Genomic DNA, 371,999 nt, shown 5'->3' on the forward strand with positions numbered 1-371,999 from the left:
TTTTTAAAGAATTTAACATCCACAGTACTAAAATTTTCAACAAAAATACGACTAAAAATACAGGCTTTAATGCAGCAACACTAAAAAGTTTGTTAAAACAAAAGCGCAAGTCAATTACAAACTTTTAGAACTGTACTTAAAAACGTACATTTGTCAGATTTTAAATTTAGACGAACACCATTTATGGAAATTTTAATAAAAGCATCACAATTTATTTTAAGCTTATCGCTCCTAATTGTTTTACATGAATTAGGACATTTTATTCCTGCTAAATTATTTAAAACCCGTGTAGAGAAGTTTTACCTATTCTTCGATTATAAATTCTCATTATTTAAAAAGAAAGTTGGAGAAACGGTATACGGTATTGGTTGGATTCCGTTAGGAGGTTATGTTAAAATTGCAGGTATGATAGACGAAAGTATGGATACCGAACAAATGCAAAAACCTGCTCAACCATGGGAGTTTCGTTCTAAACCTGCATGGCAACGTTTAATTATTATGCTAGGTGGGGTTATTGTAAACTTTATACTAGGTATTTTAATTTACATCTGTTTAATGTGGGCGTATGGTGAAAAATACCTTCCGAATGATAGCTTAAAAGATGGTGTTTGGGTACAAGATCAATTAGGTAAAGACTTAGGTTTAGAAACGGGAGATAAAATCTTAACAATTGACGGACAAAAAATTGAGAAATTTGGAGAACTTCCTTTAGGATTTATTAATGGTCATAATTATACGATAGAAAGAAACGGAACTGTTCTTGAAAAAGAAATTCCAACAGATTTTATCTCAAAATTAGTTGACAGAGGTAAAGATGCTGGTGCTTTTATAAGTTATAGACAACCTTTTGTAATTGCTCAAGTTCCAGAAGATTCTCCTAACAGTAAAAGTGGTTTACAAAAAAAAGATATTGTAACTTCTATTAATGGAACACCAATAACCTATTTTGATCAGGCTCAAATTGAATTAGACAAAAACAAAGGTCAAGAAATAAATATTACCGTTAAAAGAAACAACCAAAACGTAACTCTTCCTGTAAAAGTAACTGAAGAGGCAAAATTAGGTGTTGGTATAGCTGGTTTGTCTTTACCAGATTTAGAAAGATTAGGGTATTACACTTTAGCTGAAAGAAGTTATTCTTTTGGAGAAGCTATTCCTGCAGGAACAAACAAAGCTTGGACAACCTTAACCAACTATATTAAGCAAATGAAAAAGATTTTAAATCCGAGTACAGGTGCTTATAAAGGTTTAGGTGGGTTTATTTCTATCGGAAGTATATTCCCTTCAGAATTTAGCTGGGAAACATTCTGGAATATTACAGCGTTTTTATCAATCATGTTAGGATTCATGAATTTATTACCTATTCCTGCTTTAGATGGTGGTCACGTAGTATTTACTTTATGGGAAATGATTACGGGTAAAAAACCAGGAGACAAATTCTTAGAGTATGCTCAAATCACAGGGTTTATCTTATTAATAGCATTATTACTATTTGCTAACGGAAACGATATATTTAGGTTGTTTAAGTAAACCTTATAAATAATACAAACTAAAAAAAGCATCGTACTACTTGAGTACGATGCTTTTTTATTTATGTTATATTTTAACTTCGCTTGATTACTTATTTAAGTTTTCAGCTGCACGACGCTCTAACTCTGCTTGAAACTCTTCCATAACTGGTTTTACAGTGCTTTCTGGTATATCAGCTACCTTTATATACATTAATCCATCAATCGCATTATTAAACTTCGGATCTACATTAAAAGCAACTAAACGTGCATTTTGCTTTACGTACTTCTTTATTAAAACAGGAATACGTAATTCTCCTGGTTCAAGTTCATCAATCAATTTATCGAACTTTTGCATATCAGCTTCAGTAGCATCAAAAACAAAGTCTTTATCAGCATCTTTCAACTTCACCTTAAATTCTTTCTTCGGATGAATGTATTGTGCCACATACGGATCGTAGTAATGTGACTTCATGAACTCAATCATCAGCGATTTTGAAAACTCAGAAAACTGGTTACTAATACTTACTCCTCCCATTAAATATTTATGTTCTGGGTAACGTAACGTAACGTGTACTATACCTTTCCATAATAAGAATAATGGCATTGGTTTTTGTTGATACTCTTTAATGATAAAAGCACGCCCCATTTCGATGGTTTTTTCCATCATTGGGTACAACTCTGGTTCAATTCTAAACAATGTGTGAATGTAAAAACCATTTACACCATGCTTTTTAAAGATATCTTTTCCTAAGCCCATTCTATAAGCTCCAACCAACTTCTTTTGTTCGTTATCCCACAAAAATAAATGGTGATAGTATTTATCAAACCTATCTAAATCAATTGGCTTGTTAGTTCCTTCTCCAACCTCTCTAAAGGTAATTTCGCGTAAACGACCTACTTCATGTAAAATATTAGGAATCTCTTTTGCTGTTGCAAAAAACACTTCATAGTTTTTACTTTCTAACAACCTGCTTCCTTTCTCACGCAAAGCATCTACTTCTTTTATAAATAGCTCTGGCGACTTTTGAGAAGTAATATTTTTAGCTTTCTTCGGAATTTTAAGGTTTTGTGTTGATAAAATCTTTTGAGAAGCTTTCTCATATGGATTCGCCAACATGTACGTTTTTCTACGTAAAAACTGATAAAACTCTGGAATTTCAGGATAAGCATCTTGGTCTTTTACTGATATTGGCTTACCAATCCTTACTTTTATAACTCTATTTTTTTGAGATAGTAATTCCGATGGAAGCTTTGCTGTTCTTAAGGTATCACTAATTTTAGATAGCGTATAAAACAACTGACTGTTTTTAGCATGAAAATAAATAGGAATTACCGGTACCTTCGCTTTTTTTATCAAACGAACAGCTCCTTGCTCCCATTCTTTATCTACCATTAATTTTCCATCACGATATGTAGATACTTCCCCTGCAGGAAAAAGCCCTAAAGGTTTTCCTTCTTTTAAATGCAGTAAAGCATTTTTAATTCCAGCAACACTCGATTTTGCATCCTTATGATTTTCAAAAGGATTTACTGGCATTACATAAGGCTTTAACGGCTCTATTCTGTGTAGCAAAAAGTTGGCGATTATCTTATAATCATCTCTATGCTCTAATAAAAGCTTTAATAACAAGATACCATCTATTCCTCCTAACGGATGATTAGAAATGGTTATAAACGGTCCTTCTTTTGGAATACGTTTTAAATCTTCTTCAGGAATTTCAAACTCTATCTGAAACTCATCAAGCAAACCATTTAAAAAAGGTAAATCTTTTTTATGCTTGTGCTTGTTATAAACTTCATTAGCTTTTGAAATTCGTAGAACTTTCATCAGCAACCATCCTGAAAACGTTCCGAAAACCCCGAACTTATCAGCCCCTATTGCTTTTGCAACTTCTTTAGGTGTTACTAATCCCATACACAGTTATCAATTGACATAACTGCAAATATAAATCATTTTTTGCTAGCTTTAAACGTTTTCTTGAATCACTAATTGCGCCGTTTCTGTATTAATCTGTCGAATGATAGATTTTCCTCGCTTTCTAATAGTTTCTATCGCTTCATCATCGAAATGACGGATGGTAAACAACGTTGTATCTTCGTAAGCTTTAATCTTATACGCTCCTTTTAAATCATTATAAAAATCTTTAAAATGGTTGTACTTGTCTTCAATACAAACAGAAAAACTAATAGCAGAATTTTGAATTAAGTTTACTTTTAATTTGTATTCGTGTAATTTTTTAAAAACATCACTGATATTATCTTCTACCATAAATGAAAAATCTTTTGCAGAGATTGCTACTAAAATTTGATTTTTCTTTACGATAAAACAAGGAACTTCTGGTGTTATTTTTTTCCCTCTTCCAACACACGTTCCAGATTTTGTAACATCTTCAAAAGAACGCACATACAGCGGAATGTTTTTTTGTTCTAAAGGCTGAATTGTTTTTGGGTGAATTACCGATGCTCCGTAAAACGCCATTTCAATAGCTTCTGTATACGAGATTTCTTTTAACAAAGCTGTTTCCGAAAACACTCTAGGATCAGCATTCAACACCCCTTCTACATCTTTCCAAATAGTAACACTATCAGCATCCAAACAATAGGCAAAAATACCTGCGGTATAATCGGAACCTTCTCTACCCAGCGTTGTTGTTTGTTCTCCAAAACCTCCTAAGAATCCTTGGGTTATATTCAATTGAGAAGTATCAACTTTATCTTGAATTTGTTGTTGAGTTTTCTCCCAATCAATCTTAGCATCACGGTAATTACCATCAGTCTTAATTAATTCTCTTACATCTAACCATTGATTGTTAACTCCTATTTCAGACAAATATGCACTTACAATAGTTGTTGATAATAATTCACCAAAACCAACCATTTGGTCATATACAAAATTGTAATCTTTAGAAGTATTTCGCACCATAAATCCACTCAGCTCGCCAAATAAATGATTTACCTTGTGGTATATCTCGTGATTTGGAGTGAATAAATCATTCATCATTTGTTGATGGAAGTTCTCAATAAAACTTAAAGCTTCTTCAAAATCTTCCTTCTTATAAAAATAACCATCGACCAAACGTTCAAAAGCATTGGTCATTTTTCCCATGGCAGAAATTACTACTAACGTATTTTCTATTCCTTCATGTCGCAATACTTTTGCAACATTTTTCACTCCACTCGCATCTTTTACTGATGCTCCTCCAAACTTAAATATTCTCATTACAAAATTGTTGTAAGTTTTGTTCATTCATATGGCATACTCTCCACTCTTCATACACTGTTGCTCCAGTACCTCTATAAAAATCTACAGCACCTGTATTCCAATCTAAGACTTCCCAAGCTACTCTTTTGCATCCATTTTCATAGGCATACTTTAGTACAGAAGTGTACAGTGCTTTTCCTGCTCCAATACCTCTTTTAGATTGTGTTACCATTAAATCTTCTAGGTGAATTGCCTTTCCTTTCCATGTAGAATAACGCTCATAAAACAAAGCCATTCCTATAATTTTATCATCCTCTTCTGCCACAAAGGTTTTAAACTTTGGCGCATCTGAAAAACCATCTTTTACGATATCTTCAACTGTAACTTCAACCGCATCTGGTTCTTTTTCAAAAACAGCTAGCTCCACTATTAAATCTAAAATAGCTTGTGCGTCTTTCTGTTCTCCTACTCTAATAATAAAACTCATTTCTTAATTTTTGGGTAAAGATACTTTTCTTAAAATATTCTATTAAAACAAATAAAAAATTAAAACACATCATATTTTTTTGTTGAATTTTCCATTCTAACTGTTTTTACAAGAATTTTTAAATTCTAAGATATAAAAAAAGCAACCTTTAAAGGTTGCTTTTTATTTTATCATTAATTAGCTTTTATTTTGATGCTTGATCCCCCTCACAGTTGGTTAATTCTTCACAAAACTTTAGTAAACTTTCTTCTGTGTTTTTATACGACTTTTCTCCTGCTTTCTTTGCAACAGCAGGACAGTCTTTAGCTATTTTGACTAAGTTTTTATCAAACCCAAATACAAAGCTCATTCCTGAAGTAGACACTCCTTTTTCACTACCAGCGGGAAGAATTACTAATTCTGTATCATTAAATTTATATAATCCTATTTTGTCTGATTCGAAAAGCACTTTACATAATTTACCTGAACTTGAAATTTTAACAGCTCCTGATTTAGCAGCCGATTCCTTAAAATTGATGTTTTTATATCGAGTTCCATCAATAAATAAAACTTCTTTACAGTCACTAGCATTTTTAGTTAATACACCCACTAACTCTCCTTTACCATCTAACTGAACTGTTTTAATTGTATGACCTATTTTTGAGATGTCATTATTGTTAATATTAAGAAGAAGTGTATCGTTTTTAGCAGAAACTAAATAGGCTTTTTGTAACTCTAAACTTATTTCATTTTCTTTTGATTGTTCTTCTACAACAACCTCTTCTTCCTCTACCACATCATTTCTAAGGTCTTCTGTAAGTACTTTCATATGACGAGAGCTCATTTGATTACGCTTTAACGTTTCAATAAGATCCTCTGCTGTTCTTATAAAACCTTTACCATCAGACTTATCGTAATCGTTATCTATTATTTTCTGAGCATACTCTTTTACCTTTTCAGGCATGTCTAAATAGTAATAAATCTTAGCTATATTATAATAACTGGCATATCTTACCTTTCTTAGTTTACGTTTGTTTCCTTCAAATCTTGGAACAACATCATTAAAATAAGCAATTATAGGCTCTAGTTCTTTTGCCATTTCATCAGTTGGCTCATCATACTTCATTTTAGCAAAGATTTCTTTTACCTTTTGATATGCTTCATGATGTTTTGCATATTCAGGATGCTTTTTTGAACCTAAAATCCATAAGAACTCATTTTGATTGGTATAAGGAACATAACCATATTTACTATTAAGATAATACCTTACACTATTTTTAATCAGAGATTTATGCTTAGATGCATGATTGTTTTTTATATCATATTTATTTAAAGCATAATGTCTTTCAGCTTTATAATAGCTGGAAAACTCATCGCTTGTATAATCTGAACTTTCTTGAAAGGCTTTTTCATTACTTTCTTTTGTTAAAGCATTAATAACTGTAATTCCTGCACTTGATGTAAAACTTGCTTTAGCTTTATAAGTATACCAAGTAGATGTTACATTTCCATCTTTATCTTTCTTTTCGTGCTTAATTTTATCAATCTTTACATTTCTTACAGTTGTTCCACTAAAATTATAGTTAACATCTAGTATACCTGGATAATTTACTCTTGAAAATCCTTCAATTGAAACACCTCTAAGGTTAATAGAATATGTTCTTTTATCATTTTCTAAAATCGGGGTGCTCGGAAGTTTTACATAAGAAACATTAAAATATTCTCTATCTAAATCGGCACTTTGAGAAAAAGAATTAGCGTATGATAAGAACGCTACAAGGAGTAGTAATTTTTTCATATAAATTTTTAAGATTTTTTTAACAGTTGCGAATATATAAAAACATTTTTTACTTAATAAAAAAAACTATTATTTAAAAAATAAATATTCAAAATCGTTGTAGTTACTCTAAAAAGTTGGCATCTTTGTACACACAACACAAACATTTAACATGAATAATAGACATATGACTCTTGGTGAGTTCATCATCAGTAAACAAAAGGATTTCAAGTATTCTTCTGGTGAATTATCTCGTTTAATAAACTCTATTCGCCTTGCTGCCAAAGTGGTGAATCACGAAATTAGAAAAGCAGGATTGGTAGACATTACTGGAGCTGCTGGAGATATTAATGTACAAGGTGAGGCGCAGCAAAAACTAGATGTTTTAGCTAATGATTTATTCAAACAAACACTAATTAACCGTGAAATTGTTTGTGGTATTGCCAGTGAAGAGGAAGACGACTTTGTAATTGTTGAAGGAAACAATAAAGCCAACGAAAATAAATATGTTTTATTAATGGATCCATTAGACGGATCATCTAACATTGATGTAAACGTATCTGTTGGAACTATTTTTTCTATTTACAGAAGAATTTCTCCTGTAGGAACTCCAGTTACTAAAGAAGACTTCTTACAAAAAGGTAGCGAGCAAGTAGCTGCTGGTTATGTAGCTTACGGAACTTCAACTATGTTAGTTTTTACAACTGGTAATGGTGTTAACGGATTCACTTTAAATCCAGCTATCGGAACTTTTTACTTATCACACCCAAACATGCAATTCCCTGAGATTGGTAGAATTTACTCAGTAAGTGAAGGATATTTCACCCATTTCCAAGAAGGAATGAAACGTTTCTTAATTCACTGTAAAGAATTAAACGAGGCTGATAACCGTCCGTATACTGCACGCTATATTGGATCGTTAGTGTCAGACTTCCATAGAAATATGATTAAAGGTGGTGTATATATTTACCCTGCTACAGCCATCACTCCTAAAGGAAAATTACGTTTATTATACGAATGTAATCCTATGGCTTTTATTTGTGAACAAGCTGGTGGTAAAGCTTCTGACGGATTTACACGTATCATGGACATTAAACCAACCGAGCTACATCAACGTGTTCCTTTTTACTGCGGAAGTATACAAATGGTAGAAAAAGCAGAAGAATTTATGAGTGAATTTTCTGCTGATGATAAACCAAACTATTAATCGTGGTAAAATGGCTTGTAATATTAATCTGTTTAATATTAGCAATAGGTTCTTTTTTTAAAGATAAAAACCTAGGCTATTAACATACATGACACGTATTTTGTTATGAGTTATTGGCATTTAGCTATTATTATTTCAAAAATAATAGGAGTTATTACCTTACTACTATTCATCAAGTCAAAAATTAAATAATAGTTATTATTTATACTTAAATAAATTATCCATAAGGCAAACAGTTGTTTGCCTTATTTTTTTGGGTTAAATTTACATTCAGAAAAACGAAAAATTTAACCTATTTAAAAACAAATAATTATGGCTTTCGAATTACCAGAATTAGGATATGCTTACGACGCTTTAGAACCAAATATAGATGCTAGAACTATGGAAATTCACCATACGAAGCACCACCAAGGATATACAAACAACTTAAATAATGCTATTGCAGGTACTGATTTAGAAGGAAAATCTATCGAAGATATTTTAACTAATTTAGACATGAGTAATGCTGCTGTTCGTAATAACGGTGGTGGTTTTTACAACCACTCTTTATTCTGGACAGTAATGAACCCAGAAGATAGAGGGTATTTAACAGGTGAGTTAAGAGATGCTATTGAAGCTGAGTTCGGATCGAAAGAAGCTTTTATTGATGCTTTCTCTAAAGCAGCTGCTACACAGTTTGGTTCAGGATGGGCTTGGTTATGTGTACACAAAGGAGGTAAAGTAGAAATTTGCTCTACTCCTAATCAAGACAACCCTTTAATGCCTGGTGTTACTTGTGGCGGAACTCCTATTTTAGGATTAGACGTTTGGGAACACGCTTACTACTTAAACTACCAAAACCGTCGTCCTGACTATATTGAGGCTTTCTTTAATGTAGTTAACTGGAACGAAGTAGAAAGAAGATACGCAGAAGCTAAATAATTTTACCTTTTGTACAATAAAAAAACCGGAGTACGTGTACTTCGGTTTTTTTTGTTTTTATTTTTAATAGCCTTTCTACTTTGAAAGCGCTTCTTCTAAATCAGCCAATAAATCGTCTATATCTTCTACCCCAACACTCAAGCGAATTAAAGAATCGGTAATTCCTATTTTTAAACGATCCGCTTCAGGAATAGATGCATGCGTCATCGTTACTGGATGACTTACCAAGCTTTCTACTCCTCCTAGTGATTCTGCTAACGTAAATATTTTAGTATTTTCTAAAAAAGTTAAAGCTGCTTGTTTACTTTCATCTTTCAATCTAAAAGAAACCATACCTCCAAAATCATCCATTTGCTTTTTGGCTATTTCATGATTTGGATGATTTTCTAATCCCGGATAAAACACCTCTCCTACTTTTGGATGTTCTGATAAATATTTAGCTACTGCTTTTCCATTTTCACAATGACGTTGCATGCGTAAATGCAAGGTTTTTACTCCACGAAGTGCTAAAAACGAATCCATAGGTCCTGCAATAGCTCCTGCAGCAAACTGAATAAAGTGTAATTGTTCTGCCAACTCAGCATTTTTAGTCATTAAAGCTCCCATCACTAAATCGGAATGCCCTCCTAAATACTTAGTTGCTGAATGCATTACGATATCTACACCCAAATCTAACGGACGCTGTAAATACGGTGTTGCAAAAGTGTTATCTACCGCTACTACAATAGCCGGTTTTTTATTTTTCACTGCTTTGGTTATTTCCTCTATATCCGCAATTTTCATTAACGGATTCGTAGGTGTTTCTATCCAAATTAGTTTTGTTTTTTCTGAAATTGCATTAACTACATTGGCAACTTCATTCATGTCAACATACTGAAATTGCAATCCATATTTTTCAAACATGTTTGTAAACATTCTATATGTCCCCCCATAAATATCATCGCCTGCAATAACCTCATCACCTGGATTTAATGTACGAAGCACACAATCAATAGCCGATAAACCAGAAGAAAAAGCAAATCCGTGTGTTCCATTTTCAAGAGAAGCAAATGCATTTTCTAAGGCGGTACGTGTAGGGTTTGCTGAACGTGAATACGCATAGCCTTTGTTCACTCCCGGACTCGACTGTGCATAAGTTGACGTTTGAAAAATTGGAGGCATTACTGCTCCTGTAGCTTCTTCGTGCTCTTGCCCTCCGTGTATGGCTTTGGTATTAAACTTCATTTACTTGTATTTGCTGTTTTTCTTCAGAGTTAATTCGGTATACAAATAGCCATTATACCAATTTTGTTAAAGTCATGATAATACCTAAATGCATTCCTTCATGTAAATTATTAAATGCAATAGCACTTTCAATAGAATCGATTACAAAACCTGTACTAGTTTCATATTTTTCGTATTCTGTAAAAATTCCTGCTTCAAAATCTTCTTGTAAGGTGTCTGGTAAACCAAGTAATAACTCTTTTACTTCCTCAAATTCTTCTTCGGTAAATTCTTTCGTTGGAAAAGTTCCTTTTCTATACTCTTCAATTAATTCATCTGGAGCTAAACAATTTAATCCTGATAATTTGTAATGTAATAACTGCTGTGTTACAACTAAATGAGCAACATTCCATGCAATATTGTTATTAAACCCTTCTGGAATTGTATGTAATTGCTCTGATGTTAATCCTTCTATTCTTTTTATAACTAATTCTCTTGATCTTTTTAAAACTTCAAATTGTTTGTTCATTTTTCTACTTATTTTAGCTATTTCAAAGATACCTATTTAACCATGAAAACCTGTATTGAGTATTTATTATTTAATGGTTAAAACTAATGTCTTAAAAACATAATACAATGAAGAAAGTTTATTTTTTACAAACTTGTGATACTTGCCGAAGAATTTTAAAAGAAGTGAATCTTGATGGATTTGAAAAGCAAGAAATAAAAACCCAACCAATTACTGTTGCTCAGTTAGAAGAAATGCGTGCTATGACAGATAGTTATGAGAGTTTATTTAACAAAAGAGCAAAATTGTACAAAGAAATGGATTTGAAAAATCAAAATGTTACTGAAGCTGATTATCGTCAGTATATTTTAGATGAATACACGTTTTTAAAACGTCCTGTTTTTATTGTTGATAACCAAATTTTTATTGGGAACAGTAAGAAAATAGTAGAAAGCTTAAAAGCTATACTTGACTAAATAAAAACTCCGACAAAAATTGTCGGAGTTTTCTATATAATCAAGGTTAGATTTACTAAATTTCCCTTCAACTTCGCTCAGAGAACTTAGAAGTATTTTAATTTGAAGCAATACTTTTATTTTTTGTAGATGCTTCTACCATAGCTGATAATTCATCCATTGTAAGGTTGGTTTTAATTCCTAATAAAACTAACTCATCTGTATTATCATGAACATTAACAATAATTTCTTTAATACGATCTTTGCTTTCTCTAAAATATACTGTAACTCTCTCTTTTCCATCTTTCACTCTAACCAAAGTTTTTAATTTATTTTTTCTAGCAAACTTTTGAAAGTCTTTTTGAACAGAAACCATGTTGTTATTAAACACCATGATTTTATAGTTTTTAGATTTCTTTAAAAACACTCCAAATTCATCAGTGTCTTCATCAGAGATGAACATGTTAGCAAAAAAACTAGGAATATTTAAAGATACTTCAGCTTTATCTTTATTAGATTGATAGAATTCTTTAAAGTTTTGTTCTTGTGCAAAAGCAGTACTTAATATAAAAAGGCAAAAAAAGATAGTTACAATTCGTTTCATAATAATAGTGTTTTAAATGAAGACGACACTAATAAGAATTTGTTACAAACAAAAAAGCCTTAACTTATTCAGTTAAGACTTTTTAGTTGGCCCACAAGGACTCGAACCTTGAATATCGGTACCAAAAACCGGTGTGTTACCATTACACCATGGGCCAATGTTTACAATGCAAATATAAAAACAAAGTTTTATATTTAGAAATCATTAAACACTTTTTATAAAAAAATCCTCACGAAGTTCGTAAGGATTTTGTTGGCCTACAAGGACTCGAACCTTGAATATCGGTACCAAAAACCGGTGTGTTACCATTACACCATAGGCCAATTGCTTATTGCGGGTGCAAATATAAAACAAAGTTTTATTTCAACAAATTTTTTATACTTTTTTTTGTTTACTTCTTTTTAAACCTCTTAAACTTCATTTAACAGAACTTTATACTGGAGGTTATTTTAGAGAAACCGTTAAAATTATATTTTTGTTTTCAACGAAAAAATCATTAGTAATTAATACATTCGTACTTTATATCTAGATAAAAAACTATGACTGAGCCTAACTATAAAAAGTGGAACATCATTTTAGGATGGGTTTCATTTGCAATAGCGTTAATTACCTACACCCTAACCTTAGAACCTACAGTAAGTTCATGGGATTGTGGTGAATATATAGCAACCGCAGTAAATTTAGAGGTAGGACACCCTCCTGGAGCTCCTTTATTTCAAATGTTAGGTGCTTTTTTTGCTATGTTTACTAGCGATCCTAGTCAACTAGCTAAAATGGTAAACTTTATGTCTGCTTTAGCCAGTGCCTTCACTATTTTATTTATGTTCTGGACCATTACTAGTTTAGCTAGAAAAATGGCAATAAAAAATGGGAAATTTAGTAAAAATGAAGCTATTGCTGTATTAGGTAGTGGTTTAGTAGGAGCTTTAGCTTACACATTCTCAGATAGTTTTTGGTTTAGTGCTGTAGAAGGTGAAGTGTATGCCATGTCTTCTTTCTTAATGGCTCTACTATTTTGGTTAGGATTACGCTGGGAAAGTGAGTTAAATACTCCTAGAGGAAATAAATGGTTAGTTTTAATAAGTTTTGTGGTAGGGTTATCTTTTGGTGTACACATCTTATCATTGCTTGTTATTCCTTCAATCGTTTTAGTATATTTCTTTAAAACCTATAAGAACATTACTGTAAAAACAACAGCTATTGCAACGTTAGTGGCAATTTTAGTATTAGCTTTTGTGTTTAAGTTTTTATTCCCTTTTACTTTAAAGTTCTTTAGTGCGTCTGAATTATTTTTTATTAATCAGATAGGCTTACCATATAACACAGGAACCATTATTGCCGGATTAGTATTGATAGGATTATTCTTTTACGGATTAAAATACACACGTAAAAAGAATATGGTTACTGCAAACACCTTAGTGCTTTCTGTATTATTTATCATGATTGGATTCTCGTCTTGGTTAATGTTACCTATTCGTGCTAATGCTGACACGATTATCAACGAAAACAATCCATCAAGTGCGCGTGAATTGTTAGCATACTACAACCGTGAGCAATACGGTGATGCTAATGTTTTTTATGACAATTACTACTCTGTTGTTTTTGACAGAGAACTAGATGCGGAAAACCCATATAAAGATGACAAACCTAAATATGAAAAAATAGATGGAAAGTATGTTATTGTAAACAGATACAAAAACGTACTTCCTAACTATTCTAGTAAACACAAAGGATTCATTCCTCGTATGGTTAATCCTGCTTCGGAACAACAATACAAAAGCATTGCTGGAATTCCTGCTCGAAGTAAAAGGCGCCCAACCTTTTTAGAAAACATAAAGTTTATGGTCGATTATCAATTTGGCTATATGTATGGGCGTTATTTTATGTGGAATTTTGTAGGGCGTCAAAACGATATTCAAGGACATTTGGATGTTGAAAACGGAAACTGGTTAAGCGGTATTAATTTTATTGATGAAGCCCGCTTAGGTTCACAACAAAACCTTCCTGATGATGTAAAAAACAACAAAGGACGTAACACCTACTTCTTTTTACCTTTTATTTTAGGTCTTATTGGTTTGTTGTATCAACTTAATAGAGATAAAAAGAGCTTTTATGTATTAACCTTATTTTTCTTATTTACAGGATTAGCCATTATATTTTACACTAACCCAAAACCATTTGAACCACGTGAACGTGATTATGCGGTAGTTGGTTCGTTTTATGTTTTTGCTATTTGGATTGGTTTTGGAGTACTTGCCCTTTATGATTACTTTAAAAAGTATACTAACAAACGTGTAGTTGCTATTGCAACTTCTGTAGTTTCATTAGTAGCTGTTCCTGCACTAATGGGCTTCCAAAACTGGGACGATCACGATAGATCAGACCGTTATTTAGCACAATTAAATGCACAAACTTATTTAGAAAGTTGTGATCCAAATGCTATTATTTTCACCATTGGTGATAACGATACATTCCCTCTATGGTATATGCAACAAGTTGAAGGTGTACGTAGAGATATCAAAGTTGTAAACACAAGTCTTTTTCAAACAGATTGGTATATAGATCAAATGAAAAAGAAAACGTATACAGCCGATCCTATTCCATCACAATTAACGCACGATCAGTATAAGTACGGAACATTAGATATGGCGTACTATTATGAGATACCTCAATTAAAAGATTCTGTTCTTTCTATTAGTGACTTTATGCGTTGGATAGCTAGTGATAACGACGCTACCTATTTAGATGCAGGAGATGGTGCTAAAGAAAAATTCTATCCAACCAATAAAATCCGTATTCCTGTTAATAAAGAAAATGCATTAAAAACAGGGCTAGTAGCAGCAAAAGACGCTGATAAAATGGTAGATTATATTGACATTACTGTTGATGATAGAGGCTTATCAAAAGCACGTTTATTAATGCTAGACATCTTAAACAATTTCGATTGGAAACGCCCTCTTTATTTCACAGGTGGTGCCAATGCTGATGAAGAATACATTTGGTTGAAAGATTACTTACAATTAGACGGAATGTCGTACAAACTAGTTCCTATTAAAACTTCTAATGAAGGACAATCTATTTTTGAAATGGGACGTATCGACCCAGAAAAAATGTATGCTAATGTTAAAAAATGGGATTGGAAAACTATTAATAATGGAGAAATTTATTTAGACGAGCAAAGTAAACGTAACGCTATTTCATTACGTAATAACTTAATTCGTTTATCGGAAGAATTTTTACAAAAAGGTGATTCTGTAAATGCAAAAGACGTGTTAGATTTATCCTTACACAAAATGCCTATTAGAGATTTTGATCACTATAATTTCTCTTTAGGATATCCAGAATTGTACTACCGTATTGGTGACATTGATAAAGCACGTGAAACTGCTGAAACATTGATTGACATTTTTCAACAAAAACTACAATACTATATTACTTTTAAACCTAAAGATCTTTATCTTGTAGAAGATAACATACAAACGAATTTATACATGTATCAAAACATTATTCAGCAAATTGTACGTTATGACAAAGACGAAGAATACGGTAAAAAAGCATTCCAAGACTATATGGTTCACGAAAGATTCTTTAGAGCTCCTACCGAAGAAGAGTTAGAACTAGAACAATTAGACTCTATAAAACCTTAATTAATGAGGTTCTATTTTATAAAAACGCCACGTATACTTAAACATTTATTTGCTAAGTATACGTGGTCTTTTTTTTCTGGTAGAAAAGAAATCTTTCTAACTTTTGATGATGGTCCTATTCCAGAAGTAACGGAGTTTGTACTTGATCAACTTCAACAATTTAATGCGAAAGCCACTTTTTTTTGTATAGGTGACAACATACTAAAACACCCAGCTGTTTTTTCAAGAATAGTTAACGAAGGACATTCGGTAGGTAATCATACTTTTAATCACTTAAACGGCTGGAAAAATAGTGATACGGCTTATATTGAAAACACTAGTAAATGCGAAAGCTTATTACCACGTCAAAAAACAAAATTATTTCGTCCTCCATATGGAAAAATAAAAAGAAAACAAGCCAAACAACTTCTTGCCAGCGGTTATAAAATTATTATGTGGGATGTATTGTCAGCAGATTTTGATCCGACTATCACTAAAAAAGAATGTTTAAAAAACGTACTTAATAATACAAAAAATGGAAGTATTATCGTTTTTCACGACAGTATAAAAGCTAGTGAAAAGCTGTACTATGCACTACCAAAAGTACTTCGAGAATTTTCGGAAAGAGGTTACGAATTTAAGGTGATTAATTAAACGTATTGCTGCACCAAACCTATTAATGTGTTTGCATCTTGCTCACCTGTTTGACGCCACTTCATTTCCCCATTTTTGTAAATCATAAATGTAGGATTTCCCTTTACACGCAAAGCTTCAGCAAGAATTTCATTCTTTTTAATATCAATTTTGATAACTTTAGCTTTATCACCCAAAGCAGCAGCAACATCACGAAGTGTGTCTAAACTAGGCTCAAACTCACTCCAATCTGCATAAAAATCAATTAACACAGGCTTGTTAATACTTATAATTTCACCAAACTTTGTCATCTTTTGCATAAGTTTAATCACTAAAGAGCCTAAAATTACTAATTTTTTGTTAGGTAAATATTATTTTATTCTTAAAAAATACTGAAAATCAGGCTTTTTTTAACTCTATTACAGTAATTTCTGGCCAAATACCTACTCTTCCAGGAAAAGCATGGTATCCGAACCCTCTGTTTACGTTAATATACCTACCAAACTCTTCATATAATCCAGCCCATTGCTTATACACATATTTTGAGGGGCTCCATTTAAACCAACCTGGGATTTCAATTCCAAATTGTAACCCGTGTGTATGTCCGCTCAGCGTAAGTTGATAATTGTATTCATCTATCTTAACCATATGCTCCCAATGACTAGGGTCATGGGAAAGTAAAATCTTAAAATCTTCTTGCTTTACCCCTTCAGAAGCTTTTGCTAAATCTCCTTTTTTACTAAAACGACCTTTCCCCCAGTTTTCTACACCTATCAACGCGATTTTTTGCCCGTCTTTTTCAATATAACGGTTTTCATTTAATAATAAATCAAACCCTATTTTTGGATGAATATCTTTAATTGCATCAAAGTTTGCTTTTTTATCTCTTGGGCTTTTCCAATCTGAATAATCACCATAATCATGATTACCTAAAACAGAAAACTTACCTTCAGGAGCCTTTAATTGAGAAAAAACAGAAACCCAATCATCCATTTCATGAGCAAAATTATTCACAATATCTCCTGTAAACAAAATCATGTCTGATTGTTGCTCATTGATTAAATCTACTCCATATTGAATTTTCTCATGGTTATCAAAACTTCCAGAATGAATATCGGTGATATGAGATATGGTAAAACCATCAAAAGCTTCGGGTAAATCTTTAAAGCTTAATTGATACTTTAATACTTTGTAATTGTATTTCCCTTTAACCATACCATATAGCATACTTGCAAAAGGTAATGCAGCCAACCCTAAGGCAACCTTTGACACAAAAGCTCTTCTTCCTGCCAAATCTTTGGTTTCTTCCTTAGAAAAAAAAGAAATCCCTTTTTGAACTAATCTCACAACATCTTCACCAAACATCAGTAATAATACCACTAATTTTGGCACCAAAACTAGTAAAAGCAACCCCACAGCCCATTGAAACTTAATTGTTTGTCCAGAGCCTCTATCTGATGTAAGAATTACATAGAAAAAGTTCGCATATACCAACAAGCTTACAAACAACCAACTATACTGTACAATTTTACTTTTAGTAAGTGTTTTTATTGCCTGAAACGCATAAGTTTCGAGCAGAATAATAATTGCTGTTACTATAATAAGTGTTATTACCCAACGAGACATTTACTTCATTTTTAAGGATAAACAAAGATACAGCGAATCTTAAAATTGGTTTTTAACATCTTGTTAAAGTTTTGTAGCTTTACCTTCAAAATTCTTACAAAGAAACAATATCGCCTTTTTACCGTAAGCAAATAGGTATCAACAAATTAATTCAACAGACTCAATATACAACATGGCAGATCAAAAACGACTTTTTCTACTCGATGCATATGCACTAATTTTTAGAGGTTATTACGCTTTCATCAAAAATCCGAGAATCAACTCTAAAGGTTTAGATACTTCTGCTATTATGGGGTTTACAAACTCTTTAATGGACGTAATTAAACGAGAAAAACCAGATTATTTAGCAGTGTGTTTTGATAAAGGCGGTAGTGTTGATCGTGTAGAGGCTTTTGGAGATTATAAAGCCAACCGACAAGAAACTCCTGAAGCTATTCGTTTAGCGGTTCCATATATTGAAAAAATATTGGAAGCAATGAATATTCCTGCTATTATAAAAGAAGGATATGAAGCAGATGATATCATTGGTACACTTGCCAAAAAAGCTGAAAAAGAAGGTTTGCAAACCTATATGGTAACTCCTGATAAAGATTTTGCTCAATTGGTGTCTGATAACATTTTTATGTACCGTCCGCCTCGTATGGGAAATGGATACGAAAAATGGGGTATTGAAGAGGTAAAAGCCAAGTTTGAAGTTGAAGATCCATTACAGGTGATTGACTTTTTAGGTATGATGGGAGATTCTGTTGATAACATCCCTGGGTTGCCTGGTGTGGGTGAAAAAACAGCTAAAAAGTTTATTGCTGCTTATGGTTCTATGGAAGGGTTGCTTGCTAACACTCATGAGTTAAAAGGCAAAATGAAAGAAAAGATTGAAGCCAATGCTGAACTTGGTATGCTTTCGAAACAATTAGCTACTATCATGTTAGATGTTCCTGTAGAATTGGAATTAGATAAACTGATTTTTGAGCAACCTAATATTGAAGCTACCAAAGAAATTTTCACCGATTTAGAATTCCGTCGTCTAACAGAAAACTTCTTAAAAACGTTTGCTTCCGCAGAAGAAAATCAAGCAGACAACCCTTCAGTTGAAAAACCAAAAGCTGCTAAAGCTAGTACTTCAGGTCAATTCGATTTGTTTGCTACTCCGGGTAGTGGAAACACTTCAGAAGAAACCAATATTAACGGATTTAAAACCATTGAAAATACCAATCATTTTTACCAATTAGTAAACTCACCTCTTTCAAGAAAGCTTTTATTAGAAAAGTTATTACAACAAAACTCTGTTTGTTTTGACACCGAAACAACAGGTTTAAAAGCCTTAGAAGTGGAATTGATAGGTATTGCTTTTTCTTGGGAAATTGGTAAAGGGTACTATGTTGTTTTTCCAGAAAATCAAGAAGAAACTAAAACTATTTTAGAAGAATTTCGTCCATTTTTTGAAGCAGAGAATATTGAAAAAATAGGTCATAATTTAAAATACGACATCAAAGTACTGTCAAATTATAACATGCCTGTAAAAGGTAACTTATTCGACACCATGATAGCACATTACCTTATCAATCCAGATATGCGTCATAACATGGATGTACTTTCAGAGACGTATTTAAACTACCAACCTGTTTCTATTACAGAGTTAATTGGTAAAAAAGGTAAAAATCAACTTTCTATGCGTGAAGTTGAATTGCCAAAACAAACTGAATATGCTGTTGAGGATGCTGATGTAACTTATCAGTTAAAAGAACATTTTTCTAAGGAATTAGAAAGCGGAAACGTTACCAAACTGTTCAACGAAGTTGAAACTCCTTTGGTATCTGTATTATCAGCTATGGAAATTGAAGGAATTAACTTAGATACTGACTTTTTAAAGTCCCTATCGGTAGAGTTAACCAAAGATATTCAACAATTAGAGCAAAATATTTACCAGCAAGCAGGTGAAGAATTTAACATTGCTTCTCCAAAGCAATTAGGCCCTATCTTGTTTGATAAATTAAAATTAGTTGATAAACCTAAAAAAACAAAAACAGGACAATATTCTACTGCGGAAGATGTGCTTTCTTACTTAGCTAAAGACCATCAGATAGTGTCAGATATTTTAGAATATCGTCAATATAAAAAATTACAAAGCACCTATGTTGATGCGCTTCCTAACGAAATCAATCCTAAAACAGGAAGAGTACATACCGTGTATGCACAGGCAGTGGCTGCAACTGGACGTTTAAGTTCAAACAATCCTAACTTACAGAATATTCCTATCCGCACAAAACGCGGACAAGAGGTGCGTAAGGCTTTCATTCCAAGAGATGAAAATTACGTGTTATTAGCAGCAGATTATAGCCAGATAGAATTACGAATCATTGCGGCTTTAAGTGAAGAAGAAACCATGATTAAAGCCTTTCAGCACGGTGAAGATATTCATGCTTCAACTGCTGCAAAAGTGTTTAATGTTCCTATTGAAGAAGTAACTCGTGAACAACGTAGTAATGCTAAAACAGTAAACTTCGGAATTATTTATGGAGTTTCTGCCTTTGGATTGAGCAATCAAACCGACTTAACTCGCTCGGAAGCTAAAGAATTGATTGACACATACTATGCAACCTACCCTAAATTGAGAAGTTACATTGCCGAACAAGTAGATTTTGCTCGTGAACACGGATATGTAGAAACTATTTTAGGACGTCGTCGTTATTTAAAAGATATCAATTCTCGTAATGCTATTGTTCGTGGTGCTGCGGAAAGAAATGCCGTAAATGCGCCTATTCAAGGTTCAGCTGCAGATATTATTAAACTTGCCATGATTAACATTTACAAGCGATTTGAGCAAGAAAACTTCAAATCAAAAATGTTATTACAAGTACATGATGAATTGGTTTTTGATGCACATAAAGACGAGTTAGACGTTATAAAACCCATTATTAAACAAGAAATGGAAAACGCTTTTAAAATGAGTGTTCCGTTAGATGTTGAAATTGATACAGGGGCAAATTGGTTAGAGGCGCACTAACACCAACCTCAAAATAACACAAGTATTTTTTCGAAAAGTGCTTGTGTTATTTAATTACAAAAACTTCATTTTGTACTACCCAGTTAGCCCTTAACTTAAGTTCTGTTCCGTAATAAATAATTTGCTCTGGTTGTTTACGTTCTAAGAAATTACCCGTATCCCACACACGGTTATTATTTTTATCAATAATAGCTCTTATAGCATATTCTTTGGGTTCTAACAGGGTAAACTCTATTTTTTTTGATTCTGAAAGATACACTGTTTCTTTCACCTCATCTTTTACCAATAATTGAATAATTACTGGGTATGGTGTTTCCTTTTTAACATCTAATACTATACCTCCATAATCATCCACTGCACGAGTTGTAAACTTGTAATTTAACGTATCGTTGGTAGTTTCGTAAATATCTATAATTCCTTGCGGTAATCCTTTAAAAATGTAACCAAATTTAGGTTTCTTCTCAAACAAGATGGCTAGTTTGTTAATCGATTGCTTTTTTAATTCAAACGCTACCTCAACAGTATCTTTATCTATTAAGGAAAACTTGGATTTATCAATAGAAACAATCGGGTTGTTCGTCTGAATAAACATTGTGTCTTTTAAATGTAAAACACTACCTACATTTGATGACACTGATAAAGAGTCAATCTGTTTTTTTCTTAAAAAGACAGTAACTGTATCTTTAAAGTTTAGGTTATTTACAATAAAGTTTAGCGAATCTCTTTCAATCGGGGTATACCAATAGTTTAGTGTATCCTTATCTTTTTCAAACTGAGAAAATGATTTAAAATCTTGTGGAACTTCAGAAAGTAGTTCAATATTCATATCACTCTGCTTTCCTTCAAATCCAAATTGAATTTTTCCTTTAGTTACTTCTTTCCCTCTTTTAAATTCATACGGTTGAATTTCTTTAAAAAAACGAATTGGCTTGTTTATAATACTATCAGCAGGTAATGTAATCGTATCTGTTACAAAACCTATTTTATCATTTTTACTACTAAAAATATAGTCGTTTGCTTGCTCTTTTAAAGCAAGCATTAAATATTTCCCTTCACGTAAATTACTAAACTCAAAGTTTGTAGAATCTAACGTACTGGTTACATAGTTTGGTTTTTGTTTGTAAATAATTGAGTCGTTGTAAACACTGTCTAACTTATACAATAACACACTTACTTCCTTTACTTCTTTATTATCAAAAGCATCAGTAACAGATCCCTTTATTCTTAACGAATCAATATAGCTCCCTGTAGAAAACACATACTTAAAACTCTCTAATTTGTTGTTTTCATTGTTATCTTGAACTGCGTTTCCGAAGTTAAACGTATACGTTGTATTAGGCTGTAGAGTATCTAATATTTTTATATTGATATACTTACTCGGAGTTCCTTGCGGAGTAATTAGTGGTGGATTTTTCATTGGAGGAGATACCACCAATTGTTTTTGTAAATCTTTTAAAACAATATACTCATCGAAGTAAATACGAATATTATCTTCTTTAAAATGAATGGTTTCGTATGGCGGATTTGCAGTAACCATAATGGGTGCTGTTTCATCTTTTGGTCCTCCTTCGGGTCTTCCTTTACGTGCACAACTACTAATGATAAAAGCAAAAAGTGTTATTAAAATAAGATGTTTATTTTTCACAAACTGATGGTTTTAAATCCAATTTCAAAAGTAGTAAATTAAGATGGAAAGTTATTATGCTTTTTGAGTATACGCCATGGTAGCAACACTAATGGTTATGTTTTTCGTTTTTAATAATTCGTTTGCACAAGCTTCTATCGTTGCTCCAGTAGTAATCACATCATCAATCAATAAAACATGCTTATTTTCAAAAATTGTTGTGTTTGCTAATTTGAATTTTGTTTTGCTGTCAGAAAAACGTTCAAACCGCTGCTTTAATGTTTGTGTTTTAGTTGTTGAGTATCTAATAAGCACGTTTGATTTATATTCAATACCAAGAATTTTGCTTAATGTTTCTCCAAACAACGTTACTTGATTATAACCTCTCTTCCTCTGTTTTTTAGGATGTAGTGGAACAGGGATAATATAATCTATGCCCTTAAAAACATTGGCTTCTACTAAATTATCTCCAAACCACTCACCTATGAACCCTCCTATTTGTGGTTGATTTTTATATTTTAATTGATGAATTAGTTTTTGTGTAATTCCATCTTTTTGATAATATAAAAACGAACGTACATCTTCTATAGGAACTCTACCATAAAAAGTTGACATTAATGTAACATTTATATGCTCATTATCGTCTATAATTGGTAGATCATTTTTACAAAATGTACAAAGAAATTTTTCATTTTGAAGTAATGCTATTTCACAATTTATACATAAATTGGGATAGAATACATAAAATATGTCTTTTAAAAATTGCATCTTTACAAGCCTTTTTTAACAGAAAGATACAAAAAGTAACAGAAAACGATATTTTGAGCACTAAATTTAATTTTTTTAAAGAAGCAGTAAAAAACTACAAAACATCAGGTACGTTTATTCCTAGCTCAAGATATTTGGCTAATAAAATGCTAAAAGAGATTGATTTTACTACTGCGAAAGTAATTGTAGAACTAGGTCCTGGTAATGGAGCTATAACTCATCATATTTTAAACAAAATAAACCCCAATACTATATTAATTTGTTTTGAAATTAATGATGCTTTTTATCAAGAGTTACAAAAGATAAAACACCCTCAACTAATAGTTCTAAAAGCTTCTGCTGAAAAAATTAAAACTGAACTTGAAAAGTTAGGCTACACTAAAGCAGATTATATTATTTCTAGTTTGCCCTTAACTATTATTCCGAAAGAAATTTCTCATGCTATTTTAGTTAAGAATTATAATTTTCTTGCCACCAACGGAGCTTTTATTCAATACCAATACAGTTTAACTTATTACAAGAAATTAAAAGATGTTTTTGGTAACGATATTGACTTAAGTTTTGAACCTTTAAACTTTCCACCTGCATTTATTTACAAATGTGTTAAAAAATAAATAGTATATTAGCACAAAACACAATTATGCATCATCCCCACTAAAAATGATGATCCCTTCAAAAATAAAAAACAATGGCTTTGCTGCCTTTTTGATTCTATTAGTGGTTGTTATAGGAGTTCTTTCCTATCAAAACGCTAGAGATTATTCTGAATTAAAAGCCGTTTTCGAATTAGATAAAGAAGAATTAGAGCAAGAACTTACTACTATTATAGAAGACTACAAGCAAGCTAGTTATAAGAAAAATGAATATTCTTTAAGGTTAAAAGACGAATTAGAAAAAGTTGTTCAACTAAGAGATTCTGTTAAAAACTTAAAAGAAGCAGATTACAGATTTATACGATACTATAGAAAAAGAACAAAAATTCTTATAGAAGAAAACCATAAGCTTTTTGAAAAAATAAACTACCTCAGTAGCATAAACGATGAGTTGCTTTCAAAAAATGATAGTGTTAATCAAGCATTACTTTTTAAAGAACACCAAAACACAAAACTATTTAGTATAAATAATCAGCTAAACAAAGAACGTCAAGTTTTAAAAGAAAAAGTCGCCATTGCTGAAGTTATAGAAATATCTACAATTAAAGCTGAAGCTCTTAAAAAGCGGAAAAATGGAAAATATACTTCTACAACAAGATCAGAAAAAGTAAATGCTTTTAAAATAGAGTTCGATTTGTTAGAAAATAAAGTAGCATCACCAGGACCTAAAGAAGTGCATATTCAAATTACTGATAATAACAATAATGTTGTTGCTCCTATAAAAGAACCATGTTCACACAACAATAAAAAGATACAATGTAGTGATGTTTTTATAACCGATTATAACAATAGCCAAATATCAATAGTATCATTTGTAAATATAAATAACAAAATTAATGCTGGTGTATACCACATTAATACCTTTGTAAATAATATTAATGTAGGCAACAATTCATTAGCTTTAAAATAAAAAATAAACCCCAAAATAGATAGAAAATACATAATATAAATTCAATTCCCCTAAAATCATGACTCATCAAAAAATGAAGAATACGCTAATTATTATATTAGCTATCCTAACTCTTTTCCTAATTTTTTATGCTCAACAAAAATCAAGCGAAAACAAAACACTTAACAACATTTTCTTAGAAGAAAAAGCCGATTTACAGCAAGATCTTGACGAAATGATTAAAGATTACACAGATGTTGTTGTAGGTAAAAAACGTTTGGCTGATAGATTAGAAATAGAGCTAACAAAAATGAAAAGTTTAAGAGACTCTATTAAAGATTTAAAATCTGACAATTTCAATTTAATCCGAAAATACCGAAGAAGAATTGCAACCCTAGAGCGCGAAAACAAAAAGTTATTTATTCAAATAGATTCTTTAAACAGTGCTAACGAAGCCTTAACTCAAGAAAATGTTATTGCTAATGAAATTTTACAACAAAAAGATAGTGTAAATGAAAATTTAGCAGAAAAAAATAAAGAACTAGAAGCTAAAGTAGCTATTGGAGGTATTATTAAAACAAGTCCTGTTAAAGCAGTTGCAATGAAAGAACGTAGTAGCGGAAAACTTACCTCAACCTCTAGATCTAATAGAACTGATGCCTTTCGTATAAATTTTGATTTATTAGAAAACCCTATCACTTCTGCTGGAGAAAAAAGAGTATACATTCAAATTACTGATGAAAACAAAAATGTAATTGCTCCGAAAGGAAAATTTAGTTTAAAAACTGGTGTTAAAATTCAATACACCGATTCACTCGAAGTAAATTACGATAACAATCGCTTAAGCTTAGTTTCTTTAGTATTGGTTAATCGTGACGATATTAAAAAAGGTACTTACGTTATAAGTGCATTTGTAGACGGAGTATACTCTGGAAACACTAAAATCAAGCTTAAATAAAACAATAATTACTTACAATATTTCAACAAAAGTGAAGAGTTAACTAAATTCTTCACTTTTTTCTTTTTCAATACCCTAAGTTCAAATCCTTATTCTATTTTTGCAATATGGCAAAACAAGAAGATCAATTTAAAAAAGTTTTATCGCACGCTAAAGAATATGGTTATGTATTCCAATCATCTGAAATTTATGACGGATTAAGTGCGGTATATGATTATGCTCAAAACGGAGTAGAGTTAAAGAAAAATATTCGAAACTATTGGTGGAAAGCAATGGTGCAAATGCATGAAAATATTGTAGGTATTGATGCTTCAATATTAATGCATCCAACTACTTGGAAAGCTTCTGGTCACGTCGATGCTTTTAACGATCCATTAATTGACAATAAAGACTCAAAAAAACGATATAGAGCTGATGTTTTAGTAGAAGATTACTGTGCTAAAATTGAAGCTAAAATTGATAAAGAAGTAGCCAAGGCTGCAAAACGTTTTGGTGATGCTTTCAATAAAGAAGAGTTTATATCAACAAACGGAAGAGTTTTAGGTTATCAAGAAAAAATTGACACTATTCTTAGCCGATTAGCTAAATCATTAGAAAATGAAGATTTAGCTGATGTAAAAGCCTTAATTGAAGAGTTAGAAATTGCTGATCCGTTAACTGGTTCTAAAAACTGGACAGAAGTAAAGCAATTCAACTTAATGTTTGGTACTCAATTAGGAGCTTCTGCAGATAGCGCTATGCAAGTATATTTACGTCCTGAAACGGCTCAAGGAATTTTTGTAAATTTCTTAAACGTACAAAAAACTGGACGTATGAAAATTCCTTTCGGAATTGCACAAACAGGTAAAGCCTTCCGTAACGAAATTGTTGCACGTCAGTTTATATTTAGAATGCGTGAATTTGAGCAAATGGAAATGCAGTTTTTTGTAAAACCAGGAACTCAAAAAGAATGGTACGAAAAATGGAAAGAAACACGTTTAAAATGGCATTTGTCATTAGGAATGGGTGCTGACAACTATCGCTTTCATGACCATGAAAAATTAGCGCATTATGCCGATGCTGCTGCTGATATTGAGTTTAAATTTCCATTCGGATTTAAAGAATTAGAAGGAATTCACTCGCGTACAGACTTTGATTTAAAAGCACATGAAGAATTTTCTGGTAAAAAACTTCAGTATTTCGATCACGAAGACAACTCTAGTTATGTGCCTTATGTAGTAGAAACTTCTATCGGTTTAGACAGAATGTTCTTAGCTGTTTTCTCTAACTCTTTACAAGAAGAAGAATTAGAAAACGGTACTACTAGAACAGTATTAAAATTACCTGCTGTTTTAGCACCGACTAAAGCGGCTATTTTACCATTAGTTAAAAAAGACGGATTACCAGAAATAGCTCGTAAAATTGTAGATGATTTAAAATGGGATTTCAATGTTTCTTATGATGACAAAGACGCTGTAGGTAGAAGATATCGTCGTCAAGATGCTGCAGGAACTCCTTTCTGTATTACTGTTGATCATGACACTTTAGAAGACAATACTGTTACTATTCGTCATAGAGATACAATGGAGCAAAAACGTGTTAAAATAGAAGAATTAAGCAACATTATTAATCAAGAGGTAAATGTACGTTCTTGGTTACAAAAAATGGAAGCATAGTCTTTTAAAACTATAAAACAAACAAAAATCCTAAGCCTAACCGTTTAGGATTTTTATTTTTGCATTAGAAAACTATTTCAAACGAAAAGAACAGATGAAAACATTACTTAAAATATTATTTGTAATCTTTTTACTATGGATAATTGTTGGAGCCTACCTTTTAAACACTGAACACCCCAAAGGTCAAGTTGTAATGGGCTTAGGCGTTTTATACATGTCTTTTGTATTAATGCCTATATTTATATACCATAGATACAAAGATGGTAAGTATAAAAAATACATCATTAATTCTGATAAGAACAAAAAAAAAGCTGAGGATTAATCCTCAGCTTTTTCATTTATACAATTTCTTTTTATTGTAACATAGGTGAGTAGTTTGTTGGGTAATCTACTGCTTTTGCTAAACCATCTTTAGCATCTTCAAAATTAGAACCATATGTTTTATCAATAGCTAATAACATTTGGTTAGCCATTAAAGCATATCCTCTAGCTGTTAAGTGAATTCCATCTAAACTAACTAATCCTCCAGTAACTAAACTGGCATTCATATTATAGTTATCAAACTCTAAGCTAGCAGTTGACGCTTTTTCTAAAAGAGCTTTCAAATCAACAAAAGCCAATCCTTTTGCTTCCGCCATTGCTTTTATTGTTGTATTGTACCCGTCTGTAGCTGTTTTAATTTCTGCTTGTTCTTCTGGAGTTAATACCCACTTATCTCCAAGAGGCAGAGAAATACCTTCTACAGAAAACATTCCAGCTAACTGTTGTGGTAAACCTTGAGACATTAAAAAACCAACTGAATCAGTATTAACCTCACCTATTATAGCGCTACTTGGTAACACTAATAAATCTGCTTCTGTTGCTTGTCTTGCTTGCCCATAATAAGCCCCTAATAAACCTGCCACTTTTTGTAATGTAGTTGCATCTGTAGGCAAACCGAAACTTGCCACAAAAGGAGGGAAAGTAGAACTTGCTAATAACGTCCCGACAATTTGAGCCGTTTTATCTTCTAATGACTCATCTTTAATCACAACAGCACTCGCAGCGTCTGTAGCAAAAACTATTGATCTTTCTGGAACACCTATAGCTTCAAAAACTCCATTAATAGCTCCAAAAACGTTATTTAATACTGGTATCTGGGCTGCAAAGTCTTCATTTGAAGGATCTAATGGTGCGTAAGGCACAGTTGTAAAATGTGGTAATGTTGTAATATAAGGTAAATTTGCTACTACTCCTTTAGCATCTGAAGTTGGTGCTAAAGTATTAATAATAGCGCCAAATACTTGCTCGAAAACTGGTTGCGGAGTGATTTCTCCAGCAGCACCTCCTGCAACAGCATAATCTAACACATCATTCCCTCCCATTTCAGATAAAGTGAAAAAAGTTGGTTGTTTAGATGCTATTTCAGCTAATAAAGTAGATTGAGTAGGACTCATTCTAACAAAATAAGGATTCGCTGTAGCTGGCTCTGCCTGTAACCCTGCTGGATTACCATAACCTGGAGCTAAAAAGTGAAAACTTTTTACTCCTGGAATTCCATAGTTACTAAAGCTTGCTGCATTTGTTGCTGGATAACCCGCTATAGTTGTTGGTGTTTTATCAAGCCCTGTTGGTAATCCTGTTGATGTATCAAAATAATATCTTGGATCTAAAACAACATCGCCTGTTACGGGATGAATCATTCCTCCAATATTATCTTCCATTAAAGGTTGGTTAAAATCTCCACCTCCTACCATAGCAAATTTGCTTGCTAAAATATTTGGAAAAGAATGTTGTTGCCCAATCTTGAACAAAGCTCCGTCTGAATACCCAGCTGTAAAAGAACCTCCCACTGCGATATAATTAGAAAAATCTACACTTCCCGCACTTAGAGCTATATTATTTTCTACTTCTGCTTCTGCTTTAATTTCTGGTAAGGTATTATCTACATCACAGGCAGCAAAACCTAAAAATAACGCAGATAAAAAAGTATATTTTATTGTGTTTTTCATTGTTTCTTTTTTTAGTTGTTGATAGTCCATGAAATGTAGTATTGAGAACCAACAGCTCCTACTCCTGGAGCACTTAAGTATTCTTGTCCTGTTAAATTAGAACCTCCTACTTTGAATATTGATTTAATTGATGGAATAGAGTAGTTAACTTGAGCATCAAGAACTGTTCTGTCTTCAATTGTTCCTTCTAAAAAAGATGACTCCCAATAAAATTCATCTTGCCAACGTAAGTTAACATTGAATCCGAAGTTTTCAAATAAATTTGTGTGTCCAAATTGTAATTTAATTTTATGCTCTGGCGTGTTAAACCCTGCTTCAAAATCTGGATCTGAAGCTTGGTCAAAATCAAGCTTAGACCATGTATAGTTTAATCCTAGGTCAAATCCTTTAACTTTTGTACTTAAACCTAAACCTAAACCGTAAGAACTAATATCTGCAGTAGAGTTTGTTCTAAAACCTACACCTGCATAATCTCCATTTTGTAAAGCCAATAAAGCTAATTCTCCTTTAGTTACATCTGGAATACCACTTGGCTCTGTACTTCCTACTTTTCCGTAAAAAGGAACTGCTATGTTTTTAACAGAAATAAAATCATTATAATCGTTATAATAAGCACTTAAATCAATACCTAATTTATTTTCTCCTGTTGAGATTGCTCCACGATACCCTACTTCGAAAGAAGTTACTTTTTCAGGCTTTACTAAATCAAAATTTGACTTTTGATATGTTCCTTCATCAATTGATTTTGCAGAAAAAGCATTAGTATATGCATCTCTACCTGTATATGTTGCTGTAGGCGAACCTAAAATTGCTGCTCCTGTTGGACTTAAATCTATTGGTGCAGAGGTAAATCTATCTAAGTTATCTTCGGCTGTACCTATTAAAGTTCCTCCTCCTGTATCTAAACCAATATATTGGTCTTGTGTTGTTGGATTACGGAAACCTGTTTGGAAAGATGCTCTGAAGTTATGGTTTTTCATTTCACCTGCAGCATACGCTAACGATAAACGAGGTGAAACATTTCCATCAAAATTCATTGCTTTATCATAACGTGCAGATGCAGTTAACTTTAAACGATCATCCATCATTTTCTTTTGAATTTGTGTATACACACCAAACTCATCATAATCAATTGGTCCGTTATCATCAGTATAAATTGTTCCATACGAATTTAAACTATACTGCCTGTATGAACCACCTACTTGTACTTCTGCCCAATCGATATAATCACGTAAGTTTAAGTTACCATCTGCATGGTACAATTGCGTGTTATCTTTAAATTTAGAACCTGTTCTTAAATCTGGATCATTGGTAACTTTATCGAAAGCTGCTTTAAACTCTGGTGTTCCTGGAATATAACGCCCTGTATCTGCTGCTTCTCTTGCTGCTTGATGCATTTGTTTTTCAGATAATCCTTGTGGGTTACCTGCTAACATAATACCTGCATACGTTTGGATATAATCTCCAAACCAATCTTTATCAGATTTCCATTGTCTGTTCAAGTTGATTGCTGTAAAACGAGTATCGTAAGAATCTCCTGCATCTTCACCTGTGTAATATCCTCTTATAAAGAAGTTTTTACCTCTAACCTCTAACTTATGTTGCTCCATAAAGAAGTTAGCAATGTTATATCTGTTTTGTCCTTGATAAATAGTATTTCCTCTACCGAATTTAGAATTCCAAATAATTTCTACACGGTCATTTCCTAAAGGACGGAAATGTAATGCTCCTCCAAACTTCATGCTTTTTGCTTCATTACTCATCAAGTCTACTTCGTTATAACCTGTTCTCGTAACTCTCACGTCTGGAATAATCCCTAAACCTGAAGCTGTTCTTATGTTTGTTCCTACTTCATCTCCGTAAACGTTTACACCGTCATAATCAATAGCAGAGTCTGCATCTCCCTCTCTTCTAAAACCTGCTTTGTATGTACCACCAACTCCTGATGTATTTCTATAATCTGTTGCGTGCCACTCTTCTCCTTTTAAGTAAGAAATGGTTGCTTTTGCCGCGAAATAGTCATTAAATGTATGAGCCATACGCATACTAACATCGTAAAACTTATTATCTCCTGCTGCCTCTTGACTGGTTAAACCACTTTTAACTACAGCACTAATTCCTTGCTCGTTGAAAGGATTTTTACTACGCATTAACATAATACCGTTAAATGCATTGGCACCATATAATGCAGAAGCTGCTCCTGGTAAAATCTCTACACTCTTCACATCTAATTCAGACAATCCTAATAAATTTCCTAATGAAAAGTTTAATGCAGGAGAAGAGTTATCCATACCATCTACTAACTGAACAAAACGCTCATTTGCAAATGCAGCAAAACCACGAGTGTTAACAGATTTAAATGTTAAACTACTTGTATTAATATCAACTCCTTTTAAGTTTTCTAAACCGTCATAAAAAGATGGAGCTGAAGTATTTTTAATTTCTCTAATATCAAAACGCTCAATTGTTACAGGTGATTCCATAACACGTTCTGGAGTTCTAGAAGCTGATACTACCACCTCATCTAATGAAGTAGCATTTTCGGTTAAACTAACCTCAACAACTTGATTGTTTTTAGTTATTTCAACTGTTTGTGTTTGATACCCTAAAGAAGATATTTCAATAGTAAACGGCGGGTTATCTGTTACTGTCATTGTAAACTTACCGTCAAAATCAGTAGAAGTCCCTACTGCTTTTCTTGAAACCTTAATGTTTGCTCCTGGAATAGGTTCACCTAAAGATACATCTTTAACTGTACCTGTAATGGTAGTTTGAGCAACCATTATTGCCGTGCCAAATAGCACAAATGCAACAAGTAATAGTTTTTTCATCATAATGTAAAATAATTTGTTAACTGCTTTGCAAAATACAATTTTTTTTCATTTACGAAATATACCGCGTTCTTTTTTACTATTTTATTAAATTATTAGATATTTTTTTTACTAAATCTGAATTTTAGATTTTATTCTTGAAATATTATTTATCCTCTTATACAAATTGTATTTTTGCCTAAATTTATTCGTAACCTTGGAAATTACACATTCTATTTTTGACTTCACCCCTACTCAAAAAACAATAGTTACCATTGGTACTTTCGATGGCGTGCACATTGGGCATCAAAAGATTATTGAAAAACTAGTGCATGAAGCAAAGTCTAGTGGAAAAAAATCAGTATTACTTACCTTTTTTCCACATCCTAGAATGGTGTTACAAAAAGACGTTTCTATCAAATTGATTAATACGATTGAGGAACGTGCACAACATCTTGAAAAATTGGGGTTAGACTATTTAATTATTCACCCTTTTAGTAAAGAGTTTTCAAGACTTACTGCTTTAGATTTTGTTCGAGATGTTCTAGTGAATCAACTTAACATTTCTAAATTAATTATCGGTTACGATCATCACTTCGGAAAAAACAGAGAAGGAAACATTGAACAACTAACCGAATATTCGCATTTATACGATTTTATAGTGGAAGAAATTCCTGCTCAAGATATTGACGAAGTTTCGGTAAGCTCAACTAAAATTAGAAAAGCGCTTTCTGAAGGGCATTTAAAAACCGCCAACAACTTTTTAGGATATAATTTTTCTCTTACAGGAAAAGTAGTGAACGGAAAACAGTTAGGTGGAAAAATAGGATTTCCAACAGCTAATATTGATGTTCCTGAAGATTATAAATTGATTCCTAAAACAGGCGTTTATGTTGTAAAATCTACCATAGAAAATAATTCTGTTTACGGAATGATGAATATTGGGAATCGTCCTACTGTTGATGGCGAGTATCAAACCATTGAAGTTCACTTTTTCGATTTCAATCAAAACTTATATGACAAAGAGTTAACTATTGAATTGTTATACTTCTTAAGAGACGAACAAAAGTTCGATTCTGTTCCTGATTTAATATCACAACTCAAAAAAGACAAAGAAACTTCTTTAAACTACCTTAAAACAATTAGCCTCTAGCATTGCTTAAGTCTGTCGCATCTTTTATCTTTGCCTTTCTAAAAAATAAAAAAATGTTACAGGTTCAGTTTATTAGAGAAAACAAACAAACTGTTTTAGACGGATTAGCAAAACGTAATTTTGCTGATGCCGAAACAATTATTGAAGAAGTATTAACTGCTGATGAAACGCGTAGAGCTACACAAGTTTCTTTAGATAATGTTTTAGCTGAATCGAACAAAATATCCAAAGAGATTGGAGGTCTTTTTAAGTCTGGTAAAGTTGAAGAAGCAAATCAACTTAAAGCAAAAACAGGTGAATTAAAAGAGCAATCTAAACAATTAACAGAAGAATTAAACTCTGCTGCTGATAAGTTAAACGAATTGTTATACCAAATTCCTAATGTTCCGCATGCTTCAGTAAAAGCTGGGAAAAATGAAGAGGACAATGAAGAAGTGTTTAAAGAAGGAATTATTCCTGATTTAGGAGAAAACGCATTACCTCATTGGGAATTAGCTAAGAAATACGACATCATCGATTTTGATTTGGGTGCAAAAATTACAGGTGCTGGTTTTCCTGTATATAAAGGGAAAGGGGCTCGTTTACAACGTGCTTTAATAAACTATTTCTTAGATAAAAATACGGCTGCAGGTTACAATGAAGTACAAGTTCCTCATTTAGTAAATGAAGCTTCAGGTTTTGGTACGGGTCAGTTACCTGATAAAGAAGGACAAATGTACCACGTAACTGGTGATAACTTATACTTAATTCCAACAGCAGAAGTTCCAGTAACAAATATGTTTAGAGATGAAATCGTACAAGAAAGTGATTTACCAATTACAGTAACTGGTTACACTCCTTGTTTTCGTCGTGAAGCTGGAAGTTATGGAGCACATGTTCGCGGATTAAATCGTTTACACCAATTTGATAAAGTAGAAATTGTTCGTGTTGAGCATCCTGACAATTCATACAATGCTTTAAACGGAATGGTAGAACACATTAAAGAAATTTTACGTGAATTAAAATTACCATATCGTATTTTACGTTTATGTGGGGGTGATACAGGATTTACTTCTGCTTTAACGTTCGATTTCGAATTATATTCAACCGCTCAAGAGCGTTGGTTAGAAATTAGTTCTGCTTCAAACTTTGAAACTTTTCAAGCAAATCGCTTAAAGTTACGTTTTAAAAATAAAGAAGGAAAAAGTCAATTAGTACACACTTTAAATGGAAGTTCTTTAGCTTTACCTCGTGTACTTGCTGGTATTTTAGAGAACTATCAAACTGAAAACGGAATTAAAATTCCTGAAGTGTTAGTTCCTTACTGTGGTTTTGATATGATTGATTAATCAATCTTCAATATAAAAATGAAAAAATCCCAAGCCTCAATTACGATGCTTGGGATTTTTAATTAATCAATCCCCATTGAAAAAAAATATGTTTAGTTGGCAACTACCGCTACCATTAATCTCTTGTATTTATTCATTTCTAGCAGTGCTTCAAAATATTGAGTTATTTGACCTCTTCTCATAAACTCATTTGCATTCTGCTTTGCTATTTCGTATTGTGTAGTAAAGTTTTTCATAATTTACATTGTTTAGTTGTTTTACTAATAAGACAAAGTTCGTGCCAAAATGTTACAATCCTTTTCAAAAAAGCACCTCTTTTAATAGTATTTTAACAATTATGTTCAGTATTTTTGATAAATGAAAAGAGCTGTTATTCTATTTAATTTACTGATATTTAGTTTGTTTTGTCACGCACAGCAAAACGAATTTATCATTGCTGAAAATTATTTTAGAAATAATGAATATGAAAAAGCAATTCAGTTATATAAAGAGTTGTATAACCAAAGTCCTTATAATACTACCTATTTAGAAAGATTAATTACTTGCTACCAAGAAACTGAACAATTTACAGTAGCGGAAGAACTTCTTTTTCAAAAGTTAAAAGAAAAACCAAATTTAGCATACCTACATGTTGTTCTTGGTCATAATTTTGAACGTCAAGAAAAAATAGATACTGCAAACAAACACTATCAACTAGCAATACAGTCCATTAATAACAAGGCTAATTACGGGGCTTTAATTGCTGGTATGTTTAAAAATTATAGCAAACTAGATTTGGCTATTGAAACCTTTCAAAAGATAATGGATATAAATCCGAAAGCTAATTATGGTTTTCAGATGGCTCAAATTTATGGTGAGAAAGGTGATTTTAAACAAATGTTTGAATCATACATCGATTTGGTTGATAAAAACGAAGGCTACCTCAACAATGTTAAACGTTATGCTGGCAAATACTTAACTGATGATAGCGAGGATCAAAATAATATTCTGTTCAAAAAAGCTTTATTAAAAAGATCTATAAGCCACCCAAAAGACATATGGAACGACCTCCTTTCTTGGTTATTTATTAGACAAAAACAATACAGCAAAGCGCTTATTCAAAGCAAAGCATTATTTGCTAGAGATCCTGATAATTTAAATAGAATTAATGAAGTTGGTAAATTAGCTTTGGAAAATAAAGACTACGAAACTGCGAAAGAATGTTTTGATCTTATCATAGAAAACACCAATTATCCAAGAGATAAATTTACTGCAATAAACAACAATCTGAGAATAGCTATAGATACAAATCAACCAGATATAGAACAACGTTTTGATGCTATCTTTAAAGAATACGGTATAAATTCAAAAACATTATTCACTCAAATAGCTTATGCCGATTATTTAACCTTTACCAAAAACACCCCTGAGGAAGCTGAAATTATTTTGCACAAATCTTTAGATTTTTCTAACTCAAGGTTTATAAAAGCTTCTATAAAATTAAAGTTAGGAGATGTTTTAGTGTACATGGGTAAATTCAATAAAGCTCTCATTTATTATTCGCAAGTACAAACATCATTTAAAAATCATAATATTGGGCAAGAAGCTCGTTTTAAGGTAGCCCAAGCATCTTACTTTAAAAACGACTTTAAATGGGCTAAAGCACAACTAAAAGTTTTAAAAGGGTCAGCATCTCAACTTATTGCCAACGATGCAGCAAACCTGTTTTTAACTATTTCAGACAACGAACCTAAAGACAGTATATCTTCTGGATTGAAAGAATATGCTAAAGCCGATTTGTTAGCTTTTCAGAATAAAAACGACGAAGCTATTGTTGTTTTAAGTGAAATTATTACAACTTATAGAGGACAAGCTATTGAAGACGAAGCCTTATTTAAACAAGCTCAGTTATTTATTAAAAAGAAGCTATTTGATGAAGCTATTTTAAATTATGCTAAAATCATAGCCTTAGATAAAAAAGGAATTTATGTTGATGATGTATATTACTACATGGCAGAATTATACAACAACGAATTAAATAACCCTGAAAAGGCTAAAGAATACTATCAAAAGATTATTTTTGACCACCCTTCGAGCATCTATTTAGTAGAAGCTCGTAAAAAGTTCAGAAAACTAAGAGGAGACGATGTTAATTAAAGCAACAATTTCACTATTTATCAACCAAGTAAAGCTTGTTTAATAGATTAATTCATCACTTACTAAATTATAAAAAGATGTACATATACAACGTAACCGTAAATATAGACGAAAGTATCCACGCCGAATGGTTAATTTGGATTGAAAACCATATCCCAGAAGTGTTAGCAACGGGGCATTTTATCAGTGCAAAAATGACGCAAGTACTAGTTGAAGAAGAAATGGGAGGAATTACATACTCTATTCAATATACCGCAAGAACTCGTGAAGATTTGGACAACTATTATAAATATAGTGCAGACAAATTACGCAACGATGGATTAAAAAAGTTTGCAGATAAAATGCTAGCATTCCGCACAGAACTGAAAGTGGTGAATGAGTTTTATCCTACAGTAAATAGCAACTAAGATGCAAGAAAAAATCTATCAAAAGAAAAAACTACTTATCATAGTAGGAATACTCATAGCAACTTTAGGTGGAGTTATGGGATATTACACTTATGACAATAACCCTTGGGAAACCATTAGTGGAGTAATTAGTGGGATAGGTTTTGGACTAACACTTATAGCGTTAACAATAAAACCACCAACCAAATAGATATAATAAAAAATGACCGTAAGAGCTAAAAAACATTTAGGACAGCATTTTTTGAACGATGAAAACATTGCAAAAAAAATAGCTGATACTTTAACCGAAAACGGATACGAAAATGTATTAGAAATCGGTCCTGGAATGGGGGTTTTAACAAAGTATTTATTAGAAAAAAAGCCTAAAGTTACCGTAATGGAACTTGATTCGGAATCTGTAGTTTATTTACAAGACACCTTTCCTGTTGAACATATTAAACTAGACACCTCAAAAGAAAAATTTAATATCATTGAAGGTGATTTCTTAAAAAAGGACTTTACAGAAATATTTAACAAACAACAAGTAGCTATTATAGGAAACTTTCCTTACAATATTTCATCACAAATTGTTTTTAAAGCTATTGAAAACAGAGAGTATGTTCCTGAGTTTTCAGGAATGTTTCAAAAAGAAGTTGCTCAACGAATTGCTGAAAAAGAAGGGAGTAAAACTTACGGAATATTATCAGTATTAACACAAGCTTTTTACGATGCTGAGTATTTATTTACAGTTCCTCCTTCTGTGTTCAATCCACCGCCAAAGGTAGATTCTGGAGTTATTAGACTTATCAGAAAAGAAAACTATACGCTTCCTGTAGATGAGAAATTGTTTTTTAGAGTGGTAAAAACTGCCTTTAATCAACGAAGAAAAATGCTTCGTTCTAGTTTAAAATCTTTCAATCTTTCGGATACCTTAAAAGAAGAACCTATATTTGCGATGCGTCCCGAGCAATTATCGGTACAAAAATTCATAGAATTGACACAAAAAATAGCACAAGACAACAGTTAAACGCTTGTTTTTTAGTTAGTTTTAGAATATTCAACTCTCGATTATCGGCTAAAATCGTAAACGATGGCATTAGACATTACGAAAGACTTACTAGAACACGTAGAAGATCTCATACAAAATCAGAAAGATAAATCGCTTTCTCAATTTTTCTCAGACTTCCACCATGCAGATATTGCAGAAGTATTAGATGAATTGTCTTTTGATGATGCTGTATATATCATTCGATTACTAGACAGTGAAACCACTTCAGAAGTATTAATGGATGTTGATGAGGAGGTTCGTGAAAACATTCTTGAACAACTTTCTGCTAAAGAAATTGCCGAAGAAATTGATGAATTAGATACCGATGATGCTGCCGATGTCATCGCTGAACTTCCTGAAGAGCGTAAACAAGAGGTAATTCAACAAATTGAAGACCGTGAACACGCCAAAGAAATTGTTGAATTATTACGTTACGATGAAGATACTGCTGGTGGATTAATGGCTAAAGAGCTTGTAAAGGTTAATGAAAACTGGAATGTACTTACCTGTGTTAAAAAAATGCGTTTGCAAGCAGAAGAAGTAACCAGAGTACACTCTATTTACGTAGTAGACGATGAAGGGAAGCTGAAAGGGCGTTTGTCTTTAAAAGACCTTTTAATGGCGTCTACCCGTGCTAAAATATCAGATGTTTATATTCCTAAAGTAGATTTTGTTCATGTTCATGATAAAGCAGAAGAAGTTGCTAATATTATGAGTAAATATGACCTTGAAGCAATTCCTGTTGTTGATGAATTAGGTGTTTTAGTAGGAAGAATTACTATTGATGATATTGTTGATGTAATTAAAGAAGAGGCTGAAAAAGATTACCAATTAGCCGCAGGTATTACCCAAGACGTAGATTCTGAAGATAGTATTTTTGCCCTAACCAAGGCACGTTTACCTTGGTTATTCTTAGGAATGGTTGGAGGGCTAAGTGCTGCTAGTATTATGGGAGTTTTTCAAGATGCTATGGAAAAAAGTCCTATTCTCTTTTTATTTACACCGCTAATTGCGGCGATGGCTGGTAATGTAGGTGTACAATCATCAGCAATTATTGTACAAGGTTTAGCTAACGATGGAATTAAAGGTTCTATTTGGAATCGTTTATTAAAAGAAATTTCATTAGCAATGCTTAATGGTGCAATTCTAGCTGTTTTACTATTTTCTTTTGTATGGATAACTAAAGGAGATTTTCAGGTAGCTTTAGCTATTGCTTCTTCTCTATTTTCAGTTATTATTGTCGCTGGTTTGGTTGGCACCTCTATTCCGTTAATTTTAGATAAATATGGAATAGATCCTGCTATTGCAACAGGACCTTTTATTACAACCAGTAATGATATTTTTGGAATTCTAATTTACTTTTCAATAGCCAAAATGATTATTGGTTTTTAATCGCATGGCGATAGTCAAAACCTAATTAACAGAATCTTGCCTCAAAAATATTTAAAGCTGCTCCCTTGAATACCTCACAGGCTTGCCAGTAGTTTAATCTATAGATTCTACTTTTTCAATCAAATTATCTATTTTTTCATCTGGAATAAAGCCTTTCAACATCAGGAAAGCTCCGAAAACAATAAGTAATACTCCCATTCCGCGTTTTATACGATAAATAACCAAAGGGGTTAACCTGCTTTTTAATTGTTTTGCTAAAAGTATCTTTCCTAAATCGGTAATGGCATATCCTGCTATTACAGTGCCAAAATACCAAACCAAGTATTTAGGGTTCATATCATAAGTAGGACCAATAACCACAATTAACCCTAACCAAAATGCCAACACTCCAATATTAATAAAGTTTAAAAAGAACCCTTTTAGCAACAGTTTTAGATAATTATTGCTTTCTGGTAAAACAACATCAGGAGCTTCTACTTCCTTCTTATTATTTTTATCTAAATAAGTAATTAATCCGTAAACAATTAGCACCAATCCGCCGATAAGAAACAAGCGCGGATCGTCTTTTATTTTTTCTAACAAACTTCTACTTCCAAAGTAGGCAATTAGCATAAAAGAAATATCTCCTAAAATTACACCTATATCAAAGGCAATAGCTGCTCGAGCACCTTTTAAAATACTTGTTTTTATTAGCATAAAAAACACTGGCCCTATCATAAAAGCCATAAAAACACCTACTAAAAAAGCATTTTTAAAATCGTAGAAATCCATAATTATAAAGTTACGACTTACTAAACATCGTCAAAATCTACCACAATCTTCTGAGTTGTCGGATGTGCTTGACAAGTAAGAATTAATCCTTCTTCTAATTCTTCGTCTGTTAAAATTGAGTTTTTCGCCATTACCGCTTCTCCTTCGGTAACTTTAGCAATACAACTGCTACAAACTCCTCCTTGACAAGAATAAGGAGCGTCTAATTTATGATGCAAAGAGGCTGCTAAAACCGTATCTGTTTTCTCCATCATAAAAGTATGCTCTTCATCATCTAATAGTACAGTGATTTCAGATTTTCCATCAGGAATATTTAATGCCGCTTCCTCATCTGAAACACTTGCAGTAAACAATTCAAAATTGATATTTCTTTCATCAAACCCATCTTCTTGAAGTGTAGTAGAAACTGTTTGAATCATTTCTTCTGGCCCACATAAGTACACCGAATCAAAAGAAATATCTTTATGAACATTCTTTACAAAGTAATTTACAAGTCCTTTGTCAATTCTACCAAACTTAGTATTAGTTTTAACCTCTTGGCTAAATACATAGTGCAAATTTAATTGAGAAGGATGCTTTTCAGCCAACTCATTTAATTCATCATAAAAAATAGTACTCTCAGCTTTCTTGTTTCCAAAAACCAAGGTAATTGTTGAAGTTGGTTCATTTTCTAACACAGCTTTTACCATTGATAAAACTGGTGTTATACCACTTCCTGCTGCAAATGCTAAATAGTTTTTTTGCGCTTGCGGTTCAATAATAAACTTTCCTTCGGGTTCAGAAATTTCTAAAAAAGTATTCTCTTTTAATTTCGTAGTAGCATAGGTTGAAAATTTTCCATGATCAACAGCTTTTACCGCTACTTTTATTTGTTTACTGTTAGGTGAAGCACAAATAGAATAAGCTCTTCTTATCTCCTTATCATCTAAATTGGCTTTTATGGTAATATATTGTCCTGCAATAAAAGTGTAATTACTTGCTAACTCAGCAGGTACATCAAATAAGATAGAAACAGCATCTGTCGTTTCTTTTATTATTTTTTCAATACGTAGTTTGTGAAATGTAGACATTTATTCATTTTATAAGGATTACAAAAATAAGAAACTCAGCACGAACAAAAGTTAGGGTTTTTACAAAAAGTATACCTAAGATTTTTATACATAAGAAAATTATGTATATTTGCATACCTAAGTTTCTTAGGGTAAAATTTCGAACTTATGGGAAATCAGAAATTATATAAAGGATCATTACAAACTATTATTTTGAAACTACTAGCTCAGAATGATAAAATGTACGGATATGAAATCACGCAAAAAGTAAAAGAACTTACCAAAGGTGAATTAAAAATCACAGAAGGGGCTTTGTATCCTGCCCTACACAAACTTGAAGCTGAAGGCTTGTTAGACGTTGAAGTTGCTAAGGTTGGTAATCGTTTACGTAAATATTATAAGCTTACCGAAAACGGTACAAAAGAAACTGCAAATCGTCTTTCAGAAATGCAAGAATTTTTGAATACCATGCAACAATTGGTAAACCCTAAGTTTAGTCTGGAGTAATTTTTTTAGCTATGGAATTAACAAAAGAACAAATACAAGAAATTGACAACTATATCAATGCTTGTGGTATTAAATTTTATGATGTAAAAGCTGAATTAGTAGACCATTTTGCTTCAATTTTAGAAGAGCGCCTAGAAATAGAACCTAAATTAGATATTCATAAAACTATTATAGAAGAACATAAAAAATTTAGTGACCAAGGCTTTAAAAAACTATTAAAAACAAAAACTGATACTGTTCACAAACGCTTTTATAAGCTGACTTTTTTACACTTAAAATCATTTTTTAAATTACCTAAACTCATAATAACAATTGCTATTTTTTATCTACTTAAAGAATTAATGAACCTCTTTGAAAACAAAGAACATTTCTTCAATTTACTTAGTGGAATTGGTCTTTTAATTATAGCACAATTGTTCATTCGTGTAACTACTAACATTGGAAGTAAAAAAGATAAATTTCTTGTTCTGAACAAGTCAGATATGTTTTTAAATCTTATAAATTCTCTTTTTATCATTTTTAACAGTAGTGTTACTTTCAGAAGTGATCAAAGTTTTACTGAAAACAATTATAATTTAATTCATTTAGGAATATTTGTTTTATTACTGCTTTTTTATTGGTCTGGTGAATATATCTTTTATCAAAATAAACAAACCATAAAAAAACAGTATCCTAACGTATTGGTATAAGCTATGGAATTAACAAAAGAACAAATACAAAAAATAGATCTCTTTTTAGAAGGAATAGGAATTGAATATATAGATATCCGTTTTGAGATGGTAGATCATATTGCTACTGAAATTGAAAATAACATTGAAGATACAAATGCTTTTTTTGAAGGTAAAGGTTTTCAAGTGCCTTTTATAAAATATATGTTGAGTAGAAAAAAGGCTCTTAAAAACCGATATAAAAAGCAGACCAAAAAATTACATTGGCACTATACAAAAGCTATCTTAAAAGACATCCTAAAAAAAGCTATACATCCTAAAAGTTTACTCGTTATACTTTTCTTTTCGTTTATATGCTTCTTTTTTGGCCCTAAATATGTTAAAGAAACTTCTGTTTTCATTTTTAGTTCATTAATGCTAAACCTTGCATATACTTCGTATGTTTCTTATAAATTTACAAAAAAACATAAGCTTCTTAAAATTGTAAAAACTTATTCTTTTGTAAGCTCACTTTTTGTTATTACCGCTTTAAACTTTCCTAATTTTTTAGATGTTTTTTACAATGGTAATTATCAAGAAAGCGCTATTTATATTCATTTATTGGCTTTTGTTTTTAATTACTTACTTACTCAAAGCTTTCTGGAGAAAAGAGATTTTATTGAAAAAAAATATCAGTATTTAATTCAATAGCTATGAAATTAACCGACCAACATATAGAACAACTGTACAAGTTTACACGTCAACATTTTGTTGAGCATTATGATGTGCAAACTGAGTTAGTAGATCATCTAGCTAACGATATTGAACAAATTTGGAAAGAAAATACAACACTCACATTTGAGCAAGCTCGCGATAAATCGTTCAAAAAATTTGGTGTGTTTGGTTTTATGAATGTCGTTGAAGAAAAACAAAAACAAATGAATAAAAAGTACAGAAAAATTATTTGGAGCTACCTAAAACAATGGTTTACGCTACCTAAAATAATTTTAACTGTAAGTTCTGTTTTTATCTTTTATTTTTTATTCCAAATACCATATTATGGAAAGTATTTCTTCTATAGTTTAGAAGTTTTCTTTTTCCTTTTTATAATAATTAGATGTCAATTTTTAATCAAGCAACAAAAGCAGCGAGTAATAGAAACTGGTAAAAACTGGTTATTAGAAGATATCATTTTTAAAATGGCATCTTCTAACTTTATTGTCTTTTTTTGTAATGTGTATAATATTTTTCGATTAGCAGAACTGATGCATAGAAAAGAGTTCACACTTCTTATTTCTGTCTTTTCGGTTCTTTTAATATTAGTCTCTTACATCACTTTAGAGTTAATCCCTAAAAAGTCAGAAGAATTACTCGAAGCACAGTATCCTGAATATAAATTTGCTAACAATTAAAAATCTAACAATCTAAAAATCCAAGGATCCAACAATCTAACCTACTTTTTCCCTTCAACAACAATAACAATTTCACCTTTAGGTGGTTTTTCAGTATAATATGCTAATACTTCTTTTACAGTTCCTCGCTTGGTTTCTTCAAATAATTTTGTCAATTCTCTAGAAACAGATAGTTGCCTTTCCTCTCCAAAGTATTCTGCAAAATTTGCCAAGGTTTTTAATAGTTTGTGCGGACTCTCATAAAAAATCATTGTACGAGTTTCTTCAGCTAAGAACTGTAAACGCGTTTGACGCCCCTTTTTTACAGGTAAAAAGCCTTCAAACACAAATTTATCATTCGGTAAACCAGAATTTACCAATGCAGGTACAAAAGCAGTTGCTCCGGGTAAACATTCCACTTCAATATTATTTTGCACACAAGCTCTTGTCAATAAAAAACCAGGATCGGAAATTGCAGGAGTTCCAGCATCTGAAATCAGAGCAAAAGTTTCTCCACTTTGTAAACGTTTTACGATTGTTTCTACCGTTTTGTGTTCGTTGTGCATATGATGCGATTGCATAGGTGTAGCAATATCAAAATGCTTTAATAGTTTTCCGCTAGTTCGCGTATCTTCTGCTAAAATATAATCTACTTCTTTTAAGACTTTCAACGCTCTTAGCGTAATATCTTCTAAATTCCCAATCGGTGTAGGCACCAAGTACAATTTGCTCATACAACAAAACTACAAAGTTTTTAGTCTAAAAAGTTAGGAATCTCTACCTTTTTGTACTTTTGCTATATGTCAAACGACCTTTTGAAACACATTCAGATTCCTGCTGATTTACGTAAGTTAACATCAGACAAATTACCACAACTTGCCCAAGAATTGCGTGAGTTTATTATTGACGTAGTTGCTACTAAAGAAGGACATTTAGGTGCAAGTTTAGGTGTAGTAGAATTAACCATTGCACTTCATTATCTGTTTGATACTCCTAACGATTTATTGGTTTGGGATGTTGGACACCAAGCATACGGACACAAAATTTTAACAGGAAGAAAAGACGTTTTTCATACCAATCGTCAGTTTAGTGGAATCTCAGGTTTCCCAAAACGCTCCGAAAGTGAATATGACACTTTTGGTGTTGGCCACTCTTCTACTGCTATTTCAGCGGCTTTAGGAATGGCAATTGCTTCGAAATTACAAGGTATTCATAAAAATCATATTGCGGTGATTGGTGATGCTTCTATTGCAAGCGGAATGGCTTTTGAAGCCTTGAATCATGCAGGAGACACTAATGCTAATTTGTTGGTTATTCTGAATGATAATGCCATTGGAATCGACCCATCCGTAGGTGCTTTAAAAGATTATTTAACGAAAATTAAATCTCCTAGATTAGAAGTTGAACAACATAATATTTTTGAAGCCTTAAATTTTGATTATTCTGGACCTATTGATGGACATAATTTTGAGGAATTATTATCGGAACTAGAACGTTTAAAAAACATTCAAGGACCAAAGTTTTTACATGTAATTACTACTAAAGGAAAAGGATTACGACAAGCAGAGCAAGATCAAGTAAAATACCATGCTCCGGGAAAGTTTGATAAAATTTCTGGAGATGTATTACCAAAAGAAGAAAGTAAGTACACAAAATATCAAGATGTTTTTGGTAAAACCATTGTTGAATTAGCACAGCAAAACGAAAAAATTGTAGGAATCACCCCAGCCATGTTAACAGGAAGTTCGTTAAAATTTATGTTGGAAGCTTTTCCTGACCGAACTTTTGATGTTGGTATTGCTGAACAACACGCAGTAACTTTAGCTGCGGGGATGGCTACTCAAGGGTTAATTCCGTTTTGCAACATATACTCTACTTTTTTACAACGTGCTTACGATCAAGTAATTCATGATGTAGCTTTACAAAACTTACCTGTAATTTTCTGTTTAGACAGAGCTGGATTAGTTGGTGAAGACGGAGCGACGCATCACGGTGTTTTCGACTTAGCCTACTTACGTTGTATTCCTAATCTTATTATTTTTGCTCCTCGCAACGAAATTGAACTACGTAATATGATGTTTACCGCTCAACAAGGGCTAGAACATCCGATTGCAATTCGTTACCCAAGAGGGAAGGGAAAAATAGAGCAATGGCAACTTCCTTTTGAAAGCATAAAAATTGGAAAAGGGACTTGTTTAAAGGAAGGAACACAAATAGCAGTGCTATCTATTGGAACTATAGCTGATAATGCATCAGAAGCAATAAATTTGCTTGAAAACAACAAATCGATTGCACATTACGACTTACGTTTTGTAAAACCGTTAGACACCCAGCTTTTAAATATAATTTTCAACAAATTTAAAACAATTATCACTATTGAAGATGGTACGGTAAAAGGTGGTTTTGGAAGTGCAGTCTTAGAATATGCTTCCGAAGTAAATTATCAAGGAAAAATCAAGTTATTAGGAATTCCTGATAAGTTTATACATCATGGTACTATTCAACAGTTGCAAGAAGTTTGTGAGATAGATATTAATTACATTAAAAAAACAATTCAAGACTTCCTATAAAATGAATCTTTTTTAAGACTAATTATTTTCATGTTTTATATTCGCGGAATATAACCCCCAAATATTTAATACATGAAATTATTATTTAAAGCTCTAGTATGCTCTTCAATTTTCTTAGCATCATGTAGCGACAAAGAAAGTATTCCTAATGTTAAGCTTCAAAGCTATTCTTTTGATTCTGAAACGAATTCTACTCTAATGTTTCAAGATGGCGAATCACAAGAAGTTATGACATCCGAATGGAGAGCTTATGAAATTAGTAAAGTAATCCGTATTAAACCAATTAACAATAAAACTATTGAAGTTGCTAATTTTGCTCCAATAGATTTAGAGAACATTACCATAACTGCTGTAATAGAAAATGAAGGTATTGACAAACCCATCAAACTCTTTAATATTGGTAAAATAAGAGCTCATGGTAAGCAAGAAATTAACTATCCTTTTATAAATAACAGCCCTTTATTTTTAAATACTAGCAATGAGACAGTTGACCTTTCTAACTTTGAAGAAACTGGTATTGACCCTAGCCAAATTACATTTGACTTTACAGGTGACAGTGAAATTATTCACAAACTTAAGAACTTACGTAAATTAAAATGGGTTATAAAGTACCACGATTTCGATCCTAATAATGACACAAATAATAATTGGGCTGAAGATATTAGTGCAAAAGACATTCGCAGATTTACGGGATTGATGATAAACCTTGGTGTCGTATTTGCCTCAGATAATTTTAAAAATGAATTTATTAGTGAACATATTGTAGGAAATGATGGTACAACTGTACTAAGTGAAAACGAAAAAATAGGAGCGTATAATATAATCTTAAACAAACCTCGTTACAATTGTGGTAAGGTTGTTAACGTTTCTGGTTTAGGTGGTGGTGCTACTTTTGGTTTAGCTGAGCATGTGCTAAGAGATTATATTCGTAAAGAAACAGGTTTTATAACAGCGCATGAAATTGGGCATACAATAGGTTATAATCACTCTTCAAACATGACATACCCTCATGAAGTTGATGGAGTAAATACTGGTATTAGCCCTGTTACTACTCGAATCATGAATCAATTTTTCGAAGATGGATTGTTTCCTATAACATTAGAAAATTATTATCTATCATCCGATTTTGAATAATAAAATAATATAAAAAAGAAAAGCGAACCAAATTGGTTCGCTTTTTTTATGATAACTCTCAGAATATTTCTGAAAAATTCTCTTTTCTTAGTTATTTAAAGCTTCTGCTCCACCAACGATTTCTAAAATTTCGTTTGTAATTGCAGCTTGACGTGCTTTGTTATATGTTAATAACAACTCATCACGCAATTCCGTTGCATTATCAGTTGCTTTATGCATTGCAGTCATACGAGCACCGTGTTCGGCAGCAAATGAATCACGAATTGCTTTGTATAACTGTGTTTTTAATGACTTAGGAATTAACTCTAAAATAATTTCTTCTTTAGAAGGTTCAAAAATGTAATCTAAATTAGCATTAGCCTCACCTTCTACAGGTTGAATTGGTAAGAATTGCTCTACCTCTGCTATTTGAGTAGCAGCATTTTTAAACCTGTTGTAAATGATTTCTATCTTATCGTAAGAACCATCAACAAATAAATTCATTAACTTTTCAGCTACTTCAGCAACATTATCAAAAGTTAAGTCATCAAAAATATCGTTTCTGTTTTCAATAACTGTATAGTCTTTTGATAAAATATCGTTACCTTTTTTACCTATCGTTAATAAATCAACAGTAGTATTGTTATATTTTTCATTGATTGTTTTAACTGTTTCTTTTATAATAGATGAGTTAAAACCACCACATAAACCTCTGTTTGAAGTTATACTAACTAACAATACTTTATTTACTTCTCTTTCTGTTGAATATACTCCACCAGCATCACTATCTAAAGTAGCGCTTAAGCTTTGTAATAATTCGGTAAGCTTAGATGAATACGGGCGCATTGCTGTAATTGCATCTTGAGCTTTTTTCAACTTCGCAGCCGATACCATTTTCATGGCAGAGGTAATCTGCATTGTTGATTTAATCGAAGTAATTCTGTTACGTATTTCTTTTAAGTTTGCCATACTTTGTAGTATTTAGTATTGAGCACTGAGTATTGAGAAGTTTCATCTCAATACTCAATACTAAAGTCTTTATATTAAGCTGAAAATTTAGCTGAAATTTCTTTAGCAGCGTCTCTTAAAGTATCAATTACTTCGTCAGTTAATTTCCCCGCTTTTAAAGTATCTAAAGTATCTCTATGCTTTGCATTTAAGTACTCTAAATAATCTTTTTCGAATTCTTTCACCTTGTTTACAGGTACATCTTTTAATAAGTTCTTAGAACCTGCATAGATAATAGCTACCTGATCTTCTACAGTATAAGGATCGTTTTGAGCTTGCTTTAAGATCTCAACGTTACGCTTACCTTTTTCAATTACGTTTAAGGTAGCAGCATCTAAATCAGAACCAAACTTAGCGAACGCTTCTAATTCACGGTACTGAGCTTGATCTAACTTTAAAGTACCAGATACTTTCTTCATTGATTTGATCTGAGCAGAACCTCCTACACGTGATACAGAAATACCTACGTTAATCGCTGGACGAACCCCTGAGTTGAATAAATCAGACTCTAAGAAAATCTGACCATCAGTAATTGAGATTACGTTTGTTGGAATATAAGCTGAAACGTCTCCTGCTTGTGTTTCAATAATTGGTAAAGCAGTTAATGATCCTCCACCTTTTATTTTTCCTACTAACGAAGCAGGTACATCATTCATTTGTGCAGCAATTGTATCATCGTTAATTACTTTTGCAGCACGCTCTAATAATCTTGAGTGTAAGTAGAATACATCCCCTGGATATGCCTCACGTCCTGGTGGTCTTCTTAATAATAAAGACACCTCACGGTAAGCTACTGCTTGCTTAGATAAATCATCATAAACAATTAAAGCTGGTCTACCAGTATCTCGGAAATATTCTCCAATTGCAGCTCCTGCGAATGGTGCATATACCTGCATTGGTGCAGGGTCAGATGCATTTGCAGCAACAATAGTTGTATAAGCTAACGCTCCTTTTTCTTCTAACATGTTAGCAATAGCTGCTACTGTTGAAGCTTTTTGACCGATAGCTACATAGATACAGTAAACTGGTTGTCCTGCATCATAAAATTCTTTTTGATTTAAGATAGTGTCAATAGCAACTGTTGATTTACCTGTTTGACGGTCTCCAATGATTAACTCACGTTGACCACGTCCTACTGGAATCATTGCATCAATAGATTTGATACCTGTTTGCATTGGCTCAGTTACAGGCTCACGGAAGATAACCCCTGGTGCTTTACGCTCTAAAGGCATTTCAAAAGTTTCACCTTGAATTGGTCCTTTACCATCTATTGGTTGTCCTAAAGTGTTAACAACACGTCCTACGATTCCTTCTCCTGCTTTTAAAGAAGCAATTCTTTCTGTACGTTTTACAGTAGATCCTTCTCTTACTGAAGTAGAAGCTCCTAATAATACAACACCTGCATTATCTTCTTCTAAGTTTAATACGATACCTTCTAATCCGTTATCGAATTCTACTAATTCTCCGTATTGTACGTTAGATAATCCATAAACACGTGCAATACCATCACCTACTTGTAATACTGTCCCTACTTCGTTTAATGAAGCCTTAGACTCAAAATTTGTTAATTGTTCCTTTAAAATTGCTGATACTTCAGCTGGTTTAATTGCTGCCATCTTATTTCTTTTGATGTATAATTAAATTTTTGGAATGTAATGACCGTTGTCAAACTCTCTCCTTAACTCATTAAATTGGCTAGAGATACTTGCATCGTACTGCACATCTCCAACTCGTAAGATAAATCCTCCTAAAATATCAGGATTTACTATATTCTCAATACTTGCATTGTTTCCTGTAAGGGCAACAATTTTAGCTTGTATTTTATCTTCTAACTCTTTTGTTAAAGCTACAGCTGTAGTAACTTTAGCAACTTGCATGTTCTTATGGTGATCATATATAACAGCATATTGCTTAGCAATAGGCTCTAACATCACCATACGCTTATTTTCCTCTAATAAGTTAAATAACCCTTTTACAATGTTATCTACTTTATCACCAAAAAGTGCATTTAAAACTTTGCTTTTATCTGCAGCTTTGATTACAGGACTTTTAAGCATGGCATCTAAATCAGCGCTCTCAACAATAGTACTTGCGATTAACTTCATGTTATCGTTTACTAAAGCTTCATTTCCTGATTCTTTAGCTAAGTTTAATATTGCTTTGGCGTAACGTAATGCTGTTCTTGCTTCTTTCATCTACTGATTAGTTTAAAGTAACCTCTTCTAACATTCCTTCAACAAGCTTTAATTGATCGTCTTGTGAAGCTAATTCTTTTCTTACAACCTTTTGAGCGATTTCAATAGATAAGTTACCTACTGTTTTCTTTAATTCAGCGATAGCTGCTTGTTGCTCTTGCTTTATTGTAGCTTTAGCATTATCAATCATTGTAGTTGTTTGCTCTTCTGCTTCTTGCTTAGCGTCAGCTATAATTTTATCTTTAATCTCACGAGCTTCTTTCATCATTGCGTCTCTCTCTGCTCTTGCTTCTTTTAACAAACGCTCATTATCAGCTTGTAAATTTTGCATTTCCTTACGAGCGTTTTCTGCAGCATCTAAAGCTCCTTGAATTCCTTCTTCACGCTCATTTAACGCATTCAAAATAGGCTTCCATGCAAACTTTGCCATTATAAAGATTAATAAAGCTAAGATTACAAGTTGCATAAGAAACAACCCTATTGAAAAGTCATTAAATATTCCCATTATTATATATTTTTATCGTATTTTTTTGTTTAATTGTGTAAACAATTCCTGCAACCAACCGTTACAGGAATTTGTTTTTTTTGTTTTGTTGCTTATCCTAAAAGTAAAGCACCGAATGCTAAACCTTCTAATAATGCTCCAATAATAATCATTGCAGTTTGGATTTTACCAGCTGCTTCTGGTTGACGAGCAATAGCTTCCATTGCACTACTACCGATTTTTCCTAATCCTAATCCTGCTCCGATTACGATTAATCCTGCTCCAACTAAATTAAGTGTCATAATAATTGATTTATATATAATTAAACAAATTTTTGATTCTAATTCTTAGTGATGATCATGTTCTTCTACAGCCATACCAATGAATAACGATGATAACATGGTAAAGATATAGGCCTGTAAAAAAGCTACTAATAATTCTATAATAGTTAAAAATAAAGTTAGGAAGAAAGAAATTCCTGTAGCACCTGCTGTTCCAAACTTTGCTTTTAATAAAATCATCAACGCTGCGATACCCATTACCACAGAGTGACCTGCGGTGATGTTCGCGAATAAACGCACAAATAAAGAAAATGGTTTAGTTAACATACCTAACACCTCGATAGGCGCTAACACTAACTTCATTAATACCGGCACACCTGGCATCCAGAAGATATGTTTCCAATAATCTTTATTTCCACTGAATTGCACAATAAAGAAAGTAAATAACGCTAAACAAACTGTTACTGCTATCTGACCTGTTACGTTAAACCCTAACGGGGTTAACCCTAATAAGTTTAACACCCAAATAAAGAAGAATACGGTTAATAAGAACCCCATAAACTTACGGTAATGCTTCTCTCCAATATTAGGACGTGCAATCTCGTCTCTTACGTATAAAACTAACGGCTCTAATAAACGCGCTGCTCCTGTTGGAATTGGTCCTTTCTTATAGCCAGAAGCTAAACTTCTAAACCCGAAGAACATTAACAAACCTGCGAACAACATACCAAAAACACTTTTAGTGATAGATAAATCTAACACTTTTTGTGCATTTGTAGCATGATGAGCATCATCAAAAGCTACTTCCGTTGCTCCGTTATCTAACTCGTAAATTTTACTGTGAATTTTAACTAACTTCACATCTCCAGCATCTACTACTAACGTACCATCATCATTGTGATGAAACTTAGACGACATAAAAAACTTAATTCCTTTACTAGTTTTCACCATTACAGGCAACGGAAAACCGATATGTTTACGTTCTCCTGCATCATTTGTATACGAAAACAAGCTAAAATCGTGAGAGTCTGCTAAGTGATGCTTAATATAAGCATCTATTGATTCTTTGGTGTTAATTCTACCATCATCAGAAGTTGTACCGCCTCCACCTGCAAATGCAGTTAACGATGAAAACACAAGTGTCAAAAGTGTTAAAAACTTGATAGTTCTGTTTGCTACCATCATACCTTTACTAAATATAGATTTTGGGTCTGTAAATTTCGCTGCAAAGGTACACATTTAATTAAAACTACAAACCCTTTTTTTTCTTAGTTTTAAAGAAGTCTGTACTATACCTTAAACAGTTCATCTATTTAGCGTTAAGTATTTTTGAAAGCGCTATAGTTTCAATAGCTAAAAATACCATAATAGGAATTAATAAGGTGGCTTTTTCAGGAGTTGTTAACCCTGCCTCTGAGAAAATACTCTTTTGAAACAACAAAATAAAAACACCGAATTTCACCATTAACATTCCTAAATACAGGTACCCTGTCTCATTAGGTAAATACCCCAATACCCACTCTATTAAAGCATAAATTAAAATGGTTGCTATAACATTAAAGCAATATACTTGTAACACCGAAAAAGAAAGTGTTACTTCTGCGTTAGAAAGTAAAAAGCTATTTAAAAAAAAGCCTCCTATCCCTAAAACTAAGATGATAGAAGAAAATATTAGTATTCGTTTACCCATTATTATCGGTTATCTTAATTACTTGGCGTATTACAGAATATATGGCACCAAAAACCGCTGCAAGTGTACAAATTTTTGTATAAAGTTCACTGTCGTTTGGATATTTTTGGTCTAACCATTCACCTAGTAAACTTCCTAGATAAATGGTTAAGCCCATTTGAAGTGCGATTCCTGTGAATCGTATGTATTTATTAAGCGGATTTTTCTTTGAGTCCTTGCTCATTTTTATTTAATTCTTTTACCGCTCCTCTCATGGCACAAGTTGCGTTAAACTCAGCTCCTGGCTCTACAGAAAGCTTACCTATAACCACATCACCATTTATATTTGCTGTTGATTTAACGGTAAGTACATTTGAAACTAATAACTCTCCAGAAAATTTTCCTTCAATATCAGCATCAGTACATTCTACTTTTCCTTTGATAAGACCTGAACCACCAATAATTACTCTACCATTTGTAACTATTGTTCCTTCTAAAGTACCGTCAATTCTAAAATCTCCTTCTGAAATGATTTCTCCAGTAATTTTAGTGTTCTTTCCTATAATATTTCTTTCTGCAACTTTGTTTTCTCCGGCTTTTTTACTCTCTTTACCAAACATATTCGGGGAATTTAAGGGATTTATGTTTTATTTAATTGTTCTATGATTTCTTTTGCTTTTTTACCTTCTTCGGTAGTTGCATAACTAACCGCAACAAATTCTAACGCTTTCTTGTAGGTTTCTTTATCTTGATATTTACCTATAGCTAGGGCTTTTAGGAGTGCGAATTTAGGAATTAAATTTGAATTCTGCAGTGTAGACGAAAAATTATCTATCTCATTAACAGCTTCTTCAAATTTATTCTCTTTATACAAATAGTAAACTTCTTTATACTTGTTTAAAATTTCATCTTCTTTTTTCTCCGCTACTAACTTTACATCTGGATTTTTAATTATTTGAGCAAAAGTTGTTTCAGGATACTTTTGTAAAATGGTGTTTTTATACTCATTAGATTTTACTAAATCTCCTTGTTCTTTATAAATTTGATATAAATGATAGCTTATAGGTAGCTCTAACTTGTCATCGGTACTTACTTCTCTTAAACGCTCTAGATTCTTAATAGCTAGTGTATGGTTTATAAACTGCTCTTTGTAAATCAACCCTAATTGATACAATGCATTGTTACGCTCCAAAACTAAATTTGTAATTGTTTGTTCATCGGTCGGAATAGCATCTATATAAGTAGAAAGTTCATATCTTGTATTTACTTTTGTTTCTTCTGTATTTGCTAATGTGTTGTCAATAGTGTTTATTGATTTATCTGATAACCTCCAATTATCTTCCAATGGACGTGTTCCCCATACTTTCTGAAACTCTCCTCTTCCAAAACTAAGAGCTTGTGTATTGTAGAAGTACCATTTTCCTTTATTTGCTGAACTATTTATTGAAGCTCCACCTCCAAAACTATTTCCAAAATTTTGTGCATTTAACAATTGTTGTTGTTGTTCTTCGTCTTCTTTTTTGATTTTTTCAATATAGCCTTCAAAAAAAGAAGTTCTTTCATCAGAAGTCATGGCTACTAATTGAAGAATACTATCGTTGTTCTTCACTGTTTCTTCGTATTTTCTTAAGGTAGTAAGTCCTTTATTTTTTCTTCGAATTCTTCGAATTCTTTTTTCTTGATCAAATTCTTTAGAAACTACTTGCATTACACTATCGTAATATGAGCCTGCTAGTAGGTAATCTTCTTTTTCAAAAGCCATATCTGCCAAACGTTCGTAGGCATAGGTTTTTTGATAGTTATTATTATGCTTTGCTTTTAGTGATTTTTTATAGTATTCAGCTGCTTTTTCTTGATTATTTCTTCCTTCTTCTAAAACTCCTGCTTGATAATACAGTGCATTTAAAAACTTGCGATTGTCTGTGTTTTTTATAAGTTTTTTCATTCTTGCTAACACCACTATAGATGCTGAATCATTCGGAGTATTTTTAGCGTATTCTATTTCTGCTCTAATACGAAATCTATCTGGAGCTCTTCTACTTTCAGCTAATTTTTTAAATACCATTCGAGCAGAATCTTTTCTATCTAATTCACTATACACTTGCCCTAAAACAAACATATTTCTAGCCGTTTGCTCTTTGTTATAATTTGTAGTAGTTGCTAACTTTAAATAATCTACTACTTTTTGAATTGTATCTGTTTGCTCATATGCCATTGCCATAGCTGTATAGGCTTGCTCTCTAGTAGACTTTCCTATCTTTTCCGTTTCGTCTAAAACATCTAACAACAATCGTAACGTTTGTATTGCTCTTTTTTCATTACCTAAACGAATGTTTGCCTTGGCCCTCCAAATTCTGGTTTCGTAATTTAAATTTGCTTTAGGGTAATTTACTATAACGTAGTTAAACGCCTCTAACGCTGGAATAAATCGTTGTGTGTAGTATCTTGATTTCCCTAACAAAAGGTAAGCATCATCTATTTGACTGTTTTTTTCGTACCCATTAATATTCATAGAATGGGTTTGAATTGCTTTTACAGCCTTTTCTTCTGCTTTTTCAAAAGGAGTAAGGTTTTTATTTTCTTCGTCTTCTTCACCTGCGTTAAATCCTGTACCTGGAGTTAGTACCTTAGCGTCTATTGCACTCTCATCAAATGTGATGGGTTCAATTTGTAAACGTTTCCAAAAGTTATCTTCATGTTTTTCTTGAATTTCTTCAAGACCTTTTAAATACGCCTGTTCGCCATTAAAAAGCACATTGTATTTGGTAGTAACAGCGTGATAGCTTCTATTTAAAAAAGCATCCTTTTTAACACTACACGAATATACGATAGCTACTAAAACACTGAATACTATTATCTTGCCCCCTTTTTTCATAAAATAAAGCTTTTACTGTACAACAACGTTATAATTGTCCTTTTTGTACGTAAAAAGGTAAAAATAATAATTATAAGGTGATTTTAACCCTATTTTAAATAGAAAAATAGCTTTCTAACTCTTGTAATGTTTCTTGTGATGTATGAATGTCTTTTACTAGGTTTCCTTTATCTAAAACCACTATACGCTCGCAAACTTCGGTAACATGGCTTAAATCGTGACTAGAAATTAACACGGTTACCTCATTATTCTCAGTTAATTTTTTAATTAGTTTTTTTAATCTGATTTGCGTGGTTGGATCTAAGTTTGCGAAAGGTTCATCTAAAATTACTACTTGCGGATTTCCCATCATTGCAGCAACAATACCTACTTTTTTCTGGTTTCCTTTGCTTAGACTTCGTAAATACTTTTTCTTTCCTAAGATTTCACCATTAAAAAATTCTTCAAACTCAGTTAAGAAATCTTGAATATCAGCTTTGTTCATTCCGCGTAAATCTCCTACAAAATCAAAATATTCCTCAGGTGTTAAGTAACCTATTAAAAAAGACTCATCAATAAATGATCCTGTAAAAGTTTTCCAATCTTCACTTTTATTCACTACTACTTCATTATTCACAATTTCTCCTGTAGTAGGTCGAATTAAGTCTAACAACAAATTAAATAAAGTAGTTTTTCCTGCTCCGTTATTTCCTACCAATCCGAAAGATTGTCCACTAGGAATTTCTATACTTTCAAGGTTTAAAACTTGTGCTGTTCCGTAGGTTTTTGAAATATTTTGTATTGAAATCATTTTTAATTCTTTTAAGGTTGGTTATGATTTTTGGCTGAATGCGTGTATTGCAGCATATTTGTTTTTAATGTATCTCTTTTCTATCCTATTCATAAAGTAATTTTTGAACACTAAAGCGATTGCTCCTGTTATAGCGATTGCTAAAACACCTGAATTGAACCCTACAAACTTGTTAAAAATCCAAAATAAGAACATTGGAACCCCCATAATAGGAATGATAATTAAAAACTGTGTTGCACTAGTTCCTTGATAGTTTGAAAATCCACTTTTATTTAAGTCGATTCGTTTTTTATTGAATGCTCCAGCAAATAGTAAAAACAAAGAATTGAACCCGATGTTAAAAATAGCTCCAGCAGTAATCATCAAGAAGATATCTAATCCATAAAAATATAAATATGGGATGCTCAAAAGGTATAACCCTGCCGATACTACAACCATTAAGTACCATTTACTTTCTAAAAATTTTCGATAACGAATATTTTGACTCATAAGCATCTTGTAATATTCACTATCCCAAGCAGGAATAAATTGACCATAATTAAGTGTAAATCCTCCAGTAATAAATATTGCTGCGAAGACTAAAAAAGCAGGCATTTTTTCTCGATATGTTTCTTCTCCAAAGAAAATAGTTCCGTAAAAAAGAAATAAAAACGACATAAAAAATACTGTTTTAGTACGTTTGTTTCTCCAAATTTGTCGGATGTCATTTTTTATAAACGGCGCTACATCTCCTAAACTATCAATAAAAGATAAATCAGTAGTAGTTGCTACTTCTTCTTTGCTTTTAATTGCGTCATCCAAATATACTTTACTTCGTAAGAGTTTAAAGTTCAAATAATACAATCCTGTAAGCAAAAGCACTCCTAAAAGAGCAACTTTTGGATTGTTATATACTGATTGAAAAACAGGCGCAAAAAACTCAGTAATATTGAATATTTCGTATTTGTTTACCAAAAACAACAGCGCTAAAACAGCAACCATTATTCCTAATGCATAGTTATTTTTATTGATTAAGAAATTGAGATAGTTTGCACTTAACACTAGTGTAATCATTAAAAACAACCACCCTACAACTCCCACAGCATTATAACCTTGCCCTATTAGTACTATTGAAAAAGGAATATAGAAAAATAACGGCATGAAGTTGAAAAACGAAAATGCTGACTTTCCTAACACAAAATGTACTAACTTTTCCTTTCTTATAGGTAATCCAAGAAATGGTTTAATATTCAACACAGGAAGTTTTTGCATTAAATAGCGGAAAATTAAATCAGCAACTAACAAGAAAATGATAATTCCATTTACAAAAAACAAAGGGTCAGTATTAGGGTATTCTTTTTTAATAAAAAAATAACCTCCTAAACCTATCATTAAAAAAGAAGTCAACATCCATAAGGCAAAAAAGCCCATAATAATTTTTAGTGCAATACTTTTCCCAAAATAAGAGGAGCGAAAAAATTGTTTCCACTCAAGTTTTAAAAAATGTGCAATCATTTGGTTACTAATTTGGTTGATTGTTTTATAAGTCTATTGTCACTTAATTTTGTTACATAAAAAAAGCATCAATTTAAAATTGATGCTTTTTTAGTCTTTGTTAGTTGGGGTTATTTTATTGTTAGCGACTTTCCGATTGCTTCTAGTTCAAAAATAAAATCTCTTTTATTTACAGAGGGTGCATAAGTAAACCCTTCAAATACAATTACTCGGTTGTGTTCTTTATCAACTATCGTGTAGTTAATAAATGGTCCTGCCATAAAATCATTTTTCACTTCCCATTTACCTCTTGTTTCATATGCTTTTTTTCCATCTATTTCTGCATCATACGTAAACGGTGTATATGCTTGTTCTGTAATCATGTACATTCCTTCTTTGCTTCCAGGAATGTATTTTTCACCAATAACATCTCTCATCTTAGTGATATTATCAGCTACTTTAGCTTCGTCTTTCAACGGATAACTATATACTAATATATTATTTGATCCATCTCCTCTAGCAATTCCACTTTTTAAGTGTTGACGTAACCATAAAAAATCACCTGTATCTTCGACTAAATTGTACCTTTTAGGAATAGTAATTGTAACCCCTAAATTTTTAATTGTTTTAAATTTACTCTCATCTACTTTTTCTTTATTAAAAATTCTTTGAGTAAACTTAATATCCTCATCTTTAAATAACTGCGTAATTTCTTTTCCTCTATTACGAATTAAATTTACGATACCATCTTTATCTTTTGCTGTTGCGTAAATTAATATTTGAGGTTGGGCATATTTATTTTTTTCAACTGCTATTTTTTCTTTTTCTCCTTCTCTAACTATTAAAACAGCCTTTGCATTTCTTATAAAACCTTTATAACCTGTAGGGTCTATTTGGCTAACTGACAGTAGTGTTTCTGGTTGTGGTAAACCTACCTGATGCTCTCCAAAAACAGTACGAATTTCATCTCCAATTCTTCCTTCCCAATCAACCCCTTTTATAACTACCAAAATCTTATTGGTGTTACCTGTAGATGTTGGCAAAACATAATTATCCTTCCCTCCTTCTGTTTTACATGATATTGTAATAAAAATCAATGCAAAAAAGGTTAATAGTTTATTCATAGTTGATGTGATTTAAAATAGTTTGGTTTTAACTTTTAAAAATTTTAAGCTTCATTCCTGGCTTTAAACTTTTAGCACTCCAAATATTGTTCCATTTTTTAATTTCTTCGATAGAAACTGCAGGATATTTTTTTGAAATGGTCCATAAGGAATCTCCATCTTTAACAACATAAACTTCGTGTTTACCTTTTGGAGTCTCTACCTTCTTCTTTGATACTTCTTTCGGTATTGCCATTCTCTTTGGATAAATACTTAATCGTTGACCAATTTTTAAATGATGTGTACGTAAACCATTCCACCTTTTAATATCGCTAACTCTTACGCCAAACTTATTTGCTATTTTCCCTAAATAATCTCCACTTCTAACTTTATAACGAATGCGTTTGTCCATTTCAAAGTACTTAGGTAGTGGTTTTTCTCTTTTAGCATCATCTTCGTTAGCTAATGCATAGATTTCTTCTTCCTTTTCTAAGAACTCAATCATGTCTCTTCGAGGTAATCGAACAGCATAGTTTTTTTCTTTTACATATGGAATGATATCTATCTTATAAGACGGGTTTAAAAATGATAATAAATCAGAGTTAATACCTGTTTTTTCAGAAATTTGATCAAAACTAATGGTTCTTTTTACACGAATTGTATCTGTTTCAAAATGGTAAATTTTTGGAGATTCAGGATAAATATGATGTTTATCTGCATACTCAAAAATATACATTGTTGCATAAAATGCAGGAACATATCCTGCTGTTTCTGTAGGTAAAAATGGACGAATATTCCAATAATTTTTATAACCTCCAGAACGTTTTATTGCTTTTGATACATTTCCTGGTCCTGAGTTATATGCTGCTAAGGCTAAATCCCAATCACCAAAAATTTTATATAGTTGACTTAAGTATTGACATGCTGCAATGGTAGATTTTACAGGGTCTTGACGTTCATCTACATACGAATTGACCTTTAAATCAAACTGAATTCCTGTTCCGTACATAAATTGCCATAAACCAGTAGCTCCTACCCAAGAACGAGCATCTGGGCGAAGTGCAGATTCTACAATTGCCAAATACTTCATTTCTAAAGGAATGTCGTACTGATCTAAGTATTGTTCAAACATTGGAAAGTAATATTTAGCACGTGCCATTAAAGCTGGATAATATTTCTTTCTATGCTTTAAGTAACTATTAATTACCTTTTCTAACGCAGGATTATATTCTAAATGAAAAGGAGTTTTTACATTTAAATCGTGTAATCTTTTCTTTAATAATTCCGTTGTTAGTACTGTTGTTGTATTAGCTAGAATATCTTTATCATTAAGAACATATTGGATACTATCAAACAATGAAGAATTAAATTTTTCTTCTATCAATAAGCTATCAATCATTTTTAAATCTTCCGTAGAGAATAATTCTTGATAATTTACAGAGTCTTTTACAATGAGTTTAACATCAATACTATCTTTAACGACCAAAAGACTATCGTTTGGTTGTTGAGCTATGATAGTTGTTGTAAAAAGGAGTAGTGTTAGTAATTTTTTCATTTTAGTTTTTTATAAATCTAATTCAACAGCAATGGGACAGTGGTCTGAATGCTTAGCTTCAGGTAAAATATACGCTCTTGAAATTTTGTCTTTTAATGGTTCAGTTACCATGTTGTAATCAATACGCCAACCTTTGTTATTTGCTCTGGCATTTGCTCGATAACTCCACCATGAATACTCTTGTTTTTCCGGATGTATATGACGGAAACTATCAATAAAACCACTGTTTATAAACTTTCCTAACCACTCACGTTCTTCAGGCAAGAATCCTGAAACTCCTTTCATTTTTGGGTTATGAATATCTATTTCTTCATGACAAATGTTATAATCTCCACAAATAACTAAATTCGGAATTTCTTTTCTCAATTCAGTAGCATACTCAAGAATTTCATCCATATAATTGAACTTATAATCTAAGCGATCACTGTTAGTTCCTGAAGGTAAATACATACTCATTACAGACACCCCGTCAAAATCTACACGAAGATTTCTTCCCTCAAAATCCATTGACTCGATTCCTGTTCCGTACTCTACATGATTTGGTTCTTCTTTACAAAAAATTGCGACTGATGAGTATCCTTTTTTCTCTGCTGAAAACCAATAGTGAAAAGGGTATCCTGCATTTTCAAATTCAGTTACATCTAATTGTTCTTTGTGTGCTTTGGTTTCTTGAATACATATTACATCAGGATTTGCTGCTTGTAACCAATCGATAAATCCTTTTTTTAATGCCGCACGTATTCCGTTTACGTTGTATGAAATTATTTTCATTAAACTTCTTTTAATTTAACCTCAGGGTAAAAATATTGCTTTTTTATTTTATTTGAAAAGCTTGCCGAAAAGTATAAAACTTCGACAAGCTCTATTTGATATTTTCTTAACTACTAAGAAAAAGTTTAGTCTAGAATGATTGGTTCTTTTAAAAGAAACCAAGTGATTTGTGTTTTTTCTCCTGTTTGGGTTTGAATCTTCTTTTTTCTTGGAGAAAGAAGCATCCCTATAGGGATTAGTATTATAAGCCTGATAAGAAAATTATCAACGTGAAAAATCTTATCTAGAATTGCACTTCCTATAAATATAATTGCAAAAACTATGATAAAACTATTTTTTGCTAAGAACTTCATATTAAATATTCATCTCAGGAATTTCTCCTTCCACTATTAAAGTACCTTCAGTAGCCGCTTGAATTTCTTCAACAGATACTCCTGGAGCTCTTTCTAACAAGTAAAATTTATTATCTTTAATTTCTAATACTGCTAAGTTGGTTACAATTTTTGTAACACATCCTACACCTGTTAATGGCAGTGAACATCTTTTTAATAGTTTAGATTCTCCTGCTTTATTGGTATGCATCATCGCTACGATGATATTATCTGCAGAAGCTACTAAATCCATTGCCCCACCCATTCCTTTTACCATTTTTCCTGGTATTTTCCAGTTTGCAATATCACCATTTTCAGCAACTTCCATTGCTCCTAAAATAGTTAAGTGAACATGCTTTCCTCGAATCATTGAAAAACTCATTGCCGAGTCAAAAAAGCTCGCTCCTGGCATGGTGGTAATGGTTTGTTTTCCTGCATTAATTATATCAGCATCTTCTTCTCCTTCAAAAGGAAAAGGCCCCATACCTAAAACACCATTTTCTGATTGAAATTCTACCTCAATATCATCACGAACAAAGTTGGCTACTAGTGTTGGAATTCCGATACCAAGATTTACATAATATCCGTTTTTTACTTCTTTTGCGATTCTTTTCGCGATTCCGTTTTTATCTAACATAACTAGCTTCTTTGTCTTACAGTTCGTTGTTCAATTCTCTTCTCATACTTTTCTCCTTGGAAAATGCGTTGTACAAAAATTCCTGGAATATGAATTTGATTTGGATCTAGTTCTCCTACTGGGACTAACTCCTCAACTTCAGCAACAGTAATTGTGGCTGCCCCGCACATATTTGGATTAAAGTTTCTTGAGGTTCCTTTAAAAATTAAGTTTCCAGCAGCATCTCCTTTCCATGCTTTTACAAAAGCAAAATCTGCTTTAAACGCTGGTTCTAACACATACATTTTTCCATCAAACTCACGAGTTTCTTTTCCTTCTGCTACTTCTGTACCATAACCTGCTGGGGTATAGAATGCTGGAAAACCTGCTTGCGCTGCTCTACATTTTTCAGCCAAAGTTCCTTGTGGAGTTAATTCAACTTCTAACTCTCCTGATAACATCTGGCGCTCAAATTCATCATTTTCTCCTACATAAGAAGAAATCATTTTTTTTATTTGACGATTTTGTAATAATAATCCTAAGCCAAAATCATCAACTCCTGCGTTATTAGAAATACAAGTAACGTCTTTTACTCCTATTTTAACTAACTCTGCAATAGCATTTTCAGGAATACCGCATAAACCAAATCCTCCTAACATAAAAGTCATTCCGTCTTTTACACCTTCTAATGCTTCTTGTACGTTATTTACTTTTTTATTTATCATTATTATAGTTGTTGTTTTAAAGCTTCGTTACTAAAAATCCGTATCGTCAAGTTTCTCTTCTTCTCCTTCTTTCGAAGAATCTACTTTTGAACAATCCAAATTAATACTTATATCTTTTGGTTTTTCAAAACTTCCATTGCTTACATCTAAGGTCTTGTCCTCATAACACTTTCTCATAAAAATTCCCCAAGTAGGAAGTGCCATTGTTGCTCCTTGACCATATCTTAATCCTGCAAAGTGTGTTGCTCTGTCTTCTCCTCCAGCCCAAACACCTGTTGCTAGATTTGGGACTATTCCCATAAACCAACCATCAGATTGATTTTGAGTAGTACCAGTTTTACCTGCTATAGGATTGGTAAATCCATAAGGAAAACCAGTAGCAGCATCTCCTGCATTCGTATAATTAGATCGTAACCTTGCACCCGAACCTGCCCTTGTTACTCCTTGCATTAAATCTAGTATTACATAAGCTGATTCTTCACTTAGTACCTCTTTGGTTTCAGGGACAAACTCTTGTAAAACAGTTCCGTTTTTGTCTTCTATTCGAGTAACCATTAGTGGACTTACACGTAATCCTTTATTTGCAAAAGTTGAATACGCACTTACCATTTCCATTAATGATAATTCAATAGCACCTAATGCAATAGACGGATTTGCCTCTAATTTAGATTTTATTCCTGCAGACTCTGCTAATCGTACCACATTTATTGGTGAGACTTTATCTATTAACTGTGCAGTAATTACGTTTACAGAACCTGCTAAAGCATCTTTTAAGGTTAACTCTTCTCCATATTTACCTCCCGCATTTTTTGGTGTCCAGTCTTCTGGCATTCCATATTTTTCCTTAGGAATAGTATATGGTGTGTTAGGTAACTTATCACAAGGAGACATTTTTAATTGATTAATTGCTGTAGCATACACAAAAGGTTTAAAGGTAGAACCTACTTGCCTTTTTTGTTGCTCTACTGCATCGTATTTAAAATACTTATGGTTAATACCACCAACCCAAGCTTTAATATGACCTGTTTGTGGTTCAATAGATACTAACCCTGAACGCAAGAAATATTTATAATGTCGAATAGAATCGTAAGGTGTCATCACTGTATCACGTTCACCTTTCCATGTGAAAATTCGCATATCTGTTGCGGTATTAAATACCTTATCTATTTCCTTTTCAGATTTACCTTCGCCCTTCATTCGTTTGTAACGATCTGAGTTTAGTTTAGCTCTTCGTAAAATTCTTTCTATATCTCTCTTATCTATATCATAAAAAGGAGCTGTTTTGTTACGCTTTTGCTCTTTATCAAAATACGTTTGAAGATTAGACATATGTTCTACTACAGCTTCTTCTGCGTATTGTTGCATACGCGAATCAATCGTTGTATAAATTTTTAATCCGTCTTTATAAATATTATACTCTTCACCATTTGCCTTAAGGTGTTCTTTTGCCCAATCTTTTAAATAATTTCGTAAATGCTCTCTAAAATAGGTTGCCAAACCATCACTATGACTTTCAGGAGTGAAATTTATTTTTAAAGGTAACTTTTGTAATGAATCTTTTTGTTGTTCTGTTATAAACCCATTTTTTTCCATTTGAGCAAACACAACATTTCTACGCGTTAATGATTTAGCTTTTGAACGCTCTCTATGTGGATTAAACTGCCTTGGGTTTTTTAACATTGCCACTAAAATAGCAGACTCTTGTAAGTCTAAATCTTTAGGTTCTTTTCCAAAATAAATACGAGCTGCTGAACGGATACCTACTGCATTAAAGATGAAGTCTTGAGTATTAAAATACATTGTTACTATTTCTTCTTTGGTATATTGACGCTCTAATTTAACTGCTACTACCCATTCTTTAAGTTTTTGTGATAGTCTTTTAAAAATATTGCTAGACCCACCTCTATTAAATAAGTTTTTAGCTAACTGTTGTGTTATTGTACTTGCTCCTCCTGATCTTCCTAAATTGGCAACTGCTCTAGCAGTTCCTCTAAAATCGATTCCTGAATGCTCATAAAAACGCTCATCTTCAGTAGCAACTACCGCTTTAATTAAATTTTCTGGTAAATCTTTATATTGAATTGGAGTTCTATTTGCATTTACATAGTATTTCCCTAAAGTTTTTCCATCTGACGAAATTACTTCTGTTGCTAAATCACTTTTAGGGTTTTCTAATTCTTCAAAAGTAGGTAACGCACCAAATACCCCCCATGAGGCCAGCAAAAAAAGAAGACCCAATGTTAGAAAGCCTCCAATAATAATACCCCAAAACCATTTAATATACTTACTAAAATTTGCTGTTTTTTTCTTTGTCATCTATTGTGTTTTTTCAATTCTAAATCCTACATGAGTAATTCCTTCCAGTTCTTCTATGCCTTGAACTTCTCCATTTTTTCGCATAGCTTGACGAACTTTAAAGGTATAATCTCCTGTGCTTGGAAATGTTATGTTTTCTTTATAAAAAAGTTTATTCTCTTTAATATCTGAAAAACCTTGTCCTAAAAATTTTCCTGTAACATCTGCCATATCATACTCTAAAGTATCTACAATAACTTGACCGTCTGGAAAATTCATTTGTGTTATTAAGAAAAGATTACTGTACTCGTAATCTTTATTATTTCTAAGGTTTATAAAAAGATTTTTTTTATTTATTGAGTCATTAACTGGGAAAGTAAATTGTATTGTATTGGTTCTATGCCAAGCACTTTTTGGAAGTGCCACATACTCATCAAAATCACTATTTGAATTACACGATACAATTAGTGTAGCTATAAAAAAAAGTAAACCAATTTTAGTTCTCATTATTGGGGTTGTTTTTAGTATCGCTATTGTTCTTTTTACGTTGATTGTTATTCCTTCTTCTCGGATTTCTAGGTTTTTTTTGTTGTCCTTGAGTTGGCTTTTCTATTGTACCTCCTTCAGGTTTTGGTTTCCTATTTCTAGGATTATTTTTAGGTCTCGGCTTTCTATTGTCAACTCTTTTTTTCTCTGGTTTCGGTTCTCCTTCTACCTTTTTTACCTGCTTAGCTTGAGGTTTCTTTGTCGTTTTAGGATTAGAAGACTGATTCTCTGTCTTTTTGCTTACAGGTTTTTTTGACCTTCTTCTGTTATTTCGACCTTTTTTAGGAGTATCAAAACGTGTTAAACTATCTTGACCTACAACATTTTCAAAATCTATCGGAGTTTCCTCTGCTATCTCTAATTCATATTCTTCTAACGGCAAAGCAAGTTCATTATTTTTATTTAATTCAATAATCTCTTGAACTTGATCTAACGATAGTTTATACCATTTAAAACTTTCTTCTTTATAAGTATACCAAAGTAATTTTTTAAAGATGTCCATTTTTACAAAAACGGCATCTCCTTTTTCTGTTTTTAAAACTTTATCTTGCTTTGGAAAGCTTTGTAATGCATCTAAATACGTGTCTAATTCGTAGTTTAAACAGCATTTTAACTTACCACATTGTCCTGCTAATTTTAACGGATTTAGCGACAATTGCTGATACCTAGCAGCAGCAGTATTTACTTTTCTAAAATCGGTTAACCAAGTAGAACAACATAGCTCTCTACCACAAGACCCTACACCCCCTAAACGAGCTGCTTCTTGACGCATACCTACCTGACGCATTTCTACACGAATAGAAAAAGCGCTTGCTAAATCACGAATTAACTGACGAAAATCTACACGATCATCGGCTGTATAATAAAAAGTAGCTTTGGTTGCGTCTCCTTGATATTCAACATCTGAAAGTTTCATTTTCAATCCTAAACGACTGATAATTTCTCTTCCTTTTCGTTGTGTTTCTGGCTCTCTATCTCTAGCTTCTTGCCAAACATCAATGTCTTTTTGTGAAGCTTTTCTGTAAATTTTCTTTACTTCCTCACTATCTACAGTAATTTTCTTCTTTTTCATTTGAACTCTCACAAGTTCTCCTGCTAAAGAAACTACTCCTACATCGTGACCCGATGAACCTTCTACCGCAACCACATCTCCCATAGAAATGGTCAGGTTTTCAGGATTTTTATAAAAGTGTTTTCGACCGTTTTTAAAACGGACTTCAAAAATATTAAATGGTGCTTCACCCGTAGGTAAAGTCATATTCGATAACCAATCAAAAACAGCAAGCTTATTTCCGCTTCCACAAGTACCTGTTGCACAATTTCCATTGCTCTTACATCCTTTAGGTACACCGTCTTTGTTAGTTGAGCAACTGCTACAACTCATACAATAGTATATTTTTAAAAGCTTTTTAAACCTGTAGTTTATACAGTATCAAAAAGCATTTTTTATTATTGACTTTCAACTAGATAAAATCTTTTTTATCACATCTTTCCTTAATCTGTAAAGATACATATTCTGATGAAAAGTGAAAATCGATTTTTTGTTAAAAGAAAACCGCTACTTTTATCGTAAAAGCAGCGGTTTTTTATTATTAATTCTAGTATTTTTTCTAGTTATTCTTTTTTGCCCAAGTATCACGTAAACCTACTGTTTTGTTGAATACTAAAGCTTCTGAAGTTGAATCATCATCTACATTAAAATATCCTAAACGTTGAAATTGGAAACGGTCTCCAATCTTTGCCGTTTGCAAACTAGGCTCAACGTAAGCAGTAATTTTTTCCAACGAATTCGGGTTTAAAAACTCCATAAAATCTTTGTCTTTATGACTGTCTGGAGCTTCATCTAAAAATAAACGATCGTACGCTCTTACCTCAGCTTTTACTGCGTGCTTTTTCGACACCCAATGAATCGTTCCTTTTACTTTACGCTTACTTTCTTCTGTTCCGCTTCCTGATTTACTTAACGGATCGTACGTACAGTGAATTTCAGTAATATTTCCATTTTCATCTTTTACACAAGACTCTCCTTTTATGATATAAGCATTCTTTAAACGAACTTCTTTACCAATGGTTAAACGGAAATATTTCTTATTTGCTTCTTCTTTAAAATCGTCTCTTTCGATATACAATTCTTTTGAAAAAGGCACTTCTCTTGATTCTGAGTTTTTATCTTCAGGATTATTTTCAGCAATTAAAATTTCCTCTTCTCCTTCAGGATAGTTCGTAATTACCAACTTCACAGGATCTAAAACTGCCATTACTCTGTTTGCTGTTTTGTTTAAATCTTCTCGGATTTTAAATTCTAACAACGCTACATCAATCACATTTTCACGTTTTGAAACTCCTACAGTTTCCACGAAACTACGGATAGAAGCAGGTGTATAACCACGACGACGTAACCCTGAAATAGTTGGCATACGTGGATCATCCCATCCTGAAACGACACCTTCTTCAACCAACTTCATCAGCTTACGCTTACTCATCACTGTATAGCTTAAGTTTAAACGTGAAAACTCACGTTGTTTTGGTGGTAATGGATATTTTGATTGACTATGCTCATATACATTGTCTCTAAACCAATTGTAAAGCTCACGGTGAGGCTTAAATTCTAATGAACATAACGAGTGTGAAATTTGCTCTATATAATCACTTTCACCATGCGTCCAATCGTACATTGGGTAAATTACCCAATCGTTTCCTGTACGGTGGTGTGCCTTTTTTAAGATACGATACATAATAGGGTCACGCATTAACATGTTTGGTGAAGTCATATCAATTTTAGCACGTAAAACATGCGAACCTTCATCAAACTCACCATTTTTCATGCGTGTGAATAAATCTAGGTTTTCTTCTACACTTCTGTCACGATAAGGACCTGCAACTCCTGGTTGCGTTGGTGTTCCTTTTTGTTCAGCCATTGCTTCTGAAGATTGGCTATCTACATACGCTTTTCCGTCTTTAATTAATTGAACTGCCCAATCATAAAGCTGCTGGAAATAATCAGAAGAATAACATTCGTTTTCCCATTGATACCCTAACCAAGCTACATCGCGCTTAATAGCATCTACATACTCTTGCTCTTCTTTTGCTGGGTTGGTATCATCAAAACGAAGGTTTACAGGAGCGTTGTACTTTTCTCCTAAACCAAAACTTATACCAATAGCTTTAGTATGCCCAATGTGTAAATACCCATTTGGTTCTGGTGGAAAACGAAAACGTAAATTTTCTTTTGGCATTCCGTTTGCCAAATCCTCTTCAATAATTTGCTCTAAAAAATTCAATGATTTCTTTTCTTCTGACATTCTGAATTGTTAATTGTCTTTGTTCAATCTTCTGTAATTTCTTCCATCAATCCCTCTTAAAAGAATTTATTGGTGAAATTAAGCCACAAAATTACATAGAATCTGTGAGATATTTACACAAAGAAAACTAAGGATTAAACTTTTACAACAAAAAAACGGAAACCTAAACAAGTTTCCGTTTTTTTATTTTTATATAACTCGGTTTTATTTACCGTAAGAATTGTTTGCCTGATTTACATCTGCCATTAATTTAGACGGATCAATTTCAACTGATTTCACATCTTTTTGGGTTGTAAAAGTATATGTTGGATGTGCAAAAGTCCAATCAGTAATAACTGTAGCGTTGGTTGGTTTTTCTCCACGCATCATACGTAACGGAATATTGAATGATTCTTTTGAACCATCTGTATACGTTACCTCAACGTCAATAGGCATTGGCATTTGACCGATACGCTCTAAGGTAATTTCTTTTCCATTAACAGACTTAATTCCGTAGTCAATTGTATGTGTAGTTTGCGTCCATTCATTTAAATACCAATCTAACTGAAGTCCTGAAACTTTTTCGGCTGTACGCTTAATGTCGTTTGGTGTTGGGTGTTTAAACGCAAAATCTTCAAAATACTTTTTTAAGGTTTTTGCTACATTTTCTTCCCCAATAATATATTCTAATTGTGATAAGAAAATGTTCCCTTTAGAATAACTTGCTACTCCATATGCTGTATTAGTATGATATCTATCAGCATGCGTTGTTAAAGGCTCTTCAATATTATTTCCCACCACATAATTGTATCCTCTGTAAGAACCAGCATGCGGATTTTCTTTTCCTTCTCTTAAGATTTCATTTTCTGCTTTGTTTGAAATATAGGTTGTAAACCCTTCATCCATCCAAGGGTGCTTACTTTCGTTTGTTGCTAATAAGAATTGGAACCAAGTATGTGCTAATTCGTGTGCTGTTACACCAAATAAGCTTCCCCATTTACGTTTCCCAGTAATTAGTGTACACATTGCATACTCCATACCTCCATCTCCTCCTTGGATAACTGAGTATTGCTTGTATGGATACTCGCCTATATGCTTACTGAAATACTCCATTAACTCAGCTGTTTTTGGTTGTAACTTCTTCCAGTTTGCTAAATATTCAGCATCTAATGTTTTTTTGTATAAGAAATGTAAATCGATACCGTTTTTCATTTTATATGTATCGTGAATAAACTCCGGATCTGCCCCCCATGTAAAATCATGTACATCTGGTGCTGTAAATTTCCAAGTTAATTTATCTCCTGAAGGAAGATTTAATGGTTGCTTTTTATCTTCGTAACCATGACCTACTTCTTGTGGATTTTGCACATATCCTGTTCCTCCAACTACATAGTTCTTGTCGATATGTAATGTTACATCAAAATTACCCCAAACTCCGTGAAACTCTCTTCCTAAGTATGGTGGTGTATGCCAACCTTCAAAATCGTATTCTGCCATTTTAGGGTACCACTGTGTCATAGACAAAGCTACTCCCTCTGCACTATTACGCCCTGAACGACGGATTTGTTTTGGTACTTGAGCATCAAAAATCATATCAAACGTTACGCTTTGCCCTGGTTGAATTGGCTCATTTAACGTAACCTCTAAAATAGTTCCAACAGTTTCATGGTTTACCGCTGTTCCATTTTGTTTTAAAGAGTTTACTTTGATATATCCTATTTCTGATGGTGATAATTTACTAATTCTGTCTCCTACTCTTCTATCTGGATCTTGAATGTTTCTCGAGCGAACATCCATTTGAGAGTTAGGCTGAAAAGCATTAAAGTATAAATGATAGAACACTTTATCTAACACATCTGGTGAATTATTTGTGTACACCAGTTTTTGAATTCCTTTGTATTGATAGGTTTTTACATCCATATCAATATCCATTGTATAATCTACATGCTGTTGCCAATAACCATTATTGGTAGTTTGCTTATTCTCATGTGCTTTTACCACATTAGTATCAGTGCCGTTTTTCATTGTAGCACATGAAACCATTGGCAATAATAAAAGGCTAAAAATTATTTTCTTCATATTAAACTGGTTTAATTCCCATTGAGGTTAATGTTCTTTTCAAACTCTTTAATTCTTCTTCACTTTTTAATATTGGAAAACTACGTCTTTTTCCGTTTTGTAACTTTAAAAAAATACGTTCTCTTCCGTAAGCTACTTCTGTTTCTAGTCCTGCTATTTCTTTTAATGAATATTTAGACTTCCACGATCTTTTTACAACGTAATACAATATTACTGCTACTGAAACTAAAGCCAATAAAAACATAAAACTAAACAATAATTCATTATTTTGATAACTCATTAAGTATAGTTGAACTCCCATATTAACACCGTTAACAAACATTAAAATTACAACTAACCAAGAATGCTTAGGTACTTCGTCTTTAATAGTTAGTTCTTCTATTTTTTTATTGAACTCTAATTGCATAGCTTTTTCATTATAACAAAAAAAGAGCATCAAAAAATAATGCTCTTTTTTAGCTAATTTATATTAGTCTTATTTTCTTCCGTTAACCATTCTATCAGCCATTCTAACTGCATTGTAAGCGTTTACAACACGTCCAGAAACTGATAATTCTGAGAAAGGAACTTTTACAGGCTCATTACCATATCTAGCTCCTGTTCCTGGTTTTACAACTTCAAAATCAATCTTAGTTCCTGAATTCATTAAGATGTGCTTTACTTGACTTGCTGTTAATTGAGGATAATAAGAACGTACTAATGCTGCTACCCCTGCTGCTGCTGGAGAAGCCATAGAAGTTCCGTTGAATTTCTTGTACTCATTATCTGGAGTAGTTGAATATACTTGCACTCCTGGAGCAAATACATCTACATTCTTTTTACCATAGTTAGAAAATGTTGCTGGTAAATTCTCATTGTAATTAGCACTCATTGCACCAATTGTTAAGAAGTTATCTGCAACCTCAGTTAATAAATCTGGAGCATCGTTAGGGAATGTTTTTTCAACATCAATGTTTTTACCATCATTTCCTGCTGCGTTTACAATTAATACGTCTTTAGAAGCCGCATACTTAATTGCATCGTAAACCCACTCTTTGTTTGGTGAAAATGCTTTACCAAAACTTGTGTTGATTACTTTTGCTCCATTATCAACTGCATAACGAATACCTAACGCTACGTCTTTATCGTACTCATCTCCGTCAGAAACTGAACGAACTGCCATAATTTTTACGTTATTAGCAACACCATCCATACCTTTACCGTTGCTACGAGTTGCACCAACAATTCCTGATACGTGAGAACCGTGAGCTTCTCCTTTTTCAGAGTGCCCTGTGTTACCGTTTCCATATCCTGGCTTATCGTTAATATCGTACGCATTGTCTCCTACTACTGTACGGTAATCTGTTTTTAAGTTTTCTCCATCAATTGTTTTTTGAGCATTTTTAATACCTTTTTCAAAGTACTCTTTTGCTTCAGTTAACGAATCAAAGTATCCTAACATTCTAGTTGCAAATTCCTTTGCATTACCTATCATTGGATCGTTTGTATTGATAGCCTCAACTTCCTCTTTTGTGTAAGAAGATTTTCCGAAGTATTTTGTTAATGCTTTATCAGACTCAATTGCTCCTGTTTTTAAGTTACCGTAGCGACCAACTGTTTTCTTAGCTTCATCTACTTTTTCAGCTTGAAAAGCTTTTACTTCTGCTAAGGTTTCAGCATCTGCTACTTCTGGGTTCATTAAAATACGCTCGTACTCTAAGTGCTCTTTATATGAATCTCCTAAAAAGTTCCATCCGTTGATATCATCAACATAACCATTTTTATCATTGTCTTTTCCATCTCCTGCAACTTCTTTGGTGTTTACCCAAGCTACATCTACTAAATCTTCGTGTTTTAAATCAGTGCCCGAATCAACTACACCAACAACAACCTCAACATGTTTTTTCCCTTTTAAGAATTCATACGCTTTGTTAACGCTCATTCCAGGAATTGTATCAGTTGCTAAATCTAAGTGTTGCCAGTTTTCTTGTTCATAATCTGTTAACTCAGCTTTTTTTGCTGGAATATTAACTACTGTATTGCTTCCTGCTGGTACAGGGATTTTGCTTACTGTGTTACAACTAGCTAAAGTAGCTACTGCAATTGCCGAGTAAAATACGGGCTTTAAAACTCTCATAATCTCTATCTTAATTAAAAATATCTGTAAATTTAAATGTCTCTTTTAAGCGAACTCCTTTTTCAGTATGTTTTACAGTTATTAGCTCATTATAAGCATCGTGCTCTAAAAACAGGTAAAACTCTTTATCGGCAGCTTCATTTAAGAAAGCTTCTTTTTCTTTTAAGGTAAGTAGCGGTCTTGTATCATAACCCATTACATACGGTAATGGAACGTGTCCTGCTGTTGGTAACAAATCTGCCATAAATACTAAGGTTTTTCCTTGGTATTCTATTTTAGGCAACATCTGTTTTTCTGTGTGCCCGTCTTTAAATAAAACATCAAAACCAACATAATCTTTTGCATTTAGATGCAAAAAGTTTAGCTGTCCACTTTCTTCAATTGGTAAGATGTTTTCCTTTAAGAAGGACGCTTTTTCACGTGCATTAGGGTGTACTGCCCAATCCCAATGACGTTGGTTACTCCAAAAACGTGCGTTTTTAAAGGCAGGTTCGTATCCTGTTCTATCTTTGTTCCATTGTATTGCTCCTCCACAATGATCAAAATGTAAGTGTGTTAAAAATACATCGGTGATGTCATCTCTATGGAAACCATATTTTGCTAAAGAAGTGTCTAATGAAAAGTCTCCATATAAATAATAATAACCAAAAAATTTATCGGACTGTTTATTTCCAATTCCCGTATCGATTAAGGTTAATCGATCTCCATCTTCAATCAACATACAACGCATGCCCATTGAGATCATATTGTTTTCATCGGCTGGATTTGTCTTCTGCCAAATCGATTTTGGAACCACGCCAAACATAGCGCCTCCGTCTAATTTAAAGTTACCTGTTTCTATCGGATAAATTCGCATAACGACAAAGATGCAGAATTTTAGCGAATTAATTTGTTAATAAAAACAAAAAAGCACATCATATAGATGTGCTTTTCGAGGTGTCGAGCGGATTCCTTTGTTTTTATTTTAATTTACACTAAAATACACAAAACCCTTTAAAACATAGAAAAATAAATTTTTATCATATCTGTTTTTTATCATAAAACTTCATTTAACTCACAATTACTTTCCCCTTTTAATTCCCTTTAATTATATTTACCATTAAAAACAGCTAGTCATGTATTTCTACCTCAAAGAACCTAAACTTAACACTTCATTAATTTATTTAATTTTTTACGTTAGAGCAGATAAAAAAAATTAAATACTCTACTAAGCAAAAAATAGCATCAGAAAATTGGGATTTTGAAAATAGGTTTCCCAAATTAAAAAGAGGTAAACATGGAAAAGTTAATAAACAAATAAGTGATGTTCTTTTGCTATATAAATCTACCCTTGAAGAAACCATACGGAAATGATTAGACTACTGATTATATTGAACAATTCGATTCTATTAAAGAAGTCTTTACTTCCAAATTCTTATTTAAATCTTTGCGGTTTTTAACAGAGACTAGAAAAGGATATTTACCCATGCTTGGTGAGTTAGCTCACAACAAGAAACTTTTAAAGCTCCATACTTCTAAAATAGTAAGCTCTATTGAACATCTAACTTCTCTATCTAATGTGTCCGTCATTACCGCTTGGAAATATTACGGAGTTTCTAAAGACTGGTATTATAACGAGAAAAAAAAACTGACTTGTAATCTAAACCCGTTTCAAAAATGTTACAGATACCATCCGAATCAGTTAACGGTTAACGAGGTGATGGCTATTGAAAATTTGGTAACAGACCCTAATCACTTCGAAAAGTCTAAAACTACTTTGTATTATTATGCGCTAAATAAGAATCTAGTTACTTGTGGTAAATCTACTTTTTTTAAATATGCTTCAATTTTAGGATATAAAAAGCCAAAACGTTTCAAACAACAAATAAAAAAGGTTTTAGAGCTACCCGAATTTTTGAGTGGTTACATATGGATATTACAAATATTTCAACTGTTGAAGATGGAGTGTAAAAAGTAGCTTTTGTAAAAGATAACTTTTCAAAAGCCATTTTACATTATAGTTCTACTGATGGAAAAGCTGGGAGTAATTTTATTAAAAAACTTTTTCAAGAAACCTTCGATAAGTATCAACTATTGAATACTGTTAGTCCTATTAATATTTTATCAGATGGAAGAAATGAAAATAAAGGAGAATTACTTACTTGGGTTCAAAAGATACAAGCTCCTCCAATTGTTAACAAAATTACCGCTCAAACTAAAGAATTCCCTTTTTCTAATTCTATGTCTGAAAGCACTCATAGCATTTATAAAACTGAATTTAAGCGTGGAAAGTATTATTTAAACACACAAACACACCTTCAAGATTTAGAACGTTTTGTGAAGTATTATAATCATGAAAGATACCCCACAGAATTATACGGTTATACCACCATGGAAATTATACAAGGAAAAATTCCTGATAAAGATAGATTTAAAGAACAAATTTTAGAAGCTAGAAAAAATAGAATTATTACCAATCAACAATTTAACGATTGTAGTTCTGTTATGTCTTGTAAATCCTAAAACGACTGCTTATATCCCAAAGCCGAAAATTCTTATAACAAACAAAACGAATTTTCGTTAGATTCTAAAAACAAAAAAGGATATCCATTCTCTGAATATCCTTTTTATCTTCTGGTTTTTACAAAGTTTTATTTTACTGACTTTCCCCATGTTGGAACCCTTTTGTCGTGGCTTTAAATAGAGAATCCCCCATAATGATCTTTCCATCTAAGAAAGATATTAATTTTTAATATAACTGAAAGTGCTACAATCAAATTGCAGGGTTTAGGACCCAAAATTGAGACCAATAAATTTTATATAAAACGTCATTTAATGGCGTTTTTATTTTCTTAGTAAACTGAAATTCCCTCTCTTTTTTATAACATTACCTTTAGGGTCAATTAATTCTGCATAAAACCAATAATCGTTTGATGGTAAATTTTGACCGTTGTAAAAACCATTCCAGCCATTATCATTTAAACTCAAACTCTTAATTAGTTTTCCATATCGATCAAAAATCTGAACTACACCACTTTTATAAAAACTTTTTCCTATCCCTTTTATATGCCAAGTATCATTGGTTCCATCATTATTAGGAGTAAAAAACTTTGGGTAACTAATAATAGAAGTCTCAAAATATTGAATACCACAACCATTTATATCTTGTACAAGAATAGTATAAATTCCACCTTCTAAGTTATCAAAAAACGGTGTTTCTTGATAATCATAAAGAATATTAGAGTTAGCATCTAAAAGACTAAACTCATAAGTTCCTAAACCAATATTTTGAGTATTAATACGGATGCTATTGTTATCAGAATCGTCTATGATTTCCAAATTATCAATAGTAACATTCGCTATACTTGATTCTTTTACTTTTATATTTTTTATTTCAGATTCACATCCAAACTCAGAAGTTGCTTTCACAGAATAAATTCCTCCTTTAGATACATTTGCAATAATATCATTACTTATTATATCTCCATTTCCATCTTTCCACTCGTAAGAATAATTCCCTGTTGGGTTTTGGACAGTTATATCTAATGAAGAATTGTTTGTAATACATATAATGGCTTCTTCTTCTAACTCAAAATTAGGTTTTTCTCGTACAATAAATTCAACATTGGTTTCTTCGAAGCAGATAGCATAAAGCGGGTTTTCAATCCGAACAGTTATGGTTTGTGATGTAGTGTAAAATGGATTTGGCAACGGACTTGGTAACACTACTCCATTTTCATCAAAGTATTTTACAACCATTCCTGTTTGCGTTCCTAAAATAGTATTCTCTACTTCTGAAGTATCAAAAGCAACAATCCCATCCGTATCATCATCACATTGTTCTAATGGCGCTATTGGGTTTGCTATTGGCACATTATTTACTACAAAATTAATGGTAGTTTCTGCATAACATTGTCCGTTTGGATCTTGACTTGTGTTGCTGGTAATTCTTGCAGTAATAGTTTGACTTCCTGTTGAAAATGGATTTGGTAACGGACTTGGTAAAACTACTCCGTTTTCATCAGTATAACTAACTGTTACATTGGTTTGTGTTCCTATAAGTGTACTTTGTATAGTTGAAGTATCAAAAGCAAACACACCGTCTCTATCGTTATCACACTCTGGGTTTATGTTAACTGGATTTGCAACAGGTACTTTTTCAACATTTAGAGTAATATGATGTCCTAACCCCAAACAATCATTATCAACTGCGCTATCTACTCGAATATAAATATTCTGCAGATTTGGACTCGCAGTGTTTTGGTAGTTAGAGATATCAGCATCTGGTATTGGGTTTTGCTCTGCTAATGCTTCTGCTTCTGATTGATAATATTTAATAATCAATTGTTGACCCGCTGGAAAAATACTTTCAATTTCATTAGTTATTTGACTAAAATCAAAAGTAGCTATTCCATCTGAAGTATTTATTCCATCATCACACTCGTAAAACTCTCTAGTGTAGGTTAATGGTATTTGTGTAGTAGAAACAAATAAATTAATTTGACTAGTTCTATGGCAGCCATTTGCGTTTTCTATACGTGCCCAAACTGTATCTGTACTTACTATTTCATTTTCATAAGCTGTAAAATTTGTAATTGCTGCATTTCCACTTTCTGCTAATGATTGGGTTTCATGATAGGTAATTGTATAGCTTGATGAGTTTGTAATGAGTTCTTCGTTAACTTCTGTTAAATTGAAAAAACTAAAACCATCAATATCATTATCACATTGTCTTAAAGAAACTACAGGAACAACCGTTGGCAATTCAAACACTTCCAACATAAAAGAAGTGTCTCCAACACAAGTGCCGTTGTTTCTATTAGTAACTCTTACATAAATAGTTTGTGGATTGCTTGTGTTCTCAAAGTCTGTAACATCTGAAGTTGGAATTTGCATGGTATATGCCGCATCTGTAAAATAACTCACTACAAAATCAGTAGTCGATTGTCCATTTAAAATAGTTGTTTCTCTATCCTTTAAATTGAACTTAATTCTGCCATCTATATCTGTTCCTACTGAAGTATTATCGCAAAAAGAAAGATTTGGAATTGATGCACTTAATGCTGGAGCTGGAGATTCAAACACATTGATTTTAAAAGAAGTTATGGCTTCACAATCAGAGTTTTGTTTATTTATAACTCTAGCCACAATTGTTTGTTCTTGGTAAGAACTTATATTTTGATAACTTGAATAATCCGAAATTTTAGTATTATTCGTATAATCCGTCATACTAGCATAATAATCAACCTCAAATTCAGTAGTGCTTTGTCCATTTAGAATACTATTTGTTTGTGCAGTTAAATCAAAGTTGTAGAAACCATCATTATCATTGTCACAAACAATGATATCTGTAGGTTGCGATGCAGAAGGTGTTTTGTATATAATAACTTCAGTAGTTATAGTACTAGTTTCTGTACCCAAAGTTGCAGTAGTTGTAACTGTATAAGTACCAGGAGCAGTAAATACATGTGTTGGATTGCTGCCTGTAGAAGTATTGTTAACTCCTGATACTGGGTCTCCAAAATCCCAAATTACTGAATCTACGGTATTGTTTAATATAAACTCGGTAGTATCTTCAAAACAAGTATTGATGTAGGTTACATTACTTATACTAAAATAGGATTGAATAAAGGGAGGTAGACCTATTAATGATTTTTTTCCTTCCAAATAAACTCCATCAAATTCATAATTACATCCATTTCCTTTTATATCAGGATTATTAATCACCCCCAAGAAATCATAATCATAATGAGCAACATAAATTTTACCATCTGGTCCCAATTGTAATGCTTGATGAAGCTCTTTAATATCAGGTGTAAAATCAGGTAATATATGAGTCTTAGAATTTTCAATATCAACTTGATTAAAATTAGTTATATCAAATTGATAAATCCCATCTTCTGATTCACTTACATATAAAAGATTATTGTTTGGTGAAAACTCTACTCCATATACTCTTGAACTAGGATTTCCTGAAGTAAAGCTAGATATTTGAATTGGATTACTTATGATACCTGTTGAATTATCAAAATCAAAAATTTCTAATATTTCAGTTTGTCCATAAACTATTGCAAGTTTACTTCCATTTGGAGATAACTTAAGATAGCCTATGGCATCATATATAGAGATAGGAAAATATCCTATTGATGAAATAACTGGGTTTATATTAAGCCCTGAACTATTTATCAGGTAGCTTGTAAATTCATTCGTATTAAACTTATGCGCAACTACCCATATATCATTACCATTAGCATGCTTAACAGCTGTGATTTTTTCAGTAGAAGGAGTGTGCAATAATATGTTTTTATCTGAAGTTACATCTCCTAATCCTCCATTAAGGTTAATATCTACAATACTATATCGTAATCCATTCTCTTCACCCAAATCATCTACTGTAAAAACATAGAACAAACCATTATTATATGGATGGGGTACAATTATACCAGATTGTGTACTTGAAAAATCACCTAAAAGGCCTGAACCATTAGGCATTGGAATATGCTGTTTATTCCAAATAGTTATACCATTTGTATAAAATAATAGGTTTCCGTCAGAATCTGAAATAGATGCGCATCCTTCTGTGGTAAATAACTTTCCATCTACTAATGCAGTTGGGGATCCCGAATTGAATGTAATGCCAGCATTCGCACCAAAATACCAAAAATTTGCTTCTTTTTGTGAAAAAAGAGTGTGTGATAGTAAAAGTATTACTATAATTAATAGCTTTTTCATAGCTTGAATTCTATAGAAACAAATATAAGAAACTATACAAAATCACCACAATTACTTTAATATTTGGGTAATCTTTTACCTATTCGTTCAAACCCTTCGACTATGCTCTGTACAGATATAGAAGTAGTACTATCGTGGTTTAAAGTAGAGAGTGCATTGTATAGTTCATTTGCTCATAACTTCTAAAATACAAAAAAGCCCCAATTGTTACTATTGAGGCTTCTCGTGTAGCCATTACAAATGACTAATAATATGCTCGTTTCTTATTTAAATTCCTTTTAAAACTTGCGATTACGCTAACGCTAAATGTCAAGGTGCGGGGGTATATATACCCTTTAATATTAAATCTCTATCATTTAGTTCGTTATAAAAAACTCTTACCCTTTGTCCTTTATTAAATCTTGACGAATAAATTGTTTCATATTTATATTCAAAAACACCCTCTATAGTGTCATTCCCTTTTAAATATTTACATTTTACAAATACATGGTACAACCCCTCTCCGAAATGTTGCTTCCTTATCTCTGTAATTTCACCAAATCCCTTTGACTCCAAATAGTGTTTCTCTTTACATGAAAAAAAGCTTCCTAATATAAACAGTAGAACAAATAAATTATATTTCATTTTATCTAAAATTATTCTGGCCAATAACCTTCTCTTTGAGTAGAATATTGACTTTGAGAATTATAAAATCTGGCATGTGGACCTATTGTTGGATGATTTTTATACGCATTAATAGGAGCAATACTGTGCCCTCTAAAACTAACTGCTCCAGAACTAAAGCTCAAAACAGCCGCATTAAATAATAGAGGTTTAGCTAATCTAATATATTGATCACCTACCTTTAAAGTACCTAAAGTATGACCATATCTTAAATAATAAGATGTTTTCGATATTGGCTCCATAGGAAAATTACCATATTCATCACCATAGGCAGATACTTTTAACCTCCTAATAAGTTCAGTTTTTATGGGATTACTAGGACCATTTAAAATAGATATCGCAACCTTTAAATCTTGCTCTGTATAATGATACTCCTCACCAACTCTTGGAGTATGACCTCTAGTCCAGGTATTTGCATAAAATAAGTTTTTAATAGGATTGTTACTTATTTTTACTTCGCCCAAGTTCTCAAAATACAAATTATCAACATCTACTTTTAGGATATCATTAACTTTTAAATTCAATATACCATTTGTGGAAGTAATACCATTATTATTTAATATTCCCATAGAGGTCCCTAAATCAATTCCCAGAAAATCAGCCAGTGTATACGCGTTATCTCCTGGATCCGCAACTAAATCATCTCCTTCCCAATGCCACTCTGCTCCATCAGGATCAATACCATTCATAGGGTTATTCCCCATTCCTAAATAAGGACTCGCATATTGTCCTGCTGGATCGGTCGTCAACCACCTCCCAATACGAGCATCCCATAAACGTAATTGAAACGCTTCCTTACCAGTTTCAATATCTTTTTCTTGTCCTTGAAAAGCATACCTATAATCTCCAACGATATTCCTATTTGGCATTGGCATCCCAAAAGGATAGTAGTCGGTTTTGCTAATTGCTACAGCATTAGAACCTTGCTTTGCTATAACTGCTCGTACATTTCCTAAATGGTCTGTTAACTGATAAACGCTAGCACCTGTTGCTTTATTGTATACTCCTAACCTACTACCACCATAAATTGGTAACTCTTTTTGTACATCTCCTTCATATATTGCCAATACACTTCCTGTGGCATCTCGCACATAATTCGTAGTTTTATCTACTACTCCAGTAGATTTGTAACTTATCTTTTGTGCTCTAAATCCTTTATCATCATAAACAAACTTTACTAAAGGTACATCATTTTTTGTTACTTCTGTTACTAAACCACTTGTGTTATAAATATATCGAACAATATTATTTGGTTCAGTAGTAGTCACATATTCATGATCTTCAATTAACTGCCCAATGCTATTATACACATAATTGCCCGCTGCTTGAGTATCTATATCTTGTACCCCAGCATTACCCACTGCATCTATTACTCTATCTAACCTATTAGATTTTACGTTTTTATACTTATACTCTAACTCATCCATTCTATTGCTAGAACTTCCTATAGTTTTTTTATTTCTATGTAAACTTAAAATATTTCCGTTAGCATCATAAGTAATATTACTTACATCGTAATCTCCACTCTTATATTCTCCTGTATGTGCAAACTCATTGCTATTAAATTTTGCCGATTTTAACCAATTGTTTTTGTTATACGTATAAGAATACTGCAATGGATGTGAATTAGCGTCTGTAGTATTAACCTTAGAGTTCCATCGCATCGATTGTATGTTGCCATTAAACTGATCTTCAATCCCTGCAATTCTTTGGGTTTGAAACCTACTATCGCGTGTATAATCTCCTACGTGGTAATTTAATTGTAAACCAAATAAATCGGTATGATCGCCTCCTGGATCTTTCGTACTTGTTAATTCGGGGTGGTTAATACCTTTTAACTGCCCTGCAAGATTGTAAACATAATCTAACCCTTGAATGCCTCCTGCAAGTTCTGTTCGTTTTAAGGCTCCATTTTCATAGTATTCATAAATAGCGTGTGTTATAAAAGTACTTCCGTTTGTTGAAGTTTCTACTTTTATTAACGCCTGTGTGTCTGCATCGTAAGTATACTTATGAACGAAACGCTCAGAGAGAGTATTTTTTTGAAAGTCTACTTTAACAACTTGTCCTGTTACAGGATCATATTCATAATCAATAGTTTTGGCTGTAGATAATCCATTGCTCTTTTGTACAATCCATTTTACACGACCGTGCATATCATAACTGTAGAAACTTTCTGATATTTTTGTTCCTGTCTCATCCTTATTATAGGTATATGCTACATTTCCTGATAAAAAAGTAGGTTTTCTATAAACCGTACTCGCCAAACTGTTTAATCGAGATTGGCTTGTAGTGGACAAATAATCGTATTCCGTAAAATGTTGTTCTTTTTTAACTGAAGATGTAAAATTTAAAACATCAGCATCTAAACTCGTAAACACTCCTAAAGCAACCCCACTTTCTATAGGTCTTCCTAATTCATCATAATTTGTATAGGAAAATTCCCCAGAAGTTACTTGTTTTGAATTCTGTGAAAAACGTATTTGACCATCTTTACGGTATTTAAAACTCGCCTCTCCTTCATCTGGACTCTTTGTCCAAATTAACTGCCCTAAAGTGTTGTATTTAAACTCACTTTTTAAGCTATCATCATGAGTGACTGTTGGTTTTAATTCATTTAAACAACTATCAACAAAACCTAAGGGTTGCAAACTACTTGTTAATTGTCCTACTTCATTATAATAATTTAAACTATAATCATAGTAATTTATTTTATAGCGTATACCAACAGCATCCGACATTACTGGTTGAATTGTTTTTGCTGATTTATTAATATATGTAAGTTGATGACTTTTACTTAAAGTCTTAGTACCTACATATTCAACTCTATAAAAACCTGCTGGTAATACACTCGGTGTTGTGCTCAACAATTTTTCATTTTTTAAATCATACACCTTAAAATCACTAATTGAACCAATAAAACCAACACTTTGGCAACCTATAGGTATATGAATATCTACATACTTTTGTTCTCCTATTAACGATAATACTTCATACTGTTTGCTTCCTCCTGATCTTGCAGCCCCTAAGGTTTTACCATCAGCATTAGTAAAAACAACTGCTTCATTACCTTTAACATCTTGCACCACACTTTTTCCTGCTTTTAACCATGTAATATAGTTATTACTGTTGCTAGCAATGCTCTTTACTTTATTATTTTCACTAGAATACCAATCATTACAATTTTCCCATTCACCAGCTATTAAAATTGTATTTTCATCTTGATCAGAGTTTGCATCTCCATATGCAGCTCTATTTGTAACCTGTACTTTAAACAAGGTACTAGCATTTTCTTCCTTTACTATATAGATTTTTCCTACCTCTAAATACTTCTGAGCCCTAATGTTAAATTTATCTGTTTTATCTAAATAACTTAACCCTTCAGCTGGTAAACATGTTGTTGAATAGGATAAAACTCTAACTCCATAATAAGTTCTAGGATAAGTACTTTGATCGGGAAGTTCTCTAGAATCAGTATACTCTTTTATTATTTCTGGTGCAGCTGAAAAAATATTATATCCATATACATAATACATTTCTTGTGCCGCTGGCATTGAAAAACTATACCCTTGTTTCCATCCGTCTGCTTCTGTTATATTTCCATCGCCATTTGTGTCGTGTTTGTTACCTCCTACAACTTGTTTAACAGCCCCTGGATTTAACGTACTGTACAAGATACGTGAATAAGGACGGTTTGTTTGGTCTTGAAATACCTCAGAGGTATTAGAATTACTATAATACCAGCCTAGTGAGTTTGTTTGAGAGCCTATCGTTGGTGAATTCTCAGGTGAAACTCCATTAAAGTCCGAACCTATGTAAGTACTACCATCAGGTTTTTTAATAAAATCAGATTTAAATATTAGCGTTCGGCTTGGATATGCTGGACTGCTCATAGTTTGAACTGAAGGACGACCTTGAGCGTCATATAAAACTTGACTACCCCAAACTTTTCTTGTCTTAATATCTAAACTTAATGTTTGTTCCAACTTTCCTAAATCATCATAATAAGCTTTAGATTCTCCTACTACTTTTTTATTAATTAAATAGCTTTTCTCGTATACGGAATTTCTCGCTTCTGTTGCAAAACCTCCTACCGGACAACCTGAATCTGCACTAAAACCTACATTAAGCGGGCATTTGTCATCTGCATTATCTACATATCCTCTTGCCTCACAAACTATAGTGAATGAACTGTTATTTGCATAATGAGGTTCATTAGGGTCTCCTAAACCATCTCCATCTTGGTCTTTATATAACAAAATACGCCCTATACTAGGGTTGTTGTCATCACAATCTCCTTCTAGTAGTGACCATCCAGATTTTACATTACCTGGTGAACAAAAAACTTGACCTGTTCCCGTTCCTAATCCGTCACCATCTATATCAACATACCATGTTAGCGATTTTACTAATTCATTTGAATCGTCACAGTCTTGATTATTTAATGACCAACCTTCTACGTTATTAGATAAAAAAACAACGCTTGAAAACTAGCTAAAGGAACTGTTTTATGAGTCATTTTTGATTTTAAAATAGAAAACATTATAAAAGAAAAAATTAGAGATAATGAAAAAACAACTAAAAAAGATATTGTAGGTAAACTTACACCTAATGTTATAAAAAGCAACAAATCTCCCAAACCAAATGACTCAAAAAAGGATTTATTTAACTTGTGTTTTGAATACAAATAAATCAATGAAATTAATGTAGATATAAGTAAGAAATTTACTAAAATTTTATAAATAAAAAGCTCTAACAATGTGCTTTTAAAAAACAAACACCCTCCTAAAACCATACTTAACAATAAAGTAATTAAAAATACTTGTCTTTCTTTTAGGTCTTGATAGAAGATTACTAGCAATAGTATAAAAAAAATAAAAATCACCTCTTTTGATATCAAAGATAAATTAATTTTCTATTCTCATTAACCTTTTTTCTTTCCCTTTTTAATTCCCCTAAAAACAAACAACCACCCATAAACAAGGTTTAATGGGTGGTTTTTGAGGTGTCGAGCGGATTCGAACCGCTGTAGATGGTGTTGCAGACCACTGCCTAGCCACTCGGCCACGACACCTTATATTAATAAGGACTGCAAATTTACAGCTTTTATCTTTTTTTGCAAGCTTTTTTTACTTTTTACGCACTTCTGATAAAACAATTGCTACCTCAGCAACATTTCCTCCAATCGGCGGATTAATTTTTGCTACGCTAACCTCCGCTTCATCAACTAATTGTATCTCTCTAAAGATTCTTTCTATAATTCTCCTAGCAACATGCTCCAATAATTTAGAACGAATTGCCATTTCTTCTTTTACAATTTGATTCAAATGCACATAATCTACCGTATCAACCAACTCATCGGTTTGTGCTGATTTTTGTAAATCGGCTTTTACTTTGATATCTACTCTATATTCCGAACCTATTCTTGCTTCTTCATCTAAACATCCGTGATTTGTAAATAATCGGATGTTGTTTACACGTATTATTCCCATGTCGCAAAAATAGTAATGTTTCTTTATTTAAGTCGTGTAAATTTTATTTCAAAAAAAAGAGGAAAACAAAATTATTTTCCTCTTTTATAATTTCTTTTTTTAAAGAATTTCGAATGTTTGAGTCAATTCACCTATAGTTACTTTATATTTTCCTTTAGGTAAATAATAATTGTCATTCTTTGCTTTTTTAATTTCAGCCTCTTTATGTTTTTTCATGTATTTCTTTCTTCCTTTTTCTGAAAAAGAAACATCATATACAACCTCGTTAAATCCTTTTGTTGCATTCATTTTTATAGTGTTTACCAAGATATCATCTAAAGAATACACTTCTAACACAAGCTCTTTATCAGAATTTACATAAAATGGAATGGTAACACTTGGTGTATAAGGCTCTAACCACTTACTCCAAGAGCTTCCCCAAGAATTTCTTTTTTTAACATTCTTTATACTAAAAATAGCTTCTTTACTGTCAAACTCTTGTAACGAAGTAACATCTGCTTTGTATAAACTACGTCCGTGTGTTCCTACTAATAAATGTTTTGCTTTTGGTTGAATTACTAAATCGTGAACTGCTACATTTGGTAAACCATTACTAAAAGCTTCCCATCTTTCACCTTGATTGAAAGAAACATACAATCCGTTATCGGTTCCTAGGTATAAAATATTTTCTTTTTCTGGATCTTCCTTAATCACATTTACCGCAGAAGTTGGAATATTACTACTAATATCTTTCCATGTTTTACCATAATCATCAGAAACGTACACATACGGAGTAAAATCGTCAAAACGATACCCATTTAACGTAACATATACACGCTCTTTCTTATACTTTGAAGCTATTACACGACTTACCCATAAGTTTTGCGGAAAAGAATTAGAAATTTTCTCCCAACTTCCTCCTCCGTTTTTAGTCACTTGTACCAATCCATCATCAGATCCTACATAGATTAAACCAAATTGAAACGGACTTTCAGAAATGGTAGTTAATGTTCCGTAAGCTACATTGCCTTCTTTTTCTCCTTTGGTTAAATCTCCTGAGATTTCTTCCCAATCATCACCTTTATTTAGTGAACGGTGTAACTTATTCCCTCCTAAATACAAGATATCTTGATTGTGTTTTGACAACAAAATAGGTGTTTGCCAGTTGAATCGATATGCTGGCTTATCTTTTTTTGGTTTTGGCTGAATGTAGGTTTGTTTTCCCGTAGCTCTATCAATTCGATAATAGTTTCCAAATTGATACCCCGTATATACAATATTAGGGTTTCTATCATCAACAGCAACCTGCATACCATCACCTCCCATTAAACTTTCATAAGGATTCTTTCCTGTTTGATGCCAGCTTTTGTCAATTTTTGCATTATGATTTCCTACCCAAACTCCGTTGTCTTGTAATCCACCATATACCTTGTACACTTCTTGATTATCCGCATATACGGTATAAAATTGACCAACTGCTGGTTGATTTAATTTAATCCAGCTTTCTCCATCATCGTATGAAATATTTAATCCTCCATCATTACCATCAATTAGGTGTCCTTGTTTTTTAGGATTTACCCATAATGCTTGATGATCGGCATGTACATTTTCTTTACTAATAGATGTAAATGTTTTTCCTCCGTCTTTCGATTTTAAAATTGGAACTCCCAATACATAAATTCCATTTTGGTCTTGTGGATCAACACGAATTTCCCCAAAATAGTAACCATACGAATAGTACAAATCATCTAAATATCCTTCGTGTGTTTTTTTCCATGTTTTTCCTCCATCAGTAGTTTTAAAAACCTCCGCTCCTATTACTGGAGTATCAAATAATGCAGCATTAGCGTCTTTTAAGTAACCAACCAAATCACTAGGTCTCATTTCTCCTGGACTTGAGCGAATGATTTGTTTAATGTTTTCTGCACGATATTTCTCTTGAAGACCATTCATTTTAATATATGAATTCAATTTTTTGTCTTTCATATTTAAAAGTTCATCTGCCGAAATTGAAGCAAGTTCTTCTTTTGTCAAAGCTCCTGAACCTTTAGCTTGCTTCGTAGAATCTTTCTTTCTTCGGAATTGACTATCGTGAAAAGCATACACTGTGTTTTCATCATAAACCGCTAAACCAATTCTTCCTACTCCATCTCCGTTAGGAAAACCATTGTTCTCAGAAATTTTAGTCCATGTATTTCCTGCGTCTGTTGATTTATAAATTGCTGAATTTTTTCCGTCTCCATCAAAATTCCATGCTTTACGCTCACGTTCCCATGCAGCAGCATATAAAATATTAAAGTTATTTGGCACAGGCTGAATATCGATAATTCCTGTGTTTTCATCAATAAACAAGGTTTTTGTCCATGTTTTACCTCCATCAGAAGTTTTAAAAACCCCTCTTTCATTGTTTGATGAGTATAAATGACCAATAGAACCAACAATTACCTCATCTGGGTTGTTTGGATTGATTAAAATACGACCTATATGGTGAGAATCAAGTAGTCCTACATTTGTCCATGTTCTACCTTTGTCGGTAGATTTTAAAATCCCGATTCCTGCATACGACGAACGAGAAGAGTTATTTTCTCCCGTACCTACCCAAATTGTCCCATTTTTCCAATCTACAGCAATATCACCTACATTTTGTGTTGGTGAGTTGTCTAGAATTGGAGTAAAAGTCGTTCCGTTATTATTGGTATGCCATACTCCTCCAGAGGCATATCCTACATAAAATTCTGTTGGATCTTTTGGGTTTACATCAATATCTACCACACGTCCACTCATTACTGTAGGTCCAATACTTTTAAATGAAATGTTTTTTACCGTGGAATTTTTTGTTAACGCTTCTTTTTGCTGTAAAGCCTCTTGTATTTTTTCTGCTGAAGTAGGTTGTTGAGCAACTACTGTAAATGGCAACAAAGCAATACAAACTTTTGCTAAGTTTTTCATGATCATTTGGTTTAGTAAGTTGGTGAAAATACTGTAAGTAAAAACTATTTCAAAAAAATTAACAGAATTTTGGGGTATTTTCCCAAAGTAATACACCCACAAAAAATTATTAGATTTGTGTTAACTCAATTACATAAAGCTATGACTATTTTTATTCTTTCTGTTAGCGAACATATTTATTCAACACAAAGAATATACAAAGAAGCTCTTCGTAGAGGTCATAAAGTTGAAATTGTCAATCATTTAAAATGCTCTATCAAACTAGGCAAAGGTAAACCTGCAATTATTTATCAGGGCAAAGACATTGTTGATATTCCCGATGTAATAATACCTCGAATAGGCTTTTCTGCAATGAGACATGGAGCTGCTGTGGTTAAAGAGTTTGAACTAAACGGAGTGTACAGTACTGCTAATTCATCGGGCATTTTAAAAGCACAAAACAAAATAGAGACCTTACAAATAGCCAATAGAAATGAGTTACCGATACCACAAACTGTTTTTTCAGTAAATCCTGAAAATGTAGCAGAACAAATAGATTTATTAGGAGAAGCTCCTATCATAATTAAATTACAAGAAGGTACACACGGATCTGGAGTAATTTTAGCAGAAAGTAAAAAATCTGCTATTTCTATTATTGATACTTTATACAGTTCTAATACCGGTATTTTATTACAAGAATTCATTAAAGAAAGTAATAGCGAAGATATTCGTGCTTTTGTGGTTGGAAATAAAGTAATTTCTTCAATGAAACGTAAAGGGTTAGATGAGGATTTTCGTTCTAATATTCATAAAGGAGGAAGTGGGCAAAAAGTTACTTTAACCCTAGAAGAAGAAGAAATTGCTATTAAAGCTTCTCAGTGCTTAAATCTTTTTGTTGCTGGAGTAGATATGATACGTTCAAAACGTGGTTCTTTACTTATTGAGGTTAATTCTACCCCTGGTTTACAAGGAATTGAAACATATACCAAAGATAATATTGCTAAAACTATTATTAAATTTTTAGAAGAAAATGTTCGACCAAAACTTTAAAAACGAAACCATAGAAATAAGAGGGCAAAAGATAAAGTTGGGTGAATCTAAACTCATCCGAATTCCAATTGACCGATTACCTACAGGAACCCTCATAGAAATTCCTGTATATATTTTTAATGGTGATGAAGTGGGACCAACTATTTTATTACAAGGCGGTTTGCATGGAGACGAGGTAAATAGCGTAGAATTGGTAAGAAGAATGTTAATTGATAAATCGTATAAAATTCATCGTGGCTGTGTTATTGTTGTTCCTTTGTTAAATGTATTTGGTTTCTTAAACATGTCTCGCGACATGCATGGTAAAGATGTAAATCGAAGCTTTCCTGGGTCAAAAACGGGATCTTTAGCCAGTAGAATGGCATATTACCTGATAAAAGAAATAACTAATAATGTAGATTTTGCTATTGATTATCATACAGGTGGTGAACAACGCAATAATTTTCCACAAATACGATACACCCCTCAAGATGAGATAGGGCTTCAACTAGCCAATATTTTTAGTGCTCCTTTTATGTTTGGTTCTAGCCTTATTCCAAAGTCCTTTAGAAATCAGTGTTATAAAAACAATATTCCTGTAATTGTATATGAAGGAGGAGAATCATTACGTTTAGAAGAAAAAGCCATTCAACAAGGAATTGACGGAACACTTCGTGTTTTAAAACACTTTAAAATGATACATGAAAAAGTTCAAGTTCCTAAAAAAAAATCTTCTATTCACATTAAAAAAAGAAGATGGATACGTGCTAAAGTTGCAGGACTCTTTACACCAACGGTTCATAATGGTGAAAAAGTAGAAAAAGGACAAATTTTAGGGCATATTATGGATACTTATGGGGAAACAAACTTTACTGTAAAATCTCCAGCAAATGGCTATATCATTGCTAAAAATAACTTTCCAATTATTAATATGGGAGATGCTTTATTTCACCTAGGAAACACATAACTAATTGATTTTATTTGTTTTATAATTTATTTTTTACGTTCTTTAATTCAAATTAACTAATTAACTAATCAAAAATTATAGATTATGGAATTTCTTATTAGCTTATTAAGCGGTGCTGTAGGAGGTAATCTTGCAGGAGCTGTATTAAAAAAGTATTCTTTAGGCACCCTTTGGAACTCTGTTGTAGGGATTTTAGGTGGTGGCCTGGGAGCTCAATTGTTAGGAATGCTAAACATTGATATTTCTGGTATTATCGGAAACATTGCTGGAAGTGGTGTTGGTGGAGCTGTTTTACTGGTTATTGTTGGTATCATTAAAAGCGCCATGGCTAAAAGTTAAACACAAATAAAACTAAAGAAAAGACGCCCTAAATAAGGCGTCTTTTTTATTTATAGACGAAGCCCAATAAATAGCAGTACCTTTGTAGGCTCATAGTGGTGTCTTAATTTAGATCCTACTGAAGAATTATATATGACATTTACATCGTTAGGTTTATCAAAAGCTTTAGTGAAAGCTGTAACCGAAAAAGGGTACGAAACCCCCTCTCCTATTCAAGAAAAAGCAATTCCAGTTATTTTAGAAGGCAAAGACGTATTAGCTTCTGCACAAACCGGAACAGGTAAAACAGCAGGGTTTACCTTGCCTATTTTACAAAACATATCAGAAAAAAAGAATCCAAAATATCGTCCAATCAAAGCATTGGTACTAACACCTACAAGAGAGTTAGCAGCTCAGGTATATGATAATGTGCGTGAATACAGCACACATTTAAATATTAAATCTACCGCTATTTTTGGCGGAGTAAAACCAAGCGCTCAAATAGCAACACTTAAAAACGGGATTGATGTTTTGGTAGCTACTCCTGGTAGATTAATAGATTTACACGAACAAAATCAACTTTCTTTAAAACGTGTAGACGTTTTGGTTTTAGATGAAGCCGACAGAATGCTTGACATGGGTTTTTTACGAGATATTAAAAAAATCATCTCATTTTTACCTCAAAAACGTCAAAACTTGTTGTTTTCGGCAACTTTTTCAAAAGAAATAAAAAAATTGGCAGAAGGTATTTTACACAATCCTGTGATGGTTGAAGCAGCTCCTGAAAATACAACTGCCGAAAAAGTAAATCAAAAACTATATAAAGTTCCGAAAAGCAAGAAAACCGAATTAGTTGGTCAATTAATTTCAAAAGGAAATTGGAGTCAAGTTTTAATTTTTACTCGAACTAAACATGGTGCTAATAGATTGACTGAAAAACTAGTTAAAAGAGGAATTTCTGCCGCAGCTATTCACGGAAACAAAAGTCAAGGAGCAAGAACCAAAGCCTTAAAAGGTTTTAAAGACAATTCTATTAGAGTATTGGTAGCTACTGATATTGCTGCACGTGGATTAGACATTCCATTACTACCACATGTTATTAATTTTGAACTTCCAAACGTTCCTGAAGATTATGTACACCGAATTGGTAGAACAGGAAGAGCTGGTGCTAGCGGAGAAGCTATTTCATTAGTATCGCAAGAAGAGGAAGCATACTTAAAAAGTATTGAAAAGTTATTAGGACAAAAAATTATCGTTTCTCAGTTAGAAGGGTTTGATTTATCTACCATAAAAGATGAAGTTAAAACTGAACGACCAAAGCGTACTGAAAAGAAACCAGCTAAAAAATCGTTGAATACTTCTAATCCAAAGAAAAAACAAACAAAATCTTTTTCAGGAGAAGCTAAAAAAAATACTCCTAAAAAACGAAACAATAGAAATAGAAGGAATAATAAAACATCTCAATAATAATTTTATATTGCTCTTTATCAACTACTTGAAATATTTACTAATTAAACAAAGCAATATTTTGGTATAAATCTTGTTATATAATTGTGTATTACAAAACCAATATAATTATGAAAAAACATGTTTTTTTATTAGTTGCTTTAGCAACTTTTTTTACCGCTTTTATTAGCTGTTCTAACGATGACCCTAAAACATCTCAAGTAGAAGTTCGCTTAGTTGATGCTCCAGGAGATTACGATGCAGTAAACATTGACGTGCAAGACGTGATGATTAATGCAAATGATGGAGAAAACGGATGGAAGAGCTTAGGGAACGTAACCCCACAAGTTTATGACTTACTAGAATTAACCGGAGGTATTGATGCTTTATTAGTTGATACTGAAATTCCTGCTGGAAAAATTAGCCAAATCCGTTTGGTTTTAGGTGATAACAACTCGATTGTGGTAGATGGACAAACACATCCATTAGCAACCCCTAGTGCTCAACAATCAGGATTAAAATTAAACGTACATCAAAATTTAGTTGGAGGTGTAAAGTATACCTTTATTTTAGACTTTATGGTTGACAAATCAATCGTAGTTGAAGGTAATGGTGCTTATAGTTTAAAACCAACTATTAGAGTTATTACCGAAGCTGCTTCAGGTGCTATTTCTGGAATGGTAAATCCTTTTGATTATCAAGTAGAAGTTAGCGCTGTTTCTGGAGAAGAAGAGGCAATCACAACCTACACCAATGAAGAAGGTAAATTTATGTTACACGGAGTGCCAGCAGGCACTTATAACGTAACCTTTACTCCAGACGAGGCTTCTGGCTTAGCACCAAAAACTGTTGAAGGAGTTAATTCTGTACTAGGTGAAAACACCGATATGGGAACTATTGAGTTAGTAGAATAATTCTTATAAAGATAAACTCTTTAAGAGGCTATTTCAAAACGTCATTTTCGAATATAGGAAATTTCATCTGTTACAAGTTAAGGGATATTTTTTGTAATTGACTTCTCAAATTCATTCAAAATGACATCAAATTAGATGTTTTGAAATAGCTTCTTTTTTTATATTTTTAAGCTAAAATTTATTTCCATAAATGGACGCTTCTAAAAAAGCTATTACACAGCGTATACAAAACATCATAAATGATGAAACCTTAAATAATTTAATCCCTGAAATTATTGATAGTTTTAATGAGTTTTCCTTATCTAAAAATGAGTTTTTAGTAAAAAAAGGAGATCCTTGTCGTTATTTCTGTTTTGTAGAAAGTGGAATTTTACAATATGCTGTTACCGTTTCCGGACAAGAAAAAACTACCTACTTAGCCTTACGAAATGGGTTTGCTTCTTCCTTAAAAAGTTTTTTACAACAAACTCCTTCCCCTAAAAATATAAAAGCATTAAGCTCCTGTAAACTTTGGGGACTAACAATTGGTGATTTTAAACACCTTATAAAAAACAACAGAGCTTTTCATCAATTTTATTACAATTTTATAGAAAATCAAATTTTTTTAATTGATGATTACCGTATTGATTTGTTGACTTTAACTCCTGAAGAACGTTATAAAAAACTACTTATTAACGAGCCTAAGCTTCTTCAAGAAGTTCCTTTACATTATTTAGCTTCTTTTTTAGGGATTTCTACTCGACACATGAGTAGGATTCGAAAAAACATAAATTAGCGCCAAATGGCTAATATTTGCACAGTTTCTTTCCGTATTTTTGAAGGACTTTATTAAGTTTTATTTAAAACATGATGAAACATCCATAATTAAACAGAGATAAAATAATTTAGATGTTACATCTGACCATTAAAAAACAATAAATTATTAACAGATGAAATACCATGCAATAAATAGCCAGTTGTTTACTAAAAATCGTAAAAACTTTATGGCACAAATGAAACCAAATAGTTTAGCTGTTTTTAACTCAAACGACATATATCCTGTAAGTGCAGATAGTACTCTGCCTTTTGAACAACACCGAGATATTTTCTTTTTAAGCGGAGTTGATCAAGAAGAGAGTATCTTAATTTTATTCCCTGATTGTCCGAAAGAAAATTTACGTGAAGTTTTATTTTTACGTGAAACTAATGAGCATATTGCTGTTTGGGAAGGTGAAAAACTAACCAAAGAAAAGGCTTTAGAAACTAGTGGAATAAAAAACGTACACTGGTTACAAGATTTAGAAAAAGTATTAGCTGAAATGATGGCCTTAGCCGATACAGTTTACATCAACACTAACGAGCATTACCGTGCTACTGTTGAAACTGAAACTCGCGAAGCTCGTTTCACTAAATGGTTATTAAATAAATATCCTGCACATTCAGTAGCAAAAAGCAATCCTATTTTACAACGTTTACGTTCAATAAAAGATCAAATCGAGATTGATTTAATTCAAACCGCTTGTGATATTACTGAAAAAGGATTCAGACGTGTATTAGATTTCGTAAAGCCTGGTGTTTGGGAATATGAAGTAGAAGCAGAATACATTCACGAATTTATTAGAAACCGTTCTAAAAAATTCGCTTATACACCAATTATTGCATCAGGTAACAATGCAAACGTATTGCACTACATTGAAAACAACCAACAATGTAAAGCTGGTGATTTATTATTGATGGATGTAGGAGCTGAATATGCAAATTATTCATCAGATATGACTCGTACCATTCCTGTTTCTGGGCGTTTTACTGACAGACAAAAAGCAGTATACAATGCTGTAAACCGCGTAAAAAATGACGCGACAAAAATGTTAGTTCCTGGAACTCTTTGGGCTGATTATCATGTAGAAGTTGGTAAATTAATGACTTCTGAGTTATTAGGTTTAGGCTTATTAGACAAAGCAGATGTTCAAAATGAAGATCCTAATTGGCCAGCATATAAAAAGTATTTTATGCACGGTACTTCTCACCACATGGGATTAGATACACATGACTACGGATTATTACACCAACCAATGGAAGCTAATATGGTATTTACAGTTGAACCTGGTATTTATATTCCTGATGAAGGTTTTGGTATTCGTTTAGAAGATGATGTTGTTATTCAAGAAACAGGTGAGCCATTTAACTTAATGCGCAACATACCTATTGATGCAGACGAAATAGAAGATATTATGAATAAATAGTATCGTTTTACATACATTAAAAACGTCATTACTTTTCTGATAGAAAAGTAATGACGTTTTTCTTTTTTATTTCATCCTAAAGCTAAGAAAAAAATACTTCTACTGGATCATCTCTATTATTTTTTATTATTTTAGCTCCAAAAATTGTTATTATATGACTTATTTAGGAATGATTGGCCCTTGGCAAATTCTTTTAATCTTAATTATTTTACTTGGAATTATACCAACCATTGTTGCTCTCGTTGATATTTTAAAAAGTGAGTTTAAAGGAAACAATAAAATTGTTTGGGTTTTAGTAGTTTTATTTGCCAACTTTTTGGGAGCTGTCTTATATTTCTTAATTGGAAGAGAACAAAAAATAAAAGAGTAAACAAAAGTTTATCATAAAAAACAGTAAAAAATCCCTACTAATTAACAGGGATTTCCTTTGTTATCTATCTATTTAATTTTTAAATTCGGCTCGCTCCTCATGTTACTAATGAGTTTGCAAACTTTTTACTTTATCTAGTACATAATTAACGTGTTGTTTCTCATTAGTTTTTCTACTAACAACTAAACTATTTAATTATGGAACTAAACGAAACAAAACTACACGACTTATTAGGAAAAGTAGTTACCGAAATGGGTGCTGCAGCTAATGGACCTCTTGTTACCATTGGTGACAAACTAGGATTGTATAAATCTCTTTCAGAATCTGAAGCACTATCTTCTAATGAATTGGCAGATAAAACAAACACATCAGAAAGATATGTAAGAGAATGGTTAGCTGCACAAGCTGCTTCTGGGTACGTAGAATATGATGCCGCTAATAATAATTTTTTCATGACTCCTGAACAAACTGCTGTTTTTGGTAATTCGAAAAGCCCTGTTTTTATGACAGGAGGATTTTATGCTGTGTCTTCAGTATATCATGACGAACCAAAAGTTGAAGAAGCTTTTAAAACAGGAAAAGGAATTTCTTGGGGAGATCATAACACTTGTTTATTTTGTGGTACCGAAAAGTTTTTCAGTCCATCCTATGAAGGAAACCTGATTGATAATTGGTTACCAGCATTAGACGGTGTTGTTGATAAATTAAAAAAAGGAGCTAAAGTTGCTGATATTGGTTGTGGTCATGCAGCTTCAACAATTATAATGGCTAAAGCATTTCCAAATTCTACTTTTATAGGCTTTGATTTTCATGAAGAATCTATTAACCAAGCAAGAAAAAGAGCTGAAGATGCCAATGTTAACAACATAACTTTTCAAGTTGCCACAGCTAAAGATTTTCCTGGTAAAGATTATGATCTTATTTGCTTTTTTGATTGTTTACACGATATGGGCGACCCTGTTGGAGCTTGTAAACACGTTAAAGAAGTTCTAAAACCTGATGGAACTTGTATGATTGTAGAACCTTTTGCTAATGATTCATTAGAAGAAAATCTTAATCCTATCGGAAGAGCTTTTTATGCATTTTCTACCACTATATGTACTCCTTGTTCTTTAAACCAAGAAGTTGGACTTGCTTTAGGGGCTCAAGCAGGAGAAAAAAAGATAGGAATGGTAGCTAATGAAGGTGGTTTTTCTAAATTTAGGGTTGCAACTCATAATCCATTCAACCTAATATTTGAAGCAAAACCATAAATAACACAAATTAAAAAAGCCCTTACTTAAGGGCTTTTTTAAATCTATTCTACTTTCAATGTGTATTGCGGTGTAGGGTTTAACGGACAAAAATATACATACTCTCCTTTTGCTAACGTTACTTCTTTAGTGTTTGACTTACTGTTATTCTTTACTAAAGAGGTTACGTATGCTTCTTTAATATGGTGTTTTTCATCTGTCTTTCCTTTAGGAGCTAATACAAACCCAACATCATGTCCTACATTTTTATTTGAAATTTCAAAAACATAAGTCCCTGCTGTAAGTGTTAATGATTTTTGAGTAAACACTCCTTTGGTTTGCTCTAATGTTACTGTTTTTACTTTTTGTGCATTGGCTTGAAAAACAACACCAACTAGTAATACTAATATTATAATAATTCGTTTCATTTTAATTGTTTTTATATGATTATCTTTTTTTAAAACAAGTAGTTCTGCAACCGTCCCCCATTAATAATAAAATATATTATTTACGAATACAAAACCTACTTGTTTTTTAAACGCTTTGTGTAAATTTTCCTGCTTCTACTTTTGGAAAATCAACTTCTGTTTCTGCAATATGGTTTACATAATTAGTTAACGTATTAGAAACAACATTTAATAAAATTTCTAAAATGTCTTCATCAGTATATCCTACTGCTTTAACTTCTGCTATTTCTTCTGAACTTACATTTCCTCTATTTCTTGTAATACTTTGAGCAAACTGTAATCCTACTTTAGTTTTAACGTCTGATGCTTCTGCTTGTCTATTTTGCTCTATTTCATCTTCTGTCAAACCATTCATTTTACCGATAGCTGTGTGAGCAGACAAACAATAATCACAAGTATTTTCCTCAGCTATTGCCAATGCTAATTGTTCTCTAAATTTATTAGAAAAATTACCTGTTACAGCAATATCCCCTAAGCTCAAATAGCTTTGTAAAAGTGTTGGTGAATTTCCCATTACTTTAATTATGTTCGGAATAAATCCTACTTTTTTCTGAACAGCTTCAAATAATTCTTTCGATTTTCCTGTTGTAGTTTCTGGGTTTAATGTTTTAATTCTTGTACTCATAATTTTACTATTTTAAAATTGTTTTTTTAGTTTGTTTTTTCACAGTTACATAATTCTCTTTCTGGAAACTGCTCATCATATTCTTGATACCCCCAACAATTAGGGCATTGGTTAATTTCTGTTTTTATAATTCATTAGTTTTGAATTCTGATACAAAAATGCAACTAGAGTTAACCTCAAAAAATGGACAAAAGTTCTTAAAGCTTGTACATCTGTTTTATCTAACAATTTTCTTACAAAAAAGCTTCATTTTCTTCACGGTTTCGTAAAGTGCAGATAACACTACTGAGTATTAATAACAGTAATTTTAAATCGTCAAAAAAGGTTGTTTGTATTAGTGTAACAAACGTATTAGTTGTGTAGTTGACCACGCGTTGCGTGGTTTTTTCTTTTTTATAAACTATAGTTTTTCTTAAACTCTTTAGGAGAAGAGCCTGTTGCTTTAGTAAAAAAGCGAGAAAAATAAGCAGGATCGTTAAATCCTAATTCGAAAGCAATATGCTTAATAGCTTTATTTGTATACAGCAATAACCTCTTTGCTTCTGTAATAATTCTACTCTTTATAAAATCACTTGGCGTTTGAGTTCCTATTTTTTTAAAATGCTTGGTTAATGATTTTGGTGAAAGCCCTAACCTATTTGCATAATCTGTAACACTGTGTAGTTTTGTAAAATTTAGCTCTACCAGTAAACTAAAATCTTTAAAAAGTTTTGTTTCTGTATTCTCTTTTACAACATCTTTTTCCTCTTTCATACGTACAGAATATACAATAAACTGCTTTAAAAGTGATTGTAACATATCGTGTTGTGCTGTTTCTTCTAACTCAAACTCTTCAATTAAACTTAAAAGAATAAAATTTAGTTTTTCTGCTTCATTTTCTGACGGAAAAACAAAAGGTGTTTCATATACATTATTAAATAATACGCCATTACACGCCACTTCTGTATCATGTGCTTGAAGACAATAAAAATCTCTCGTAAAACTCAACTGATATATTTCTTTCATTTTTTCAGAAACTACAGAAAAAACTTGACCCGGAGATACGAAAAACAACGTATTCCCTTTAAACGAATAACTTTTAAAATCAATATTATATGTTCCGCTTCCTTCTTTAATCCAAAAAATCTTAAACTGTTCTATTTGTTGTGGGGAATTTACCACACAAGACTTTTGAAACTGAACTGTTTGTAACGAAAAAATATTTTTATACGAGTAACTTTGAATATTCTGTATAGCCATTATACTTACATATATTTAATCGTTGGTCGAAAAAATATGGTGAGCTAACAAAACCAATGTATATTTGACTTATAATTATTCTTGTTTTGTTACAAAAAATACTACTTCTTGTCTTTTTATTATTAAGTATTTCATCATATACTCAGTCTAATTGGCAAGAATTTAAAAAATTATCTTCTCCTAAAAAAAAGTGGGTATTACTCCACCCTTTTAGGGCTAAACAAGCCTTAATTGTTTCACGTGAAGCATTAAGAGTAAGTGACTCTATAAGAGTTTCTCCCTTGTTAGATGGTGATTATTCTGGTGGAAAAGTAGATGCTTTTCGTCATGCTTTTTGGATGGCTTTATTACAACAAGAAATTGGCAAAAAAGCTGCTCGATCGCTTGGAAGAGCCCATGAAAAAGAAAACTATCAAACCTTTAAAAAACAACAATTAGAAGATAGTGTTGTTCCTGATGAAATTTCATCAGAAATGGACTTGTTTAATAACGAAATAGGATTGTCTATTTCTGAAGAAGGTAATAACCTCCCAATAAATGGATTGATTTATAGAGTTATCAATGCTATTCATCAAGGAAAATTAAAAATTATTAAAAAAGATGAAAAAGGAAATTTTTTAACTTGTGATGATAAAATCATTTCTAAAGAGTCTCTCAAAGGAAAGTGGAAAAACAACAAATGTTTAGTCAATTCTAATTACAACCAATAAATGCAAAAGGTATATTTTATTTCAGGTACAATGTGTACAGTAGATTTATGGCAATTTGTTTTTCCTAAGTTAGAAAATATACAACCTATTCATATTGATATTACTCCAGCAACTTCTTTTGATGAAATCAATGAAATTATTTTAAATCATATTGGAGCTCCAGCTACTATTGTGGGGTTTTCCTTGGGTGGATTTTCTGCCATGAATTTTGCAATACATTATCCTGAAAAAGTAAAAAAATTAGTTATTGTAGCCGCCAATACTGATGGATTAAACGATAACGAAATACAATTGCGAAAAAGCACTATTGATTTTTTAGAAAAACACAACTATAAAGGAATTTCACAAGCAAGGATTCAACAGTTTTTACACCCAGATAATCACAGTAATTCTGAAATCGTTTCCATTATAAAAAAAATGGATACAGATTTAGGAAAAGAAGTATTATTACGCCAGTTAAAAGCTACTTCTACTAGGATAAATATTTCACAAGAAGTTTTAAAATTAAACGTTTCTTGTCTTTTTATTACTGCAGAAAATGATGCGCTCATTAACCCTAAAAAGATAAAGGAATTTGTTAATCAAACACAAAAAGGAAAATATATTACGATTAAAAACTGCGGACATATGATTCCGTTAGAAAAACCAAAGGAGCTTACTCATATTTTAAATTTGGTTTGATTCTTAACCTTTAAACAACTAACTTCGCTATCAGACGATATCAATCATTAAAACGACGAATATCTTAACCGTTCTGCTCAATTAGAAAAAAAAAGAAAACCGATTGAACCATCAAAAGGAAAACCAATAAATTTATTTATGGCTAATGTGGAAGATAAAATTGAACAATATTTTTTAGATAATATTAAAATTCTAAGAAGCCTAAATAAGCTTTTGATAAATGATATTTCCAGTAGCAAACATCTCCTGACAGATAAAATATATGACTTTGTAACACCAATAATTAGTAATTACGACTCATTTTCTATCCTAAAGAAAATGCTTGGTGAATACATATATAATTTGAGTATCTCAAAAACTGAAAAAGAATACTTCGTAAACAAACTTTATAAAAAGATAGGAGATTTAAGTAATCAACCTTACATAGACGTACCTGATTGCGTAGATAGAAAATCATTATGTCAGTTTGAAGAGGAATACTACTATTCAATAGGTAACTTTTTACTTGGGTATCTTATGGAAGAGGTCAATGATGACAAAGAGTTCCGTGCCAAATGCATTGAAGCGATTAAGGAGAAATCTGAGGTTATGACAATTCTATTTATAAAAGATAATCTCAATAAATTTTCAATTGACCAACAGAAACTAATCTCATCAAAAATAAAGAAATATTTACGAAGAAGGCTAAGTATCAAATTAGTTTATCCAATTATTGACATGCATTATTTTTTAATGCTAACACCAAAAGAAGATTTTCAAAAACAGATAAGTAGAGAATCAGCCATAGAAAATATAGAATCAGATTTAGTGGAAGTGTGTACCAGAATTTTAGAAAGAAATCAAGAAGGAAAAAGTGAAGATGAGATAAATGATTATATATCAGACTTGTTGAGATCGAAAAATTATAACATTTCTGACCAAACTCGAAGTGGAGTATCAATGAGTAAAAAAAATGCAGGAGAGATTGACATAATGATTAGAGATGAAAAAGGGCTTCCAATTACAATCCTTGAGTGCCTAAAACTTACAAGAGTTAGCCCAAAAGGAAAAAATGAGAATTTGGTTAATCACTTCACCAAGCTTATTGACAATTATGATAGTTTAGGACTGTCCAACAAATATCTGATTGTTTATGTCTTCGCTAAAGACTTTGAAGAATTTAAACGGAATTATCGTTTCTTTTTATCGCTAATCAGAAAAAATGGAATTTCAAAAAGTCTTAAATTAGATAGTGTTGGCTCAATGAGAAATCCCTACGGAAAAGATGTAAGTAATTTAGTTTATATTCCTACGTTCCATCGAATAAATGGAGTTTACCAAAAAGTTACTCACTATTTAATAAATTTAAATTTAAAAAATGAAAACTTAGCAGAACAATGTGCAAAACGTCAATAGCCTCCATTCGTCGGCTACTGCGTTTGCACGAACCGATAGCGAAACCCCTTCAAAAAAAACCTTCTATTTAAACCCATTCTAAATATTTAAGAAAACAATTCGTAAAGTTTGTTCAAGTAGTGTGTTCCGCTTAAATTTGTGCTATTATTTAATCAATCAACAAAATAATGAGCGGATTACTAAAATCTTCTATTGGAAGAAAGTTTGCCATGGCACTTTCGGCATTCTTCCTGATGTTTTTCTTATTACAACATTTTGCAATTAACATCACCTCTATTTTTCCAGATAATGGAGCTACATTCAACAAACTATCTCATTTTATGGGAACTAACGGTTTAGTACAGTATGTAATGCAGCCTATCTTAATTTTTGGAGTTGTTTTTCACTTTGTAATGGGATTCATCTTAGAAATGAAAAACAACAGTGCACGTAAAGTAAGTTATGCTAAAAATAACGGAGCTGCAAACTCTACTTGGATGAGTAGAAACATGATTTATAGTGGAGCTGCTATTTTAGCGTTTATTGTATTACACTTTATCGATTTTTGGTTTCCAGAAATCAACACCAAATTCATTCAAGGTGATTGGAGTGGTTTACACGATGGAGAGTTTAGATACTTCCACGAGTTACAACACAAATTTGTAAGTCCACTTAGAGTAGGTGCTTATGTAATTGCTTTTGTTTTCTTAGCATTACACTTATTACACGGGTTCAACTCTGCATTCCAGTCAGTTGGAGCAAATAATAAATATACCAGAGGATTGAAAACATTTGGTAAAATATATGCTATTGGTATTCCTGCAGGATTTATCATCATCGCATTATTTCACTTTTTCAACCACTAATAAAACCACTTAAATATGGCAATTTTAGATTCAAAAATACCAAAAGGTCCATTAAAAGATAAGTGGACAACTTATAAAGATAAAATAGACTTGGTAAACCCTGCTAACAAACGTTTAATTGACGTAATTGTTGTAGGTACTGGTTTAGCAGGTGGTTCTGCTTCTGCAACATTAGCAGAATTAGGATACAACGTTAAAGCATTTGCTTACCAAGATTCTCCTCGTCGTGCGCACTCTATTGCAGCACAAGGAGGTATTAATGCAGCAAAAAACTATCAAGGAGATGGTGACTCTTTTTACCGTTTATTTTACGATACTGTAAAAGGTGGAGATTACCGTTCTCGTGAGGCTAACGTTTATCGTTTAGCTGAGGTTTCTGCAAACATCATCGATCAATGTGTGGCACAAGGTGTTCCTTTTGCTCGTGATTATGGTGGACAATTAGATAACCGTTCGTTTGGTGGGGTATTAGTATCTCGTACTTTTTATGCGAAAGGTCAAACTGGTCAGCAGTTATTATTAGGAGCTTATTCAGCAATGAACCGTCAAATTGCTCGTGGTAAGATTGAAATGTTCAATCGTCATGAAATGTTAGATGTTGTTATTGTTGATGGAAAAGCTCGTGGAATTATTGCTCGTAACTTAGTTACTGGTGAAATTGAGCGTCACTCAGCACACGCAGTAGTAATTGCTTCTGGTGGATACGGAAACGTGTATTTCTTATCAACCAACGCAATGGGATCTAACGCAACAGCGGCTTGGAAAGTTCATAAAAAAGGAGCATTCTTTGCAAACCCTTGTTACACGCAAATTCACCCAACATGTATTCCTCGTTCAGGAGACTATCAGTCTAAATTAACCTTAATGTCTGAATCGTTACGTAACGATGGACGTATTTGGGTTCCGAAGAAAATGGAAGATGTATTAGCAATTAGAGAAGGAAAATTAAAACCTACTCAAATAGCTGAAGAAGATAGAGATTACTACTTAGAAAGAAGATATCCTGCCTTTGGTAACTTAGTGCCTCGTGATGTGGCATCTCGTGCTGCAAAAGAGCGTTGTGATGCTGGTTATGGTGTAAATGCTACTGGTGAAGCTGTATACTTAGATTTTAAATCGGCAATTGAGCGTTACGGTAAAGAGCAAGCAAAATTAAAAGGTATTGAAAACCCTTCTGCAACTAAAATCACTGAATTAGGTGAGGCTATCGTAGAAGCTAAATACGGAAACTTATTCCAAATGTATGAAAAGATTGTAGATGACAATCCATACAAAACACCAATGATGATTTACCCTGCAACTCACTATACTATGGGAGGAATTTGGGTAGATTATAACTTAATGACAACTATTCCTGGTTGTTATGCTATTGGTGAAGCAAACTTCTCTGATCACGGTGCTAACCGTTTAGGAGCTTCTGCATTAATGCAAGGTTTAGCTGATGGATACTTCGTATTACCTTATACAATTGGAAATTATTTATCTAACGATATCCGTACAGGAAAAATTTCTACTGAAACTAAAGAGTTTGAAGAAGCTGAAAAAGCGGTTAAAGACCGTATTGATTTCTTCATCAACAACAACGGAGAGCATTCTGTTGATTACTACCACAAGAAATTAGGAAAAATCATGTGGGATAAGTGTGGAATGGCACGTAACGAACAAGGTTTAAAAGAAGCTATGGCTGAAATTAAAGAGTTACGTGAAGATTTCTGGAAAAATGTAAAAGTTCCTGGAGATGCTAACGAAATGAACCCTGAGTTAGAAAAAGCAGGAAGAGTAGCTGATTTCTTAGAGTTAGGAGAATTATTCGCTAAAGATGCCTTGAACAGAACAGAATCTTGTGGAGGTCACTTTAGAGAAGAGTCTGTTGAGTTAGACGGACCTCAAAAAGGAGAAGCAAAACGTGATGATGCTAATTTCGCTTACGTTTCTGCTTGGGAATATAAAGGAGAACCAGCTGATGCTGTTTTACACAAAGAAGAATTAGAGTTTAACGATATTGAACTAAAACAACGTTCATACAAATAAGAAAAGAGATATGAGTAACATGAATCTTACGCTAAAAATTTGGAGACAAAAAGGAGCGAACGATAAAGGAAAAATGGTCGAATATAAAGTGACCGATATTTCTGAGCATATGTCTTTCTTAGAAATGATGGACGTATTAAATGAACAATTAGTAAATACTGGAGAAGAGCCTGTAGCGTTTGACCACGACTGTCGTGAAGGAATTTGCGGTATGTGTTCTATGTACATTAACGGTGAGGCACACGGACCAGATCGTGGAGTAACTACTTGTCAGTTACACATGCGTATGTTTAACGATGGTGATACGATTACAATTGAGCCATTTAGAGCTGCTGCTTTCCCTGTAATTAAAGATTTAGTAGTTGATAGAAGTTCTTTTGAAAGAATTCAACAAGCGGGAGGATATATCTCTGTAAACACTTCAGGGAATACTACAGATGCAAACGCTATCTTAGTTCCTAAAGAAAACGCTGATAAAGCAATGGATGCTGCAACTTGTATTGGTTGTGGTGCTTGTGTAGCTACTTGTAAAAACTCATCTGCAATGTTATTTGTAGGAGCAAAAGTATCTCAATATGCTTTATTACCTCAAGGTCAAGTTGAAGCTACTGAACGTGTTAAAAACATGGTAGCTCAAATGGATTTAGAAGGTTTTGGTAACTGTACTAACACTGGAGCTTGTGAGGTTGAATGTCCTAAAGGAATTTCTTTAGAAAACATCGCTCGTATGAACTCTGAGTTCTTAAAGGCGAGTTTTAAAGGATAAAACACAACACCTTAGTTATATAAAAAAACCGAAGCATTAGCTTCGGTTTTTTTTATGCTTTTACATCTTTAACTTCACTTATTCTTTATTTCATAACGCTTATACCTTTTTTCTGTTTCTGAAACTATATACAAAATACATTTGCCACCATTGATTACAATATGATGATCTGTGGGGGACTATCTTATTACTAAATCAAAAAAGCCTGAGCGTACGCTCAGGCTTTTTAATTATTTATATAGAAACGTTCTTACTTCCAAGTATTATCTGCTTCACTACCATTCCAAATTAGAGTAGCTAAATAAGGATTATCTATAAAAGGATTTCTATTTCCTTGTGCATTAGCTACAACATTATTTCGTTGTATTTCTAAATCTGAAACAGGATCTTCGGCATTCCATTGTAATAATAAAGCAACCATATTATTATCAGAAGCTATTGTAGAACCTACAGCTACATTTTTTGGTAAACATTGGTTTCCGTATCTTAAATACATATACATCATCATACGAGCAACATCTCCTTTCCATTCATCACCAGGGTACCAATTTCCTGATACATCACCTGCATTTCCTGAGCCAGTAGCAAATTTTTTACTTGATCTATCATTATTAAATTTAACATCTGAAGGTCTTAAATGGTGTGCATCTGCACCAGGTCCAGATGTTCCTAAATTCGGATTTCCTAAAGACTTAGGGTATACATGTTCTCTATTCCAATCAGTTCCTTGTGTACCTCCATTTGCATCTTTACTACGGGTTCTATCTGTTACATAATTTCCGTCACTATCATCATACCCGTAAATTAAGACTACTTTGCTATTATCTGTAGGATCTAAATCAGATTGTTTTAATACGTCCCATACACCAGGAGTATATGATAAGTTGGTAGTATGTGTGCTTATTATCGTTGTAGCTAATTCTTCTCTTAGGGCATTACCCGTCAAGTTGAAATCGGTATTTTTATAATATTCAGCTAATTCAGAAGGTATATTAAAACTCCCTGCATTATTAGAAGGCTCTTCTACCTTAATGGTTATAGTGGCTGTAGAACAACTTTTTGTAGCATCATCATCACAAATTGTATACGTAAACGTGTCATTACCTACAAAATCAGATTGTGGTATATATGTTATTGTTCCATTACTATTTAAGGTAACTGATCCATTTGCATTAGAACTGTTAATAGCATCTAATTGCGCATCATCAATTAGACTGTCATTTTCTAAGAAATTACTAATCGTAATTTCTGTGTTTTTTTGTGTAGTATAGACATCATCTTTTGCTTCTGGATTTCCTTGATCTACAACAGTTATACTTACTGTTGCTGTTGCACATTTATCTTCTTCTTTTGTACTACAAATAGTATAAGTAAAAGAATCTGCCCCTACAAAGCTTTTAGCTGGCGTATAAGTTATTTTATTGTTGGTTTGAACTATAATACCATTTTCATTAGAAGTTGTTGGGAACGACACTTCTATACTTCCTTGCGTGTATGTATCATTTGATAAGAAGTTTAATTCAGAAGCTATATCTTCGGTTACTTCATAAGAGTCATTTACAGCGACAACCTTTTCTTCTTTTGGGGGTATAACTTCGCTATCACTACCTCCACAATTCACAAACAATGCTAACATTGCTATGAGTCCAATTATTTTCTTCATAATCTACTACTATTAATAATTATTCTTTTTTATTCTTATCGTGTACTTTAGTTGGTACATTTTCGTTCCATACCGTTAAAATATCTGTTGCAACACTGGCACCACTTCCAGCAGCAATGGCAAACTGACTACGCCAACCAGCTAAGGTTCCGCAAACATACAATCCTTCTTTAATCAAATGGTTAAAATTACGTAATTGTATTCTATCTTTCATTGCATTTGCTCGCATGTGCTTTTCTACATATTGCTCCAATCCTGCAATTTCAAATGGTTTTGAATAGTTTAATGCAATCACTACCATTTTACTTGTATATTCACCTTTGTTTGTGATTATTTTATACCCTTCTCCTTCATCTAAAACTGCTGCTACTTTTTCATTTTTTATCTGAATAACTTCAGGATATAATTCTTCTAGCTGCTTTTTTCCTTCCTCTAAAATATCTTCACCTAAAGTTCCAGGAGCTAATCCTAAAACATTATTAAATAAAGCATCTTGTAAATGAGACGCTCGTTGGTGCATGATAATTCCAACCTTTTTACCTTTTGCATATTCTTTAGTTAAGGCAGAACCTAAAACTAAGGCGCATTGCATTCCAGAAACACCTCCTCCAATTATAAGTGCGTCAAAATTCATTTATGATAATAACATTTTAATATTGGTTGCAAATAACTTAACTGCGATTGCTAAAAGGACAACACCAAATATTTTTCTAATAATTTGAATTCCGTTAGGTCCGATGACTTTTTCAATTTTAGTTGATGTTTTTAATACAAAATAAATTACAACTACGTTTAGCAAAACAGCTACAATTATATTTTCTAATTTAAATTCTGCCCTTAAGGAAAGAAGTGTTGTTAAACTTCCTGGACCCGCAATTAGTGGAAAAGCCAAAGGAAAAACGGTTGCACTAATTGCTTCTTCTTCATCGTCTTTATAGAGGGTTATACCTAAAATCATTTCTAAAGCAAGAAAGAATAGAATAAATGATCCTGCAACAGCAAAAGAATGTACATCTATTCCTATTAAATTTAATAATCGTTGTCCAACGAATAAAAATAAAATCATAATAAACCCTGCAATAACAGATGCTTTTTCTGATTGAATGTGTCCTACTTTCTTACGTAAATCAATAACAATTGGAATATTTCCAACGATATCAATTACCGCAAATAATACCATAAAGGCTGTAAAAATTTCTTTAAAGTTAAAGTCCATAGTTGATGTTTTTCGTGTGCAAAATTATATAAGTAATGTTACAATCTAGTATTTTTGTATTTAAATTTACAAGAAGTTCATATAAACTTCCAATTTTAAAATTAATTTATGTTTCAGTTAGGAAAAACCATCGTTTCAGAAGACCTTATAGAAAAAGAGTTTGTGTGCAATTTATCTGCCTGTAAAGGCGCTTGTTGTATTGATGGTGATGCAGGTGCTCCTTTAGAAAAAGAGGAAACCAAAATATTAGAAGAAATTTATCCTAAAATTAAACCTTTTTTACGCAAAGAAGGTATTGAGGCTATTGAAAAACAAGGGACTTGGATAACTAGCGATTTTGGAGAATTAGAAACTCCTTTAATCAATGATGCCGATTGCGCTTATGTTATTTTTGATGATAAAGGAACTGCTTTGTGTGCTATTGAAGAAGCATACAATCAAGGAATTGTAGATTGGAAAAAACCTGTTTCATGTCACTTATACCCGGTTCGTGTAAAAGACTATAGTGAGTTTGCTGCTGTTAATTACCATAAATGGGAAATTTGTGATGATGCTTGCTCTTTAGGAAAAGAATTACAAGTACCTGTGTACAAATTTGTAAAACAAGCCTTAATTAGAAAGTTTGGGCAAAATTGGTACGATGAACTTGAAAAAGTTGCTGAAAAACACTTGAAAAAATAAGTTAAACATAAAAAAACGACGCTAAATAGCGTCGTTTTTTTATGTTTATACTCTTTTCTATATTAATTCACAGTAAAACTCCAAACTTGTCCAATAGATTTTGCTCCAGTATTATCAATTGTATTTACTTTCCAATAGTATGTCTTTCCTGATTCTACAGTTACTTCAACACTAGTGGTGCTTATACCTTCTTCTTTTAACGTTATTGGAGTTACATCTTCACCAAAATAAACATCATAAGTTAAGGTGTCTCCTGTATTAGAGTCGGCTCCTTTCCATTCTAAAGTAACAATTAATCCATCCACTTTAATCTCATCGGCTGGTTTAACTAATTCTGCAGTAAAAGGCGCTATATTACTTTCTCCTTCTGCTTTGGTGTAAAAAGCAAATACTGATGAAGGCTCACCTTGTTTACCTTTATTATCTACTGCAATAACTCTCCAATAATATGCTACTCCTTTTTCTAGAGTAATTGTAGACTGAGAAGTACTTATTGTTTGTGCTTTAACAATGTTCGTTAACTCTCTATTTTTTGAGATCTCTACTTTATAGCTAATATTATCTCCATTGGGATCAGTAGCATCACTCCAATCAAATGAAATGTTATTATCTATACATAATAAGTTCTGTGTAGGATATAATAAGTTTACAGTTGTAGGCATCTCATTAACAAGCTCTTTACTCCCTCCACCACAAGCCACACATAAAGGAAGTGAAAATAGGGCGATCATTTTTATTGCTTTTCTCATCGTTTTAAAACTTTAAATGTGTTAGTATTTTCATTTCCTACTTTAAGTATATAGGTTCCTGAATTGAATCCGTTAAAAGGAATTGATAATTCGTTACCTTGTTTCTCAAAACTTCCTTCTAACACTATTTTACCTTTTATATCGTATATTTTTACTTCAAAATTTGATGCTGCATTATCAGGTAATAGTAAATCAATAGTTTCTGAAACAGGATTATTTTTTAGGAAAACATTATCAATAATTTCAGTTAGTTTTCCTTCACATGCTCTAGCTGTTTTAACTTCCAAAACTCCTCCTTTTTTTGTGTTCACATCAAATGTTGCTATATTAAACGTGTCTAATATTTTTCCGTTTAAATATACCGTATATGGTGCTGTACCAGAAGTTATACTAATTGTATAGTTTTGAGATTCTACATTTTTAGCTAATCTAAATGCTACTGGGTTAGATGCTGTAATGTTAACTTCATAACACTGAACATAATCATCTCTATCATTAACTTTTACACATACTTCATATGTTTCTGGAGCTAAATCAGCAAAAGTAATTGAAGAAGTCGTTAATTGTTTGGTTACATCTGTTGAAGCTCCTTTAACAGTTACTGTATAACTTACATAGGTTTGTTTTACATCTACTACTATTTTCCCATCATTTTGATCAACACAAGTTTCTGAGATTGTTTTAACAGAAATATTATCTGTATTCTTATAACTTGTATCACATACATCACCAATACCATTATCGTTAGTATCTGCTTGATCTGCATTTTTTGTGGTTAAACAGTTATCTACATCATCCATTACACCATCGTCATCGGTATCTTGACATGCATCTCCTATTCCATTATTATCTGCATCTGCTTGATCTGGATTCGCTGTATTAGGACAATTATCATTAATATCTAAAACACTATCTCCATCAGTATCTTGACATACATCTCCTATTCCATTATTATCAACATCAGCTTGATCTGGATTTGCTGTATTAGGGCAGTTATCAACTCCGTTTAGAATCCCATCTCCGTCCGCATCGCCATTAGGATCTATTGTGAATTTTCCAGAGAAAATTCCTCTACCATATGTTGCTGCAAAAACAGTATTATCATCTCTTAAGTCTAAATCCAATACAGGTACATTACTCATCCCGTTATAAGACTGAGACCAACTAGGTGATGCATCATTAAAGTTTTTCGTTTTCCAAACACCTAAATCAGTTCCTATAATTACTTCATTTGTACTTAACGGGTTTTGTAATATTGCTTTTACAGGAATATCTGGCAAATCTCCTTCTTTACTTACCCAGTTAGCTCCCCCATCGTCAGAATACCAAATGTTTTTTACTCCATAATTATGCATCGTAACAAAAATTTGATTTTCTGTTTCTCCAAACTCAATATCAGATACTGAACCAACAAAATTTGATCCTGTGATATCTGACCACGTTCCTACTCCAACATTTGCATTTTCTACTTTAAGTAGTTTTCCGTTTTTTAACCCAACAAATAATTTACTTGAAGCTGTTGTGTGTGGTGAAACTTTTAATGTAGATGGGTCAGAGTTCATCAATACATTAGATAACAATGATTTTTCTACAAAACCGTCTGCTAATATATTTGAATATCTTCTAATTGCTGAGCCAGAAGACGAAGAAGAATAGTTTGAATATAAAATATTAAGGTTAGAATCTAATTCTTCTTGATTAATAAAATCTCCGTTAGCAGAATCCTCATCATTAATAGTAACCCATTTATTAGTTCCATAGTTATATAGTGAAATCGATTGATTGTAAACATAATTTGCTATAAAATATTTATCATTTCCATCTGTGTCAAAAAAACTAGCAGCCCCATCACCTCCTGATGCTCTTATTGAGCTATTAATTCCTTCTGAAGCTGCTTCTACCAACTGAGTACCATTATCCTGTGCTCCAGCTAAGAAATACTCTTTTCCTCCAAAAGCTGATATTGGAGCAGCTCCAACTGTATAAAACTGAAGTGTATTATAATTATTATTTCTGGCATATATAGAAGTTCCTGAGTTATCAGAAAAATAAACTCCTCCATCGTTACCAAAAACCATTTTACTGGAAGATGCAAATGCTAGACCATGATGATCTGCATGAACTACTGAAACATTTAATGATGATAAAAGATTATTGTTTGACCATTTTGAAATTTGTTGCCAATTATCTCCTCCATTAGTAGATTTAAATAAATCTATTCCTCCAACATAAAGAGTGTTTTCATCATTTGGATCTACCTTTATTAATAAATCATAAAAAGCTTGTCCTCTTGTAAAATCATTAGCTTCTATATCAGTATCCGTATCATTTGGTAATGCTGTTTCATTAACTGTAATAAAGCTATTTGTAGTTTTTAAAATCTTTACTGGAGCTTCAGAATCATTAACTTCTGCTAATACATATACTGTTCCTGCATTAAAAGGTGATAATGCTATTTCCGTTCTAAGTCCATTTTCAATAGAATAAACTAAACTAAAATTCTCTCCATCAGTCGACTTTAAAATCGCTCCTCCTCCATCTCCAAAAGTAAAGCTTCTTGTAGTACTTAAATAGATTGAGTTATCAGAGGCAATTTCTAAATTATTTGGTTCATAAGGATTTCTTTCTGATGTTTTTGGAAGGTTTACTTTGGTAAAATCCGTACCGTTGATTGATTTGTAAACACCAATACTGTCTCCTCCTAATGAAATTCCTCCTGTATATCCAGCTTCTCCTGCTGCTATGTATACTTCAGAAACTCCAGAGTTATTTCTTATTACGATATCATTTATGTGCTGTATGCCTGGAACTATAGTCGAATTTGTCGCATCCTCTTTTAATTTTGTTAACGTTCCATTTACAGAACCTGTAGATAACCTAGTTATTATAGCATTCCCTATTTCTTGGTTTATCATTACTACTGGAATAGTTACTGCTTCCGCCCCGTCTCCAGCAGCCATGTTAAAAGGAGCTGTGTTTTCATTATTTACTATAATTACAGCAACTGCTCCTGCATCTTGAGCATTTTTGGCTTTTACTGAGAAATTACAAGTTCCTCTTCTAATAACTGCTATTTTTCCATTTAATTCAGCTGCATTTGTAATAGCATCGCAACCATCTTCTGTTGGAACTGTACCATCTATTACTAAAACTAAATCTTTTGTAATAGGTGTTGTAATATCACCTCCAAAAGCAGTTGTTAATACTGAGATATAATCTCCTCCTATTTCGGCAGGTGAATTAACCGTTAATTTAGAATTTGTATCTAGAAAGGTTTCTCCTGTAACCCCTCCTAGAACTTTTGACCAAGAGTTTCCTCCATCTATAGATTTCCATAGACCATCTCCATTCACATCTCCATTTACATACGACTCTCCGGTTCCTACATAAAAGGTTTTTGAGTCATTTGGGTCTACAGCTATGCATGATACTGCTAAGTTTTCTGGTATTCCCACACGAACCCATTTAGAAGTTAGGTTTGATATGTTTGTGTTTTTCCACAAACCTCCACTAACTCCTCCTGCAAAAACAGTTTCTTTCGTAGCATCATTTGGATCAAATAAAAGTGCTCGCGTTCTTCCTCCAACATTATCTGGTCCTCTTTCTACCCAAGCATTATCGGCATCACCAGGTACTTTTCGTCCAATTCTTCGTTTGTTTAATTCCTCTTGAAGTCTGTAAATATTTTCTTTATGTGTTCTTCCTGTACTAGGGTTAATTTCACTCAAATATTTCTGTTCAAAATAAGCATTAGGAGGTAGCCCTTGTGCTTTTCTTTTCTTCTTAGGTAGGTTTCTCGTTTTTTGAAAAGGATGTTCTTGTAAGGTTTTTGCGTGCTGCTTTCTTAGTTTCTCAGTCTCTGTTTCACTATTAACTGAAACTTTAAAAATAACACTACATATAGCTATAATTAAAAAGCTAAAAAAAAGTATTTTTTTATTCATAATAAAGTAGTTGATGAATACTATAACAGATAATTTCTATTTTACCCTAATTATTTTAGCAATAATACACCAAACACCTTTTTTTTAAACAAAAAACCTACCATTTAACACTTTCTAACTAATATTTCCCATTAATTTTCTATGCAATCGAATAGCATATCCATCAGATAATCCTGCAATATAACTACACACTTGCATAATTCTGTCATATAAATTTTCTCTCCCTTTTTGGTATTCTTCTGGAAGTAAATTCAATACTAATTTATCGTAGTTTGACTGTTTGTTCTCAAACTTATTATTAAGTGCGGTTACGAAAACATCTAGCAAATCAGCAATGATTTTATAACCAGCTACCTCTTTTTCAACTACTTCTTTACTTCGGTAAATTTTATCGACACTTATTTTGATAATATCGTTAATCTGTGCTTCGTATTTACATTTGTCTAACAAACCTTTATCAAAAGTTCCGTTTAAAATATCCTCTTCATTTTCTAAAAAGATAGTAACTGCTTCATTTATTAACACACCAATTGCTAAAGCACGTAAATAACTTACACGATCTTTTTGGTGCTGTAATGAATGGTATTTCTTACTATCAATTGTATCTTTTACCAACTTAATCATGTATTCTAAAGCATAATCTTCTTCAATTAAGCCAAGGTTGATTCCATCTTCAAAATCGATAATTGTATAACAAATATCATCAGCTGCTTCTACCAAATAGGCTAATGGATGTCGGTAATAAGAAATTCCTTCAGATTCTTTTTTTAATAAACCCAAATCTTCAGCTATTTCTAAAAAAGCAGCTTTTTCAGACTGAAAGAAGCCGTATTTTTTATCGACAATATGTTTGGTTGGTTTCTTTGGAAGACTCTCTTTAGGATATTTTAAAAAAGCTCCTAAGGTTGCATACGACAAGCGTAAACCTCCTTCAATACCTTCTCTGCTTTCTGTTAGGATTTTAAATCCGTTGGCATTTCCTTCAAAATCAATTAAATCTTGATATTCTAAATCAGTAAGCTCTTCTTTGTATTGAAGGCCTTTTCCTGTTTTAAAATACTCTCCAATGGCTTTTTCTCCTGAGTGACCAAACGGTGGATTTCCAATATCATGCATTACGGATGCTGCCGCTACAATAGCTCCAAAATCGTTAAAAGTGTACCCTAGCTCTTTTAAATTTGGATGACGCTCTAATAGCTCCTTACCCACTCTACGCCCTAACGTACGTCCAACAACCGACACCTCTAAACTATGCGTTAAACGCGTATGAACGAAATCGGTTTTTGATAATGGAATTACCTGTGTTTTGTCTTGTAAACTTCGAAAAGCCGATGAAAATATAATTCTATCAAAATCTACTTCAAAACCTAAACGAGTTTCGTCTTGTTTAGCGCGTTCACGTTTTTGAGTATCACCAAAACGTTTTAAAGAAAGGAGTTGTTCCCAGTTCATCATCCGTAAATAAAATTTTGTCGAAAATACTAAAAAAGAGAAGCCTCTCGACTTCTCTTTATCACTTTTAATTTAATTCTAGCTTAAGATCCGCACATTAAACAATCGTCTGGACCTGCATTTTTAGAAGCTTCTACCATCGCTTTGAATTCATCCGTACTCATTGGCTTGTCTTCTTCTTTCTTTTCTACATTTAACGTAAACTGCTTCGCGTTTACTGCAGATTTTGTACGTAAATAGTACATTCCTGTTTTTAATCCAGATTTCCATGCGTAGAAGTGCATAGAAGTTAACTTCGCAAAGTCAGGATCTTGCATAAATAAGTTTAACGATTGTGATTGATCGATAAAATATCCTCTATGGCGTGCCATATCAATGATATCTTTCATACTCATTTCCCAAACCGTTTTGTATAAATCTTTTAAGTTTTGTGGAATAGCATCAATATGCTGGATAGATCCGTTTGCACGCATGATATCTTCTTTCATATTGTTATCCCATAAATCTAACTCTACTAAATCTTCTAATAAATGTTTGTTTACTACGATAAACTCACCAGATAATACTCTACGAGTATAAATGTTAGAAGTATATGGTTCGAATGCTTCGTTGTTTCCTAAAATTTGAGAAGTAGATGCTGTAGGCATAGGTGCTACTAATAACGAGTTACGAACTCCATGCTTCTTCACTTCTTTACGTAACTTCGCCCAATCCCAACGACCGCTTAATTCATCATCATTAATTCCCCACATATTGTGTTGGAATTCTCCTTGTGACATTGGCGAACCTTCAAATGTTGAATACGCTCCTTTTGCTTTTGCAACTTCCATAGACGAAGTAACCGCAGCAAAATATAAGGTTTCAAAAATTTCTTGGTTTAATTTCTTAGCTTCTTCTGAAGTAAATGGTAAACGTAACATGATAAAAGCATCTGCTAACCCTTGAATTCCTAATCCAACCGGACGGTGACGGAAATTAGAGTTTTCAGCTTCTTTTACTGGATAATAGTTACGATCGATAACTGTATCTAAATTACGCGTAACTTTTTTAGTTACTTCAAATAATTTTTGGTGATCGAAGAATTTATTTCCATTTTCATCTTCTGCCACAAACATTGGAATTGCAATCGATGCTAAGTTACATACTGCTACCTCATCTTCTGCAGTATATTCCATAATCTCTGTACATAAATTTGAAGAACGGATAGTTCCTAAATTCTTTTGATTCGACTTACGGTTTGCCGCATCTTTATATAACATGTACGGAGTACCTGTTTCAATTTGTGATTCTAAGATTTTCTCCCATAAATCACGCGCTTTAATAGTTTTTCTTCCTTTTCCAGCAGCTTCATAACTTGTATATAAACGCTCAAACTCTTCACCATAAGTGTCATATAAATGTGGACACTCGTGCGGACACATTAACGTCCATTCAGCATCTTCTTGTACACGTTTCATGAATAAATCTGAAATCCACATAGCGTAGAATAAATCACGTGCACGCATTTCTTCTTTACCATGGTTTTTCTTTAAGTCTAAGAAATCGTAAATATCAGCATGCCAAGGCTCTAAATACATAGCGAATGATCCTTTACGTTTTCCTCCTCCTTGGTCTACATAACGAGCTGTATCGTTAAACACACGTAACATAGGTACAATTCCATTCGATGTTCCGTTAGTACCAGCAATGTATGATCCTGTTGCACGAATATTATGAATAGATAACCCGATACCTCCAGCTGATTGTGAAATTTTAGCTGTTTGTTTTAATGTATCGTAGATTCCATCAATACTATCATCTTGCATTTGTAATAAGAAACAAGAAGACATTTGTGGTTTAGGCGTACCTGAGTTAAATAAGGTTGGTGTTGCGTGGGTAAAGTATTTTTTACTCATCAATTCGTATGTAGCAATTGCTTCATCAATATCTTCTTTGTGAATACCAATAGCAACACGCATTAACATTTGTTGTGGACGCTCAACAATGCTTCCATTTAACTTTAATAAATAAGAGCGTTCTAATGTTTTAAAACCAAAATAATCGTAGTTAAAATCACGGCTATAAATAATTGTTGAATCTAATTTATCAGCATTATCCATGATTATTTTATATACATCATCAGCTAATAATGGAGCTTTATTTCCTGTACGTGGATTGATGTATTCATACAAATCAGTCATTGTTTCAGAAAATGACTTCTTAGTATTTTTATGTAAGTTAGATACGGCAATTCTTGCTGCTAGTTTTGCATAATCTGGATGCGCAGTTGTCATTGTCGCAGCTACTTCAGCTGCTAAATTATCTAATTCAGAAGTAGTTACCCCGTCATACAATCCCTCAATAACACGCATTGCTACTTTAACCGGATCAACGATATTGTTTAATCCGTAACACATTTTTCTAACCCTTGCTGTGATTTTATCGAACATCACAGGCTCTTTTCTGCCGTCTCTTTTTACTACATACATATTGATATTAGTTTTAGTTGGTTAATAGCGTCGCAAAACACACTTGTTTAGCAACTTCTAAAGTGTAATTTTTGTTTTGTTTCTTATTGAAACGATATATAAGCTAAAGCACGTTTATAGTGCTTTAGCTGAGTAATACTGCATGTAGGGGAATTGCAGCTTATTGGTTCCTAAAAATCTGCATCAAAGCTGATGCTTCCAGTACCTCCCGATTTTACTCCGGCTTTTTGGTACTCTGATACTCTTTTTTCGAAGAAATTGGTTTTTCCTTCTAATGAAATCATTTCCATGAAATCAAACGGATTGGTTGCTTCGTATTCTTTTTCACAACCAAATTCAAGTAATAATCTATCAGTTACGTACTCTAAATATTGAGTCATTAAAGTTGCATTCATACCAATTAAACTCACTGGAAGTGACTCAGTAATAAACTCTCTTTCAATATCTAAAGCAGAAATAATAATTTCTTTAATTCTTTCTTTTGGTACTTTGTTTACTAAGTGGTTGTTGTGTAAGTGTACCGCAAAATCACAGTGCATACCCTCATCACGAGAAATTAACTCGTTAGAGAAGGTTAACCCAGGTAATAACCCACGTTTCTTTAACCAGAAAATTGAACAGAATGATCCTGAGAAGAAAATTCCTTCAACTGCAGCAAAAGCAATTAAACGTTCTGCAAAAGAATCAGATTCAATCCATTTTAATGCCCAGTCAGCTTTCTTTTTAATGGCAGGAAAAACATCAATTGCTTTAAACAACCTGTCTTTCTCCTCTTCATCCTTAATATACGTATCAATTAACAATGAATAGGTTTCAGAGTGAATGTTTTCCATCATGATTTGAAAACCATAAAAGAATTTTGCTTCTGAATACTGAACTTCGTTTACAAAGTTTTCTGCTAAGTTTTCATTTACAATTCCGTCAGATGCTGCAAAAAATGCTAAAACGTGTTTAATAAAATAACGCTCATCATCTGTTAACTTGGTATTCCAGTCATTTAAGTCTGAATGTAAATCAATTTCTTCTGCAGTCCAAAAACAAGCTTGTTGCTTTTTATACCATTCCCATAAATCGTTATGTTGGATTGGAAAAATTACAAATCTGTCTTTATTTTCTTGTAAAATTGGTTCAATAGATGCCATGCTTTCTTTAGCTCTTTTAGTGTGTTATTTTTTTATCGCCTGAGGGAGAAACAAAGATTGAAAAAATTGCTAAAAATTGAAAGCTATACTTATTCACAAATCCCTTGAAGTTTTTAACAAAATGAATATTTTACCTAATTTTAAGAAAACTATCTCCTTTTATAAAAAACTTAAATACAAACACTTAAAAAACAAAAAACCGCTTAAACAGTGATACTCACTGAGTTTCTTATTTAGTGCTTACACATAAAAAAAGTGATGCAAATTGCATCACTTTTTAACTCCTTATTTTAGTCTAAAAAAGACCTTATTTTTCAACCTTTAAAACATCTGAAATAATTTGTTCTATTTGTTTTTTTGGTAACGCTCCATGAGCCATTTGTGGATCTTCGCCTACTGGACAAAATAACATCGATGGAATACTTCTAATACCAAAAGCAGCTGATAATTCTTGTTCAGCTTCTGTATCTATTTTATAAATATTGATTTTTCCTTCATACTCTGCGCTCAGCTCTTCTAAAACAGGTGCTAAAGCTTTACAAGGTCCACACCAATCGGCATAAAAATCTATAATTGCAGGAATTTCTCCTTCAAATTTCCACTCTTTATTCTCTTCATAGTTAAAAACCTTCTTAAAGAAAGTTTCTTTATTTAAATTCTCTGTCATGTTTATCTGTCGTATTATAATTATGTAAAGGTAGTCGTTTTTATTTCAATAGCTTTCAGTAGTATTTTTGTTAAATTCATCTTAAAATGAATTGTTATGATTGTTTTTCTTCTAAATTTGATCCAATTAACCAATTTTTAAATCATGAAAAAAATCCTTCTTCCCATTATTTGTGCAGGAGCAATTTTAGTTTCTTGTAAAGAAGAAAAACAATCTAAAAATAATATTAGTGTGAATTATCCTGAAACTGCTAAAAAGCCTGTGGTAGATGAATACTTTGGCACCAAAGTAACTGATAACTACCGTTGGTTAGAAGATGATAGAAGTGCTGAAACAGAGGCTTGGGTTAAGGCTGAAAATGAAGTTACCTTCGATTATCTAAGTAAAATTCCATATCGCGAGCAATTAAAAGAGCGTTTATCAGAATTATGGAACTACGAAAAGGTGGGAACACCATTTAAAGAAGGAGATTATACTTATTTCTATAAAAATGACGGATTACAAAACCAATACGTTATTTATAGAAAAGATAAAGAAGGAAAAGAAGAAGTTTTCTTAGACCCTAACACTTTTGCTGAAGATGGAACTACTTCATTAGGATCAATCAGTTTTACTAAAGATGGAAAAACAGTAGCATATGCTATTTCTGAAGGAGGAAGTGATTGGAGAAAAGTAATTGTAATGGATGCTGAAACTAAAGAAATTAAAGGAGATACTTTAGTTGATGTAAAATTCTCTGGAATTGCTTGGAAAGGAAACGAAGGTTTCTACTATTCTAGCTACGATAAACCAAAAGGAAGTGAGTTATCAGCAAAAACTGATCAACACAAATTATACTACCATAAATTAGGAACTCCTCAAAGTTCTGATGAAGTTATTTTTGGAGCTACTCCAGAACAAAAGCACCGTTATGTAGGTGGTTACTTAACTGAAGACAATAAATACTTATTAATTTCTGCTTCAACTTCAACTTCAGGAAACAAGTTATTCATTAAAGATTTAACTGATCCAAATAGTAAGTTAACACCAATCATTGACAATTTTGATAGCGATACAGGTGTAATTGACAGTAGAGGAAGTAAATTATACTTAGTTACTAATTTAAACGCACCTAACAAAAAGATTGTTACTGTAGATGCTGCAAACCCAACACCTGAAAACTGGGTAGATTTCATTCCTGAAACAGAAAATGTATTATCTCCTTCAACTGGAGGTGGGTATTTCTTTGCTAAATATATGGTAGATGCTGTTTCTAAAGTAGTACAATACGATTTTGACGGAAAATTAATCCGTGAGGTTGAATTACCTGGAGTAGGAACTGCTGGTGGTTTCGGTGGAAAAACTGAGGCTAAAGAGTTATATTTCTCTTTCACAAACTACAACACTCCTAGCTCTTCTTACAAATTCAATCCAGAAGACGGAACATATGAATTATACTGGAAACCTGCTATTTCATTCAATGCAGATGACTATGAAAGTAAGCAAGTATTCTATACATCAAAAGACGGAACAAAAGTTCCTATGATTATTACCTATAAAAAAGGATTAGAGTTAAATGGTAAAAACCCAACTATTTTATATGGTTACGGTGGATTCAATGTTTCTTTAACTCCTAGTTTTAGTATTGCTAATGCTGTTTGGATGGAACAAGGTGGTGTATACGCTGTACCAAACTTACGTGGTGGTGGAGAGTACGGTAAAAAATGGCACGATGCAGGTACGCAGTTAAAAAAGCAAAACGTATTTGACGATTTTATTGCTGCTGCTGAATACCTAATTAAAGAAAACTATACTTCTTCTGATTATTTAGCAATTAGAGGTGGTTCAAACGGAGGATTATTAGTAGGAGCTACGATGACACAACGTCCTGATTTAATGAAAGTAGCGTTACCTGCTGTTGGAGTATTAGATATGTTACGTTACCACACCTTTACAGCTGGGGCTGGTTGGGCTTACGACTACGGAACTGCTGAGCAAAGTGAAGAAATGTTCAACTACTTAAAAGGATATTCACCAGTACACAATGTAAAAGAAGGTGTTCAATATCCTGCAACAATGGTAACTACTGGTGACCATGACGATCGTGTAGTTCCTGCACACAGTTTTAAATTTGCTGCTGAATTACAAGATAAGCAACAAGGTAACAACCCTGTGTTAATCAGAATTGAAACGAATGCTGGTCACGGAGCAGGAACTCCTGTAGCTAAAACTATTGAGCAATATGCTGATATTTTCGGGTTCACTTTATTTAATATGGGATTTGAATCGTTACCAAATACTCAAAAATCAAAAATAAAGAGTTAAAAACTGTAACACTTTTATAAAAACACACTCTTATTAGAGTAAATTTACTACCTCGGGGCAAAAACCTCGAGGTAGTTTGTTAAATATAAGATTCATTCAAAAATCACAAAAAATGAAAACCATTCACAAAATGTTGTTTACAACTGCAGTTGCTTCTTTAGGAGTTATTGCTTGTAAAACAGACAAAAAGCCTGAAGAAAAAGTGCAGGCAATTGTTTTAGAAAACATGGATACTTCGGTACAACCAACAGACGATTTCTTTAGATATGTAAACGGTTCTTGGGTTGATAAAACAGAAATTCCAGCTGATGAGACTTCTTGGGGAGGATTCAACCAATTAAGAAAAACTACGACTAAAGATGTTCTAGCCATCTTAAACAAAGCAATTGAAGAAGGAAACTTCGAAAAAATAAAAGATGCTGAAGGAAACGAAATAGATTCTGATCAAGAAAAAGCTGTAAACTACTACGAAACCATTATGGATACCGTAGCTAGAAACAAAGCTGGAAAAGCACCAGTACAACCTTTTCTTCAAAAAATTGAAGAAATTAAAGACTTAAACGACGTACAAACATATATTACCAACATGGCTCCTTACGGTGGCGCTGGTTTCTATGGTTTTGGGGTATTCAATGACCTTAAAAACAGTAGTATGAATGCTGGTTATATGGGTGCTGGTGGACTTGGTTTATCAAGAGACTACTATGTAGATGAAAAAGTAAAGGACAAGCTTGAAAAATACCAAGTCTTTGTAGCGAATATGTTACAAGAATTTGGTGATGACGAAGCAACAGCTAAGAAAAATGCAGCAACTATTGTTGCTTTTGAAAAAAGTTTAGCTGAACCAATGATGACTAAAGAAGAGCGTAGAGATACTCGTAAAATGTACAATCCTATGACTATTGCTGAATTATCTGAATTAGCTCCAGTAATTGATTGGGAAGCGCATTTAAAAGGAATTGGTGTTAACCTTGAAGGTTTAGATGGTGCTAAAGGTCTTGAAAAAGTTATCGTTACCGATCCTAAATACTTCAAAGCTATGAACGAAGTATTAAAAAATGCTCCTATTGAAGATGTTAAATTAGTATTACGTTGGAATGCAATTAACAACTCTTTAGGTTTATTATCTACCGATTTAGAAAAAGCTAATTGGGAGTTTTACAGCAAAGAAATGCGTGGAGCTAAACAACAAAAACCAAGAAATGAGCGTGCTTTAGCGAACTTAAATGGTGCAATTGGTGAAGCTTTAGGTAAGTTATATGTTGATGAAAAGTTCCCACCAGAGGCAAAGCAAAAAGCTAAGGAAATGATTGATAACGTAATGTTAGGTTTTGAAAAACGTATTGCGCAATTACCTTGGATGAGTGCTGAAACTAAAGAAAAAGCTTTAGAAAAATTAAGCAAATTAACTGTTAAAATTGCCTACCCTGATAAGTGGAAAGATTACGCTACTTTACAAGTAAAAGGATTAGAACAAGGAGGTACATACTTTGATAATGCCGTTAACGTTCGTAAATGGAACTTTGAAAAAGATATGGCTAAATTAGGTAAAGAAGTAGATAGAACTGAGTGGGGAATGTCTCCTCAAACAGTAAATGCTTACTTTAACCCAGTAAACAACGAAATCGTTTTCCCTGCAGCAATTTTACAACCTCCTTTCTACAACTATAAAGCTGATGAAGCTGTAAATTATGGAGGAATTGGAGCTGTTATTGGTCACGAAATTTCACATAGTTTTGATGATTCTGGTGCTCGTTTTGACGGTGATGGAAACTTAAAAAACTGGTGGACTGAAGAAGATTCAGAAAAATTTAAAGAAGCTGGTTCTAAATTAATCAAACAATTTAGTGATATTGTTGCTATAGACAGCATGAACTTAAACGGTGAATTTACATTAGGTGAAAACATTGGTGATTTAGGTGGTGTACAAGCTGCTTATGAAGGATTACAAATTTTCTTAGAAAAGAATGGTCGTCCTGAAAACATTGATGGTTATACTCCTGAGCAACGTTTCTTCCTTTCTTGGGCAACAATTTGGAGAACTAAAGTACGTGATGAGGCTTTAAAAAACCAAATCATGACCGATCCGCATGCTCCTGGAAAGTACAGAGCGTATATGCCTCTTAAAAATGTTGATGCTTTCTACGAAGCATTTGACGTTAAAGAAGGAGATAATATGTACTTAAAACCAGAAGATCGCGTTAGAATTTGGTAAATTCAACAAAAAAATAAGTACCTTTAAACCAGTGTGTAAACACTGGTTTTTTATTTTCAATAAATAGATAATTGGGTATTGCGTATTTCAAAAAATAGTAAGTAATTCGCCCTCCTTAACTTTTTATCTGAATGAAACTAATAGGAAGAGCTGAAAAAATATCCTTTTTAAATTGGGAAATTGAAGATTTGCCTGCTAAAATAGATACAGGCGCCTATACTTCTGCGATACATTGTAAGCATATTAAAGAAAAAGATGGTGTATTAGAATTTATATTATTGTGTCCGAAAACAGAAAAATACAATAATAAATTACTACAAACTAACAAGTATCAAGTTAAAAGTATAAGAAGCTCAAACGGTAAAAAACAAAAAAGATATGTAGTATCAACATCTGTTGTTTTTTTCGATAAAAAATATAAAATAAAACTATCTTTATCTGATAGAGGTAAAATGACCTATCCAGTTTTAATTGGTAGAAAATTTTTAAATAAAAAATTTATCGTTGATGTTTCACAAAAAAACATCGCATCAAAAGAAAAATAAAATGAAACCTGCGTAATTTAAATAATTATAAAATATTTACTTGATTATTTAAATTAACAAAGGTTATATTATGACTATTAAAAAAACAGTAAAAACAAACACATGAAAATTGTTGTTCTTTCTAGAAACTCAAAATTATATTCAACAAAACGTTTAGTAGAAGCAGGAGAAAAAAGAGGTCATGAAATGTTGGTATTAGATCATACAAAATGTGATTTAATTATTGAAAAAAGAAAACCAGCTATTGTATACAATCATGAGCTAATAACTGATGTAGATGCTATTATACCTCGTATCGGAGCTTCAGTTACTTTTTATGGTACTGCTGTAGTACGCCAATTTGAAATGATGAAAGTTTTTTCGGTTGTAGAATCACAAGCCTTAGTGAGATCTAGAGATAAATTAAGCAGTTTACAAGTGCTATCTAGAGCTAATTTAGGCTTGCCAAAAACTGTTTTTACTAATTATTCTAAAGATACTTCTGAAATTATTAAAAAAGTAGGAGGAGCTCCTTTAATCATCAAATTACTAGAAGGAACACAAGGTTTAGGAGTTGTATTAGCTGAAACAAAAAAAGCTGCTGAATCGGTTTTAGAAGCGTTTAACGGCCTTCAAGCACGTGTAATCGTTCAAGAGTACATTAAAGAAGCAAAAGGAGCAGATATTCGTGCTTTTGTGGTTGATGGCGTGGTTGTAGGAGCTATGAAGCGTCAGGGTAAAGAAGGTGAATTTAGATCAAACTTACACAGAGGAGGTACTGCTGAAATCATAGAATTAACTGATGAAGAAGAAAATGCTGCTTTAAAAGCTGCTAAAGCAATGCGCTTAGGTGTTGCTGGGGTAGATATGTTACAGTCAGATAGAGGTCCGTTAATTTTAGAAGTAAACTCTTCTCCTGGTTTAGAAGGCATTGAAAAAGCCACAGGAAAAGACATTGCCAAAAGTATTATTCGCTTTGTAGAAAGAAGCGCTTAAAAATATAAACCGATACGAAAGTGTCGGTTTTTTCTTTCCTACTAATCTGTTACTTTTGCATTTATGCTACAAGTAAACAATATTTCATTTACCTATCCTTCAAAAGAAAAAACCTTAGAAAACATACAATTCTCCCTTCAAAAAGGAGAACACTTATGTGTTATGGGTGAAAGTGGTTGCGGAAAATCGACTCTTTTAAAAATTGTATATGGTTTGTTGGATGTTGATAAAGGAGATTTATTTTGGAATAATACTCAAATTTTAGGTCCAGAACATCACTTAGTTCCTGGGATGGAATTTTTTAAGTACGTAGCACAAGATTTTGATTTAATGCCATTTACTTCGGTAAGTGAAAACATAAAAAAGTTTCTTTCTCGATTTTATCCTAAAGAAGCAGAAGAAAGAACTCAAGAGCTTTTAGAAGTAATTGAAATGACAGAGCTTGCCAACGAAAAAGTAAAGAATTTAAGTGGTGGTCAACAGCAAAGAGTAGCTATTGCTAGAGCATTAGCTAAAGAACCTGAGTTGTTATTGTTAGATGAACCTTTTAGTCAAATAGATAATTTTAAGAAAAACTCGTTACGTAGACGATTATTCGCTTACCTAAAAAAGAAAAATATAGCTTGTATTGTTGCTACTCACGATGGAAATGATGCTTTATCTTTTGCTGATAATATGATGGTAATCAGAAATCATCAAGTTCTTGCATACGATAGTCCTTCAAACTTATATCAAAATCCGAAGGAAAAATATGTGGCCTCTCTTTTTGACGATGTAAATGAAGTTTCAATTAATAATCAAACACTATTATTATATCCTAATCAACTACAAATTGTTGATGAACCTTCTAATTTAAAAGGAACTGTAGTAAAATCTTATTTTAAAGGAGGATACTGGTTGATAGAAGTAGCTTACAATAACCAATCGATTTTTATAAATCATCAAGAAAATATAGAGGAAAAAACAACAGCCTTTTTTAAATTAAAAAAGGCTGTTTAAACCAATAATAACTATCTCATAATTATTACTCAACTATCTTTAAATAAATTTGTTTCTTAAAAAAAATACACTCTTACCGTATTAAACACCTAAAGATAAAAGTGTATTGTAGTTTTCTCTTTCTATTCTTGGTTATAACAACCTTTCCTGTATTTAAAACAATTAGGTTTTAATTTACCCTACTTTTTTTAGAAAATTTTTTTAATCGTGTTTTTCGCTCCATTAAAATCGAAGCTTTCCCCTATTTTTTTTCCTAAAATTAGCTTTCCAATAGGTGAAGAAGGTGAGATAGCGAAGTATTTTTTATTATCAACAGTTAGTATACCTACACTTATACTGATAAAATAATTTGTAGTAGAAGTTTCCACCACGCTGCCCAAACAAGCTAATTCTGAAGTGGTATCAATTTTCAATTTTGCTAAGACTTCTTTCATTTGAGCAATTACACTGAGTTGTTGGCTGGCTTTTTCCATTTCTAATTGAAGCATTGCTCGTCCTGTTTCATGTTTATCTCCTGCAGAACTTTTTGTTTCAGATTGCAATGCTTTTTGATGAGAAGTTATTGTTTCTTCCACCGTTTGTAAACGCTTATTTACATACAACTCACATTGTTTATATAACTCTTCTTTTATGTTCATTCTATTTATCTCTGTTGAAATAGTATTAATCTAAAAGTTCCGCAAGCTCCTTCCCTACCAAACTGCCAATGGCTACCCCCATTCCGCCTAAACGAACTCCACAAAAAACATTATTAGAAAGTTGCTTTACAATTGCTTTCTTCTGATTTCCAACACCCATAATTCCGCTCCAACGATGTTCTATTTCAACTTCTGTATTTGGTAAAATGGTGGTTTTTAAAATTTCTTCTAATTTGTTTTGAATAAGTGCAGTTTGCCCAAAATCGGTAGTTTCTTCGCCTTTAAAATCAAGGTTTCTACCACCTCCAAACAAAACTCTATCATTAATATTTCTAAAGTAATAATAGCCTTTATCTAAGTGAAAAGTTCCTTTGATGTGTAAGTTTTTAATTGGTTTTGTAATTAATACCTGCGCTCTAGCAGGTTGTACATTTTCATTCAACAACTGATTGGCAAATCCGTTAGTTGCAACAAATAATTTTTTAGTGTTAAATGTATTTTGATTGGTTTGCACCTCAACTTGTTCGTTGTTTTCAGCAAAACTTTCAACCTGAATATTATTGACGATTTTAATTCCTGAAGACACTACTTTTTCCAACAACTTAGCCGCCATTTTTCCTGTATCTAGCTGTCCTTCAAACTGATTGGTAATGTATTGTTGATGTATTTTTTGAAAACCAAACTTATTTTCATCAATTGTAAAAACATCTGAAGAAAACAAGAATTTCAAAAGTTGATTTATTGAATCTTTTTGCTCTAAACACAACTCGTACAACTCAGTTGTTAAGAATAATTCATATCCTTTATTTTGCTGAAAATCGATGTTTTTATCACCTAAGGTTGTTCGTAATAACTGTAATCCTTCCCAACGCTTTTTAACCAAGTTAACAACTTCTTCTTCGGTATGTGTATTTAAATCGTCAATGAGTTCTGACAAACTTCCAAAACAAGCAAAGCCTGCATTTTTTGTACTTGCTCCTTGAGGTAGCATTCCTTTCTCTAGAATTAGAATTTTTGCTTTTGGATGCATTTTTCGCAACTGCAACGCACAATTTAATCCTACAATTCCACTACCAACTACAGTAAAATCTATAGCTGTAAACCACTCTTTTAACTCCCAATAACTGAAATTCAACATCATATAAAACTGATTATATTTGTGACTTGGCACACTCCTTGAATGTCTAAATTTAAACATTAAAAAACAACTCTATGAAATGAGCCATCGCAATTCTTATTTACTAATAGAACTGTTTAATGGCGAATTACATCTGACCATTAAAAACAATAAAAAATTTAAACAGATGAAACTAATAGGAATCTTAATTTTAGCTTTTAGTATAACACAATGCGCAAGTGTAAAAATGGATAACAATCATCCTTTTAAAATTGAATCGGCAACTTACAATCACGTAACTGGAGGTGTAAAAGGAAGCTACAACTCTACTAATTTAATTATCAATTTTACGGCTAAAGAGGCTGTTGATTTTCAAAAGGTATATTTTCAAAATAAAATAACCAATGCCGTGATAGAACAAAATGGAGACAAACAGTATATAGCTGCACGCTATAAAACTTCATCCAATGATCGAAAAGATATTATTCTGCATGCAGATCCAAGAGAAGAATTTGGTAATACACCAAATAATCCTGTAGAAAAATTTCCGTTTGAATTAAAAGAAAACGAAGCTATGATTTCGTACGCAATTGGTGAGAAAATACACTATGTAAAAGTGGAGAACATTGTAAAAAAAGACAAGGTTTTTATGCAGTAAGCTCACTTATTTTAGAGATTTAAAATATGAAATATATAATTATCTTATCTTTTTTTATTTTCAGTTGTACCACTAAAAGTAGTTTAAAACTTGAAAAACAAAATATTGACACTTTAAAGTATTCTTATAAAGGGTTTAATAATGGTAAAAAACTGTCTCTATTAAGCAATGGAAAGTTTATTAATGAAGAATATTTGTTTGGTTGTACTGGTGGAGGAGAAAGAAAAAAGGTTTTCGGAACTTATAAAATAGATAGTTCTGACACATACTTAACACTAAATCCTACCTTAGTTGAACTTACTGAATATCCTATAGAAAGAGAAATGAAACCAATTATAAAAACAATAAAACATAATATAGATTTGCTTAAAATTAAAACTAATTATCAGATACTTAAGTGGGAAAAAAACAGATATCTTTTATCTGGTTTTTTCTATATTGGCTGGAGCTTGGAAGAAGATAATGATTATATCCGTTTTGCTAACTACCTAAACTCAGGTAGTGAACCAGAATCTAGTGGAATGTATTTAGTTAATAAAGTTGAAGACTCTATAACGTCAAATTTTGATTTAAATCAAATACCTAAAAAATGGGAGAATTTTTTCTTGAGAAAGCCTATTTCTGCAAAAATTAAATCAATAGAAAAAATAATATATTCAAAAGAAGAAGAAGATGTTTCTTGGTTACTTGAATTAAATAAAGGTGAAAATGATTTAGTTAATAATCGTTTAACTTTAAAAACAAAAGACGGAAGCCTTTTTATTGAAATTGATTCCGTTTTAAAAAATAAAAGTTTCGGAAGAACCTATATTCCTAATTTTTCTCCAAAAAAGTATCCTGTCGGAACTGAATTAAGAACGAAGTGGGAATAACAAAATATAAACTTATTTAAAATTAACAAAAGCACCTTTTTTGAGGTGTTTTTTATTTTTGGCACGTAATTTGAAAACTCATAAGCATAACCATAAAACGAAAGCTTATGAAACGTATAAAATTACTTTTATTACTACTTGTTGGTAGCGTAACACTTACATCATGTGTTGTAAGAAATGAAATTGTACATGATGGTTTTGGAGATGATGGTTTTTCTTTACGCCAATATATTTCAAGTTATGATTTATGGTATGTAGATTATCACAAAACGACTGGTACAGGTGATGTTCCGTTTTTGTCAAGAGCGTTTACCATTTCATTTTTAAATGGAACCATGTATGCAAACAATAATATTGTTGATATTGGTCGTACAGGAAACGGTTTAGGAATTGCAGTAGGAAGCTACGGAGCTTACGGAACTGTATTAGAAACACGACACGATATTGACGGTTACTTTGAGTTTGAGGTAGTACAACTTTCTGACAATAGAATTCGAATTGATGATTTGTCACAAAACGTAAGCTATTATTTAGTAGGGTATCAAGTAAATACTTTTGATTATGATATGTTATTCTATAATAATATTGAATACTTTTTACAAGAGTATGTAGCTTGGGAAAAGATTAATAAATATGGAGGAGTTGACAACCCTTTTGATTATGAAAATTACTTACAGTTTACTCCAGAAAATGACGTGACATTCTATTCATCACACGATCCTTTTGGCACAAATATTGATTATATAAGTTGGGACTTTGTAGGAAGTTATATAGTCCGTAATGTTCAAGGCGAACAGAACCTTAAATATTTAACACTTAATTATGATAACGGAGATACTGAAGAATTTGACTTAACCGTTATTAATGATGGTGAGATAGAATTGTATCATGTAAATTCTCAAAGAACCTATGTTTTTTCTGGTAGAGGATTTATACAGTACAAAAAAGGTGAAGATGCCACTAGTACTAAACCAGCTGTAAGGAATAGCGGTAGAAAACGTACTAAGATAGAAAGAGAAACAGTTCCGAAAAGGAAATAAAAATAAAGTTTGGTTAGTTGATTTTTGGTTGGTGTAGTAGCCAACTAAAAGGAACCGCTCCGTAAGGGGCGGTTTTTCATTTTATAATAGTTGCTTAACATAAAAAAGGTTACCTTTATACAAAACAAAAAACCATGCAACAAACTGCTTTAATTACAGGAGCAACCTCAGGTATTGGTAAGGCAACCGCTCAACTTTTTGCTAAAAATAATATCAACTTAATTCTTTGTGGTAGACGTATTGAAAAGCTTGAACAACTACAACAAGAACTATCACAATTTACCAAAGTACATATACTTCAATTTGATGTTCGCTACAACGATGAAGTGAAAAAAGCAATTAACAGTTTACCTGATGAATTTAAACATATAGACATTCTTATTAACAATGCTGGTAATGCACATGGATTAGACAGCTTTCAAAATGGAAATATAGACGATTGGGATGCCATGATAGATGGAAACGTAAAAGGGCTTTTATATGTTTCAAAAGCTGTTATTCCTCAAATGGTAGAGCGTAACAACGGATTTATCTTAAATATCGGTTCTATTGCTGGAAAAGATGTATACCCTAACGGAAATGTGTATTGTGCATCAAAGTTCGCTGTAAACGCTTTAAACAAAGGAATGCGCATAGATTTAAATCAACATAACATTCGTGTGTGTGCTATTCATCCAGGATTGGTAGAAACCGAGTTTTCTGAAGTTCGTTTCAAAGGAGATTCTGAAAGAGCTAAAACCGTATATCAAGGCTACAAAGCACTACAACCTGAAGATATTGCAGATATTATCCATTTTGTAGTTACGCGTCCGTATCATGTAAATATTGAAGATTTAATCGTATACCCTACAGCGCAAGCCAGTGCAACTATTGTGAACAAAAATGCTTAAGTTGTGATTAACAAGCGTCTTTTAATTAAAAACTTACTGTCGCATAACGACGAAAATAGTTTTTATGATAAAAAACAAAAGTTATCCTTAAGTTCTAAAGAAGGAAAAGCGAAATTTATCAAACATATTTGTGCGCTTTCCAACTCAAATCCTAATAACAACTCATATATTGTTATTGGTATTGAAGATGAAGAAAATTCCATAATTGGCGTAGATTTTTATGACGATAGTAAAATTCAAAATTTGGTAAATGCCTATTTGAACAACCCTCCAAAAATAGAATATGAAAACGTTCCTTTTCCTCGCCTACAACGTCATAAAGTAATAGGGTTAGTAACCATTTACCCTAACAACCAAATTACTTCACTTGCAAAAAACGCATGGAAATATCGTAAAGGAACTGTGTTTTATCGCAGAGGAAGCAACTCTATGCCTGCTGAGGATATTTTTGAACTTAAAAACAATAACCAAGCAATTGTTGAAGCTATTGAAAAAAATGCCAGAAACAACATACAACTTACTTTAGATGGTGTTTTTGATTTTATTAATAAACATAAGCCAGAGTACAATCCGAGATATAAAGTATTTAACGAGCAATTTGTACTGTGTTGGGCAGGAAAAAAGAAACTAATTAATGGTGAAGAATTTTTTACTCGAGTAGACATTGAGTTAGTTAATGAACAAGTTCGTTTGTTCTTTTCTTCGTTAGATGATGTACAAATTAGCTATAATGAACAATCATTTATAATTACCGAATACATCGTTTTAGGTATTGATAAAACTGAAAAACGCTATCCGTTAGAAAAAACAATCATTAATTTTAAAGACAACGGAAAGCACGATATTGTTACCGAATTTTTATTTGAGGCGCCTCAATATGATAGTAACATTTTACAACTCATTTACAACAACAACAATAGTATTATAGCAAAAATTGTAAAACACAAGCCGCTATCGGTTACTGAGCATGAAGATGTATTTAGGCTTCCTACTTCCTACTTAATTTGCTATTTAAATGGGTTTTTAAACGCTCCTTTACAATTAAAAAAGGCAAAAAACTATATTAAAAACTTAGAAGATAAAACCACCTATATTAAATACAAAGAAGCGATGCGAGTAATACGTAAGATGAAGTATAGTTAAAACCTTCTTTACTTACAAAAACATTAGCTCAATTTTTTATAATGATGTTCTCTATGATATTTAACAAACTCTTTATCTATAATATGCTTTGGATGTACTTTTAAAATTACCCCATCTATTCCTAAGATATTAAAATTATCATCAATTGATATAATCCCTAAGTCAAACATTGTATGATGATTAGGGCATAAGCATAAAATATTTTCTTTGGTATCAGGTCCATTATGGGGCTTTCCCAAGGCTTTGATATGTGCTGCTTCAGAATAACTAGTAACTTGGCTTTTTATTTGAATTCCACAAACTTGACAAGCATCATTATATAATTCTTTTATGTACTGAGCTATTCTAGTTTCTCTAATAACTCTACTTACAAAATATTTTTGCCGTACAGTTGAACCATAATTTGAAACAGGTTCACTAACTGTATTCCTTTTAACTTCGTCTAGTAGGTTTATTTTATTACTTATTTTTTCTAATCTAAATCTCCAAATTACATAACCACTTTTCCCTTTATCACGCCAATAATCTTTAACTAAAAACAGTCCATCATATCTATATCCCTCTTCTGGAGAAAATTTTGACTGCTTATTATACCCCCTAATTACTCTTACTGGTAATCCTTTTTCACAAGAAATAGCTAATGCTTTATTTCCTCTTGTTAAGGTTTGATCAGCAACTTGAACTTTTGAATTATTACTTCTACCTCCATGCCCTGTATATATAATAATATTACCCAAATCTTCATCATCTTCATAACCTCCAGAAATCACAATTGAATCTGATCCTTCATTTTCAGAACCACTAATTCCAGCTTGAGTCGGCCTATGAACTTTAGAAATAGAAAGATCTATCCTATTATCAAAAGAATCTCCTTCAAAAATCCCTTTTATTTCACCAAATATCCTCTTTTTCATACAAATTTGTTAAATTTCAACAATCAACCCATTATAACAAAGTCAATTACCTAAATCGTACTATCTCATCACCAATTGAATAATCGTAATTATTCCAATCAACAAGATAAAAGACAACGACAGACTCCTAAATTTATCTTGTGGTATGTGAGCTAATATTTTCTTTCCGATAAATGAACCTACCAAACCAATAAAAAATAAAAAAGGCACATATTTTAAATCGTGATCATGAATATAACCGTTTTGATAATACACAAAAGTTCTTGAAAAATCGATCATAAAATCTATAAAAGCAGAAGTTGCTATAAACACACTCTTTTCTAAATTAAAAGCTGCCATAGTTAACCCTCTTATAGCTCCACCTGTGCCTAATAATCCTGCTGAAAATCCTGACAGAGCACCACCTACAACAGCATTTTTTCTGTTAGGAGAAAAAGAAAACTTATTTCTAATCAAGAAAAAAGCACTAAATGCTACTAAAAAAACACCTAAAAATATTTCTAAATATGTACTGTTTAAATGTTTTGATAATACACCTCCTAAGATTACAAAAACCACTGAAGGAACTCCTATATTTATTAATAGCTTCTTATCTAATCCTTTTTTGAATAAAAAGATTTTACTCACATTACTCGACAAGTGAAAAATAGCTGTAAGTCCTAAAACGGAATAAAAATCGAAATAAAAATTTCCTAACGGAACAAAGAAAACAGATGATCCGAAGCCGCCTATTGTTCCAATTATTTCAGCCACTAAAGCTAGTAGTAAAAATATAAAGTTAATATCTTTCATTTGCACCTTTTAAGTAACGAAGGTACTTGGTTTTATATTAAGAATCAATCTATGTTTTAGGTAAAAAATAACCCTTGAAATTATCAAGGGTTAGAATTTTTTAAATTTTTTTACTTTCCTCCATTTAATGTTTCTTGCCAATCTTTAAGCTCTTGCCATTTACCTTCTGAAGCTAACTGAGCTTGTTTTGGCCACGTATCTGGTTTATGAATTTTATAACGATCTCCCCCACTATTTAATACTTCTCGACATTTTTCTACAGATATTTCACCTAATTTTTTCCATGTATCAATTCCAAAATTGTGAAAAAGACTTTCTATTTTGGGTCCAATACCTTCCACTATTTTCAAGTCATTTTCTTTTATCTTTTTACCAAAAATTTTCTTTACTAATGCACTATCAAAAGAAGTTTCTGTACTTTTTCTTGCAAATTTTAAATCTGTTTCTAAGTTTGAGTTATTCTCTCTACAAGTTCGTAAACTAGCTTCTAATTTTGCGATTTTATTCTTCAAAAGAACAATCTCATCTTCTTTTATGTTTTTACAAGATAATTTCCCTATCAAAAAGCCAAAAAAAGCAGTAATAAGTCCTACTAATAATGGAATTAATATACACCAATTCATAGTTTCTGTTTTAAATTTATTTTAGTTGATTCCTGATTTTTATCGTTATGTATTACATGTTGTTGTTTTTCAATAGCACAATAATGTTTCTTACAACATAAATACCAACACAACAAAGTACCTACTACAATAGTTAAAAAAATACCATACAAATATGTTGATCTCTTACTCATTTAAAACATCTTAATTTACTGATTGTTAATTTATTAAAAATTATTTAATCTATTAAGAGATTTTTAAGAACTCATCTTAAATAATTGTTAAGCATCAATTTTTATTGAAACGTTTATTTGAAACAAGCGTCTTTTAGCTGTAACCTAATCTTAAAATAAAAACGTAACATCATGAAAAAATTTGTATTAACTGCTTTAGCAATCGCTTTATCTTTCGGAACTATTACTGCTGCTTCAACTTCATATGAAGCTCCTGTTAAAACTAACCTTGAATACTCCAACGTAAGTACTTTTTGTAAATTAATTAGAGCTGGAAACTTTGAAGCTGTAAAAGCTATGGTTGAAAACGGAACAGATATTAACAGAAAGTCTGTAGGATTAACTCCATTAATGTTTGCTGCCAGATATAACAAGGCAGAAATTGTTCAATTATTAATTGATAATGGAGCTAAATTAAAAGTAAAATCAGAAAGAGGATATACTGCCTTAGAATATGCTAAAATGTCGAAAGCACACGAAGCTTATAAAGCTATTGCGGCGGCTTTAGAAAAATAGTATAACCAACAACTTAGATAAAAACAAAAAGTCTCATCGAAATGATGAGACTTTTTTATGTTTTGAAAACTGTGTTTTCTTATAAATCGAACTTAATTCCTTGTGCTAAAGGTAGCTCATCAGAATAATTTACAGTGTTAGTCTGACGACGCATGTACACTTTCCAAGCATCAGATCCAGACTCACGTCCACCACCTGTTTCTTTTTCACCACCAAAAGCTCCACCAATTTCAGCTCCAGAAGTACCAATGTTTACGTTAGCAATACCACAATCAGACCCTGCAAATGATAAGAATTTTTCAGCTTCTTTCATTTCATTTGTCATGATTGAAGAAGATAATCCTTGCGCAACTCCGTTTTGTAATTCAATAGCATTTTCAACACCACCTGAATACTTCATTAAGTATAAAATCGGAGCAAATGTTTCGTGTTGAACAATTTCAAAATGGTTTTCTGCTTCAATAATTGCTGGCTTTACATAACATCCACTTTCGTAACCTTCTCCTTCTAAAACTCCTCCTTCAACTAATACGTTTCCTCCTTCAGCTTTTGCTTTTTCAATAGCAGCTAAATAAGTATTTACTGAATCTTTATCAATTAATGGTCCAACGTGATTATTTTCATCTAATGGGTTTCCAATCTTAATTTGACCGTAAGCTCCAACAATCGCATCTCTTACTTTATCGTATACAGATTCGTGAATGATTAAACGACGTGTTGAAGTACAACGTTGACCACAAGTACCTACAGCTCCAAATACAGCTCCAGGAACTACTACTTTTAAGTCAGCTGTTGGAGTAATGATAATTGCATTGTTTCCTCCTAATTCTAATAAAGATTTACCGAAACGCTCAGCAACTTTAGCACCAACAATACGTCCCATTCTTGTAGAACCAGTAGCTGATACTAAAGGAATACGTGTATCTTCAGTAATGTATTCACCAACTTTATAATCTCCATTAACAATACAAGAAATTCCTTCTGGTAAATTGTTAGCTTTTAAAACCTCAGCTATAATGTTTTGACAAGCAACTGAACATAAAGGAGCTTTTTCTGAACCTTTCCATACACATACGTTACCACAAATCCATGCTAAAGCTGTGTTCCAAGACCAAACTGCTACAGGAAAGTTAAATGCTGATATAATACCAACAACTCCTAATGGGTGCCATTGCTCTCTCATTACGTGTCCTGGTCTTTCTGAAGGAATTACTTGTCCGTTTAATTGACGAGATAAACCTACAGCAAAATCACAGATATCAATCATTTCTTGAACCTCACCTAAACCTTCTTGGTAAGATTTTCCCATTTCATAAGAAACTAATTTACCTAACGGCTCTTTTAACTCTCTTAATTTGTTTCCAAATTGACGTACAATTTCTCCACGTTGAGGTGCAGGCATTGTTCTCCAGCTTTTAAATGCTGAAGTAGCAGCATCCATCACTTTTTCGTAATCTTCTTTGGTAGAAGCTTTTACTTTTCCTATTAACTTTCCATCTACTGGTGAATATGATTCTATAATTTCACCGTTTGAAAAGTTTACTGAACCTGTTGAAGTTCCTTCATTTATCTCTTTTAATCCTAAAGTAGCTAATGCTTCTTTGATACCAAAATCTGCCATATTTTATATTGTAATTTTAGTTGTTTAAATTTAAAGCTCAAAACTACGAATAATTTTACAATTAATAAATTAAACAAACAGTGTTGTTTTTGTTTAAAAATTAACAAATAATCATGAAAAACATTTACCTACTACTTTCTTTACTGTTGTTTTTATCAGCATGTAATACACCTAAAAAAACTTCTAATGAACAAAAAGACACTCCTATAAATGAATTTGCAATTATTATTCATGGAGGTGCTGGTACAATTCTGAAAAAGAATATGACTCCTGAAAAAGAAGCTGCTTATAAAGCTAAATTAGAAGAAGCAGTTAGAACTGGATATGAGATTTTAAAAAATGGTGGTTCTAGTGGTGATGCTGTTGTAAAAACCATTCAGGTAATGGAAGAATCTCCTTTGTTTAATGCAGGAAAAGGAGCTGTTTTTACCCATGAAGAAACTAATGAATTAGATGCTTCTTTTATGGATGGAAAAACACTGAACGCTGGTGCAGTTGCTGGAGTAAAAGATATAAAAAGCCCTATTGAAGCTGCTAGAATAGTAATGACAAACTCAGATCATGTTATGTTATCTGGTTCTGGTGCTTCTCAGTTTGCTAAAGAACAAGGGTTAGAAATTGTAGACCCGAGTTATTTTTATACCGAAAATCGCTTTAAATCTTTACAACGAATTAAAGACAAAGAAAAAACAGCATTAGATCATGATGATAAAGAAGTTTCTTTTTATGATGCTGATATTAAAAATAGTAAGTTTGGTACTGTAGGTTGTGTAGCCTTAGATAAAAATGGAAATATTACTGCGGGAACTTCTACAGGTGGAATGACTAACAAACGTTGGGGACGTATTGGAGATTCTCCTATTATTGGTTCGGGTACTTATGCAAATAATAAAACTTGTGGTGTTTCTTCAACTGGTTGGGGTGAATACTTTATACGATCTCAAGTAGCTTATGATATTTCTGCTCAAATGGAATATCAACAAAAATCATTAAAAGAAGCTACCAAAGATGTTATTCAAAACAAATTAACCAAACTTGGTGGAACAGGTGGTGTTGTTGCACTTGATAAAAATGGTAATATGTCTTTTGAATTTAATACTGCTGGAATGTACAGAGCTTCAATGAATGATAAAGGTGATTTAATCATTAAGATTTACAACGATTAAAACTGATAATTTAAACCTGTATAAATACCTATAAAATATGGCTGAAACCCATTTGAATCATTTTTAAATGTATTTAACTGGGTTTTTAGCATTGGGTTAATATTTAAAGACCATTTTTTACTGAACTTATAATTAAGGTCTACCCCTAAATTTCCACTAAAATTAATAGAGTTTAAGTTATTAGCTTCACCAGAAGTAGAAAAATTCGTGGTATTAAGAGTTACATCATTTTTATTTAAAAACAACGAACTAAAACCAACTACTAATTCTGTTTTAAGCTTTTTCCCTTCTAAGAAATTGTATTTTATTTGTACAGGAACTTCTACATACCCATATTTTTGATTTAACTCTCCATCAAGGCTTCCTGAACTTATAGATACTGAACTTGTACTAAAATCTGTTTGAGAAGTATCGTTTAATGAATAACTTTCACCAGAACTAAAAACTACGTTAGAGCTACTTGATTTTACAGGGTTTACAGCTACATTAGTATTAGAGTACCCCATTTCTTGTAAATGAATTCCTGATTGAAGTGTCCATTTTTTATTTAATTGATATGCCACTTGAACTCCATACGAATAGCTCGTATTTCCCTTTGTTGAATTTGATAAGCTTGCATCTATTGGAGATGATTCAGAAAATGAATTCGAGTTTAATATTGCTACTGTTGGTGAAACAGACCAAGACTTCTTTTTTTCTTCCTCTTCATTTTCCACTTTTTCTTCATTTACAACAGCTAAAAAGTTTTTTTTAGGTTTTAAAACCTTATTAATTGTATCATTTTCTTTTTTCAAAAAGGTGTTTTCTTTCTTTTTAAAAACTGGCAAGCTATTTTCAAGCTTGCCAGTAAGTTGCTCTTGTTTCACAACATCATTTTTTGCTAGTAAAGCCCCTTCAACTACTTTACTTGCTATGTTGTTGCTATCTTTTCCTTGCAACTCTTTTTTGCTAACCTTCACAACATGATTAGCGGTTAAAACTTCATTCTCATGAAGCTTTTCTTTAAATATTCTTTTCTTTTTCATTTCTTCTTTTACAATAACTATTTCTTGCGAATTTTCTTTTATTGGTTCAGTTAATAAAATATCTTTTAGATCATCTTTTTTATTTTCTTCAGATTTTAATGATTCTGATTCAACAATTACTGGATCTATTTTTTCTAAATTCTCTTGTTTATCAATATAAGGATACAATAAAAGTCCTAAAACAAATACTGCAGCAACCCCACCTGAAAACCACCAAATAGGAAAAACACGATGTTTTTTCTTTTTTTGCAGTTTTTCTTCAATAGCGCTCCATACTCTTTCGTTTGGAGTAACCTCCAAATCTTTAAATCTTTCTTGAAAAAGTCTATCGATGTTTTTTTCTTCCATCATTTATGCCTTTTGCGCTGTTGCTTGATACACTTCTACCTCTTTTTTTAATAATTGACGTGCTCTTGATAAATTAGATTTTGACGTTCCTTCAGTAATATTTAGTAACGACGCTATTTCTTTATGCGAGTAATTGTCTAACACATATAAGTTAAAAACTAAACGATATCTATCTGGTAAATTTTGAATAAACCCTAATAATACATCCACATTTACACTTTCTGTTTCAAGTACAACTTCTTCTTCTAATTCTTCACTCACCCCTTCTGTTACCAATTGTAAAGGCGATTTCTCTCTATATTTTTGTAAAGCTGTATTTATAGTTATTCGCTTCATCCATCCTTCAAAAGATCCTTGATCTTTGTATTGAGATATCTTTTTAAAAATGGTTAAAAAGCTGTCTTGCAACGTATCTTCTGCATCTTGATAATTTTGAGAATACTTTAAACAAAGCGCAAAAAGTTTACCAGAAAATAACTGATAAACTTGAGCTTGAGCTGCTATATTTTGACGACAGCATTCTTGTATGAGTTTCTCTAAATTGATGTTACAAATTTACTGGAATTACCACTTCTTCGTAAACATCTTCTCCTTCTTCATTTTTACCTTTCCAAAACTTGAATACATAATCTTCTACTTGTGTTGCTTCAACAGTAAAAGCGTACTCTTCTTCTCTAAGTTCTTCAGTACAAGCTCCATCAAGATTTACTATAGCTGTACCAGCAACTATTCTAGTGGTATCAACCTTTTGGTAGTACAATCCATCAAAAGCATAACAACTATTAGGTAGTGTATATTTTATTTTAATAGTATCTACCTCCCCATAGGTAAAGCTCTCAGGAGTTTCGGCGCTGTCAATCTTTAAAAACTCATATCTAAAATTTGGTCCATCATCGTCTAAACAAGAATAAAACGTAAACACACTCAAAAAAAGAATCAAAAATTTTTTCATTACTTATATTTTACTGATTTATCTACTAGATGAAAAAAAATTAAAAAGGTTGCGTGTAATACTTGTATTTTTGTCAAAGTTTATGAAAAGTACCGTTTTTAACATAAAATCTACTGAAGATTTCAAGAATATAGCACTGCAAGTTTTTAAGCATCAATTTGCTAATAACAAAGTATATCGCTCTTTTTGCGATTTAATCTATGTTCATCCTTCTGATGTACATACTATTGAACAAATTCCATTTTTACCTATTCAGTTTTTTAAAACTCGTGAAGTACTTTCATCTACTGATGAAATTCAAGAAACCTTTACAAGTTCTGGAACTACAGGAAGTACAACTAGTAAACATTTAGTAACTGACTTATCATGGTATGAAACCAGTTACTTAAAAGGTTTTAAGCATTTTTACGGAAATATAGAAGATTACGTGGTACTTGCCTTATTACCTAATTATTTAGAACGTAAAGGATCTTCTTTAATTTACATGGTTGATGATTTAATTAAGCGTTCTCAACACTCGGAAAGCGGATTCTACCTCAACAATCTTAATGAGTTAGCACAAAAGCTTAAGTTCCTAGATACCCAAGGAAAAAAAGTACTTTTAATTGGTGTTTCTTTTGCTTTGCTCGACCTAATAGAGCAATATGACTTCAACCTTTCTAATACTATTATTATGGAAACTGGAGGTATGAAAGGGAGAAGAAAAGAACTTATTCGTAACGAATTACACACGATTTTAAGTAACGGATTTGGTGTGAAAAATATACATTCCGAATATGGAATGACAGAGTTGTTAAGTCAAGGATATTCAAAAGGTAATGGTCTTTTTAACTGTCCGCCTTGGATGCAAATATTAACTCGTGATCCTGAAGATGCTTTAACTATTTTACCAAAAGGAAAATCAGGAGGAATTAATGTAATTGATTTGGCAAACTATAATTCTTGCTCATTCATAGCAACACAAGATTTAGGAAAAGTATATCAAGACAATAGTTTTGAAATCATCGGACGTTTTGATAATTCTGATATTAGAGGTTGTAATTTGATGGTTTTGTAATTTTTTGTCTTAGACTATTAAAAACCAACAACTTTAATACTTTCGTTTTGTAATACTTACAGCTTTTCGTCGACTACTTTCTAAATTAGTAGACGATGAAAAATACCATTACACTTCTTTTACTTATCATTTCAAGTACTTTATTCTCCCAAAAAACAGAATATTACCTTAAAAAAGGATATATAGCCGAAGGTTACGATGTTGTTTCTTATTTTAACAAGAAACCACTTGAGGGAAATAAAAAATATCAAACAATTTATGATGGTGTAAAATTTAAGTTTTCTTCAGAAAAAAATTTAGCCTTGTTTAAAAAAAATCCAACTAAATACATCCCTCAATATGGAGGCTATTGTGCCTATGCCATTGGAAAAACAGGCGAAAAAGTAAGTATTGATCCTAAAACCTTCGAAATTAGAGACGGTAAACTATATCTCTTCTATAACTCCTGGGGAACCAATACATTAAAGCTATGGTTAAAAGAAAACCCTGAGCAATTAAAAAAACAAGCAGATATCAACTGGAAAAAAAGAATTCATAGATAAATCCTTTGTATCTAAAATTTTCAGTTCTTTTTATTCTTACTTTTGGTAGATAAAAAACATCTATGAACAATTTTTCTTTTTTTAACCGAGCCAATATTCAGCAAGAGTTACAAACAACTGAGTTCGATATTTTAGTAATTGGCGGTGGAATAACGGGTGCAGGTATTGCTTTAGATGCGGCATCACGCGGAATGAAAGTCGCCCTAATTGAAAAAAATGATTTCGCTTCGGGTACTTCAAGTAAATCAACTAAACTTATCCATGGTGGATTGCGATACCTAAAACAATTTGATTTTTGGTTGGTAAAAGAAGTAGGAACTGAACGTGCCATTGTTCATAAACTAGCGCCACATTTGGTAATTCCTGAAAAAATGATTTTACCGTTAATTGAAGGTGGAACTTACGGTTCGTGGTTAACCTCTATCGGATTAAAAGTATACGATGTATTAGCTTCTGTAGAAGGAGATGATAAACGTAAAATGCTTGATAAAAAGGAAGCGTTAGAAAAAGAGCCTTTGTTACCAGAGAATATTTTAAATGGTGCTGGTTTTTATGCTGAATATCGTACCGATGATGCTCGTTTAACTATAGAGGTTTTAAAAACAGCTAGTCAATACGATGCTCAAATACTTAACTACACACGTGCAGACGAGTTTATCTATGAAAACAAACGTGTAGTAGGTGCTAAAGTAACAGATGCTTTTACTGATGAAAGTTATGATATAAAAGCTAAATATGTAGTAAATGCAGCGGGGCCATGGGTAGATGAATTACGTCAAATAAACAATTCAAAAATTGGAAAGCGTTTGCATTTAACCAAAGGAGTTCACTTAGTTGTTCCGCATGAAAAATTACCTGTAAAACAATCTGTATATTTCGATATTCCTGATGGCCGTATGATGTTTGCTATTCCTCGTGGAAAAGTAACTTATTTCGGAACTACCGATACCAATTATCAACAAGATAAAGACACCGTTGAAACCTCAATGGTTGATGCTTTATATTTAATTGAAGCAGTAAATAACATGTTTCCAGATATTCAATTAACTATTGATGATATTCAGTCTTCATGGGCTGGATTACGTCCGTTAATTCACGAAGAAGGAAAATCAGCTTCAGAATTATCTAGAAAAGATGAAATTTTTGTATCTGACACCAAATTAATATCAATTGCTGGAGGAAAATTAACAGGTTACAGAAAAATGGCAGAGCGTATCGTGGATATTGTTGCTAAAAAAATGAAAAGACGTTTTGAGGTAGATTTCGACCCTATTCAAACTGAAGAAATTGTGTTAACTGGTGGACCATTTCAAAATTATAAATCGGTAAAATTATATAGCAATCAGGTTTATAAACGTATAAAATCGTTTGGTTTTACTGAAAAAGATGCCAATTATTTGGTGCATAACTACGGAAAACAAACCGAACTTATTTTAGATAAGTTTGATGAGTTAGAAGAAGAAAACCTTGAAAAACGTTTATTACAAGCTGAAATCTGGTTTACGACTAAACACGAAATGACTTGTACTCCTACCGACTTTTTTATGAGAAGAACTGGTCGTTTATTTTTTGATAAACCTAGTGTTGATATCCATAAAAACTTTGTAATACAAGAATTTGCTAAACGTTTTAACTGGAATAATGAAACAACTTTATTACACAAAAAAGAACTAGAAGAAAAAATAAATTTAGTAGTAAATTTTAACTAGTTTCTTATCTAAAAAATTGTCATAGAATCATATCTTTGGCGGCTTCAAAAGCCTTACTATACAAAAGGCTTTTACTTTAAATTTTTTAGTAATATGAAACAACTGGTATTCGTCTTTTTTTTATTTGTTACTCTTATAGCTAAAAGTCAAACTAATATTATTTCTAATTCTGATTTCAATAATATTAAAATCAATAATATCACCTTGAGTGATTTAAAAAAAACGCTTGGAAAACAAACGAAGATAGAATCTCTGTTAGGTACTTCTAATTCTTATGAAGATAATGGCTTTTACTATTATTATAAATTCAATGGATTAAAAATTGATTTTTCTACTTCTGGAAGAAAACCTTACATTGAATCGTTTGATGTTTTAAATAATGAAGCTAGTTTTACTATTAAAGGTATTACAGTAACTGTAGGAGACCCTATTAGTAAATTAGGAACTATTGACCTAAGTACTGGTAGAAATGGTGATAAAAGCATTTTATTTGCTGAATGTGATAGTTGTGATGTTTTTATTAATATTGACTTCGATCAAACAACAAAAAAGATTACAAAAATCAATTATTTTGATATGTCTTAATTGATATTACAGTTAAAAAACACATACAAAAAACCCCTGAAACTTAGTTTCAGGGGTTTTTAATTATTTTACTACTCTATTTTTTCATGTTCTTCCAAATCTTTTGTCAGGTCTAATTTTCGAAGGGTTGGATTTAAAATTCCAGTAGTTACGACCGTAATTAAAGTCATCGTTCCACCAAAAACAACGGCTGTTACTGTTCCCATTAATTTTGCTGTTACTCCGCTTTCAAAAGCACCTAATTCATTAGAAGAACCAACAAACATAGAGTTTACTGAAGCCACTCTACCACGCATATGATCGGGTGTTTTTAATTGTAAAATCGTTTGACGAATAACCATTGAAACTCCATCAGTAACTCCACTAAAAAACAGTGCTACGATTGAAATCCAGAAAACAGACGATAATCCAAAGACTATGATACAAACTCCAAAGCCAAAAATAGCTGCTAAGAGCTTCATTCCTGCATTTCTACTGATAGGTATGTAAGCAGTTATTAACATCGTTAAAAACGCTCCTACAGCAGGTGCAGCACGTAAAACCCCAAATCCTTCAGGACCTACTTTTAAAATATCTTGTGCATACACTGGTAATAAAGCTACAGCCCCACCAAACAATACCGAAATCATATCTAACGTAATGGCTCCTAAAATCGCTTTTGTCTTATATACAAAACGAACTCCTTCTTTTAAACTTTTCATGACTGGCTCACCAATCTTCGGATTTAAAATTGGTTTCTTTTTGATAAAGAAAACGGTTAAAAATGATACAGAAACCAGTCCAAAAACAATACACAAAGACCAATGCACACCAATCCAAGAAATGGTTAAACCTGCAAAAGCAGGACCTAATACTGAGGCTATTTGCCATGTAGAACTACTCCATGTTGCCGCATTTGGATATAATTTTTTTGGAACAATTAAAGCGATTAATGAAAAAATTGTTGGTCCGAAAAAAGATCGTAACAATCCACCAAAAAATACCAATGCATAAATTGCATACAGAATAGTTTTTTGTTCCCATCCTTCAACAAAACTAGGTAAAGTTAAAAAGAATAAACCTAAACTTATGAGAGAAAATAACCCAATACATAAAGCAAGTAAGTTTCGTTTCTCCTTTTGATCAACAATATGCCCTGCAAACAATGCCATGGATACAGCTGGAATTACTTCCATCAATCCAATAATACCTAATGACAACGGATTTTTTGTGATACTGTACACTTGCCACTCAATGATGATAAATTGCATAGACCAAGCAAATACCAAAGCAAAACGGACTAAAAGAAAAATGTTGAACTCTTTAATTCTGAGGGAAGAGTAGGGATCTTTTTTTTCCATGGATTAATTCAATTTCAAATCCATTAAAATGGAGAACGTTTCATTTACATCACGTTCTTTTACCACAATGGTCATTTCATGAGTGGTAGATATTACTTCTTGTACAGCAATATTAGCCCATGCAAATTGCTTTAAAATAAAGTAATAAATTCCTGATTGATCTAAGTTTTCTTTTGGAAGCTTTAACGTGATTGACGCTAAATCGTTCACATTATTAATTAATGTTTCTTTCTTAAAAATTTCTTCAACATAGGGTTGTAAATTTTTACTAGTAACAATGTTTGTTTCAAAGATTCCTTGTGAAACGGTTAAGAAATAATCGTTACTATCAGCAGACTTACTTAAAATTTTAGCAATTTCTTTTAGTAATGAAGTGGTATTTTTAAATGTAAAATCGCACAAATCTGAACGTACAATTACATCACCTAAATTTAATGCTAGTCGTTTAATGTTTTTACGAACTCTCAATTCATTTGCTGGAGATAGCCTATTAATTGCCATCATTACTGCACCAACTTTTACTTCTTTCTTTAAAAGCTTTGAAACTTCTGGTAAGATTTCTCTTGCTAATGAAGATACATTTATTAACTTTTCATTTAAAGCCTCTTCTATAAAAGGCGTTTTTCTGATGGTAATTTCAACAGCTTCTTGAATTGTTTTCATCTGTTTAATTTTAATTATTCCTTAGGGTCAGATGTAATTCGCCAATAATTATCTCAATAGAAATTAAGAGTTGTTATGGCTCATTTCATAATTGTTTGTTTTTAAACTAAAAGTAATAAAAATATAATAATTAGTAATATTATACCATTACTTAATTTTCATCAAAAATTTAACAAAAAAATTTACTAATCAGATTTTTAAATTAACTTTGTTATTATTTTTCTATACAAAACCTATAAACAACTCAATTATAGAAGCGATTGATGGGGCTTCTTAATTCATTTTAAGAAGGATTATTTGTACAAATGCAAACAACTAATCTAATCTATTTGTTAACTTTAAAAACTCATCTTTCGCTTCTTTTTTGTCATATAAGACATTATATACAGCGTTTATTATTGGAGTTTTTGCACCGTTATTTTGATTAATTTGATATGCACTTTTAGTAGCATAATATCCTTCTGCAACCATACTCATTTCTAGCATAGCAGATTTTACCGTATAACCTTTACCTATCATATTTCCAAACATTCTATTTCTACTAAATGTAGAATATCCTGTAACTAACAAATCACCTAAATAAGCTGAGTTGTTAATGTTACGCTTCATTTTATGTACTTTTTTAATAAAACGTTTCATTTCACGAATTGCATTACTCATTAGTACTGCTTGAAAATTATCTCCATAGCCTAAACCATGAGCTATTCCTGCTGCAATTGCATAAATGTTTTTTAGCATTGCTGCGTATTCAGTACCTATAATATCGTCGGAAATTTTTGTTTTTATATAGCGACCTGCTATTGATTCGCTTAACTCTTTAGCCTTTTCTTCGTCTTGACACGCCAATGTTAAATATGATAAACGTTCCATCGCCACTTCTTCAGCATGACAAGGACCAGAAATAACTCCTATACTTTCATACGGTACATTATATGTTGTATGGAAATGCTCTCCTACTATTAATCCTGATTCTGGAACAATGCCTTTAATTGCAGAAAACACAACTTTATTTTCTAACGAAACATTCAATTTTTCTAACTCTTTGTTTAAAAAAGCAGATGGAATAGCAAAAATTAACACATCGTAATTTTCAACAATATAATTCATATCATCTGACAAATCCAGTTGTTCTGGATGCAATTCAGCAGAACTTAAATAACTTGGGTTGTGTTTATTGCGTTTAATATGTTCAATTGCATACACACTACGCATATACCAACCAATAGTTTCTAAATTTTCGGATAACATTTTAACAATAGCAGTTGCCCAGCTTCCTCCTCCTAATACAGCTATTTTAGTTTGATTGCTCATAAGTAGTATTTGTTTGTATGACAAAATTAAGAAATCTATAAACTACTCTCTAATCTTAAACCTTATTATATTTGAATTTTAAAAAATTATTGAAACATATGAACGTACAAATTATAAACAAGTCCAAACATCAAACTCCTACATACGAAACAGAAGAATCTGCTGGAATGGATTTACGCGCTAATATAGACGAAGCAATTGTTTTAAAACCACTTGAAAGAGCTATTATTAAAACAGGGTTATTTATTGCACTACCTGTTGGATATGAAGCACAAGTTCGTCCACGTAGTGGACTCGCTGCTAAAAAAGGAATTACCGTATTAAACTCTCCTGGTACAGTAGATGCTGATTATCGTGGTGAAATTGGAGTGATTTTAGTAAACTTATCTAACGAAGATTTTGTAGTAAACGATGGTGAACGAATTGCGCAATTAGTTATTGCAAAACACGAACGAGTAAACTGGCAAGAAGTAGAAGTTTTAAACGAAACTGAACGTGGTGCTGGTGGTTTTGGTAGTACAGGAGTTTAAATTACAATACCATTTAATTGATATTAAAAATCCGAAGTTAATAACTTCGGATTTTTTCTTTAAAAAGAAAAAATGGTGTAGTTTTTGATGTTAAAATAACAAAAAAACCTCAGCTAAATGCTTAGTCTATGAAAAAAAATGAATTAAATTACCTACTTATTTCTAAACTTTTTTTTACCTCAATTATACTCTTGTTAGTATCTAATATAGGTACAAGTTTTGGACAAACTTTTTCTGGTAAAATATTAGATAAAGATTCTCTTGATCCTATAGAAAATGTGAATATATACTTAACTAAAAATAGCCGTAATGGAACTGCATCTAATAAAAAAGGAGAGTTTATTTTAAAAATTCAACATAAAATTCAAAAAAAAGATAGCATTGCTTTTTCTAGTGTTGGATATAAAACCTATACAACTACTATAGCTTCATTAAAAGAAAATAACAACCGTATATTCTTATCTAAAGAAAATAACTATTTAAAAGAAGTATCACTCAAAGGAAAAAGAAAACAATCTAGAATTAAGTTTAAAAAAATAGCTTCATTAAAATCTAGACTTTTTTCTCCAGCATCTGTCATTGTAGGAAGCAAAATATACATATCTGGTGGTGATAAAAGTGTTACTGATGATAGTTTTAAAAGAGTTACCGATAAAGTTAATAAAAAATATCTGGATCCTTCATTTGCTGCTATTATGAGTGAATGGTATCCTAGTCAATCTTTTAAAGCTTATAATGATAAGCTAATTATTTATGATATAGAAAAAAATGTTTTTGAAATATCTAATATAAAAATTGAAAATAGGGCTTATCATCAAATGAAAATATATAAAGATGATATTTATATACTAGGAGGTAAAAAACTAGAAAAATTCAATGGAACTGAATACTTACACAACAAAATTGAAGTCATAAACTTAAAAAAAGCCACTGTAAAAGTAGATCGTACAAACCCACACCAAGCTGTAAACTTTTGTTCTTTTTTATATAAAGACAATATTGTTACTATGGGTGGATCTGTTAAAATAAATAAAGATGGTACTAAAAAATATACTGATAAAATACACTTATATAATTTACCTACTGGTTTATGGTATGAATTGGGTAAAATGAATGAACCTAAAGAAGTTGTTGGAATAAATATAGATGAAAAATTTTTCACCATTAGTGGTTCAGATAACCAATCTTTTTCAAAAATAGAATCGTGGAATATTAATACAGGAAAATGGTCTTTTGAAGGTAATTTATTTTTTAATTTGAATAAACCTGCTCTAACAAAAAACAAGAATAATATTTACATTTATGATAATGGGAATTTATTGATTTACAATGTACTTAATAAAGTATTAAAACAGTATACAATAAACTTATATCTAAAAAATTCTAAAATGCATTTTTATAAAGATGAGTTATATATAATAGGCGGTTATAAAGAAACAGAGTACTCTAAAGAACCTTCTTCTGGAATCTATAAAATAGATATATCTGAGTTTAATAAAACCAAGGTAATTAACTCTAAAAAGTTTTAAAAACCTGACTCATTTTTCTCTTTTCATCAAATAATAATTCAAAATCAAGAAAACAGTGTGAATGGTATTGGTATCCTACTTTTTTATAAAACTCAAAAGCTTGCGGTTTTTCATCCATAGTATCTAACCATATCAATTCATATTGTTTTTTTATAGCTTCTTCTTCTAACCAAGCCAATAATTGCTTACCTATACCTTTACCTTGAGTCTTTTTATGTAAATAAATTCGATGAAGTTTCAATGACTTTTTCTCCTCAAATCCCTTTAAATTTTTATTCCATAAAATTCTAAAAACTCCTACTATTTCATTCTTATATTGAATAAAATAATAACTGGTATTTTCTTCTGATAATTCTTTTTCTAAGTTAGTTTTTGAAAATTGACTTTGTACATACCAATCGCCACCATCTTTCCAAAAATCTCTGTAAGCATCTTTATATACATCATTCATTAAAGCACCAAGAATTTTAAAATCTGTTACTTGTATTTCTTTGATTTGTAAATAATTAGATATCTTAATCATATTTATTTTTTATAAAAAAAAGCTGTTCTTTTATGAAGAACAGCTTTTTAAATAGTAATAGTTTGAACTTTAAATTTAAATTACTTATTCTTGATTTTCAATAGCTTCTTTAATTTTATTTTCAAGTTCGTCCATTAATTCAGGGTTATCTTTAATAACACCTTTAACAGCATCTCTACCCTGACCTAATTTTGTGTCTCCGTAACTAAACCAAGAACCACTTTTCTTTATAATTCCGTACTCTACACCAATATCTAAAACTTCACCTACTTTTGAAATTCCTTCACCATACATGATGTCAAATTCTGCTTGTTGGAATGGTGGAGCCACTTTGTTTTTTACAATTTTAACTTTGGTACTGTTACCAATTACCTTATCGCCATCTTTAATTTGAGTTCTCTTACGAATATCTAAACGAACCGATGCGTAGAATTTTAAAGCATTACCACCTGTAGTTGTTTCTGGGTTACCAAACATAACTCCAATTTTTTCACGTAACTGGTTAATGAAAAATACCGTACAGTTAGTTTTACTAATTGTTCCTGTTAATTTACGTAAAGCTTGCGACATTAAACGTGCATGTAACCCCATTTTAGAATCTCCCATTTCACCTTCAATCTCAGACTTTGGTGTTAATGCTGCAACCGAGTCAATTACTACAATATCAATAGCTCCAGAACGAATTAAGTTATCAGCAATCTCTAAAGCCTGCTCACCATGATCTGGTTGAGAAATAATTAAATTATCTACATCAACTCCTAAACTTTCAGCATAAAAACGATCAAAAGCATGTTCAGCATCAATAAAAGCTGCAATACCTCCTGCTTTTTGCGCTTCAGCAATTGCATGTATTGTTAAGGTTGTTTTACCTGATGATTCTGGTCCATAAATTTCAATAATTCTTCCGCGTGGATAACCTCCAACTCCTAAAGCTAAATCTAAACCTAAAGAACCCGATGAAATAGCATCTACATCTTCTACTTGGCTATCGCCTAACTTCATTACCGTTCCTTTCCCATAGGTCTTATCTAGCTTATCTAGTGTAAGTTGAAGCGCTTTTAATTTCGCTTCTTTTTCTTTATCTGCTGCCATAAATCGTGCTAATTATTTTAATATATAAGAATGGCTAAGTTATGAAAAACTAACTTTAATTCCCCATCTTTTTTATGTTACATTTTGTAATATTGTACTCCTTAAAAATAACAGATGTCAGAGCATCATCACTTTATTATTTACAAACCATACGGTTTTCTTTCTCAATTTATAACCAATCAAATAAAAGGAGGCAAACACAAGTTGTTAGGAGAATTATATGATTTTCCTGAAAAAACAATGGCTGTAGGTAGGTTAGATGTAAAATCGGAAGGATTATTATTACTTACAACAGATGGAAAAGTAAGCGATTTTATTACTACCAGAGGCGGAGTTGAAAAGGAATATTATGTTCAACTAGATGGTGCTATTACTACGGAGGCTATTAAACAATTACAAAGCGGAGTTGAAATTGGTTTTGATGGAAAAAAATATATGACAAAACCTTGCAAGGTTAAAATTATTGATGATCCTAATCTTCCTGAACGTTCTAAAAAAATTCGCGATGCTCGTCACGGTCCTACACCTTGGATATCAGTTATCTTAACTGAAGGAAAATTTAGACAGGTACGTAAAATGACTTCTGCTGTTGGATTTCCTACCCTCCGTTTGGTACGTGTTCGTGTGGGTGATATTTTATTGGGTAATATGCAAGTAGGTGAAGTAAGAGAGGTTGAGGAATTACTGTAACCTAAGTTACTTTTTAAAAAGTAATTTTTAAGTACTTTTACAAGTATGAGAGATAATTCAAACACTTTTATTTACATTATAGCGGGTATAATTATTCTACACTTTTTAATAGGCTTTGGATATTTACTTTATAAAATGAGTAAAAAAGAAAATAAAAAATAATTATTTCCTCACCATTCTTATATGTGGTATTCCATCTTCTAAATAGCCCTCACCTATTTGTTTAAATCCGTGAGATTCGTAGAATTTTTGTAAATAGGTTTGTGCAGAAATGGTAATTGTAGTTTCATTATAGTTATAAACAATTGCTTTGATTGATGCTTTAATCAAATCGTGTCCGTAACCATATTTACGTTCACTTTCTTTTACTACTACCCTACCAATACTAGGTGTATCAAAATATTCACCACTATTAAACAATCGTGTATAAGCTATTATTTTTCCTTCTTTTGCACCTAAAACATGTAATGCTTTAAGATCTTTACCATCAATATCTTGATATACACAATCTTGTTCAACAACAAAAACTTCAGAACGTAATTGAAGTATCTCATACAGTTCTGAAGTTGTTAATTCTTGAAATTTTTTTACCGTGATATTCATTAACAGCAAGCTATTTTTTCTACTCTATTAGCATGACGTCCACCTTCAAATTCAGTCGATAAGAATATTTTTACAAAACCTAAGGCTTGTTGTAACGATACAAAGCGAGCTGGAATTGTTAGGATATTCGCATCATTATGTTGACGTGTTAATTCAACTAATTCATTATTCCAACACAAAGCAGCACGAACTCCTTGGTGTTTATTAGCTGTCATTTGCGCTCCGTTACCACTTCCACATAAAATAATACCCATTTCAGCTTGTCCTGTCTCTACAGCTTCTGCAGTTGGGTGAATGGTATCTGGGTAATCCATACTATCAGTATCATTCGTACCAAAGTTGATTACTTTATGTCCTAATTCTTCTAATAGTTTAACTATTTCAAATTTGTATTCGGTACCTGCGTGGTCATTTCCTACAGCGATTGTCATAATTTGTTGATTTTAATTCAGTTGTGAGTTACAAAAATACAGTTATTCACGGTTATCAACAGTAATTAACAATGCTTTTTTTAGTATTCTTAATAACCCATTAAAAATTAAGGGATTAAAGCATGTTATCTAATTGTTAAGAACTAATAGTATATTTTAAAAAGAAAATTTGATTTTTTAAATATTTTTTACAATACAAGAACAAGAATTAATTATGCAACTTTTTTTTTGAGATTTTAATGAACATTTATCAACATAAAATTAACCCTTTTTTTACATTTAAAAATAAATTAACTATTCATAAAACTAAGTGAATTACTGTTTATAACTTTTGTTAATAACTCTATTTTATAGTTGATTTTAAAGATTTTATTTATCTAATAACTTGTTTATTTATTTTAATAAGTCATTCTACCAAAAATTAAATCCACTTTTTATTCCACATATTAACACGCTATAATAACAATCATTTCTTTTTTTAAATTTTAAAAATCTTTTTTATTAATAATATAATATGTTAATAACAGTTTTTTTTAAATTTTAGATTTTCTTTTTCTGAAGATAAATTTTAGTTTTTACGTATTTGTGATTTATTACTTAGAAAGCTTTCTTAAACTTCTTTTGGTTGAAAGTTGCTGAAATAAGATAGAGAGAAGGGATCCTGTTCTTTCTCCTTTTGCAAGGTAAAATTCCGAAAAATTAAGCTGTGTAAGCTACTTTTGTTAATAAATACTGATAAGTGTGTATAATGAAAAATTACTTGGCTATCACCTTGCTATTAAACGGCTTTTTTAGCCGCTTTTATAAGGTAAACAGAGTCTTTTGCTTTTACTACTTCTGTAGGATTTTTTTCGTTTAAAGTCGTATTAATACTTACTACAGTAACGATAATTCCTGTAATGAATATGAAAATAAATAGTGCTATTATTTTGCGTAAGCTTTTCATTTATAACGACTTTCTTTTATTATAAAGACGTATAAAATTAAGATATGTTACAATTTTCTTAAGTTTTTTTTAACTTTTACGGAATTATGATTTTAACAGCTCTTTTAAACATACTTACTTTTACTGAGCCTTGACCTATTAACTCTCCATCTGCTTGAATATAAGGTAAATCTGTATTATTTAAAGGAGTTATTAACAGTGAGTTTGATACATGTGTTTCTACCTTTTTATGTTGTACTATTTTTCCGTTGTATAATTTTCGAATATTAAATAATAAATCTACTAAAGAGAAGTTCTTAGCAACCGTTATATCAAATAAACCATTACTACTATATTTATAATCAGTTAATTGCATACCACCACCCGAAAATTTACAAATTCCGAATAAGGTCATTAAACATTTTGTTTTAATAATTTGATTGTTAACTTCTATAGTAAAAGTAGTTTTTTTATAAAGTAATAAACCCGCTATTCCGCTTAATAAGTAAGCAATAGGTCCAAATCTTTTTAGTTTATTCAACTTATTAACAACATATCCATCATAACCTATTCCTGCTACATTACAAAAGTATGAAGACGTGTTTTCTAATTCTAAATAGCCAACATCTTGATGTATCGTTTTACCTTGTTGAATATAACTAATTGCTTTTTTTATATTTTTTGAAATATTATAGGTTTTAATCCAATCATTTCCGGTTCCTAACGGAATTACAGCTATTGTAATTTCTTGATTATCAATTGTATTTTGAGTCATTATTCCGTTAATAATATGATGTAAAGTACCATCACCACCTACCGAAATAATTTTTTTAAAACCTTCATTAATAGCTTCTTGAACTAATGCTATTTCATGTTTAGTATGGGTAGTTTGTGCATACTTAAAGGTAATATTTTGAGTTGTTAATTCTTGTTGAATAGTATTCCAAATCTTATTAAAATTACCTTTTCCTGCAACTGGATTTACAATTACAAACCATGAATCACTCATATACATACTTTTAAATAAAAAGTTGAAATGTACGAAATGAATTTATAACAGTTATTTAAAATCATTGGCGTTAATTTTATTCGTACTTTGGTTGAAAATTAAATAAGACGAAAGATTAATGACTAGAAAGAAAAAAATCTACAAAAAAAAGGGAAAGGTAATTAAAGATCTTACCCGAAACATTTTCAAAATACTTAACGAAGACAGCAATAAATATTACAATTATAAGCAGATTGCCGCTAAATTGAAGGTTTCTGATACTGATGGCAAGACTCAAATTATTCAAAAATTAGCTGAACTAACCGCTAATAAAAAGATAAAAGAAGTTGACCGAGGTAAATTTCAAATTAATGAAGATCGTAAATATCACATTGGTACTTTAGATGTTACTTCTAACGGAAATGCTTACTTTATTTGTGATGACTTTGAACACGATATTTTTGTCCCATCTGTTAATTTAGGTAAAGGTTTACATAACGATACAGTTAAAGCGTATATATATAACAAACGTAGAAGTAATAAGCAAGAAGCTGATGTTGTTGAAATTATAGAAAGAGCTAAAACAGAATTTGTTGGGGTTTTACAAATGAATAAAAATTTTGGATTTGTAGTACCTGACAGCAATAAAATGTATGCTGATATCTTCATCTCTCAAAGTAAATTGAATGGAGCTAATGATGGTGATAAAGTCGTTGCTACAATGACTGATTGGCCAGAGAATTCTAAAAATCCATTTGGAAAAATTACACAAGTTCTTGGAAGACCAGGAGATCATGATACTGAAATTCATTCTATTTTATTAGAATATGGATTACCATACGAGTTTCCTACTGAAGTTGAAAAAGAAGCATCTGAATTACCAATAGAAATTACGAAAGAAGAAATTGCCAAACGTAGAGATATGCGTGGTGATTTAACCTTTACTATCGATCCTAAAGATGCCAAAGATTTTGATGATGCTTTATCATTTACTAAACTTGAAAATGGTAATTATGAAATAGGAATTCATATAGCCGATGTATCTCATTATGTACAACCTAAAACTATTTTAGATGATGAAGCTTATGATCGTGCAACATCAGTATATTTAGTTGACAGAGTAGTTCCAATGCTTCCTGAAATGTTGAGTAACGGAGTTTGTTCTTTACGACCAAATGAAGAAAAACTTACATTCTCAGCAGTGTTTGAAATGAATGAAAAGGCTCAGGTAGTAAATCAATGGTTTGGAAGAACAGTTACCTATTCTGATAAACGTTTTGCTTATGAAGAAGCCCAAGCGATAATAGAAACAAAAGGTAATATAATTCCAGAAGATGTTTCATTAACTGGTGAAGCCTATGAAGTTGATGAAAATATTGTTGAAGCTACGCTTAAACTTGATGAATTAGCAAAAAAAATGCGCAAGAAACGCATGAAATCTGGTGCTATTTCTTTTGATAAAATTGAAGTAAAGTTTCACTTAGATGAAAATGCAAATCCTACTGGAGTATTCTTTAAAGAAGCCAAAGATGCTAATAAATTAATTGAAGAATTTATGTTGTTAGCAAATAAAAAAGTAGCTGAATTTGTTGGATTATCAGGTGGAAGACCAAGTAATAAAACTTTTGTTTATCGTGTACACGACGAACCTGATGTTGAAAAACTAGCTTCTTTACAAAATATTGTAAGCAAGTTTGGATATAAGATTAATACAGAAACACGTCAAAAAACTTCTGATAGTTTAAATAAATTATTATCTGATGTTCATGGAAAAGGTGAAGCCAATATGGTAGAAACCTTAGCGATTCGTTCCATGAGTAAAGCAGAATATACTACTCAAAATATAGGCCACTACGGATTAGCTTTTGATTATTATAGCCACTTTACTTCACCAATTCGTCGTTATCCTGATGTGATGACGCATCGTTTATTACAACACTATTTAGATGGAGGAAATTCACCTAAAGCTGAAATTTATGAAGAGAAATGTAAACACTCTTCAAAAATGGAAGAATTAGCATCAAAAGCAGAAAGAGATTCTATCAAATATATGCAAGTTAAATACATGCAAGATCATAAAGATCAAGAATTTGAAGGTGTTGTTTCTGGTGTTACTGAATGGGGAATTTATGTAGAAATAAAATCCAATAAATGTGAAGGTATGGTGCGTATTAAAGACATTAAGGACGATTATTATATCTTTGACGAAAAACAATATGCTGTGATTGGTCAGTCGACTAAAAACATGATTCAATTAGGTGATGAAGTAGTTGTAAAAGTAAAACACACTGATTTAGAACGTAAACACCTAGATTTTAATTTGATATCACATTAAATTATATATAAATAACTATGAAAATTTGGATTACAAACGAAACAGAAAAAACAAAAAATTATTTAATTGCAACTGAAAACTCAATTTGGATAACAGAAGAAACTAAAGATGTTAACATTAACGATCTTATAGAGAATAACGAACTTTCTAACATGTCTATTTATAAAACAAATGACATAAAAGAAGTTCTTTTTAACGAATCTGATTCTCAAATTACAATTGAATTTAAGGATAGTAAGATAAAAGATATTGAAATAAACACCAATTGTGAGGTTTTTACTGATGTTAATAATTTCTTTGTATCAAATTTAAAAGGAGTAGAAATTAAAAATTATTCACTTTTAAAACAGATAAAACCTTCACTATTCGGTACTGCTCTTTTTGGAGGTATTACTTGGGTATTGTACACAACTGCTTTAAGTATTCAAAATGGTCAGCATCTTGATACTAGTGGAAGAAGAAGTTTAATTAAGAAAATTATTGTAGGAATTGCTGATTTTTTAGGACCAACAGGTTCTTTAATTGTAGGTGGTTTACTTACTTTACTTTTTGTATATACTTTTATAAATACCATACGCAAACCTAAAGAAGGAAAAGTATTGAAAACTTTAAAGAAACAAGAAATTAAATTTAGCTTCCAACAATAAATTTCAATATTTGTCTTTATTGTATTGGTATAATTATTGTTTTAGTACAATAAACTAATGGATTTATTATGAAGAATTTAGTATTTATAAGTTTGTTTTTGATGACTGTTATAGCATCAGCACAAACAACCATGACGAAAGAATTAGGTAGCTTTTACCAAGTAAAAGTGTATAACGGAATTGATTTAGAATTAGTTAAATCAAATGAATCTAAAATTGTAGTTACTGGTGAAAAAACTGATAAAGTAAAGATAAAAGTTGAAGGATATACATTAAAAGTATTATTAAAATTTCCTGAAACTACAGCTGATGGTAAGGTGAAAGCTACCTTGTATTACAAAGAAGATATTGATGTAATTGATGCCAATGAAGGTGCAACAATAACTGGTAAAGATATTAATCAACAAAAAGTTGAAATAAAGGCTCAAGAAGGAGCTTTTATCAATCTTGTAGTTAAGGTTAAGCATTTAAAGGTAAAAAGTTCTTCTGGGGCAGTTATAAGGCTTTCTGGTAGTACAAAGAACCAAAATGTTGATGCAGATTTAGGTGGTATGTATCACGGATATAAAGTAGCAGTAGAAGAAATGACTATTGTTAAAGCAGGATCTGGATCTAAAGTAGAAGTACAAGCAGGTGAAACTTTAGACGCTAAAGTATCGTTTGGAGGTTCTATTTTTTACAAAGGAAAACCTGAAGTTTTTAGAGATAAAAAAGTAATTGGTGGAGTAATTGAACACAGAGGTTAATTTTGTATCTTTGTACAGCAAAATTTTATAAAAATGAACTTACTTACAATATTTTTAGGAATGATTGGGCCTTGGCAAATAGCTATTGTCGTTGCATTAGTATTATTATTATTCGGAGGTAGAAAAATTCCTGAATTAATGAGAGGATTAGGTACAGGTATCAAAGAATTTAAAGATGCTACCAAAAATGAAGATGAAGATGCTGATAAAGTAGAAGATAAAAAATAAGATTAACATCTATAAAAAAACAAACCGAAACATAATTGTTTCGGTTTTTTTTTAAATATAAAATGCCCCCCGATACTTTATATTCTATTATTGTCAAAACTACATTCTTAAATTTTTATAGAAAAATAAATGTTGTAAAATGGAAGGTTTTTAGCAAGTCAGGGATAAATGGGAAGTTAATTTAATTAGAAAGAGATTAAACTTTCTAATTTTTCTTTATTAAAACTTCTAGAAACAGGAATATTAAAATCAGTTTTATTAGTTTTAATACTATATCCTCTAGCATTTCCTGAATAACTTTGAATATAATTAGTATTTATAATGTAAGATTTATGGCAACGTACAATATTTTTATAAGCATTTAATTGATTTAAAACACTAGTTAATGTTATTCTAATTACAATTTCTTTTAAATTATTACCTTTTTCATTTACTATAAAAAATGAAGCATAGTTTTTTTCAGAAGTTATGTATACAATAGAATTAACATCTATTGAAATGCTCTCTTTAGTTTCATCAGATTCAATATTTATTACATTGATTTGAACATTTTTTTTAGTTCTCTTGTTTATTTTATTATTAAGATTTTTAGTAATTTTTAGTCTTTTTGATCTCGATAATTTTTCATCTATAAATAAATATATAATTATTGGAAAAAAGCCAATAATTAATGTGTATATTATCATTCTTGGAAAAGATAAAATACCTAACTCTCCACCCTTTTGAACTATAGAGTTGTAATACCAATTAAAGCAAGATATAAAGGCTACAGTTATTAATAAGTAATATAAATGTTTTTTTAATATCCATTTATCATTATCAAATAATTTAGGAAATATAAAAGGAGCTATAACTGTAGTGAATATTAATACAGCAAAAGTTATAAAACCATAACCTAAAGAATAATAGAATCTGTCATTCTTTAAATTATTCATTCTAAAGGGCTCAAAAATGAAAACAAATAAGAATATAAAAAAACCAAATCCAACACAAACAGATAACTTATATCTTAGTGTTGGATTGAAATAGTATGGTTTGTTAAGCCAATTTTTTATCATTTTAAATTAGTTCAACTTTTTATAATTTTGTTAATCTTCTTTTTTATCTTGAGCCTTTTTCATCGCCTCTCCTATTTGATTACTAGCTGTAAAGCTTGCAACCATATCGTTTAACATATTACTTCCCACTTGTGGTGAATTAGGCAATAATATTAAATTACTATTAGTTTCTTCTCCTAATGATTGTAAGGTATCATAATGCTGTGTTACAACAATTAAAGCAGATGCTTCTTGACTGTTAATACCTACACGGTTTAATACTTCAACAGATTCTTCTAAACCACGAGCAATTTCACGACGTTGATCGGCAATACCTTGCCCTTGTAAACGCTTACTTTCGGCTTCAGCTTTTGCTTTTTCAACAATTAAAATACGTTGTGCATCTCCTTCATACTGTGCTGCTGTTTTTTCTCTATCAGCTGCATTAATTCTATTCATTGCAGCTTTTACTTGAGCATCAGGATCTATATCAGTAACTAAGGTTTTAATGATATCGTAACCATAATCCATCATAGCGTCGTTTAATTCTGTTTTTACAGCAATTGCAATATCATCTTTCTTTACAAATACGTCATCTAAGCGCATTTTAGGTACTTCTGCACGAACAACATCAAAAACATAAGAAGTAATCTGATCGTGAGGATAATCTAACTTATAAAAAGCATCATATACCTTATCTTTTATTACTTTGTATTGAACAGATACTTTTAGTTTTACAAATACATCATCTAACGTTTTTGTTTCAACGATTACATCTAATTGCTGAATTTTTAAACTCAATTTTCCTGCAATTCTATCCATTAAAGGAATTTTTAATTGCAATCCTGAGTGACGAATACTTTGATAACGACCAAAACGTTCAATAACAGCTGCAGTTTGTTGTTTAACAATAAAAAAGATTGATAAGAATACAAAAAAACCGATAACGATAACCGGATACATGTAAATAGGCATAGTTTTAATTTTTAAATGTTAGTAATTTTTTTGTTAAAGATACTATTTATATGACGAACTTTTTTTGAATTGTTACAGTCCATTTTAAAATATATATTTGTAAAAAATCAACTTTATGGAACTTATACAACAAAGCATAACAGAAATCTTATTATTACTTTTTTTAATCGTTACTTTTTTACAATCTGGAATAGATAAAGTAAGTGATTGGAAAGGAAATTTATCTTTTATTAAAGATCATTTTCAAAACTCACCATTAAAAAATTCAGTACCTCTTTTATTAGCTATTATTTTAGTTTTAGAATTATTAGCAGGTGCTTTAATGTTTGTAGGAATTTTTCATTTAGCAACTACAGGAAATAATACTTATGCTTTAATAGGAGCTGAATTATGTGCTTTAACTTTAATTTTTTTATTAATAGGTCAACGTTTAGCAAAAGATTATGCCGGAGCAATGACATTAGCAGTTTATTTTTTAATAGCCATTTTAGCTGTGTATTTATTAAATAGATAATTATTATTTTAAATTAAATATTTAATAATTTTTACTTATTAAAAAACCTCTTAAAAAATCAATTTTAAGAGGTTTTTTATTTTTATTAAGGTGTTTCTATGTTTTAATATTTTAAACTGAAATAATAACCTTTAAATTAAGTTTTACCTGTTTTTAATGATATAAATTAAAGAAGAATACTCACCGTTTCTTTTTGCTTTTAAATTTGATTGTAAACCAATGAAAAATGCGTTAAAAGGTCTAGATTTTTTTGTTTTGTACTTTTCTGATAAAAGTGAAACATAATACGAATCAAATTTCATAGGAAGTATTTTTTCAACATTCATATCAACCAAAGAAAATAGTTTTGAAATAGCTGTTTTTGAAAAATGCCATAAATGTCTTGGAACATCATAAGCAGCCCAAAACTCTTTGTAATGTTTTGCATCAAAACTTTTATGATTAGGTACTGCTATAATTAATACTCCATTTGGTTTTAATAATTTTTTTAATTGTTTAATATATTCAACCAGATTAGGAATATGTTCTAAAACATGCCAAAGAGTAATTACATCAAATTGATTGTTTTCAACTTGATTTAAATTTTCATACAAAACTATATTTTTACTTTTTGCATATTCTCTAGCTTTGTCTGAAGGTTCTATACCTGTAATTTTCCAACCACCAGTTTTACATACTTTTAAAAAATCTCCTGTGCCTGCACCTACATCTAAAATAGTTTTTTCTTCTGTTTTAAATGAGTTAATTAATTTGAGTTTTTTCTTAAGGGTATGATTTTTTACAAGCTGGTAAACTTTATCAAATAGAGATTTTTTACTATCTGTATGTGAAATGTAATTTTCACTTAAATAGTATTTATCTAAATTACTAGGAACAGGAGAAGTTACGAGCATATCGTAAACTTCGTTTTTCATTACTTCATAACTCTCCTCAGAAACTGTATAATCTATACAGTTTAAAAAAGGTTTTAAGTTCTTATAGAACTCTTTTTCTGTAATCAAACTTTATGTGTGTTGAGTGTTCCATGTGGAACATTGGTTTTTGGTTTAGCAATTATACATAAAAAAATAAAACGTTCCACATGGAACAATTTATTTTTTATGGTTCTAAATACTGTTAGTTATCTACCCATGTATACAAGTAATACAGAAATATCACTAGGTGATACTCCACTTATTCTACTAGCTTGTGAAATGGATGTAGGTTGTATTTTTGATAATTTTTCCCTCGCTTCAAACGATAAAGATTTTACTTTGCTGTAATCAAAAGTAGAAGGAATAGGTACATTCTCTAATCTATTTAATTTATCAGCATTACTTTTTTCTTTTTCTATGTAACCAGAATATTTTAAATGAATTTCTACTTGTTCGATAATTTCATCGTCGATTGAATTTTCTTGGATATAGTTTTCTAAGTTTTCAATAGATCGAAAATCTGAAAAAGTTAATTGAGGTCTAGCAGCAATTTTATAGAGTTTCATTGACTGATTAATTGTCGCTAAATTCTTACTTTCTAAAATAGGATTTACTTCTTCTTTTGTAATACTTAAATTACTTATAAAATCAATTAAGTTTTGAGTTTTGTTTTTCTTCTCTTCTACTCTATTCATTCTTTCTTGAGAAGCTAAACCTAATTTATAAGATTTCTCTGTTAAACGTAAATCGGCATTATCTTGTCTTAAGAGTGTTCTATATTCAGCACGAGAAGTAAACATTCTATATGGCTCTTCTGTTCCTTTAGTAATTAAATCATCTATTAAAACACCGATATATGCTTCACTTCTTTTTAAAATAAAAGGTTCTTTTTGTTGAACTTTTAAAGCAGCATTTACACCCGCCATTAAACCTTGTGCAGCTGCTTCTTCGTAACCTGTCGTTCCGTTAATTTGACCAGCGAAGAATAAGTTATTAATTAACTTAGTTTCTAAATTGTGTTTTAATTGTGTTGGTGGAAAATAATCGTATTCGATAGCATATCCATATCTAAAAAACTTTACGTTTTCAAATCCAGGAATTGAACGAATAGCCTTGTCTTGGATATCTTCTGGAAGTGAGGTAGAGAATCCATTTACATATATTTCTACCGTATTCCATCCTTCTGGTTCAACAAAAACCTGATGACGTTCCTTCTCTGCAAAACGATTAATTTTATCTTCTACAGAAGGACAATAACGAGGACCTGTTGATTTAATTCGACCGTTAAACATTGGTGAACGATCAAACCCTTCACGAAGTAAATCATGAACTTCAGGATTGGTATACGTTAAATAACAAGAACGTTGTTTCGCTAATGGTTTTGTAATTGGTAAATACGAGAATTTTTCAGGAGCGTCATCACCTGGTTGTTCTGTCATTTTTGAATAATCTAACGAACGTCCATCAACACGTGGAGGTGTTCCTGTTTTCATTCTTCCAGCTTCAAAACCTCTAGCAACTAAATCTTCTGTTATACCTGTTGAAGCACCTTCTCCTGCTCTACCACCACCAAATGTTTTTTCACCAATGTGAATCAATCCGTTTAAAAAAGTACCCGCTGTAACGATTACTGTTTTGGCTTTTATTTCTAAACCTAAAGCTGTTTTAACTCCTGCGATAGTATCACCATCAAACAACAATCCGTTTACAGAATCTTGGTAAAAATCTAAATTCTCGGTTTGCTCTAACATCGTTCTCCAGCATTCTGCGAATTGCATTCTGTCTGATTGTGCTCTTGGACTCCACATTGCAGGTCCTTTTGATTTGTTAAGCATTTTAAATTGAATTGCGGTCTTATCGGTTACAATACCACTGTAACCACCTAGGGCATCAATTTCGCGTACTATTTGCCCTTTCGCAATACCTCCCATTGCAGGGTTACAACTCATTTGAGCAATATTTTGTAAGTTCATTGTAATTAACAAAGTGTGTGCTCCCATGTTTGCACTTGCTGCAGCTGCTTCGCTACCAGCATGTCCACCTCCTACTACAATTACATCGTATGTTGTATTAAATAAACTCATTTTTTTTATTCAGTTCCACGTGGAACGCTTTTTATTTTTTATCTAAAATTTCTAAACATTCGTTTTCTTTCGAACGCATTAATTCTTTCTCTTCTTCTGTTTTATCCTTGTATTTCATATAGTGTAAAATACCATGGATAATTACGCGGTGCAATTCGTTTTCAAAAGAAACATTAAACTCTTTAGCATTCTCTTCTACTCTTTCTACAGAAATAAAAATATCACCTCCTACTAATTTACCTAAGGTATAATCGAAACTGATAATGTCGGTTAAAGTATCGTGCTGTAAAAATTCAACATTGATTTTGTGTAAATAAGCATCATCACAAAAAATATAGTTGATTTCTCCTAGTTCAAAACCTTCCTTTTCAATACAGGATTCTATCCATTTTGAAGTGTTTTCTTCATTGTGTAATTGAAATTCGGTTTCGTAATTAAATGCAATCATTTCTTTATATTAAATACTATATATTCTTAATCGTAAACTGTTAATTAAAAAGCTATAGTAATTACTATTTTTAAGGCTTTTTAATACGTTATTCTTTATCTTTTGGAAGGCTAAAGTACTCTTGAACCTTCTTTTTGTAATTTTGGCGCAAAGGTAGTGATTGTCTGTTTAATATCTCTGTTTGGTTATAAAACAACTTTTTAAATTTTAGTTCTTTACTGCTATTGTTATTAAACTCTTGTAAATTGGTATTCGATTTACGTTGTTTTTCTCTGTTTTGTTCAAAGGTAGCTTTGTCTAGTTTTAGCAATTCATAATTTAATTGCTGCATTCTATTAATGCTTTCTTGCGTAAAACCTTTTTCTAAAATTTGATTTTCTAATTCTTCCATCTTCTTCAATGCTTTTTTAGCTTCTTTATTATCTCCGTTTCCTTCTTTAATAGCATTTTCTAATTGTTCTCTTAGTTGAGATTGTTCTTTATAAATTTGATATAATTCACCATCTAAATCGTCATTCTTTTCGCCTTCACCCTCTTTTTGTCCTTCTTTACCATCTTTTGGTTTGCCTTGATTTTGTTTTTGCATGTCTTCTTTCATCTTTTCCATCAATTCATTTTGCTGTTGAATAATGTCTGGTAAACTAAACGATTTGCCCTTCCCCTTCCCTTTTCCGTTACCTGGTTTTGGGTTTTGCATGGCATCTAATGTATTACTTAACATATCTGCTAGTGTGTTTGCAGAAGTCATAACATACTGTTGATTTGATACGCCATTTTGAAAATAATTATCGGCAAAGTTTTCTAATGATTGATCTAAGTTATAATGAGCTTGTGCTAGTTGATCTTGTACTTTAGATGATATACTAGGTATACGCATAGAAAGTACAAATAAACTATCATCTATATGTTCAAAATAAGTTTTAAGCTGGTGTTGTTTTTGTAAATTTTTACCAAAGTTTGGATGTGAAGAATTTGTTGAAGAAAACTCATCCATCAAAGCTTCTTGATCAAAAGAAAATGTAATTAAATTTTCTAAGATTTGACGTAAACCTTCCATATTCTCCTCCTCCATTTCAGTACTCATCGATTGCATTGCTTGTTGCATCTTCTGACTCATTTGCTGCATTTTCTCAGAAGCCTTTTTCTGATTTTCTTTAGCATTCTGTTGCTGATTGTTTTCTAAATTTTCATCAGCCTTATTGAGTTCTTCTTGAACTTCTTTTTCTAAATTTTCCATAGAAGGAATTTCCATGGGTTGTTTTAAATTTTCATTGTCTTTATGAAGTTCATTTAATTCTTTTTTTGCTTTTTGAAATTCAGTATTAATTTCTTTTTGCTCTTCTTTTATTGTGTTTTTATCGCTTAATTTTTCTTGTTTTTTTGATAATTCATCAAGCTTATTTGCAAGTTGACTCATCTTCTGTTCTACATAAAAACGTTTGGTCATTTCTAAAATACGCTCCAAACTACGTTCTTGTTGTTTGTTTTGTTCTGCAAGTTCTTTGGTCTTTTTTATAAGCTCTTCCTTATTAAGTTTGTCCGCTAACTTATTTAACTCATCTAATAATTTTTGTTGCTTTTCAAGCTTTTTAAGTTCTTCTATACGTTTTTGTAAGTTTTCTTTTTTCTCTTGAAGTGTTTCATTTTCTTCTTTCTTTTCAGAGAAATTCTCTTGTAATTTTTGAGTTTGACGTTGCATCATTTCCTTATACTGTTCTTGACGCTTAACAAGGTTCTGAATTTTCTTCTGATCGTTCCAGTTAATGTTCTTTTTACTCTGTAAATCGAACTGTATTTTCTCCAATTCTTTTTTACTTTGTTGTTGTTGATCCAAAGAATTGTTAATGTTTTCAATGTAATTTTTTTGCTCTAATAAAAGTTCCTCCTCTATTTCTTCTTCAGATTTTTGACGATAACTAAACTTTTTACTTAGGGCTTTTTTACTGCCATTTATAATGTCGTTATCATATACTTGAAAAAACAGTTCGTAATTGATACCATCTTTTAGATTCAAATCACCAGGAAATTCAAAATAGAAAGTTTGGATATTCTCTTTATTAATGGTTATAGATTTACTCTCGATATACTGAGAATTGCTTTTATCATAATAAACTATTTCTAGTTTTTTGAACCCATAATCATCTGCAATTTGACCTGCAAATTGAGCATTACCTCTAGTAATACTATCGATGTTAGAATTGACTGAAATCGTTGGATATTCATCTTTAATAACATCAATAGAAAATTGTAATTGTTCGTAATCTTTTAAGTTTTTATTAGATGTGGCAATTTGATAGTGTAAACTCTCATTCAGTTGTTTTTTAAACTCAAATTTCTCGTTTTCTTTTTGTGTAAAAATTTCTCGTTTTTTATTATTTATGAAGGTAACTGTATCGGTTTCAGAAGTTTTAATATGCCAAGTAATGAATGTTCCTTGTGGAACATTTAAGTTTCCAGTGTTATTAATAGTCTCATTAGCTTTTTTAATATACGATGGATATTGTAGATGTAATGAAATGTTTTGTATTGAAGGAGTATTGATTATGGTAAGTTTATATTCTTGTGAATTAATTCCATTTGCACTCGCATAAAAAGTTATGGGGTTTTGTACTTCTGAAAAAGTATAAGAGAATAATCCGTTTCCTTCGTTTTCTAAAAAGTATTGCTGATTGTTGAAATGAACTTTAGCTTCATTTGGAATAACCTCTCCTGTTGTTTGAAAATATATAGTAATATCTTTTCCTTTAATTACACGCAAATCTTTTGCGGTTAAATTAAAATAAAATGGAGCAGGCGGATTGTAAGCTACCGAATGATTTACCACTCGATTTAAACTTTGAGAAAGCTTTTCAGAAGTTCCTGTAAGCATAGAAAGCACCCAAATAAAAACAGGAATCAATACATATTTTAAATATTTTTTATTGCTACTAAAATTGATGGCTTTGTTGAAAGATATGGGTTGTAATTCTTTCGATTTTTGTTCAATACTTGCAACTAATAAATCAGATTGCTGATTGTTTTGCTGTAATTGTAAAACGTTTAATAGTTTGTCTTTTACTTCAGGAAAATGATTTCCGATAATTTTAGAAGCCTCTTCAAAAGAAATTCCTTTTTGTAATCCTATAATTTTAAAGATAGGAAAACATATAAAACGGAATAGTAAAAACAATTCAACAACAATGAACAACCAAAACAAAAGGGTTCTAGCGGTGGGTTGTAACCAAAGAAAATATTCAATAAATAAGGTGAAAAATAAATATAGTAACCCTAATGAAACAAATAAAATGCTTCCTTTTATCAATTCATTGGTATAGTATTTTCTACTGAATTGCTGTAGCTTTTGCTGTATTTTAGTAAACTCTCCCATAAGTAATTATAAAAATACGTGATTTATAAGGAATTCTAAGTTAAGATTTGTGTAAACATGTTGTTTTAGGGAGAAAACTCCTGAAAAGCGTTAAAAATCGGTTGTATGAAGTCATGAATTAATAGAATTAGATGATTAGTTGTAGTTGCGCTATTTTTGCTTTTAGCTACATGTCTTTATTCTTTCAGAGAAGCGATCTTGATTCTCTTTTCTATTTCTAAACATAAAACTATCTTTGCGTTTTCAAATCAATAAAAAATGACTGAGAACGTAAGAGTACGCTTTGCTCCGAGTCCAACAGGACCTTTACACATGGGTGGTGTAAGAACTGCTTTATTCAATTATTTATTTGCTAAAAAACATAACGGAACTTTTGTTTTACGTATAGAAGATACCGATCAAACTCGTTATGTAGCTAATGCAGAACAATACATCATCAATTCGTTAGAATGGTGTAATATTCCTTTCGATGAAGGTCCAGGTAAGAATGAAAAATTCGGACCATACCGTCAGTCTGAGCGTAAAGATTTGTATAAAAAATATGCCGACCAGTTAATTGAAAGCGGTTGGGCGTATTATGCTTTTGATACAGCTGAAGAATTAGATGCACACCGTAAAGACCATGAAGAAAAAGGAAAAACCTTTATCTACAATTGGCACAACCGATTAAAATTAAACAATTCTTTAGCGCTTTCTGCTGACGAAGTTTCAGAAAAGATAAATGCAGGAGAAAAGTATGTAATCCGTTTTAAGACTCCACAAGATGAAACCTTGATTTTACAAGATGAAATCCGTGGTACGATTAAAGTTGAAACAAATACCTTAGATGATAAAGTATTGTTTAAGTCAGATGGTATGCCAACCTATCACTTAGCAAATATTGTTGATGATCATTTAATGGAAATTTCGCATGTAATTCGTGGTGAAGAGTGGTTACCTTCTCTCCCACTTCACGAATTATTATACCGCGCTTTTGGTTGGAAAGCACCAAAATTTGCTCACTTACCATTAATTTTAAAACCAGTAGGAAAAGGAAAATTAAGTAAACGTGATGGAGATAAATTAGGTTTCCCAGTTTTCCCGTTAGAATATACTAACGAAGAAACTAATGATATTTCACGAGGATATAGAGAAGACGGGTATTTTGCTGATGCTTTCATTAATATGTTAGCTTTCTTAGGGTGGAATCCAGGAACGGAACAAGAAATGTTTAGTTTAGAAGAATTGGTTGAAGCGTTCGATTTAAGTAGAGTAAGTAAATCAGGAGCGAAATTCAGTCCAGATAAAACAAAATGGTTTAATCAACAGTATTTACAACAAAAATCGAATAAAGTTTTAACCGATTTATATTTACCTATTCTTGAAGAAAAAGGAATTAAAACGGATGAAGCCTATGCTGAAAAAGTAGTTGGTTTAATAAAAGAACGTGCTACGTTTGTGGCAGATTTTTGGGAGTTATCAAACTTTTTCTTTGAAAACCCATCAGAATATGATGAGAAAGTAGCAAAGAAACAATGGAAACCTGAAACTGGAGCTTTAATGCAAGAGTTAATTGAAGTAATTTCTAAAATTGAAGATTTCTCAGTTGAAAATACTCAAACAGATATTAAAGGGTGGATTACTTCTAAAGAAATTGGTTTTGGTAAAGTAATGCAACCACTTCGTTTAAGTTTAGTAGGTAAGTTAGCAGGACCAGATTTGTTTGATATTATGAAAATGATTGGTAAAGAAACTACCATTACAAGAATACAAAATGCAATAAACGTATTATCATAACACAAAAAAAGCCGCTTAACAAGCGGCTTTTTTTGTGTTATATTTTGAGGTTTAAATCATACAACCTCCTAAATGTTTAGCTGAACTACGTCTTCCTGAAGAACCACTATTATTCCAATTTAATTTGAAAACTATACCTAAAGTTCCTTGAATGTGCGAACGCATACTTTCGTATCCTTCAAAAGAGTGCTTGTAATATAATTGAGGATTGATACCCACTTTATCACTCACCCAGTAAATTCCACCACCACCAATATTTAATGTTGGTGTCATTTTACGTTCAGAATCTACTAAACTTCCTCCAACAAAAACATACGGAGCAAGTTTATCTAATACAGCATCAAAATTATAACGAAAAGAAGCATCCATAGAAAAATACTTTACTGAATTAGAAATAAACCCTACATCATCAATTGTGTTAAATGACATGGCTCCATCTAAAGAAAAACGATCGCCAATAGGCATAGTTAAACTTAAGGTTGGTACTTGAAATAAGTGTTGATCACCAATAAAAGCGGCATCACTTTCACTAAATTTCGTTATTCCGAAACCTATACCTATTTGCCAAGAATCGTTTAAGTTTTGTGAAAAAACGGATGTTGTTAAACAGGTAAAGATTGCTATGAATAAAATTTTATGTTTCATCGGGAGAATTGTGTTTAAGAGTAATAACTGGTTTAAAAGGGTTTTAGTATATTAAATTTAATTGAGATTAACATTTTTAATAGCGATAGTAAAGTCATCTAAATCATTATCATTTAAAATTAAATGGATGGCTTCATCACAAACTTTTTCAGCATTTTTATCAGAAAAGTTTAAGGCGAGTGCTATTTTACGAAGTATACCAACTTCTTCTTTTGCTACTTCTTCATCAGCAAAAATCATTTTAGTTAAAAGGTATAAACGTTCAATACGCTCATCGTAACTTACTGGTGAGTTTACAGGAAATTTTTCAGGACTTTTTAAAATAAGAGTATATTCTTCTTCACTAATGTTTAATTTCTTAGAAGCTCTATCTAATAATTCTTGTTCACCTTCAGAAATGATTCCGTCAACTTTAGCAATTTTTACGATGCTGGCAAAATGCCCTATTTCTTGTTTGTGTTTTCCGCTCGAATATAAATCTGATATCGACATAATTTTATTTTTATAAATACTATCAACAGGTAAGTTTAAAGCCTGTCAACTTTCGTCGAAAGTTAACAATTCTACCCAAAAACAAGGTATTATTTTTTCTTATAGTTGTTTTGTTTTGTATAAAAAGTAGTAATAAAATAGGATTGTTTAATTGGTGATTTAAGACGCTTTTTAAAAACAGCAATACAAAGACCTATGTTTTGTTATTATCGTTGTTTAAAATGGTTTTATGGCGTTTTTAGCTTTGTAAAACCAAAAATTGAAGACCAAATAGGTATTTTTTATCATTTCGAAAAAAAGTATAAAAAATTAACTAACTTGTTAACGAGCAAATTTTAATAGAAGCAAAAATGAAATTAGCACTTACCTTTTGTTTTTTTCTTTTTTCAAACGTGTTTGGTTTTTCACAAAATCAACAAGACATAGAAAATGAAATTAATGAGCAAGTTTGGCAACCATTTAAAAAATCTTTTGAAGCTCGTGATTGGAAAACATTTAATAGTTTACATACCGATGATGTTTTAAGAGCGAACAAATACGGAATTCGTATAGGAGCTGAATACAAAAATTCTATTGAAGCTTCTTATCAGAAACCAATTAATAAAAGACGAAAGATAGATTTTTGTTTTGACCAAAGAATTTATAAGGAACATACAGGTTATGAAGTAGGTTATTACCGAATCATTTCCACAGAAAAAGATAAAAAACCTACTATTTCATACGGAAGGTTCCACGTGGTATTGAAAAAAATAAACAATCAATGGTTTATAGCTCAAGATTGGGATACCAATACTATGAATGGAAAACTAATTACCAAACAAGATTTCGAAACAGGGAATTGTTTACAATAACTTAGCTGTAATTCTGAAGTACAGCGAAGCAATCTTTCTATTTCGAGTTCCTAACCAACAGATTACTTCATCGTATCCTCCTCGTAATGACGCTCATTTTTATGTTTTGTTATTATTCATATATCGTCATTCATATTATCGTCATTGCGAGTGCTAACGAAGCAATCTTTTCCTTAAGAGTTTTAAATGAATAGATTACTTCCTTCGAAATGACGAAAAGGTTTGCCTCCCTCCTCTTTTTTTACTATGTTTAACAGGCTAAAAAAGTAAAAAGTAGTACTACCCCTTATCTCAACTATTTTTTATAAACAACAAGTAAAAACAAACACTTCTTTATGGATTGCCGTAAAGAATAATGGTTGCATGTGTATAAGTTGCATGTAAGAGAAAAATTTAAATATGAAAATAATCCAAGTCCAAATAAAAAATTACAAGAGTATTAAAGATGTGGTTATTCCATTTCAAGAATATGGAAGCTATTCAAATAAAAGTAATTCTTGCTTCTTTGTAGGCTTAAATGAAACGGGGAAGTCATCTATACTTGAAGCTTTGAACTTAGTTGACAAAGATTTTTCAAAATTTGATTATGAAGAAATTTGTTTCAAACCAGCATTAGATGAAAATGACTACGTTGAACTTTTTGTAGATTTTGACCAAAAGATGACTTTTTGGTGGATTAAAAAGATGAATGAAACTTGTGGTATCCCAGAAGAAATCGTTAAACAGATAAAGTTTAAAAAGTTACAGAAAAACGTTTATATTAAAGAAAAATCACCTAGTTCAGGTTATATTGTAGAAATAGAAGATATTGATTTATTTAAGTATATAATTGAAGACGAACAAATTTTCTTGATTAAAGAAAAGAACCAAATTCAAGAATCAATTACGAAGCAAAACTCATCAAGTTTTTTAGAGGAGAATCAAAAACTTCTTAATAAAACAATTTTGGAAAATATTATTACAGAAAAATTCACTAGTGTTTTTGATGCAAATATCCCAAAGGTTCAAATTTGGAAACCTAAAAAAGAATTTTTGATTAATGGTCCCATAAACCTCAATGAATTTAAAGATTCAACTTTCTTATCTATACCTTTAAAAAATATATTTCACATTAGTGGATATTCTGATAAAGAATCAATTAAAAGAACAATTGAAAGAGCTTTAAAAAATCAAGAAAAAACTGATGAACTAAAGGATAAACTTTCTTCTGCAACAACTAGGCATATTAATAAGATATGGAAAGAGCATAAAATTAAAATTGTAGTTTCCATAAATGCGGGTAATTGCCAAGTGTTTATTGAAGATAAAGACAAAAAACATAGTTATTTCAGAATGGAACAAAGAAGTGACGGGTTTCAACAATTTGTTTCATTGATACTTTCGTTATCGGCTCAAAATGACAGTAATAATCTTAAAAACAAAGTTATACTTATTGATGAGCCAGAAGTACATCTTCATCCTAGTGGAGTGCGTTATATGAGAGATGAAATACTCAAAATTGGAAAAAATAATCATGTTTTTGTATCCACTCACAGTCATTACATGGTTGACACAAACTGCCAAGAAAGGCATTGGATTGTAAAAAAGGAAAAAGCGGAAACTTCTATCTTTCAAATAGATGAAAACACCCCCATTGAAGACGATGATGTTCTTACTTCTGCTTTTGGTTTAAACCTTTTTAAAGAATTATTGCCTCAATATATACTAATTGTTGAAGGTGGGGACGATAAACATATTATTCAACATGTTTTAGATAAATTAGATATTTCACTTAGTTATTCAACAAAATCTGCAGGGGGTGCATCGAAAGCTCCTGGAATTGCTTCATTACTTTCTAATGAAGATGTTCCAGCATTTGTTTTATTTGACGATGATAAGGAAGGAAGAGATAATCGAAAAAAAATATTTGATAATTTCAAGGATACATACAATCAGAACAATGTATTTACTCTTAGAGATTTGGTTTCAACTATTCCTCAACATTCTACTATGGAGGATATGATGCCTATGGATTATGTCAAGTCGTTTTTTGAAACAGAGTTAGATACAACGTTTACCATAGATGATTCTAAAGCAATTATTATACAACTAAAACAACAATCAGAAGCTTTAAAGAACAAACATAAACTGGAGTCTTTAAAGGTGAAACTTTCAAAAAAATTTGTTGAAGATTTTGCTACTAAAACTAAAATTGAAAATGATGCTCCAAGAATGAAAGAATTGACAAATCAATTAATAATAAAATGGACTAATGAATAATAGTCTACACAATAAATTTATTTCATAAAAAAATAATCCTCGTACATTTGCATAAAATTTTTGTACGTTGAGCAAGCAAGCAATTGTAAACCAATACCAACAATCTGAGAATGTAAAACAGATTGTTCATCAGCTTCAACAAGATCCACACCATTTTCAAATTACGAATTTGGTCGGTTCCTCGTTGTCTTTTGTCATTTCCGAAACTTTTAAACAAGCCGATAAACCTTACTTGTTAATTTGTAACGACAAGGAAGAAGCCGCTTATTATCTAAACGATTTAGAGCAGTTATTGGGCGATAAAAACGTGTTGTTTTATCCGGGTTCGTATCGCAGACCCTATCAGATAGAAGAAACCGACAACGCCAATGTATTGCTGCGTTCAGAGGTATTAAACCGTATTAATTCTCGTAAAAAACCTGCGATTATTGTTACTTACCCCACTGCGCTATTCGAAAAAGTAGTCACCAAAAAAGAATTGGCAAAAAACACGCTAAAAGTAGCGGTGGGTGAGCAAGTATCGCTCGATTTTGTCAACGAAGTACTGTTCGAATATCATTTTAAACGCGTTGATTTTGTAACCGAACCAGGAGAATTTTCGGTACGTGGTGGAATTATCGATGTGTTTTCGTTTTCTCACGACGAGCCTTATCGTATTGAGTTTTTTGGTGATGAGGTAGACAGCATCCGAACGTTTGATGTAGAAACCCAACTTTCTAAAGAAAAACTTAAGAAAGTAAGCATAATGCCCAATGTAGAAAACAAAGCGTTGGAAGAAAGTAGAGAAAGCTTTTTAAAATACATTTGGTCTAAAACCGCTGTTTTTGTTAAAAATGTAGACTTGTTAAGCGATTCGTTAGACAAATTCTACCGAAAAGCAGAATTGTCGTTCAACGAACTATCTACAGAAATCAAACACGCAAAACCAGAAGAACTGTTTTGCAACGGTGAGTTAATTAAAAATCAATTACAAGAATTTACATTAGCTCACCTGTCATCTCTAGCAGAGACGAAAGATCTTACCGAAATACGTTTCGATACGCATCCACAGCCCTCTTTCAACAAAAAATTCGACCTGTTAATTCAGAATTTTAATGAATTTTCAGCCAAAGGATTTACCAATTATATTTTCTGTTCCAACGACAAGCAAGCACAGCGTTTCCACGATATTTTTGACGATGGTGAACAAGAAGTTTCCTATGAAACCATTGTGTTTCCGTTATATCAAGGATTTGTAGATTTAGACAATAAAATTGTTTGTTATACCGATCATCAAATCTTTGAGCGTTATTACAAATTCCGATTAAAAAACGGATATGCGAAAAAGCAATCCATCACCCTACAAGAATTGACCAAATTAGACGTAGGTGATTATGTAACCCACATCGATCACGGTATTGGAAAGTTTGGTGGATTGCAAAAAATTGATGTAGAAGGTAAAAAACAAGAAGCAATTAAGCTAATTTATGGCGACCGCGATATTTTATACGTGAGCATTCACTCGCTACACAAAATATCCAAATTCAACGGAAAAGACGGAAAACCGCCTAAAGTATATAAACTAGGGTCGAATGCTTGGAAAAAAGTCAAGCAAAAAACGAAAGCCCGCGTAAAACATATTGCGCTCAACCTAATTCAGTTATACGCAAAACGAAAACTGCAAAAAGGATTTGCTTTCGGACCAGATACACACATGCAACATGAGTTGGAAGCAAGTTTCTTATACGAAGACACACCCGATCAGTTCTCTTCTACCCAAGAAGTAAAAGCCGATATGGAAAAAGAACAACCCATGGATCGTTTGGTGTGTGGTGATGTTGGTTTTGGAAAAACAGAAATTGCCATCAGAGCTGCTTTTAAAGCCGTTGATAACGGAAAACAAGTGGCAGTGTTAGTACCAACCACAGTTTTAGCATTTCAGCACTTTAAAACCTTTTCTAAGCGATTAAAAGACTTTCCGGTTACCATTGACTACCTAAACCGTTTTAGAACCACAAAACAACGCAAAGGTGTGTTAGAAGGGGTTACCGATGGAAGTGTAGATATTGTGATAGGAACACATCAATTAACCAATAAAGCAGTTCAGTTTAAAGATTTAGGATTGTTGATTATTGATGAGGAACAAAAATTTGGAGTAGCGGCAAAAGACAAGTTAAAAACGATTAAGGAAAATGTAGATACATTAACCTTAACAGCAACCCCAATTCCGCGTACTTTACAGTTCAGTTTGATGGCGGCGCGTGATTTATCGGTAATTAAAACGCCACCACCTAACCGTCACCCGATAGAAACCAATGTAATTCGTTTTAGTGAAGAAATCATTCGCGATGCGATTTCGTACGAGATTTCTCGTGGAGGACAGGTGTTTTTTATCCACAATCGTATTGAAAACATCAAAGAAGTAGCAGGATTGTTGCAACGTTTGGTACCAAGTGCTAAAATTGGGATTGGTCACGGACAAATGGAAGGAAAAAAGTTAGAAGAACTCATGCTTGGTTTTATGAACAATGAGTTTGATGTACTAGTTTCTACCACCATTATTGAAAGTGGATTGGACGTACCAAATGCCAACACGATTTTTATTAACAATGCAAATAACTTCGGATTGTCTGACTTGCACCAAATGCGTGGTCGTGTAGGACGTTCGAACAAAAAAGCCTTCTGTTATTTTATCACGCCACCATACCATCATATGACCGACGATGCGCGTAAACGAATTCAGGCATTAGAACTGTTTTCTGATTTAGGAAGCGGATTAAATATTGCCATGAAGGACTTGGAAATTCGTGGTGCTGGAGATTTGTTAGGAGGAGAACAAAGTGGATTTATAAACGATATTGGGTTTGATACCTATCAGAAAATCTTACAAGAAGCCATTGAAGAATTGAAGGAAAATGAGTTTAAAGATTTGTATCCTACGGATGAAAATGCACCAAAAGAGTATGTAAAAGAGGTGCAAATTGATACTGATTTTGAAATTCTATTCCCAGATGATTATGTGAACTCAGTAACCGAACGTTTGAGTCTATACAACAAATTAGGAACGTTAACCACGGAAGAAGAATTGCAAACCTTTGAAAGTGAAATTATCGACCGTTTTGGTGAATATCCAACTCAAGTAGCCGATTTATTAGACAGTGTTCGTATTAAATGGTTAGCGAAAGAATTAGGTTTAGAAAAGGTGATTTTAAAGCAAAAACGTTTGATTGGATATTTTGTATCCGATCAGCAAAGTGCTTTTTATCAAACCGAAGCATTTACGAAGATGTTGAAATACGTACAGCACAACCCGAAAAGTTGTGTAATGAAAGAAAAGAAAACCAAAAACGGTTTACGTTTACTCATCACCTTTATAAAAATTGATAGTGTACATAAGGCGTTAGAGACCTTACAGAAAGTGTAAAAATAATTAATAATGGAAGATATAGAAGATAAAGGGTTTATACATAAAGAAATTAGTAGGATTTCGAATATTAGCCCAAGGTTTTATCGTGTTTCGAGTATGTTATTAGATCATTTCATAATGTGTCTTTTAACCATTCCATTAGGAATTATAGTTTCAGTGATAGTTTTTAAATTTGAACTAACTCATACAAAATCTATAGGAATGATACTGTTTTCTATACCAATGTTTATTTACATGAACAAAGATTTTTTAAAAGCAAAAAGTCCTGCAAAACGAATCATGGGGTATCAAATTATTGATATTAAAACGAGCAAACCAGCGAGTGAATTTCAATGTTTTTTAAGAAACTTAACTATTATTGGTTGGCCTTTAGAAGTAATTGTTGGACTAATAAACCCTCAAAGACGTCTTGGAGATTTTCTTGCAAATACCAAAGTTATCACATCAGAAAAGGAGGAATTAAAATTTATTTGGAATGATCTAAAAAATATAAAAGTGAAAGTAAATTTTATTGGAATTTTAATATTAGGAGGATTGTTTTTTTATGGGTTAAGTAAGCTGTTGTAAAGAATAAAAAAATGCTGTATTGAAGTAAGCAAAGTAATCTGTTTGTTGGGAACTTCATGATTAAAAGATTGCCACGTTCCACTCGCAATGAAGAGAACAAACAAAACGTCATTTCGAGCGGTAGCGAGAAATCTTAAGATTAAGAGTTACTCCTTTAAAAGAGATTTCTCCCTCTGGTCGAAATGACATACTTTTACGCTTATGCAAACCAATCACGCAAAAAATCTATCAGGAATTATTTTAGCCACCTTATTTATCAGTACTTCAGGAGTACTAGGTAAATATATTGCAATGCCTTCAGAAGTTATTGTGTGGTTTCGCTCGGTGTTTGCTATGGTAATTTTATACGTGTTTTGCCGATTTAAAAAGATTGATTTAACCATACAATCAAGAAGACATTTGTTTCCGTTTTTAATGGGCGGAATTTTTATGGGAGCACATTGGATTACGTATTTCTACGCGTTAAAACTATCTAATGTAGCCATTGGAATGTTGTCGTTGTACACTTTTCCAGTAATGATTGCTTTTTTAGAACCGCTATTTTTAAAGATAAAATTCAACCCAATTCACATTGTATTAGGTCTAATGGTTTTACTAGGACTGTATATTCTAGCTCCTGAGTTTGATATTAAAAACACCCAAGTTCAAGGAGTATTGTTTGGCTTACTCTCTGCCCTATCGTATTCTATAAGAATTTTAATATTAAAGCAATACGTAATACAATACAACGGAGTAATGTTGATGTTTTATCAAACCGTAATCATTACAGTTTTATTAGTTCCAGTCTTATTTTTTATGGATGTTTCAGGATTTCAAGAGCAACTTCCCTATTTGTTATTATTAGCGTTGTTAACTACCGCTATTGGACATAGTTTAATGGTACATTCCTTACAGTTTTTCACCGCATCAACCGCAAGCATAATTAGTAGTATTCAACCTGTTTTCGGAATTATTTTAGCTTTTATTTTCCTGAAAGAAGTTCCCACGTGGAACACGTTTATCGGTGGAAGTTTAATTTTAGCAACGGTTGTAATTGAGAGTATTCGAAGCAGAAAGAATTAATATAATTTTTGCTGCTGTTGAATGATGGTTTTCATACTCACATCTTCATAATTTCTACGAACAAACGTTAGTGCGCTATCTAGGATTTCTCCCATTCCATCACTATCTCTAAAGTTAATATCCCCAGTAAAATCAAAAATCTCTGCTTTTAATCGTTCAATATTCTTTGGAATTGAAATATTATCAGCTTTCATAGCTTTAATCAGGCGATTTAGACGTGTACGCGACCCTAAAATTCTTTTGGCTACAATAGAACGTTCTTCTAACTGATACTGTTCTATAGATGATGAGGTAAGTTTATCTGCTACTAATTGAACCATTTTTAGGTTTTCTTTAAAAAATTGCGGATAATACACTTTAAACTTCCCTTCGTAACACTGCTGATCAAAATCTATTGGGCGGATTTTATACACGACATTTTCAAAATCGTGTGTAGGTACTACAACGTAGTTGTACGAACGCATATCTCCTAGCAAACGAATCATACAACGCTCGTTGAACTTAACAAACTCTTTGGCTATTTGCGCCTTTTCAATTTCAATACAATTATCTAAATAATCGTTGATAAACACATCCCCTGGAATTCCAGAAATATGCTCTTCAATTAAGGTGTCTTGATAGACTAAAAAGTTCAAGTTATACGGCGATAAAATATCTTCAAGTTCTAAACCGTAAATACGAGACGCATCGGTTTTTTTTACATAAAAATACGTGTAGTTATCATTCAAAATATTTCGAACCTTTACTCGAAAAGGCTTTGAATTTCCGAAGGTACAATAATCAACAGCATCAATGTTTAAGTGTTGTATACTGGCATCAGAACCGTTAGAATGTAGGATGTTATAGATTTTTTTTAGGCTCAAATCTATTTCTTCTCGCTCAAACTCATTGTAATATACACGCACCCACAAGGTATCATTTTCGTGTTTATCATATACAACGATTGACCCTTGAAAACGCAATAAATCATCATAAAAAATAGGAATTTGAATCGTTCGGTTATGTCTATTCAAATAATTTCCTAGCTTTTTAGTAACGGGAAACGCTGGTTTTTTTTGTGATATAAGTTTGTTTTCTGAAGTCATATAAAAACCTTTTTTCAAAGATACTTGAATTTATTTCTTTGGAATAATATTTGTTAATTCTTAACAAAACTATTGGTAATCGCACTGCGATTAAACTTCAAACATTTTACCAGGTAAGGGTTTTACAACGCCTTTTAATTCCAATTGAATTAAGATAGAGGATAGTTGATAAATAGGCAATTCACAATTAATAGCAATATCATCTAACATTTGCTTACCGTTCTGTTGTAAATAATCATAGATTTTTTGTTCGACTTCATTCAAATCAACAAAAAGTTTGTTTTGAATGGGTGCCGAGGCTCTCGGTATGTCCCAATTAAGCATTTTTATAACATCTTCAGCAGAAGTGAGTATATATGCTTGGTTATTTTTGATGAGGTTATTGCAGCCTTTACTATATACATCTGTAGCCCTTCCTGACAGAGCAAACACATCTCGGTTGTAAGAGTTGGCAATGTCAGCAGTAACTAGTGACCCTCCTTTTTCGGCAGATTCAATAATGATGGTTGCTTTGGAGAGTCCAGCCACAATACGATTTCGCTTTAGAAAATTTTCCCTCATAGGCTGTTCATCGTGCCAGAATTCGGTAATGAATCCACCATTGTTATTTACTTCATGAATATATTTTTTATGTGTTTTCGGATAAATTTCTTCCAAGCCATGTGCTAAAACAGCAATGGTTTGCAAGTTGTTTTTTATAGCCGCTTTATGTGCACAAATGTCTACTCCATAGGCAAAACCACTTACAATTATCGGATTATATTCTTTTAGTTCTTCAATTAACTGATTACAAAAATCGCGTCCGTATGAACTCATGTTTCGAGTACCGACTATCGAGATGATTTTATCATTGTTAAGGTTGAGGTTCCCATCTTTAAAAATAAGAATGGGAGCATCGACACAATGTTTTAAATTTTGCGGATAACCCTCTTCTAAAAAATAAGAAAAAGTAATGTTGTTTTGTTGAATGTAGTTGAGCTCCTCCTCTGCTCTTTTTAAGTTGTTTTCATCAAAAAGATGCTGAGTCACCTGCGTTCCAATTCCGTTAATTTTATGTAACACATGTGGTTTTTCTTTAAATACATTTTCAACACTTCCAACAGCAGTAATTAACTTTTTTGCTAAGATATCACCTACATTTTTGGTAGCCTGTAATCGTAGTACAGCAAGTAGTTTTTCAGAATTCATATAGCAATAATTTGATTATCAATATACAAAAAACTGTTAATAAAAATTGTACAATCACTTGAAACTATACATTGAAAAAGCTATATTTGTTCTTATGACATTAGCCAACTACATCAACGATTTATTATATAGATACGACTGCGTAATTGTTCCTAATTTTGGAGGATTTGTAACCAATACCATTGGTGCAAGGGTAAATACTACCACTCACACTTTTTATCCACCAAAAAAACAATTAACTTTTAATGCGTATTTACAGCATAATGATGGGTTATTGGCTAACTATATTGCTTCTGACAAAAATATTTCTTTTGAAGAAGCTACTACTTTTATTGCAAGTGAAGTTGCTGAGTGGAATAAAAACTTAAAAACGACTTCAGTTGAAGTTGCTTCAGTTGGAAGTTTAGCATTAAATGACGCTGGTCAAGTAGTTTTTGAACCAAATCTTACAAGTAATTTCTTAACAGAATCTTTTGGATTAGCTGAGGTTACTACTCCTTCGGTAGAGAGAGTAAAAGAAGTAACTGTAAAACCTTTACCTGTTGTTTCTGAAGAGAAAAGCAAAACCATTCCTTTATATATAAGAAGAGCAGCGGTAGCTGCAGTATTTGTAGGAGTTGCCTATGTAGGTTGGAATGGAGTTCAGAATCAACAACAGCAAGAATTATTAGCTAATCAAGAAGAGTCGGTACAAAAGAAAATTCAATCGGCTACTTTTGTGATTGAAAATCCGTTACCAACGATTAATTTAAACGTTAGCAAAGAGGCTAAGAACTTTCATATTATCGCAGGTGCTTTTCAAGATGTACACAATGCTGAAAACAAATTAGCAGAGTTACAAAACAAAGGGTATGAAGCTACGATTCTTGGAAAAAACAAGTTTGGACTAACTCAAGTAGCTTTTGCTAGTTATGCAACCAAAGAAGAAGCTAGAAAAGCCTTAGAAATTATCAAAGAAAAGGTAAGCGAAGACGCTTGGTTGTTGGCTAAATAAACCCAATTTATTATAGTTAATACCATTTCTAAATTAAAATTACACTATAAAAATTGTTCTTTTCCGTTTATATTTCAAAATAAAATAAAACCGTAGTTATGGCTATGCTTTGATTTTCTTTCCCATTTAAACAAAAAACTTCTGCTTTTTATTTTAGCGTAATTTCAAATCAAGAACTGGTATAGGTTTTTTTCTTGCTGTATCTTTGCATCAAAATGTAATTGATGAGAGCAAAAACACCTAGCGAATCGTTAACGGTACTTACCGATCTTGTATTACCAGGAGAAACCAATTATTTAGACAATCTTTTTGGAGGAGAGTTATTAGCTCGTATGGATAGAGCTTGTAGTATTGCTGCACGCCGTCATTCGAGAAGAATTGTAGTAACAGCCTCTGTAAACCATGTAGCTTTTTCAAAATCAGTTCCTGTAGGAAGTGTAGTTACCTTAGAAGCAAAAGTTTCTCGTGCGTTTAAATCTTCAATGGAGATTTATGTTGATGTTTGGATTGAAGACCGTCAATCTGGTGAAAAAACAAAAGTTAACGAAGGAATTTACACGTTTGTTGCGGTTGATGAAACAGGAAAGCCTGTGCCAATTCCTCAAATTGAACCAGAAACTGAATTAGAGAAAAAACGATATGAAGCTGCTTTACGTAGAAAGCAATTAAGCTTGGTTTTAGCGGGTAAAATGGATCCTAAGGAAGCCATAGAGCTAAAATCTATTTTCATGGATTAAACCACTTATATATTATCTACATTGCCGCTTTCAGATAAGAAAATGGCAATGTTTTTTGTGTTTTCAAACTGTGAAAAGATGATAATCATAATTACGGTAATAGGTACCGAAAGTATCATCCCTGTAATTCCCCAAATTTCTCCCCAAACAGCTAGTGAAAGAATAGTAACTAGTGGACTTAAATTCAATGACTTTCCAAAAACTTTAGGCTCTACAACATTTCCTACGACTACCTGAATAGCACCAACGGCAAATACAACGATTAAAAAGGGAGTGAATTCTCCAAACTGTATCAAACAAAAAATAGCTGGAAAAGCTGTAGCTACTAACGACCCGATAGTTGGAATGTAATTCAATAAAAAGATAAGAAAGGCCCAAAACGGAGCACCATCTACTCCAACCATTAGTAAAACAAAATAACTTAAAATACCAGTTAATAAACTTACATACGTTTTTAAACGCAAATAGTTAGAAATAGAGCTTTCTACCTTTTTTAAGATAAATTGAAAGCTTTTTGAGCTTCCTTCATGATTAGAGAATACACGTTGTAGTTTTAGCTTAAAATTACTTTCCTCTAAGAAGATAAATAAGGCATAAATAATAATCATAAAGGTATCGCCTAGCAAACTACTAATTCCGTTGGCGATATCGCCTAAAACAGAGCCGTAATCAAAATCTCCTACTACCGATTTTACTGAAGTGATGATGTCAATATGAAAAAAAGTATCTAAACTTTTGATGATAGCATCAACATTGGGTTCATACTTCGAATAAGATGTGGTTAAATTGGAAATACTATTGGTAATAATTTCAGAAACAAACCCGAAACCTAAAACAATAAGACTAAACACAAACACATTACTCAACCAAAAAGGAATAAATCGTTTAGCAAAAGGGATTTTATAAATAGTTTTTCGAATTTCTCTTGTTAAAAACCAAAAAATAAGTGCGAAAATGAACGGAATTAAAATTCCTTTTCCGATAACTAAGGTAGCTAAAACAGCTACGGTTACGATAATAAAGTTGGCAGCGTTTTTCATGGGTACTATGAACGAATCCAATGTGAAGGATTCAATCGGTCTTTGTTTTTATACAGCATAAAACTAAGTTGTGTTTTACCAGTAATTTTATCAGTAAAAACTTTCCCTAATTTATCACCTGTTTTTACAGTTTCTCCTTTTTTAACATATACTTCTTTTAGTTTATTATAAGCAGAAATATAGTTACCGTGTTGTATTAAAACAGATTTTTTACCATCAGGATGTAATTGAATGACCAATACCTTTCCGTTAAAAATACTTTTTACATCGGTATTTGCTTTGGTTGCGATATATAATCCGTGACTGTTGATTTTAATTCCAGGAAAGGTTGGATGTGGTTGTACTCCATATTTTCTGGTAATAATACCACTAACAGGCCAAGGAAGATTACCTTTGTTTTGTTCAAAATTAGCTAATAAGGCTTTTTCTTCAGCATTTAAAATAAACCCAGAACTACTCGTTTTACCTTTATCGGTTTTTTTACCTTTATTAGCTTTGGCAATAGCGTCTCTAATTAACTTGTCAATTTTAGCAGCAATTCTTTTTTCTTCTTTTTGCTTTTGTTGTAGTTCGTTTTTATATTTTTTTTCTTCCTTTTTAATTTTTGAAATCAGTTGTTCTTGATCTTTTTTGTCTTCTTCAATTTCTTTTTTCTGATTTTTCTCATCAGAAAGTAACGCCTCTTTTGTTTTTCTTTGCACGATTAACGAATCGTTTAATTGCTCTATTTCTTTAGCTTTTACAACAATTTCTTCACCTTGTTTTCGTCTAAAATCACTGTATTGTTGCATGTACTTTAAACGTTTGTAGGCTTGGTAAAAGCTTTCAGAAGAAAGTAAAAACATGGTTTTGCTTTGTTGCGATTTACTTTTGTACGATTTTACAACCATATCAGCATAATCAGCTTTTAATTTAGCCAATTCATCGTTGTATTTTTTAAGCTCTTTTTCGTTTGATTTAATTTCTAAAGACAAGGCTTTCGACTCTAACTCTATAGTTTCAATTAAGCGTTCACGTACCGTAATTTTTTGGCTTAAATCTTTTAAATCGTCTAAAGCGTTACTTTTCTTTTTGTTGGTTTTAATGATAAGACTGTTAACCTGTTGTATTTCATTTTGAAGTTTTTTTCGCTTATTCTCAAGTTCTTTTCTACTTTGACCAAAAGAAGAAAGTCCTATAAAAAACAGGCATAAAAAGATGTAATAAACAGAGTGCTTCATTATAATTGAATTTCTTTATATCCGTTAGGAATAGTAAAATCTACATTTAATTTTGTGTTGTATTCAACCGAACGCGTATGAATATCAATAATAGTAAACTTATTATTTTCTTTAGCTTGTATGTTAATTTTTTCAGGGAATAAAGTACTATTTTTTTTAGAATATTTAAGATAACTAATATCTAAGCGTTGATTTTTTAGTGGATTTACAACTGATTGTTTGTTGAGTTTAAAATGCAAAGGGTTGATGTAAAAAAACAAATCGAACAATTCTGATTGCTTTTTTGGAGACAATTGATATGAGTTTTCATTAATAGTTACTTCTTGACGTTCAGACTTTACATCAACTAAAGCTTCGCCTAATAACATATTTTGTAATTGTTGAAAATTAATATCGGTTCCTAACAGTTCTTTTAACATGGAAAAATCTCCATCAAAAAAGTTCTTTTTATAAGGAGAGTAAAATTGTACTTTGGTTGGGGTAATTTTAGCTTTAAAAACGGTAATCATTTTAGATCCTTTCAACCAAATAACTTCATCTTTTTTAATTTTCATACGAACAGAAAAACCAACATCTTCTCTGTTGTCTTTATAGTTCACCTTCAACCTAGCATCAATTGTTTCTTTATCAAAGTTTGCAGAGCTATGTTTTTTCGCAACTTTTCGAGCAGAAAGTTCTTTAATAGCTGTGCTACTAGTAACATTTTTGGTAGACTTACAAGAGGTAAGGCTTAAGAATACTATAAGTAAAAGAGTGATGTATCTCATATAATTTATACTAACGATGCTAGTTTACTTTAAAATTTTTGCGGCTTTATTTTTGTAAGAATTTGATTTTTTAATATCGTTTAATCCATGATAAGACCTTGCCATTTCTAAATAAAACTTTGCTTCTATTTCGTTATTGTCAATAACAAAATCAATGCCGTTTTGTAAGCTTACTAATGCTTTTTTAAAATTTTTGCTGTTATTGTATGCTTTACCATTCATTAAGTAAACAAAAGGCTGCGCAGGAAAAAGTGTCAATCCCTCTTCACTGTACTTTAATAAATCAGAATTATTTTCGGTAGCTAACTCTTCCAGTAAAGTTTTTAAATTAATAAATGACCTTTCTTTTTCAAAAAGCGATTTAGAATCTACATTTTCAGATATTTTATTTGAGGCAACTACTTTTACCGTACGAGCAAATAAGTTTTCTTCAATTTTACGTAGCTGAGCGTTTAATAATTTTGCCTCTCTTAATTCAGATAAGACAGTTTTAGCAGCGTCAACATCTTTGTTTTGAAGATGTAAATAAACCAAAACTTGTTTTTTCTTAGGGTATTTTTCTGCAATTTTTAGTTGTGTGATTATGGCATCTTCAAAATTAGCAAGCTTTCTTAAGATGGTGACTTTATGTTCTAACATCCATAAATTACTAGGATCATTAGTTAAGGCCATATCAATATAGCTTAAAGCTTCAGGGTTTCTGCCTAAGCTTGTGTAGTTTTTAGAAAGTTCAAATAAAACAGCGGTATTATTAGGAAGTATTTTATTGCACTTTTCTAAATGTTCAATAGCATTTTTGTAATTGAAAATAGCTTTGTCTGAAAGTGCTTTGAAAAAGTGCTGTTGAAACTCAAAATTGTTTCTTTCGTTAACATCCACAGCAGAAGGAATGCTATCTTGTGCATTTAAAAAGGAAGAAAAAAGAAGAAAGAAAAAAAACAATAATGTTTTAGAAAAAAGACTGTTCTTTCTTCTCTTTTCTCTAGAGGTTTTATGTAAGTTCTGTATAATCACCTATACTTACCGATGTATAATTAGCATTGTATTTTGCGTGGTTACCAATCATTGCATTATCTAAATTGGCATTTGAAATATGCACGTTTGTTTGAATTAAAGAGTTTGTTATTGTTGAGTTTTCAACCATACTATTTTCTCCAATTGAAACAAAAGGTCCTATTTTAGTATTTTTCAACACTACATTTTTTCCAACATAACATGGCTGAATAATTTCAGCGTTCTCTAATACAACGTCTTCAGACACTAAATTGTTGCCATCAGCTTGTTCAAATCCTAATACAAGTTTGTTAGTATCTACTGTTGGGTCTTTTTTACCACAATCCATCCAAGTACTTACTTTACCAGGAATAAATTTAGCTCCTTTTTGCTTTAAAGCTTCTAAAGCTTCGGTTAATTGATATTCACCAGAAGGTCTTATATCGTTATCAATTAAATAGTTAATTTCTTCTAGTAATTTATCAGCATCTTTAAAATAATAAATACCAATAATCGCTAAATCAGAGACAAATTCTTTAGGCTTCTCAACAAAATCAGTAATAAAACCGTCTTTTAATTTTACTACTCCAAAAGCGCTCGGATCTTCAACTTGCTTCACCCAAATAGCCCCATCAGCATTAGCATCTAAAGTAAAATCTGCTTTGAATAATGTATCAGCAAAAGCGACTACGCACGAACCACCTAACGATTCTTTAGCACAGTAAATAGCATGTGCTGTTCCTAACGCTTCCTCTTGAACATATACCGAACCTTTGGCTCCTAAATTTTCGGCTATTTTTATTAATTTATCTTTTGTATCTGCAGGAAAACCTTTAGCAGCAGGTCCGATTATAAAAGCAATTTCCTCAATAGGTTGGTCTACAACAGCAGTAATATCTTCTACTAATCGTTGTACAATTGATTTACCAGCTATAACCGTTAGTGGCTTAGGAGTTGTTAATGTATGAGGTCTTAAACGAGACCCAATTCCAGCCATTGGTACTATAATCTTCATAATTTTCTTTTCGTTTTAACGGTGCAATATACCATTAATAACGCAGTGAAAAAAGTTATAATCCTTTAGGAATAGCTTCAATTAAAGTTTGAGTGTATTTTGTCTTAGGATGTAGGTAAATCTCATCAGCATCAGCAATTTCTTCTACCCTACCTTTGTTCATTACAACTAATTGATCTGCCATATATTTTACGACAGATAAATCATGAGAAATAAATATGTAAGTAAAATTAAATTCTGATTTTAATTGGTTTAATAAATTTAACACTTGAGCTTGTACAGACACGTCCAGAGCTGAAACCGATTCGTCACAAATAATTAGTTTGGGTTGTAAAGCAATAGCACGAGCAATTCCTATACGTTGACGTTGTCCTCCAGAAAATTCATGTGGATAACGATTAAAATGAGTTGCTTCTAAACCTACTTTTTCTAACAAACCACACACATATTCTTTTCGTTCTTTGTTAGAGTTTAAGACGTTATGAACTTTCATCGGTTCTAAAATCGCATTTCCGACAGTAACTCTTGGGTTTAAGGATGAAAACGGATCTTGAAATATAATTTGGATTTCTTTTCGAAGCTTTTTAAAAGCCGATTTTGAAAGTTTAGTAATGTCAGTCCCTTTATATAAAATACTTCCAGAGGTGGCTTTTTCTAGTTGTAAAATAGTTCTGCTTAAAGTGGTTTTTCCACAACCGCTCTCTCCTACTAGCCCTAATGTTTCTCCTTCATAAATTTTAAAAGAAACATTATTCACTGCTTTCACAACAGCTGGTTTTGAAAACCATGAAGCATTACTGATAAAATCTTTATGTAAATTGATAATTTCTAACAACGGAGGTCTGTTGTATATTTTTTGATGAAAAGCAGTACGTTCTTCATCTGTATATATTGTTGAATCAATTGTATCGTTGATAAAGTCGTTAACTGTAGGTAGGGTTTTTAGTCGTTTTTTAGTATTGGGTTTCGAATTGATTAAAGCCTTGGTATAACTTTCCTTCGGATGCAAAAAAACACGATTAGCACTACCCTTTTCCACTATTTTTCCTTTGTGCATTACCACGACATTATCTGCAATTTCAGAAACTAATGCTAAGTCGTGAGAAATAAAAATAATACCCATACCGAATTCTTGCTGAAGCTCTTTCAGTAATAAGATTATTTCTTTCTGCACCGTTACATCCAATGCTGTAGTAGGTTCATCAGCAATTAAAAGTTGAGGTTTACAAGCAATAGCCATGGCAATCATTACACGCTGTTTTTGTCCACCACTTATTTGGTGCGGATACGAGTTATAAATAGCTTCTGGTCTCGGAAGTTTTACTTTTGAAAACAAAGAAATAACTTCTTCTTTAATTTCTTTGGAAGAAAGTTGCGTGTGCTGTTGTAACATTTCAGCAACTTGAAAACCACAAGTTAATGTTGGGTTTAAAGAACTCATGGGTTCTTGAAAAATCATCGCGATTTGATTTCCTCGTATTTTTTGAAAGCATGCCTCGCTAAAATCCAATACATTTTGCTCATTAAAAAACAATTCACCTTTTATTTTAGCTGTTTTAGGAAGCAATCCTAAAATAGCTAAAGAACTTATCGATTTTCCACTACCACTCTCTCCTACTATACCCAAAGTTTTATTTTCTTCGATTTCAAAAGAAATACCTTGAACCACTGGAGGCGTATTTTTAAAAGAGATTTCTAAATTTTTAACAACAAGCATCTACCTTAAATTTTAATAAAAGTACAATTAAAATTTTTCAAATCTCTCTTGAAAAGTAAATCATGATTTAATTCATTGATAATGAATATAAAATAAATAGCTAAATATAAAATCTAGTGTTTTACTAGGAAAAATAAGGATTACACTCTATAAAATAAACAAAAACAGTAAGTTAATTGTTTTAAATGTATTGTTTTTTGTGTTTTTTTATATATTTGTCAATGATTTAACAAAAAATTAAGAGTTATTTTTTAGAGTAATTAAATAGCTCTCAATTAGTTTAATTAACATAATAAACCCTTCAAAAATGAAAAACAAAATTACCCTAGCACTTCTGTGCTTATTTTTTGTTGGTGCTTCGTATGCCCAAGAAAAAAGAAACTGTCACTCAATGGAAAACCTAGAGTACAGGCAATCCATCAACCCTTCATTAAAAAACAAAATGCAAGAAATTGAGTCTTTTACTCAGAAAAAAATTGCAGAAAAGAAGAACTACCAAGGAAAAATAGTAGGAAATATTATTCAAATTCCAGTAGTTGTACATGTTATTTACAACAGTTCACAAGAAAACATCAGTGTAGCACAAATTCAATCACAAATTGATGTTTTAAATGAAGATTACAGAAGAACCAATCCAGACAAAACAACAAAATGGTCTCAAGCAGCTGATACAGAAATAGAATTTTATTTAGCTCAAGTAGACCCAAATGGTAATCCAACCAATGGTATTACGAGAAAGTCATCATCTAAAACTTCATGGGGAACCAATGATGCGATGAAAAAATCATCACAAGGAGGAGTAGATCCATGGGATACTTCAGAGTATCTTAACATGTGGGTGTGTAATATTGGTGGTGGAATCTTAGGATATGCTCAGTTTCCTGGAGGTAGTGCTGCTACTGATGGAGTTGTAATGAGCCCACAATATTTTGGTAGCTCAAGTAAAGGTTCAGGATTCTACTTATCTGCTCCATTTGACAAAGGAAGAACAACTACTCACGAAGTAGGTCACTTTTTAAACCTTAGACATATCTGGGGTGATGGTGCTTGTGGTGTTGATGATTTTGTTTCTGATACTCCGGAATCTGATGCTGCAAACTACGGATGTGCTTCAAGTCACTCTTCTTGTGGATCATTAGATATGGTTGAAAACTACATGGATTACTCTGATGATACTTGTATGAACCTGTTTACTTTAGGTCAAAAAAATAGAATGCGTGCTGTTTTAGAGTCAGGAGGAGTACGAAGAAGCTTAGCGTTATCTGATAAAACTGGAGGTTCTACTTCATGTACAGCAACGGTACCAACAGGTGTAACTGTATCTAGTATTACTTCTTCAGGAGCATCAGTATCTTGGACAGCAGTTTCAGGAGCTACATACGATGTAAGATATCGTCAAACAGGAACTTCGTCATGGACAACTAATGCAGTTTCTGGATCTTCAACATCTTTAAGCGGATTATCAGCATCTACTCAATACGAAGTACAAGTGCGTAGTAAATGTTCTGATGGTTCAAATTCAGCATATAGTGCTTCTTCAACTTTTACTACTCCAGCAGTTACTATTACTTATTGTTCATCAAAAGGAAATAGTGTTTCTGATGAATATATTGGAAGAGTACAATTAGGAACTATTGATAATAGCACTGGAGGAGGAAATGGTTATTCTGACCATACAGCTATTTCAACGAACTTAGCAAAAGGAACTTCTCATACTATTACTATTACACCAACTTGGACAGGAACAACATATAACGAAGGTTATGGTGTTTGGATAGATTATAATCAAGATGGAGATTTTTCTGATTCAGGAGAAACTGTTTGGACAAAGGCTGCTTCTAAAGATACACCTGTTAGTACATCTTTTACAGTGCCGGCTTCTGCTACAGATGGAGCAACAAGAATGCGTATAGTTTTAAAATACAATGCAGTACCAACGGCATGTGAAGCTTCATTTTCTTATGGAGAAGTAGAAGACTATACAGTAGTAATTGGAGCAGGAACAGCAGATATAACAGCACCAACAGCACCAACAAACTTAGCAGCTTCTAGTGTAACACAAACTTCTTTAACATTAAACTGGTCAGCATCTACTGATAACGTTGGAGTAACTGGTTATGATGTTTATCAAGGAACTACCAATATTGGTTCTGTAACAGGAACTACAACAAATGTAACAGGATTAACAGCAGCAACTACTTATACTTTTTCAGTAAGAGCAAAAGATGCAGCAGGAAATGTTTCAGCTTCTAGTAGTACAATAAACGTAACAACTTTATCAAACTCAGTTTCATACTGTGAATCAAAAGGAAACAACTCTTCTTATGAGTGGATTGATAATGTTGAGTTAGGAGGAATGACTAATGCAACTGGAGATAATGGAGGATATGCTGATTTTACTTCAAAAACAGCAACCTTAGCAGTAGGAAGCTCAAATCAGATGATTATAAGTGCAGGATTTAGTAGTTCTTCATATACAGAGTATTGGGCTGTTTGGATTGATTTTAATCAAAATGGAACATTTGAGAGTAGTGAAAAAGTTGTAACAGGATCTTCATCAAGTGCCAACAATTTAACAGCCACAGTTAATGTGCCAGCAGGAGCAACTTTAGGAACAACAAGAATGCGTGTTTCTATGAAATATAATTCTGCGCAAACAGCTTGCGAAACTTTTTCGTATGGTGAAGTAGAAGATTATTCTGTAAATATTGTTTCGAGTGCAAGACAAGAAAATTCAACTTTTGTTGACGCTGAAAAGTTAGGAAATGAGCACAGTTCTGATTTAATGGTATATCCTAACCCATCTGAAGATTTTGTGCAAGTTAAATTAGCTTCTAAAGCTGAAAATATGACGTATAGAATCGTAAACCCTAGAGGAGGAGTTTTAAAGTCAGGTGTTTTAAGTACTTTAAATTTAGACGTTTCAAAATTAAAAACAGGAATGTATATTTTAGAAGTTAATGATGGTCAAAAATTATTAAGAACTAAGTTAATGAAGAAGTAAAAGAAGATTCTTTTATTCTGATAAAACCCAAGCAATTTTGCTTGGGTTTTTTGTTTCTTTGTATAAAATTTTAGAGGATGAATTACCTATCAGTAGAAAACATAGCAAAATCGTATGGCGAAAAGGTCTTATTTGAAGACATTTCTTTTGGAATTAATAAAGACCAAAAAATAGCTTTTGTTGCTAAAAATGGTAGTGGAAAAACCTCTATTTTAAACATTATTGCAGGAAAAGATACACCAGATGAAGGACAAGTTATCAGTAGGAAAGGAATAAATATAGCTTATTTGGCACAAGATGATGATTTGAATCCAGAGCTAACAATTGAAGAAACTATTTTTTCAACAGAAAGTACTATCCTTCCTGTAATTCAACAATATGAAAAGGCTTTACAAAATCCTGATGATACTGAAGTGTATCAGAAAGCATTTGAGTTAATGGAACAGCACAATGCTTGGGATTTTGAAACACAATACAAGCAAATACTTTCTAAGCTGAAATTAGATGATTTATCACAAAAAGTAGGGAAGCTTTCTGGGGGACAAAAGAAACGATTGTCGTTAGCAATCATCCTTATCAATAAACCAGACTTATTAATTTTAGATGAGCCAACCAACCATTTAGATTTGGAAATGATTGAGTGGTTAGAAGCATTTTTCGCTAAGGAAAAAATAACCTTATTCATGGTAACACACGATCGTTATTTTTTAGAGCGTGTATGTAATGAAATTATAGAATTAGATAACGGAAAACTATACAAATACAAAGGAAATTACTCATATTACCTTCAAAATAAAGAAGAACGATTAGCTTTAGAAGCAACGAACTTAAGCAAAGCAAAAAGCTTGTTTAAAAAAGAGCTGGATTGGATGCGCCGTCAGCCTAAAGCACGTACTACCAAATCTAAATCACGTATTGATGACTTTTTCCAAATTAAAGAAAAAGCACATCAACGAAGAAAAGAGCATGAAGTTCAGTTAGAAATTAACATGGAGCGTTTAGGAAGTAAAATAGTAGAGCTTCATAAACTAAAAAAGAACTTTGGAGATAAAGTTATTTTAGATGGATTTGACTATGTTTTTAAACGAGGAGAGCGTATAGGAGTTATCGGAAAAAACGGAACAGGGAAATCCTCTTTCTTAAACATACTAACAGGCAAAATTCCTGTAGATGGAGGTAAAGTAATTGTTGGAGAAACGGTAAAATTTGGTTACTACACTCAAAAAGGAATCCAAATAAAAGAAGGACAAAAAGTAATAGAAGTTATTAAAGAGTTTGGAGAAGAAATTCCGTTAACCAAAGGAAGAAGAATTTCTGCAGCTCAGTTATTAGAACGCTTTTTATTTGATAGAAAAAAGCAATATGATTTTGTCGAAAAATTAAGTGGAGGAGAGCAGAAGCGTTTGTACTTGTGTGCTGTTTTAATTCAAAACCCTAATTTCTTAATTCTTGATGAGCCTACCAACGATTTAGATGTGGTAACCCTAAATGTATTAGAAAGCTTTTTACTGGATTATCCAGGAAATTTAATGGTAGTATCGCACGACCGTTATTTTATGGATAAAATAGTTGACGGCTTATTTGTTTTTAAAGGAGAAGGAGAAGTAGAAAATTTTCCAGGAAATTACTCTGATTATAGAGCTTACGAAAGCTCGTTACCACCAGAGCCTAAAGAAGAGAAAATAGTTGCTGAAAAACCAGAAAAAGCACCTCAAAAAGGAAAGTTAAGTTATAATGAGAAACGTGAGTTTGGTCAGTTAGAGGTTGATATTGAGAAGCTGCAAAAAAAGAAAGTAAACCTAGAAGCGCAATTTACCAATGGAGAAATAGCGATGGATGATATCAATGAAAAATCTTTAGAACTACAAGAAATTATAGAAAGCTTAGAAGAAAAAGAAGAGCGTTGGTTTGAACTTTCAATGAAATTAGAGGGTTAAATTATCTAATTTGATTTTTTAACTGTTTAATTATAGTGTTAAATTCATTATTAGGTTTATGAGATGTTTCGTATTCCCAAGAACCACCATTTTTTAAATAAATTTTTAAAATCCATGGATCTTGAGGTATGAAGATTTTAGCTCTAGTTGAAAAAATTAAATAAAATTTAGAGATCCAATTATCATGTTGGCTTTTGTATCTTATTTCTTTTATATCTAAAAAATTAAACCTTCTAAAGTTGTTAAAATCTCTAGCTTTAATTTCAAAATAATCAGTAAAAACCTTAATTTCAGGAAAGCCTTTTTCTTTGAGATAAACTTCTTTTTTCATTATACACTAATAATATCAATTTCGTCTACCAAAGGCTTGTTTAAAAATCGCAATAGTAATTGAGCTACGGCTACGGTATCTCGTTCGCAATATTCAACAATACGAGAAAGATTTTTTTCTTGGTAGTATACGTTGGCAACTTCACTGCCATCAATATCTTGCTTGGGAGAAGGAATTCCTAAAATAGCGGTAAGTAATTTTAAAGAAGTATAGTGTTTATAGTCGCCAAACTTCCATAAATCCATGGTGTCTATATGTGGAACTTCCCAAGGTTTTTTACCAAATAAATTAAGTTTATTAGGCAACTCAATTTGATTAATAATCATACGTCGTGCGATATACGGAAAATCAAATTCTTTACCATTGTGTGCACATAATAGATGGTTTGGATGGTTAAAGTGTGTATCTAACAAATTTTTAAAATCGACCAACAGTTTATGCTCATTGTCACCATAAAAAGAGGTAACTCGCAATTGACTTACACCTTTTCGTTCTACAAAATAACCTACAGAAATACAGATAATTTTCCCAAACTCAGCCCAAATACCTGCTCGATGGTAAAACTCTTCAGGAGTAAATTCATCTTTTCGTTGGTATTGTGTTTTCAAAGCATATAACTCTTGCATTTCAGGAGATAAATCGGCAAACAATTCTACTTCTGGAACCGTTTCTATATCTAAAAACAAAATGTTTTGTAAGTTGAGTTTATTCAGCATTTTTTTCTTTAATTAAAACATAAATAGTAGCATTAGATACGTATTCTTCTTTGGTATCATCATCAATATTTGATAAGCTAATACTTTGAAAAATAAGTTTTACATTCAACATTTTAAAATGCTGTTCAATGGTCATTAAATTAAGAGGTAAATTATAATTCTGTTCTTGATCTTTAAGTTTTTTAATCATTTCAGAACAATCAATTTCTCCTATCAAATCTTCTCCCGTGGAAATTTCTAAAATATTACTATTTTCAGTTAAAGTAAGTTGGTATTGATTTATAGAGTTTTTATTTTCGTGAAGGGTGATATATAAACGCTTTAAAAAATCATAGTTTTTAAGATCTAAAGTTATATTAAAATCATCTAAATTATAATAATAGGCTCTGTATGGTTTCTCAGGATTATCGGTTACTTTAATATTTAGGCTATCCATTAATTTTTTTTGTAGTTGCCAATGACTTTCAGTTTTAAATGTTGTTTTAGGGTTGTAGCCTAAGGTTGCAGTAACTTTCTCTAACTCGTCTTTTTCATTTAGATAACGAATAATAGAGCGTAGTTGATTTTTCTTTTCAAAAGTGGTTGAAAACCCCGTGTTTTTTATATCGGTATATACTTTTTCAAATTGTTGAACTTGGCTTTTAGTCGATACTGAAAAAGCACCCCAAAAACCAAAAGAAATTAACATGGTTATAATTGCTAGACTTAATGGGAATATTTTAATTCTTTGTTGTTTGCTAAAAATCATGTACAATGTCATGGCTAAAATCCAAAAAGCAAGAACAAGTACAAAATAACGGTTTTCGGTAATTCCGTATTCGTTAATGCGTCTAAAAATAGCGACAAAAAGTAGTCCGATTAAAGGTAATAACAAGTAATAAAACCAAGGATGAAACCTTCTAATAGCACGTGAGTTAATTGTTTTTTGAATAGGGTTGATAAGTGTTTGAACTATAAAACCTAAAAAAGACAAAGCAATTACTAAATACGAAACCCATCCTTTAGGTAAGTTCCAATTAATAACAATTTTTAAACTGTATGCATATAAAATGATGAGGTATAAAATAACCAACGGAATTAAAATATATTTTACTAAAACTTCTAAAGCCTTGGTGTAGTTAATAGTAAGTTGGTTGTGAATATCTTTAGGAAAATCAGAAAGGTAAATCCATGTGTTTACAATTCCTATACAAATTACAAAGACTTGTAAAAAACGGTCTCCTTTAAAATCAACGTTAAACAAATGTTTAACCGCAAGCAAAGCTAATACAATTCCCAAATAAAGAATTAGTGAAAAGAATAGACTTCTAACAATAGATATAAAAACAGCTTTTAAATAGTTAAAGTAAGCCGATTTATCCCATTTTATAAAGAAAGGAGCAATCATAACAAACAAATGACCAGCTATGAAATAAAGAAAGAAACGTATAATAGAATTTTTATCTATACGATATGCATCAATATCTATACTAAAATAGAATGCTGTTAAGAAGTTAAAGGGAATTAAAAATACCCAGTAACTTTTCTTTTTTAACTGTTCTAGAAAAAAACGTGTGGCTATCAACCAACTGATTCCTAAAGCAAAAATTAGAATAATTATTCCTGTAAAAATATCATCAAAAGTATCATTTTCGATGGTAGATAAAGTGAAAAATGTACCAATGACTGCCCAAGAAAGAGTTATAGGAAAACGGTTAAATGTATTTTTAGCTTTAGATACAATCTCACCAAGAGATGGAATGATTTTCATAGAATTTCTTTTTATAAATATACAAAAACAAAGAAAAAATGGAAAGCATTGTGCTTTATGAGGTGTTTTTTTAAGGAAAAGTTTATTAAATATTAAATGAACGTTAAGTTAAGCGTGTGTATCAAGGGTTTATTATTTTATGATTACTTTTGGGTAACATAATATAAAGAACTATGAATACTAGCGATATTAAAATTCTACTAGTTGATGATGAACCAGATATTTTAGAAATTGTAGGATACAATTTAAAATCGGAAGGATATCAGGTGTTTACTGCCAATAATGGGGCAGAAGCTGTAAAAACAGCAAAGAAAGTTACTCCACATTTAATTTTATTAGACATCATGATGCCAGAAATGGATGGTATCGAAGCTTGTGAAAAAATTAGAAATATAAAATCTTTAGAAGACGTTTTAATTTCTTTTTTAACTGCTAGAGGAGAAGATTATTCACAAGTAGCTGGTTTTGATGCAGGAGCTGATGATTACATTACAAAACCGGTTAAACCAAAAGTGTTAATTAGCAAGGTAAAATCGTTATTACGTCGTTTAAAAACAGAAGAAAAAGCAGATACAACTACCAAAATAGGAGATATTGTTATCAACAGAGATGAGTATGTTGTTTTTAAAGGAGAAGAAAAAATAGCATTACCAAGAAAAGAGTTTGAACTATTTTCTTTACTAACTTCAAAACCAGGAAAAGTATTTAAAAGAGAAGTAATTTTAGATAGTGTTTGGGGTAATGAAGTAGTTGTTGGTGGTAGAACTATTGATGTACACATTCGTAAACTACGCGAAAAAATAGGAGATAACTATTTTAAAACGGTAAAAGGAGTAGGATATAAGTTTGTGCTAGACGAAACAGACAAATAATTTTTGAACTCAAAAAATAATAAGTAGATTGCTAGCTAGCAATCTATTTTTTTATCTATGGTAAAAATAAAAAAAACATACAGATACGCCCTCTGGTCGGCATTCTACTCAACGCTATTATCTTTAATAATAGCTGTGTTATCGTACCTGTTTTTAGTTAATATTTTAGGAATTGGCGCAGTTATCGTTTTTGGTATTGCCATGTTTATTGTGTCGTTTTTTGTAATACAGTATCGAGCAGAACATTTTATTTACCAACGAGTAAGAAAGATGTATGAAGATATTTCTATTTTAGATATCAACGATTTAAAAAGAAAAAAGGTAACAACAGATGTAGAAGAACTTACCAAAAGTGTACAAGAATACGTTGAAGGAAAAAGTGAAGAAATAGCCCATTTAACTCAGCGAGATTCTTTTAGACGTGATTTCTTAGGAAACGTAGCACATGAGCTAAAAACACCATTATTTACGGTACAAGGATACATTTTAACATTGTTAGAAGGAGCTGCTGAGGATAAAGAAATCCTAGCTAAGTATTTAGACAGAGCAAACAAAGGTGTAGAACGATTAACCTCTATTGTAAAAGACTTAGATATGATTGCTAAGTTAGAAACGGAGGGGATGAAGATGAACATGAAAACATTCAACATTATTGAGTTGATTCAAAATGTGTTTGATTTGTTTGAAATGAAAGCTAAAAAGAGAAACATAACACTACGTTTTGATCGCGTGTATGATTTTCCTCACTTGGTAAAAGGAGATGTTGAACGAATTGAGCAAGTATTAATCAATTTAGTGGTAAACTCAATAAAATACGGTAGAGTAGGTGGTGTAACCACCGTAAGTGTTGAACCATATAATCAGAATAAGTTTATTATTAAAATAAACGATAATGGTGAAGGGATTAAACAAGAACACCTTTCTCGTTTGTTTGAGCGTTTTTATCGTGTAGATCAAAGTAGATCTCGTGAACAAGGAGGATCAGGATTAGGACTTTCAATCGTAAAACATATTATTGAAGCACATAACGAAACCATTCTTTTAAAGAGTAAATATGGAGAAGGTTCTGAGTTTTCGTTTACTTTAGAAAAGGCAATGAAATAAAAAAAGGAGTTGATTATCAACTCCTTTTTTTATTGTTATTATTTTAAATCGAAGCCGATATCTTTTCGATAATTCATTTTATCAAAAGTTATTTTATCGATGCTTTTATATGATTTTTCTAAGGCTTCTTCTATAGAGTCTCCAAAAGAAGTAATCGCCATTACACGTCCACCGCTCGTAACAACTTTACCATCTTTTATAGTGGTTCCAGCATGAAAAACGATAGAATCATCTACGGTATTAAAACCTGTAATTTCTTTTCCTTTTTCGTAAGCTTCTGGGTATCCACCAGAAACTAACATCACAGTCGTTGCTGTTTGTGGGGTAACTTCATACGATTTTTCTCCCAAGGTTTGTGTAGCAACACCTTCAAATAACTCTAATAAGTCTGATTGAATACGAGGTAATACCACTTCTGTTTCAGGATCTCCCATACGAACGTTGTATTCAACTACTGATGGATTTCCGTTATCGTTCATCAATCCGATAAAAATAAATCCTCTATAATCTATTCCATCTTTTTGTAAACCGTCAATTGTAGGTTTAACGACTAATTCTTCCACTTTCGTTAAAAAATCATCTGTAGCAAAAGGAACAGGAGAAATAGCGCCCATACCGCCTGTATTTAGCCCTGTGTCACCCTCTCCAATACGTTTGTAATCTTTAGCAGAAGGTAAAATTTTATAATTCTTTCCGTCCGTTAAAACAAAAACAGATAATTCAATTCCTTTTAAAAATTCTTCAATAACTACGGTTGATGAAGCACTTCCAAATTTTTGATTGGAAAGCATTTCTTCTAACTCAGCTTTTGCTTCTTCTAAATCGTTTAAGATTAACACTCCTTTTCCAGCAGCTAATCCGTCAGCTTTCAATACATACGGAGCATCTAGTGTTTCTAAAAATTTTTTTCCTTCAGCAAGGGTTTCAGTAGTAAAAGATTGGTATCGAGCTGTAGGAATGTTGTGTTTTTCCATAAACTGCTTTGAAAAATCTTTACTTCCTTCTAACAAAGCACCATCTTTTTTAGGTCCAATTACAGGAATGTTTTTTAATTCTTCATCAGCTAAGAAAAAGTCGTGAACTCCTTCAACTAAAGGTGCTTCAGGACCTACAACTACCATATTGATATCGTGTTGTAAAACAGTTTCTTTTACCTGAGTAAAGTCAGTTGGATTGATAGCTAAATTCGTAGCAATAGCATCAGTTCCTGCGTTACCAGGAGCAACATAAAGGTTGTTGATTTTAGTACTTTCTGAAAGTTTTTTAGCAAAGGCGTGTTCTCTACCGCCCGATCCTAAAATTAGAATATTCATTGTTGTGTGTTGTTGTATTGTGAGTGCAAATATAAAATAAGAAAAAAGGCTATGAGCAAAACCTGTCTTTAAAATTGCATAAAAAACAAAAAAGACCTCTTTTTAAACAAAAGAAGCCTTTTTTTATTATTTCATTGTCGCTCTGCGACTAAAATATTTGCTCTAGTATTTTTTGTGTAATAGCATAAGTTGGTGTTACTCCGCTCATTCCAAGACCTCCAGAAGCAAGTGTAGCACCAGTTTCTAACGGGTTATCAGATGCATAATACGCATAACGTACTTTTACATTTTCTGAAATATTTCCTCTAATTCTAGAGGCAGATTGAATGGCTTTTTGGTAGTGTGCACCTTCCATTTCTAATCCGATTACATTCCAAGTTGAATCGTGGAAAAATTTTAATAAATCTTTATTTTGTAGCGATGTTCCTAATACAGTAATCATAGCTCCATCAAAAACTTGAACACCAAAACCTTCTAAGTCTTCTTTTGACAATTCGTTTTTAAATGGATAATTATCAGCAGTTCCTTCAAAAATATGTGAAGAAGGAATCATAATATCTCCTTTTCCACCTTCTAAAATTCCTGCTTTTCCCATGATAGAAACCGATTGAACATCTAAATGAATTGTTTTACCTCCAGTTTTATAAGGTTTTAATAATTCATCCATTGTTTCAAAAGCCTGCTCACCAAAGGCATAATCCATTACAATAATTACAGGTTTTTCTCCAACTGAATTTACTTTGTTAAAAGAGTTGGTGTCAAAATCAATTTTATCAGTGTCAATAACTTGTACATTAATATTGGTTCCTGAAGTATCTTTGATATAAATCAACCCGTTTTCAGAAGCATAATTTTTTACAGCAGACTGTAAAGCGCTACTGTTAGAGTTACTTAACAATTCGAATAACTGAAAATCTTTATGTTTTTTAGCTTCTTTAGGTAACGCGTTTTTACCATAAATACTGTTCATTACACTGTGCATGTTTGCACTAATGATGTGGATAGGACGCTCTATTAGTCCGTTATCTAACAAGACTTTTTTGATATTATTTGCCCATAATTCACCGTAATAATGATGTCCGATTTCTTCAGTTAACACCGAACTGAATTTTATAGAACGTTTTTGATCGTATAAAGATTCGTTGATAGCTAATTTACCTAACCAGTAAATTAAGTGAAAAAATCTATTCGGATTTTCTTCAGTAGAAAATGTGTTATATGCGTCGTAAATTTCGTCGTAGGTTCTTCCTAAAATGTTACCAAGATGCACTACAATTACGTCTTTTTCTTCATCAGTAAGAGTTTTGTTATGTAGTACGATATCTTCTAAAAGTAACCATTCGCGAATGAAGCTTTCTCCGTTGTTAATTACAACACGATCTTTTATTTTATGAGATTCAATAAATAAAAATGTCAAGTGTGTTAGAATATCATAAATTTCTGAACGGCCACGCGTAATTTCGATATTCATTTGGCTTTTATCAATTCGATAGCAGTTTCTCCTTCTTTTAGGAGGCACAATCGCTTTGAATTTAGAATTTCGATATCCTTCGTCTGCTGTTAAGTAAATAAATTGGCATTCTTCAATTCCTTCAGGTAAACGTTCAATAACGTATACCAATCCGTTTAATTCGGTTTTGTCTTCAGCAATCGACCCATAAATTTCTGGGCGTAATGATAAAAGTGATTTACGTAAAGTTTCACCTGAAACTCCCATCGGTTTATAAAAACCACGACTAAATAGGTGCCGCATTGAGATGTATAAACGCTCAATAGCGCTTGTAGATTCGTGTGCTCTTGTACGTTCTTTTTGGATAGGTTTTGACATATGTTTTTAAAGTACAAATATACAAAATTATATTCTGGAAGCTATTTTTCTAAAATACTGTTGTACTTTTTGATATCGTTTAACAGCGTAACAGCATTTTTAATAGTGACATCATTTTTAAATAAATGTTTATACATTCCTTCTTTGTAGGTATAACGCTCAACTATTTCATTTTCGATTTCCTTTGAAATAAGATCTTCATTTTCGACAATTTTTGCAACTTTTATGACTTTTAATTGTTGAATGATTGTAGTATATTCTGGAGTAATAATTTTATTGTTTTCTACCGATTTGTATGCAGACTGAAATAACCTTTCTTCGTTAGAAACAAAAGCGGTGTCTTTACGAAGTAAATATTCTTTAAACTGATTAAAGTTTGTAGATGAAAAAGTATAGTTATCAGTAGATAAATTAGGGTTTTGATAAGTGAAATCGGTTACAAAATTAAAAATAGCTCTTGATTTAAGTAATTCATCAGTTTCTTCTGTTTTTTTAGAAAATTCACTAACAATATCTGGGGTTACACCTCCACCATCATATACTTTTCTTCCATTTTTAGTGGTAAATTCATTAAGCGTAGTATCTGAAAACTTAGGCACTTTTCCTGTTTTTGGATCTCTATTAGCATAATCCAATTCTTGAATACAACGTCCACTAGGAGTGTAGTATTTAGAAATAGTAATTTTCATTTGGGTTCCGTAGCTTAAATCAAAGTAACGTTGAACTAAGCCTTTTCCAAAAGAACGTTCTCCCATAATTACTGCCCGGTCATAATCTTGTAAAGCTCCTGAGACAATTTCTGAAGCTGAGGCTGAACGACCATTTATCAACACTACAATAGGAATATTGGCATCTAAAGGATCTTTGTTGGTTTTATAAGTTCTACTATTCTTTTGACTTTTACCACGAGTATCTACAACTTTTAATCCTTTAGGTATAAACAGGTTTGTAATATTAACAGCGTCATATAATGATCCACCAGGGTTGTATCGTAAATCGAACACAAGTTTTGTCATTCCTCTTTTTTTAAGATCAGCAAAAGCGTTAACAACACCTTCGGTAGCTTTTTGACTTATGAATCGTGTTAAAACAATGTATCCAGTTTCAGCATCAATCATGTCATAAAAAGGAACTGGATTTATAACAACTTTATCAAGTTCTACCAATATGTTTTTTGTTGCTCCGTTTCTGTCTACTTTTAAAGAGAGTTTTTTTCCTGGAACCCCTTTTAGCATTTGTGTAAACTGGCTTTTTTCTGTGCTAGATAACTCTACGTCGTTTACAGTAGTAATAATATCTCCTACTTTTAACCCTGCTTTATCAGCTGAAAAGCCTTTGTATACTTCAGAAATAACCATTCCCTTATTTATAGAAAAAGAAGAAATACCTAAACCTCCATATTCACCCTCACGACTAATGCGAGCATCTTCCACATCTTGTTCGTTAAAAAAGTTGGTGTAAGGGTCTAAGTTTTTAAGTGTGTTTTTTATTGCTTTATCAGTAAGATCACCAGGGTTAATTTCATCAATATAATTAATGTTTAACTCCTTAAAAAGGTTGTTATAAATTTCAATTTGTTTGGCAATCTCAAAAAAACGAGATTGAAAAGAAAAGAAAAGAGAGATGATAATGAGGGAACCTAAAATAAGAGCTGTTCTATTTTTCATCTTGAGTAACTTCTGTAATAAACTGTGTTAATAATTTCTTCATTTTATGCTCAATATCAGCATATTTCCATTCATCTCTTGCAAGATAAGAAATCATAAACACATATTGTTTATCTACAGTCTCATAAATTGTATGTTTTTCTTTTCGGTAAGTTTCGCGTAACAAGCGTTTAATTCGGTTTCTGTCTACCGCTTTTTTAAAATTCCGTTTAGGAACAGAAACACCCACTTGTGCAGGAAATTTAGAGGTATGTTCTGCTTGTATATATACCATTCGAAGCGGAAAAACTTTAATTGTTTTTCCTTCTTCGTAAAGCCTACCTATCAGCTTTTTACTCTTTAACCGTTCCTCTTTTCCTAAAGTAAATCTCATCGGTACAAACATACGGAAACCCTAGATAAAAATCATTTTTTTAATTACATTTGAAAGAATTCTAAAACTCGACTAACTATGGATTTATTTCAAGCTCCAGATTATTATAACATTGATGATTTATTAACTGAAGAACATAAGCTTGTCAGAGATGCTTCTAGAGAATGGGTAAAACGTGAAGTTTCTCCTATTATTGAAGAATACGCACAACGAGCAGAGTTTCCTAAGCAAATAATTGGAGGGTTAGCAGAAATCGGGGCATTTGGACCTTATATTCCTGAAGAGTATGGAGGAGCAGGGTTAGATCAAATTTCGTATGGTTTAATTATGCAAGAAATTGAAAGAGGAGATTCGGGAGTTCGATCTACGTCCTCTGTTCAATCTTCATTAGTAATGTACCCAATTTACAAGTATGGAAATGAAGAGCAACGAAAAAAATATTTACCAAAATTAGCATCTGGTGAATGGATGGGGTGTTTTGGTTTAACAGAACCAAACCATGGAAGTAATCCTGGTGGAATGGAAACTAAGTTCAAAGATATGGGAGACCATTATTTATTGAACGGAGCAAAAATGTGGATTTCTAACGCACCGTTTGCACAAGTTGCTGTGGTATGGGCTAAAAATGAAGAAGGACGTATTCACGGACTAATTGTAGAGCGTGGTATGGAAGGTTTTTCAACTCCAGAGACTCACAATAAATGGTCGTTAAGAGCTTCTGCTACAGGAGAATTAATTTTTGATAATGTAAAAGTTCCTAAAGAAAACTTGTTGCCAAACAAATCTGGGTTAGGAGCTCCGTTAGGGTGTTTAGATTCTGCTCGTTATGGAATTGCTTGGGGAGCTATTGGTGCTGCAATGGATTGTTACGATACAGCTTTACGTTATACGAAAGAGCGTACACAGTTTGGTAAGCCAATTGCACAATTTCAACTGCAACAAAAGAAGTTAGCAGAAATGATTACTGAAATAACAAAAGCACAATTATTAGCTTGGAGGTTAGGTGTACTTCGTAACGAAGGTAAAGCTACATCAGCACAAATATCTATGGCGAAGCGTAATAATGTAGATATGGCTATTAATATTGCCAGAGAAGCACGTCAAATGTTAGGAGGTATGGGAATTACAGGTGAATATTCAATAATGAGACATTCAATGAACTTAGAAAGTGTAATTACTTATGAAGGAACTCACGATATACACTTATTAATTACAGGATTAGATATTACAGGCTTAAATGCTTTTAAATAAAAAAAGAAGAAGAAGCACTCAAACGTTAAACCACTAACACATTATTATAGAGTGCTTCTTCAATCAACTATTAAAACTAAAGTTTACCCACTTTATGGGTTTTTAAAATACTTTCATTTTTCAAATGAAGCTATCTCATAGCTTTATTTACTTTTTAGAGATAGTCTAATTATCTTTTTTCTTCCCACTGTTAACAAGAATTAAAAGAGCGGTTACTAAACCTATACAAACTAAACCGAAAATAGCTATCATAATGGTTCCGTTTGTCCAAGATACCAAGGGAATATTTATTAATTGTGTCATTTTTCCTTATTCTTTGTTGTCTCAAAAATATAAGGAAGAACGAAATTAAAACATGATATTTATCAGGATTTTCAAAAAAAACAGTAAGGTTACACTAAAATAAAGCTTAATTAACTTTACTTAATTAGACCATATGAAAGAGAGTATTACAAGTAATAATATTACTTCAATGAGATTTAGTAAGACTTTATCCTTAACAATTTTAAATAGAATATAATCGATAAGTAAAATGAATAAACCGATTAAAATAATCGTTATAGCAATTAAAGGCCACAAACCAAAACGATCGTCTTTTGCGTTGTAATCTAAGAAATGTATAAAAGGTACAAATGCTATAAGTAGACAAGAGAGTATTAAGAAGAAGGTAATGCGTTTTACACTAAATAACTTTTTCATATTTATCATAGCTTTTAGATGCCAAATGTTAAGTTATTTTTTAAGTAGTGTATCTAACCCATCAATGCTAGTTTGATTTTTATCGTTCCAATATTGTTCAATCCCTTCTTTACCTTTTTCAGAAGCCCAATCGTTTAATTGGTTTCGTTCTCCTTGGTATTCATAAAACGGAAGTGACATTCCGCAAGAGGTTTGTACACTTTCAACAGAAACAATAAATATTTGACGAGTACCAGGAAGAGAAGGAAATAGTGAGGAATAATCATTCCATTCATCATTATTTGGAAGAATCTCTTTTGCTTTTCCGTATAGCCTTAGGATGTTAGGAACACCTTCAAAAGCACAAAACATAATTGTTATTCGGTTAGTATCTAATAAATGGGCTGAGGTTTCATTTCCACTACCGGTAACACTTAACCAAGCAACAGTGTTTTGATCAATAACTCTAAAAGTATCCATTCCTTTAGGAGAAAGATTAATTCTTCCATTTTTAGGAGCTGTGGCAACAAAAAATAGTTTTTGAGCTTCTATAAATTGTTGGATTCTGGTAGTTATTTTATCGTAAAATTTAGCCATGATTATTTTTTTATTCAACCCAATCTTTGGTGCGTTCAACAGCTTTTTGCCATTTTTTGTACAATCTTTCTCTTTTTTCTTTAGTGAATGAAGGTACAAATTTTTGATCTATTTTTCTTCTGTTTACAATATCTTCTTGTTTCCATAAACCAACACAAATACCAGCTAAATAAGCAGCTCCCATCACTGTTGTTTCAATTTCTTCAGGACGCTCTACAGCTACATTTAAAATATCTGCCTGAAACTGCATTAATAAATTATTAGCGCAGGCACCGCCATCAACTTTTAAAGATGAAAGTTGTAATAAGCTGTCTTTTTGCATTACATCTAAAATATCTTTGGTTTGATAGGCTAAAGATTGTAGTGTGGCTTTAATTAAATGGTTTTTTCCAGTATCACGAGTTAATCCAAAAACAGCTCCTCTAGCATACATATCCCAGTATGGAGCACCCAAACCAGCAAAAGCAGGAACTACATATACAGGATTTTCATCAGTAACTTCTTTAGCAAAAAGCTCGCTTTCTTCCGCACTGTTTATTATTTGCAAACCATCACGTAACCATTGAATAGCCGAACCAGCTACAAATACACTTCCTTCAAGTGCGTAATACACTTTATTGTCAATTCCCCAAGCAATGGTAGAAATTAAACCATTTTCAGAATATTCTAGACTTTCACCAGTGTTCATTAGCATAAAACAACCTGTTCCGTAGGTGTTTTTAGCTTCTCCTTTATTAAAACAAGCTTGCCCAAATAACGCAGATTGTTGATCGCCAGCAATACCCGCTATCGGAATTTGAACACCATCTATTTCATAATTACCATAGTTATAAGAAGAAGGTTTTACCTCAGGTAACATTGAAAAAGGAATGTTTAACTCGTTTACAAGTGTTTTATCCCAACACAGATTTTTAATGTCGTATAACATAGTACGTGAAGCATTGCTGTAATCAGTAGCGTGTACTTTGCCATTGGTTAAATTCCACAATAACCACGTATCAATAGTTCCGAAGAGTAAGTTTCCTTTTTCTGCTTCTTCTTGAGCGCCTTCAACATGATTTAAAATCCAGTTAATTTTAGTGGCAGAAAAATAACTGTCAATCACTAATCCAGTTGTCTTTCTAACATAGTTTTCGAGTCCCGTTTCTTTTAATTGTTCGCAAACATCGGCAGTACGTTTATCTTGCCAAACAATGGCGTTATAAATGGGTTTTCCTGTGTTTTTATTCCAAACAACGGTAGTTTCTCTTTGGTTTGTAATTCCGATCCCAGCAACTTCAGAAGGTGAAATATTAGCTTGTTTAATAGCTTCTTGTAAGGTGAGAAGCTGTGTTTGTAAGATTTCGTTAGCGTCGTGTTCTACCCAACCTGATTGTGGAAAAATTTGTTGAAATTCTTGTTGAACTTTGGCAACTATTTTTTCTTCATTATTAATAATTACGGTACGACAACTTGTGGTTCCTTGATCTAAAGCAATAATGTATTTATGAGTCATTTAAACGTAAAATGATTAAACGCCTAATTTACAATTTTACCCATAGTAACAAAAAAACCTTCTAGATTTTCTAGAAGGTTTTACACATGTTAGTTTGGTTAGTAAACTTTTAGTGTCTTAAAGCATATCCAGCCCCTTCACCGAATTTGGTTAATACAGAAAGAATAGTAGTTAACCCTTTGCTTGTTTTACGTAGTAATAGTTTCCCCATTTTTTAAAATTTAATTAATTCCCCTTTAATTAATTGTCATTAAATAATGAACACTACAAATGTATATGGGTAAACTGTGTTAGAAAAAGGTATTTCCGCAAGAAGAAATGTAATATTCCGAAAAGACATAAAAAAACCTTCTAGATTTTCTAGAAGGTTAGTTTTCCCCTTAAATGTCTTTTTTCCAATTAATTTTGAAAAGAAGATGTCGCAAATTTAAAAAGGAGCTTTGTTTTAAAAAAAGGTATTTCCGCAGAAAAAAATGCAGATTTCTGCAAACTAGATTGTTAAAATAAAAAAAGCCTCTAGGGGATACTAAAAGCTCTTTTACGTTTTTCTCTTTTTCAAAATTCTCCCAACAAGATCTGAATTCTCCTGCGAAAGTATAGGTTCCTTTTATGGAATAAAAGAGGAAAACCGTAAAACGAAATGCGTTTTTCCGCAAAGTTTAATCTACAATACCAAGTTCTTTGGCTTTAAGAACTAAATCGGTATTGTTATTTGCTTGTAAATCAGTCCTTAACTTTGATAGTTTGCTTTCTATAGATCTAACTTTAAGTAAAGAACCATCGTTCTTTTTTATGAGCCCTTCTAAGTTAGAAATTTTAGCATGCCTAGGAAGTTCTTTTAAAATTTGTATGGCAACATCGTCCATTTGAATTTCAACTAAGGCTCTTTTTAAAAGTTTTTGGTGTATTTCATGCGTATAGTACACTTCATCTTTTAACATTTTTTGAATAGCAAAATTTAGTTCATCAGTGCTACAATTTCCTTTTAAAATATAAGCTGAAGGATTCAAATTGTGAATTACATTAAAAACTCTGTTTGTTTCAGAGTGACCTGTTATTACACCAACCTTAATAGGAATTTCTTCATCTTGAATTGCCTTTATTAAGGCTTCACCACTATCTAAATTATTATTTTGGCTTTGATTATCAAAACTTAAATCGGTGAAAACAAGTTGAAAAGGGTTTATTTGTAAGTTCGATTTTATCTTTGAAAAAGCCTCATCACAAGAGTTAGCTGTTTCAATTTCTAGACCATCTATATTCTTTAAACACGAAAGAATACCTTCAATTATTAATTGATGATCATCAACTAAGAGGATTTTTGTTAGTTCAGACATTTAAGGGTATTTGAATATGGGTTTGGGTTCCTTTACCTATTTCACTTGTTATGGTTAGCGTTCCGTCTAACTCTTCAACGCGTTCTTGTAGGTTTTGTAAACCGATACCTTTTTTACTAATTTTGGTATTAAAACCAATACCATTATCAGTAATATTCAAATGTACATATTTTTTGTGTACCGAAAAATCAATAATTATAGTGCTTGCCTTAGCATATTTTTTACAGTTTTGTATACTTTCACGAGTACTTAAATACAGTAATCGTTTTATAGAATTGTCAATGCTAGTCCAATCATAATCTCGAATACCGTAGACTTTTATTTTAAAATCTAATTCAAAATAATCGCTTACTAAGTTAATAATTTGATCTTTAAAAGATACTTTGTCAAAACTTACACTACTTAATTGATGTGATAAGTTTCGTACATTTTCTTTTACAGCGTTTAGCTTTATAGCTTCCTCTACTAAATTCGACTTTTCTAGTTTTCTGTGTAATAAACGTAAATCACCAGCCACTTCGTCGTGCAAAGATTTAGCAATTTGTTGACGTTCTTGCTCTCTTGCTTCTACTTTTTGTAACTGGGCTTGATACAGTATTTTTCGTTTACGTTGAAAGTAAAATAATACACTAAAACCAGAGAATAAAAGCCCACTCACAGCAGCTAACCAACCAATGGTTTTTTGTTGTTTTTGGTAGGTGATTTCAGCTTGTTTTTGTTGGTTTTCTGTTTTTAAAACAACATTTTCTTTTTCTTTTTTATCGGTTTCGTACCTAATTTTAGCAAATTGGTTTTTTAACCTACGTTCGTTTTGAAATAAACTATCATTTAAGCTAATGTATTCTCGTAAATATTGTTTTGACTGTTCTCCTTCAGTAAGCCAGGAAAGATTTTCCAAAGCCTCTAACCATTTTTTATTGTTATGAGTTTGTTTGGCATATTTTAAAGCTTCATTAGAATGAACTATTGCTTTTTTAGTTTGATTATGGTCTTTGTAGTAATTTGAGATATTTATATGTGTAACAGCCAAGTTAGCAAATTCATTCAAATTTTTTCTAAAAAAGAGTACTTCATTGTATTGTTGTAGTACGTTTTCTTCTTTTTCAAGAGAATAATTGCTAAATGCTAAGTTTTCTAATAATAAAGCATATTGAGAAGGATACTTGTTTTTTATATTATCAAATGCCAACCCTTTTTTAAAATACGAAATAGCTTTTTGATGCTTCCTTTTATTTTGATATAAACGACCAATATTATTTGTTATGTATAAATAGCCAATATCGTTTTTATTACTTTTATTGTAAGAAAGAGCAATGTTATAATAGTTTAAAGCATCTTTTTGTAAATCAAGTTCTTCAGACACCTGACCTAATACATTATAAGTTCTTTCCAAAAAGATAGAAGAATTTATAGGTTCAAGATATTTTAAAGCTTCTATTAAACTAATTTCAGCTCCTAAATAATCTTTAACATTTTTTTGTATGAGTCCTATGCTCAACAAACGTCTTCCTATTGCTAAAGAATCTTGAAGTTTTTTAGAAATATCTTTTGATTGATGATAATAAAAATAAGCACTATCAATATTTAGTAAAACTCTTTGTTCTAATGCTTTAAAATGAAGATTTTTAGCGAGTATTGAAGAGTCTTTGTTTTTTAGGTATAAATTGTAAATATTATTATTAGCGTATAGAATGTCTTGAATAGAGTTGTTATAAAAACCTTGTACTCCTAGTTTTATGTTTGTTTCTTTTATTAAAGAATCTATTTTGGTTTTTTGAGCTAAATCGACAGCTTTTTTAAGAAAAGGAATTTTATCACTTCCATATACATCATCTGCTTTTTTTAAATAAAAAGATACAGAATCTTGTTCCTTTTTTTGAGCAAGAAGAAAAGAAGAATAGAGGAAAAAAAAGAAAAATAATTTATTCATTATAAAGTTAAAAAACCATTACTTTTCAAAAGTAATGGTTTAAATTTTAAATGATAATTAATATATACTAATTGTTTTTTTATTTCTAAGACAATAAGTTATAGGTGTTTACCATCACCTCCCTGTCCACCGGTAGTTCCTCCGCCAGTAGTACTACCACCACCAGTGTCATTACCACCACCCGTTGTAGGGTTATCAACCGTATCTGGGCTTAAATTCATAGCCATTTCTTGTAAGTTTTTGTTTTCCATATTATATAGTTTTTTAATGAAACAATTTTTGGGGACGGGGGATAACCAAACGTCTAAAATAGTAGGTTTTTAGCAAAAGGGCAAATAATTAACATTACTTTTTACCTGTATTATAAACTTGTAGTAAGGATGATATTTTTAATAAACAAATTAGATCGTTACTAGTAAAAGTGTATTGTTACCGTCATTGCGAATGTAGCGAAGCGAAATGAAGTAATCTTTTTGATAGGAGTGAGAGATATCCACGTCGTTACCACTCCTCGTTATGACGTTAGTGTTTCATCTTCGTAAACAAATCCCATAATACCACACCACAGCTTACCGAAATATTTAAGGAGTGTTTGGTGCCTAACTGCGGAATTTCAATACAGATGTCAGAAGCAGAAACTACTTCTTGTTGTACTCCTTTCACCTCATTACCAAAAACCACCGCGTATTTTTGATTAGGTTTTGGAGTAAACATATCTAACATCGTACTGTTCTCAGCTTGTTCAATTGAGAGTACTTTTACATTGTCAGCTTTTAGTTTTTCAACCAATTCCATAGTATTTTCTACATATTCCCAATCTACAGATTCTGTAGACCCTAAAGCGGTTTTATGAATTTCTTTATTAGGAGGGGTTGCCGTAATACCGCACAAATAAACTTTTTCAATTAAAAAAGCATCCGAAGTTCTAAATACCGAACCTACATTATTCAAACTACGAATATTGTCTAATACCACAATAATGGGTGTCTTTTCAGTTTGTTTAAATTCCTCAACGGTTTTTCTACCTAGTTCGCTGTTTTTTAATTTTCTCATGAGTTTTACCATTTAAAATGTCATTGCGAATGAAGCGGAGAGAAATGAAGCAATCTTTTTTATTTATTAGAGTTCAAAACGGAACAGATTACTTCGTTGCTATTGCTCCTCGTAATGACGCTTTTTATATTTAACTTTTGACTTGTTGTTAAAAGCTAAAGTCTAAAAGCTAAAGACTTTTTTCTATCTTCGCAAAACTAACCCAAAAAATCCATAAACTTGGCAAAAACAAAGGTAAAAAAGGTAACTCCATTAATGCAACAATACAACGGAATTAAAGCAAAATATCCTGATGCGATGTTGCTCTTTAGAGTAGGAGATTTTTATGAAACCTTTGGAGAAGATGCGGTAAAAGCATCAGAAGTTTTGGGGATTATTTTAACCAAAAGAGGAAGTGGAAGTGAAAGTGAAACAGCCTTGGCAGGTTTTCCACATCATTCATTAAATACCTACTTACCTAAGTTAGTAAAATCTGGGTTACGAGTGGCGATTTGTGATCAGTTAGAAGACCCCAAAATGACCAAAACGATTGTGAAACGTGGAGTTACGGAGTTGGTTACTCCAGGGGTTGCTCTAAACGATGAGGTATTACAATCGAAATCGAATAATTTTTTAGCAGCTGTTCATTTTGGTAAAAAATTATTGGGAGTTTCTTTTTTAGATGTGTCAACTGGGGAATTTCTCATAGCGCAAGGAAATGAAGAATATATAGATAAACTCTTACAAAACTTTACACCTAGTGAAGTTTTGGTTGAAAAGAAACACAAGCAACGCTTTTTAGAAGCATTTAATAATCGTTTTCACACTTTTTATTTAGATGATTGGGTGTTTCAGAAAGATTATGGAGATGAATTACTTCGAAATCATTTTAAAGTAAAAAATTTAAAAGGGTTTGGAGTTCACGAATTAGAATATGGAATTGTAGCAGGTGGAGCCGCGATGTATTATTTGTCGGAAACCCAACATAACAAAATAGAACATATACAATCTATCAGTAGAATTGCGGAAGATAATTATGTGTGGATGGATCGTTTTACCGTGAAAAACTTAGAATTATATGGTGGTAATTCGGTAAACTCTGTTTCGTTGTTAAATGTGATTGACAAAACCATTTCTCCAATGGGAGGGCGTTTATTAAAACGTTGGTTAGCGCTTCCATTAAAAGATTTAGCTCAAATTCAACAGCGACATGAATTAGTAAAGTTTTTAATTGATGACGATACTTTTTCTGAAACTGTAACCTACCAATTAAAACAAATTTCTGATATCGAACGATTGATATCAAAAGTTGCTACGGGTAAGGTTTCTCCACGAGAAGTAATTTTGTTGAAAAACTCGTTAAAAGCTATTCTTCCAATAAAAGATTCCGCAGAAAAAAGTAAGAACAAAGCAGTTCAAGAAATAGGAAAACAACTGCACGATTGCAAAACGCTGATTGATAAAATTACTGAGACAGTTTTAGAAGAAGCTCCTGTAAATATTAATAAAGGAAATGCGATTGCTAGTGGAGTTTCAGAAGAACTGGATGAATTACGTAACATTTCAAACTCTGGAAAAGAGTATTTAGATACGATGCTAGCTCGCGAAACAGAACGTACTGGAATTCCGAGTTTAAAAATTGCTTTTAATAATGTTTTCGGATATTATATTGAAGTTAGAAATACGCATAAAGATAAAGTTCCAGAAGAGTGGATTCGTAAGCAAACCTTAGTGAATGCTGAACGCTACATCACTGAAGAGTTAAAAGAATACGAAGCTAAAATTTTAGGAGCAGAAGAGAAGATTCAGCAGTTAGAAACAGAGATTTTTGCCAAGTTAGTACAGTATATTATTGGTTTTGTACAACCTGTACAACAAAATGCACAAAATGTGGCTAAGATTGATGCACTACAATCGTTCGCAACCTTAGCTACCGAGAATAATTATGTGCGTCCGTTAATGGATGACAGCACCGATATTGAAATCAAAAATGGTCGTCACCCAGTTATTGAAAAACAATTACCAATTGGTGAAGAATACATAGCCAATGATGTTGTCTTGAACCGTAATCAGCAACAAATTATTATGATTACAGGTCCTAACATGTCAGGTAAATCGGCAATTTTACGTCAAACAGCCTTGATTGTGTTATTAGCACAAATGGGAAGTTATGTACCTGCACAAAATGCTCGAATAGGTATGGTGGATAAGATTTTTACCAGAGTAGGAGCTAGTGATAATATTTCGATGGGAGAATCTACATTTATGGTAGAAATGAATGAAACAGCTTCTATTTTGAATAACATTTCTGATCGTAGTTTGGTGTTGTTAGATGAAATTGGAAGAGGAACGTCTACCTATGACGGGATTTCTATTGCTTGGGCGATTTCGGAGTATTTACACGAACATCCTTCGAAAGCAAAAACGTTATTTGCAACACACTATCACGAGCTGAATGAAATGACTTCGACGTTTGAGCGTATTAAGAACTTTAATGTATCGGTAAAAGAGTTAGATAATAGTATTATTTTCTTGCGTAAGTTGGTAAAAGGAGGAAGTGATCATAGTTTTGGTATCCATGTAGCAAAATTAGCAGGAATGCCAAGCATGGTAATTCATAGAGCAAACAAAATTCTAAAAGAGTTAGAAGACTCACATTCACACAAAGAGGTTAAAGAAACCTTGAAAGAAGCACAGCATGAAGATATGCAAATGAGCTTTTTTCAGTTAGACGACCCGTTGTTAGAAGATATTCGAGAAGAAATTTTAACTACGAATATCGATACACTCACACCTATTGAGGCTTTAATGAAGCTGAATGAGATTAAACGAATGTTGACAAAAAAATAAGCGTATTGCAACAAGATATCAGCTTTAAACACATTAATAAATTAGCATTTCCTGCATTGGTAGCAGGAGTTGCTGAACCTTTACTTTCTACGACCGATTTAGCTATTGTAGGTAATATTGAACACAATGCTACCGAAAGTATTGCAGCTATAGGAATTGTAGGTGCTTTTTTATCAATGCTTATTTGGGTGTTTGGACAAACACGTAGCGGAATTTCATCAATTGTTTCACAATATTTAGGGGCAAACAAGCTAGAAGAAATTAAAAACCTACCAGCTCAAGCTATTGTTATTGTATTGGGGGTAAGTGCTATTATTTTAGGATTGAGTTATCCATTTGCCAAAGAAATTTTTGAATTATACAATGCTTCTGGAACCATTTTAGACTATTCTGTTGAGTATTATAAAATTCGTGTATTCGGATTTCCGTTTACCCTTTTTACCATTGCAATCTTTGGTACATTTAGAGGTTTGCAAAACACCTATTATCCAATGGTGATTGCTTTAATAGGTACGGTTATCAATATTGTGTTAGATGTTGTGTTGGTCTATGGAATAGAAGGCTATATTCCTGCAATGTATATTCAAGGAGCAGCGTATGCCAGTGTTATTGCACAAATTACAATGGCAATAATTTCTGCAGTATTATTATTAAAAAAGACGGATATTTCGTTAAAATTCAGCTTGCCATTTAATACTGAAATTCCAAAATTCATAGTAATGGTGTTGAATCTTTTCGTAAGAACGATAGCACTAAATGTTGCATTGTACTTTGGAACTTCTTATGCTACTGACTATGGAGATGCTTACATTGCAGCTTATACCATCGGATTCAATATATGGCTTATGGGGGCTTTTATGATTGATGGATATTCTTCTGCAGGAAATATTTTATCAGGTAAATTATTGGGTGCTAAAGCTTATAAAACATTGGTAACTTTAGGAAATAGATTAATTACTTATGGATTCCTCTTTGGATTATTATTAGCCATTGTGGGGTTTGTTTTATATCAATTTATAGGAAAAGTATTCACTAAAGAACCAGAGGTTTTAGAGCAGTTTTACAATACCTTTTGGATTATTTTAATCATGCAGCCTATATGTTCTATCGCTTTTATTTATGACGGAATGTTCAAAGGAATGGGAGAAATGAAATTTCTACGAAATGTTTTGTTATTAGCAACAGGATTAGTGTTTGTTCCTACATTGTTATATTTTGACTCTCTTGGGTATAAACTCTATGCTATTTGGATAGCTTTTTTCTTGTGGATGATTGCGAGAGGAACTCCACTAATTGTTAAGTTTAGAAGAAAGTTTTTACCCCTAGCTCAAAAAATGTAATTTTGAAGAAACAAGAAAAACAAATGACTACAACTAGAGAAAACGGAAGTTTATACACCCATATAGAAAACAAGATTGCAACGGTAGAATTTGGACACCCAGCAAGTAACTCTTTTCCAAGTGTATTGTTAGAACGTTTAGCAAACGAATTTGATAAACTTTCAACTAATGATGAGGTTTCGGTAATTGTATTAAAATCAGAAGGGGAACGAGCTTTTTGTGCTGGTGCATCTTTTGACGAATTGGTATCGATTGATAACTTAGAAGAAGGAAAAGCTTTTTTCTCTGGGTTTGCGAATGTAATCAACGCTATGCGCAGATGTTCGAAACTAATTATTGGTAGAGTTCAAGGGAAAACAGTTGGAGGCGGAGTTGGTTTAGCAGCCGCTTGTGATTATGTATTAGCTACAGAGCACGCTTCTATCAAACTTTCTGAGTTTACAATAGGTATTGGTCCGTTTGTGATTGCGCCAGCCGTAGAACGTAAAATAAGCGTTAGTGGATTAGCAGAATTAACTTTAGATGCTACCAGCTGGAAAAATGCATACTGGGCAAAAGAAAAAGGCTTGTACGCCCGTGTTTTTGAAACGCAAAATGAATTAGATAAAGAAGTTGAGATTTTATCAGAAAAATTAGCATCATACAATTCAGAAGCATTATCAGAAATGAAAAAAGCTTTGTGGAAAGGGACTGAGCATTGGGAAGAGCTGTTAATAGAAAGAGCTGAGACATCAGGTAAGTTAGTTTTGTCTGAGTTTACCAAAAAGGCATTAGAAAAATTTAAAAAATAAGCTATGTTTTTAATACAAGAAGAAAAAGGTTCTGCAGCTTACAATGCAGGATATGAAATTGGTTATGAAGTAGGAAAATGGGTAGCACAGAATCCGATATTAACACTGTTGATTGGAGTAGTGGCTTCGGTAGGTTTTGTGTGGATATTAACAAAAGTTGTAAAACAAATTCGTACTTTCGGCGAATAAAAACAAAATAGTATGGGTGGAGATTATTTATTTGCCATTTTAGCAGCAGGTGTAGCAATAGTGTATTTCTTTAACAAATTCAGAGCAAACAAGAAATTTAAAAGAAAATAATGTTTTACGAATCTTTCAATTGTTGTTTAAGACAACTAATGATAAGTAATCTTTTATAACTTCTTTTAAGGTAGAAAACTTATGAACAAGATTAGAATTACAAAGCAGTTTAATTTTGAAACTGGACATGCTTTATATGGTTATGACGGAAAATGTAAAAATGTTCACGGACATAGCTATAAGCTTTCGGTTACGGTAATTGGAGAACCAATTACTGATACATCGAATGTTAAATACGGTATGGTTATCGATTTTGGAGACCTAAAAAAAATCGTAAAAGAAGAGATTGTTGATGTGTTTGACCATGCAACAGTATTCAATAAAAACACACCTCATATTGAATTAGCCAAAGAGTTAAAAGATAGAGGACATCATGTGATTTTAGTAAATTATCAGCCAACAAGTGAAATGATGGTGATAGATTTTGCTGAAAAAATCCAATCGCGCTTACCAGAAAATATCAAACTACACGCAATTAAGTTACAGGAAACTGAAACTAGTTTTGCGGAGTGGTATGCAAGCGATAATTAATTAAAGTAAGTAGTTATCATTGAAGAACTATTATTCTTCAATGATTTACTTCCCATTAAATTCATTCATAGTGTTGGCCAACCCTGCATTAATAAATGAGGTGATAGCATTAACAGAAGTTGGAATACGTTCAATCATGGCGCTTTCTTCTTCAGCAGACCATTCTCCTAATACATAATCAACTTGTCGCCCTTTAGAGTAGTCAGCACCAACTCCGAAACGGAAACGTGGATAAGAACCAGTGTTAAACTTGTCTTGGATATCTTTTAATCCGTTATGTCCACCAGAACTACCTTTCCTTTTTATACGAATCTTTCCAAAGTCGATATTTAAATCATCGGTAATAATTAGTAAGTTTTCTACTTGAATGTTTTCCTTTTGCATCCAGTACTTAACCGCTTTTCCACTTAAATTCATATAAGTGTTCGGTTTTAAAACAATTACTGTTTTTCCTTTAATTTTTAGTTTAGCAATATCACCTAGCTTTTCGGTTTCAAAAGATCCGTCGAATTCTTTTACGAAAGCATCTACTATTTTAAAGCCAATATTATGACGTGTATTGTCATATTTTTCTCCAATATTACCTAATCCTACTATTAAAAATTTCTTCATTATATCGTCTTCTGTAGCTGTTAAATGTGTTTTAGAAAAACCAAATAATCTTTTCCAAAGAGTATTAAAAATCATACGTCAAAAATAAAAAAAGCGCTACACTTGGTAACGCTTTTTGTAAACTTAACGAGGTAAGTCTTATTTCTTTTCAGCTTCAGCTGCTGCTTTTGCCGCGTTACGAGACATACGAACTTGAGCAACTACTGTGTTGTCTGGGTGTAAAATTGTGAAGTTATCGTTTTGTAACTTAGTTACATATAACTTATTACCAATTTCTAATTCAGTAATATCAGCTTCGATAAAATCTGGTAAGTTAGCTGGTAACGCTTTTACTTTTAATTTACGTAAGTTGTGACGTAATGCACCCCCTACCATAACACCTTTAGATTTTCCTATTAAACGTACAGGAATTTCCATAGTTACAGCTTTATCATCAAATAATTGATAGAAGTCGATGTGTAAAATTTCATCACTTACTGGGTGAAACTGTATATCTTGTAATACAGCGTTATAAGTAGCACCATCTAATTCAATCGTAGCAGTAAATACTTCTGGAGTATAAATTAACGATTTGAACGCTTTTTCATCTGCTGAAAAGTGAACAGGCTTGTCTCCTCCGTATAATACGCAAGGAACCTTCCCAGCATTACGTAAGGCTTTTGTTGCTTTTTTACCTACGCTTTCTCTTTGAGATCCTTTGATTGTAATTGATTTCATTACTTTGTTTATTTATTTACATTAAAAATTGATCACTGATAGATGTATTGTCTTGAACTTTATGCATCACATCAGCGAATAAAGCGGCGCAAGATACAACTTTTATTTTAGAAATGTTCTTTTTTAAAGGAATTGTATCTGAAACGATTAACTCTGTTAATTGCGAGTTTTGAATTCTTTCATACGCATTTCCTGAAAGAATAGGATGTGTACAAATAGCACGGACACTTTTAGCACCACGTTCCATCATTAAATCAGCTGCTTTGGTAAGTGTTCCGCCAGTATCAATCATATCATCTACAAGAATAACATTTTTACCTTCTACTTCACCAATTAATTCCATGTGAGAAATTACATTGGCTTTTTGACGTTGTTTATAGCATATAACTACATCACTTTCTAGGTATTTAGAGTAGGCATAAGCTCTTTTTGAACCTCCCATGTCTGGTGATGCAATCGTTAAGTTATCTAAGCCTAAACTTTTTACGTAAGGTAAAAAGATGGTAGAAGCAAATAAGTGATCTACTGGTTTTTCGAAGAACCCTTGAATTTGGTCTGCGTGTAAATCCATTGTCATAATTCTAGTTGCCCCAGCAGTTTCTAATAACTTAGCGACTAATTTAGCCCCAATAGCTACACGTGGTTTGTCTTTTCTATCTTGACGAGCCCAACCGAAGTAGGGCATTACAGCAGTAATGTGTCTTGCAGATGCACGTTTAGCAGCATCACACATTAGTAACATTTCCATTAAATTATCGGTTGAAGGAAAAGTTGATCCTACAATGAAAACTCTTCTTCCTCTGATTGATTCTTCGAAAGCAGGTTGAAATTCACCATCGCTAAAGTGGGTGGTAGTAACATTTCCAAGTTCAACTCCGTAAGCATTAGCGATTTCTTCTGCTAATTCAATACTTTGTGAACAAGCAAATATTTTAGGGCTTAATTGATTTGTAGCCATTTAGAAAAGGATATTTTAGTTAGTGTTGTTGTTGGGGCAAAAATAAAACTATTTTAAGAGTTTAAAAGATATTTTAAACGAAATATTTTATAGATTTGCACTCACTAAAAGCCAAAGTGGTGGAATTGGTAGACACGTCGGATTCAAAATCCGATGCTCGCAAGGGCGTGTGGGTTCGAGTCCCACCTTTGGTACAAAAAGCACTTAATCTTAGATTTAAGTGCTTTTTTATTATAAGTTTATCTCTTTTTGTGTTTCTTTAAATTCTTCAGGAGTATTAATGTTTCTAATCAAATTATCATCAACTTCAACAATTTCAACATCAGAATTAATTAACATTTTTCTCGGACAAGAATATCCTTGTGCCAAATAGGCTAGTAATTTCCCATAAGCTTTTGGCTCATAAATAGTAATTAAAGGTTCAGGAAACTCTTTTCCTTTTCCTTTAACCGTAGTGGCTACTTTAGCAGGATTTCTTTTTTGTAATAGTAATTGAATAAGTTCATTATTAACAAAAGGAACATCTGTTGCCATAACAAACCATGCAGAATTTGGGTCTTTTTGAAAAGCAGCACAAATACCTCCAAAGGGTCCTAAATTTAAAAAGGTATCAGGAATTTCATTAGTCATTTCAAGTGAAGTAGCTTTCTCTCTTATAGAGTAAAAAGTTTCTAAATTGTTGTTTTCTAGTAACTCTTTCATATGTTCTTTTTGAGGCTTTTTATAATATACTAACTCCGATTTATCACGCCCCATTCGAGTGCTTTTTCCACCAGTTAACACCAATCCTTTTACAGGAGCAATGTTTTCTTTAATAAGGTTATGAATATGGTTAGAGATTTTATCAATCTCGTTAATTGTATAAGAGGTGATGTTTTTGATGTTCGGAAAACGTTCTAGCAAGCAATCAAAATAGGTTGAGTTTTCATTCAATTTAATTACAAATTGAATACTGGTGAGTTGGTCTAGCCTCTTTTTTACAGAAGCTTCTTTTTCATTATCTAAAATTAAAATTTGTTTTGCTCCTTGGTAATGATTTCCATTAATGAACACAAAGTCATGATTGTAAAACTGTAAACGTTGTTCATATTTGTTTACAGAAGAAGTTGTGTTTAGTTGTAAATTTCCTTCATGATGAAAGGTGTATTCAGTTAGGGTGTTTTGCTCAATATCTTTAGCATGTGATGCATCAAAATATCCTAAGTTATAGTTTGATAATCTTTTTGAAACGTTATGAACTAAATCAGCGATAACCCCACACTTAGTTCCTAAAATAGCAACTTCGTTAGGTGCAAAATTATCGTTATACTTTTTTTCTAGACTTGTATGTTTAGTATGTTTCTTACCCATTTTTAATATCTGATTTTCCACCTGTTTTTTCTACTAACTTCACTTCTTTAATTACCATTTTTTGACTGATAGCTTTGCACATATCGTAAATGGTTAAACAAGTTGCTGAAGCTCCTGTAAGAGCTTCCATTTCTACTCCTGTTTTTCCTTCAATGGTCACTTTGCAAAAAACCTCCACATGCTCATCATCTACAATATTGATGTCAATATCCACTCCATTGATTAACAAAGGATGGCACATTGGGATGATATCAGAAGTTTTTTTTACAGCTTGAATTCCAGCTATGATAGCGGTTTGAAAAACAGGCCCTTTTTTAGTAATGAGTTCATCATTGGTAAAATGACTTATAATTTCTGAACCTAAAAACATAGTAGCTTTAGCAATGGCTATACGTTTCGTGATTTTTTTATCAGAAACATTGACCATTTTAGGTTGGTTTTGCTCGTTTAAATGTGTAAAAATCATTTTATTAATTTTTTGAAAGTCTATCAATTAAGAGTAGTATTTGTAATTTGTGTAGTGTCAATTCAAAATAATCACTTGGATAAATTTCTAATAACCCTTCTATTATTTCTTTTTGATTATTTTTTTTCGACTGGACGCTTTTTAAATATTCTCTAATTTTAAAACTTACGGAATTATTATATCCTTTTAAACCTTCTATTTTTTCGTTACAACCTAAATTTACCTCAACAAAGTCTTTAGCTGTTATTTTATTTATACTATCAAAAAGAGAGTAATTGTGGATAGGTTTTTGGAAATTTTTTAGTGTAACTTCTTTGAAAAGTGTATAATAAGCTTCTTTTGATGAGTTTTTTAAAATGTTTTCTTCAATCAAAATTGATTCATATTCATTAATATAGCTTTTTACCCTTATTTCTTTATCTCCAAAGGAACTAAAAAAACACTTTTCCGCTTCTTTCTCAATTTCATATTTATTATTACAAGCTAAAAAAGAGGTAATAAACAGAACTATTGTAATAACCTTTTTCATTTATCTATATCTAATTAATGGAAAAACACTTCCTTTTTTAAATGTTACTTCTTCTGTTTTTGGAAGTTCAATAAAACCATCGGCTTCTACCAAACTAGCCAAATCGCCCGATCCATTTCCTTGTATTGGTGTTGCGTATACTTGTCCGTTTTCTGAAGTTAACTTTATTTGCATAAAACAACTTAAGTTAGGTTTAAAAGTAATGTCTTTAGCTAAAATAGCTGTTTGTGTTTCTTGTTGTACTCCTACAGATTTATAATACCAAGGATAAAAATATACCAAACAATTCACGAACGTGGAAACTGGATTCCCTGGAAACGCGAACACATTACAGTTGTCTGTGGTGCCAGCCCAAAAAGGTTTTCCAGGTCTTTGTAAAACTTTATGAAATAATTTCTTGACTCCTAACCCATCTAAAACTTCAGGTAAAAAATCAAACTTTCCTTTACTTACAGCACCGCTAAATAAAAGCACGTCGTATTCTTTTAAATACGATTCAATTTTCTCTTTTAAAACTGATTTTTCATCGGTAATATGAGCAGTTTCTGCTGGAATTTTTAAATTGTTCAATAAGGAAACTAACGTGTATACATTACTTCTACGAATTTGGTGGTCTAACGGATTTTCATTCACATCAACCAATTCATCACCTGTAGAAACAATCAACACTTTAGGTTGTTTTGCTACTTTAACTGTAGCTTTACCTACAGTGGCTAAGACCCCAATTTCAGCAGCAGAAATAATGGTATTCTTTTTTATAAGAATGGTGTCTTTCTTTTTGTCTGAACCTTGTGCGTGTATGTTTTGATTTTCAGTAATGTCATCAATATTCACAGTTGCCATTAAAGTGTTTACACTCACATCTTCATAGCGAATTACTGTATCGCAGTTATTAGGTAACACAGCACCCGTCATTACTTCATAGCAGTGTGCTGCATTTTCCATAGTTTGTTGAGGTGCTCCCGCAGGCTGAATTCCTTCAATCTTAAAATCACGAACACCATATTCAAAAAAACGATGATTGATGGCAATACCATCCATAGCTACTCTGTTGAAAGGAGGAAAATCTCTGTCGGCAACGATATCTTCTTTCAATACTCTTCCAGCAGCTTCTAAAAACGGAATTTCTTCAATTCCGAAATCTTGTGTGTTTTCTAAAATTATATGTTTTGCTTCTTGTACTGTTATCACCCCCATCCTTTAAATAAAGTTATTAAACCAACAATTGTAAGTGTAACTCCACCAATCAAACCACCAAATGAAGTTGAAATGTCCCATAAATTATTATCTTTCTTATGAAGTTTAAAAACAAAATATAAAATAACAATTCCAGCTATAATAGAAAGTAAACTATAAACCATAATTATCCACCTATTGTACTCATACTTTCGCTTACATTCCCTTTTCTATTTGCCTCTGCAATAAAACCATTTTCAGGTTTTTCTTTTATGAGTGATAAAAACAAGGCTTTTAAATCTTCATTACTGGCACCGTTTCTAATAAAGTCACGTAGGTTAAAAACGCCGTCATCAAATAAACAGTTTTTAAAAGTTCCTGTTGAGGTAACTCTAATTCGGTTACAATCGTTACATATGGTACGAGTAAAAGCAGGAATGATTCCTACGGTTCCAATATGACCTTCAACCGAAAAGTTTCGTGAAGTAGAAGACTTTTCTGAGATGAGTTGCGTAATGTTATAATTTGATTGTATTTCGTTTAAAATCTTGTTGTAATTCCACACCTCTTGGGTGTTTCGTTGCCCTTTTCCATTAAAAGGCATTTCTTCAATAAATCGAACGGCAATATTTTTCTCTTTAGTTAACGCTACAAAATCAACTATTTCATCGGTGTTAAAACCAGACTGTACTACCACATTTAGTTTTAAATTGAGTCGGCTTTTTTCTAGTAATTCAAATGTTTTATATACTTCAGAAAAAACATCACGACGTGTAATTTTGGCAAACTTATCGGCGTGTAAACTGTCAATACTTAAATTGATAGTTTTTATTTTTTCAAGTCTTTCTAAATCTTTAATGTGTTTAGAAACAAGTGCTCCATTGGTGGTTATATTGATGGCATCTAGTAAATCGTTATAGGATAACATTTCTAAAAATGATATAAAATCTTTACGAGCAAAAGGTTCACCACCTGTTAAACGAACTTTGTTTACTCCTAGTTCGGTAAGTACGCGAGTTATACGGTACATTTCTTTGTAGGTAAGTAACTCTTTACGCGGTACAATATCAATACCTTGAGCAGGCATGCAATATTGACAACGCAGGTTACAACGGTCGGTTACCGCTAACCGAACATAACTAATTTGCCTGCCAAAACTATCAATAAGTTTACCCATATCGTAAAGGTACTAAAACTAGTGTTTATACCATTTTAAAAGGTTAAAAAATCGTATTTTCGTTGTATGCCAACACCGCTAGAACTTCAAATACAAACACTGCCTAATTCACCTGGAGTTTATCAATATTTTGATAAAGAAGATGTGATTATTTATGTAGGAAAAGCTAAAAACTTAAAAAAACGTGTTTCGTCGTATTTCACCAAGAATCATGAGAATGGAAAAACTCGAGTTTTGGTAAAAAAAATTGTTCGTATTGAGCATGTGGTGGTTGATACGGAAACAGATGCGTTATTGCTTGAAAATAACCTGATTAAAAAATATAAACCAAGATATAATGTACTGTTAAAGGACGATAAATCATATCCGTGGATTTGTATTAAAAAGGAGCGATTTCCACGTATTTTCTCTACTCGAAGAGTAATTAAAGACGGATCGGAATATTTTGGACCATATACTAACATGCGAACGGTACATGCTTTGTTAGATTTGATTAAAGAATTGTATCCGTTACGAACTTGTAATTACGATTTAAGCCAAGAAAAGATTGATGCAGATAAATACAAAGTTTGTTTAGAATACCATTTAGGAAATTGTAAAGGTCCTTGTGAAGGGTATCAATCTGAAGAGGATTATTTGGAAGATATAAGAGCAATTCGAAATATCATAAAAGGTAACTTTAAAGAGAGTTTACAACAATTTGAAAAGTTAATGCTTGATTTTGCTGCTAATATGAGGTTTGAAGAAGCACAAAAAATTAAAGAAAAATTGGCGTCTTTACAGAATTATCAAGCAAAATCAACGATTGTGAATCCGTCTATTAATAATGTAGATGTATTTTCTATCATTTCAGATGAATCGCATGGTTATGCTAACTTTTTTAAGGTGATGAATGGTTCAATTGTACAGTCGTATACCACAGAAATTAAGAAAAAACTAGAAGAAACTGATAAAGAACTTTTAGAGTTATTTATTATTGAAACTCGTCAACGCTTTAATTCATTATCAAGAGAAATATTTGTGCCTTTCAAGGTGAATGTAGGTAAGGATATTAAGGTTACCGTTCCTAAGTTAGGAGATAAAAAACGTATTGTTGAATTGTCGGAACGCAATGCGAAGTTTTATCGTCAAGAGCAGTTTAAGCAAATAAAAATTGTAGACCCTGATCGTCATGTAAAAAGAATTATGGCACAAATGCAAAAGGATTTACGATTAGGAAAAGAACCCCGTCATATTGAATGTTTCGATAACTCAAATATTCAAGGAACAAATCCAGTTGCTGCTTGTGTGGTTTTTAAAGATGGAAAACCAAGTAAAAAAGATTACCGACATTTTAACATCAAAACTGTTGAAGGACCAGATGATTTTGCTTCGATGGAAGAAGTAGTATATCGAAGATATAAGCGATTGTTAGAAGAAGAACAACCGTTACCTCAATTAATTGTTATTGATGGAGGAAAAGGACAGTTATCTTCGGCATTAAAAAGTTTAGACGCATTAGGTTTAAGAGGAAAAATAGCGATTATAGGTATTGCAAAACGCTTGGAGGAAATTTATTATCCTGGAGATTCTGTTCCGTTGTATTTAGATAAAAAATCAGAAACACTAAAAATAATTCAGTATTTACGTAATGAAGCACACCGTTTCGGAATTACTTTTCACAGAAACAAACGAAGTAAAAGCGCCATACAATCAGAACTGGAGCAAATTCCTGACATTGGTAAGCAAACAATCACCAATTTATTGCGTAAATTTAAATCAGCAAAACGTGTTAAAACTGCTAGTTTAGAAGAATTGAAAGAAGTTGTTGGAAACTCAAGAGCTCAAAAAATATATCAATATTATCAAAAAAAAGAAGAATGAAAAAGTTGTTAATTTTATTATTGTTTCCTGCATTGTTGTTGGCACAAGAACAACCTAAGATAGGTCTGGTGCTTAGTGGAGGTGGAGCAAAAGGGATTGCTCATATTGGAATACTAAAAGAGCTTGAAAAAGCAGGTGTTCAGGTAGATTATATTGGAGGTACAAGTATGGGGGCAATTGTAGGAGGGCTTTACGCAGCTGGTTATACAGCAGATCAGATAGAAGAAGCTGTTTTTGAAACAGACTTTATGAATTTACTACAAGATAAAGTTCCAAGAAAAGAAAAACCTTTTTTTAGCAAACTCCATGGTGAAAAATATGCTGTATCACTTCCTATCAAGAAAGGAAATTTAGGGTTGCCTTTAGGTTTATCTAAAGGTCAAAATGTATTAAATTTTTTAACTGAATTACTTGCGCCAGTTGATGAGGTTAGTGATTTTTCTAAATTACCAATACCTTTTTATTGTATAGGTACTAATATAGAAACAGGTGAAGAGGAAGTTTTAGAAACTGGTTCGTTACCGTTAGCACTTAGAGCAAGTGCGGCTTTTCCATCTTTGTTAAACCCTGTAGATATAGAAGGAAAATTATTGGTAGATGGTGGAGTTGTAAATAACTTTCCTGTTGACGTTATGAAAAAAAAGGGAGTTGATATCATAATAGGGGTTAGTGTTCAAGGAGAATTATTAAAAAGAGATGAGCTGGTTTCTGTAGCATCTTTATTATTACAGATTATCAATTTTCAAATGTATAAGAAATCTGATGAACAAGTTGAGTTACTAAATGTTTATATACGACCAAACGTTATAGATTATAGCGTGATATCTTTTGATGAAAAGAAAGAAATTTTAGAAGAAGGAACAAAAGCAGCTAAGCAGTATAGAGTTGTTTTTGATAGCATCGCAAAAATGCAGTCTCAAAAGAGAAAATTGCCTAAAGTTGAGCTAAAGGAAAAAAAGTTTATAGTAGATAGAATCATTATTAAAGGAAATAAGAATTACACGAATAACTATATTTTAGGAAAGTTACAGTTGCGTGAGGGAGATAGTGTTTCTTACAAAGAAATATCTAAGAAAATTAACACGTTAACCGCTACCAAAAACTTTACCAGAATTGATTATCATTTCGATAAGTCTTTTCAAGGAAAAAAACTAGAGTTAACGGTAAAAGAAGAAAAAATTCAGTCATATTTACGACTTGGCTTACATTATGATTTATTGTACAAGTCGGCAGTTCTGTTAAACTACAATCATAAAAAACTACTTTTTCAAAATGATGAGCTCTCTGTTGATGTTGGTATTGGTGATAAAATTAGATACAATCTAGAGTATTTTGTAGATAACGGGTTTTTAACAAGTTATGGTTTTAGTACAAGGTATAACTCTTTCAATAGTGATTTTATATATGACACAGGACTTATAAACGGAAAGTATTCAGACTTTTCAACTTCATTGTATTTTCAAACAACCTTTGATAAAAAATTTGCGATTGGTATAGGAACAGAGCATAAAAACATAGACGCAAGTACTATGAATATATCATCTGATGGAAAAGAAGACTTTTTTGATCGAAGTAATTATATAAATGCTTATTCATACTTAAAATTAGATACCTATAATAAAGAAATGTTTCCAACAAAGGGGTTTTATGCTAATATAGGTTTTAAATGGTTTTTGTGGTCTGATAGAAATAGTAGATTAGATGGATTATTGCCAAATAGCGAACCATTTCATCAATTTTCGCAATTAGGAGGAACCTTGGGGTTTGCTACTACTTTTTACGACAAGTTAACCTTTCAATATACGTCACAAGCAGGATATACTTTAGGAAAAAAGTCATTTGAAATTTTTGACTATCATTTAGGAGGATACAATCAAAATTATATTAATAACTTTATTCCAATGTATGGGTATGATACAGGAGGTTTAAACAACCAGTCTTACTTAAGATCAGAATTCAATCTGCGATATGAGGTTTTAAAAAATCATTATGCAATGTTTATTGCAAATTATGCTCGTGTAGAAGAAAATGTTTTTGAGAATGGAGATTTATTTAAGAACACAAAATCAGGTTATGCATTAGGGTACAGCGTGGAAACTTTTATGGGACCTGTTGAATTAAAATATTCATGGTCACCAGATCACTCTGAACATTATTGGTTATTTAATTTAGGGTTTTGGTTTTAAACATAAAAAAAACCCGTATCGTCTGATACGGGTTTTTATTTCATAATAAGATTGCCTTACTTACTTTTTTTCTTTTTTTTAAAATAGAATTTATATTGTAAGTATTGGTAAGCATCTCTTGGTAATACTTTAATCCACTTTTTGTGTTGCACAAACCATTTAAAACGGATAGAATTTACGCCTTTTGTTAAATAAGCAGCTATAAAAGGATGTACGTTTAAAGTAATATCCTTGTAATTTTTACCACTATTTATTAGGCGTTCTAGTTCAGCTTCTATTTTATCTAATAAGACAATAGGAGCTTCTACTTCTCCGTTTTTATTTGGATTTGGTTCACGTGTTTTTATCTCTAATTCAGGTCGTACACGTTGTCTTGTAATTTGCACTAAACCAAATTTACTCGGAGGTAAAATTTTATGTTTAGTGCGGTCTAAAGCCATCGCGTCTTTTAAGTGTTGATATAATTTCTGTCTGTTTTCAGCAGATTTCATATCAATAAAGTCAACAACTATAATTCCTCCCATATCTCGTAATTGTAATTGACGAGCAATTTCACTGGCAGCAATTAAATTAACTTCTAAGGCAGTTTCTTCTTGGTTTAAAGACTTATTAGAGCGGTTACCACTATTTACATCAATTACGTGTAAAGCTTCGGTATGCTCAATAACTAAATAAGCCCCTTTACTCATAGAAACTGTTTTACCAAACGATGTTTTAATTTGACGTTCTATACCATATTTTTCAAAAATAGGTACTTCAGACGCATGAAGTTTTACAATGTTTTCCTTTTCAGGATATATTTCTTGTAAATACTCTTTAATTTCAACTTTTAAAGTCTCATCGTTGGTTACAATGCTTGTAAAAGAATCGTTCATTACATCTCTTAGAATAGAAGATGCTCTGTTTAACTCGCTTAATATTTTGGTTGGGGTGTTATTATTAGCAATGCGTTTACACATTGTTTTCCAACGATCAAGTGAGTTTTGTAAATCTTTGTCAAGTTCTGCTACCTTTTTACCTTCGGCAACAGTACGTAAAATAAGTCCAAACCCTTTTGGTCTGATACTTTTTGCTAATTTTTTTAAACGCTCCTTTTCTTTCGGATCTGCTATTTTTTGTGATACCGATATACGGTTAGAAAAAGGAACTAAAACTAAAAATCTACCTGCTATTGAAAGTTCCGAACTAATACGCGGACCTTTGGTAGATATTGGTTCTTTTACAATTTGTACTAATAAATTTTGACCTGATTTTAGTACATCGTTAATACTTCCGTCTTTGTTGATGTCTTCTTCAAAACGAAAGTTTTTTAAAGTGAACTCTTTGTAATTACCTGTGCTTACTTTCTTAATGAATTTGTTTAAAGATTGTACTTGTGGACCTAAATCGTGGTAGTGTAAAAAACCATCTTTAGGATAACCAACATTTACAAAAGCAGCATTTAACCCAGTCATTACTTTTCCTATTTTAGCAAGAAAAATATCACCGACTGAAAAATTATGGTCGCTTGTTTCTTTGTTTAACTCAATAAGTTTACCATCTCTTAGTAAGGCGAAATCAATATCAGAAGAATTGGAACGAATTATTAATTCTGTTTTCATTCTGAATATGGTTTTATGCCGTCGTAATTGCTTACGAAGACGGATTAAAATTTGTAAACAGGTATAATTTATACCATTTTAAGGTGTTAAAACCTTAATGTCAATGAACGTAGCTTATAAAAGCAACGAAAAAGTAAGCTACTGCTTACTTTTTCTTCTTATGACGATTTGCTCTCGCTCTTTTCTTTCTTTTGTGTGTAGAGATCTTAGCTCTCTTTCTTTTTTTACCACTTGGCATAGTTAAAATGTTTTGTAAAACCTTAGTTAGTAAGGCTTTTGGTTAATACTTTTTTAATTATTTTACAGCTACTTTAGTTTTTACACCCTCAGTAAATACCTTAGAAGGCTTAAAAGCAGGTATGTTGTGTGCAGGAATCTTAATAGTAGTATTTTTAGAAATGTTTCTACCAGTTTTTTCTGCTCTAGTTTTAATAATAAAACTACCGAAACCTCTTAAATATACATTATCTCCATTCTCTAATGCATCTTTTACTTCGTCCATAAATGCTTCAACAGTCGCTAAAACATCTGCTTTTTCAATTCCACTCTTATCTGAAATTTTAGATACGATATCTGCTTTTGTCATTATAAATATATTTTGTTTATTTTCTTTTAAAAATTGAGGGTGCAAATATATGATAATTAATCTATTCCGAAAAAAATAAGATTAAAAATATCTAAATAAAATATGTTAATTTTGCTGGCACAATTTACATAAATGTCTTTATCTAAACAATTAATTCACTGGTATTTACAGAATAAAAGAGAGCTTCCTTGGAGAAAAACAAAAGATCCGTATCGTGTTTGGTTAAGTGAAATTATGTTACAACAAACTCGCGTAGTACAAGGCTTGCCGTATTTTTTAAAATTTACAGAAGCTTTTCCAATAGTATTTGATTTAGCAAAAGCCGAAGAAAGCGAGGTGTTAAAATTATGGCAAGGTTTGGGGTATTATTCAAGAGCTAGAAACTTACATTTTACAGCTAAATATGTTGCAGAAGAATTGGGAGGAATATTTCCTAAATCGTATAAAGAATTATTACAATTAAAAGGAGTAGGTGATTATACCGCTTCAGCAATTGCTTCTATTTGTTATGATGAACCAGTTGCTGTGGTTGATGGTAATGTGTATAGAGTACTGTCTCGCTATTTTGGAATTGCTACACCTATTAATTCTACAAAAGGAATAAAAGAGTTTAAAGAGTTAGCCCAAACAGTAATTGATGCATCACAACCAGGAGTGTATAATCAAGCTATTATGGATTTTGGTGCTTTACATTGTAAACCTCAAAATCCGTTGTGTAGTGAGTGTCCGATAGCTAATAGTTGTGTGGCGTTGGCAAAAAATAGTACCAAAGAACTTCCTGTAAAGGAAAAGAAAATTAAAATTAAAAAACGATATTTTAATTATTTAGTGCCAGTTACTAATGATAATCAGACGGTTTTAGAAGAGCGAACAGGAAATGGAATCTGGAAAGGGTTGTATCAATTTCCTCTTTTAGAAGCTAAAAATGAAATTGACGAAAAAGAACTAATTAAACACGAGCAGTTTATAAAGTTGTTTCCTAAAGAAACTACAATTTCATTGTTTAACAAAAAAGAGATTATTCATAAATTGTCGCATCAACATTTAGTTACAAAGTTTTGGGTAGTAAAAACTACAAATGTTAGTGAGAATACGATGAGTTGGTCAAAAGTAAAAGAGCAACCTGTGCCAGTGTTGATAGATAAGTTTTTGGAGGAATATTTAAAAGAGGAGCTCTAATTTTTGTATATTTGATTTTACACTAAACTATAATGCTATGGCAGGAACAATTAATAAGGTTATTTTAATAGGACATTTAGGCGATGAAGTTAAAATGCACTATTTTGAAGGAGGAAATTCGATAGGGCGCTTTCCATTAGCTACTAATGAAACCTATACCAATCGTCAAACCGGAGAAAAGGTAACCAATGTTGAATGGCATAATATTGTAGTGCGTAATAAATTGGCTGAAATTTGCGAAAAATATTTAACCAAAGGAGATCGTGTGTATTGCGAAGGTCGTATAAAAACACGTCAGTATGAAGTAGATGGTCAAAAACGATACGCTACCGAAATTCATGTGCAAGACATGACGTTTTTATCTACTAAAAAAGATCCAAATAGTCCTCAACCAGACGTACAGCCAATGCAAGGAAATCCTACACCACCAAGTGTAGCTCCAGAAGAAGATGACGATTTACCATTTTAGTATAATTAAATTTTAAAAATTGGATCCAGAACCCGAACCTTTATTTTTATTATTATCAAGTTTTGATTGGTTAACAACCGTTAACTTTTTGCTGTTACTGCTTTTGTTAATTTGTTCTGCACTAGTTTCAGGAACTGAAGTAGCATTTTTTTCAATCTCTCAAACCGAGTTAGATGAGTTGTCATCAAACTCGAAAGAAAAAAATACAGTAGTAAAATTATTAGATGATCCCAAAAAATTATTAGGTACTATTTTAATTACCAATAACTTTATTAATATTCTTATTGTGTTATTGTTTGCAAACATTGGTAAGGTATTGTTTACAGGGTTAGATTATGAACTAGATTTTTATTTTTTCAATGTTTCTGTGCTTTTTTTGATTGAAATTGTACTGATTACCTTTTTAATTTTGTTGTTCGGAGAAGTATTACCAAAAGTATATGCAAGCAGAAAATCATTACAGTTTGCTGAAATGATGGCAAAACCAATTCAGGTTTTAAACACTTTGTTAACTCCGTTAAGTTCTCCACTTATTAAGTTAACTAGTATTATTGAAAATAGATTAGGGAACAAAAACAACAATCTTTCGGTTGAGCGTTTGTCGCAAGCGTTAGAGTTAACGTCAGATGACGCTACAACCAAAGAAGAACAAAAAATATTAGAAGGAATTGTTAGTTTCGGGAATACCGAAACAGTGCAGATTATGAAGCCTCGAACCGATGTTTGTGCCATTTCAGAAGATGCAAGTTATGAAGAGGTGTTACAAATGATTTTAAAGAATGGTTATTCAAGAAACCCTGTATATCGAGAAAATATGGATACCATTGTTGGTGTGTTGTATGCAAAAGATTTATTGGAACATTTGAATAAAAAGACTTTTAAATGGCAAAACCTATTAAGAGAGGCATTTTTTGTGCCTGAAAACAAAAAGTTAGACGATTTATTAATCGAGTTTCAAGAAAAGAAAAAACACCTTGCAATTGTAGTTGATGAATACGGTGGAACAAGCGGAATTGTAACCTTAGAAGATGTTATTGAGGAAATAGTAGGTGATATTAATGATGAATTTGATGATGAAGATTTAATCTATTCGAAACTTGATGAAAATAATTATATTTTTGAAGGAAAAATAACCATCAAAGATTTTTGCCGCGTCTTAGATGATGAAGATGAAGAGAAATTTGAAGAGGCCAAAGGAGAAAGTGAAACCTTAGCAGGTTTTATTTTAGAAGTTTCAGGAAAGTTTCCTAAAAAAGGCGAAAAAATAAACTTCAGTAATTATACGTTTACTATTGAAGCGTTGGCTAAAAAACGTATAAAACAAGTAAAAGTTACCCGAAATGCGTAAATTCTTTTTGCTGGCATCAGCAATATTTTTGATAAGTTGTAATGAAGAAACCTTACCTAAACCTAAAGCATATTTAAGTTTAGAGTATCCTAGTAAAAGGTATAGTAGAATGCCGTTTCAAAAACCATATTCGTTTGAAACAACTCAAATAACTCAATCTAAAAGCTTACCAAAAAACTGGATAAAAATTGAATATCCAACGTTAAAAGCTTCGGTAGACATTACTTATCGTCCTATTGAAGGAAATTTAAGGGAGTTGTTAATGGAATCTGAAAAATTAGTATTTGAACATGCTATTAAAGCAGATCAAATTACCGCACCTGTGGAATATGTAAACCCAAACACAAAAGTTTACGGAAGTTTGTATCAAATTCTGGGTAATGCAGCTTCACAAGTGCAATTTCACGCAACCGATAGCTCTAAACACTTTTTAAAAGGATCCTTATTCTTTTATACCAAACCAAATTACGATTCTATTTTACCAGCAGTTGAATACATTAAAAATGATATGATTCATATGATGGAAACCTTGGAGTGGGAGAATTAGAAAAGAAATAAAAAAGCTATAATTGTGAAGATATTTTTAAACCTACTTTTTAATACTTCCAAAGGATTAAATCTTCTTGATGAAAAATATGAAGACGATTTATATAGGAAAAGTATTTTTCTCTTTATAGTATTAGGTGTTGTAAGCTATCTTTCAGGGTTTGATCTTATGGAAGAAAGCAGGTTTCTAAAAGGTATATTTATACTTTTTGTAGTTACAATTTTATATGTGTTTTTGGGGTTAATTTATAGTTTTATCTTGTTAAAAATAGGAAGGCTCTTAAAAGGGAAAGCTACATATACTGAAGTTTGTTCTCTTTTTTCATACTCTTTAATGCCTTTTGTCTTGTCGCTAGTATTAATATGGATTATGAATAATGCACATCATTTCTTTTATGAGAATAGGCTTAACATACCTGTTTTAAAAAAACTAATTTTAGTGATTTCTTCACTCTTATCAGTGAAAATTCTTCTACAAGGACTAATTAAATTTAATAATTATTCATTGCTAAAAGGAAGTGTCAATGTCCTATTCTATGTTGCTTTTGTAGCTTATTTATGCTATAAATTGGTTGTTTTTATATAGAAGTATTTTTCCTACTCTGCAACCACAAATAAAATTGTAACCCAAATAAAATAGCGCCTGATAATAAGTGTACAGCTTGAGTTCCTAACGGGAAATCTGCATAGTACATTAAAATACCCGTAATTGTTTCTAAAAAGATTAAGAATACAATCCAGTTTACCAGTTTATAGCCTAAATTTTTCATCTGATTTAAGTAAAATAACCCAAGGTTTACTAATACAATAGCTATAGTAAATGAACGGTGGATGTAAAATTTAAGATTAGGATCCATTAAGCTATAGTGCTTGTTTTCAAACCCGTGTAGTTTTACTTGTTCATCAATAAATTGACGTACTTGTGTTCCTAAAGCAATTTGAATTAAAGAAAATATAGCTGAACTAATAACTAGTTTACTAAACAAAGAGTTGTATTTGTAAGATACTTTTTTACGATCAGAAACAATATAAAGGAGCCATAACAGTAAGGCAATAATTATCAAACCACCAACCATATGAATGGTGATTATTGTAGGTTTTAAGTTAGAGTCTACAACGGTTTTACCAAGCCATGCTTCAAACAGCATTAAAAAGAAAGCTCCAAATGATAAAAGTGTGATTTGCTTATTCTCTTTCCAAAATTTAACCGAAACAAAAATTAAAAACAAAAACGGAATTCCAGCTAAAGCAGAACTTAATCGGTTAATATACTCTGTCCAAGTATGAAATTTATTAAACTTAGCGTAATCGTGTTTAGTGTACTTTTCCCAGTTGTTAGCATTAAATTCATCAGTGGTTTTAATATTATGACCAGCAACAAACAAAGCTTCGTCTTTTACGATAATCATTCCTTTTTTATACTCGTAATTAGGTTGCCAAGTGATTTCTTCTTCAGAAGTTGGCGGAATGTAATATCCGAAACACTTTGGCCAATCAGGACAACCCATTCCTGAACCTGTCATACGAACAACAGAACCAGCTAAAAAAATAACATATACAGCAATTAACGAGATTTTTACAATGAGAGGGAAATGTTTCTTCATGTTACGAAAAATTTTAGCAAAGATACTTAAAAGGCATAAAAAAAGCTCCTAATTTAGGAGCTTTCAATATTGTTTGAATTAACAATTATGCTTTTTTTGTTTCAGCACAACATGCCATAGTACAATCTTCTTTACAAGCTTTTTTTTCAGCTTCCGTTTTTGTACAGCATTCTTTTTTACAATCAGCATCACAAGATTTCTCATCAGCTTTTTTAGTAGTTTCAGAAGCTTTATACATATCACCGCTACCAATTCCTTCAACAAAAGCAATTAAATCTGCTTTGTTTGTTTTGTTTGCATCATACTTTATAGTTGCAATACTGTCGTTAAAAACAACGTTTGCTTCTAAAACACCATCTTTCTTACTTAAATCAGAAGCTATTTTTCTAGCACAACCTATTTCACAAGTCATCCCTGAAATGTTTAATGAAAGTTCTTGTGGATTAGCTTCAGTTACTGTTTCCGTTTTTTGTTCTTGAGCTTCTTCTTTTTTAGCTTCACTTTTACAAGCAATCATTGCTAAACTTACAAAAGCAGCAACAAAAAATATTTTTAAAAATTTCATCATTTTTATTTATTGGGTTATTCAGCAAATTTATTAATAAAATCAAAATTTAAAACATAAATAAACGACTTTTGTTACTAAAATACTTGATAATGAATAAGCAACAACAAAAATGGTTGTTTTTAATTGTGCTTTCGCTGGTTTGGGGAAGTTCTTTTATTTTGATGAAAAAGGCTCTGATTGGTTTAACGCCCGTGCAAGTAGGAGCTTTACGAATGATAATTTCAGCAGTTTTTTTATTGTTAATAGGGTTTAGAAGTATACAAAAAATTGAAAAAAGGCATTGGAAGTATATTGCCATAACTGCCGCTTTAGGAACTTTTTTTCCGGTTTTTTTGTTTGCTTTTGCTATTAACGGAATTGATAGTTCTATCGCAGCTATTTTAAATTCCTTAACACCTTTTAATACTTTTGTATTTGGAGCATTGGTATTTGGTTTTGCTTTTAAAAAGAAACAACTTATTGGGATTTTAGTTGGGTTAATAGGTACCTTGGTTTTGATTTTAAAAGGAGCAGAATTAAACCCGAATCAGAATTATTGGTATGCTTTATTGGTAATTATTGCTTCGATAGGATATGCTTTTAACGTAAATATGATTAAGAAATATTTATCAGATTTAGACGCTTTAGCAATTACGACAGGACATTTTATATTATTATCGATTCCTGCGTTATTAGTGTTGGTTTTTTCTGGTTTTTTCTCAACGTTTGAAGTAACGACAACGACAACAAATGCCTTAGGTTATGTAGCTGTTTTAGCCATTTTTGGAACAGGAATAGCTAAGGTGTTATTTAATAAATTAATACATATTTCTTCTCCTGTATTTTCTTCTTCTGTAACTTATGTGATACCTGTTGTAGCGGTTATGTGGGGAGTTATTGATGGTGAGAAATTGAGTTTTATACAATTCTTTGCTGGCGGAATAATTTTATTAGGTGTTTGGTTGGTAAATAAAGCAAAGTAGTTGTTTTCAATAAAAAAAGAGCCAAAACTTTATGTTTTGACTCTTTTATCTTTTTTTTAAAAGTTTAATTATTATTGGAAATCAGCGTCAGAAACTCCTTCGTTAATTTTGATTTCTTTTACAATAAACTCTAAAGTCATTGGACCATTTTTTTGAATGATTTTATGAGGGAATTTAATTCCATTAACCTCTTTGTAATCTGAAAATACCATAGGCACTTTTACTTCTCCTTGTGGCCCTTGAGCGGTTTTTACTTCTTTAACTTTTAAACCTGATTTTACATCATAAAAAACTTCTTTTTTACCATGTTTAATTACATAAGCATTGTTTCCATCAATAGGTTCAATTCTGTCTAAACTACCAGTTTTATAATTTTTATCAGCAAATGGAGCAGCAGTATTTTTTATTTCTTCTAAATCCTCTTTTGCCATTTCTTTTTTCTGACCATTAACTTCTTGATATCCTTTAGTTCCATCAAAAACTATTTTTTGCATCACATTCCCCATCATAGAAACAGTTACAGAAGATTTGTTAGGAGTTGCGTTTTTTTGTACTAAACTTAATTGCATTCCTTGAATTTTAGCTTCAGAAGAAGTTACTAAAGAGTTTACGTTAGCTATTTTATCTTTTCCACCAACTGCTTTTAAATAATCGTCTATAACACTAGAAGCCGTAACGCCTTTTGGGATAGGTAAGCTCATTGCTGGTTTTTCGGTAGGATTAGCATACGCGTCAAAATAATTGATCTTATACTCTGATGTTTTTTCTAGGTTTTTTAAAACATCAATTCCTTTACCTGTAATAATTACACGAGCTTTATCTCCTCTAAAATATTTAATTGCTGCATTTTGAATGTCATCTAAAGTAACAGAATTAATATTTTCTAAATATTTTTCATAAAAATTACTAGGTAAGTTATAACGAGCAATGTTCAACGCAAAATTAGCTGCTACAGATGGTTTTTGAACGTTACGCACAAAGTTTCCAATATACTCTGCTTTAGAGTTTTTTAATTCTTCTGGAGTTACTTTTTGGTAACGAATTTTATTAATTTCTTTTTGAATTTCTACCACAGCACTATCAGTAACCATATTTCTTACAGCCGCACCTGCTCTAAAAATACCTGCGCTTTTATTTTTATTTTGAGAAATGCTTGAATACGCTCCGTAAGTATATCCTTTATCTTCACGTAAATTCATAAATAAACGAGCAGTACCGCCACCTCCTAAAATATTATTTGCTAATAAAGCTGCGTAATAATCTTTATCACCTAACGTTAAATCAACAGTATTAATTACAGCTACTTGAGATTGTACTGCATTTGGCATGTTGATAAAGTTTATTTCAGTGGTGTTTATATTAGTTGGTACGTTGTAACTAACAGGAGGGATAGCTCCTTTTTTCCAGTCGTTGAATAAATTTTTAACTAATGTTTTTGTTTCTGAAGGGTTAATATCTCCAACTATTACAAGATATGAGTTGTTTGGTTTGTAATAAGTATTGTAATTGTTTTTAACATCTTGTAGTGCAATGTTTTTAATACTTTCTTTAGTAATAAATTCACCGTATGGGTGATTCTTACCATACACTAAAGCATTTTCAACTCTACTAGCAACAGCTTCTACACTTTTTTCACTCGATTTAATTCCCTCTAAAGTACGTTCAATTACTTTATCGAATTCTTCTTGTGTAAACTTAGGGTTTTTAACACCATCAGCCATTAAGCCTAAAACTTCTTCAAAATATTTCGTTAACGACCTTACTGATGCACCATTACTTCTAAACGAAACATTAGCTCCAAGAAAATCAACTCTTTCGTTAAATTCATCTTTAGGTAAATTGGTTGTACCGTTACCTAACATGTCTCCCATAACTTGAGAAACACCTGTTTTATCACCTTCTAAATATATAGGATTATCAATTGTTAATGAAGCAGAAACTCTTGGTAGTTTATGGTTTTCAACCATAATTACCTGTAGGCCATTGCTTAACTTGAATTTTTCGGCTTTTCCTAATTTAATTTGAGGAGCTGGTCCTGGTTTCGGTTGTACACTTCTGTCTATTTGAGCATTTACAGTAAAAGACATGCTTACAACTGCTAATACTGCTATTATTATTTTTTTCATATTGAATGTCTTGAAACTGAATTATTTTTTTGATTCTGGTAAATATTCCATAACCAAACGTTGGTTAGTGTTTAGGTATTTTTTAGCTACCTCTCTAATTTCTTCACGAGTAATTGATCTGTAAATATCAATCTCAGTATTTATTAAGTTAGTATCACCATATAATACATTATAGCGAGCTAATGAATTAGCAATACCTTCAACGCTTGAGTTAGCATTCACAAAATTATTTTCAAACTTATTTTGTAATTTTTGATAATCTTTTTCTGAAATTAAATTTGTTTGAAGTTTAACCACTTCTTCATCAATTTCTTTTACTAAGCTTTGCAAAGAATTGTCTCCTAAAGGTAGTGCAAATAAAATGTAGGTACCGTAATCTTCTTGACTTAAGTTTATAGCACCAGCCTGTAAAGCCATTTTTTTAGTGTCAACTAATTTTTTATAAAGAACCGAGCTTTTACCGCCACTTAAATAAGTAGAAATCATATCTAACACGCGAGCATCTCTAGTTTTCATAGAAGGAGTTCTATAAGCAGCCATAATCGCTGGTATTTGAATATTTGGGTCGTAAGCTTTTGCAAAGAATTCTTTAGTTATTGGGTCTTCTTTAGGAAAACTTCTAACAATATCTTTACCACGAGGAATTGGCTCAAAGTAAGATTTTATAAGACGTTTTGCTTCTTTAACTTCAAAATCTCCAGCAACAACCAAAGTAGCATTGTTAGGAACGTAGTATTTTTTGTTAAATGCTAAAAACTCTTCTAAAGTAGCGGCATCTAAATGTTCCATTTTACCTATGGTAGTTCCTTTGTAAGGGTGTTTTTTAAACATGTTTTTTTTAACATTCTCTAAAAAACGAGAGTAAGGTTGGTTGTCTACTCGTAAACGCTTTTCTTCCTTTACAACTTCATTTTGAGTGTCTACACCTTCTTGACCAATAATAGGATGTAATAAACGTTCAGACTCCATCCATAAGCCTAGTTCTAAATTATTAGATGGAAAAACTTCATAATAATATGTTCTATCGTCGGTGGTGTTAGCATTATTGGTTCCTCCATTAGAAGAAACTATTTTAAACCATTCACCTTTTTTAATGTTTTTGGTACCTTCAAATAACAAATGCTCAAAAAAGTGAGCCATTCCCGTTCTATTTGGTTGCTCATCTTTGGCACCTACATGGTACATGACAGAGGTTGTTACTACAGGAGCAGAATTGTCTTGATGCAAAATAACGTGCATTCCATTGTTTAAATCGTACTCTTCAAACTCAACTTTTTGTGCATTAGCAGAAAGCCCTACTAATAAAGCCGAAGCTAGAGTGATAACTCTTTTTCTCATTGATTGAAATTTAATTTTGGATTGTTTTAATTAGCATATGTGACGTTAAATTATTTCATTTGTTACAGAAATATGAATAGAAATTAGAAAAACTATGTTAAGAGAGTAATTTTCTGATGAATAGATTGTTTCTTGAAGTAAAAAACGTATATTTGCACCCGCATTTTCAACAAGAAAGTGTGAATAAAAGTATAAACGCAAAACAAATAGTATGTACGCAATCGTAGAGATAGCAGGGCAACAGTTTAAAGTAGCTAAAGACCAAAAAGTATACGTACACCGTTTACAAGAGGCAGAAGGATCAAAAGTAACTTTTGATAAAGTAATGCTTGTTGAAGATAACGGAAACGTTACAATTGGCGCCCCAGCTATAGAAGGTGCAGGAGTAACTGCAAAGATTTTAGGTCACTTAAAAGGTGATAAAGTAATCGTTTTCAAAAAGAAAAGAAGAAAAGGTTACAAGAAAAAAAATGGACACAGACAGTATTTAACTGAAATCCAAATTGAAGGAATTGCTACTTCTGGTGTTAAGGCAGCTGCTAAAAAAGAAGCTCCTAAAGCAGAAGCAAAGACTGAATCTAACGATTTAAGTTCTATGACTGTTGCAGAATTAAAAGCTTTAGCTAAAGAACAAGGTATTTCAGGATACACTTCTTTAAAGAAAGCAGAATTAATTGAAGCATTAAGTAAATAATTAACTTTAAAAACTTACAAAGATGGCTCATAAGAAAGGTGTCGGTAGTTCGAAGAACGGTCGTGAATCGGAATCGAAACGATTAGGAGTAAAGATTTTTGGAGGACAAGCTGCTATTGCAGGTAATATTATTGTTCGTCAAAGAGGAACTCAACACAATCCAGGTGAAAATGTTTACATGGGTAAAGATCATACTTTACATGCTAAAGTTGATGGTGTTGTAAAATTCCAAAAGAAAAGAGATAACAAATCATACGTTTCTGTAACTCCATTTGAGGCTTAAGAAACTAACTGATTAGATAAGATAAAAAGCTCAACTATTTTTAGTTGAGCTTTTTTTGTATATAAACCGAACATTAAAATTTATACAAAAAAACACCGCTTAAAAAGCAGTGTTTCATAACTTAATATCATTATTGATTAATCCCCCAATTTATCAATATGATTCCCCTTGTGTATTACGCTACAAATATCAGGGTAAAAAAGCAGTTTTATGAGAGTAGATGTATAAATGGTTGTTTTTTTTGTGTAAATGGTAATTATTTTATGGCTCTGTAAACGTTTGGTTATGCTTTTGTTTAAATCATGACCTATAGATTTTATTTTTAAGATATTATCTGTTACATTTGGTACAAATCTACATACAATGTTAAGAGCAGTAATAGTTGATGATGAACCAAAAGCGATACAAGGCCTTTCATGGGAGTTATCAAATTTTAATGAAGATATAGAAGTTATCGAAACATTTACTGAGGCAGAAAAGGCAATTAAGCATATTAACGAAAACGATATTGATTGTCTTTTTTTAGATATAGAAATGCCTACGATGGATGGTTTTCAGTTGTTAGAAAAACTAGATAACAAAGATTTTGCAATCATAATCACTACAGCTTATAATGAGTATGCTATTAAAGCATTAAAAAATCAAGCTATAGACTATCTTTTAAAACCAATTGACTCTGATGATTTAGAAGAAACTATAGGCAGAATTAAACTTCACCATAAGAAGTATAATAATACAGAGAAGGTTGAAAAAATATTATCTAGCTTCAATAAAAAATTCAACAGAAGAAAAATAACAATAAATACAGATGGAAAATTAGTTTTTTTATCTGAAGATGAAATTTTGTTTGTAGAATCTGACGGGAATTATTCAACAATACATACTTCTGGAAATAAAAAAATTGTAGTAACAAAAAAGCTAAAAGAAATTAATTCGTTATTACCTGAAGATCATTTTTTTAGAATACACAATTCATACATTATTAACTTAAATAAAATCAAAGAGTTTTTAAAATCAGACGGATATGTTGTGTTAGAGAACAACCATAAAATTCCGGTATCTCGTCAAAGAAAATCTGATTTCTTGGAAAAATTTTAGTTTTAAATGAAGCAGTTAGTAATAATCCCTTTTCTTTTTTTTATACTATTTTCTAGTTATGCTCAAAACCATCGAGAAAGTAAGGATAGTCTTATTCAGTTAGCAGTAAATAAAAAGATTGATAATTATTACGAACTATATCGTTTTTTTGAAAAAGGAAGGTTTGACAGAGAAGAAATAGACTTGCTTTTAGGAGAAAGTAAAAAAAACGAATACAAACTTGGTGAGGTTTATGCATACAATTTATTAGGAAGAAGTTACAGAAATAATTCTTTTTTTGATAAGTCTATAGAAAATCATTTAAAAGCTTTAGAACTAGCAAGAGAAATGAATGATGTAAATGCTGAGATTGTTACTCTCAATCAAATAGGAGTAGTTTACAGACGCCAAGACAAGGTTAGAAGTGCTTTAAATTATCATCAAATGGCGTTAGAGCTAGCTGATAAAATAGAGAGACCAGATATAGATACCAAGATAAGTATAAGTATTTCTAACAATAGTATTGGTAATATTTACTTAGCTTTAAAACAATATCAATTAGCATTAGAGAAATTTAAAAAATCAATTTTAATACAAAGTAGAACAGGAGATAAACGAGGGCTAGCAATAAATCATCAGAATATAGGGCTAGCTTTTCAAAACTTAGGAGAAATTGATGCAGCATTAGAACATTACAATAAATCGTTAGAGTATAATATTCAAAATAATTCAAGTATAGGAAAGGTTATTTGTCATACTAGTATTAGTAATGTTTTATTATTACAAGGAAAATATAAAGAAGCTTATGAATATATAAATGAAGTAGTACCTCTTTCAGAAAAAATAGGAAATCAGTATTATACTTCAGAGGTGTATATTACTTTGGGTAACGTACAGTTAAAGTTAGATAGTTTAGATAAAGCAGAAAAGTATTTAGATGAGGGTTTAGCAATAGCTAAAAAACATAAAATTCCCTCAGAAATTAATCAGTCTAATTTATACTTATCTGAGTTGTATGAGAAAAAAAAGGATTATGAAAAAGCATATAATTTTTATAAAAAAGCAATAGAAGGAGAGCGTAAAACATTTAACGATAAAAATATTTCATATGTAAATAACCTTATTAATAAATATGATAATGAGGTAAGCAGAAATAAAATAAAAAGTTTAGCAAAAGAAAATGAAATCGCTAAACTAAAACTACTTCGAAATAGAAACGTTTTAATTATAGCCTTAGTTTCTATAGCAATGTTAGGATTGCTATTATATTCTATGTATAGGCACCGTCTACTTAATAATGATAAGAAAATATTAATGCTAGAACAGGAGGCTTTGAGAATTCAAATGAATCCTCATTTTGTATTTAATGCATTAAACTCAATTAAGTTGTATGTAATAAATAATGAGCAGAAAAATGCAGTTCATTATTTAAATAAATTCTCAAAGTTAATTCGGAGTATTTTAGAGTCTTCATCAGTAAAAGAAGTAACCTTGAGTGAAGAACTTAAAACAATGAGTTTATATATGAGTATAGAGAATATAAGATTATCTAACGAAGTAACTTATATAGAAAAAGTAGACCCAAATGTAAATATAGAAAGGATAAAAGTTCCTCCATTAATATTACAACCTTTTTTAGAAAACTCTATATGGCATGGTTTATCATCTAAAAAAGGTGAGAAGGAAGTAATTTTGTCTGTAAATAAAATATCTGATGAATTCATTCAAATAGATATTATTGATAATGGAATTGGAAGAGATGCAGCTATGAAAATTAGAAAAAATAAATCGCTCAATAGAAGGTCGATAGGAATTGATTTAACCAAAGAAAGACTGCGAAACTTCGCCAATGAATATAAAAACAATTTTTCATTAGATTATTCAGACTTAATTGACGAAAAAGGGAATACAAGTGGAACTAAAGTTACTTTAAAAATACCTATAATTTAAAAATCAAACCGTAACTGTACCCAAACAGGATCTTTTTTCTCTGTATTTAAGTTACTGAAAGAAATACCTAGTAAACGGACAGAGTTGTTAAGAGTATCTTGATACAGTAACTCTTTTACAATAGGATAGAAGTCTTTTTTTAGTTGTAAGTAATGATTGGTGGTTTTACTACGAGTTTGTTGCGTAAAATCGCTGTATTTGATTTTGAGAGTTACCGTTTTACCTTTTGTGTTCGACTTTTTCATTCGACGTTCCAATTCATCCGCAATTTTATTAAGTCGTTCCAACATAAAAACTTCTGAAGATAAGTTTTCTCTAAAAGTTGTTTCAGCAGCAATAGATTTTCTAACGCGATTTGGCTTGACTTCCGAATTATGAATACCTCGAACAATGTTGTAATAATGCAACCCCGATTTCCCAAACAATTTACTGAGTTCGTCTAATGATTTTTGTTTTAAATCTAACCCAGTAAATATGCCTAAGTTGTGCATTTTAGCAGCAGTGACTTTACCTACTCCATAAAATTTATTTACAGGAAGTTGTTCTAAAAACTCTATAACTTCTTCTGGATTAATAGTTTTTTGTCCGTTAGGTTTGTTAATGTCAGAAGCTACTTTTGCTATAAATTTGTTGATTGATATTCCTGCAGAAGCTCGTAACTCTAATTCCTCCCATATTCGCTGACGAATTTCCTGAGCAATCATACTTGCTGAAGGATTTCCTTTTTTGTTTTCAGTAACATCTAAATACGCCTCATCTAATGATAAAGGCTCAACCAAATCAGTGTAATCATAAAATATTTTTCTAATTTTTGAAGAAATTTCTTTGTAGCGATCAAACCTTGGAGGAACAAAAATAATATGCGGACATTTTTGTTTAGCTAAAACACCACTCATAGCAGAACGAACCCCAAACTTTCTAGCTTCATAGCTTGCCGCCGAAACGACACCACGTATTTCACTCCCCCCAACTGCAACAGGTTTTCCTTTTAATTCAGGATTATCCAATTGCTCTACTGATGCATAAAAGGCATCCATATCTACGTGAATAATTTTACGAAAAGGAGGTTGTAATTCCATTCTGTAAAAATAACAAAAGCTCTCTTACGAGGGCTTTTGTTAGTCTTGATTCTTTTTTCTAACAGCGAAGAGGGTCTTTTCTCTAAAACTATACTTGTTTTACTTCAATTATTTTAACAGGACATGCCTTTTTAGCTTCATGAGAGGCTTCAAAAATACTGTCGTCGTGAGACTTTATGGTAAAGAAACCTTTCTTTTCTGCGGAATGTAATAAAACAGATTTACCGTCTTTTTTCGACATTTGAAATTGTGCTGGAGCTAACTCCACGCAATAATTACAACCAATACATTTGTTTCTTTGTAAGGTAATTACAACCATTAGTTTTTAGCAAATTCAGTTTTTACAATTTTGTATAATTTGTCTGAAGGACGAATTCTGAAATCTAATTTCATCGTAACTTCATCACCTTTGGTAGCAGTTTGTGCTTCTTTGTCGTTTACAAACATACTTTTTAATTCCATTTCTTGAGCACCTGTAGTAGGTCCAGTAATTAAAATGGTATCACCTACAGCTAAATCGTATGCTTCAATTTTAAATTCACCAATTTTAGCCTTAGGGAAATAATGCATTCCTTTTCCTAAATATACTTTCTTTTGAGTAGCATGCGAACCAGGTTCTTTACTCCACTCACCTAATTTCTGACCTAAATAATACCCGTTCCAAAAACCACGATTATATACTTTTTCCAGTTCTTGCATCCAGCTAATCACCTTTTCTTTATCGTAGGTTCCGTCATATAAACTATCAATAGCATCACGGTAGCACTTAATAACTTTAGCTACATATTCAGGAGCACGACCACGACCTTCAATCTTCAATACTTTAATACCAGCATCTGCAACTTGGTCTAAGAAATCGATGGTACATAAATCTTTTGGAGACATGATATACTCATTGTCTAGTTCCATTTCAAAACCAGATTCCTGATCGATTACCGTATATTTTTTACGACAATTTTGTTTGCAGGCTCCTCTGTTTGCTGATGAGTTGTGTGAGTGTAAACTCATATAACATTTCCCAGAAACCGCCATACAAAGTGCACCGTGACCAAAAATTTCAATTTCTAACAAACGACCAGAAGGTCCTTTGATTTCTTCTTTTTCAATCTGCTCTGTAATCTTTTTTACCTGACGTAAACTCAATTCTCTACTCAACACCACAGTATCAGCAAACATTGCATAAAACTTAACTGTTTCGATGTTGGTAATATTAATTTGAGTAGAAATATGAACCTCCATACCTTCAGCTCTAGCCATTGCAATTACAGCTTGATCCATTGCGATTACGGCAGTAATATTAGCTTCTTTAGCTCTTTTGATTAAGGTTTTTACGATAGATAAATCATGATCGTATACAATAGTGTTTAATGTTAAATACGTACGAACATTTTTCTCAGTACATCTACGAGAAATTTCTTCTAAATCATCTAAGGTAAAATTGATAGATGCTCGAGCACGCATATTTAATTGCTCTACACCAAAGTATATAGAATCACATCCATTATCTAAAGCTGCTTGTAACGATTCAAAATTACCAGCAGGAGCCATTAACTCAATCTTTTGCATTACTTTTTAAATTTTAAAGCTTCTGAACGTCCTTTTTTAAATATTTTATTACTTGCGTGTTTTCCTTTACGCAATTCTTTTTGTTCTTCGTAAGGTAAATGAATGATTTCTTGACATTCAGGAGAACATGTATTTTCCATTTTTTCAGCACATTCATCACACTGAATAAATAGTAAGTGACAACCTTCGTTAGCACAGTTAGTATGTGTATCGCAAGGTTTTCCGCATTGGTGGCAATTAGCAATTACATCATCAGAAATCTTTTCAGCTCTTCTATGGTCAAAAACAAAATTTTTTCCTAAAAATTTGTTCTCTAAACCTTCTGATTTTACTTGACGTGTATATTCAATAATTCCTCCTTCTAACTGAAATACATTTTTAAAACCTTTATGTTTATAGTAAGCAGATGCTTTTTCACATCGAATACCACCTGTACAATACATTAATAAGTTTTTGTCTTCTTTATGGTCTTTTAAATCTTCTTCAATAAGATCTAAAGAATCTCTAAACGTATCAACATCTGGAGTTATAGCCCCATCGAAATGCCCAATTTCACTTTCGTAATGGTTACGCATATCTACACAAACAGTATTAGGGTTTGCTAGCATTTCATTAAATTCTTTCGCGTTTAGGTGCACTCCTTTATCAGTAACATCAAAAGTGTCATCATTTAATCCGTCAGCAACGATCTTGTTACGAACTTTTACTTTTAGTTTTAAAAAGGATTTGTTGTCGTGTTCAATAGCCACGTTTAAACGAATTCCTTTTAAAAAAGAAATACTATCTAATTGATCTTTTAAAGCTAAAAAGTTTTCAGATGGTACAGATATTTGAGCATTGATTCCTTCGTAAGAAACATACGTTCTTCCTAAAACATCTAGCTCATTCCACTCAAGGAATAATTTATTTCTAAATAAAGTTGGATTTTCTATCTTGTGGTATTGATAGAATGAAATGGTAATACGGTCTTTACCCGCATCGTCTATTAATTTAGCGCGTTCTTCGGCGCTTAACTTGTTGTACAGTTGCATGCTATACTTTTTTAAGTTAAACAAATATGTTGTGATTTTAATAAAAAACCGGTGCAAATGTACTGATTTTTTGAGTTTTACTGTTTAAAACAATACTTTTTAACGAAAAGTGATATAATTTTAAACTTTAACGTATTTTTTTACATAAACGAGATACAACCAATTTAATTTTTTTAAACCTTTGTGGCATACAAACAATTAATTTTATACTCAAATAGTAAAAAGATGAGAGTAGCAGTAGTAGGCGCTACCGGTATGGTAGGTAATGTAATGTTACAAGTTTTAGCAGAACGCAATTTTCCGGTAACAGAGTTAATTCCTGTTGCTTCGGAGCGTTCGGTAGGAAATAAAATAGAATTTCAAGGAAAGAATTACTCAGTGGTTGGTTTAGAAACTGCTGTAGCAATGCAGCCAGATATTGCATTGTTTTCTGCAGGAGGAGATACTTCTTTAGAATGGGCTCCTAAGTTTGCTGAAGCAGGTACGACGGTAATAGATAATTCTTCAGCGTGGAGAATGGATCCAACAAAAAAACTAGTGGTTCCAGAAATTAATGGAGATGTATTAACAAGCGAAGATAAAATTATTGCAAATCCTAACTGTTCAACTATTCAGTTAGTAATGGCTTTGGCACCATTACATAAAGAATATAACATGAAACGTGTTGTGATTTCAACTTATCAGTCAGTTTCAGGAACAGGTGTAAAAGCTGTTCAGCAATTAGATAATGAAGAAGCTGGAGTTGAAGGAGAAATGGCGTACCCACATCCAATTGGAAGAAATGCATTACCTCATTGCGATGTATTCTTAGAAAATGGATATACGAAAGAAGAAATGAAGCTTGTAAAAGAACCTAAAAAGATTTTACGTGACGATTCCTTTGCTGTTACAGCAACAGCTGTAAGAATTCCAACAGCCGGTGGACATTCTGAGTCGGTTAATGTACAATTTGAAAACGATTTTGAATTGGAAAAAGTACGAGAGTTACTTGATAAAACTGATGGTGTGGTTGTACAAGATGATGTACAAAATAATGTATACCCTATGCCTATTTTAGCAAATAACAAGGATGAGGTTTTCGTGGGCAGAATTAGAAGAGATGAATCTCAGCCAAATACTTTAAATATGTGGATTGTTGCAGATAATCTTCGCAAAGGAGCTGCAACCAATACAATTCAAATAGCAGAATATTTAGTAGCTAATAATTTGGTAAAATCATCGGTTACTACTTAATCATAAAGTATAATAATACATTAAAAATCCTGTGCTTACAAGCACAGGATTTTTATTTTTGAAGTATGAACAGAGAACAAATAATACAGAATACCATTGAATTTGTAAAAGAAACTTTACAAGGAGCTGAAGGGGGACATGATTTTTTTCATATTGAACGAGTATATAAGAATGCATTGTTGATAGCAAAAGATGAAAATGTAGATGTGTTTGTAGTTTCTTTGGGGGCGTTACTACATGATATAGCTGATAGTAAGTTTTACGATGGAGATGAAATGATTGGGCCTAAAAAAGCACGATCTTTTCTTGAAAGACAACAGGTTTCAGAAGAAATAATAACACATATAGAAAAGATTATTATAAACATTTCTTTTAAAGGAGGGAATTTTAACCAAAAGTTTACATCACCAGAGTTGGATGTGATTCAAGATGCTGACCGATTGGATGCTATTGGAGCTATTGGTATTGCTCGTTGTTTTAATTATGGTGGATTCAAAAATAGAGAACTCTATAATCCGGAGATTGCTCCAAATTTAAACATGACGAAAGAGGAATATAAAAAGTCTACAGCTCCTACTATTAATCATTTTTATGAAAAATTATTGCTATTGAAAGATAAAATGAATACTCAAACAGGAAAAGTTATTGCTGAACAAAGACATGTCTATATGGAAGGTTTTTTAAATCAATTCTATAATGAATGGAATGGAGAGGGTTAGGTTTTTTTTAATTAATAATGTAAAAATATGGTTGTTTTAATAAAAAATTCACGTTAAAATTTGGTTATTATTGAAATTAATATATATTTGCTTCAGTTAATAACCCCTAGCTTATTAATGTAATCCCCTTATTGTAAAAAAAGCATCTAAACTCAGTTTAGATGCTTTTTTTGTTTGTATGATATGGTTGTTATTTTCCAGGAAAATTTGGTTTACGTTTCTCTAAAAAAGCAGTAGTTCCTTCTTTAAAATCTTCGGTACCAAAGCAGTTTCCAAACCCTGTAATTTCGCTTTCAAAACCATTTACACCATCTTTAAAATTATCGTTTACGGCTTTAATTGCTGCGCTGATTGCAACAGAAGAGTTGCGCATAATTTTAGAGGCTATTTTTTCAGCTAAAGGAAGTAACTCTTCCTGTGATGTTACATGGTTAACCAAACCAGCGTCTTTTGCTTCCTCAGCAGAAATCATACCTGCTGTCATGATTAACTCCATGGCTTTTCCTTTACCTACTAATTGAGGTAAGCGTTGCGTTCCACCATACCCAGGAATAACTCCTAAAGATACTTCTGGTAAGCCCATTTTAGCATTATCAGAAGCGATTCTAAAATGACAAGCCATAGCTAATTCTAATCCTCCTCCTAAAGCAAAACCATTTACAGCGGCAATAACAGGGGTAGATAGGTTTTCAACAAAATCAAATAAAATTTCTTGTCCTTTTTTTGCTAACATTCCTCCTTCTTCAACAGAAAAATGAGCAAATTCAGAAATGTCTGCACCAGCAACAAAAGCTTTTTCGCCACTTCCAGTAATGATAATTACTTTAATTGCTGAATCATTCTCCAAAGCTTTAAAAGCATTGTGTAATTCTTCAATTGTTGCTTTGTTTAAAGCGTTTAATTTTTTTGGTCTGTTAATGGTAACAGTTGCTAATCCGTTGTCTTGTTCAACTAAAATATTTTTAAAATTCATGATACTATTTATGTTTTTGGTAAAATTACGGTAAAAACGGTTCCTACTCCTTTGGTTGAAGTCAAAGAAATAGATCCGTCATACGCTTCAATAATATTTTTTATCATCGATAAACCTAGCCCCATACCACTTGTTTTTGTGGTGAATTTAGGTTCGAAAACAAGTTCTTTGTTTTTTTCGCTAATTCCCTTACCGTTATCAGAAACCGTAATTTTAACACTGTTACCTTCTGAAGCTACTTTTACTTCTATTTTAGGATTTTTATCAGTTTCTTTTATTGCTTGTATAGAGTTTTTAACCAAGTTGGTAACAATTCGTATTAATTGTGTTTTATCAAGACTGGCGTAAAGCTCTTCTTCTTGAGGAAGGTATTCTATATAATCTTCGGTGAAGATATCTAATGAATGCTTAACAACATCAACAACATTTATTTTTTCACGACGCTGTGTTGGCATTTTAGCAAAGTCAGAAAAGGCAGAGGCAATAGAGCTCATTACATCAATTTGTTGAATAAGAGTTTCGCTATATTCAGACATCTTTTCTTTTATATTTGGATCGTTTGGGTCAAATTTTCTTTCAAAACTTTGAACTGATAAACGCATTGGAGTAAGCGGATTTTTAATTTCATGTGCTACTTGTTTTGCCATTTCTCTCCAAGCTTGTTCACGTTCACTTTTAGCAAGTCTAGCAGCACTGTCTTCTAACTGATCTATCATGTTATTGTAGGCGGCTACTAATGAATTAATCTCTGAACTGGCTGAGTTTAACGTAATTTTTTCGTTGCGTTTATTTAAGCGTGTTTCTTTAATTTTTTCTGAAATTGTTTGAATAGAACGCGTAATATATGTTGATAAGAAATAAGCTAAAACAATAGCAATGATGAGCATTAATAAATACACTAATGACAAACGCGAAATAAATTCGCGAAGTTCGTTCTGTTGCTCTTCGTTGTCTTGAGCAATTTGTAGTTCTAGTATTCCAATTCGTTTAAAACGAGGATCATTAATATATGAGTACGAAGATTGGTAAGTAATTCCTTTTTCGGTTCTACTTTTTAAAATTTTATGATTAGAGTTATTAGCAAGATCCTTTATGGTTTCTTTGGGTAGATTTGAACCCTCTTTTTTGTCGAAATTATAAGGAATGGAAGACTTTAATAAGTTACCCTCCATATCATACATCGAAACCGTAAGCTTATGTACATAGGCAATGTCATAAATTCTGTCTTGAAATATTTTAGATAAATTTTGAGTTGTTACAGGGTAAGTTGTTCTGCGTTTTAACTCTATTTCTATGTCTTGTTTTGTTGAGAACTCTTTACGTTCAAACCTTGATATATTATAATCTTTAGTTTGTTCGTCGTATTGATAAATTGTAACCAATACAATTAAAATAGAAGCCAATAATACTAAAAGTATCATTGACAAGAATATTCTAATTCGTAGCGATATGTTGTTGAAAATAGGCAAACTTATAATTTAATTTTTTTAGTTTTCATTAATAGAGTATCGTCCTTTTCACCATCGTTATCCCAATCGTAAGTAGAGGTAGCTTCAAAGCCGTTTTTAGCTATTTTTATTGTGTACCAAGCTTGTACCTGATTTCCTAAATACAAATAATCTACAAACAAACTATCTCCCTTAGTTTTCCATTTCCCAGCGGTTTCACCTACTTTTTTTCCGTCAGGTTGTACGAACCAAGCAGCAAAGGTTCCATCATTTTTATAAGAAGATTGCGCTTTTCCTGATTCTGGTTTGCTAAAATCGTCTTCAAAAACAGAAGTACTATCAGTATCGTTAGCTGTTAAATATTCTATTTTTAAATAGGTTGTTTCCCAATTACCAATCAAATAATTTTTCAGCAAAGGTTTTGTTGAAGTTATTTCGTCCACTTTTTCGTTGCTTTTTTTTTCTTGTTTACATGCGGCAAAAAACATTCCGAAAATTAATGTTGCAATAAAATATTGTGTTCTCATAACTATTATGATTGAAGTTTTTCTTCCTTAGTGTGTAACAAACGTGTTAGTTTGATTGATAAATCTAATAAAATAATTTTAGCGTTTCCGTTTCTTTCAATATGATATTGTGCGTCACTTACTTCTTTTTCAATAGTCATGATATTACCACTGTGAACGAAAGGAGCAAATTTTGATAACTCGAAATTTGCTGATTGTGTTTCTAAAAAAACTAAATCAGGGGTTCCGTAATTAAGTAATAAAGCTTGTCTAAAAAATTGTAAACAATACTGTAAAAACTGTTTTTGTGTTTCACGTCCTGTTTTTGAAATTTCTTCTGACCAACCAATTAAATCTTGAATAACAGCAGCGTTTCCTTTGGCTCTAAAGGCAGCGCGAATCCATGTAATAAACCATTGTTCGAAAACTAAATCGTTAGAATTGTTGTTTAATATATGTAATGCTTTATTATAATTTCCTTCGGATTGATGCGCAATTTTAATTGCTTCATTTTCTGAAATTCCTTTTTGCTGAACTAAAGTAGTTGCAATATCACTTTCACTTAATGCAGGAAAATGTAGAGCTTGACATCTAGATTTTATAGTATTTATAATTTGCTCTTCATCTTCAGTCACTAAAATAAATACTGTTTTACTAGGTGGTTCTTCTATGAGTTTTAATAATTTATTTGAAGCGGCAACATTCATTTTTTCCGCCATCCAAATAACCATTACTTTAAAACCACCTTCGTACGATTTTAGCTGTAGTTTTTTTACGATATCTTCTGCTTCGTCTACCCCAATTTGCCCTTGTTTGTTTTCTACGCCTATGTGTTGTAGCCAATTAAACAAACTTCCGTAAGGTTGTTTTTCAATAAAAGATCTCCAATCATCTAAGAATAAATTACTAACAGGATGTTTTTTTACCGAATCGTTTGTAGTAACTGGAAAAGCAAAATGCAAATCAGGATGCTGTAATTTATTACACTTAATATTGCAAGCTTCAGCGTTATCTGAAAAATTACACAATAAATATTGAGCATAGGCTATTGCCATAGGTAATGTTCCGCTACCTTCTTTACCAATAAAGAGTTGTGCGTGCGGAATTCTATTGTTTTCAGCAGATTGCTGTAGGTGTTTTTTTATATGTTCTTGCCCAATAATATCGTTAAAAATCATACCACAAATATAAGATATCAAACATAGAGAACAACCGATTGTGAGCAAATCATATATTGTTTCAATATATTGTTTAGAATGATTCTATTTTAGTATATTTGCTAGCTTAAAATATGTGTTTTTTGAGTACAATTGCATCATTACAAATCGGAGAAAAAGGAATTATATCTGAAGAGTGTTTAGATAAGATTCCGTTAAAGTTGTTAGAAATGGGGTGTTTGCCTGGAACAGAAGTTGAATTGCTTCAAATAGCTCCGTTAAAAGATCCTATGTACATTTGTGTAAATGGGAGTCATTTAGCAATTAGAAAAGAAACCGCTTGTCAAATATCAATACTTAAATTATAGCCGATGAGCGATCGTATTAAAGTAGCATTAATTGGAAATCCCAATACAGGAAAAACATCATTATTCAATCAGCTTACAGGTCTAAATCAAAAGGTAGGAAACTATCCAGGGGTTACTGTCGATAAAAAACAAGGAGTCTCTAAACTACCAAATGGTAAAAGTGCTACAATTACAGATTTACCTGGTACGTATAGTATCAATCCAACTTCTTTAGATGAAAGTATCGTTTTAAAAACTTTAATGACAGCGCATCGAGAAGATAAGCCAGATATGATTGTTGTGGTTGCAGATATTGAAAACTTAAAGCGAAACTTATTGTTGTTTTCTCAAATTCAAGATTTAGAAATCCCAACGGTTTTAGCTTTAAACATGGCAGATCAGCTACAGCGTAAAGGAATTTCGATAGATATACCTGCTTTAGAAAAAGAATTGAACACTAAAGTAGTGTTAATGTCGGCAAGAAATAATGAAGGGGTAGATGATTTGAAAAGTGTAATTGCCAATTATGAATCGTTACAAGTTCATTCAAACTTTAATGAGTTAGCAGAAAAAATAGACACCAATTATTTTAATAAACTATCCTCAATTAGTACTGAGTTTTCAGCTTATGAAATATGGATGTTGCTTACTAAAAAGCGTACATTATTACTTTCTGATGAAGAAAAGGAAAAAATAAAGGAGTTTGAAGAAGATGAGGCTGTACAGAAAAAACATCAGCATAAAGAAACAATCTACAGGTATCAAAAAATAAATAATATCTTAAAGAAAACCTATCAGGTAGATGCTTCAAAAGCTACAGATATGCGTAGTAAGCTTGATAGAGTTTTTACACATAAAATATTTGGGTATGTAATTTTCTTTGGATTACTATTGCTGATCTTTCAATCAATTTTTGATTGGGCGTCTACTCCAATGGATTTTATAGATGGTTTATTTGCAGATATTGCAGAATTTACCAAAGCACAATTACCAGCAGGAATGTTTACCGACTTACTTACAGATGGTATTATTCCTGGAGTTGGTGGGGTAGTGATTTTTATTCCACAGATAGCCATTTTATTCCTGTTTATTTCTATTCTTGAAGAGACAGGTTATATGAGTAGAGTGGTATTTTTAATGGATAAGATTATGCGTAAATTCGGAATGAGTGGTAAAAGTGTAATTCCTTTAATTTCAGGAACTGCATGTGCAATACCAGCAATAATGGCAACTCGTACTATTGGTAGTTGGAAAGAACGTTTAATTACCATTTTGGTAACGCCATTTACAACTTGTTCTGCACGATTACCAGTATATGCAATTCTAATCGCATTAATAATTCCTGATACTAAATTATTTGGTTTTTTAAGTTTACAAGGTTTTACTTTGTTAGCTCTGTATGTTTTAGGTTTTGCAGCGGCAATTATAGCGGCGTACGTATTGCATAAAACATTAAAAATTAAAAACAATTCGCTTTTTGTAGTTGAAATGCCTAATTACAAAGTACCATCAGTAAAAAATGTGTTTTTTGATGTGTTAGATAAAACCAAAGCATTTGTTTCTGGAGCAGGAAAAATCATTTTAGCAATCTCAATTGTATTATGGTTTTTAGCATCTCACGGACCGTCGGCTTTTGAAAGTGCAGAAAAAAATGTAGTTGAAAATGTAGCAAATCAACAATTATCAGAAGAAGAATTGTCGAAGAAAATAGCTTCAGCTAAATTAGAAAATTCGTATATTGGAATAGCAGGAAAAACATTAGAGCCAGTGGTGAAACCATTAGGCTATGACTGGAAAATAGGAATCGGATTAATTAGTTCTTTTGCTGCTCGTGAAGTGTTTATTGGTACACTGGCTACTATTTATAGTGTTGAAGATGATGGTGAAGACTCAACTACGATTAAACAAAAAATGGAGTCAGAAATTAATCCAGATACTGGTGAAAAGCGATTCAATTTTGCTACAGGAATATCTTTATTGTTGTTTTACGCATTTGCAATGCAATGTATGGCAACCTTGGCAATCGTAAAACGTGAAACAAAAAGCTGGAAGTGGCCATTGGTTCAATTAGTAAGCATGGGTATTTTAGCTTACTTATCTGCTTTTGTAGCCTATCAAATCTTAAGCTAATGCAAGAAATTTTAACATATTTAGTTGTTTTAGGGGCAGTTGTTTTTTTAGTTAAAAAGTTTTTCTTCAAGACTAAAAAAGATAAATGTGATACCAATTGCGGTTGTTCTTAAAAACCTTTAACACTAACTTATTACTGCAGTTTTTGTAAAAGATGTAAGTTTGTGGTATTATACTTGATAAGTATAAAAAGGAAGTAATTAGTAAAATTTAATATGAAAAAAATACTTTTAGTAGCTGTAGTTTTTGTTAGCTCTTTTGCGCAAGCGCAACAAGAAATTAAAGCAGATTTATTTGATGCTTTAGCTTTTAAAACATTAGAATTATCGTACGAATATTATACAACAGAACGTTCGTCAATCGGTATTTCAGCATTGTTTAATTTTGAAAAAAGATCGGCTGACTTCAAATACAACGAAAAACAAATGTTTACTCCATTCTTCCGTCATTATTTTACCGATAGCAGTAATTGGAATTATTTTGGAGAAGTTTTTATGGGTATAAATACAGGTGAAAGAGAAGTTACGGTAGAAGGAACAACTCTTAAGCAATACAAAGAATATACTGATGGAGCTTTGGGTATTGCATTCGGATCGAAATATGTGTCGTCAGGAGGTTTTGTACTTGATATCTATGGAGGTTTAGGTAGAAATTTATTTACTTCAGAATCTCGTGCAGTTGTACCTAGGGTAGGAATAAATTTAGGATATCGTTTTTAAAATATTCAACTTAAATAAAGAATAAAAAAAGCTCGCAATCGCGAGCTTTTTTTTAGTTTATGATTTATTCAGAAGTCTAATGAGCTATTTAGTTAAGCTTTTTCTTTTGAATAAAATTAGCGATTACAAAACTTAGAATAGCTGGCAATACCCATCCTAAATTTTGGTTGGCAAACGGAATGGTGTTTTTAATTTCAGATAAATATTCAGTATCAATAATAAATCCTAAAAAGTCTGGAATGCTAAATAGAAAAGTAACAGCAATAACAATTTTAAATATAGTAGTAGAGGTGTATTTTTCAGGAAGCACATTTAATATAATTAAAATGATAGTTATCGGATAAATAAACATCAACGCTGGTAATGCAATGTTTATAATATATTTTACATCGAACTGGCCTACGGCAATTCCTAATAAACAACCAATAATAGCAGTGATTATAAAAACTTTTTGAGAATTATTGTTAATTCCCTTGAAATAATCAGCTGTACCTGTGATAATTCCAACAGCTGTTGTAAAACATGCTAAAGCAACCAAAACGCTTAAAAATACACTTCCAATGTTTCCTAGTGTTTGGTAACTTAAAGAATTTAAAATTTCTGTTCTAGTAGCATCTTCTCCAAAAGTAGAACTAAACAGAACACCGTTGTAAATAAGACCCGCATAGATAATTAACAAACCGAAACCTGCAATTAATCCAGCTTTAGTAATTAATTCTTTTTTTTCTTCAAAGGAAGTATTGGTGTTAAAATTCATAGAAACGACTAAAACACCACCAACAACTATCGAAGCAATAGCATCAAAAGTTTGATATCCTTCTAACAAACTATCTACAAAAGGCATTTTAAAAGATGATGGATTTACAGCTTCAGGGGCGGTGAAAATTCCAACAAAAATAATCGCCAATAAAATAAAGATGATGAGTGGTGTTAAGAACTTACCTAACAATTCTAATACTTTTGATCGGTTTATTGAAAATATAAAAACCAATCCGAAATAAATACTACTAGTAAGCAAAGAGCTACTGTCAAAATAAGGAGCAATAGCCATTTCGTGCGTTACAGATGCAGTTCTAGGTGCAGGTAAGGCAAGACAAATAGCGTACATTATAAAGCAGTAAACAAGGCTAAATGAATGAGATACTTTTTTACCAAAATCATACATGGTGCCTTGTAATCGTGCATGTGCTAAAATTCCTAGCATAGGAATAAAGACTGCTGTAACAAAAAAACCAAGGGTAACCCAAATCCATAGGTTTCCTGCATTTTTTCCTAAAAGAGGGGGTAAAATTAAATTTCCAGCTCCAAAAAACATTGAAAATAAAGCAAACCCGTTTATAAATATCTCCTTAGTTTTGTGCATCGTTTAACAAATTAATAGGCGAGCAATATACATTAAAAAATGATTGTAAAATTTAAGGAAACCACGGTTTTTTATACAGATACTGGTAAAGGAAATAGTGTTGTTTTATTACATGGATTTTTAGAAAATAATACCATGTGGAATACTGTTGTTGAGAAGATTTCTAAACGAAATCGTGTGATTTGTATTGATTTGTTAGGTCATGGAAAAACAGGGAGTATTGGATATATTCATTCGATGGAGGAAATGGCAGAAGCAGTAAAAACTGTGTTACAAGAATTAAAAATTCGTAGAGCTATTTTTATTGGGCATTCAATGGGAGGGTACGTTGCGCTTGCTTTTGCAGAAAAATATCCGAAGAATGTAAAAGGATTATGTTTACTAAACTCTACTTCACAAGCAGACAGCGAAGAAAGAAAAAAGTTGCGCCTCAGAGCTAACGAGATGGCAAAAGAAAACTATGAAACCTTAGTGAAAATGTCGATAGGTAATTTATTTGCTGAACAAACTCGAGAACAATTTTCAGAAGTAATAGATAAAATAAGAATAGAAGCATTAAAAACTCCAGTAAGAGGATACATTGCAGCAAGTGAAGGAATGCGTTTACGTGAAAATAAAGAGGAAGTTTTGCAAACAATTGATAAACGATTGATGATTGCAGGAAAACAAGATTCGATATTAAGCTATGAATCTGTTGTAAAAGAATCGAATAGAACAAATACACCTTTAGTCGAATTACCCAACGGTCATATGAGTCATATTGAAGCGAAAAAAGAACTCTTAGAAGCGTTAACTAACTTTGTGAAATCCTAATAAATTTCTGTTACTTTTGTAAAGTTCTAAAAAAATAAGTCAATGAAAGTTCATCATTTAGCAAAGCAAAACTCTATTCTTAATAAATTCTTAGCAGAACTTAGAGATGTTACGGTTCAAAAAGATTCAATGCGTTTTCGTAGAAATATAGAACGAATAGGTGAAGTTTTAGGCTATGAACTTAGTAAAGATTTGAATTATAGTACTAAGGATATAACTACTCCTTTAGGCATAAAACAAACAAATTTACCAACTAATAATATCGTGTTATGCTCAATTCTTAGAGCAGGATTACCGTTACATAACGGAATGTTGAATTATTTTGATGATGTTGAAAATGCCTTTATTTCAGCATATCGTCACCACCCAAATAACGATGAAGAGTTTGAAATAGTGGTAGAATATTTTGCAGCACCGTCAATTGATGGAAAGACATTATTATTAGTAGACCCTATGTTAGCAACAGGTCGCTCAATGGTTGAGGTTTATGAAGGGATCAAAAAATATGGAAGACCTAAAGAAATAATAATCGTATCAGTAATAGGCTCAGAAGAAGGAGTTGAATATGTGGGAAAACACTTTCCTGAAGAAACTACTTTATGGATTGGAGATATTGATGAAAAGTTAAATGATAAAGGATATATTGTTCCAGGTTTAGGCGACGCAGGAGATTTAGCTTACGGAGCAAAACTGTAGATTACATAATAGCACTTACAGCAAATGAAGCTATTAAGAATAAAATAATAATAGCATCAGCATACCATTTCTTCTGGAAAAACTCGATTCCGTTAGCTAAAATAACAGATACTGGGAAAAATACATATAAAAATTCAGTTCCAGAACCATCTTCTACTAAAAGAAAAATTATAGTTGAAATTACAAACTGTGTCAGAACTAAAATCCAATTTTTTCTAAATTTATTAGGGACAGAAAGAGCTCTAGGACTTTTTAAAAGTATAGAAGCAATTAAAAAGAAACTAATAAAAAGAATAGGGAACAATGACTTTTGATGTGAGTAAAAACTCAAATCAGGATACAAATTCCAGTTAAAAAGAGAGGTGAATTTTTCTACTTCATCATACCAAAAACAATAGGTAAAGTATAAAAAAACAGGTCCGAAAATTCCAATTATAGGAATCAACAAGGTTTGATATGTAAATCGTTGATGTAGAAAAATTGATAGATATAGTAGTATGATTAACAAAGCAGTGTAAGGTTCTATTAAAAATGAAATACCTAACCATAAACCACCATCAAACAATTTATGAAAAACATTTTTAGAAGACTGTAAGCTATATACTTTTCGCAAGAAGAGTAGTACAGTTAAATTCGCATAAAAAGTTTTGTTTATGTTAATAACATCAGGAAAAAAACCAATCAATATTACAAAAAACAGAAAGGCAAAAGAGTTATCGTAGGTTAGTAAGTTTTTGGCAATGATAAAATTATAAACAGAAAAAACGACTAAAAACCACCCTAATTCAGTAAGAAGGTTGAATGATAATTCTTTAGAAAAAATATTTAAAACAAAATACCCTAAAAAAAGTACAAACAGTACAATAAAATTTATAGGTTTAGATTTACCGAAAAAATTGGCTAACATTGTTTCTTTTTATATTTTTGCAGCTGTAAAGATACTTAAGATATGATAGCAGGCAATATTTTTGAATGGATTGGTAGTTTATTTACCGACTTTTTATTCGCTCCGTTTAATTGGTTACGTTTAACAATCGCTAAATCAGATGCAGGTTGGTGGACTTCTAACGCTGTAAACTGGTTCTTTTTATTAATCCTATTAGTGTTATTTGCTTACTGGATGAAAGAAGCAGCACGTTTCAAAAAAGAAGGAACTGAAGATAGAGCCTAATTTCTATACACTTTGGGAAGTAAAAACAAATTAAAACGTTTCAAAGAAAATGAAACGTTCGCTAATGTTATTCAGCCAACTCGTGAAGAAGTTGTAAACGACTTTCAACACAAAGGAAAGTGGAATGACTTCTTTAAAAACGACAATCCGATAGTTTTAGAATTGGGTTGTGGTAAGGGTGAATATACTATTGCGTTAGCAGAAAAAAATCCTGATAAAAACTTTATTGGTATTGATATTAAAGGAGCACGTTTTTGGCGAGGAGCTAAAACAGCCCTTGAAAACGACATGAACAATGTTGCATTTATCAGAACCCAAATAGAGTTGGTGGATTATATTTTTGCTGAAAACGAAGTTTCTGAAATTTGGATTACTTTTCCAGATCCACAAATTAAATATAAGCGTACAAAACACCGTATGACGAATTCTGAGTTTTTAAAGAAATACCATGGTATTTTAAATTCAGAAGGAACAGTCAACCTAAAAACCGATAGCGAATTTATGCACGGGTATACTTTAGGGTTGTTACATGGTGAAGGGCACGAAATTTTACACTCCAACCACGATGTTTATAAAAATGTGTATAGTCCTGAAGAAGTTACAGGTACGCAAACATTTTACGAGAAACAATATTTAGAAATCGGAAAACCGATTACCTATATAAAATTCAAACTAAACTATTAATCCTGCTTTTTTGCAGGATTTTTTGTTTTAGGTGTTCTTTATATATTCCAATTTAATTCTAAAAGAAAGCTATCTTTACCAAATGGCAGATAAAAATTTCTTCGAAAAAGTGTATGAAGTCGCACGCTTAATTCCTTATGGAAGAGTAACAAGTTACGGGGCTATCGCTACTTATTTAGGAGCAGCTCGTTCTGCACGAATGGTGGGGTGGGCAATGAATAACTCTTCAGAAAAAAAAGTACCAGCACATCGAGTAGTAAACAGAAAAGGACTGTTAACAGGAAAACACCATTTTGATGGGACAAACCTAATGCAACAATTGTTAGAAAGCGAAGGAATTAAGGTAGTAGATAACCAAATACAAAATTTTGAAAAGGTGTTTTGGAATCCAAGCGAAGAGTTGTGATAAACTTTAAAGATATAATATACTTAAAAGAAGGAACTATCCGACAAAAAGAAGCTCATAAAGTATTATTAGAGTTAAATCTTTTTGAACTATTAAAAAACTTTAACCCTATTTTGGCAGGTACAATACCTATCAATATTGATGTAGAGTCAAGCGATTTAGACATTATTTGTCAAAGTGAAAATCATGAAGACATTGTAAAAGTTGTGCGTGAGAAACATGGAAAACTTCCTGGGTTTGAAGTAAAGACAATTCCATCATATAAAAACTTAAAAACAACAATTATTACACTTGAGTATAAAACCTTTCCAATAGAAATTTTTGTACAAAATAAACCTTCAGAAGAGCAAGATTCGTATTTGCATATGCTCATCGAGTATCAAATCTTATTAAAAAACAACGAAGATTTTAAATCGGAAATTATTGCTTTAAAACAGCAAGGACTCAAAACTGAACCTGCTTTTGCAAAACTTTTAGGTTTAGAAGAAGACCCATATGAGGCGTTATTAAACTACGGGTATGAAAAAGGTTACATTTCTTAATCTTTAATAACATTATGTTCATAAAACAAGCTTATGAGGTCATAAATATTCACTATTTAAACACTTTATTTTCTGCGGTCTAAAATGTATCTTTGCAGTTAGGATTAAATATAAATAAGTAGAGGGTTTATTATTAGCTACTTAAAGCATATAGCATAACATGAGTTTTAAAAAACAAGATATATACAAAGCGTTAGAAACAATTACAGCACCTGGAGAAGGTAAAAGCTTAATTGAAAACGAGAATGTAACTAACGTTGTGAGTTTTGGTAATGAGGTAATTGTTGATGTAACAATTTCGAATCCATCATTACAAGCCAAAAAGAAAGTTGAAGTAGAGATAATGAAGGCTATTCACCAACACGTTGATCAGAAGATTGATGTAAAAGTGAATGTGAAGGTGGAAGTTCAACAAAAAGAAAACCCAAATCAAATTAGAGGGAAAGAAATTCCTAACATTCAAAACATTATTGCTATAGCTTCGGGAAAAGGTGGAGTAGGAAAATCTACCATTACCTCAAACATGGCTGTTTCATTAGCAAAAATGGGATTCAAAGTAGGAGTGTTAGATGCCGATGTTTATGGACCATCACAGCACTTAATGTTTGATGTAGAAAGAGAAAAGCCATTAGCGGTAAACGTAAATGGACGTTCAAAAATGAAGCCGATTGAAAGTTACGGAGTAAAATTATTATCACTAGGTTTCTTTACCGACCCAAGTCAGGCAGTAATTTGGCGTGGGCCAATGGCTTCAAAAGCATTAAATCAATTAATTTTTGATGCAGATTGGGGAGAGTTAGATTTCTTATTAATCGACTTACCTCCAGGAACAGGAGATGTACATTTATCAATAGTACAAGCAGTGCCAATTAACGGGGCAGTTGTAGTAAGTACACCGCAAAACATTGCCTTAGCAGATGCTAAAAAAGGAGTAGCAATGTTTAAACAAGAAAGTATCAACGTACCTGTATTAGGTATCGTAGAAAATATGGCGTATTTTACACCAGCAGAACTTCCTAACAATAAATATTATATTTTTGGAGAAGGAGGTGCTAAAAATTTAGCCGAAGATATTGAAACAAGTTTCTTAGGAGAAATACCATTAGTACAAAGCATACGTGAAGCAGGAGATGTTGGACACCCAGTAGCTTTACAAGAAAATACACCACTAGCAGATGCTTTTACAGAAGTAACTAAAGAAATGGTTTCGCAACTATTAAAAAGAAATGCAAACTTACCACCAACAGAAGTAGTACGAATTACTACCATGAGTGGTTGTAGCACAAAATAAGTATTATGGCAACAGCAGACATAAGAAATAATGTAGAGAAAGCGTTGGAAGAAATTCGACCTTTTTTAGTAAGTGATGGAGGTAACATAAAGTTGTTATCAATTGAAGATGATACAGTAAAAGTACAGTTAGAAGGTGCTTGTAGTGGTTGTTCTGTTAACCAGATGACCTTAAAAAATGGAGTGGAAGCAACCATAAAAAAATACGCGCCAGAAATTAAAGAGGTAATAAACGTAGCTTAACTGATAAAAGTCAGGTTTTAAGCTGAATTTTTACTGTAATTTTGGGTGTTCGAATATACTTTCGTCATTAGCTTTTTGGTTTTAAAAAAGTGAGAGAGTTCAAACAAGTCACTCAATTACTAATACATAAAACATTCCTGTCTTAGATACCAAGGCAGGAATTGTCAATATAAAAAGACAATTTGTAACTAAAATGATACAAACAGACATATTAATTATTGGAGCAGGACCAACAGGATTATTCACGGTTTTTGAAGCAGGATTATTAAAATTACGTTGTCATTTAATTGATGCATTACCACAACCAGGTGGGCAGTGTTCAGAAATTTATCCTAAAAAACCAATTTACGATATCCCAGCATATCCAGAGATTTTAGCCGGAGATTTGACCGATAAATTAATGGAACAAATTAAACAATTTGAACCGGGTTTTACTTTAGGAGAACGTGCTGACACTATTGAAAAGCAAGATGACGGAACGTTTATCGTAACCACCAATAAAGGAACAAAACACCAAGCACCAGTAGTAGCAATTGCGGGAGGCTTAGGAAGTTTTGAGCCTCGTAAACCACCGATTCCTAATATTGCTAATTATGAAGATAAGGGGGTAGAATACATGATTAAAGAACCAGAGTTGTATCGCGATAAGGATGTGGTAATTGCTGGAGGAGGAGATTCTGCTTTAGATTGGTCTATCTTCTTAACTGATGTAGCAAAATCGGTAACTTTAATTCACCGAAGAAATGAGTTCCGTGGAGCGTTAGATTCTGTTGATAAAGTACAAGAGTTAAAAGACGAAGGAAGATTAATGCTAATTACACCAGCAGAAGTAACAGGAATTGTTGGTGAAGGTAAGGTAGAAGGTGTTGTAGTGGAGCAAAAAGATAAAGAGCCATTTACTTTAGCATGTGATCATTTTATTCCACTATTTGGATTGGCGCCAAAGTTAGGGCCAATAGCCAATTGGGGATTAGAAATAGAAAAAAATGCCATAAAAGTAAATAACGCTTTAGACTACCAAACAAATGTAGAAGGAATTTATGCAATAGGTGATGTGAATACATACCCTGGAAAATTAAAGTTAATTTTATGTGGATTTCATGAAGCAACCTTAATGTGTCAAAGTGCTTTTCAACGAATTCATCCAGACAAAAAATATGTAATGAAATATACTACAGTTGGTGGAGTTGATGGATTTGATGGTACTAGAAAAGAAGCGCCTAAAGCAGTGGTAAAAGCGATTAATTAAAATTGACACTAACAGAATACATACAACAGCTATCAGAAGACAAATTATTGTACTTTGCCTTACCTGTATTTTTCATTTCTATGTTCGTGGAATACCGAATAGCAAAAGAAAAATACCATGGTAAAGATACTGGAGTATCAATGTTGATGATGGTGTTTTCTGCCATAGTTGAATTTATCCCAAAAATTTTAGCTTTTGTAGCTTTTTTCTATTTATATGAAATCAGTCCGTTAAAAGGTGTTGTACAACGCCAATGGTGGGCGTGGATTTTATTATTACTTGCCGATGATTTTGCCTATTACTGGTTTCACCGATTAAATCATGAAGTACGTTTGTTCTGGGCAGGTCATGTACCACATCATTCATCGGTACATATGAATTTAGGAACAGCACTGCGTCAAGGCGTGGGTGAACGTATTCATAAATTTTTCTTTTGGATGTGGATTCCGTTATTAGGATTTGATCCTTTAATGATGTTTACCATGATGGGAATCAGTTTAATTTATCAGTTTTTTGTACATACAGAATTGGTTGATAAGCTACCAAAACCAATTGAATTTATTTTTAATACACCATCACATCACCGAGTGCACCACGCATCTAATATTCGTTACTTAGATTGTAATCATGCAGGAATTTTAATTATTTGGGATCGTATGTTTGGTACTTTTTCTGAAGAATTAAAAGAAGTTGATAAACCTGTATATGGATTAACCGTAAACATTGAAACGTTTAATCCAGTAAAAGTGGCAACCCATGAATATGCCGCAATTTGGAATGATGTAAAAAGAGCAGATAAATGGAGTGATAAACTCAATTATATATTCAATTCACCAGGTTGGACACATGATGGAGAAGATAAAAGAGCAAAAACACTTCGAAAAAAAATGAACTTGTAAATATGGAACAAGATATTACGATAAAAATTACCGACCGTGATGGAGTAACGCACGAGGTACAAGCACCAACAGATATGGCTATGAACTTAATGGAAGTAGTTCGTTCGTACGAATTAGCTCCTGAAGGAACCATTGGTATTTGCGGAGGAATGGCAATGTGTGCATCATGTCAATGCTATGTAAAATCAAATCACGAATTGCCAGAAATGGGAGATGATGAAGAAGCAATGTTAGCAGAGGCTTTTCATGTAGAAGATAATAGCCGATTGGGTTGTCAAATACAAATGACCCCCGATTTAGATGGTTTAGAAGTAGAATTAGCGCCTGAGAGTTAGTATTTCAGCCTTACTTTTCTTATATTTGTTGGGCAACAACTAAATCTCTAAAAATAAATGTATTGGCTAGGTCTTTTAGCTCATTTAAAGTTTATGATAAAGCGCAATCCAGAGTGATTGTTTTAATGTAATTATTACACAATTGCTGAATGCGACAATTTATTAGTTGTTGCGTTATTACATTAACCTATTAAATTAGAACATATGCCTTTTTATCATAAATTAGGAAAAATTCCACATAAACGACATATACAGTTTCGTAAGGAAGACGGAAGTTTATATTACGAACAATTATTTGGTACGATTGGTTTTGACGGAATGTCTACCAACAGTTATCATGAATACAGACCAACAATGGTCAAAGAAATTCGCAAGCAATACTCTATTGCGCCTAAAGTAGCAAAAGAAAACAATATTCAATCGTATCGCTTCAGAGGATTTCAAGTTCCACCAGAAAATGACTACTTAAAAAGTAGAAAAGTAGTTCTTACCAATTCTGATTGTAATATCATTTTATCGGCCCCAAAAGAATCTACTGAAGATTATTTTTATAAGAATACTGATGCTGATGAGGTAATTTTCATCCATAAAGGAACGGGGAAATTACGTACAATGTTAGGTAATTTAGATTTCAAATACGGAGATTACTTAGTAATTCCTCGTGGAATCATTTATAAATTGGATTTTGATACAGAAGATAACAGGTTATTTATCGTTGAATCTTATCGTCCGGTATATACTCCAAAAAGATACCGTAACTGGTTTGGTCAATTATTAGAACATTCACCATTTTGTGAGCGTGATATCCGCAGACCAGAAGAGTTAGAAACTCATAACGAAAAAGGTGATTTTGTTATCAATGTAAAAAAACAAGATGAAATTATTGAAATGGTATATGCAACACATCCATTTGATGTTGTTGGATACGATGGATATAACTACCCATATGCATTTTCAATTCATGATTTTGAACCAATAACAGGACGTATACATCAACCGCCACCAGTGCATCAAACGTTTGAAACAGATGCTTTTGTAATCTGTAGTTTTGTACCAAGGTTATACGATTATCATCCGCAGGCTATTCCAGCACCATACAACCACAGTAATATTGATTCTGATGAAGTGTTATATTATGTTGATGGAGATTTTATGAGTAGAAATGATATTGCTCCAGGACACATTTCGTTACACCCAGCAGGAATTCCTCACGGACCACATCCAGGGGCTACTGAAAGAAGTATAGGAGAAACAGTAACTGAAGAATTAGCAGTAATGGTTGACACTTTTAAGCCATTAAAAGTAACCGAAGAAGCTATGAAAATAGCAGATGAAGATTATTACAAATCTTGGTTAGAATAGTTCAAAGTATCAATGTGACAATTTGAAAATGTGTTTATTCAATTTTCAAATTAACTAATTATCAATTTTTCAAAATAGAGAGACATGTCAAAAGAAATAAAATCAGTAAACTACGGTTTAGAAAAAATATTTGAAGGAGCACAAGACTTCTTACCACTTTTAGGAACAGATTATGTAGAGTTTTATGTAGGAAATGCAAAACAAGCAGCGCATTTTTATAAAACAGCATTCGGATTTCAATCGTTAGCTTACAAAGGACTTGAAACCGGTTCAAAAGAAGAAGTAAGTTATGTATTAGTACAGGATAAAATCCGATTAGTACTAACGACTCCTTTAAACAGTAAGTCACCAATTAATGAGCATATTGTAAAACATGGTGATGGAGTTAAAGTGGTAGCGCTTTGGGTTGAAGATGCTAGAAAAGCTTACGAAGAAACAACTTCAAGAGGAGCAAAATCATACATGGAGCCAACTGTTGAAACAGATGAGCACGGAGAAGTTGTAAGAGCGGGAATTTACACGTATGGAGAAACAGTTCATATGTTTGTAGAGCGTAAAAATTACAACGGAACATTTTTACCAGGGTTTCAGAAGTGGGAGTCAGATTATAATCCACCAACAGCAGGATTAAAATATATCGATCATATGGTTGGTAATGTAGGTTGGAATCAAATGGATGTTTGGGTAAAATGGTACGAAGATGTAATGGGATTTGAAAACTTTTTATCATTTGATGATAAACAAATTCATACAGAATATTCTGCTTTAATGAGTAAAGTTATGTCTAACGGAAACGGAAGGATCAAATTCCCAATTAACGAGCCAGCTGAAGGAAAAAAACGTTCTCAAATTGAAGAATATTTAGATTTTTATGAAGGAGCAGGAGTGCAACACATTGCTGTTGCTACTGATGATATTATAAAAACAGTAAGTCAATTAAGATCTCAAGGGGTAGAATTTTTATCAACTCCACCAGAAGAATATTACAAAGCAGTTCCAGGAAGATTAGAAGAGTTTAGTCATGAGTTAAGAGAAGATATTGAAAAGCTAAAATCATTAGGAATTATGATCGATGCTGATGAAGAAGGATACTTATTACAAATTTTCACAAAACCAGTAGAAGATCGTCCTACGTTGTTCTTTGAAATTATTCAACGTATGGGAGCTCGTGGTTTCGGAGCAGGAAACTTTAAAGCGTTGTTCGAATCAATCGAAAGAGAGCAAGAATTAAGAGGAACGTTATAAAATAGTAGTTATAAGAAAAGCAAATTAAAAACCGAGATTCAAGACAATTAATGCCTTGTTTCTTGGTTTTGTTTTATATGATGGACAGGTATTTACATATAAAATCTCCTTTCTCATAAGTTTACTTTGTTGTAAAGTGAATTTAAATTAATTATAAAAGAATATCCAAAATGAGTAAAGAAGAAATATTAAAAGCAATAGAAGAAAAATACGATAAGTTAGGTGTTCCTGTTGAAGCAATGCTAGAAGGATTACTTTGGAGTGAACCAATAACTTATTGGGATTATATACAAACAGATGCATTATTAGGACTACAAATTCCAAGAACAACATTACCTGATGAAATGGTTTTTATCATGTATCATCAAGTAAATGAATTGTTGTTTAAAATGATTTTGTGGGAAATTGACCAAGTGGCAAAAACAGAAGAAATTACAGCAGAAAAGTTTTCAAAACACTTAATGCGTATCAGTCGTTATTTCGATATGTTATGTAGTTCGTTTACGGTTATGGGTGATGGTATGGATGTAGAACAATACTTAAAATTTCGTAATACATTAACACCAGCAAGTGGTTTTCAAAGTGCGCAATATCGTAAGATCGAATTTGCTTCTACTGATCTTATCAATTTGATAGATGCTCGTTATAGAGACACGATTGATAGAAATTCATCATTTAAAAATGCTTATGATCACTTGTATTGGCAAGCAGCAGGAAAGAACTATACAACAGGTCAAAAAACAACTTTATTAAATTTGTTTGAGAAAAAGTATATGGGTGAATTTATAGATTTTATGGAAGACTATAATGATTGTAACCTTTCAAAAAAATTCAAACAACTACCTGATGATGTTCAAGAAAATGAAGAGCTAATTAAAGCAATGCGTCATTACGATTATACCGTAAATGTAAAATGGGTAATGGCTCATTACAATGCAGCCGGTAAATATCTTGGAGGTGAAGAGGGTGATGTAGAAGCTACTGGTGGTAGTAACTGGCGTAAATATTTACATCCTAAATATCAGAGAAGAATTTTCTTCCCATACCTATGGAGTGAAGAAGAATTAAAAAACTGGGGTACTTTTTAACCAGAATAACAATAAAATAAAAGCTGTTTAATGTTCTATTAAACAGCTTTTTTGATTTTTGGAATAGTAATTGTTTATCAAATTTCATAAGTTTGAACATTATGAGAAAAAGAATATTATTTTTTACGTTTTTGATTATCGCACAAAGTTTTTTTGCGCAAGAAAACCCAACAGCATATAAAAGTGGTGAATGGCTTAGGTTCGATATGAGTTACAGTGGGTTTTTAAAAGCAGGAACAGCTGTTTTACAATTAAAAGAGAAGAACTTAAACAATAAAAAGGTGCTTCATGCTGTAGGAACAGGTAAAACAACGGGTGTTATTAGTTGGTTTTTTAAGGTGGAAGACAGGTATGAAAGTTATTTTGGAATTGATAAAGTTCAACCTTATTTATTTAAAAGAAAAATAGATGAAGGAGGGCATAAAAAGAATCGTCATATAACTTTTAATCACAAAAAAAATACGGCTTACGTTCAAGATTTTTTGAAACAAAAAGATACATTGATTTCAGTAAAATCTCCTCAAGATATGATATCTACCTTTTATTTCTTAAGAAGTCATAATACAGAAAATATGAAAAAAGGAGAAGAAATTAAGCTTGATATGTTTTTTGATAATAAAAGCTATCCATTCAAATTACGATTTTTAGGGCACGAAACAGTTAAAACAAAGTTTGGTAAAGTAAAAACCCAAAAGTTCAGACCCTTAGTCCAGGCAGGTAGAGTATTTAAAGAAAAAGAGAGTGTAACTATATGGATTTCAGCAGACGATAATAAAATACCTATAAAAATGAGGGCTTCCTTAGCTGTTGGATCTTTACGTGCTGATTTAGATGCTTATAAAGGTTTGGCAAACCCTTTTGAAATTGTTGTAGATTAAAAAAGTAATATATGCTGTTTATGAATTGTTAAAGTGTAAGAAAAAATACTATTTATTTGTACTTTTGCACATAAACTCAAATTTAAAGCAGCTTTTTTTGAAAAAAATAATCCTTCCATTTATTATCACGCTTCTTCTATTTTCTTGTAAAGAAGAAAAGAAAGTCGTTATACCAGAACCAGTTGAAATAAAAGAACCAGAACCAGTTATAGCTTATGGTTTTAATTTAGATAATTTTACTGTTATTAACGATACGATTAAGGAAGGTGAGAGTTTTGGAGTAATTATGGATAGACATCGTGTGATTTATCCGAAGATAAATGAAATAGCTACAAAAATTAAAGATACTTTTGATGTAAGACGAGTTCGATCAGGAAGAGCATACACAATTTTAGCATCTAAAGATACCTTAGAACAAGCCAAAGTTTTTATTTATAAACACAACAGAGTAGAAGCTACAATCATTGATTTTAAAGATTCTATAATTTCTGCATATAAATACAGAAAGAAAATTAAAACAGTTGAGAAAGAAATAGCAGGTGAAATTTATTCAAATCTTTCGGTTACGATGGATAGTTTACAATTAAAACCAACACTTACGAATACGGTTGCAGATATTTATGCGTGGACATTAGATTTTTATCGACTTCAAAGAGGAGATAAGTTCAAGTTAATTTATGAAGAAAAATTTATAAATGATACCGTTTTTGTAGGTTATGGAGAAGTAAAAGCAGCTGTTTTTAGTCATGGAGGAGAGGATTTGTATGCCTATAAGTTTATAGCAGATTCAATTAAGAAAATCCCTGAGTATTATGATCAAGATGGAAATATGTTGCGTCGAGCTTTTTTAAAATCTCCAATTAAATTTCAATACCGAATTTCTTCACGTTATAATTTAAGAAGAAGAATTAAGTTATATGGTAATAAAGTAAGAGCTCACAAAGGAACTGATTTTGCAGCTAGATATGGAACAGAAATTATGACCACAGCTAGTGGAACAGTTGTAGAGTCTGCTAGGAGAGGGGGTAATGGAAACTATGTTAAAATAAAACATAATAGTACCTATACAACGCAATATTTGCACATGAAAAGACGTAATGTGCGCGTTGGAGATTACGTAAAACAAGGAGATATAATAGGTTGGGTAGGTATGACAGGAAATACGAGTGGCCCGCATGTATGTTATCGTTTCTGGAAAAATGGTAGACAAGTAGATCCGTTTAGGGAAAAGCTTCCTTCGGCTGAACCTTTAGCCGCAGAGATAAAACCTACTTATTTTGAGTTTATAAAACCACTGAAGAGACAATTAGACAGTATACAATTTCCTCAACCAGAACCTCTTTCATTTAAAGAAAAAGAAATATTAGCTACGAATTAACTATGCCTTTACTAAACATAAAGCCAACTGAGACTGTTGCTTGGGAAAAACTAACAAAACATTTTCAACAAGCAAAAGAGTATGAGTTGAAAGAATTGTTTCTTAAAAACAAGAACAGAAAAGAAGAGTTTTCTATTTCTCTAGATGAATTACAAGTTGATTTTTCTAAAAATAGAATTACTAAGGAAACGATAGAATTATTGGTTTCATTGGCTAAAGAAGTAGAGTTAAAAGATGCCATAGAAAAATATTTTTCAGGAGATAAAATTAACGTTACTGAAAATAGAGCGGTGTTACATACAGCTTTAAGAAGTAGTTCTGATACTCCAGTTTTAGTAGAAGAAAAAGATGTAAAGCCTAAAATACAAACGGCTTTACGTAAAATGAAAGCCTTTAGTAATAAGGTTATTTCAGGAAAATGGAAAGGTTTTACAGGAAAACCTATTACAGATATTGTTAATATTGGTGTTGGTGGTTCTGATTTAGGACCTAATATGGTGGTAGACGCACTTCAATTTTATAAAAATAGGTTAAATACCCACTTTGTATCTAATATTGATGGTGATCATGTAGCAGAAGTTTTAAAAAGAGTAAATCCTGAAACTACTTTATTTATAGTTGTTTCAAAAAGTTTTACAACTCAAGAAACTATAAATAATGCAAATACAATACGAGATTGGTTTTTAAAATCAGCCACAGTTTTTGATATTTCTAAACACTTTATAGCTGTATCATGTAATATGAAAGCTGTTGATAGTTTTGGAATAGACAAGAAAAATGTATTTCCGATGTGGGATTGGGTTGGAGGTAGATTTTCTCTATGGTCTGCTGTAGGTTTGTCAATTTGCTTATCTATTGGTTTTGATAATTTTAAAGAATTATTAAAAGGAGCAGAAACCGTAGACGAACATTTTAGAACAACTCATTTTGATAAAAATATTCCAGTTTTACTAGCCTTACTAAGTATTTGGTATAACAATTTTTTTGACGCCGAAACAGAATTAGTACTTCCTTATAGTCAATATTTAGTAAAATTTCCAGAGCACTTGCAACAAGCTATAATGGAAAGCAATGGTAAAAATGTTGACAGAAATGGAGAAGAAGTTGATTACCAAACAGGAACTATTATTTGGGGAGGAACAGGAGTAAATTCTCAACATGCGTTCATGCAGTTACTACATCATGGTACGAAATTAATTCCAGCAGACTTTATAGGTTTTAGAGAACCATTATATGATTTAGAAGATCATCATGAGAAATTGATGGCAAATTATTTTGCTCAACAAGATGCGTTAGCATTCGGAAGAACAAAAGAAGAAGCTCATTTAGAGTTGAAATTAAATAATCAAACAAATCAAATAAATAAGCTTTTACCATATAAAGTTTTTAAAGGAAACCATCCAAGTAATTCTATTTTATTCAATAAGTTATCTCCGTATACTTTGGGAATGTTATTAGCTATTTATGAACATAAAATTTTTACTCAAGGGGTAATATGGAATATTTTTTCATATGATCAGTTTGGAGTGGAATTAGGAAAAGAATTAGCTCAAAAGAACCTAACCAACGATTAAATTTCAATCAATCGTATTCGTTTTTATTTCTTTAACTTGTAGTTAGATTTTGTTAACAACTCTGTTAAAATGTAATTACTTGATAATCAGTTTTGTTTTGTGTTTTTGTTAAATTGTAATGTCTTAATTTCTTGTTAAAACTTAACATTAAGTTAATATTAGACATGTGTAAAAGCAGGATATTTGCACCTGCATTTAATAACAATTAGATTAAAAAATGAAAACATTTAAAAATGTATTACTTGTAGCATTGTTTTTTGCAACGGCTACAGTTTTAGGTCAAACAAAACTTACTGGTAAAGTAGTTGACGAAATGGGGGAACCATTACCAGGAGCTAACGTTGTAGTTAAAGGAACTACAAATGGTTCAGCTACTGATTTTGATGGGAAATTTATACTAAACGCTAGCTCAAACACTGGAGCAGTAGTAGTATCGTTTGTTGGATACAACAAAAAAACTGTTTCTTTTTCAGGAGCATCTGATTTAGGAACTATTGCTTTAGAGCCTTCTAATACCCTAGATGAAATCGTAATCGTTGGTAAAGGGGTTATCGATTTAGCAGGAGGAAGAAAAACTCCTGTGGCAGTTTCTACAATTAAGGCTGCTGAAATTCAAAAGAAGATAGGAACTCAAGATGTTACTATGGCTTTAGTAAACACTCCTTCAGTATATGTTGCTGGTCAATCAGGAGGTTTTGGAGATTCAAGAATTTCTGTACGTGGATTTGATCAAACAAACACAGCTTTCTTATTAAACGGACAACCAATTAATGGTATGGAAGACGGAAAGATGTATTGGTCTAACTGGTCTGGAGTTAACGATATTGCTTCTGCAATACAAATTCAAAGAGGTTTAGGAGCTTCTAAACTTGCTATTTCTTCTGTAGGTGGTACAATGAACTTTGTAACAAAAACTACAGATAAAAAAGAAGGAGGATATTTTTATGCTGGTACAGCAAATGACAACTATTATAAAGTATCTGCTGTTTATAACACAGGTATGAGTGAAAGCGGATGGGGAACAAGTGTAATGCTTTCTCACTGGCAAGGAGATGGTTACTTTGATGGAACTAAAGGTCAAGGTCAAACTTATTTTATTTCTTTTGGTTATAAGCCAAATGAAAAACATAATTTCAACTTTTTACTTACAGGAGCGCCTCAATGGCACGACCAAAACTTTTCTAAAAGTATTCAAACATACTTAGATAGAGGAACGAAATACAACAATAACTGGGGTACTTACAAAGGTGAGTATATGTCAGAAAGAAGAAACTTCTATCACAAACCAGTATTAAACTTAAACTGGGATTATGATATCTCAGAAGTATCGAGATTATCTACTGTTTTATATGCTTCATTTGGTCGTGGAGGTGGAACTGGAAACAGAGGAACTAGAGTAAGAACTGCAGATGGTCTTATAGATTATGATGCAATTTATGCAAATAATGCTGCTGCTGGTGGAGTAGGTATGTTTGGAAACGATACATATATTACAAGATCTTCTGTAAACAATCATGAGTGGTTTGGTTTAGTGTCAAATTTTGAGCATGATATTAATGACAACTTAAAGTTTAATATTGGTGCTGATGTTAGAACTTACTATGGAACTCACTTTAGACAAGTAGCAGATTTCCACGGATTAAACTCTTGGACTGAAGATAGAGATTTAAAAGATGATACACACAATAGAGTAGGTCCTACAGTAGCTGTAACTGCAACTGAAAGTTTTAACACGAACCCATGGTCTGCATTATTTAATTCTGCTGGAGAAAACCAAAGAATTGATTACGATAGTAGTGAAAGAATTACATACGGAGGAGTGTTTACTCAATTAGAGTACTCTAACGATAATATGTCTGCTTTCTTTCAAGGAGCTATCTCAAATCAACAACACCAAAGATTTGATAGATATGATTATTTACCAGAGCACGAAGAGTCTAAAAAAGTTAATAACTTAGGATATAACTTAAAAGCAGGTCTTGGTTTTAAAACTTCTGAAAAAGGATCTTTCTATTTTAATACAGGTTACTACTCACGTCAACCTTACCACGATAATATTTTTAACAATTTTGATAACTCTATCAATCCAAGTTCTCAAAATGAAGATATTTATGGTTTAGAATTAGGATATAGCTTTAAATCACAATTTTTCAATGCAAATGTTAACTTATACAATACAGTATGGCAGAATAGAGTAGATGGTATCTCTGATGTTGTTGGAGGTGTAGTTACCATTACAGAAACTACTGGTCAAAGTCAATATCACAAAGGAGTAGAATTAGATTTTGTTGCTAAACCATTACCTCAGTTAGATGTAAAAGGTTTCCTTTCAGTAGGAGATTGGATTTATACAGGAGAGGTAGTTACAAGAACTTTAGATGAAGATAGAAACGTTACATCTCCACCATCAATTGAAGTAGTAGATGGTCGTAAAGTTGGAGATGCAGCTCAATTTACTTTTGGTCTTGGATTTGATTATTCTATAACAGATGATTTAAGTATCGATTCTGATTACAGATTCTATGATAATTTATACTCTAATAATGGAGCTACAAATGAAGATTTAAAACTACCTTCTTATGGTTTATTAGATGCAGGTGTATCTTATAAGTTAAGATTAGGTGAAGGATCTAAATCTTTAGATTTTAGAGCAAACGTTAACAACGTTTTAGATACTGAATATATTTCAGAGTTAAGAAGTGCTGTTTTTGTAGATTCTAGTACAACAAATACATATAAAGGTATTGATACTCGTAACTCTGGTTACTTTGGTATGGGTACTACTTGGAACTTCTCAGTTAAGTATAACTTCTAATAAGTTTCATTTAAAAATAAATTTAAAAACCACCTCGCCTGAGGTGGTTTTTTTATGCGGAAAATTCAGTATTTTTACACAGACAAAACTTAAAAAATCATGATGAAAACATTACACTCTTATTGGGCATACGTTGTATTAGCAGTTTTAATATTTACGGTGGTAAATGCTATTATAGGATTAGTACAAAAAAAAGAATTTACCCATAAAGAGTTTCGTTTAGGGTTATTCACGTTAATAACAGCTCATATTCAATTATTAATTGGTTTAGGGTGGTATTTTATGTCTCCTTGGTATAAAGCTTTAAAAGCTAATGGAGGCGAAGTAATGAAAGAATCAGCGGCAAGATTACTAGCTATAGAGCACCCATTAATGATGATTATTGCCATCGTATTAATCACGATAGGTTGGTCTAAACACAAAAAGCAAGTAAAAAGCGAAGCTAAGTTTAAAACCTTTGCTATCTTTTACGGATTAGCTTTACTACTAATTCTCTCAAGAATTCCTTGGAGCAACTGGTTTTAAGATAAAATTATAGTCCCGCTTTCGCGGGATTTTCTATTTTTGCGCACTAGTAAAGTTTTAAGAATGAAATCGGTATGTTTTCTAAATAACATTTTACTCTTAAAAAACAAAACTAGCAAACAACAAAACAACTAAATAGAATGAAGATTTTAAGTTATATCCTCTCATCAATCTTTGCATTGGTGTTTTTTTCTTTATTATTAATTTTCCATCCATTACAGTGGTTAGGTCTTAAGCTCTTTGGACAAGAAGGACACCAAAACGTAGTAAATCTCATGAATTGGTTTCTTGTTAAATCATTATTGATTTTAGGAATTCGAGTTCAATTTGAAAACAAACACAACTTACCAGAAAATACAACCTTAATTTTTGTAGCAAATCATCAAAGTACATTTGATATTCCGCCAATTATTTGGTATCTTAGAAGACACTACCCAAAATTTGTATCAAAAAAAGAGTTAGGAAAAGGAATTCCTAGCATTTCCTTCAATTTAAAATACGGAGGAGCTGCTTTAATTGATAGAAAAGACCCTAAACAAGCTTTGTCTGAATTAGGAAAGTTTGCTAAGAGAATTAATAAAAACAACTGGTCTGCAGCTATTTTTCCAGAAGGAACTAGAAGTAGAACAGGAAAACCAAAGTCATTCTCTGTTAATGGGCTTAAAATGATAGCCAAATATAATCCAGAAGCTTATGTGGTACCATTATCAATCAATAATTCTTGGAAAGTATTTAAATACGGAAAATTTCCGTTAGGAATAGGAAGTCCTATAAAAATCCAAACTCACGAACCTATAAAAGTAAATAGTTTACCGTTTGATGAGTTAATAGCAAAAACAGAAGCAACTGTAAAGTCTGCTATATATTAAACAAAACAAACAACAATAAATATAAACCCTTAAATCATGTCGATACAAAACATTAGAAAGGAAGTAATGCAAACGCTGGAAAAAAACATTGACAGTTTTGTAGACAAATTCTTAATGCCAATTGAAAAAATTTGGCAACCAACCGATTTTTTACCCAATTCACAACAAGATTCTTTTATTGATGAAGTAAAAGAAATTCAAGAACTTTCAAAAGAACTTGATGATGACTTTTGGGTGGTTTTAGTAGGAGATACTATTACTGAAGAAGCTTTACCAACGTATGAATCTTGGTTATTAGACTTAGATGGAGTAACACAACAACCCGATAATGGTTGGGCAAAATGGGTTCGTGCTTGGACTGCGGAAGAAAACCGCCACGGAGATGTGTTAAACAAATACTTATATCTTTCAGGAAGGGTAAATATGCGCGAGGTAGAAGTATCTACACAGCATTTAATAGCTGACGGATTTGACATAGGTACCGCTACCGATCCGTATAAAAACTTTGTGTACACAAGTTTTCAGGAGTTAGCAACGTATATTTCACACAATAACGTAGCTAAAATTGCAAAAAAACAAGGGCACAAAGCGTTGGCTAAAATGTCTAAAATCATTGCTGGAGATGAAATGCGTCATCACATGGCATATACAGAATTTGTTAAAGAAATTTTTAAGATTGATCCAAGCGAAATGATGTTGGCATTTCAGCATATGATGAAGCACAAAATTGTAATGCCTGCAATGCATTTAAGAGAGTCTTATGGTACGAAAGGAAGTTTATTTGATGATTTCTCTGCTGTAGCACAAAGAATAGGTGTATACACTGGTTTTGATTATGTAGATATCTTGAAAAAGTTAAATACGACTTGGGAAATTGATAAGATTACTAATCTAACTCCAGAAGCAGAAAAAGCACGTGATTACTTAATGAAATTACCAGACAGGATGTATCGAATTACTGAACGTATCGTAGTACCTGATACGAAGTTCAATTTTAAATGGATGATTCCTGCATAAAAGTAAAAAAGCAACCTATTAGGTTGCTTTTTTATTGAAGTATAAATTCGTCTCTATCATCCAAAAATCGAAATCGATTACGAGCTTTTATTTGTGTTACTTTATCTAACTCAATAATCAATGTTTCCTCAGTTCCTTGGTTGTTTTTAACCAAACAGTTTCCTAAAGTATCATAGCAAACCGTATTTCCTGTATACTCGTATTCATTAGCATCTACACCTACTCTATTTGCACCAATTGTATAGCTCATATTTTCAATAGCACGCGCTTTTAATAAACTATCCCAAGCTTCAATACGCGGTTTAGGCCAACTCGCCACATATAGCAATAAATCATAGTTTTCAGTATTTCTAGCCCATATAGGAAAGCGCAAATCATAACAAATTAATGGGCAAATTTTCCACCCTTTATATTCAACTATAATTCTATCAGTTCCTGCAGAAAAAACTTCATGTTCACCTGCTAATGTGAACGTATGTTTTTTATCGTACGAGTCTATTTTTCCTGAAGGATGTACAAATAACAAACGATTGTAAAAATGATCATTTTCACAAACAACAATGCTACCAGTAATAGCTGTAGATTTTTTTTGAGCTAAATTTTGTAGCCATTGCACTGTTTCACCTTTCATAGTTTCGGCAACAGCTGAAGCATTCATAGTAAAACCAGTGGTAAACATTTCAGGTAAAACAATTACATCGATATCCTCAGCTAAGGAGTTGATTTTCGCTTCAAATTGATTCCTGTTTGCTGTCGGATTTTCCCAAACTAAATCCGATTGAATCATAGCTACTTTTAAAGTATTCGTTGTATTCATGAATATACACTGTTTGTACTCTCAAAAATAGGATAAAAATTGTACTTTCGATTCAAGCTAAAACCATTTTAAAAAAATGCAGTCTTTTATTTCAGAAACGTTAGATACTATTTTACAAAACACCAAATCGTTTGAGAACGTTGTGTTTGTGCTGCCTTCACAAAGGGCGGGAGTTTTTGTAAAAGAAACGTTTAAAAATAAAATTTCTGCAGGCTTCTTACCAGAAATTATAAATATTGGAGATTTCGTTGAAGAAATTTCTGAAATGAAAAAGATAGATGCTGTTCAACTCCTTTTCCATTTTTATACCATTTACAAAGAACAAGAAGAAAATCCAGACTCGTTTGATGTGTTTTCATCGTGGGCATTCACGCTTTTGCAAGATTATAATGAAATCGATCAGCATTTAATCAACTCGCGAGAGATTTTTATGTATTTAAGAGATATTCATCGATTACGAAAATGGTCTGTAAAAGGGGAATTTAAAGAAACTGAATTGATGAAAGATCATTTTGCTTTCATGGAAAAGCTGAACAAATATTACGATGCTTTTTATCAGTTTTTGGTCAAAAATAATATTGGATATCAAGGAATTTTATACCGAGAATCAACCAAAAAAGCAGCAGATTTTATTAGTAGAAATCAACAAAAAAAATACTTTTTTATAGGGTTTAATGCTTTAAATGCTGCGGAAGAATTATTGTTTGAGCAATTTTTACTGAATGGAAATGCAGAAGCCTATTGGGATATTGATAGAACATTTTATGAGAGTAAACACCAAGCAGGAAGCTTTTTAAGAAAGTATAAAACGCGCTGGAAATACTATCAGCAAAACCCAATTCAAACTGTTAAAGAATACTTTTCAGAAAGGAAGCATATCGAAGTAATAGGAGCCTCAAAAAATATTACGCAGATAAAATATGCAGGTGAAATTTTAGCCAAACTTTCCAATTATAATAATACAGCGTTGGTTTTGGCAGATGAAACATTATTGCCAATTACTTTGAACTCGTTACCTAAAAATGTAAATGCTATTAATATTACAATGGGATATCCGTTAAAAGATGTTCCAACAACGAGTTTGATTTTTGCCATTTTTCAGTTATTTCTAAATCAGGAAAAGTTAGAAAAAACAGAAAGCAACCTTTTTTACCATAAAGATGTAGTTCGCTTGGTAAAAGATGCAACTATTTATGGATTATTACAGATTGATGAACAAACTAATATAGCGGATGTACTTTCAGAGACGGTAGCTAAAGAGAACAATACCTTTATCAAAAAAGAAGAAATAATAACATTTTTTTCGCCAGTTAGTGAGGAGGTTAAAGAAAGAATAGCTGCTGTTTTCAATCCATTTTCGTCGATTAGTGAGTTTTTAAATAGAATTATAGAGTTAATTAACTTGCTAAAAGAAAACGCAAACGAATTAGAAAAGGAATATTTATTTCGTTTTTATACCGCATTTACCCAGTTACAAAATTTACATAACGAGTTTGGTTATGTACAAGATTTAAAAACCTTACATCAATTTTTTAGGCAGTTAATACAGTCGGAAAGTTTATCATTTCAAGGAGAACCTTTACAGGGATTACAGCTGATGGGAGTGTTAGAAACCCGTGTGTTAGATTTTGAAAATGTAATCATCACTTCTGTAAATGAAGGCGTTTTACCAGGAAATCATCAACAAAACACATTCATCCCTTTTGATGTAAAAATAGAGTTTGGATTGCCAACCTATAGAGAAAAAGATGCACTTTTCTCGTACCACTTTTTTAGATTACTACAACGTGCAAAAAATATTTACATTTTGTATAATACAGAGCATGATGTGTTTGGAAGTGGAGAGAAAAGCCGTTTTGTAACGCAGTTAGAAATGATGCGAGATAATATTACAGAAAAAATTATAAGTCCGAAAGTAGTAACGTCACCTGTTCAATTAAAAGAAATTCAAAAAGACGATAAGGTCTTAGAACGTTTGCAAGAGATAGCACAAAAAGGAATATCACCTTCTGCCTTAACTAATTATTTATACAATCCGATTGCATTTTATAAACAGAAAATTTTAAAAATAAATGAGCTAGAAGATGTGGAAGAAACGGTCGCTGCAAATACGATGGGAACAGTAGTACATGATACTTTAGAAGAGTTGTACAAACCTTTTATAGGGAAGTTTTTACAAGTGAATGATATTGATGGAATGTTGAAAAAAACAAAAGAGCTGATTATTCTTTATTTCTCGAAGCATTTTAAAAATGGAGATTTAACCACGGGTAAAAACAGATTGATTTTTGAGGTAGCCAATCGTTTTGTAGAGAATTTTTTATTGAAAGAAAAGCAATTGTTGAAAGATGAAAATAATCAACTAAAAATTATCGCCACTGAGCAAGAACTGTCTTCAGAAATTATGATTGAGGGAATTAATTTTCCGATAAAAATTAAAGGAATTGTCGATCGTATTGATGAATTGAACGGTGTTACCAGAATTATCGACTATAAAACAGGAATGGTGGATAGTACAAACTTAAAAGTACTCGATTTTGAAGCCATACGTGATTTAAAGTATCATAAAGCGATTCAGGTAATGTTGTATGCTTTTTTGTATACCCAACACACTCAGTTTAATTTTGAAAAACCATTAGCAGCAGGAATAATTTCGTTTAAAAACTTAAAAAGTGGTTTTTTACAAATGAATTTCTCATCCAACTATCGAAAACCTGATAATGCCATTACAGAAGAAAAATTAGAGGAATTTATGACCGAAATAAAAGCCGTATTAACAGAGTTGTACAATCCAGCAATAAGTTTTGTTGAACCAGTTAATTTACCATACTAGATAGCTAAATAAACAATTTCCCAATCTTGTTTATTACTCGTATAGGTTTTTAAAGTTTTAAAACCGATAGCTTTATGCGCGTTGATAGATCTAGTATTTTTTTCGTCTATTTCAGTAATAATACAATCATATATTCCTGTAAATTCCTTCTTCATTTTGGCATACAAACCTCTAAAAACACCTTTTCCACGAAAGTTTTTGTCTATACAGACTTGTCCCATTAAAATATAGGGTTTAGCTCCTTTTGAAGTTGTGTCTATTTCATCAAACATTGGGATGAGAATAGGAATGTCGTTTCTGAAAATTTTAGACATTGATAAAGCATAGCCAATAACTTTACCGTTATTCTTAGCAATGATATGCGGGTGCACATCGTTCATTTTTTGTAGTATTTCTAAATCATGACGAACGGTAACAAAACCTTGTTCTTTTTTATCGGTTTCTGATAATTTTTCAGGCAAGTTTTGTCGCTGCAATTCCAATATTTGAAGCAAATCTGTTTGGTTAGTAGCCGTAGTAAATTCAATCATGATTTTAAAAATAGTGGAGCATATCGGAGTCGAACCGATGACCTTTTGACTGCCAGTCAAACGCTCTAGCCAACTGAGCTAATGCCCCTAGTTAAAACTAACATATCCAAATATAGTATTTTTAAGGATGTGCATTTACCCAAACTTCACCATCTTCAAAAAATTCTTTCTTCCAAATAGGAACCGTTTCTTTTAAGGTGTCAATAGCATACTGGCAAGCATCAAAAGCAGCTTTTCTGTGTGGAGAAGAAACGGTAATAATTACAGGAACATCACCAATAGTTAACAAACCTTCAGCATGATGTATGGCAATCTTTGTGACTCCAAATTTTTCTAAGACAGCATCTGCAATTTTTTGCATTTCTTTAATTGCCATAGGCTTGTAAGTAGAAAAATCAAGTTGGGTAACCTCTTTGTTTTGAGTAACATTTCTTACAGTACCCACAAAAACAGCAATTCCACCACAAGAAGGATCAGCTACAAAATCGTAACATTCTTGTAAGTTGAGTTTTTCAGAGGTTATTTTTATGGAAGTAAGGTTCATTATTTAACTGTAAAGAGATTAAAAATAAAGCTAAAATATAGTATTTTCGGCAGCTCAAAATAATAAATTAAATAATATGAAGAAAAGTATATTGCTATGTTTTTTTACCATTTTTACTTTAAGATTAAGCTCCCAAGAAGATTTAATGAGTGTTTCTCTTGATAAGAGTGGAGTTTTTAAAGAAAGAAAAACAAGTATTCTAAACACTATTTATAAAGATGAGTTAAATAACTTATATACTATAAGAACTTTAGAGTCTGAAAGAAGTTTGTTGATAGATGTTTTTGATAGTAAGTTTAATAAGATTAACTCTTTTGAGCATAAAATTGAAAGAAAGCATAGAATATCTGGAGGTTTTTTTAAACAGGAGAGATTAGGGTTTGTAGAGTATTATAAAAATAATAGAGAAAATAAAATAGAGGCTTTTCTATATACTTCGCTTAAAGATAAGCTTGAGTTTTCTAAAAAGAAAATTTTTGAGGTCACTCTTGATAGATATCCTTCATTTTTAGAGTCAGTTTTTTCAGCTTCAAAAATAGATAAAGATTTTAAAGGAAATATGTCTTTTTCTAAATCAGGAAACTATAATGTTTTTAATATAGATTCATCTGATAAAAAAAATGAGCATCACAGTATTAAGGTTTTTGATGAAGATTTTAATAAATTATGGGAGAAAGAATTTGATTTACCTTATAAAGATAAAAGATTTAAACTTCAAGAGATTAAAGTTTCAGATAAAGGAGAAGTATTTGTTTTAGGAAAAGTGTATCCAAAAAAGAAAAAGGAAAAAGGAGGGAATTACCATTATGAATTATTTAAAATTGTAGAAGGTAATGTATCATCTACAAAAATCTCCGTTGAAGACCATTTTGTAGCGACTTTAGAGTTAGACTTAACGCAGGAAAATAAATTGAGCTGTATTGGTTTTTATTCTGATATAAATGAGAATAGATTTAAGGGAGTGTGCTCATTTATTTTAGATACAAAAAATATTAACATTGAAAATTCAGCTTTTTCGCCTTTTACAGAGCAGTTTTTAAAGGATAAATATGGTGAATCTAAAGATAAAGAATTAAGAAATGTTAAATTTAAAGATGTTTCTTATTCAAAAGATGGAGGAATGATTATCACTGCAGAAGAATTTTTTATAACAACAACATATGTACATAATCAATATGGAGGTTATACAAGAATATCATATAACTTTGATGATATAATTGTTATAAAATTAGATAGAGAAGGAAGACTAGTATGGGCTAGAAATATCAATAAAGCTCAAACATCAAACTATTTTTCAGATCCATTAATGTCGTTTGGAACAGCACAGTATAATAATGATAAGTATTTAATTTTAAATGCTCATAAAAAGATGGGAGAATTATCTGGAGGGAGAATTAAATTTAGAGAAAGTTTTTTATGGAACGCAACTAAAAATAACACGAATTTATATATTGTTAAGTTGAATCCCAATGGAGATTTTATATACAAATCCTTATTATCAAATAAAGATGAAGAAACACCATTTAATTGTAGATTTATTGAACAAGTTTCAGATAATGAGTTAATTTTATACGGTCAAAGAAAAAACAAGAAACAATTTTTAAAAATAACAATCAACTAGATTTAAGTGATGAAAACATTGAACGATTTCAATTTTGAAAATAAAAAAGCATTAATCCGAGTAGATTTTAATGTGCCTTTAAACGATACTTTTGAAGTAACTGACGATACAAGAATTCAAGCAGCAAAACCAACTATTATAAAAATATTAGAAGATGGTGGTAGCTGTGTTTTAATGTCTCACTTAGGGCGTCCAAAAGGAAAAGAAGATCAATTTTCGTTACGTCATATTGTTAGTAAAGTAACAGAAGTTTTAGGCGTGCAAGTAAAGTTTGTTGACGATTGCATTGGTTCAACAGTAGAAGAGGCAATAGCAAATTTAAAGAGTGGTGAAATTTTATTATTAGAAAATTTACGTTTTTATCCTGAAGAAAAAACAGGTAATGTTGCTTTTGCAGAACAATTATCTAAATGGGGTGATGTGTATGTAAATGATGCTTTTGGTACAGCACACAGAGCCCATGCTTCTACTGCTATTATTGCACAATTTTTTCCAGAAAATAAATGCTTCGGAAACTTATTAGCAACAGAGATTGAAAGCATTGATAAAGTATTAAATAACTCAGAAAAACCAGTAACTGCTATTTTAGGAGGAGCAAAAGTGTCGTCTAAAATTGGAGTGATTGAAAATATTATTGAAAAAGTAGATCATATCATCGTTGGTGGAGGAATGACGTTTACGTTTATCAAAGCTCTAGGAGGAAAAATTGGAAATTCACTAGTTGAAGAAGATAAATTAGAGTTAGCATTAGAAATATTAGCTAAAGCGAAAGAAAACAATACAGAAATTCACTTACCAGTAGATGCAGTTATTGCAGATGCTTTTTCAAACGATGCAAATACACAAGTAGTAGATACTAATGAAATTCCAGATGGATGGATGGGATTAGACTGCGGACCTAAAACCGTTGAAAAATTTACTGAAGTTATTGCAAAGTCAAAGACTATTTTATGGAATGGTCCTTTAGGTGTTTTTGAAATGGAAAAGTTTGCAGAAGGAACCATTGGTTTAGGAAATGCAATCGCAGAAGCTACTAAAAATGGAGCATTCTCGTTAGTAGGAGGAGGTGACTCAGTTGCTGCTGTAAAGCAATTTGGATTTGCTGATAAAGTAAGCTATGTATCTACAGGTGGAGGAGCGATGTTAGAAATGTTGGAAGGACAAACCTTACCAGGAATAGAAGCAATTTTAAAATAATTTGTCATTTCGAGCGGTAGCGAGAAATCTCATTAAAGGAACAACTTTTAAGTTAAAGATTCCCTAATCGTAGCTCTTTTGAAATGACTATTGGTTTACAGTAAAGTAAGCCTTTAATAATTACAGAATAATATGAAATACACAACACTACCTAATACCGATGTAAAAGTTTCAAAAATATGTTTAGGAACTATGACATGGGGTCGACAGAATACGGAAGCAGAAGGTCATGAACAAATGGATTATGCCTTAGAACAAGGGGTAAACTTTTTTGATACTGCAGAATTATATTCAGTTCCAGCTACACCAGAAACATATGGTGCTACAGAAAAAATCATAGGCTCTTGGTTTAAAAAAACAGGAAACAGAGAAAAAGTAGTGTTGGCATCTAAAATCGCAGGAGGAGGTGATTACACAGCTCATATTAGAACAGGTGGTTTCAATAGAAAGAATATAAGTGAAGCCATTGAAGGCAGCTTAAAACGCCTACAAACTGATTATATCGACTTATATCAACTGCATTGGCCAGATCGTGGTGTAAACTGTTTTGGGGTACGTGATTATCCATACAAAACTTCTGCAAAAGAAGCTGAAAAGCATTTAGAGATTTTAGAAACCTTGAATGATTTTGTGAAACAAGGAAAGATAAAACACGTTGGTTTGTCTAACGAAACTCCTTGGGGAACGATGAAGTACTTACAAACTGCAGAACAACATGGTTTACCAAGAATGGTGACGATTCAAAATTCGTACTCATTAATTCATAGAGGATATGAAGTTGGAATGTCTGAGGTTTCTATGAGAGAAAATATAGGTTTGTTAGCGTATTCTCCATTAGCACAAGGAGTATTAACAGGAAAATATATTGATGGAAAAACTCCAGAAGGAGCAAGAGGAACTTTATTCCCACGTTTTATTGCACGATATAAAAATGAAGGCTCTGAAAAAGCGGTTTTAGAGTATCAAAAAATAGCAAATAAACATGGATTAACGTTAACAGAACTATCGTTAGCATACATCAACCAGTTGCCATTTGTAACCAGTAATATTATTGGAGCGACGAAAATGAGTCAGTTAAAAGAGAATATCAATTCTATCAATATTGAATTGTCTGATGCCATTTTAGAAGAGATAGAAGCGGTGCACAAAGTAATTCCGAATCCAGCACCATAACTTGAATAGAATCTAAAATAAAAAATCGATGTAAACTTTACATCGATTTTTTTTATGGAAATAATTTGTAAATATCGTTTCGCTTTACAAAACGAGCAATTGTAACTTCATTATTAGAACAATAAACACCTAGACGATAGTCGCCTATTCTTATTCGGTAAGCATCTGGATGACCAGACATTTTTTTTATACCATTAACGTCTAGCAAGTTTTCAGCTCTTTTTAAATCATTAATTAATTCAAGTAAAGCCAATTTTAATTTTTCATCTTTTACTTTTTTTACATCTTTTAAAGCTAGACGAGAATAGATAATATTCATTATTTTAATGCTTTTAAGAACTCTTCTTCACTTACTGTGTCGGTTCTATCAGCTTGTTGCATTAAGAGTAATAAGCCTAAATCTTCTTTCTGTTCTTCGGTTAAACTATCTAATTGTTCTCTTTCCTTTTGAATAACAAACAATTCAATAGCTTTTTCCATTAAAGCTTTTACACTTAATCCTTCAAAAGCGGATAACACTTTCAGTTTGGTAAGAAGAGTATCGTTTACTTCTACCAGTTTCTTCATTATTATTGTTTTTGTGATAAACTACAGTGTAAATATATATAATGTATATAATATATACAATTATTAATGTGTGTAAAAAATCCGAAGTAGAGAACTACTTCAGATTTTTTGTCTTTTATCTAGGAATTTTGTTTCTAAAAGTCTAAAAACTATTCCTCTACTATTTTAAATGAAGAAGCTTTAAACTTACCGTCTTCAACTTTTCCAGTAACTTCTGCTTTTCTAACAACATTGCAAAAACCAGTGTTTTTATCGTGTGAGTCTCCATAGTCGTCTATGTGAGCGCCATCAACAAAATAGGCTTGACCATCTATTTTTACAGCTAAATCACATCCATTTTGGCTATCTAAACCAAACAGACATTGTCCACAAGAAGCTTCAACAATTTGTGTTTTTTCTTTAGGGGTGCTACAAGCAACAATACCTAAGAATACTAAGATAAATATATTTTTCATGTTGTCAATTTATAAAAAATAAAATAAAAAACCAGAGTAAAAATTACTCTGGCTCATAGTTTACTTTTATATCCTAACTTTCTTCTTCACCAACAGGCTCTCCTTGTGTGGTAACAGAACCGGTACTTGCATTTCCGTATACTGGTGTTTCGTTTCTTAGAATATCAATTACTCTTGCAAAGTTATCAGCTGTCATGTATGGGGTTTCTTCTCTTTTTCCTTGAAATGTTGTAAAGTAAAACTTACCCAAATCAATTTTAGGATCCCATAATGCTTGGTAACTTTTAAGTTTTGTCCATCCTGTCGTTCCTTGTGCATAATGTGGCATAATGATTTTATTTTGAGGTTAATAGTTGTGTAAAACTATTAAAAGCTAAAATCAAAATACTAACTCAATTCCCTATTTCTAAGCGGGAGATACTCCTAAATTTTTCAGGACAGAAAAACTCAATTAAATAAGATTAATATCCTATTTTACCACGCACTCTTTGTAAAACATCTTTGGCAATAACTTTTGCTTTTTTAGCTCCTACAGCTAATGCTTCATCAATTTCATGACGGTTTTCCATGTAGTGGTTATACTTTGTACGCACATCAGCAAACTTTTCTAAAATTAATTCATATAAAGCTTGTTTAGCATGTCCGTAACCATAACCTCCATTTTCATAATTAGCACGCATTTCAGTTATTTGCTCTTCCGAAGCTAATAATTTATATATAGCAAAAACATTATCAGTATCTGGATTTTTTGGATCTTCTAAGGCTTTACTATCTGTTTGAATAGCCATAATTTGCTTACGCAACTTTTTGTCTGGTAAGAAAATATTGATGAAATTATTTCGAGATTTACTCATCTTTTCACCATCAGTTCCAGGAACTAATTTCGTGTCTTCATTTATCTTTGCTTGAGGCGGAACCAATGTTTCACCCACAATATTGTTAAATCTGTTTGCAACATCGCGTGTCATTTCTAAGTGCTGTAACTGATCTTTTCCTACAGGAACAACTTCAGCATCATATAACAAGATATCAGCAGCCATTAACATAGGATAAGTAAATAAACCAGCATTCACATCTGCTAAGCGATCTGCTTTGTCTTTAAAACCGTGTGCTAAAGTTAAACGTTGATACGGAAAGAAACAGCTTAAATACCAAGTTAACTCAGTAGTCTCAGGAATGTCGCTTTGACGATAAAAAACGGTTTTGTTAATGTCAATACCACAAGCAAGCCAAGTAGCCGCTACACTATAGGTGTTTTCGCGCAATTCGTTACCATCTTTAATCTGAGTTAAAGAGTGCATATCTGCAATGAAAATAAACGATTCGTTTTGTGAATCATTAGCCATTTCAATAGCAGGTAAAATTGCTCCTAATAAATTTCCTAAATGTGGGGTTCCTGTACTTTGTACACCTGTTAAAATTCTTGACATAAATCTGTTTTGAAAATTTTTTACTTAAGTAAGCAAAAATAAGCTTAAAATTCATCAAACAAAAGAAATTACTACATTCGCATTTCTTATTTAATCTTCTTTTTTAAGATGATAAGAAAAAAGAGTTATCCATTTTTAATTTTAGAGGCTTGAAGTACATTTTTTTCCCTATTCGATTTTTTTGGCGTGTTTGGTTTTACTTGTTAATGGTCGTTTCAGTTTTGTTAATGGCTCCTTTTTTGTTGATTTTAACATCAGATGAAAAATACTATCCGGTTTTTTGGAAAGTTGTTAGAGCTTGGGCCTTCTTTTTAATTTACGGAATGGGCTTTAGATTGAAGGTTGAAAAAGAACAAGAGGTTGATAGAAATAAAAGTTACATGTTTTGTGCCAACCATGCATCATTTATAGATCCTTGGATATTGATAGCGCTGAGTAAAAACCCTATTGTTTTTGTAGGGAAAATGGAATTGGCAAAATTTCCTGTTTTTGGGTTCTTTTACAAAAAAGTGGTGATTATGGTTGATAGAAGCGATTCTGAGAGTAGAAGAAAAGTATATGAGCAAGCACATAGCAGATTGAAAAATGGTACAAGCGTTGCTATTTTTCCTGAAGGATTGGTTCCTGATGAAAGTGTTGTTTTAGCACCGTTTAAAAATGGAGCGTTTAGTTTAGCGATAGAACACCAAATACCAATTGTTCCTCAAGTTTATTATGACGGAAAACGTTTGTTTTCTTGGGATTTTTTTAAAGGAGCCCCAGGAACATTAAGGGTAAAACAATGTGAGTTTATTAAAACAGAAAACTTAGTTCAAGAAGACAAAAGAAAACTTAAAGAACAAACATACAATATGATATACAATGAATTGATAAATGATGAGTTGTATATGAAAGACACTAACCGATAAATAATGAGCGAGAAATTAAATCATCGTTATAGCGAAAAAGAAGAAAGACTTAATGTGCTTTCTCATGGTTTAGGATTACTACTAAGTATTATTGCTTTTCCTTTGTTATTACAAAAATCATTTGAGTATGATACTTTTTGGAAGGGAGTTAGCCTGGTGATTTATGGAATCAGCATGATTGTTTTATACGCAGCATCTACCTTTTATCATGCAGCTAAAGAACCTAAACTTAGACGAAAGCTTAATATTTTTGATCACGCTGCTATTTATGTACTCATAGCAGGAACGTACACTCCTTTTTGCTTATTGGTTTTATCTCAGAATTTAGGTTGGTATTTGTTTATCGTAGTTTGGATTTTTGCGTTAACAGGAGTTGTTTTAAAGTTATTTTTTACAGGAAGGTTTAATAAATTATCAACAGCTTTATATTTACTAATGGGATGGCAAATAGTGTTTTTAATTAAACCGTTAATTGATAGTTTTTCTAGCGAAGGTTTATTCTATCTTTTTTTGGGCGGGTTTTTTTATACTGTTGGGGCTATTTTTTATTCGATAAAAAAACTAAAATATAACCATGCAACGTTTCATGTTTTTGTGTTGTTAGGAAGTTTAAGTCATTTTATAGCTGTTTATTTCTGTATTTAAGAAATCCAACGAATAAAAGGATGTTTGCTTAAGTTTGAGTTGTAATATTTTGCAATACCTGTAACTTCTTCTCCTAACCATTCAGGTTTTGTGAAATTTTCATCTTCATTTTTTAGCTCAACTTCGGCAATCAGTAAACCGTTGTTTTCTCCTAAAAACTCATCTACTTCAAAAGTATGATTGTCAACTTTTACTAAATATCGGTATTTTTCTATAATCCCTTTTTCACAAAGATTAAAAAGACTTTTAGCTTCATTTTTGTCAATTTCTTTTTCCCACTCAAAACGAGTTGTTCCGCTAGCATTAGATGCTCCTTTGATTGTTAAAAAACCCTTGTCGTCTTTTATTCGAACACGTACTACTCGTTCTTTATCTGAATTTAAAAATCCTTGTTTTATATAATTTTTTTGAAATGAAATTTCTTTAAAAGCTTCTGATTTTACTAAGAATTTTCTTTCTATTTCTACAGCCATACCAAAGTGCGTCAAATTTGTACGAAAGTACCATTTTTATAGCTATTATTAAATATCTTTGATTGATGATTTTAACTGGTAAATTCGATTAAATGGCAGTTGTTACTACAAAAGCTATTGTTTTAAGTTCGCTAAAGTATAGTGATACAAGTTTAATTGTAAAATGTTTTACGTTACAAGAAGGAGTGAAATCGTATATGCTAAAAGGGGTTTTAAAAGCTAAAAGAGGAAAATTAAAGGCAGCTCACTTTCAGCCACTAACACAATTACTAATTACAGCAAATCATAGTAATAAAAGTTCTTTACATTCTATCAAAGAAGTACAGGTAATTCATCCGTATGAAACAATACATACTTCAGTAGTAAAACAATCAATCATCTTGTTTTTGTCTGAAATATTATCAAAAATCATTCAAGAGGAAGAAGAAAATGGTCCATTGTATCAATACTTAGAAACATCTTTAGTTTGGATAGATACTCATGACGAGGTAGCTAATTTTCATCTATTGTTTTTATTAAATTTATCTAAGTATTTAGGGTTTTATCCCGACACTTCCGAATCTGATAAAAAAGCCTTTAGTTTGTTAGAAGGAAGTTTTACTGATTTGGTATATGAAAAAGGAAACTTAACAGGTAAAGAAATTAATCTTTTTAAAAGCTTGTTAGGCATAAATTTTGATGCAATAAATTCAATTTCCTATTCAAAAAATGATAGGCAAACTATTCTTCGAATTATCATAAAATATTATGAATTACATTTAGAAGGATTTCGGAAACCTAAGTCGTTAGACGTGTTAGAAACTGTTTTTAGTTAACTTATGAAACAAATAATTACTGTATTTTTTTTACTAATTGTAACCACAATTTTTTCGCAAAACCTTACTGTTATTGATGCAGAAACAGGAAAGCCTGTTGAATCAGTTACTGTATTTAATAAAAATAATACAACTTATGCTGTAAGCGATGAGTTGGGAAAAGTTGATATTTCAGCGTTTTCAAAAAATGAAGTATTAATTTTTTCGCATGTTTCATATGCAGAATATCAAGAGAAAAAATCAGCTTTAAAAGCAAACAACTATCATGTGTATCTGTCAAAAAACTCAGAACAGTTAGATGAGGTAGTGGTTTCGGTATTTAAGAACAGGGAAAAAACAAATCGTATAGCAGAGCAAATTGCCGTAGTTTCATCAAAAGAAATTGAAAAGTTATCACCCCAAACATCTGCAGATTTATTATCGAGTGTACCTGGAATAAAAATTCAAAAATCACAGTTCGGAGGAGGAAGTCCAGTAATGAGAGGAATGGAAAGTAACCGAGTTTTATTAGTGGTAGATGGTGTTCGAATGAATAATGCGATTTATAGAAAAGGACACTTGCAAAACTCAATTACAGTGGCTCCAAATTTACTGGATAGAACTGAAATTGTTTTTGGTCCGTCATCAGTAATTTATGGTTCAGATGCTTTGGGAGGAGTAATTCACTACTACACAAAAACACCAAAAATATCAGAAAAAGGCAGTGAAATTAAAGGGAATACTTTTTTACGATACAGTTCTGCAAATAATGAGGTAACTAATGTGGTTTCTACTGAGCTTAGGTTTAAAAAATGGGCTTCATTTACTAGTGTGTCTCACAGTAATTTCGGCGATTTACGAATGGGGGAAAATCGCTCTCATGGTTTTGATGACTGGGGTAAAGTACCTTTCTACTCTAATAATACAGATAGTTATTACAACGATACACCCGTTGCAAATTCTAATTTAAATATTCAGAGAAATACTGGTTACAGTCAAACAGACGTATTACAGAAGTTTTATATTCCTTTTTCAAAAGACACCGATTTTAAGTTAAATATTCAATATTCAAACTCTTCAAATATTCCACGTTTTGATAAGTTAACCGAGTTAAAAGGAAATGGGAGTTTAAAGTTTGCTGAATGGTATTATGGACCGCAAGAAAGATTATTAATCTCTCCACAATTACTTATCAATCCGAAGAAAAAATGGATGGATAAAGGAACAATTACCTTAGCATATCAAAACATAAAAGAGAGTCGTATTCAACGAAAATTTGGAAGTTTAGACAGATCTTATAGAAAAGAAGCAGTAGATGTTTTTAGTTTGAATGGAGATTTTACAATTCCGTTAGCAGCACACAGAAATTTAGGCTATGGAGTTGAGTTTGCTTATAACGATGTAGCTTCTAATTCTTATGGAAAAACATTACGAGTAAAAGGGAACGAAATTATAGGGTTTGATGGAGATTTTGCTGTGCAATCTCGTTATCCTGACGGTGGGAGTAGCTATTTAAGCTCTGCATTTTATGTAGATTATCGTCAAGATATCAATGCTAAAACGACTTTAAATACAGGAATTAGAGGTACACATACAGTATTAAAAGCTAAATGGATAGATGAAACATTCATAGACATTCCTCAAAACGATATCCGATTAGATAACCAATCAATTACAGCAACGATAGGTTACGTGTATAAGCCAACAAGAAATTGGCAATTGAACGGAGTTATTTCTTCAGGTTTTCGTTCCCCAAATATTGATGATGTAGGAAAAATTAGAGAAAAAAGCGGTAGGTTAACAGTTCCTAATACCGAGTTAGGACCTGAATACGCATACAACTTCGAAATAGGGCTTCAAAAATACTTTAACAATAGAAAGTTTAGAGTTGGAATGAATGCCTATTATACAATATTAGACCAAAATATAACGAGAATCCCGTACGAGTTTTTTGGGCAAAGCACCGTTTTTTATGATGGAGATGAATACAATACTACTGATGGAGAAATTTTAACGAATTATAACAGAGGAAGAGCTTATATAACAGGATTTACAGCGAGCTATGAAGGTAAAATATCTAAAAATTGGAAAACTTCAGGATCAATAACCTATACAAAAGGAAACACATTAAAGTCGGAAGAAAAAGGAGTGCCAGATGAACCATTATCGTCTATTCCACCATTATTTGGTCGTTTCGATTTGAGTTATGTAAATAAGAAGTTTGAAGGAGGAGCAAATCTAGTTTTTAACGCTAAAAAAGATATATCTGACTATAATTTAACAGAAGGTATTGATAACCATGACCAAACACCAATTGTGAATCCTGATGCAGTAGAAGACATTGATAAATACTACGGAACTCCTAGTTGGATGACTGTTGGGTTATACGGGAAGTATCAGTTTACTAAAAACATAGCTTTACAAGCGCAATTGTCTAATTTATTTGACGAGCATTATAAAGAATTTGCCTCTGGAGTATCTTCTGCAGGACGTAATATTTCAGTATCTTTACAGACCAATTTTTAAGCGTAAACAAATGATAAATTTTTTCAGATTAGTAAGTTTATTAGAAGGACTATCTTACATCTTATTACTTTTTATAGCAGTACCAATTAAATACATGCAAGGAAATCCAGAATATGTAAAAATGTTAGGAATGCCTCACGGATTACTATTTGTAGGGTATATCGTATTAGCTATTATGTTGAAATACGAGTTAAATTGGAATGGAAAAACTTTCGGAATCGTTTGTTTGTTATCTATTTTACCTTTCGGAACCTTTTTCGTTGGAAGGTATCTAAAAAAAGAAGTAGCATAACATGCTAATAATTTAATGGTATGATGTAAAATGGAAACTAAACGAACATATTCTATTTTACATCATATCATAACTACAATTACCCTCCGCTTACTGGAGGTATAATGGCTATTACATCATTTTCTCGTATGAGTGTATCATTGCTTGCATAACTTTCGTTAATAGCCACAGCATACGAACTCATTTTTTGAAATTCAGGAAATTCATTAGAAAGAAGTTTTTTAAAGCTTGCAACAGTACTTTTGTTAGGTAGTTCTAGGGTTAATGAAGAACTATCAGCTAAATCTGCAGCGACACCAAAAAGTAATAAGGTTGTTTTCATAACGTAAAAGTATTCTTATTTTCATCAAAAATCACCAAAATTTATTTTTAACAAAATCTTAACGTTTACTTTAAATTGTTGGTTATCAGTATTAAAAAAAAACTAAATTAGGGAAAACCCTGAGAAGAAAATAGTGTCAACTCAGGGTTTTCCCTGATAGGCTTTAACATTTGTTAAAAAGTAATTTTATATGTTTGGGAAAGGTAATACTAAAAACTTGATCACTTTTCTTATTACCCACTAGCTAGTAAAAGAAGAAGAATGTTTATAAAATTGCGCACATTTTTCTTTTTGTTTTTATAAAACTGATTACGCTCTTTAATTTATAAAAGAGTGTACGGTGAATTATTAATCAAATTAAAAATTTTAAAAAAATGAAAAAAGTAATGTTAGTAGCAGCAATGGTGTTTGCTACAAGTAGTTTAATAAATGCAAGTACTATTCTTGACGAAAAAGTTGAGGGAAAATCTTTTTTGAAGATTGAAGAAGACAGAAGTTGTGTTAGAGGTTGTGTTGATACAGCGATTGATGCCTCACTGTATATTTCTGAAACATCAGGAATGAATAGAATGGATGCTTATCATATTGTTTATTTAAGCTGTTATAATTCTAACTGTTAATTTATAAACTGTGTAACCTCTATTTTAATTAAAAAAATAGAGGTTATAATTAAAAAGAACTGAATGAGATTATTTTTAATAACAATATTGTTTACTATAAGTTGTAATAATAAAATTTGTTCTCAAAAGAAAAATGGAGAAGTGATTTATAAAGTAAATTTTGACACAAATCTTTTTAACAAAAAACATAAAAGTAGGAAAATGGAGGAGATAAGAAGAAGGTTAATAAGTGAAACAAAAGAAATTACTGGTGTGTTGAAGTTTTCATCTTCCGAATCGTTATATTTTCTTGATGAGAATATGTCAAAAACAAATGAAAATACAATTAATCTGAGTTTTGTTTCAGGAGGAGGAAAAAGAAAATATTATTTTAATTCTTTTAATAAAGAAAACATTATTCAAGATTGTGAATTATTAGGAGAATGTTTTAGAATAAAGAAATCCCCTATAGAATGGAAGATAACTCAAAAAACCAAAATAGTAAATGGACAGACATGTTATTTGGCTACTATGACAGAAGTAGTTAATGATAAAAACGTTAATGTATTTGCATGGTTTAACCCCCAAATACCTATAAATTATGGACCTAAAAACTATAATGGTTTACCAGGCTTAATAATTGAGCTAATAACAGGTAATACGACTTTTAGGGTTTATAAGATAAAATATAAAAAAGAAATAGAAAAACTATCAAAATTAAAAGGAAGAATGGTTTCAGAAGAAGAGTTTAATAAACTATGTAAAAAGAGTTTTCCTGAAGAATTATTTAAAAAATAAACTCCTCAAAGGAATTATCTTGAAGAAGTTTTTATGAAAAAGAAAACAGCAGTTATTTTTTTTGCTTTACTTTTTAGCCTTTTTTCAAATGCCCAAACCATTGTTTTTAAAGGAGTAGTAAAAGATAGTTTACAAAATTCATTATCGTTTGCTAACGTTATTGCTAAACCCCAAAAAGCAACACAAAACATGAGTTTTGCTATTTCAGATGAAGAAGGAAACTACCGTTTAGAACTCCAAAAAGGTAATAATTATACGATTAGTGTTAGTTATTTAGGGTATGAGACTACTAGTTTTAATATAACATCAGTTGAAAATACAACAAAACATATTGTTTTAAAAGAAGCAAAAAACCAGTTAGACGAAGTTATTATTGAGCTACCTGTTACTGTAAAACAAGACACAATTATTTACAATACTGATAAGTTTGTAGACGGAAGCGAACGTAAATTAAAAAACGTACTTAAAAAACTACCAGGCGTTGAGGTAGATAAAAATGGAGGCGTTATGGTACAAGGAAAAAAAGTAACCAAATTATTAGTAGATGGTAAAAAGTTTTTTGGGGGAGGTACAAAACTTGGGGTAGAAAACATTCCCGCTGATGCGGTTGATAAAGTAGAAGTTATTGATAACTACAACGAAGTTGCTTTTTTAAAAAACGTATCTGACTCTGAGGACATGGCAATGAATATACAGTTAAAAGAAGATAAAAAGCGTTTTGTTTTTGGTGATGTTGAAGCAGGAGCAAATGTGGGGTATGATTCTTATCATAAAGCAAGCGCTAACCTTTTTTATTACTCCCCAAAAACCAATGTAAACTTTATAGGAAATCTAAATAATATAGGTGAAAAAACCTTTACGTTTAGAGATTATATGAATTTTCAAGGTGGAGTTAATGCTGTGTTTAGTGGTAACTTTAACTGGAAAGGTGGTGATTTTTCTCAATTTTTAGAAAACCGTGATGTACTAAGTAGTAATCAACGTTTTGGTGCACTAAATATAACCAAAACCGTGGCGAGTAAATTAGACGTTTCTGGGTATGTTATTTTTTCACATAGTGATACCAAGAATTTTAATGAAACTCGTAATGAATACACGACGTTTATAGAAGATAAAACCAGTAAAACGAATAGTAATAATTTGTTAGGTATTGGTAAATTAAATCTTGAATATGCACCCAATACCAAAGAGCAATGGTACGTAAGAACGCAAGTAAAAAAATCAGATGTTACGAAGGAGAATACAATTTTATCCATAATTAATACAGATAATAATAGTATTGAAACTGATAGAAACAATGATATTTGGTATATAAACCAAAATTTTGAATGGCATAAAGACCAGTCTGAGAAACACACATTCTCTGCAATTGCCAATTATACGTTTGATAAAAATACGCCCACTACTAATTGGCAGGCATCAAACACCTATGCAAAAACGATACAAAATATTGTACAACCTGTAGATACCACACAAAGTCAATTGCGTTTATTTCAAGATAAATTTACTGAAAAGCATTATTTGCATACCGCTTTTAAAGATTTTTGGGTGTTGAATAATAACAATCATATATATTCAACGATTGGTAATACTCATCAACAAGAAAAGTTTACAAGTAATGATTTTCAGTTGTTGGATGATGAAAGCATCAATGAATTTACATCAGGCGGATTTAACAATAGTACTGTTTTTAAACACAATGATTTTTTTGCTGGAGTCCATTATAAATTTAGAACAGGAATCTTCACTTTTAAACAAGGAGCGTATTTACACAACTATCGTTGGAAAGTAAATCAAGAAGAGTTTATAGAAAAGGGTAAATGGGTTTTATTACCCGATTTTCTACTAAAAATTGAATTCAATAAATCAAAGAAAATAGAACTGAACTATAATTTAAAAACAAATTTCGCTGATGCTTCACAACTAGCCAATCGTTTTTATTTACAGTCGTATAATTCAGTTTTTAAGGGAAATACTAACTTAGAAAATGAATTGTATCATTCGGCACGATTACGCTATAGGCGTTTTAGTTTGTACCGAGGGTTAATGTTACACGCAAGTGCGAATTACACTAAAAAAGTAAACGGATACAGAAATGCTGTAAGTTTTGATGGGGTAAACCGTTTTTTAACGACACAATTATTCGAAAATCCAAGTGAAGATTGGAATATTAGAGGCTCTTTACGAAAAAGAATAAAGAAAGTTCGGTATAATTTTGTAGGGAGTTATAATAACTCAAAATATCTTCAAAGTATCAACGGTGTATTTGTAAATAATAGAAACATAAACTATTCCATGGAATTGGGAGCGGAAACCCTGTTTGATAAGTTTCCAGCAATAGAGATTGGTTATAAACGAACGATAGGAAATTATACATCAAGTAACTCTGTATCAAAATTTATAACTAACGAGCCATTTGTAAATATAGATCACGATTTTTTAAAAAGTTTTATTTTTAATTTTGATTATAGGCACTATAATTATCAAAATAAATCATTAGGGGCTAAAAATAACTACAATGTTGCAAATGCCACTCTATCGTATCAAAAAGAAGATAGTCCATGGTTATTTAAGCTTACTACTCAAAACTTATTTAACACAAATTTTAAACAAAGCAATAGCTTTTCAGACTATTTAATTTCTGATACTAAAACATACATAATGCCAAGGGTTATATTGTTTAGTGTTGGGTATAAACTATAATTTTATCCCAAAAACTATTCTGTTTTCATGTTTTCCGTTAAAGTAAGAGCGAGCAAAATCTACACGTAAAAAACGCCATTTTCCAATACCAACATTGTTTAAACCAATAGCAAATTCAGAATAAGGTTTATTACCCGCAGTAAATAATCCTTTTGCTCCAGTAACTAGATGAAAGTTGAGTTTGTTTAACAAAGGAACCTTACTTAATAATGCTCCTTTAAAGTTATATTCTCCATGGAGCTCAGCGTATTTATCATTAGAACTTAACTTATAATACGGTAGCATATAAAAGTTGTCCAAATAGTTGCCTTTTGGAGCTATTAACAAGCGATTTCCGTTAAAATGAGCATAATCTATAAAAGGAATGTCTTTTTTCTCTAAAAACATACCTCCTTTAGCTTTGTATGCAAATTCACCCCAGTTGCCTAAATTTATTTGTTGATACAATTGAGAAAAAACCACATCTGAATTCCACTCAGAATTTTCTGATCCGAAGTTTTTTTGATAGCCAATGTATAGTGATGGGTACTTACGACTAGGGATGTTGTATTTTCCATCAGGATATGATAAATATTTTTGTCCAAAATTAATGTTCGCTCCTAAAGAAAAAGTCCACATTTGATGAGGTGTAAAACCTGTTGAAAAATCGGCAGGATTTTGCGGATTGTTAGAAGTGTAATCTATATCATCTTGCGGAAACATTACATAATCAGTTGTATTAAATAAAGGTTTTCTATCTGCAAACTCTAAAGAAGAAAACATACGTATTCCATTAGTTACTTCTTTAGAAAAGGATGCTTTGGCAAATGCCTTTTCATAAATTTTTAAATAGTTTCTTTCAAAACCAATAGAACTTATTGTATTCCAAAACTTAGAAATAGGCTGTTTTGGGTTAAATTGTGGTGTGGCAATTCCTCCAGAAATTGTTAAAACAGGTCGTGTAGTATTGTTCCAACGATAGTTAAAGTTGGCTGTAGGACGCACTTTTTTCTCTGAAAAACCATAATTAATATCAGCCCCAATACTAAAACGTTTTCCTTTTTTGTTAAGTGATTTTCGGTAATTAATACCTAAAGAAGAGTTCCATCCTTGCACCGTATTAAAGTTAAGATTTTCAATAGGAGAAGAAGTGCTTATCGACCACTTGTTATAAGAGTCTTGATAAGTGTAACCAGAAAGAATATCCAACGGTTTAAACTTATTGTTTTTTATATCAATCGAATCTAAATATTTCTTCGATTTTCGAATAGTTTTTATGCTGTCTTTTAATTTGTAATCCGATATTTCTTCAGAAGTTAAAGTCACGGGACGAATTTTATTCCAGTATAGCGAATCCTTTTCTGTAGCATTTTCAGCAAATGAAAGAACCTCGTTACCAAAAGTGTCTTTAGTAAAATTAGGATTAAAATTATAGTTAGAATAAGCAGCAGAAAAGCGTCCGTTAAAATGAAACCCAAATAACCCTGCTTTAAAATCTATGGTTTGTGTAACGGGCACCCAAGCTTTGTTTTTAGTAGAAAAATTATAGTTTTGTTTAATATGTAGAGAATCTACAATAGGCAAGCTTATTTGTGCGCCAGTAACAATAACATCCGCACCATAAATAGCCCAATCATCTTCAACTATATAGATGAATCCACTAAAAACCCGATCGTTTTTACGTTTTGGTAAAAGTTGAATTTTGTTAATTAGTGTTCCGTTTTTATCATAAAAAACACCTGTTAGTTTATAGTTGTAATAACCAAAAGCACCATTTGCAATAGGAGAAATAACTTTAACATCAGCCAAATCAAAAGAATTTTCATAAAAGTTAAAATTTACTTCTTCTGCTTGATTAAAACTAATACCGTTGTCTTGTCCGCTAACTTTTGAAGCTATAATATGTTCTTTAAAGTTTTTAGGTCTTTTTTGGAAAGCAATTTTTGAGACCGTTTCGGAAAGATATACCACACCACTTCGGGTAGAATCCAATCCACCGCCCATATCACCAATATCCTGTCCTAAAAACTTCTTCGGTAAATCTTTTACCTTAAACAAACCACGAGAGTAAAAATCGGCAGTATACTCAGCAAACTTATCTGTGTTTTTAGCTTTATTAGCAATAGCATTTCTAATAATTTTGTTAGCAGGGTTTTCTTCAGAAGAAACAACAACTTCATCTAAAATCACTTCTTCTTCTGTTAAAGAAACATCTAATGTAAAAGGAAAAGAATTTATTTCAACTGTTCTTTTAATAGTTTTATAACCTAATATTTGAAAAATTAGGGTGTGATTTCCTGTTTTGGAGAGTGTTAGTTCATAATCTCCATTGGTGTTAGTTGTTGTACCTGTAATCGTGTTTTCTAAGTAAACACTTACAAAAGAAATTGGTTGTTTTTTAGTGTCTGTAACTCTTCCTTTAACCTGAGAAAAGGTTATTGACGAGCATATTAGAAATAAAAAAGTAGTTATATTTTTCATAGTCAGTTAGTTGATGGTAACAAACATAAAAGAAGAACTTTGTAAAGTGTATTTAAGAAGTGTTAAATAACTTACAAAGTTCTCTTAATTATAGTAAGACTATGAGGTAGAAAAAACGTTACATAAAATTACTTAACTGTATCTTTTTGTTGCGTTTTTTTCTTTTTTCCAAATAAGCCACCTAAAACGTCTGTTACTTTTTTAACAGTTTCATCCTTTTTAGTGGTTGTAGCAGTACTATCTTTCTTCTTATTTCCTAATAATCCACCTATAGCATTGTTAACCAGCTTGTCTTTTTGTTGCTGAACTAATTGCTGACTCAACTTAGTAACTGATGATGATAAATCTGTTTTTACAGAAGGATTAGTCATGTTTCCAGCAATACTTGCGGTAACAGGAACAGTAATGTTTTGTTGTTCTTTAGCACTTAATTTTGAAAGTAGTCCTTGTGCTTCATTACCTAAATATTTAGCAGGAACATTCAACGTAACATTATAGTTCATTGTTTTATCAAATCCATGGCTTCCACCAACAGTAATACCAATGTCATTATATTTTAAATCAAATGGTTTTACCACCACTTTACCTTCTTTAAAAGACAGGTGTGTTTTAATATCAGATAAATCTAGTTTTGTTAAGTCTATAAACGATAATTTATCATTTAGTAAACTTAACGCTTTGGTTTTTTCAGGATTAATACTAGTTGTTAATAACTCAGCTAGTGCTTTACCAGAAACTGAAGCTAAGTTTAGTGTAAAATCATCATTTAAACTACCAGATAAATCAATATCTGAATTTAATTTACCACTCATGGCGCCCGCAATTGGGCTTAATGATTGTAATAAATCTAAACTAGTAAACGATTGTGCTATATCGAAAGACTTAATACCTAATTTCATGTCGAAAGTAGGTTTTTCTTTTTGTGTATTAACTTCCCCATTTAAAGCAATTTGACCATTAAAAATACCAGCATTCATATTTTGTAAGATGGCTTTTTCGTCTTTTAAAAGAAGTGTACCTCTTACGTTTTGTAGGGTTAAATTATCATAATGTACTGTTTTTGCATTTGCCTTTACAGAACAGTTCAAGAAAGCAGGGATTTTTAAAGATTCACTAGGTGTGTTTTGATTAGAAGTTTCTTCTTTTTTCTCAGACGTTTCTGGATTTTCTTGCATAAAATCACTTACATAAAAGGCATTTGAATTTAAGTTGAAGTTTCCTTGTAATTTGTTGTCAGAAAGTAAAAAACCTAATAAGTTTTTAAGGGTTCCTGTAGCGTTTAAATCACTTTTTCCTGTAGTAGCATCAAACTTAGTTAATGAAACAGTGCTAGGTGTAAAAGTAACAATGGTGTTTTTAATATGAAGTGGGTTAACTACATCTTCCGAAGAAAAAACAAAATTACTAACCTCTATTTTTCCATTGTTTTTAATACGGCTTACAACACTGTTTTCTATAGCTTTCATGTCAAATTCAGTATGTAAATCTGCTTTTAAAATACCGCTTAATTCGTTTTGTAAATCAATAGGATATGCTTGACTTAATTTAGCAAGGTTTAGTGTTCCTTTAACTGTAGCGTTTACTTTAGGGTTGGTAGTTAAATTATATACATTACCTTTTCCAGAAAAGGTGTCTTCATCAATTTTAAAAGATAAATTATTAATAGAAACAAAGGTGTTTTCAACTTTACCAGTAGTATTCTTAATTTGTGTATCTATGTTGATGTTTTGAACACTTTTTGGTAAATCAGGGTATTTAAACGAAGCATTGTTAGACTTCATAGTGATGTCTAACTTCGGAATGTGTTTATCGTCGATAATTCCGTTTACTTTTCCGTCTACACTAAAATTACCAGTAGTACTTACTCCAGCAATACTTTTAGTGTAGGCTTCAGGAATTAATCCTAAGAAGTTTTTAAAGTCAGACGAAGGTGTTTTAAAGTTGATATCAACCTCCTGATTTTTTTCGTTTATTTGAACAAAACCATCAAATACCAATGGAAGGTTATTTAATTTAGCTTCATTTTTTAAGAAAGAAAACTTCATATTTGTTAAGTCCATTCCTAAAATAGCATCTAACTCTATTTTTTGATTTTTGGCATAAGAGTTACCGTCCATTCCAAAAGAAACTAAAGTAGATGTTTGAGTATCTAATTCTGTATTTGATTGAGAAAAATCACCACTTCCACTATGATTTAACTCAGTTAGCTCAAGGTTTAGTTTACCCTGCTTATCATTGTACTTTATCGTAGCATTGTTAATAGCGTATGAATTAATAGATAGCCCGAAAGTAGATGGCTCTTCATCTTTTGTGTCTTCTGTTTCAGAAGGCTTAGCAATATCATAGTTGGCATTTCCTTTTTTATCAACTAATACATTTACCAAAGCATCATCAATAGTAAATGATTTAATATTCAGCTGTTCAGAAGAAGCTTTAAAAAGCTCAGTAAGTTTTAATGCTAAATTTACCTCTTTAGCATATACTAAAGTATCACCTTCAAAAGGAGCATTATTAATAACCGTAAGGTTAGATAATTGAACTGATGCATTTGGGAAATTTCTAAGTAAGCTTAAGCTAGAATCACTAAAATCAACTTTCGCATTTACGTTGTTATTAATGGTAGTTTTTACCAAGTTTATCACTTTATCTTGAAATAGTAGGGGAATACTAACCAAAAGGATGAAGAAAAAAACTACAATGCCTACTATTATTTTATATATCTTTTTCATTATGAATAAAGTTTGTCATGTAATACTAACGAACAAATTTCAACATTTATTTGTAAATAGAAAGTGAATAAAATTATAATTTTTCTTTTGGTAATTTTGCACTGTTAAAAACACATATTTTGAATAAGAAACAGCAATACTCAAATTTTATAAAAACACAAGCAAAACGTTTGGGTTTTTTAGGTTGTGGTATTGCAAAAGCTGACTTTTTAGAAGAAGAAGCTCCTCGGTTAGAAAAATGGTTGCAGAACGGATATCATGGTGAGATGCATTATATGGAAAATCATTTTGATAAACGTTTAGATCCACGTTTATTGGTTGACGGAGCGAAATCTGTAATTTCTTTGTCGTACAACTATTTTCCTTCGGAAGTTCAACAAGAAGGAAGTTATAAGATTTCAAAATATGCTTACGGACAAGATTATCATCATATCATTAAAGGTAAATTGCGTGAATTGTTGCAGTTGATAAATGATGAGATTGGAGAAGTTTCCGGACGTTGCTTTGTAGACTCGGCACCAGTTATGGAACGAGCATGGGCGCAAAAATCAGGGTTGGGTTGGAATGGAAAACATTCGTTGTTAATTCAAAAGCAACAAGGCTCGTTTTTCTTTTTAGCTGAATTAATTATCGATTTAGAATTAGAGTACGATAAACCTTTTAAGACAGATCATTGTGGTAGTTGTACTCGCTGTATTGATGCGTGTCCAACACAAGCTATTTTACCTAATAATACAGTTGATGGTAGTAAGTGTATTTCGTACTTAACAATTGAGTTAAAGGATGCAATTCCGTCAGAATTTAAAGGAGAAATGCAAGATTGGATGTTTGGTTGTGATGTGTGTCAAGATGTTTGTCCGTGGAATCGTTTTTCACAACCACATGAAGAAAGTTTATTTGCACCTCAAGAAAACTTGTTACAAATGAATAAACGTGACTGGCAAGAGTTAACACAAGAAACCTTTAGTAAAGTGTTTAAAAAATCGGCAGTTAAACGTACTAAGTTTTCAGGATTATTAAGAAATATTGATTTTATAAAACAATAAAACCGCTTTTAAAAGCGGTTTTATTTATGTTTTTTGAAAATTATTTAGGGTTTGTTTCTCCGAAGAAGAACCAATTAAGTCCTTTTTTAATCATTCCACTTTCTTTTGCCGGAGCCTTTTTATCTGCCTCTTTTAAGTTAGCAGCATCTTCTTCAAAAAGCTTTACAACAAAATCGTCATATGATGCATTAACCTCTTCTTGTAAGAAAGAATTGAAATATAATTCACTTGCCTTCTCACCTTTAACTTTTTCAATTTCTAATAGAGTTTTATATAAAGGCTCTATTTTTTTTACAACACTTTCAGGTAAAGATTTTCTTCTACCTGTGTAACCTGTAATTTTTCCTTTTTCATCTTTTTCAACATCGAAATCTGTGATAACCCAATAGTATCTACCAGTTCTTGTTAAGTTTTTTACAATAGCATGAAAGTTGTTTCCTTGTTTTAAGTTGTCCCATAACACCTTAAATACAACTTTAGGCATATCTGGGTGTCTGATGACGTTGTGAGGTTCTCCAATAAGTTCTATTTTATTATACTCTGAAGCTTCTTCAAAAGCATCATTCATGTATAAAATAGTTCCTACAGGGTCAGTTTTACTAATAATAGTTTTAGACTTGTCCCATTTTACTTCCTCATCTATAACCTTGGAAGGTCTTAGAGCATTGTTTGTGTGCATTTTTTTTGTTTTAATAGTTATTCGGGGTGGTTTACTTGTAATAAGGGGCAAATATAAGGCTTTTTGATACAAAAAGCCTTTAGGTTTTTCTTATAAGGGTTAAAATTTGTTAAAAGAAATAATCTTTATTTAGTTTTGTTTAATAGCTAGAATAGCAATGTGTTAGTTTTGTTTTTTGAATGATAGATATGTGTTATTCTTATAAAAAACATTAGAAGAAAAAAAGGGCTGAAACAGAAGTTTCAACCCTTTCGAAAATACATTTTTAGGGGAATTATCGGGGATGTGATATATTTTTATGTTGGATTGGTGTCTCCAAAGAAGAACCAGTTTAATCCTTTTTTTAGCGGATTTGTTTCTGATTTAACTTTTTCAGCTTCCTCTTTAGATAGCTCTTCGTTAAATAAATCAACTACAAATTCATTATAACTTTTACCTACTTCTTCTTTTAAATAAGCTTCAAAATACATTTCACTAGCTTTTTCTCCTTTTAGTTTTTCTAATTTTAAAAGAGTCTTGTAAATAGGTTCAATTTTTTTTACAACACCGTCAGGTACTGCTTTTCTTCTTGCTGTATATCCTGTAATTTTACCTTCGTCATCTTTGTCAATAGTAAAGTCAGTAATAACCCAGTAGTATCTTCCAGTTCTTGTTAAGTTTTTAACGATAGCATGAAAGTTCTCTCCTTTTTTTAAAGCATCCCATAATACCTTAAAGGCTACTTTAGGCATATCAGGGTGGCGAATAATGTTGTGAGGTTCTCCTACTAATTCAATAGTGCTATATTCACAAGTATTAGAAAAAACATCGTTAGCATATAAAATTGTTCCGTAGACGTCAGTTTTACTTACAATGGTTTTAGTTTTATCCCATTGTACTTCTTCGTCAATAATGTGTCTTTGTGTAGTTTCCATTTCTATTGGTTTAAGGTTAGGGCAAATTTGAGGAGAAAAAGAAAGAGTAAATATGACTTTTGTCAGGTTATCAATTATTTTTTAATAATTTTATTTAGAGGCTTTGTTATTCTTAGATTTAGTCCTTAATATTAAAAAGAGTTTAAGGAGTTAGTATAATTTTTATGAATAGGGAAATTATTTTTACTTAACAAACAAAATGTATATTTGTAAGTTCAAACAAACAAGAACGAACCTATGAGAGATTCTAGAAAAAGGCATGAAGCTTTACTTTATCATGCCAAACCGAAGCCAGGAAAAATAGCAGTAGTACCTACCAAAAAATACGCAACTCAACACGATTTATCATTAGCGTATTCACCAGGAGTTGCTGAGCCTTGTTTAGAAATAGCGAAAGATAAAAACAACGTTTATAAATATACATCAAAGGGTAATTTAGTAGCTGTAATTTCAAACGGAACAGCTGTTTTAGGATTGGGTGATATTGGCCCTGAAGCGTCTAAACCAGTAATGGAAGGAAAAGGATTGCTATTCAAGATTTTTGCTGATATTGATGTTTTTGATATTGAAGTTGACGCAACAGATGTAGATAAATTTGTTGAAACAGTAAAAGCAATTGCTCCTACTTTTGGAGGAATTAACTTAGAAGATATCAAAGCTCCAGAAGCTTTTGAAATTGAAAGAAGATTAAAAGAGGAATTAGATATTCCTGTAATGCACGATGACCAGCACGGAACCGCAATTATTTCTGCAGCAGCCTTAAAAAATGCATTAGAGATTAATAAAAAAAATATTGAGGATGTTAAAATAGTGGTGAATGGAGCAGGAGCAGCAGCTATTTCATGTACACGTTTGTATGTAGCTCTTGGAGCTAAACGCGAAAACGTAATCATGTGCGACAGTAAAGGTGTCATTAGAAAAGATAATGAGAATTTAACCTCTCAAAAAGCTGAGTTTGCTACACATATAGATGTGAATACTTTAGAAGAAGCCATGTTAAATGCGGATGTGTTTATTGGTTTATCTAAAGGAAATGTGGTTTCTCCTGAGATGTTATTGTCTATGGCAAAAAATCCTATCGTTTTTGCAATGGCGAATCCAGAACCAGAAATTGATTACGATTTAGCAATAGCGACAAGAGAAGATATTATCATGGCAACAGGAAGGTCAGATCATCCTAATCAGGTGAATAATGTGTTAGGTTTTCCATTTATTTTCCGTGGAGCATTAGATGTGCGTGCTAAGAAGATTAATGAAGAAATGAAAATGGCAGCGGTACATGCGTTAGCAGACTTAGCAAAACAATCAGTACCGGAACAGGTAAACATTGTATATGATGAGGTAAGCCTTTCTTTTGGAAAAGAATACATCATTCCAAAGCCATTTGATCCAAGATTAATTTATGAAATTCCACCAGCAATTGCTAAAGCCGCAATGGATTCTGGTGTAGCTCAAGAACCTATTGAAGATTGGGATAAGTACCGAGAAGAATTAATGGATCGTTCAGGAACAGGAAGTAAAGAGGTTAGGATGTTACATAACCGAGCTAAGAAAGATCCAAAACGATTAGTGTTTGCAGAAGCAGATCATTTAGATGTGTTAAAAGCAGCGCAGAGAGTTTATGAAGAAAAAATTGGACACCCAATTTTATTAGGAAGAAGAGAGATTATTTTAGAATTAAAAGCTGAGTTAGGTTTTGATGCTGATATACCGATTATTGATCCTAAAACAGATGAAGAAGAAGCTAGAAGAAATCGTTATGCTGAAGCTTTCTGGAAAACAAGACAACGTAAAGGAGTTACATTTTTAGAAGCACAAAAATGGATGCGCGAGCGTAACTATTTTGCAGCAATGATGGTGAATTCTGGTGAGGCAGACGCTTTAATTACAGGATACTCTAGGCCTTATCCTTCAGTAGTAAAACCAATGTTAGAACTGATTGAAAAAGATCAAGGAGTAACAAGAGTTGCAGCAACAAATATGATGCTAACCAAGCAAGGTCCAATGTTCTTGGCAGATACAACTATCAATATTAATCCAACTGCAAAGGATTTAGCTAAAATTACACAATTAACATCGGTGTTGGCTAAAATGTTTGGAATGAAGCCAAATGTAGCAATGTTAGGTTTTTCAAACTTTGGTTCTTCTAAATCTGAAAGTTCAACAAAAATTAGAGAGGCAGTTTCGTATATCCATCGCAATTATCCTAATGTTGTTGTTGATGGTGAGTTACAAGCAGATTTTGCTTTGAACCCTGAGTTATTGGCTAAAGAATTCCCGTTTTCTAAATTAAATGGAAAAAGAGCCAATGTTTTAATTTTCCCTAATTTAGAGTCGGCAAACATTACGTATAAGTTAATGAAAGCTGTAGATGAAGTAGAGTCTATCGGACCTATTTTGTTAGGAATGAGTAAACCAGTGCATATTTTACAATTAGGTGCTAGTGTAGATGAAATGGTAAACATGGCTGCGGTAGCAGTTGTTGATGCTCAGAACAAAGAAATGAAAGCTAAAAAGAAAGAGCTTCAGAACTCTTAGTGGGTTAGGAAACTTTTTTTAAAAAATAATTTTGTCTATTTTAGGCAAATAGAAAAAAATCGCTGGATGATAACACAAATTAGGGGGAAGCTTGTGGAGAAAAATCCTACATACGCCGTTGTTGATTGTAACGGGGTAGGGTATTTACTACACATTTCACTAAACACATATTCATCATTACCAAATGATGAATATGTGTTATTATATACACACTTATCTATTAGAGAAGACGCACACACGTTATATGGTTTTTCAACCAAGATGGAGCGAGAAGTATTCTTATTATTAACTTCAGTTTCAGGTGTAGGGCCAAGTATTGCGAGAACTATGTTGTCTTCAATGACTTCTAAAGAAGTTCAACAAGCTATTGCTTCAGAAGATGTAAAACTAATACAATCGGTTAAAGGAATTGGAGCAAAAACAGCACAACGCGTTATTGTAGATTTAAAAGATAAAGTTTTAAAAACCTTTGATCTTGATGAAGTTTCTGTAGTACAGAACAATACAAATAAAGAAGAAGCGTTATCTGCTTTAGAGGTTCTTGGCTTTGTTAGGAAGCAGGCCGATAAAGTAATAGGGGGAATATTAAAAGAAACACCTGATGCAAGTGTTGAAATACTTATAAAGCAGGCGTTGAAAAAATTATAAAAAAGTTTGGAAAAAACAGTTATGAATAGACTATTAACGATACTTACTTTTTTTGTAAGTATTGTTTCGTTTTCGCAAAATACGCAAAACGATAGTACAAAAACTGTTAAGAAAGATACTGTTGTTCCTCTCAAGTATAATTTTAAAAACAATCAAAACGGAGCCCTTTTTTTAAACAACCCTAGTCAAAAAGTAGTTACTTATGATAAGGTGTTGAACAAGTTTATGATTGTTGAAAAAGTAGGAGATTACTATGTAGGAACTCCTATTTTTATGACACCAAAAGAGTATGATGAGTATCGTTTAAAGAATGATTTAAAAGATTATTTTAAAGAAAAAGTAGACGCTACAAATCCGAAGAAAAAAGGAGGTGATGCGGCTCGTAAAAATTTACTCCCTAAATATTATGTAAATTCCAAGTTTTTTGAATCTGTTTTTGGCGGAAATACAGTTGAAGTAAATCCAACAGGACAAATTAATATCAAACTAGGAGGAGTTTATCAAAACAATGAGAATCCTCAAATTTCTGTTGAGAATCAAAGTAGTTTTACATTTGATTTTGATCAACAAATTAGTGCGAGTATACAAGCTAAAGTAGGAAAGCGATTAAAAGTAACCGCAAATTACGACACACAGTCTACTTTCGATTTTCAAAATGTTATAAAATTAGAGTACACGCCTACCGAAGATGATATTATTAGAAACATTGAAGCTGGTAATATTAGTATGCCGATTAAAAACTCGTTAATTAACGGAGCGCAATCGTTATTTGGAGTAAAAACACAATTGCAATTCGGTAAAACTTATGTTACAGCTGCTTTTTCACAGCAAAATTCACAGTCTAAAACGGTAATAGCTGAAGGTGGGGCAACAATTGAGCCTTTTGAGTTGCGAGCTTCTGATTATGATAATGACAGGCACTTCTTTTTATCTCAATACTTTAGAGAAAACTATTCAAAAGCACTAGAGAGATATCCATTAATTAGCAGCCCTATTAGCATTACTCGTATAGAAGTTTGGGTAACCAATAGAAATCAAAATGTAAGTGATTATCGTAGCATTGTTGCTCTCGCCGATTTAGGAGAGTCATATGATGTCAATGAGGTAAATCCAACAGAAATAACAACAACAGGATCGCCAGCTCAAGTTAGTATAAATGGAAATTTAAGAAACTTACCGTATAATGAGGTAAACAACTTAGCAAGTTTATTAACTGATCCACTTCAACAAATTAGAGACGTAGCAACGGTAGACAATGCAATAAACGGTATTGGTGTTCCAGCTAGACAAGGATTTAACTATACGTATTTGCAAAATGCTCGTAGATTACAGCCTAATGAGTTTAAGTTACACCCTCAGTTAGGTTTTATTTCGTTAAACAGACGATTAAATGACGGAGAAGTTTTAGCAGTAGCTTTTGAGTATACTGTTGTAGGAGCTTCGAATGGAGAAACAGTTTTTAGAGTAGGGGAGTTTTCAAACGATGGAGTTGTAGCGCCCTCAAACATAGCAGTAAAATTATTACGTAGTGAAATTTTAAATACGGTACGTCCAGGAACAGCTACGACAACCAGTCCTGGAGAACCTTTTCCTACATGGCGTTTAATGATGAAAAACGTGTATGCTTTAGGAGCATTCCCATTACAACGTGATGGTTTTCGTTTCGAGTTATTGTATCGTGATGACGAAACAGGAACACTACAAAATACCTTGCAAAATGCGGCCAACACATCATTAAAAAATGAACCTTTATTAAGGTTATTGAACTTAGATAAGTTAGATCAAAGTGAGTATGCAGTTACAAATGGAGATGGTTTTTTTGATTATGTAGAAGGGGTTACGGTAAATTCAGAGAGAGGGTATATTTTGTTTCCTGAGCCAGAACCCTTTGGAGAAGACTTATTACTAAAGTTAACGAATCCAACAGATCAAACTAAATATGGTTTTGAAGAATTATATTTAACAACCAAGATTCAAGCAAAAAACGAATATCAAAACCTAGATAAATTCTTTTTAAAAGGATATTTTAAATCAGAAACGAGTAGAGGAATTTCTTTAGGAGCGTTTAATGTTCCAAGAGGTTCAGTACGTGTTACTGCAGGAGGAAGACAACTAGTTGAAGGGGTTGATTATGTGGTAGATTACCAGTTAGGTCGTGTACAAATTTTAGACCCAGGTTTAGAAGCATCAGGAATTCCAATTAATGCTTCAGTAGAAAATAATACGTTCTTTAATCAACAAAGAAAAACATTTATAGGGGTAGATGTAGAGCATCGTTTTTCAGATGATTTTATTTTAGGAGGAACCTTTTTAAATGTTAGTGAAAAACCAATTACTCCTAAAGTAAACTTTGGAGGAGAGCCTATCGATAATATAATGTTAGGGTTAAATTTAGATTACTCTTCAGAAGTGCCTTATTTAACAAAACTAGCAAACAAATTACCTTTTGTAGAAACCGAAGTTCCTTCAAACGTTTCGGTAAGAGCAGATATGGCTTATTTATTACCAGGTGCTCCTAGTGGAATTAATGTAGATGGTACAGCAACTTCATATTTAGATGATTTTGAAGCTTCTCAAATTCCAATCAATTTAAGTTCGCCACAACAATGGTTTTTAGCAAGTACACCCGAATCACAAGGATTTGATGGAGGTGCTTTTGGATTGGAATACAATTATAAAAGAGGAAAATTAGCATGGTATAATGTTGATCAGTTATTTTACGGTAGCGGTAACAGACCAGGTAATATTGATGAAAATGAACTTTCTAGAAATGAGGTTCGTCAAATTCGTTACAATGAATTGTTTCCAGAAACAGATTTAGATATTACCCAACAAAACTTGGTGCGAACATTAGATTTGGCATATTACCCTGCTGAAAGAGGACCGTATAACTATAATGAAAATGCAAATACAGTAACCTCTGAAGAACGATGGGGAGGTATTATGCGAGCATTAACTACCAATAATTTTGAGCAAGCAAACGTAGAGTACATTCAGTTTTGGTTAATGGATCCGTATGAAAACTACTCAATCACAGCTGAAGAAGGGTTGCCAGCAGGTATTGATCCAAGTGCTCAAGTTAATCAAGTAGGAAAGTTATTCATTAACTTAGGAAATGTTTCTGAAGATATTTTAAAAGACGGAAGGAAACAGTATGAAAATGGACTTCCTGCTGATGGACAAAAGGTAGATGGAGGAAATGTTGAAACTTCTATTTGGGGAACAACGCCTATAAACCCATCAATCATATATGCTTTTGATTCTAGTAATGATGCAAGAACCAATCAAGATGTTGGTTTAGACGGGTTGAGTGATGAAGAAGAAAGAGCAAAATTCCCTGCATTTGCAGGATTAGAAGATCCAGCAGGAGATAATTTCCAATTTTTTAGAGGGGGTGCAATTGAAAGTACTAACCCTTCAGTTTTATCACGTTATAAAAACTATAACGGTACAGAAGGAAATTCACCAACAGCAAGTCAATCAGGAGAATCATATCCAACATCATCAACTACTTATCCAGATACTGAAGATATTAACAAGGATCAGACAATGAATCCGGTAAATAGTTATTTTGAATATGAGGTGTCATTAAATAAGACAGATTTAATAAAAGGACAAAATCATATCATTGATGTTAAAACACAAAATGTAACTTTATTAAACGGTTCAACAAGAAGTACTACTTGGTATCAGTTTAGAATACCTGTAAGAAATGTTACAGATGCTCAAAAAATCAATGGAATTTCTGATTTTAACAGTATACGTTTTATACGAATGTTCCTAACGCAGTTTAGAATGCCTGTGGTATTACGTTTTGGAGAGTTGGAATTGGTTAGAGGAGATTGGCGTCGTTATACGAAAACTTTACCAGAGTCAGGAGTACCAGTTCCTATTCAACCTGAAGAGTTAAATAAGTTTGAAATAGGTGTGGTAAGTATTGAGCAAAACCCAGACCGTTATGAATTACCACCAGGAATTGAACGAGAAGAGTTACAAGGAACCAATAGAATTCAACGTCAGAATGAACAATCAGTAACTTTAAAAGTTACTGATTTAAAAGCAGATGACGTACGAACAATTTATAAAAATATTAGTATCGATATGCGTAGGTATAAAAACTTACGTATGTTTTTACATGCAGAAAGCCCAAATACAACAGAAGGAGCAGGTAATGATGATATGGTAGCAATTATTCGTTTAGGTACTGATTTAAATGATAATTATTATCAAATAGAAAAACCATTAAAAATATCTACATCAAATGCATCACCTGAGGACGTTTGGCTACCAAAAGAAAACAACTTAGATATTTTGCTAGAAGAGTTAGCAAATCTTAAAATTCAAAGGCCAACAGGAGATCCTATTTCTAACATTTTTGCTGGTGTAAGTTCTAAAGGATTGGATATTTCGGTTAAAGGTAATCCGACATTGGCACAAATAAGAACCATAATGTTAGGGGTTAAGAATGCAACCTCTTCTCCAAAATCAGTAGAAGTTTGGTTTAATGAATTGCGTGCTGTAGGTTTTGACAATAAAGGAGGTTGGGCAGCTGTGGTAAATGCCGACGCAAACATGGCTGATGTAATGGATGTATCTTTAGCAGGTAGAATGTCTACTATTGGTTTTGGTAATGTAGAAGATAGAGTTCAGCAACGAAGTATTGAAGAAGTTAAGCAATACAGTGTAGCAACCAATGTTCAGTTAGGTAAAATGATGCCTAAAAAATGGAACATGCAAGTGCCAATGAGTTATACTTATGGTGAAGAATTCAGAGATCCAAAATACGATCCGCAGTTTCAAGATGTAGAGTTAGAAGATGCAATTGATAAAAACCCTAACAGTAAGAATGCCCAAGATTACACAAGAAGAAAGAGTATTAGTTTTATCAATGTAAAGAAAAACAGAAACCCAGAGAGTAAGAAAAAGCCTAAGTTTTATGATGTAGAAAACTTCTCTGCTTCGTATGCACATAGTGAAGAGTTTCATAAAGATTACAATATTGAAAAGTATGTGAATAAAAACGTAATGGCAGGAGCTAGTTACAACTTCAATTTTGTGCCTTTTAACATAGAACCTTTTAAAAAGTCAGAAGGATTTAAGAGCAGGTATTTACAGTTTATAAAAGATTTAAACTTTAATCCAGTACCTAAAACGGTAGCAATTAATTCAAGAATCAATAGAAACTACAATAGCCAACAATCAAGAAATTTAGTTCAAGATATTGGTCTAACAGCGCAACCAGAACTTATACAGCGAAGATTTTTATTTAATTGGGATTATACAATTGGTTTTGATTTAACAAAATCGTTACAATTAAACTTCAATGCAACAAATAATTATATTTATGATAGTTTTGGTGAAGATGAACAATTAGAGGTTTACGATCAATTTTTTAGTATTGGTAGGCCAGATAACTATCATCAAAAACTAAACGCAACTTATAAGTTACCATTAGATAAGTTTCCTTTTTTAAACTTCATTAATGCCGATTATGGTTATACAGCAGACTTTGACTGGAAAGCAGGATCGCAAAGTTATATTGAAGAAGTTGGAAATATGATTCAAAATGCAAACACTCATAACTTAAATACCAATATAGATTTTGGACGTTTTTATAAAATTATTGGAGTAGATAAGTTATTGTTAAAAGGAGTAAAAAAACAACCAACTCAACAAGGTGCTGCTACTTTAGGAGGAAATCAAGTTACTCAAAAAGCAAAGCTTAAAAAGAAAGCTACTTTTGGGCAAAAGCTAGGAAAAGGCGTTTATGATGTATTAACATCAGTAAAAAGAGCAAAAATAAGTTACTCTCAAAATAATGGAACCTTGTTACAAGGGTATAAACCTTCGGTAGGATTTTTAGGAAGAAATAGTTATGATGGAGGATTAGCACCAACATTAGGATTCGTTTTTGGTAGTCAAACAGATATTTTAAACAGAGCAATTGAAAACGGATGGTTAATTACCCGTAATGCTGGTGAGGAATATTACAGTAAAAACTATGCTAAAACAAGATACAAAAAGTTAGATTATACTGTATCAGTAAAACCGTTTAGAGATTTAACAATCGATTTACGAGGAAATAGAATTCAAACGAGTAATTTAACACAGCAGTTAGATGTAGTTTCTAACGGAAACGGAGGTTTTGAACAGGACCCTAATATCAAACCTTTTGAAACAGGTAATTACAGTATTAGTCATTTTATGTTGGGAACTGTTTTTACAGATAATGAAACGCTGTATCAAAACTTTTTAGATTACAGACAAGAAATTTCAGGAAGAATAGCTAATGAGCAAGGTATAACTGCTAACGATCCTAATCCTGCTAATAGTGATCCAGGATTTAAAACAAACGGACAGCAAGCAATGTTGCCTGCATTTATTGCAGCTTATTCTGGTAATAGCCCTAATTCGGTAAGTACAGGAGTCTTTAAAAACATTCCTATCCCAAACTGGACACTACGTTATAATGGTTTTATGAAGTATAAATGGTTTAAGAAAAACTTTAGTTCATTTACCTTATCACACGGATATAACTCTCTTTATACTATAGGTAATTATACGAATAACTTACAGTATGATGCGAATAGTACAACAAATACAAATACTTCTGGTAATTATCAACCAGAACTCTTAATTTCGTCGGCAACTTTAATTGATGAGTTTTCTCCATTAATAAAAGTAGATTTTAGAATGAAAAACTCTATTTCATTTAAAGGAGAAGTAAGAAAAGATAGAACATTAACTTTAAACTTTAACAATAATACGTTAACAGATATTAAAGGAACAGAATATGTTTTAGGATTTGGATATAAGATTAGAGATGTTAAATTTGTCACCAGATTTACAGGAAAGAAAGAAACCTTAAAAGGAGACATAAATTTAAGAGCAGATGTTTCGTTAAGAGACAACTTAACGTTGATAAGAAGTGTTGATAAAGAGAATAGTCAGATAACAGGAGGAGAAAAATTATTTGGATTAAAATTTATCGCCGATTATAATTTAACTAGTAATTTAACCGCTTCTTTTTATTATAATCATCAAACGTTTGAGTATGCAGTTTCTACCACTTTCCCAAGACAATCAATTAATGCAGGAATTAATTTAGTATATAACTTAGGAAATTAAAACAAACACAATAAAAAATAATTACAATGAACATTCCATCAGAATTAAAGTATACCAAAGACCACGAGTGGGTTAAGGTAGAAGGAGATGTAGCAACTATTGGTATTACTGATTTTGCACAAGGTGAGTTAGGAGATATCGTATATGTAGATGTTGATACCTTAGATGAAACATTAGATGCTGAAGAGGTTTTCGGATCAGTAGAGGCAGTAAAAACAGTTTCAGATCTTTTCATGCCTTTATCAGGTGAAGTAGTAGAGTTTAATGAAGCTTTAGAAGATGAGCCAGAATTAGTAAACTCTGATCCATACGGAGAAGGATGGATGATAAAAGTAAAATTATCTGACGATTCACAAGTAGCAGATTTATTAAGTGCTGAGCAATATCAAGAGCTTATTAAAGGATAAACTAATAACAATAGCAATACTTATTACACTAGGTATTGCTATTGTTAGTTTAATAAAGCTAGGAAAGTCACCTATACAAATAAACCATTTAGATAAAATTAAGCATGCTTTCGCTTATTTTGTTCTAAGCCTTGTGTGGTTTATCGCCTTAAGAACAACAAAAATTAATAAGTATTTAATAGCTTTTGGTTGTTTTCTTTACGGCATAATTATTGAGGTTCTACAAGTTACAATCACATCACATCGATCAGGAGAGATTTTAGATGTAATCGCAAATACGACGGGTATTTTAATAGCTATTATTATTTATAATTCTTTTTTTAAGAAAAATGAAGCTATTTAAAGATTATGCTTGTATAAGTTGAAATAAATTAATTAAATTAGCGAACTATTAAAAACATTTAGGATGGAAATCAAGAAAAATCCAAAATCAAACTTAGAAAACTACAGTAAACTATTTGTACAAATAGGTTTGGTTTTTGCTTTATTTGTAACGTATGTTGCTATTGAACATAAAACATATGATAAAGAATATGCTGACTTAGGTATGGCTAATATGGCTTCTGAAATTGAAGAAGAAACTATAGAACTTCAAATTGAGCCACCAAAACCAAAGCCAAATACACCACCACCACCAGCTCCTGAAAAAATTGAAGTAGTAGAAGATGAAAAAGAAGTAGAAGAAACGGTTATTGAATCTACAGAAACAGATGAATCTGAAGAAATCGTTGTTGAAGATATCGAAGAGGTAGAAGAGGTAGAAGAGGTAGTAGAAGATGTACCTTTTGCTATTATTGAAGAAGTTCCTGTATTTCCTGGATGTACTGGTACAAAACAACAAAAGAAAGACTGTTTAAATAAGCAATTACAAAAACACGTTCAACGTAACTTTAACGCTGAATTAGCTAACGAATTAGGTTTAGCACCAGGTAAAAAGAGAATCTATGTTCAATTTAAGATTGACAAAGATGGTTCTATTACTAGCGTAACAGCAAGAGCTCCACACCCAAGGTTAAAGCAAGAGGCTGAAAGAGTAGCTAGAAAAATTCCTAAAATGCAACCAGGTAGACAAAGAGGTAGACCAGTAAGAGTTGGTTATACATTACCTATTACATTTAACGTAGAGTAGTAAATTACTTACAGATCATAATAAAAAAAGCAATCCTAAAAGGATTGCTTTTTTTATTGGCATATTTCTTGTTTTCAACTAAGTAGTAATTTAAAATAAATGAACTATGAAAACAACAAAAAAGAATGCTAGAAAGCAGTTAGAAAAATTCTCAACTATTTTTACTCAGTTAGGGTTGGTACTCACTTTATTTATAGTTTTTCTAGCCTTAGAGTATGAAACAGAAAAAGATGTTGCGGTTTTAAAACCATCAAATAGTGAGTTGTATGAACCTATTTATACCTTTAAACAACCTGTTGTCTTAAAAAGAGTAGAGGAGGTAACAGAAAAACCGAAGAAAAAAACAGTAGTTAAAGAAATTCTTAAGCCAAAAATAGTAGACAACAATACTGAAATTACTACAATAATTGAAATGTCTGTTGATGAGCCTATAATAGATGTAACAGCAATATCACAAGCAAAAGAAGAAGAAATAATTGATAAAGCAGACGACCCGATATCAATTAAAAATGTACAAAATACTCCGGTATTTAAAGGTTGTGAAGGCTTGTCTGAAGTTGAAAACAGAAAATGTTTTGAACGAAAAATTCAACAACATGTTCAACGAAATTTTAATTCAGTTATCGCACAAAAAGTAGGGCTAAGTTCCGGAAAATATAAAATCTTAACGCAGTTTGTTATTGATAAATCAGGTAACGTTACGGATATTCAAATTAGAGCACCACATATGAAATTAGAAAAAGAAACGGATAGAGTGGTGAATAAAATCCCACAGTTTCAACCAGGAAAACAAAACAATAAAGAAGTAAAAGTAAAATATACATTGCCAATTATTTTTAAAGTCGAATAATAATTAAAAGCTCAACTATTTAGGTTGAGTTTTTTTATTTTTGTTTGTATGGATACAGATAAAACGTTTTTTGCGCACGAAACAGCTGTTATAGATGATGGTTGTATAATTGGAGAAGGGACAAAAATTTGGCATTTTAGTCATATTATGCCTAATTGTACAATAGGGAATAATTGTAACTTAGGTCAAAATGTGGTGGTATCACCTGAAGTTGTATTGGGTAGTAATGTAAAAGTTCAAAACAATGTTTCTATTTATACAGGAGTTATTTGCGAAGATGATGTTTTTTTAGGGCCATCTATGGTGTTTACGAACGTTATTAACCCGCGTAGTGCTATTAAAAGACAAGATCAATACTTACAAACCGTTGTAAAAAAAGGAGCGAGTATCGGCGCTAATGCAACAATTGTTTGCGGCAACAATATAGGTGAGTATGCTTTTATTGGTGCAGGAGCTGTAGTAACTAAAGAAGTTGCTCCTTATGCATTAGTAGTAGGGAATCCTTCTAAGCAAATTGGATGGATAAGTGAATATGGTCATCGCTTAGATTTTGATGAAAAGGGATATGCTGTTTGTTTTGAAAGCGGAGGAAAATACCAACTGAAAGATAATAAAGTTACAAAGTGTTAACCAAAGGTTTATAAAGGGTAAAAAAAAGATTAAAATTTTTTTTAAAAAGTATTTGTAAAAAAGAAAAACTTATTTATCTTTGAATTGTGGTTTAAAAACCACTTTCTTTTTCTTTTTCATAGCAATTTTTCCCACTCAATTATGAGTGGGTTTTTTTATGCTTAACTCCCAAATTATAAAAGAGTATAAAATCGCATATTCTAAGGCAATTAACCAAAGGTTTTCTTTCCAAGGAATGTTAGCGTAAGCTTGATAACTTAATATTATAACAAAGCTCCACACTAAGGGATAACGATATTTAGTAAATACCGATAAAATTAAAAGAGTACCAATATACCAAGGATGCATAGTCGTACTTATAAAATAATAAAAGGACAAACCTAACAACATTGCCGTTATTAATTGTATAGCAGATATATTTCTTCGGAAAAAAGTAAGAATCAAAAGAAAGCTAATGGTAAGAATAGGTATCATTTTACCTATAATAGCAATCTCGTTGTACCCTCTAAATAAATATCCTACTTCTCTAGCAATATAGTAGAAGCTAGCATTAAACTCGAAATTTCGAAACCAAAGCCCTACAGAATTCGAGTAATTCGTCATAAATTCAATAGAAAAAAAAGGAAGGAAGGTTATGGCAATTGTTAATAGTACAACTGTATAAAATCCAATTAACTTTTTAATTCCTGTAATATATGAAATGTCATTTTTTATAAACCATTGATAAAATAAGGGTAGAAAAAGTAACGGAATTAGTTTTACGGAAACTGCACAGGCTAATAAAACACCCGCCCAAATCCATTTTTGCTGTTGTAATTTGTATAAACTCCAAACTAGAAAAAATAGCATTACAGGTTCAAAATGTAAGTTTCCTGTAAATTCAATAATTACAAACGGATTTAAAATGTATAAAAAGATATTATGAACTGGTAAGTGTAATTTTTCTAAGAGTTTTTTACCGAAGTATAAAACTCCAATATCAGCCAAAATAATGAGGATGCGCATAATTATTACACTTCCTAAAATACTGTGTTTTGAAAACAAAGCTGCTAATAAAAAACACAATTGATTAATAGGAGGGTAGTTGGTGTAATGACTTCCATTTAATTGTCCCATTCCTTTATACAATTCTGTCGCTTGTAAAATAGGAGCGTTGTTTTGCTCAATAAAAGTTTGAGGTAATGATAAATAAGGGTTGAATCCTTCTAAAATCATGCGTCCATCCCAAATAAACCGATAAAAATCTTGCGATAAATTAGGTACGGCAAATAAGAATATTAACCTAAAAAGAATTGCAATAGTAACCCAATTTTTAAAAGAAGTCTGTTTGTTTTGTAGCAAAAAATAAAAAGAACCAAATAAGCCAATCCACAAAACAAGTAGTTTGTAAAAATCGGTACGCTCTAAAGAATAGGCAAAAATGGTGTAAAAACATATACTAACAAATGTTAGTATAATAAAGTTGTATTTTTTAAGTAAAGACATTTATGCCTTAGAAAATAGCGATTTATAAAATACATAACCAAAACCAACAAACAACATTAAGTGAAAAGGAAACATTCCAAAATCACCGCCTTTATCTCCAACAATAAAAGCACTATACATTCCAAATGCAAAATACAGCGTTAATGCTCCTTCAATAATTACATGTAACGAAGGTTTTTTACGAATGTATTTGTTGTTTTTCCAGCTGTCTTTTAATGACTTAATATTGAACTTTGGCGTTCTAACAAACTCACTCTTTTTTCCTAAATGACCTTCTAAAACAGCAATTGTATTATGTAAAGAGAATCCCATAGCAATAGAGAAAAAGGCAAAAAAGGCTCCAATGTATTTTATAAAGTTCAAAGCCCCTCCTCCATAAGTTCTCTTGTACATAAACCAATAACAAATAAAGAAAATTAGCGTACTTATAATGAAGAAACTCATTACTAAAAAGTAAATTTTTAAATGTGCATACTCATTTTTAATATACAACATAGGTATACTTAAAATAGCAACTAAAAAAATACAAGTAAACATTGAACTATTGAGAAGATGCAGTGTTCCGTGAATTTTAGTTTTCAAAGGAATGTTCTTACTAGTAAGAATCCTTTTTAGCATTTTTTGAAAATTTTCGGCGCCACCTTTATTCCATCTAAACTGTTGCGAACGAGCAGCACTGATTACAACGGGTAATTCAGCAGGAGTAACAACATTTTCTAAGTATTTAAATTTCCAGTTTTTTAATTGTGCACGATAACTTAGGTCTAAATCTTCAGTTAAGGTGTCTCCTTCCCAATTTCCTGCATCATAAATACATTCTTTGCGCCAAATACCAGCAGTGCCATTAAAGTTAATGAAATGCCCTTGACTATTTCGTCCTACCTGTTCTAAAGTAAAATGAGCATCTAAAGCAAAAGCTTGAATTTTTGTTAAGGTTGAATAGTTTCTATTAATGTGTCCCCAACGAGTTTGGACTACCCCTATTTTAGGGTCTTTGAAATAAGGAACCGTTTCTAACAACCAGTTTTCTTTAGGTAAAAAATCTGCGTCAAAAATAGCAATGAACTCTCCTTTGGCTGTTTTTAGTCCTTCTTTTAAAGCTCCAGCTTTAAACCCTTGACGATTTTCTCGTCTAATATGTTGAATGTCTAATCTAGTTTTTTGGAGCTCTGCTATTTGTTTAGCGGTGCTTTCAACCGATTCGTCTGTAGAATCATCAAGTACTTGAATTTCTAATTTCTCACGAGGATATTTAAGTTTTGCAATATTATTTAATAAACGTTCCATTACATACAACTCATTAAAAACAGGCAACTGTATGGTTACATAAGGAATTTCGTTCGGATTTGAAAAATCAAATTTAGGTGAGTTATCTTGTTTTTTTCGTGCTTTTAAATAATTTATCAGCAGGTTAAATTGTGCTAAAGCATAAAGTAGAATAAGAACTAATGATATGGTGTATAGCGTAATTATTATATATTCTAAAATCATTATTTAAAGCTATATTTAAAAATCCAACCTAAAATTTTAATGCCGGCTAATATACTACCTTTTACTGTTCCTGAAACTTTTGAAACACCTATTCTATTTCTGTATTTCATTGGTATTTCGGTATAACTTAACTTTTGTTTTAAGGCTTTTAATTGCATTTCAACCGTCCACCCATAAGTTTTGTCTTCCATTTGTAAAGCTAAAAGCTTGTCGTATTTTATGGCTCTAAATGGACCTAAATCAGTAAACTTTGCATTAAAAAATAATTTCATTAAGATTGTAGCTAACCAGTTACCGAAAATTTGTTGCGGAGTCATAGAACCTTGTTCGCGTAAGTGTTTTACACGAGCTCCTACCACAAAATCTATATTGTCTTTAAGTATAGGTTCAACAAGCTCGTTTAGTTGCTCTGGATAATCAGAATAATCTCCATCTAAAAAAACAATGATATCAGGTTTTTCATTTTTGAGTGAAATATATTCCATTCCCTTTAAACAAGCATACCCGTATCCTTTTCTATTTTCAGAAAGTACCGTAGCTCCTGCATTTTTAGCATTAACTTCGGTATAGTCAGTTGAATTATTACTGATTACAATTACTTCATCTACTATAGAAGGAATATCATTTATAACAAGAGCAATAGAATCTTGTTCGTTATAGGCGGGGATGATTACTTTGATTAAAGGTTTCATTTGCTGTTTTAAAGCGTGCAAGGTATTGTCTTTTTAGAGTTGAATAAAATTTATTTTTCATTTACCAGTTTCATCAAATCTACATCATTACCAAGTAAAATTTCTGTAGGATTGATACGACCTTTTTCTGGACCATTTTCTAGCTTTAACACACCTCTAGGACAAACAGCAGAGCAAATTCCGCAACCAACACAACTAGCACGTACTATGTTTTCTCCTTTTTGAGCATAAGCACGTACGTCAATACCTTGTTCACAGTACGTAGAGCAATTTCCGCAAGAAATACATTGCCCGCCATTGGTAGTAATTCTAAATCGAGATTTAAAACGTTGTACAATTCCTAAATAAGCAGCTAACGGACACCCAAAACGACACCAAACTCGATTACCGAAAATTGGGTAAAATCCTGTACCGATAACTCCTGCAAAGATGGATCCGATTAAGAAACCATAAATATCTTGAATGGTTTGTGTTTTAATACCTAATACTTCTTGACTTCCAGAAAAGTAAGAGTATAATGTAAAACCAGTCATTATTAGGGCAAATATAAGAACTCCGTGTACTATCCAACGTTCAAACTTCCATGCTTTTAATGATTTATCTGATAGTTGTCGGTAAGGGTCACCTAAAGTTTCTGCTAGTCCACCGCAACCGCAAACCCATGAGCAGTACCAACGTTTTCCGAAGAAATATACCATCACAGGAACGATTACTAAGGTTAATACAATTCCCCAAACTAAGATAAACAATCCGAAGCCACCACTAGCGATTAGCTGATCTAAGTTCCAACTAAAAAAGAAATCATAATCTAACGGGAAAGCATTTTTAAAATCGTACCAAGGTTTTTCAAAACGAACTAAGATTTCTGGAATTAAGAAAGCAAAAACAATTTGAAAAAATAAAACAGATGTTGTTCTTAGGGTTTGGTATTTGTTATGACGGTATTTAATGTACATTCTTATAGCCATTACAACCATTACCACGCAATACAAAAAGCCATATAAGAACCATTGAGAAGCTAGGTTTCCGCTTAAATATTGGCTAATTGAGTCAACAACATATGTCCAATTTACAATATAATCTGGATAGAAGTAAAGTAGTACGTAAAATCCTACTAAAAATAGAAACACAAACCAACCAATCCAGCCTCTATTAGTAGCAGGATTCAGCCAAATCCCGTTGTTTTTTATACCAGGAGAACCAAGAGTTATTACCGTTGGAATGATATATAATAAGGAGCCGATAATTCCTAAACCGAAGGTTAGTAGCCAAAAAAGACTTTTATTTTCTTTTATAATTCCTGTTCCTGCTTCTTTTGCTATTTCATAAGAAAAACTATGCGGTTTACTCCAAATAACTTTATCCCATTCACTATTTTTTTTGTGAGTAGTATTAGCTATTTCCAAGGCAGAAGTAATTTTAGAAGAAAATAAAAAAGGATTGGAAAATTCTTTTCCAACAACATTATTCTTTATATCATTAATAAAAAGCTCACTTTTGATGCCTTTATTAGAGATTACTTTTTCAAAAAGTTCTGAACTAAGTTCATATTTCCCTAAGAAAATTAGAGAAACGAAAATACTTAATCCAAGTAAAAAGATGCTTAATCCTATGTTTTGTATTACTTTCATTACGATTATGTTTAAATGCTAAAAATGCGTTTCCAGCTTTTCTTTTTTAATTGAATGTTGGTATTGTTTTCTTTGTTGAATTTTGCCACAATTTCTGGTTTATGTAGCTTGTAAAATTCTGGGTCAAAGTTAGCGTCTGCAAGATGTTCTAATACATAAGTTACAGAACGTTTTTCTGTTAATACTTTGTCAAAAAAGGCATGACGCATACGTATTCCTAAAGTGTTTATTCCTATAAATTCTTGTGTGTTTTTATCGTAATTTAATCGAATACATTTTTTACCACTCTCATGTTCCCAGTAAAAATGAGCCTCATTTTCTTTAGGTTGTGGCCATACCCAGCCGTAAGTTTGGTATTCGATATCAATAAATTTAGCAGAGTTAAACCAGTGTCCAGGGTTATATTGAGTTTTGTTGCCACAAATAGTTTGGGCAACGGTTTCTCCCATCATTCTACCCGTATACCAAACGGCTTCAATAGGACGTCGCAATCCGATAGCTTCGTGTTGTTCAGCACAATCACCAATAGCATAGATATTTTTGATGTTGGTTTCTAAAAAACGATTTACTTTAACTCCTTTACCAAGTTCAATCTCTAAATCTTTCAAAAAATCGATATTAGGAGAAACCCCAGCGGTTAACCCAACAACATCACAAGCTATTTCTTCGCCAGTTTCTTCAATAATTACAGATTTTACATGCCCGTTTTTATCAGCTTTAATTTCTTTAAGATTCACTCCTAAGCGTAAATCTATATGGTTTTCTAAAATTTCGCGATTTATCATAGTTGATTCTTCTGGGGGTAAAATTTTATTCCAGAAACTATTTTCACGAACCAAAAAAGTAACAGGGATATTTCTACTATGAAGCATTTCGGCAAGTTCGATACCGATTAAACCACCACCAACAATAACAGCTCTTTTACAAACTTTGTTATTAGGAGCATATTTTTCAAGTGATTCTAGGTCTTGTTTGTGATACATGCCCATGACTCCTTCTAAATCTTGTCCTGGCCATCCAAATTTATTAGGTTTAGAACCCGTAGCTATAACTAACGTATCGTAAGATAGTTTTTCACCATTACTAAATTCAATTTCTTTGTTTGATGAATGTACTTTGGTAACATAACCTTTTTTGAGCTCTATTCTATTTTTCTTCCAAAACCATGATTCGTAAGGTTGTGTATGTTCAAATTTCATGTGTCCCATATACACATACATTAATGCTGTTCTTGAAAAAAACTCTTCAGTTTCAGAAGAAATAATGGTAATTCTTTTATCTGATAATTTTCTGATGTGTCTTGCAGCTGTAACCCCAGAAATTCCATTACCAATAATAACAACGTGCTCCATAAATGTTGATTTGCAGTTTAGGTCGTTGTTAAAGTTAAGAACTTAATCTAGTATCTTAATTTAGAACGAATATAAACAGCGAGTAAAATTGAAAGGAGTTGTTTTTTTTATTTTATATACCTGAATATCAATCACTTATGGGTATTTGTAAAGAAATTGATTATTTAATTATGAATTTTGATACAGAGGTTAACCTAAAAATAAGCTCTGTTATTAACAGGGTTAAGAATAATTTAAATTAAAAGTTATTATTATGAAAACAGCAACAAAACAAAACCAATTAGTTGAAGATTTTGAAAACAATTTTAAAAATCTTTTAAGTTCAGAATCTATTTCAAAAGCAGTAGAAGATCTTGAAAATGTAGATAGTGAATCTCTAAAAACTGCTTCAGCATACGGGGCACATGGAGCTTTAGCAAGTTTAGTTTTTTATGTAAAAGCACAGTGTAGTATAAATAATGGAAAAACGTTTAATGGTAATGCTTGGGGGATAAGTTTTCCTGGTGGAGGAGCATTGTTTGGAGATGTATATTTAAGTAATGCAGGTTCATTAGACCAGTTGTATAAAGAGACTACTAGTTTTACATTTACAGCAACTCCAGTATATACTGCGTTTTATTTTTTTGATAAAAACTCAAAATTACTTGGACACTTTCAAGCAGGGTCTGTATCTACTGCTACTGGTACCGGAGGAGGTTCTGGTAGTTGGTCTTAGTATATGATTAAAGTCTTTTAAAATTTTTAATCAAATTTTAAAATAAAAAGAGGTTGTCTTAGCAACTAAGACAACCTCTTTCATTATAAAGTATTCTTTCTTTTATTTTTTCTTTGGATGTACTAATTTCATTTCATCAATTAAATGCTTTGCTCCAGCATATTTATCAATGATAAATAAAATATAACGAGCATCAACCATAATGTTTCTACAAATTTCAGGATCGTAATTCATATCACTCATGGTTCCTTCCCATACACGGTCGAAGTTTAGTCCGATTAAATTTCCATGAGCGTCGATAGCAGGACTACCAGAGTTACCTCCTGTTGTATGATTAGTACCTAAGAAACACACAGGTACTTTTCCGTTTTTATCAGTGTATTGCCCAAAATCTTTAGCGTCGTATAAATCACGTAACTTTTGTGGAACGTCAAATTCATAATCTCCAGGAACGTATTTTTCAATAACTCCGTCTAAATAACTTACAGGATTGTAATATACTGCATCTCTTGGTGAATACCCTCGAACTTGACCATAGGTAACACGTAACGTACTGTTAGCATCTGGGAAATAACGAGCTGTAGGCAATGCCTCCATTAAAGCTTTCATATATGTTTTTTGTAAAGCAGTAATAGGTTGGTTTTTTTGTTGAAACTCAGGATCTATTTTCGTGAAAAACTCTTCAATCATAGGCTTCGCATATTTGTAAGCAGCATCTTTGGTTAAGTTTTTTACTACTTTTTCAGCGTTTCCTTCAAATAACTTTAAGGCTTTGTCTAAGTTTGTAAAGCTAGTTTTATTGTAGATAGAAGCATCTACATTTTTAGGGTTGTATAAAGGCATTACATTGTTAAATACTCCTTTATCTACGTTCGCATCAAAGTTTTTATGTATTCCTTTAAGTCTGTTGATGTATGAATTTCTAGCCTCATCAAATTTTTCAGGTTTATTTAAAGCTACTTGTTCTAATTGGTAAGCTCTAAATGTCATTTGCATTAATTCGTTTGTTACCAAGAAAACTTCAATAAAGTTTCTTCTTCTAATATTGATATCGGCAAAATCAGCATATAATTTTTCAAATTCTGGAAGAATATTTCCGTAGCTAGCTTCTAATCCTTTTTCTTTTAATGCTTTTTTGAAAGTAGCTTCGAAAGCTTGACGCTCAGCAATAGCATTACTCTTTTTTATACCTAAGTTTTCACCAATCCACTTTTTCCAAGCATTTGCAATACGCGCTTGTTTTGATGCGTATTTGATACGAACAGCATCGCTAGCTTTCATTTGTGCATCAATTTCTTTTAAAGCAGCTTCTCTAATAGCAATATTACTTGGGTTGAATTCTTGTGTAATGTGTTGAATAGCTACCGCAGGTAAGTATTCGTTAGTAGTACCAGGAAAACCAAAAACCATCGTAAAGTCACCTTCTTCAATTCCATCTAAAGAAACAGGTAAAAAGTGTTTTGGCTTGTAAGGAACGTTGTCTTTACTGTATTTAGCAGGACGGTTGTTTTTATCAGCATAAATTCTGAATAATGAAAAATCTCCAGTATGACGAGGGAAAACCCAGTTATCAGTATCACTACCAAATTTTCCAATACTACTTGGTGGAGCACCTACTAAACGAACGTCTTCAAATTTTTCAGTAACAAATAAGAAGTATTGGTTTCCTTTGTAAAAAGGTTTTACTCTAACACCTTGCCAAGCTTCTTTTTGTACTGTTTTTTGAATTTCGTTGATGTTTTTATCTATTGTTGATTGCTTTTCGCGCTCATTCATTGAGGTAGTAACACCATTTAAAGCTTGCGCAGTTACATCGTCAATACGAACAATAAACTCAACATATAAACCCTCGTTAGGTAATTCTTCTTTCTTACTCATAGCCCAAAAACCATCTTTTAGATAATCGTTTTCTAAAGAAGAGTGCGATTGAATTTGCCCAAAACCACAGTGGTGATTGGTTAATATTAATCCTTCAGGAGAAATAACCTCACTAGTACAACCTCCGTTAAAGTGCCCAATAGCATCTTTTAAACTTGAGTTGTTTACATCGTAAATGTCTTTTGCAGTTAATTTACTTCCTAAAGAAGTCATTTCTTGTTCGTTCATTCCTTCTAAAAGGGAAGGAATCCACATACCACCTTGTTGTGCAGTAACTTGAACGACAATAAATAAGAATAGAATTTTTATGTACTTCATCTGTTTGTTTTTAAAAGCGATAAAGATACAAATTGAGAACAAACTACTTAAAGAAAGCTAATGAAGTAATAAGTTAAAATACGTTAAAAATTACTCTTTTTTGGTGATGGGAGTATCGTGAGTTTTTTAAACTATAAAAATTCTATTTTTTTCCTAGCGGATACATTTCTTGATGAATAAAATCTTTAGGGAATTTTTCATCTCCATCAAATCCAAGTTCTATGTCACGTCCGTTATAGGGAATATAGTCAGTTTTAAAAATGTAATCCCAAATGCTAAGTGTAATTCCAAAATTCACTCCCATTCTTCTGTCTTCAGGGAGTTCTTTTGCATGATGCCAAATATGCATTCTTGGGTTGTTGAGAATATATTTTAACCAGCCATAATCCCAATTAACATTAGCATGATTTAAATGACCAATAGTAATATTAAAAAAGTGAACAATAGCTACATCTTGTGCTGTAAACCCACCCATAATTGCTAGCGGAATGTACTTCATTGAGTTGTAAACAACAGGCTCCATCCAGTGGTAACGAAGATGTGCAGCAAACCCCATTTGTTTTACTGAATGATGAACTTTATGAAAGTTCCATAAAAATTCATATCGATGGAGTAATGTATGAGTAAACCACTGAACAAAATCAATAATGATAAAAAACACCAAAATTCTAGCCCAATAGGGAAATGTATTGATGTCAAACAATTGAAAATTAGCAACCGATAGTCCAACTAAACTTAAAATATCATTAAAAAACAGCTCTGCTGTATTTGACAAAGCAATAAGTACGATAAGATTTAGTAAAAAGAAATTGAAGAACATGTAAAAGGTGTCTAGCCAAAAATCTTTTCGAAATAAAGGTTGGTTTTTACGCCATGGAAACACAATTTCTAACCCCCAAACTACTAGAGAAATAATAATTAATCCGTAAAAATAATTTTCCCAGTTTAGCTCCATTAATACTGATTGTTTGATGTAGTTCCAGTAACCAGTGTATGAGTTTTTTATGATATCTAGGTACTTATCCATGTGTTTTTTGGGTAAAAATATTTCGTAAAATTAATGAATAAAATACGTTTGAAATGTTACTTGGGTTACAATGATTTGTTAAAAACAAAAGAGACTGCCTTTTTAGACAGTCTCTTTGTTGTATGTGAAAAATTAATTTACTTACTTTTTGTTCACCTCTTTAATGTACTTTTCTAAAGCCATCGTCATTGAAGGAGTTTCAGGTGTTGGTGCAGCAATATCTACACGTAAACCTCTATCTTCAACAGCTTGAATAGTTGAATTACCAAATACAGCGATTCTAGTATTGTTTTGTTTGAAATCAGGGAAGTTTTCAAATAAACTATCAATTCCTGATGGACTAAAGAATACTAAAATATCATAAAAAACATCTTCTAAGTCAGATAAATCACTTACTACTGTACGGTATAAATCAGCACGCTTCCAGTCGACTCCTAACTTATTTAATTCTTCTGGAATTAAATCTTTCAATTTATCAGAAGAAGGCAATAAGAACTTTTCGTCTTTATGCTTTTTAATTAATTTAGTTAATTCAGGAAACGTTCTGTTTCCAACATAAATTTTACGTTTTCTGTAAACTACATACTTTTGTAAGTAGTAAGCCACTGCTTCTGATTGACAAAAGTACTTCATGTCATCTGGCACTGTAAAACGCATTTCTTCTGCAATTCTAAAAAAGTGATCAACAGCATTTCTACTAGTTAAAATAATTGCAGTGTAGTTTTTTAAGTCTACTTTTTGAGCTCTTACCTCTTTTACAGGGATTCCTTCGACATGTATAAATGAGCGAAAGTCAACTTTTACTTTTTGTTTTTCGGCTAAGTCGAAATACGGTGAAGTTTCTGTCTTTGGTTTTGGTTGAGAGACTAAAATAGTTTTCACTTTCATAAACATTCTCTTTATTACGTAGTTGTTGTTTTATAAAGAATTAATAGCGGTGCTATTTCAAGGGTGCAAAAGTACAAAATAAAATAGAACAACTTGCTAAGAACAAGTTTTTTATTGTTGTTTAATATTAAAAAAGCCCTAACAATGAATAGAATAGCGAAAGATGAAATTAAAAAAAGTTTGTTTGTAAAAGTGTATTGGTATAATATGATAAAAGGGAGTAACCATATACAAAGCACATACAAATAGCCTGATTTTGTGTATAAAAAATAGTTAATAATAGAAGTTAGCCCTAATATATTAGCAATTGCACGATCTAAAAACAACCTTAGAGAAAGGTATGTTGTAACAAAGAAGAAGAGCCCTAGAAAAGCTAAAAAACCTTGAGGATAAAATTCTGCAAGTAAGGCTTGGAATAAAAACAAAGAAATTACAATCGTAGAAAAGAAAAATAAAAACAATCTAAAAGGCGTAAAAAAAGAATCTCCTTCTTCAATTCTTTTATGAAAAAAACCAGGAGAAATAAAAGCAACAACGTAGCCATACAATTGGGTAGGCTTAAGCAGTTTCATCAAGGCTAGTAGTATAATTGCGGCAACAATAACCAAGGTTACCCAACTACTATCATTAATAATTCGCTCTATTGCTTGCAATTGTTTTATACTTTTTAATTAACACAAAATTAGTAATAAATTAGTGTATCTTTGCCTTGATTTATATGAAAATTACATGAAGTCAGACGCCTTAGTCATAATCCCTACTTATAACGAAAAAGAAAACATCGAAGCTATTATTCGAGCAACTTTTAGTCAAGAAAAGGCATTTCATGTATTAGTAGTCGATGACAATTCACCCGACGGAACTGCTAAAATCGTAGAAAATCTACAAAATGAATTCCCTAATCAGCTTTTTATTGAAAAAAGAGAAGGAAAAAGCGGTTTAGGTACTGCATACATTCACGGATTTAAATGGGGTATTGCCAAGAAGTATGATTACATTATTGAAATGGATGCTGATTTTTCACATAACCCTAACGATTTAATTCGACTGTATAATGAATGCGCTATTGAAGGAGCAGATGTAGCAATAGGATCAAGGTATTCTGTGGGGGTAAATGTAGTTAACTGGCCAATGAGTAGGGTGTTGTTGTCGTATTTTGCATCAAAATATGTAAGATTTATTACACGAATGCCAATTCATGATACTACAGCTGGTTTTGTATGCTATAAAAGAAAAGTATTAGAAACGATTAAGTTAGATAAAGTGAAGTTTGTAGGTTACGCATTTCAAATAGAAATGAAATACAAAGCTTGGAAACATCAATTTAATATAAAAGAAGTTTCGGTTATTTTCACAGATAGAGTATTAGGGAAATCGAAACTTAGCAAAGGAATTATCAAAGAAGCTGTCTTTGGCGTGATAAAAATGAGAATTAACGGATTACCAAAATAACAACATGCAATCATATTTAATTAAAAACGCACAAATCGTAAACGAAAACAAGGTTTTTAAAGGCGATGTTTTAATAGAAGGAGAATTTATTAAGGAGATAGGAGAAAACATTTTACCAACTGATAATGTGTTAATGGTTGATGCTGAAGGTAAATACTTAATTCCTGGTATGATTGATGACCAAGTACATTTTCGTGAACCGGGTTTAACACATAAGGCTAACATTGCTACAGAAAGTAAGGCAGCAATTGCTGGAGGAATTACGTCGTTTATAGAAATGCCGAATACAGTACCTCAAGCCACAACTCAAGAATTATTAGCAGATAAGTTTGATATTGCAAGTAAAACATCATACGCAAACTATTCGTTTATGTTTGGTGGAACGAATGATAATTTAGAAGAATTGTTAAAAACAAACCCTAAAGATGTTGCGGGTATCAAGTTGTTTTTAGGTTCTTCAACAGGAAACATGTTGGTAGATAATGAAGAGGTTCTAGAGAAAATATTTTCTTCAACTAAAATGTTAATCTCTGTACATTGTGAAGACGAAGCAACTATTAGAAAAAACACAGAAGAGTATAAAGCAAAATATGGAGATGATATTCCTGTAAAATATCACCCGTTAATTCGTAGTGAAGAAGCTTGTTATTTATCTTCTTCAAGAGCAATTGAATTAGCAAAGAAAACAGGTGCACGTTTACATATTTTCCACTTATCTACAGAAAAAGAAACGCATTTATTTAGAAATGATATTCCATTAGAAGAAAAGCAAATTACTGCTGAAGTTTGTGTACATCACTTATGGTTTACAGATGCTGATTATGACAAAAAAGGAACGCTCATTAAGTGGAATCCTGCTGTGAAAACACAAAAAGATAAAGATGGTTTATGGAAAGCCTTGTTAGATGATAGAATTGATGTCATTGCAACTGACCATGCACCACATACTTTAGAAGAAAAGGATAACGTATATACAAAAGCACCTAGTGGAGGACCGTTAGTGCAACATACTGTTACAGCTGTTTTAGAAAAGGTAAAAGAAGGAGTGTTGCCAATTGAAAAAGCGGTAGAGAAGATGAGTCACAACCCAGCAAAAATCTTCAAAATAGAAAAAAGAGGTTTTATAAAAGAAGGTTTTTATGCTGATTTAGTTTTAGTTGACGCTGATAAAAAATGGACAGTAGATAAAGAAAATTTACTGTATAAATGCGGATGGTCACCGTTTGAAGGAGTCGAGTTTTCAAACCAGATAACACATACATTTGTAAACGGAAATTTAATGTATAACGAAGGAGTTTTTAACGAAGAAGTTAAAGGAAAACGATTATTATTTAACAGATAAATGAAGTCTTTTTTTTACATATGTATTGGTTTGCTTTTGGTGTCGTGTACCAGTAATACGATTTATAAAAAGCCTGAGAATCTTATACCAAAAGATTCGATGATAGCTTTATTAACTGATATGTATATAGCTTCTTCTGCTAAAAATCAAAAAAATAAGTTTCTAGAACGGGAGAAAAATTACATGATTTTAGTATATGAGAAGTATAAGATTGATACAACTCGTTTTGATATTAGCAATACTTATTACACATCACAAGTTGATGAGTATACAGAAATCTTAAAAAAAGTAAAATCTAATATAGATTCCTTAGAATTATTTTACAGAGAGTTAAAAAAAGCACAAGACTCGATAAAAGGAAAAGATAAAATATTAAAAGATTCTGTTTTAAATAATAAAGAATTACTTAAAGCACCAGAAGAATTAATAGAAAGAGATTACAAAGAGTTAGAAAAAGTAAATTAAGAACCTATTTCCTAAAGTCTTTACAAGTTTCTGAAATCACTTCATTAATTGGGGCAAATTTAAAATCAAGTTGTTCTATAATCTTTTTTGAAGTATAGAATGATGTATTATGAGCAGATTTAGCTGAGTTTTTGGTTAGTAAAGGCTCTTTTCCTGTAAGTTTCGTTAAAAACCAATCAATCCTCCAAAAAATAGCAGTGGCTAATTTCCCTACTTTTTTAGAAGGTCTTCTTTTATTGAGATTATCAGCAATACCAAATAGAACATCTTTAAACGATTTGTTTTCTGAAACAAGAATAAATCGTTCATTTTTTATGTTAGAATTCATCAAGTTTATCATTGCTTTTACCACATCTTTAACTCCAACAAAACCAGTAACACCTTCTGTGTAAAAGCTAAGGCCATTATTTATTTGAGTAAACATTTTCCCAGAACCTTCATTCCAAAAGCCACTACCTAAAATAACACCAGGATTCACAATTACTACGTTTAAACCTTCTTGACTTCCTCTCCAAACTTCCATTTCAGCGCCATACTTCGTAATTGCATATCCATGATTTTCATCAGAGTCAACCCACTCGTTTTCTTCATTAATTGGCTTTCCGTTAATAGAGTTTCCTACAGCTGCGATAGAGCTTGCAAAACAGAACTTTTTTACGTTTGCATCAATAGCAAAATTGATAAGGTTCGCAGTTCCTTCAATGTTAACTTGACGCATTTTTCTATAATCTTTTGGATTGAAAGAAACTAAGGCAGCACAATGGTAAACTTCAGTAACATTATTGAAAACAGACTCTAAAGAAGGAGTGTCAGTAATATCGGCTTGAACCCATTCAATTTTTGAAAAGTACTGCTGTACATCATCCGTGTAAAAAGAAAAGATTTTTTTAACGTGTTCACGCTTTTCTTCTGTTCTAAAAATAGCTCGAATTGTATTGTTTTTTTGGCTTAAATAATATAATAAATGTGAGCCTACTAAACCTGTTCCTCCTGTAACTAAAATCATACAGCGAATTTAGTTTATTTTGGTTGATAAACTTATCTTTGCGTCTTTAAAAATAGAATAAAATGACCAAGAATTTAGTAGAAGAATTACGATGGCGTGGAATGATTCACGACATTATGCCAGGAACCGAAGAACAACTTCAAAAAGAAATGACATCGGTTTATATTGGTTTTGATCCAACTGCAGATTCGTTACACATTGGTAGTTTAGTTCCAATCATTTTATTAGTTCACATTGAAAAAGCAGGGCATCAGCCAGTAGCTTTAGTAGGAGGTGCAACTGGTATGATCGGTGATCCGACAGGAAAATCTGATGAGCGTAATTTATTAAATGAAGAGTCTTTAGCTAAAAATGTTGAAGGTTTAAAAAGAACATTAGGTCGCTTTTTGAATTTTGATAACGGAGCTAAAAACACTCCTTTATTAGTAAACAATTACGATTGGATGAAAGATTTTTCATTTATCGAATTTGTACGTGATGTTGGAAAGAGAATCACTGTAAACTACATGATGGCAAAAGATTCTGTAAAAAAACGTATTACAGGAGAAGCAGGTAACGGAATGAGCTTTACAGAGTTTACGTATCAATTAATTCAAGGGTATGATTTCTATCACTTATATAAAACCTTAAACTGTAAATTACAAATGGGAGGTTCTGACCAATGGGGTAATATTACCACAGGTACAGAATTGGTTCGTAGAATGACTCCAGGTGAAGAAGTAAAAGTGTTTGCTGCTACTTGTCCGCTAATTACAAAAGCAGATGGTTCTAAATTCGGAAAATCTGAAGGAGGAAATGTTTGGTTAGATGCCGATAAAACATCAGTTTACAAATTTTACCAGTTTTGGTTAAATACATCTGATGAAGATGCTGAGAAATATATTAAAATATTTACTTTTTTAGATAAAGATACTATTCAAGCATTAATAGAGGAGCATAAAGAAGCACCACATCAAAGAGCTTTACAAAAGAAGTTAGCTGAAGAGGTAACAACATTTGTGCATTCAAAAGAAGAATTAGATAAGGCTATTGCAGCATCTAATATTTTATTTGGAAACTCAACAGCTGATGATTTAAAGAATTTAGATGAACAAACTTTCTTAGATGTGTTTGATGGAGTGCCTCAAGCTGAGGTAACTTCTGAAGATATTTCTGAAGGTTTAGATATGATTTCTGCTTTAGCAGCTAAAACAGGCTTCTTAAAGTCTAATGGAGATGCTCGTAGAGCTTTAAAAGAAAACTCAATATCAGTAAATAAAGAAAAAGTAAGTGAAGACTTTGTAATCACTTCAAAAGATTTAATAGCTGATAAGTACGTGTTATTACAAAGAGGTAAAAAGAATTACTTTTTATTAAAAGTAGCATAAGCAATAAAACATATAATTTAAAAAGCCCTTGATAGAATTTCTATCAAGGGCTTTTTGCATTTATAAACAAAGGGAAACTTTTATGAAACAGCTTTAAAATCAAATGTTAAAGGGCATCTTTTACAATTAATGCCTTTCTTTTGATACTTATTACAACATTTACTTTTAGGTTTAATGCAGTTACTTGAGCAAACTGAATTACAAACTGTAACTTCCTGTAGTCTTTTTACAGGAGTAATAGAGGTAACTTTCTTGGTTTCAGTATAAAAAACAATCATTATCTTTTCGTAAAATCCGTGCAAATATAAGTTTTTTATTTAGAATAAATTAAAATAAAAGAAAAAACCTTAATTTTTGTTATTGGTTATCAGTAAGGATAGTTGTATCTTTGTGTGAGTAAAAAATACCCCTTTCTTGTTAAAAAAACTTAGCATATATTTTTTTGTTGCACTGTACATGATAGCCATGTTACGACCGATAGCTCCTTTTGTAGAGTATGCAATAAATTATGATTATATATCAAAAGTTTTGTGTATCAACAAAGATAAACCAGAGTTAAACTGTAATGGTAAATGTCAGTTAATGATGGAACTTGAACAACAACAAGATGATGATTTTAATTCGTTGCGAATCTCAATGGAAGAATATCCTATAGGGTTTGTTTCAGTTTTAAATTTAGACTTAGAAGAAAAACAGTTTATAAAAGAAAAAGAATCATTTTCTTATAAGAAAAATTATTGTTTTTCATTCAATCAGGAAGTATTTCATCCGCCTACAATTTAATTTTTCATACAGTTTTTCACATCGTAAACAATTCAAAAATTTTTTGAATTGATAGGTGTTGCTATACAATTATGTAAAAATTAAATTCAACTTTAATGAAAAATTTAGGATGGATGCTTTTTAGCATCTGTACAATAGCTGTGTCTGCTCAAGAACAAAAAAAAGACACAGTTAAACAAGAAACTATACAATTAAACGAAGTAATTGTCGACGGAAAAATAAAAACAAACCCTGTTCATGCTACTGTTAAAAATGATTATCAAAAAAAAGTAATTCAACCTAAAAATGTAGCAGACTTATTTTCTGAAATCAATGGGTTTTCAGTAATAAAAAGAGGGAACTACGCAATGGACCCTACATTTAGAGGTGCTGCTTATGAACAATTAAATGTTATGTACGATGGAGGAACAAAAGCTGTGAATGCTTGTCCGAATAGAATGGATCCGATTACCACACACATCATTCCTGAAGAAATTTCAAAAATTGAAATCATTAAAGGACCTTTTACGGTAAGATATGGTGCAACTTTTGGAGGTATTGTAAACATGGTAACTGAAAATCATAGATTATTAGATAGCGGGTTTCATGGAAAATTCTCATCAGGATATGAAACAAACGGAAACTCATTTGTAAACATGTTACAGTTACAACACGTTACAAACAAGTTCGATGTAATAGGAAATATAGGATACCGAAATTTTGGCGATTATAAAGACGGAAGCGGTACAGAGATACCATCATCATTTACCAGTACCGATTATGGGGTAAAGTTAGGGTATAACCTTACCGAAAATCAACGTTTGCAGGCACACTGGCGTCAATCGTTTGGTAGAGATATAAAACATGCTGCATTACCAATGGATACCGATTATGACAACAGTACGATTGTGTCTCTTGATTACAAAGCAATAAACATAGGTAGCATATTAAAAACAATTACAACAAAAGGTTTTTACAGTTACGTAGACCATTTAATGACAAATACAAATCGACCAAATTTCAACATGGTTTTTGCTTCATCACCAGTGGAGTCAACTACCATAGGAGGTAAAGTAGAGTTTGAGTTTAATATGCATGAAGATTTTAATTTGTTTGTAGGAAGTGATATCAATCACATTAAAAGAGGAGGAAATCGTACACGTACTATAAAAATGATGAACGGTATGATGTTGCCAATGCCTATGGTTAAAGTAGATAAGATTTGGCAAGATGCTTATATAAATGATTTTGGTGTATTCTCTGAAGCAAAATTCAATTTAGCGGCTAAAACTGTATTAACTACAGGTGTTCGTATAGATATCGTAAAGGCAAATGCAAAAGATTTAGAAGATGATTTTGCTGCAATATATCCTGAGGTAAAAACAAATGAAACTAATGTGAGTGGTAATATTTCTGTAAAGCATGCATTTTCTAAAAAAGCAATTTTAGAAGCTGCATTTGGTAGAGGAGTGCGTACAGCAAATATGGCTGAGCGTTATATTAATCACTTTACGATTGGCTCAGATTCATATGAATATTTAGGAAACCCAATGTTACGACCAGAAGTAAATAATCAATTTGAGTTAGGGTTGAAAGGAAAACTGGGGTTGAATAACAACTTGCAATTACATTATCAAACATCAGCATTTTATTCAATTTTTGAAGATTATATTTCTGCAATAGTCGATCCAACCATTCCAAGGAAATTTATGCCGAATCAACAACCAGAATTTACAAAAGTGTTTACCAATATTGAAGATGCTAGCAAAATAGGATTTGAAGTAGCAGCTAAGTTACAAATGTTTAACAATTATTATTTTCAAACAGAAGTAGCTTATGTAAAGACAAAAAACGAAGATTTTGATGAGTCGTTACCATTAAATCCTCCTTTTACGTCAAAAATTTCTGTTGGTTTAGACAAAGAAAAATATTGGGCAAAAGCACAATATAATATCGTATCGAAGCAAGAAAATATAGCGCCTTCTTTTGGTGAAACAGTAACTGATGGGTATCAAACTTTTGATGTTAAATTAGGGCTTAAACCTTTTAAAAAGTTTACATTAGGACTTGCTTGTTTAAATGTTTTTGATGAAAATTATACGAACCATTTAAATTTCTCGTATAAGAATCAAGCAGATTTGCCTTTGACTAGAATTAACGAACCAGGAAGGAATTTCACAGCTTTTTTACAGTATAAGTTTTAGTGTTTGTGTAAGGATGTTTAAATTTGGTGACTAATCTCCCAATTATTAACTAAAAATTTAAAAATGAAAAAATCAATTTTATCAATTATTGTATTTGCTGTAGCTCTTGTGTTTTCTAATGAAGTTGTGGCTCAAGATTTCCCGAATCTAGATAAAAGCCCAATGGATGCAGCTACATATCCAAGTAGTTACAGAAATTCAGATAAAAAAGTAAAAGTTATTTATAGTCGTCCTCAGTTAAAAAGAAGACCTGTATCTCGTTTAGCAGTTGCTGGTAAAGTATGGAGAACAGGAGCAAATGAAGCTGCTGAAATTACTTTTTATAAAGATGTAAACTTTGGAGGAAAGCAAGTAAAAGCAGGAACATACTCGTTATTTACAATTCCTGGAGATAAAGAGTGGACTGTAATTTTAAATACTGCTAAAAATGTTTGGGGAGCTTATTCTTACAACGAATCAGATGATGTAGTACGTGTAACAGGAAAAGTTTCTAGAGCAAACGAAAACATTGAAGCTTTTTCAATTGCTTTTGATGGAGAAGAAGATGCTTTTAATATGTATTTAGGATGGGGTAACGTTGTGGTTACTGTGCCTGTTAAAGGATAAAAATTTTTTAAAACAAATAAAAGGCTTCATTGGTTTTGTACTAATGAAGCCTTTTTGTTTTTATAGCTTTTCACATCCAAACGATAATTGTAAATTTGCAGCTTCAAAATCACGTCATTGCGAACAAAGTGAAGCAATCTCATAAAAAGATTACTTCGTCATTTTCATTCCTCGTAATGACAGGAATAAACTAAAAGAATGCAATACAATCACCAAGAGATAGAAAAAAAGTGGCAAAAGTACTGGGCAGATCAAGGTACGTTTAAAGCTGAAAATGATTCTGATAAACCAAAATATTATGTGTTAGATATGTTTCCTTACCCATCTGGAGCAGGATTACACGTAGGGCATCCGTTAGGATATATCGCATCTGATATTTATGCACGTTACAAGCGCCATAAAGGATTTAATGTATTGCATCCACAAGGGTATGATTCTTTTGGGTTACCTGCTGAACAATATGCGATTCAAACAGGACAACATCCAGCAATTACGACAGAAACGAATATTAAAACTTACCGTCGTCAGTTAGATAATATCGGGTTTTCATTCGATTGGTCTCGAGAAGTTCGTACTTCAAATCCAGAATATTATAAATGGACGCAGTGGATTTTCATTCAATTGTTCAACTCTTGGTATAATAAAGATACTGATAAGGCAGAAGATATTTCAACCTTAGTAGCAAAATTTGAAGTAGAAGGAAATGCAACTATAAATGCAGTTGCTGATGAAGATATAACTATTTTTTCTGCGGAAGAATGGAAGAGCTTCTCTGACAAAGAACAACAAGAAATACTATTACAATACCGTTTAACTTTTTTATCGGATACTGAAGTAAACTGGTGTCCAGCACTAGGGACAGTATTAGCAAACGATGAAATTGTAAACGGAGTTTCAGAACGTGGAGGGCATCCTGTAGTTCGTAAAAAAATGACCCAATGGTCTATGCGAATTTCTGCGTATGCACAACGTTTATTAGATGGATTACAAAATATTGATTGGCCACAGCCATTAAAAGATAGCCAAACTAACTGGATTGGTCGCTCGCAAGGAGCCATGGTATCTTTTGATGTTGACGGACACGATGCTAAAATAGATGTATTCACAACACGTCCTGATACTATTTTTGGAGTGTCTTTTATGACCTTAGCTCCAGAGCACGAGTTAGTGTCACGAATCGTGACTGATGAGCAAAGAAAGGCTGTTGAAGAATACATAGAGGCTACAGCAAAACGTTCTGAGCGTGATCGTATGGCTGATGTAAAAACCATTTCAGGAGTGTTTACTGGTGCGTATGCGCTGCATCCGTTTACAGGAAAACAAGTGCCTATTTGGATTGGTGATTATGTATTAGCAAGCTATGGTACAGGAGCGGTTATGGCGGTACCATGTGGTGACCAACGTGATTATGATTTTGCAAAACACTTCGGATTAGAGATTCCAAATATTTTTGCGAATGTTGATATTTCTGAAAAAGCAAACGACGCTAAAGATGGAATTAAATTAGCAAACTCTGATTTCTTAGATGGTTTAAATTATAAGAAAGGAATGAAAACTGTAATCTACGAATTAGAAAAACGTGGATTTGGTTACGGAAAAATAAACTATCGTTTACGTGATGCAGTATTCAGTCGTCAACGTTATTGGGGAGAACCTTTCCCTGTATATTACAAAGACGGTATGCCGCAAATGATTGATGCAAAACATTTACCAATTGTATTGCCAGAAGTTGAGAAATACTTACCAACTGAAGATGGAAAACCACCGTTAGGGAATGCTGAGGTTTGGGCGTGGTGTACTGAAACCAATTCGGTTGTAAATAATGAAAAAATAAATCACACTAGTGTGTTTCCTCTAGAGTTAAATACAATGCCAGGGTGGGCAGGAAGTTCATGGTATTTTAACCGTTATATGGATTCTAATAACGAAGGAGAATTTGTAAGCAAAGAAGCGGTTGATTACTGGAAAGAAGTAGATTTATACGTCGGAGGTTCTGAACACGCTACAGGGCATTTATTATATGCACGTTTTTGGCAAAAATTCTTATTTGATAGAGGATTTTTACCTGTTGACGAGTTTGCTAAAAAACTAATCAACCAAGGAATGATTTTAGGAACTTCTGCTTTTGTTTATAGAGTTTTTCTAGAGACATTTAGAACAGGTTCTCAAAAAGCTAGATCCGAATATCCAATTTTTGTTTCCAAGAATTTATTAGAAGATAAGCCAAAATTGATAGAGTTAATTCTTAATTCAATGAATAATAAATTCGATGATGTAAAAGTAGAGATTGTTGGAGAACCAAATTTATTTATAACTCCTATTCATGCTGATGTTTCTTTAGTAAATTCTTCTGATGAATTAGATGTTGAAGCATTTAAAAAGCATCCATTAAATGTTGATTTTAAAGATGCAGAATTCATTTTAGAAGATGGTAAATACATTGTAGGACGCGAGGTAGAAAAAATGTCGAAATCGAAATACAATGTCGTAAATCCAGATTTAATTTGTGAGGAGTACGGAGCAGATAGTTTACGTTTATTCGAAATGTTTTTAGGACCGTTAGAGCAAACAAAACCTTGGAAAACATCAGGGATTTCAGGAGTGTATTCTTTCCTAAAGAAATTATGGAAATTATTCACAGATGAAAATGGAATCAATGTTTCTGATGCTGAACCAACGAAAGACGAGTTAAAAACCTTACATAAAACGATTAAAAAAGTAGAAGAAGATATTGAGAACTTTTCGTTCAATACGTCAGTTTCTACTTTCATGATTGCGGTGAACGAGTTAACAGCGTTAAAATGTAACAAACGTGCTATTTTAGAACCATTGTTAGTGTTAATTTCCCCATATGCACCACATATTGCGGAAGAACTATGGAGTCAATTAGGGCACAATGAGTCTATTGCAACTGTAGCTTTCCCAAAGTTTGAAGAAAAGCATTTAGTTGAGAGTTCTAAGAACTACCCAGTTTCTTTCAATGGTAAAATGCGTTTTACGTTAGAGTTACCATTAGATTTAAGTAAAGAAGAGATAGAAAAAGTGGTGATGGAGCACGAAAAAACACAACAACAATTACAGGGACGAGAACCAAAGAAAGTAATTATTGTTCCTGGTAAAATTATCAATATTGTAGGATAATATTCACGGCATAAATTATAGGAAACCCACAAGCAATTTGTTTGTGGGTTTTTGTTTTTGAACTAAATTCGCGCCAGTAATAACAAATTAAATATTTAATAAATGAAAAAGATTTTTAAAATTAGCTATGCGGTTTTGGTATGTTTAACCTTAATAATAATAGGTTGTTCCGATAGCGATAACGATTTTACTGGAATAGCAAATACAGAGCTGTCAGGAAAAGTATTCGGAACAGAATTTAAGGCTAAAGGAGGTCAGGCGTTTATGTCTGGAAATAATGAAATTTCAGTACATATTACCAATATTCAAGCAGATTGTAGTTCAGATATTTTTGATTACGAATTAGAAGTATCTACTTATGTGAAAGCTGAGTTAGGAACTTATAACAATATGAACGTAGTTTTTAATAAGAAAGGATTTGGTCCTTTAAACTACCTTCAAGGAGTTGTTGAGGTTGTAAGAATTGCTAATAATGAAGTTACTTTAAAAATAAAAGCAAATTCAACTGCCGATAATTCAGTAGAAGGATTCTTTACGCTTCCTTTTTGTAAGTAATAGAAACAAGATAGATATATTGATAAAAGGCTTTTGCATGAAAAATGTGAAAGCCTTTTTTGTATTGTGAAACCAAAAACTTTTCTCAAATTTGTTCATCAAAAAAAATCAAACTATGAAAAAAGTGTCCCTTAATAACTCTTGGCTTTTTGTAATAATTCCAATTGGAATTTTCATTTTTGTAGCTTTACCGCAATTACAAAACACCTATGAATCGTTTCAAAAACGAGAAATAGAAGTGCATCAAAACGCCCAAGAGTTAGACTCATTACGACAACTTACAAACCCTACAAGAAAAGATTTAAACAACATTAAGCGTCTTGAAATAACTGTTCCAGTTCATAAGTTAAGTATAAGAAAACAGCGATATACCTACTATAAGACAGGAGGAATGTTAGCCGTATTAGTTTTTATGTTTATTGGTATGTTTGGTTCGAGTTATTGGGCTCAGAGAAAGAAACAATCATCGAGCAATAAACAAGTAGAATTTTCATTCGGAGACTTTACAACCGATGCTATAGGGCAACATATTTCATGGAATGCCGTTAAAGGTTCAGGAAGTAATTTTTTAAGTGAACGCTTACGAAAAACAGCTTTTGGTTATAAAATAACCTCTAGTTCATATCTAAAGTTTGTAGCTTGGAGTTTCCTTTTAATGGGGTTAAACTACGTAGTTTGGTCTTATGTTGAGTTTTTCGAGTTTTCTAAAGAGTCTTTAACCTTTATGCATGGTGGAAAAATCTTTTTTACTTCTGGCGGACCGTTTTTACTAGTAGGGGTATTCTTGCTGTTTTCTTTTGGAGCTAAAGCATTTTTAAACTCACAAAAAAGAAAGGTGTTAGTGGATGGAGAAACTATTCCTTTTCAACAAGTATATGCCTTACAAGTATTGTCAAAATTTGTTGAAGGAAATAAATCTGGAGGTTACTATTGCTATGAAGTTAATTTAGTAACTCAAAATGGTGAGCGTCATAATTTATTAAACCATGGAGACAAAGAATATTTGTTGAGTGATATGGTAAAAATAAGTAGGTTTTTAAAAGTGCCAGTTTGGAATATGAATGTTGCCTAATCAACATATTTAGGTGTTTTCAAAGGCTTAATGAGAATTTAAGGTTACTTTTGAAATACATTCAATAAACAAACTTTAGCTTTACAAGCCTTTAAAAGTATAACAACATAAATAAATTAAGCTCTCGTAGAGAGAAGATAACATGAAAAATACTCAAGAATTATTAAACATACTTACTCTTGATGATATAGGAAATGGTAATTTTAACGGAGTAAGTAGAGATATAGGAAGTCCTAATGTTTTTGGAGGTCAAGTATTAGCTCAGGCCTTAAATGCAGCATATAGAACAGCACCAAAAGATAGAATATTACATTCATTACATTCATATTTTTTAGAAGCAGGGAACCTGGAGTTGCCAATAACATATAATGTACAACCAATTCGTGATGGAGGAAGTTTTTCTACACGAAGAGTAACAGCCCATCAAGGAGATAAAACTATTTTTATATTATCTTGTTCATTTCATAAAGAAGAAGAAGGGTATGAACATCAAAAACCAATAAAGAAAGATATAAAACAACCAGAAGAGTTGTTGAGTTGGACAGATGTGTTGGACCAATTCGGGGCTTTTTTACCTCAAAAGATGAAAGATTTTTTAAGCATAGAAAGACCTATAGATTTTAAACCTGTGCAAATAGTAAATCCGTTAGATAGAAAAGATTTACCGCCTGTGGTTGATGTTTGGTTTAAGTTGAAAGGCGAAGCGAAAGATTTACCATTAGGAATAAAGCAACAAATACTTACTTATATTTCCGACTACAATATTTTAACCTCGTGTTTAAATCCTAATGCTAGTGTTGCTAATTTTGGAAATACTCAACTAGCCAGTTTAGATCACTCAATGTGGTTTTACCGTGATTTTAATTTAGATGATTGGATGTTGTTTTCAATAGAAAGTCCAAACGCTTATGGAGCTAGAGGGTTTGCTATGGGTAACATTTATACCAGAGATGGAGAGCTAATAGCTTCAGTTGCTCAAGAAGGATTAATGAGACCAATGAAAAGAAGCTAATAAGACTATTAAAAATATAAAAAAAACCGAGTTAATTATTAACTCGGTTTTTTTATTTGTTAAGCGTCTATTTCAGCAGATTTTGTACTGATGTGAAATTCTTCATATGTTTCTAGTAAACTCATTAAACCAGAAACTAAATCTTGGGTCTCAATTAAAACACTAAAGTATAACGTAGTGTTTTTCGGACTCGTTTCATCGGTTCTAATACGTTCTACTTGTTTTTCAATAGATTCAGAAACATCTTTTAATAATTCTTTCTTTTCATTAATAATATGTTCTAAGTTGTCAAAACTTCTATTTTCAAAAGTTTCGCTAATATCTTCTAACAATTTAGAAAGTGTATGATCGATGCTCTTTAAGTCTTTAATTTGACCTTTTTTAAGATTTTTGTGGTTGTTATTTACGTGCTTGTACGTAGCTCTAGAAATATAGCTAATCGATTGTGCTACGTCTTGTAAGTATCCTAAAATTAAGATATAGAATCTACTTGCTTGTACCGAAGTATCATCTAACGATTTGATAAAATAGAATACACCATCTTTTAAGCTATCTATTTCGTCGTTTAATTTTGTTACGTGTTTATCCGTTTTACGTAATTTTACTAAATCATGAGTAGCTAAATCATTTACTACACTAGAATATAATTTGTTTATACGTTGCGCTACTTCAGCAATGTGGTCAGAACTCTCTTCAATTACTCCATTAATAGTAATTAATTCAGCTCTTTCCATGTGTACTTGCTTCTTCTCTTGTTTAGATTTCTTTCTGTGTTGTAAGGTGTTTCTTCCAATTAAAAGAGCAACAACTAACAATAATACAGGAATCATTACTTTATCCCAGCTAATTAAGTAAGCAACTAAGGCAGCAGTAGCAAAAGCTGTAAGAGCTGTTAAGAACCACCCACCAATTACGTTAATTACACCAGCAACTCTATATACAGCACTTTCACGTCCCCAAGCTCTATCTGCTAAAGAGGTACCCATTGCTACCATGAAAGTTACATAAGTAGTTGATAAAGGTAATTTCATAGAAGTTGCAATAGAAATTAAGATACCCGCAACAATTAAGTTAACAGCAGCTCTAACTAAATCGAAAGCTGGCATTTCATACGTTTTGTCTTTAGGTAATTCTATTACTGGTTTTTGAAATTTAGTATCAATATAAGCTAATGTTTTTTGAGGTACAATATAGCTGATAGCAGCATTGATACCCATAGCACTTCTTACTACGATTCTTGATAAAGGGTTTGGTTGAAATTTTTCATGTCCATCACCTTGACGAGATAAATCGATACCTGTTTTAATTACTTCTTTTGCTTTGCTTGAAGTCCATAAAGTAATAACCATAATCGCTCCAGCTAATAATAATAACCAAACATTAGAAGGTACTTTTTTAGCTAAAATTCCCATAGAAAATGCATCAGGAGCAACTCCAGATATTTCCCAAGCTTGGTAAGAGTTCCATGCAGCGATTGGTACACCAATAAAGTTTACTAAGTCGTTACCAGAGAAAGCCATTGCTAAAGAGAAAGTACCAATACCAATGATTAATTTTAAAATATTAACCTTGAAAAATTGAATTAAAGCATGCGAAATAGCACTCCAAAAAACAAAACTTCCAGCAATAATAAGAATAGTATTTCCTTCAATTAAATGTTTTACATCACTATAGAAAGGAGTTCCTTTCATACCTTTAATAATGATGAAATAAGTAATTGCTGTAATAGCAAAACCACCAAATAATGAATTTATATAGGTAGGTCTCTTCTCAAAATTAAATGAATAAATTAAACGAGAAAAGAACTGAACAATAGCTCCGACAGAGAAGGCTACTACAACGGAGAGCAGTATTCCGTTTATAATTTCAACCGCTTTTTTATGGTTGATGTAATTCCAAATATCTGAAATAGATTGAGAATCGTTAGCTGCAATTTTAATTAATGAAATACATACAGCTGCTCCTAATAATTCAAATACGATAGAAACCGTTGTTGAGGTTGGCATCCCTAATGAGTTAAAGATATCTAGTAATAAAATATCAGTAATCATTACTGCCATAAAAATAAACATGATATCTTGGAACATGAACATGCTAGGATTAAAAATCCCTTTACGAGCAACCTCCATCATACCACTTGATGTTACGGCTCCCATAAAAACCCCAATACTCGCAATTATCATAATATTTCTTACTTTAATTGCTTTAGAACCGATGGCTGAATTTAAAAAGTTAACAGCATCATTACTTACCCCCACAACTAAGTCGACGATAGCTAAAACAGCTAGTGCGACTAGCATCAAAATATATGGATCTCCCATTTTTTAGTTTTTAATTAAGTTTTGCAAATTTAGTTACACAAGAATGCTCTTATGTTATGTTTATGTTATCATTTAAAAATGAATATCTACTTGTAATCGGTACATTAACTGGTTGGTAGCTGTTGGTATGTCTAGGTAACTAACATCAGTTTGTACTTTTAATTTATGACCAACAATGTATTTTGATAATCCTAATGTGTATTGGTTTTCAATGTCTTTTCCTGTAATGTTTTTGTCCAATGCAATATTGGTATAACGTGCAGATATTTCCCAGTTTTTATCAAATAAATATCCTGTTTGAAGGTTTAATGCATTACCCACTTCTACAACTACTTGTTTTCCTTTACTGTCTAGTACAGGGGTTCCATCAGAATTTTTTGCAAAAGGGTCTTCGGCATCTCTAGAAGCATATTCCCCCATAAAAGAGAATCCTTTATATTTAAACATGGCATCTACGAAGAAGGTTGAAATGTTTGTTTCATAATATCCCGCATCATTTACCATATACTGTCCTTGGTTACTTCTTGTTTTTACCGCATTGTTGTTAAAATCGTAACTCATACCGATAGCTAACTTCGGAGTTTTTTCTCTTTTTAAATCGCCTCCTTTATAATCTCCATTTCCCTCAAATAATCCGAAAGGTAAAAACTCAAGGTGTGCTGTATATTGATGACCTCCTAAGTTACCTACAGTTACATTTCTTCCTTCACCTTGCGAAAAGGCTAGAGCTTCTCTAACCACAAATTTATCTGATAGGTTAAAATGATGACGTAATTGCATACCCATATCACGGTCAATATTAAATCGCTTGTTTAATAAAGAACGATCAACTAACTGCATATCTGCTGAAGATATAACACGTTCTCTGTTTCCTGGTAGTTTAGTTTGTCCAAACCAAAGCTCGAAATTTTGATGAAAATTCCATTTTAAAACGGCGTCTAAAATATATCTAGGAGCATTGCCTGTATGTTCAGAGGCACCGCTAATATCTCTATTAGACATTCCTATTTCTAATTTATACTTTAATTTTGGTGAAAAAGCGAATCCTTTAAATTTTAAACGGGCTCTTCTTACTAGCATTGAAGACGATAGATTGTACAATCCATCCTTGTTTGAGTCCCATTCAGCAGTTGCTAAAAATTGCATTCTAGCACTCATGTTCATAGACCAAGTACTATCTTTTCCTGTTAAATTAAATAAGCCCTTGCCGAATTTAGGAGAGTTTGTTTCTTGAGCATGTGTATAGGATAACACAAACATACTTACAATTGTAAGTGCTGTTTTACAGTTCATTAGATTTAGTTTATTAGTTTTTGTCGCGGCAAATAACTAGCTCTAATGTTAAATAAGTGTTAACTAAATATTAAAAAACTGCCTTTATTCAAGGCAGTATACGGTAAGTCAAATAAATAGTCGACAAAAACTAATAAATTTATAATGACTATACGCCTCAAGACTGAGGTAAGTCAAAAATACTAGCTTTCTTTGGTATCAATATTAAGTAGAATTTAATAAACTGTTACGAAGGTAAATTTTAGGTTAATTTGATAAGAAATTATACTTACAGGTATTCTGTTATTTTTTCAGGACCTTCTAAAACAGTTCGAGTAATTTGCATGGTTCCGTTGTCATTGGTTACTAAATGCCATTTAATAAGTGTAATTTCATTGTTTTCAATTTCTAAACCAGTAATACACCTAGGATGAACACAGCTACCATCATTAAAATGAGGTAATTCTTCACAAGAAGGAAATCGAGGTCGGTGTGTATGCCCTGTAACAATCATTTGGTTGTTGTTAGCTTTTACCCAATTTTCTAATCGACGTTCTACCTTTATAAGTCCTTTAAAGTTTTGAGCAGGACTAGTAGGGTCTTTAATTCCGTGTATTTGTAATGGGCGCCATAAAACTTTTACTAAAAAACGACTGAATTTCCAAAAGGTATAATTAAACCAATCAGCTTGATGACCATGAAGTAGGAAAATTGACTTTCCGTCGTTTTGAGTTAACCGAATGGCTTCAGAAAAGGAAGCGTTAGGAAGTAATTCTTTTTCTTTTCCATCAATTGTATCGTAATAATAGTTTAGGTTTTTTCTAACATTTTTGGGTTTTCGGTAATTCATGTCATGATTTCCCCAAATAAAATGCAACTTATTTTTTTGATGGAATTTTTGAAGTAATAGGTAAATGTCTTTATTGGCATTAAAAATATTCACAAATTTATTTTCCCATAGTTCATCACCATCACCTAATTCTATATAGGTAAAATCTTTTTGTAAATATTGAGATAATGCAAAATGATATATTTTTCGATTACGAGCAAAATCATCAGCAAAACTATTATCACCTCTATGGCAATCGGAAAATAAAACATACTTAGATGCTTCGTTTAATGGGAGTTTTTTTGCTTTTTTAAAAGCTCGGTTTAATCTATCGTTAGAAGAAAACATAGGTGTTATTTTACTAGCTAAAGATGCATAAAAAAACCCAAGTTTTAAAACTTGGGTTTTTGAGTTTTTATTGAAAGATAAATTATCTTACTCCAATAGAAGTAAAATCATCTTGAGCTTTTACTTCCCACTCTGAGTTAGTTGTATCAGTGCCAGCACTAGAAGTCCAATCAGTGTTACCTTTTGTAATTGAAGCTTTACGAACTAAAGTGTGTTCTTTTGTTCCGTCAGAAACACCAGCAACAGCCCAGAAACTACCTGGGTCTTCTCCAATATTTCCTACCACATCTATCACGGTGCCGCTTTTTAATAAAGCAATTGCATCGTCTCCATTAAAATAGGTAACAGTTGATGTAGTTCCTCCTGAACCAGTGATGGCAGCATCTGATGCTCCTCCATTATAAATTACAATTACTTCACCATCAGCTAAAATATCTTTAATAGTGCTTAAATCGATTGTATTGCCTACCGTAGCAGAACCATTAGCATATAACCCAACAGTATAGTTAGTTAAATCTACATCAGCTCCTGTTCCGTTATAAATTTCAATATACTTGTTGTTAGAACTTCCTTCAGCGTATTCAGAGATAAATAAATCGGCATCACCAGGAGTACTCCCACCACCACAAGTAGTGTAGTCTTCAGTAAAGTTTACATCAGTTTCATTTCTTAAGTAAATTTGAGCAGTACCTTTGTAAACAGTCATAACACCAGTTACTGTTCCTTTTTTATCACTTACGCTGTTATTAGCAAAAGAAGCATCGTTTCTAACATAAGCAGTTAACGGAGTACCATCACATTCAGCAATTAACTCATTATTACCACTATAAGTTTTAGCATTATCATTGAATTGAACACCATCAATTTGTACAAGCTTACCTTCGTAATTACCAGTTAAAGCTTGTGCAAAAGTAATAACTTCAGGAGTTGGTAACGTACCAGTTGTTTGGTTTATGATGCTTGATGGAGAAATGTTTAACTGTAATAAATCATTGTATTCGCTTAATTTAGCTCCTCCAACAGCGATTTCTACTTCGTCTCCTAAGTTTAAGTTGTGGTCTCCACTAAAACGTAAAGCAATACCTGCGGTTGCATCTTGAGCAAATGCACTTAAGGCATGTAAGTTACTAGTAGCTAAATCAGAAGTAATAACTACTTTTATTTTTAAGTTTTTTGTAACTGTTGCTTCACCACTACCTGTATAAAAATCTTTAACTTCACTTAAAGTAGCATCAGTAGGAGGGGTGTTACAGCCATACTCATCAGTAAAGTCAACATCGTTAGTGTCTCTAAGAACTAATTGATAGCTACCTGAAAATTCATCTAAAATAGCAGTAATGCTACCTTGGTTATCAGGAATATAATATTCTTTGAAGCTAACAAACTTACTTGTAGAAATATCAATTTTCTCAAAAGTTTCACAAGAAGTCATAGTTCTTGTAATGTAACTATTATCTTCAGGGTAAGCATATTGTAATCCTTTTGTTGCTGATTGTAGGTTTTCAATCTTTACTAATGTATTGATATGATTTTCAGTTAATTCTCCAATTGTTAAAGTAGTTGGTACTATATCAACGATTTCAGAAGATCTATCTATTTTGCTTACATAATCCTCAGCTCCAATTCTATCAGTACGATTACCAGTACCTTTGATACCTATTTCAAAAGCTGAGTAAGGTTTGCTTAAGGCTAAACCTTTTAGTTTAACATATACTTTTCTTCCTACATTATATCTAGCTCCTAAGTTAGCATCATCAATTTTAATTTCAACTCCTACTGTAGGATTTTCAGGTTTGTCTTGTATAACTAATGTTTTGTAGAAGTTTCCTTCTCTATCATCAGAAATAACATAACCAGAAATAGTAATATCGTCATTAAACTCTACTACATCACCATTGTATTGAGCAATAATTTCGTTTAATGACTTTAAGTTTTCGTATTGTTTGTCTGGTCCTATTGTTGGTAACTCAAAATCATTGTTATCAACACATGAAGCAGAAATTGCAATAAATAAAATTGCAAAAATCTTATATAAGTTTATTTTTTTCATTTTGAATAATTTTTAGAATCTATAGTTTACGTTTAAGAAATAAGTAGTACCTCTACCGTACCAGTACTTGTTTCCGAAAGAAGGTGTTCCGTTAGCGTTATCATCGCGTAATTCGCGATAGTTTGCATTTCTTCCTTGTTCGAAACCTCCTGTTTTATATTCTTGATTGAATAAGTTATTAACACTGGCAAATAGCCCGATGTATTTACCATCACCTACTTTCCAAGATTTTCCACCGATTGCATTTACAACGATATAATCATCAAATTGCTCTTGCTGTAATAATTGTCTTGCTACTATAGGGTCGTATTCTGAAAATGGAGCACCGTCTACATCAGCAATAAAGTTGCTTGTTCTTCTAATAGGAGAAACATCTACATAAGCTTCATCTAAATAGTTAACAGTAGCTCCAAACCACCAATAGTCTGGGTCTCTATATTCAAAACCAAAAGAGTATGCTTTTTGTGGTCCAGCAGCAATTCTGTAATCTTTTAAAGAAGCAGTGCCCATATCTCTTTTACCGTTAACAAAACCTTCTGTATTAGCATTTTCAGTAGTTATTACAAGGTTAGGGTTGTTGTTATAGGTATACTGACCAATATTAGCCGCTCCTTTTAACTTAATTGTTGAAGTTACTTGCGCTTCAATACCTAACTCAACTCCAAAATGTCTTTTATCAATACCGGTTAAAATTTCTTGGATAAAAGCAGAGTTGTCTCCCCCAATACCATCTGCAAAGAAGAAAGAAATTTCAGTAGCGTCTTTAATATCGGTAAAGTACCCTGTAACTTTTGAGGTGATTAATGGACTTCTAAAAATATAACTTACATCTCCTGACAAAATCTTTTCGTTATTTAATTCAGCAACATCAGCAACTGTTAAATTACTTGCTCTTGAGTTAGCAAAAGAATTACGTAATGATGGTGCTTTTGTAATATAACCTCCGTTCACGTCAATTAAATGACGACCAGAAATTTTATAAGTAGCCCCAGCTTTTGCCCCATAGTTAAAGAAATCTAACTTATCAGATTTTCCGTAAGAGTTCGTAGGAAAGTATCCGTTTTGGAATAATCCTTCTCTTTGATGTGTAGTGTTATTAGCTTGACCAGCTAGGTAAAAATCAATATTACTATATTTAAATTGTAATTGAGCAAATCCACCATATATTTCCGAATGGAAGTTATAGTTATACTTGAATCGATCACCTAAACGGATGGTTCTGTTTGGTGTTAATAAGTTGCTTTGTTGTTGGTCAAAAGTATCACCAAAAGTATTTACATCTAAATACCCAGTTGCTCCTAGCATATCTATTGGAGAAGCGAAGTTTTCAGATTTTAACTTTCTGTATTCTGCACTAGCTGTTAATGTAATATTTTCATTTAGTTCAGAAGATAAAATCATGTTGGCTGTTAGTTGCTTGTCATCATTTCTGTCTTCATACAAAATAACACGTGCATTTTCAGGATTTCCTTCGTTTCCAAAGTATAATTCATTCCAATCAATTTGCCCGTCATTTTGGAAGCCAGTTAAGGCTTTATAAGCATTTTCATAATCAGGTCCGTTAGGGTCTGATAAATACCAACTTGGTAATTTTCTATAGTAAGTAGGGTCTGGGTTATTAGCACCGTTATAATCTAAACGACTATTTCCTATTTCACCAAATTGATAACCAATATTAGTATTTAACGTTGTGTTATCAGAAAGATTCCAATAGTGATTTAACATTATAATAGGTTCGTATAATCTTTTTACCCTTGAGTTTCTCATTTTTCCATTTTGATACCCCCAATAAGAGTTATAACGAATTCCTCTAATATCAAAAACTTCTTGAGTGTTAGGTGATGATTTTCCTCTCTCGTTTTCAGCAGCGATAACAGTTAAGTTTAAGCTGTGTGCATCGTTGATTTGTTTTTCAATAGATAAAAAGATAGAGTTAGCATCGTAAAAAGTACCATCAACATAGCCTTCGTTACCAGCTCTTCTACTACCAGAAACAGCTATAGCCCATCCGTTAGCTAATAAACCAGAAGTATAAGTAGCCATTAAACGATGACTATAACTTCTGTTAGAAGAAGCATAAGAAATACGTCCACCCTCACTATACTCAGAAGCTCTAGTGTTGATGTTAGTAGAACCTAAAACACCACCAAAAGCATAGTTTGAAGGAGTTAGTCCATTACTAAATTCTTGATTACGTAATACATCGTTTAAACCTCCCCAGTTACTCCATTGAGGTCTTCCGTTGTATAACTTGTTCATTTCAATACCGTTAATCAAAACTTTACCATTTTCAGAATCTAAACCACGAACTCTGTAAAAAGAACCACTCCATTCAAAAGCAGCTGTACGTAAATAAACGTCTCTAGAAGCTTGTAGTAATCCAGAAATGTTATCTGCAGCACTAGTGTCGTCATTCAACTCATCATCCGTAATAGTGATGGTACTTAAATCTTGATCTTCCGATATATCTTCGTACATGAAGATAGTACCTAAGTCTATTGTTTTTCCAGATAATTCTACTGGAAAGTTTTGGGTTTCATACCCACTTAATGATACCGTTACAATTTGTCTTCCGTCTGGTAAACCAGTTAATGTAAAAGCTCCGCTAGCGTCTGTAACACTAGAAACATTAGCAATTTTTACACTTACAGAAACACCTTGCATAGGATTTTCAGAATCGCTGTTTATTACGACCCCCTTTACAATATTCTGCGCATTTAGGTTTACAAAACCTAGAAATAACAAGAACATTGTTATCGTAAAATTTCTCATAAATGATTGTTTATAAAATATTTAAATTTGTTAACTCCTTTGAGTGTGTTTGCAATCAAAGGGCAACAAAATTAAGAAATTTATAATTATGTTTAGGTTAAGGGAACATTATCAAGAAGTGAATTATCAAAATAATAAAAAACTGAGATAAAAAATTGTTTTATTTTTGCGTGGTAAAATTTATTAAATGAGAAATATAGCTACACTTTTAGTTTTAATTTTTGTTAGTTTTTCTACTTATGCACAACAAGTAGGGAAGAAGTATAAAATAAGAACAGTTGGGTTTTATAATTTAGAAAACCTTTTTGATACAGAAAATGATCCTGATAAGAATGATGAAGCAAGTCCTATCATGGAAATGAAAGGAGATAAAGAAGAGGTTTATTGGGATAAAATAGACAAGCTTGGGGAGGTGATTTCACAATTGGGAGAAGAAAAAGCGAACACCAGTCCTGCAATTTTAGGTGTGGCAGAAGTTGAAAATAAAAAAGTTTTAGAAGATTTAGTAGCGTCAGAAAGATTAAAAAAGAAACGTTACAGTATCATTCACTTCGATTCACCTGATAAAAGAGGAATAGATGTAGCATTATTATATCAACCAAGATATTTTAAGCCAATTCATTTTGAGGCTTTTGATCCTAATATTTATGATCAAAATTATAAAGTTTATACGCGTGATATTTTATTAGTGTCTGGTTATTTAGATGATGAGTTAGTGCACATAATTGTTAATCATTGGCCCTCTCGTAGAGGAGGTGAAGCTAAAAGTAGGCCGTTACGTGAAAAAGCGGCTTATAAAGTGAAACAAATCATCGAAAAAATTAAAGAGAATGATCCAAATCCAAAGGTGTTAATTATGGGTGATTTTAACGATGATCCAATCAATTCTAGTTTTAAATCGGTTTTACAAACTAAAAGTAAGAAGAAGAATGTAGAAGAAGGAGATATTTATAATCCGTATGAAGATATGTTCCGTCGTGGATTTAATACATTAGGTTATAGAGATAATATTAATTTATTTGATCAAATAATGTTTACATCTCCTTTGCTTGATAAAGCAGATAAAAAGGATTTTAGTACTTATAAAATGTTTAAATCAGGAATTTTTAACAAACGTTTTTTAACTGAAAAGAAAGGTCGATATAAAGGATATCCTTTTAGAAGTTTTTCTTACGGAAGATATACGGGAGGTTATAGTGATCATTATCCAGTATATATGTACTTAATTAAAGAAGATAAATAATAAAAAAAGGCTTGCAATTGCAAGCCTTTTTTTATTAGTGTTATTTTAAATCTTTTAACATAAGTTGAATAGAAGTATATCCATTCCAAGTGTTCTCGTCTAAAGTATAGGCAATGTCAAAATCGTTTTGTGTTGACGTTATTTTATCTCCCAAACCAAACCCGATTGCATTGTATGTTTTTTGATCAGAGCCGTAAATGATATTTAGCTTTAAATGACTGCTGTCGGCACCAACTTGTTTTCCGTAACCATTGTCTCTCACAGCTGTAGTGGTAAAAACAGGTTTCATGTTTTGTGGACCAAAAGGCGCCATTTGTTGAATGATACGGAAGAACTTAGGTGTAATTTCTGAAAGGTCTATCTCAGCATCAATAGTAATTTCAGGAGTTAATAAGCTTTTTTCGATAGTAGCGGAAACAACTTCTTCGAACTTATTTTTAAAATTTTCATATTGTTCGGGTAAGAGCGTTAAACCTGCAGCATATTTATGTCCTCCAAATTGTTCTATAAACTCAGAACATGCTTCTAAAGCATTATATACATCAAATCCTTTTACTGAACGAGCAGAAGCAGCTAATTTATCACCGCTTTTAGTAAAGACCAAAGTAGGTCTGTAGTAGGTTTCTGTTAAACGAGAGGCTACAATACCAATAACACCTTTGTGCCAGTTTTCATTAAAAACTACTGTAGTGTATTTCTCTTGTTCGTTGTTGTTTTCAATTTGTAATAAAGCTTCTTGGGTGATAGCTCTATCCAATTCTTTTCTATCTGAATTAAATTTTTCAATAGCAGAAGCAAATTCAACTGCTGAGTCAAAATCCATTTCGGTTAACAACTCAACAGCATAGTTTCCATGTTTCATACGTCCAGCAGCATTTATCCGCGGAGCGATAATAAAAACTACATCAGTAATAGTCAATTCTTTTTTTTGTAGTTGATGAATAATGGCTTTGATACCATTTCGAGGTTGAGAATTGATAACTTGTAATCCGTGATAAGCTAACACTCTATTTTCACCAGTCATAGGAACAATATCAGCTGCAATTGCAGTAGCTACTAAATCTAAATACGGAATTAAATCTTCAATAGTTTGATTTCTTTTTGAAGCTAATGCTTGAATCAATTTGAAACCAACACCGCAACCACATAATTCATCATACGGATAGCTACAATCTACTTGCTTAGGATTTAAAACAGCAACCGCTTTCGGAACTTCGCTTCCTGGTTTGTGGTGATCACAAATAATAAAATCGATATTTTTTTCAGTAGCGTAGGCAACTTTATCAATAGCTTTAATTCCACAGTCTAAAGCTATGATGAGAGAAAACCCATTGTCTTCAGCAAAATCAATTCCTTGAAAAGAAACTCCATATCCTTCTTCATAACGATCAGGAATATAGGTTGCAATATTAGGATGAATTGTTTTTAAGTATGATGACATTAAAGAAACAGCTGTAGTTCCGTCAACATCGTAATCGCCAAAAACTAAAATGTTTTCGTTATTTGCAATAGCTGTTTCAATGCGTTGTACTGCGATTTCCATATCCTTCATTAAAAAAGGATTGTGTAAATCACTCAACGAAGGGCGAAAGAAATGTTTAGCTTCATCAAATGTTTCAATACCACGTTGTACTAAAATTTTAGCCAAGGTTGTGTCAACGGACAATTCTTTGGCTAATTGTTTTACTTTAATCGTATCTGGTTGCGGTTTTAATGTCCAGCGCATAGCAATTTTATCAAAAATAAATTAGTTGTTATGTAAATGAATAGCTGTAGTTACATCAGCAAACTTTCTAAACATTTCCATAACACCACAGTATTTCTCTATAGATAAATCTACTGCTTTATTAATTTTTTTCTCGTCTAAATCGCTTCCGTAAAAATGGTAATCAACTAAAACCTTATGATAGTATTTTGGGTGTTCTTCGGTCAATTCACCAGTAACAACAATTTTAAAATCATCAATTTTAACACGCATTTTTTCTAACATAGGAACAATGTCTAAACCTGAACAACCAGCTAAAGAAGAAAGCATCATAGCTTTAGGTCGTAAACCAGTATTATTTCCTCCATGCTCTTCAGAAGTATCAATAACTATTGGATGTCCACTAGGATTATCACTTTCAAATTGCATGTTTTCCTTCCAAACGGTTGTAACTGTGTTTGTTGCCATATCTTGATAATTTTTTGTTTATTGCGTAAGTAAGTCAATGTACATTTCGACTTAATACATTTAAATAGTAACACAAACTTACAGTAAAAAGTTAGTATTAAAAACTTAAAAAATAAATCTATGCCTTTAGTAACTCCTTTAGATCCAAACCACGATGTTGAAACCAAACAACTATCCGATTTTTATAATGAAACATTAGGTTTTTGCCCTAATTCAGTGTTAACCATGCAACGACGTCCAGAAATTTCCAAAGCTTTTATCAATTTAAATAAGGCAGTTATGGCAAATCATGGTCGTGTAACTTCAGCATTAAAAAGAATGATTGCTTGGGTAAGTAGTAATGCTACGGGTTGTCGTTATTGTCAAGCTCATGCAATTCGTGCCGCAGAACGTTATGGTGCAGAACAAGAACAACTAGATAATATTTGGGAATATAAAACACACCCTGCCTTTTCTGATGCGGAGCGTGCAGCATTAGATTTTTCATTAGCAGCTTCAATGGTTCCGAATATGGTGGATGAAAAAATTAAAGAAGAATTATATAAATACTGGGAAGAAGGTGAAATTGTTGAAATGTTAGGAGTAATTTCTCTCTTTGGGTATTTAAACCGTTGGAATGATTCTATGGGAACAAGTATAGAAGATGGTGCAGTGGAAAGTGGAGAACAATATTTAGGAAAACATGGTTGGAATAAAGGAAAGCATGTATAAATGAAATTATCAAAAATAAAAAAGCTCGCAATTGCGAGCTTTTTTATTAAGTATTTAATAGATTATTTTTTTAATAAATCTCTAATTTCTGCTAATAACTCTTCTTGGCTAGGTCCCTTTGGAGCTTCTGGTGCAGGTTCTTCTTTTTTCTTCATAGCATTTACAGCTTTTACAACCATAAACATTACAAAAGCTACAATAATAAAGTCGATAACATTGGTTAAAAACTCACCATACATTATAGCAACTTCTCCTGTTATTTTACCAGCCTCATCAGCTACACCTTCTTTAAGAACGTATTTTACGTCTTTAAAATCAGCCTTGAAAATAAGTCCAATTAAAGGAGAAACAATTCCTCCAGTAAAAGAAGTTACCACTTGTTTAAAGGCAGCACCCATTACAAAACCTACTGCAATGTCTACTAAATTACCTTTCATTGCAAAGTCTTTAAACTCTTTAAGCATTCCCATATTTTTGATTTTTAATAGTTAATTGAATTGAAAAGTATAAAAAAATTAGCGTTTTACCAATCTTTTTATACGTTGCGATAAAGCAGTAAGTATTTCATACGGAATAGTTTCACTCTTATGAGCCATGTATTCCACATGTTGTTGATGGTTAAAGATAATAACTTCATCTCCTTCGTTACAATCAATTTTTGTAACATCAACCATAATCATATCCATACATACATTTCCTATAATAGGAGCTGGTTGATTATTGATGAAAACAAAACCATTTTTATTACCTAATCTTCTCGAAATACCATCCGCATGACCAATAGGGATTGTAGCGCTTCTAGTAGTTTGACTTGCAACAAAAGCTCTATTGTAACCAACGGTTTCACCGGGTTGAATCAAGTGAATTTGAGAAATAATAGATTTTAAAGTATGAGTGTTTTTTAATTGAGCAGTCTCTTGGTCATCGTTTCCAAATCCGTACAATCCTATTCCTAAACGAACCATATCAAATTGTGCTTGTGGGTAATTGATAATTCCAGAAGTGTTTAAGATATGAATCATTGGTTCGTAGCCTAAATGCTTGTAAACTTGTTTTACTATATATGCAAAGTTGTTAATTTGTCCAACAGTGAAATCTCTTTCATAAGGGTCTTCACTAGCGGCTAAATGAGAAAAAATCGATTCTACTTTAACATTATTTGATTTTTTTAATTCAGCAATTAAAGCAGGTACATCTGTGTGCCAAAACCCTAATCTATTTAATCCAGTATTAAACTTTATGTGAATAGGGTAGTTCATCAAAGGAGTTTCGTCGGCTAGTTTCATAAAAGCATCAAAGATTTTGAAACTATACAAGCTAGGCTCAAGTCGATATTTTACAATTTCCTCTAAATTTTGAATTTGAGGTTGTAAAACTAAGATAGGAGTTTTGATTCCTGCTTCACGTAAAGCAATTCCTTCGTTTGAATATGCTACGGCAAAATAATCAACCTGATCTTGTACGATTTTGGCAATCTCTACAGATTCGCTTCCATATCCATAAGCTTTAACTACTGCCAAAATTTTGGTTTGAGGTTGTAGCTTTTGTTTAAAATAAGCAAGGTTGTGTAGTACAGCTTGCGAATCAATTTCTAAAACGGTAACGTGATTATTATTCATTGTTGGTTTCTTCTTCTTTTTTATTATGAGCTTGTAGCTCTTTCATGGCTTTGTAGTAAGCAGCTCTACTTAATGGTTCATATTCTTGAGTTTCTCCTAAGAACACTAAGTCATTACTTTGTGCTTTTCTGTAACTATAATGGGCTAAATTTCCTGTACGAGTACAAACAGCATGCACTTTGGTAACATACTCTGCAGTAGCCATTAAAGCAGGCATTGGGCCAAAAGGTTTCCCTTTAAAATCCATATCTAAACCAGCAACAATAACACGAACTCCTCTATTCGCTAGGTCGTTACACACGGCAACTATTTCATCGTCAAAAAACTGGGCTTCATCTATACCTACCACATCAACATCGTTAGCTAACAACCGAATATTAGAAGATGCAGGAACAGGTGTAGAACGAATTCTATTTTCATTATGTGATACTACTTCTTCGTCATCATAACGAGTATCAACAGCGGGTTTAAAAATTTCAACGCGTTGTTTGGCAAACTGCGCACGTTTAAGTCTACGAATTAATTCTTCGGTTTTACCCGAAAACATTGAGCCACAAATTACCTCAATCCAACCAAATTGTTCTGTGTGATTTACTGTATTTTCAAGAAACATTTTGTAATTTTAAGCTCTAATTATTGATTTTTGTATTACTTTCGAATGAGGAACAAATTTATTAAATTTTAATAGCAAAAATTCAAATCAAACGACAACTTATGCACAAAAAACTAGCATCAGATTTAACCAGTTTAGCACACAGTATCTTACAAATGAAAAACAAAGAAGATGTGTTTGAGTTGAAGCAAAAGGCATATGAAGTTTACGAAAAACTTTCGGTTTTAGCGTATGTAGAAGAGTATATAAATAACACCCCTAATCCTTTAAAATCTAAAGAAGAGTTGTTGCATGATATAGTGTTGGCTGAAGAAAAACAAAAAGAAGAAGTTTTGGCCAATAATTTATCAGTAAAAGAAACAGTTGTTAATGATATAAAGGAAGAAATTACAGAAGTTGTTGAAGAAGAGGTAAAAGAAGCTGTTCAAGAGTTGAATGTAGAAGAACCTTTGGAAAAGGGAAGAGTTGTACATCATCTAGAAGAAGATTTACAAGAACAATTAGAGCAAGAGGCTGATGAAATAGCGGATAATATCATTGAAGCGATAGAAGAAGAAACTATTATAGAAGATATAATAGAACAACCTTTTGATGAACTAGAAGAGTTGTTGCATGGTGACAGTGATGTGAAAAATGACGTAAAGGATGTCGGAGAAAGAAAAACACCAACTTTAGAAGATGAATTACAAGATACCATTTCAGTAGATGTAATGACAGATTTGTTTACCAAAGCAGAACCTAAAAAAACGGTAAACGACTATTTTCAAAAAACAATACAAATTGATTTAAACGATAGAATTGCTTTTGTGAAACATTTATTTGATGGTGATCAAAACGATTTTAATAGAGTTATTTCTCAATTAAATACATTTAAAACAGAAAAAGAAGCGAAAAAGTTTATCAGTAAAATGATAAAACCAGACTATGATTGGTCAGCTAAAGAAGAATACGAAAACAGGTTATTAGAAATCATAGAAAGAAGATTTGCTTAAGATAGCATAAACATTTGTTTCTAAGTTCTCGAAACATTTTAGAATCTAAAAAAGCCATCATTTTTAATTAAAGATGATGGTTTTTGTTATTTAAAAATAAATGAGATTAATAAAGTATAAGCATACTATTAAAGGGTTTTCCCTGAAAATAGAATTTAGAAGTTAAAAATAAGTTCAAGGCTCCGCAAGATTTAAATCACTTGCAGTAGGGTAATTATATTATAGGGGAAAACCCCTTTTTTCTTGTAAGAGATAATGAATTAAGTTGTTAAACATGTGTTAATTGCTTAATTTTACACTCGCTCAAACTCCTTAATTGAGCAATTACCTCTTAAATAACGGACGGCCCTCGTACCTCTCTTAATTGCTACCCCTCATAATTTAAAATAGTTATTTAATAACCTTTCGAAAAGATGTTTTACAGCTAACTTAACTTTTGTTGGCTAGGTGAGTAACCCCTTTAATTGTATATAATTAAAGAATAATACTATGTAAAATATTACAATATGTTGCTTAACGACACAAAACCTGCCTGTAAAGGGGAGAGGTTAAAAATGTTTAAAAACTGCATTGGTGAAAATTTAAAAAGATACCGAAATAGTATGACGGGTTTTTTTGTCGTGCTTTTTTTGTTTTCAGTAAATGTAGTGAATGCACAATTGGTAAACACCGAATCTTCTGTTCAAGCTAATTTTGGTATTGATGCAGATGTGTATTCAGGAATAGTATCCTTTCCAAATGGAGCAGTCTTCCCGTTTGGAACAGATGATTGGTTTTTAGGAGACTCAGGGAAAGGGGTGATAGATGAAACTCCTACAGCAGTTACAGCTAATTTGTTGGTAGATGATAATGCTTCTGCAGAAATAAGAATGAGTGTTCCTATCTACACAGTTGTAGATGGAAGACTTTGGATTGATGCTGTATTTATTCGAGATCAAAACGCTCAAGGAAATAATACAGATTCAAATGTATTCACAGGAGGTTCAGATAAAAATAATGATAACCCAAATACATGGACAATTACAGATGCCTCTGTACCACAAAAGAACGATATTATAGATGTTTTTGGGCATTTGCGAAGAGAAGGAGCTACGGTGGGGACAGACGAATGGGCTTTTTTAGGGGCATCAACAAGAAATGATAGCGGAGATAGTTACTTAGATTTTGAATATTTTAGGAAGAAAGTAAATTTAGTAGGAGGAACTATTCAATCGGTTGAAGATTTATCGGCAACAGGGGGTAGAACTCCTTATTTGTTTAATCCAGATGGTTCCGTGTTACAACATGGAGATATAATTCTTTCTATTAATTACGCAAATGGTGGGGCTAATGCAATTATTAAACTATATGTTTGGGTAGAATTAGTGGGGGTTCCAGATTCTTATTTTGATACGCACAATACATTACCTTTTAGACCTTTTGAATTTAAACAAGATAATAATGGTTATGTACAGTATGATGGAGGAAATGGAGCAGGAAATTACGGGTATGCAGAAATACAATTAAGACAAGGAGCGCCTGACGCAGTATTCTCTCAAGTAAATGATGGTGGTCCAGTACCAGCGGGTCCTTGGGGAACGATAAACAAAGGGGGAAATATAGTGTCAGATTACCAACAAACTACATTTGCAGAAATCGCGATTAATGCTTCTGCATTAGGGTTCGATTCTAGTAGTTCGCCTGGTATAGACTGTATTAGTCCATTAGGAAGTGTAATTGTAAAAACAAGATCGTCTGATTCATTTACAGCAGAGTTAAAAGATTTAGCAGGACCTTTCGATTTGGCAAATACTCCAGAAGTTACTGTTGAAATAGAAGGAGAAGATATAGCATGTACAGAAGAAAGCATAACATTAACTGCAACAGCAACGCCAGAAGGAAATACCTTTGCCTATGTGTGGTATAAAGATGATGTAGAGCTTGAAGGAGAAACAGGAAATACTCTAGAGGTTACTGAAGCAGGTACTTATAGAGTGGCAGCCACATTAACGTTTGCACCAGGTATTGTAGGATGTACGGCAGAAGATGAGTTTGAAGTGAATGGAGAGCCTTTAATTCCATTAAATCAAGTTTGTCCTGACGATAAAACAATTCCAGAATGTACATCACAAGAAAGTATAAATAGTGAATTTAGTACTTGGTTGTCTGGGTTCTCAAATTCAGGAGGAAATGGAACAGTTGTTGAAAAATATTATGTTAATGATCAAGAGGTAGATATTAATACTCTTGAGGCACCAGATGATTGTGGAGGAAGTATCACAGTAAAATACGAAGTTTCTGATGAATGTGAGCAGGTGAAAACTTGTGAAAGAACATTTACTGTAACACCAGATGAAACCAATCCAGAGATTATAGACGTAGCAGATTATAAGCTAGAAGGCTGTAATACGCCATGGCCAGTAAACCTAACGACTGATTGGACAGACAACTGTTCAGCAGGCGGACAAGG

General features: G+C 32.0%; 326 protein-coding genes, 5 tRNA genes and 1 pseudogene (1 of these 332 running past the window's edge). 161 read left to right on the forward strand and 171 right to left on the reverse strand.

Translation table 11 applies throughout. The annotated features are described in order from the left end of the window. Window positions 1-23: the beginning of an SCO family protein gene (locus N534_RS0105260; protein WP_028891482.1), read on the reverse strand. It extends 652 nt beyond the left edge of the window; only the first 23 of its 675 coding nucleotides appear in the window; it begins with the start codon at window positions 21-23; its stop codon lies off the left edge, out of view. 160 nt (window positions 24-183) lie between these two features. Between N534_RS0105260 and rseP the strand changes: the two genes are divergently transcribed. Continuing rightward, on the forward strand, window positions 184-1,530 hold the full coding sequence (rseP, locus tag N534_RS0105265; protein WP_028891483.1) for an RIP metalloprotease RseP: 1,347 nt from the start codon (window positions 184-186) through the stop codon (window positions 1,528-1,530). Window positions 1,531-1,617: 87 nt separating this feature from the next. Here rseP and N534_RS0105270 read toward each other — a convergent pair whose 3' ends face one another. The 4 genes from N534_RS0105270 to N534_RS0105285 form a co-directional block, all read right to left on the reverse strand. Continuing rightward, window positions 1,618-3,426 carry a lysophospholipid acyltransferase family protein gene (locus N534_RS0105270; protein WP_028891484.1) on the reverse strand — a complete coding sequence of 603 codons (1,809 nt, stop codon included), beginning with the start codon at window positions 3,424-3,426 and terminating at the stop codon, window positions 1,618-1,620. Window positions 3,427-3,477: 51 nt separating this feature from the next. Then, window positions 3,478-4,731 carry an aspartate kinase gene (locus N534_RS0105275; protein ID WP_028891485.1) on the reverse strand — a complete coding sequence of 418 codons (1,254 nt, stop codon included), beginning with the start codon at window positions 4,729-4,731 and terminating at the stop codon, window positions 3,478-3,480. Further along, entirely contained in the window at window positions 4,718-5,200 is a 483-nt protein-coding gene (locus N534_RS0105280; protein ID WP_028891486.1) for a GNAT family N-acetyltransferase, read from the reverse strand. The genes N534_RS0105275 and N534_RS0105280 overlap by 14 nt, the downstream gene beginning before the upstream one ends. A 184-nt stretch (window positions 5,201-5,384) precedes the next feature. Next, on the reverse strand, window positions 5,385-6,977 hold the full coding sequence (locus N534_RS0105285) for a hypothetical protein (protein WP_028891487.1): 1,593 nt from the start codon (window positions 6,975-6,977) through the stop codon (window positions 5,385-5,387). Window positions 6,978-7,128: 151 nt separating this feature from the next. On the opposite strand from N534_RS0105285, the gene fbp reads away from it, so the two are divergent. Beyond that, window positions 7,129-8,163 carry a class 1 fructose-bisphosphatase gene (gene fbp, locus N534_RS0105290; RefSeq protein WP_028891488.1) on the forward strand — a complete coding sequence of 345 codons (1,035 nt, stop codon included), beginning with the start codon at window positions 7,129-7,131 and terminating at the stop codon, window positions 8,161-8,163. A 312-nt stretch (window positions 8,164-8,475) separates the two neighbouring features. Next, a complete protein-coding gene (locus N534_RS0105295) occupies window positions 8,476-9,084 on the forward strand; it encodes a superoxide dismutase (protein ID WP_028891489.1) in 609 nt (202 codons plus the stop codon). Between the two features lie 75 nt (window positions 9,085-9,159). Here N534_RS0105295 and N534_RS0105300 read toward each other — a convergent pair whose 3' ends face one another. Then, entirely contained in the window at window positions 9,160-10,308 is a 1,149-nt protein-coding gene (locus N534_RS0105300) for a cystathionine gamma-synthase (protein WP_028891490.1), read from the reverse strand. Between the two features lie 52 nt (window positions 10,309-10,360). Next, window positions 10,361-10,816 (reverse strand): DinB family protein, encoded by a 456-nt coding sequence (locus tag N534_RS0105305; RefSeq protein ID WP_028891491.1) that lies wholly within the window; start codon window positions 10,814-10,816, stop codon window positions 10,361-10,363. Between the two features lie 107 nt (window positions 10,817-10,923). Between N534_RS0105305 and N534_RS0105310 the strand changes: the two genes are divergently transcribed. Continuing rightward, window positions 10,924-11,271 carry an arsenate reductase family protein gene (locus N534_RS0105310; protein ID WP_028891492.1) on the forward strand — a complete coding sequence of 116 codons (348 nt, stop codon included), beginning with the start codon at window positions 10,924-10,926 and terminating at the stop codon, window positions 11,269-11,271. A gap of 97 nt (window positions 11,272-11,368) precedes the next feature. Here N534_RS0105310 and N534_RS0105315 read toward each other — a convergent pair whose 3' ends face one another. From N534_RS0105315 to N534_RS0105325, 3 genes are all read right to left on the reverse strand, one after another. Further along, complete coding sequence (locus tag N534_RS0105315; protein WP_028891493.1) at window positions 11,369-11,854, reverse strand: DUF4252 domain-containing protein; 486 nt, start codon at window positions 11,852-11,854, stop codon at window positions 11,369-11,371. Between the two features lie 86 nt (window positions 11,855-11,940). After that, window positions 11,941-12,011 (reverse strand) — tRNA-Gln (locus tag N534_RS0105320). 95 nt (window positions 12,012-12,106) lie between these two features. Continuing rightward, window positions 12,107-12,177 (reverse strand) — tRNA-Gln (locus N534_RS0105325). A 216-nt stretch (window positions 12,178-12,393) separates the two neighbouring features. Between N534_RS0105325 and N534_RS14450 the strand changes: the two genes are divergently transcribed. After that, window positions 12,394-15,501, forward strand: a complete 3,108-nt coding sequence (locus N534_RS14450; protein ID WP_081728286.1) for a DUF2723 domain-containing protein — start codon at window positions 12,394-12,396, stop codon at window positions 15,499-15,501. Between the two features lie 3 nt (window positions 15,502-15,504). After that, on the forward strand, window positions 15,505-16,134 hold the full coding sequence (locus N534_RS0105335; protein ID WP_028891494.1) for a polysaccharide deacetylase family protein: 630 nt from the start codon (window positions 15,505-15,507) through the stop codon (window positions 16,132-16,134). Here the strand turns inward: N534_RS0105335 and N534_RS0105340 are convergent. Both N534_RS0105340 and N534_RS0105345 read right to left on the reverse strand, forming a co-directional pair. Beyond that, on the reverse strand, window positions 16,131-16,424 hold the full coding sequence (locus tag N534_RS0105340) for a co-chaperone YbbN (protein WP_028891495.1): 294 nt from the start codon (window positions 16,422-16,424) through the stop codon (window positions 16,131-16,133). The two genes, N534_RS0105335 and N534_RS0105340, sit on opposite strands and share 4 nt — an antisense overlap. Window positions 16,425-16,512: 88 nt before the next feature. After that, complete coding sequence (locus N534_RS0105345) at window positions 16,513-17,739, reverse strand: metallophosphoesterase (RefSeq protein WP_028891496.1); 1,227 nt, start codon at window positions 17,737-17,739, stop codon at window positions 16,513-16,515. 172 nt (window positions 17,740-17,911) lie between these two features. Between N534_RS0105345 and polA the strand changes: the two genes are divergently transcribed. Further along, window positions 17,912-20,743 carry a DNA polymerase I gene (gene polA, locus N534_RS0105350; RefSeq protein ID WP_028891497.1) on the forward strand — a complete coding sequence of 944 codons (2,832 nt, stop codon included), beginning with the start codon at window positions 17,912-17,914 and terminating at the stop codon, window positions 20,741-20,743. Between the two features lie 46 nt (window positions 20,744-20,789). On the opposite strand, the gene N534_RS0105355 is transcribed toward polA, so the two are convergent. Then, window positions 20,790-22,388 (reverse strand): Ig-like domain-containing protein, encoded by a 1,599-nt coding sequence (locus N534_RS0105355; protein ID WP_028891498.1) that lies wholly within the window; start codon window positions 22,386-22,388, stop codon window positions 20,790-20,792. A 54-nt stretch (window positions 22,389-22,442) separates the two neighbouring features. Further along, complete coding sequence (locus N534_RS0105360) at window positions 22,443-22,982, reverse strand: ComF family protein (protein WP_231517304.1); 540 nt, start codon at window positions 22,980-22,982, stop codon at window positions 22,443-22,445. Between the two features lie 56 nt (window positions 22,983-23,038). Here N534_RS0105360 and N534_RS0105365 point away from each other — a divergent pair, with 56 nt between their 5' ends. The 5 genes from N534_RS0105365 (at window position 23,039) to N534_RS0105385 (ending at window position 27,612) form a co-directional block, all read left to right on the forward strand. Beyond that, the gene (locus tag N534_RS0105365; protein WP_231517305.1) at window positions 23,039-23,749 is read left to right on the forward strand and encodes a class I SAM-dependent methyltransferase; all 711 of its coding nucleotides are present in this window, start codon (window positions 23,039-23,041) and stop codon (window positions 23,747-23,749) included. A 46-nt stretch (window positions 23,750-23,795) separates the two neighbouring features. Continuing rightward, entirely contained in the window at window positions 23,796-24,698 is a 903-nt protein-coding gene (locus tag N534_RS0105370) for a hypothetical protein (protein ID WP_028891501.1), read from the forward strand. A 58-nt stretch (window positions 24,699-24,756) separates the two neighbouring features. Continuing rightward, window positions 24,757-25,635, forward strand: a complete 879-nt coding sequence (locus tag N534_RS0105375; RefSeq protein WP_028891502.1) for a hypothetical protein — start codon at window positions 24,757-24,759, stop codon at window positions 25,633-25,635. A 107-nt stretch (window positions 25,636-25,742) separates the two neighbouring features. Continuing rightward, window positions 25,743-27,290: a glycine--tRNA ligase gene (locus N534_RS0105380; RefSeq protein WP_028891503.1), complete on the forward strand. Its 1,548-nt coding sequence runs from the start codon at window positions 25,743-25,745 to the stop codon at window positions 27,288-27,290. A 94-nt stretch (window positions 27,291-27,384) separates the two neighbouring features. Next, window positions 27,385-27,612 (forward strand): hypothetical protein, encoded by a 228-nt coding sequence (locus N534_RS0105385; RefSeq protein ID WP_028891504.1) that lies wholly within the window; start codon window positions 27,385-27,387, stop codon window positions 27,610-27,612. A 31-nt stretch (window positions 27,613-27,643) separates the two neighbouring features. On the opposite strand, the gene N534_RS0105390 is transcribed toward N534_RS0105385, so the two are convergent. Both N534_RS0105390 and N534_RS0105395 read right to left on the reverse strand, forming a co-directional pair. Next, on the reverse strand, window positions 27,644-29,281 hold the full coding sequence (locus N534_RS0105390; RefSeq protein ID WP_038005647.1) for a hypothetical protein: 1,638 nt from the start codon (window positions 29,279-29,281) through the stop codon (window positions 27,644-27,646). A gap of 11 nt (window positions 29,282-29,292) precedes the next feature. Beyond that, the gene (locus N534_RS0105395) at window positions 29,293-32,115 is read right to left on the reverse strand and encodes a TonB-dependent receptor domain-containing protein (RefSeq protein ID WP_028891506.1); all 2,823 of its coding nucleotides are present in this window, start codon (window positions 32,113-32,115) and stop codon (window positions 29,293-29,295) included. A 193-nt stretch (window positions 32,116-32,308) separates the two neighbouring features. On the opposite strand from N534_RS0105395, the gene N534_RS0105400 reads away from it, so the two are divergent. Both N534_RS0105400 and serS read left to right on the forward strand, forming a co-directional pair. After that, a complete protein-coding gene (locus N534_RS0105400) occupies window positions 32,309-33,244 on the forward strand; it encodes a bifunctional riboflavin kinase/FAD synthetase (protein ID WP_028891507.1) in 936 nt (311 codons plus the stop codon). Between the two features lie 53 nt (window positions 33,245-33,297). Next, on the forward strand, window positions 33,298-34,572 hold the full coding sequence (gene serS / locus N534_RS0105405) for a serine--tRNA ligase (protein ID WP_028891508.1): 1,275 nt from the start codon (window positions 33,298-33,300) through the stop codon (window positions 34,570-34,572). A gap of 92 nt (window positions 34,573-34,664) precedes the next feature. Here serS and N534_RS15425 read toward each other — a convergent pair whose 3' ends face one another. Beyond that, window positions 34,665-34,808 carry a hypothetical protein gene (locus N534_RS15425; RefSeq protein ID WP_197017697.1) on the reverse strand — a complete coding sequence of 48 codons (144 nt, stop codon included), beginning with the start codon at window positions 34,806-34,808 and terminating at the stop codon, window positions 34,665-34,667. Between the two features lie 121 nt (window positions 34,809-34,929). Here N534_RS15425 and N534_RS0105415 point away from each other — a divergent pair, with 121 nt between their 5' ends. From N534_RS0105415 to mgtE, 5 genes are all read left to right on the forward strand, one after another. After that, on the forward strand, window positions 34,930-36,708 hold the full coding sequence (locus N534_RS0105415) for a tetratricopeptide repeat protein (RefSeq protein ID WP_028891509.1): 1,779 nt from the start codon (window positions 34,930-34,932) through the stop codon (window positions 36,706-36,708). A gap of 77 nt (window positions 36,709-36,785) precedes the next feature. Continuing rightward, window positions 36,786-37,115: a DUF4286 family protein gene (locus N534_RS0105420; protein WP_028891510.1), complete on the forward strand. Its 330-nt coding sequence runs from the start codon at window positions 36,786-36,788 to the stop codon at window positions 37,113-37,115. Between the two features lies 1 nt (window position 37,116). Next, window positions 37,117-37,305 (forward strand): hypothetical protein, encoded by a 189-nt coding sequence (locus tag N534_RS14455; RefSeq protein ID WP_038005559.1) that lies wholly within the window; start codon window positions 37,117-37,119, stop codon window positions 37,303-37,305. Window positions 37,306-37,317: 12 nt separating this feature from the next. Continuing rightward, a complete protein-coding gene (gene rsmA / locus N534_RS0105430) occupies window positions 37,318-38,121 on the forward strand; it encodes a 16S rRNA (adenine(1518)-N(6)/adenine(1519)-N(6))-dimethyltransferase RsmA (protein ID WP_028891511.1) in 804 nt (267 codons plus the stop codon). 63 nt (window positions 38,122-38,184) lie between these two features. Continuing rightward, window positions 38,185-39,534 carry a magnesium transporter gene (gene mgtE, locus N534_RS0105435; RefSeq protein ID WP_028891512.1) on the forward strand — a complete coding sequence of 450 codons (1,350 nt, stop codon included), beginning with the start codon at window positions 38,185-38,187 and terminating at the stop codon, window positions 39,532-39,534. 93 nt (window positions 39,535-39,627) lie between these two features. Here the strand turns inward: mgtE and N534_RS0105440 are convergent, their stop codons facing one another. Both N534_RS0105440 and N534_RS0105445 read right to left on the reverse strand, forming a co-directional pair. Then, the gene (locus tag N534_RS0105440; RefSeq protein WP_028891513.1) at window positions 39,628-40,305 is read right to left on the reverse strand and encodes a LysE family translocator; all 678 of its coding nucleotides are present in this window, start codon (window positions 40,303-40,305) and stop codon (window positions 39,628-39,630) included. A gap of 20 nt (window positions 40,306-40,325) precedes the next feature. Further along, a complete protein-coding gene (locus N534_RS0105445) occupies window positions 40,326-41,375 on the reverse strand; it encodes a ferredoxin--NADP reductase (protein WP_028891514.1) in 1,050 nt (349 codons plus the stop codon). Between the two features lie 147 nt (window positions 41,376-41,522). Here N534_RS0105445 and N534_RS0105450 point away from each other — a divergent pair, with 147 nt between their 5' ends. From N534_RS0105450 to N534_RS0105465, 4 genes are read left to right on the forward strand one after another with little or no spacing between them, the layout of a single operon-like run. After that, window positions 41,523-41,861: a PadR family transcriptional regulator gene (locus N534_RS0105450; protein ID WP_028891515.1), complete on the forward strand. Its 339-nt coding sequence runs from the start codon at window positions 41,523-41,525 to the stop codon at window positions 41,859-41,861. An 11-nt stretch (window positions 41,862-41,872) separates the two neighbouring features. Further along, window positions 41,873-42,550 carry a hypothetical protein gene (locus N534_RS0105455; RefSeq protein ID WP_028891516.1) on the forward strand — a complete coding sequence of 226 codons (678 nt, stop codon included), beginning with the start codon at window positions 41,873-41,875 and terminating at the stop codon, window positions 42,548-42,550. Window positions 42,551-42,553: 3 nt separating this feature from the next. Then, window positions 42,554-43,219 carry a hypothetical protein gene (locus N534_RS0105460; protein ID WP_028891517.1) on the forward strand — a complete coding sequence of 222 codons (666 nt, stop codon included), beginning with the start codon at window positions 42,554-42,556 and terminating at the stop codon, window positions 43,217-43,219. Window positions 43,220-43,221: 2 nt separating this feature from the next. Continuing rightward, window positions 43,222-43,920 carry a hypothetical protein gene (locus N534_RS0105465; protein WP_028891518.1) on the forward strand — a complete coding sequence of 233 codons (699 nt, stop codon included), beginning with the start codon at window positions 43,222-43,224 and terminating at the stop codon, window positions 43,918-43,920. Between the two features lie 41 nt (window positions 43,921-43,961). Here N534_RS0105465 and rsmI read toward each other — a convergent pair whose 3' ends face one another. Next, a complete protein-coding gene (gene rsmI, locus N534_RS0105470; protein WP_028891519.1) occupies window positions 43,962-44,633 on the reverse strand; it encodes a 16S rRNA (cytidine(1402)-2'-O)-methyltransferase in 672 nt (223 codons plus the stop codon). Window positions 44,634-44,699: 66 nt separating this feature from the next. Here rsmI and dxs point away from each other — a divergent pair, with 66 nt between their 5' ends. Together dxs and N534_RS0105480 are read left to right on the forward strand one after the other, a co-directional pair. Next, complete coding sequence (dxs, locus tag N534_RS0105475; RefSeq protein ID WP_028891520.1) at window positions 44,700-46,469, forward strand: 1-deoxy-D-xylulose-5-phosphate synthase; 1,770 nt, start codon at window positions 44,700-44,702, stop codon at window positions 46,467-46,469. 72 nt (window positions 46,470-46,541) lie between these two features. Beyond that, entirely contained in the window at window positions 46,542-47,603 is a 1,062-nt protein-coding gene (locus tag N534_RS0105480) for a hypothetical protein (RefSeq protein WP_028891521.1), read from the forward strand. A gap of 87 nt (window positions 47,604-47,690) precedes the next feature. On the opposite strand, the gene atpG is transcribed toward N534_RS0105480, so the two are convergent. The 26 genes from atpG to N534_RS0105610 form a co-directional block, all read right to left on the reverse strand. Then, the gene (atpG, locus tag N534_RS0105485) at window positions 47,691-48,551 is read right to left on the reverse strand and encodes an ATP synthase F1 subunit gamma (RefSeq protein ID WP_028891522.1); all 861 of its coding nucleotides are present in this window, start codon (window positions 48,549-48,551) and stop codon (window positions 47,691-47,693) included. A gap of 74 nt (window positions 48,552-48,625) precedes the next feature. After that, window positions 48,626-50,206, reverse strand: coding sequence for a F0F1 ATP synthase subunit alpha (atpA, locus tag N534_RS0105490; RefSeq protein WP_028891523.1), 1,581 nt, complete (start codon window positions 50,204-50,206; stop codon window positions 48,626-48,628). Window positions 50,207-50,227: 21 nt separating this feature from the next. Further along, the gene (gene atpH, locus N534_RS0105495) at window positions 50,228-50,785 is read right to left on the reverse strand and encodes an ATP synthase F1 subunit delta (protein ID WP_028891524.1); all 558 of its coding nucleotides are present in this window, start codon (window positions 50,783-50,785) and stop codon (window positions 50,228-50,230) included. A gap of 7 nt (window positions 50,786-50,792) precedes the next feature. Then, window positions 50,793-51,290, reverse strand: a complete 498-nt coding sequence (locus N534_RS0105500; protein WP_028891525.1) for a F0F1 ATP synthase subunit B — start codon at window positions 51,288-51,290, stop codon at window positions 50,793-50,795. A gap of 92 nt (window positions 51,291-51,382) precedes the next feature. Continuing rightward, window positions 51,383-51,571, reverse strand: a complete 189-nt coding sequence (gene atpE, locus N534_RS0105505) for an ATP synthase F0 subunit C (protein ID WP_028891526.1) — start codon at window positions 51,569-51,571, stop codon at window positions 51,383-51,385. 45 nt (window positions 51,572-51,616) lie between these two features. Next, window positions 51,617-52,735: a F0F1 ATP synthase subunit A gene (gene atpB / locus N534_RS0105510; protein WP_028891527.1), complete on the reverse strand. Its 1,119-nt coding sequence runs from the start codon at window positions 52,733-52,735 to the stop codon at window positions 51,617-51,619. A gap of 124 nt (window positions 52,736-52,859) precedes the next feature. Next, window positions 52,860-53,240, reverse strand: a complete 381-nt coding sequence (locus N534_RS0105515; protein ID WP_028891528.1) for a DUF6168 family protein — start codon at window positions 53,238-53,240, stop codon at window positions 52,860-52,862. Continuing rightward, complete coding sequence (locus N534_RS15025) at window positions 53,233-53,463, reverse strand: AtpZ/AtpI family protein (protein ID WP_028891529.1); 231 nt, start codon at window positions 53,461-53,463, stop codon at window positions 53,233-53,235. Before N534_RS15025 ends, N534_RS0105515 begins: the two co-directional genes overlap by 8 nt. Continuing rightward, entirely contained in the window at window positions 53,432-53,839 is a 408-nt protein-coding gene (locus N534_RS0105525) for a polymer-forming cytoskeletal protein (RefSeq protein WP_028891530.1), read from the reverse strand. Before N534_RS0105525 ends, N534_RS15025 begins: the two co-directional genes overlap by 32 nt. Before the next feature lie 20 nt (window positions 53,840-53,859). Then, window positions 53,860-56,094 carry a tetratricopeptide repeat protein gene (locus tag N534_RS0105530; RefSeq protein ID WP_028891531.1) on the reverse strand — a complete coding sequence of 745 codons (2,235 nt, stop codon included), beginning with the start codon at window positions 56,092-56,094 and terminating at the stop codon, window positions 53,860-53,862. Between the two features lie 94 nt (window positions 56,095-56,188). Beyond that, window positions 56,189-56,884: an ABC transporter ATP-binding protein gene (locus N534_RS0105535; protein ID WP_028891532.1), complete on the reverse strand. Its 696-nt coding sequence runs from the start codon at window positions 56,882-56,884 to the stop codon at window positions 56,189-56,191. 21 nt (window positions 56,885-56,905) lie between these two features. After that, on the reverse strand, window positions 56,906-58,378 hold the full coding sequence (locus N534_RS0105540; RefSeq protein ID WP_028891533.1) for a DUF5687 family protein: 1,473 nt from the start codon (window positions 58,376-58,378) through the stop codon (window positions 56,906-56,908). Window positions 58,379-58,488: 110 nt separating this feature from the next. Beyond that, complete coding sequence (locus N534_RS0105545; protein ID WP_028891534.1) at window positions 58,489-59,481, reverse strand: DUF4837 family protein; 993 nt, start codon at window positions 59,479-59,481, stop codon at window positions 58,489-58,491. A gap of 28 nt (window positions 59,482-59,509) precedes the next feature. Beyond that, on the reverse strand, window positions 59,510-61,015 hold the full coding sequence (locus N534_RS0105550) for a lytic transglycosylase domain-containing protein (protein ID WP_028891535.1): 1,506 nt from the start codon (window positions 61,013-61,015) through the stop codon (window positions 59,510-59,512). 9 nt (window positions 61,016-61,024) lie between these two features. Beyond that, window positions 61,025-61,786, reverse strand: coding sequence for an exodeoxyribonuclease III (locus N534_RS0105555; protein WP_028891536.1), 762 nt, complete (start codon window positions 61,784-61,786; stop codon window positions 61,025-61,027). 125 nt (window positions 61,787-61,911) lie between these two features. Continuing rightward, a complete protein-coding gene (locus N534_RS0105560) occupies window positions 61,912-62,139 on the reverse strand; it encodes a hypothetical protein (RefSeq protein WP_028891537.1) in 228 nt (75 codons plus the stop codon). Window position 62,140: 1 nt separating this feature from the next. Continuing rightward, window positions 62,141-62,794, reverse strand: coding sequence for a 3-oxoacid CoA-transferase subunit B (locus N534_RS0105565; protein WP_028891538.1), 654 nt, complete (start codon window positions 62,792-62,794; stop codon window positions 62,141-62,143). Window positions 62,795-62,796: 2 nt separating this feature from the next. Continuing rightward, complete coding sequence (locus N534_RS0105570) at window positions 62,797-63,498, reverse strand: CoA transferase subunit A (protein WP_028891539.1); 702 nt, start codon at window positions 63,496-63,498, stop codon at window positions 62,797-62,799. A 30-nt stretch (window positions 63,499-63,528) separates the two neighbouring features. After that, a complete protein-coding gene (locus tag N534_RS0105575; RefSeq protein ID WP_028891540.1) occupies window positions 63,529-65,814 on the reverse strand; it encodes a transglycosylase domain-containing protein in 2,286 nt (761 codons plus the stop codon). Beyond that, a complete protein-coding gene (locus N534_RS0105580; RefSeq protein WP_081728287.1) occupies window positions 65,815-66,300 on the reverse strand; it encodes a gliding motility lipoprotein GldH in 486 nt (161 codons plus the stop codon). After that, complete coding sequence (gene ricT, locus N534_RS0105585; RefSeq protein ID WP_028891542.1) at window positions 66,290-67,723, reverse strand: regulatory iron-sulfur-containing complex subunit RicT; 1,434 nt, start codon at window positions 67,721-67,723, stop codon at window positions 66,290-66,292. Before ricT ends, N534_RS0105580 begins: the two co-directional genes overlap by 11 nt. A gap of 226 nt (window positions 67,724-67,949) precedes the next feature. Continuing rightward, window positions 67,950-69,641 (reverse strand): glutamine--tRNA ligase/YqeY domain fusion protein, encoded by a 1,692-nt coding sequence (locus N534_RS0105590; RefSeq protein ID WP_028891543.1) that lies wholly within the window; start codon window positions 69,639-69,641, stop codon window positions 67,950-67,952. A gap of 204 nt (window positions 69,642-69,845) precedes the next feature. Continuing rightward, complete coding sequence (locus N534_RS0105595; protein ID WP_028891544.1) at window positions 69,846-71,699, reverse strand: M1 family metallopeptidase; 1,854 nt, start codon at window positions 71,697-71,699, stop codon at window positions 69,846-69,848. A gap of 1 nt (window position 71,700) precedes the next feature. Beyond that, the gene (locus N534_RS0105600; RefSeq protein ID WP_028891545.1) at window positions 71,701-72,105 is read right to left on the reverse strand and encodes a hypothetical protein; all 405 of its coding nucleotides are present in this window, start codon (window positions 72,103-72,105) and stop codon (window positions 71,701-71,703) included. Window positions 72,106-72,174: 69 nt separating this feature from the next. Next, on the reverse strand, window positions 72,175-73,815 hold the full coding sequence (locus N534_RS0105605) for a S8 family serine peptidase (RefSeq protein ID WP_028891546.1): 1,641 nt from the start codon (window positions 73,813-73,815) through the stop codon (window positions 72,175-72,177). A gap of 10 nt (window positions 73,816-73,825) precedes the next feature. Continuing rightward, entirely contained in the window at window positions 73,826-74,671 is an 846-nt protein-coding gene (locus N534_RS0105610) for an MBL fold metallo-hydrolase (RefSeq protein WP_028891547.1), read from the reverse strand. 570 nt (window positions 74,672-75,241) lie between these two features. Between N534_RS0105610 and N534_RS0105615 the strand changes: the two genes are divergently transcribed. Together N534_RS0105615 and N534_RS0105620 are read left to right on the forward strand one after the other, a co-directional pair. Further along, on the forward strand, window positions 75,242-75,772 hold the full coding sequence (locus N534_RS0105615; protein WP_156025556.1) for a hypothetical protein: 531 nt from the start codon (window positions 75,242-75,244) through the stop codon (window positions 75,770-75,772). A 116-nt stretch (window positions 75,773-75,888) separates the two neighbouring features. Then, on the forward strand, window positions 75,889-76,317 hold the full coding sequence (locus N534_RS0105620; RefSeq protein ID WP_028891549.1) for a hypothetical protein: 429 nt from the start codon (window positions 75,889-75,891) through the stop codon (window positions 76,315-76,317). 321 nt (window positions 76,318-76,638) lie between these two features. On the opposite strand, the gene N534_RS0105625 is transcribed toward N534_RS0105620, so the two are convergent. From N534_RS0105625 to N534_RS0105655, 5 genes are all read right to left on the reverse strand, one after another. Beyond that, complete coding sequence (locus N534_RS0105625; RefSeq protein WP_028891550.1) at window positions 76,639-80,526, reverse strand: T9SS type B sorting domain-containing protein; 3,888 nt, start codon at window positions 80,524-80,526, stop codon at window positions 76,639-76,641. Between the two features lie 635 nt (window positions 80,527-81,161). Further along, window positions 81,162-85,448, reverse strand: a complete 4,287-nt coding sequence (locus tag N534_RS0105635; protein WP_028891552.1) for an RHS repeat domain-containing protein — start codon at window positions 85,446-85,448, stop codon at window positions 81,162-81,164. A 744-nt stretch (window positions 85,449-86,192) separates the two neighbouring features. Beyond that, a tRNA-Cys gene (locus tag N534_RS0105645) sits at window positions 86,193-86,263 on the reverse strand. Window positions 86,264-86,318: 55 nt separating this feature from the next. After that, window positions 86,319-86,681: a dihydroneopterin aldolase gene (folB, locus tag N534_RS0105650; RefSeq protein WP_028891554.1), complete on the reverse strand. Its 363-nt coding sequence runs from the start codon at window positions 86,679-86,681 to the stop codon at window positions 86,319-86,321. 99 nt (window positions 86,682-86,780) lie between these two features. Continuing rightward, window positions 86,781-89,609, reverse strand: a complete 2,829-nt coding sequence (locus N534_RS0105655) for a glycosyl hydrolase (RefSeq protein ID WP_051435851.1) — start codon at window positions 89,607-89,609, stop codon at window positions 86,781-86,783. A gap of 141 nt (window positions 89,610-89,750) precedes the next feature. Here N534_RS0105655 and N534_RS0105660 point away from each other — a divergent pair, with 141 nt between their 5' ends. The 9 genes from N534_RS0105660 to N534_RS0105700 all read left to right on the forward strand — a co-directional run bounded on the left by N534_RS0105660 (window position 89,751) and on the right by N534_RS0105700 (window position 98,107). After that, a complete protein-coding gene (locus N534_RS0105660) occupies window positions 89,751-90,638 on the forward strand; it encodes a RimK family alpha-L-glutamate ligase (protein WP_028891556.1) in 888 nt (295 codons plus the stop codon). Then, window positions 90,619-91,584, forward strand: a complete 966-nt coding sequence (locus N534_RS0105665) for a succinylglutamate desuccinylase/aspartoacylase family protein (protein WP_028891557.1) — start codon at window positions 90,619-90,621, stop codon at window positions 91,582-91,584. Before N534_RS0105660 ends, N534_RS0105665 begins: the two co-directional genes overlap by 20 nt. Window positions 91,585-91,668: 84 nt before the next feature. Further along, entirely contained in the window at window positions 91,669-91,923 is a 255-nt protein-coding gene (locus N534_RS0105670; RefSeq protein WP_028891558.1) for a hypothetical protein, read from the forward strand. Window positions 91,924-92,055: 132 nt separating this feature from the next. Then, the gene (locus N534_RS0105675) at window positions 92,056-93,369 is read left to right on the forward strand and encodes a DEAD/DEAH box helicase (RefSeq protein ID WP_028891559.1); all 1,314 of its coding nucleotides are present in this window, start codon (window positions 92,056-92,058) and stop codon (window positions 93,367-93,369) included. Between the two features lie 110 nt (window positions 93,370-93,479). Continuing rightward, entirely contained in the window at window positions 93,480-94,262 is a 783-nt protein-coding gene (locus N534_RS0105680) for a DUF4382 domain-containing protein (protein WP_028891560.1), read from the forward strand. Between the two features lie 190 nt (window positions 94,263-94,452). After that, complete coding sequence (locus N534_RS0105685; protein ID WP_028891561.1) at window positions 94,453-95,037, forward strand: Crp/Fnr family transcriptional regulator; 585 nt, start codon at window positions 94,453-94,455, stop codon at window positions 95,035-95,037. 154 nt (window positions 95,038-95,191) lie between these two features. Continuing rightward, window positions 95,192-96,484, forward strand: a complete 1,293-nt coding sequence (locus tag N534_RS0105690; RefSeq protein ID WP_028891562.1) for an aminopeptidase P family protein — start codon at window positions 95,192-95,194, stop codon at window positions 96,482-96,484. 154 nt (window positions 96,485-96,638) lie between these two features. Next, complete coding sequence (locus N534_RS0105695) at window positions 96,639-96,854, forward strand: PLD nuclease N-terminal domain-containing protein (protein WP_028891563.1); 216 nt, start codon at window positions 96,639-96,641, stop codon at window positions 96,852-96,854. 197 nt (window positions 96,855-97,051) lie between these two features. Then, window positions 97,052-98,107 carry a class I SAM-dependent methyltransferase gene (locus N534_RS0105700; RefSeq protein ID WP_028891564.1) on the forward strand — a complete coding sequence of 352 codons (1,056 nt, stop codon included), beginning with the start codon at window positions 97,052-97,054 and terminating at the stop codon, window positions 98,105-98,107. A gap of 44 nt (window positions 98,108-98,151) precedes the next feature. Here the strand turns inward: N534_RS0105700 and N534_RS0105705 are convergent, their stop codons facing one another. From N534_RS0105705 to N534_RS0105715, 3 genes are all read right to left on the reverse strand, one after another. After that, window positions 98,152-98,514 carry a plastocyanin/azurin family copper-binding protein gene (locus tag N534_RS0105705; RefSeq protein WP_028891565.1) on the reverse strand — a complete coding sequence of 121 codons (363 nt, stop codon included), beginning with the start codon at window positions 98,512-98,514 and terminating at the stop codon, window positions 98,152-98,154. A 106-nt stretch (window positions 98,515-98,620) separates the two neighbouring features. Next, the gene (locus N534_RS0105710) at window positions 98,621-99,178 is read right to left on the reverse strand and encodes a carboxymuconolactone decarboxylase family protein (protein WP_028891566.1); all 558 of its coding nucleotides are present in this window, start codon (window positions 99,176-99,178) and stop codon (window positions 98,621-98,623) included. 393 nt (window positions 99,179-99,571) lie between these two features. Further along, a complete protein-coding gene (locus N534_RS0105715; RefSeq protein WP_028891567.1) occupies window positions 99,572-100,417 on the reverse strand; it encodes a helix-turn-helix domain-containing protein in 846 nt (281 codons plus the stop codon). Between the two features lie 86 nt (window positions 100,418-100,503). Between N534_RS0105715 and N534_RS0105720 the strand changes: the two genes are divergently transcribed. From N534_RS0105720 to N534_RS0105745, 6 genes are all read left to right on the forward strand, one after another. Next, complete coding sequence (locus N534_RS0105720; protein ID WP_038005569.1) at window positions 100,504-101,127, forward strand: hypothetical protein; 624 nt, start codon at window positions 100,504-100,506, stop codon at window positions 101,125-101,127. Next, the gene (locus tag N534_RS0105725; protein WP_028891569.1) at window positions 101,128-101,808 is read left to right on the forward strand and encodes an alpha/beta fold hydrolase; all 681 of its coding nucleotides are present in this window, start codon (window positions 101,128-101,130) and stop codon (window positions 101,806-101,808) included. 138 nt (window positions 101,809-101,946) lie between these two features. After that, window positions 101,947-103,203, forward strand: a complete 1,257-nt coding sequence (locus N534_RS15030; RefSeq protein ID WP_051435852.1) for a hypothetical protein — start codon at window positions 101,947-101,949, stop codon at window positions 103,201-103,203. Window positions 103,204-103,370: 167 nt separating this feature from the next. Next, entirely contained in the window at window positions 103,371-104,048 is a 678-nt protein-coding gene (locus N534_RS0105735; RefSeq protein WP_028891570.1) for a succinate dehydrogenase cytochrome b subunit, read from the forward strand. 15 nt (window positions 104,049-104,063) lie between these two features. Then, a complete protein-coding gene (locus N534_RS0105740) occupies window positions 104,064-106,079 on the forward strand; it encodes a fumarate reductase/succinate dehydrogenase flavoprotein subunit (protein ID WP_028891571.1) in 2,016 nt (671 codons plus the stop codon). Window positions 106,080-106,089: 10 nt separating this feature from the next. Beyond that, complete coding sequence (locus N534_RS0105745; protein ID WP_028891572.1) at window positions 106,090-106,845, forward strand: succinate dehydrogenase/fumarate reductase iron-sulfur subunit; 756 nt, start codon at window positions 106,090-106,092, stop codon at window positions 106,843-106,845. A 250-nt stretch (window positions 106,846-107,095) separates the two neighbouring features. Here the strand turns inward: N534_RS0105745 and N534_RS15035 are convergent, their stop codons facing one another. From N534_RS15035 to N534_RS0105760, 3 genes are read right to left on the reverse strand one after another with little or no spacing between them, the layout of a single operon-like run. Further along, window positions 107,096-108,508: an endonuclease gene (locus N534_RS15035; RefSeq protein WP_197017698.1), complete on the reverse strand. Its 1,413-nt coding sequence runs from the start codon at window positions 108,506-108,508 to the stop codon at window positions 107,096-107,098. A gap of 19 nt (window positions 108,509-108,527) precedes the next feature. Then, window positions 108,528-109,142, reverse strand: a complete 615-nt coding sequence (locus N534_RS0105755; RefSeq protein ID WP_028891573.1) for an FAD-dependent oxidoreductase — start codon at window positions 109,140-109,142, stop codon at window positions 108,528-108,530. Further along, window positions 109,143-109,724 (reverse strand): MarC family protein, encoded by a 582-nt coding sequence (locus tag N534_RS0105760; protein WP_028891574.1) that lies wholly within the window; start codon window positions 109,722-109,724, stop codon window positions 109,143-109,145. It lies immediately after the preceding gene. 108 nt (window positions 109,725-109,832) lie between these two features. Between N534_RS0105760 and N534_RS0105765 the strand changes: the two genes are divergently transcribed. Further along, complete coding sequence (locus tag N534_RS0105765) at window positions 109,833-110,405, forward strand: DUF3109 family protein (protein ID WP_028891575.1); 573 nt, start codon at window positions 109,833-109,835, stop codon at window positions 110,403-110,405. Between the two features lie 62 nt (window positions 110,406-110,467). Here N534_RS0105765 and N534_RS0105770 read toward each other — a convergent pair whose 3' ends face one another. The 6 genes from N534_RS0105770 to trxA form a co-directional block, all read right to left on the reverse strand. Then, the gene (locus tag N534_RS0105770; RefSeq protein WP_028891576.1) at window positions 110,468-111,154 is read right to left on the reverse strand and encodes a hypothetical protein; all 687 of its coding nucleotides are present in this window, start codon (window positions 111,152-111,154) and stop codon (window positions 110,468-110,470) included. Beyond that, complete coding sequence (locus N534_RS15040) at window positions 111,151-115,098, reverse strand: thrombospondin type 3 repeat-containing protein (protein WP_028891577.1); 3,948 nt, start codon at window positions 115,096-115,098, stop codon at window positions 111,151-111,153. The genes N534_RS0105770 and N534_RS15040 overlap by 4 nt, the downstream gene beginning before the upstream one ends. A gap of 114 nt (window positions 115,099-115,212) precedes the next feature. Beyond that, entirely contained in the window at window positions 115,213-116,550 is a 1,338-nt protein-coding gene (locus N534_RS0105780; RefSeq protein ID WP_028891578.1) for a deoxyguanosinetriphosphate triphosphohydrolase, read from the reverse strand. 83 nt (window positions 116,551-116,633) lie between these two features. After that, window positions 116,634-119,018 (reverse strand): ribonucleoside-diphosphate reductase subunit alpha, encoded by a 2,385-nt coding sequence (locus N534_RS0105785; protein WP_028891579.1) that lies wholly within the window; start codon window positions 119,016-119,018, stop codon window positions 116,634-116,636. Window positions 119,019-119,188: 170 nt separating this feature from the next. Beyond that, entirely contained in the window at window positions 119,189-120,160 is a 972-nt protein-coding gene (locus N534_RS0105790; RefSeq protein ID WP_028891580.1) for a ribonucleotide-diphosphate reductase subunit beta, read from the reverse strand. A 307-nt stretch (window positions 120,161-120,467) separates the two neighbouring features. After that, the gene (gene trxA, locus N534_RS0105795) at window positions 120,468-120,827 is read right to left on the reverse strand and encodes a thioredoxin (RefSeq protein ID WP_028891581.1); all 360 of its coding nucleotides are present in this window, start codon (window positions 120,825-120,827) and stop codon (window positions 120,468-120,470) included. Between the two features lie 144 nt (window positions 120,828-120,971). On the opposite strand from trxA, the gene N534_RS0105800 reads away from it, so the two are divergent. The 5 genes from N534_RS0105800 (at window position 120,972) to N534_RS0105820 (ending at window position 127,865) form a co-directional block, all read left to right on the forward strand. After that, window positions 120,972-123,131, forward strand: a complete 2,160-nt coding sequence (locus N534_RS0105800; protein ID WP_028891582.1) for a prolyl oligopeptidase family protein — start codon at window positions 120,972-120,974, stop codon at window positions 123,129-123,131. Window positions 123,132-123,243: 112 nt separating this feature from the next. Further along, complete coding sequence (locus N534_RS0105805; RefSeq protein ID WP_028891583.1) at window positions 123,244-125,346, forward strand: M13 family metallopeptidase; 2,103 nt, start codon at window positions 123,244-123,246, stop codon at window positions 125,344-125,346. Window positions 125,347-125,477: 131 nt separating this feature from the next. After that, window positions 125,478-125,891, forward strand: coding sequence for a RimK/LysX family protein (locus N534_RS0105810; RefSeq protein WP_028891584.1), 414 nt, complete (start codon window positions 125,478-125,480; stop codon window positions 125,889-125,891). Between the two features lie 102 nt (window positions 125,892-125,993). Next, window positions 125,994-126,866 (forward strand): 30S ribosomal protein S6--L-glutamate ligase, encoded by an 873-nt coding sequence (gene rimK, locus N534_RS0105815; protein ID WP_028891585.1) that lies wholly within the window; start codon window positions 125,994-125,996, stop codon window positions 126,864-126,866. A gap of 63 nt (window positions 126,867-126,929) precedes the next feature. Continuing rightward, complete coding sequence (locus tag N534_RS0105820) at window positions 126,930-127,865, forward strand: ABC transporter ATP-binding protein (RefSeq protein ID WP_028891586.1); 936 nt, start codon at window positions 126,930-126,932, stop codon at window positions 127,863-127,865. 188 nt (window positions 127,866-128,053) lie between these two features. Here the strand turns inward: N534_RS0105820 and N534_RS0105825 are convergent, their stop codons facing one another. Further along, window positions 128,054-128,503, reverse strand: coding sequence for a GreA/GreB family elongation factor (locus tag N534_RS0105825; protein WP_197017699.1), 450 nt, complete (start codon window positions 128,501-128,503; stop codon window positions 128,054-128,056). A gap of 25 nt (window positions 128,504-128,528) precedes the next feature. Next, entirely contained in the window at window positions 128,529-129,638 is a 1,110-nt protein-coding gene (locus N534_RS0105830) for an FAD-binding oxidoreductase (protein WP_028891588.1), read from the reverse strand. Between the two features lie 169 nt (window positions 129,639-129,807). Here N534_RS0105830 and N534_RS15045 point away from each other — a divergent pair, with 169 nt between their 5' ends. The 5 genes from N534_RS15045 (at window position 129,808) to N534_RS0105855 (ending at window position 134,223) form a co-directional block, all read left to right on the forward strand. Further along, complete coding sequence (locus N534_RS15045) at window positions 129,808-130,278, forward strand: hypothetical protein (RefSeq protein ID WP_028891589.1); 471 nt, start codon at window positions 129,808-129,810, stop codon at window positions 130,276-130,278. A gap of 26 nt (window positions 130,279-130,304) precedes the next feature. After that, window positions 130,305-131,150 carry a hypothetical protein gene (locus N534_RS0105840; RefSeq protein ID WP_028891590.1) on the forward strand — a complete coding sequence of 282 codons (846 nt, stop codon included), beginning with the start codon at window positions 130,305-130,307 and terminating at the stop codon, window positions 131,148-131,150. 107 nt (window positions 131,151-131,257) lie between these two features. Continuing rightward, window positions 131,258-132,190 carry a hypothetical protein gene (locus N534_RS0105845; RefSeq protein ID WP_028891591.1) on the forward strand — a complete coding sequence of 311 codons (933 nt, stop codon included), beginning with the start codon at window positions 131,258-131,260 and terminating at the stop codon, window positions 132,188-132,190. Between the two features lie 134 nt (window positions 132,191-132,324). Next, window positions 132,325-133,080, forward strand: a complete 756-nt coding sequence (locus N534_RS0105850) for an SDR family NAD(P)-dependent oxidoreductase (protein WP_028891592.1) — start codon at window positions 132,325-132,327, stop codon at window positions 133,078-133,080. 3 nt (window positions 133,081-133,083) lie between these two features. Further along, window positions 133,084-134,223 (forward strand): ATP-binding protein, encoded by a 1,140-nt coding sequence (locus tag N534_RS0105855; protein WP_028891593.1) that lies wholly within the window; start codon window positions 133,084-133,086, stop codon window positions 134,221-134,223. Window positions 134,224-134,246: 23 nt separating this feature from the next. On the opposite strand, the gene N534_RS0105860 is transcribed toward N534_RS0105855, so the two are convergent. The 3 genes from N534_RS0105860 to N534_RS0105870 all read right to left on the reverse strand — a co-directional run bounded on the left by N534_RS0105860 (window position 134,247) and on the right by N534_RS0105870 (window position 136,552). Beyond that, window positions 134,247-135,137, reverse strand: a complete 891-nt coding sequence (locus N534_RS0105860; protein ID WP_028891594.1) for a YDG/SRA domain-containing protein — start codon at window positions 135,135-135,137, stop codon at window positions 134,247-134,249. A 60-nt stretch (window positions 135,138-135,197) separates the two neighbouring features. Further along, a complete protein-coding gene (locus N534_RS0105865; RefSeq protein ID WP_028891595.1) occupies window positions 135,198-135,929 on the reverse strand; it encodes a sulfite exporter TauE/SafE family protein in 732 nt (243 codons plus the stop codon). Between the two features lie 110 nt (window positions 135,930-136,039). Beyond that, the gene (locus tag N534_RS0105870; RefSeq protein WP_028891596.1) at window positions 136,040-136,552 is read right to left on the reverse strand and encodes a hypothetical protein; all 513 of its coding nucleotides are present in this window, start codon (window positions 136,550-136,552) and stop codon (window positions 136,040-136,042) included. 344 nt (window positions 136,553-136,896) lie between these two features. On the opposite strand from N534_RS0105870, the gene N534_RS0105880 reads away from it, so the two are divergent. Further along, complete coding sequence (locus N534_RS0105880; RefSeq protein WP_028891597.1) at window positions 136,897-137,280, forward strand: ankyrin repeat domain-containing protein; 384 nt, start codon at window positions 136,897-136,899, stop codon at window positions 137,278-137,280. Between the two features lie 79 nt (window positions 137,281-137,359). Here the strand turns inward: N534_RS0105880 and N534_RS0105885 are convergent, their stop codons facing one another. Further along, the gene (locus N534_RS0105885; protein ID WP_028891598.1) at window positions 137,360-138,901 is read right to left on the reverse strand and encodes an aldehyde dehydrogenase family protein; all 1,542 of its coding nucleotides are present in this window, start codon (window positions 138,899-138,901) and stop codon (window positions 137,360-137,362) included. A gap of 113 nt (window positions 138,902-139,014) precedes the next feature. On the opposite strand from N534_RS0105885, the gene N534_RS0105890 reads away from it, so the two are divergent. Then, the gene (locus tag N534_RS0105890; protein ID WP_028891599.1) at window positions 139,015-140,067 is read left to right on the forward strand and encodes an isoaspartyl peptidase/L-asparaginase family protein; all 1,053 of its coding nucleotides are present in this window, start codon (window positions 139,015-139,017) and stop codon (window positions 140,065-140,067) included. Here N534_RS0105890 and N534_RS0105895 read toward each other — a convergent pair. The 3 genes from N534_RS0105895 to N534_RS0105905 are packed head-to-tail and all read right to left on the reverse strand — an operon-like array spanning window position 140,064 to window position 142,392. Continuing rightward, on the reverse strand, window positions 140,064-141,443 hold the full coding sequence (locus N534_RS0105895) for an outer membrane beta-barrel protein (protein ID WP_028891600.1): 1,380 nt from the start codon (window positions 141,441-141,443) through the stop codon (window positions 140,064-140,066). The two genes, N534_RS0105890 and N534_RS0105895, sit on opposite strands and share 4 nt — an antisense overlap. Beyond that, window positions 141,444-141,995 (reverse strand): RNA polymerase sigma factor, encoded by a 552-nt coding sequence (locus tag N534_RS0105900; protein ID WP_369791958.1) that lies wholly within the window; start codon window positions 141,993-141,995, stop codon window positions 141,444-141,446. After that, entirely contained in the window at window positions 141,988-142,392 is a 405-nt protein-coding gene (locus N534_RS0105905) for a hypothetical protein (RefSeq protein ID WP_028891602.1), read from the reverse strand. Before N534_RS0105905 ends, N534_RS0105900 begins: the two co-directional genes overlap by 8 nt. A gap of 82 nt (window positions 142,393-142,474) precedes the next feature. Here N534_RS0105905 and N534_RS0105910 point away from each other — a divergent pair, with 82 nt between their 5' ends. From N534_RS0105910 to N534_RS0105925, 4 genes are all read left to right on the forward strand, one after another. Beyond that, window positions 142,475-143,449 (forward strand): acyltransferase, encoded by a 975-nt coding sequence (locus tag N534_RS0105910; RefSeq protein ID WP_028891603.1) that lies wholly within the window; start codon window positions 142,475-142,477, stop codon window positions 143,447-143,449. 95 nt (window positions 143,450-143,544) lie between these two features. Further along, a complete protein-coding gene (locus N534_RS0105915) occupies window positions 143,545-143,991 on the forward strand; it encodes a YHS domain-containing (seleno)protein (protein ID WP_028891604.1) in 447 nt (148 codons plus the stop codon). 62 nt (window positions 143,992-144,053) lie between these two features. After that, the gene (locus N534_RS0105920; RefSeq protein ID WP_028891605.1) at window positions 144,054-145,700 is read left to right on the forward strand and encodes a glycerol-3-phosphate dehydrogenase/oxidase; all 1,647 of its coding nucleotides are present in this window, start codon (window positions 144,054-144,056) and stop codon (window positions 145,698-145,700) included. 93 nt (window positions 145,701-145,793) lie between these two features. Beyond that, window positions 145,794-146,285, forward strand: a complete 492-nt coding sequence (locus N534_RS0105925; RefSeq protein WP_028891606.1) for a hypothetical protein — start codon at window positions 145,794-145,796, stop codon at window positions 146,283-146,285. Window positions 146,286-146,356: 71 nt separating this feature from the next. On the opposite strand, the gene N534_RS0105930 is transcribed toward N534_RS0105925, so the two are convergent. The 3 genes from N534_RS0105930 to N534_RS0105940 form a co-directional block, all read right to left on the reverse strand. Further along, window positions 146,357-147,625 (reverse strand): MFS transporter, encoded by a 1,269-nt coding sequence (locus tag N534_RS0105930; RefSeq protein WP_028891607.1) that lies wholly within the window; start codon window positions 147,623-147,625, stop codon window positions 146,357-146,359. Between the two features lie 3 nt (window positions 147,626-147,628). Beyond that, window positions 147,629-148,288, reverse strand: a complete 660-nt coding sequence (locus N534_RS0105935) for a hypothetical protein (RefSeq protein WP_028891608.1) — start codon at window positions 148,286-148,288, stop codon at window positions 147,629-147,631. A gap of 315 nt (window positions 148,289-148,603) precedes the next feature. Further along, window positions 148,604-149,599, reverse strand: coding sequence for an NAD(P)H-dependent glycerol-3-phosphate dehydrogenase (locus N534_RS0105940; protein ID WP_028891609.1), 996 nt, complete (start codon window positions 149,597-149,599; stop codon window positions 148,604-148,606). A gap of 98 nt (window positions 149,600-149,697) precedes the next feature. Here N534_RS0105940 and dut point away from each other — a divergent pair, with 98 nt between their 5' ends. Both dut and N534_RS0105950 read left to right on the forward strand, forming a co-directional pair. Beyond that, entirely contained in the window at window positions 149,698-150,129 is a 432-nt protein-coding gene (gene dut / locus N534_RS0105945) for a dUTP diphosphatase (RefSeq protein WP_028891610.1), read from the forward strand. A 128-nt stretch (window positions 150,130-150,257) separates the two neighbouring features. Further along, window positions 150,258-151,658 carry a carboxypeptidase-like regulatory domain-containing protein gene (locus N534_RS0105950; RefSeq protein WP_028891611.1) on the forward strand — a complete coding sequence of 467 codons (1,401 nt, stop codon included), beginning with the start codon at window positions 150,258-150,260 and terminating at the stop codon, window positions 151,656-151,658. Here N534_RS0105950 and N534_RS0105955 read toward each other — a convergent pair. After that, window positions 151,645-152,181 carry a GNAT family N-acetyltransferase gene (locus N534_RS0105955; RefSeq protein WP_028891612.1) on the reverse strand — a complete coding sequence of 179 codons (537 nt, stop codon included), beginning with the start codon at window positions 152,179-152,181 and terminating at the stop codon, window positions 151,645-151,647. The genes N534_RS0105950 and N534_RS0105955 overlap by 14 nt on opposite strands. Window positions 152,182-152,265: 84 nt before the next feature. After that, window positions 152,266-153,273: a recombinase RecA gene (gene recA / locus N534_RS0105960; RefSeq protein ID WP_028891613.1), complete on the reverse strand. Its 1,008-nt coding sequence runs from the start codon at window positions 153,271-153,273 to the stop codon at window positions 152,266-152,268. A 114-nt stretch (window positions 153,274-153,387) separates the two neighbouring features. On the opposite strand from recA, the gene N534_RS0105965 reads away from it, so the two are divergent. Continuing rightward, window positions 153,388-153,963: a pseudouridine synthase gene (locus N534_RS0105965; RefSeq protein ID WP_028891614.1), complete on the forward strand. Its 576-nt coding sequence runs from the start codon at window positions 153,388-153,390 to the stop codon at window positions 153,961-153,963. Between the two features lie 162 nt (window positions 153,964-154,125). On the opposite strand, the gene N534_RS0105975 is transcribed toward N534_RS0105965, so the two are convergent. From N534_RS0105975 to N534_RS0105990, 4 genes are all read right to left on the reverse strand, one after another. After that, on the reverse strand, window positions 154,126-154,566 hold the full coding sequence (locus tag N534_RS0105975) for a GNAT family N-acetyltransferase (RefSeq protein ID WP_028891615.1): 441 nt from the start codon (window positions 154,564-154,566) through the stop codon (window positions 154,126-154,128). Beyond that, on the reverse strand, window positions 154,566-154,997 hold the full coding sequence (gene rpiB / locus N534_RS0105980) for a ribose 5-phosphate isomerase B (protein WP_028891616.1): 432 nt from the start codon (window positions 154,995-154,997) through the stop codon (window positions 154,566-154,568). Before rpiB ends, N534_RS0105975 begins: the two co-directional genes overlap by 1 nt. 778 nt (window positions 154,998-155,775) lie before the next feature. Continuing rightward, entirely contained in the window at window positions 155,776-155,943 is a 168-nt protein-coding gene (locus N534_RS15430; RefSeq protein ID WP_170141618.1) for a hypothetical protein, read from the reverse strand. Between the two features lie 76 nt (window positions 155,944-156,019). Then, window positions 156,020-156,931 (reverse strand): diacylglycerol kinase family protein, encoded by a 912-nt coding sequence (locus N534_RS0105990; protein ID WP_231517306.1) that lies wholly within the window; start codon window positions 156,929-156,931, stop codon window positions 156,020-156,022. Window positions 156,932-157,049: 118 nt separating this feature from the next. On the opposite strand from N534_RS0105990, the gene rnr reads away from it, so the two are divergent. From rnr to N534_RS0106010, 4 genes are all read left to right on the forward strand, one after another. Beyond that, window positions 157,050-159,245 carry a ribonuclease R gene (gene rnr / locus N534_RS0105995; RefSeq protein WP_028891618.1) on the forward strand — a complete coding sequence of 732 codons (2,196 nt, stop codon included), beginning with the start codon at window positions 157,050-157,052 and terminating at the stop codon, window positions 159,243-159,245. A gap of 17 nt (window positions 159,246-159,262) precedes the next feature. Next, window positions 159,263-159,892 carry a hypothetical protein gene (locus tag N534_RS0106000; RefSeq protein ID WP_028891619.1) on the forward strand — a complete coding sequence of 210 codons (630 nt, stop codon included), beginning with the start codon at window positions 159,263-159,265 and terminating at the stop codon, window positions 159,890-159,892. Window positions 159,893-159,960: 68 nt separating this feature from the next. After that, window positions 159,961-160,638: a head GIN domain-containing protein gene (locus N534_RS0106005; protein WP_028891620.1), complete on the forward strand. Its 678-nt coding sequence runs from the start codon at window positions 159,961-159,963 to the stop codon at window positions 160,636-160,638. A 33-nt stretch (window positions 160,639-160,671) separates the two neighbouring features. Beyond that, window positions 160,672-160,866 (forward strand): twin-arginine translocase TatA/TatE family subunit, encoded by a 195-nt coding sequence (locus tag N534_RS0106010; protein WP_028891621.1) that lies wholly within the window; start codon window positions 160,672-160,674, stop codon window positions 160,864-160,866. 185 nt (window positions 160,867-161,051) lie between these two features. Here the strand turns inward: N534_RS0106010 and N534_RS0106015 are convergent, their stop codons facing one another. Both N534_RS0106015 and N534_RS0106020 read right to left on the reverse strand, forming a co-directional pair. After that, complete coding sequence (locus tag N534_RS0106015; protein WP_081728288.1) at window positions 161,052-161,924, reverse strand: LytTR family transcriptional regulator DNA-binding domain-containing protein; 873 nt, start codon at window positions 161,922-161,924, stop codon at window positions 161,052-161,054. Window positions 161,925-161,954: 30 nt separating this feature from the next. After that, window positions 161,955-162,878: an SPFH domain-containing protein gene (locus N534_RS0106020; RefSeq protein WP_028891623.1), complete on the reverse strand. Its 924-nt coding sequence runs from the start codon at window positions 162,876-162,878 to the stop codon at window positions 161,955-161,957. A gap of 115 nt (window positions 162,879-162,993) precedes the next feature. Between N534_RS0106020 and N534_RS0106025 the strand changes: the two genes are divergently transcribed. Continuing rightward, window positions 162,994-163,392 carry a DoxX family membrane protein gene (locus N534_RS0106025; RefSeq protein ID WP_028891624.1) on the forward strand — a complete coding sequence of 133 codons (399 nt, stop codon included), beginning with the start codon at window positions 162,994-162,996 and terminating at the stop codon, window positions 163,390-163,392. Window positions 163,393-163,535: 143 nt separating this feature from the next. Here the strand turns inward: N534_RS0106025 and N534_RS0106030 are convergent, their stop codons facing one another. The 4 genes from N534_RS0106030 to N534_RS0106045 all read right to left on the reverse strand — a co-directional run bounded on the left by N534_RS0106030 (window position 163,536) and on the right by N534_RS0106045 (window position 170,205). Next, on the reverse strand, window positions 163,536-164,393 hold the full coding sequence (locus tag N534_RS0106030) for a class I SAM-dependent methyltransferase (RefSeq protein ID WP_369791957.1): 858 nt from the start codon (window positions 164,391-164,393) through the stop codon (window positions 163,536-163,538). 119 nt (window positions 164,394-164,512) lie between these two features. Further along, the gene (gene mnmG / locus N534_RS0106035) at window positions 164,513-166,390 is read right to left on the reverse strand and encodes a tRNA uridine-5-carboxymethylaminomethyl(34) synthesis enzyme MnmG (RefSeq protein ID WP_028891626.1); all 1,878 of its coding nucleotides are present in this window, start codon (window positions 166,388-166,390) and stop codon (window positions 164,513-164,515) included. Window positions 166,391-166,421: 31 nt separating this feature from the next. Further along, a complete protein-coding gene (gene ybeY, locus N534_RS0106040; protein WP_028891627.1) occupies window positions 166,422-166,838 on the reverse strand; it encodes an rRNA maturation RNase YbeY in 417 nt (138 codons plus the stop codon). Between the two features lie 88 nt (window positions 166,839-166,926). Further along, window positions 166,927-170,205 carry a DUF4175 family protein gene (locus tag N534_RS0106045; RefSeq protein ID WP_028891628.1) on the reverse strand — a complete coding sequence of 1,093 codons (3,279 nt, stop codon included), beginning with the start codon at window positions 170,203-170,205 and terminating at the stop codon, window positions 166,927-166,929. 258 nt (window positions 170,206-170,463) lie between these two features. Here N534_RS0106045 and gltX point away from each other — a divergent pair, with 258 nt between their 5' ends. Next, window positions 170,464-171,981 (forward strand): glutamate--tRNA ligase, encoded by a 1,518-nt coding sequence (gene gltX / locus N534_RS0106050; protein WP_028891629.1) that lies wholly within the window; start codon window positions 170,464-170,466, stop codon window positions 171,979-171,981. Between the two features lie 51 nt (window positions 171,982-172,032). Here gltX and N534_RS0106055 read toward each other — a convergent pair whose 3' ends face one another. Together N534_RS0106055 and N534_RS0106060 are read right to left on the reverse strand one after the other, a co-directional pair. Further along, the gene (locus N534_RS0106055) at window positions 172,033-172,626 is read right to left on the reverse strand and encodes a hypothetical protein (protein ID WP_028891630.1); all 594 of its coding nucleotides are present in this window, start codon (window positions 172,624-172,626) and stop codon (window positions 172,033-172,035) included. Between the two features lie 57 nt (window positions 172,627-172,683). Next, a complete protein-coding gene (locus tag N534_RS0106060) occupies window positions 172,684-173,118 on the reverse strand; it encodes a hypothetical protein (protein ID WP_028891631.1) in 435 nt (144 codons plus the stop codon). A gap of 350 nt (window positions 173,119-173,468) precedes the next feature. On the opposite strand from N534_RS0106060, the gene N534_RS0106065 reads away from it, so the two are divergent. The 5 genes from N534_RS0106065 to N534_RS0106085 all read left to right on the forward strand — a co-directional run bounded on the left by N534_RS0106065 (window position 173,469) and on the right by N534_RS0106085 (window position 181,263). Next, on the forward strand, window positions 173,469-173,969 hold the full coding sequence (locus N534_RS0106065) for a DUF4440 domain-containing protein (RefSeq protein WP_028891632.1): 501 nt from the start codon (window positions 173,469-173,471) through the stop codon (window positions 173,967-173,969). Between the two features lie 399 nt (window positions 173,970-174,368). Next, window positions 174,369-176,228 carry an ATP-dependent endonuclease gene (locus N534_RS0106070; RefSeq protein WP_028891633.1) on the forward strand — a complete coding sequence of 620 codons (1,860 nt, stop codon included), beginning with the start codon at window positions 174,369-174,371 and terminating at the stop codon, window positions 176,226-176,228. A gap of 67 nt (window positions 176,229-176,295) precedes the next feature. Next, the gene (gene mfd, locus N534_RS0106075; protein WP_028891634.1) at window positions 176,296-179,631 is read left to right on the forward strand and encodes a transcription-repair coupling factor; all 3,336 of its coding nucleotides are present in this window, start codon (window positions 176,296-176,298) and stop codon (window positions 179,629-179,631) included. A 12-nt stretch (window positions 179,632-179,643) separates the two neighbouring features. Next, complete coding sequence (locus tag N534_RS15050; protein ID WP_028891635.1) at window positions 179,644-180,201, forward strand: RDD family protein; 558 nt, start codon at window positions 179,644-179,646, stop codon at window positions 180,199-180,201. Window positions 180,202-180,402: 201 nt separating this feature from the next. Then, on the forward strand, window positions 180,403-181,263 hold the full coding sequence (locus N534_RS0106085; protein ID WP_028891636.1) for a DMT family transporter: 861 nt from the start codon (window positions 180,403-180,405) through the stop codon (window positions 181,261-181,263). Here the strand turns inward: N534_RS0106085 and N534_RS0106090 are convergent. After that, window positions 181,260-182,348: a hypothetical protein gene (locus N534_RS0106090; protein WP_038005573.1), complete on the reverse strand. Its 1,089-nt coding sequence runs from the start codon at window positions 182,346-182,348 to the stop codon at window positions 181,260-181,262. The two genes, N534_RS0106085 and N534_RS0106090, sit on opposite strands and share 4 nt — an antisense overlap. Before the next feature lie 90 nt (window positions 182,349-182,438). Next, on the reverse strand, window positions 182,439-183,536 hold the full coding sequence (dprA, locus tag N534_RS0106095; RefSeq protein WP_028891638.1) for a DNA-processing protein DprA: 1,098 nt from the start codon (window positions 183,534-183,536) through the stop codon (window positions 182,439-182,441). Window positions 183,537-183,630: 94 nt separating this feature from the next. Here dprA and N534_RS0106100 point away from each other — a divergent pair, with 94 nt between their 5' ends. Continuing rightward, a complete protein-coding gene (locus N534_RS0106100; protein WP_028891639.1) occupies window positions 183,631-184,530 on the forward strand; it encodes an SPOR domain-containing protein in 900 nt (299 codons plus the stop codon). 224 nt (window positions 184,531-184,754) lie between these two features. After that, the gene (locus tag N534_RS0106105; protein ID WP_028891640.1) at window positions 184,755-185,267 is read left to right on the forward strand and encodes an acyl-CoA thioesterase; all 513 of its coding nucleotides are present in this window, start codon (window positions 184,755-184,757) and stop codon (window positions 185,265-185,267) included. Between the two features lie 5 nt (window positions 185,268-185,272). Here the strand turns inward: N534_RS0106105 and N534_RS0106110 are convergent, their stop codons facing one another. The 6 genes from N534_RS0106110 to N534_RS0106135 are packed head-to-tail and all read right to left on the reverse strand — an operon-like array spanning window position 185,273 to window position 192,019. After that, complete coding sequence (locus N534_RS0106110; RefSeq protein ID WP_051435855.1) at window positions 185,273-186,307, reverse strand: AI-2E family transporter; 1,035 nt, start codon at window positions 186,305-186,307, stop codon at window positions 185,273-185,275. A 5-nt stretch (window positions 186,308-186,312) separates the two neighbouring features. After that, window positions 186,313-187,527 (reverse strand): murein hydrolase activator EnvC, encoded by a 1,215-nt coding sequence (locus N534_RS0106115; RefSeq protein WP_028891642.1) that lies wholly within the window; start codon window positions 187,525-187,527, stop codon window positions 186,313-186,315. Then, window positions 187,527-188,294 (reverse strand): DUF4292 domain-containing protein, encoded by a 768-nt coding sequence (locus N534_RS0106120; protein ID WP_028891643.1) that lies wholly within the window; start codon window positions 188,292-188,294, stop codon window positions 187,527-187,529. Before N534_RS0106120 ends, N534_RS0106115 begins: the two co-directional genes overlap by 1 nt. 24 nt (window positions 188,295-188,318) lie before the next feature. Next, window positions 188,319-189,236: a hypothetical protein gene (locus tag N534_RS0106125; protein WP_156025557.1), complete on the reverse strand. Its 918-nt coding sequence runs from the start codon at window positions 189,234-189,236 to the stop codon at window positions 188,319-188,321. A gap of 49 nt (window positions 189,237-189,285) precedes the next feature. Beyond that, window positions 189,286-190,302 (reverse strand): sugar phosphate nucleotidyltransferase, encoded by a 1,017-nt coding sequence (locus tag N534_RS0106130; protein WP_028891645.1) that lies wholly within the window; start codon window positions 190,300-190,302, stop codon window positions 189,286-189,288. A 55-nt stretch (window positions 190,303-190,357) separates the two neighbouring features. After that, entirely contained in the window at window positions 190,358-192,019 is a 1,662-nt protein-coding gene (locus tag N534_RS0106135; protein WP_028891646.1) for an ABC transporter ATP-binding protein, read from the reverse strand. A gap of 307 nt (window positions 192,020-192,326) precedes the next feature. On the opposite strand from N534_RS0106135, the gene N534_RS15290 reads away from it, so the two are divergent. Both N534_RS15290 and N534_RS0106145 read left to right on the forward strand, forming a co-directional pair. After that, entirely contained in the window at window positions 192,327-195,023 is a 2,697-nt protein-coding gene (locus N534_RS15290; RefSeq protein WP_156025559.1) for a GEVED domain-containing protein, read from the forward strand. Window positions 195,024-195,100: 77 nt separating this feature from the next. Next, window positions 195,101-196,960: an ABC-F family ATP-binding cassette domain-containing protein gene (locus N534_RS0106145; protein WP_028891647.1), complete on the forward strand. Its 1,860-nt coding sequence runs from the start codon at window positions 195,101-195,103 to the stop codon at window positions 196,958-196,960. 1 nt (window position 196,961) lies between these two features. On the opposite strand, the gene N534_RS0106150 is transcribed toward N534_RS0106145, so the two are convergent. The 3 genes from N534_RS0106150 to N534_RS0106160 are packed head-to-tail and all read right to left on the reverse strand — an operon-like array spanning window position 196,962 to window position 199,757. Beyond that, the gene (locus N534_RS0106150) at window positions 196,962-197,291 is read right to left on the reverse strand and encodes a hypothetical protein (RefSeq protein ID WP_028891648.1); all 330 of its coding nucleotides are present in this window, start codon (window positions 197,289-197,291) and stop codon (window positions 196,962-196,964) included. Continuing rightward, a complete protein-coding gene (locus N534_RS0106155) occupies window positions 197,291-198,007 on the reverse strand; it encodes a 3'-5' exonuclease (protein ID WP_028891649.1) in 717 nt (238 codons plus the stop codon). The genes N534_RS0106150 and N534_RS0106155 overlap by 1 nt, the downstream gene beginning before the upstream one ends. Further along, window positions 197,997-199,757, reverse strand: coding sequence for a DUF4153 domain-containing protein (locus N534_RS0106160; RefSeq protein ID WP_028891650.1), 1,761 nt, complete (start codon window positions 199,755-199,757; stop codon window positions 197,997-197,999). Before N534_RS0106160 ends, N534_RS0106155 begins: the two co-directional genes overlap by 11 nt. A 173-nt stretch (window positions 199,758-199,930) precedes the next feature. On the opposite strand from N534_RS0106160, the gene N534_RS0106165 reads away from it, so the two are divergent. Next, window positions 199,931-200,629 carry a response regulator transcription factor gene (locus N534_RS0106165; protein ID WP_028891651.1) on the forward strand — a complete coding sequence of 233 codons (699 nt, stop codon included), beginning with the start codon at window positions 199,931-199,933 and terminating at the stop codon, window positions 200,627-200,629. A 57-nt stretch (window positions 200,630-200,686) separates the two neighbouring features. Continuing rightward, complete coding sequence (locus N534_RS0106170; protein ID WP_028891652.1) at window positions 200,687-201,733, forward strand: cell wall metabolism sensor histidine kinase WalK; 1,047 nt, start codon at window positions 200,687-200,689, stop codon at window positions 201,731-201,733. Window positions 201,734-201,771: 38 nt separating this feature from the next. On the opposite strand, the gene purD is transcribed toward N534_RS0106170, so the two are convergent. The 4 genes from purD to rnpA form a co-directional block, all read right to left on the reverse strand. Then, entirely contained in the window at window positions 201,772-203,046 is a 1,275-nt protein-coding gene (purD, locus tag N534_RS0106175; protein WP_028891653.1) for a phosphoribosylamine--glycine ligase, read from the reverse strand. Between the two features lie 148 nt (window positions 203,047-203,194). Continuing rightward, window positions 203,195-204,874: a hypothetical protein gene (locus N534_RS0106180; RefSeq protein ID WP_028891654.1), complete on the reverse strand. Its 1,680-nt coding sequence runs from the start codon at window positions 204,872-204,874 to the stop codon at window positions 203,195-203,197. A 41-nt stretch (window positions 204,875-204,915) separates the two neighbouring features. Continuing rightward, window positions 204,916-206,541 carry a S41 family peptidase gene (locus N534_RS0106185; protein WP_028891655.1) on the reverse strand — a complete coding sequence of 542 codons (1,626 nt, stop codon included), beginning with the start codon at window positions 206,539-206,541 and terminating at the stop codon, window positions 204,916-204,918. After that, on the reverse strand, window positions 206,531-206,914 hold the full coding sequence (rnpA, locus tag N534_RS0106190; RefSeq protein ID WP_028891656.1) for a ribonuclease P protein component: 384 nt from the start codon (window positions 206,912-206,914) through the stop codon (window positions 206,531-206,533). Before rnpA ends, N534_RS0106185 begins: the two co-directional genes overlap by 11 nt. A 78-nt stretch (window positions 206,915-206,992) precedes the next feature. On the opposite strand from rnpA, the gene N534_RS0106195 reads away from it, so the two are divergent. Continuing rightward, window positions 206,993-208,165 carry an acyl-CoA dehydrogenase family protein gene (locus N534_RS0106195; protein WP_028891657.1) on the forward strand — a complete coding sequence of 391 codons (1,173 nt, stop codon included), beginning with the start codon at window positions 206,993-206,995 and terminating at the stop codon, window positions 208,163-208,165. Window positions 208,166-208,330: 165 nt separating this feature from the next. Here N534_RS0106195 and N534_RS15435 read toward each other — a convergent pair whose 3' ends face one another. The 7 genes from N534_RS15435 to N534_RS0106230 all read right to left on the reverse strand — a co-directional run bounded on the left by N534_RS15435 (window position 208,331) and on the right by N534_RS0106230 (window position 215,255). Continuing rightward, complete coding sequence (locus tag N534_RS15435; protein WP_170141619.1) at window positions 208,331-208,468, reverse strand: hypothetical protein; 138 nt, start codon at window positions 208,466-208,468, stop codon at window positions 208,331-208,333. A gap of 429 nt (window positions 208,469-208,897) precedes the next feature. Next, a complete protein-coding gene (locus tag N534_RS0106205; protein ID WP_028891658.1) occupies window positions 208,898-209,440 on the reverse strand; it encodes a pyridoxamine 5'-phosphate oxidase family protein in 543 nt (180 codons plus the stop codon). 10 nt (window positions 209,441-209,450) lie between these two features. After that, window positions 209,451-210,935 carry a glycerol kinase GlpK gene (gene glpK / locus N534_RS0106210; protein ID WP_028891659.1) on the reverse strand — a complete coding sequence of 495 codons (1,485 nt, stop codon included), beginning with the start codon at window positions 210,933-210,935 and terminating at the stop codon, window positions 209,451-209,453. A 659-nt stretch (window positions 210,936-211,594) separates the two neighbouring features. Further along, window positions 211,595-212,272, reverse strand: coding sequence for a response regulator transcription factor (locus N534_RS0106215; protein WP_028891660.1), 678 nt, complete (start codon window positions 212,270-212,272; stop codon window positions 211,595-211,597). Next, entirely contained in the window at window positions 212,265-214,202 is a 1,938-nt protein-coding gene (locus tag N534_RS0106220; RefSeq protein ID WP_028891661.1) for an ATP-binding protein, read from the reverse strand. Before N534_RS0106220 ends, N534_RS0106215 begins: the two co-directional genes overlap by 8 nt. 98 nt (window positions 214,203-214,300) lie before the next feature. Beyond that, window positions 214,301-214,453, reverse strand: a complete 153-nt coding sequence (locus N534_RS15295) for a hypothetical protein (RefSeq protein ID WP_156025560.1) — start codon at window positions 214,451-214,453, stop codon at window positions 214,301-214,303. 271 nt (window positions 214,454-214,724) lie between these two features. Beyond that, window positions 214,725-215,255 carry an RNA methyltransferase gene (locus N534_RS0106230; RefSeq protein WP_028891662.1) on the reverse strand — a complete coding sequence of 177 codons (531 nt, stop codon included), beginning with the start codon at window positions 215,253-215,255 and terminating at the stop codon, window positions 214,725-214,727. A gap of 219 nt (window positions 215,256-215,474) precedes the next feature. On the opposite strand from N534_RS0106230, the gene mutS reads away from it, so the two are divergent. The 5 genes from mutS to N534_RS0106265 all read left to right on the forward strand — a co-directional run bounded on the left by mutS (window position 215,475) and on the right by N534_RS0106265 (window position 221,046). After that, window positions 215,475-218,084 carry a DNA mismatch repair protein MutS gene (mutS, locus tag N534_RS0106240; protein ID WP_028891663.1) on the forward strand — a complete coding sequence of 870 codons (2,610 nt, stop codon included), beginning with the start codon at window positions 215,475-215,477 and terminating at the stop codon, window positions 218,082-218,084. 5 nt (window positions 218,085-218,089) lie between these two features. Continuing rightward, window positions 218,090-219,424 (forward strand): MATE family efflux transporter, encoded by a 1,335-nt coding sequence (locus tag N534_RS0106245; protein ID WP_028891664.1) that lies wholly within the window; start codon window positions 218,090-218,092, stop codon window positions 219,422-219,424. A gap of 23 nt (window positions 219,425-219,447) precedes the next feature. Continuing rightward, window positions 219,448-220,215, forward strand: a complete 768-nt coding sequence (locus tag N534_RS0106250; RefSeq protein ID WP_028891665.1) for an enoyl-CoA hydratase/isomerase family protein — start codon at window positions 219,448-219,450, stop codon at window positions 220,213-220,215. A 3-nt stretch (window positions 220,216-220,218) separates the two neighbouring features. Further along, window positions 220,219-220,404: a hypothetical protein gene (locus N534_RS0106255; protein WP_028891666.1), complete on the forward strand. Its 186-nt coding sequence runs from the start codon at window positions 220,219-220,221 to the stop codon at window positions 220,402-220,404. A 192-nt stretch (window positions 220,405-220,596) separates the two neighbouring features. After that, on the forward strand, window positions 220,597-221,046 hold the full coding sequence (locus N534_RS0106265) for a 6-carboxytetrahydropterin synthase (RefSeq protein ID WP_028891667.1): 450 nt from the start codon (window positions 220,597-220,599) through the stop codon (window positions 221,044-221,046). A 45-nt stretch (window positions 221,047-221,091) separates the two neighbouring features. Here the strand turns inward: N534_RS0106265 and pth are convergent, their stop codons facing one another. The 3 genes from pth to N534_RS0106280 all read right to left on the reverse strand — a co-directional run bounded on the left by pth (window position 221,092) and on the right by N534_RS0106280 (window position 223,333). Beyond that, entirely contained in the window at window positions 221,092-221,658 is a 567-nt protein-coding gene (gene pth, locus N534_RS0106270; protein ID WP_028891668.1) for an aminoacyl-tRNA hydrolase, read from the reverse strand. A gap of 138 nt (window positions 221,659-221,796) precedes the next feature. Continuing rightward, complete coding sequence (locus N534_RS0106275) at window positions 221,797-222,375, reverse strand: 50S ribosomal protein L25/general stress protein Ctc (RefSeq protein ID WP_028891669.1); 579 nt, start codon at window positions 222,373-222,375, stop codon at window positions 221,797-221,799. A gap of 16 nt (window positions 222,376-222,391) precedes the next feature. Continuing rightward, complete coding sequence (locus tag N534_RS0106280; RefSeq protein ID WP_028891670.1) at window positions 222,392-223,333, reverse strand: ribose-phosphate pyrophosphokinase; 942 nt, start codon at window positions 223,331-223,333, stop codon at window positions 222,392-222,394. Between the two features lie 110 nt (window positions 223,334-223,443). Here N534_RS0106280 and N534_RS0106285 point away from each other — a divergent pair. Further along, window positions 223,444-223,527: transfer RNA gene (locus N534_RS0106285), tRNA-Leu, on the forward strand. 37 nt (window positions 223,528-223,564) lie between these two features. Here N534_RS0106285 and N534_RS0106290 read toward each other — a convergent pair. From N534_RS0106290 to moaA, 6 genes are read right to left on the reverse strand one after another with little or no spacing between them, the layout of a single operon-like run. Further along, the gene (locus N534_RS0106290; protein ID WP_028891671.1) at window positions 223,565-224,683 is read right to left on the reverse strand and encodes an NTP transferase domain-containing protein; all 1,119 of its coding nucleotides are present in this window, start codon (window positions 224,681-224,683) and stop codon (window positions 223,565-223,567) included. Next, the gene (gene moaC / locus N534_RS0106295) at window positions 224,676-225,149 is read right to left on the reverse strand and encodes a cyclic pyranopterin monophosphate synthase MoaC (protein WP_028891672.1); all 474 of its coding nucleotides are present in this window, start codon (window positions 225,147-225,149) and stop codon (window positions 224,676-224,678) included. Before moaC ends, N534_RS0106290 begins: the two co-directional genes overlap by 8 nt. Window positions 225,150-225,153: 4 nt before the next feature. Continuing rightward, window positions 225,154-225,678, reverse strand: coding sequence for a hypothetical protein (locus tag N534_RS0106300; protein WP_028891673.1), 525 nt, complete (start codon window positions 225,676-225,678; stop codon window positions 225,154-225,156). Next, entirely contained in the window at window positions 225,679-226,875 is a 1,197-nt protein-coding gene (locus N534_RS0106305) for a molybdopterin molybdotransferase MoeA (protein ID WP_231517307.1), read from the reverse strand. It lies immediately after the preceding gene. Beyond that, window positions 226,866-227,039: a hypothetical protein gene (locus N534_RS15300; protein WP_156025562.1), complete on the reverse strand. Its 174-nt coding sequence runs from the start codon at window positions 227,037-227,039 to the stop codon at window positions 226,866-226,868. Before N534_RS15300 ends, N534_RS0106305 begins: the two co-directional genes overlap by 10 nt. Window positions 227,040-227,041: 2 nt before the next feature. Next, window positions 227,042-228,031 carry a GTP 3',8-cyclase MoaA gene (gene moaA / locus N534_RS0106315; protein ID WP_028891675.1) on the reverse strand — a complete coding sequence of 330 codons (990 nt, stop codon included), beginning with the start codon at window positions 228,029-228,031 and terminating at the stop codon, window positions 227,042-227,044. 66 nt (window positions 228,032-228,097) lie between these two features. Here moaA and uvrC point away from each other — a divergent pair, with 66 nt between their 5' ends. After that, window positions 228,098-229,894 (forward strand): excinuclease ABC subunit UvrC, encoded by a 1,797-nt coding sequence (gene uvrC / locus N534_RS0106320; RefSeq protein ID WP_028891676.1) that lies wholly within the window; start codon window positions 228,098-228,100, stop codon window positions 229,892-229,894. Continuing rightward, the gene (locus N534_RS0106325; RefSeq protein WP_028891677.1) at window positions 229,891-232,080 is read left to right on the forward strand and encodes a patatin-like phospholipase family protein; all 2,190 of its coding nucleotides are present in this window, start codon (window positions 229,891-229,893) and stop codon (window positions 232,078-232,080) included. Before uvrC ends, N534_RS0106325 begins: the two co-directional genes overlap by 4 nt. A gap of 56 nt (window positions 232,081-232,136) precedes the next feature. Here the strand turns inward: N534_RS0106325 and N534_RS0106330 are convergent, their stop codons facing one another. Next, on the reverse strand, window positions 232,137-233,681 hold the full coding sequence (locus N534_RS0106330) for a ribonuclease E/G (RefSeq protein ID WP_028891678.1): 1,545 nt from the start codon (window positions 233,679-233,681) through the stop codon (window positions 232,137-232,139). Between the two features lie 295 nt (window positions 233,682-233,976). Further along, window positions 233,977-234,267: an HU family DNA-binding protein gene (locus N534_RS0106335; protein WP_028891679.1), complete on the reverse strand. Its 291-nt coding sequence runs from the start codon at window positions 234,265-234,267 to the stop codon at window positions 233,977-233,979. A 132-nt stretch (window positions 234,268-234,399) separates the two neighbouring features. Here N534_RS0106335 and mutY point away from each other — a divergent pair, with 132 nt between their 5' ends. The 5 genes from mutY to N534_RS0106360 are packed head-to-tail and all read left to right on the forward strand — an operon-like array spanning window position 234,400 to window position 238,395. After that, entirely contained in the window at window positions 234,400-235,446 is a 1,047-nt protein-coding gene (gene mutY, locus N534_RS0106340) for an A/G-specific adenine glycosylase (RefSeq protein ID WP_028891680.1), read from the forward strand. Window positions 235,447-235,483: 37 nt separating this feature from the next. Further along, complete coding sequence (locus N534_RS0106345; RefSeq protein ID WP_028891681.1) at window positions 235,484-235,915, forward strand: single-stranded DNA-binding protein; 432 nt, start codon at window positions 235,484-235,486, stop codon at window positions 235,913-235,915. A gap of 19 nt (window positions 235,916-235,934) precedes the next feature. Continuing rightward, on the forward strand, window positions 235,935-237,263 hold the full coding sequence (gene gldE, locus N534_RS0106350; RefSeq protein ID WP_028891682.1) for a gliding motility-associated protein GldE: 1,329 nt from the start codon (window positions 235,935-235,937) through the stop codon (window positions 237,261-237,263). After that, the gene (gene gldD, locus N534_RS0106355; RefSeq protein ID WP_028891683.1) at window positions 237,256-237,810 is read left to right on the forward strand and encodes a gliding motility lipoprotein GldD; all 555 of its coding nucleotides are present in this window, start codon (window positions 237,256-237,258) and stop codon (window positions 237,808-237,810) included. Before gldE ends, gldD begins: the two co-directional genes overlap by 8 nt. Before the next feature lie 24 nt (window positions 237,811-237,834). Beyond that, the gene (locus N534_RS0106360) at window positions 237,835-238,395 is read left to right on the forward strand and encodes a YIP1 family protein (protein ID WP_028891684.1); all 561 of its coding nucleotides are present in this window, start codon (window positions 237,835-237,837) and stop codon (window positions 238,393-238,395) included. Here the strand turns inward: N534_RS0106360 and N534_RS0106365 are convergent. Continuing rightward, window positions 238,388-239,413 (reverse strand): heme A synthase, encoded by a 1,026-nt coding sequence (locus N534_RS0106365; protein WP_028891685.1) that lies wholly within the window; start codon window positions 239,411-239,413, stop codon window positions 238,388-238,390. The genes N534_RS0106360 and N534_RS0106365 overlap by 8 nt on opposite strands. Window positions 239,414-239,498: 85 nt before the next feature. Continuing rightward, complete coding sequence (locus tag N534_RS14500; protein ID WP_051435858.1) at window positions 239,499-239,981, reverse strand: cation transporter; 483 nt, start codon at window positions 239,979-239,981, stop codon at window positions 239,499-239,501. 89 nt (window positions 239,982-240,070) lie between these two features. On the opposite strand from N534_RS14500, the gene N534_RS0106375 reads away from it, so the two are divergent. After that, window positions 240,071-240,943 carry a DMT family transporter gene (locus N534_RS0106375; protein ID WP_028891686.1) on the forward strand — a complete coding sequence of 291 codons (873 nt, stop codon included), beginning with the start codon at window positions 240,071-240,073 and terminating at the stop codon, window positions 240,941-240,943. Window positions 240,944-241,014: 71 nt separating this feature from the next. On the opposite strand, the gene N534_RS0106380 is transcribed toward N534_RS0106375, so the two are convergent. Next, on the reverse strand, window positions 241,015-243,069 hold the full coding sequence (locus N534_RS0106380) for an insulinase family protein (RefSeq protein WP_028891687.1): 2,055 nt from the start codon (window positions 243,067-243,069) through the stop codon (window positions 241,015-241,017). 21 nt (window positions 243,070-243,090) lie between these two features. Next, complete coding sequence (locus tag N534_RS0106385) at window positions 243,091-244,407, reverse strand: pitrilysin family protein (protein WP_028891688.1); 1,317 nt, start codon at window positions 244,405-244,407, stop codon at window positions 243,091-243,093. Window positions 244,408-244,618: 211 nt separating this feature from the next. Between N534_RS0106385 and rplU the strand changes: the two genes are divergently transcribed. From rplU to N534_RS14505, 4 genes are all read left to right on the forward strand, one after another. After that, window positions 244,619-245,101, forward strand: coding sequence for a 50S ribosomal protein L21 (gene rplU, locus N534_RS0106390; protein WP_028891689.1), 483 nt, complete (start codon window positions 244,619-244,621; stop codon window positions 245,099-245,101). Window positions 245,102-245,123: 22 nt separating this feature from the next. After that, window positions 245,124-245,384 carry a 50S ribosomal protein L27 gene (gene rpmA, locus N534_RS0106395; RefSeq protein WP_028891690.1) on the forward strand — a complete coding sequence of 87 codons (261 nt, stop codon included), beginning with the start codon at window positions 245,124-245,126 and terminating at the stop codon, window positions 245,382-245,384. Window positions 245,385-245,747: 363 nt separating this feature from the next. Next, complete coding sequence (locus N534_RS0106400; RefSeq protein ID WP_028891691.1) at window positions 245,748-246,482, forward strand: LytTR family DNA-binding domain-containing protein; 735 nt, start codon at window positions 245,748-245,750, stop codon at window positions 246,480-246,482. 6 nt (window positions 246,483-246,488) lie between these two features. Then, the gene (locus N534_RS14505) at window positions 246,489-248,411 is read left to right on the forward strand and encodes a tetratricopeptide repeat protein (RefSeq protein WP_051435859.1); all 1,923 of its coding nucleotides are present in this window, start codon (window positions 246,489-246,491) and stop codon (window positions 248,409-248,411) included. Here the strand turns inward: N534_RS14505 and dinB are convergent. The 4 genes from dinB to N534_RS0106425 all read right to left on the reverse strand — a co-directional run bounded on the left by dinB (window position 248,408) and on the right by N534_RS0106425 (window position 252,087). After that, window positions 248,408-249,490: a DNA polymerase IV gene (dinB, locus tag N534_RS0106410; RefSeq protein ID WP_028891692.1), complete on the reverse strand. Its 1,083-nt coding sequence runs from the start codon at window positions 249,488-249,490 to the stop codon at window positions 248,408-248,410. The genes N534_RS14505 and dinB overlap by 4 nt on opposite strands. Window positions 249,491-249,578: 88 nt before the next feature. Continuing rightward, window positions 249,579-249,809, reverse strand: coding sequence for a ferredoxin (locus tag N534_RS0106415; RefSeq protein ID WP_028891693.1), 231 nt, complete (start codon window positions 249,807-249,809; stop codon window positions 249,579-249,581). Further along, window positions 249,809-251,056 (reverse strand): peptidase U32 family protein, encoded by a 1,248-nt coding sequence (locus tag N534_RS0106420; RefSeq protein ID WP_028891694.1) that lies wholly within the window; start codon window positions 251,054-251,056, stop codon window positions 249,809-249,811. Before N534_RS0106420 ends, N534_RS0106415 begins: the two co-directional genes overlap by 1 nt. Further along, window positions 251,056-252,087 (reverse strand): rhodanese-related sulfurtransferase, encoded by a 1,032-nt coding sequence (locus N534_RS0106425; protein ID WP_028891695.1) that lies wholly within the window; start codon window positions 252,085-252,087, stop codon window positions 251,056-251,058. The genes N534_RS0106420 and N534_RS0106425 overlap by 1 nt, the downstream gene beginning before the upstream one ends. 225 nt (window positions 252,088-252,312) lie before the next feature. Between N534_RS0106425 and N534_RS0106430 the strand changes: the two genes are divergently transcribed. Together N534_RS0106430 and N534_RS0106435 are read left to right on the forward strand one after the other, a co-directional pair. Further along, on the forward strand, window positions 252,313-253,320 hold the full coding sequence (locus tag N534_RS0106430) for an aspartate-semialdehyde dehydrogenase (protein ID WP_028891696.1): 1,008 nt from the start codon (window positions 252,313-252,315) through the stop codon (window positions 253,318-253,320). Between the two features lie 65 nt (window positions 253,321-253,385). Continuing rightward, a complete protein-coding gene (locus N534_RS0106435) occupies window positions 253,386-254,039 on the forward strand; it encodes an HD domain-containing protein (RefSeq protein WP_028891697.1) in 654 nt (217 codons plus the stop codon). Between the two features lie 190 nt (window positions 254,040-254,229). Here the strand turns inward: N534_RS0106435 and N534_RS0106440 are convergent, their stop codons facing one another. Genes N534_RS0106440 through N534_RS0106455 form a run of 4 tightly spaced genes read right to left on the reverse strand, consistent with a single transcriptional unit; the run spans window position 254,230 to window position 258,144 of the window. After that, on the reverse strand, window positions 254,230-255,012 hold the full coding sequence (locus N534_RS0106440) for an enoyl-CoA hydratase/isomerase family protein (protein ID WP_028891698.1): 783 nt from the start codon (window positions 255,010-255,012) through the stop codon (window positions 254,230-254,232). Between the two features lie 8 nt (window positions 255,013-255,020). Next, window positions 255,021-256,433, reverse strand: coding sequence for an ATP-binding protein (locus tag N534_RS0106445; RefSeq protein ID WP_028891699.1), 1,413 nt, complete (start codon window positions 256,431-256,433; stop codon window positions 255,021-255,023). 50 nt (window positions 256,434-256,483) lie between these two features. Beyond that, a complete protein-coding gene (locus tag N534_RS0106450; RefSeq protein ID WP_028891700.1) occupies window positions 256,484-256,987 on the reverse strand; it encodes a hypothetical protein in 504 nt (167 codons plus the stop codon). A 5-nt stretch (window positions 256,988-256,992) separates the two neighbouring features. Next, a complete protein-coding gene (locus N534_RS0106455) occupies window positions 256,993-258,144 on the reverse strand; it encodes a DNA polymerase III subunit delta' (protein WP_028891701.1) in 1,152 nt (383 codons plus the stop codon). Between the two features lie 113 nt (window positions 258,145-258,257). Between N534_RS0106455 and N534_RS0106460 the strand changes: the two genes are divergently transcribed. The 3 genes from N534_RS0106460 to N534_RS0106475 all read left to right on the forward strand — a co-directional run bounded on the left by N534_RS0106460 (window position 258,258) and on the right by N534_RS0106475 (window position 261,319). Further along, window positions 258,258-258,491, forward strand: a complete 234-nt coding sequence (locus tag N534_RS0106460; protein ID WP_038005584.1) for a FeoA family protein — start codon at window positions 258,258-258,260, stop codon at window positions 258,489-258,491. 3 nt (window positions 258,492-258,494) lie between these two features. Continuing rightward, entirely contained in the window at window positions 258,495-260,600 is a 2,106-nt protein-coding gene (gene feoB / locus N534_RS0106465; protein WP_028891703.1) for a ferrous iron transport protein B, read from the forward strand. 215 nt (window positions 260,601-260,815) lie between these two features. Continuing rightward, complete coding sequence (locus N534_RS0106475) at window positions 260,816-261,319, forward strand: DUF3575 domain-containing protein (RefSeq protein WP_028891704.1); 504 nt, start codon at window positions 260,816-260,818, stop codon at window positions 261,317-261,319. An 88-nt stretch (window positions 261,320-261,407) separates the two neighbouring features. Here N534_RS0106475 and brnQ read toward each other — a convergent pair whose 3' ends face one another. Next, window positions 261,408-262,682: a branched-chain amino acid transport system II carrier protein gene (gene brnQ / locus N534_RS0106480; protein WP_028891705.1), complete on the reverse strand. Its 1,275-nt coding sequence runs from the start codon at window positions 262,680-262,682 to the stop codon at window positions 261,408-261,410. 39 nt (window positions 262,683-262,721) lie between these two features. Here brnQ and N534_RS0106485 point away from each other — a divergent pair, with 39 nt between their 5' ends. Further along, complete coding sequence (locus N534_RS0106485; protein WP_028891706.1) at window positions 262,722-263,495, forward strand: alpha/beta fold hydrolase; 774 nt, start codon at window positions 262,722-262,724, stop codon at window positions 263,493-263,495. 42 nt (window positions 263,496-263,537) lie between these two features. After that, window positions 263,538-264,191, forward strand: coding sequence for a uracil phosphoribosyltransferase (gene upp, locus N534_RS0106490; protein ID WP_028891707.1), 654 nt, complete (start codon window positions 263,538-263,540; stop codon window positions 264,189-264,191). 1 nt (window position 264,192) lies between these two features. On the opposite strand, the gene N534_RS0106495 is transcribed toward upp, so the two are convergent. Continuing rightward, window positions 264,193-265,098 carry a DUF6427 family protein gene (locus N534_RS0106495; RefSeq protein WP_028891708.1) on the reverse strand — a complete coding sequence of 302 codons (906 nt, stop codon included), beginning with the start codon at window positions 265,096-265,098 and terminating at the stop codon, window positions 264,193-264,195. Between the two features lie 42 nt (window positions 265,099-265,140). Between N534_RS0106495 and N534_RS0106500 the strand changes: the two genes are divergently transcribed. From N534_RS0106500 to N534_RS0106595, 19 genes are all read left to right on the forward strand, one after another. After that, window positions 265,141-265,362 carry a hypothetical protein gene (locus N534_RS0106500; protein WP_028891709.1) on the forward strand — a complete coding sequence of 74 codons (222 nt, stop codon included), beginning with the start codon at window positions 265,141-265,143 and terminating at the stop codon, window positions 265,360-265,362. A 12-nt stretch (window positions 265,363-265,374) separates the two neighbouring features. Next, entirely contained in the window at window positions 265,375-266,046 is a 672-nt protein-coding gene (trmB, locus tag N534_RS0106505; protein WP_028891710.1) for a tRNA (guanosine(46)-N7)-methyltransferase TrmB, read from the forward strand. An 82-nt stretch (window positions 266,047-266,128) separates the two neighbouring features. Next, the gene (locus N534_RS0106510; RefSeq protein WP_028891711.1) at window positions 266,129-266,452 is read left to right on the forward strand and encodes an MGMT family protein; all 324 of its coding nucleotides are present in this window, start codon (window positions 266,129-266,131) and stop codon (window positions 266,450-266,452) included. Then, window positions 266,449-266,994, forward strand: coding sequence for a DUF4269 domain-containing protein (locus N534_RS0106515; RefSeq protein WP_028891712.1), 546 nt, complete (start codon window positions 266,449-266,451; stop codon window positions 266,992-266,994). Before N534_RS0106510 ends, N534_RS0106515 begins: the two co-directional genes overlap by 4 nt. 160 nt (window positions 266,995-267,154) lie before the next feature. Next, window positions 267,155-268,285, forward strand: a complete 1,131-nt coding sequence (locus N534_RS0106520; RefSeq protein ID WP_028891713.1) for an Mrp/NBP35 family ATP-binding protein — start codon at window positions 267,155-267,157, stop codon at window positions 268,283-268,285. Between the two features lie 5 nt (window positions 268,286-268,290). After that, window positions 268,291-268,527 carry a NifU family protein gene (locus N534_RS0106525; protein ID WP_028891714.1) on the forward strand — a complete coding sequence of 79 codons (237 nt, stop codon included), beginning with the start codon at window positions 268,291-268,293 and terminating at the stop codon, window positions 268,525-268,527. A 193-nt stretch (window positions 268,528-268,720) separates the two neighbouring features. After that, the gene (locus N534_RS0106530) at window positions 268,721-269,776 is read left to right on the forward strand and encodes an NAD(P)/FAD-dependent oxidoreductase (RefSeq protein ID WP_028891715.1); all 1,056 of its coding nucleotides are present in this window, start codon (window positions 268,721-268,723) and stop codon (window positions 269,774-269,776) included. A gap of 2 nt (window positions 269,777-269,778) precedes the next feature. Next, a complete protein-coding gene (locus tag N534_RS0106535; RefSeq protein ID WP_051435861.1) occupies window positions 269,779-270,675 on the forward strand; it encodes a sterol desaturase family protein in 897 nt (298 codons plus the stop codon). 2 nt (window positions 270,676-270,677) lie between these two features. Further along, window positions 270,678-271,010, forward strand: a complete 333-nt coding sequence (locus N534_RS0106540) for a 2Fe-2S iron-sulfur cluster-binding protein (RefSeq protein ID WP_028891717.1) — start codon at window positions 270,678-270,680, stop codon at window positions 271,008-271,010. Between the two features lie 204 nt (window positions 271,011-271,214). Next, window positions 271,215-272,372, forward strand: coding sequence for a homogentisate 1,2-dioxygenase (locus N534_RS0106545; protein ID WP_028891718.1), 1,158 nt, complete (start codon window positions 271,215-271,217; stop codon window positions 272,370-272,372). Between the two features lie 84 nt (window positions 272,373-272,456). Then, window positions 272,457-273,617 (forward strand): 4-hydroxyphenylpyruvate dioxygenase, encoded by a 1,161-nt coding sequence (gene hppD, locus N534_RS0106550; protein ID WP_028891719.1) that lies wholly within the window; start codon window positions 272,457-272,459, stop codon window positions 273,615-273,617. 170 nt (window positions 273,618-273,787) lie between these two features. Continuing rightward, a complete protein-coding gene (locus tag N534_RS0106555) occupies window positions 273,788-274,705 on the forward strand; it encodes a tryptophan 2,3-dioxygenase family protein (RefSeq protein WP_028891720.1) in 918 nt (305 codons plus the stop codon). Window positions 274,706-274,806: 101 nt separating this feature from the next. Further along, window positions 274,807-275,583, forward strand: coding sequence for a DUF3108 domain-containing protein (locus N534_RS0106560; protein ID WP_028891721.1), 777 nt, complete (start codon window positions 274,807-274,809; stop codon window positions 275,581-275,583). A gap of 97 nt (window positions 275,584-275,680) precedes the next feature. Further along, window positions 275,681-276,961: a peptidoglycan DD-metalloendopeptidase family protein gene (locus N534_RS14510; RefSeq protein ID WP_038005588.1), complete on the forward strand. Its 1,281-nt coding sequence runs from the start codon at window positions 275,681-275,683 to the stop codon at window positions 276,959-276,961. A 2-nt stretch (window positions 276,962-276,963) separates the two neighbouring features. Continuing rightward, window positions 276,964-278,535, forward strand: coding sequence for a glucose-6-phosphate isomerase (gene pgi / locus N534_RS0106575; RefSeq protein ID WP_028891722.1), 1,572 nt, complete (start codon window positions 276,964-276,966; stop codon window positions 278,533-278,535). A 217-nt stretch (window positions 278,536-278,752) separates the two neighbouring features. Then, window positions 278,753-281,350 (forward strand): carboxypeptidase-like regulatory domain-containing protein, encoded by a 2,598-nt coding sequence (locus N534_RS0106580; protein WP_028891723.1) that lies wholly within the window; start codon window positions 278,753-278,755, stop codon window positions 281,348-281,350. 102 nt (window positions 281,351-281,452) lie between these two features. Further along, on the forward strand, window positions 281,453-281,875 hold the full coding sequence (locus N534_RS0106585; protein ID WP_028891724.1) for a hypothetical protein: 423 nt from the start codon (window positions 281,453-281,455) through the stop codon (window positions 281,873-281,875). Between the two features lie 140 nt (window positions 281,876-282,015). After that, window positions 282,016-282,744: a 1-acyl-sn-glycerol-3-phosphate acyltransferase gene (locus tag N534_RS0106590; RefSeq protein ID WP_028891725.1), complete on the forward strand. Its 729-nt coding sequence runs from the start codon at window positions 282,016-282,018 to the stop codon at window positions 282,742-282,744. 36 nt (window positions 282,745-282,780) lie between these two features. Continuing rightward, on the forward strand, window positions 282,781-283,761 hold the full coding sequence (locus tag N534_RS0106595) for an acyl-ACP desaturase (RefSeq protein WP_028891726.1): 981 nt from the start codon (window positions 282,781-282,783) through the stop codon (window positions 283,759-283,761). Window positions 283,762-283,792: 31 nt separating this feature from the next. On the opposite strand, the gene N534_RS0106600 is transcribed toward N534_RS0106595, so the two are convergent. Beyond that, the gene (locus tag N534_RS0106600; protein WP_038005590.1) at window positions 283,793-284,578 is read right to left on the reverse strand and encodes an amidohydrolase; all 786 of its coding nucleotides are present in this window, start codon (window positions 284,576-284,578) and stop codon (window positions 283,793-283,795) included. 76 nt (window positions 284,579-284,654) lie between these two features. On the opposite strand from N534_RS0106600, the gene N534_RS0106605 reads away from it, so the two are divergent. Further along, the gene (locus N534_RS0106605) at window positions 284,655-287,411 is read left to right on the forward strand and encodes a PD-(D/E)XK nuclease family protein (RefSeq protein ID WP_028891728.1); all 2,757 of its coding nucleotides are present in this window, start codon (window positions 284,655-284,657) and stop codon (window positions 287,409-287,411) included. On the opposite strand, the gene N534_RS0106610 is transcribed toward N534_RS0106605, so the two are convergent. From N534_RS0106610 to N534_RS0106620, 3 genes are all read right to left on the reverse strand, one after another. Then, window positions 287,408-287,941: a GNAT family N-acetyltransferase gene (locus N534_RS0106610; protein ID WP_028891729.1), complete on the reverse strand. Its 534-nt coding sequence runs from the start codon at window positions 287,939-287,941 to the stop codon at window positions 287,408-287,410. The two genes, N534_RS0106605 and N534_RS0106610, sit on opposite strands and share 4 nt — an antisense overlap. A 14-nt stretch (window positions 287,942-287,955) precedes the next feature. Further along, a tRNA-Ala gene (locus N534_RS0106615) sits at window positions 287,956-288,029 on the reverse strand. 33 nt (window positions 288,030-288,062) lie between these two features. Then, window positions 288,063-288,485: a molybdenum cofactor biosynthesis protein MoaE gene (locus tag N534_RS0106620; protein WP_028891730.1), complete on the reverse strand. Its 423-nt coding sequence runs from the start codon at window positions 288,483-288,485 to the stop codon at window positions 288,063-288,065. A 76-nt stretch (window positions 288,486-288,561) separates the two neighbouring features. Between N534_RS0106620 and N534_RS0106625 the strand changes: the two genes are divergently transcribed. From N534_RS0106625 to N534_RS0106635, 3 genes are all read left to right on the forward strand, one after another. Next, window positions 288,562-290,106, forward strand: coding sequence for a hypothetical protein (locus N534_RS0106625; protein WP_038005592.1), 1,545 nt, complete (start codon window positions 288,562-288,564; stop codon window positions 290,104-290,106). A 9-nt stretch (window positions 290,107-290,115) separates the two neighbouring features. Next, window positions 290,116-291,303 (forward strand): phosphoglycerate kinase, encoded by a 1,188-nt coding sequence (gene pgk, locus N534_RS0106630; RefSeq protein ID WP_028891732.1) that lies wholly within the window; start codon window positions 290,116-290,118, stop codon window positions 291,301-291,303. 132 nt (window positions 291,304-291,435) lie between these two features. After that, window positions 291,436-292,476: an NADP(H)-dependent aldo-keto reductase gene (locus N534_RS0106635; protein WP_028891733.1), complete on the forward strand. Its 1,041-nt coding sequence runs from the start codon at window positions 291,436-291,438 to the stop codon at window positions 292,474-292,476. Between the two features lie 52 nt (window positions 292,477-292,528). Here N534_RS0106635 and N534_RS0106640 read toward each other — a convergent pair whose 3' ends face one another. The 5 genes from N534_RS0106640 to trpS form a co-directional block, all read right to left on the reverse strand. Further along, entirely contained in the window at window positions 292,529-292,795 is a 267-nt protein-coding gene (locus N534_RS0106640) for a type II toxin-antitoxin system RelE/ParE family toxin (RefSeq protein ID WP_028891734.1), read from the reverse strand. After that, on the reverse strand, window positions 292,795-293,043 hold the full coding sequence (locus tag N534_RS0106645; protein ID WP_028891735.1) for a hypothetical protein: 249 nt from the start codon (window positions 293,041-293,043) through the stop codon (window positions 292,795-292,797). The genes N534_RS0106640 and N534_RS0106645 overlap by 1 nt, the downstream gene beginning before the upstream one ends. A 149-nt stretch (window positions 293,044-293,192) precedes the next feature. Continuing rightward, a complete protein-coding gene (locus N534_RS0106650; protein ID WP_028891736.1) occupies window positions 293,193-293,498 on the reverse strand; it encodes a DUF6370 family protein in 306 nt (101 codons plus the stop codon). A 73-nt stretch (window positions 293,499-293,571) separates the two neighbouring features. Beyond that, window positions 293,572-293,826 (reverse strand): hypothetical protein, encoded by a 255-nt coding sequence (locus N534_RS14515; RefSeq protein WP_051435862.1) that lies wholly within the window; start codon window positions 293,824-293,826, stop codon window positions 293,572-293,574. 133 nt (window positions 293,827-293,959) lie between these two features. Further along, entirely contained in the window at window positions 293,960-294,928 is a 969-nt protein-coding gene (gene trpS / locus N534_RS0106660) for a tryptophan--tRNA ligase (protein ID WP_028891737.1), read from the reverse strand. A 149-nt stretch (window positions 294,929-295,077) separates the two neighbouring features. Here trpS and N534_RS0106665 point away from each other — a divergent pair, with 149 nt between their 5' ends. After that, the gene (locus N534_RS0106665) at window positions 295,078-295,836 is read left to right on the forward strand and encodes a 1-acyl-sn-glycerol-3-phosphate acyltransferase (protein WP_028891738.1); all 759 of its coding nucleotides are present in this window, start codon (window positions 295,078-295,080) and stop codon (window positions 295,834-295,836) included. A 3-nt stretch (window positions 295,837-295,839) separates the two neighbouring features. Continuing rightward, window positions 295,840-296,481 carry a hemolysin III family protein gene (locus N534_RS0106670; protein WP_028891739.1) on the forward strand — a complete coding sequence of 214 codons (642 nt, stop codon included), beginning with the start codon at window positions 295,840-295,842 and terminating at the stop codon, window positions 296,479-296,481. Here the strand turns inward: N534_RS0106670 and N534_RS0106675 are convergent. Next, complete coding sequence (locus tag N534_RS0106675) at window positions 296,478-296,954, reverse strand: CYTH domain-containing protein (protein WP_028891740.1); 477 nt, start codon at window positions 296,952-296,954, stop codon at window positions 296,478-296,480. The two genes, N534_RS0106670 and N534_RS0106675, sit on opposite strands and share 4 nt — an antisense overlap. A 92-nt stretch (window positions 296,955-297,046) precedes the next feature. Between N534_RS0106675 and recO the strand changes: the two genes are divergently transcribed. The 3 genes from recO to N534_RS0106690 are packed head-to-tail and all read left to right on the forward strand — an operon-like array spanning window position 297,047 to window position 300,566. After that, on the forward strand, window positions 297,047-297,769 hold the full coding sequence (gene recO / locus N534_RS0106680) for a DNA repair protein RecO (protein ID WP_028891741.1): 723 nt from the start codon (window positions 297,047-297,049) through the stop codon (window positions 297,767-297,769). Window positions 297,770-297,772: 3 nt separating this feature from the next. Continuing rightward, the gene (locus N534_RS0106685) at window positions 297,773-300,274 is read left to right on the forward strand and encodes a TonB-dependent receptor domain-containing protein (RefSeq protein WP_028891742.1); all 2,502 of its coding nucleotides are present in this window, start codon (window positions 297,773-297,775) and stop codon (window positions 300,272-300,274) included. A gap of 10 nt (window positions 300,275-300,284) precedes the next feature. Continuing rightward, window positions 300,285-300,566, forward strand: a complete 282-nt coding sequence (locus N534_RS0106690) for a DUF3817 domain-containing protein (RefSeq protein ID WP_028891743.1) — start codon at window positions 300,285-300,287, stop codon at window positions 300,564-300,566. Window positions 300,567-300,645: 79 nt separating this feature from the next. Here N534_RS0106690 and moaD read toward each other — a convergent pair whose 3' ends face one another. Then, window positions 300,646-300,888 carry a molybdopterin converting factor subunit 1 gene (gene moaD, locus N534_RS0106695; protein ID WP_028891744.1) on the reverse strand — a complete coding sequence of 81 codons (243 nt, stop codon included), beginning with the start codon at window positions 300,886-300,888 and terminating at the stop codon, window positions 300,646-300,648. A gap of 374 nt (window positions 300,889-301,262) precedes the next feature. On the opposite strand from moaD, the gene N534_RS0106700 reads away from it, so the two are divergent. The 3 genes from N534_RS0106700 (at window position 301,263) to N534_RS0106710 (ending at window position 304,988) form a co-directional block, all read left to right on the forward strand. Continuing rightward, on the forward strand, window positions 301,263-301,508 hold the full coding sequence (locus N534_RS0106700; protein ID WP_028891745.1) for a hypothetical protein: 246 nt from the start codon (window positions 301,263-301,265) through the stop codon (window positions 301,506-301,508). A 63-nt stretch (window positions 301,509-301,571) separates the two neighbouring features. After that, entirely contained in the window at window positions 301,572-302,285 is a 714-nt protein-coding gene (locus N534_RS15055; protein WP_051435864.1) for a GLPGLI family protein, read from the forward strand. Window positions 302,286-302,318: 33 nt separating this feature from the next. Further along, the gene (locus tag N534_RS0106710) at window positions 302,319-304,988 is read left to right on the forward strand and encodes a TonB-dependent receptor (protein ID WP_028891746.1); all 2,670 of its coding nucleotides are present in this window, start codon (window positions 302,319-302,321) and stop codon (window positions 304,986-304,988) included. Here N534_RS0106710 and N534_RS0106715 read toward each other — a convergent pair. Both N534_RS0106715 and N534_RS0106720 read right to left on the reverse strand, forming a co-directional pair. Beyond that, window positions 304,983-307,448: a DUF5686 family protein gene (locus N534_RS0106715; protein WP_028891747.1), complete on the reverse strand. Its 2,466-nt coding sequence runs from the start codon at window positions 307,446-307,448 to the stop codon at window positions 304,983-304,985. The two genes, N534_RS0106710 and N534_RS0106715, sit on opposite strands and share 6 nt — an antisense overlap. A 128-nt stretch (window positions 307,449-307,576) precedes the next feature. Next, window positions 307,577-310,177, reverse strand: a complete 2,601-nt coding sequence (locus N534_RS0106720; RefSeq protein WP_028891748.1) for an AsmA family protein — start codon at window positions 310,175-310,177, stop codon at window positions 307,577-307,579. 119 nt (window positions 310,178-310,296) lie between these two features. Between N534_RS0106720 and queG the strand changes: the two genes are divergently transcribed. Beyond that, window positions 310,297-311,223, forward strand: coding sequence for a tRNA epoxyqueuosine(34) reductase QueG (gene queG / locus N534_RS0106725; protein WP_028891749.1), 927 nt, complete (start codon window positions 310,297-310,299; stop codon window positions 311,221-311,223). 40 nt (window positions 311,224-311,263) lie between these two features. Here the strand turns inward: queG and N534_RS14525 are convergent, their stop codons facing one another. Next, the gene (locus N534_RS14525) at window positions 311,264-311,902 is read right to left on the reverse strand and encodes a PAS domain-containing protein (RefSeq protein WP_081728296.1); all 639 of its coding nucleotides are present in this window, start codon (window positions 311,900-311,902) and stop codon (window positions 311,264-311,266) included. Between the two features lie 296 nt (window positions 311,903-312,198). Beyond that, window positions 312,199-312,816 (reverse strand): PAS domain-containing protein, encoded by a 618-nt coding sequence (locus N534_RS0106735; RefSeq protein ID WP_028891751.1) that lies wholly within the window; start codon window positions 312,814-312,816, stop codon window positions 312,199-312,201. 237 nt (window positions 312,817-313,053) lie between these two features. Between N534_RS0106735 and N534_RS0106740 the strand changes: the two genes are divergently transcribed. The 8 genes from N534_RS0106740 (at window position 313,054) to N534_RS0106775 (ending at window position 326,146) form a co-directional block, all read left to right on the forward strand. Further along, window positions 313,054-315,354, forward strand: a complete 2,301-nt coding sequence (locus tag N534_RS0106740; protein WP_028891752.1) for an NADP-dependent malic enzyme — start codon at window positions 313,054-313,056, stop codon at window positions 315,352-315,354. Window positions 315,355-315,420: 66 nt separating this feature from the next. Beyond that, a complete protein-coding gene (gene ruvA / locus N534_RS0106745) occupies window positions 315,421-316,002 on the forward strand; it encodes a Holliday junction branch migration protein RuvA (RefSeq protein WP_028891753.1) in 582 nt (193 codons plus the stop codon). 21 nt (window positions 316,003-316,023) lie between these two features. Next, window positions 316,024-323,130, forward strand: coding sequence for a cell surface protein SprA (gene sprA / locus N534_RS0106750; RefSeq protein WP_028891754.1), 7,107 nt, complete (start codon window positions 316,024-316,026; stop codon window positions 323,128-323,130). Window positions 323,131-323,156: 26 nt separating this feature from the next. After that, complete coding sequence (gene gcvH, locus N534_RS0106755) at window positions 323,157-323,537, forward strand: glycine cleavage system protein GcvH (RefSeq protein WP_028891755.1); 381 nt, start codon at window positions 323,157-323,159, stop codon at window positions 323,535-323,537. Further along, on the forward strand, window positions 323,503-323,880 hold the full coding sequence (locus tag N534_RS15555; protein WP_028891756.1) for a VanZ family protein: 378 nt from the start codon (window positions 323,503-323,505) through the stop codon (window positions 323,878-323,880). The genes gcvH and N534_RS15555 overlap by 35 nt, the downstream gene beginning before the upstream one ends. Before the next feature lie 63 nt (window positions 323,881-323,943). After that, a complete protein-coding gene (locus tag N534_RS0106765) occupies window positions 323,944-324,666 on the forward strand; it encodes an energy transducer TonB (protein ID WP_028891757.1) in 723 nt (240 codons plus the stop codon). A 106-nt stretch (window positions 324,667-324,772) separates the two neighbouring features. After that, complete coding sequence (locus N534_RS0106770; protein WP_028891758.1) at window positions 324,773-325,516, forward strand: energy transducer TonB; 744 nt, start codon at window positions 324,773-324,775, stop codon at window positions 325,514-325,516. Window positions 325,517-325,564: 48 nt separating this feature from the next. Beyond that, complete coding sequence (locus N534_RS0106775; RefSeq protein WP_038005596.1) at window positions 325,565-326,146, forward strand: acyltransferase; 582 nt, start codon at window positions 325,565-325,567, stop codon at window positions 326,144-326,146. Window positions 326,147-326,281: 135 nt separating this feature from the next. Here N534_RS0106775 and N534_RS0106780 read toward each other — a convergent pair whose 3' ends face one another. Genes N534_RS0106780 through N534_RS0106800 form a run of 5 tightly spaced genes read right to left on the reverse strand, consistent with a single transcriptional unit; the run spans window position 326,282 to window position 332,797 of the window. Next, complete coding sequence (locus N534_RS0106780; protein WP_028891760.1) at window positions 326,282-327,631, reverse strand: DUF2029 domain-containing protein; 1,350 nt, start codon at window positions 327,629-327,631, stop codon at window positions 326,282-326,284. Beyond that, window positions 327,632-329,122 (reverse strand): cellulose synthase family protein, encoded by a 1,491-nt coding sequence (locus N534_RS0106785; RefSeq protein WP_028891761.1) that lies wholly within the window; start codon window positions 329,120-329,122, stop codon window positions 327,632-327,634. It abuts the gene before it with no gap. Beyond that, complete coding sequence (locus tag N534_RS0106790; protein WP_028891762.1) at window positions 329,122-329,814, reverse strand: glycosyltransferase family 2 protein; 693 nt, start codon at window positions 329,812-329,814, stop codon at window positions 329,122-329,124. Before N534_RS0106790 ends, N534_RS0106785 begins: the two co-directional genes overlap by 1 nt. A gap of 50 nt (window positions 329,815-329,864) precedes the next feature. Continuing rightward, window positions 329,865-331,445 carry a 4Fe-4S dicluster domain-containing protein gene (locus N534_RS0106795; RefSeq protein WP_028891763.1) on the reverse strand — a complete coding sequence of 527 codons (1,581 nt, stop codon included), beginning with the start codon at window positions 331,443-331,445 and terminating at the stop codon, window positions 329,865-329,867. Window positions 331,446-331,456: 11 nt separating this feature from the next. Further along, on the reverse strand, window positions 331,457-332,797 hold the full coding sequence (locus N534_RS0106800) for an NAD(P)/FAD-dependent oxidoreductase (protein ID WP_028891764.1): 1,341 nt from the start codon (window positions 332,795-332,797) through the stop codon (window positions 331,457-331,459). Window positions 332,798-333,050: 253 nt separating this feature from the next. Here N534_RS0106800 and N534_RS14530 point away from each other — a divergent pair, with 253 nt between their 5' ends. Next, window positions 333,051-333,512 (forward strand): VapA/VapB family virulence-associated protein, encoded by a 462-nt coding sequence (locus N534_RS14530; RefSeq protein ID WP_051435865.1) that lies wholly within the window; start codon window positions 333,051-333,053, stop codon window positions 333,510-333,512. A gap of 102 nt (window positions 333,513-333,614) precedes the next feature. Here N534_RS14530 and N534_RS0106810 read toward each other — a convergent pair whose 3' ends face one another. The 4 genes from N534_RS0106810 to N534_RS15585 form a co-directional block, all read right to left on the reverse strand. Continuing rightward, entirely contained in the window at window positions 333,615-335,708 is a 2,094-nt protein-coding gene (locus N534_RS0106810) for a S46 family peptidase (protein WP_028891765.1), read from the reverse strand. Window positions 335,709-335,850: 142 nt separating this feature from the next. Beyond that, on the reverse strand, window positions 335,851-336,735 hold the full coding sequence (locus tag N534_RS0106815) for a sterol desaturase family protein (RefSeq protein WP_028891766.1): 885 nt from the start codon (window positions 336,733-336,735) through the stop codon (window positions 335,851-335,853). A 141-nt stretch (window positions 336,736-336,876) separates the two neighbouring features. Next, complete coding sequence (locus N534_RS0106820; RefSeq protein WP_028891767.1) at window positions 336,877-337,623, reverse strand: uroporphyrinogen-III synthase; 747 nt, start codon at window positions 337,621-337,623, stop codon at window positions 336,877-336,879. Between the two features lie 14 nt (window positions 337,624-337,637). After that, window positions 337,638-338,276, reverse strand: coding sequence for a DUF4271 domain-containing protein (locus N534_RS15585; RefSeq protein WP_028891768.1), 639 nt, complete (start codon window positions 338,274-338,276; stop codon window positions 337,638-337,640). 76 nt (window positions 338,277-338,352) lie between these two features. Between N534_RS15585 and N534_RS0106830 the strand changes: the two genes are divergently transcribed. From N534_RS0106830 to N534_RS0106840, 3 genes are read left to right on the forward strand one after another with little or no spacing between them, the layout of a single operon-like run. Continuing rightward, window positions 338,353-339,075, forward strand: a complete 723-nt coding sequence (locus N534_RS0106830; RefSeq protein WP_028891769.1) for a polyprenol monophosphomannose synthase — start codon at window positions 338,353-338,355, stop codon at window positions 339,073-339,075. A 4-nt stretch (window positions 339,076-339,079) separates the two neighbouring features. Beyond that, window positions 339,080-340,417 carry a dihydroorotase gene (locus N534_RS0106835; RefSeq protein ID WP_028891770.1) on the forward strand — a complete coding sequence of 446 codons (1,338 nt, stop codon included), beginning with the start codon at window positions 339,080-339,082 and terminating at the stop codon, window positions 340,415-340,417. Then, the gene (locus tag N534_RS0106840) at window positions 340,418-340,882 is read left to right on the forward strand and encodes a DUF4296 domain-containing protein (RefSeq protein ID WP_028891771.1); all 465 of its coding nucleotides are present in this window, start codon (window positions 340,418-340,420) and stop codon (window positions 340,880-340,882) included. A gap of 4 nt (window positions 340,883-340,886) precedes the next feature. Here the strand turns inward: N534_RS0106840 and N534_RS0106845 are convergent, their stop codons facing one another. Continuing rightward, the gene (locus tag N534_RS0106845) at window positions 340,887-341,888 is read right to left on the reverse strand and encodes an NAD-dependent epimerase/dehydratase family protein (protein WP_028891772.1); all 1,002 of its coding nucleotides are present in this window, start codon (window positions 341,886-341,888) and stop codon (window positions 340,887-340,889) included. Window positions 341,889-341,950: 62 nt separating this feature from the next. On the opposite strand from N534_RS0106845, the gene tyrS reads away from it, so the two are divergent. From tyrS to N534_RS0106885, 8 genes are all read left to right on the forward strand, one after another. Then, window positions 341,951-343,255, forward strand: a complete 1,305-nt coding sequence (tyrS, locus tag N534_RS0106850) for a tyrosine--tRNA ligase (protein WP_028891773.1) — start codon at window positions 341,951-341,953, stop codon at window positions 343,253-343,255. Between the two features lie 465 nt (window positions 343,256-343,720). Beyond that, window positions 343,721-344,038: a hypothetical protein gene (locus tag N534_RS14535; RefSeq protein WP_156025567.1), complete on the forward strand. Its 318-nt coding sequence runs from the start codon at window positions 343,721-343,723 to the stop codon at window positions 344,036-344,038. Window positions 344,039-344,133: 95 nt separating this feature from the next. Further along, on the forward strand, window positions 344,134-346,221 hold the full coding sequence (locus N534_RS0106860; protein WP_231517308.1) for a TonB-dependent receptor domain-containing protein: 2,088 nt from the start codon (window positions 344,134-344,136) through the stop codon (window positions 346,219-346,221). Between the two features lie 63 nt (window positions 346,222-346,284). Beyond that, window positions 346,285-346,827 carry a DUF2911 domain-containing protein gene (locus tag N534_RS0106865; RefSeq protein WP_028891775.1) on the forward strand — a complete coding sequence of 181 codons (543 nt, stop codon included), beginning with the start codon at window positions 346,285-346,287 and terminating at the stop codon, window positions 346,825-346,827. A 198-nt stretch (window positions 346,828-347,025) separates the two neighbouring features. Continuing rightward, window positions 347,026-349,968, forward strand: coding sequence for a leucine--tRNA ligase (locus tag N534_RS0106870; RefSeq protein WP_028891776.1), 2,943 nt, complete (start codon window positions 347,026-347,028; stop codon window positions 349,966-349,968). A 102-nt stretch (window positions 349,969-350,070) separates the two neighbouring features. Continuing rightward, window positions 350,071-350,523 carry a hypothetical protein gene (locus tag N534_RS0106875; RefSeq protein ID WP_028891777.1) on the forward strand — a complete coding sequence of 151 codons (453 nt, stop codon included), beginning with the start codon at window positions 350,071-350,073 and terminating at the stop codon, window positions 350,521-350,523. Between the two features lie 115 nt (window positions 350,524-350,638). After that, a complete protein-coding gene (locus N534_RS15060) occupies window positions 350,639-351,595 on the forward strand; it encodes a hypothetical protein (RefSeq protein ID WP_028891778.1) in 957 nt (318 codons plus the stop codon). Between the two features lie 142 nt (window positions 351,596-351,737). Next, window positions 351,738-352,607, forward strand: a complete 870-nt coding sequence (locus tag N534_RS0106885; RefSeq protein ID WP_028891779.1) for an acyl-CoA thioesterase II — start codon at window positions 351,738-351,740, stop codon at window positions 352,605-352,607. Window positions 352,608-352,666: 59 nt separating this feature from the next. Here the strand turns inward: N534_RS0106885 and N534_RS0106890 are convergent, their stop codons facing one another. The 5 genes from N534_RS0106890 to N534_RS0106910 form a co-directional block, all read right to left on the reverse strand. After that, a complete protein-coding gene (locus N534_RS0106890; RefSeq protein WP_028891780.1) occupies window positions 352,667-354,928 on the reverse strand; it encodes an inorganic phosphate transporter in 2,262 nt (753 codons plus the stop codon). 72 nt (window positions 354,929-355,000) lie between these two features. After that, window positions 355,001-356,221 (reverse strand): porin, encoded by a 1,221-nt coding sequence (locus N534_RS0106895; RefSeq protein ID WP_051435866.1) that lies wholly within the window; start codon window positions 356,219-356,221, stop codon window positions 355,001-355,003. A gap of 268 nt (window positions 356,222-356,489) precedes the next feature. After that, window positions 356,490-357,377, reverse strand: coding sequence for a metallophosphoesterase (locus N534_RS0106900; RefSeq protein WP_038005601.1), 888 nt, complete (start codon window positions 357,375-357,377; stop codon window positions 356,490-356,492). An 82-nt stretch (window positions 357,378-357,459) separates the two neighbouring features. After that, window positions 357,460-359,427 carry a DUF5689 domain-containing protein gene (locus N534_RS0106905; protein WP_028891783.1) on the reverse strand — a complete coding sequence of 656 codons (1,968 nt, stop codon included), beginning with the start codon at window positions 359,425-359,427 and terminating at the stop codon, window positions 357,460-357,462. Between the two features lie 12 nt (window positions 359,428-359,439). Beyond that, window positions 359,440-362,199 carry a carboxypeptidase-like regulatory domain-containing protein gene (locus N534_RS0106910; protein WP_028891784.1) on the reverse strand — a complete coding sequence of 920 codons (2,760 nt, stop codon included), beginning with the start codon at window positions 362,197-362,199 and terminating at the stop codon, window positions 359,440-359,442. Between the two features lie 187 nt (window positions 362,200-362,386). Here N534_RS0106910 and N534_RS0106915 point away from each other — a divergent pair, with 187 nt between their 5' ends. Then, a complete protein-coding gene (locus tag N534_RS0106915) occupies window positions 362,387-363,442 on the forward strand; it encodes an endonuclease (protein ID WP_028891785.1) in 1,056 nt (351 codons plus the stop codon). Between the two features lie 40 nt (window positions 363,443-363,482). On the opposite strand, the gene recJ is transcribed toward N534_RS0106915, so the two are convergent. Both recJ and N534_RS0106925 read right to left on the reverse strand, forming a co-directional pair. Further along, entirely contained in the window at window positions 363,483-365,168 is a 1,686-nt protein-coding gene (gene recJ / locus N534_RS0106920) for a single-stranded-DNA-specific exonuclease RecJ (protein WP_028891786.1), read from the reverse strand. Window positions 365,169-365,189: 21 nt separating this feature from the next. After that, on the reverse strand, window positions 365,190-365,615 hold the full coding sequence (locus N534_RS0106925) for an OsmC family protein (protein ID WP_028891787.1): 426 nt from the start codon (window positions 365,613-365,615) through the stop codon (window positions 365,190-365,192). 120 nt (window positions 365,616-365,735) lie between these two features. Between N534_RS0106925 and N534_RS0106930 the strand changes: the two genes are divergently transcribed. Then, window positions 365,736-366,326 carry a carboxymuconolactone decarboxylase family protein gene (locus tag N534_RS0106930; protein ID WP_028891788.1) on the forward strand — a complete coding sequence of 197 codons (591 nt, stop codon included), beginning with the start codon at window positions 365,736-365,738 and terminating at the stop codon, window positions 366,324-366,326. A 62-nt stretch (window positions 366,327-366,388) separates the two neighbouring features. Here N534_RS0106930 and mscL read toward each other — a convergent pair whose 3' ends face one another. The 3 genes from mscL to N534_RS14545 are packed head-to-tail and all read right to left on the reverse strand — an operon-like array spanning window position 366,389 to window position 368,558. After that, window positions 366,389-366,790, reverse strand: a complete 402-nt coding sequence (gene mscL / locus N534_RS0106935; protein ID WP_197017701.1) for a large-conductance mechanosensitive channel protein MscL — start codon at window positions 366,788-366,790, stop codon at window positions 366,389-366,391. 51 nt (window positions 366,791-366,841) lie between these two features. After that, entirely contained in the window at window positions 366,842-367,945 is a 1,104-nt protein-coding gene (gene alr, locus N534_RS0106940) for an alanine racemase (protein WP_028891790.1), read from the reverse strand. Then, the gene (locus tag N534_RS14545; protein WP_038005604.1) at window positions 367,938-368,558 is read right to left on the reverse strand and encodes a thymidine kinase; all 621 of its coding nucleotides are present in this window, start codon (window positions 368,556-368,558) and stop codon (window positions 367,938-367,940) included. The genes alr and N534_RS14545 overlap by 8 nt, the downstream gene beginning before the upstream one ends. A 101-nt stretch (window positions 368,559-368,659) precedes the next feature. Here N534_RS14545 and N534_RS0106950 point away from each other — a divergent pair, with 101 nt between their 5' ends. Both N534_RS0106950 and N534_RS0106955 read left to right on the forward strand, forming a co-directional pair. Continuing rightward, window positions 368,660-369,550: a hypothetical protein gene (locus N534_RS0106950; protein WP_028891791.1), complete on the forward strand. Its 891-nt coding sequence runs from the start codon at window positions 368,660-368,662 to the stop codon at window positions 369,548-369,550. Window positions 369,551-370,104: 554 nt separating this feature from the next. Beyond that, window positions 370,105-371,999 (forward strand): annotated as a pseudogene (locus N534_RS0106955) (hypothetical protein); the annotation flags it as partial.

Origin of the sequence: Tenacibaculum sp. 47A_GOM-205m, assembly GCF_000518405.1 — a bacterium.
GTDB lineage: Bacteria > Bacteroidota > Bacteroidia > Flavobacteriales > Flavobacteriaceae > Polaribacter > Polaribacter lutimaris.

Coding starts and splice junctions, on each gene's coding strand:
- rseP (WP_028891483.1), top strand. CDS start 184: ATGGAAATTTTAATAAAAGCATCACAATTTATTTTAAGCTTATCGCTC.
- N534_RS0105270 (WP_028891484.1), bottom strand. CDS start 3,426: ATGGGATTAGTAACACCTAAAGAAGTTGCAAAAGCAATAGGGGCTGAT.
- N534_RS0105275 (WP_028891485.1), bottom strand. CDS start 4,731: ATGAGAATATTTAAGTTTGGAGGAGCATCAGTAAAAGATGCGAGTGGA.
- N534_RS0105280 (WP_028891486.1), bottom strand. CDS start 5,200: ATGAGTTTTATTATTAGAGTAGGAGAACAGAAAGACGCACAAGCTATT.
- N534_RS0105285 (WP_028891487.1), bottom strand. CDS start 6,977: ATGAAAAAATTACTACTCCTTGTAGCGTTCTTATCATACGCTAATTCT.
- fbp (WP_028891488.1), top strand. CDS start 7,129: ATGAATAATAGACATATGACTCTTGGTGAGTTCATCATCAGTAAACAA.
- N534_RS0105295 (WP_028891489.1), top strand. CDS start 8,476: ATGGCTTTCGAATTACCAGAATTAGGATATGCTTACGACGCTTTAGAA.
- N534_RS0105300 (WP_028891490.1), bottom strand. CDS start 10,308: ATGAAGTTTAATACCAAAGCCATACACGGAGGGCAAGAGCACGAAGAA.
- N534_RS0105305 (WP_028891491.1), bottom strand. CDS start 10,816: ATGAACAAACAATTTGAAGTTTTAAAAAGATCAAGAGAATTAGTTATA.
- N534_RS0105310 (WP_028891492.1), top strand. CDS start 10,924: ATGAAGAAAGTTTATTTTTTACAAACTTGTGATACTTGCCGAAGAATT.
- N534_RS0105315 (WP_028891493.1), bottom strand. CDS start 11,854: ATGAAACGAATTGTAACTATCTTTTTTTGCCTTTTTATATTAAGTACT.
- N534_RS14450 (WP_081728286.1), top strand. CDS start 12,394: ATGACTGAGCCTAACTATAAAAAGTGGAACATCATTTTAGGATGGGTT.
- N534_RS0105335 (WP_028891494.1), top strand. CDS start 15,505: ATGAGGTTCTATTTTATAAAAACGCCACGTATACTTAAACATTTATTT.
- N534_RS0105340 (WP_028891495.1), bottom strand. CDS start 16,424: ATGACAAAGTTTGGTGAAATTATAAGTATTAACAAGCCTGTGTTAATT.
- N534_RS0105345 (WP_028891496.1), bottom strand. CDS start 17,739: ATGTCTCGTTGGGTAATAACACTTATTATAGTAACAGCAATTATTATT.
- polA (WP_028891497.1), top strand. CDS start 17,912: ATGGCAGATCAAAAACGACTTTTTCTACTCGATGCATATGCACTAATT.
- N534_RS0105360 (WP_231517304.1), bottom strand. CDS start 22,982: ATGTCAACTTTTTATGGTAGAGTTCCTATAGAAGATGTACGTTCGTTT.
- N534_RS0105365 (WP_231517305.1), top strand. CDS start 23,039: ATGTACAAAGAAATTTTTCATTTTGAAGTAATGCTATTTCACAATTTA.
- N534_RS0105370 (WP_028891501.1), top strand. CDS start 23,796: ATGATGATCCCTTCAAAAATAAAAAACAATGGCTTTGCTGCCTTTTTG.
- N534_RS0105375 (WP_028891502.1), top strand. CDS start 24,757: ATGACTCATCAAAAAATGAAGAATACGCTAATTATTATATTAGCTATC.
- N534_RS0105380 (WP_028891503.1), top strand. CDS start 25,743: ATGGCAAAACAAGAAGATCAATTTAAAAAAGTTTTATCGCACGCTAAA.
- N534_RS0105385 (WP_028891504.1), top strand. CDS start 27,385: ATGAAAACATTACTTAAAATATTATTTGTAATCTTTTTACTATGGATA.
- N534_RS0105390 (WP_038005647.1), bottom strand. CDS start 29,281: ATGAAAAACACAATAAAATATACTTTTTTATCTGCGTTATTTTTAGGT.
- N534_RS0105395 (WP_028891506.1), bottom strand. CDS start 32,115: ATGATGAAAAAACTATTACTTGTTGCATTTGTGCTATTTGGCACGGCA.
- serS (WP_028891508.1), top strand. CDS start 33,298: ATGTTACAGGTTCAGTTTATTAGAGAAAACAAACAAACTGTTTTAGAC.
- N534_RS15425 (WP_197017697.1), bottom strand. CDS start 34,808: ATGAAAAACTTTACTACACAATACGAAATAGCAAAGCAGAATGCAAAT.
- N534_RS0105415 (WP_028891509.1), top strand. CDS start 34,930: ATGAAAAGAGCTGTTATTCTATTTAATTTACTGATATTTAGTTTGTTT.
- N534_RS0105420 (WP_028891510.1), top strand. CDS start 36,786: ATGTACATATACAACGTAACCGTAAATATAGACGAAAGTATCCACGCC.
- N534_RS14455 (WP_038005559.1), top strand. CDS start 37,117: ATGCAAGAAAAAATCTATCAAAAGAAAAAACTACTTATCATAGTAGGA.
- rsmA (WP_028891511.1), top strand. CDS start 37,318: ATGACCGTAAGAGCTAAAAAACATTTAGGACAGCATTTTTTGAACGAT.
- mgtE (WP_028891512.1), top strand. CDS start 38,185: ATGGCATTAGACATTACGAAAGACTTACTAGAACACGTAGAAGATCTC.
- N534_RS0105440 (WP_028891513.1), bottom strand. CDS start 40,305: ATGGATTTCTACGATTTTAAAAATGCTTTTTTAGTAGGTGTTTTTATG.
- N534_RS0105445 (WP_028891514.1), bottom strand. CDS start 41,375: ATGTCTACATTTCACAAACTACGTATTGAAAAAATAATAAAAGAAACG.
- N534_RS0105450 (WP_028891515.1), top strand. CDS start 41,523: ATGGGAAATCAGAAATTATATAAAGGATCATTACAAACTATTATTTTG.
- N534_RS0105455 (WP_028891516.1), top strand. CDS start 41,873: ATGGAATTAACAAAAGAACAAATACAAGAAATTGACAACTATATCAAT.
- N534_RS0105460 (WP_028891517.1), top strand. CDS start 42,554: ATGGAATTAACAAAAGAACAAATACAAAAAATAGATCTCTTTTTAGAA.
- N534_RS0105465 (WP_028891518.1), top strand. CDS start 43,222: ATGAAATTAACCGACCAACATATAGAACAACTGTACAAGTTTACACGT.
- rsmI (WP_028891519.1), bottom strand. CDS start 44,633: ATGAGCAAATTGTACTTGGTGCCTACACCGATTGGGAATTTAGAAGAT.
- dxs (WP_028891520.1), top strand. CDS start 44,700: ATGTCAAACGACCTTTTGAAACACATTCAGATTCCTGCTGATTTACGT.
- N534_RS0105480 (WP_028891521.1), top strand. CDS start 46,542: ATGAAATTATTATTTAAAGCTCTAGTATGCTCTTCAATTTTCTTAGCA.
- atpG (WP_028891522.1), bottom strand. CDS start 48,551: ATGGCAAACTTAAAAGAAATACGTAACAGAATTACTTCGATTAAATCA.
- atpA (WP_028891523.1), bottom strand. CDS start 50,206: ATGGCAGCAATTAAACCAGCTGAAGTATCAGCAATTTTAAAGGAACAA.
- atpH (WP_028891524.1), bottom strand. CDS start 50,785: ATGAAAGAAGCAAGAACAGCATTACGTTACGCCAAAGCAATATTAAAC.
- N534_RS0105500 (WP_028891525.1), bottom strand. CDS start 51,290: ATGGGAATATTTAATGACTTTTCAATAGGGTTGTTTCTTATGCAACTT.
- atpE (WP_028891526.1), bottom strand. CDS start 51,571: ATGACACTTAATTTAGTTGGAGCAGGATTAATCGTAATCGGAGCAGGA.
- atpB (WP_028891527.1), bottom strand. CDS start 52,735: ATGATGGTAGCAAACAGAACTATCAAGTTTTTAACACTTTTGACACTT.
- N534_RS0105515 (WP_028891528.1), bottom strand. CDS start 53,240: ATGGGTAAACGAATACTAATATTTTCTTCTATCATCTTAGTTTTAGGG.
- N534_RS15025 (WP_028891529.1), bottom strand. CDS start 53,463: ATGAGCAAGGACTCAAAGAAAAATCCGCTTAATAAATACATACGATTC.
- N534_RS0105525 (WP_028891530.1), bottom strand. CDS start 53,839: ATGTTTGGTAAAGAGAGTAAAAAAGCCGGAGAAAACAAAGTTGCAGAA.
- N534_RS0105530 (WP_028891531.1), bottom strand. CDS start 56,094: ATGAAAAAAGGGGGCAAGATAATAGTATTCAGTGTTTTAGTAGCTATC.
- N534_RS0105535 (WP_028891532.1), bottom strand. CDS start 56,884: ATGATTTCAATACAAAATATTTCAAAAACCTACGGAACAGCACAAGTT.
- N534_RS0105540 (WP_028891533.1), bottom strand. CDS start 58,378: ATGATTGCACATTTTTTAAAACTTGAGTGGAAACAATTTTTTCGCTCC.
- N534_RS0105545 (WP_028891534.1), bottom strand. CDS start 59,481: ATGAATAAACTATTAACCTTTTTTGCATTGATTTTTATTACAATATCA.
- N534_RS0105550 (WP_028891535.1), bottom strand. CDS start 61,015: ATGAAAAAATTACTAACACTACTCCTTTTTACAACAACTATCATAGCT.
- N534_RS0105555 (WP_028891536.1), bottom strand. CDS start 61,786: ATGAAAATAATTTCATACAACGTAAACGGAATACGTGCGGCATTAAAA.
- N534_RS0105560 (WP_028891537.1), bottom strand. CDS start 62,139: ATGAAGTTCTTAGCAAAAAATAGTTTTATCATAGTTTTTGCAATTATA.
- N534_RS0105565 (WP_028891538.1), bottom strand. CDS start 62,794: ATGTTAGATAAAAACGGAATCGCGAAAAGAATCGCAAAAGAAGTAAAA.
- N534_RS0105570 (WP_028891539.1), bottom strand. CDS start 63,498: ATGATAAATAAAAAAGTAAATAACGTACAAGAAGCATTAGAAGGTGTA.
- N534_RS0105575 (WP_028891540.1), bottom strand. CDS start 65,814: ATGACAAAGAAAAAAACAGCAAATTTTAGTAAGTATATTAAATGGTTT.
- N534_RS0105580 (WP_081728287.1), bottom strand. CDS start 66,300: ATGAGAACTAAAATTGGTTTACTTTTTTTTATAGCTACACTAATTGTA.
- ricT (WP_028891542.1), bottom strand. CDS start 67,723: ATGAGTTGTAGCAGTTGCTCAACTAACAAAGACGGTGTACCTAAAGGA.
- N534_RS0105590 (WP_028891543.1), bottom strand. CDS start 69,641: ATGTCAGAAGAAAAGAAATCATTGAATTTTTTAGAGCAAATTATTGAA.
- N534_RS0105595 (WP_028891544.1), bottom strand. CDS start 71,699: ATGAAGAAAATAATTTTTAGCCTTTTATTATTGCCAATGGTTTCATGT.
- N534_RS0105600 (WP_028891545.1), bottom strand. CDS start 72,105: ATGCAATTAGAGTTCAATAAAAAAATAGAAGAACTAACTATTAAAGAC.
- N534_RS0105605 (WP_028891546.1), bottom strand. CDS start 73,815: ATGAGAGTTTTAAAGCCCGTATTTTACTCGGCAATTGCAGTAGCTACT.
- N534_RS0105610 (WP_028891547.1), bottom strand. CDS start 74,671: ATGCGAATTTATCCGATAGAAACAGGTAACTTTAAATTAGACGGAGGC.
- N534_RS0105625 (WP_028891550.1), bottom strand. CDS start 80,526: ATGAAAAAGCTATTAATTATAGTAATACTTTTACTATCACACACTCTT.
- folB (WP_028891554.1), bottom strand. CDS start 86,681: ATGGGAATAATACGTGTAAACAACATCCGATTATTTACAAATCACGGA.
- N534_RS0105655 (WP_051435851.1), bottom strand. CDS start 89,609: ATGAAAAACTTAGCAAAAGTTTGTATTGCTTTGTTGCCATTTACAGTA.
- N534_RS0105660 (WP_028891556.1), top strand. CDS start 89,751: ATGACTATTTTTATTCTTTCTGTTAGCGAACATATTTATTCAACACAA.
- N534_RS0105665 (WP_028891557.1), top strand. CDS start 90,619: ATGTTCGACCAAAACTTTAAAAACGAAACCATAGAAATAAGAGGGCAA.
- N534_RS0105670 (WP_028891558.1), top strand. CDS start 91,669: ATGGAATTTCTTATTAGCTTATTAAGCGGTGCTGTAGGAGGTAATCTT.
- N534_RS0105675 (WP_028891559.1), top strand. CDS start 92,056: ATGACATTTACATCGTTAGGTTTATCAAAAGCTTTAGTGAAAGCTGTA.
- N534_RS0105680 (WP_028891560.1), top strand. CDS start 93,480: ATGAAAAAACATGTTTTTTTATTAGTTGCTTTAGCAACTTTTTTTACC.
- N534_RS0105685 (WP_028891561.1), top strand. CDS start 94,453: ATGGACGCTTCTAAAAAAGCTATTACACAGCGTATACAAAACATCATA.
- N534_RS0105690 (WP_028891562.1), top strand. CDS start 95,192: ATGAAATACCATGCAATAAATAGCCAGTTGTTTACTAAAAATCGTAAA.
- N534_RS0105695 (WP_028891563.1), top strand. CDS start 96,639: ATGACTTATTTAGGAATGATTGGCCCTTGGCAAATTCTTTTAATCTTA.
- N534_RS0105700 (WP_028891564.1), top strand. CDS start 97,052: ATGGAACTAAACGAAACAAAACTACACGACTTATTAGGAAAAGTAGTT.
- N534_RS0105705 (WP_028891565.1), bottom strand. CDS start 98,514: ATGAAACGAATTATTATAATATTAGTATTACTAGTTGGTGTTGTTTTT.
- N534_RS0105710 (WP_028891566.1), bottom strand. CDS start 99,178: ATGAGTACAAGAATTAAAACATTAAACCCAGAAACTACAACAGGAAAA.
- N534_RS0105715 (WP_028891567.1), bottom strand. CDS start 100,417: ATGGCTATACAGAATATTCAAAGTTACTCGTATAAAAATATTTTTTCG.
- N534_RS0105725 (WP_028891569.1), top strand. CDS start 101,128: ATGCAAAAGGTATATTTTATTTCAGGTACAATGTGTACAGTAGATTTA.
- N534_RS15030 (WP_051435852.1), top strand. CDS start 101,947: ATGGCTAATGTGGAAGATAAAATTGAACAATATTTTTTAGATAATATT.
- N534_RS0105735 (WP_028891570.1), top strand. CDS start 103,371: ATGAGCGGATTACTAAAATCTTCTATTGGAAGAAAGTTTGCCATGGCA.
- N534_RS0105740 (WP_028891571.1), top strand. CDS start 104,064: ATGGCAATTTTAGATTCAAAAATACCAAAAGGTCCATTAAAAGATAAG.
- N534_RS0105745 (WP_028891572.1), top strand. CDS start 106,090: ATGAGTAACATGAATCTTACGCTAAAAATTTGGAGACAAAAAGGAGCG.
- N534_RS15035 (WP_197017698.1), bottom strand. CDS start 108,508: ATGAAGAAAATAATTGGACTCATAGCAATGTTAGCATTGTTTGTGAAT.
- N534_RS0105755 (WP_028891573.1), bottom strand. CDS start 109,142: ATGAATTTTGACGCACTTATAATTGGAGGAGGTGTTTCTGGAATGCAA.
- N534_RS0105760 (WP_028891574.1), bottom strand. CDS start 109,724: ATGGACTTTAACTTTAAAGAAATTTTTACAGCCTTTATGGTATTATTT.
- N534_RS0105765 (WP_028891575.1), top strand. CDS start 109,833: ATGTTTCAGTTAGGAAAAACCATCGTTTCAGAAGACCTTATAGAAAAA.
- N534_RS0105770 (WP_028891576.1), bottom strand. CDS start 111,154: ATGAGAAAAGCAATAAAAATGATCGCCCTATTTTCACTTCCTTTATGT.
- N534_RS15040 (WP_028891577.1), bottom strand. CDS start 115,098: ATGAATAAAAAAATACTTTTTTTTAGCTTTTTAATTATAGCTATATGT.
- N534_RS0105780 (WP_028891578.1), bottom strand. CDS start 116,550: ATGAACTGGGAACAACTCCTTTCTTTAAAACGTTTTGGTGATACTCAA.
- N534_RS0105785 (WP_028891579.1), bottom strand. CDS start 119,018: ATGTATGTAGTAAAAAGAGACGGCAGAAAAGAGCCTGTGATGTTCGAT.
- N534_RS0105790 (WP_028891580.1), bottom strand. CDS start 120,160: ATGGCATCTATTGAACCAATTTTACAAGAAAATAAAGACAGATTTGTA.
- trxA (WP_028891581.1), bottom strand. CDS start 120,827: ATGACAGAGAATTTAAATAAAGAAACTTTCTTTAAGAAGGTTTTTAAC.
- N534_RS0105800 (WP_028891582.1), top strand. CDS start 120,972: ATGAAAAAAATCCTTCTTCCCATTATTTGTGCAGGAGCAATTTTAGTT.
- N534_RS0105805 (WP_028891583.1), top strand. CDS start 123,244: ATGAAAACCATTCACAAAATGTTGTTTACAACTGCAGTTGCTTCTTTA.
- N534_RS0105810 (WP_028891584.1), top strand. CDS start 125,478: ATGAAACTAATAGGAAGAGCTGAAAAAATATCCTTTTTAAATTGGGAA.
- rimK (WP_028891585.1), top strand. CDS start 125,994: ATGAAAATTGTTGTTCTTTCTAGAAACTCAAAATTATATTCAACAAAA.
- N534_RS0105820 (WP_028891586.1), top strand. CDS start 126,930: ATGCTACAAGTAAACAATATTTCATTTACCTATCCTTCAAAAGAAAAA.
- N534_RS0105825 (WP_197017699.1), bottom strand. CDS start 128,503: ATGAACATAAAAGAAGAGTTATATAAACAATGTGAGTTGTATGTAAAT.
- N534_RS15045 (WP_028891589.1), top strand. CDS start 129,808: ATGAAACTAATAGGAATCTTAATTTTAGCTTTTAGTATAACACAATGC.
- N534_RS0105840 (WP_028891590.1), top strand. CDS start 130,305: ATGAAATATATAATTATCTTATCTTTTTTTATTTTCAGTTGTACCACT.
- N534_RS0105845 (WP_028891591.1), top strand. CDS start 131,258: ATGAAACGTATAAAATTACTTTTATTACTACTTGTTGGTAGCGTAACA.
- N534_RS0105850 (WP_028891592.1), top strand. CDS start 132,325: ATGCAACAAACTGCTTTAATTACAGGAGCAACCTCAGGTATTGGTAAG.
- N534_RS0105860 (WP_028891594.1), bottom strand. CDS start 135,137: ATGAAAAAGAGGATATTTGGTGAAATAAAAGGGATTTTTGAAGGAGAT.
- N534_RS0105865 (WP_028891595.1), bottom strand. CDS start 135,929: ATGAAAGATATTAACTTTATATTTTTACTACTAGCTTTAGTGGCTGAA.
- N534_RS0105870 (WP_028891596.1), bottom strand. CDS start 136,552: ATGAATTGGTGTATATTAATTCCATTATTAGTAGGACTTATTACTGCT.
- N534_RS0105880 (WP_028891597.1), top strand. CDS start 136,897: ATGAAAAAATTTGTATTAACTGCTTTAGCAATCGCTTTATCTTTCGGA.
- N534_RS0105885 (WP_028891598.1), bottom strand. CDS start 138,901: ATGGCAGATTTTGGTATCAAAGAAGCATTAGCTACTTTAGGATTAAAA.
- N534_RS0105890 (WP_028891599.1), top strand. CDS start 139,015: ATGAAAAACATTTACCTACTACTTTCTTTACTGTTGTTTTTATCAGCA.
- N534_RS0105895 (WP_028891600.1), bottom strand. CDS start 141,443: ATGATGGAAGAAAAAAACATCGATAGACTTTTTCAAGAAAGATTTAAA.
- N534_RS0105905 (WP_028891602.1), bottom strand. CDS start 142,392: ATGAAAAAATTTTTGATTCTTTTTTTGAGTGTGTTTACGTTTTATTCT.
- N534_RS0105910 (WP_028891603.1), top strand. CDS start 142,475: ATGAAAAGTACCGTTTTTAACATAAAATCTACTGAAGATTTCAAGAAT.
- N534_RS0105915 (WP_028891604.1), top strand. CDS start 143,545: ATGAAAAATACCATTACACTTCTTTTACTTATCATTTCAAGTACTTTA.
- N534_RS0105920 (WP_028891605.1), top strand. CDS start 144,054: ATGAACAATTTTTCTTTTTTTAACCGAGCCAATATTCAGCAAGAGTTA.
- N534_RS0105925 (WP_028891606.1), top strand. CDS start 145,794: ATGAAACAACTGGTATTCGTCTTTTTTTTATTTGTTACTCTTATAGCT.
- N534_RS0105930 (WP_028891607.1), bottom strand. CDS start 147,625: ATGGAAAAAAAAGATCCCTACTCTTCCCTCAGAATTAAAGAGTTCAAC.
- N534_RS0105935 (WP_028891608.1), bottom strand. CDS start 148,288: ATGAAAACAATTCAAGAAGCTGTTGAAATTACCATCAGAAAAACGCCT.
- N534_RS0105940 (WP_028891609.1), bottom strand. CDS start 149,599: ATGAGCAATCAAACTAAAATAGCTGTATTAGGAGGAGGAAGCTGGGCA.
- dut (WP_028891610.1), top strand. CDS start 149,698: ATGAACGTACAAATTATAAACAAGTCCAAACATCAAACTCCTACATAC.
- N534_RS0105950 (WP_028891611.1), top strand. CDS start 150,258: ATGAAAAAAAATGAATTAAATTACCTACTTATTTCTAAACTTTTTTTT.
- N534_RS0105955 (WP_028891612.1), bottom strand. CDS start 152,181: ATGATTAAGATATCTAATTATTTACAAATCAAAGAAATACAAGTAACA.
- recA (WP_028891613.1), bottom strand. CDS start 153,273: ATGGCAGCAGATAAAGAAAAAGAAGCGAAATTAAAAGCGCTTCAACTT.
- N534_RS0105965 (WP_028891614.1), top strand. CDS start 153,388: ATGTCAGAGCATCATCACTTTATTATTTACAAACCATACGGTTTTCTT.
- N534_RS0105975 (WP_028891615.1), bottom strand. CDS start 154,566: ATGAATATCACGGTAAAAAAATTTCAAGAATTAACAACTTCAGAACTG.
- rpiB (WP_028891616.1), bottom strand. CDS start 154,997: ATGACAATCGCTGTAGGAAATGACCACGCAGGTACCGAATACAAATTT.
- N534_RS15430 (WP_170141618.1), bottom strand. CDS start 155,943: ATGAAAAGCTTACGCAAAATAATAGCACTATTTATTTTCATATTCATT.
- N534_RS0105990 (WP_231517306.1), bottom strand. CDS start 156,931: ATGAGTGATTCATGGTTTGTAATTGTAAATCCAGTTGCAGGAAAAGGT.
- rnr (WP_028891618.1), top strand. CDS start 157,050: ATGACTAGAAAGAAAAAAATCTACAAAAAAAAGGGAAAGGTAATTAAA.
- N534_RS0106000 (WP_028891619.1), top strand. CDS start 159,263: ATGAAAATTTGGATTACAAACGAAACAGAAAAAACAAAAAATTATTTA.
- N534_RS0106005 (WP_028891620.1), top strand. CDS start 159,961: ATGAAGAATTTAGTATTTATAAGTTTGTTTTTGATGACTGTTATAGCA.
- N534_RS0106010 (WP_028891621.1), top strand. CDS start 160,672: ATGAACTTACTTACAATATTTTTAGGAATGATTGGGCCTTGGCAAATA.
- N534_RS0106015 (WP_081728288.1), bottom strand. CDS start 161,924: ATGATAAAAAATTGGCTTAACAAACCATACTATTTCAATCCAACACTA.
- N534_RS0106020 (WP_028891623.1), bottom strand. CDS start 162,878: ATGCCTATTTACATGTATCCGGTTATCGTTATCGGTTTTTTTGTATTC.
- N534_RS0106025 (WP_028891624.1), top strand. CDS start 162,994: ATGGAACTTATACAACAAAGCATAACAGAAATCTTATTATTACTTTTT.
- mnmG (WP_028891626.1), bottom strand. CDS start 166,390: ATGAGTTTATTTAATACAACATACGATGTAATTGTAGTAGGAGGTGGA.
- ybeY (WP_028891627.1), bottom strand. CDS start 166,838: ATGATTGCATTTAATTACGAAACCGAATTTCAATTACACAATGAAGAA.
- N534_RS0106045 (WP_028891628.1), bottom strand. CDS start 170,205: ATGGGAGAGTTTACTAAAATACAGCAAAAGCTACAGCAATTCAGTAGA.
- gltX (WP_028891629.1), top strand. CDS start 170,464: ATGACTGAGAACGTAAGAGTACGCTTTGCTCCGAGTCCAACAGGACCT.
- N534_RS0106055 (WP_028891630.1), bottom strand. CDS start 172,626: ATGAAACATAAAATTTTATTCATAGCAATCTTTACCTGTTTAACAACA.
- N534_RS0106060 (WP_028891631.1), bottom strand. CDS start 173,118: ATGTCGATATCAGATTTATATTCGAGCGGAAAACACAAACAAGAAATA.
- N534_RS0106065 (WP_028891632.1), top strand. CDS start 173,469: ATGAAATTAGCACTTACCTTTTGTTTTTTTCTTTTTTCAAACGTGTTT.
- N534_RS0106070 (WP_028891633.1), top strand. CDS start 174,369: ATGAAAATAATCCAAGTCCAAATAAAAAATTACAAGAGTATTAAAGAT.
- N534_RS15050 (WP_028891635.1), top strand. CDS start 179,644: ATGGAAGATATAGAAGATAAAGGGTTTATACATAAAGAAATTAGTAGG.
- N534_RS0106085 (WP_028891636.1), top strand. CDS start 180,403: ATGCAAACCAATCACGCAAAAAATCTATCAGGAATTATTTTAGCCACC.
- N534_RS0106090 (WP_038005573.1), bottom strand. CDS start 182,348: ATGACTTCAGAAAACAAACTTATATCACAAAAAAAACCAGCGTTTCCC.
- dprA (WP_028891638.1), bottom strand. CDS start 183,536: ATGAATTCTGAAAAACTACTTGCTGTACTACGATTACAGGCTACCAAA.
- N534_RS0106100 (WP_028891639.1), top strand. CDS start 183,631: ATGACATTAGCCAACTACATCAACGATTTATTATATAGATACGACTGC.
- N534_RS0106105 (WP_028891640.1), top strand. CDS start 184,755: ATGAGAGCAAAAACACCTAGCGAATCGTTAACGGTACTTACCGATCTT.
- N534_RS0106110 (WP_051435855.1), bottom strand. CDS start 186,307: ATGAAAAACGCTGCCAACTTTATTATCGTAACCGTAGCTGTTTTAGCT.
- N534_RS0106115 (WP_028891642.1), bottom strand. CDS start 187,527: ATGAAGCACTCTGTTTATTACATCTTTTTATGCCTGTTTTTTATAGGA.
- N534_RS0106120 (WP_028891643.1), bottom strand. CDS start 188,294: ATGAGATACATCACTCTTTTACTTATAGTATTCTTAAGCCTTACCTCT.
- N534_RS0106130 (WP_028891645.1), bottom strand. CDS start 190,302: ATGAAGATTATAGTACCAATGGCTGGAATTGGGTCTCGTTTAAGACCT.
- N534_RS0106135 (WP_028891646.1), bottom strand. CDS start 192,019: ATGCTTGTTGTTAAAAATTTAGAAATCTCTTTTAAAAATACGCCTCCA.
- N534_RS15290 (WP_156025559.1), top strand. CDS start 192,327: ATGAAAAACAAAATTACCCTAGCACTTCTGTGCTTATTTTTTGTTGGT.
- N534_RS0106145 (WP_028891647.1), top strand. CDS start 195,101: ATGAATTACCTATCAGTAGAAAACATAGCAAAATCGTATGGCGAAAAG.
- N534_RS0106150 (WP_028891648.1), bottom strand. CDS start 197,291: ATGAAAAAAGAAGTTTATCTCAAAGAAAAAGGCTTTCCTGAAATTAAG.
- N534_RS0106155 (WP_028891649.1), bottom strand. CDS start 198,007: ATGCTGAATAAACTCAACTTACAAAACATTTTGTTTTTAGATATAGAA.
- N534_RS0106160 (WP_028891650.1), bottom strand. CDS start 199,757: ATGAAAATCATTCCATCTCTTGGTGAGATTGTATCTAAAGCTAAAAAT.
- N534_RS0106165 (WP_028891651.1), top strand. CDS start 199,931: ATGAATACTAGCGATATTAAAATTCTACTAGTTGATGATGAACCAGAT.
- N534_RS0106170 (WP_028891652.1), top strand. CDS start 200,687: ATGGTAAAAATAAAAAAAACATACAGATACGCCCTCTGGTCGGCATTC.
- purD (WP_028891653.1), bottom strand. CDS start 203,046: ATGAATATTCTAATTTTAGGATCGGGCGGTAGAGAACACGCCTTTGCT.
- N534_RS0106180 (WP_028891654.1), bottom strand. CDS start 204,874: ATGTCAAAACCTATCCAAAAAGAACGTACAAGAGCACACGAATCTACA.
- N534_RS0106185 (WP_028891655.1), bottom strand. CDS start 206,541: ATGAAAAATAGAACAGCTCTTATTTTAGGTTCCCTCATTATCATCTCT.
- rnpA (WP_028891656.1), bottom strand. CDS start 206,914: ATGAGATTTACTTTAGGAAAAGAGGAACGGTTAAAGAGTAAAAAGCTG.
- N534_RS0106195 (WP_028891657.1), top strand. CDS start 206,993: ATGGATTTATTTCAAGCTCCAGATTATTATAACATTGATGATTTATTA.
- N534_RS15435 (WP_170141619.1), bottom strand. CDS start 208,468: ATGACACAATTAATAAATATTCCCTTGGTATCTTGGACAAACGGAACC.
- N534_RS0106205 (WP_028891658.1), bottom strand. CDS start 209,440: ATGGCTAAATTTTACGATAAAATAACTACCAGAATCCAACAATTTATA.
- glpK (WP_028891659.1), bottom strand. CDS start 210,935: ATGACTCATAAATACATTATTGCTTTAGATCAAGGAACCACAAGTTGT.
- N534_RS0106215 (WP_028891660.1), bottom strand. CDS start 212,272: ATGTCTGAACTAACAAAAATCCTCTTAGTTGATGATCATCAATTAATA.
- N534_RS0106220 (WP_028891661.1), bottom strand. CDS start 214,202: ATGAATAAATTATTTTTCTTTTTTTTCCTCTATTCTTCTTTTCTTCTT.
- N534_RS15295 (WP_156025560.1), bottom strand. CDS start 214,453: ATGGAAAACAAAAACTTACAAGAAATGGCTATGAATTTAAGCCCAGAT.
- N534_RS0106230 (WP_028891662.1), bottom strand. CDS start 215,255: ATGAGAAAATTAAAAAACAGCGAACTAGGTAGAAAAACCGTTGAGGAA.
- N534_RS0106250 (WP_028891665.1), top strand. CDS start 219,448: ATGACTACAACTAGAGAAAACGGAAGTTTATACACCCATATAGAAAAC.
- N534_RS0106255 (WP_028891666.1), top strand. CDS start 220,219: ATGTTTTTAATACAAGAAGAAAAAGGTTCTGCAGCTTACAATGCAGGA.
- N534_RS0106265 (WP_028891667.1), top strand. CDS start 220,597: ATGAACAAGATTAGAATTACAAAGCAGTTTAATTTTGAAACTGGACAT.
- pth (WP_028891668.1), bottom strand. CDS start 221,658: ATGAAGAAATTTTTAATAGTAGGATTAGGTAATATTGGAGAAAAATAT.
- N534_RS0106275 (WP_028891669.1), bottom strand. CDS start 222,375: ATGAAATCAATTACAATCAAAGGATCTCAAAGAGAAAGCGTAGGTAAA.
- N534_RS0106280 (WP_028891670.1), bottom strand. CDS start 223,333: ATGGCTACAAATCAATTAAGCCCTAAAATATTTGCTTGTTCACAAAGT.
- N534_RS0106290 (WP_028891671.1), bottom strand. CDS start 224,683: ATGGGTAAGAAACATACTAAACATACAAGTCTAGAAAAAAAGTATAAC.
- moaC (WP_028891672.1), bottom strand. CDS start 225,149: ATGATTTTTACACATTTAAACGAGCAAAACCAACCTAAAATGGTCAAT.
- N534_RS0106300 (WP_028891673.1), bottom strand. CDS start 225,678: ATGAAAAAGGTTATTACAATAGTTCTGTTTATTACCTCTTTTTTAGCT.
- N534_RS0106305 (WP_231517307.1), bottom strand. CDS start 226,875: ATGGGGGTGATAACAGTACAAGAAGCAAAACATATAATTTTAGAAAAC.
- N534_RS15300 (WP_156025562.1), bottom strand. CDS start 227,039: ATGGTTTATAGTTTACTTTCTATTATAGCTGGAATTGTTATTTTATAT.
- moaA (WP_028891675.1), bottom strand. CDS start 228,031: ATGGGTAAACTTATTGATAGTTTTGGCAGGCAAATTAGTTATGTTCGG.
- uvrC (WP_028891676.1), top strand. CDS start 228,098: ATGCCAACACCGCTAGAACTTCAAATACAAACACTGCCTAATTCACCT.
- N534_RS0106325 (WP_028891677.1), top strand. CDS start 229,891: ATGAAAAAGTTGTTAATTTTATTATTGTTTCCTGCATTGTTGTTGGCA.
- N534_RS0106330 (WP_028891678.1), bottom strand. CDS start 233,681: ATGAAAACAGAATTAATAATTCGTTCCAATTCTTCTGATATTGATTTC.
- N534_RS0106335 (WP_028891679.1), bottom strand. CDS start 234,267: ATGACAAAAGCAGATATCGTATCTAAAATTTCAGATAAGAGTGGAATT.
- mutY (WP_028891680.1), top strand. CDS start 234,400: ATGTCTTTATCTAAACAATTAATTCACTGGTATTTACAGAATAAAAGA.
- N534_RS0106345 (WP_028891681.1), top strand. CDS start 235,484: ATGGCAGGAACAATTAATAAGGTTATTTTAATAGGACATTTAGGCGAT.
- gldD (WP_028891683.1), top strand. CDS start 237,256: ATGCGTAAATTCTTTTTGCTGGCATCAGCAATATTTTTGATAAGTTGT.
- N534_RS0106365 (WP_028891685.1), bottom strand. CDS start 239,413: ATGAAGAAACATTTCCCTCTCATTGTAAAAATCTCGTTAATTGCTGTA.
- N534_RS14500 (WP_051435858.1), bottom strand. CDS start 239,981: ATGATGAAATTTTTAAAAATATTTTTTGTTGCTGCTTTTGTAAGTTTA.
- N534_RS0106375 (WP_028891686.1), top strand. CDS start 240,071: ATGAATAAGCAACAACAAAAATGGTTGTTTTTAATTGTGCTTTCGCTG.
- N534_RS0106380 (WP_028891687.1), bottom strand. CDS start 243,069: ATGAAAAAAATAATAATAGCAGTATTAGCAGTTGTAAGCATGTCTTTT.
- N534_RS0106385 (WP_028891688.1), bottom strand. CDS start 244,407: ATGAGAAAAAGAGTTATCACTCTAGCTTCGGCTTTATTAGTAGGGCTT.
- rplU (WP_028891689.1), top strand. CDS start 244,619: ATGTACGCAATCGTAGAGATAGCAGGGCAACAGTTTAAAGTAGCTAAA.
- rpmA (WP_028891690.1), top strand. CDS start 245,124: ATGGCTCATAAGAAAGGTGTCGGTAGTTCGAAGAACGGTCGTGAATCG.
- N534_RS0106400 (WP_028891691.1), top strand. CDS start 245,748: ATGTTAAGAGCAGTAATAGTTGATGATGAACCAAAAGCGATACAAGGC.
- N534_RS14505 (WP_051435859.1), top strand. CDS start 246,489: ATGAAGCAGTTAGTAATAATCCCTTTTCTTTTTTTTATACTATTTTCT.
- dinB (WP_028891692.1), bottom strand. CDS start 249,490: ATGGAATTACAACCTCCTTTTCGTAAAATTATTCACGTAGATATGGAT.
- N534_RS0106415 (WP_028891693.1), bottom strand. CDS start 249,809: ATGGTTGTAATTACCTTACAAAGAAACAAATGTATTGGTTGTAATTAT.
- N534_RS0106420 (WP_028891694.1), bottom strand. CDS start 251,056: ATGCAAAAGATTGAGTTAATGGCTCCTGCTGGTAATTTTGAATCGTTA.
- N534_RS0106425 (WP_028891695.1), bottom strand. CDS start 252,087: ATGCAACTGTACAACAAGTTAAGCGCCGAAGAACGCGCTAAATTAATA.
- N534_RS0106430 (WP_028891696.1), top strand. CDS start 252,313: ATGAGAGTAGCAGTAGTAGGCGCTACCGGTATGGTAGGTAATGTAATG.
- N534_RS0106435 (WP_028891697.1), top strand. CDS start 253,386: ATGAACAGAGAACAAATAATACAGAATACCATTGAATTTGTAAAAGAA.
- N534_RS0106440 (WP_028891698.1), bottom strand. CDS start 255,012: ATGAATTTTAAAAATATTTTAGTTGAACAAGACAACGGATTAGCAACT.
- N534_RS0106445 (WP_028891699.1), bottom strand. CDS start 256,433: ATGATACTTTTAGTATTATTGGCTTCTATTTTAATTGTATTGGTTACA.
- N534_RS0106450 (WP_028891700.1), bottom strand. CDS start 256,987: ATGAGAACACAATATTTTATTGCAACATTAATTTTCGGAATGTTTTTT.
- N534_RS0106455 (WP_028891701.1), bottom strand. CDS start 258,144: ATGATTTTTAACGATATTATTGGGCAAGAACATATAAAAAAACACCTA.
- N534_RS0106460 (WP_038005584.1), top strand. CDS start 258,258: ATGTGTTTTTTGAGTACAATTGCATCATTACAAATCGGAGAAAAAGGA.
- feoB (WP_028891703.1), top strand. CDS start 258,495: ATGAGCGATCGTATTAAAGTAGCATTAATTGGAAATCCCAATACAGGA.
- N534_RS0106475 (WP_028891704.1), top strand. CDS start 260,816: ATGAAAAAAATACTTTTAGTAGCTGTAGTTTTTGTTAGCTCTTTTGCG.
- brnQ (WP_028891705.1), bottom strand. CDS start 262,682: ATGCACAAAACTAAGGAGATATTTATAAACGGGTTTGCTTTATTTTCA.
- N534_RS0106485 (WP_028891706.1), top strand. CDS start 262,722: ATGATTGTAAAATTTAAGGAAACCACGGTTTTTTATACAGATACTGGT.
- upp (WP_028891707.1), top strand. CDS start 263,538: ATGAAAGTTCATCATTTAGCAAAGCAAAACTCTATTCTTAATAAATTC.
- N534_RS0106495 (WP_028891708.1), bottom strand. CDS start 265,098: ATGTTAGCCAATTTTTTCGGTAAATCTAAACCTATAAATTTTATTGTA.
- N534_RS0106500 (WP_028891709.1), top strand. CDS start 265,141: ATGATAGCAGGCAATATTTTTGAATGGATTGGTAGTTTATTTACCGAC.
- N534_RS0106510 (WP_028891711.1), top strand. CDS start 266,129: ATGGCAGATAAAAATTTCTTCGAAAAAGTGTATGAAGTCGCACGCTTA.
- N534_RS0106520 (WP_028891713.1), top strand. CDS start 267,155: ATGAGTTTTAAAAAACAAGATATATACAAAGCGTTAGAAACAATTACA.
- N534_RS0106525 (WP_028891714.1), top strand. CDS start 268,291: ATGGCAACAGCAGACATAAGAAATAATGTAGAGAAAGCGTTGGAAGAA.
- N534_RS0106530 (WP_028891715.1), top strand. CDS start 268,721: ATGATACAAACAGACATATTAATTATTGGAGCAGGACCAACAGGATTA.
- N534_RS0106540 (WP_028891717.1), top strand. CDS start 270,678: ATGGAACAAGATATTACGATAAAAATTACCGACCGTGATGGAGTAACG.
- N534_RS0106545 (WP_028891718.1), top strand. CDS start 271,215: ATGCCTTTTTATCATAAATTAGGAAAAATTCCACATAAACGACATATA.
- hppD (WP_028891719.1), top strand. CDS start 272,457: ATGTCAAAAGAAATAAAATCAGTAAACTACGGTTTAGAAAAAATATTT.
- N534_RS0106555 (WP_028891720.1), top strand. CDS start 273,788: ATGAGTAAAGAAGAAATATTAAAAGCAATAGAAGAAAAATACGATAAG.
- N534_RS0106560 (WP_028891721.1), top strand. CDS start 274,807: ATGAGAAAAAGAATATTATTTTTTACGTTTTTGATTATCGCACAAAGT.
- pgi (WP_028891722.1), top strand. CDS start 276,964: ATGCCTTTACTAAACATAAAGCCAACTGAGACTGTTGCTTGGGAAAAA.
- N534_RS0106580 (WP_028891723.1), top strand. CDS start 278,753: ATGAAAACATTTAAAAATGTATTACTTGTAGCATTGTTTTTTGCAACG.
- N534_RS0106585 (WP_028891724.1), top strand. CDS start 281,453: ATGAAAACATTACACTCTTATTGGGCATACGTTGTATTAGCAGTTTTA.
- N534_RS0106590 (WP_028891725.1), top strand. CDS start 282,016: ATGAAGATTTTAAGTTATATCCTCTCATCAATCTTTGCATTGGTGTTT.
- N534_RS0106595 (WP_028891726.1), top strand. CDS start 282,781: ATGTCGATACAAAACATTAGAAAGGAAGTAATGCAAACGCTGGAAAAA.
- N534_RS0106600 (WP_038005590.1), bottom strand. CDS start 284,578: ATGAATACAACGAATACTTTAAAAGTAGCTATGATTCAATCGGATTTA.
- N534_RS0106605 (WP_028891728.1), top strand. CDS start 284,655: ATGCAGTCTTTTATTTCAGAAACGTTAGATACTATTTTACAAAACACC.
- N534_RS0106610 (WP_028891729.1), bottom strand. CDS start 287,941: ATGATTGAATTTACTACGGCTACTAACCAAACAGATTTGCTTCAAATA.
- N534_RS0106620 (WP_028891730.1), bottom strand. CDS start 288,485: ATGAACCTTACTTCCATAAAAATAACCTCTGAAAAACTCAACTTACAA.
- N534_RS0106625 (WP_038005592.1), top strand. CDS start 288,562: ATGAAGAAAAGTATATTGCTATGTTTTTTTACCATTTTTACTTTAAGA.
- pgk (WP_028891732.1), top strand. CDS start 290,116: ATGAAAACATTGAACGATTTCAATTTTGAAAATAAAAAAGCATTAATC.
- N534_RS0106635 (WP_028891733.1), top strand. CDS start 291,436: ATGAAATACACAACACTACCTAATACCGATGTAAAAGTTTCAAAAATA.
- N534_RS0106640 (WP_028891734.1), bottom strand. CDS start 292,795: ATGAATATTATCTATTCTCGTCTAGCTTTAAAAGATGTAAAAAAAGTA.
- N534_RS0106645 (WP_028891735.1), bottom strand. CDS start 293,043: ATGAAGAAACTGGTAGAAGTAAACGATACTCTTCTTACCAAACTGAAA.
- N534_RS0106650 (WP_028891736.1), bottom strand. CDS start 293,498: ATGAAAAATATATTTATCTTAGTATTCTTAGGTATTGTTGCTTGTAGC.
- N534_RS14515 (WP_051435862.1), bottom strand. CDS start 293,826: ATGCCACATTATGCACAAGGAACGACAGGATGGACAAAACTTAAAAGT.
- trpS (WP_028891737.1), bottom strand. CDS start 294,928: ATGTCAAGAATTTTAACAGGTGTACAAAGTACAGGAACCCCACATTTA.
- N534_RS0106670 (WP_028891739.1), top strand. CDS start 295,840: ATGAGCGAGAAATTAAATCATCGTTATAGCGAAAAAGAAGAAAGACTT.
- N534_RS0106675 (WP_028891740.1), bottom strand. CDS start 296,954: ATGGCTGTAGAAATAGAAAGAAAATTCTTAGTAAAATCAGAAGCTTTT.
- recO (WP_028891741.1), top strand. CDS start 297,047: ATGGCAGTTGTTACTACAAAAGCTATTGTTTTAAGTTCGCTAAAGTAT.
- N534_RS0106685 (WP_028891742.1), top strand. CDS start 297,773: ATGAAACAAATAATTACTGTATTTTTTTTACTAATTGTAACCACAATT.
- N534_RS0106690 (WP_028891743.1), top strand. CDS start 300,285: ATGATAAATTTTTTCAGATTAGTAAGTTTATTAGAAGGACTATCTTAC.
- moaD (WP_028891744.1), bottom strand. CDS start 300,888: ATGAAAACAACCTTATTACTTTTTGGTGTCGCTGCAGATTTAGCTGAT.
- N534_RS0106700 (WP_028891745.1), top strand. CDS start 301,263: ATGAAAAAAGTAATGTTAGTAGCAGCAATGGTGTTTGCTACAAGTAGT.
- N534_RS15055 (WP_051435864.1), top strand. CDS start 301,572: ATGAGATTATTTTTAATAACAATATTGTTTACTATAAGTTGTAATAAT.
- N534_RS0106710 (WP_028891746.1), top strand. CDS start 302,319: ATGAAAAAGAAAACAGCAGTTATTTTTTTTGCTTTACTTTTTAGCCTT.
- N534_RS0106715 (WP_028891747.1), bottom strand. CDS start 307,448: ATGAAAAATATAACTACTTTTTTATTTCTAATATGCTCGTCAATAACC.
- N534_RS0106720 (WP_028891748.1), bottom strand. CDS start 310,177: ATGAAAAAGATATATAAAATAATAGTAGGCATTGTAGTTTTTTTCTTC.
- N534_RS14525 (WP_081728296.1), bottom strand. CDS start 311,902: ATGCACACAAACAATGCTCTAAGACCTTCCAAGGTTATAGATGAGGAA.
- N534_RS0106735 (WP_028891751.1), bottom strand. CDS start 312,816: ATGGAAACTACACAAAGACACATTATTGACGAAGAAGTACAATGGGAT.
- N534_RS0106740 (WP_028891752.1), top strand. CDS start 313,054: ATGAGAGATTCTAGAAAAAGGCATGAAGCTTTACTTTATCATGCCAAA.
- ruvA (WP_028891753.1), top strand. CDS start 315,421: ATGATAACACAAATTAGGGGGAAGCTTGTGGAGAAAAATCCTACATAC.
- sprA (WP_028891754.1), top strand. CDS start 316,024: ATGAATAGACTATTAACGATACTTACTTTTTTTGTAAGTATTGTTTCG.
- gcvH (WP_028891755.1), top strand. CDS start 323,157: ATGAACATTCCATCAGAATTAAAGTATACCAAAGACCACGAGTGGGTT.
- N534_RS0106765 (WP_028891757.1), top strand. CDS start 323,944: ATGGAAATCAAGAAAAATCCAAAATCAAACTTAGAAAACTACAGTAAA.
- N534_RS0106770 (WP_028891758.1), top strand. CDS start 324,773: ATGAAAACAACAAAAAAGAATGCTAGAAAGCAGTTAGAAAAATTCTCA.
- N534_RS0106775 (WP_038005596.1), top strand. CDS start 325,565: ATGGATACAGATAAAACGTTTTTTGCGCACGAAACAGCTGTTATAGAT.
- N534_RS0106780 (WP_028891760.1), bottom strand. CDS start 327,631: ATGTCTTTACTTAAAAAATACAACTTTATTATACTAACATTTGTTAGT.
- N534_RS0106785 (WP_028891761.1), bottom strand. CDS start 329,122: ATGATTTTAGAATATATAATAATTACGCTATACACCATATCATTAGTT.
- N534_RS0106790 (WP_028891762.1), bottom strand. CDS start 329,814: ATGAAACCTTTAATCAAAGTAATCATCCCCGCCTATAACGAACAAGAT.
- N534_RS0106795 (WP_028891763.1), bottom strand. CDS start 331,445: ATGAAAGTAATACAAAACATAGGATTAAGCATCTTTTTACTTGGATTA.
- N534_RS0106800 (WP_028891764.1), bottom strand. CDS start 332,797: ATGGAGCACGTTGTTATTATTGGTAATGGAATTTCTGGGGTTACAGCT.
- N534_RS14530 (WP_051435865.1), top strand. CDS start 333,051: ATGAAAACAGCAACAAAACAAAACCAATTAGTTGAAGATTTTGAAAAC.
- N534_RS0106810 (WP_028891765.1), bottom strand. CDS start 335,708: ATGAAGTACATAAAAATTCTATTCTTATTTATTGTCGTTCAAGTTACT.
- N534_RS0106815 (WP_028891766.1), bottom strand. CDS start 336,735: ATGGATAAGTACCTAGATATCATAAAAAACTCATACACTGGTTACTGG.
- N534_RS0106820 (WP_028891767.1), bottom strand. CDS start 337,623: ATGAAAGTGAAAACTATTTTAGTCTCTCAACCAAAACCAAAGACAGAA.
- N534_RS0106830 (WP_028891769.1), top strand. CDS start 338,353: ATGAAGTCAGACGCCTTAGTCATAATCCCTACTTATAACGAAAAAGAA.
- N534_RS0106835 (WP_028891770.1), top strand. CDS start 339,080: ATGCAATCATATTTAATTAAAAACGCACAAATCGTAAACGAAAACAAG.
- N534_RS0106840 (WP_028891771.1), top strand. CDS start 340,418: ATGAAGTCTTTTTTTTACATATGTATTGGTTTGCTTTTGGTGTCGTGT.
- N534_RS0106845 (WP_028891772.1), bottom strand. CDS start 341,888: ATGATTTTAGTTACAGGAGGAACAGGTTTAGTAGGCTCACATTTATTA.
- tyrS (WP_028891773.1), top strand. CDS start 341,951: ATGACCAAGAATTTAGTAGAAGAATTACGATGGCGTGGAATGATTCAC.
- N534_RS14535 (WP_156025567.1), top strand. CDS start 343,721: ATGTTACGACCGATAGCTCCTTTTGTAGAGTATGCAATAAATTATGAT.
- N534_RS0106860 (WP_231517308.1), top strand. CDS start 344,134: ATGAAAAATTTAGGATGGATGCTTTTTAGCATCTGTACAATAGCTGTG.
- N534_RS0106865 (WP_028891775.1), top strand. CDS start 346,285: ATGAAAAAATCAATTTTATCAATTATTGTATTTGCTGTAGCTCTTGTG.
- N534_RS0106870 (WP_028891776.1), top strand. CDS start 347,026: ATGCAATACAATCACCAAGAGATAGAAAAAAAGTGGCAAAAGTACTGG.
- N534_RS0106875 (WP_028891777.1), top strand. CDS start 350,071: ATGAAAAAGATTTTTAAAATTAGCTATGCGGTTTTGGTATGTTTAACC.
- N534_RS15060 (WP_028891778.1), top strand. CDS start 350,639: ATGAAAAAAGTGTCCCTTAATAACTCTTGGCTTTTTGTAATAATTCCA.
- N534_RS0106885 (WP_028891779.1), top strand. CDS start 351,738: ATGAAAAATACTCAAGAATTATTAAACATACTTACTCTTGATGATATA.
- N534_RS0106890 (WP_028891780.1), bottom strand. CDS start 354,928: ATGGGAGATCCATATATTTTGATGCTAGTCGCACTAGCTGTTTTAGCT.
- N534_RS0106895 (WP_051435866.1), bottom strand. CDS start 356,221: ATGAACTGTAAAACAGCACTTACAATTGTAAGTATGTTTGTGTTATCC.
- N534_RS0106900 (WP_038005601.1), bottom strand. CDS start 357,377: ATGTTTTCTTCTAACGATAGATTAAACCGAGCTTTTAAAAAAGCAAAA.
- N534_RS0106905 (WP_028891783.1), bottom strand. CDS start 359,427: ATGAAAAAAATAAACTTATATAAGATTTTTGCAATTTTATTTATTGCA.
- N534_RS0106910 (WP_028891784.1), bottom strand. CDS start 362,199: ATGAGAAATTTTACGATAACAATGTTCTTGTTATTTCTAGGTTTTGTA.
- N534_RS0106915 (WP_028891785.1), top strand. CDS start 362,387: ATGAGAAATATAGCTACACTTTTAGTTTTAATTTTTGTTAGTTTTTCT.
- recJ (WP_028891786.1), bottom strand. CDS start 365,168: ATGCGCTGGACATTAAAACCGCAACCAGATACGATTAAAGTAAAACAA.
- N534_RS0106925 (WP_028891787.1), bottom strand. CDS start 365,615: ATGGCAACAAACACAGTTACAACCGTTTGGAAGGAAAACATGCAATTT.
- N534_RS0106930 (WP_028891788.1), top strand. CDS start 365,736: ATGCCTTTAGTAACTCCTTTAGATCCAAACCACGATGTTGAAACCAAA.
- mscL (WP_197017701.1), bottom strand. CDS start 366,790: ATGCTTAAAGAGTTTAAAGACTTTGCAATGAAAGGTAATTTAGTAGAC.
- alr (WP_028891790.1), bottom strand. CDS start 367,945: ATGAATAATAATCACGTTACCGTTTTAGAAATTGATTCGCAAGCTGTA.
- N534_RS14545 (WP_038005604.1), bottom strand. CDS start 368,558: ATGTTTCTTGAAAATACAGTAAATCACACAGAACAATTTGGTTGGATT.
- N534_RS0106950 (WP_028891791.1), top strand. CDS start 368,660: ATGCACAAAAAACTAGCATCAGATTTAACCAGTTTAGCACACAGTATC.